Origin of the sequence: Actinopolymorpha pittospori, from assembly GCF_014873875.1 — a bacterium.
Lineage (GTDB): Bacteria > Actinomycetota > Actinomycetes > Propionibacteriales > Actinopolymorphaceae > Actinopolymorpha > Actinopolymorpha pittospori.
On the sequence record NZ_JADBEM010000001.1, the window covers coordinates 5,368,473 to 5,829,845 of the forward strand.

Sequence of the window (461,373 nt, forward strand, 5' to 3'; positions counted from 1 at the left end):
GGCTGCGCCGCGTGCCGGGCCTGCGCCGGGAGGAGTTGGCCCAACTCGCGCACGTGAGCGTCGACTACGTCGTCCGGCTGGAGCAGGGACGCACCCGCCGGGTCTCCCGCCCCGTCCTCGACTCACTCGCCGAAGCGCTCCAACTCGCGCCGGACGAACGGGACTACCTGCTCACCATCGCCGAGTCCGCCCCGGCCGCCCCCGCGCGCAGGCCCGGTCGGCCCGCGGTCGCCCCGCGGCTGCGGCAGTTGCTGCAGACCATGCCCGACATCCCGGCGATGGTCCTCAGCCGCCGCATGGACGTGCTGGCCTGGAACCGCGGCGCCGCGGCCCTGTTGACCGACTTCGCCGCCCTGGCACCGGCCGCGCGCAACCTCATCCGGCTGACCTTCCTCGACGAGGCCTTCCGGGCCCTGTACGCCGACTGGCCGCGAGCCGCCCGCGACTGCGTCGCGGTCCTGCGCATGGAGGCTGGCCGCACCCCCCACGACCCCGCCCTGAACGCGCTGGTCGGCGAACTCGGCGTCCGGGACCCGGACTTCCGCACCTGGTGGGCCAGCCATCGCGTGCGCGGGCCGCAACAGCTCACCAAGACCTACCACCATCCCGTCGCCGGCACGCTCACCCTCGAGGTCCAGCAGTTCTCCGTCGACACCCACCCCGACCAGCAGCTGATCGCCTACACCGCGGAGCCCGGCTCGCCCTCCCACGAGGCACTGCACTTCCTCCTGCAGTGGTCCGCGACCCGCACCAACCCCGACGACGACCGTGCCGGCCGCGGCAGGCGTCCCTGAGAAGCGTGCCCACACGGGGGTGGCGCGGACAGATTCGTTCTGCTAGGCCACTTCGGTCTGCCAGGCCACTTCGGTCTGCCAGGCCAGGCAGGCCGGTTGTCCCTCCCCGAGCACCACGGCTCGCGTACGAGCCTGAACCGCTCGGCGAAAAAGTTCACCATCGCAGGCGTGGAACGCACCCCGGGACGGGAGTCGGCGACGTTATCGTCGGGCTGAGGGACGGGGGAAGCACCCGGCCCTCCACGATCCGGTGGCACGCCGGCCGCATGTCGTCCACTACGGGGGGATCGTGGCGACGGAGACCGTGCAGCGTGACGGCCAACCGCTTGGCACCGCACTCGACAACGCCCGGATGTCGCCCCTGCACGTGCGGTTCTGGCTCCTCGCCGGACTCGGCATTCTGCTGGACGGATTCGACTTCTTCATCATCGGCGTCGCCCTTCCGATGATCTCGCGGGATCTCGGCGCGAGCGCCGCTGAGAAGGGGCTCATCTCGGCGGCGGCCATCGTGGGAGCGGTGTTCGGTGCCGGTCTGCTGGGACCGTTGGGGGACCGGATCGGCCGAAGCCGGATCTTCCGGGTCGATCTGTGGTTGTTCGTCGCCTTCTCGGTGCTGTGCGTCTTCGCGTGGGACGTCTGGTCGCTGATCGCCTTCAGGTTCATGCTGGGTGTCGCGATCGGGCTCGACTATCCGATCGCCGCCAGCTACCTCGCCGAGATCCTGCCGTCGAGGAAACGGGGGCGCTGGATGGTGGGCGGCTTCAGCCTGCAGGCGGCGGGGATCGTGCTGGGTGCACTCGTCGGTGTCGTCGTCCTCAACCTGCTGCCGGCGATCGGCTCGTGGCGTCTCATGGTGGGCTTCGGCGTCGTACCCGCACTGGTCATCCTCTGGCTGCGCCGCAACGTACCGGAGAGCCCGCGGTGGCTCGCGCAGAACGGACGCGAGCGAGAGGCCCGCGAGGTCGCCGAGAAACTGTGCGGATACCCGGTGTACGTCTCCGACACCGACCGCAGGCGGCAGGAGAAACCTCCGGAGGGGCTCAAGGCCTTCGTCCAGCCGGCGCTGTTCCGCCGTCGGATGCTCCGGCGCACCATCTTCACGGCGGGTCCGTGGTTCCTGCTGGACATCGCGACCTACGGGGTCGGCATCTTCACCCCCACCTTGCTGGCCGCGCTCGCTCTCGCCGGCTCGGACGCGACGTTCATCGCCGACGACATCGCCTCGACGGAAGGCACCGCCCTGCTGGATCTGTTTCTGGTGGTGGGGTTCCTGCTGGCCATCCTGCTCGTCGACCGGGTAGGACGGATTCCGCTGCAGCTGGTGGGGTTCGCGATGATGGCGGTGGCCCTGTGCGTCCTCGGCGTGGCCGACGGGTTGCCAGGAGGTGGCGAGGCTCATATCCCGTTGGTCGTTGTCGGGTTCATCATCTTCAACACGTTCATGAACATGGGGCCGAACTCCACGACCTTCGCCCTTCCCGCCGAGGTCTTTCCGAGCGAGATCCGGGCCGCGGGGCACGGGTTCGCGGCCGGCATGGGCAAGCTGGGCGCCGCTCTCGGTACGTTCCTCTTCCCCATCCTTCTCGACGCGGTTGGCGCAAGTGCCCTGCTGTTCGCCATCGCCGGCACCAGCGCGCTCGCGTTCGTCATCACCTACGTTCTTCGGATCGAACCCCGCGGCCGATCGCTGGACGAGGTGTCCGGTCACGAGGTGGCCGCCCTCGCGCCCCGAGTCACCCCACCGTGAGAGGGCCCGCGGACCGTCGACACTGTGGATTCCGCCTCCGGTTCGCCCCGCGGTCTGCCATGATCACGCGGTGGACGCGGGCAGCACCTTGGTACCTCCCGGGAGTCGGATCGTTCGGGCGACCCTCGCCACCTCCATCGACTGGTGTGGCCTGCTGCTCGGCGCCCTGCTCATCATCGGCGGCGTGGCGTCCTGGCTGATCGGCGATGACGCACGGCGCCAACTCGGCGTCGACCGCGGCGCGCCGACAGCGGTCCCGCTCGAGGTGCCGCCCGGCTACGCACACCCGGAGCTCGGGTACGGCGCCGACGCCAGGGGCCGAGCCGACAAGAGCATCGTCGACCTCCGTCCCGCCGACGACACCACGGCCTCGGACCTGAGTCGACAGGTCCGCATCTGCGTCGACGACGCCGCCGACGCCCGTCAGCCGTGCGGCTCGGACGCGTTCGGCGGCATCGTGCGAGTCGTCGACGGACGGCGCATCCTCATTTCGCTGGACGACGACAGCCCGATAGCCGCCCGCGCCGCGTGGCAGTCCGTCGAGTTCACCACGAACCTCGACGAGGCTGCCTGGCTCGACTGACGTCCTGGGCTCCCCAGCACCAGTCCTGAGGCAGGCGCTGACGCGTCGGTCTGAGGTCGCGATCCAGGTGAGGACGTTGACGAGTGCGCGGCGGACGATGCTCGTGGTGGCGCGCAAACACCCTTGACGGGCGCACGGACGGCCGGTTGGGTAGGAGTCTTGCCCATTTTCAGGTGGACCTGCTCGACCTGTCGGCGCAGCGAGCGCCCCGAAGGGACATGGACGTGCGCATGAGGATTCCAGGACTTCCGAATGCCCGCGGACACAGGACGTCTGCTGGGCGCCTTCGGGATCGATGCCCTGGGCGGCGGGCTGTTCCTGCCCTTCTCGGTCCTCTTCTTCACCATGACCACGTCGCTGGGCCTGCAACAGGTGGGCCTGGCGCTTTCGATCGCGGCGATCGCGCGGCTGCCCGCAACCGGCGGCGCGGGGATGCTCACCGATCGAATTGGTCCGAAGAACGCCGTAATCATCTCCAACCTGGTCCAGGCGATCGGGTTCGCCGGTTACCTCTTCGTCGACTCGTTCACGCAGATGCTCCTCGCGGCGGTCGTCGTCCAGGTGGGCAACTCGCTTTTCTGGGTCGCCTACCCCGCTCTTGTGCACGAGGTGGCTGACAAGGCCGGACAGGAACGCTGGTTCGCCCTCATCAACGCCCTGCGCAACGCGGGCTTGGCGGTCGGCGCCCTCGGCGCCAGTCTCGCCGTCGCACTCGGAGGCACCATCGGCTATCAGCTGATCGTGGCCGTCAACACCGCGTCCTTCGTCGTGGCCGCGATCCTGACCCGGCTCGACCCCATTCCGAGCCAGCGCCGCGACTACAGCCGGGAGCCAGGTGCGGCCGGAGCGGCCGGTTGGGTCGCGGTGCTCCGCGACCGGCCGTTCCTCGGCTTCGTCGGCGTCAACCTCGGGTTTGCGCTGCTCTCGTTGTCGTTCGTCATCGCCGTGCCGGTCTTCCTGGTCGACCTCGCCCACCTCCCTGGCTGGACACCAGGCACGCTGCTGGCACTCAACGCCATCCTCGGCGCACTCGGAGCCGCACCCGTCGTCGCGGCCATCACGGGCCGGCGGCGCGATCACGTCCTGTTCAGTTCACAACTGATCATCGGAGTCGGGTACGGCTGTGTACTCCTCGCCGGCCTTGCTTCACCTGGCTTGAGCCTCGCACTGGCCCTGCTGGCCGCGGTGCTCGTGACCACCACCGAACTGATCCAGGGCCCCGCGGTTTCCGCCATCGTCAACGAGTCCGCGGGCGACCAGGATCGCGGACGCTACATCTCCGTCTACCAGATGACCTTCAGCATCGTCGACATCATCGCCCCTGTCGCACTGACGACGGCCCTCACCCATGGCCCGTTCGCCACCTGGCTACCGCTGATCGTCATCGCCGCACTGGACGCGGTTGTCATCCTGCTCCTCTCCCGGCACCTGTCAGCCCTGACCTTGCGCATCGGACACGCAACCCCCGCCGATCCCGTCACCCGCCCGATCGAGGCCGACGGGCTGTAGCCGGGACGGCCGTCAAGGGCCCGGTGTTGCCACAGACCTCCAGCAGGGCAACGCCTCAGCTGAGCTGGACAGCCCGCCGGGCAGCCTCCTCGGCCTCGCTGATCAGGCGTGCGATGAGGTCCTGCGTGGGAAGAACGTCGTGGACGAGTTCGACGGACTGACCGGTCAAGGGCAGCATGTCCTGCCCGCCGCCCGACCGGAGCGCGCGCAGGAGTTCGGGGCCGACAACGTCCGGATCGACCTCCTCGGGTGCGGACTCCAGCCGGTCGGTCAGTTCGGTACGCAATGACCTGGGCGCGTACGGCACGCCCAGCTGGGGGATGGTGAACGGTGGCATCACCCGCTCGCTGTGCGGCACCTTCACGACCTCGGTCGCGTCGGCGGCCACGATCCGGTCCTTCCAGCGCTGGTCTATCGACATCTCTTCGGTCGCGAGGAAGCGAGTGCCAAGGCTCACCCCCTGCGCACCCAGCGCGAAGGCGGCGGCGATACCTCGGCCGTCGGCGATACCGCCCGCCGCGACCACCGGGACACCTCCCGCGACGTCGACCACGGCCGGCACGAGTACGAGTGTGCTGATCCAGCCGGCGTTCCCGCCGGCCTCGCCACCCTGTGCGACGAGGACGTCCGCGCCCGCGTCACGGGCTGCTTCGGCGGCGGCCACGTCACCGACCGTCTGTATCCAGGTGATTCCGTACTCGTGGGCCCGCGCGATCAGCGTGGCCGGAACGCCCATGTGGAAGCTGATCGCGGCGGGCCGCTCCTCGAGCGTCGCCTCGAACGCCTCCTCATTCAGCGGTCTGCCGGTGTGGTTGATCGCGAAGGGACGATCCGTCTGCGCACGCAACTGCCGCCACTGTGCGCGGAGTTCCTCGACCGAGCGGGTCGCCGTCCCGAGGCTGCCCAGGGCTCCAGCCCGACAGACCTCCGCTGCCAACCGCACTTCCTCCCCCGGCCCGAACGGCGCGAGCACGATCGGCACCTCGATGCCGAGCAGGTCACACAGTCGATTCCCTGCCATGGGTCCCAGTCTTGGCGCTCCGACGTGCCTGGACAAGGCCCATGACGGAACGGCTCGACGCCCTGAACCCCGAAAGGGTCAACCCTCGCGAAGCGTCGACATCACGCAGGTTTCGGATCGATCCGCCGCCCCGCTCATCGGACACGAATCCGTGATGGCAGGAAATCGGCTATCCCACCGTCAGAGTGAGGTTGGGCGAGACGCCGGCGAGGTGGTCGGTGTCAGCAGAGTGGTAGACCCGGAACGTCCTCGCCCCCTTGGACGTGGGCGTGTAGCTGACGCTGTAGGTGCTTGACGAGGAGAGTGTCGCCGACTTCACCGTGTGCCAGGCTCCGGAGTAGTACGCCTGCAGGAGAACGGCGTGCCCAGGGTGGCTGGGGGCGAGCGAGCCGGTGACGGTCGCGGTCTGTCCCAGCAGGATGGAACTCTTGCCGGCCAACGCGGCGGTGATCTTCGGTGCGACGTTGACCCGCCTGACCGGACTCGTGACGCTCGGGAGCTGCCCGACCGCGTCCGCCAGCAGCCGGAAGTCGCGGGTGCCAGACGGCTTGATCGAGGTGGTGATCTGGCCGGTCGACGACGTGGTGCCACTCACCAGCGTCTTCCAGGTCGTCGTGCCGATCGAGCGGTACTGCACGTGCACCCGCGCGGACGCAACCGCGGCCCCTGCCGGGTCGGTGAGTCGGCCACTCATGGTCACGGCGGCGCCGTAGGTCAGTGTGGTCGGCGAAGCGGTGAACGTTAGGACGGGCGCGTAGCTTCCAGTGACCGTCACGACCCGGGCGGAGCTGACATTGCCGGTGGAGTCGTAGGTGAAGATGCCGACGCTGTACGCGCGGCCGGCGGTCAGCCCGGACAGGTCGACACTGCTGCCGTTGCCGGTGTAAGCGAGGTTCCCGACCGTGGGGTTGGTGGGCGGCGCGCTGGTGTCGGGCATGTACCGCACGACCGTTGCGGCCCGGTCGGCGTCCGCGGGGTTGGTCCAGGCGAGATGTGCGGTGGTGCTGCTGGTGCGGGTGGCGGTCGCGTTCGTCACCCGGGCGGGTGCGGTGTAGTCGGCCCTGGCCCGGTAGCGGAGGCGACCGTGCAGCGCGGGCGTCTGTTCCTCGCAGTGCTGCTCGAACGTGAGATCAAGGCGGTCGAGGGCACCCGTTCCCGTGAATCCCACCTGGTTGACGGTGAAGTCCCCGACGAGCTTGTTGCAGCCACGTCCCTCACCGTCCACGTCCATCCCGGCGCCGGTGCCGTTGAACGGATACCGGTGGGCGTTGGGGTAGGTGCTGCCCTGCACGAGAATGTCGCCCTGAGCAGGCACGAAGGTGCCGCCCCACGACTCGCCGTTGGCCGCGTCGACGCTGCCGCTGACGCGCGTCCTCGAGCCCAAGAAGTTCACGAGGTCGGTCGCCGTGGTGTAGTGGTACGTCCGGCCACCGCCGATGTAGTCGCCGCTGTCGCTCTGCATGGACCAGTCGGTCGTCCCTGGAATCCCGTAGCCGTCGAGCGGGACCCGGAGCGTTCCGGTGCTGGTGGTGATCCGGAGGAGCGCGGTCCGGGGGCCCGGGGACTGTGGCGCGAACCGGACGTTGACGAGGCAGGACTGGCCCTCGTCCAGGGACCGCCCTGTGCACTCGTCGGAACGGATCGTGAAGTCCTGTCGGTGTGCCCCTTCGAGCGCGACGGCGGAGACGGAGCCGACGGACGTGCCCCGTTGCCGCACGAGCACGGGGACGACCTTGCTCTGCGCGGCTGGATAGGTGTCCGGCCAGTGCACCGCATGCGGCTCGACGTCGGTGGAGGCCGCCGGCATACCGAACCTGATCTCACCGAAGTCGGCCCTCTCGCCACCCTCGCAGTGGTGCTCGTACAGCAGCCACAGCTTGGTGAGCGTGCCGGACGACCAGGCGATGTCGCGTACCTCGAAGCTCCCGGTCACCTCGTTGCAGCCGCTACTGCCGACGGTGACGGACATCCCGGGCCGACCCGCCTCCTGGAACGGGTAGCGCTGTGCGTCGGGATACCAACCGGCGGCCATGGTCGTCTTGGTGGGAGCCTGGAACTCGAGGTCGAACGATGAGCCGGTGGGCCCACCGCTCACGTCGAGTTTGACCAGGCTGCTGGTGCTCGAGTTGGTCAGGACGGCGTTCGTGTCGTCGAACTGCAGATTCGCGCCGCTGGACTCGCGGGACATGGTGACTGACCACGGACCGTTGTAGGCGGCGGCACTGGCCCCGCCTTCGAACGCGGCGAGACCTCCGACGACGACAAGTAAACCGACCAGAAACGCAACGACTCGATGACCGCGTGGTCCGCGCATCCGTGGGCTCCCCTCCCATGTGGCGGAGAGAGTGTGGCACACCTGATCACGGACTCGCGAGGGCCCGGTCCGCGGATGCGGACCTGCCGACGGCCCTGGAATCCGGCGCGACGGAGGGTGCCTCCTGTTAGCGTGCCCGGCATGTCGATCCCACCCGCGGAGCATGTGGCCGAGGCTTTCGATCTGGGTCGGCCAACGGGTCCGATGCGGGCTCATCGGTACGGGAGTTCGGAGACCTGGCGCCTCGAGACCGACTCGGGAGCCTTTCTGGTGAAGAGGCTCTGGACGGGAGAGGACCCCTCGTGGCGGCCGGCTCTGGAGGCCGCGATGGTCTTCGAGGGCGCGTGCGCGGCCACGGGGGTCAGCATGCCAACGCCGGTGTGGCCGGTCGACGTGGCGTTCGGCTGCGCGGCGCGGCTGCCCGAGGACGGCGTCGTTCGTGTGTATCCGTGGCTCGAGCACCGCACCGTGGAGGTCAGCGACGACCTCGCCGAGTGGCTCGGCACGACCCTTGCCCGGCTGCACCGCACCGCGCCGATCAGCGGCTCCACGCCCGAACCGGAGTGGTACGGGATCTTCCCCGCTGCCAGATGGGAAGCCTGGCTCCAGGACGGGGTCGTCCAGGGTCGGCCGTGGGCCGCGGTTCTGAAGGAACGCCTGCCAGATGTGCTGCGCGCGTCTCGATGGGTTGCCGAAGCGTTCGAGTCCACGGGACCTTACGTGCGTACCCACCGCGACGTCCTGCCCGCCAACGTCCTGGTCACCGCCCACGGACCGGTGTTGGTCGACTTCGACACCGCAGGACCTGACAGCGCTCCGCTGGAGACCGCGACAGCGACACTGGTGTTCGCCCTTCGTGGGGCAGCTGAACCCGACAGGGACCGGGTCGGCAGGACCCTCGCGGCTTACGAAGGGGAAGGCGGGCAGCCTCTCCCACCTCGAGAGGACCTGCTGGCTCGTCGCCTCGGCATGAAGCTCGGCACACTGTCCGAACGGCTGGACAAGACACTCGGACATGCCCCGGCCGGATCCTGGGACCTCGAGCCGCTCAGCAACTCGAGGAGATTCCGGTCCTGCTCCACAACCTCAGACGCTGGTCCAGCCTCTTCACCAGCTGACGCGCTCGCAGCCATGTCACAGGGGGGCCGGCTGTCCCGTCACAGGGGGTGTAGCCACTGACGACCACAGAGGAGCACACCCATGGGCGCACGATTGAACTTCTTCGCCGACCCGATCGCCGGCAGGGTTCTCAACCACTTCATGTCGGCGGGCAGAACGCTCAAGGAGTCGCCGCTTCCGGCCGCCACGCAGGAGCTGGTGGCACTTCGCGTCAGCCAGATCAACGGCTGCGCCGTCTGCGTCGACATGCACACCAAGGAGGCCGCCGCTGCCGGCGAGACCTCGGTGCGGCTGAACCTGGTCGCGGCATGGCGGGAGGCCACGGTCTTCACCGAGGCAGAGCGTGCCGCGTTGGAGCTCGCGGAGGAGGGGACCCGGATCGCGGATGCGGCCGGTGGGGTCAGCGACGAGGTGTGGACGAATGTCGCCAAGCACTACGACGGGGAGCAGCTCACCGCCCTGGTGATCCTGGTCTCCTTCATGAACACGGTGAACCGGCTGAACATCATCACCCAGCAGCCGGCGGGCAACTACGAGCCCGGACAGTTCCACTGAACGACATCGGCAACCGGCTCGGGGTCCGGGCTGCGGACTCCGAGCCGGTTGGGCTCGAGGGCTTCGAGGGGAGTGATTCGGCGTGAGCAAGGTCGAGGAGTTCGAGGAGCTGCGGCCGCTGCTGTTTTCGATCGCCTATCGGATTCTGGGCAGTGTGGGCGAGGCCGAGGACGCGGTGCAGGAGACCTGGCTGCGCTTTGACGGCTCGGCGACCCAGGTCACGTCGACCAAGGCCTTTCTGTCGACCGCGGTGACGCGGATCTCGATCGATGTGCTGCGTTCCGCACGGGTGCGAAGGGAAGAGTACGTGGGCCCCTGGTTTCCCGAGCCACTGTTGAGCGATCCATATCAGGATCCGGCACGGTCGGTGGAGCTGGCCGACTCGGTGTCGATGGCGGCGCTGCTGCTGCTGGAGCGGCTCAGCCCCCTGGAGCGGGCGGTGTTCGTGCTGCGGGAGGTGTTCGGCTTCGGGTTCGACGAGGTCGCCGCAGCGGTGGGGCGGTCGGAGGCGGCGTGCCGGCAGCTGCTGGTGCGGGCGCGGCAGCATATGGAGGCCGGGCGCCCACGCTTCGAGGCTGCCCGCAAGGAGCGGGAGCAACTCGCGGCGCGCTTCTTCGACGCGCTCCGCGAAGGCGACGTCGCCGGTCTGAAGGAGCTCCTCGCCGCCGACGTCTCGATGGTCGGCGATGGTGGCGGAAAGGCTCCGCAGCTGGCCAGGGCCGTGATTGGTGCCGAGAACGTGGCCCGGCTGCTCACTTCCGTCCTCCCGTGGCTGGCCCGCGTCGACGTGACGTTCCAGCCGCACGAGGTCAACGGCCAGCCGGGCGCGATCTTCCGCGACCGGGACGGCAAGGTGTTCCTCGCCCTGGCGCTCGACGTACTCGACGGGCAGATCCAGAAGATCCGCTCGGTGATCAACCCCGACAAGCTCGGGCACGTGGGCCCGGTAGCGGACGCCTGGGCAATCGACCGCGAAGTACGACAGGCACGCGCCCGCAAGTGACGTCCATCCGGCCCAGTGCGGCCTTGGACATCGATGCTCGAGCGGGGCACGCTGAAGAGTGTGCCGCCCGGGATGAGGAGGCGCTTGTTCGCGCAGCCCAGCTGATGGGGCCCGACACCAACGGTGGGCGCCACGTGGTCGAACTCGACAACCTGGGCAAAGGAGCCAACCATGCCTTTCGTCGTCCTCATCACCGGCGCATCGACCGGCATCGGAAACCTCACGGCCCGGGCCCTCGCGGCTCAAGGCCACACCGTCTACGCGAGTGTGCGCGACCTCGCCGGCTCCGATGCTGCGCACGCCGACGAACTCCTGGAGTTTGGACACGGCGGCGGACACGACCTCCGGGTGGTCGGGCTCGATGTCCAGTCCGAGGCGTCCGCCGATGCCGCGGTGTCGACCATCCTGGACGAAGCAGGCCATCTCGACGCCGTGGTCCACAACGCCGGCCACCTCGGCGTCGGCTACGTCGAGGCGTTCACCATCGAGGACGTCCAGCACCTGTTCGACATCAACACCCTCGGTGTCCAGCGCGTCAACCGTGCTGTCCTTCCACACCTGCGGTCGCGGCGCGCGGGCACTCTCATCTACGTCGGCAGCACCACCTCGGTCGTTCTGCCGCCCTTCATGGGGGCCTATGTGGCCACCAAAGCCGCGGCCGATGCGCTCGCGCAGACGACGGCATACGAGGTCGGTCAGTTCGGCATCGAGACCACCATCGTGATGCCGGGCCCGTTCACCCACGGCACCGAGCATTTTCCCGACGCGAGCCACGCCAGCGACGTCGACCGCGTCGGCGCCTACGCGGACCTCGACCCGCTGGTGGCGCGCAACGAGGAGGCCACCTCCGCCCTCTTCCCACCAGACGTGGACGCGCACCCGCGCGCCGTCGCCGACGAGATCGCCCGGGTGCTCGCCCTCCCCGCAGGGACCCGCCCCTTCCGGACCGTCGTCGACTTCACCGACGCGGGCGTGGACGAGGTCAACGAGGCCCTTCGGCGGGCTCAGGAACAGTTCCTCACCCGCCTCGGATTCGACGACCTTCTCCACGTGGAGACGCCGGGGCGGGCGTCCAGCCCGGGTTGACAGGCGTGTCACCGGCGGCGCGCTTGGTTAGCGTCCGGGTGCGTCCGATCGCCGTTGGGCGGCGATGATGAGCAGGGCGGCGGTCATGGTGGCCACGCCGGCCCAGGCGGCGGTGGTGTAGCCGGCTTCCTGCGGGAAGACCTGCGTGGTGTGGGCGGCGAGGATGAGTCCGCCGAGGGCGCTTCCGATGGAGAACCCGACGCTGCGTACGACCTGGTTGACGCTCATGGCGCTGGCGGTCTCCTCCCTGGGAGTGGCGGTCATGATGATGGCGGGCATGGCGGCAGAGAACGCTCCGACGCCGAAGCCGAGGATGCCCATGGCGATCACCGGTTCGGCCAGGTGACCGCGTGCGAGCGCGAAGAGGAGGAAGGCCGCGAGCACGATGGTGGCGCTGGCGGCGAGTAGCGTGCGGGCGCTGAGATTTCCCTGCAGGCGCGGTAGGAGCCGGCCGGCGGTGAAGCCGAACAGCGAGAACGGCACGAGGACGAGCCCGGCCTGGAAGGTGTTGAGCTCAAACCCGTATCCGGCCGCGGCCGGCGTCTGGATGTAGCGGGTGATCAGGCTGAGCAGCAGGTACATGCCCACCCCACCGGTGAGCATCGCCAGGTTGGCGGCGGCGACGGCGGGGTGGCGAAGGAGCCGGACGTCGACCAGTGGCCTGTCGGTACGGGCCTCGAGGACTGTCCAGGCGGCGAGCAGCAGTAGCGAGACCAGGAGGGTGGCTGTGGCAAGGCCGGTGTGGTGGTGCCAGAGGTCGGCTTGGCTGATGACGATGAGCAGAGCGAGCAGCGCGACGGTGAGCAGCAGCGCACCGCGCGTGTCGACACGGCCGGCCGGTCGTGCTGGTGCGGGCGGTAGCACCAGGATGGCGGCGACCAGCGCGGCGGCGGTGACGGCCAGGCCGAGAGCGTAGGCGGCGCGGATGCCCGCGAGGTCGGTGAGCAACCCGGCCAGCGGGTAGCCGATGCCGATGCCGGCTGTGGAGGCCACCGAGAGCAGCGCGATGGTGCGGGCCGAGCGCTGCTCGTCCAGATGGTCGCGGGCTGTGGCCATCATCAAGGCGGTCAGGCCGAGCCCGACCCCCTGGGCGGCACGGCCGATGAGCAGCAGCGTGAAGGGCAGCGGGATCACCGTCAGGACGCTGCCGGCCACAACGACGGCGAGGGTGGTCAGCACGACGGTTCGGCGCCGGGGGCCGGAGCCGAGCCGGCCAAGCAGGGGAGTGGCGATCGCACCGGAGAGCAGTGCGATGGTCAGAGTCCACTGGGCGGCGACCAACGAGACGCCGTAGTGCTCGGCCACCACGGTGATGAGCGGGGCGCCCAGGCTGCCGACTACCGCGACGACCAGGCCGACGAAGACGACGACGCCGGCGAGGACGCGCGGCCCGCTGCCAGTGTCGCTGTCCGGCTCCATGGGGGATCTGTGTGGGCGGGCGGTGCTCACTGGTTGGTCTCGCGGGTGATGTGGGTGAACAGTCCGGGGCGGATGCGGGTGCGTGCCTGCCGGGCCCATCGCTCGTCGACGTCGGCGAGTTCGAGAGCGGCGTTGGTGTTGAGCAACATCCCGAAGGCCAGGAACGCCTTGACAGTGACCGGGTCGAGACGGGCGGTGTCGGCGACGGCCTGCCAGAGCCGTCCGAAGCTGCCCCGGACCGCGTCGCGCACCTCGGCGTCTCCAGCGGCCGCGGCGGCGGTCCCCTGCAACTGCAACAGCAGGGTGGTGCGGTCGCTGAGCATGGCGTTGTACTCACGGCCCATCGCGGTCAGCGCATCGATCCCGGTCGTGTCGCCGGCGGCAGCGAGCAACGCCAGCCTCATGCGCTCGAACGCGGCGTCCACGCAGGCGAGGAACAGTTGCTTCTTCGTGCCGAACAGCCGAAACACGTAGGCCTGGGTGATGCCCGCCCGGTGGGCGATCGTCTCGGTCGAGACGCCGTGCAGTCCGGCCACGGCGAACTCCTGTTCGGCAACGGCCAGCACCTGCGTACGGCGCTGCTGCCCGGTCATGCGTGTTGGCGACATGCAGCTATGTTAGTAGGTAGTAACTAGTTACTACCAGATCGGCGTACGCCGGCCGAGCAGTTCGTCGACGTCGACCCTCTGGCAGGCGGTTGTCTGCTGCCAACGCCGCCGCGTAGGCTCGGCCGAAAGGAGCCGATGCGACGGACGCTTCGTCACTCGTGACGAAGCTACGGCTCAAGAGTGGACAAAGCTCTCACTGCAGGGCCACTCCGCCGAACGTCCTGCCGGCCGACCTCACCTCCCGTGCCAGGAGTGAAACAGTGACAGGGGCGTCGAGTTCAGGAACGAGTGATCGCCCAAGGTCTCCCTCGACAACCTCTCCGACCGCGGTCCTCGATCTGCCGTTGCCGTCGGGCGTACGCTCCCGCTTCGTCGCGTCGGTCAACGGGCTGAACATGCATGTACTGGAGGCTGGATCATCCCGCTCGGACCGGCTCGTGCTCCTTCTCCACGGATTTCCGGAACTCGGGTTCAGTTGGCGACACCAACTGTCCGCCCTCGCTGATGCCGGCTACTACGTCCTTGCCCCGGATCTTCGTGGGTATGGGCGTACGACCGGTTTCCAGGCGGATGTGAATGCCGATCCGACCGAGTGCAGTATGCCGTGGCTCGTCAACGACCTCATCGCCCTCGTCGCAGCACTCGGACGCAACGAGGTGCATGCCGTCGTTGGTCACGACTTCGGGTCTGCCCTCGCTGCCTGGTGCGGGGTGCTGAGGCCAGACGTCTTCTCTGCCGTCATGATGATGAGCGCGCCTTTTGCTGGGCCGCCCGCATGGCCGCTGCGTCCGGATGACGGCCCTTCCCGACTCGCCGCCGCTGTGGCTGGTCTGCCCACGCTAGGGCGCGAGCACTACCAGTGGTACCTCAGCACTCCCCGCGCGGCCAGAGACATGGACACGCCGCCACAAGGGATGCACGACTTCCTTCGCGCCTATTTCCATGTGAAGAGTGCGGACTGGAAATCCAACCAGCCGCATGCCCTCGAGAGGATCGATGCGGCGAGCCTGGCAAGGCTGCCGTTCTACTATGTCCTACCTCTGGGCGTCGGCATACCCGCGGCTGTCCGGTCCGAGATGCCGACGCCGGAGGAAATCGCGTCCAGTACATGGCTGCCGGAGGAAGACCTCGCGGTCTACGCGGGTGAGTTCAGCCGAACTGGCTTTCAGGGCGCTCTGCAGTGGTACCGGTGTTTGACCGGAGAGCGTGAGATCAATGCCCTTCGTGTCTTCGGCGGCCGTCGCATCGACGTTCCTTCCGGCTTCATCGCGGGTGAGAGCGATTGGGGAGTGCACCAGGTGCCCGGCGCCTTCGAAGCGATGCGGCAGCGTGCGTGCACCCAGATGGTGGCTTGCGATCTTGTACCCGGCGCGGGGCACTGGGTCCAACAGGAGCAGCCACGTGTGGTCCTCGAACTGCTGTTGCGGTTTCTCGAACGACTGTGAACTCAAGGACGCTCGCGGGACGGCGAGTTCGCCCTCCTGCGGCTCAGGAACGCCAGCGTTGGATGAGCTGGTCGGCGAGGCCGGGAAGATCTGGTGCGACGAGGTTGGGCTGGGGCAGTGAGACGACGGGCAGCGGCGCGTTGCCTGGCCGGGTGATCAGCCCCGCGGTGTAGCCGGCGCTTTGGGCGCCCACAGTGTCCAGGACATGGCTCGCGACCATGAGGCATGTGGACGGTGGCACCGCCAGGCCCTGGGCGACCAGGTGGTAGCCCTGCGGGGCTGGTTTGTAGGAGCGGACGGTCTCGACGGTGAACTGGCGTTCGAAGTACGGGGCGAGACCGGCGTGCTCCAGCGGGCCTGATCTCCTCCACGTCGTCGTCGGAGACCTGGACGCCGTGGACGTCGCCGACCATCCTGAGTAGTCCCTGGCCCAGGGTGAAGAAGCCCTCCCAGAGGCCGGACAGCGTGATCGTCTGCGCATACATGATCAGCTGGCCGAACCACTCGCGCACGACCCGGCCTTCACCGAAGATCTTCTCGAAGAGCGGGTTCATCGACTCAAGGTCGAGCAGAGTCTCGTTCACATCGAAGACGAGCACTCGGCGCTCGCCGCCGATCCACTCGCCGTTGGTGCTGGCGCGCGTGGCCGGGTGGTGGCTCATCGTTGTCAGCCCCCTGTTCGGTTCCTGTGGTCTGGATGGGTTGCCTGCACCGTGCTCACCTCGGCGCGGCGCTCAGATGGGCGGTCCGGTCGGACGGCTCGCTGACGAGGGTTCCGGAGTTCGTCAATCGCGGTGGTGGCGGTTTGTAGGACGGTTTGGTCCGCCCGGCAGGAAGCGACGTGTCACGTCGTCCTGGATCTGGTTGACCGCGCCCAGGTGCCGGATGAGCTGTGCGGACCGACTACCCCGCAGTCCCGCAGCTGTCATCACGCCATCTCGGATGTAGGTGTACACGCCCGTCACCGGGAACACCCCGATCGAGCGGAGTTTCTCCGCCTGGGCAGGGACCGTGTCCTGGAAGTCCGTACTGGCGAAGAACTCCCGTGCGGCCAGCGGACTGTCGAATCCGATCTCGACAACGGCGATGTCTCGCCGCTCGTTGCTCACCTGGTGATCCACCATCGGTGCCGGCGGCGCCGGGTGGGCGTTGTCATATGGCGTGGGTTGGTGCAGGCGCAGCTTGCGAACCGCCGGCGCCGCGGCCAAACCCTGCGCCCAGTCCCTCACCCACGAACGGAAATCGTCGGCCGCGCCACCGTTGAGGTGCAGATGGAGCCGGTGCAACGGATCAGCTCCGTTCGGGATCGGATCGGCCACTCGGTCGACCAACGTCCGCGAGCCGTCCGGAAGGTCGTAGGCCACCGTGTGCTCGAAGACGTTGTGCTCGTCCTCGAAGAGGACAGGGCTGGCGGCCTCGAAACGTGCCTGCTCCTCGGTTCCGGCGAACCCGATCTCCACCGCGCCGTCGAGAACGACGTCCATGCGACGAACACCGGCTGGTACCGGCCAGAGGTTGGCCGAGACTCCGCGCGAGAAGTGGTACTGCACGTAGTACCCGAGCCCCGGCAGCCTGGCGCAGAGCGGCCCGTGCACGTCGCGCCAGTACGCGGCGAACACGGGGTGCGGTAGGCCGGTGAGTCTCCGCACCGGCGTGTACGTCAGGCAGCGCACACGTTCGTCGCGCTCGCGGTAGTCGGGCAGATTGACACCTGCGGACATGGCGGACACTTCCCTTGCTGGGAACTCCCGTCGAGCACACCACGGAGGTGGAGCGGCCGGTGCCCCCAAAGGTCCCGCGGACCGCTCGTCAGTGGTCACTCAGGAACAGGAGGACGCCACGGCGGGCTGTGGCTGTCGACGTACCAGTCGAAGCCCTCCGCTACCAAGGCGCTGATCTGCCGCAGATCGATCTCCTCGCCCGCGGGGCCCGGCTCGCGCAGATGGAACGGCGGCGGGTAGAAGCAGTCGCCAAGCAGCAGCACGCCGGAGCCGGGGACGGCTACGACCGTGGAGTCCGGCGCGTGTTTGCCGCCCACGTGCCGGACCTCGATCCCGCCGGAGAGCATCAGCCGGTCGGTGAAGGTACGGCTCGGAGCCCGCACGGCGAAGTCCGCCCAGCCGGTCATGGCTCGCGCTCGGGCCTTGAAGCTCGGCCCCAGCCGGGGGTTGGCGACCACCTGCTCCTGCAGGTACTCCTGGCTCCACGAGCGGCGTGCCTCAGCAGACAGCAGCGTGGCACCCGACTCCTGGCCAACAATCTCCTCCACCTCCCAGGCGCAGGCACCCCAGGTGTGGTCCCAATGGTGGTGGGTGTACACAAGCCGGCGTGCGGCGGGCAGCCCTGCCTCCGCCAAGGCCGACTGCACCAACCGGGCGTGCGCCGGGCTCTGTCCCGCGTCGACCACTGTGCTGCCCGCATCGTCGGCGACCACCGCGACACAGGGCATGACCGCCTCAGGATCCGGATCGCCGGGGTAGATCCAGACCCGGCCGGACAACTGGCTCAACGAGGCAGTCATTCCCGCAGTCTGCCAGGAGGTTCCGGGTGTCCATCCGCGCACGACCTGCCGGGAGAGCGGTTCACCCGCAGGGAGGCTCCAGGACCAAGCCGAGGTTCTTGGGTCCACGAAAGTCCAGCTGTACTGCCTCTGACCGACCACCGAGGCCCTCGTGGTGCGCACTGACGGCCCTGAGGAGCTCGTCCTGACCGAGCTTGTGCGACCGACTCCAGAAGTTGCAGCAGGGGACTACGAGCACAGGGCGAACGATGGCTGACTCCACCACCTGTCGCAGCGCCTCGTCGGGATGGAGACCGACCACAAGGTCGTAGTAGTCCGCCATCTGCGCGGAGTACTCCTCCTGTCGGCTGGAGATGCCCTTGAGGGTCCACCCACGAGGGTCGACCACATCGCACTCGATGCCGTAACGCTTGCCCAGGATCCGGGCCAGCATGCCCTGGCCGCCCGCGACGTCGGCGACGTAGCGCGCGGTGGGAAACCGCACGCTCACGAACCGCGCCACCGCTTCGAAGCGGGTGGCGTCACCGTGGAAACGGTGGCGGCTCATCGGCGACTCCGTGGGTTCGGGTGCTGGTCAGCGTCGGACTTTGCAGCAAGGCTACGTCCGCCGCACCGACGAGGAATGTCTTGGAGCAACGTCCTGCCAGCCGATTATGTGCAGTGCGGATCCGAGCCGGCGTCGGTTAACCTGCGGGCCATGCCGACATCAGAGCGATACGTCGTTGCGGTCGATTCGGGCGGGACCCAGACCAGGGTTGGCTGTTTCACGCTCGATGGAGTGTTGTTGGCACGGCGCGTGGGAGAAGGCGGGTCACCCACCCACAATCACACTGCGGCCGAGAACGTCTGCTCCACGATCGCCGCGGCGATGACCGTCGGCGGGCTCGCGGCTGAGAGCGCGGTCGCCTTGACGGCGGGAATGGCCGGGTACGAAATCGATGCTGCGAACGGTTGGATCGACACCTTCTTCGACGGGGCCGCGCTGACCTGCCCTCGGCAGGTGGTCAATGATGCGGTGATCGCGCACCGGGGTGCACTGGCCGGAGTGCCGGGGGTCATCGTCGTGGGCGGCACCGGTTCGATGATCGCAGCCATCACCGATGACGGCACGGTGGTGGAAAGTGGCCGGTTCCAGCACTATGCCGGCGGAGCACGGCACCTCGTCTACGAAGCGATGCATCGCATCCTGATCGGCGATCACGCGGACGCCGATGCGAAGTTGGTCGAGACGGTGCTGGCCTGGTGGGGAGTTCGGGACGTCGGAGACCTTCGTCGGATCGTGCTCGGACTGGACGGTCAGGACTACAACGACGTGAAGCGTCGGTACGGCGGCCTGGCACCGGCGATCACTGCCGCCGTGGACGACTCTCCGCTCGCCGATGCCGCGGTGACCCGCCTGGCCGAGAAGACCGCGGTCGGCGTCCGCCTGCTGGCCCCGTTGGTCAGCAGAAGCGTCGTGCCGGTGGCATTGGCAGGGGCGTTGGCGACCTCCGCCGAGTTCGCCGATCGGATCACCCGGCTCCTGACCGCCAGCTCCGAGCCGCACATCACCATCGCCAGCGCCGCGCTCGATCCCCTCGGCGGCGCGGCCCTGATGGCGCTGAAGTCCGTCGGGGTGGCCATCACCCCCGAACTCGTCAGGCGACTTCAGGTCTCGACCGGCCGCTGAGCCACGTCAGCGTCGTCGTTCGCGGTGCGGCGGTCGAGAGCCTGGAGTGCCTCGGCGAAGGGTCGTTCGAGCCAGGCGAGATGGTCGGTTTCGCCGTGGTGGTGGGTGGTGAGCTCATCGGGGCGGCGGATCGCGGTGTGGCGTACGTAGTCGCGGGCGCCTTCGACGACCGTCCGGATGTAGTGGAGACCCTCCGGGTCGGCCATTCCCCACGGACCACCACAGGCGACGAACACGGGAGAGGTGTGCGCGAAGACCCGACGTCCCCACTCGTCGAGGTGGAAGTCGGAGCCGAGCGCTCGCAGCGCGAGCCATGAATGCCCGTCGACGCGGACGTTCTCGGTGAGGGTGAGCTCGCGTGCTCCGTTCCCGGGTACGGCGGCCACCACTTCGCCGTTGCACACCAGCTCCAGCCCGTGGAGCGGGAAGATGCTGGTGACGCCCGCCTCGACGGTCACGGTGCCCGGACCGGACAGATCGACGGTGTCGCCGGCCTGTCGCCCATCGACAGAGAAGGTGAGCAGCGGCCCGCCCGACAGGAAGGTCCGTCCCTGCCGCACGGCACGGCACCAGCCCTCGTAGCTGAACTCCTCGTCGGGGTCGAGCCGCGCATAGGTGCGGTAGAGGCCCACAGGCACCGAGCTCGACATCTTGTCGGTGCCGCCGACGAGTGGCATCCGGTAACCAGAGTTGAGGTAGCGGTAGTACTCCAGCAGGGCGTCGTCACCGTGAGACAACATCTCCACGGCGTCGGCTCGCCCGGTGGTGACGAGTACGGCGGGCTCGCCGTTGGGGTTGGGGAAGTGGGCCGCGACGACGGTGCCGCCCTGGGCGTGGGTGCGGTCGGCCCAGTCGCTCAGAGTCGCGTCCAGGGCGCTGCCGAGCTCCGCCTCGCTCGGACCGTCACTGGACCACGGCATGACGGGTTCCTTCAGCCCCCAGAGCAGCATGTGCCCGAGAGCGTGCTGGCGGTTCTCCTGGCCCACGTAGGTGAGGTAGTCGCCGCCGTGGACGGCGCTCACGCGTCCGCTGAAGTCCTCGGTGTTGGTGAACAGCGCACCCCACTGAGCCTGCAGCAGGTTGACCACGCGCAGGTCCTCGCCCTGCTGTTCGAGCTGCGCACCCGCGGTGGACAGGAAGTGCACGTGGGAGTCGCCCGACCACCAGCCGGCGGCCGCCATGTCGGTCGTACGCCGGATCCGCAGCGTCAGCTCCCGCTGGCCGGGCTCGATGCGTACGGTCTCGCGCAGGGGTTCGTACTCGAACCCGCGTGCGACGTCGACGACCACTTCACCACGAGGGAGCCAACCCTGGCAGGCGCCGTCGATGTAGGCGTAGGTGCGCTGGCCTAGGCGGACGTCGCCACCGACGTCGAGGTGCCAGCTGTTGAGGTTCTGGTTGACATGGTTGTGATGGCCGTGGGGCTGGTACGGGACACCTTCGGGAGAACGGAAATGGACCCGGCATGGAACAGGCTGCCCGCTGGAGTCGTCGAGCACCTCGACGTGGACCCAGTTGCGGCCCGGGTCGACCAGTTCGACGCGTACGCGGTCGCTCTCGGCGTGCCCGTCGCGTTCGACGTCGCCCCATCGCACCTGACCGAGCTCCTCGCCCTCGTGCCGCACGACGAGGGTGGCGGAGGGGATGGCAGCGACCGAGGCGTAGGCAGGAGACGTGCCCGGCCCGGCGTGCTCCGCCCCGTAGCCGGGACGGTCGTCGCCGGTCGGCAGCCGGTGCGGGTAGGTCGCGACACCGCGGTCGACATCGAGGTCGAGCACGCCGGTGCTACCGGCGACCGCATCGTCGGTGACGAGAAGGCGGACGGGCCGTCCGGGCGTACGGACGAACGGGTGTTCCTCGAGGTGGCCGAGGGTGATCCCGCCGATGAGGAACGGCAGACCAAGCGGGATGATCTCCAGGCGTTCGATCACGGCGTCGGGGGTGGGGTTGTCCCAGCACCACAGGTAGTAGCCCTGCGCCCACCCCTTGCCGTGCTCGGTCATGCGGAAGCCGGTCTGGTCCCAGCGTCCCTCGAAGCGGTCGATGTTGTAGTCGGGCGTGTCGCCGACCGCGAGGAACGGGTCACGTCCCCACGCGTGTTGAGTGATCTGGATCTCGAACCGCTCGCGGATCGGCACCTCGACAGTGGCGCCGCCGGCGAGGTGGAAGACGTAGTCGGCGACGCGGGTGCCGACACCGTGACCCGCCGGACCGCCGGGTTCGAGTTGGCGGTGAGCGACGATGACCCGCCGCGCCGCCTTGCCGATCTCGACGGAGACGGGTTCGGAAGGCATCACGAAGCAGCGGTCTTTCGCGCGGTCTTCGGAGCCGATCAGGAACGGCAGGCCGCGGAACTCCACGTTACCCAGCTGAGGATCTGCCGGGTCCGCGCCGAGGACGTCGACACCTGCGTTGCACACGGACTGGAGGGAAACCGGTTCATAGCCGGGCATCGGCCGATACTAGCGCCGACGGTCCGCGAAGGGACAGGCATTTGCTGGCCGGTACCTGTCCGATCAGCATCCTTGCGCGATCCCCAACAGCGCGCGGTAGAGATCCAGGCGGGGAGGGTCCGCGAGAGAGCTGACGAGCTCCCGCGTGGCGTGGTCTCGCATGTCAACCGGCTGTGCCTCATCGAGGCTGACCGACGCCTGCGCCTCGATGTAGTAGTTGACGTACCCGGCCAGGACCGAACTGAACGATTCCAGGCCGGTCAGTGCTGCGTGACCGCCGGCTCGACGATATGCCTCGAGGATCCGCCGTACGCGACCGACGTTGATCGTTCCGTCGTGCGTGCCCCAGTTGCAGAGGAGGGAGGCGAGTACCCGGTCGGGCATGCCTGGCCCGGCGTCCTCCCAGTCGAGTAGTACGTGTTCGCCGGCCGCGTCGGTCAGGAGATTCAAGGGTCGACTAACTGCTCTCGAATGAGTGCCTATGAGTGTCCTTTGGGTGCCGCGAGTTCTGTATGGTTTTGTGTGTGAATCTGACGGGATGGGCGTGTGCGCAGGGGGTCGCCCCGCGTACCGCGTACCGCTGGTTCCGTGAGGGCACGTTGCCGGTCCCTGCGGAAGGAGTGGGGCCGCGCACGATTCTGGTGAACATCGACGCGAACACTTCACCCTCGGTGGCCGGTGGTGTAGGTCTGTATGCCCGCGTCTGCTCCCATGAGCAGAGGTCCGATCTGGATCGGCAGACGGCGCGTTTGTCGGCGTGGGCTGCCAAGGCTGAGCATAAGGTCGTGCGGGTCGAGTCCGAGATCGGCTCGGGCATGAACGGCTGCCGGCCGAAAGCGAAGCGTCAGCGGCCTTGTCCGCGACGGGCCGTCGTCTCCTCGTCCTCGATGACGGCGAGGTCGAAGAGGACCTGGTGCCTGGAGGCGGCTGCCGATGAGTAAGAAGCAGCTCCGCAGCATCGACGCTGCGTTCGTTGCCTTCGGCCCGTCCGCAGTGGCGATACGCGACCGCCTCAAACACCTCACGCCCGCCGACGACAAGGTGTTGCGGCTGGTCGGTGAGCATCTAGGCCGTCTGGCGTCGTTGGACCTGAAGGCCCGGTGCGCCGATGGGCTGGGCCACAGCGCGGAGGCGTGGGCGGCCCGCAAGCAGGGCCTGACGGCCCAGTCGTCGTCGCGCTGGGCCGGGTCGATCACGAAGGCGTCACACGATCAGTGGGCGCTGTCGCGCCGCTGCCAACTTAGCCACATCCAGGGCCTGGAGGCCGGTGTGGCCACCCTGGCGCACCGCCTGTCTCAGCCTCTGGGGGAGCGGGGCACCAAGCGGGCACCGGGCGGGTACCGGGGCAAGGGCGAGTGGTTCCACAAGTCCCGCCGCCTGGCGGCCCTGCAGCACCGCCTCGATGTTGCCCGCGCTGAGGCTGAGGCCGGGCGTGTGCACGTCGTGCGTGGTGGCAGGCGCCTGATCAACACCCGTCACCACCTGGACAGGGCCCAGCTCAGCGAGCTCGAGTGGCGTCAGCGGTGGGAGGCGCAGCGCTGGTTCCTGGCCGCTGACGGGGAGTCCGGCAAGCGCTTCGGCAACGAGACGATCCGCGTCAGCCCGGACGGCGAGGTCAGCATCAAGCTGCCCGCCCCGCTCGTCCACTTGGCGAATGCCCGCCACGGTCGTTACGTGCTGGCCTCCGTGGTTGCCTTCACCCACCGGGGCGTGGAGTGGCGCGACCGTATCCTGGTGAACCAGGCCGTGGCCTACCGCATCCACCTGGACGTGGCGCGTGGGCGCTGGTACCTCACCGCGGCGTGGAGGCGGCCGGTGGTCCAGACGATCCCGCTCCAGGCGGCCCGCGCTGCCGGGATGGTCGGGGTGGACACCAACGCCGACCACTTCGCCGCCTACCACCTCGACCCCCACGGCAACCCCGTCGGCGAACCCAGGCGGTTCTTCTACGACCTGTCCGCAACCGCCGACCACCGTGACGCGCAGATCCGGCACGCCATCAGCCGCCTGCTGCACTGGGCCAAACGCTGCAGCGTGGCTGCGATCGGTATCGAGAACCTGGACTTCACCGCCGAGAAGACCCGTGAGAAACACGGCCGCAAGAAGCGTTTTCGGCAGCTCGTTTCCGGGATCCCTACCGGCAAGCTCAAGGCCCGGCTCATCAGCATGGCTGCTGCCCAGGATCTGTCGATCGTGGCCGTCGATGCGGCGTACACGTCGATGTGGGGCGAGGAGCACTGGCGCAAGCCGTTGACGAGCAACAAGCGAAAGATGTCCCGACACGATGCCGCTGGTATCGCGATCGGGCGACGCGCCCTCGGGCACCCGGTCCGGCGACGGACGGCACCGCCCCACGACGACCAGAGCGATCGTTGTGGGCATCGGACCGCCCCGGCCGGACCAGAGGCACGAGGGCGTGAGGGAACCCGCCCACCCGTCACGGAGCGTGCACACGATGCACGTTGCCGGACGGGGACTCAGCGAACGCGGGAGACCAGCGCATCCAACACCGTTCGGGATGCGCGCAGTCCCAGGACCTGGCACCAGATGCCACCCCTGGACACTGTTCAGGAACGGTTGGAAGTCCATGTGGTAGGCCGGGGGTCGACGCGCTTCACGTGAGGGGTGAGTGAACGAAGCAGCGGAACTCTCTCAGACAGCGCTGCCGCCCACGGCTGCTTCGTTGTCTCTGCCTCCGCCACCAGCTCCTTCCATCGCGCCGGCTCCGGCACGTGGTCGTACCACGGGTCGGTGGCGATGCCGTCGCACGGATGTCGAAGTGCGTGGAGGACACCGAGGGTGTGGCCAACCCATTGGGGTAGGTCCGGGCCGTCATGGTTGACAGGGTTGCCTTCGACCCAGGAGAACATCCGGACCGCGCCACCACCGAGGTCGGCGGGAAGATGGCAGATGAATCGTCCGTCGTCGGCACGCAGGTTGAGCGGGGAAGTGACGCCGGCAGCGGCGGCTGCGTCACGGAAGGCGGCCTCCCTACTCGCGGCGGCCTCGTCGGCACCCCAGAACAGCTCCTTGACCGCGTAGTCGCGGTGGGGCAGCGACAGCCGCCAGATCCGTCCCATCGCTCCACGAGCAACCGGGCTCAGACGCCCAACGCCGAACCCGAGCTGGAACCGTTCGCTCAGAAAACTGGCCGTCTCCTGTGTCGGAGTGAACCCCGCCCGGTCTGGCATGCGACCAAGAGTGGCACGCGTCGCAGGTGAAGGAGCAGCAGTTTTCGGCCGCCGCCCTCGATCGGGTCGCTGAGGCCGGGGCATTCCTCGGGACGGGAAACGGCCGGCGCCGGCATATGAGCTTGGTACGGGGACATGGTTCGTGATTTGCTTCACATGGCCGGGGAGGCCCCAGGGGTGAAGGGTGCTGCGATGGTGAACGATGCGGCGCAACTGTCCTTGATCGAGTGTGCGCGGGTCACGCTCGAGAAAGACCCGCGCATCCTTGCCGCCTGGCTTGCTGGCAGCTATGCGCGAGACGAGGCCGACGCCTACAGCGACGTGGATCTGCACTGCCTGATCGACGACGACGATGCCGACTGGTTCACCGAGCACTGGACGGAGACGGCCGACCGCATCGTGCCGGCGGTGGCGCAACGGTCGATACCCGGCCTGATCGGCGGGTTCGTCATCTCAGCGGAGTGGCTGCATGTCGATCTCCTCTTCTATCGCCGCTCGGCGTTCGATCCAGCGAGATGCGGCGAGTGTGCGCCGTTGTTCGACCGTACGGGCACGTTGGTTCCGGCCGCGGGGGAGGCGGGACATGGTGTGACGGCGGACATCTCCCGCCGTACGTTCGAGTTCTTCCTGTACATCATCGGCAACCTGGTCGTCACCCTTGGGCGTGGTGAACACCTGGTTGCCCTGTCCGGGGTCACGACCGTACGGGACGACTTCCTGATCCCTTTGATGCTTGCCGAATCCGGCGCGAGCAGGCGCGGCGGCGCCAAGCGGCTCAACCCTTACCTGACGGTCGAGCAGCGGGAGTTCCTGGCGAGCCTCCCCGCCGCCGCGGCCGATCCCGGGTCGATCCTCACCGCGATCGCGCCGATGGCGGCCGAGTACCTACGGCGCGGTCGGGTCTACGCCGACACCCACGGCATCGCCTGGCCCGAGCGCTTCGAGGATGCGACGGCCGACCATCTCCACCGGCACCTCGGCCTGGACATCCGGGCTGGGGTAGTGACGCCTCGCGAATCAGAAGGTGTCGCGTAGCCAACTCTTGCCGGTGGCGTGGCTGTGTAGTCGGTGAATGGGCGCGCAGGTCGACAGGTCGGTCGTGTCGCGGGCTTGGCGGAACCAGCGCCGTAAGGCCCACAGGTCACGGAGGATGGCGTATCCCCGTAGCCGCGCCTCGGCGCCTGGCTGGTTGAGCAGGTTGGCTGCAAGGTTGGCGAGGTGGACGGCGGTGGCCCGGTCGGCCATGAAGTGCAGGTAGCGGAACAGATTTTCCAGGTCGAGGTCCGCCGGCGCGACGCAGGCGGACTCCAGATCAATCGGGATCGCGTGCCCGGTCGGTGTCAACACGGCGTTTCCTGGTGCAGCGTCGGTGTGGTTGAGGGCGAGCGGTACGAGCGACATCGCTTCGAACGCCTCGCTGAGTAGTTCGGCGAGACGATTGCCGGTGGGCACGTCCAGGACGCCACGTTCGACAAGGGCGGCGAGTCCGGTGTGTGCCTGTGCAGGGTCGAGGTCGTAGTACCTCGTCGATGTGCATCCAGCCGCTCGGGCCGCCACGATGTCAGTGGTGTGCAGGATCCGTAGTCGGGACCACAGATCCGCCAATGCGTCCGTCCTGGCTGTTGGTTGGAGGTCAGGCCATGCCTCGTGGAGGTTCGCGCCGGGCAGCCGGACGCTGACCATCCACTCGTGTCCGTCGATGATCCCGTGGTCGAGCACCTCGGGGTAGCCAACCTCGGCGGGAATGGCCGGGGCGAGGGCGACCTCTCGGGAAAGTGAGTTCCGCCCGAGCCTGCCCACTCGTACGACGAAGTCCTCGGCGAGCCACACCTCGTTGGACTGTGCGAACGGGACGCGGGACGCCCGGCTGGTGTTCGTAGCGAATCGCGCGAGGATCTGGTCGACCCGAGTCCGCATCGCGTCCCGAGCCTGCTCAGCGGCCTCCGCGCTGGGCGGAGACGGAGATGGTGGCGGGGTCGGGGCCGTGCGATGTCGCTCGCCTGCTCGTCTGAGCGTCGACAACCAGGGGTGGTCGGGGAAGCGCGATGCGATGTTGTCGATGAGCCATTCGCGGCGTTCGTCGTCGAGCATCTCGTGGATGTCGGCGAAGTCCTGCATGTCCTTGGGTCGCAGCGTAGGCGACTTGTACAGGAGCGCGACCTCGGGTCCGACGAACGGTAGGCCGCGTTCGGTGGTGAGCGTCATCAGTGCGTGTGGACGGCGGACCTTGCCGGTCCCACGGTGGTAGACCCACTCATCTCCATCGGAGGCGGTGAGCATGATGGTGATGGGGCAGGGGTGGGAGTCGTCAGGTAGCACGAAACCGTGTGGCCCGGGCTTGAGTTGTTCATCCGGCGTCCACTCCCGGCGTTGGCCGGTCTCGGGATGCACCAGGACCGGCCGCGGATCACGGAAGGTCTCGGCCAGGTAGTCGAGGTCGCGGTAGAGGACTGCGACGTCCACGTCGCTGTGGGGTCGGCGGACACGCTGGGCAAACAGGTCCACTGCCCAGCCGCCAGCCACCCAATAGGGGCGGGCGTAGGAACGGAACAGGTCACGAACAATGACGAGCGGTGTCGAGTCTTCGACGAGGCTCTGCATAGAGGGGCTCCTCCGCAAGAACGTGACGCGGTGAGCTCCGATGAGATCCGGGGGGCTACGAGTCGCAAGGAGGCGTCACCGCGCTGAACAGATCGCGCATGGAAACCACCTCCCTTCCTGCCCCGAGATCCTGGCCAGGCTAACACGCCAAGCGAGCAAAGAATCACGCACTCGGAACTCGCGTGGCTCGGTCTGAACCAGCACCAGGTGATCGAGAGCCCGCCGGAGAACTCGGATGCGCCCGCCGCATTGCCGGGTTAGGGTCGGCGTCGTGGCGTGACTCTCTCCAATCTGTCCCAGCCGTCGGTACTCGTAGTCGACGGCCAGCCGACTGTGTGGAGAGAAGATCGATGATCGACCAACTCGAACGTGCTCGACAACTGCTGCACGAGATCAATCAGGCACACGACCTTCGGTTCACCCTTCGCGAGCGCTGCAGGGGCGGCGTGGTTGGCGCCTGGCTGCTGACCGACCCGGCCGGTATGCGCGCGATCCTGAAATGCAACGACCGTATGGCACACCGTATGGCGCGTTTGCCAAGCCTCGTCGACAGAATCCGCTCCGCCGGCTATCCGACGCCGGCCTGGCTGGCATCTGGTGTGACCGTTGACGGCGCCGCCTATCACATCGTGGATTTCGCGCCAGGCGAACCGATGGCGAGGTCGGCGCTGACCGGACGAACGGCCGCTCAACTCGTCGAGGTGATCGAAAGTCAAGTTGGCTTGGATCCCGATCCAGTGCAGGACTGGTCCCGCTACGTCAGGGCATGCGCGTTCGAGGAGGGAAAGAGCGATCCGCGGCCGGTCCTGCGTCGACTCGGCCACTCGGGCGTGGAACTCGTCGAGCATTTCGACGCAGTGCTTGCCCCGTACGCAGCTCTGGACCTGCCCGGAGGCGATCTCGTACACGGCGACTTCAACACCTGCAACGTCCTGATCCACCACGGTGCCGTCAGCGCGGTCATCGACGTCGATGCATGCGGTAGCGGTACCAGGGCCGTCGACTACGCCTGGCTGCTGCGCGAGGCGTATGTCAGGGGAGGCGAACCGCAAGCGATCGCAACGATCCGTCGGGCCGGCGAGGCGGTCGCCGGCCCGGGTGTGTTGGCGATCTGCGCAGCGGCTACGGCATTCGACATCACACGCTTCCAGCTTGGCCACGACCCAGACAGCCTGCCGTGGGTGCTCGCCGGCCTGCACCGACTGGCTGACGACCTCCAGCACGGCTAGCGCCAAACGCCGTCACCGGTGGCAGGGATCCGTCCACACTCACACGCTTGGTCAGCCCCACTCGTCGAGGCCGAGAAGCTTTCGCCCCAAGCCGGACAGCGGAGGTGGAGGGAACGACTGCTCCCGGCTGTGATAGTCGGCGGGGGTGGGGAGGGGGCTTCGTGTCTGCCACGACTGGATTCGGCGCGCGCGACGTTCGTCGTAGTCGGGGAAGTCGACCGGCGCCGGGGTCATCGTCACGTACTGGGCCAGACGGATCGCGGTTGAGGTGTTGTTGCCATTGCCGTGCGGCAGTCGGGTTGTCCAGATGCAAAGATCGCCCGCTCGCATCGGCACCGGGGTGATCTGGTGACCGGACAGGTCCGGGTTGCGGGGATCCCAGTCGTCGGGTTGTCCAGCGATCCATTCGTCGAGACGACGGTAGATCCCCGGGACGCATTGGAAGCCGCCCATGTCGGCTTCCGTGTCGGTGAGTGCCACCACGCCGCTGAGAAACAGACCGGTGTCGGGGTTCTTGGACCGGTCGACCGGCTCGCCGGGTTTGGTCAACGACCATCGCAGCCGATCGAAATGGATGAAGCCGTTGCGGCCATAGTCGGGATGGTGGGGATGGGTCGGCAACTTGACACAGACATTGGCCATGCTGACCCACAATGCGGGTGTGCCCAGGATCTCGGCGAAGGCCGCGTGAACCGCCGGATGCTCCCGGACCGCCCACATGGACGGGTAGTGAAACATGCGGGGGGTGAATTGGCCCTCGTTGGTGATAAAGCCCAGCGGGGGCACCTCCGGGTCGCCGTACCACTTCCCGGGATCGTCAACCGACCGGCCGAAATGATCCTCGATATCGGCGACCACGGCCGCGGTCAGAGTGAGCGGCACCGCCCCACGAACCACGACGTATCCATTGGCATTCAACGTATCGGCCAGCGAAGACATCATCACTTATTTTAGCTGGGCATCGCCGTGCCACCCGCGTGCCAGACAACGCTGCCGATGATGGTCAGTCAGGTTGGACGGGCGCGCTCACGAGATTGAGCGCAGGGAGCGTTCGACCTCGGCGAAACCGTATTCGAGCATCTCTGTTTCATAGGCGCGGACAGCGTCCAGAAGCGAGCCGGTCCGCTCGGTGATGCGACGGCACAGCAGGGCCGCGTCCCTGAGTGCGACGGCAGCACTGGTGCCTTGCGGAACCATCGTGTGGATGGCGTCGCCCATCAACGTGACCGGGACGGTTTCCCAGTGCGGCACCGTTTTCGCTGTCCGGACCGTCGTGGTGTGGACGGTCTCGGGGGCGGCCAGGCCGACGAGCGCTGCGAGACTTGGATGCCAGTCGGCGACGAGTTCCGCCGCGACCTTCCACAGGCCCGCCTTGTCCAACGTGGACAGGTCGACCGGGAACAGGCGGGTGGGTGCGCCAAGCACCCACATCAGGTAGTCCTCACCGCCGGAGAGAAACTCCTGAGCCGCGAGGGGCATGAACCGGCCATCGGTACCCACGACAGTGCAGAACCCGTCCAACGCCGCCGCCGGCGCGAGCTCGCGAACCGTGTCCGTCAGCGGTGTCTTGCCGAAGATCTCCGACTGACCGGTCTCCACCACCTCGGCGTGCGGCAGCAACTGGGTGCGGACCCGCGAGTGTGTGCCGTCCGCCGCCACCAGCAGATCCACGTCGACGACCACCCCGTTCGCGAAGAACACCCGCACCCGGCCATCGTCCAGGAGTTCGTAGCGCTGGAACGACGCGCCCTGGTGGACGTCGATCCCGGTGAGCAGGATCTGTCGTAGCGTGAGCCGATCGACCGTCAGATGCCGCCCGGTCTCCTCCTCGTCCACCGGCGTCACCAGCATTTCCCGCACGACCTGCAGGTGCGGGTCAAGGAGCCGCCAACCTGAGCCGCGCTTGCCAGAGGTGGCCAGGAGCCGGTCGTAGAGAGTGGACGGCAGGCACGCGCGCAACCCGAGGTCTCCCTCGGGCGCGATGTGTAGGCGATACCCCTGGCTGGACTGGTTCGCGGCTTCCCGTTCGTACAGCGCGACGTCGATCCCCGCTCGGCTCAGGCCCTGCGCGAGCAGCGGCCCGGCCAATCCAGCCCCCACGACGACAACGTTCATGTCGCGAGACTAACGGCCGCCTCGCACAAGCGGCAGCGCTCTCGACACCGCTAGCGAGGACGGGACGCCCGCTTGGGCGGCCACGCGACGTCGTCGACCGCAAGAAACGGTGTGAGCGCGACCACGGACGGCGTCATCCCGGCGAAGGCCATGACGTCTCTGTGAAGGTGGGACTGGTCTGCGTAGCCGCTCTCTGCCGCAACCTGGGAGGCGCTGTAACCGGCGGCGAGGCGGTGGGCCGCGTGGTCGAAGCGGATGAGTTGGGCGACACGCTTGGGGGTGAGGCCGACCTGCGCGCGGAACCGAGACCAGAGGCGCTTGCGGCTCCATCCGGTCTCGGCAACCAGCCGCTCGACACGTACCCGCCCTCGACTGGCCACCATCCGTCCCCAGGAGAAGGTGACTTCCGGGTCGACAGTTCGGCCTACGTCGCTCCGGCGAGCGAGCTCAGCCTCCGCGATCGCGAACCGTTCCTCCCACGACCCGGCGGCTCGCAATCGCTCCTGGACTCGTACGGCCTCTCGTCCCCAGAGGTCGTCGAGGGCGACCACCGTCCCGCCCAGTTCTGAGGAAGCGCCCAGGACCGCGTGCGCGACCATCGGCGAAAGCCGCAACTGAAGACACTCGGAACTTCTGGCCAACCCCCGCGCTCGAGCCCTGTTGGGCGCGAGCCCGGCGACGACGCGTTCTCGCTGCTGCGAACCACAGCCGTCTTCGAGGACGAACGGTTGGTCGCCGAGGTCGAGGAGCACCGTGACCGCGGGGTGCGGGACCAACGCAAGGTCGTGGAACTCATTCGCTTGATCGCCGAACCCCGCCATGACGACCCCCGGCAGCCGGCCAGGACGCGACGGGACCGTGATCTCCCATCGAGGTACTCCGGCGAACCGGCTCGGGTGATCGCACGCTCGACAGCTAGGACCCACGTCGTCGCCGATCAGCCTCAGCTGGCCCACACCTGGCGCTCGGCACTGTCGGGATCGTCGACGACGGTGATCCCCTCGTCGATGAGCGCGGTGGACCGGTCGGCCAGGTTGTATCGGGGCCAGCCCGGGTCGCCGTCGCTAACGCTGATTCTCGCGCAGCGGATTCAACCCCAGTTTGATCACTCGTATTCGTAGCGGAGGTGTCGTCCGCCCCACCAGGGGACTTCGGTGGTGGGGAGGTCGGCGTGGCGGAGGACGGGTGAGTAGGCGCGTCGGTCGAGGCGGACGATGGTTTCGTTATCGCGGTTTTCGATTGTGCCGCCGGTGGAGAGGAATCGGCGTTGCAGGGTGTCGGGTGTGGCGGTGGCGTAGCCGGGGAGGCGTCGGCGGAGCGCGGCGCAGATGGTGTGGGCGAGTACGGAGAGCACGACGTCGAGGTCGATGTTGAGGGGGACCGCGCCGGCGAGGGCGTCCAGGCCGAAGGAGCGGATGGCTTCGGCGAGGCGTTGTTCGATGTTCATCCGCCTGGCGTAGGCCTCGATCACGTGTTTGGTCGGGGTGGTGCGATTGTTGGTGATCAGGATGGTGGGTTCGTCGTGCCCGAGTCCGGTGATGGCGAGTTGGCGTAGCGTGCTGGGGTAGGCCGAGAGTGTGGCGGCGGGGTCTTCGATCACGCGGACACGGCGGGTTTTCCCGCCCGCTCGGGCGATGGTGAGTGGTGTCCAGTCCTTGGCGGGCAAGGCATGTAGGTGTTCGGTGAGTTTCGGGGTGCGGGCGCGCAGGGTGATGAAGGCGATGCCGCGGGCGTCGAGGTCGGCGAGCTGGGCCTGGGTGGTGACCTTGGAATCGAAGATCAACAGTTTCGGGTCCGCTCCGGAGGTTGTGCGCCAGTGGTCGGCGAAGGCGAGGATTTCGTTGTTCTGGTTGGCTTTGGCGAGGTCGGCGTTGGCGTAGAGCAGGGTGTGGGTGGCCGCGTCTTCGGCGAAGAAGGTCAACACTGAGCGGGTGCGTTGCGAACGTCTGGGCACGTAGTGTTTTTCCAACGCGGGGTCGGCGCCCCAGTGCATGACGGCGTGGAAGTCGAGGTTGATCGCCTCGCCGTGCGCGAGCCCTGCGGCGAGGCTGGCTTTGTCCAGTGCGGCAAGGAATCGTTGTTGCCGGGTGTGGTCGAGCCGGTAGGAGTAGGTGGTCAGCGCGGTGGCCTTGGGCAGGCTGGTCAGCCCGGCGAACAACGCCGCACCGGGGTCGGTGGCGATGTCGTCGATGTGGGAGACGCGGCGGGTGGTGGTGAGTTTGATCGCCAGCAGCGACAGGATCGAGCTGATCGCCGGGATCACAGACGTGCCGGGATAGCCCGCGGCCCGCACCAGGCCGGGCAGGTCCAGTGCCACCAGATCGGGGATGGTCAGCAGTAGCCCGGCCATCCGGGTGTCGGCGTGGGCGGGCAGGACGGCGAAGTCGATCACCTTGGTGCGGGGCTGGGATTCGCGTCGGGGTAGGCCGCGCTCGGCGTGCGGACGGGGCCACAAGCGTGGGAACCCTTCCTCGGCCAGGACTTCGGCGACCCCGGTGCGGTTGAGCGGAGTGTCCTCCTCGGCGAGCGCGGCAGCGATCTCCTGGGCCGAGTGGCCCAACCGGCGCAGCTCGATGATCCTGGTGCGGGCCGCTTCCTTGGCCGGGGCCGTCTTCGGGCCCGGACGCGAGCTCTGGAAGAACTCGCAGCGTCCGGCCCGGAAGTCCCGCACCAGCGACTGCAGCGTCGTCAGGGTGTAGCCGAAGCGGGTCGCCGCCTCCGCCGCTGAGACTCCCTCGAACAGGTACGCGCGCAGTGCCTCGTAACGACGCTGGTTCGCCGCTGCTGGGGCGGCGAAGTACTCACTGCCCCGACGGGCCGCTTCTGGGGTGGATATCGCTGCTTGTTCCACGATTCAACTACAGCAAGCGACACGATCGCGGTCAACGTGACACGCCGATCACTGGCGGCGACAGAGCGCAACGGCAGCCATCGCTGCGTCTCTCCCGCCGTCGTACTCCAAGTGAGATCGTGCTCGCTCATCACATCCGGGTCGGACGACAATCCGAAATCCGCCACAACAGGCAGTCAGATCGACCCTGACCGATCACCCGCTTTGGGCGCAACGACCATCACAATCACATGCCCATAGGCGAAAGCAGCCCGGAGCCGCCCAACATCCTGGAGCCACCGACGCGCCACCGCTAGACACGAGAATCGGCGCTAATGAAGTGGATCCACGCGCGGTGGGTCGTATCGGCGACGACCTGGGGTGGTTCGTCGCCGATGAGGGCGTGGCCGGACTCCTCCCCGAGGAGGTCGAACACGTATGGGATCTCCACCGCGTGGGCGGCGCCGAGGCGGCCGGAGAAGCTCGGCGACCCGTGGTCGAAGCCGTACATCCAGGTGTGGGGCCTGCCGACCGCCAGGCGTGCCTCGGCGACTCTGATGTCCGGGATTCGAATGAAGCAGTCGGTGGTCACGGCAGCGAGCAGATCCCCGTTGCTCGCTTCCGGCCGGGCTGCCCGGTAGAGCTCGACGGTCCCGTCGGGCGCGCCCAGGGCGGCCACGACCGCGGAGAGCATGGGCTCGTCGACCATGTCGATCATGCCGGTGGGGACGAGGCCGATCCGGGTGTCGTCCCGGTTCCACCCGGCCAGGAGCCGCACGCCGCTGCAGGCGCCCCTCTTCAACGCGTCGAGTGGGTGGTCGGGGAGGGTGTCGCCGTTGACGACCGGGGCGAAGGGGAGGCTTGCCCACGTGGCCGGATTCGGGGCGGTCTGGAACTCCGCGAGGACGCCGGACGCCGCCCGCGCGAGCCGTTCGACCGGCACCTCGCTGAAGGTCGCACGGGTCGAGGTAACTCCGAGCGACTCAGCCAGTCGTGAGGCGACGCCTGTGGCGGTCTGGGTCGTGAGCGTCTGGAGCGCCGCCCCGCTTTGGGTGATTGCCTGGCGGAACAGGCTTCGGGCGCGGGGCATGGCCATGAGGGTGACGACGCTCATAGCGCCGGCCGACTGGCCGGCGACCGTCACCTTCCCCGGATCGCCACCGAAGGCAGCGATGTTGTCCTGGACCCACTCGAGCGCGGCGAGTTGGTCCAGCAACCCCAGGTTGGCAGTGCCGTCATCGAGGTAGAGGAAGCCTTCGGCGCCGAGCCGGTAGTTGATCGTGACGCACACGACTCCGTCACGGGCGAAGGAGGTGCCGCGGTAGACGGCGACGGAGCCGGACCCCTTCGTGAACATGCCGCCGTGAATCCAGACCAGTACCGGCAGGCCGGAGCCACGAGGACCCGGGGTCCACACGTTGAGGTTGAGGCATTCCTCGCCAGGGATCACGACCTCGGGGAACCCCGCCGCGCTGTCCGGACTGTCGTTGCCCTTCCGGCAGGTCGGCCCGTACTCGGCAGCGCTGCGCTCGCCCTCCCACCGTACGGGCGGCTCTGGAGGCCGCATGCGGCGCGCTCCGAAGGGCGGGGCGGCGTACGGGATCCCGAGGAACGCCGCCACACCTTCGTCCATCCGACCCCGCAGCCGACCACCCGCCACCTGAACCACTGGCGCACTGTCCACGGTCTTCGTCATCACTTCTCCTGTCGCTGGAGCTTCGCGGTCCCCGCACGTACGGCCGTGTCAGAACGAGGTCGAGCATCACAAGCTCGGGGGCCAGGTGTATTGGACGAATGTTCCGCTCCGAAGAACGTGCCTCGGCGGATACGGCGACGCGGGGGCCACGGTATGACTGCCGACACCGGTATCGACCGTGCCAGGTTCCTACCCGACCGGCCGCGATGGGCGAGCGTAGGTTGGGGCTCTACGGCCGAGCCTGTCGTTTACGCGAAGGACTGTCAGGCGCTGTCGGCAATGTCGTCCGCGTCGGTACTGTAGGCAAGGTCGCGTTGCGCCTCCAGAGCGGTCAGGCGGTCGCGAAGCACGGTGGTGATGGCTTCGTAGGCATGGCGACCGAGGACCAGTCGCCTTGGTGCGGGTGAGACTTCGACCGAATCGACGATCGCGCGAGCGACCTTCGCGGGGTCGCCGGTGACGGATCGCCGAAGGAGTTCGGGATCGACGTCACCGGTGAGCATGCCGCGGATCTGCCCGAGGACTCCGTTCTCGTACGCTGGGATCGGCGTGGCGAGGACGAGGTGGCGGTTGAAGTCCGTGCGGGTCCCTCCCGGCTCGATCAGAGTCACTCCGATCCCGAACTCCGCGAGCTCGATCGCCACGGACTCGTAGAAGCCCTCGATGCCGAACTTCGTCGCGTTGTAGAGGCTCATTCCTGGGTCGCCGACCTGCCCGCCTGTGCTGGACATCCGTACGATCCGCCCTCCACCACCAGCGCGGAGGTGTGGGATCACCGCGCGGGCAACGCGGATCGCGCCGAGGAGGTTCACCTCGATCTGGCTTTGGAGCACCTCCTCCGAGACTTCCTCGGCCGCTCCAAGCACACCGAATCCGGCGTTGGACACGACGACGTCGAGCCGACCGAACCGTGTCACCGCGTCGTTCACGACTCTGCGGATGGCCGCGGCGTCGGTGACGTCCAGCGCCGCGACCCAGAGCTGGTCACCGTAGCCGGTCGCGAGGGCCTCGAGCGGTTCCAGCCGGCGCGACGTGGCGGCGACGCGCTCGCCGGATGCCAGCAGCAGTCGGGTGAGTTCGTAGCCGATGCCGGAGGCGGCTCCGGTGACGAACCAGGTTCTCGATGTCATGGCGGATCCTCCTGGGGCGTTGGCGGGTGCTGAGGCGAAACGCCGCCTCGCCGACCGCTGACCGGCAGCCGATGTAGTCGTTGACTACATTGTAGTCAACGACTACATGGAGGGGTAGGCTGCCATCATGTCCGGTCCAACTGCCCGCTACCACCACGGCGATCTGCGCCGCGCACTCCTCACCCTGGCCGAACGCAAGCTCGAGGCGACGGGCGTCGAAGGGCTGTCCCTGCGTGACCTCGCCCGCGAGGTCGGCGTCAGCCACAGCGCGCCTCGGCGGCACTTCCCGGACAAGCAGGCACTGCTCGATGCGCTCGCCATCCAGGGCCTGCAGCGCCTGGGCGGCCGACTCGACGCCGCCCTCGCTGATTCGACAGGCACGTTCGGTGCGCGGATGACGGCGTTCGCCAGCGCGTACGTGGATTTCGCCACCCGTCATCCCGCCCTGCTCGCGCTCATGTTCACGCAGAAGGACCGCCCGGACGCTCCTGAACTCCGGGAGGCCAACGACCGGGCCTTCGCCGCACCGTCCGCCCTGATCGCGGAGGCGGAGGCGAACGGCGAGATCGTCAGCGACGACCCCGACCGGGTGGCCATGGCAGTGCTCGCCACCCTTCAGGGCCTGGCGTCGATCATCACCAGTGGCATGATCGGCGAGCGTTCCGCCTCCACCGTCGTCAGCGGCACCGTGGAGATCCTCCTCCACGGGCTGCTACGGGAGCCGTAGGCGTCAGGTGCGCGGGAGGGAACATGATCGCGATTCCAGAACGGCTGCGTTCGAAGGCATTGAACGTGAGCCAGGGCAGCCGTCAGTGGCTCGCGGAACTGCCCGAGGTGTGCCGCCGGCTCAGCGATGAGTGGTCGTTGGACCTTGGGTCATCCTTTGACCGGTGTCACGTGTCTCTTGTCGTCACGGCCAACCGTGGTCCGCGGCCGCTGGTGTTGAAGGTGCCGATGCCGACGACGGTCGAGTTGGGCACGCTGCCTGCCGGCGCGCGCGCTGCTGAGGCCGATGCATTGCAGGAATGGGCAGGTGACGGGGCGGTTCAGCTGGTGGAGCATGACCCGGAAACCGGGGCCATGCTGGTGGAGCGCTGCGAGCCCGGCGCGACGCTGGACCTTCTCGACGACCCTGACGACGCGGATCGAGTGGCGGCCGGGATCCTGGACCGGCTGCACCGGCCTTGCCCGCCGGGGCCGCCGTTCGACCGTCTCACCGATCGCGCGGTCCAACTCGCGGACGCCTTGCCTGCGCGGTTCGAGGTGGCCGGCGCTCCGTTCGATCAGTGGTTGCTCGACACCGCGGTCGACCTACTCGGCTGGCTCTCCCGTTCTGGTCCAGCCGAAGTCTTGCTGCACGGCGACTTCCACCTTGACAACATCCTGTCCTCGAAGCGAGAACCGTGGTTGGCCATCGACCCGTTGCCGATGGTCGGTGACCCTGCCTATGACGCGGTGCAGTATCTCCTGTTCCGCAAGGGTGATCTCGCAGATCCCAGGACCGAGTGGGCGAGGGCGATCGCCCGGTTCTGCGCCCGTCTTGATCTCGACCCCGAACGGGTCAAGGCCTGGACGTTCGCCAGACTCGTCTCTGATGCTCTCGCCGCGTACACCGAAGGCATACCACTGCCTGACCTCGAAGCCCACCAAGGCGATCTCTGGAGCGCGCGGCTCGTTCACCACCTCCGCGAATGACTCTCCGGAAACCATCGTCGATCACCTGCTGGCACCACCACGGCTCGCCGGACGCCGCCTTGCTGATCAGTCGCCACCCTGCGGCGCGTTCGCGTCGATCGGCCTGAGCTTGGACTCGTGCACCCAGGTGGCTCGGCGGTTGTCTCCCCAGCGGATCAACCCGTACCAGCCATCGGGCCACAGCCGCCACATTCGTAGTTGACCCTCGTGCCGAGCGTCAGCCTCTTCGACCTCGTAGAGGGCGGCGGGCGTCAGCAAACGCCATCCCGATCCCTCGTAGCCAGACTCGTGCTCGGTCTCGAACTGGTGGATGTCTTCCCTCAAGTCGCGCACCCTAGGAGGATAGAACATATGTTCGACCGAGGGTATGCGAACGCACAAGCCGGGGGCTCGACTCGCTCCGGTCCGTCCTCCGGCCTGGGACGTAGGCGTGGTCACTCCGGGTCGTTGCCGACGAGTCCGTCGACCGCCTCACGGAGGATGTCGGCGTGACCGGTGTGTTTCAGGTACTCCTCCAGCAGGTCGATGAGGATGCGCCGGCGGTTCACGATCCAGTCGGGGCTGCCGCTCTCGACGCGCGTCTCGAGTCCGCCGTCGGCGACCATCTCGCGCCACGCGATCCTCGACCGAGTGACGGCGCCGTACCAGAGTGCGTAGAGGGCCTCCGGCTCGTCGGTCGCCGCGGAGTTCCACGTCCACCGGTCGGTCGCTACCCGGTCCGTCGCGTCCCACGGCGGGCCGGGCTCCCGCCCGTCGGCTCGCGCGGCAAACCCATCCTCGACGAACGCCATGTGCTTGACCAGGCCGGCCAAGGTCATTGTTGACGGCGGAACCTGCCGGCGGAGCTGCTCGGCGTCGAGCCGTCCGGTTTTCCAGGCGAACTGGGCCCGCGCCCGGTCAAGGGCGAAGCACAGCATCTCTGCCTCGGTGCCGTTCTTGCACTCGGGGACCGGATGAAGGTCTGTGTAATCCATGGGCGGGAGAGTGCCAAGGCTGGTCGGCGACCGCCAGTGGTCGAGTGCAACGCCCGGACGCTCTCGGTGCCCCTGCGTAGTCCGGCGACTAGTACTGCACGAGGTTCCGGGACGGCAGCGGGCCGCCGGGGAACTGGTGCAGTGCTCCACCGGTTGCGAGGGGCCCGAGGTCGATGCCCTCGAAGCCGAGGCGGTGCAGAAGCGCCGCGAAGGTCTTCTTGGCGCGCTGGTCGTCTCCTGAGTAGAAGGCCACCCTCCGACCGCCTCCGTCATGAGGATCCGCCGCGATGATCGGAGGGGCCAGGTGGTTGAGCCCCTTGACGACCCGCGCGCCGGGCGCCAGTTCGGCCACGACCTCGCTGGAGGTCTGACTTCCCAGGTCCACGGGCACGAAGGTGGGCGCCTCGATGGGGTTGTTGGTGTCGACGAGGATGCGGCCCGTCCAGTCTGGGACCTGTGCGAGTGCGGCGGGGACGCGACTAGAGGGCACCGAAAGGATCGTGAGGTCGGCCTCCGCCGCCTGCTGGGCCGTTCCCGCTTCGGTACTGCCTCCGAGTCGGCGTACGACGCCGGACAGGGACGCGGGTCCGCGGCTGTTGCTGAGGGTGATCTTTTCTACGTCGGAGGCGACCAGTCGGGTCGCGATGGCCTGAGAGATGGCTCCGGCGCCGATGAATCCGACATACATGGGGTGGGTTCTTTCGTGGGGGCGCGCTGGTGGACGCGGGGCGGCTTCACGATTTATTGAGTACGTGTTCAATATTATGCGCGCGACCGCACCTGTCAACACCCAGGCGGTTTTGCTTGGGGAGGGACCCGCGCGCGGGTCAGTCCTCCCAGGGCAGACGTCGCATGGACAGTTCGACGAGGCCCAGCAGCGTTTCGCGGCTGGCTCCCGAGGCCGCTTCCACGGCGATGCCTTCGGCGAGGGCGACGACGTACTGCGCGGCGACGCGGGCTTCGACTTCGACCGGAAGGTCTCCGTTGTCCAGCGCCTGGACGAATCGTTCGGCCAGCATGACCTGGGCGGCCGTTCGGCGAGTGCACAGGTCCTGCCCGACCGGGCGGGATGCGTCGCTGGTGACGAGTGCGCCCTGGACCAGGAGGCATCCGGCCGGTGTGGCCTCTCCCGTGCTGGTCTCGGCGGCCCCGGTGAGCCAGCGGCGAACGACCTCCCGGGCGCTGTCCGCCTCGAGGGCGTGGCTGCCGTAGGAGAAGGCGGTGGTGACGTATCGGTCGGCGACCTGCTTGAAAAGTCCGGCTTTGGAACCGAATGCGGCGTAGATGCTGCCGGGCTGAAGGCCGGTCGCCTCGCCGAGGTCAGCCATGGTCGTGCCTTCGTAGCCCCTGGCCCAGAAAACGTTCAGTGCCGCTTGCAGGACCTTGTCGACGTCGAACTCGCGGGGACGCCCCCGTGCCATGGCCCACCCTCCGTTTTTGAAGCGTTCATTCAACATATCCCTTGACGCAGGTCGGGGCCACCGTATTTTTGAGTGTGTGCTCAAGATTTCGACGGCGACGCCGGGCGCGGATCCCTCGCGATCCGCGCCCGGCTCCCGGAGCCCATGGATCGCGGTCATGGCGCTGGCCGTCGGCTCCTTCGTCCTGGTGACCTCGGAGTTCATGCCCATCGGACTCCTGTCGTCCATGGCATCGGTCTTCTCCGTCCCCGAGGGGAGAGCCGGCCTGCTGGTCACCGTGCCCGGGCTGGCCGCTGCTGCCGGGGCGCCGCTGACCGCCGTCGCGCTCAGCCGCCTGGACCGTCGCCGCATCATGCTGGGCCTGACCACCGCGATCCTCACCTCGAACGCCCTGGTCACCATGACCTCCACCTTCGAGGTGGCACTCGCGGGCCGGGTGCTGCTCGGCCTGGGGAGTGGCGGATTCTGGGTGGTCGGCATCAGCGCCGCAGCCCGCCTGGTACCGGCTCGCTCAGCCAGTCACGCCGTTGCCGTCGTCAGTGGCGGCATCGCCATCGGCACCGTCCTGGGCCTGCCACTCGGGGCCACCGTCGGGCACGTACTGGGATGGCGCGCCGCCTTCGGCAGCATTACCGCGCTGGCGGCGGGTGCCCTGCTCGTACAGCTGCTGACGCTGCCCGCGATGCCCTCGGTCCGGCGGCTACGGGCTCGTGACCTGCTCGCGGTCACCCGCACCAGGCGTGGAAGGGCTGGTCTGATCGCCGCCATCCTCATCCACAGCGCCCAGTTCACCGCCTACACCTTCGTCACGCCCTACCTCGAACAGCGCCTCGGTGTCAGCGGGGCCACGGTGGGCACGCTGCTCCTGCTCTATGGCATCGCCGGTCTCGCCGGCAACTTCGCCGCTGGCGCCGCGGCCCGGCGGTTCCTCACCGCGGCGCTACTGGTCTCCTCCGCGGGCCTCGGCCTGACCGTGCTGGCCCTCGGCGCGGCAGCCCATCTGTCGGTCCTCGCCATCGTCCTGCTCGCGCTGTGGGGTGCCAGCTGGGGAATGGTGCCAGTCACCATGCAGACCTGGATGATGCGGGCCGAACCCGGCCACGCCGAGGGGGCACTCTCCCTCTTCGTGGCGATCGCTCAGCTCTCCCTCGCCGTCGGCGCCGCCGCGGGCGGTGTCCTGGTGGACCACCTCGGACTCCTCAGCGCCTTCCGTACGGGCGGAATCCTCAGCCTCACCGCGACACTGGCCACCATCGCCGTCCTCACGGTCAGGCGCCGCGGTCGCCCGTCCCGCTGTGCCTCCATGCCAGCCTCCTGACCCTGCGTACCGCGGGCCAGACCGGGGCCATCGGACTACTCGGCCAACTACCAGTTGATCTCGGCCGTCAGGAAGGGTTGGCCCTCGGGAGCTTCCTTGCGAGCCTGGAGGATCCGCTTGGCGGGTGCGCCGACCGGTACACGTAGTGGAGGCTCGCTCTGCTCGATCGTGTCGGCCACGGTGGCGGCTACCTCCTCGGGTGTGACGGAGTCGCCCCGGAGCGCGGGGAGTGCCTCGTACAGCGGGGTGTAGGGGTCGTTCTCCTTCAGGAACACCTTGGCCCGCTCACCGCCGCCGGTGGAGACCACGCCGGGCTGCACGACGCTCACCTTGATGCCGAAGTGACCGGTCTCGATGGCGAGGGTCTCGGCGAGCGCTTCCAGCGCCCACTTGCTGGCGCCGTACGGGCCGATCATCGGCAGCACCAGTCGCCCCTGGATACTGGACACGAACACGAGGCGGCCCGCCCCTCGTTCCCGCATGGCCGGAAGCACGCTCTGTGCCACCCGCAGCGCTCCGAAGGTGTTGAGTTGGAAGAGGTGTTCGACCTCTGAGAGCGGGACGCTCTCCAGCGGCGCGCGCACCGTCGCACCGGCATTGCTGACCAGCACGTCGATGTCGCCCGCGTCCCGAACGGCCTGGTCGACGGTCTCCTGGACGGTGACGTCAAGGCGGAGGCGTTGGTCGACAGGCAGGTCAGCCAGCGCTTCCGGACGGCGCGCGGTAGCGATCACCCGGTGACCCCGGCTGGACAGCTCGATCGCGATGGCCCGGCCGATGCCTTTGGACGCACCGGTGATGAGTACAGATGACATCTGGGATTCTCCTCAATCACGAATTCGTGGCCCGAAGTCAGGGATGGCTGATCCACACCAGAAGCTTGCCTGTGTTGGAACCGTCGAAGAGCATCTGGAGTACGCCCGGTGCCGCGGTCAGCCCATTGACCACGTGCTCCCGGCTGCGCAGTTCCCCGTTGCGAAGCCGGGGCAGCAGATCGGCTTCGATCTCATCGAAGCGGGCCTCGTGATCGGCGTAGATGAAACCTTCCATCCTGGCCCTGTTGGGCAACAGGTGAAACCAGTTGTCCAGCGGGGCAGGACCGCGTCCGCCCTCGTACCGGGAGATCGCACCGCACAGGACGACACGGACGTTGACCGCCACGTGGGGGAGTATCGCGTCGAGCGTCGCGCCGCCGACATTGTCGAAGATCACGTCGACCCCGTCAGGACACAGTCGGGCGCACGCTGCCGACACGTCCTCCTCTCGGTAGTTGATGCAGTCCTCGGCGCCGATCTCGCACACCCACTCGCACTTGGCCGCGGTTCCGGCCACGCCAATCACCCGTGCGCCAGCGGCGACCGCGAGCTGAACGGCGATCGAACCAACGCCGCCGGCGGCCGCGGTGACGACGACCGTCTCTCCCTTGCGCGGTTGTCCGATGTCGTGCAGTCCCACCCAGGCTGTCTGTCCGGCGATGCCCAAGATGTTCAGGGAGGCTTCCAACGGCACTCCGTCGGGGACCCGCCGCAGTGTCGCGCCGTCCACCACGGCATCCTCCTGCCAGCCCAGCGAGCCGCACACCCGATCTCCGACAGCGAAATCAGGATGCTCCGATGCGCTCACTGTGCCCGCGCCCAGCGCGCGCATGGCCTCGCCCAGCGGTGCCGGCGCAACGTAGCTCCGGGTGTCGTTCATCCAGCCCCGGGTGGCGACGTCCAGCGACATCCACTCGACCCTCCCCAGAACCTGTCCTGCGTCGAGCCGCGGTACGGGAACGTCGTCCTCGTAGCGCAGAACGCTGTCGTGGAGCGGCCCGGTGGGGGTCGCAGGGCGCTCCGCGAGAACGTACCGGCGGGTTCGCTTCGGACTGTCGGACATGTGTGTATCCCTTACTTTCCTGGCCGAGCGAGCTGCGCGCCGTCGAACGCCTGTCTGTTCTTCTCGACGAACTCCTCGACCCCCATGGGTGGCCTGCCGGTGATGGTCTCGACGACGTCGTTGGTGCCGGCGAAGACACCGTTCTGGTAGTCGATCGCGACGTTTCGCAGGTGCTGTATCAGGTGCGGTGAATAGCCGCGGCCACGAAGGATGTCAGCGAAGGTCGCCGGAGAGATCGGTTCGTACCGCACCGGTCTGCCGAGCGCCTTGGACACTCGAGCCGCAATCTTGTCGTGGTGGAGCTCCACCGGTCCGAAGATCGGGTACGTCCTGCCACCGTGCGCGGCGGGGTTCGCGAGAACGGCGGCAACCACACGCCCCAGGTCCTCCGCCGCGATCGGCGCGTGACGGCCGTCGCCCATGGGAAATCGAAGAACGCCGCCCTTCTCGTCGTACTCCCCGAACGTGGTCAGCCATTCGGCGAAGAAGGTCGGCCGTAGGTGGGTCACCTGTGCCGGGTACCTGTCGAGAAGGCGTTCCGCAAGCCAGTGTTGACGGGCGGCGTCACTCTTGGCTTCGCGGCGGGCGGAGATCTGCGACATGTTGACGATGGCGTCCACGCCGTTCTCGGCCGCCGCCTGGGCGAAGATGACGGTCGCCTCGATCAGACCTGGCGCGATCGGATGGACGAAGTACGCACTTCCCACGTCACGTGTCGCCGCGCCGACATCGTCCAGGTCGTGGAGGTCACCACGCACCACCTCGGCCCCGGCCGCCAGCTGCTCGGATCGCTCGTCCTCGCGGTGAACCAGAGCGCGTACCCGGAGCCCATCCCTCAGCAGAAGGCGGACCGCGTGGCCGCCCGTCTTGCCGGTGGCTCCCGTGACGAGAATCGACTTCTCATGATCGGTGTCCACTTGGCCTCCCGAAACTCTGCTTGATCGGTGTGACAAGAGCCGGAACGCTCTGGTCACCGCGATCGCCGCTGAGGCGCCGCTCTGTTGCGCGTTCCAGGTACTCCAGCGAAGAGCACGACATAACCGTAACCCGATTGCCTATGTCGGGCAAGCGCCGGTGCGACGTCGCGATCGCTCCGTACTTCAGGGCTCCACGTCTCCGTTGATCGACATACGCATAGTTCGCACGGTTCTGTCTCCCAGGGGTACGCTGGCGGGGTGATCTCCTGGCCCGCCACCCACCGCCACGCGCTGACCGCCGCGCCGTCCGGCCTTGCCCTGGTACAGGAGCTGCTGAACACCAGCGCCGCCCGGAACGACCTGCTCGACGACATCCCCGGCGCCCTGGAGTGGGCCGAGACGGTTCTCGACTCCTACGCACAGACCACACATCGTGATCGACTCGAGGTGACCGTGGGCGCGGCCGACGTCGAAGCCCTGCGGGCGTTGCGGACCGACATCTTCAGCGTGATCAACGGGAGCACGGAAGGCCAAGGGCCGGATGTCCCGAAATCGGTGACGCTCGGGTTTTCCATCGCCGACGGCAACGTGGACCTGCACCCGCGAGGTGACGGGTGGCGCGCGATCGCCGCGGCGGTGTACCTCGAATGCTTCATCGCCCAGCAGGACGGCACCTGGCGCAGACTCAAGACCTGCGCCAACCCGCGATGCGCCGCCGCCTTCTACGACCAGTCGAGAAACAACAGCGGGGTGTGGCACGACGTCAAGGTGTGCGGCAACGCGGCGAACCTGCGTAAGTCGCGCGAACGACGGCGGCTCGCCTGACTGCGACTCCCCGGCGACGAGGAACCGGTGTGCGCGGCCACGCCGCGCGGGACCTACCTAGCGGGGGAACTCGCCGGTCGCTCGGGTCTACTTCCTCCGACCCGTAATCAGCGCCACTGCCAAGATGAGCAGCACTATCACGACCATCGCGGCCATCGTTCCCATCCTTCTTCAGCCGGCCAGCCGCCTCTCCCGCGTGCCGATCAGGACGCGGAGGCGTTGGGCATCTGTGCCGCCCAGCTCGGGGTGGCGGTCGTCCACCAGGAGTCGGAAGATCCCTGGTAGGGCTCCACTCGGAGCCCGTTGCGGGCGGTGATCCTCTCGTCCACGAGGACGGGAGCGAGCCGCCTCAAGCACGGTAGGTCCGGACTCGCTAGTAGTAAATCTCGAGCGGGTGTTTCTTAACGCGGGCCATACGGCATCTTTGTCCCGCTCGCTCCTCGTATCCCGGGCAGGTGAATCAGAAGTGAATGATCACGGGAAGGTGGGAGGCAAGTCGCCCTTGCGGGCAGGTCGGATGACCGCGTGCCGGGGTCCTTCAGTTGGCCGCGGGCCGTGGGAGTGCGAAGGCGAGGAGCATGCCGGCCGCCAATCCCAGGCCGGCGACGAGGAATGCCAGTTTGTAGCCCTCGGTGAGCGCGGTGGGGGCACCTTCGGAGGTGCTCAGCAGTCGGCTCGTCAGACCCGAGGCGGCGGTGGCCATGACAGCGAGACCCATGGCGCCTCCCACCTGACGGGTGGTGTTGAGTAGCCCCGAGGCCAGGCCTGCCTGGTGCGAGGGCACGCCGTGGGTGGCTGCCATCGCCATCGCGCCGAATGACATGCCGATTCCGCAGCCGAAGAGGATCAGTGGTCCCAGCACGGTGCTCAGGTATGCCTCGTGCGGTGTGAGCGCCCCGGCTATCCAGATGAGGCCCGCGGCGGCGACAGCCGTTCCCAGGATGAGTTGGTTGGGCTCCTGGACCTCGTTAAGGCGCACGCTCCCGGCGAGGGTGCTGAATGAGACAGGGAGCCATCGACCACCACAGATCCGGGCGCGAGCTTCAGGGCTTCAGACGGTCCCGGTGTAGTAGTCGCAGTGCTGGCGGAACCCCGCTTTCGTGAGTTCTGCCTCCAGTCCGCTGTCGTCTGCCTTCTGGTTGACGACGATCGCGGCGCAGCCGAGCTTCGGCGCCTCCTCGACCGCGGCGGGAAGTGCTCGTGCCGCTTCTGTGGGGGCCGGCAGGAACAGGATCGGACCGGGCGGTGCGTAAACCGGAGGCGCGCCGACAGTAAGCGCGGCGGCGCCAGGAAGTTCAACCTCGACACCAGCCTGGCCGCCCCCTGAGCCCTCCAACTCCACAAGCCACCAGGACTCGGCCAACTCCAAGCCGACGCTGCGCGCGAACTCGCCTCGTTCACGTTCGTAGGTCGGACAGACGAACCTCACCGCGGCGCCAGCACAGTCGGCGGCGAGGGCGTCCCACAACGCCTGACCATCTCGGTTGGCCCCATGGTCTTCGGGAACGTAGGCATCGTCGATGAGCCACCCATCTCCCCGCGGTGCGGCGATCAGAACAGACGCATCGGTTCGGTAGCCCTTGCCGCCAGCGTCCATGAGGAGGTGCTCGATGAACGCTCGGTGCGTTTTCGCGGCCTCAGGCGCAGGGCGCCAGAAAATCGGAGCCTGCTCAACCAGTAGTTCTCGACGCCGGGTGAGTACGGTGACGGCCCAGTCGAGGTCCCTGACAGTCAATGCGTGCGCGGTCATTGACTCATCGTATCGAGCAGTACAGCGCGCGCCCATCGCTCAGGCTGGGCAGTCCTCGCCGCCCCGCGCCTGGCCGACTACGCGTTCGCGGCAGTGTCGGTGGCGAACATGTCGGCCCTCGCGACGGCTACCGCCTGCGCCTGCTCATCGAGTCCGTCCCGTGCACCGGACTGGTGTGCGAGTCGTCCTGATGGCAAGCGCGCTTACCTGGGCCTGGTAGCGGCCTGTCGCGCGAGCAGCAGCCCGACCCGAACGGCGACGAACCTCGCGACGCCAGCGACAACGCTGGCCGAGGTACGCGAGCAGTGCGCCCTCGTGCTCGTCGACGTCTCCGTCACGGGCAAGGACGGGCAGTGCGGCGGCGATCGCCTTCCCCTCGCGGCTGCGGAGCACAAGCGCAAGGATCGTCATCGCGAGGAAGCAGGGGAGCGGATGGCGACCGAGGCGACAGCCACGTGGTGGGGCGTGTCGCTACCGTACAGCGCCGGCGGTCATGCCTCGGATGAACTGTCGCTGGAGCGCGACGTAGACGATGATGATCGGCACGATGGCCGTCGACAGGCCTGCGAAGTAGTAGGGCCACTCGACGTGGTACTGGTAGAAGAACGTCTGCAGCCCGAGCGGCAGTGTCATGAGGTCCTGGTTGTGGATGAAGATCAGGGCGAGGAAGAACTCGTTCCAGGCGTGGACAAAGGCAAGGATCCCGACCGTCGCGATGCCGGGCCGCGAGATCGGTAGCACCACCCGAAGGAACGCCGAGAGGTCGGAGCAGCCGTCTATCCGTGCCGCGTCGGTGAGTTCGCTCGGGATGGTGGCGAAGAACGCCCGAAGCAAGTAGATCGAGAGCGGCATGGCGCCGGCGGCGTACGGCAGCACCAGCGCCCAGTAGGTGTCGATCAGGTGGAGCTCGGCGACGATGACATAGAGCGGAATGATGCTGATAGGTGCTGGCACGATGAGCAGGATCGCGAACAGCAGGAAGAGACCGTTGCGCCAGCGGAATCGGAACCTTGCGAACGCGTAGCCGGCGAGCGAGGCGAGCACCAGAGTGAGGCCCGTCGTGAGCACGGCGACGACGAGGCTGTTGAGCATGAACCGCGGGATGCGTGCCTGTGTCCAGGCATAGGTGTAGTTACCGAGGACGAGGTGTTCGGGCAGCCACCATGGGTTGGTGAAGAAGTCAGCCTGTGTCTTGAAGGAGTTGAAGAACACAGCAAGGAGCGGGTACACGACCGCGAGGGTGAACACCGCGAGCACCGTTACCGAGGCGATCCTTACGACGCGGGGGAGGACTGGGTGCTCGTGGGCGAGCGCGCTGGACTTAGCCATGTTCTTGTCCTAGGAGCTGGCCACGCCGGCCGATGACGAGCAGCAGGGTCAGTGAGACGACGGAGACGAGGACGAGCTGGACGACAGACAGCGCCGACGAGTAGCCGAAGTGATAGAACTGGAACGCCTGCTTGTAGATCTCCATCATGGCGACGTTGGTGGCATTGACCGGCCCTCCCTCTGTCATGACGTAAACGACGTCGAAGACGTTGAAGGCGCCAGAGGCGGCCAGCACGAGGTTGATGAGTGAGATCGGCAGGATCAGCGGCAGCGTGATGTGCCTAAGCAGTCGCCAGGACGTGGCGCCGTCGATCCTCCCGGCTTCGTACAACTCCTGTGGGATGCTCTGCAGTCCCGCGAGGAAGATGATCATATGGAAGCCGAACCACTTCCAGATGTCGACGATCACCAGCGCCCACAAGGCGACCTTCTGGTCACCAAGCCAGTCCCGTTGCAGGTTCTCCAGCCCGAGGTGGCCGAACATGCTGTTGAGGAGGCCTGCGTCGTAGTTGTAGATCCATGACCAGAGCAGGCCAACGACGACGAAGGACAGCACTACGGGTAGAAACAGCGCCGTACGGAAGATCGCTCGTGCCGGTAGGACCTGGTTCATGGCCAGTGCGAGCCCAAGGCTGAGTACGAGCTTGCCCACGACAGTGCCGACGGCGTACTGGACGTTGTGGAGAATCGCTGTCCAGTACTCCCGGTCTCCGAAGGCCTGGGCGTAGTTGTGTAGGCCGTTGAAGACCGGGTCGCCCGAGCCGTCCCACGAGGTGAAGCTCAGCCCAAGCGCAACCGCGACCGGGAGCAGAGTGAACAGCGCAAAGACTGCTAGTGCTGGGGCGACCCAGAAGTACGGCACGATACCGAGGAGTCGCGGTCGCGGGGCCGGATCTGGGGTGGCTAGCTGTGGCGATGGCGCACGGCTTCGCTCCGTCGTGCTGCTCATGCGAACTTCCAGCCGCCCTGCTGGACTTTCTGCCACGTGGCCTGGATGTCGGCGGCCACCTGTTCGGCGTTCTTGCTCCCGGCTACTCCGGCCTGAATACCTTGCTGGAACGCAGCGGTGATCTCCGGGGGCCAGTACCAGTCGAGGTAGACCGTCATGTGGTCGATGTACTTCGCCGCGTCCTTCGCTGCTGGGTCGTCGGAGCCCTGTGCGTTGGCGTTGGTAGTGAAGGCGCCATGGTTGTCCTTGACGAGGTAACTCGCGGATGCATCGGAGCTGAGGTAGTCGATGAGTTTGAGGGCAGCCGTCCTGGATTCCTCGGAGATGCCCTTGTAGAGGCAGAGCGGGCTGCCTGGCCCACCGGGAAACTGCGACGTCACTGACGCGTCTGACACCAGCCGGGGGATTACCTGAAGCCGCGGATCGACGGCGGCTGGGTGGTCTTGGCTGATTCCGCCGTAGTCACCACCGAGCCAGAACGCCGCTTTGCTTCGCTGCATGTTTGCCATCGACCCGTCAGTGTCGATGCTCAGGACGTCCTTACTGAACAAGCCGTCACGGTGAAAGGCGAAGATGAGGTCCAGGGCCTCGACGACCTCGGGGTCAGTGAAGGATCCGTCACCCTTGAGGAGCGCGATCGTCTTCTCCTCGGACTTGTTCTTGGTCGTTTGGGCGTACGTCGTGAAGAACCACACCGGCCAGAGATAGACGTTCTTGCCCGGATGGGTGAACGCCGCGACGCCCTTCGTGGAGAGTTCCCCGCCGATGGCACGAAGATCATCGTAGGTGGCCGGGTAATCGGCGCCGATCTGGTCGAGCAGCTTCTTGTTGTAAAGGATCATGAAGCCGCCTTGGCCACCGGTTGGAATACCCCAGAGCTTGCCGTTGATGGTGTACGTCTTGGGGCCAAGCGGGCGGAACCTGTCGGTGTAGTCAAGGTCGAGTGGCAGCAGTGTGCCGTTGGTGGCGTACCGCCGGATGTCCTGGCCGTTCAGTAGCAGCACGTCTAGGGGTTGCTTGGCCTTCTGTGCGGCTGTGAACAACGCGACGAACCGCTCCGAGGGGAAGTACTGGTACTTCGTCTCGACGCCCTCGCGCTTCTTGTAGTCGTCGAGGAGTTTGGTGAATCCCCTTCCCGGATTTGGCTGGGCGACACCGATCATCGAGAGCCGGTCGGTCTTCGTGCTGCCGCCGGTGCGAGGCTTGCCCAGTTCGCCGCTCGACCCGCAGCCGGCAAGCAGTGTTGTCGCGCCGCCGAGTCCAACACCGGCGACGCCGGCGCTGGCGAGCGCAGCCCGGCCGAGGAAGACCCGGCGGGTTGAGCCGGTTGGCCGCTGGGTCGTGGGGGATTCGCTCATGAGTGCACGTCCGCTCGACTCGTCTGGTGGTCGACGACGCTCGCCCGCAAAGGCAGGGCGACGCTGCCGCCCGATAATGTGCCGGTCTGTGCTGGCCGAACCGCCGGATGTGTTGCGCCGGCATTCGATTGCCAAAAGAGAAGCACAGCACTAGGTGTGATGACAAGGTCCAAGCTGGCCACGCTGTCTGCGGGTGTCAGAGGTTGACTGCACATCCAGTCTGTATTCTCGATCGCCCCTTGACGCTGCGTTTCTAGAGCGTGATCCGCATGGCGTTCGTGCCGCCGGGACGTGCCTCGTTGAGCAATTCACCAAGGGTGATAACGCGCTGGCGCCTCCGCAGGTCGTCCGCCCCGCGTCGGCGCGGCGAGGATCCGTGCAACTGCAAGGACGCTCCACAAGATCATTAGGCCATGTACCTGCGCTTTGCCCGCAGCGCACGCCGTAACCGGCGCTGGACCCTCGGCTCTGCGCTGTTTCGTGTCACGAACCGCGTCACAGCGCAAGACGCGTGGCGAGACGACGAGCGGCATCGGCATGAAGAGGAGCCGAGGACGGCTGGCTGATAGGGAGGCCTGCCGGCGCGCAGCCTCCTCGCCTGGCCCGGCGGATGGGAGGGGATGGGTAGGTAGGGGTAGTCCCCGGGACCTCTCCGCACTGCCGGGCAGCTGCAGCCGACGCAGATGACAGTCAGCGACGACGGCACTCAAATTGCTTCAACGTGGTTGCTAGCATCCGGAAATGCCTACCACCACACCCGCACTGACGACACTGGACGTGACTATTCGAGCCATGCACGACGGTGACCTGTGGGGGATGGGATGGTCCGGTACGCCAGGGCACGTGAAGCAGCTTGCCGACCAGCTGACTCGGGCGCGGGCCGGTGTGGCGGACTACCTTGTGGCCTGTCTGCCGTCCGGCCAAGTGATCGGCAAGGGTGGTGTCGACTACGAGCCCATCCCCGGCGCCGGGGCCTTGTGGCAGTTCGCCGTGCTCGAGCCCTTGCGGTCGTGTGGCATCGGCTCGGCACTGATCCGTGAGTGCGAGCGCCGTATCCAGGGCCGCGGGCTACGCCGGGCTGAGATCGATGTGGAGGAGGACAACCCCCGCGCTCGCTTGCTCTATGAGCGGCTGGGCTACGTCGCCTACGGCAGGAAGGTCAGTTCATGGGACGACGAGCTGCCCGACGGCACTGTCACACGAATCGAGACGACCTGCGTTCTGTTGCGCAAAGACCTGACCTGCTGACTTACGCGGGGACCGCACCAAACGTTCAACGACCGTCGCTCGCCAGCACGGCACCACGCTCAGCGGCATCGTGACCGGGCGGCGACCTGCGCACGAGAACCACGCGGCGCGCCGCCTCGTCCTGCGGGCGGCTTGACGGCCATCCTCGGACGGGGCCGGGTGCACCAGGAAGGGAAGCGATTACCGCGACACCTGCGCAAGCCCGGCCAAGGCTTCTCCCGCACGTTCCACCATCTGCGTCACCACGTCGAGCCCCATGCGTTGGGCCGCGAAGCCCAGATATCCGGTGTTGACGTACACCGTCGCCCACAGAAACCCGACATACATCGTCCGCCGGTCCAGCACTTCATCTGTCGCGTCAGCCCAGGCCTCGGCGTACAAATCGAAGCTAGGGCGGCTCGGGGCGGAGATGCTTGCCAGATCGAGCATCGCCGGTCCAAGGCGGGCGTTCCCCCAGTCGATGATCTTCGACCCTGATCCGTCGACCAGCACGTTGTTCGCGTGCATGTCGCCATGAACCAAGGTACGAGGCAACCAGTCCAGGGCCCGCAGCAGAACAGGATCGTCGCGTACACGGTCGACCAGCGCCATCGGCGCCCGCAGTTGGGCATCGGTAAGCAGCCCGGAGAGTCTCATGCTGACATGGCGGCAAACGCGACGCCACAACTCGCGATCGATCACGGGCAAGCCGCGCACGTGGACGCCAACATAGTGCGCATGCAGCCGCGCGAGTGAGGCGATCACTTCGTCGGAGACGTCAGCTTCGGTGCGTAACGTGTTCCCTGCGTAGAACGGAGTCATCGCCCAGGGTCCGTCAGCGTCGGTTCCGGTGGCGAGCAGCTCAGGCAGGGCGGTAGCACCAGTCACCTCACCGAGTGCGTGGAGCGCGGCCACCTCCGCATCGGTGGCGCGCTTGCGCAGGACGGTCAGCGTGTCCCTGCCACCATCGGGCAGTCGTACCAGCAGCTCCAGTCGCTCCACCAGGGAGGACGAGTACCCGCCGGCCACGGGTAACCGGTCGACAACCTCGACGCTTGCACCAACCCCGTACTGACGCTCTATCCAGCCATCGCCCACCAGGAGCACGCTAGCTGGCTGGTGTTGCTCGGCAGAAGCTTGCTGACACGACACCTGGACGATTGGACTGCGCGGGACCGGGCCTGCCCGGGCTGTGCTCAACAGCGGGCTGGTCAAAAGGGGGCCATCAACGGGCATTGGCGGGAAGTCTCGCACGGCCGTATGGCCTGGTCAGGATGGTGGGCAGGGGCGGGGTCGAACCGCCGAACTTCCGCTTCGGGCCGCCGCTACACAGTCGTAATCGTCGTTCGGCAGACCACAACCACGGTGGATGGTGTTGGGCGGATCAGGTCACTTGCCGGCCGTCTTCCAGGTAGGCGACCGTTCCGGTTGCTCGCGCGGCTATGCACGCCGACACCCGTCGGGACAGCAGCGGTGACAGCCGGTCGGCGGCCTCCTGGGGTGAGCAGAACGCCCACCCGCGAAGTTCCTCTGCCGGCACGGTTATCCCCGCAGCGACATCAGGCGGCACCACGCCGCCGTCGAAGATCATCATCAGGCCCTCTGTCCGTCCCTCCTGCGGTGGTACCCAGTCGACGACCAGGAGGCTCCCCAGCGGTTGACTGAGGCCGAGCTCCTCCTTCAGCTCGCGGCGGGCGGCCTCGTATGGCGATTCGTCGGCCTCCACGGCACCGCCAGGGACCTCCCAATGATCCTTGTACGTGGGCTCCACGAGAAGGACCCGGCCATCCGGGTCAAGGAGCAACACGCCTGCTCCCATCCGTTTCCGGGGCAGGGTCGTCGTGTACTGCTCGGGTGAGGGATCAGGGACACTCATCCGCCGAACGCTACTAGCTCCACCACGTACAAGTGTGTGGCACCGAAAGACCGTTCACGTCTCCACTTCTACGTCAGCGCCGGCAACCGGTGTGGCAGTCCGCGAAGCAAACGATCCCCTTGACGTTGTGACCGGGCGACGTCCGGGTGGTTGAGCTCGCGCGTCCTGGATGAGTTGCTGCGGCTCTGCGAAGCTTCCTCTACCGACCGGCGGGAGGTGTCAGGCAAGCTGATAGACGGAGACGTGGGAGGTGGATTCGGCGGTGAACGGGGCCTCGTGCCAGTCGGCGTGCCTGGTTTCCAGTTCGAAGCCTGCGCATTGCGCCATGAGATCGAGTTCCGCTGGCCAGATGTAGCGGTGGGGGCTGCGGAAGAGCTCAGCCCGCTTGCCGTCACCGAAGCGGAAGTGATGTGAGACGACGTGTTGGTTCAGGACGTCGTAGGTGTCGAGCAGGATGTAGCCAGGTTCGACGCGTCCAACCGTGGCTTGTCGTCCGGGCGGAAGTTTGCGGAGTTCAGGTACCCAGAGCTCGATCACGAACCGTCCGCCAGGTCGTAGATGGCGAGCCGCGTTGCGGAAGCACTCCACTTGTTCGGCCTGTGTCAGCAGGCACGAGATCGCGTTGTAGACAAGGTAGACCAGACCGAAGTCTCCGGCTCCCGGTGCGATCGCGGTGGTCATGTCGCCTTCGACGACCGGGATCGTGTCGTGGCCGACCTTGGTCCGGAGCTGATCGATCATCGGGCGCGACAGCTCCACCCCAGCGACCCGAACACCGCGCTCCGCGAGCGGGACCGCGACGCGGCCTGTACCGATCGCGAACTCCAGAGCCGGGGCATCCCCAGCGAGTGCGGACAGCCGATCAACGGTAGGCCCTAGGACCTGCGCAGCGAACATGCCTGTGCCAGGGCTGTCGTACCTCGCAGCCGTCTCGACACCCCAAACGCTCTCGTCACCCATGACGCTCGATCGTGCTCGCAACCCGCTCGAGCATCCAGTGAATTTCGGCGCAGGCGATCACGTGCCGTGGGTGGATGGGGATGGCCTCGTGTGCGCGTGTTCGGTCTGGGTAGCGTGTCCAGGGTGATCGCCTCCCTCGCCGTGGAGAACTACCGATCGTTACGGAGCTTGGTCGTCGAGCTGGGCCGGCTGACCGTGGTGACGGGCGGGAACGGTGCCGGCAAGTCCAGCCTCTACCGGGCCCTGCGGCTGCTTGCGGACTCGGCGCGCAACGGGGCCGTGGCTGCCCTGGCCCGCGAGGGAGGGCTTCCCTCCACGCTGTGGGCCGGGCCCGAAACGATCAGCAAGGCGGTCCGGTCAGGCGAGCGTCCGGTGCAGGGAACACTGCGGCGGGGCCCGGTCGCACTGCGACTGGGCTTCGCCGGGGACGACCTCGGGTACGCGATCGACTTCGGCCTGCCGCAGTCTTCGGCCCAGTCGGCGTTCCAGCTGGACCCGCAGGTGAAGCGGGAGGCAGTGTGGGCCGGCCCGGTGCTGCGTCCGGCGACGCTGCTGGTCGAGCGGGCCGGCACCATGTTGCGGATCCGCGACGGCCGCGCCTGGTCGACCTTCCCGGACTCGGTCGGGCCCTTCGACAGCATGCTGAGTGAGTACACCGACCCGCAGCGCGCCCCGGAGCTGCTCACCCTCCGCGAACGGGTCCGGTCGTGGCGGTTCTACGACCAGATCCGCACTGACGCTGGGGCACCGGCACGGCAGCTACGGATCGGCACCCGTACGCCAGTGCTCGGCCACGACGGCGCAGACCTTGCCGCCGCACTCCAGACGATCCGCGAGATCGGCGACGACGCGGCACTCACCGCGGCGATCGACGCGGCGTTCCCCGGCAGCGAGCTGGCGATCGGGACGGAGGGGGCGCGGTTGGAGGTACGGCTGCGCCAACCCGGCCTGCTGCGCCCGCTCGGTGCGGCTGAACTCTCCGACGGGACGCTGCGATACCTCCTGTGGGCCGCGGCGCTGCTGTCTCCGCGACCGCCCGCGCTACTCGTGCTCAACGAGCCGGAAACGAGCCTGCATCCCGAGCTGATCCGGCCGCTGTCCACACTGATCGCCGCCGGAGCGGAGCGCACCCAGGTGGTGGTCGTCAGCCACTCCGGCCAACTGATCGACGCGCTGGCCCGCGATACCAAGCCGACCAGGATCGAGCTGGTCAAGGAGCTCGGCGAAACCCGGGTCGAGGGGCAGGGCAGGTTCGACCGCCCGCCCTGGCAATGGCCCAAGCGGTAACGCGGGCAGTCCAAGCGCCGCCTGGCGCTCGGGTCACATCAAGTACACGGACAACGCCTCGATGCAACTGGTACTCCGGCGGTCACGAGTGCCCCGAACGATCGTGCTATTTTCACTCCATGAGCAAGGGGGCCGAGACCCGGACCGCGATCCTGCATGTCGGCGTGGAGACCGCCTACAGGGTGGGTCTGGGTGGCCTGACCATCGGCGAGCTGGCGCGGAGCACGGGTCTGAGCAAGAGCGGTCTGTTCGCGCACTTCCGTTCGAAGGAATCGCTGCAGTTGGAAGTGCTCAAGCAGGCCCGGAACGAGTTCATCGCCAGCGTCATCCAGCCGGCGATCCTGACCCCGCGCGGTGAACCACGGGTTCGCGCCCTTTTCGAGAACTGGTTGGACTGCGTTCTGCGTCGCATGCCGGGGGCATGCCTGTTCGTGAAGGCGCTGTCGGAGTTCGAGGAGCAAACTGGTCCGGTACGCGACCAACTCTTCCAAGATCACCGCGATCTTTACGACTCCCTCGCCCTGAGTGTCCAGACCGGCGTCACCGAGGGGCAGTTCGGGGCCGATCTCGACCCGATGCAGTTCGCCTTTGATCTCGACGGGATCATGCTCGTCTGTTATCACTGGCTCCAGTTGATCGACGCCGATGACGCCGAAGCCCGCGCCCGAAGGGCGTTCGAAACCCTGCTGGACGCCGCGCGCCGACCGTCCTGACCGGCCGCCACACCCGATCGTGAGGATCATGAGCAAGACCGTAATCCCGGCACGAAAAAGCACGACCGTTCGTACGCTTCTGAAGCTAGCCTCCCTCCGCGCGGCGTTCGCCGTACTGGAACGGGTCGCGCCCGGGCCGGGCTCCCGGCTGGCGCTCGACCTCTGGTGCACCCTGCCTGCCAACGCCGGCCGGCGCCGCGACGAACGCCCGACCCCGGGCCTCCGCTCGATGATCGAGGTCGCGGGCCGATCCGTCGCGGTGGAGAGATGGGGTGACGGACCGCCGGTCTACCTGATGCACGGCTGGGGCGGCTGGCGTGGTCAGCTCGGCTGCTTCGTCAACCCCTTGGTCGAGGCCGGATTTCACGTGGTCGCCTTCGATGTACCGGGCCACGGCGACTCCGATCCGAGCGTGATGGGTCGACGGCGGGGTAACGGCCTGGAATTCATCCGAGCCCTTCGGGCGGTCGCAACCGAGTTTGGCGACCCGCTCGGGGTGATCGCGCACTCCTATGGTTGCGCCACCACCACGACCGCCATCCGCGATGGGCTCGGTCTCCGGCGACTGGTCTGCGTTGCCCCCAGTGTCGACCCGATGACCAGCCTCCATCAGATGGCTCGGACGCTCGGGATCGGACCGCGGACCATGGCCCGGTGGCTGGTCAGAATCGAACGGCTCGCGGGCCGGCCGCTCTCGGATTTTGATCCGCGGACGGTGACGGGGGAACGACCGCCGACCCTCGTGATCCATGATCGCCAGGACAAGGAGGTCCCGTACGCCGAAGGGGAAGCCTTCCGGGCGAGCTGGCCGACCGCCGAGTTGGTCAGCACCGACGGTCTGGGCCACCAGCGGATCCTGCGTGATTCGGAGGTGATCGACCAGGCGGTCGGCTTCCTCGTAGCTACACCGTGATGCCCACGTTCCGACCGACCGTCCCGGGAGCCCCATGTCCGCCTCGACACCCGCGCCGACTCTCAACCACGTCGAACTCCCGCAGGGCACTGTCACCTACCTCGTCGCCGGCCCGGCCGACAGCGCGTTCCCGCCGGTCGTGTTCGTGCACGGCTTGTTGGTCGACAGCCAGCTCTGGACGGGTGTCGCCGACGTGCTCGCCGAGCGCGGCATCCGCAGCTACGCGCCCAACTGGCCGCTCGGCTCGCACCGCGTCCCGATGAACGCCGACGCCGACCTCAGCCCACGCGGCATGGCGGCGACCATCAACAGATTCCTCGCCGCCCTCGATCTGACCGACGTCACCCTCGTCGGCAGCGACACCGGCGGGGCGCTGTGCCAGTTCACCATCGACACCGACCACCGCCGGATCGGCCGTCTGGTCCTCACCAACTGCGATGCCTTCGACCACTTCCCGCCCAGCGAGTTCGTGGGGCTGATCAGGGTGGGCCGCCACGCGGCGCTGATCAAGCCGCTTCTCACCGCGCTCGAGCCCACCGCCATCCGGCACAGCCGGCGCGGCTACGGGCTGCTGTTCGCCAGCAAGCCGGATCCGAAAGTCACCCGCAGCTGGATCGAACCCGCGCGCCGTGACAAGGCGATCCGCCGCGACGCCGCCAAGCTGATGAGCACGATGCGGCCGACGGACCTGCTCGATGTCTCCAGCCGTTTCGACGACTTCACCAAGCCGGTGCACATCGTCTGGGGCGACGCCGACACGTGCTTCAGGATCAGCTTCGCGGAGCAGTTGGCGGCCGCGTTCCCGAACGCGACGCTGACGACCGTGACCGGCGGACGTACGTTCATCTCGATGGAGTTTCCCGAGCAGGTCGCCGACGTGATCAGCAAGGCCTCCGAACCGGTTGGCTGACCCACGCTCCGCAGGTGTCGATGTGACCGAGGGGCATCTTGGCGCACTGATAGCGTTCCGGGCATGGCTGATTCGCCGATCAGGGTGGGTTTCGTCGGTGCCGGTGCCAACTCCCGTCTCCGTCATATTCCGAACTTCCAAGCACTGCCGGGAGTCGAGCTGGTCGCGGTGGCGAACCGAACCCGCGAGTCGGGTGCTCGGATCGCCGACGATTACGGCTTTCAGCGTGTGGAGGACGACTGGCGTCGGGTCGTCGAGGCGCCCGACATCGACGCCATCTGTATCGGCACCTGGCCCAACATGCACCGTGAGCTCACGGTGGCGGCACTCGGAGCCGGCAAGCACGTGTTGTGCGAGGCGCGGATGGCCAGGAACGCCGCGGAGGGTCGCGAGATGTTGGCCGCCTCACGCCGGGCGCCGCACCTGGTCGCTCAGTTGGTGCCGTCCCCGGTGACGTTGGAGTTCGACTCCACGCTCGAGTCGATGATCAGCGGTGGCTATCTCGGCGACATCCTGGCGGTCGAGGTCCACGCTGGCCAGTCCAGCTTCGTCGACGCGACGGCGCCCTTGCACTGGCGGCAGGACGCTGGCCTCAGCGGTAACAACATTCTGAGCATGGGCATCTGGTACGAAGCGATGATGCGGTGGCTCGGCCCTGCGAAGCGGGTGACGGCGATGGGCGCGACGACCGTTCCTCGACGCGAGGACGACCACGGAAACTGGCACGAGGTCAAGGTGCCCGACCACATGGACATTCTCGCGACGCTGGGAGGCGGCGGCGTTGCCCACCTGCGTTTCAGCAGCGTGACCGGGCTTGCGCCGCAGACGGATCTGTGGATCTTCGGGTCCGAAGGCACCCTGCGTTTCGAGCCGGAGTCCGGACGACTTACCGCCGGACGACGAGGCGACCGCGAACTGAGCGAGGTTCCGGTCCCAGCAGAACGGCGTACCGGGTGGCGGGTGGAGGAGGAGTTCGTCAACGCCATCCGGGGACGTGAGGAGGTCGCGCGTACGACCTTCGAGGACGGTGTCCGCTACATGGAGTTCACCGACGCGGTCAGCCGTAGCGCGGCGACGGGACAGACTGTCGACGTCGCCGACCTCTGACCGCAGCGCATGCGCCGCCCATCACGGGTGGTGAGTCAGCCCAGGCAGACCTCATTGCCTTCGGGGTCGGAGAGGACCCACGGATGGTCGGGGTCCGCTTGGCGGCCGCCGGCGGCGAGGACGGCGGCGATGCGGGTTTCGACTTGTTCGGGAGGCACCGCGATGTCGACGTGGATGCGGTTGCGCTGGGTCCGCGGGGCGTCCATCTGCTGGAACCAGAACGAAGGCCCGCGGCCCCTCGGGTCTACGACGTCCTCGTCGGTGTCACGACGGAACTCATAGCCGAGCGCTTCCCGCCAGAAGGGCATCACGTCCGGGATCACGAGCGCGTCGACCGAAACCTGGATGTGCTGCACGCGCGTCGGGTCGGCCGGAATGCTCAACTCCCGCGCGGCCGCGGAGATCTGGCGAGCAATCTCGACATCCCGCGCGCTGTGCCCGCAGAAGAAGCGATCGGCGGGGATCGTGGTCAGACGTATGGTCACGCCTTCGTGGCGGAGATCGACGTCGGGCTGATGGTCTCCGTCAACGGCGGGTAGCTCAGCGATCGCCTGTACGAGACGGGCACTGGTCGCGAAGGAATCCGTGCGGAAGAACGCGTAGACGGCATCACCCAGAACCCGCCAGTCCTCGACGCCCTCGGACGCCTTGAACTCCTCCGGGGACAGCCAACCGGGTTGCTCCCATGGTTCCTGCGGTGCCGGAGAATCGGTCATGTCGTACCTCCCAGGGGGTGCACCGATGCTGCCACAGCAATGGTCGGAACGGTAGGTGGGTCACTCGAGCCAACCTGGAGGCGACCCCTGGTGTGAGGGGCTGTCGCCTTGTGTCAGTGGGCAGTGGGCAGTAGCCAGTGGTCAGTGATCGAGGTCGAGCCGGTGGCGTAAGCGTGGCAGTACCTGCTCGGCCGCGGCGCGAACGATTCGCTCCGGGTCGTCGGCGAGTCGAAGCACGGAGGGGATGTGCTCACGCTCGCCGACCGTCGCAAGCCCTCGGGCAGCCGCGACCCGGACGCGAGGTACCGGGTGCTCGCTGAGCACAACCAATGTGGGCGCCCCGTCGGCGAGCTCACGACCGCCTACGATGACCGCGCAATGCTCAACCACCCGCCACGCGTCGTCGTGGAGTCCGGCGAGCACCGCGTCGGCGACCGTATCGTGCCAGCAGTAGCGCAGGGCCCGGGCGCCCCAGACCCTTGCCCAGTACGCGTTGGGTTCCTTGAGTAGCCAGGCCATCTCTCCCTGGAATCCCAGTGCGCGCAGGAAGTCCTCGTCACCGCTCGGATCCGCACCCCGCAGCAAGGCCGCACTGCGTCGGGCGACCTCGGCCGCTCCGTAGCGGAGGCAGGCCTCCCGGACGTACTCCCGCGGCGATCGTCGAGTGCTCATGGCCTCAGACTCTGACGCGCACCCTTCACCGGATGCAAGTGGCACCCCTATCAGGGACCAGCCCTGAGGATGGTGGGGTAGAACCTTGGCCGGCCCCTGTCGCACGATCTGCAGGACGGCCATCATGCCCTCGTCCTCGTGGTTGAGGATGTGGCAGTGGAACACCGTCTTGTCCGGGTAGTCGGCAAAGCGGATCCGGATGACGGCGTTCGCTGGCCGGTCGAGACTTGACCTTCGAGTTGGGTCGAAGGTTTACCGTCGACGGTGTGACGACCTACCGCATCTCGCAGCTGGCCGAGCACTCCGGCGTTCCGGCGACGACGCTGCGTTTCTACGAGACCGCCGGGCTGTTGCCGGCCGAGCGGACCGCGTCCGGGTACCGCGTGTACGGAGAAGAGGCGGTGGAGCGGCTGGCGTTCATCTCCTCGGCGAAACTGCTGGGCCTGGCCTTGGAGGAGATCCGCGGCCTCCTGGACATCCGCGAGGAGGGCGTCTGCGCCTCGGTCCGGGCCCGGATGCTCCCGCTGGTCGCCGACCGGATCAAGGATACCGACGACCGGATCGCGGAACTGCGCACCTTCTCCGCCTACCTGGCAGGAGTCCATGGGGTCCTGTCGGGCCCTGCTCCCGCGGGTGCGTGTGGCCCGGACTGCGGCTGCACCGCCAGCGGTGCCCGCCCTGCTGGACCGGTGCCGGTGACCTTCTCGGCGACCCGCCCCGCATCCGACCCGACACCCGAACCGGAGCGTGAGGCGTGGCGGGCTGCTCCGGTCGCCTGCACCCTCGGCGGTGCCGAGTTGGGGGAGCGCACCGAGCAGTGGCGCACGCTGGTCGCGAAGGCCGACCGGCGCGAGGAGATCGATGACGGGCTGCGGCTGTCCTTCCCACCAGACGTCGAACTCGCGGGAAACCTTGCCGCACTCGCCGCGGCCGAGCAGGGCTGCTGCGCCTTCTTCGACTTCACCCTGCACCTGACCCCCGACGTCCTCCATCTGAACGTCCGAGCGCCCGAGAGCGCCGGGCAGATGCGGGCCGACCTGTGGGGAACACCCGCATGACGACTATCTCCTCCCAGGCTCCGGGGTCGAACCTCCCGTACGCACCTGCGCTGGTGAGACCGGCCGGTGTTGCCGAACCTTTCACGCGGCTCGGTCGCGGCGTGCATCTCGACTCCGACTGAGAAATGTCACATAAACGGGTCAGCCATTAACGACGTGCACAAGTGCGGGAGACGCACCAGGGAAACGGTGCCTTGGATGAAAGGCCGCTGGGGTTCGGCGGTCTGTTACTGGCAGGCAGCACATGATGTCGGGGTTCTCATCAGGCGTCCGGTGTGCCGGCGAGTTCACTAGGTTTTTTAGATGATAAGAGCCGGCATGTGACTTGCCGGGGCTACAGGACGTGATTCGATTCGGGGGTCCCTTTTGGGGAAGGGTCGCACGGGCCTGTCGGTCACCGATGCGAGGAGTGCACATGAGTAAGCGGGGGCGCACGCGGTCAGCAGTGCGTGGGGTCGGGGCTTTGGTGGTGGTGCTGGCCGTGGTGTTGGTGGCCGGTTGCCAGGTGGACTCGGGGTCGGGTTCTTCGATCCAGGCGAACGCCAACCCGAACGGTGTGGCGACGCCGAAGGCTGTCGCGCAGGCGAAGGTGACTGTCTCGCCTGCGGACCGGGCGGAGAACGTGGCGGTGGATGCCGCGGTGACGGTAGCGGCCAGCGGCGGAAGTCTGACGCGGGTGGAGGTCACCTACGACGGCAAGGCCGTGGAGGGGGCGCTGGACGAGGCCAGGACGTCGTGGTCGACGGAGGCGGGGAGCCTGCTTCCGGATCGGGTCTACCAGGTTCACGCGGTCGCGAGGAACGCCGAGGGAAAGGTGACCCAGACCAACCAGACGTTCACCACGGCGAAGCCGGCGAAGGTGCTCGGCACGGACATCGAGCCGCTGAATGGCAGCACGGTGGGTGTCGGTATGCCGATCGTGGTCAAGTTCACCGCGCCGGTGAAGGACCGTGTTGAGGTGGAGAAGCGGCTGGTGGTGGAGACGTCCAAGCCGGTCGTGGGGGCGTGGCACTGGTTCAGTTCGGAGGAGGTTCACTACCGTCCGAAGAAGTACTGGCCGGCCCACACCGAGGTCAGGCTGAGTGTCAACACCAAGGACGTCAACGCGGGTGACGGTGTGTGGGGCGTCAAGGACAGGGTGCGGCGCTTCCGCATCGCCAACTCGGTGGTGACCAAGGTCGACCTGGACAAGTCGCACCGGGCACGTGTCTACATCAACGGGAAGTGGGCTCGTTCGATCCGGGTGACCGGGGGAAAGGCCGGTTGGCGGACGCGGAACGGCGTCAAGGTGGTCCTGGAGAAGCGTCAGAACTTCCAATTCACGAACGAGGCTATCGGGGCTAGGGAGCGCTACCGGCTGGTGGGCCGGTGGGCACTTCGGGTGACCTGGAGCGGTGAGTTCCTGCACTCGGCGCCTTGGTCGGTGGGGTCGCAGGGGTACTCCAACACCAGCCACGGATGCGTCGGCATGAGCGTCAGTGACTCCGGCTGGCTCTGGCAGGTCTCCCAGGTCGGTGACCCGGTCGAGGTGACGAGCAGCAGCGGTGCCCAGATGCCGGCGACCGGTAACGGTTGGGGCGACTGGAACCTGTCCTGGAAGGAATGGAAGGCCGGCAGCGCGCTGAGCTGAAACCAACCAGTACAGCCAGAACACGAGCGGCCGCAGGCCCGAGTGGTGTCATGGTGTGCCCCCGGCTCCCTCGTTGCTGACGTCTCGGACGACACCCAGTTTCCTTGTCGCCGTAAGGGGTTTTGCTAGCCTTTCTCTTGTCAGCAGCAAGGGAAGGGGCCACCATCATGGCCAACTGGGCCGCACGCGTCGAGTGGAACGACGCCGGCGATCTCACCGACGTCGCGCTCGAGCGGATCGCTGAGACTCTGCGGGCCCACGCGGCCGCGGCATGCCGGGAGCGCGAGCCCGACCGTGCCTCGGTGAACCTGACCGTGGAGGCGAACACCCTGCGCCAGGCCGACGACCTCGCCCTGCGCCTTGTGCGCGACGCCGTCCACGCTGCGGGCCAGCGGTTCGAACCGTCCGGTGTCGAGGTGCTCGACGAGGCCACCTTCGCTGCGCGCCTGGCCGAGCCGACCATCCCGCCGCTCGTCGGGTACGCCGAGATCGCCGAGATCGCCGGCGTCAGCCGCCAGCGTGCCCGTGAGCTCGGCAACCTCGAGGGCTTCCCGCCCGCGGTCGTCGAGACTCAGGCCGGGCCGCTGCGCGTCCGGTCGCAGGTCGAGACCTGGATGTCGACGTGGGAACGCAAGCCCGGCCGGCCGCGCAAGGCGTCGTCGTGACCGAGATCTTTTCGACTGTCGCCTCGTGGGTGCACGCCGCGGCGTGGGGTTCGGTCGGCGACTGGGTGTCAGGCGTGGGGACTGTCCTGGCGGTGATCGTCGCCCTCGGGATCGCCCGAAAGGACTGGCGACGGTCGGACGCGGAACGCCGGGACGCTGAGGCTTCCCAGGCGCGGCTGATCGTCACATCGGTCAAACACCAGGAGACGGGCACTGGGCGCTGGACAGACGTGACGGTGACGAACCACAGCGAGTATCCGCTGCCTCTCCTCAGGCTCGGTTCGGTCCTGGCGAGAGCGCCGCACGACGGGGGCACGTTCTCGTTGCGGGGAAGTTCGCCGATCCGGCAGGTTCTCGAGCCACACGGGTTCGCGACCTGGAGCGTGGAGGTCGTGGACAAGAACGCCAAGAAGGTTGGCTGGCCCGCCGAGTTCGACGTGTTCATCAGCTTCACCGATCACGCGGGCCGCGAGTGGTCGCGTTGCAACCTGGATCAGCCGAAGAGGCAACTGCCGGACGGTTTCCTCGCCAGCTGGCGTCCAGGTGCTTCAGGGTGGTCGCTGGGCCAGCGGCTTCGGCTCAGCAAGGGACTCAGGCAGTACATCGAAGACGTGGAGGACAAACCCGGACCGCCGCTGGGTGGCACCGGATAGCAGCGACGTGACGTTGACACCCTTTATGTTAGGGTTTCAATATAGGAAATGTTTCTTCCGTATGATGGAATCAGGAGCCTGAATGGACGCGCGCGTGGTCGAGGGAGGACTCGCCGTCGCCGCGAGCCTGCACCGGTTCGTCGAGGAGGAGGCGCTGCCCGGCACGGGTGTGGACCCGAACGCCTTCTGGGCGGGGCTTGCCGGCCTGGTGCAGGAGTTCGCGCCGCGCAACCGCGATTTGCTCGCCCGACGTGATGAGCTGCAGGCGCGGATCGACCAGTGGCACCGCGAGCACCCCGGGATGGACGACCCGGCCTCGTACGAGCGCTTCCTTCGCGACATCGGCTACCTCCTCGAGGAGCCGGCGACGGTCGAGGTGGTGACCAGTGACGTCGACGACGAGGTGGCGCGGATCGCCGGTCCCCAGCTGGTCGTCCCGCTGTTGAATGCACGATTCGCGACGAACGCGGTCAATGCGCGCTGGGGATCCCTGTACGACGCCCTCTACGGCACCGACGTGGTCCCGCGCGAGGGCGATCTCGCACCCAGCCGGGGGTACAACAAGGCCCGCGGCGCCGAGGTGATCGCCCGCGTCCGGGCATTTCTCGACGAGCACTTCCGCCTCGCCGGCGGGTCGCACGCCGACGCCACGTCGTACTCCGTCGACGGCGAAGGTCTGGCTGTCACTGTCAAGGACAACCTGCTCCGCCTTGTCGAACCGGGCCAGCTCGTCGGCTACCGCGGGGCGGCGCACGAGCCGGAAGCTGTGGTGCTCGTGCACAACGGCCTCCACGTCGAGATCCAGGTCGACCGCGACGACGCCATCGGCGCCACCGACCCCGCCGGTGTCAAGGACCTGCTCATCGAGTCCGCGGTCTCGACCATCATGGACCTCGAGGACTCGGTGGCGGCCGTCGACGCCGACGACAAGGTCGTCGGCTACCGCAACTGGCTGCAGCTGATGGACGGAACGCTCTCGGCCGAGGTCACCAAGGGTGGCAGCACGTTCACGCGCTCGATGAACCCCGACCGCACCTGCACCTCGCCCTCCGGCGAGGAGGTGACGTTGCGCGGACGGTCCCTGCTGTTCATCCGACAGGTGGGCCACCTGATGACCACGAACGCCGTCCTTGACCGCGACGGTCACGAGGTGCCCGAGGGCATCCTCGACGCGGTGATGACTGCGCTCGGCAGTCTGCGCGATCTCCGTATCGGCTCGGACAAGCCGAACTCGCTGACCGGGGCGATGTACGTCGTCAAGCCCAAGATGCACGGGCCGGAAGAGGTGGCCTTCGCTGTCGACCTGTTCGCCCGCGTCGAGGAGCTGCTCGGTCTGCCGCGGCTGACCATCAAGGTCGGGATCATGGACGAGGAGCGCCGCACGTCGCTGAACCTCAAAGCCTGCATCGAGGCGGCACGCGAGCGGGTGGCCTTCATCAACACCGGGTTCCTCGACCGGACCGGCGACGAGATTCACACCTCCATGCTCGCCGGGCCGCTCGTGCGTAAGAACGACATGAGGAGCGAGACCTGGATCTCGGCGTATGAGGACCTCAACGTCGACATCGGGATCGAGTGCGGGCTGCTCGGCAGAGCGCAGATCGGCAAGGGCATGTGGCCGGCGCCGGACAGCCTGGCGGCCATGTCCGAGACGAAGATCGGTCACCCACGAGCGGGCGCGAGCTGCGCCTGGGTGCCGTCGCCCACCGCCGCGACCCTGCATGCGCTGCACTACCACCAGGTGGACGTCCGGGCCAGGCAGGAGGAGATCGCGGCAGGTGGACGCCGCCGCGACCGGGCCGAGCTGCTGCGGGTGCCGCTGGCCGAACCGACCTGGTCCGCGGCGGAGCGGCAACAGGAGATCGACAACAACTGCCAGTCGCTCCTCGGATATGTCGTCCGCTGGGTCGACGCCGGTGTCGGCTGCTCGAAGGTGCCGGACATCACCGGCGAGCCGCTGATGGAGGACCGGGCGACGTGCCGGATCTCGGCGCAGCACCTGGCGAACTGGCTGCACCACGGCGTGGTCACGGCGGATCAGGTCGAGGAGACACTGCACCGCATGGCCGCGGTCGTCGACGAGCAGAACGCCGCTGACCCGTCCTACACACCGATGGCGCCGGGCTTCGACGGCGACGCCTTCCAGGCGGCCCGCGCGCTCGTGTTCGAAGGCCTCGAGCAGCCGAGCGGCTACACCGAGCCGATCCTGCATCGCCGCCGTACACACAAGAAAGGTCAGGAGGCCTAGATGACGCTCGACCTCGACACCGCCCGCACCATCGTCGCAGGCGCACGCCGCCACGGCGCGGAGGCGGGTCTCAAGCCGCTCACCGTGGTCGTGCTCGACCAAGGCGGACACATTGTCGCCGTGGAGAGGGAGGACGGCTCGTCGAACGCTCGCGTCGCGATCGGCTTCGGCAAGGCCAACGGCGCACTGGCGCTGGGCATGGGGTCGCGCTCGATCATGGCTCGGGCCGAACAACAGGCGTACTTCGTCAACGCGGTGACCTCCGCTGTGGGCGGCTCGCTCGTCCCGGTCCCGGGCGGTGTACTCGTGCGCGATGACGCCGGCACCTTGCTCGGGGCAGTCGGCATCACCGGCGACACCTCCGACAACGACGAGGCCGCCGCGGTCGCCGGCATCGAGTCGGCCGGTCTCACGGCACAGGTGGACTGAGAGCGGCCTGACCACCGGCCTCGTGCGGCCGAGGGGAGCAGCACGTGGGTGCTCCTCCCCAGCAGGCACGTTTCTCATCGGCGTTGCGGCCGTGGCCTTTCTGATGGCCACGGCCGCAACGCGTATCACGGCGACGCTCCAGGTCGCCCTCCGCGCCACCATCGATGGACGCCCCGCCGCGTCGGCGTCGTCCAGCACCAGATCACGGTCGACCTGACCTGCGACTGCGACTGCGACTGCGACTGCGGCCGCGACTGCGACTGCGGCCGCGACTGCGACCGCGACTGCGACTGCGACTGCGACGACTGTCTGCGCGCACGTGTCGAGCACGCCGCACTCGACCCCTTCCGCGGCGACGCCAACGCGATCCGCGACGAACTCCCCGACGCGGTCCGGTACCGGACGCCTTTCACGTCGTGAAGCTCGGCTCCACCGCCCTGGACGAGGTCCGGTCCGGGTCCGGCAGGACACCCTCGCCCGCCGCGGCCACGACACGATCCGCCGTACCGGATCCGACGGGCCCTGATGAGCGGCATCGAGCGGCTCACCGGCACTCAGAGGACCGCCCGCAGAAGTATCTGCCCATCGAAACCTAATTAGTAAAAAGATTCGCCGCCTCGCGCACGGCTTCCGCGGCGCCACAACTACCGACTACGAAGCCTGCTCGCCGCGGAGGGAACGCCCCTACCGATCCCGACTCGCCGACGCCCAATTCCGAAGAGCCCGATTCGCGAGTTGCCGCACGTGGCCCAATGCGGACAGGTTTGCGGCAGCCGGTGAATCGTCGGGCCGGCAGCCCTAATTGAGCCGGAGTCGGACGCTCCACGCGCGCGGTTCGTAACCTTCTCGAGCGCGTCGGGACGACCTATTCATGATTCCGCATAGTGGAATTCATGTTCCGAATAGTCCTTGACAGTCCCCGTGGGGTGGGTCGATACTCAGCGGCACCGAAGATCAACAGCCCGCAGCGTTGCGCAGACCTTCGCGGGCTGTGCTCCGGGCGGAGCGCTTGTCAAGGGAGACCGATCAGCATGACCTCCGGCCCTTTTCTCACCCGCCGCCGATTGCTCCAAGGGGGCCTTGGGCTGGCTGTCGCCGGCGCCGCCGGCACCTCGTTGACCGCGTGCGGCTCGGATTCATCCGCGACGCCGGCCGGCTGGACAGAGGTGACCTTCAGTTCGGTGGGTGACCCCACGACCCAGAAGATGTTCAAGGAAATGATCGCGGCTGCTCAGAAGGAGAGCCTCGACGAGCACAAGATCAAGATCGTGTGGAAGCCCGCACCGGGTGACGATTGGGCGAGCGTCATGCTGCAGTTCGCCTCCGGCACAACAGCCGATCTGCAGCGCATCGACGACGACCGGGTGTACGACCTGGCGACGAACGGCAAGATCCTGCAGTTGGACAAGATGATCTCCGACAAGAGCACGGGATTCGATCTCTCGAAGTACAGCCCGACGTTCACGACCAAGGTTGCGGTCGAGGGATACCAGTTCTCCATTACGCCGGGTATGAGTGCCAATGCGCTCTACTACAACAAGAAGCTGTTCGCCGATGCCGGGCTCACGGCGCCGACCTCGTGGGCCGATGCGTGGAGCTGGGACGAATTCGACGCGGCCGTCAAGAAATTGACGAAGAAGAACGGGAGCCGTACCGACACCTACGGTCTGCAGTACGCGGTCAACACCGTCCAGGCCACCGCGTACGGTGCCGGTGACACCGCGCTCAACGAGAACCAGACCGAATGCGGCTACGGCAAGCCGGAGACATTGGAAGCGATCGACAAGCAGATCTCCTACATTCGTGAGGGTCATGCCCCCACCGTCGATGTGGAGTTCCTGCCCCTGTTCAACGCAGGAAAGCTCGCCATGACGTGGCAGGCCATGGACATCAGTCCGCAGATCAGTCCCGACGTCGACTGGGACGTAATGCCCTGGCCGAAGACCCCGCTCTTCGCCATGACGAAGAACTACTCCCGGACCTGGGTCATCCCGAAGACCGCGAAGGATCCGCAGGCCGCCTTCCTCGCCATGAAGGCGCTGTGCGGCAAGGCGGCTTCGGAAGTGATGGCCAAGGCCCAGTTCGCCGTCCCGGCGCTGACCGAAGTGGCCGAGAGCGCCGCGTTCACCGACCATCCGCGGCCGAAGACCGCCAATGTCTGGGCCGAAACGCTGGGTGACGTCGACGGTAAACCGGTGGACGTGCCGTTCCCGCGCGGACCCATCGGCACGGCGCTCGCCGACTCCTTCGTCGAAGGCACCAATGCCAACAACCTGATGAGCGGCAAGCTCGCCACGGCCGACTTCATCAAGCGCGGACGGGCCGCGGTCAACGCTGAGATCAAGAAGCGCAACTGGAACGGAAGTAAGGGCAAGGAGTTGCTCGAGAAGGGAGGAGCGCTCACCGATCCCGACCTGAAGGTCACGGACAAGTGAGCGCGAAGCAGGCCATCGAGACGCCGATCGTCAAGGCAGCCCGGCCACAGGTGCCGCGCCGCGGATCGGGGCGCCGCCGCAACCTCCGCGGCTGGATGTTCATCGGTCCGGTCGTGCTCGGGACGCTGATCTTCAACATCATCCCTGTCGCCCCGACGCTGGTGACGAGCTTCACGGACTGGGACGGCCTGTCGGCGCCGAAGTTCAGCGGACTGGCCAACTACAAGGAGATGTTCTCCGGGCACGATCCGCTGTTCGGCAAGAGCCTGATCAACACGGTCATCTACACGGTCGGGTACGTCCCGGTCGGGATCATCATCGGGATCGCCCTGGCCCTGCTGGTCAACAACCGGCTCCGGGGGATGGCTGTCATCCGGGCGCTGATCTTCCTGCCGTACGTGACGTCCCTGGTCGCCGTCGGCGTCGTCAGTCGGTGGGTCTTCAGCGATCAGTACGGGATCATCAATGCGATCCTGGCGACGTTCGGCATCACCGGACCGCACTGGCTGGGTGAACCCGGATCGGCCATGGCTGCCGTGATCGTCACGGCGATCTGGGCGAACATGGGCTTCAACATGATCATCATTCTGGCCGGCCTGCAAGGGGTCCCGGAGTCGTTGACCGAAGCGGCCACCCTCGACGGAGCCGGCCGGTTCTCACGATTCGTCCACGTGACGATCCCGTTCCTCACGCCGACGATCTTCATGTTGTTGATCTTGCAGACGATCGGCTCGTTCCAGGTCTTCGCACTCATCCTGGTGATGACTGGCGGCGGACCGGGCGACGGCACGTACGTCTACATCTACCACCTCTGGTACCAGGCGTTCACGCTGCGAAAGATGGGGTACGCCTCGGCGCTGGCCATTGTGCTCTTCGCTGTGCTTCTGGCGGTCACATGGATCCAGAACCGGCTCTCGAAGAGATGGGTGTTCTACCAGTGACGATCGAAGAGACTCGCGCTCCCAAGCCGATCGCGCAACGACGGTCGGCGATGCCGGAGGGCGATGCGGGCAGCGGACGGCGGCGGGCGGGCCGGATCGTGGCACCGGCGGCGATCTACGTCGCCTGCATCATCGTCGTGCTCATCGCCATCGGTCCGTTCGTGTGGATGCTGTCGAGCTCGTTCAAGGAACCGGGCGACGTGATCAGCCTGACACCGCGCCTGCTCCCGGACCCGTTCACCACCGAGAACTACGCGTACCTGGTCAACAACGGTGTCCTGCCGTTCGTCCGGTTCCTGGGAAACAGCGCCTACATCACGGTACTGGTGATCATCGGCCGGCTGCTCGTGTGTGCACTGGGCGCGTACGGCTTCGCGAGGCTGCAGTTCCGTGGGCGGGACGCCGCCTTCGGGCTGTTGCTCGCATCGCTGATGATCCCCGACATGCTGATGGTGCTCCCGCTGTATTCGGCCTACGTCGAGACCGGTCTGATCAACACGCACTTCCCGTTGATCATCCCGCCGATCGTCGCCAACACGTTCGGGACCTTCCTGCTCCGGCAGTTCTTCATGACGATCCCCAAGGAGTACGACGAGGCCGCGCTGATCGACGGCGCGAGCCACTTCCGGATCTTCGTGAGCATCATCCTGCCGCTGTCGAAACCGGCCCTGGCCACCTTGGCGGTGTTGACCTTCGTCAACGTGTGGAACGACTTCTTCGGTCCCTTGGTCTACCTCAGCGATGTCAACAAGTTCACCGTCCCGGTCGGGCTGGCGTTCTTCCAGGGGCAGGACAGCACCCAGTACGGCCCGCTCATGGCGGGAGCGACGCTGGCCATCATCCCGACCGTCCTGGTCTTCGTCTTCGCACAGAAGTACTTCACCCGCGGAATCTCGATGACCGGAATCAAATGACCAGCACCGTCGGCCCGACCATGCGGCTCGTCGGCACGAACGGGCCGGTCGACAGCGGCCGGATGGATACCGACGCGCCCGTGCCGCACGGCACGGCCGGGCATGAGAAGGCGGCCGACGCCGTCTGCACAAGGAGATAACGTGACGAAGTACGTGGTGGCGACGGTCGACGAGATTCCACCCGGCCACCGGAAGGTGGTCGAGGTTGCGAAGAGGTCGGTCGGCGTCTTCAACGTCAAGGGAAACTTCTACGCGATCCGCAATCAGTGCCCGCACGGCGGCGGGCCGATGTGTGAGGGCGTGACCTCGGGACTGGTCCGTTCGGACAAGCCCGGAAACTACGAGTACATCATGCGCGGGGAGATCATCCGCTGTCCCTGGCACGGCTGGGAGTTCGAGATCGCCACCGGGCAGTCATGGTTCGATCCGGCGAAGACCAAGGTCAAGGCGTACCCCACCGCGGTGGAGTCCGGCGAGGCCCTGGCCAACAATCCGGAACCGTCCGCAGCCGGCTTCCAGCCCGGTCCGTACTCCGGTGAAACATACGAGGTCGAGGTCGACCGCGACTATGTCATTGTCAATATCTGACGCCCCTCGGGGGGCGGATGCGTTGCGCGAAACGACCATGCCGTTGAGGGTGAAGTCCCGGAAGCAGATCTCGTCCGGGGTGACCGAACTGGTGCTCGTCCGAGACGACGCCTCGGAACTGCCGCCGTGGACCCCGGGAAGTCACATCGACGTGGAGGTTCGCGCCGGGCTCGTTCGACAGTATTCGCTGTGTGGCGATCCGGAGGATCGCAGCCAGTGGCGCATCGCGGTGTTGCGCGAGCCCGACAGCCGAGGCGGCTCCGCCGCGTTGTGCGAGCGCGTCCGGTCCGGTGACGTGCTGACGACCATCGGGCTGCGCAACCACTTCCCGTTGCACCAATCTCCGCGTTACCTCTTCATCGCCGGAGGGATCGGAATCACCCCGATCATCCCGATGATCGCGGCCGCGCACGCCGCGGGTGCCGACTGGCGCCTGGTCTACGGTGGCCGCAGCGAGGCGTCGATGGCCTATCGGGACGAAGTCGGGAGTTTCGATCCCGCGCACGTTCTCGAATGGCCGCAGGACCGTCGCGGCCTGATAGACCTCGATCAACTCCTGGCCGAACCACAGTCCGGTACGTTGATCTACTGCTGCGGGCCCGAACCGCTGATCGCGGCCGTCGAGGCGAGGAGTGCGCACTGGCCACACGGGACGCTTCAGGTCGAGAGGTTCGCGCCGAGGCCGGTGACCCGGGAGGCCCCCAACACCTCCTTCGAGGTCGAACTCGTCGACAGCGGTGAGGTGCTCGTCGTACCGCCCGACAAGTCCATCCTCGAGGTCGCGGACGAGGCCGGCGTCTATGTCTTGTCCAACTGCGAAGAGGGAACCTGCGGCACCTGCCAGACGACCGTGCTGGAGGGCGTGCCGGATCATCGGGACTCCGTCCTCGACGAGGACGAGCGCGCTGCCAACGACACGATGATGATCTGCGTCTCTCGCGCGCTGTCCTCCCGACTGGTCCTCGACCTGTGAGTCCCACGAATCTGCGGCCCAGTCGGTGCGGGAGCACCGAATGCGCCGGCCCACGTATAACCACGAAGGTGAGGTCACAAGTGGCCACGCAACAACTTGAGCACTACGCACGCCCCCAGCAGTGGGCCGGACTCGACCTGGTCGACACCGACGTACACATCAATCTCGGCAGCCTGAAAAGCCTCTTTCCCTACCTCGAGGCTCGGTGGCGCGACTACATCACCGAATCCGGTATGGGTGGGCTGGCCTCGAACCTCTATCCGTCCAACGCCCCGAATCTCTTCCTCGAGGGCTCGCGGCCGGAACAGGGACCGCCCGGATCCAGCCTCGAACTCCTCCAGCGTCAACTGCTCGACCCGTGGCAGTTGCAGTACGCGATCCTCAACTGCACCTACGCCATCGACTCCATCCACAACGACGACCTGGCGGCCGCGCTCGCACGGGCGCTGAACCGCTGGCAGTTGCACGAGTGGCTGGAGCAGGACCCCCGGCTCCGCGGATCGGCCGTGCTTCCACTGCAGAATCCGGCGCTCGCGGCCAAGGAGGTCGAATGGGCGGCACAGCACAGCCAGTTCGTCCAGGTGACCGTCCCGTCGCGCACCCGTGAGCCGCTCGGCCGGCGCGGATTCTGGCCGATCTACAAAGCCGCGCCGGCCGCCGGCCTCGTCGTCGGCGTCCAGGCCGGCGGGCTGAGCGGCAATCCGGTGACGCCGGTGGGCTGGCCGACGTACTTCGTCGAGGACTACGTGAACGTTCCGCTGGCGTTCCAGACACAGCTGATGAGCTTCGTCACCGAAGGTGTCTTCGTCGAGTTCCCCGAGCTGACCGTCGCGACGATCGAGGGCGGCTTCGCCTGGCTGCCGCCGATGATGTGGCGCTTCGACAAGGACTGGAAGGGTCTGCGACGCGAGGTTCCGTGGGTGGAGCGTCCGCCGTCGGAGGTGCTGCGTGACCACGTCCGGATGACCATCGCGCCGCTGGACCGGCCCGACACCCCGGAGTTCCTCGTCGAGGTCGTCGACCAACTTCTCTGTGACGACATGCTGATGTTCTCCACCGACTACCCGCATGCGCACTTCGCGAACGCCGCCGACGCGCTGCCCGACGGGATCTCCGGGGATCTGCAGACCAAGATCATGTCCGGCAACGCGCACGCGACGTACCGGCTGGGATGAGGAGAGACATGACCGAGACACAGACGCTGCCGCGGGCCGCTCGCCGTACCGCTGCGAAGCAGATGATCATCGACTGCGACATCCACAACGTGATGGCACCCGGAGCCCTGGAGCCCTACCTCTCGAATCGTTGGCTCAGCCATCTGAAGACCTTCGGCTCGCGCCAGCACTCGGGGAACGTGTATCCCAAGGGATCGCCGGCCCGCTACGACGCCTTTCCGCCGTCCGGGCTGCCCGCGGGTGCCGATCTGGGGTTCATGCAGAAACAACATCTCGACGGGCTGAACGTCGAGTTCGGGATCCTCGGTCCGCTCAGCTCCTCCGGCAGCCAGCTCGATCCGGAGTTCTCCGCGGCCTTGTCGACGGCGACCAACGACTGGCAGATCAAGGAGTGGTTGGAGCCGGAGCCGCGGCTGCGAGCGGGCATGATCGTGCCGGCGGAGCACAGTGAGCAGGCAGTCGCCGAGATCGAGCGGCTCGCAGGCCATCCGGGTTTCGTGCAGGTGCTGCTGGTTGCCCGCAGTGCCGCACCGCTCGGCGACCGCCGCTACTGGAAGATGTACGAGGCTGCCGCCCGGCACGACCTGCCCATCGGCATTCACTACGGTGGTGGCGTTCGCGGCGTTCCCATCAGCAGCGCGGGTTGGCCGTCGTTCTACCTGGAGGACCACGCGGGGATGTCCGCCGCGTTCCAGGCGCACGTGGCGAGCCTGATCTTCGGCGGAATCTTCGACCGGCTTCCGAACCTGCGCATCGCGCTGATCGAGGGCGGGTTCGCCTGGTTGCCGTCCCTGGCCTGGCGGATGGACACCCATTGGGAGCGCTTCCGCGCCGAGGTTCCGCAGGTTCGCCGCAGGCCTTCGGAGTACGTGCGGGACCACTTCTGGATGACGACACAGCCGATGGAGGAACCGCACCGGCCGGCCGACCTGCACAAGGTGTTCGAACACCTCGGGGGAACCGACAAGGTGATGTTCTCCACGGACTACCCACACTGGGACTTCGACCATCCCGCGCACGCCTTCCAGGTCCGGTTGCCCGCGGCGCTGCGGGACAGCATCTACACCGAGAACGCGCGGGCCTTCTACAAGCTCCCGGCGCGCATCACCGACTAGGTCGTGTCCTGCTCACCACTCGACCATGATCCGCAGGACACGACCGAGAAGGAATCGCGTTGACCAAGATCACCTCGATCGAGACGTTCGCCGGCCACGGCTGCATCGTCCGCGTTCGTACCGACGACGGCCTCGTCGGGTACGGGCAGACGGCGCACTCCGAGGCCCGGATCACCGGGGAGGTGTTGCACACTCTGGTCGCGCGGAACTATCTGGGACGCGACCCGTTCGATGTCATGACCCTGGCAGAGGAGTGCGCACGCGCGGAGTACAAGTACTTCGGCAGCTTCCTGTTCCGGGCCGTGGCCGGCGTGGACACCGCGCTGTGGGATCTGGTGGGCAAGGCGAAGTCCCAGCCGGTCTACCAGTTGCTCGGTGGAAAGTTCCGGCCGTCGGTGCCCGTCTACGGTTCGGCCATGCGTCGCGACACGACGCCCGAGCAGGAGGTTGATCGGATCGTCGCCGCCGTCGCTGCGCACGGGTTCCGCGCGGTGAAGATCAAGATCGGCGAGCGCAACGGTCGCGATGCGGAGTCGCGTTCGGGCCGGACCCGGCGGCTGGTTCCTCTGCTGCGCAAGGAGCTCGGCGACGACATCGAGATCAGCGCGGACGCCAATGGCGCCTACTCCCCGGGTCAGGCGGTCCGGATCGGGCGACTGCTCGAGGAGCACGACTACCTGCACTTCGAGGAGCCGGTGCCGTTCTGGGAGTACGAGAACGCCAGGACCGTCACGGCAACCCTCGACATCCCCGTCGGACTGGGGGAACAGGAGTTCTCGGTCGAGAACATGCAACGGATCCTCCAGGGCGGCATGGCAGACGTCATCCAGCCCGACGTCTGTTACATCGGTGGCATCACACGGGCCCGGCAGGTTGCGGACCTGGCCAACCTCGCCGGGCTGCCGTGTGTTCCGCATTCGTCGGGGAGATCGCTGACGGCGATCTTCACCGCGCATCTGGTGACGGCGATGCCGGCGTGCAACCTCTTCCACGAGTGGACCATCGAGGACGCCTCGAAGATGCGGGTCTACGAGCCGTTCCCGGTCGCGCGCGACGGCGAGGTCGTCCTGTCCGACGCGCCCGGCTGGGGCGTCGAGATCTCCGACTCCGCCTTGCAGCGCATGGAGCGGCGGATCTCGTCTCTCTGACCCGCCGGGCCGTCGGCCGTCACCGCTTCGGATTTCAGAGAAGGCGGTACTTGTCGGCGATCAGCCGAGCGACCTCCGCCGCGTCGACGTGGGTGGTGTCGATGACGTCGCCAGCTTGGTCAAGCCAGGGCAGGGCGCCCTCGAGGGCGGCAAGGTGGTCGAGACGCCACTGGCGAGAGTCGGGGAAGGCGGTGTTCTCTTCGGTGTCCCCCTCGATGCGCTTGACGAGAGTGTCGTGGTCCGCGTGGAGGACGACGTGGTGGACCTGGACACCAGCCTTCTCCAGTCTGGAGCGGATCTCTGTCCAGTACTCCTCGACGAACACAGGCTGAGTGGCCACGAGAATCCCGCCGACGTAGTTGAGGAGTTGTGTAGCGGTCTCCACGACCAGGTGACGCCATGGCGGCCAGTGCTGGAAGTCCCCTAGCCGTGGCAGATCCGTGACGCGCATCAGCATGCCGCCGACCCATTCGGCGTCGAAGATCCTCGATGCTGGGACGAGTTTGACGAGTTCGTTGGCGGTGGTCGTCTTTCCTACGCCGCCGGTCCCGTTCAGCCAGATGATCACGTCGCGAGGTTAGCCGGGTGGGCTCCGCGGTGCACCGCACTCACCAGCAACCCGCTCATGGTCCGTCGTTGCGGCGCTCGCCGGTGGCAGGTCGTGGGACGGCTCACTCACCGAGCACGATGTCGCCACTGGCTCGACTACGGTGGTAGGGATTGTACGAGGGCACGCATTTCGGGCCCGTTTCGCCACCACGTCTGTCCTCGACAGGCAACGTGGCCGAACAGAACTGGAGGCGTCGTGATGACCGCGACTGTCGGGCAGGTGCTTGCAGATGCCGATGCCGAGCTCTTCTGGGAGCGAGGTTATCTCCGGGTTGCTCAGGTGTTCAGCCAGGAGGAGGCCGGCGAGCTGAAGCGGGAGCTGGACCGGTTGATTGGCGAGTGGGCCAACCGGGAGTCGGCATGGACGGGGCCATGGCGGCAGGCGTACATGGACCAGGAGACGGAGCGGGCGGGCAAGTTCGCGGGTATGCACGACCTGCAGTACTACTCGGCCGCTTGGGCACGGGCGATCCTCCATCCGAGGCTGGTAGACGTCTTGGTGAAGGTGCTGGGTCCGGACGTGGAGTTCCATCACACGACGATGCACGTGAAGGTGCCGGAGACCGGGATGCCGTTCCCGATGCACCAGGACCACCCGTTCTACAAGCATGACGACGGCCGATTCATCGATGTGCTCCTGCACCTGGACGACACGAACAGCGAGAACGGCGAGATCCGGTTTCTGGAGGGGTCGCATCGCGGCGGGCCGTTGCAGCACATCACCGAGACAGCCGAGGGTCCGTGTTCACCGCACCTGCCGGTGGACGAGTATCGACTGGCCGACACCGTGGCGGTGCCGGCGAAGGCCGGTGACGTCGTCCTGATGACGATCAACACGGTGCACGGGTCTGACATCAACCGCTCGTCGCAGCCGCGGCGTCTGGTCCGGATGGGCTACCGCCATCCACACAATCGCCAGACCGCCGGACAGTCCCTCGGGCGGCCCGGCGTCATGGTCGCCGGAAATCGAGAGCGGCGCGAAGGAGATCAACCGTTCCGCACCGAATAGCCACCGGTCCTGGCAGATCCAGCTGTCGGCGCTGTGCCCCCGCTTGCTGTCGTCCGGGCACGCGGGGCGCAGATAGGGTGATCGCGTGGAACAGGACGACCGGCTCCTCCATGCGTCGTCTTTCGGCGCGGCGGCGACCGCATACGCCGAGCACCGACCGGACTATGCGCGGGCCGCGGTGCGCTGGGCGCTCGAGCCCGCGCCCGGCTTCCGGGTGCTCGACCTCGGCGCCGGAACCGGCAAGCTCACCGCCACGCTCGTTGCGGTGGGCGCCGACGTCACCGCGGTCGAGCCTGACTCGGCGATGCTGACCGAGTTGCGCCGTGCACTGCCGGATGTCCGTGCACGGCCGGGTAGCGCCGAGGCGATACCGCTGCCGGACGCGTCCGTCGATGCCGTGCTGGCCGGCAACGCCATGCACTGGTTCGACATGGCGCTCGCTGGGCCCGAGATCGCCAGGGTCCTGGTGCCGGGCGGCATCCTGGCCGGCCTGTGGAACGTCATGGACGACCGGGTCGACTGGGTCGCCGGGCTGGCGCAGGTCAGTGGGAGCGCGGCCATTGGCCCGCGTGACACGCCGACCAGTTGGCGCGCCGAGACGGCCGACGCACACCTTCCCAAGACTGACGTGGCCGCCCGGTTCGGCGCGCCGGAGCAGGCCGAGTTCCCGCACGGGCAGCGCCGCACCGCCGACTCCCTCGTCGCGACGCTTGCGACGAGGGCGGGGATGCTGGTCATGCCGGAACAGGAACAAGAGGCCACCCTCGGACGGATCCGCGCCTTCCTTACGAGCAGACCGGAGACCGCGGACGGCGAGTTCACCGTCCCGATGCTGACCTGCGTGCTGCGCGTCCGGCGGCTGTGAGGGTCGATGACGCAGGACCGCGGCGGCGGTGGGACAGGTCCTGGCCGGCCTGTTGGTCGCTAGGCGTGGGCGGCCAGACGGTGTTCTCGGGGGCTGATGCCACGCACGCGTTTGAAGGCCGTACTCAGGGCGAAGGAGCTGCCGTAACCGACCTGCTGAGCTACCGCGCCGACAGTGTTGTCCGGATCTCGGAGCAGGTCGGCGGCCAGGGTCAGCCGCCATTCGGTGAGGTAGGACATAGGCGGTTCGCCGACCAGTTCGGTGAAGCGGCGGGCCAACGCCGCGCGGGACACTCCGGTCCTGGCGGCTAGGGACGCCACGGTCCAAGGCTGGGCCGGGTTGTTGTGGAGCATCCGCAGGGCTTGGCCCACGACGAGATCACTGTGCGCTCTGTACCAGGCGGGCGCCTGGGCGCGGTGACGGGCGAACCACTCGCGTAACGCAGCGATGAGCAGCAGGTCGAGCAGGCGGTCGAGGACAGCTTCCTGACCGGGGTCGTCCTTGACGACCTCGGTGGCGAGCAGCGGAACCAACGGAGAGTCCCAGGAGTCGCCCGGGACCACCAGGAGCGGCGGTAGTGCGCTCAGGAGCCGCTGGCTGACCTCGCCCTGCATCGTGTAGGTGCCGGTGAGCAGGGTCGTCGTGCCGTTCGGGCTGTTGCCCCAGGTGCGTACGCCCAGCTCCTGCATCTCGGGGAGCTTCTGCCCGTCCGGGGCGGTGCAGAGCTGGCCGGGATGAATGACGACCTGTGGCGTCGTGGCTGGATCGTCGGTGACGGTGTACGGATCTGGGCCACGGATGACTGCCACATCGCCCGGACTGAGCCGTACGTCGGCGCCCTCGTCGGGAAGGACCCAGCCGTCGCCCCGCACCATGGCCACGACAGTGAGCGGCGCCTGGTCCTCGACCCGTATCGACCAGGGCGGGGTCAGCACTGAGCGGAGCAGGAACGCCCCCTGCGCACGGGGTCCCCCGAGAAGGCCGACGATCGCATCCACGTAGACGATTAAACACAAGGTTGCGCGCTTCAGCTATGGGGAGTCTCACGCCGCTGCACTTCAATGATCGGTATGACGAACACGCGAGAGCAGAAGACAATCCTGGCCCTGGGTGGAACGGGCAAGACAGGTCGCCGCATCGTGGAGCGGTTGCAGGGGAGCGAGGTACCTGTTCGGATCGGCTCCCGATCCGCGAGGCAGCCGTTCGACTGGGCGGACCGGAGGACCTGGGCGCCTGTGCTGCGGGACGTCGGCGCGGTGTACGTGTCCTACTACCCGGACCTGGCCGCGCCCGGTGCACCAGAGACGGTTGGCGCGTTCACCGAACTCGCGGTGGCGTCGGGCGTCTCTCGGCTCGTGCTGCTGTCCGGGCGCGGTGAGGAGGAGGCCCGGGCCAGCGAGAAGGTCGTCCAATCGTCAGGGGCCGAGTGGACGATCCTGCGGTCCAGCTGGTTCAGCCAGAACTTCAGCGAGGACTATCTGCTGGAGCCGGTGCTGGGCGGCGAGGTCGTCCTTCCTGTCGGGGATGTGCCAGAGCCGTTCGTGGACGCCGACGACATCGCCGACGTGGCCGTGGCAGCCCTGACCGAGGACGGACACTCGGGGCAGGTCTATGAACTGACTGGGCCGCGGCTGCTCACCTTCGCCGAAGCGGTCGCCGAGATCTCCGCAGCGACCGGCAGGAGCATCGGGTTCGTTCAGGTGTCTCCTGAGGACTATGCGAACGCGCTCGCCGGTGTGGGCGTCCCTCCTGAGGTCGTCCAACTGCTGACGTACCTGTTCACGACGGTGCTGGACGGACGGAACGCCCATCTGGGCGACGGGGTTCAGCGTGCCTTGGGCCGAGCGCCCCGGGACTTTGCCGCGTACGCCGCCGGCACCGCCGCCACCGGCGTGTGGGGCAAGGAGTAGGACATCAGGAGGCTCGCCCGGAACGGCGCTCGTCGTCGTCACCGTCAGACAGCGAGCCTGGGTTCGAGGTCGCCAAGCCGGTCAGCCGACCGTCGGCATCGCGGGCGATCAGGCTCTGCAGGATGAGGACGCCGGCGCCGACGACCAGTGCGATGTCCGCCACGTTGCCGACGAACCAACCGTTGTAGTCGATGAAGTCGACGACATGTCCTACGCCGAAGCCGGGCGAACGGAACAGGCGGTCGAGGAGGTGCGTACACGCGCCACCGAGCGGGAGCCCGAGACCGACCGCCCACCCCAGTGAGCGGGCTCGGGTCGCGAACACACCGAGCGCGACCACCGCGACTCCCGCGAGGATGGTAAAGATCCACGTTGCGCCAGTGCCGATCGAGAACGCGGCGCCAGCGTTGTAGAGCAGTCGGAGTTCGAGGAAGTCACCCATCAGCGAGATCGGTGCACGATCGGTGAGAGACGACACCGCCCAGAACTTCGTTGCCTGGTCGACCGCGAGGATCACCGCGGCCACGGCGAACACGACCACCCGCGGAAAGAGCGCCCCCTGGTGGCCGGAGGGGCTGGAGCCGCGGGCCGGTCCCGAGGTCGCCGGATGGTCTCGCGGATCGGGCGCGGGAGCGGCGCTGTCTGACATAGTCAGCCAGGGTACGTCGGCAACCGCGGGAGACCCATGCGGCGGGGTCAGTTCGGGAACTCAGGAGCGGCCGAGTGGGCGGGCGTCGTCGCCGCTCGCCTGAGCTGGAAAGCTCATGACAGTGATATGGACGTGACGTCAAGCGAGACGAAGACTGGTTCGGCTTCAGTGGTGTCATCGGGATTGCGAGCCACCACCCGACGCCGGGTGGGAAAGCTGAAGCCGTCGACGGACACGTGGTCCATGGTGTAGTGAGCCCGCGGGACACCCCCTCGGATATCGACGTCGTAGTCCTGTCGGCGCAACAGGACGTCCTCAGCACCGAAGTAGAAGGTTTGCACGCGAGAGTGCGTGTCGACGTAGTCGGGGAACTGAACGCGTAGCCTGCGCCAGGTCTCTCCCTCCTCCTGCCACGGCTCGATCTCGGCAACCTGGAAACCGTCCCAGGTGAACAGGTATGGAGTATTTACATAGTTCCAGAGCGCAGCCCGCAAAGTACACCGTCTTGAGGTCGTCCCACGGTCTGTCCGGCACGTAGAAACTCTCGGGATCGTCTCGCTCAGCGAGTACCTTACCGTCCTTATCCCTGATCTCTGCATGGTTGGTTACGAAATGGCCGGTATGACCTTCGCTGCCGAACGGATCCAAGGAACTCTGCGCGGTACGCGTGCTGATGGTGGCAACGGTGTGGGCGAGGACGCCACTGCTGGCCCAGGGGAGCGTGCCTCCGAATGATGCGGTGAGACTTACCTGCGCGATGTTCCTCCATCGGGCCAGTCCGCCATGTGCTTCGAGCGCGAGGTTGAGCAGATCCGTCATCGTTTTCCCTTCCGGGGTGACCAGTCGGGGTGTTACGGGAAAGACCGATGGTCCAGCCCTAGACGTCGTCGCGGATACGCCCGGCCGATTGCTGACGTTCTGTCGTCGCGCGGTCCAGCTTAGTTCTGGGACCGACAGGACGCGCCTGGTGCGATCTCCTCGTGAACGCCGAATCGATCGAACAGGCAAAGGCGGAGCTGGGCACGCTGCCGCCTTCGAGCGTGTGCATGGCCACGGTCAGCGCTGACGATCTGTAAGTATGGCGCATGTCGTGCATGCGGTGATCTTCGACATCGGTGGCGTTCTGGAACGAACCGAAGGAATGCATGTCTGGCTCGACCCGTCGCGGAAACGGCTGGGTATGACGGGCGACGAGTTCTCCGCGGCCCTTGGCGCGGCAGATCCTGACAACGGCATCAGCACCGGCCGGTTGAGCCTCGACGACTGGCGCGACAGGTGCGCTGAAGCTCTGGGCCTATCGTCCGAGCAGGCGGATTCCTTCGTGGCCGACATGTGGGACTGGTATTGCGGCGAGCTGGACGAGGAGCTGATGGCGTACGTCGCGAACCTTCCGCAGCGCTACCGGACGGCGATCATCAGCAACTCAGGCAGCGGCGCCCGAGAGGTCGAGGAGACCCGCTACGGGTTCTCGACGTACTTCGACCCCATCATCTACTCCCACGAGGTCGGACTACTGAAGCCTGATCCGCGCATCTACGCCATCGCCTGTGACCGGCTGCGCCTTGAGCCACACGAGACAGTCTTCCTCGACGACTCACAGGTCTGCGTCGATGGGGCACGAGCATTCGGGATGCACGGCATACTCCACGAGTCGACTGCGACGTCCATCCGGACCATCGACACCCTGCTCGCGGACTCTTCCTGATGGCACGCGAATGGAACGGAGAGCTGGCCGCGGTCGACCTCTCTACCCGTAGGGGCAGGGGCCCCGAACCGCCTGTGACCACTGACGGGTACCTCCACCTCCCCGACCGGCCGGGATTCGGGGAGGAGCTCGTCCGACGGTCTCGAGAAGGAGTTCCCCTACGGCTGGAGCACTAGGGTCGCCCGATACTTGCCCTGCGAGTCGGCCGAGGAGAGACGTGATGCTGCGCGAACCGCTTCGTCTGCGTCAGGAGGAGCGGACCAGGTTGCTTCAGCGGGTGCGGGTCGCCACTGAGGAGGATGCCCGCGTCGGCGCGGTCTGGCTGCAGGGCTCCTGTGCTCTGGGCGATACCGACGCCCTGAGCGACCTGGACCTGACCGTCGTCGTCTCCGATGAAGTAGTGAACGCCGTCGCGGGCAATCCCTCCAGGCCGACGGACTACCGGCAAGTGCTCGACTCGGCGCGTGGTAGGTGGGTCGCACAGGTCGCCGGACCGCCGCTGCTGCTGTTGGAGGCACCTCAAAACGCCCCCGCAGGCGGTGCCTTCCTGACGTCGTTCATCGCTGGTGAGGCTGGACCTCAACAGGTCGACTGGGAATGGCTGCCACAGTCAAGCGCGCGACGTCCACGCGAGTCGCTGCTGCTGTTCGACCGGGCCGGCATCCTCCTCGAAAACGAGCCGCCCGAGGTCGGGGAACCTGGCCCGTCGCCGGACCGCACACCATTCGAGGTTGCAGCACACGCAGTCCCCTGGTTCTGGGCCACACTGATGTGGAACGCCAAACACGCGGCTCGCTCACCACGCGACACTCACATGCTGATGCTGAGGCAAACCGTGGGTGCCGTACGCGACATCGAGCAGTTCCTGAACCCAGGCGGGAGGGCACCCGTGGGAGAATCCGTCCTCGAACACCCAGAGGACCGGTGGGGCATCCTGCGCGACCTCAGCGACCGGATGGAACGCCTGATGCCCCGCCCCTCCATGCTCTTCGCCGACTTCCCATCCGACCTTGCACCACAGGCTCGCCAGTTCCTCCGGCTCGCAGAAGAGGTCATGCACCGGCACGTGTGATGACGTCACCCCGGCCGCTCCGGCGCAAGCGACCGACTCCAGGTCGGTCCTGGCTCGTAGCCAGTGGCGTGCAGGCCGCCGGCTCAGTGGGCGCTTCTGCCGTCGGTCGGACAACTTGTCCCCACCGGGTTCTATGCAGGGCCGCCGAGCTTGCTCGTTCAGGCTTGGGAACAACCTTTGTGACGTTCGGCCGTCCGGCTGTTTGTTGCGTGCGGGTTGCGCGCCGACTCCGTGGTGCTTCAGTCGTCCTGGCCGGAACCTGCGCAGACCAGGTCGCCCGCGCCTGGGCCTTGGAATATGACACGGAAGCCCGCGCGGGCGAGTTCGTCTCGCAGTGCGGTGGGTGTCAGGTGGCGGCGGTGAGGCCGGTACCAGGTGCCGTCGATCTCGACCCCATCGTGTCTCGATCCATCGTTCGGCATTTCTTCGTAGCAGATGCCGGTGGTCGTGTCGTATCGGAAGTCGGGATCGTAGTTGCGCTCCGGCTCGTACATGGCGGTGGAGATGAGGTAGTAGCCCTTGCTCTTCAGGCGGGGGCGCACCGCGGTGAAGACGCTAGCTCTGTCGGCGTCGGTAACGATCGATTGAAGGCAGAAGCTGTCGACGATGAGGTCGTACCGTTTGCTGACGTGCTCGTTTGCCAGGGCGCACATGTCCTGCACGTCGAAGCTGATGTCTACGCCACGTTCCCGCGCAAACCGCCGGGCGAGCGTGATCGCCTCCGGGATGAGGTCGATCGCGTTCACCTGGAATCCGCGTGCCGCCAGGAAACAGGCGGCCGGTCCGGTGCCACAACCGTATTCCAGCACGTCTACCTCCGGCGGCGAGGGCAGGTCGAGGTGCGGAAGAGCGTGTTCGAGGAAGACCCGGTTCGGAAAGGCTTCGAAATCCTGGGGCCGGCCCTCCTCGAAGAGGTCGCTCCACTGGGTCTTACCCTCCTGCTCGAGCCGCCGATACGCAGCTTCGTGTTCGGCGTAGTAGTACCTCATGTAAGACCTCCGCTGTCGCCGGGCGGACAACCGCTCGTCCCCGTCGTCCTTGCAACCAGCCAGATTGGAGGCCGGAGCGGCGCGGGTCAAGGGACGCGGATCGCGAAGCGACGCCGCAGGCGCCGTTGAGACGTGGGTTGAGGCGGGGAGGCCGGCGCGGGGCCTCAGCCTTGCATCGACGGCTTTGGCCAGTCCGGGTTGGAGACCGGTCGCGCAGGAAGCGGCGCCGTCATTTGGTTGCCCGTATGCTGCTCGTCGCACGTCGCGGAACGGCCGTGCCGAGCGGGTCGGGTGGAGGGCGCTAGACCGTGGATGTTGCTCACGTGTGGCGGCGATGGTGGTTCTGTTGCTGGCCGCGTATGTGCTGCTTGATTGGCTGGTTCTGATCTCCATCCGGACCGGCGACAGTGGGGGAGTGCCGCTGGCGAGGCACGTTGGCGGGGCCCTTGTGGCGACGGGACTGGCATGGCTGGTGTGGCGTCGTAGTCGCGCGGTCTGGGCTCTGCTGCTGGCCTGGCACGGCGGGTTCGCTCTCTTCCTGTTGGCGACTGCCACAGGTTGGGATGTGCGCGTGAGCGGCTTCGTGTTGCTCAACGCTGTGCAGGTGGCTGCGCTCCTCTCGCCAGCTGTGCGCCATCACGTGTGGCGCCCGGAGGGGCGGTTGGCGACGACGCAGTGAAAACTGCGATACCGACTCGCTCACTCCATGGGCAGCTTGACCGCGGCGAGCGCGATGCGGCCGGCGACCGTGTAGGCCAGCGCTCCGATCGCGTACATCAGGGCGAGCGTCGGCCACTGCCACTCGGGCCGCATGGGCAGCGCCAGGAACCACAGGGGTTCCACGTGGTCGGTGAGCTTCATCATGGTCGGCATACGGTGACGAGGATGATCTCATGGTGCACAGTCGTTCGCGTTACCAACACGGATCGAAGGTAGGACTACATGACGTATCTGACCGACCTGTTGATCGCCGGTGAGCTCCGCCCCGGTCGTGGCGGCCCCCGTGACGTCGAGAATCCCGCCGACGAGTCGGTGCTGGCGCAGGTCAACGACGCCGACGAGCAGGACGTCGAGGAAGCGGTAGGCGCAGCGTCGCGCGCATGGCGGGCGTGGGCGAGGACTCCCGAGCCGGAACGCGCAGCGGCTCTTCGCCGTCTCGCGGACCTGCTCGCGGAGCACCGCGAGGAGCTGGCCGAGATCCTGGTGGCCGAGGTGGGGAAGCCCGTCGTCGAGGCGGAGGCGGAGATCGGCGGGACGATCGGGTTCACCTCGCACGCGGCAAGCCTGCTCGAGACACGTACCGACGAGATCAGGTACACGGGCAACCGCAACGAGGAGATTTGGACCCGGCGCCGCCCTTACGGCGTCGTGGCGGCGATCATCCCGTGGAACTTCCCTTCCGCGCTGGTGACTCGCAAGCTGGCGCCCGCACTCGCGGCCGGCAACGCTGTCGTCCTCAAGGCGGATGAGAAGACGCCGCTGTCGGCGTTGGCGATCGCGCGGATCGTGGCCGGGAGCGATCTGTTCCCTCCGGGTCTCGTCAACGTCCTGACCGGTGCGGGCGAGTCTGTCGGACGCGCGCTCGTCCGCAGCTCAGCCACCGATCTCGTGACGATGACCGGTAGCAGCGCTGCCGGCAAGGCCATCCTGGCCGACGCTGCGGACCAGGTGAAGCCCGTGTCCCTGGAGCTCGGCGGCAAGGCGCCGTTCATCGTCATGCCTGACGCCGACCTCGATCTTGCCGTACGGGATGCTGTCGCCTCACGGCACATGAACTGCGGTCAGGTGTGCATCGCGAACGAGCGGACGTTCGTGCACGAGTCCCTCTACCAGTCCTTCGTCGAGCGATACGTCGACGCGGTGTCCAACCTGGTGGTCGCCGACCCGCGGGACCGCGCGACACAGATCGGCCCGAAGGTCAGCGGTGCCGAGCTCGACAAGACGCTGGACAGTCTTCAGCGGTCGGTGTCCGCCGGCGCCAAGGTGCTGGTCGGTGGCAGCCGGCTTGGTGGTCACGGCTATGAGAAGGGTCACTGGTTCGCGCCGACTGTGGTGGGTGACGTGACCGACGCGATGCCCGTCATGTCCGAGGAGCTGTTCGGTCCGGTGACGCCTGTGACCGTCTTCGACGAGTGGGATGAGGTCGCCGCACGCGCCAACGCGACCCGATACGGTCTGTCGGCGTACGTGTACACATCTGACCTGTCGGTGGCAATGGCTGCCAGCAGGGACCTTTCCTTCGGCGAGGTGTACATCAACCGCATCGGTCCCGAAGAGGTCAACGGCTTCCACGCGGGCTTCCACGAGAGCGGGCTCGGTGGTGACGATGGGGCGCACGGACTCGACGGGTACTTCCGCAAGCAGACCGTGTACATGCGCTACTGACCCGACAGCACCTGGCGATTAGCCACGGGTCTCAACCGGGCGAGGAGGCTACGGCGCGGGGCGTTCGCGCTCTGTCTGGCACGTCAGCCCACCTGGAGATGCCCTTCCGTGCTGGGCAGGTCGGACCTGGGCAAGTCCGATCATCCCCACACGGAAGGGCATTCTCGCGTCGCGCCCCGCTCACGACACGCGACTCGTCGATGGATCCGGGGTTAGAGGGCCTTGAGCTGGCCGCCGTCGAGCATGAACTCGGCGCCGGTGGTGTTGGCGGAGCGAGGGGAGGCAAGGAAGAGCACCAGGTCGGCGACCTCGCTGGCCTCGGTGACCCGGCCGGTGCTGATCGCCATGCTCTGCGGCACGACCTCGTCGAGCGCCTGCTGGGCGGTGACACCCGCGCTGGCGGCGACGGCGTCCGCGAAGCCGCCCGGGCCGGTCCAGAACGGGGTCCGCACCGGGCCGGGCGAGACGGCGTTGACCCGCACGCCGCGCGGCGCGAACTCCTCCGACAGGGCCTTGGTCAGGTTGGCCACCGCCGCCTTCGCCGCGGAGTAGTCGACCACCATCGGGAACGGCAGTCGGGCGTTGATGCTGCTGATGTTGACGATCGCCCCGCCGCCCGCCAGCAGCGCGGGCAGGGCCGCTCTGCTGGTGCGCACGGCGCTGAAGAACGTCACGTCGAACACCCGCGCCCACTCGGCGTCGTCGACGTCGAGGAAGCCCGACCGGGCACTGCCGGCGCCAACGTTGTTGACCAGCACGTCCAGGCGCCCGTATGTCGACTCCGCTGCGTCGACGAGCCGCCGCGGGGTGTCCGCCTCGGTGATGTCGGCCAGCACCACGGTGGCGCCACGCGCGGCCAAGGCGTCGAGTTCGGGGGTGCTGGTGCGGCTGCTCGCCACCACGTGCGCACCCTCGTCGAGCAACGCAGCCGTGGTGGCCAGGCCGATGCCCTTGCTCGCGCCGGTGACGATGGCGACCTTGCCCTGCAGTTCGAGATTCACTACAACTCCAGTTGTTGACTGATCAGTTCCTAATTTGGGCAGCAAAAAATCAATCGAGCGCGCTCAGGGCGACCTCCACGGCGTTGTCGAGGAACGCGCGATCCGCGCGGGCCTTGCCCATCACCCGCAACCCTTGAAGAAAGGTGGTCAGGAACTGGGCCAGCTCCGGCGGGTTCTTGTCCGCCGCGAGCTCCCCGCGGACCCGGGCTCGCTCCAGAGCCCCGGCCAGGGCCGACTCGATCTGACCCATCGTGCGGGAGACCTGCTGCACCGTGTCCGGGTGCGCCGAGCGCTCCGTGGCCGCGTTGACCAGCAGGCACCCCCGCTCCGGATCGGCCAGGTCGGCCTCCACCAACTCCAGGAGCACCGCCCGGATCGCCGGACGCACCTGCTCCGCCCGGTCCAACACCTCGATCAGCCCCACCGCGTGGCGCTGGCAGTAACGCCGCAGCGCCATCGCGTAGAGCTGCTCCTTGGATCCGAACGCCTTGTACAGGCTGCCCCGGGCGATCCCGAGACCCTCCACGAGATCCTCCGTCGAGGTCGCCTCGAAGCCCTGACGCCAGAACAACTCCATCGCACGGTCCACCGCCGCGTCGATGTCGAACGTCCTTGGCCTGCCCATGCGACAACCGTACGAGTAAGGAACTGATCAGTCAACAACTGTGAGCGCCGTCACCCGTGTCCAAGTACCGCGACGTCCCGGGGCGGTGAGTTCGTGCGGGCGCGTTGCCGCCCGCTGCGTGAGACGGGCTACGCGCTAGTCGTCGACCTTGAGCTTGGCTCCGGGGTCGGAGACGAAGACCACCAGGAGCTTGGCCGGTTTGGTCCGGCTGGTGTTCTCGGTGAGGACGTGGTGGGCGCCCGGTGGCTCGACCCAGTTCTGGCCCTGGTGGTAGGCGGTCACGGGCTTGCCGGCGAGTTCGCTGCGCACGCTGCCTTGGAGGACGTACGCGTAGACGAACGCCTCGCCGTGCCGGTGCGGCTTCGCACGTGCGTTGGGCGGGAAGTTCACGACCGCCGAGGTGAACGTCTTGCCCTTCACCTTCGGGAGGCTCTGCTGGAGCAGTGGCGTCAGGGTTTCGGCGGGGTGCTTCGATGCCACGGCCGCGGTCGGCGTCTTGGCGTTGGCGGGCGGGTCTGAAGTGGCGTCTGAGGTGGCGCAGGCCGTGGCCGCAGTCAGCGTGGCGACCGCCAGCAGGCCACCGGCGATCCGCATTGCGATCATGATTGGTCTCCTGTTCAGTCTTCCGTGACGCGGATGATCGTCTTGCCCGGGGTGCGCGTGGCGGGGGTGAACGCGGCCGGCGCTTCGGCGAGCGGCCGTACCGCGCCGACGACCGGTTTGAGCCGGCCGTCCCTCACCCGTGTGACGAGCTCGGAGAGCCGCACGCGGTCGGGTTCGACGACGAAGAAGACCGCCCGCCCGTCCTTGGGCTGAACCTTGGGCGGCAGGGTGATGCTGACGAGCGTGCCGCCGGCCCGGACCAAGGCGGCGGATCGGTCGAGAATGTCTCCGCCGATCACATCGAACACGACGTCGACCTCGCAGCAGTCCTCCAGCTTCTCCGATTGCAGGTCCAGGAAGGCATCGGCACCCAGCGCAAGTACCTGGTCACGGTGCGCGGACCGGCCGGTGCCGATGACACGGGCGCCGGCCTCGCGGGCAAGCTGGACCGCGATCGAGCCGACGCCGCCCGCGGCGCCGTGGATCAGGACGGTCTGGCCTGTGGCCAGGCGGCCGTGGTCGAACAGGCCCTGCCAGGCGGTCAGCCCGGAGATCGGCAGCGCGGCGGCCAGGGTGTGGTCGACGTCCGCCGGAAGCGGCGCGAGATTGCGGGCCTCGACCGCGGCGTATTCGGCGAGCGAGCCGTCGCGGGCCCAGTCAGCCAGTCCGAACACCCGCTGGCCGACGCTCAGGCCGGTCGTGCCGAACCCCAGCTCTTCGACGACACCCGACAACTCGTTCCCGGGCACGCTGGGCGTCCGGTCGCGGCCTGCGCGATCGGTCCACGTGGCCGGCCAGTCCAGCTCTCCGGGGGTGAAGCCCGCGGCGTGCACGCGCACGATGACGTCGTTCTCGGCCGCGTGGGGGTAGGGCAGGTCCGTCAGGGACAGCCCGGCGAGACCGGCTTCACGGTCTCGGACAGTGATTGCTTGCATAAACGTCCTTACTGGGGGAGGCTCGTCTGTCCCGTTCTGGTTCTCATCAGGGAGACGAGGCAGCCCCTCGGAGCGTGACAGCTCAGACGTGAGAAAGCTTGTTCGGGTTCATGACCCTGCGGTACGTAGTGATCAGCCCGTCTGCGATCTGCAGCGTGTCCACGGAGTAGACACGGCCCTCCCGGCGGAACACCAGGGCGAGCTCGCCGCCAACCTCGACGAGGTCGATGCGGTCCGGACGCCACTGGCGGCCGACACGCACCATTACCTCAGCGACGCGCTCACCACCATGGATGAGCTTGCGCGCCGCGTGGGTCTCGCCGCCGCCATCGGTGACGTAGACGGCGTCCGGGTGTAGCAGCCTGACCAGGCCAGCCAGATCCCCGTTCTCGTAGGCGGCGCGAAAAGCCGCCAGCACACGTGCACGCTCCGCCTTCGACGCCTGCGGCGAAGACTGTTTCGCCTTGGCTACCCGCCGCCGCGCCCGTGAGGCCAGCTGCCGGGCACCCGGCACGGAGACATCCAGCACCTCGGCGACTCGGCCGAACTCAAGGCCGAAGACATCGTGCAGGACGAAGGCCACCCGCTCCGGCGGGCTCAGCTCCTCCATGATCACGAGCATCGCTGTGCCGACGGACTCATCGACGAGGACCGGCTCGGATGCGTCCGGCCCCGTCAGCAGCGGCTCCGGCAGCCACGGCCCGACATAGGTCTCCCGGCGGAAACGGGCACTCTTGAGAATGTCGTACGACCGCCGTGCGGCCACCGTCACCAGCCAGGCCCGCAGATCATCGACGTCCTGCAGATCTGTTCCGGCGGCCCGCAGCCACACGTCCTGAGTCACATCCTCGGCATCGGCCACCCCGCCCAGCAGCCGGTAGGCCACGCCGAACACCGCGGGCCGGTGCCTCTCCCATTCGGCTCCGAGCGCGTCCTCCTGCTCAGACCGTCCAGGCACGTGCCCGTTGCCCATTCAGATCGCAACCTCCTCCAACTGGCGGATCCAGCGTAGTCATCCGAGCTCGGGATCTACGCGGACAGCCCCGGAAGCGAGCCAGCCGGCACGTTCTTCCGGCCCAGCCCGACGCGGATGAGACGGGTCAGGTGACTGATGTTCGCCTTGGTCCCTGCGCAGATGGAGAGGTTTCTCCAGAATGCCCGCCCCTGGTCAGGCGCTCGTGACCCGCGCCGGGTCGACGATGGCTTGTAACCAGTCGAGGATCGTGGTGAGGCTTTCGGGGTCAAGGTGGGTGTCCGGGGCGTTGTATCCGTTGCCCGGGGAGGCCGCGACCTCGGCAGGTGTGCGGGTGTCCTCCTTGAACACGTGGTTCGCACTGGGCGGGAAGGCGAAGGTCACATTGGCCATTCCTGCGGCGGCGCGTTGGAGCGGGTCGCCGTCGGCGTGCACATCGATCTGCACGTCTCTGCCGCCGATCAGAACCAGCACCGGGATGCGCACGTTCGTGAGCGAGTCGCCCGCGGATTCGACCCAGAGTTCGCGGGCCAGCGGGAGGTTCGCCGGCGCTTCGAAGCTGGCCAGCACCATCCTGACGCTCTCTGGCAGTCCGGGATCGGGGTTCATCGGCTGCCCGGCCGCATAGCGCGCGGCGGCCTCCTCGACCTTCGGCAGCAGCTCCGCGCCACCCGGCACCTGAGCGGCCTGGAGCGCCAACTGGGACAGCAACACCTCCTGGATCGGACGGCCGGGCGGCGCGGCGAGCACGATCCCGACGAACGGCACATCCTGCTTGCTGGTCGCGTAATGGAGCACGTGCAGGGCACCTTCGCTGTTGCCGAGCCCGACGATGCTGGACGCGTCGACGCATTCCTGCGCCGCGAGCACCTCAACGGCCGCGACCAGCTCATCCAGATGGGACTGCATGCTCGCCTTCCCGATCAGCCGGGGAAGGTTCTCCATGGCGTGCGGACCTGACGCTCGCTTGTCATAGCGGAGAGACGCGATACCGGCGAGGGCGAACGCTTCGGCGAAGAGTCGCGCGCTGCCGTTGTTGCCGGGCAGCAGCGGTGAACACCAGTCCCGATCGGTCGGCCCGCTGCCGGCCACGAGAACCACGGCCGGGAACGGTCCATCGCCATCTGGCCGGACGACCGTACCGTCCATCACGATGCCATCCAGCTGCCAGGACACATCCACAGAAGCTGTCATGCCCGCATTGTCGCAGCAGGGCACGCATGTTCGCCGCGCGGTCGCCGGCGTCCCGTCCCGTCCTCGTCAACGGGACGGCAGGACACCTCCTAGCCGTGGAGACGGGGCGAGATGTTCGAGGACATCCCCACTATCCCGCAAACGGTGTTTCCGAGATGGTCCCGAGGTCATGACTGCCATTGCCGGGTGAAGGGAATGCTGACCGTGGCGCCCGCTGCCACGTCGTAGCGGAAGCCCTTGCTGAAGTCGTTCGGGTCGGCGTAACCGCGGATCGTGGTGATGTCGCCGATGTCGAGCACCACCGTGGTGTCGTCGGTGAAGCGCGCACTGTGGATGCGATAGGCGGCGTTGCGCGCGTTGGTGTCGGCGGTGGCTCGCGAGTTGATGGCGAAGTTCGATGAGTTCGACTCCGGCCGCCAGGCAGAGGAGGTCGCGTCCTCGAAGTCGCCGTTCTCGATGCTGGTTCCCGTGATGGCCACGTCGTCGAACATCGCGGTGACACCGAAGTTGCTGACGCCCCTCTTGCTGATCAGACGCAACGTGAGAACCGCGGTGGTCTTGCCGGCCAGCTGTGCGGTGACATCGGCGGTGAGTTCCTGCCACTGGCTTGGACCGGCGACGTCCTGCTCGGCCACGACCGCACCGTCGATCAGCACCTGAATGAAGTGGTAGCCGGCGGTGGCTCCAGCGAAGTCGTCGTTCACCTTGACAGACAGTTGATGTGAGGTTGCCTGGTTGACGGTGATCTGCTGGCTCAGCGCCCCGTAGTCCCCAGCGCTCGACGGAGTCCTGGACGGGTACACGATCGTTGCGTACGTGGAGTGGGGCACGGTGACGTAGGCATAGCTGCCGTCGAGCTTCATCGTGGCCGGGACTCCAGCGTCGAGCTTGACGGTGAGCTGGTTGCTGACCGACAGGTCGCGGGTGAAGTCCCGCAACGTACCGGTTGCGGCGGCTGGGCCCTGCATCTGTGGCAGCGGGCCCAGGAAGCTTGCCCCGTGGGTCCACGCGTACTCCGGCTCGCCGCCGCGGGTGGAGTACACCCCGAACGAGCCGCGGAACCTCAGCTCCTTGCGGTTGTCGAGATCGACCTTCAGCATCACATCGGTTCGAAGCGAGTTGACGATGAGGTCGACGCGACCGTTGGTCAACTCCACGCGTACGGCGGCCGCCTCGTGTGGGGCGATCGTGCCGTCGACGGCCCGCACCGGCACCGTCGAGACGGATCGCACTACCTGGTCGTCGACGTAGGGTTCGACGAGCGAGACGAACTGGCTGGTGAGCTGCTGCCCCGCTGGGGCCTGCCGGTGGGCGATGAGGTAGCGCAGCTTCGCCGGGTTGCCCGGCTTGTTGCGGGGCGGTGTGCCGTCACAGATCGCCACATCGTCCACCTCGGACAGCATGGTGAGCCGCAGGTGAAGGTTCGGGTCGGGGTCGTGGACCTTCCAGGTATCGGTGATCTTCCAGTCCACACTGAACGGTCCGGTGGGGTTGGTGTCGCGGGACACCTTGTCCAACCAGTCGAAGCCGCTGGCGTTGCTGCGGTAGGGGGCATCGTCCGACGGCATGGGTACGTCCGGGCCGGCGTAGGTCCCCATGGGCTGTTCGACCAGCGTGAGCCCTTCGGCCGTCGCGGGGCCCTCCGCGGCGTGGAACGAGAAGTGGTGGTCGGCGCCGCCGACGACGCGGAACACGTCCACCGCGTAGAAGTTCGTGTCGTCGACCTTCACCATCGCCGAGACCCGCCGGTAGGTGCTGGTCTGGATGTACGCCGCCGGCACCGAGGTGTCGCACACCTGTACGCGGTCACCGGCCGCGAAACCGTGTGGTGTGCCGACCCATTGGCCAGCCTGCGGCTTCTTGTCGACCACCACCGTGTTGTGGGCAATGGTGTTCTGGTTCCATTCCTGCGTGCGGATGCTGGTGTCGGCGAACTCCGGATATCCGAGGTCCGGCAACATGTCCACGCCGAAGCCGTGCATGCCGAGGTTGAGGGCGTCGAAGTCGCCGTGCCCGGTGCTGCGGCCGTAGTACACCCACAGGTCGCGCGCCTTGCTTCCGGTGCCGTCCCGGAGCATGGCAAGGCCGTACCCGGTGAGGTTCTCGCTGGGAGGCTGCCACGTGCCGTGCGTGGCGATGACGTCGCGGATCCGTTGCTGGATACCGGGAACGTCCGGGCTGAAGAGATTGCCGTAGAGGTTGTCGGCGCTGTTGCCGTTCATCAGATAGGCCATCTGGGCGTACTCGGGCAGGCCGAACTTCTCGAAGAAATAGAAGAACTCGTTCGGGGAGCCGAACAGGCCGGGCATGCCAGTCGAACCGGTGTCGCCGATCTGCGGAACGTAGGCGCCCAGCATCACCAGCGGGTGCATGCCCTGGAACATCTTCCGGAACTTCGGATGCTCGTACAGGTCTGCTGCGGGGTAACCGGAGTATCCGTCGAGGACGTCGGCGATGCCGCGGATATGGCCGATCCACAGCCGGTTGTACCCAGGCGAAGCCTCGTTGCCCATGCCATCGCGGTCCACGACGTCCACGAGGGTGCGGTACACATCGCCGCCTGACACCCGATACTCCGGTGTCGGCCCCACGCCGCCGGTCTTGAAGACGAAGTCGATCCACTCCGTCGTCTCGGCCGGCGCGTCCAGCACCACACCGGCGAGTGTGATCGACCGCTGGTGCATGCCAAAGTTGCCGCGGATCTTCCCGGCCTGCACGTTTGGGTACACCTGCCGCAGGATGCCGTTCTCGATGTTCACGCGGATCGCGGCTGGCGAGTCTTTCGGCGCGAGCCCGTACTGGCGGGCCTTCTCCGACAGGAACGGCACCACGTTGGCTTCGTCGGTGTTCGCGATCGCCGGAAAGAAGGCGTCGTAGGCATCGCAGATCCCCTGCGAGATCCCGGTCTCCCAGATGCAGCCGACCACCTTTCCCTTGCCGCTCAAGCCATCGGAGTGGAAGTAACCGTCCGATCGCTTGTACGGCGCGGTGTCCATCGACGGGTACACGTCGGCGATCCGGTCGAGCAGGATCAGTCCGGCGTGGGCGTACGTGGGATCCCCGGTGGTGATGAAGGCGTCGCGGAGTGCGGGCAGTGCGTAGTACAGGGGCGCGGTCGCGCCGTACCACACCCACCAGTGGTTGTAGTACGGGATGAACGTCCACTTGGCACCGTTGCCGTCGACCCAGCCGAAGCCGTCGTCGACACCCCACGTCGGGCCCTTCTCCGGGTACAGCTCGTTGACCAGCAAGCTGTGGTCGGCGCGTGCCCGGTCGAAGTTGCCGTGCTCGTCGAGACCGCTCGCGTAGAACGCGCCGAAGTCGTTGGTCGGGTAGATCCGGGGCAGTCCGGAGTCCTCCGGCACTGACGGGTCGATCAGTTTCCACGGCTGGTTGATCGGGTCGGCGAGCCACGGGTAGTTGCCGAACCGGTAGATGTCCTTGCCGGTGATGGGAGAGCCGAGGTCCTGGTTCACCGCGTAGCTGCGCGGCACGCCCTGGCCGGTGACCAGCTTCCAGAGCCAGTCGTCGCCTTTGGCGACAAGAGGATCGGCGTTCGCGACGGCAGCGTCGCGGGCCGCCCTCGCCCAGTCGTACTGCTCGACGTTGCGGCGGGCGGCTGTCACCATCTCCGCGGTGTAGACCGTCGGCTTCGTCTTGGTCGGGGTGTCGGCCAGCGTGATCGTCGACTCCGCCGCGGCGGCCAGGTCGGGGAGGAGCGGCGGCAGCAGCGCTGCCGAGCCGATGAGCATGCTGTAGCGCAAGACGTCGCGGCGGCTGGGCTGGAAACCAGCTCGTGAGGATGGCATGGGCTCGGAGAAACCGCTCATGGAAGCACCTCGGTTCTGTCCTATCGGCCGGTGCGTCAACGGCTGCCGGACGCAGCCATTGATCGCGGTGCACTCAGTCCGGTTGCATCGACTGGGTAGAGGCGCGGAGCGCTCCCTGGTGCCAGAAGATAGACACGCCCCGCATTTCGGTCAAGACCTAAAATACGGACTGGCCACGCGTGATCCACCAACACGGACGGGACTCGAGGCGTGCGCCCCGGCTGAAGGCCAGCATTGGCCGTGGCCACAGCTCGACGCGGTGTGGCGAACGGCGTTGTCAGTGTGGTTCGGTCGCAAGGAGCTCCGGAACCAGTCGGAGCGTGGACGTTGCACGTGTCTCAGGTGCCGGCATGCACAGCTCGGGCAAAGGAGGCGGTTGTATGCCTGCGATGAAAGCCAGTGTCGAGCGACGTCGGTTCTTGTACGGGTGCGCGATGTTAGCCGGCGGGGTGGCCCTTGGGGCATGTAGTGACCGCGGGGAGCCCAGTGCGCCAAAGCCCGCGTCCACGGGTGGTGCGAAGGGCTCGTCGCGTAAACCGCTACCGGCCCCGCGGGAGTTCCATGAAGCTCCGTCCCTTCAGGAGAGGGTGAGCGCGGGTCACCTTCCACCAGTGGCTGAGCGCCTGCCTACCCGCCCGTACGTCCTACCGCATCGGTGGGTGCGTACCGGGAAGTACGGCGGGGGTATGCGTCTCATCACAAGGTCCACGACCGACGCGTCCAGCTTCGAGTACATGTACGGCCGCTCACCGTTGCGTTGGCTGAACGACGGGCTGGACATCGCCCCTGGGCTGGTGGAGAGCTGGTCGTCCAACGACGACGCCACAGAGTGGACGTTGCATGTTCGGGAGGGCCTGCGATGGTCCGACGGGCAACCGGTCACCAGTGCGGACGCGCTGTACTGGTGGCAGGACCTGGTGCTCAATGAGGACCACCCTGCGACGGTTCCCGACTCGGCGCGGTCCGGGAAGGGGACGCCCATGAGGCTCACCGCACCGGATGACATGACACTGGTGCTGCGCTTCGATGCTCCGACCCCGCTGCTGCCTCTCTACCTCGCGAACCTCGTGAACGCCCCCGAGCAGGGAGTGGACTGGTTCCTGCCCAAGCACTACCTCAAGCAGTGGCACCCGAAGTACAACCGAAGCATCCGGGGCGAGGACTGGCCCGCCGGTCACGACCAGAAGGTGAACTTCCTCACCAATCCGGAGTGCCCCACGCTCACCGGGTGGAAGGTGCGCTCCTACGACGAGGGCCTGGTCGTCAAGTGGGAACGCAACCCCTACTACTGGTGCGTCGATCGAGACGGGAACCAACTTCCTTACGTCGACACGCTCTCGATGACTGCCGTGCAGGATCCACAGGTGGCCAAGCTGAAGCTTCAGGAGGGCGGATGTGACTTCATCTATGGTTACTTCCTGGGCCTGACCATGGCTGACGCCGCGGGTCTGCAGCGGGCGCAGTCGAGAAGCGGTATGAAGTTGCACTTCTGGGACAGCGGGTCGGCTTCGGGTTCGGTGTTCTTCTTCAACTACGACTACATGGAACCGGAGGTTCGGAAGCTCATCCGGGCTCCGAAGTTCCGCCAGGCACTGTCGCACGCGTTCGACCGTGGCGACGCGCAGAAGTCCATCTACTACAACACGGGCGAGAAGACCACTGGCACTTACAGCCCGATGGCGATCGAGTACCAGGTCAACGAACAGGGCCAGGGGTTCTACCGGCGCTGGCGGGACAGCTACGTCGAGTACAACCCAGGAAAGGCAAAGAAGCTCCTTGATGAGCTACAGGTCGTGGACTCGAACGGGGACGGCTGGCGTGAGCGACCTGACGGTGGCGAACTGAAGATTCGTATCGACTACCCCGCAGACACGTCCGAAGAGCACCAGCGAAAGAACAACCTCCTGAAGCGGGATTGGGAGGAGATCGGCATCGCCGTGCAACTGAATCCGGTGCCGCCGACGTCCTTCCAGGACCAATGGGCCAGTGGCAAGCTGATGAGTCAGGGTGCCTGGGACGTTGGCGACGGCCCTGACCACCTCACCGGGCCCTGGTGGTTCGTCCCCATCGAGTCCTCCCGCTGGGCGCCCCTGCAGGGGCAGTGGTGGCAGATCCAGGGAACTCCGCAGGAACACACCCAGTTGGACGTCGACCCGTGGAAGCGCACTCCGCCGCGTATCGAACCCGAACCCAACGGGCCTGTCGCCCGGTTGTGGAAGGAGTTCGCCACCGCGCGGACCGAGCCCGACACGCTGAAGCGCTACCAAGCGGTGTGGGAGATGATCAAAATTCACTTGGCCGAGGGACCGTTCTACCAGGGAACCGTAGCCAACTATCCCATCATCGTGTATCAGCACGCCGAGCTCCTGAACGTGCCTGTACGGGCCGAGTTGGCGCAGGGAGGCGGTCCCTTCACCTGGGCGCACCCACTTCCCGCGGTGTACGACCCGGAGTCCTGGTACTGGGATGCCCCAGAGCAGCACGCATCCGCCTGATGCATGACCACGATCGACTTCGAGGACCTCGAGCAGCGGCCCACTCTCAGCCGTGGCGATAGGCGGTCACCTTCTGGTGCCGGCCCGACGGGAGGCCGACTACCTGCGCTTTTACCCGCAGCACAGGCCGCCACGGTCACCTCACAGCCAGGACCGGCGCGTCTGCTCGGACGCTGTCAGTACCGGCGGCGTCCATGTTTGTAGGGGGTGAAGCTGGCTGGTTCCTCGTTGCCGATCCAGTCGCCGTCGGCGAGTCGGCGGAGGCTGGCCTCGAGGTCGAAGGTGAGCCATCGGGAGAGCTGCGGGTGGGCGTGGTGTTCCCAGAGGCCGTAGGGGCCGCGAAGTGTTTCGAGCCAGGTGGTGAGGTCGCGTATGCGGCGGTCATCGGCGGAGATGCCGCATCGGGAGGCGAGGTCGAGGAGGAAGGCGAGATCGAAGGTGGCGTAGAAGGTGATCTGTCCCATCGCCGGTTCGAGCCCGACCAGGCGGGCGACTTCCCAGCCGAGGGTCGATTCGTCTCGGGTCTCGCGTGCGAGGAGGTGGTCGACGCCGACGCGAGCGGCGTCGGATCGGTTGCGCTGGGGGTGCAGCGCGAGGCAGGCCACCGCGCCGGTCGTCGCCGAGCGGCAGCCGTCTCCGCGTGTGAGTCGCCGGTAGTCCTTTTCCGGCAGTGAGGGCCGTCCGGGACCTCCGAGGTCGGCTTTGGGTCCGGCGGGCCAGGAGCCATCGTGGAGTCGTTCGCGGAGTAGCCATTCGTAGGCGCGTTCAGCGCGAGGGTCGGTGGCGAACCCGGCCGCGGCGATGCCTCGCAACGGCACGACGGTCTGCATGGTGATGAAGCGCGGGCTGTCCGATGGGGCCAACCCTGGCGGCGCTTCCTTTCTTGGCTTGCGTACGGGCTGGTCGTTGTCGCCGTCGAGTCGCAGCGGCCACGAGCCGTCCGGCTGCTGGTGGGCGAAGATGGCGTCGACGGCAGGGGCAAGCTCGGGGCCGCAGTAGCCGAGATACGCGAGTTGGCAGAGCAGATAGCCGGCAGTTTGAGGCCGCTCGGCGGCCACCGCTAGTCGTGCGAGGAGCCACTGGACCGCGGGACTCGCTCCGATCTCGCCCTTCCAGGCATTGACGTCGTCATCGTCGTCGGTGGCGCTTTCGAGCTCGACAGCAGTACGCCACCGCAGCGACGGGGACGGATCTCCGAGCAGGAGCGTTGTCATGTTCATGTGATGGCTTCGAGGAGGTATGGCGCGGTTGCTGTGTCGGCGTTGGCGAGCTGTTCGGGTGGGCCCTCGAAGACGATCTCGCCGCCATCGGGTCCGGCTCCTGGTCCCAGCTCGATGAGCCAGTCGCAGGTTGCGAGCAATATCGGGTCGTGCTCGACCACCAAGACGGTGTTGCCGGCGTCGACGATCGTGGCGAGGGCATGGGCAAGCACCGCGACGTCGGTTGCCTGCAGACCGACGGTGGGCTCATCGAGTACGTGGAGAGCGCCGGCCTTGGCGGGGCGGGCGAGCTCCTTGGCGAGCTTGAGTCGTTGTGCTTCGCCTCCCGAGAGGCTCCAACTGGGCTGGCGGACGATGAGGTAGCCGAGGCCGAGCGCGACCGCGGCGCCACCGACGCGCCGGACGGCGTCGATGTCGCCCCACTCCTCGACGAGTTCGGCGATGGTGAGGGCTTCGATGTCGGCGAGGGTTCGGCCCCGCTCAGCAAGCGTTGCGACCTCGCGCCGGTAGCCGGTGCCGCTGCACGCGTCACAGGTCTGGGTCACCGACGGCAGGAACGACATGTCCTCTTGCCACGTCCCCTTGCCGCCGCAGGCGTCGCAGCCGTAGGTGAGGTCCTTGATCGTGATGCCGTGCTCGCGGGCCACTTCGCTCGCGGCGAACGACTTGCGGACTGCGTTGATGAGTCCGAGGAACATGCCGGGTGAGGTGATCTCGGCGCGGGCTTGGTCGGCGACGATGGTGCGGTCGGGCGCGCCGGAGATGGCGTCGTGGACACCGGGCTCGACGCGGATGATGCCGCTGTGGGGGATGTTGGTCTTGGGGCGCGCCAGCCCGAGCGCGATCGTGTCGACGACGAGCGAGGACTTTCCCGATCCGGACACACCGCAGACGCCGACTTGTACGCCGAGCGGGATGCGCACGTCGAGGCCGCGCAGGTTGTTCTCCCGCGCGCCGGTGACGTGCATCCACCCTGTCGGCTCGCGGCGGCGGTCGCGGCGAGGGATTGAGATACGTCCGTCGAGCACGGCCCGGGTGACGGACTCGGGGCTATCGAGGTCGATGAGCCGGCCGCCGGCTCGTCCGGGTCCGGGACCGATCTCGATGATGTCGTCGGCGGCGCGAATGAGCGTGGGGTCGTGTTCGACGGCGATCACAGTGTTGCCGACGTCGCGCAGCTCACTCAGGGTACGGGCGAGCGCGTCCACCTCTGAGGGATGCAGCCCTCGGCTTGGCTCGTCGAGTAGCACGGTCATGCCGACGAGGCCGCTGCCGAGCACCGACGCCAGCTTGATCCGCTGCGCCTCTCCCGCGGACAACGTCCACGTCGCCCGGTTCAGGTCGAGGTAGCCGAGCCCGACGGAGTTCAGGAAGCGGAGGCGATGTAACGCAACTGTGCGAGCGTGCGCCGCGTGTTCGTCCTCCGGCTCGTCCATCGACGCCAGTACGCCTGCGAGCTCGGCGAACGACGCCGAGAACAAGTCGTTGCGGTCGCGCCCCTGGAGACGAATCGCCAGGTAGGGAGCGCGTAGCCGTCGACCGCCGCATTCTGCGCAGGGGGACGCCTTGGTGTCCGCGCCGCCCAGGTCGTGTTGGGCCCAGTGGTTCATCCCAATCCATGAGACCAAGGAGAATTCGTTGGTGGGCGACGGGTCGCCGAACATGAACGCCTGGCGGGCTTCTTCGGTCAGCTCCGACCAGGGCGTGGTCGCGAGGTCGAACCCCTGGCGCTTGGCGAACGCACGCAGCGAGGCGTGGCCGCCGGTGCCTTCCTTGCAGAAATAGCCGAGCAACGCCATGGATGCCGACGCCATCGTCGACGGACCCCGGCCGCTCCCACGGAAGCAGCCGGCGCAGATCGGTGCATCGGGCTGGACGACCCACCTGTCGAAGTGGAACTGCCGCGTTACGCCCAGCCCCAAACACTGCGGGCAGATGGCGACCGGCGACCCTATGAGGTGACGCGGCTCGATGGGCACCGCGCGGGTGTCGCAGTCGTCGCACTTCCACGCTGCTTCGACCGCTGGCGAGATCCTGCGGACGTTGTCGCGGCCGCACGCGAGGCATGTGCGCACACCGGCGCGCGCCAGGACGACGGAGATGAGGCGGTCGAGATCGCTAGACCGCCCGACGGTCGTCCGGGCGGCATCCCAGACGGAGTTCCCGGCCCCGCTCGAGCCGAAGATCGTGCCGGAAGCGTCGATGCTCATCGTCGGTCCCAACCCCGTGAGCGAGTCGACCGGCGCTTCCGGTCCTTCGCGCACCGACTGGCGCTCGTAGACCGACAGGCACTCGAGCAGCCGCCGGTTGGCCTCCGCCGCGACGACGTCGCGGACCAACGACGATTTCCCGGATCCCGACACGCCCGTTACAACGGTGAATCGGTCCTTGGCGAACTGGACGTCGACACCCTGCAGGTTGTGGGCGCGGGCGCCTCGCACGCGGATGGCGTCGCTGGAGCGCCGGCCGGCACGTGGCTTGGCGCGGGGCGTAACCCTTGGTCGTTTCTCGGCAACTGGCGGGCCGCAGTGCTCCAGGCGTCCGCCATTGGGGCCACCCCCCGGGCCGAGATCGATCCGCCAGTCGGCTGCGGCGATCACATCTGCCTGGTGTTCGACGACCACCACCGTGCAACCGTTGGCGGTCAGTTTGTCGAGCACGTCGAGGAGCCGGCCAAGGTCTGCGGGGTGAAGGCCGGTCGTGGGCTCATCGAGCAACACGAGGTCGCCGGACTTGGCCTTGGTCACCTGGCGCGCGAGGCGGACTCGTTGCGCTTCACCACCGGAGAGGCTGGGTGAGGGTTGCCCAAGGGTGACGTAGCCGAGCCCGACCTCCTGCAACGTCTCGAGGATGCGGGTGACCGACGGGTGCTCGGCGAACAGCGCGTGGGCCTCGTCAACGCTCAATGCGAGCACGTCCGCGATCGACCGACCTGCCCACGTTGCTTCGAGCACTTCCGGTCGGTAACGGCGGCTCTCGCACACCTCGCACGGGATCCATACAGGCGCCAGGTAGCTCATGCTGATCGCGACCGCGCCCATCCCCTCGCACTCCGGGCACGCCCCCTCGGTTCGGTTGAACGTGAACTCCGACGCGGTCCGCCCAGTCTCGTTCGCGAACACGTCACGGATGCGATCGAACACCTTCGTATAGGTCGCCGGATTCGAACGCGGGTTGTTGCCCAGCGGTTTCTGCTCGACAGCGACCGCGCGCACCGCCGGGGCGTCGAAGGTCGAGCAACCGATCGGCGCGTTGTCTCGGATCGACTCCAGCAACACGTCGCGAGCGAGAGTGGTCTTGCCTGCTCCCGATGGGCCCGTGATGACGGTGAGCGCTCCGAGCGGTATCTCGCAGTCGACGCCGCAAAGGTTGCGCATGCTGGCTCCGGTGATGCGAATCCTGTGCTCGCCGATCGGACGCTCAGCGCGACGAGCATGCGTTGGCGCTGAGAAGCTGCGCCCCGATGCGGTGTCGGCGCGCCACAGCGCGGCGGGTGGCCCTTGGAAGACGAACTCGCCACCGCCGCGGCCTCCGGCAGGGCCGATCTCGACGACGTCGTCCGCCATCGCGATCGCGGTGCGGTCGTGCTCGACCATGAGCACTGGGCCGGGCAACGACGCGATGGCGTCGAGCAGTCGTTTGAGGTCGGTGTGGTGCAGCCCGATGGTCGGCTCGTCGAGGACATGCAGGAGGTCTTCGAGCCGGCCGCCGAGCACGACCGCAAGCCGCGTCCGCTGCGCTTCGCCGCGCGACAGCGTTGGCATCGACCGGTCGAGGCTGAGATGGCCGAGGCCCAACGTGACCAGCGGCCGCAGTCGACGCAGCAGCTCGTTCTGAATTCGTGCAGCACGCAGTCCGACCGGCAGTTGGTCCACGAACTCGAGGACCTCGCTCACCGAGTGGGCGAGCAACTCGGTCAGGGTGAGGCCGGCGATGCGATGCGACGACGTGTCCACCGCCGCATCGCGAAACGCCGACGGCTCCAGCGGCCGGACCCAGTCCGAGCAGTTCGGGCAGATGGGTGCTCGCAGCACCGGCGTGCCGCCGAGACGGACCTCTGGTGAGCCCAACGCGTCGGCGCGCTCGAGGATGGCGCGAACCTCCGCGGCGGACGCGCCCGGGTGGAGCGTGGCGACGCGTACGACCACATCGTGCGGGGCTGTCGGGTCGAGCCGCGGCACACGGCTGGTGTTGCTCGCCGCCCACGGACTCCCGTCGATCGTGACCGCATCGAACTGGCCCCGAAGGCCACTAAGGAGACGCGCGTGGCTCCGGCGAAGGCCGCGGACGACCGCCACCTCCACCGCGAGGCGGCCTGCGGCGGCAAGCATGTCCAAGGCGATCGCGAGCCGCTCCTCGCGCGACACCGCCCGTACCGGCACCTGGCAATTGGGGCAGGTGACGTCCGCGAATCGGGCGTAGAGAATGCGCAGGAAAGGGTGCAAACCAACTGACGTCGCGACAGTCGAAGCCGGGTTGACGTTCACCACGTTCTGAGCGATCGCCACCGCCGGGCCCAAGCCTTCGATGCTGCGCACATGCGCGGCTGGCACGCGTGCCCCAGAACGTCCCAGCCCCAGCGACTCGAGGAACCGACGCCGCGCCTCGGTGTAGACCACGTCGAACGCGAGCGACGACTTCCCCGAGCCGGACACGCCGACGACGGCGGTCACGCCGGGCCCGAACGTGACGTCTACGTCACGCAGGTTGTGCTCCGCCGCGCCGAGAACCCTCAGCTTTCCCGCCATCGCCGCAGATGCTATCTATCTGCGGAACGCGGCTCGGGTCACGGCTGCAGTTGCGCGGATGCGCAAGTGGTCGGTGGGGTCGGCTCTCTCCTCGAGCGCGGCGAGAACGCCGCCCAGGTCGCCGCCGACGCCGGCGTTGCCCCGGTCAGCCATGAGTCCGGTACTCGCCGCAGCGTCGTTCTCCGCGCGCGGTCAATCATCACGCCCGGGCGAGGTAGGGGATCGTCTGCGGTCCCTCGGGGAGCACGCACACCCAGGCGTCGGGTCCAGCCGCGGCCAGCCGGTCCTCGACCAGGGCGGCGATGTCGCCGACCGGCTGCAGATGGGCCGAGCGCAGGTCGTCGGGCAACAGATGGTCGGAGTAGACGTGGACGTCGGCCATCGCCTGTACCTTCGCCTGCACCTGGACCTGCCATTGGTCGGGGATCGTTGTCGAGCGCGCCATGATCGAGTCGAGCAGGGCGGCCGGCGAGGGGGCGGAGGCGAGCACCTCGCGGTAGGAGCCGTGGTCGGGGAATCCGTCGCGGCATTCCGCGACGCACACGATCGTGCCCCCCGGACGGACCACCGTCGCTGCCGCCGACATGCCTTTGACCGACTGGTAGAGGTTCTGGTCGAGCGGGTAGCCGGCATTGGTGGTAACCACCACGTCGGCCGGGCGGGGGACCTCCCGCATGCTCAGCCGGCGCGAGTGGTCCCGTGCCCGCTCGTGCATGGCGATGAGGTCCCCCGCGTAGGCCGCGACGATCTCGTGGTCGCGGTTGAGGAGGACGTCGAAGGCGAAGTCGACGCCGGTGCCGAGCGCGACGGCGGTGATGTCCTCGTGCACCGGGTTGCCCGCACAGACGCCCCAGCGGGCGTCGGGGTGGCCGATCCGGCTGGCGTCGTGGAGAACCAGGACGGTGTCCAGTCCTGCCAAGCCCGGTGCGCAGAGCTTCGGCCCGCCGGAGAAGCCGGCGAAGAAGTGGGGCTCGACGAAGCCGGTCGTGATCCGCATGTCGGCCGCGACCCACTCGTCGTTGAGCCAGACCGGCACGCCATTGCCGTGGACGCCGCGCCACGTGAGCCGGGATGCGTCGCGAGCGTCGTGGTTGACGACCCTGACGGTGTCGAGGATCTCCTGACCGAGCATGGCGCGCAGCTCGTCGGGGGTGTTGCCGCGGTGGGTCCCGGTCGCGACCAGGATCACGATGTCGTCGAGGTCGACGACGCCGTCGAGCTCGCGCAGGATCGCGCCGACCATCTCCTGTCGCGGCTGGGGACGAGTGGCGTCGCAGATGGAGATGGCGACGCTGCCGCGTCCGGCCGCACGCTCGCGCAGCGGCGGGCCCGCGGTGGGGGAGCGCAGCGCGGCGGTGAGAGCCGCGTCGGGGTCGGGGAGCCCGGGGACATAGCGAGGCTCGACGACGACCGTCCGGTCGGCCGGGAGAGCGACGTCGAGGCCGGTCTCCCCGTAGGCGAGATGGACGGTGCGAGTGGTGCTCACGAAGGGGACATCTCCTTCATCGGTCTCCCAGATCACTTGTTAGACAAGCATGCTCGCGGCCATGTCGCTTGACCAGCCCCCTCCTGCTTCCGCACGCCCTGTGCGCACCCGACAAGCCCGCGACGCCGGCAGTGCAGCACAGGCGGCGCGGGAGTTCCCCATCGCCGACGGTGGCGAGGGCACCTTCGATGTGCTGCTCGGCCACCTCGACGGCCAGATCCTCCTGCCCACGCACTGTGCCGTCTGGTCAGCCGGGTCGGGGAGTCTCAGGGGGTGGCCCGCCGGGCGTGACGGGCGGCCAGGTCGCGGTAGGTGCGGGCGTTGGCGAGCAGGCCGGCGTACTCCTCCTCGGTGAGTTGACGGCGCACCTTGCCGGGGACGCCTGCGACCAGCGATCGCGGCGGAATGTGGGTGCCCTCCAGCACCACGGCGCCGGCAGCGACGAGGGAGCCCGCGCCGACGCGTGCCCCGTTGAGAACCGCGGCGCGTATCCCGATGAGGCAGTCGTCCTCGACGACGCAGCCATGGACCACGGCGCCGTGGCCGATCGACACGCCCGCGCCCACCAGGGTCGGCAGCCCGGGATCGGCGTGAAGCACCGCGCCGTCCTGCACGTTGGTGCCGGCCCCGACGACGATCCGCTCCAGGTCCGCGCGGATCACCGCGCCGTACCAGACGCTCGCGCCATCGGCGATCTCGACACGGCCGACCAGCGTCGCTCCGGGCGCCACCCAGGCGCTGCCGGCAACGGCGGGCCGGTGCTGTTCGAACGGGAGGAGTCCGGTCACGACGCGGTGACCTCGGCGAGCCGGGCGAAGTTCACCGGTCCGGGTGCGCCGATGCCGTCCTCGAACTCGTGGAGGAGGCGGGTCAGCTCCGCGTTGAGCGGTGCCTTCGTGCCGGCCGCCACAGCACTGGCGACGACACCGCCGTTGATGACGTCGACCTCGGTTCGGCGGCCACGCTCCAGGTCCTGCAGCATGGAGGCCTTGGTGGCGCCGGCCTTCGTCATGAGCGTGTCCAGCGCGGCCTCGGCACGCGCCCGGTCCTGTGGGCGATGCACCACGAGCTCCTCGGGCTGGAACCCCCATACTTCGTCGAGCTCCAGGCCCAGTTGCCGGGCGACGTCGAAGCCCTCGGTCCATATCCGGAAGGCGAGCTCGCGGCTGACCGGGTGCTCGGCGATGTCCCGGTAGAGGCAGCCCCCGAGCGCGCCGAGGCCGGAGAAGACGCTGTTGATGAGCAGCTTGGACCAGACCTGGGAGTGGATGTCTGTGGAGACCCGGGTGTCGGGTGCGACGTCGCGCAGTATCGTGCACAGCCGCTCGACGCGCGCGGAGCGGGTGCCGTCCGGCTCGCCGATGACGAACGGTGCACGGGTGGTCTGCCGCAGGTGGCCGGGGCCGAGGTTCGTCGCGCCCCACTCCACCAGGCCGACGAGGAACGAGCCCTTTCCGACCGATTCCCGCACCACGTCCTGGATGAGGCCGTTGCCGAGCGAGACGTAGGTGTCGACGTGGTTGCCGTTGGTGAGGTGGGCGAGCGCGCTCGGCAGCGCGAGGGACTTGAGGGTGAGGAGCGCGAAGTCGAAGCTTCCCGGGAGCTCCTCGGCACTGGTGACCACGTCGAGCGGAAGCACGACCTCGGGTGCGTCGAGCTCCTCGAAGCGCAGGCCGGGCTCGAGCAGGCGCGCCGCATGCTCCGGATCAGCCTCCAGAACCACCACCTCGTGACCCGCCAGGGTCAGGTGGGCGGCGGTGACACCGCCGATGGCACCGGCGCCGACGATCAGTATCCGTTCACTCATGGCAAATGACTCCTCGCTAGCACGGCTCGAGCGCGCCGGTGATCAGGCAACGGGAACTAGCCCCCTTTGGCGAGCCCCGAAACCTTGGTCTACTTAACGTTGCTCAACCTCCGCCCCCAGCATGACGGCCTGAACGGCAGCACGCAGGCGTCCAGGCCGGGCGCCGCCCGGCGACGGGCGCCCAAGAACCCATAGGAGAACAGGACGTGTCCGAGAAGAACCCCCTCAAGCACAAGGTCATCATCACCAGCGCCGTCACCGGAGCGATCCACACGCCCTCGATGTCAAAGTACCTCCCGGTCTCGCCGCAGGAGATCGCCGAGGCCGCCATCGGTGCCGCCGAGGCCGGCGCGGCAGTGGTCCACCTGCACGCCCGCGACCCCCGAGACGGCCGTCCCTCGCAGGATCCGGAGCACTTCGTGCCGATCCTGGAGTCGCTCAAGCGCAACACTGACGCGGTGGTCAACCTGACCACGGGCGGCTCGCCGCACATGACCGTCGCTGAGCGGATGCGCCCGGCGATGGAGTTCAAGCCCGAGCTGGCCTCGCTCAACATGGGCTCGATGAACTTCGGTCTCTACCCGATGCTCGACCGCTTCAAGGAGTTCGAGTTCACGTGGGAGCGCGAGGGGATCGAGAAGAGCCGCGACCTGGTCTTCAAGAACACCTTCGCCGACATCGAGGCCATCCTCACCCGCGGCAGTGAGAACGGCACCCGCTTCGAGTTCGAGTGCTACGACATCTCGCACCTCTACAACCTGGCGCACTTCCGTGATCGCGGGCTCGCCACGGGCCCGCTCTTCGTGCAGTCGGTGTTCGGCCTGCTCGGGGGCATCGGCCCGGACCCGGAGGACCTCATGCACATGCACCGCACGGCCGACCGGCTCTTCGGCGACGACTACCAGTGGTCGATCCTGGGCGCGGGCCGCAACCAGATGAGGCTGGCCAGCATCGGCGCCGCGATGGGGTCGCACGTCCGGGTCGGCCTGGAGGATTCGCTGTGGATCGGCCCCGGCCAGCTCGCCGAGAGCAATGCGGCGCAGGTCGAGCGGATCCGGACCATCCTTGAGGCGCTCAACCTCGAGATCGCGACGCCCGACGAGGCGCGCCAGATCCTGCAGCTCAAGGGCCGCGACGCGGTCGGCTTCTGACGGCGGTAGGAGAGAGAGAACGTGATGATTCCAGCAGGTGCGCCCGTCGCCGTGGTCGGCGGCGGCTACATGGGCGGCGGCATCGCCCAGACGTTCGCCGCCCACGGCTTCCCGACCGTCGTCGCAGACGCCTCGCCGAAGCGGACCGCCGAGCTCGTCGCGGCACTGCACGCCGACGCCGACAGGTACGTCGCCGAGGGTCTGTTCCCCGCCGGGGCCGACGAGGCGGTCCGGGCCAACCTGCGCGCGGCGACGTCGCTGGCCGACGCGGTTGCCGGAGCGGCGTACGTCGCTGAGGCGGTGCCGGAGCGGATCGCCGTCAAGGACGGCGTGCTGCGCCAGATCTGTGAGCATGCGCCGGCCGAGGCGCTGATCGGCACCAACACCTCGGCCATCCCGATCGCGAAGCTGGCTGCCAGCGTGACAGGTGTCGAGCGGTTCCTCGGAGTCCACTGGATGAATCCGGCGCCTTTCGTCCCGTGCGTCGAGCTCATCGCGACGCAGGGAACCGCCCCGGACACGGTCGCCGCCGCGGAGGACCTGATGCGGCGCCTCGACAAGGTGCCGACCGTGGTGGCCGACTCGCCGGGCTTCGTCGCCAACCGGCTGCAGTACGCGCTGCTGCGCGAGGCCATCCGGGTCCTCGAGGAGGGCGTGGCCGGTGCGTCGGAGATCGACGAGGTCGTCAGGAACTCCTTCGGCTTCCGGCTCCCGTTCTTCGGGCCGTTCGCGATCGCCGACATCGCGGGCCTGGACGTCTACCGCGACAGCTTCGCCACGATGGAGCGTGCCTACGGCGAGCGGATCGGCACCCCGGATCTCCTCGACAAGATGGTCGCCGAGGGCCACTACGGCCTGAAGTCGCGGCAGGGTTTCTTCCGGTTCGACGAGGAGCAGGCGGACCGCGTCGCATCTTTCCGGGACACCGCCTACGCGCGGTTGAGCCGACTGCGGGAGGAGATCGGCCCCCTCACGCTTGCAGAGGCGGAAGGTGAGGCGTGAGGACCGGGCGCCACGGCGAGGCCGGCTCGGGGGCCGGCCACCGTGACGTGCCCGGTACCTTCTAATCCTTCTTCACGAGCAGGCGGGGGGTAGCGAGCAAGCCGGAGTTGACGGCGACGGTGGCACGGTCGATGTGCTGCATTCCGAAGCGGTTGCCGTAGTGCCGCTTCGCGGTGTCGGTGAAAGCCGCGACTCCGCGATCGACGGCGAGCGCGTTGGCGTTGGTGTTCGACACCCGGATCTCGATGCGGTTGTCGCCGCCGCGTAGATGCTCTCCGATCGGGAGTCGGTAGGGCGGGCTGAAGAGGATGCCGGTGTGGTTGCCGTTCAAGGTGACTTCGGCGATCTCGCCGACGGGTGGGATGACCTCGGCGCGGTAGGCCGGTCCTCGGAGGCGGCTGAGCAGGCCCGGCTCCCCACGGAGATCGGTTTCGATCGGTGTGACGGTGCCGAGGTCGAGCCAGGCCTCGCCAGTGGCCTGGTCCAGGTGAATCGACGTGGTGTAGGTCGCGCTACCGGAGTAGTGGCGACGTGCGGGGTCGTCTTCCCACCGATGAGGCAGGCGTACTGGAACGGCGGCGTCGTCGTCGTCGAAGCGGACGGCCCATTCGTCGCCGAAAGCCACGTCGATCGTCTGATCGGCTGGTTGCGCGGCGTGTGTCGGATCGTCGTCGTCGAAGCCGATCAGGACAGTGGCCTGGTAGGCCTCGAGGGTCAGCGGAACTGGCCGGTGTCCGGGGATCCGGTGGAGGGCGTGGCCGGTCGTCGGGTCCCAATGCTCGACCCGGCCGTGCTTGTCGCGAGTTTCGAGCTCGAATCGTACGGTCTCGGGTCCGGTGTTGACGACGAGGTAGATGTCGACGTCCCCACACCTGCGATGAACGGTGCCGACCGTCGGGTGCGGCGGGTCCAGCGCCACGTCCGCGGTGAGGTCGGTGTGGAGTGCGTCGAGGAGGTCGGGTACCGAGTCGAGCGCCGTTCCGGTCGGCGCGTTGCCGCCGACGGAGCGGACGTGCCCGCCGGCGCGTTCAACAGCTTCCAACCACGCAAGGGTTCTTTCCGGCACGTCCTCGACGAAAGGCAGCACGATGTCGGAGAACCGGTCGGGCTCGAGTACCTCGACCGCGTCGTCGTCGAACAGGACGAAGTCGAGGCCGGCTTCCCGCACCGCGCGAACCAGGTCGTAGCCGATGTGCTCGCGGGTGCCGTGCCAGAGGTCGAGTGCTCGGCGCTGGCGCGATCCGAGGTCCGCGTAGACGTCCCGCGATGATGCGTACACCCCGATGTCGCTGATCCGTTCGCCCTGTCGCATCAACCAGCACAGCCGTTGCAGGTAAAGGTTCAGCGGCGCGGCGGCTGGCCACCAGGGATTCCGGTCGTCCAGGGCACCCGCGGCGTAGAAGAGCCAGCCGAGCCCATCCGCACTGGGCGGGGAGTAGGGCCAGCCGTGCCCGACGAACTGGTTGATTCCCAGGAGGAGATGCTCGTGCGCCTCACCCTTCAGGTCGAGTGGGGTTGCGCGGAACGACGGCGAATGAACCCACGTCCAGATCTCGGACGAGACGATGGACCGGCCGTAGATCTGTGCCGCGGACGAGGCCCAGCGCGTGGGCGGGATGTCCTTCCATCCCCAGCCCTCGCCTTCGAAGGCGTCGGCGTGCCGGTAGCTGCTGATGCCGACCGGCGGCACACCGTAGGCCTGGATCCGGAACGCGACTCCGTGCGAGGCGGCCCACCGGCGCATCGGCGCGAGGAAGTTCTCCTCGCACAGCTCGGTCAGGGTGCGGTAGTAGTCGGCACGGAACCGGCGAGCGGCCCTGCGGTCGACGTTGCTGTTGTCGACGTGCAGCAGCCACAGCAGCGGGCCCGGGTCGTAGCCCCGGCGTTCGTGGAACTCCTCGAGCAGACCGGGCGTCCAGTCGGCGCCGTGCACCTCGAGGCTGTCGCAGAAGACGCTGCCCAGCAGTTCCCCGGGCACGGCTGACAGCAGCCGTTCACCCACGGCCTGGATGTGACGGGCCGTCGCGGTGGCGGAGTAGTGGTCCATGACCCACCCCTCGGCGCCCGCGGCGGCCCGCTTCACCTGTTGTCCGGTGAGCCGGGACACGGCCACCAGCAGCACCCGTGGTCCACGCCCCGCCGGTACCCGTACGACGCCGTCGACCACCGGCACCGGTGCCCAAGCCCCGGCGGCCTCCGTGCCCGAGCCCTCTCCGACGTACGCCGCGACCAGCTCGTCGCTGGGCCAGGCAACGGGCGCGGGTAGGTCGACCGCGGCGGGGCCGATCTCCTGCCGGTCCCAGTGCAGCCGCCGGGCTGCCAGGTCGGCAGTAACATGCGGACCGCCGTACGACCACCCGCTGCCCACCGTCAGGTCGAACCGCAAACCGAGCCGCCTGGCCTCGTCCGCCGCGAACCGCAGGTCGGCCAGGAAGGTCTCGGAGAGATAGCTGTCCGAAGGGACGCTCAACGGATACACGACCGCGACCTCGGCACCACCGAGACCCGCTCGCCGCATCGCGTCCAGTTCACGCGCGAGCTCGGCCCGGTCCACATCGGGCCCGAACCACCACCAGCGCATCAACGGTCGAGAGTCGGCGGGCGGATCGGCGAAGCCCGCTCGCAGTAGGTCCATCTGCTCGGGCATGTCGTTCGCGTGCACCGTTAGGTCTTATCCGAAACCCGCGCGTCGCGGTGCCTCGCCACCGCTTCTGGCCGCCGAGGGTGTCCACGAACGGCCAGTGCGTGGCCGGGAGCTTGTCACCGCGGCCCTCCGCGCGGGCGGAACCTGGCCCAGATGTTTGGAGCTGATCTGCTCCACCGACGCGACCCGGGCACCTGAACCCATCGGACGGGGCCGAGCGGCCGCGCCCTACGCCAGGGCGCGCGATCACGGGCGTGGCGCGCCGTGTATGGGAGTCAGCAGGCCGTCGAGCATTCGATGTAGCCCGAACTCGAACCAGGTGTCGAGGTCTGTGTCGGGATCGCTCCGGCTGGCCACGGCCAGCCACGGCCGTCCTTGGAGGCGTCCTTGGAGGCGGCCGGTGCGTTCGAGCCGGAGAAGGGTCGCTGAGCGCCAGGTGTGGTGGTCGGTGTCTGCTGGCTTGCGTCCGATGAGCAGGGCCATGCCCTGGATGTAGCCGCTGAGGACGAGGTAGGCGCGGAACGCCTCCGCGGGATCGAATCCGACCTCGCTCAGTGCGGACACGAAGCGGTCGACCATGGCGAGTACGGCGGGGCCGGTGGGTGGCCGGTCAGTGGCAAGGACGGTCAGAAGCCATGGGTGCCTTCGGTACATGGCCCACTCGTCTCGGGCGAGGTGTTCCAACTGCGCCCGTGGATCGTCCGGCGGTGCGGCGGTGCGGGGCCTGTGCGCGTCGATGACCTGCTCGGCCATCGCGCTGAGAAGGTCGCCGCGGTTGCGTACCTGGCGGTACAGCAGGTGGATGGCGAGTCCGGCACGATCGGCGAGGAGCCGCATGGAGACGCTCTCGAGGCCGAGGTTGTCGGCGAGTTCGACTGCGAGGGTTACCAGGTTGTCGCCATCGTAGGTGAGCGGCGCTGCGGCCCGATGCGACGATGTGGCCGGTCCGTGCTCACGGCGTTTGCGGTACGCGCGCGCCCGGCAGCGGCGCGAGCAGTAACGGCGTGGCCGTCCCCGGCCCGCCGCGGCAGGCAGGTCGGATCCGCACTCGGCACATCTGATGGTGGCCACCTTTCGGGGGGCTTTTCGTCACGCCAGGTCGTGTGACGAAACTACTTCACGGCGTGGGCGGTCTTCGCGAGGCTCGGTGCCATGAATGTGCTAAGACCTGACCGGCAGGGCCGCGACCGTCCGGGATCGTCGTCCGACGACGCCCGAACCCATGACGACGCCCGAACCCATGACGACGCCCGGATCAACGTGGTGGACGCGTTGCGCGGGATTGCGCTGCTGCTCATCCTGCTGGTCAACGTGGCATTCTTCAGCTCCGGATTTGCGTTCCAACTGGTCGGCGATCCGGCGTACGGTGCGCTCGACCGGCTGGTCGCAGGTGCGGTGGAGCTGCTGTTCGCGATGAAGGCGTACCTGCTGTTCTCATTCCTGTTCGGCTACAGCTTCACCCTGCAGCTCGACTCGGCAGCTCGGCGCGGGGCGGCCTTCGGCCCGTCGTTCCTGCGCCGGCTCTCCGGGTTGTTCGTGCTCGGGGCGCTGCACGCGGTGCTGCTGTTCCACGGCGACATCCTCACCACCTACGCACTGCTCGGTCTCGTGCTGCTCACCGTTCGGCGGATCGAGCCGCGCACCGCCCTGTTCACAGGGGCGGCCATCGTGGGCGTGATCGCGTTCGTGGTCGGTCTGGCCGCGGTCCTCGGTGCCACGGTCGTCCCGGACGAGGCCGCCGCGCTCACCGCCGGTGCGCGTTCGACGGAGGCCCTACGCGGCGGATTCGGTGATGTCGTCCTGGAACACCTGCGCTCGTTGCCGGCAATGCTGGGCGGCCTTGCCGTGCAAGGACCGTTGGCCTTCGCCGCGTTCCTCGTCGGTCTCGCCGCCGGCAAGCACCGGATGCTCGCCGCCGTGCCCACCCACGAGAACCTGCTGCGCCGATGCGAGCGGGTCGGCTATCCGGTCGGTCTGGCCGGCGCCACCGTGTTCGCTGTCGGGGGCGGTACAGCCAACCTGACCGGACTGATGGTCAGCATCGTCACCGCGCCGTTCCTCGCGGCGGCCTACGCCGCGACCCTGCTGCGTCTGTTCACACGGCGGCCGCGCGTCGCGGACGCTTTGGCGCCCGCGGGACGCATGGCGCTGACGAACTATCTGGGCCAGTCGCTCATCTGCGTGCTCGTCTTCACCGGCGTCGGGCTGGGCCTGGCCGGCCGCACCTCACCGGCTCAGACGCAGCTCATCGCACTGACGATCTTCGTGGTGCAGGTGGCGGCCAGCTTGTGGTGGATGCGGAGGTACCGATACGGCCCCATCGAATGGGCGCTGCGCGCGTGGACCCACCGGAAGCGGCCCGCCATGCGGCGATAGGCCCGACAGCCGCAAGGTCCCCCGCATCCGGAGCATGGTGATGAAGGCTTGGGCGAGGGCGACGAGGGCGACGAGGGTGACGTCGCAGTGATCGCAACGCGAAGGTGCCGCGACTTGTCTCGGTTAAGGTGACTCGGTGGCGCGACTTGTCCATCTGAACGGCCCGCCGGGTATCGGTAAGTCCACGCTGTCGGCGCTCTACGCCGATCGGAACCCCGGCACCCTGAACCTCGACGTGGACACCGTCCACCGCCTGATCGGCGGGTGGCAGGACAAGGAGACCGACACGTGGCCGGTCGTGTGGTCCATCGTCCGGGCGATGGCGACGACCCACCTGGACGGCGGACTCGATGTCGTGCTGCCCCAGTACTTCGCCCGGCTCGAGGAGATCACATCGTTTGAGGAGCTCGCGCGCGAGCACGGGGCGGACTTCCGCGAAGTCGTCCTGCTCGACGATCGTGAGGCGGCGGTGGAGCGGTTCAACCACCGGGCCCGGAACAGCGACGACCCGTGGATCCGCCACCACCAACGCCTCATCGAGCTGGGCGGCGGGCCGGTCGTGCTCGGGACCATGTACGACAACCTGTTGGAAGTCGTACGCCAGTGTCCGGGCGCGGTGGTGGTGCCAAGCGTGGTGGGCAGGGTGCAGGAGACTTACGAGCACCTGATGGACGCCTTGCGCGAGCCGGTCTCGTGACCCGTTTCGCACGCCCGGCCGTCCAGCTGCTTCCAAACTCGGAAATCCGTTGCAGCTTCAGGTCGCGTCCGGCAGAGTCTGCCCGCTATGGCATCGGTGTTGATTGTCGGCGGTCCTGGGTCTGGCAAGTCCTCCGTCGCCGCTGAGCTGCTGAGGCGTGGTCAGCGATCGATCGATGCGGACTACGGTCTCGCTCGTTGGGAGGATCCACAGGGCACGCCGGTCGAGTTTCCACCGGGCCCGGATATGAGGTGGCTTCGGTATCACCGTTGGCGGTGGATCCATGAGCGGCTAGAGCAAGTTCTGCAGGAGTGTCATCACCGATCGGCCGCGTTGTGCGGCACTGCTAGCAACATGGCCGACCATCTGCCGCGGTTTGACCTTTTGATCTTGCTTCGGATTGATGAAGCCACCATGGTCCGGCGTCTGAAGGATCCGGGGCGCGCCAACGACTTCGGCAGGTACGGAGCGACCCTGGAGTGGTCGCTCGACTGGCGTCCGCGGCTTGAGGCCGAGATGCTCGAAGCTGGGGCGCGGCCTGTCGACGGGCAACAACCCTTAGCGAACGTCGTTGATGATGTCCTCCGTCTTTGCACCGCGTGCAGCATCGACCTCTCGCAGAACTGACCGCACCAGGTCCACCCCGTTGGCCGGATATCTTGCCATCGCTGCGGCTGGGATGGGGTGGGGTCGACCAGTTGTCTTCGGCGGGGAGGGCGTTGGCGGTTCGCGGACGACATCGACCCGGAGACAGCGGGACGAAGATGTCGAGCGGCAAGAAGGCTGAGGAGCAAGGTTGGGAACGTCGACCAGTTCGCTCTGCCGGCCGAGCGAGCAGACTCGCTCGGGCGATGCCCCTGACGTGCCCCTGAACGCTCATCGGCACGAAGCCACTACGCGGTTCTGCGCGCCCGCCTGGTGGACCTGCTCAAGCCGCATGCACGACTCCCAGGACGCCCGGCCCGGTGCGGGTGCTGCGATGAGCAAGGCCGTGCGCGAAACCAAGACCGATTCAGCATGCCCCACCGGCCTGCGCAGCCTTCGGCGAGCTACCTCGGCCCGGACATCCTCGCCGCACCTCGCCATGCCACGAACTGCGCTGGAGGCCGTGGCCGCAAGGCGAGGCCACGCTGGGCGACCTCCGCGCTCTCCTGAGTTAACGGTTCATTGACCTCGCGCCACCGCCGATATACCCTGCCGACAGACTCCTTCTCCGAACTAATTGACGATGAAAGTCTCCTTCGCGCGTCTGACTGCCGCGTGGTCAATGCGCGTGAGCCGCAAGGCGAGCATCACCACCTCAGTAGGGCTGTCTCCCGGCAGTCGACTAGCGCCAGGCGAAGGGTGGCGAGCGAGATGAGCATCGGAAAGTCGTTTCCACGCCAAGGACTGTCCAGACGGGACCTGCTGCACGCGGGCGGAGGGCTGGTCCTGCTGACAGCGGCGACCGGTTGTGACCTGCTGTCCACGGACCCCGACAGACCGAGGCGACAGCAATCAGCGCGCAAGGGTCCGGAGTCGCCACAGTTGAGGGCTCGGGTCGACTCAGGTGAGCTACCGCCCCTCGAGAAGCGAATGCCCGACAATCCTCTCGTCGTCGAGCCGCTCGAACGTGTTGGTCAGTACGGCGGCACATTGCACAGCGCCCTGCTCGGCCCCGCAGACAGCGCCTATATCTGGTGCATCGCCGAGTATGAGAACCTCCTGAGCTGGACGCCGCGCTACACAGGAACGGCCGGTACCAAGGAACTCACTCCCAACGTCGCCGAAAGCTTCGAGGCAAACCCAGACGGTACGGAGTTCACCTTCCAACTCCGGCGCGGGATGAGGTGGTCCGACGGAGAACCGTTCACCGTCGACGACGTCGTCTTCGGCGTCCAGGACGTCCTGCTCAACGAGGAACTCTTTCCCGTAACCCCCCGAATTCTCACCTCGGAAGAAGGGCGGGCGTCGATCGCGAAGATCGACGACCACGCGTTCAGGATCACCTTTCCCAGCCCGGCGGGACTCTTCCTGCAGTACCTCGCGACCTGGGACGGCCACACGATCCACTACTTCCCGCGCCACTACCTCGAGCAGTTCCACAAGAAGTACAACCCCGATATCCAGCGGCTCGTTGCCCGGGAGAAGGCGGCCGACTGGGTCGAGCTCTTCGGTCAGATCTGCGGCCCGGGCGCACACTTCGGTGAGAACCCCGATCTCCCGTCCCTCGGTGCCTGGCATCTGTCCAAGTCCTTCGCTGGCGGCCAGCGCGTCGTACTGCAACGCAATCCGTACTACTGGAAGGCCGACCCTGATGGGAGCCAGCTCCCCTATATCGACGAGGTCATCTTCGACGTAGTGAATACGCCCGAAGTGATGCTGCTCAGATCCCTCAACGGCGACCTCAACCTCGAGGTCGGGCCGGACACCCGGTTCACCAGTCCGGCGAACAAACCGGTTGTCGCCGGCAACCGGGAGAAGGGTAACTACCGCTTCGTCAACGCTGTGGAAACTCGGATGAACGTCATGATCATCTACCTGAACTTCACCGTCAAAGACCAGGTGAAGCGCGAGATCTTCAGGAACCGGGACTTCCGCATCGGTCTCTCCCATGCGATCAACCGCCGGGACATCATCGACGCGGTGATGCAACGCCAGGGTGAGCCGTACCAGGTGGCGCCGATACCCCAGTCACCCTTCTACAACAAGGAGTTCGCCACCCAGTTTCTCGACTACGATGTGGACAAGGCGGACAAGCACCTCGACCGGGCGTTCCCGCAGAAGGACGGCGAGGGCAGGCGGCTTGGCCCGGACGGCAAACCCATCACCTTCACGATCGAGTATGTCGCTGAGTTCCGTCCCGAGTGGTCGGACATGCTGGGGATCATCAAAGGCCAGTGGAGGACGGTCGGGGTGACCCTCGAACTGCGCAACATCGAACGCTCCCTGTACTACGAGCGGACGGAGGCGAACCTCCACGAGGCGACTGTGTGGCACGGCGACGGCGGGCTCGACGTGCTGTTGAGCACCGGCAACTACTTCCCGTCGGATGCGGGCGCCAACCTCGGTCCCCTGTGGGGAACGTGGTACGAGACCGGCGGGGCGCAGGGTGAGGAACCACCGCCACCCGTGCGCCGCCAGATGGAGCTCTACGACCAGCTGAAGTCGTCGGGTGATGCCGATGAACAGACCGGGCTCATGACGGAGATCATGGACATCGGTCGGGAGGAGTTCTACCTCATCGGAGTGGTCCGGGAGTCCGACAAGTACTTCATCGCCTCAAACGTGATCCACAACATCCCCGACACGATGATCCAGGGGTGGTATTACCCCACCCCCGGGCCTACCCGTCCGGAGCAGTATTTTGTCACCGGGTGAGCGACGTTGGTCGAGGCAGCCACCTTCGGCTCAGGTGGGGGAGTGACGATGTCCGGTGACGAACGACCGATCGTCGTGGCGATCTGCGGCGGATCCGCGAGCGGAAAGTCCACCCTGGCGAGCGCGATCGCCGAGGGGACGAGTGACCTGCGGCCCGTCGTTCTCGAACAGGACTGGTACTTCCGCGACTTCGCGGAGTACGACGCTAATCAGCGGGAGCAGGTCGTCACGGCTAACCATCCTGACGCCGTGCTCTGGCCGGCGTTCCACGAGGCGCTGCAGACCCTCGTGGACGGGAAGGCGGTACAGGTTCCCGCCCAGGGAACCCGCACCCACGGTCGACGGCCCACCCAGACGCTGGGTCCGGGTCGACTCCTGATCGTCGCCGGCCTCTTCACCTTCTGGGATGGACAGTGTCGCGAGCTCGCCGACCTCCGGGTGTTCACCGAGGTCAGCGAGGACGAGCGGGTGTTGCGGCGGGTCAGCCGCGACGTTCGTGAGCGCGGCGGCTCCCTGGAACGCGTTGTCTCGTGGTACCGGCGTGACGTAGCGCCGAACTATCCCACGTACACGGCCGCGTTTCGGTCCTGTGCCGACCTCGTCGTCCCCACCGCTCATGACGTGAGCGTCGCCGTCGCGGCGATCTGCGCCGCACTGCGCGCTCTGGCGCATCAGCCGGGTGGACGCGGTCACCCAGAAAGCTGAACGCACCAAGTTGTGGTGGCCGGGGGTCAGCCGGTCGACAGGTGGGTGCGAAGCCAGCCGAGCAGTTCGTCGATGACCGCCGCCGTTGGCGGCCAGTGTGGCGCGCCGGCGATGAGCCTCCCCCGCAGCGCGTCCGGTTCACTGGCGTACGTTGGTCGCAGCGCGGCCGCGAACCGTTGAGTGGTGACGCAGGGATTACAGGTGTCGCGGTCACCGTGCACCAGCAGCAGGGGCAGTGGCGCGAAGTGCTCCGGACAGCCGAGCGGATCGATGCGGTCGATGCGCTTCGTGGTCTCAGGGTCGAGAGCGCGGTCGAGGGGACCGTACTTCCCCGGGCCGATCGAGTCGGTTGCCGCCATGCAGTGCGCCAGATCCGCACAGCCCGCGACGCACCCGGCCGCACGGAGTTGGTTACCCAACCTCGACGCCACGACAGCGGCGGTGTAGCCGCCCATGGACAGGCCGGCCACTGCCACTCTGGACGCGTCGACCCCCGGGTGGCCCGCCAACCAGCTGAGCAGGGCCGGCGCCTCGTCGGCAGCCTGCTCGATATCGGCGCAGAACTCCCGGGCCAGGCTCTGCCGGAGCCGTTCGCGTAGCATCCGGCCGGTTGGTCGTTGTCCGTGACCTGGCGCGTCGGGCAGCACCACCAGGCAGCCCGCGTCGGCAAGCCGGCGCGCCACCGGGTGGGTGTCGACGTACGTTTCCTTTTCCTGGCTGACGCCGTGGTAGTAGATGACGACCGGCTTCGGGCCAGGCAGGTCCTGCCGCTCGTACACCAGTAGCGGGATCGACTCGACCGGTCCGGCGACCGACCAGCCGGAGAGGTCGTAGACGCGTCGCTGACCGGCGTTCGCCGAAGCGTCTGTTCTGCTCGTGCTCATCAGCGCTCACCCAGCCTGCGGCAGTGGAGGGAAGGACTCGCCGGTACCAGCTTCTTCGAGCGTCGCGATCGTCGCCTCCAGCCGCCGATACCTCGCGTCGATGCAGGCGTACGTCTCGACCAACCGTGGATCAGGCACTTCGACCTGGGCCACGTTTCCCCAGCGACGGGCCAGGTCGAGGTAACCCGAAGCGATCCCCTGACTGACCGCAGCCAGCATGGCCACGCCGAGGGCAGCACCTTCGGTCACCCTGGGGAGCAGCAGCGGCCGGCCGAAGACGGCACCGCAGATCTGGCGCCACAGTGGGCTGCGGGCGCCGCCTCCGAAGACCATCAGGTCTCCGATCTGCTGGGAGGTGTACGCCTCGCTCACCATGTGCAGCCAGATCGCCGTCCCCTCGAGGACGGAACGGACGACGTCAGCGCGCTGGTGGGCCAGTGTCAGCCCGTAGAGCGTCCCCCGGGCGTGCGGACGCATGACGCCTCCCCGCTCACCCATGAGGTGTGGCAGGAACATGAGCCCCCGCGCGCCCGGATCGCTGCGCTGCGTCTCGGCGAACATCTCGTCGTAAGACGGAAGCGGATCGCTCGCCTGGTAGAGCAGCTCGCGAATCCACCGGAGGGCCGTCCCGGTCGAGGTGACGCTGCCGAAGTAGTGGGTGGTTCCGAGCGTGTCGAGATCGTCGGCGGAGGCGTACGAGCCGAGGATGCCGGCCGAACCGAGGTAGAAACAGGTGCGCTCGGGCAGGAAGCATCCAGAGCCGATCAGGGTGGCCGGCCAGTCGCCGGTGCCGACGACGACCGGCGTTCCGACCGCGAGCCCGGTCGCCGCGCTGGCCGCCGGTGTGACGACCCCGGCGACCTCGTCGGGACGACGGATCGGCGGCATCCGTTCGGACGAAATGCCGGCGAGGTCCAGCAGCCGCGCTGACCACGCGCCCGTAGAACGCTCCACCAGTCCAGTTCCCTGAGCATCCCGCGGATCGGTGGCCAGCTCACCGGTCAACCGGACGCGCAGGAAGTCCTTGGGCAGAAGGAACGCGCGCGCCTCCGCGAGGACGTGGGGTGCGTGCCGCCGCAACCAGAGCAGCCGGGGAAGGGACGAGAGCGTGGTGAGCTTCTTCCCCGTGATGAGCCGGATCGCCTCCTCTTGGTCCGCGAGCTCACTCACCTGCTGAGCGCAGCGTTGGTCAGGCCAGAGCATCGGGCGGTACAGCGGGTTGCCGGCGCCGTCGACGGGGATGAGCGTGTGCATGAAACCGCAGAGACCAACTGCCTGGATGCGCTCGGGTCGCAGCTGTCCGAGCGCGAGCCGGATGCATTCGGCAGCCCGCTGCCACAGGTGCTCGGCGTCGCAGTCGGCGCGCGCTGGGCCCGAGAAGGAGACCGCGGTTTCGCGTACCGCCGAGCCCACGATCCCACCGTCGACGTCGAAGACCACGGTCTTCGTCAGGGTGGTGCCCTGGTCGACAGCCAGCAGGAGACCGTCCGCGAATGCCATCAGGGGCGGACGAGCACCTTCACGGCGCCCGACCCCTTCTTGTCGGCGGCGGCATGGAACGCGTCCGCGATCCGGTTGAGGGAGAAGCGATGCGTGATCAGGGCTTCGGCGTCCACCCGGCCGGCAGCCAGCAGGTCCAACGCGAGCCGGAACTCCGGCGCTCCGCCCCAGGTGCTGTAGCTGTTCGACCAGCGGATGTGGAGCTCCTTGCGGTAGGCGGCGCGGACGTCGAAATCGGGCGTACCGGTGAAGATCCCGAGCACGACCACCTCACCACCGGGACGCGCCATCTCCACCCCCTGGCGGAGGGTGGACGAATCGGCTCCCACCGCCTCCAATACGACCTCGGCACCTCTTCCACCAGTGAGGTCGAGGACCGCCTCCACCGGGTCTGACGCCTCGGCCGCAACCACCTCGTCAGCGGCGCCGGCGTCGAGGGCCGTCTTCAGCGGCGCGGCGCGGTTGCCAACCATGATCACCTTGCCCACGCCGCTCGTCCGGGCCACCTGGCCAGCAGTCATACCGATGGCGCCGGTACCGAGCACGACCACGGTCGTCGCGGGCGTCAGTCGGGCCCGAACCAGCGCGTGGACCCCACAGGCGTAACAGTCGAGGATCGCCGCCGCCTCCGACGACACCTCGTCGGGTAGCACACGGACGTTGGCCGCTCGGGAGATGTCGTACTCGGCGAACCCGGAACTCTGCAGGCGCTCACCGTGCCGGAGACCGCGTTCGGGGCAGAGATGTGTGTCGCCGCTTCGGCAGAAGTCGCAGCCACCGCACCCGTCCAGGTGCGCCGGCTGGACTCCCACCCGTGCCCCGACCTGGAGGCCGGTGACCCTGGCCCCCAGCTCCACGACCTCCCCGGCCAGCTCGTGACCACGGCGGGTCGCGACCCCAGCTCCGCCGGCCGGAGGCGAGCGCTCGAGGTACGGATGCAGGTCGCTCCCACAGATCCCCGCCGCCCGCACCCGGACGAGCACCTCGCCTGGGCCGGGTTCAGGGACCGGGTGGTCCTCGACCCTGATGTCTCGCCCGCCATAGAACAGCGCTGCCTTCACCCTGCGCACCTCCACGAGCGTCGGCCTGTCAGGCTGTCGTCATCCGAGCTCTGCCCGGCTGCAAGCCTGGTCCTCTTCGACTTTTCCGTCAGGTGACACGATCGACTTCATTCCACGGCGGTTGGCCGTGGTCTCGAACGCCTCGCTGAGTGCGGCCAGCTCGAATCGGTGACTCACGAGGGGCGCCACCCGCACGATTTTGTGCTGAAGCAGTTTCAGGGCGGTGCTGAAATGGTGCGGGTTGTAGTCATGGCTTCCGGTGACCCGGAGTTGGCGGTAATGGACGAGGTTCGGATCGACCGGAACGTCCGCCGGCGGATGGGTTCCGGCGAAGATGTTGACCCAGCCGTTGATCGCAGCCATCTCCAGTCCCTGCCTGATGGCGTCGACCGCACCGACCGCGATGAGAACGGCATCGGCGCCACGACCTTCGGTCAACGCCTGCACCTCTGCCACCGGTGACTCCTGTGCGGTGTCGATCACGTCGTGCGCTCCCAGTGCCAGCGCGAGTTCCCGTCGGGACGGCAAGGGGTCGACCCCGATCACCCGCGCGCCGCGGCCGCGGGCCAGTTGGAGATGTAACAGCCCAATCGGACCCAGGCCGACCACGACGACATCGGCACCGACCGGAATCTCGGTGAAACTGTGGGCGTTCAGCACGCAGGCCAAGGGTTCACAGAACGACGCATCCTCGAGGGGTACGGAGCCGGGAACCACTCGCAGTTGGGAGACCGGCGCGGTTCCGTAGTCCGCGAAACCGCCGAGGGTGCCGCGGCGGAGATTCTCGCAGTATCCGAAGACCCCGCGGCGACACTCGTAACAACGACCGCACACACAGCGCCAGTCGACGACGACCCGAGAGCCGATTGTGATCTGCTGTTCGGAATCATCGAGCGGTTCACCCAGTGCCTCGACCACGCCCGACCACTCATGCCCGAGCCGTCGTGGAAGAGTGCCGACTCGACTTCCCAGATAACCTCTCAAGTCACTGGGACAGACACCGCAAGCGGCGATACGGACCAGTGCCTCACCGCGACCAGGGGTGGGAGGATCGATCTCCTCGACACGCAGATCGCGGAACCCGTGCAGAAGGCCGGCCCTCACCGGGGTACTTCCTCGAATGGCCGCAGTTCTTCGTCAGATCGACGCACAGGTGACTCCTTCCCGAGCGGTTCCCCTGTCGACGAGTAGGTACCGAACGCCTTCGTTGACCCGCAGGATGGTGCACTGTACGCTGACATTAGCATGCATCCTTCATATAGTCATCATGCGAGGAAGTATTCCTTCAGTTCCTGGTGGCATTCCAAGAGAGGTTCGTTCGGACATGGCAACACCCGGACCCACACCCGGGGTACTCGTTCAAATCGAGTCCCTGTTACCGACGATGCGCCAGGCTGAACAGAAGGTCGCCGACCTGGTCCTGACCAAGTCCGGCGACGTTGTCCATATGTCCGTCACCGAGGCCGCGGACGCTTCGGGCACTTCGGAGGCGACCGTCATCCGGCTCGCGCGACGCCTTGGCTATCCGGGTTTTGCGGCCATGAAGATTGCCCTCGCGATGGAAATGCACGCTGGTCAACGAGTCGAACCAGGCAGCCTCACTCCGTCCGACGACCTGCGTACGATCAAGGAAAAGGTGCTTCGCACCAACGTGGGAAGTTTGGAGGACACCCTCGAACTCCTCGACGACGATTCGTTGGAGAGCGCCGTCGACGCGCTGATTAGGGCGCGGAGAATCGAGGTCTACGGAGTCGGACGGTCGGCCGCCATGGCGCAGCACGCCTACGCGACCCTGATGGAGATCGGTCTCCCGATCGCCGCCATCACTGATCCGCACCTGCAGGCCACATCAGCCGTACAATTGGGAAGGAGCGATGTCGCATTCGCCATCACCTTCACCGGAAATGCGCGCGACACCGTTGAGGCGCTCCAGCTGGCCCGCGATGCCGGCGCCACCACGATCTGTCTCACCAGGCACGCCCGATCTCCCATCACCCAGGTCGCCGACGTCGTGCTCCTTGCCGCGGCTCGGCTGAAATCGGTCGAGACCTATCAACAACTCGATCGCGTGGGACAGGTTGCCGTCATCGAACTCCTCTGCACTGCAGTGCTGCTACGCCAGGAACCGGAACGACTTGACGCACTTCTACGAGGACGCAAAGCCGTGAGCTCAAGTAAGCACTACTGACGAGAGGCGGTCATGGGTACTCACGACGACAAGGCGAGATTCGGCGTCATCGGCCTGACCAGCGACCACGTCTGGGGAATGGGCGACGGACTCATCCAACAGCCGGGAGTGCGGATAGTCGCCGCCGCGGACGAGACCGCGGAACTCCGTAACCGCGCGGCCCGTCAGTGGGGACTTGAGAGCACCTACGCGAGCCATACGGAGATGCTCGAACGCGAGGACCTCGGTGCGGTCCTCGTGTGCTGTGACAACGCGAGCAAGGCTGGCGTCGTCGAGGCGGCCGCGCGGCACGGAGTGCACGTGTACCAGGACAAGCCAATGTCCTCGACGTTGGCCGGCGCCGACCGGATCCTGCAGGCCGCGAAATCGTCGGGAATCACTCTGATGGTCGCGTATCACAGCGCCTTCAACCCGATCTACGATCAGGTGAAACAGGCCATCGCCGACCAGGCGATCGGCACTGTCTACCTCGCCCGCGGCTCGATCGGGCACGAGGGCCCGGTGGAGTTCGGGTGCTCTCCGCACTTCTACTCATGGCTCTTCGACGCCGAGAAGAACGGCGGCGGTACGTTCGTCGACGAGGCCTGCTACGTCGTCGACGAGTTCGTCGACTATCTCGGGAACGTCGTCGAGGTGAGTGCGTTCACCGCCCAGATCGGTCACCGGAACTATCTGCCCAAGAATGTCGAGGACAACGCGGTCGCCATCCTGCGATTCGCCTCCGGCGCACTCGGGGTGATCGACTCAAAGTGGGGCCAGGTCGGGCCGGCCCCGGTCCGTACGTCCTACCACGGCACCGAAGGCACCATCGTCAACAGTCGTGGTACCACCGAACTCGCGACCATCCGCGCCGCCGCTCCGTTGGCGGGATGGACCAGCAGTGACCAGACCGCCCTCAGCGGCCACGGCACCGGAAGCCCCGAGCTGAGGGTTGTCAAGGCGACGGCCAATCCTGTCGATGCGGGCCGTCGCGGCGCCGAGCAGCGCCGGTTCGTCCAGGCACTCGTGGAGGGTACGCCGCTGCCACACGCCTCGACTCCCAATGTCGCGCGGCACGTTCAGGAAATCGTAGACGCGGTCTACGTGTCGGCCGCCAGTGGTTGCGCGGTTTCGCTACCGCTGAAGGAAAGCGCATAACGAGAGTACGACCGCGCAAGCGCGCCACCCGAGCAAACATGAAGGGCGTGGCCGGGAACACCGGCCACGCCCTCTGCGCGAGGAACTCGGTCAGAAGGTCGTCGTCAGCTCGAGCGCTTTTCCGCTGCGGGCGGACTCGGTGACCTTCAACATGATCTCGAGCGCGTGCCGGGCATGTTCCGCGCTCAACACTGGCTGCGCCTTCGCCCGCACGCAGTCGGCCAGGTGGTCGACGAGGATGCCACGGCGCAGCTTGGCGGACCATTCCTGGGCTGCCCCCAACTGCGGCCAGCCGCGCGGGGTGACCCAGCCGTCGAGGCCGGGCATGGCGTCGGTGCGGTAGACCTCGAGCGGAGAGTCCGATCCTCGTTCGAGGATGTTGAGTGTGCCCTTGCGACCGAAGATCTCGAGCTTGGGGCTTCTCGACGCGTGGACGTTGAAGGTGCCGTCGACGACGGCGTACGTCGCCTCGCCGAAGTCGAGCATGAAGAGGTTGTTGTCGGCGGCTGTGACGTTGATGACCGTCCCGGCGAAGGGTCCACCCCGCACGGTCCGCGTCGGCTCAGTGATCCCGCTGAACGCCGCGACCCGCTGGGCCGGACCGAGCAGACCGGTGATCTCGTGGATGCCGTAGACGCCCATGTCGTAGAGCGGCCCGGAGCCTTCCTGGTAGAACCACGTCGGGTCGGTCGGCCACCCACCCGCGCCCCCGCCCGGTCCGGCGTGGGAGCTGCGTACCCGGGCGAAGGCGACCTTGCCGATCGTGCCCGCATCGAGAAGCCGGCGGGCCTCCCGATAGACGGGCTGCACCATGTCCGGCGGCGCGCAGACGACCGTGAGGCCCTGCGTCGCGGCGGACTCGATGATCGCGTCGGCGTCTTCCATCGTGGTCGCCAGAGGTTTCTCGGTGGCGAGATGCTTTCCGGCAGCGAGAATCTTGCGCGAGGTCTCGCCGTGGATCGAGATCGGGGTGAGGTTGACGACGGCCTCGATGTCGGTGCGTTCGAGCATCGCATCGAGAGTGTCGTAGACCTCGGGAATGTCGAAGTCCTTCGCGGCCTGCTTGGCGCGTTCGACAACGGGGTCGGATATCGCCACGACCTGTGCCTTGTCCCGGATCCAGTGGAGGCCGGGGAGCACACCGTAGTTGACGGTGGCGATCATGCCGGCGCCCAGCACGCCGATCCGCAACGGCTCCTGGTTGGTTTCTGTCATGCTCCGACCTCCGTGAACTCGACCGCCTCGTTCCCCCGCGCCGCAATGCGCGCACGAAGACATCAGACAGCGCCTGGTCGACCTAGCGACCGGCATCCTGATCTGACCAAGAATTCCTTCAACCTTGAGGTTGATGAAGATTATTGTTGGATTGATACTGGGGGATGTCAACAGCCGGAGACGTCCTGGCCTTCAGCCAGGAGGAGACGGGAGGACACCGTGCCCCAGCCGCTACGCGTGGCTCTGATCGGACTTGATCACTGGTACACCGCGATATCTCTCGCCGAGAGGTTCACTGCGCATCCAGACGTCGAGCTCGTCGGCATCGCCGATCCGGACGCCGACCGGCTTCATGAGGTGCTGGCTCGCGGCGGCGTGAGCGGAGTGAGTGGCTCCGCCGACGAATTCCTTGCCGACGACTCTATCGACCTCGTCGCCAGCTTCGTCAGCACAGAGCGCAATCCCGCGATCTGCGTCGCTGCAGCGCAGAACGGCAAGCACATTCTCTCGGTCAAGCCGCTCGCGCGGACCCTCGACCAGGCCACCGAGATCGTGCAGGCGGTACGCGACGCCGGGGTGACATTCCTGGGTGCGGAATCGCGCGGCCGGCACTCCGCCCACCAACAACAGCTGCGTACCTGGATAGCAGAGGGCAGGTTCGGAAAACTGCTCACGGCGAGCTACGGCATGTGGGCGACCCTTCCACAGGGCTGGCCCGGGTCGTCCGACCCTGGGTGGTTCGTCGATGCCGAGCGAACGCCGGGCGGGGCCTGGATCGACCACAGCATCTACCAGCTTGACCAGTTGAGGTGGCTGGCCGGCGCCCGCGTCGCGAAGGTATCCGGGACGGTCGCCAACCTCAAGTACGGCGACCTCTCGGTCGAGGACTACGGGCTCGCTCTGGTGGAGTTCGACAACGGGCTGCTCGCCCAGATCGAGGACACCTGGACGGCGGTGCGCGGCGGCGGTCGTACGGCGATGAACATCGTTGGAACGGACGGCGCGATTGCGTACGACGCACTCACTGGACGTCTCTCCCTGGCCGGTGACCTGCAGCCGTTCGGGGGATGGGTGCACCGCACTCCTGAGGCGATGCACAGCGGCGCCATCGACGAGTTGGTCGCAACGGTCCGTGGGAAGCAGGACCCGATCTCGACGGTCGAGGACGCATGGGACAACCTCGCCGCATGCGAGGCGTTCTATCAGGCTGCCAAGACGGGCACGCCCGTCACGCCCAAGAGACTCCCGGCGTCATGAGAGTCGAATCAGTTCGCCGGCGGCGGATCTTCAGGGCTGACGGCAGAGCCGTCATCGTGGCGATGGATGGGGCGCGCAGAGGCGTCAGTGCCGGCCTGGAGAAGGCCACGGCCGCGGTGGCCGCCGTGGCCGCCGGAGGCGCGGACGCGATCCTCACCACCGTGGGCACCGCTGCGGCGAGTGCCGACGTTCTGGAACGCATGGGCCTCATCCTCGCTCTCGACAGCGAGGGCCCGATCGCCGACTACGGCGTCGAGCAGGCTCTCCGCCTGGGTGCGGACGCCGTCGAGCTCAAGGTCTTCCCGGGCAATCCGCAAGAGACCAAGATGGCAGACCTTCGTCGGCTGGCGGCCCACTGCCAGACGTGGCGGATGCCGCTCCTGGCCGAGCCCATTCCGGTGTCGTTCCAGGACACCGCGGCGCACACACTGTCGAACGTTCGGGACGCCGCGCGCAGCGCGGCCGAGGCCGGCGCCGACTTCGTGAAGGTCCACTACGTCGGGCCCCCCGACGAGTACCGCGAGGTCACCGCCTCGTGTCAGGTCCCGGTGTTGGTGCTGGGCGGTCCACCTCGCGACGATCCGCGCGAGGCGCTGCAGATGGCTGCGGATGCGCTGGCGGCCGGCGCCAGCGGCGTGGTCTTCGGGCGGAACGTCCTCACCAGCCCCCGGCCAGACCGGATGGTGGCAGCACTTGTGGAAGTCGTGCACGGCGACGCGTCCGTCGACGCCGCGGCGAAGATTCTGAGCGCTCCGCTTTAGCCTGGCGTTGTGTAGTTCCGTGTTGATCCAGCATAAGGTCGACGTAGTCACCCACCCAGATCGCAAGTGCGTGCGGCCAGGGGTGCGGAGCATCCGCTGGAACGACGACTCGCTCGGACCCGCCGACGATGGTCCGTTCTCCCCGACCTCGCCCCGGAAGTGCGTAGAAGGACACCTCAGCCTGTCCCGGCGGCGCTGACGTTCTCCACAGGCCGTCGGTGTCCAGCCCGCCATGCATGGAAGCGCGCCGAGCGCTGACGACCTCGTGCAATGGGCTTGAGCGCTCCCGATCTGCAGGAGGCCTCCACAATGGCGTTGGTGAGGGGACAGGGGAGGCTGGACCCGTTATGCCGAGGAGCTGAACGCGCTAGGTTGGCCGACCCCAGAACATCTCCTCGACGATGTGCCGGACGAGCGGCGCCCATTGCCGGAGATGCGGCTTACGGGTCGGGTTGATCCGCGCCGCGCGCGCCTGCACGGTCGTCGTTCGGCATGCTGGGTCGGGAGGTCGAGCTGCGGATGACGAGTTTGGGCGTCACGACGGCATGCTCCGGTGCGGATCCGTCGGTCTCACCTTCCAGCCGAGCGAGCAGCTGCGCCGTTGCCGTTCGCATCATCTCCCGGACCGGCTGGCGCACCGTCGTGAGCGGGGGAGTGACGACCTCGGCGAACACCGGAAGGTCATCGAAGCCGATCACGGAGATATCCTGTGGCACCCGCAGCCCGAGATCGCGGGCGCCCGCGCAGGCTCCGATCGCGTACATGTCGTTGATGGTGAGCAACGCCGTCGGCCTGGCCCTGGCTGGCACACTCAGGAGATGATGGGCACCGATCCTGCCCAGCTCGGCACCCTCCGCGTCGCCATATGTCGTGAGGCCGGGGCCCTCCCAGACCAGGTCGGCGCTCGGTTGTACGCCCGCATCGGCCAGCGCCTGGCGATATCCGGCGAGGCGCTTCCGGCGGCTGATGGTGCGTATAGGTCCAGAAAGCAAGCCGATACGCCGGTGTCCGAGCCCGAGCAGATGCGAGACCGCCAGTCGGGCGCCTAGCACGTTGTCGATCTCAACGCTTCCCGCGACGAACGGGCCCGCGTCAGCGAGCGATCTGTCGAACGTGACAACCCGCAGACCGCGGGCGCCGGCCTTCGCGAGGTGGTCGAGGGAAAGAGAGGACGAGCCGAAGATCAGTCCGCGCATACCAGAGTTGAGCAGGATCTCCGCGAACTGTGCCTCCCGTGCGGGGTCGCGCTCAGAGTTGCACAGGAGGACGTGGTAGTCGCGCTCGAGGGCGACCTGCTCCACTCCTCGGGCGACCAACCCCCAGAACGGGTTCGCCACCGACGGCACGATCAACCCGATCGTGGAGACCTGACCGGTACGCAACTGGCGGGCCACCTGGTTGGGGGTGTAGCCGAGTTCGCGCATCGCTCGCAGGACGCGTTCGCTGGTGTCGGCACGCATCCGGTCAAGGCGGCCGTTGAGAACGTTGGAAACCGTGCTCGGTGAGACGCCGGCACGCCGGGCGACGTCGCGAAGACTGGTTCTCGCGCAGGCCATGATTCCCTTCAGTGCCTTAAGGCTGAAGACTGGGAACTGTAACGGTTTACTTCAACGCCTAAACCCATGCCGCATCCCCTCGACGCCCGTCGCAGAACGCGCTTGCAATACGGTCTGCCAAGAACGAGAAGCATTCCACACAGCTCGTTGACGATTCCAGTAGTGCATCGTTACAGTAACCATGCGTTGTTTCATAATCGGCGCGAGTCTTGCGGGACTTATGAGGCAGACTAGTAGGTCAACAGGGCGAGAGAACCGGTCCACCGGCACGAGACGGCACCGGCCCCCAACGCGACAGCTCCCGAGACTGTCCAAGGAGGCCCTATGCAAGTTGGCGCTCTGACGGCACGAAGCGACGCCGCCACCGCGGTACAGGTTCGACCACTTGCCGTGCAACCACTCGTTCGGATGCACACGATGACCGCATCTGGTGCCACCGCTGGGCTGGACGAGTCGGTCGGGTGTTGATGGGCGAACGGGGGCTACCAGCACACCGACCCGCCAACGTCACGGACCATCGGCAAGGAGCCGCAATGATCGACGGTACGACAAGGCGCCAGCTGCTCAAGACGATGAGCACCGCGACCTTCCTGGCGTTGGGCGGGGGAGTCCTGAGCGCGTGCAGCAGAAGCGGAGGGGCGAGCGGGGCGGACGTCGTGTTGACGGTAGCTGGCGGGGTGGCAGGCTTCGACGCCATGCCAACAGCGAAGGAACAGAAGGCGAATCCGAGCACGAAGGCCTATGCGGATGCCCTGTCGGCCTGGCTGAAGGACAACCCTGGCGTCAGGACCAAGCAAGTCTCCCTGAACGTCTGGGATCAGCAGGCTCTGTCCACCGCGATCACCGGTGGGACCGCGCCAGCGGCCTTCCCGGCAGATGTGGTCAGTGCCTGGAACCAAGCCCAGCTGGCGGCGGCGTCGAAGCAGGGCCTGTTCGCCGATGTCACCGACCAGCTCAAGGCCCACAAGGTCGAGGAGAACCTCACAGACTATGCCAAGCCGATCTTCATGCGGAAGAAGGTCGGCGACAGGTTCTTCGTCGCTCCTCGCGTGTACAACGTGGGGACGGGCATTCACTACCGCCTAGACCTTATCCGTCAAGCTGGACTGAAGGAGCCCACTCCGGACTGGACATGGGACGACGTGCGGGAGCTGGCCAGGGGACTCACCACGGAGAGCCGGAAGGGCATGGTGCTCCAAGGCAGTGGCGTCAACGGCCCCATGAACGCCGACGGGATGGACTTTCACGCCCATGTTCCAGCTCCAGAGACGGGCTGGAACTGGCGATGGGACTACCTCGGGCAGGCCGATCGGTGGATCCCACTCATCCAGGGGGCACGGGACATGATCTTCAAGGACCAGTCCATCCTCAGTGATGTGAGCATGACCGACACCGACGCCCGGGCTGCCTTCGTCCGTGGGGATGTCGCGATGCAACACAACACTGTCGTCTACTACGACGTTCCACCGGGCACCGAGGACGCACCAACCGATCTTGCGAAGAAGCTCGGCAAGCCGATCTGGGACGTGGTGGGATGGACAACCGAGCCGGTCGGGCGGAACGGACGCGGCAGCGCGACCCAGGGGCAGGTCGACACCGTGGGGTTCTCTCCCGACCTGGCGGGCGAGGCACTGGACAAGTCGGTCAGCCTGCTGGCCTACATGCAGACCGAAGGCTGGGTCCGGCAGCGTACTGCTGTGTACGAGGCGACCAAGGACCCTCAACGGGTGTTCGTCCAGGAGGACATCACCCCCGTGTACAAGGGGCTGCTCGAGAAGCTTCCGAGTTCACCTGACGAGGCGTGGGGAGAGCCGTTCATGGATCAGGTCCGCCGGGCCGCCCAGATCCCGCTCGTGCCAAGCGACGTGTGGTTCTTCCCCGCGGAGGCGAACCAGGGTCCCACGACGACCGTTCGTGACGACATGACCTCCCGATGGGCGAACGAAAGAGGAGACATCGACCTCCGCGCCGACCTGACGAACCTGGGCGCCACGTTGAACAAACAGGCCGCGAGCTTCACCTCGAGCACCGGTGACGACGAGTTCGTCAAGAATGCGTTGGCATTCTACGAGGCAAACGCGGAGTACTGGCAGGAGAACGCGCCCGAGTACTACCAGAATGTGTTTCGTGACTGGTACGAAGATACGGTCATGCCGGCCTTGAAATGATGCGCCGCCGCACTTGGCTGCTGAACACGAGGAGTACGGATCGAGATGACCTCAGTCCAAACGACATCAGCTCAGGCGGGCAGAGTCGGCAACCTCGTACGGATCGCGACACTCAACTGCCGCCCGGTGGCCGATCTGTCCGCCCTTGTCGGGCGGGCGGAAGAGGTGATCAGACAACACAGGCCCGACCTGTTCGTCCTTCCGGAGAGCTGCCGGGGCCAGGATGCGGGGACCAGCGAAGAAGTCGATGGGCCGACCGTGTCGGCCATGAGGCGGCTCGCGCGAGAGTTCCAGACGTACGTCGTCTGCCCCATCGACCGGCTCTCCGACGGCGTTCGATGGAACTTCGCCGTTCTCATCGACCGCACGGGCGACGTCGCCGGGATCTACGACAAGATGTTTCCGTACTGGCCCGAGCTCGACCTGACTCCGCCGGTGCGCGTCGGCACCCGCGCACCGGTTTGGGAAACGGACTTCGGCCGAGTCGGGATAGCGATCTGCTTCGACGTCAACTTTCCGCGGGTGTGGCAGGAGTTGGCCCGTGGGGGTGCTGACCTCGTGGTGTGGACGAGCGCCTACGCCGGAGGCTGGATCGTCGGGGCTTACGCACGTATCCACCACTTCTACATCGTCACCTGCACGCAGACAGGGAGGCCAGCGCCTACGACATGACGGGGGCTGAGATCCGAGCTGAGATCGGGGGTGAAGGGGACGGCGAGGATGACGCGCCGGCTTCGTCCTTCACGCTCGACACCGATCGGCAGATTTACCACGAGAACTTCAACATGGACAACCTGTGGCGTCTGCTGAAGGAGAAACCGGACGAGGTGGAGCTGGAACGACGGTTGCTGGCCGAGCAATGGTTTGTGCTGCGCGCCCGCAGGCCCGGAGTGCGGGTCCGCAGCCTCGCACAGGCCTACGGCTTGGAGTCGCTCCAGGATTACCTGCGCCGGTCCACGGCGTGGATCGACGACCTGCGCGGTCCGGGGTAGGCAGTGAACTGACGTCCGCACTTGACTGTCTCGATGCGCCAGGAACTGGCGCATTCACACCTGGGAGGGACATGACGACTGCCCATGCGATCCGCTGGTCAGTGTTCACGAAACCATGGCCGGAGGCCAAGGCTGAGGATCTTGCGGCTATGGTCGCCGACCTGGGATTCGACGGCGTGGAGCTGCCGATCAGGCCAGGCTTTCAGGTCAGTGCTTCCAGTCTGCCCCATGGGCTGACGGAACTGGCCGGCATATTCGCTGACCATGGACTTCGGATCTACAGCGTGGCCAGCACGCTGGACGAGCCGGTCATGGCCGCATGCGCCGCAGTCGGTGTCCCGGTCGTACGCACCATGGCGCCGCTGTCCCCGAATGGGTTCCTCGACTCGGACAAGCTTGTTCGTAACCAGCTTGACGCGGCCCTGCCGCTGTGTGAACGGTACGGCGTACAGGTCGGGGTGCAGCCGCACTACGACTACTACATCTCCGACTCGCTCATGTTGGCCAACCTTCTTGCTGACTACGACCCGAGGCACGTCGTGGCGATCTGGGACGCCGCGCACGACGGTCTGGCGAGGAAGGCCCCGGAACACGGCCTGGAGATGGTGTGGCCACGTCTGGGAATGGTCAACCTCAAGAACGCGTACTACCGCCGCGAGCCCGACGGCAAGGCGGCAAAAGGTGGATGGCAGCCGTTCTTCTGCCCTGGCCCTGACGGCATGGCCGACTGGGGGAGATCTCTCCGATACCTCAGGGACCATGGGTACTCCGGCGTCATCTGCCTGACCGGCGAGTACGACGGGGATTCAGACGTCCAGACACTGGTGCGCGACGATCTGAGCTACGCCCGTCGCCTGATCGAGGGGAGCCGACAGCGTGGGTGACGACAAGGTACGCGTCGCCGTTGTCGGAGCCGGCCACATGGCCAATCGGGTGCACTATCCGTCGCTGGCGGCACTTCAGGACGTCGAGTTGGTAGGAGTCTGCGATCTCGATCCGGTTCGGCTGCAGACGACGGCGGACAAGTACGCGATCGCGGGGCGGTACGACGACTATCGCAGGATGATCGAGGAGACTGAGCCGAAGGCGGTCTACGTGATCGGCCAGCCCGACCTCATGTACGACATCTGGCGGTGGTGTCTTGGCGAGGGGCTGGACCTCTTCGTCGAGAAGCCGCTCGGCCTGACCATCCACCAGGCTCGGTCCCTCGCCTATCTGGCGGAGAAGCACAACTGCATCACTCAGGTAGGTTTCCAGCGGCGGAACTCGCCGCTGTTGCAGGTCCTGCTGGAGCGCTGTCGCGCAAGGGGGCCCGTCACACATGCCGTTTGCACGTTCTACAAGTGCGACCAGAGTCCCCGGCTGGATGCCCGTGATCACATGATGGATGACGGCGTCCATGCCATCGACACGTTGCGGGCGATCTGCGGGGGCGAGGTCGTCGACGTGGACTGCCAGACGCGAAGGGTCGGCACTCCTGACATCAACTTCATCGCCGCGATGCTGACCTTCGACAACGGTTCCACCGGCGTGCTTCTGAACAGCTGGTCCAGCGGTCGCCGAACGTTCAAGGTCGAGGTTCATTCGCCTCGGATCTGTGGAGAGGGCGACCTCGAGCAGACTGGCTACGTGTTCGAGGACGGTGACACGAAGGGCGTCGAGGTCACGGCTGCCGATGCCGCCGGGTCGGCCGAACTCTTTTCCTGTGGTGGATTTCTCGCCAAGTCGGCGGAGTTCATCGAGTCGGTGCGTACTCGCGAACTGCCGTCGTCGCACTTCGGAGACGCGGTCAAGACCATGGAAGTGGCTGAGCTGATACTCGCGCGGGACCTGGTTGCCACGGCCAGTCGTACGTGAACGTAGTTTTCAAGCCTGACTCCAGCCCATTGTCTTCGTCCATTGAGCGAGGTGTGGGCGGAACCAACGACGTCACCTGGCGACACCTCGGCGACCTGCTCGCCACCAACCGATTCACCAACTCTTGAACGCCTCACCGACCGGCCCGATCCAAGGAAGGCATTGCATGCACAGTCTCAGGAGACTCCTCACTGCGCTAGGTACACTGAGCCTGGCGCTGTTGGGCACCGCGCTGCCCGGCGTCGCTGCAGGCCACCCGCACGCACTGGCTGCGACGGCCGTGCACGCCGACAGGAACGGCGACTCGACATGCACCGCCCCCGCATGGACCTCGTCGACATCCGGAGACCTCTACACCGCCGACACCCCCTACCTCCTCCACAACAACATGTGGAACGCCGAGGGCTACGACGTCTCCCAGACCATGGGCGTCTGCGACCATGCCTCGTGGTACGTCGACGTCACGACTCCGGCCGGGACGGACTCGGCAGTCAAGACGTATCCGAACGTCCATGTCGATTACCACAACTGGTCCACCGGATACGAGCCGCCGCTGTCGTCGTTCAACAAGGTCACCAGCACCTACGCCGGCCAGGGCGCCGGCCTCGGCGTCTACAACGTCGCCTACGACATCTGGCTGAACGGGGTCGCCTCCAGCGGGTCCAACGAGGTGATGATCTGGACGGAGAACAGGGGCCAGACCCCGGCCGGGACGAAGGTCGGGGCGAACGTGCGGCTCAGCGGTCGGACGTGGGACCTGTGGGCGAACTCGAGCAACAGCTACCTCGCCTTCGTCCCGACCAACGGCCAGTCCTATCCCTCCGGCACACTCGACCTCAAAGCGTTCTTCGACTACCTGATTCGGCAGGGTCGGATCTCCAGCACGTCCACGTTGGGCCAGGTCGACTACGGCGTCGAGGTCGTGTCCACGGACGGCCAGACCGCTCGATTCAACTGCACCAACTTCTCCCTCAACGCCCATCAAGCCCCGGGACGGCTCCTCGAGGTGAGGTGACCGGCCGTGCAAGCCAACGCAAGGCCAAGAGCCGACCGCGGCTACCAGACCTATGACACCCGAGCAGTCTCGCGCGGGTGCCACAGGTACGTGTAGTCACAGCTGCGATCGACCTATGTAAGGATTTGCTCGCTCACCGGCGTCGGTCAGCGGGTGGTCGCGGATGTCCCGCAGCACCACGACGTCGGTGACCGCCGTCGAACCAGCCTGGTGGTGCCGACCTACCGCGCGACGATCGCGTCCCCGAGACGATCGCGTCCCCGAGTCCTCACGGACGAACGCGGATGATCGTCTTCCCTCTGGTCCGCTCGGTCGGGTTGAGGGCCGCAACGGCATCGTCGAGGGTTGCGATGTTGCCGATGTTCGTCCGCAGTCGTCCGTCCCGCACCCGCTGCACGATCTCACCCAGTTGGGCGCGGTCGGACTCGACAACGAAGTCGATCGCCAGGCCGTTGGTGGGCCGCGCCTCGGGCGGCCCGACGACGGTCACCAGTGTCCCTCCGGCGCGAATCAGGCCCGCGGACCGATTCTGGATGTCGCCGCCGATGACATCGAAGACCAGATCGACGCCGCCGACGTCTTCCAGGGCGTCTTTGTCGAGGTCGACGAACTCCTGCGCGCCGAAGTCGAGCGCCTTCTGACGGTCGGCAGTGCGACCGGTGCCGATGACATAGGCGCCGGCCTCGCGTGCGAGTTGGATCACCATCGTCCCGACCGCGCCGGCTGCGCCGTGCGCGAGGACACTCTGCCCCGCCTGGAGGTGGCCGTGCTCGAACAGCCCTTGCCACGCGGTCAGGCCCGAGATTGGCAGGCTCGCGCCCACGGTGAAGTCGACGTCGCCCGGGAGCGGCGCGAGGTTGCGTGCCTCGACGGCCACATACTCCGCCAGCGTGCCGTCGCGATGCCAGTCCGTGAGGCCGAACACACGCCGTCCCACCGACAGCCCGGTCGCGCCGTAGCCGAGAGCGGTGACCACTCCGGCCATCTCGTGCCCGGGGATCGACGGTGTTCGGTCATGGTCGACGCGATCGGTCCAGGTGGAGGGCCACTCCAGTTCAGCCGGGACGAAGCCCGACGCGTGAACCTGAACAACGACGTCGTTTGTCGCTGCTGGCGGCTCGGGCCGCTCCACCAGCGTCATCCCGGCCGTTCCCGCAGCCTGATCCGTCACCACAATTGCCTTCATCAGGCACCTCCCTTTACCCCGTCCTCGCCTGCACGGCATTTTCGGTTCACCGTGTGAGTGCCACCAGACCTCGGTTCCTTAGGCTAGGCGGACGCGCAGACCGTTCTGGTTGTCCATGGTCCCACTGTGAGCACATCACCAGCGGGGCCGCCACGACCGACCGTCTCTCAACTAAGAGGCCGAACCTCATGACCTGGCAGACCCACGAGCGGCTCAACACTTCCTCGACGTTGGCCCGCGTCTGCCGCATCTGCTCCGCCATCGCAGAAAGTCGGGGATCGCGTTGTTCGTGTCGGCTGGTGCGGGGGCGTGGAACTGTGCGCCGCGATGTGAGAACTGTCCGGACGCGTAGATCGTGTCGCCGTGCCGCACGGCCTGTGCCGACTAGCCATGGTTAGGCCCGGTGTTCACCCAGATCGCGGACCAGTCCAATGGTGTCGTCCGGTACGAGTACTCCGATGGCACTACAGGAGTGACACTGGCGACCACGTACCCGGTCGGGGCGAGCCACAACCCGGGTCGACTGCAGGTAGACCGGATCAGGGTTGACGCAAGCACCGGTTGCGGCCGTTATGGCAGTCGCGTCGGCGCTGTGACCGATGGCGAAGGTAGGACCTTACTTCGCGATCAGTTCTGAGCTGGTGGTTTCGTCGACCGACAGTGCAGCGACGTTGATGCCGGTCTTTTGGTGCTCACCCGCCCGTTGGAATGCACGTAGCTGTTCGATGCAGTGTCGGCACAGCACCCCTCGTGATCGTCAAGCAAAATGTCGATCCACCCGCGCTACGATGACCGCATCGCAGTTCAACCAACACGAATAGGAGGCCGTCATGTCCGAGTCCTATTCACTTCCCACTGAACCCGAAGGCGTCATCCCTTCGCTGGTTGAGCGATTCAACTCCGGCAAGATCAGCGCGATGAAGAGCTTGTACGAGGGGGCAGTGCTCGTCGCGGACGACGGGCGAACCGTCACTGATCCCGATGAGATCGCTGCCGCACTCGAGCGCGACATCAACCTCGGCCTGCCGCTGGAGGCCAACGCGCGCCATGTGTTCGTTACCGGCGATACCGCCCAGATCGTGGCGGACTGGTCCATTGATGGCACAGGCCCGGACGGCAAGCACGTGCACGTCGAAGGCACAGCAAGCGATACCGTGCGCCGCGGCGCCGATGGACACTGGCGGTACCTGATCGACAATCGTCTTGGGACGGCAGTCCGAAAGGCGGCGTGACACGTGTGGCCGCGGCAGGCTCGCCGATGGATCCACCCTTCGGTGTGGCGTCGACGATCATCACCACGTGGTGAAACTGCCCGTATCAATGAGGTTTCCACGCTCAGTTCACGTTCGATTCCTTAGGGCAATTCAATAGTCCAAATCGCTCCGTCGTTGTAAGGCTTTTCTTGTCACGCTTCAAGAGGAGGTTGCGGCGCCTGGGGTGTTACCCCGCCATGACGTGACGTTGGTGAAGATCGACGTCAGGTCATCGGCCCGGGACACGGCTCGTAGTTGTTTTTCTTGAGCGCGTGCAGGCGACTCCGAAAGGGGCGTTCTGCGCCCAGGCCGCCATCTCCAAGTCCACACCGTCAGCGAGGACGCAAAGGCCATCCGGTGTGAGTACGACGCGTGGGCGCCTGACGGCGCCGTCGATCGCGGCACGCTGCTCCCGCAGCATCTCCTCACCCGAGGGCCCCTTCATGTGGGGACGTGAGGCCCTGGGTTTTCGGACCATGCACCCGAAAACTAACTGTCGTACGTCGCGCAAGAGGCTCGACGCGTGGAGCCGACCGCAACCTGCCCGGTCGCTCGCTGCCGTTGAAGCAGACCAACCTGGCCCACGGAGGATGCGCTATGACGACTATCGAGCTCTACCCCGACGACGTTCACAACCAGCGGACGATCCGCCAGGGTCACCCACCTGACTGGGTCAACCGCGAAGGTGGTGACTACGACCTGGTGGTGCTCGGCGGCGGCCCGGGCGGCCTCACCGCCGCCACGACTGCTGCCGCGGGCGGGCACCGCGTCGCTATGACGGAGCAGCGACTGACCGGGGGCACCTGTGTCAACTTCGGCTGCACGCCGAGCAAGGCGCTGATTCGCTGCGCACGCGCGGTACACGATGCGAACCGCGGGGACGAGTTCGGCTTCCGGCTCGACGCCCCACCCCAGACTGATTTCGGCTCGGTCATGGATCGGGTCCGCAAGATGCGTTCCCTGAGCAGCGCACACGATGCGGTCGAGATGGCCGAGCAAGCGGGGGTGGAGGTCTACCTCGGGCACACGCGCTTCACGGCGCCGAATGCCGTGGAGGTCGATGGCCGGGTGCTGCGATTTCGCAAGGCTGTGATCGCCACCGGGTCGGTCCCCGTGGTGCCCCCCATCGAGGGACTGCAGACCGGGGATTACCTGACCAACGAGACCGTCTTCTCACTGACACAGCTGCCAGCCCGGCTGGTCGTCATCGGCAGCGGTCCGCTGGGATGCGAGCTGGCCCAGGCCTTCCACCGTCTCGGCGCCGAGGTGGACATGGTCAGCCGCCCCAGCACCCTGCTGGCCAATGATGAGCCGGAGGTCGGTGAGCTGATCCGTCGCCGGTTCGAGCAGGAGGGGATAGGGCTCCACCTGGGGTTCGAGGCAGTACGGGCGGACGGTGGCCGTTTGCTGGTGCAGGGCCCCGACGGGACGCGCGAGCTGCCCTATGATGCGCTGCTGCTCGGCACCGGTCGCAAGGCGAACGTGGAGCACCTGAACCTGGACGCGGCAGGGGTACACCTCGACAGAGACGGCGTGGAGGTAGACGACTACCTGTGCACCAGCAACGCCGACATCTATGCCGCCGGCGATGCAACCTTCCCGCAGAAGTTCACCCACGCAGCCAATGCGACAGCGCTGCTCGGTATCGCGAACGCGCTGGATGAAGCGCATCGCCCGGCACGGGAGCTCGTCATTCCCCACTGCACCTACACCGATCCCGAGGTGGCCGAGGTGGGCCTGACTCCGCGCCGAGCCCGCGACGAAGGTGTCGCCATCGACGCCTACCGGCTCGACCTGACCCAGGTGGAGCGGGCGTTCATCGACGGCGAGGAGGAGGGATTCGGGGCGATCTACAGGCGCAGCGACGACGACGAGATCGCAGGAGCGACGCTTGTGGCGGCGCACGCCGGTGAGATGATCAGCGAGCTGACGCTGGCGATCACGAACCACATGCCGCTGGAGGCGCTGGCCGGCACGGTCCACTGCTACCCGACACAAGCCGAGGTCTTCCAGCGGATCGCACTGCAGCACGCCCAACCCCAGCGGGTCGCTGTGCCCCACCCGCGGTGAGGCCGTGCAGTTGGTCACCGATTTGATCTCGGTGTCAAGGAGTTGATTCCGCCTGGCTTCGCCTGGTGGCGTTGTTCAGTGGGCGGTCTCGTGGGGGTTGTCCGGGAGCCAGCCTTCGGGGTCGGTCAGGCTGAGATCGCCGACGGGTGCGGAGATGGCGTCCACGGCGGCGAGTACGGCGGTCCGCGTCTCTCCCTTGCGCCACACCAGCGACCAGGGAAAGTACACCCGCGGGGACACCACCGGGCGCTGGACGAGGTCCGGAGGGAGTGGCGTCTGTTCCTTCGGTGGGTTGATGACCGGCCGGGGCGAGCGCCGGACATGTGCGAAGAACCCGGGCTCGGTGATGCCTGCGTCGTCGATGTGTACAAGGTGCGCGCCGGTGTACTCGGCGAGCTTCCTGGCGTAGGCGTTCCACGCCGCCCGGACCTGGAAGTCCTCGTTGACGAGAACCGCGGTGTCGCGGGCGCCAATCTCGCTGGTGTCGTCGCCGGTGGCGACGGCGTGCAGCCGATCCGCCCCGATCAAGCGCGCGTTCAGCTGGCGGTCCTCGAGGTCCTCGGCGCTCACCGAGCACAAGGCGATGTCCAGGGAACCGTCCTTCACGCGGGCCGCCTGCGCGTGGGAGGGCACGATCCAGGCGTCCACCAGGAGTTGGGCCACCCCTGCGGTGCGTGCCATGAGGTCGGAGGGCAACCAGCTGACGTGGCCGAGACGGACCGGTTCGGCAGCCCCGGCCAACTGCGCGGCCCGCCGGTTCAGGTCGTCCGCACGTCCCAGCAGGTCGCGGGCCAACGGGAGGAGAGTGGCTCCGGCGGGCGTGAGACTGACGGAACGCCGGTCGCGGTCGAACAGGAACACGCCGAGGTCGCGTTCCAGGGCCTTGATCTGCTGGGAGAGGGACGGTCCGGCGATCAGCAGGCGCTCCGCCGCCCGCCCGAAGTTCAGCTCCTCGGCGACGGCCACGAAGTAGCGCAGCTGGCGGAGCTCCACACCTTCAATCGTAGGTGCCCCTAGGAGATTCGGCCTCCTAGCTGGGAGAAGGTCGGTCGTGGCAGCCCCGCTGGTGAGGTGCTCACGATGGGGCCATGGACAACCAGAACGGTCTGGGCGTCCGCCTGCCTGCCCGTCTGCCGAGGCGCCTGGTTGGGGAATCGGTCCAGATTGACGGAAGTCATCATGAGCACTTTCCAGGAACAAACCGTACGTCCCAGTTAGTTTCGGCGCCCCAATGGTCGCGGCTACGTGTCGGCCGAGCTGATCAGGTCGGTTCGGTGTCACGGTGACCAGCGAGGGCTCAGCCATTACCATGATCAGGGCGGTTGCGAGCGCGATCAGGAACGCCCGATTGCTCCGCCCGCGATGCCGGCGCCACCAGTGGCTCAGAGGGACTTCCCAGATGACCTGGGCGGCGATGGGTGAGCTCGACCTGGAGACCGCCTCCAAGCGGGCGACCGATCGTGTCCGTGAGATCTCCGGCGCGGACTACGCGGCGATCTCGCTGACCGACCCCTCCGATCCGGGCAGGCTCACCTTGCTGTGCGCGTCCGGCCTGGGGGACGCCCGACCCGAATGCGGCGCACGGATTCCACGCCAGGGCATCGCCGCAATGGTGCTCAACTCGGGCCGGCCGGTCATCACCGAGGACCTCACCACGGACCCGCGCCTCGACCGCACTTCAGATCGGTGGGGGCACCTGTCCGTCATCGGACTCGCGATGTTCATGCCGCTCACCGCGGAGAACGAAGTAGTGGGCACCCTCCTCATCGGCTGGCGACGGGGGTCATCGTACTCACGCCTCACCGCGCGGGAGGTCGACCTCGTGCAGACCTTCGCCAACCAGCTCGCACTCACACTGCAACGGCTCCGGACCCAAGAGAAGGAGCGGCGGGGGCAGCGCTGGTTCGAAGCCGCCACGCAGATAGCGCACCTTGTGGTTGGCGGTGTGGATCCGGACGAGACGATGCGCCTGGTTGTTCGGCAGCTTCGAGAGATCTCTCGCGCCGACATCGCCAGCATCACCCTCGCCGACCAGAACGACCCCGACAGCATGTACGTGGTGGCCTTCGAGGGAATCGACGGGGCCGAAGTCCCGCCCAGCACCCGTATCCGGCGGGAGGGCATTCGCGCCCACGTCCTCGCCGATGGTAGGCGCGTCCTGAGTGACGGCTACCCCCACCTGAAGGACCGCCGACCTCCGCCGGGGTGGGCGGAGTCCCTGTCGCACCGCGGTCTCGGCATGCAGGTCCCGCTCTTCGCCGACGGCCGGGCTCGGGGGACGCTTTTCGCCGGCTGGCACCGAAGGTCCCCCCACGCCTACGCAGCGCGTGCGGAGGCTGCCCAGGTGCAGGCCTTCGCCGACCTAGCCGCACTGGCTCTGGCTCGCAGGAGCCACGGCCCTACGGGATGGACGACCTTCCAGTCCTCCGAGGGGTCGGCCGCACTGATGAACTTGCTCGTCGCGAGCATGACCGAGCGCAACCAGGCTTGGCGCGAGGCCGAAGTAGCCTGCGCCCAACTCGCCGAGGTGATAACGCGGCTCGACACAGCAAAGAGCATTGGCCTCGACAACCTCCGCGCACTTAGCGCACGACATGGCAGCCGCAGAGATCACGATAGACAGTCCTGGTGGGCCCTCTCTCTCCGGATGCAAAGGCCATCCGAAGGTCAAGCAGGCGGCTTCCGTCCGGACAACCGGGTGAGACCCCGGGCGGATCGGGCGTCGTCTCCGGCACCTGGTCGGCGTCCTCGCCCATGGCGGCCCGCCTCCTGACCCGTTCGATCTCCGTGTCGGCGAGCTTCCGCACCGCGGCCACGTACCGGCGCCCTTCGAATGAAGCTACTCTGCGGGGCGTGACGGCTGGCGGGAGGTCGCCAGAAACGACCGTTATCGCTGCGACTCAGGTCTCGATCGGGTAGGCAATGTAGGCGACGTGGGTGCTGTCGGGAGACCAGCTGTTGACGTTCAACGATCCTTGGCCGCCGAGCAGTGCGTAGCTCTGGACGGGCTGGTTCCAGTCGTCCACCGAGACCAGCCGGATCTCGACCGGCAGGTCGGCCGGGTGACCGGTGGTCCCTAGCGGGAACGCGATGTGGGACGCCCAGCGGCCGTCGGGCGACAGATGCGGGAACCAGTCGACGGTGGAACTGGTCGTGAGGCGTTGTAGCGGCCCGCCTCGGTCAGGGATGCGGGCGATCTGGGCGTGCCCGGGGGTCGTGGTGAAGGCCTCGGTGTTGAAGTAGATCCAGCGTCCGTCGGGTGACCACTCAGGTCCGTCGAGGTGGCCAGGTCCGGTGTCGAGGACGGTGACGGTGTGGTCGGGGTTCAGGACCGCGAGTGCTCCCGGCTGGGTGAAGTCGTCTATCTGCACGTAGGCGAGTCTGCGGTCGTCGGGAGATACACCGTGCAGGAAGTGCCGCTTGCCATCGTTCGGGGTGAGCTGAGTGACCGGCCCGCCGGCCAGCGGGCCGCGGTAGATGTGGGTGTCCATCGCCGAGAGGTAGATGTGTTCTCCGTCGGGGCTCAGGACGTGGTCGTTGTTGAGGCTGATCGGCGGGTCGAACACGATGCGGTCGAGTCCTTGCTCGGGGTGGTGGACGTTCAGCGTCCACGCGGCACCGTCTCCGTTGACCAGCAGGTGTTGGCCGTCGCGCGTCCAGTTTGGCGCCTCGATCAGGATCTCGTCGGTCTGGAACAACAGCCGCGGTGCGGGGAGGTTCGGCCCGGCGACCCACACCTGCGATCGCTGGCCGGTGCGGAGTGTGCGGTGATGCGACTTCTCTTGCTGGGCGGTGTCCTGCCGATCGGTGGGTGGTGTCATGGCGGTCCTTTGGTCAGGGTCCGGGTGGTCAGGTACGGGTGGTCAGGTTCGGGTGGGCAGAGTCCGAGTGAGACGAGCGCGTCGATGGAGTACTGGTGATCAAGCTCGGAGGTCATCCCAGAGGTTGTCAGCACGCCGACGGGCAGCTTGTGAACGACGATCGGACGGCCGGGTGTTGGAAGCTGGCTACAAGAGTTGGATGCAAATTGAAAGCACTGAGTATGCCTTGGGGTGTGGTCACGTTGGAGGACTGGGGCGAGATCCGACTCCATCGGCCTGTGGGTACGAGCGGGCTCCTCGAGCGCCCAGAACCTGACCGACGGCTTGGTCCCCAAGCCATGGTGACCGCCCTCGGCGACACCACTGCACAAGCGCGCAAACTCGTCGACGTCGGCCTCTGGGAACCGACCAGCGACGGCTATCGAGTCATCGCCTGGGACGACGCCCAGTCCACCCGCCAGGAGGTCCACCAACGCCGAGGGGCCGCCTGCGACCGCATGCGCCGAGTTCGCGGCGCAAGCCCGGCGTTGACCGCGACCTTCGGGGCGAAGTTCGCGCGAACAACTAGAGCGGAGGCCGGCGTGTGAGTAGGACGCCCCCCGGTCAACCGTGCGAGTGTCGGTCCGCGATGCGAAGGTGGTGGCATGAAGGAGATGCTGTGGTCACAGCTGCGGGCAGCTCGCGACTCGCTGGTGTGGAAGCTGGACGGTCTGGGTGAGTACGACCTGCGCAGGCCGATGACGCCGACTGGAACCAACTTGCTCGGGTTGGCCAAACACCTGGGCTCGCAGGAGTACGGCAAATTTGGCGAGGTGTTCGGGCGGCCGGCTCCGGAGCAGCTCGCCTGCGTCGCCGATGGATCCATCTGGCACTACGGCGACATGTGGGCGACGCCGGAGGAGAGCGCCGAGTACATCATGGGCTTCTATCGCCGTGCGTGCGCGCACGCGGACGAGACGATCGGCGCGCTGGATCTGGACACCATCGGATCGGTACCGTGGTCGCAAGGCGAGGAGACGACACTGGGCGCGATGCTGTTGAACATGCTGGGCGAGACCCAACGCCACGCCGGGCACATCGACATCGTGCGCGAGCTGATCGACGGCTTCGCCGGCGGCATGCCTGACGCTTCAGGTTTCCACGAGGGTGCGGACGAACAGTGGTGGCGGGAGTACGTCGATCGCCTGGAAGCGGCGGCGCGTGCGGCCGCCGCGCGCTAGCTCGAACCCTGCCGATCGACTCCGTAGCATCCTTCAGCCCGACACAGGGGTTAGACATCCCAGGGAGCTAACCTTCAAGGGGCGGTGTCGGATATTCCGCGTGGCCCCCTCCTGCTCATCGATCCGATTCCGCGGACCGCCAATTGGGCCTGGGATGCTGCGTACGCACAGATGACGTCGGGGATCGAGGGGACGCCCAGGCTCGTCCCAATCCTGGCCGAGGCGCGGCGCTCGCTCGGCCTTCCCACAGGTGACCCGGCGGCCCTTGAGCGGCTGGAGACGATTCTCCTCGCGTGGTCGTCCATGATGTGGTGGACCGCCATCCACTTCCGTCGGGATGATCCGTGGTGGACCGCGCAGGTTCAACAGAACCTGGAGCGGCTCGCATCGTCAACATCTCGCTAGAGATCGGTCTGCTCGGCGGTGGGTGTGGGGTAGAGAGCCTAGAAGTCGGTGCCACACCATGGCGCACTGTTGACCGCGAACAACCGGTCGGCCAGCGACAGCGCATTCGGGTTCACCACCAGGAGCCGACCGGCCTGCGCTAGCGCCGTCGGCGTCACGTCGCCCAAGTACAGCTCACCCAGCGCGTCCACGTCGAGCACCAGATCGGCCGCCTCGGTCACCCGGTCAGTCTGCTCGGCGCCGATCCGGTAGCTGCCGGCGTTCTCCGGCAGGATCGCGTCCCGGACCTCCAGCACCAGCGACTCCGTCGTGTCAACGCCGAGCAGACCGAAGCGTCGGGCGGCGAGCGCGGACGGCACATCCACGATCCGCAGCCAGGTCTCGTCGTTGATCCGCTCGGTGTTCAGCGCCCGCCGATCGGTGAACAGCTGCTCGAGCGGTTCGTCCATCGGCCGGCCCTTAGCCACCACCTCGGTCACCAGATCAACGCTTAGTAAGTACCGCCACAGGCCGGCCCACGCCTCGGTTGACAGGGTCACGAGGTCACGCAGTTCCAGCACTGTCTTCGCATCCGGATCGCTGAAGTCCCCTCGTTGGACCGTGTAAAGGGCGTATCCGTCATCGCCGTCCTGGCCGGTGTGCACCGCGACCATGACCGGGCTGCTGTATGAATCCATGCGCAGTCGGAGATTCGTCCACCAGTGTGCCGGCCGCTGGACCCAACCTGGCCGCGCCGACGATGCCACGCGGTTGTAGATCGGCGGCATTAGTTCTTGCGCCTGGTCGAAGGACACCAGCCGAATTTGGCGCCCGGTGGGCACTTCGGGGCGGAATCTGGCACGCGCCCGCCTGATTCGGACCTGTCGGTATCGGGACGCAACGCCATACCCGAACCGGCCGTAAATGGCGCCCTCAGTGGCCCGCAGCGTTGCCAAAGGCTCCGTCAACGCGCCCAATTGGGCACCCATCAGGCCGCACAACACGCCACGCCGGGTGTGATCGGCACGTACTCCAACCCGGCTGACCAGCGCCATCGGCACCACCTCGCCGCCAGGCACTGCCAATGCTGAAGACCATGACTGTGCCGAACCGACGATCTCCTGATCCCGGAACGCGCCCCAGGTGCGGCCCAGCTCGTAACTCGGCTCCCGCTCCGACCAGTCCCCATCCGTAGTGGGCCTGACGTGCAAGGTGACCCGGAACACGGTATGCGCGGCGCGGTGCTCCTCCGGCTGAACAACACGAATGACATAGTCGCTCACAGCCGCCATCCAACAGCAGCCGCTCATGCTCCGGCAATCCCGTTGCGGCGCACTGGCCAGGCGACCAACGACCAACGCATCGGAACCCACGGCTTGTGAGCTGCCCGGGCCTCGTCGACGAGTGCGTGCCATGAAGCTTCGCGCGACGAATGAGACCGTACATTTACCCAGCTCAGCGTCTCGTCGGCATGCCGTTGATGGCTCTGTCGAATAGATCTGCGTGGGCAAGTACCGCGACTGGCGTCGGAACGGTGTGACCTCGATTGATACGGTCGTTCACGTCCGCGAGATGACCGACGCCCTGGTCGGGGCACCGAGGAGCCGTCGATGCACCGCCCAGACCTGCGGTACGCCGCGCGCCTGGCCGCTTTTGGGACCGCAGCCACGCACCTGTCCCTGCTGAGTGACCGTCGGCTCGGTGAAGTCGTGGCCGCAGCCGCCCCACTCGGATCCGGCATGGGCGGCAGGTCGGCGGAGTTGGAGGTCAATGGAGTACGGGTCTTCGTCAAGCGTGTCCCCCTGACGGACACGGAGTTGCGACCGGAGAACGCACGGTCGACGGCGAACCTCTTCGGGCTGCCGACGTTCTATCAGTACGGGGCGGGCTCGGCCGGGTTCGGCGCTTGGCGTGAGCTGGCCACGCACACCATGACCACCAACTGGGTCCTCGGGAACGAGTACGAGGGCTTTCCGCTGATGTACCACTGGCGGGTCCTACCCGACTCCCCTCCCGAGGGGTTCTTCGACGAGTTCGGGGGCGTCGACGGAGCGGTCGCACACTGGGACGGCTCGTCTGCCGTGCGCCATCGCCTGGAGGCCATCGGCCGGTCCTCGTCCAGCCTGATGCTCTTCCTGGAACACGTGCCGCAGACGCTCGCCGCCTGGCTGGACGACCACCGGGATGCGGTATCGGAAAGCGGGGACGGCTCGCCCTACACGTGGGTGGAGGAAGCCCTGGCGCGCGGGACCGCCTTCATGAGCGCTCGCGGGCTTGTCCACTTCGACGCACATTTCTCCAACGTCCTGACCGACGGCCAGCTGCTCTATTTCGCGGACTTCGGACTTGCCCTGAGCTCCGGCTTCGAGCTCGCAGCGGATGAGGCCGAATTCCTCTCGAACCATCTCACGTACGACCGCTGCTACACAGCGAACCATCTGCTCCGCTACCACCTGCTCGATGGCCGCGATGGCGAAGGCGGGCACGAGGCGTTCCTGTGTAAGTGGCTGACTGATCGGCAGCCCGACGGCATCCAGAGCGAGATCGCTGCGATCATCGACCGTCATGCTCAGATTGCCGTCGCCCTCGACGAGTTCCATCGCCGACTGCTGACCGAGAGCAAGCGGACGCCGTATCCGACCGCTGAGATCGAGCGGGCCCTGGCCGCTTCGGCTGCAGCGCCCCATTGAGATCAGATCTTCTGCGACTCGGTCGCGCCGCGACTACAGGCCTGCGCGGGATGGCACAAAGTGAGCCTTTCCGGTTAATCGGACATGCCGTGCAGGGGGACTTGCCAGGATAAGATGTTTCCGGTTGGTCCATCCGCTCGCACCGTGCACGTCCCTCCCAACTGTCGGGCTCTTTTCCGTAGACGGACAGGCACACTTCCACTGGCCAAGCGTTTCCCAGCCTGGCCGTCATCGCTGACAGTGAGAGCGAGCTTGTCCGCGGTCACCTGCACGAATACCTCGATGTTGCTTACTGCCTGGTGAGTGGCGGCATCGGCGAGCGACTCCCGCACTGCGAGCACCAGTTCTTGTTCAAGCCATTCGGGGAGGCCATTCAGTGGGCCGTGGACCACCAGTCGCGGCGTTTGATTGAACGTATTGCTGACAGCTTCGACTTCCTCCAAAACCTGCGCACTCAGCGGTAGTCGACTAGGAGTTCTCGCGTCACTGAGCGCGAATACGGTAGCGCTGATCTGACGGATCGTCCCGTCAAGCTCGTTGATGGTGTCCTGAAGGCGTCGGCGCATCTCGGTTTGACCGACCATGCCGGAAATCACGTGCATGCGTGTGCCGATATCGAATAGGCGGACCAGGATAGTGTCTCGCAGTTCGCCGGCGATTCGTTCGCGATCTTCCAGAACCATGCTGTGAGTGCGGACCTGCTGCAACGCAAGCGCGACCACATCCGTAAACATTTGCATTAATGGGACTATGGTCGAAATAGTCTCGAAGGACGAGCCGCGCCGCCACCCGGCAACCAACACACCAAAGGCATTTCCCGAAACGGCCAAGGGTAGGTACATCCCTGGGCCAAGGGTTGAGAGGGCTTCGGCTAGTTCCGCAGGTGGTTGGAAGCCTGGATGAAGAGGGATGTCAGAACTAATGACGGCTTTGTTAGATTGAATGACATTAGTCCACAATTCCGACCGTTCGGAGGCGTGGGGAAAATTGCCGGAAACATCTTCGAAGCCCATACCATCGACAACCTCAATGAACGCAGTGCCGACTGGCAAGTGCGGGTCGGTCAGCCCGATCGCCACGTAGTCGGCGCCAGATACGACACGCAACCTTTGGGTCACAAGTCGTAGACCGCCGCGGACACTAGTCTGTTTCTGCAGTGCTTGAGTCAGCTCCAATGTGGCTTTTAGCCACCGATTAGCGTAATCATCATTTTCGGGTGTTTCGGGCATTAGTTCGTTCACCATGTCGTCGGGGCACCACAAAAGCTTGGACTTGACCAATTGCTTGGTCTACTGGTGGCGTCCGGTCAGCTTACGAGGCGACATGGGTCTCGGAAAGTGCTCGCGAGCACTTTCGTTACCACCCCGTCCGCACCGGTCGGGGCACGCAGAGAGGTCTTCGCCCGACGGGCCGACCACCTACTATGCGTCGATTCGCTGCTCCGGAACCGCGTGGAAGGTTGGGCCGCAACGGTCTCGCCACCGGCAGTCTCCTACCCCTGCGGCTTGGCCGGCTTGTTCGGCACACCCCAGACCGCGCCGGCGGTAGCCGCGGCGGCCCCGATCGCGACGATCGCCTCGGCGCCGGTGAGCACCTGATCCTCGCGTCCGGTCGCGAGAGCTGATCTCTTAGCTCGGGTAGCGGAGGCAGGCCGGGGGGCTGCAAGCGTCTGTGGCTCGGGTGATCCGGAGTGGTCGTGGGCAGGCCCACCTGGGCATTCATTCACCTGCGGGCATCCATGATTATCTGGCGTCTTCCGACGTGCTAAAGGTTGTCCCGTAATCGGCGTGTCGGGTCGGTAGACCCGCCGGTCGGGGTTGATCATGTCGTGGTGCAGGTGATCAGTGGTTCCTCGGATGGCTGGATCCGACCGTTTACGGGGTTGTCGGTGCGGGAGTTCCGCAGGCTGGTGGGCATCGTGCGGGCTCGTGGCGCCGAGCAGACGGGTGCGGGTCGCCGGTGGGGGCTGGGACTTGAGGACCGGGTGTTGCTGGTCGCGGTGTACTACCGCACGAACCTGACGTTGCGGCAGGTGGCGTTGCTGTTCGGGATCTCCAAGTCCGCGGCAGGGCGGGTCGTCGACCATCTCGCTCCGTATCTGGTGCTCTCGCCCCTGCGGCGCCGTCGCGGCCCGGAGCAGGTGCTGATCGTGGACGGCACCCTGGTCCCCACCCATGACCGCAGCATCGCGGCGTCGTCGAAGAACTACCGGTACTCCACCAACCTGCAGGTCGTCATCGACGCCGACACCCGCCTGACGGTCACGGTCGGCAAACCGGTGCCGGGCAACCGCAACGACTGCCGCGCCTTCCTCGACTCTGGCGCCGATGCCGCCTGTGCCCAGATGGCCGTGATGGGCGATGGCGGCTACCAGGGCACCCGGGTCATCACACCGTTCCGCAAACCAGCCGGCGCCACGTTGCCGGAATGGAAAGAACAGATCAACACCCGCCACCGCCGCATCCGCGCCCGAGCCGAACACGCTCTGGCCGGCATGAAGAACTACAACATCCTGCGTAACTGCCGACGCAAACGCCAAGGCGTCTACTACGCCACCTCAGGCATCGCCCTCATGCGCAACCTCACCCTCACCACCGACTAGCCACCACACCCACGGTCGACCCGCCCAACCCCAGCACGCCACAAGATCATTACGGGACAACCTTTAGGTGGCCAGATCGTGGCCTCTCTGATCGGCCCCAGGATGTGGGTGCAGCCAGGCAGCGTCGAGATTGTTGGTGAACTTGACAGTCTCCCCTGGAGCTGCGGCAGTCGGGCTCTTGGCCGGTGGGATCGGCGGGTCGTTGTCGGCGGCGGGGTGCCTATCTGCTCAGGCTGGTGGATGGCCGTCCTCGAGGTAGACAACGGTCCCTGCTTCGCGGGCTTGAGCAGCGGCGATCGCTCGTCGAGCGTGGAGGGAGTCCAGGCACTCGACTGCCTGGTCGAGAGGGAGGAAGGTGTACTCCTCCACCTCGCCGGGGTCGAGCTTGATCGCCGCAATGTCATCCGGCGTCAACACTCCTCCGTCGAAGATAAGGATGACGCCGTCCAGGATGCGCTCGGACCATCCCGCGGCGCGCTGGCGCTCGGTGAGGTTGCGGTCGTGGGAGGGTTCCCAGTCGACGACAAGCAGCGCGCCAGGCTCCTTGGCGAGGCCAATCTCCTCTTCAACCTCGCGACGGACCGTGGCTCGCGGGGTCTCATCGGAGTCGGCCACACCGCCTGGAAAGCCCCATGGACTGACTCCGTAGGTTGCTTTGACGAGAAGCAACCGACCGTCGGTGTCGAAGAACACGGCCATGTGCGCCTCCCGCTTGGCCGGCAGAGGTCCGCGCGGGAGCGGTTCTAGTTCGTCTATCTGGTTCACCGTCGCGACCCTACTGTTCGCGCCAGGACGCGTGAGACGCTGATCTGGGTCTGTGGTTGCGAGATGCCAGCCGGCTTTGCACCATGTCCCGCGGAGCGGGACGTGATGACCGGGCCCGGGACGCCGTACGCCGACAGCTACGGCGAGGGTCGCCAGTGTTCTGGCGGCCCTCTTGTCGCGCCCAGCCGCGCCGGCCGACCGCGCGCGGAAGGCGCTGAGGGATGGCTGGCGCTGTGCGGCGGTCAGGAGCGGCCCGGTCCGGCCGGCTCCTGAAGACGTACAGAAACTGCTCACTACCTGAGACCCGGCATGAGTCAGGCAGCGCTGTCACGACTCAGGCGTCAAGGCGCTGGTGCGTCTAGCGCCCAGGTGCGACGCGAGACCGCCTGCCCGCCGCCGTAGTCCTGGGCGATGGACGGGCCCAGCTGACACCAAAGTTCCTTAAATCTGGCTGCGATCCTCGGCCCGATCCTTGGACGGCCTTCGATGTCCGGGGACAGCAGCCTCGTGAAGTGTGCGCCTGATGATGGGTGCGAAGGGGTGGGCTGCAACCGCGAGGTGGTCCGCGACGTGCTCAGCGTCGACCAGGCGGCGGTGTGGGATCTCGAACTTTGGTTTCCAGGGGGAGAGTTCGACGTCTGCACGCCACAGAGCGCGGACGAGCACCGCCCCCTTGTGTTGCCCGGCGATGCATACCCCGCGAGTGAACCCGAGGAGCCTGGCTTGGACGACGATCGCGCAGGCTTCTTCGAGCATCTCCCGGCGGAGGGTGTCTTCCCAGCTCTCGGTGCCTTCTGGTCTGCCGGCGGGAAGCTCCCACCTCTCGCCGTCGCGGCTAACGAGGACAATCTCGCCGGTGGGGGTCACGCAGACGCCTTCTGACCCATGGGACTTCCCGGCGGGAGGTGTCGGCGGGGGATGCCACGAGACGATCCAGTCCCCATGGTTGTCCCGTACGGCGAAGCTCTCGCCGTCGGCGGCGGTCAGGGCCACCTCAGCCATCGGCAGCTCACCACCCCTTCCCCGTTACCCAACCTGGAGTTGCAGTGGGCGCAAAAGCTTACCCGTCGCCAGCAGGAGAGGGCGATGGCCTTCCAGGCTGGGTCTCGCCACACTTCGGCTTGACCCCAGCGTGATCCAAGCGACCTGCGACAGCGGACGACGATGAGCGCTAGGACGACGGCCTCCACAGCGTGGGAGAGCAGCTCGCGACCATGATGCCCGTTCCTACGGATGGCAAGGTCGGGCCGAACGCAAGAACCGCCCGCTGTCCCGTGCAATCCACATGCAACAGCGGCGGCGGTGAACGAGGGTGCTCAACGGGCATCGGGGGGCAGATACGCTCCGCCGTTGGTCCTGGTCAGAAGGGGGCAGAGGCGGAGCGTAGCCGCCGACCCTTGCGCTCTTCAGACCCCGCACATCTTCCCGTCAGAGCCGGTGCGGACCGAGGCCCCGTGCGAAATAGGTGCAACATCTGGTCGCCAAGCTAGGTCCATTCATCAGATTAGGACCTGTTCGCGGCCCACCAGTCGAATGCGTCAGGGATGATCGCCTTCATGTCAGGAGGACTTGGAAGGGTCAGGGCGTCGTCGTTGGTGAACCAGCTGGCCTCGCGAAGCTCCTCATGCTCGAGGTTGAGTGTGCCGCCGAGGAAGCGGCAGGCGAACATGGTGACGACATAGGCGAGCCGAGCTCCGCCTGGGTAGGTGACCTCGAAATCTGGACCGCCATAGGCGCCGGTGATGCCGAGAATCTCGGCCTCCAGTCCGGTCTCCTCACGTAGCTCTCGCAGCGCGGCCTCGGCAGGGCTTTCGCCGGGCTCCATACCTCCGCCGATGGTCGCCCACAGGCCGTCATGGTCGTGACGTGCCAGCAGTAGTCGTCCGGCCTCGTTGAAGACAGCTGCACCCGCGGCAGGAGTCAGCAGGAGATCGGAGCCGATCTTGGATCGGATACTGGCCATGTACGGCGAGATCGCCATGACGTCGGACCTCCTGAGGCAAGGCTTCGTGGTGCCATCCAAGCATGAATGCCGCGAAGCCTACGAGACGCTCAACGCGGCGGGGCAGCGAAGGTCCTTTCCTGGACGGCATGCCGCGCTGGAAGCCTTTGGTGATCTCGCCGATCGTGACGCCGTGGCGGTGCTTGGCAGAGCCCCAGGTCCGGGGCGATGGTGCCCGGCTATCGGTCTCGGCGATCCGGGCGGTGTTGAAGCGTGCTGGCCGCCGGCGCAACCTCGATGACACAGCCCGGCGGATCACTACCGCGCTGCGCACCGACCAGCAGTTTGCGCGGCGGAGCAGATTGTCGCCGCGTTCGCCGCCACCACGACTGCAGCGGGCGGCATCATCGCCGGGTTGAACCGCCAGGTCGCGGAGCTCGAGACCAGACTCGCAGACCGTTTTGAGCAGCACCCGGACGTCGACATCTACCTCTCCATGCCGGGACTCGGCGATGTTCTTGGCGCCCGGGCGCTCGATGAGTTTGGGGACGACCCTGATCGCTACAGCACCGCCAAGTCTCGTAGGAACTACGCCGGCATCTCGCCGGTGACGGTTGCCTCGGGCAGAAAACGAGCCGTCCTCGCCCGCCACGTCGGCAACCGCCGCCTGCACAACGCCATGTATCAGTAGGCCCCACCGCGCAACTCCCACAGCCGACGCCGCTGGAACGCACCGAGCCGCGACGCCGCTGTAAGCGTCGGAGACTTCGTGGGAAGCCGGATTCGTGGGCCAGGTCAGCCTCTGACCGGCCAGTGCAGCTCGGTGTAGTGGTTGTCGGGGTCAGGTGTGACGGTTGGGTCTGAGAGCCAGATCCAGCGCAATGGGCCGCCCAGTTCGAGGCCGGCCGCTTCGATCTGCGCTCGCAGATTCGCGATCACCGCCTCGACCTTCTCGACGTCCGCCCAGTTGCCCGAGAAATAGGCTGAGGCCACCTCGCCTCCGGGAAGAACGGCGGGAATGACATGGCCCTCAGGGACGGCCGCTCGATCGACGGGCACTCCAGCCTCCCATCCATCTGCTTTGGGCTCCTGGTGTCCTGGGCTCAACTCTTCACCAAAGACCGTGTAGGGCGGCCCCGCCGCCGCGAGCCCCTGATGCTCCAGAGCTTGGAACGATTCTCCGATCGCTTCGCCAATCATCTCGTCCGTCCGGGTACTCCGAACGCACAGGACTGGCTGGTCGCTGAGCGTCTTGCGCACGATCGCGGTGACGTTCATGTTCGTCTGCGGCGTCGACATGGCACTCCTTTGGGATCGGAGATGCCGGAGAGCAGCCGTGTACGACTCGCCAGTGCGCTGCATGCGTTGTCGAACGAGTCGCTTGCGATTGCGGTTCGCCGTCATCCGGCCCTCCACGCCCGGCGCTACGCCCCCCAGCGACGGCGCCCGGCAGTGACCGGGACAGCGATCCCGAGGATGTGGTCCCCTTTGCCTCCAACAAGCGGCCCTGCTGGGGAGGACCGACGGAGGTTTGGCGGTGGATCGACGCCACCAGGCAGGCTACTCAGTCTGGGCCTGACTCCGCAATGGTGGCGCACCACCACAACAACACACCCGACGCCCTTGAAGGTTAGCTCCCTGGGATGTCTAACCCGTGTGTTGCGCGGGCCATTAGCCCAGGTCGGACAGGTCAGTGCAGGACGCTCGCGGCCGTTGTCCCCGGCGTGAACCAGGGGCCACGCGGCCGTAGATGTGCGTTCCCAAGCTGACAGTCCGACGGCCGGGCGTGTGCTTACGTCGACGAGGCGTCCGCGCGGTAAACCTGGTGACGAATCGAGTGTGGTCTTGTCACAGTGTTCGGATGAATTCGGCGTTCGACACCCGCGACCGGACGAAGCCCCGCCTGGTCATGCTTTCCGGTTCCTGTGCGGGCATCGGCAAGTCGACGCTTGCCGAAGGGCTCACACGCAGGCTGGAGGAAGCAGGTGCGACCGTCGACCTGTTCGGCGAGCACCAGATCTTCGCCCGAGCCGACTTCGTCGACGTCGCGGAGGCTTTCCGCAGCAGGGAGTTTCCGACACCCGAGCTCTTCCTGCCCACGTACGCGCGGGTCTTCGATGGCTTCCGGGCCGCAAACGCCTGGGGTGTGTTCGACTGGCACTGTGCAGGCATGGCGGCCGACCTTCCGTGGGCGATGCGTGACCACGGTCGGCTTGCGCGGCTCTGCCTGGATGTACGAGAGCTTGCGGAGGACATGGATCCTGTCCTCCTAGACCTGGCCGGTGATGTGCGGACGGCGACCGAACGGGCGCTTGCCCAACGTGGTGACGTGTGGGCGAAGCGCTACGCACGCCTCGCGAGCGACGCCGGTCACACGTCTGGGCGCATCGCTGAGCGGATCGTGGCGTGGTCGCGAGATCAGCTGGGCGCGCTGCGGGAACAGGAGCTCGCGGCCATGCGGTCGGCAGGCTGGCCGGTCATCGAATTGGACGCGACGGCATCGGCTGCCGAGGTCCTGGAGCAGGCGTGGGATGCCCTGGGCCTCGGCCGGTCCACAGCGCTCCCGTCCCCGTGCGTAACGGGTTAGGGCCGCCCGGACTCGGGCGTCCTTCATGCCTGCAGCTAAGTGAGCTCGAGTCGGCCGCTCGTCCGGCAGTGAGCGCTGGAGCGGATGCGGCGTGACGGCGCTGGCGTTGACCGGCGACGGCGTACCGATTGAGGAAGAGCCGGTCCTGACTGCCACGGCCCAGCCAGGACCGGCAAGTCTGCTCGGACGCTGTCAGTAGCGGCGGCATCCACGGATCGAATCCCAGGCATGGGACCTCCTCCGGCACCGCGCCCGTCGTGAGCAGGCCGCACGCGAGTCTGGCCCGGGTAGGAGCGATCTGGATACCGAAGCCACCGGCTCCCCGCGGTGGGTTTCGACCCCAACGTGCCGGCCTGATGTGGCTGGCCGGACAGGGACGTCGAGTTCGTCCGGCCGCGTGTCCGAGGCGCCGCGGCTGGCCCGCGTGGTGAGCTGTTCGACACGTGGCACGAGGTTCGGCGACGGCGAGGTGCTGCAGGTCCGCCCGCGGACGCGCGATGGTCAGTCAGTCGGTGAGGAAGACCGGGACGCGGTCCTTCGGCCTGCCGATGATCGCCCGCTTTCCCTTCACCAGCACGGGACGCTGCATCAGCTCGGGGTGCTCGACCAGCACGGCGACCACCTGGTCGGCGGTCGCGACGTCGGCGTTGGTCAGGCCGAGCCGGGCGAAGGCGGCGTCACGTCGTACCAGGTCGGTTGCGGGGTCCTCGAGCTTGCTGAGCAGGTTACGCAGGGCCGCCTCGTCGAGCGGAGTGGTCAGGTAGCGCACCACCTCGACCTCGACCCCGGCAGCGTCGGCGGCGTCGAGGGCCGCCTTCGAGGTGGAGCAGCGCGGGTTGTGGAAGACGGTCACGGCAGCCATACCGGAGACCGTATCGCAGCGGTTCGATGAGTGCTGTGCTGTGCTGTGGCAGGCGGCCGTATCGCCGCGCACCGAGTGGGCGATCGGAGGGCTTGATGGCCGCAGTCCGATGGTTCCCATCGCCCACTCGGTGTCGATCGACAGGCTCAACCAGAGCTCACTCCCCGTGCGGGCGGCCGTCGAACTCGAACGCCCCGAGGTCGGGCGCCGAGCCGCGGTAGCGGAACCCGAGGTCGACGCCCCGGTCGATCAGCGCACTGCCCGGGGCCGGACGCAGGTTCGGCAGGTCGGGCAGGTCACCGTTCGGCTTGCGAGGGGCGTCCCAGCCTTCCTGCGACACGCTCAGGAAGTCGGCGGCGGTCAACTGCAGGCCGAGGTCCCAGGAGTTCGCCTGCGAGTCGGTTCCGGTCATGTTCCTGAGTCCGCCGGTGCCGAAAGACACGTTGTTGCGCAGGATGCCCAGGCCGTACCTGGTGCCGTCGGGCGCGGTGGAGGTCATGTCGTAGTTGGTGCCGTTGTCGAACGCGGTGTTGTTGGAGATCACGTTGGGCACCGTGTGGTAGTTGGCGTCGAAGCCGCGCACCCTGTTGTCGAACGCCACGGAGTGATCGATCGCGAAGGTCTGTCCATTCGGGTCGTACACGCCGCCGAAGCCGCCCAGCTTGAAGCCGTTGCCGTTTCCGGACGCCGCCGGCACGTCGGTGCCGTAGACGTACCCGTTGTGCCACGCCCACGAGTTCCTCACGCTCGCCGGTGACGACGAGTTGATGAAGTCGAAACCGTCGTCGGCGTTGTTCCACGCCCGGTCGCCGGAGAACACGTTCGGCCTGGTGCTCGGAGTGTCGGTGTGGGAGCCGAACCCGTCGGCGTTCTGCCCGGCCCCGGTCTTCGAGTAGGGGTCGTAGTTGTCGTGGGAGTCGCTGTTGCGCACGAGGTTGCCGGCGCCGTCCTGGATGAAGATGCCGGCGCCCATGATGTGGTGGACGTTGAGGCGGTCGAACACGTTGTCATTGCCGGCGACCCAGACACCCCACGACTCGTTGTTCAGGTTGTTGCCCTGACGGACACCGGTCACCTCGAGTCTCTCGAGCACCACGTGGTCGGCGGAGACGTTGATGCCCTTGACGCGGCAGTCGTCCAGGATTCCGGCGAAGTCGAGCACCGGTGTCTCGCCCTCTGCCGCGGCGTAGCGGATCGGGCGCTGCGCGGTCCCGCTCTTGGTGAGCGCGATGACGTCAATGCTGTCGGTCCGGCTCGCGCACTCGTCCACGGCGTCGGTGAACGCGTAGGTACCGCCGCGCAGGTAGACGGTGTCGCCGGGCCGCACCATCTCCTGGGCGTGCGCGATGGTCGCCCACGGGTGGTTGGGGCTGCCGTTGGCATCGTCGTTGCCCCACGGGGCGACATAGGAGGCGGGGCCACGGTTCGGCTCGTCGGCGGACGCCGGGGTGGGGGCGGCAGCCAGGGTGGCTGCGGCGAGCGCGGCCGACAGTACGGCGGCGCCGAGCCTGTGACGGCGGGTCGATCGTGTCCGGAACATGGAGGGTCACCTCTCTGTAATGACTCACACCTGTAACGATTCACGGCCACGGGGAGTGAGCCGCACGCCGACGACGGGTGGGCGCATCGGGGCTGACGGTAAGCGCTTGCCATGAAGAGTCCAACCCTAAGGACAGGAAACGGACACCGCGCGTCGCCATTGGACGCAGCGCACGCAATCCCGGGTACTCAAGGTGTCCACCGTCGCACCCCTGCATCCCGAACTGACTTCGAAGAACGCCCTGGCAGGCGGGCTTCTGTACATACGATCTTGGCAGCATCTGACGTGTCGGGCAGGAAGGTTCCTCTCCGCCGCCTCGTATAGGGAGCACATTCGCTGGACTTCTCTGGCTAGCACCGAGGCGTTTCCCCGAGTGTCGCGGCGTGACCGAGGCAGCCCCTTCGCCGAGGGGTAGCTCTCGCCCAGTTGTTAGGAGAATCCATGGTTCGAGTTCGCTGGGACGAGCTTGAGCGAACGCCGTAGCCCCTGCGCCCATGCCCAGGTCGACCGGGGTGGTGAGGGCAACCTGCTCGGCCATGTCGGTGTCGGCAACGTCTACTCGTTCCACATGACGATGGCGTATTCGCGGGACCCGTTCACCTGTTTCACGACCAGCATGGACCTCGCCATCGGACCCGACGGCGCGGATTGTGACGATTTCGCCGTCGACTTGCAGATGGACCCGCTGGCCACCGCGGACCTGGCGGGAGGGGAGGGACGAGTAGAAGCTGGCCTCGAACGAGACCAGAGAGTCCTTGCCGAACCGGCGCAGGTACTTGTCGGTGACCAGATACGGCCGCGAAGGCGGTGGCAGCCCAGATGCCTCGCCTATAGTGACGCCTGGAAATCGCTTTCCCCTCGCACCTGCACTCGTACGCTTGGCGTCACGGGAGACTGCTTGAACGATTCGACGGTCGCGTGGAAGGGGCCTCACCGATGAAGGAGACTGTCGCGGTCAGGGCGGTCGCGCTCTGCGAGGCTGTCACCTGGATCGCCAAGTTGAACGCCCTGTGGCTGACCTTCACCCTACTCGGCGGCGTCGTGCTGGGTATCGGGCCGAGCACGGTCGCCGCGTTCGATCTCAGTCGTCGTTATCACCAGGGCGAGTCGCCGCGGATGCTGCCGGCATTCTGGGCCACCTACCGCACCGAATTCGGGCGAGCCACGCTCCTGGTCGTGCCGAACCTACTCGTCGGCGCGATGCTTGCGCTGAACTTCCACTCATTCGGCTCGGCATTCGGGAGCGCATCCACTGTGCTGTCGATGGCCACCGTCGCGCTCGGCGCATGCTTCGTGGCGTCGGTGTGCGTACTCCTGCCGATGTTCAGTCACTATGACCTACCGCTCCGCCGCTATCACGTCACCGCGATGGCTTTCGCGCTCCGCAACCCGGTGTCGATGGCACTGCTGCTCTTCGTCACGATTGCGATCGGCTATCTGAGCTACTCGCTCCCGGGCTTGTTGCTCTTCTTCAGTGTCGGCGCCTGGATCCATCTCGACAATTACCTGTGCCTCAAAATGTTCGCCGCCAACGACGCTGCGGTTGCCGCGAGGGCTTGATCATGTCGACGGAGACAGTTCCCACCGAAACAACCGCGACGAAGCCTGGCGAGACCGCGCCTCGCAAGCGAGGCGTCTGGGCCCGGTTGTTCCAGTTGAGGTGGCTCTACCTGCTGCTCATCCCTGGTGTTGCCTACTTCGCGATCTTCCGCTATGCACCGATGTACGGGGCCGTGATCGCGTTCAAGGACTACGTGCCGTTCCTCGGCATCAATGACTCCGCCTGGATCGGGTTCGAGCACTTCGAGGAGTTCTTCACCAACCCCGACTTTGCCCGGCTGCTGCGCAACACGCTGATCTTGGCCCTCTTGAACCTGCTGATCGCATTCCCCGTGCCGATCATCCTGGCGATGCTGCTCAACGAGGTGCGGATCTCGATCGTCAAGCGTACCGTGCAAACCCTGATCTACATCCCACACTTCCTGTCCTGGACAATCGTCGCGTCGCTGACCTATCTCCTCTTCGCGATCGACGTCGGTCCGCTGTTCCACCTGATCAACAACGCGCTGGGGACGCAGGTCGACTTCCTCACCGACCCGGCGTGGTTCCGCCCGATCATCGTTCTGCAGGAACTGTGGAAGAACAGTGGTTGGGGAACGATCATCTATCTCGCTGCACTCGCGACCGTCAATCAAGATCATTACGAGGCCGCGATCATCGACGGTGCGGGACGACTCCGACGAGCCTGGCACATCACCCTGCCGGCGATCAGCTCGACGATCGTTGTCCTGCTCATCCTGCAGATCGGGCAGATCCTCAACACCGGATTCGAGCAGATCTACCTGATGTCCAACTCGCTCAACCGCTCGGTCGCTGACGTGTTCGACACCTACGTCTACTTCGTCGGCATCACCCAAGGCGCATACAGCTATAGCACCGCGGTCGGGCTGTTCAAGGCGGTCGTCGGCATCGTGCTCATCGTCGGCGCCAACCTGGTTGCCAAGCGGATCAACCAAACAGGGATCTTCTGAGGCTCGCCATGAAATTCCACAACACTACCGCCGGTCGTGTCTTCGACGTGGTGAATTACGTCGTCTTGATCGCGATCGGGCTGCTGGCACTACTGCCCTTTGTGTTCGTCCTCGCCGGCTCGCTAGCGACCGAGGCCGAGCTCACCCGACGATCGTTCTTCCTGTGGCCGGAGACATTCTCAGTCGAGGCCTACCGGGCGATCTTCTCCACGACCGCGTTCCTTCGGAGCCTGGTGACGACGGTTTGTGTCACCGCCGTCGGCACCGTCGTGCAGCTGTTCTTCACCTTCACGATGGCGTACCCGCTGGCGAAGCGAAGCCTGCCCGGCCGGACAGTGTTGATCAACATCGTGCTGTTCGCGATGGTGTTCTCCGCTGGGTTGATCCCCACCTTCCTGGTGGTGAAGGCATTGGGTCTGCTCGACACCTACTGGTCATTGATCCTGCCTCTGGCGATCAACCCGTTCAGTCTGATCATCATCAAGAACTTCTTCCAGGAGTTGCCTGTCGAGCTGGAGGAGTCGGCGAAGGTCGACGGTGCAAACGAACTGAGCATCCTGCTGCGGATCCTGCTACCGCTGTGCAAGCCGGTACTGGCGACGTTCGCGCTGTTCTACGCCGTCAGCATCTGGAACGACTTCATGTCACCACTGATCTATCTGAACGACAGCGAGAAATGGACGCTGCAGATGTACCTGCGGCAAGTCACCGTATCGGCGAATCTGAGTGCCGGTGGCGCACCGATCGATCCCAACTACATCCCGCCGGCCCAGGGCGTGAAGTTCGCCGTCGTGATCGTCGCCACCGTGCCGATCATGCTGTTCTATCCGTTCCTGCAGAAGCACTTCGCCAAGGGCATGTTGATCGGGTCGGTGAAGGGCTGATGATCACGACCTCGAACAAGCAGGGGTATCACAATCCACTGCGGTCGGTCGCCGACCTCGACGGCTGGATCGCCGAGGGACCGGTCGCCGTGACCGCCGTCAATGACGCGGTCGAGTTGAGCAGTTCCGCCGACGAAGCCCGGGTGGGCGACCACGCCCATTGGACGCTGTGGTGCCCAGAGATTTTCGGCGATCGGATCAGAATCGGCTGGGAATTCCAGCCGGTACGAGAGCCCGGACTGGCGATGATCTTCTTCGCCGCCACCGGCACGTCCGGTCGAGACTTGTTTGATGCCAGTCTGCCGCCGCGCAACGGGTACTACCCGCAGTACCACTCCGGCGAGGTGCAAGCCCTGCATCTGTCGTACCTGCGACACAAGCAACCCGACGAACGGACGTTTCGAACGTGCAACGTCCGCAAGAGCCCTGGGTGCCATCTCGTTGCCCAAGCCGCCGACCCGCTACCGCCAGCCGAGGACGCGCAGCACTTCTACCGGTTGGAGTTGATCAAGGACCGAGCGGACGTCGCGTTCTCGATCAACGACCTGCCAGTGCTTCGCTGGCACGACGACGGAGCACGGGGCGGCGGCCACTACGGCGGCGGTCGCATCGGGTTCCGGCAGATGAGCCCATTGGTCGCGCGATACCGCTCGCTCGACGTCAGGGTGCTGCCCTAGCCGACTACCCCTCCACTATCGAAAGGCCCGAATCTGTGACGCTCGACCAGCGCCGGTCCGAATCGTCGCCTAAGTACGGCTTCGGCCGTGTGCTCCCTTCGGAGTCGTACGAGTATCCGGACCCGGTGACCGGAGTGACCGTGCGGGTGCTCACAGCACACCCGGCCGGCAGCCCGAAGCCATACCAAACCCATCCCACCTGGACCACCGACGGCGACTGGATCCTATTCCGTTCCGATCGCAGTGGCGACGGCAGCCAGGCCTACCTCGTGCACGAACGCGACGGCCACATCCTGCAGCTCACCGAGGACCCGCGAACCGACACCTCAAGTCTCAACCTTGACGTCGGCAGGAACACTCTCTATTACTTCCGGCGATCGGCCGTGCCGTCCGCGGCTGACCTGGGACACAGCGAGCTGGTCGGGCTGGACCTGAACCGGCTGATCCCCGACGCGATCGCCGGGGCAGTCGGTGCCCGTGCCACTTACGAGCGAGTTGTCACCGCGCTGCCGGGCGACCTGCACAGCGCCGGCGGGTTCGCCATCGATGCCGACGGCACGGCGGCGTACTGGGGCATCGGCTTCGGCCCGCCACCCCAGCGCCCGGCGAAGCCGCAACAGCGTCGCAGCATGATCGATCAGCAGAACACGAACGTGGCCGAGGAGCGCGAAGCGGCGCGGCAGCGGTTCGCGGTGGCCGGGCGCGGTCCGGGCGGCATCCGGCGAATCGACTTGAACACCGGCGAGATCTCGACCGTCATCGACACCGACTTCCGGATGGGCCACGTCCAGACGAACCCGTGGGTTCCCGGCGAGATCATCTACTGTCACGAGACCACCGGCGACGCCCCACAGCGGATCTGGACGGTCCGTGGCGACGGCTCTGGCAACCGCCCGCTCTATGTGGAGACTCCCGACGAGTGGGTCACCCACGAGACCGTGTCCGGTGCGGACGAGGTGATGTTCAACCTGATGGCGCACTTGCCGTACCTCGCCGAGAAGCCGAGCGGGGTCGCGGTCATCGACCTACGCAGCAATGAGATGCGGCTGCTCGGACAAGCTCGCGGGCAGGGTTTCTGGCACTGCAACGGCTCACCGGATCGGCGATGGGCGGTTGCCGACGACTTCCTCGGCGACATCACTCTGATCGATCGACGCAGCGGCGAGATGACCGTACTGACCACCGACCACAAGATGCGGCCCGATCACACCCACCCGATCTTCAGCCCCGACAGCCGGCGCGTGCTGATTCAGTCGGGACGTCCCAGCGACGGGCAGGTGCTCGACCTCGTGATCATCGAGGTGCCGGAGACGCTCCGCGGCCGCGTACCCGCCCTTCCCCAGCCCACCAATTGATCCATCGACTGTTGCGCTGTCGTTCGAAGGAGAAGCCGATGCTTATCCCGCTTAACCGACGAGTCGCAGCGGCCGTCGTGGCGGTAGCCCTGACCGGTAGCCTCGCCGCATGCGGCAGTGACGCCGATGGCGGCGACAAGCCGACCGGCATCACGATGATGTTGCCCTTCTATCAGGAGCAGCCGGAGGCGGCCGACGACCCGAGGTTGAAGAAGCTCGAGGAGATCACCGGCACCGACATCACGGTGAACTGGGTGCCAGACGCGTCGTACAACGACAAGCTCAACGTCACCCTCGCTGGTGATGGCGAAGATCTGCCCGAGATCATGGTGGCCTCGAAGACTCCCGGCTTCATCAAGAGCGCCGAGGCCGGCGCCTTCTGGGATCTGACCGACAAGCTCGCCGACTATCCCAACCTGGCGAACGGCAACCCCGACGTGCATCAGATGGCCAGCGTCAACGGCACGCTGTACGGGATCTACCGCTATCGCGATCCGATGCGGGTCGGCGTGATCGTCCGCAAGGACTGGCTCGAGAAGGTCGGCATGGAGATGCCGAAGACCACCGGTGACCTGTACGCGGTCGCCAAGGCGTTCACCGAACAGGATCCGGACGGCAACGGCAAGGACGACACCACCGGGTTGATCATCCCGAAGTGGCCCGGCTCGATCGGCACCAGCAGTCCGTACGACGTGATCGAGACCTGGTACGGCGCCGGTAACGGGTGGACCGAACGGAACGGCCAATTGGTTCCGGGCTTCACCACCGAAGAGTTCATCGAGGCGGACAAGTTCATCCGGAAGATGGTGTCCGAAGGCTTGATCAACAAGGACTTCGCGACCTTGGACTCGGCGACCTGGAACGAACCCTTCTACAACGGTAAGGGCGGCATCATCATCGACGTGCTCGACCGCTCGCAGCAGCTGTACAACCTGTGGCAGGAGTCCGACCCGGACAACCTGGGTGACTACGTTGAGATCACCGGCCAACTGCGCGGACCCGACGGGCAGCTGTATGCCTACCCGACCACGGGCTACAACGGCTTCATGGCGATCCCGCGCGGCGGCAACGTGAAGACCGAGGAGGACCTCAACCGGGTCCTGACGTTCCTGGACAAGCTGAATTCCAAAGAGGCTCAGATCGTCATGAACAACGGGATCGAGGGCACCGATTTCACCCTCGAAGGTGATCTTGCTGTGCCGAAGGACCCCGCCAAGGAGACCAGCTGGGCTCAGCTTCGCTGCGCCGTCGACGGCTACACCGGGTACGCCGTCAAGTTGGCTACCGAGGCCGAACAGGCCACGTACGACAAGCGGATCGGCCTGTGGAAGCAGGATCTGAAGAGTGCCGTCTACAACCCTGGCGCGGCTTACGTGTCGGAGACGTACATATCCCGTGGCGCCCAACTGGACAACATGATCGCCGACGCCCGCATAAAGTTCATCGCCGGTCAGATCGATGAGCAAGGGCTGCGCGACGCGATCCAGCAGTGGCGATCCAGTGGCGGCGACGACGTGATCAAGGAGACCAACGATCTGTGGAAAGCCGATCAGTGATGACCGATGACCTGGCTGTCGACCTGCACTGGCTCGAACCGCCGGCGGGTTCGGTCCCCGGCGTCACCTGGGGCATGCCGTGGCAGCCCGGTGCGCTGACGGACCCGGCCCAGGCGTCTTTTCATGTCTCGGCCGCAAGCGGCGAGCAACGGCTGGTCGACAGTTGGGTCACCGCCCGGTGGCCCGACGGATCGATCAAGTGGACCGGGCATGCGATCGGTCGACTCGACCAACCGGCCGACGGCTACCGACTCACGGTGGGTTCGTTCGCCGGGGGCAGCCCTACCGGCGCACGAGTGTCGGTGGAGCACACCGAAACCACCGTGATTGTCGACACTGGCGCGCTTCGGTTGGAGTTGGCGCGCCGCGGATCCCAGATCATCACCGCGCTCACCCGATCGGGACGGCTCGTCGGCGCGAACGGACGGCTGATCAGCCTGATCCAGACCACCCCGCCTGACGAGGAAGCGGTGCGGGTCGACAGAGTCCAGTGCACCGGGCATGTCACCGGCATCAAGGTTGAGCGGCACGGCGACCAACACGCCGTGCTGCGGATCGCTGGCCACCACGAGGTCCAGTCGGGTACCGCGTCAGGTGAGCTGCCCAGACTGCCGTTCGTGCTCCGGGTCTACGCATATGCCGGTTCGCCGGAGCTGCGGCTGGTTCACTCGTTCACCTGGGACGGTGACGAGCATCGGCATTTCCTTGCCGGGTTGGGAATCCGGTTCGATGTGCCGATGGTCGACCCTCTGCATGACCGCCACGTCCGACTCGCCGGCCCGTCGGGACACTTCCTCACCGAAGCGGTCCGCGGGCTGACCGGGTTGCGGCGCGACCCAGGTGCGGACGTGCGTGCCGCACAGCTTGCCGGACGATCATGCGGCGACCCGTCGAGGTGGAATCCGGAGGTGGCGAATCGGCTGGGACGCATCCCCGCCTGGGGCGACTACACCTTGGCCCAGCTCAGCTCGGACGGTTTCACGCTGCGCAAGCGAACCGAGCCGGGCCACGGATGGGTCGACGTCGGCGGCGGCAACCGGTCGGCCGGCTTCGCCTACGCAGGTGGTGTGAGCGGCGGCATCGGCATCGGGCTGCGGGATTTTTGGCAGTCCTATCCCACTCAGCTCGACATCCGAGGCGCCGCATCGGAGCGGGCCAGCTTGACGCTCTGGCTGTACTCGCCACAGGCGAACCCCATGGACCTGCGCTTCTATCACGACGGGATGGGCCAGGACGACTATGCCAGCCAGCTCGATGGGCTGGAAGTCACCTATGAGGACTACGAGCCCGGATTCGGCACACCGTACGGGATTGCACGAACGCATGAGCTGATGTTGGTGGCGTACGACTGCACCCCGTCGGCGGAGCACCTCACCCGACATGCCGGGCTGACCGAGCTGCAACCACTGCTCGCAACAGATCCGGTGTACCTGCACCGGGTCGGCGTCTTCGGTGACTGGGCTCCGGTGGATCGCAGCACTCCGGTCCGGGCGACTCTGGAGGACAGGCTGGATCAGTTGTTCGCGTTCTACGCCGGGCAGCGCGAGCAGCGCCGCTGGTACGGGTTCTGGCACTACGGCGACATCATGCACAGCTACGACGTCGACAGGCACACCTGGCGCTATGACATCGGCGGCTACGCATGGGACAACTCTGAGCTCTCACCTGATCTGTGGCTGTGGCAGGCCTATCTGCGCAGTGGTCGCGCCGACGTGTTCCGGTTCGCTGAGGCCTTGACCCGTCACACCGGTGAGGTCGACGTTTATCACCTCGGCCGGTGGCGCGGGCTCGGCACTCGGCACAACGTGCAGCACTGGGGATGCAGCGCCAAGCAGTTGCGGATCAGCAACGCCGGCTATCGCCGCATCTTCTACTACCTGACGGCGGACGATCGCGTCGGCGAGCTGCTGGACGAGCTGGTCGACAGCGAGCGGCTGCTCCTCGAGGTCGACCCCAACCGCAAGGTGCGCGATGACGCCTACCTGCCGGGTGCCGAGACGGCGATGGCGATCGGGCTCGGCACCGACTTCGGCGCGTTGGCGGCGGCCTGGCTGACGGCATGGGAGCGGACCGGTGACCCGGTGGCTCGGGACAAGCTGCTCAACCCGCTGCGTGACATCGGCGCGCTGCGCTTCGGCTTCCTGACCGGCCAAGCGTTGTACGACCTGACCACCGGCCGGTTCGACAGCAGCCGAGAGCAGATCAAGGTCTCACATCTCAACGCGGTGTTCGGCCTGGTCGAGGTGTGCAGCGAGGTGATCGCGCTGGCCGACCGGTTCGACCTGGACATCGGTGATTTCCGAGCAGCATGGCTGCAGTACTGCCGACTGTTCCTGGCAGACCCGCAGACCCAGCAACGTGAGGTCGGTCAGCCGCTGGGCGGCCGGAGCCTGATCCAGGGGCATAGCCGGCTGACCGCGTACGCCGCCCGAGCCCTCGGTGACCGGGAGTTGGCTGCGCGTGCCTGGGCCGAGTTCAACTCGGGTGACAGGATCGGTGAGGAGACATTCCAACTCCAACGCGCCGATAGCCCGAACATGATCACCCCTGCCGACGAGGCGCCCGGCATCTCCACCAACGGTGCGGCGCAGTTCGCGTTGGCCGCGATGCAGAACCTGGCGCTGATCGGCGATCAGCTACATTGACGACTGGGATACCCACACGACCCAAGCCGGTTGTGTCGGCAACCCTGGTCACGCCTACCTGACCAGCGAGGTGTGCCAGATGCTCGGGCAGCCCTGACGCGGGTCAGGGCAACTGGCGTGTCGACCGCCCCGGACAGGGCGCCGGCGTCGCCGGCGCGGGACCATTCGATGACGTGGGAGGAGCACAAGCCCTCCCGGCGCAGGATCGCGTCCTTCTCACCGTTAGCCTCGGCTATTCACGTGGGTCGGCGGCACGGGGTCTAAATGCGGCGGAGTGCCTTGCCTGTAAGGAAGAATCGGTGTTTGAGGACAACGATCTTTCTCGCAGAAAGGCACTCCGTAGGTGAAGCGTAGCAAGGGTTCGTCGGGTGGGAAGAAGGCACGCCGAGGCAAGGATGGTTCGGCTGGCGGCAGGGGTGGCGTGGCTGGGCCGCGGTTTCGGGTCAGCTCGGATGGGCACGGGTTGGCCTCGCATGCGGGTGTGTCGATGCTGCGCGAGCTCGCTGAGTTCGTGGGTCTGACCAGGTTCGTCACCCAGGCGTTGGCTGACACGTATCGGGGCCCGTGGCTTCACTCCCCGGGGCAGGTGTTCGCTGATCAGGCGTGTGCGATCGCCGATGGGGCGACGTCGACGTCGGGGATCGCGGTGTTGCGGGACCGCCCGCAACTGCACGGGGCGGTGGCCAGTCAGCCGACCGTGTGGCGGCTGGTCGACAGGATCGATGAACAGCATCTGGGGCTGGTGCGCCAGGCGCGGGCGAAGGCGCGTGAGCGGGCCTGGCAGGCGGGAGCGGCCCCGGACCTGGAGGCCACCGGTGGGTATCTGCACATCGACTTCGATGCCACGATCACCATCGCTCACAGCGAGAAGTCCGGCGCTGCACCGACCTGGAAGAAGAGCTTCGGGTTCCATCCGCTGCACTCCTATCTGGACCGGCCCGAGATCTCCGGCGGGGAGTCGCTGGCTGGGATCCTTCGGCCCGGAAACGCCGGGTCGAACACCATCGCCGACCACAAGACACTGCTGGACCTGACCCTTGAAGCGCTCCCGGAGTCCTACCGGCCTGGCGTCGACGGTGCGCCGGAGATCCTGATCCGGGCCGATGCGGCCGGGGCGACCTACGACTTCGCCGCCTACTGCCGGCAGAAACACTGCGAGTTCAGCTTCTCCACCGAGTCGACCCCCACCTATGTGGGGATCGCCGACGCGGTGGACGAGCAGCTGTGGGCGACCGCGATCGAAGACGACGGGATCCGTGACGGTGCCATGGTGTTCGAAGCCACACACTGTGTGGATCTGTCGAAGTGGCCGCAAGGCACCCGGCTGATCCTACGCAAGGAACGCCCGCATCCGGGCGCCCAACTCCAACTGCACAACACCACCAGTGACGGGATGCGGCTGACCGCGTTCATCACCGACACCCCGGCCCGTGTAGTCCCCCACCAGATCCAGGGACTGGAGCTACGACACCGCCAGCACGCCCACGTCGAAGCACGGATCAAAGACTCCGGCCACCTCGGCCTGGGCAACCTGCCGCTGGACGCGTTCTGCCACAACCAGGCCTGGTTCGAGATAGCGCTCGCCGCCGCGGATCTGATCAGCTGGGCGAAACTGCTCGGCTTCAAAGACCACCCCGGGATCGCCAAAGCCACACCCGAAACCTTCCGCTACAAAGTCCTACACGTCGCCGGAAAAATCGTCTCCACCGCCCGACAGCTGTATCTGAAACTGGACTCTTCCTGGACCCCCAGCCCCGCGATCGAGAAAGGCTGGACGCGCATCCGTACGGCCTTCGGCTAACACCCGCCGTCCCTGACCACCTCGCGAGCCGCAGAAACGGAGACCCGCAAACCCCCACTGAACAACAACAACCGGCGCCCAGCCGCCGGGCGCGCCAGCCTACCCGCAAGCAGCTTTCACAACCACGCAAGCCCAAACAAGAATCCATCACCACTAGATCAATTTCCGTGAATAGTTGAGGTTAGGCGCACTTTCGTACTCGGCGATGATCATCAGCTTTACCCCGCGCTGAACACACGCCGCGACGGTCGACGGTCCAGCCGGGGATTGGAGACCAGGGTCCGCTGCACCTGGCCGTTGGTCTGGACGAAGTAGCAGTCTCGATGCTGGCCGGCACTGCCGTCGAGCACAGGGTGAAGCTTCCGCATCGGTGGTTGAAGGGATTCGCTGAGGTGCAGGTGGTAGCGGCTGCCATGGCGCCGCGGGTGGAGTTGGCTCCGGTCGAGGCGCGGCGCTTTCTGCAGTCCCTGCGCCGTAGCCAGGGACGGGGTCAGACGTGGGCTGTGCCGACCGGTCGAGGGCTCCGCCTCACTACTCGTCCGAGCTCCGGTGCTGTCTGCGTGTCGGGCCCGGAACGGCTGCACTTCCTGAACGCCATGTCGCGCTACTGTCGCGGACTGACCGTGTACGGCCTACCCGTCTCGGATGGCAGGCTGCCGACGTCGAGTGCTTGGCAGCTGATGCTGGATGATGCCGCGCTGGTCGTGGTGCTTAGCCTCAATCCGTGGACCGGGTGAGTGGGCCCTCGGCGCGGTAGCAGGGAAAGTGCCTTCTGGATCGGGAGAATCTGGAGTGTCGAAGTCCTGATCCAACCCGATCCAAAAGGCACTGGTAGTGAAGTTACCGTATGGGTGGTCGCGTGCGAGGCCGGTGTTCGATGATCCGAATCTGGTGTCGTGTGCGGGCTTGGTGCCGGTGATGGCGCTGGCTGAGCGGGCGGGCCTGTCGGAGTTGGTCTCCAGCCGTGTCGCGATCCGGACCACGACGGTGAGGTCGGCGGCGGTGAACCCGGCGGGCAAGCTGACTTCGATCGTCGCGGGGATGGCTGCCGGCGCGGACTGTATCGATGATCTGGATGTGATCCGCTCTGGTGGGATGCGTCGGCTGTTCGGCGGGGTGTATGCGCCGGCGACGTTGGGTCAGTTTCTGCGGGAGTTCACCCACGGCCACTGCATGCAGCTGGCATCGGTCGCCCGGGCGCACCTGGTCGGTCTTGTTCAGGCCAGCGGGCTGCTCCCCGGCATTGAGGATCAGGTGTTCATCGACATCGACTCACTGCTGCGCCCGGTTTATGGGCACGCCAAACAGGGCGGGAGTTTCGGGCACACCAAGATCGCCGGCCGGCAGGTGCTGCGCCGGGGCTTGTCACCGCTGGCGACCACGATCAGCACAACCCAGGGGGCGCCGGTGGTGGCTGGGATCCGGCTCCGCGCCGGGCGGGCCGCCTCGGGCAAGGGTGCGGCGAGCATGGTGGCCGAGGCGATCGCCACCGCCCGTGTCGCCGGCGCCAGTGGGGAGATCTTGGTGCGGGGCGATTCGGCGTATGGCAACCACGCCGTGGTCGCCGCGTGTGTGAAAGCAGGGGCGCGGTTCTCGGTGGTGCTGACCAAGAACCCGGCAGTGACCGCTGCGATCGCCTCCATCCCCGACGACGCCTGGACCCCGGTGCACTACCCCGGCGCGGTCACCGATCCCGACACCGGTGAGTTGATCTCCGACGCCGAGGTCGCCGAGACGGAGTTCACCGCGTTCACCTCCACCAAACACCCGGTCACCGCCCGGCTGGTCGTGCGCAGGGTCCGTGACCGAGCCCACGACCAGGCCGGCGATCAGGAGCTGTTCCCGGTATGGCGTCACCACCCGTTCTTCACCAACAACACCGAACCCACAGCCGATGCTGACATCACCCACCGTCGGCACGCGATCATCGAAACCGTGTTCGCCGATCTGATCGACGGGCCGTTGGCTCATCTACCCTCAGGACAGTTCGCCGCCAACAGCGCCTGGGCCATCTGCGCAGCCATCACCCACAACCTGCTCCGCGCCGCCGGCACCCTCACCAGCCCCCGCCACGCCACCGCCCGCGGCGCGACGCTTCGCCGCCACATCGTCACCGTCCCCGACAGAATCGCCCGCCCACAGCGCCGGCCCGTCCTGCACCTACCCGAGCACTGGCCCTGGGCGGAACAGTGGAACACCCTTTGGCACAACGTGTTCCGCCCCGCAACCGGCCCACCACGCGTCGCCTGAAACTACCCACCCGCCACCAAGGCCCGACCGGAGACCAAAGGAAAGCTGGGCAGACCAGCAGCCCCCGCCTGCCCACCCACCACCAACCACGAGCGACCCGCAACCAAAACCATCAACCCAGCGAGTCCACGGATTGAGGCTTAGTCCTGAGGTGACGCCCGGCTTCAGCGGCGAGGGTGGCGTACTCAAGGACCTTGCGGACGAGCAGGCGATCGGTGACGCGGACCTGCTCGCCGTTCATCTGGGCTGGGAACCAAGACTGGATCCGGTTCAGTTGTCGGCCTCCAGTGGGCTCGGGCTTGATCGGGTCCTGCGTGCCCTCGTCTGTCTTGGTGGGGCCGGCCGGGTTGGTTTTGACCTCGCGGCGTCGAGCTATTTTCACCGGGAGCTGCCGTATGACAGCGACATGATTCGGGGCATGCACCCCCGGCTTCGTGAGGCCAGCGCACTCGCCGAGGTCGGCGCGGTGCGTCGCGTGCGAGGGGGATTCGAGGTGAAGACGGAGGTGACCCATCGGGTCCGGTTGGACCGCAGCCCGCCGACGTGTACCTGCCGATGGTGGGGCAAGCACCAGGGACAACGCGGTCCCTGCAAGCATGTGCTGGCTGCCGAGCTGATCGAGGGGTCATGACACTGGTCGAGCAGGTCATGGACGCCGTCCGCCGCGACTGCGGCGCGACCGTCATGTCGCTGTTGGCGGGACGAACCGAGAAGGAACGTGCCGCGGTCGCCCGTGCGGTGAAGGAGTATGTCCGCGCACCAACGTTCCATGTGGATGGACTGAACACGGCGTTTGCGCTGGCCGTGTTGGGTTCGGTGAGTAGAGCCACTGGAGTCAGTCGCGAGCTCGACTGGGCGGGGCTTTCAGACGTGTCCGTGTCGATGGCCGTGGAGGTGCTGACCGATCGCAACCCCACCTGGCTCTCCGACCTGCCAACCGCCCTGCCAACCGCCCTGCTCGGCATGCGCCACGGCGACGAGTGGTGGCGTTTGGTACGCGAGCTCGTGCGACAAGGTGCCGTAGCTGCACCTGACGACCCGAACTACACCCTTCACATGGCGCACAGTCTCGGCCGACAGACCGTGGACCCCCGCGAGCCAAGTCTCGCGAAGCAGCTTCCCGATGATCCGGCCCTGCTGGAGGACGAGGTTCTTCGCCTCTTCCGGGTCGAAGGTGCGGGACCGCTCCTCCACGGCCATGACTATTGGGCTGTGAAGCGGGGCTTGGCCGATGAGGACCTGTGGGCCACCTGCCTCACGGGTTCCCTTCCCCGACAGAAGGCGATCGACCTGGCACTGTCGGCCCTGCGGCAGGACTGGCCGCCCCATCACGTGACCTGGTATGTGGACTTTCACCGGCGTCTCCAGCCCACAGCCGAGGAGATGACGTCCCGTCAGGACACCTATCGGGCCCTGCTGTCCGCGAGTGCCGGCAGGGCGGTCAAGCTGGCCCAGGATGCACTGCGCCGACTCCTTGCGGAACAGCTTCTTGACATCCATGCCTTCCTCGACGTCGCGGACGCGCCCCTGCATCACAGGGAGATGTCGGTCGCGATGGCACAGGTCGCACTCCTGCGAGCCGTGACTGGCGCAGTTCCCACACGGGCGCCAGCATGCGCCCGAGCGGTCGTTGCCGGGCTGATGCACCCACATCAAGCAGTTCAACAGGCGGCCGCCGAGGCGGTGCTGGCCATGAAGGTGGACTCCGACCCCCGAGTCGTGGCCGAGGTACGAGCCTGCCTCCCGGCGCTCGGAGGACGCGCGGCGGACATCCTCCTACCGGTCTTCGCTCAGTCAGAACGGGGATCTACCGTCCCCTTCGTCGAAGTTCCCGGACCCAGGAGCACTCCGCTCACCGTCCGGCCCACAGAACTGGCGCGGCTCGACCCCGACATGATCGAACCTGCCCTCGTCCATCTCCTCGAGGAAGCCGACGATCCACTCCTGGTCGAGCAGGTCCTCGACTTTGTGGCACGGCATGCAGACCGCCGGCCCACCAGTGAGGCATTGCTCGACCGGGCCAAGGCTCTTCAGTCCCGGCGTATCGGCGTGTACCGCGGTACGGACCTCTGTGCCGACCTCGCGCAGTTGGTCGCGTCCTGGATGATTGGGCAGGAGCCGGAGGAGTGGATTCGGCTGGACAGAGTGCCGCACTTCGACGGGCGGACTTTTGGCAGCCTGGCCGACGAGAACGCACCAGCGATCCTCCACCTTGGGACCATCGTCTCGTCCCGCCTTCGCGAACTCGCGGTCGTCGCGGCACACGGTCGTCCCCGGACGCTACTGGCGACACCGACCTACACCAACGCGACGATCAGCGCTGCTGACCTTCGTGCACGGTTGGACGAACTCGCCGGCGCGGGCCACGACCTGCTCCCGATGGACCTCGAAACCGCGGTTCTACGGGCCGGGCCCGCCGTCATGAGCGAACTCCTCGCCAACCAGCCGTCCGCCGACGTCGGCCTGGTCAGGGCCGCGACCGACATGACCCGCACACCAGCCTGGCAGCGACTCACCGGACCGCCGGGAGGTACGTCCAACCCCGTGCAGCCCCTCGCTCGCTATGACCGGTGCCCACCCGTGGTGGTCTGGCGGAACACGTCCGCACCGAACGGCTCGGCCGAACGGATCATTCCGTCACTCCTGGGCCTGCAGGATCCGCTGAGTCGGGCCGGCTACAGATGGGACGACAGCGACCCGCTGTATTCCCGGCGCCCTCACCAGATGGTGGCGTGCTGGCCACTGATTGCCCCGCATCACCTTGACATGGTGATGGCCCAGGCCCATCCGATGCTGTGCAGGAATGTATGGGAGGTGCGCGACGGCGCGGTGCCCCTGATCCAGAGCCTCGCCACAGTCACGGTTCCGCCCGGCGAGCCGACATGGAGCGCGCTCAGCCTGGCCCTGTCCGGCAAGAACCCCACGCTGCGAACCGCCGCTGTCGATGCGGTCGTCGGCCTTGTCTCAACCAACCTGCTCGACGGTGCCGCACTCGGACGGGTCAGTGCGCACCACGCCGCCGACAAGATGATCGTCGTTCAGCGGCTGCTCCGAAGCCTGGAAGAGGCCGCCAATGTCGACGCCGCATGCACCTGGCGTGTGTTGGACGTCCTGGCGGCATTGCTTCCGGGCCTGGTTGGTCACCGCGACCTCGGCAGGGCACTTTTGCTCACCGATGAACTCGCCCAACGATGCGGACGGACACTCGAACTACCCCACGAGCCGAGAGTCAGCCCAGCCGCTGCCAAGACCATCCAACGACTCGTTCAACGGACGCCGACCGGCACCACGACCCGCGCCGAAGCAGCCCGGCTCCTCACCGAGACCGCTCACTGACCTCGGTGTCCGACAGGCATCTCTGCGTGAGCAGCGCCTTGAGCTACGTTCTGGCGGAGCCCGTCGCCATCGAGGCCACCCGTATCGACGTCCTCTGCCTCGACGTCCTCTGCCTCGACGTTCTGCGGCTGAGCGAAGCCGCGCACGCGGTGGCGGCCGAACTGTTCCGTGCCTGCCAAACCCCCTGATGGCCTTGATAGTCGATGTCCACGCCGCCCTGACACCCGCCCGGCTCGGTTGTCGGCCTTGGGCTGCCGACGGCCGTCGGCCTGACGGACCCATCCTTCAGGCCGTGCGCGGCGCCACCAGCCCCGACTGGTAAGCGAAGACGACGAGCTGCGCCCGGTCGCGCGCCCCGAGCTTGGTCATCGCCCGGCTGACGTGGGTCTTTGCGGTCATCGGGCTGACCACCATGCGCTCGGCGATCTCGTCGTTGCTCAGCCCGTGGGCCACCAGCGCGACGACTTCGCGCTCTCGGTTCGTGAGCAGCCCCAGGTGCGCCGCGGGGAGCAGGTCGGCTGGCCGGGCCACGAACTCGCTGATCAGCCGCCGGGTGACGGCGGGGGAGAGCAGGGCGTCGCCACGCATCGTCACCCGCAGGGCCTGCAGTAGGTCCGCCGGCTCGGTGTCCTTGACGACGAACCCGGAGGCGCCGGCCCGCAAGGAGTTGAAGACGTACTCGTCGAGGCCGTAGTTGGTCAGCATCACCACGTGCACGTCGGCGAGCCGGTCGTCGTTCGCGATCTGGCGGGTCGCTTCGATGCCGTCCATCTCGGGCATCTGCACGTCCATCAGCACGATGTCGGGTAGGTGTTCGACCGCGAGGGCGACTCCCTCACTGCCGTTGGCGCCCTCCGCCACCACCTCGATGTCGTCCTCGGCGTCGAGCAGCGCACGAATCCCGGTTCGGATCAGCGGCTGGTCGTCGACCAGCACTACCCGGATCACGATGCCCCGTCCAGCGGAAGCTCGGCCAGTACCGTGAACCCGCGCGACGCGCCCGGCTCCGCCTGCAGGTGGCCGCTGAGGGCTGTGACACGCTCCCGCATCCCGACCAGCCCGTATCCGGGTACCGGCGGCTGCCGGGATCCGGTCCCGTCGTCGTCGATGCGGATAGTGAGAGTGCTTGCGCCGTACGTGATCTGCACCGAGGCGGTCGCTTTTCCCGCGTGGCGGGTGACGTTGGTCAGCGCCTCCTGCACGACTCGGTACGCCGCCTGGTCGACCTGCGGTGGCAGCGAATGCGGGTCGCCGTGCACCGTGTAGGTCGTCGGTAGCCCCGAGGATCGCGCCCGCTCCACGAGCGCCGGGAGCAGATCCAGCCCGCTGCCGTCCAAATCATCCTCGCGGCGCAGCACGTCGAGAGTCGCTCGCAGTTCGCGTACGGCGTCGCTGCTGGCCTCCTGGATCGCCAGCAGCGCATCGGACGGCTCCTCACCGTTCTTGCGGGCCAGATGGGCCGCGACGCCGGCCTGCACTTTGATCACGGAGATGCTGTGGGTCAGCGAGTCGTGCAGCTCGCGCGCGATGCGGAGCCGCTCCTCCACCGCTCGGCGGCGGGCCACCTCGTCACGGGTGCGCTCGGCCTCCTCCGCGCGGCGCTCCACCTCGCGTAGGCGTGCGTGCCACTGGACCGCGGCGACCACACCGACTGCGGCCGACACCAGCCAGCCTGTTGTGTAGAGCCTCCGCCATCCGCGATCCGTCCGCATGGCCTCGATCGTAGAGCCGCGACCGGCGTCCACGCGCCCCGCCGAGGGAGTACGCGGCGCCTACTCCGTGTGCGGTATCCGCCGGGCCGATGACCTGCGCGGCCGGTAGTCGGAAGTGCCAACCCTCGGACGATGCCGGCAGGCGCGGATTCCCGAACGATCGAATGCACCGATTCCACGACCGAGGAGAGACCGATGAGCCTGCAGCACACAGACCTGGCCGTCGAGACCCTGCGACCCGGCGATGACGGGTACGACGCTGCGGCGCGGGCCTTCTTCGCGACCGGTGACCCGGCGCTGGTGGTTCGCCCCCGCGACCCGGACGAGGTCGCGGCCGCGCTCACTCACGCCGTACGCCACGACCTGGCGGTGTCGGTGCGGTCGGGCGGGCACAGTCCGGTCGGCCACAGCACCAACACCGGCGGGATGGTAATCGACCTGGCGCATCTGGACGACGTCGAGGTCCTCGACCCGGGGCGCCGGCTCGTACGCGTCGGCGGCGGCGCGACCTGGGGGAGGGTGGCCGCGGCGCTCGATCCGCACGGCTGGGGCCTCACCGCCGGCGACACGACCAGCGTCGGCGTCGGCGGCCTCACGCTGGGCGGCGGGGTCGGTTGGATGGTCCGCCGGCACGGCCTGGCGATCGACAACCTGAGCGGCGCACGGATCGTCACGGCAGGCGGACAGCTGCTCACGACCTCAGAGGACGAGCACCCCGACCTGTTCTGGGCACTACGCGGCGGCGGCGGCAACTTCGGCATCGTGGTCGACTTCGACTTCGTCGCCCAGCCGGTCACCACCGTGCACTTCGGGTCGGTGGCCTACCGGCTCGACAACCCGGCCGACCTGCTCCGTCGGTGGCGCGACGCGATGCGGGTCGCGCCGGACGAGCTGTCCACCACCCTGGTCCTGATGCCCACGATGCCCGGGGCGCCTCCGTCCGCGATGGTGCTGCTTTGTTACGCCGGCGAGCCCGTCGCCGCGGTGGGTGACATCGACGCCGCGATCAAACCGCTGCTCGAGCTGGGAACGGTGACTGAGACGAGCATCTCCGAGCGCCGGTACTCCGAGATCCTGGAGGATGCAGCGCACCCGCAGGGCCTTCGGTTGGTCGCCCGCAACACCCTGGTGCCGACCCTCGACGACGTCGTGATCGCGGCGATCGACCGTCTCCACAACACTCCGGGTCCCACGGCCATCGCGGTGCGGAGCCTGGGCGGGGCGTTCGGCCGGGTGCCGACGGATGCCACGGCGTTCGCCCACCGCGACGCGGAGGCGATGGTCGTTTGGGGGGCAATGCTCTCCGAGACGGCAACCGACGCCGAGGTCGAGCGAGCGCTCGTTCCTTGGCGTGCCGTCGCGGCCCACGGCACCGGTACGTACATCAACTTCCAGGGCTCGGCGACCGCCGACGACCTCGCTTCGGCGTATCCGCCTGCGACGTACGCCCGTCTGGCCGCGGTCAAGCGCGTCTACGACCCCGACAACCGGTTCGCGCTCAACCACAACATCGAGCCGGCTTCGGCCGAGCAGGCTGGGTGTCCAGCGGCCTGACTCCAAACCGCTCGAACGTCATCAACCAGCAGCAACCATCGACTCCCTGACCGCGCAGCAGACATGAGCGACACCACCGACGCTGAACGGCCGCCACTGGGAATCCGGCTGCCCAATGCCCTGGGAAGGGAGCCGGACTGGTAAACGGTGACGGCCGAGGGCATGGTCACCTCCCGCAACGCAAAGAACGCAAGCGGGCGTCCCCTCTGGCACGGGTGATCACCGAACTTCCTGCCACTCGATCGTGGCGCCGCGATCGAGTGGCAGGAGGAATCCCTGCCCGGCCGCAGGCTTAAGGTCCAGGGTGCCCCGGCCGTCGCCTGGCGCGGTTCCAGTGGCGCCGACCGTGGGCCGTCCGTGCTCCACATACACGGCGGCCTGACGATGCTTGTCAAGCCGTCCCGTGTGACGGCAGGGAGCTGGCTCCATGCTGGAGAGAGGACCGGGAGGTTTGAAGGGCACGCGCAGCCGCGGCCAAATCCGTAGCGAGTCACCCGACAGCACCGGCTCCGATCCTGACGGCAGTCCACCCAGAACCGCCGACACGACACTCAGAGATCCGTAGGAGCGGGCACCGTGATCACGATCTGCTCGTTCGCGCTCTGGTGCTCGTCGGCCTGGTGCTCTCGTCGCCCAGTGTTGCAGCTCGTTGGGGTCAGGCTGCGGTTAAAGCTGGCGGGTGGGGAGTCTCACGTGTGAATATGTGCGGATGGTCCGGGGCTGCTCGTAGGACCGCTCGACGCCGCATGCCTGACCACGGGGTCGGGCTAGGCCCATCAGGCGCCGGCCTGCGGGACTTTGCCTAACTCTGTTGCCGCAACCGCGGCGCCCGACTCAGACTGTGCCGTGCTGATTCGACGTGAAACGCCGACTGATGTACCCGCCGTACGGGCTGTCACCGCCGCCGCGTTCGCCAGGCCGGATGACCCGGTTCCTCTCGAGGTCACACTCCTGGACCGACTACGTGTCTGCGCTGGCTGGCTTCCGTCACTGTCGCGCGTGGCGGTCGGCGACCAGGAGAAGGTGATCGGGCATGTGGTCTGTACCCGTGGATACGTTGACGCCGTGCCCGCGCTGGGTCTCGGACCGATCAGCGTGCACCCCGATCACCAGCGTCGGGGTGTCGGCCTTGCACTTGTGCACTCCGTGCTCGGCGCAGCGGACGCCATGGGCGAACCCCTTGTCGCGCTTGTTGGTAGCCCGGAGTACTACGGCCGGTACGGGTTTCGGACCAGCACGGACTACGGCATTACCCCACCAGACCCTGCCTGGGGCGACCACTTCCAGGTCCGCACCTTGACCGCTTACGAGCCCAGCCTCCAGGGCGCGTTCGTCTTCGCGGAGCCGTTCAACCATGTCTGATCCTTACCACGAATCGGTTCGAAGTCGTCCGGCCGCTTGACACGCACGCAGTTTGCGCGAAGCGGCATCGTTCGACGAGCCCTGCCGATTGGCCGGCGACGAGTTGCCGTCCCCATGTGTTGCAGATGATGCATAGTGCTGGCCGGCGCCTCTGGTGTAGTCGAGCCTGAGCCCTTCCGGTAGCGGGCCCGCATGCGGTCTACGACACAACGGGGAGAGGCGACAACACCGTGGACGACGAAGCGCCGTTCGACCCGGACCAGGCCGATCGGCTGGTGGGTAGGGAGTACGACCTCGGAGCGCCGAGCGGCATCCGACTGATGAACTCCGGCGGGAACGACACCTATGCCGTAGAGATCAGCGGGGTTCGGTACGCGTTGCGGATCTACGGCCGACACAGGTGGTACGTCTCCGGACCTGACGACTACCGGTTCGAACTCGGGCTACTCGATCACCTGCACGCCGAAGGAGTCCCTGTCTCGGTGCCGATCCGACGCCGGGACGGTGACCCGCTGGGCCGAGTGCCTACCACCGACGGCGACCTCTACTTCAGTCTGTTCTCGTGGGCACCGGGTGCTCCTGGGCACACCGACACCCTGACAAAGCCGCAGGCCTACCTTCTCGGCCAGACGCTCGCCGCTATCCATGTGACGGCCGACCGTTACAAGCCCGAACCCGGCCATCGCCGTTACGCCCTCGACGAACGAACCCTCCTGGACAGGTTCGTCCAGGAGCTCGAACCGTCCCTTGGGCAAGACGACGCCAGCGACGTCGCGTTCATCAGGTCGCAGATCACCGATATTCGCCGCCGCATCCGGGCCTTCGACCCGGGGCCAGGGGGCTGGGGCATCGTGCACGGCGACGTGCAACCCCTGAACCATCACTTCACCGAGGACGGACAGATCACCTGGTTCGACTTCGACCTGTGCGGGTACGGCTGGCGCGCGTACGACATCGCGTACTACTACACCCGCATCCCTAGCCCCCTCAGAGCGCCCGTCGTCGAAGGCTACGAGTCCATCCGCCCGCTCAGCCGCACCGAGCACAAGATGCTGCCCACCCTCGGACGGCTAGCCTGGATCCGAGAAGGGCTGCGTTCCAAGATGCTCGTCAAACGACTGCATGAGCCCTACATGTCGTACCAGTAGAGATTTGAAGTCCAGCACTACATTCAGCCGTAGCCATGCTCGGAGCCTGAGGGGTGCAAGGCTCGACAGGTCGACCGTACGGCTTGGCCTCGTGCTGCCTCGCACTCGCCGCTCGAATCTATCATCGGGCCGGCCTCCCGAGGGTGTGCTGGTCGTCCGCGTTGGCGAGCCTGATCGCCGCTGCGGCGAGCAGGGGCCGCGCCTCAGCGGCGTAGTTGACGTCGGGGATGGTGATGCTCTCGGTCATGCTTCGGAATCCCTTCCTTGGGGGCGAATCATTCGAGCTAGGCCCTGATGCGAGCTGAGCTCGTGGCAATGATCATGCGCGTAGACCTCGGGGGCTTGCGTAAGAGAAGCAAGACAGGCACCTCTGAAAAGTCGGTCGCGGACCATCTCGCGGTTGGAGCGCACCTCTTCGCCGCCCATCATCAGGCGCACACTTCACGAGGCCGCTGTCGCTTTGGGGCCAAAGCCAGTTGGCGCGGTAACGAGCCAAACGTCGCTGAAGGGGGCTGTAGGTGGCCGGTCAAAAACCTTTGCACTGTGGGCGTCGGGCTGTTGGAATTGCCGGCATGCCGTTGGGCTCGTATGTGGAGTGGCAGCACGCTCAGGTGAGTACGCCACGCTCGGTGTTGGCCGAGCTCGTACGCCGTGCTGTGGGAACCGGGATCGACCGGGTGGATCGGATCGTGGAGGGGTACTCGAACGAGGTCTACCGGGTCCGGTGTGCCGAGGGGCAGGATGTGGTGGTCCGGATCCGCCGGTTTGACGACGACATCTCCTTGGCTATCTCGGCGGGTGAGGCCGGGGCGATCGAAAGGGCCCGTGCCGCCGGCGTGCCCGCCCCGGAGATCCTGCTCCTCGACACGGTGCGGATCGACGGCTCTGAGTTTCCCGTCATGGTGCAGCGCACCGTGCCCGGCCGGCCGCTCGGCGAGGTAATCGATCGCCTGTCGGAGCGGCAACGGGACGACGTGCTCGTCGAGATCGGCGAGCTGATTGCCCGAATCAATGGGATCCATGTCGATGACGAACGCGACTGGTCGACCGCGATGGCGGCCGACCTGGCTGACCGACATGCGGAACGGGACAAGATCCTCGCCGGCGGGTTCTCGGCGCCTCAGTTCGACCGGATGCTCGACCTGCTGGAGGGATACGTCCGCGACTTTCCCTGTGAGCAATGGGTGCTGTGCCATGGGGACCTCAGCCCGAAGCACATCTTCGTGACCGGTGACGGAAGGGACGGCGCGGCCGTACGGGTGAGCGGGATCATCGACTTCGGCGATTGGAAGCCCGGTGCCCCGGTCCACGACCTGGCCGTGCTCCGGGTTCGTGGCCCGCGGCTGGACCTGCCACCACTTCTCGCCGGCTACGGCGCGCCGGCTGACCAGACGTACCGGCGGCAGTTGGACCTGCACACACTGATCATCGCGCTGTCTTCGCTGGAGATCGGCGTCGATGAGGACGACCAGGCCTGCATCGAGCGCTCAGGCCACCTGATCCGCGCACTGGTCGCCGACCTCGACGACCTAGAGGCCAGGCCGCACAAATGAATAAGCCCAAGCCAGCCCTGCAGTCGTCTGCATCGCACCTTCGCGGCGAGACGCCGTGGCCTTGGGCCGGCGTCGGACGGACGGACGTTGGTGGGCGTGGGGAGCTTGGAACAAGCTCCCGGGCATGATCGGCTTGACCTGGCCCCGGCGCGAGTCGCTGGTAGCGTCGTGGCGACGGCACCGTGGCACAACACGACACACGACTGGGCGGTCAGGGTGGATCTCGCGCACTTGACCGCGATTCGACAGGACCCTGCCGGGTTCGCACCGACCGGCGCGATCCACCTGTCGCTTGAGGTCCTCGCCTATGTTGCGGACGAGGCGGCATGTGGTCACGGCGGCGGGTGTCGGGTCTCGTTGTTTCCAGACGGCTCGATCTCGATTGCTGACGATGGGCGGGGCACCGACACCCGCCGTGATCCGAACGGTCTTGTCGTGAAGAAGCCGGTTCTGAGCAGCAAGGACATTCGGTTCTTCGATTCGCCGCGGGCGCAGCTTCTGCCTGATGGACACTCGCGGCGCGGGATGTCTGTCGTCGCCGCGCTCAGCGGATGGCTCGTGCATGTCAATCGTCGCGACGAGGGCTCATGGAGTCAGCGCTATGAGCACGGCGTGCCGGTGACGGACCTCCTGCCGATCTCCGACGACGAGGCGACTGGGACGACCGTCCACTTTCGACCGGATCCTCGGTTGCTCGATCCGCAGGTCGGTCCGGACGAGATCAGCCGCTTGGCCACGGCCTGGGCGAGCCTCAACGTCGAGACCCGTGACCTGCGCCTATAGGCCCCCAGTGGGGGAGCTGATCTACCGACATGCCGTCGCCGCGACCGGTGACCCGCGAGCGCTGCACCGAAATCGGGCGCCCCTGAGGTCTTCGATGAGTGCCGGTTGGACGTCAGCCGTCCGGGGCGACCCTCCAGGGCCGCCCGCAAGGGAAAACTCTATGCATCGGCCGCTGCGAGGAGCTGTTGCAGCGAGGAGCGTGTCATCGGTCGGTTGAGGAGGTCTGCGGCCTCGCTTTCGGAGAATGTGGCGTGGTCGCTGTCGGCGGAGCTGATGGCGGCGCAGATCCTGTCGTAGGTCCAGTTGAGGTATCCGGTCACGGCGACGGCGAAAGATGCTAGTTCGAGTTTGGGCCATTGGCCGGCGGCTTCGACATAGCCGTCGCGGAACGATGTGATCGCCTGCTGGTTGGTCGATGGATGCAGGGTCCAGTCCCTGAGTGCGCATCCGAGTTCGAGTTCGGGTGTGAGTGAGCCGGCGAGGTCCCAACCGGTGGCGACGAGTTCGTCGTTGTGGCCCATCCGGACCGCTTCGGGATTGAGGCTGCGGTGGCAGAGGATGAGCTCGTCGCCGATGGTGACCTCGATCGTGCTCAGCTCGTCCAGCGTCGGGAGGGCCTCCTGGAGCTGATCTGCCCACGGCTTGTGAGCTGCCCGGGCCTCATCGAGGAGTGCGTGCCATGAAGCTTCGGGACGCCGCGAGGTCAGGTGCGGGTGGACGGGCGCCTCGCTGGGGATGGCCAGGGAGTGCAGTGTCCCGAGGATCGCACCGGCCCGACGAGCCACGTTCGCTGCGATGGGGACCATCGGCGAGGGTCCCACCTTGATCCACTCCTGTACCCGCCAGGCCTGTTCCTGCACTGTTTCGATCAGCCGACCCTGGCGGCTGCGGACGGGGACCGGTGCGGCGACACCGGCGGCAACCGCGGCATCGCACAGCCGTGCACCGAGTTCTGCCTGTTCCTCGCTGACCCAGTCCCAGACGGTGACGGCCAACCAGCGGCCGCGGTCTGTCTTGATCGACCAACTGCGTCCTCCCGGCGTGTATGAGACCGGCGACGGCGCCTCGGTGACCCTGCCGAGGTCGTAGACGCCGGACAGATCCTCGGCGAGCCCCTCGGGTGCGGTGGGTGCGTTCGCCGCTCGCTTCTTAACAGCGGACTTCAGCTCGTTCCAGTCGCGCATGCCATACTCCCGCGCCAACGAGGGCGGGGACTGATGTGCGGTGGAAGGTCCCCGCGTGCATCGTGTGTGCTGTCTTCCGCTTCCCGCTCGTCGCGTGATGGTGCCTGGCGCACTGACGCCTTGGCGGCGGTGGGTCGGGGCGTCTCCGTCTGCCGGCTCCCCAGTAGGCCGGGATCAGGGCATTCGGCACTCATGAAACCAGGCACTATAGGTCCGGTCATCGCGGCACGCTAGCAGTGGTGCCTGCACCCGTTCCAAGGGTTTGCAAGTCGACCGACACTGCGGAAGGGTCAGCACCGGGACGTGCTCGAGCCCAGCCCGGCCGCGCGGTGGCAGCCACATCGACCTGCCGATGATGAAAGCGATCCTGACTCTCAACGAGTCGTTCGCTGGCTGCCCACCCATCGGCCTGACGTGCCCACCACCGATACGAGGCCCGCCACTGAAGCCACCCACGCGGGCGATCCGAGGTGCGCCGCCATCGGAGGCTACGACAACCGCGCCATGGACCTGCTCTCCCGCATGCTCCGGGGTGCGCCATGCCGACGATGCACCAGCCCCAGCGTCGCGCGGTACTGAGCGGCAGCAGTCCAACCGCGACCGGCGAGAGGCTCTCGGGGGCCATTCGTATCTGGGAATAACCGCCGCACGCATCTGCGGTCGGCCCGACGGTTTGTCCATGGCCATGAGAAAGTCCCCAGTGGTGGCCAGTTTTAGGTCCCCACTGGTGGCCAGGTAGAAGTCCCCGTTTCCTCGCTGCTGGTCCCGCGTGTCGGCCGGGGGTTGTGGCCCTGAGCGGTGACGGTGGCGGTGTCTAGCCAGTCACCGCACCGCTCAGGGAGCTCCCCATTGTTATCTGCGAGGGAACGTATGGACATCATCGCTGCTTACCGCGAGGTAGGCACGTATCGGGGCGCGGCCGCGATGTGCGGCGTGTCTCACAAGACCGTGAAACGGGTGATCGAGCGGCAGGAGGCCGGCGGGGACGTGGCCTCGGAGCGGGAGCCGCGCGGGCACAACTATGACGAGGTCGGCGACCTGGTGGCCAGACGGGTGGAGGCCACGAGCGGGAGGATCTCGGCCAAGCGGCTGTTGCCAGTGGCGGCCGCAGCAGGCTATGCCGGGTCGGCGCGGAACTTCCGGCGTCTGGTGGCGGACGCGAAAGGCCAATGGCGTAAGGACAATCACCGCGGCAGACGGCCCGGGGTGTGGGCGCCGGGGCAGCATCTGCTGATCGACTGGGGTGTCGAGCTCGGGGTGCACGTGTTCTGCGCGGTACTGGCCTGGTCGCGGTACCGGTTCGTCCGGTTCGCTCACGATGAGCGGGCCGAGACGACGCTGCGGCTGCTGGCCGAGTGCTTCGAATCCCTCGGCGGAGTCCCAAAGGTGGTGCTCGCGGACCGGATGGGCTGTCTGAAGGCCGGTGTCGTGGCGAATGCCGTGGTCCCCACGGGTGGGTATGTGCGGTTCGCCGCGCACTACCGGTTCCGCCCGGACTTCTGCGAGGCCGCCGATCCGCAGTCCAAGGGCATGGTGGAGAACCTGGTCGGCTACGCCAAGCGCGACCTGCTCATCCCGCAGGCGCCGTTCGCCGACCTTCCTGCGGCCAACACGGCCGCAGCCCAGTGGTGCCGGGAGGTCAACCAGGTAAGGCATGCCGAGATCTGCGCGGTTCCGGCCGAGCGGCTGCCAGCCGAGCGAGGGCTGCTAGGCGAGCTGCCCTCGCTACGTCCGAGCCTGGGGAGGGCGACCCTCCGGAAGGTCGACCGGCTCTCGTGTGTGCGATACGGCTCGGCCCGCTACTCCGTCCCGACTTCTTCGATCGGCGCGAGCGTGCAGATCATCTGTCACGCCGGCTCGGCGCCGGGCGGAGTCGGTGGCCGGTTGCTGGTCCTGGAACCGGGCACGGGGCAGGTGCTGGCAGAACATCGGCTGGTCGCACCGGGGGAGGCGAGCATACTCGACGAACACTACGGCGGCCCTCGCCCCGAGCTGCCCGCGCGGGCGGTGCGGGCCAAAACCCAAGCGGAGAAAGACTTCTGCGCGCTCGGGGACGTCGCCGAAGAGTTCATCAAGGGCGCAGCCGCGGCCGGGAACTCCCGCCTAGCCGCCGAGCTCGCCGACATCACCACGCTCGAAGCAGCACACGGCCGTCAGGCACTGCTGGCCGCGCTGAACCGGGCGGTGGCGTTCGGCCGGTTCAAGGCCGCCGACGTCCGCTCCATCCTGGCCACCGGCGCCGGTGCGCCCGAACCGGCCGAGCCCGGTGATGTCTTGATCCTGCCATTACCCGCTGTCCCGGTCCGGTCCCTGGCCGACTACGCCCTCACCACAGATGCCGAGCACAGCACTCCGGCCGAGCCCCGCAACACCAACCCCGCAAGGGAGATCATCTCATGACCGCGTCCAGCCCGCCTACCTTGGCCGCTGACCTGACCGAGGGACTGCGCCGCCTCAAACTAGCCGCGATCCGCAAACTCGCTCCCGAGCTGCTCCAAACGGCCAAGACCCAGCGCTGGACACCAGAAGAGCTACTCCGGACGCTGATCGAGGCCGAGATCACCGCCCGCGAGGCCTCCAACGCCCGCAACCGGCTCAAGGCCGCGGCCTTCCCCCTCGTCAAGACCCTCGAGGAGTACGACCTGACCGTTTCCTCCGTACCCAAAGGAACATTCGACTACCTCGCCAACCTGGAATGGATCCGTGCGAAAGAGAACACCTGCCTGATCGGACCGGCCGGCACCGGCAAGTCGCACCTACTCGTCGCGCTTGGCGTCGCCGCCGTCGAACAAGGCCACAAAGTCCGCTACCTCACCGCGGCCGAACTGGTCGAAACCCTCTACCGAGGCCTCGCCGACAACTCCGTCGGCCGTGTCATCGACACCCTCCTGCGCAACGACCTGATCATCATCGACGAGCTCGGGTTCGCACCCCTGGACGCCACCGGCACCCAACTGCTGTTCCGGTTCGTCGCCGCCGCCTACGAACGCCGATCCCTCGGCGTGGCCTCGCACTGGCCCTTCGAGCAATGGGGCCGGTTCCTACCCGAACAGACCACGGCGGTCAGTCTCCTCGACCGACTCCTCCACCACTGCAACACCGTGGTCACCGACGGCGAGAGCTACCGCATGCGACAAGCCCGACACACCAGGAGGTGAACGCCTCACCACAAGCTGATCAAACCCGAGGAACGGGGACTTTTAGATGGCCACCAGCGGGGACACGCACTTGGCCATTGACACGGTTCGGATGTCATCAGGTCGTTGCGGTGCAATGGCTGCCGCCCTTGCCAACCTCTACGACTGAACGCGACACACCAAGGAGCGACCAGCTCGGCGTCGGCGAGATGCCCTCGCTCGACCGATCCTGGACCGCAAATTGACCCGCGTGGCCGGACTCTGGTTTGGTCGGTGGACCCTCCCCGACGAGGAGTTCGGATGACTGGAGCAGGTCGTGTGGCTCGTCTTGGTGTTGCTGCTGGCCTGGTTGTCGGTGTCGTGATGGCCGGCCTTGTCGGGAGTGGTCCGGCCTCGGCGTCGCGCACCGACTCGCTCGCCGACATCCGCAACAACGTCTCGATCACCGACGCAGCCACCCATCAGCGCGGTCAACTCGACAGTGCCGGCAGCTCCTTCCGCGCCTCGGCGATGGCCGTGGCAGGGTACGGTCCCGGCGCGGAGGTCAGCGTGGACGGCATCGATTTCACCATGCCTGACGTCACGCCGGGCGAGCCCGACAACTTCAGCCCGAGCACGGCCGAAACGACGATCGGCGTGTCGGGCAGTGGCAATGCAATCGCCTTCCTCGGCACCGCGGGTGCCTTCTCCGGCCTCGACCTCACGGTGCATTACACCGACCGCTCCAGCGAACGGTTGTGGGTCGGGATGCCCGCCTACACCGACACCGCCGCCGACCCACTCGACCTGTCAACGATTGCTACCACCATCGCCGGCCGCAACACTACTGCAGCACCCGATGTTGATCTTGGAACCGACTATGCGGTCTTCACGACCGGCGTGAACATCGACCCGTCCAAGACGGTGCGCAGCCTCACCATGGCCAGCATCGGTTTGGTTCATCTGTACGACCTGGAGGTCACCACCGTCGAGGAGCCTTTCGTGGTCGACTCCGTGCTGGGCCGGACCCCCCAGCCGGAGGACGACGGTGTGGCGTGCGATCCTCGGGTCGAGGGCGAAGAGGTATGCGGGCCGTTCAACTACTGGGAGAACGCCGATCCCTCGACCCACCTGCGCTACTTCCCCGCCTCCGGGGTTGTGCCCGAAGGAGCGACCGCCTTCTACAACGAGATCACCGTGCAGTCGTCGGTTCCGTCGACGTACTTCATGACCAATGGCTACAGCGGCGGCTACTACGGCATCCAGGAACTTGGCGACGGCAGCAAGATCGCGATCTTCTCGATCTTCGGCCCCAACCGGGGCACGGTGCCGGACGACAAGCTGACCTCGAAGGTGCTGTACCGGATCGGCTATGGCGACTTCGTGATCCATGGTGAGTACGCGGGCGGCCCGAGCATCCGGATCCCCTTCGACTGGGAGGTCGGCAAGACGTATGCGACCATGATCACCAACCAGCCGGATGCGACGCCTGGCAATCATGCGCAGATCGTGACCGCATGGCTGAACACCGAACCGATCGGCCAACGTCCGAACTGGCTCAAGCTGATGACCGTCAAGACCGAGCGCCCGTCCGAAACGCCGCTTCAGATGACCGGGTTGTATTCCTTCCTCGAGGACTTCATCCGCGACGGGTCGTTCACCGAGGGACGGGTTCGTCAGGCCGCGTACGGCAATGCGGCGATCTACCACGCCCGCGGCGGATGGCGGCCGCTGAACCGGATCGGCTTCACCGGCCAACTCTCGGGCAAGTACACGATCCAGAACGACGCCTACCCGATGCCAGGCGAAACCTGCGTGATCACCGAGAAGATCACCGGCGGCGATATTCCGTTCGCCGACGTACGCAGCGGTTACGGCACGATCTGGGACACCACCAAGTGCGACCGACCCCGAAAGTTGCCGGCACCTTCCCTTGCCCCGTTGGCCATCAGGGCGCCGATCCAGCAGGCGACGACATTCCTCGACGTCGAGGCCTCTGTGGGCGGCGATCAACTTTCGGTGTCGACCGAGTTGCTGGCCAATGACGAGCCGGTGCAGGTGAGCGTCGACAGTACGGTGGTCTCGGCTGCCGATCTGGTCGCGTCATCGACCGGCACTCTCGATGTCGCGATCACGCTGGCCAACCCACTGGCACCGGGTCATCACGCCGTCGAGGTGAGCGGCCGGAGCAGTAACCTGACCGGCAGCACCACCATCACCGTCAAATGATCATGTGACCGGAGCCAACTCGTGGCCGAGGGGCTGCTCGCAGACCAGTCGACAAGGCCGAAACCCGCCGAGTGGACAGCGAGGGCCACTGAGCCTCAATCCGTGGACCGGGTGAGTGGGCCCTCGGCGCGGTAGCAGGGAAAGTGCCTTCTGGATCGGGAGAATCTGGAGTGTCTAGGTCCTGATCCAACCCGATCCAAAAGGCACTGAGAGTGAAACTACCGTACGGGTGGTCGCGGGCCACGCCGGTGTTCGATGATCAGAACCTGGTGTCGTGTGCGGGCCTGGTGCCGGTGATGGCGTTGGCCGAGCGGGCGGGCCTGTCGGAGCTGGTGGACGAGCGGGTCGCGATCCGGACCACGACGGTGAGGTCGGCAGCGGTGAACCCGGCGGGCAAGGTGACATCGATCATCGCGGGGATGGCTGCCGGCGCGGACTGTATCGACGATCTGGATGTGATCCGCTCTGGTGGGATGCGGCGGCTGTTCGGCGGGGTGTATGCGCCGGCGACGCTGGGCCAGTTTCTGCGGGAGTTCACCCACGGCCACTGCATGCAGTTGGCGTCGGTCGCGCGGGCGCATCTGGTCAACCTTGTCCAGGCCAGCGGGCTGCTGCCCGGTATCGAGGATCAGGTGTTCATCGACATCGACTCACTCCTACGCCCGGTTTATGGGCATGCCAAGCAGGGCGCGAGCTTCGGGCACACCAAGATCGCCGGCCGGCAGGTGCTGCGCCGGGGCTTGTCACCGCTGGCGACCACGATCAGCACCAGCCAGGGCGCGCCGGTGGTGGCCGGGATCCGGCTCCGCGCCGGACGGGCCGCCTCGGGCAAGGGTGCGGCGAGCATGGTGGCCGAAGCGATCGCCACCGCCCGTGTCGCCGGCGCCAGCGGGCAGATCCTGATGCGGGGCGACTCGGCGTATGGCAACCACGCCGTGGTCGCCGCGTGTGTGAAAGCAGGGGCGCGGTTCTCGGTGGTGCTGACCAAGAACCCCGCAGTCACCGCCGCGATCGCCTCCATCCCCGACGACGCCTGGACACCGGTGCACTACCCCGGCGCGGTCACCGATCCCGACACCGGTGAGTTGATCTCCGACGCCGAGGTCGCCGAGACGGAGTTCACCGCGTTCACCTCCACCAAACACCCGGTCACCGCCCGGCTGATCGTGCGCAGGGTCCGTGACCGAGCCCACGACCAGGCCGGCGATCAGGAGCTGTTCCCGGTATGGCGTCACCACCCGTTCTTCACCAACAACACCGAACCCACCGCGCAGGCTGACATCACCCACCGCCGGCACGCGATCATCGAAACCGTGTTCGCCGACCTGATCGACGGACCACTCGCACACCTACCCTCAGGCCGGTTCGCCGCCAACAGCGCCTGGGCGATCTGCGCAGCCATCACCCACAACCTGCTCCGCGCCGCCGGCACCCTCACCAGCCCCCGCCACGCCGCCGCCCGCGGCGCGACGCTGCGCCGCCACATCGTCACCGTCCCCGCCAGGATCGCCCGCCCACAGCGCCGGCCCGTCCTGCACCTGCCCGAGCACTGGCCCTGGGCCAAACAGTGGAAAACCCTGTGGCACAACGTGTTCCGCCCCGCAACCGGCCCGCCACGCGTCGCCTGAAACTAGCCACCCGCCGTCAAGGCCCGACCGGAGACCAAAGGAAAGCTGGGCAGACCAGCAGCCCCCGCCTGCCCACCCACCACCAACCACGAGCGACCCGCAACCAAAACCATCAACCCAGCGAGTCCACGGATTGAGGCTGAGGTCCGGCATTCCTGCGAGGAGAGGCAGCGGGTCTACGAACGGCCACGGCGAGCGGTGTGGCAGCGCGTGTGGTTCAGGTCGATGACGACGCCTGCATAGTGATCCAGACAGGTACGCTGCGGCGGTTATCCCGGGCTCCGGTGTCGACCAGATGCTGGCGACGGCGCAGCATCACTTTGATCGGACGGATCGCCCGCCTGGCCGTGGTCGCAAGTGCGGGCCAGTAGCCAACCGGCCATCTACCTGCGACTTTGCCCGCACGGTCAGCCCTACGGTGCTGCGGAAACCTCGCTAGTTGGCACCAGTTCGCACCCCATCCCGCACCCCGGACGGCCGAGCCGATGACCGCGGGCAAGGAGTGGTGCCGTGACCACCTGGTATCGGCGTAGACGACCAACGCCAGTGCGGCGCAGGGGTGTCTTCCACTGCGCCCCAACTGCATGCGCATGCGACTCCCGCGCGACAACCGATGTTCGGGTTTCTGATTCACACCGGCCGCACCGTCGCTGGATCAAACAACCGACTCCCGGGCGAGCCACAACCATCAGTTGGGCCCGCTTATGCTGAATCAATGGATACCGAGGCGGTGCGATCGTTCGTCCGCGCCGCCGAGTTCGGACAGCTGCAACACGCGGCCGACGAGCTCGGCGTAACGCAACAGGCCGTATCGAAGCGGATCGCGACCCTCGAGCGCGAGCTCGACGTCCGGTTGTTCACCCGCACCGCCCGAGGGGTCGAGCTGACACTCGACGGCCAAGCTTTCCTCCCGCACGCCCGGAACATCATCACGGGTGTCGATCGCGCCATCACCGCGATCAGACCGGGCTCGCGGGCCCTTCGGATCGACGTTCTCGGCCTGCGATCCGCGCAGGCCGTCGTCCTGCACGACTACTGGCGGGCGCATCCCGAAACCGACCTCGACGTGGTGACCCTCAGGGTCAACGACCCGCGCGTGGCCGTCGCCGCTGTCCAAGCGGGCGATATCGACGCCTCGTTCCGCTCGGTCACCGACCCGGCCACACTGCCGCGCGACGTGCAAATGATCCACGCGTTCGACTCACAGCTGGAACTTCTCGTCGGCCCGAGGCACCCGCTCGCCTCCGCACGAACACTGACACCCTCCCAGCTGCGCCAGCACCGGATCTGGGTGCCGGGTATCGCGCCGCGAAGCGAATGGGCAGAGTTTTACGATCAGCTCGCCACCGACTTCGACCTCCGCATTGATGCCGCGGGCCCGAACTTCGGCAACGAGGTACTCCTCGACATGCTCGCGGACTCCGCAGACGTGGCAACCCTCGTAGGCTCGCGCGACCGGTACATCTGGCCGACGAACCACGACCTACGCCGTATCCCGATCGTGAATCCGATGCTCGCATACCCGCTCTCGCTCATCTTCCCCCGAGCCAATCCACACCCAGGACTCCGGGCAATCATCAACCACTTCGGAAGCCTGGCACCGCTCCCTGAGACAGCCTGGCTCCCATCCTGGGCAACGACACGGCGCCGCAGCGACGGAAACATCGAATACACCCGACGCTAACGGTCGCTTCCAGCAGCACACTGCCGACACGACTAGCCGAACGGCAAGTGCTGGGATGACGTCATCGGCTCGAAAGCCGGCCCCAACGCCACGCCGACGCCAGCGATGGCCTATGAGCTGACGAACGGAGGCCAAGCGTTAGGCGGCAGCACGCCGTCGCCGGTCACGGACCGGATCGCGTCAGTGACCTCTCGATCGCGAGGCGACCTCCTTCCTGGTGGTAGGTACTCCTATCCGATCACGTCCACCTGCCAGAAGGCTTCCGGCTCCGATGGTGACGGGCGCGTAGTCGAAGTACTGAACCCACGAGGTCTGCTGGTGGCGCTCGGAGTGGGCCGTGGGTCCGCGTCTACCCGATCCTGCAAGGTAGTTGGGGCAGCGATGGCACCGTTCCGGACTTCGACGCGGCGCGCACCTACTTCGCCGCCGAAACCCCCGAAGACGCGGCGCGCGTGCTCGAAACCATGCTGGGCCGCCCGGTCAACCCCGACCAGGCGTTCTGAGACAAGGCGGCCCGCCCCAAGCTCGGTCTTCACCCGGAGCGCGCGCTGGCTAACGCTTTCCGTGAAGCGATTCGACACGAATAGCGGCCCTGACCGAATAGGGTCAGGAAGGTTCGGACAGTGAGACGTGCGTGCCGCGTGGTGGATTCGTCATGCAGGATGCCGTGGTATGGCTGCCCGCAGCGACCTCATCTCTGACGGGGCCAACTTTCGCACCCCGTGGCTCTGGGACCACATCGTGCTCGCCCGCACCGACGACCTGTTCGGGACCGTCGACGGGCAGACCCTCGCGGAGGCAGCTGAACCCACGGGCAGGAGCCCTTCCTCGCTCGGCCTCGGCCTGTGTAGGGAGGGTGGCAACCGCGTACAGGTGGTCCTCCGGTACCGCACGGAGGTGGACATGCGTACGTTCCTCCGCTACGACCACGCGGGCGGCTGGCCCGGGTCGAGGAAGGACGGCGATCAGCAGACCGACGCCCGACCGGGCCAGGTCATCCGGGCAGGCCGATGACCAACCAGCCGATGCCGGATGACTGGCAGATCGACTGGCGCTGCAAGGGTTTCCCGCCCATCGACCTGTCGGCCCGCGACGTTCCGTCGGCCGGGTGGCGGTTGCACGAGGACTTCAGCACTCCCATCGCCGCGATCAGGGAGAGCGCGCTGGCCTTCAACCTGGCCCGGATGCGCGACTTCTGCGCCGAACGCGGCGTCGAACTCGCCCCGCACGGGAAGACGACAATGTCGCCGGAGCTGATTCGACGGCAGCTCGACCACGGTGCCTGGGGCATGACGGCGGCGACCGCCTGGCAGGCCCGCGCGATGACGAGGTTTGGGGTACGTCGGATCCTCGTCGCCAACGAGTGTCTGGACCCGGCCGGGCTGCGCTGGCTGGGCGCACACCTGCGAGACGCCCTGGGCACGGAGATCAGCTGTTTCGTCGACTCGGTCGCCGCCGTCACAGCGATGCGGGACGTGCTCGCGGGCGTTCCGGGAGCTCCGCCGGTGCCGGTGCTGGTGGAGGTCGGCCTCGTCGGCGGTCGCTGCGGCGCCCGGACAGCGGCCGAGGCGGTCGAGGTGGCAGCGGCTGTCGCGGCGGCGCCCGAACTCGAGCTGGTCGGAGTGGCCGGGTTCGAGGGCGTGGTCGGCGGGTCCCGTGAGAAGGGGGTGGTGGCGCGGGTCGAGGAGTTTCTGCGCATGCTGCGCCGTACGGCGCAGGAGCTGATCGCGCGCGGATCGTTCCCGGCCGACCGTCCCGTGATCCTCTCCGCCGGCGGCAGCGCCTTCTTCGACCTTGTGGTGGAGGTCCTCACCCGCGACCGGTCGCGGTACGGCGTTCCCGTCGAGGTGGTTCTGCGGTCGGGCTGCTACCTCGTCCACGACCACGGCGCCTACCAGGACAGCTCGCCGTTCGCAGCCGACCGGGGATCGGCGTTCCGACCCGCGCTGGAGGTCTGGAGCAGGGTGCTGTCCTGCCCGGAGCCGGGTCTCGCGTTGACGGACGCCGGGAAGCGCGACATGTCGACCGACGGGCGCCTGCCGCTGGTCCTGCGGAGGCTCCGGCACGGAACGCCCGCGCCCGTCTCCGCGACTGTGCAGGCGGTGAACGACCAGCACGCCTACCTGCGCTACGACGTACCCGATGACCTCAGGGTCGGCGATCTGGTCTGTTTCGGCATCTCCCATCCCTGTACGACCTTCGACAAGTGGCGGGCCATAACGCTCGTCGACGACGACCACCGCGTGACCTCTGTGATCCGTACCTCCTTCTGACGTCCCGAACGGAACGGTCCCTTATGCCGATGCGACTGGCGGTCCTGGGCTTCAGCCACGAGGCGAACACCTTCGCGCCGGTGCCAGCGACGCTGGATCAGTGGCGGCGTGCCGGCATCCTGGAGGGCGAGCGGATCCGCGACGTTTACGAGGCGTCCCGGACGAGCGTGGCGGGCTTTCTCGCATACGGTGCCGAGGCGCACGGCGTGGAGTTGATTCCACTCGTGTACGCGCGGATCACGCCTATGGGTCCGAGTACGAGTGAGGCCCACGAGCACCTGGTCACCCGCATGGTGGCGAGTCTTGTGGACCGCGGTCCCTGGGACGGTGTCCTCCTGCCGATCCACGGCGCTGCCGTCGCGGAGGGATGTCCGGACGCCGACGGCGACCTGATCCGGCGGGTGCGCGGGATCGTCGGACCCGACGTACCGATCGGGGCGACTCTCGACCTGCACGCGAACGTGTCGCGCACCATGGTGGACCACCTCGACGTGGTGACGGTCTATCAGACCAACCCCCACGTCGACGCCTACGAGCAGGCGCTCGCGTGTGCGCGGCTGCTGGGCCGGACTATCCGCGCGGAGATCCGGCCACGGCTGGCCCTGGTCACGCCGCCGCTGGCCGTCACCATCGTGCGGCAGGGCACCGACGACGAGCCGATGGCGAGCCTGCTCGCGGTGGCCCGGTCGGAGGAGGCGCGCCCTGGGGTTCTGTCGGTCAGTGTGGTCGAGGGGTTCCCGTACGCCGATGTGCCGGAGATGGGGATGTCGTTCCTCGCCGTGGCAGACAGGGACGATGCCATCGCCCGCGCGGCTGCGGACCGGGTCGCACGGGCGGCCTGGGAGATGCGCGCGGAGTTCGTCGGCGAGGCGGTGCCGGTGGATGAGGCGCTATTCCGGGCCGCGGCCGCGCTGGCCGGTCCGGTCGTGCTCCTCGACATCGGCGACAACGTGGGCGGCGGGAGTCCCGGCGACTCCACCCACATCCTGCATGCCGCCCGACGGCTGGGGGTGCGGGGACTGGCGCAGTTGCTGACCGACCCGGTGGCGGTGTCACGCTGCGCGGAGGCCGGCGTAGGCGGCCGGGTGTCGCTGGACGTCGGCGGCCGGACCGACGACCGGCACGGCACACCGCTCGCCGTGACCGGGGTGGTGACAGCCGTGACGGACGGACGGTTCGAGGATCCGACGCCCACACATGGTGGCGTGCGCTCCTACGACATGGGACCCACGGCCGGTCTCCGGACCGACGACGGCTTCGACCTCGTGCTCACCTCCGTCGCGGAGGCGACCCACAGCCAGGAACAGTTCCGGCTGGTCGGAGTCGAGCCGCGCGAGTGTCCCGTCATCGTCGCCAAGGGCGTGCACTCACCGCGTGCGGGCTTCGAGCCCATTGCCGCCGAACTGATCCAGGTCGCGACGCCGGGATCGACCAGTGCCGACCTGTCCACCTTCCGCTACGCCCGTCGCCGGCGCCCGATGTTCCCGTTCGAGCCGACCACCCAGTGGTCGGCTCGCTGACGGGCGTCGCTGCCGGCCGAGACGAAGGAGTTTCGAGATGACGCAGGGCGAGATCAGCCGACGCGGGTTCCTGCGCGGAGTCGGCGGTGCGGCGTTGGTCGCCGGAGGCTCCGCGGCCGTAGGCGGGTGTGGGGGAGGCGACGGCCTCGGCCAGGGAGGTGGCGCGCGGGCGGGGAGCGACGCGGCGGTACGCCTGCCCGCGTATGCACCGAAGACCGCCGTCGAGGCGGACCTTCCGGCGTTGCCCAACGGCACACCGGGTGCTTTGCTCCGCTATCCCGCCGCACCGAAGCGGATGTACGAAGGTCCGCCCGCGCACGGGGGCACCATCGACGTCCTCAAGATGATCGACGGCGCTCCACCGCCGCCGGTCCAGCGCAACCCGTTTTGGCAGCAGCTGAACAAGCGGGTCGGCGCCGAACTCCAGCTCAACAACGTGATCGCGTCCGACTACTCCAACAAGCTGGCCACCCTGCTGGCCAGTGGGGACCTCCCGGACCTGGTTCAGCTCCCGACCAACGTCCCGCACCTTCCCGACGTGCTGGCCAAGGAGTTCCAGGACCTGAGCGAGTGGGTGAGCGGCGACGCGGTGAAGAACTACACCGGCCTCCCTGCGATGTCGGAGGTGTCCTGGAAGAACGTCGCCTTCAACGGCGGCATCTGGGGCGTGCCCTGGCAGTTGGGCCTGCCCGCCTCGGTGCTGGAGATCCGCCAGGACCTGGTGGAGGAGAAGGGCCTCACCGGTGAGCTCCACGACGGACAGGACTTCCTCGACCTGTGCGCCGCCCTGACGGACCCGGACCATCAGCGGTGGGCGATCGGAACACCCTCGACAGCGCTCAACATCGTCCGGGAGATGGTGGGCGTCCCCAACAACTGGAAGCAGGTCGACGGCGAGTTCACCAGCATGTACGAGACGGAGGAGTACCGCCGGGCGCTCGACATCATCGCGTCGCTGTGGAAGAAGGGCTACATCATCCCGGACTCGATGAACTCCACCGCGCCGATCAGTGACTGGTTCGGCAGCGGCAGGGTCGCGATGAGCGCGGGCGGTTACACGAACTGGGCCCTCTACATCACCGCAAACAAGCCGACGAACCCGAAGTTCACGATGGGATGTCTCGTCCCGCCGAAGTGGGAGGGCGGCGGCCAGGCAGCCCACTGGGTCGGCAACGGGATGTACACCTTCACGGCGGTCAGGAAGGCGAGCAAGGCGCGCGTCGAGGAGCTGTTGCGGGTGCTGGACTGGTTCGCCGCGCCCTTCGGGTCGGAGGAGTACACGTTCCGCCGCTACGGCGTACCCGGCCGCGACTACACGGTGGTGAAGGGCGAACCCGCCGTCACCCGCACGGGCACCAACGAGGTCCAGAACATGGCGATCGGCTACGTCGCCACCTGCCCGTTGCTGCTCTACATCCCCGGCCAGCCCGAGGCGACCAGGGACGAATACGACGCGCTCAGCGCGCTCATGAAGGTCACCGTCGCCAACCCCACCGTGGGGCTGTTTTCCGACTCCGCGCTCACCGCCGGCCTCACCAGCGAGAACAAGCTGCTGGACCTGCAGAACGGCATCATCTTCGGCCGCGAACCGCTGTCCGCCTGGGACGAGGGTGTCCGATCCTGGCGGTCCGGCGGCGGCGACCAGGTGCGATCCGAGTACGAGAAGGCGTTCGCGGCCGCGAACAAGTAGGACCCGACCCAGTCCGGAAGGATGGAGCAGGCGAGATGTTCTGGGGACACTTCCTCTACCTCGGCGTCAACATGTGGAGCGACCGTCCACCGAAGTTCGTCGAGGAGCTCACGTTCGACTACGAGGTGTGGGAGGAGGTCACCGCGAAGATGTCGGCCGACGGCCTCGACCTGCTGGTCGTCGACCTCGGCGACGGCGTCCGCTACGAGAGCCACCCGGAGATCGCGGTCCGGAACGCCTGGAGCCCGCAGCGGCTCCGGGAGGAACTCGCGAGGTTGCGCGCCCTCGGCATCGAGCCGATCCCCAAACTGAACTTCAGCACCGCCCACGACGCCTGGCTTCGGGAGTACGGTCGGATGGTCTCGACGCCGCGCTACTACGAGGTGTGTGCCGACCTGCTCGCGGAGGTCGCCGAGCTCTTCGACCGGCCGAGGTTCGTCCACATCGGCATGGACGAGGAGACCGCACACCACCAGCGCACCTTCGACTACTCCGTCGTACGCCAGAACGACCTGTGGTGGCACGACCTGGTCTTCCTCGCCGAGCAGGTCGAACGACACGGCGCCCGGCCCTGGATCTGGTCCGACTACGCCTGGCACCATCCGGACCTGTTCTACGAGCGGATGCCCCGACGGATCCTGCAGAGCAACTGGTACTACGGCGAGTCCTTCGAACCCCCGGCAGGCGGCCGACCGCGGGTGCTGGAGGAGGCGGAGGGCTTCTTGACCTATCCGGACCTGGAGGCGCACGGTTACGACCAAATGCCCACCGGTAGCACCCACTCGGACCTGGCGAATTTCGGCCGCACCGTCGAGTACTGCACCGAACACATCGACGGCTCGCGGCTGCTCGGGTTCCTGCAGGTGCCCTGGCGGCGGACGGTCGCGGAGTTTCGCGACATCCACCTGACCGCCGTCGACCTGGTGCGGGAAACCAAGGAGAAGTACGACGATGCGAAGCGGTAAGGCCGCCGTCGCGGTGCGGACCGACGGCCGGGCCGACGCCAGCGGGTCGGCGTACTCCATTCGCGCGGTGCAGCGGGTCTGCGAGATCCTGGATCTGATCCAGGAGAGCCCGGACGGATTCTCCCTGGCGGAGGTGGCCGAGGTGACCGCGCTGCCCAAGAGTTCGGCCTACCGCTACCTCGCCACCCTGGAGGAACGCCGTTACGTCCAACGCGATCCGGGCAGCGGGTTGTTCAGGATCGGCTCGGCGTTCCTGCCCCTGCAGTCCCAGCAGCTGCGGCTGCTTGCCGACCAGGCCCGCCCGCATCTGGAGCGGCTGCGCGACCGCTTCGAGGAGACGTTGAACCTCGGCCTGCTGGACGGCAACCAGGTGTCTTACGTCGAGATTGTGGAGAGTCCGAAGTCCGTTCGGCTCGCCGCGCGGGCCGGCGACCGGGACCCGTTGCACTGTACGGCGTTGGGCAAGGCGATCGCCTCGACCCTCGCCCCGGAACGCGTGCGGGCGATCCTCGCCGCCGAGGGGATGCCGCGGCGTACTGAGGCGACGATCACCGACGTCGAGACCTATTTCGCCGTTCTCGAGGAGACCCGGGCACGGGGCTACGCACTCGACGCGGGGGAGAACGAGGAGGACGGCACCTGCCTGGCCGTTCCCCTGACCGGGATCGGGCTTGCCGCCTCGATCAGCCTGAGCGCGCCGTCCTCGCGTTTCCCCGGTGAGCGGGTCCGCGAGGTGGCCGCCGCGCTCACCGCGGCGGCGTCCCAGTTGACCATCGACATGACGGGGGCGAGCAGATGACTAGGAACCACACACGGTCCGCGGAGCTGGCCGCCCGCGCGGCAGGCCTGACGCCGGGCGGCGTGCACTCGAACGTCCGGCTCGCCGGACCCAGGGTCTTCTTCGAACGCGGCGAGGGCGCCTGGCTGTGGGACGTCGACGGCAACGACTACGTCGACTACCTGCTCGGCCAGGGACCGAACTTCCTCGGTCACGCGCCGCGTGCCGTCAACGACGCGGTCGCCGCCGCGATGCGCAGAGGATCCGTCTTCGGCGCCCAGCACGCGCTGGAGAACGACGCGAGCGAGCTCTTCCTGCAGGCCGTGGGGTGGGCGGACCGGGTTCGCTTCGGCGTGTCCGGTACGGAGTCCGTCCAGCTGGCCCTGCGGCTCGCACGAGCCGCGACAGGCCGGAGGCGGTTCGTACGATTCGCTGGGCACTACCACGGCTGGCTCGACAACGTACTGGTCAGGACTGTCGACGAGACGACCACACCGGCGAGCGCCGGCCAGCTCGACCAGTTCGACCAGTTCCACGTGCTTCCCTACAACGACCTCGCCGCCGTCGAGACACTTCTCGCCGAGCACGCCGACGACTTGGCGGCGATCCTGCTCGAGCCCGTCATGTGCAACAGCGGCGTCGTCCCGCCGCGGGACGGGTATCTGCGGGGGCTGCGCGACCTGTGCGACCGGCACAGCGTCGTGCTGATCTTCGACGAGGTCATCACCGGCTTCCGGATCGCGCCGGGCGGAGCCGCGGACCGGTACGGCGTCGCCCCCGACCTCGCGACGTACGGCAAGGCCATGGCCGGTGGCTGGCCGGTCGCCGCCGTCGCCGGGAGGGCGGAGCTGATGGACCCGATCGGGACCGGCGAGGTGAACCACTCCGGCACCTTCAACGCGTCCGTGCCCGCGTGTGCGGCGGTCGCCGCGACGCTCCGACAACTGCGCGACGATCCGCCGTACGACCGGCTGGAGACACACGGCGGGAAGCTCGTCGACGGGTTGCGCGAGCTCGGGACGCGTCACGACGTGCCACTGCGCGCGCAGGGACTGCCGATGGCCTTCCACATGTCGTTCGGCGACCCGAGCCCGATCCACGACCTAGGTCAGCTCGACCGGCTCGACCTGGAGCGCTACGCGCGGTTCGCGCACGTGCTCGTGGACTACGGCGTGTGGGTCGCACCGCGCGGGATCTGGTACATCTCCGCCGCGCATGGTGAGAAGGAACTCGTTGCCGTGCTCGAACGCGTCGACGCCGCCCTCGCCGCTGGCGGAGGCGACCGGTGACTGGTCGCCTGCCTCGCGCATCCTGCGGGACGCACGTGATCCGATCAGCCAGCCGACACTCACGTCGACCTTTTGGGAGCCCAGCCATGCCTTCGACCACGTCGCCCGAACCGTCCGTCTCCGGTCGGGGAATCAGTCGGCGCACCCTCCTCGGTGGAATCGGTGCCGCCGCTGCGATGTCCGGGCTCCCCGCCGCGCCCGCGGGTGCGGCGACGCCCCCATCGGCCGCCGGCGCTGTTGGTGTCGTCGTGCAGAACGAGTCGGCGGGTCGGGGCATGCCGCTCGTCGGCTACAACACCGGGCACTACATGCCGGGCAGCAACACCTCGGCGTGGCTCGAGTACTCGCGGGTCAACGCCGTCCGCTTCTTCGCCTCCTTCACGCAGTGGGCACCGGACGAGGCGTTCGACGGGGGAGCGGGCATCGAGAGCGTGCAGGACTTCGACGCGCGCAAGGCGCAGTTGCGCAGCGATCCGGAGCGGAGTCCGTTCCTGCGGTGGGACATCCTCGAGGACCTCTTCGAGAACCAGGTCTACAGCGATACCAACCACTACCAGCTCAACTACCAGGTGGCAGAGCTCCAACGACTCGGCGTCGCCCCGATCATGGAGGCGGTGGAACTCGCTTGGAACCGCCCCTGGTCCGGGCTGTGGCTGCAGTGGCAGAAACACTATGCGTTCACCTACCACCTGGCTCGCCACTACGACGTCGAGCGGTACAACTTCCTCAACGAGCCGGATCACCCGAGCGCAGCCGGCGACATCGTCGACCAGGCCGTCTACGTCCGCGGGCTCCAGCTCGCCTCCGACGCGATCCGGTCGGCGATCGCGGATGTCAACTCCCGCTACGGGAAGTCGCTGCGCGCCATCGTGCAGGCGCCGGTCATCACCCACGCATCCAGTTCCAAGGGTGACGACCACATGGACGCCGACAGCGACGCTGACCCTCGCGACGACGAGCACGGCTGGGGCGAGATCTCGCTGCGAAACCTGCGCACGGACTATCACGGGGAGACTGTCGAGCATGACATCTTCGACGTGTTCGACACCCATCAGTACAACAAGACCGCGCCGACCTACGAGTACGAGATCGCGATGATGCGGTCGAAGATGCGGATGTACACGCCGACGGGTGTCGCACTGCCGATCGTCTACAGCGAGTTCAATCGGCGTAACACCGGCGCCTTCGAGACCAGCGGCGACGACCTCGACACGCCGGCCATCTACTGTGACCTCGCGGGCATCTGGGCGGCGGCCGCAGCAGGACAGGTCGAGGGCATGATCGCCTTCAAGTTCCAGAACACCATGCGGGCGAATGGTATCCCGTACGGGACCGGCTTCTATTACGTCGCGAACGAGGGCCGGTACGACATCCACGGCGTGACCAAGGCTGGCGAGGTCAACCGGCTGTTCGCCAAGGGCTTCAAGGGCGACGCCAAGGAACTGTTGACGGTGGCCGCCGACGACGGCCGAATCGTGCTCGCCGCCCACGACCGGGAGGCGCGCCGCTGCGCGATCTGGCTGCCCCATCCCACCGGCACGCCCGCGGAGTCCGTGACCCTCGACCTCCGCGCGCTGCCGGTTGCGCGGCGGGGGAGCGAGGTCGTGGTGGAGGAGGTCAGCCCGACACACAGTGGTGGCATCGTGCTGAAGGCGCCACTGCCGGGCTCTGGACGTCTCACCCTCGAACAGCCCGCCGACTCGGTCTGGTTGGTGACTGTCACCGCTCCCGGCCCGATCCATCGAGTCGAGGCGCATGTCGATGCCCACGTTCGAAGTGGTGGCGAAACCAGTGGTGGCGACATGCTTGGCGTGTCCTTACCCGCTGCCGGTGCGATCGGTGGGATCGGGACGGACGGCGCGACCGGGGCGGAGGTCAGCTACCTCGCGTTCGACCTCGACCACCCGCCGGTGGAGGCCAGGCCGCCGCGCCAGGCGGTCCTCGAACTCTTCGGGTCGGGTGAGGACGCCGCGCCGTTCACCTTCACCGCGTACGTCGTCATCGACACGGCGTGGGTCGGGCAGGACCTGACCTGGGAGACCGCGCCCTACCTCGACCCGGACGGAGTACGCGCGACGGAGGTCGGCACCACCCTGTTTCCGGCTGGCCAGGTGTCGCTGGAAGGCGCTCCCGGAACCGCCAGACTCGACGTGACGGATGCCCTGCGGCACGTCGATGGTGACGCGGTCGGGTTCCTGCTGATCCGGGAACGCCGTCGGGCCGAGGACAACGCCGATGACGGGCGACGTGGGGAGATCGCGTCCGTCCGCGCCGAGGAGTCGGAGCGCCGTCCCCGGCTCGTCCTGTCGTGGTGAGAACTGTGACTTGACATATCGGCTGTGACGACAGCTCCCCGCTTGCGCGGGGAGCACCCCAGGCGTGCCCGACCCGCACCTGCGGACAGACGGACCACCCCCACCCGCGCGGGGAGCACACTAGTTGACCTGGGGTTTTTGAAGCGCATGCGGTCGTATCTCGCTCACTTTAGTCGGCTGATCGCTGCACGACCTAGGCGGCGCCGCGTCGGGTGTTTCCGCAGGTGGGAGAGGGTGCGCCCGGGAGGATTCGAACCTCCGGCCATCGGATTAGAAGGAGGGCTCACAAGATCGCCCAGGCCATCTACCTGCGCTTTTGCCCGCAGCACGATCCCCAAGGAATACCCCAACCCTCATGGTTGACCACAGTTTCGTGTCACGAACCGTGTCATGGCTCAGCGAGACCGGTAGTTGCCTTCGGACTATCGGCAGGGTGGTCCGACGGTGTCCCTCGGCATCGGCAACCCGGCTAGGAGCTCGTCTGCGTCGGACCTGGTCAACACCACTTGGATCGGGTCCCATGGCGGATGTTGCCCGACTCCGAGGTGGGCCGGCCGTGCTTGTCATGCACGAGGCCCTCGCTCATCTCCTCATTCAGCGTCCTCTCCAGCACCGATGGTGTCAGCTGCTTCAGCAGCCCGTCCGGACCAGTCAGCGACAGGCCCTGCTCCCGAGCCCGACGGACCGATCTCGTGCAGGGCTGCCCACTGTCGTGATACGACGATCGGCGGGGAGGGAGGAGACCTACCCCGCCGATCAGGTGGTGCTAAGCGGCAAGTGATAACGCGACGGCTATCCGTTCAGCATGTGCCAGAGCACAACGTCGTGGACGTGTTTGGCCTTCTCCTCGCCGCGGAACTGGACCTCGTAGTCCTTGCTGCCGGCTCGGATCGAGATGATCGACGACGAAGCGAACTTGCCGAACATCGACTTGTCCGAGACAAACGACACCGACGAGACCTGGCGGTACGGGACTGAGGTCAAGGCGACCTTCTTCCCGACGAAGGAGTTGTCCTGGAGGACGACGCGACGGGTGGTCACGGCGATGAAGCCGGTTCCGGCGCCGATGGCGTCGTAGACCGCGATGATCTCCTCGCCGTTGAGGAGGCCGGCGCGGATCTTCTCGAACTGCTCCGGCTTGTCGAAGACGGGCTGGGCTGTCTGGTGGGTCATGGTGGGGTTCCTCTCTGTCAGCCGTCTGGCATGCACTTCTTGTGCTCCATCCAGTACTCGGCCCCCTCGCGGTTCGCGTCGGCATCGCTGTGCAGTACTGCGCGGCGACGATGGTGTGGGGCACCGGCCCGTACGGGTGCCGGTACGCGTGGCCGTGGGTGACTGTGATCAGGCCCCCCTTTTCTCCAGCGCCGCGAGCGTTGCTCCCGCGCCCTCATCAAGGACCTCGTGACGCATGCTGCTCTGCCGCCCTAATCAGAGCCGTACCGACGCCTTGCTCGACCGCCGCCCGCTTCCCGCAGGCCCGGATGGGTGAAAGTAGCCTGGATGACCGTGCGACGCGCCTTAGGTGCGATACGCGGCAGCGGCACATCGTAGTCCGAGGTTCCGCCACTGCTATGCCGGTGGCGGCGTCCGTCGCTGCGCCCGGTCTCGACGGAGGTCGGCCTCAGCGGCCCGATCCCGGTCGTAGATGACCCGCAGGTAAACCCGCTGCCGCTCGTTCAGCCCGGCCCACGCCCGACCTGCCCTGGTAGGGCTCGCTGGGCTCATCACACCCTCCTATGCAGGTCCAGCGGCACCTCGTCCGGGGCGATATCCCGCACCCGCATCATCCGCACCAGATGCCGCCACTGCCGGCCCTGGTCGGTGGCGATGTCGGCGTGGATCTCGACGACGACGAGCGGCGCGACCTGGTGGTAGCCAGTCGGCCTCGACTGCCAGTTGACGGTGAGCCTCGCCGGCCACGGATGCCCACCGATCGCGGCGACGAGCAGAGGCGCGACCGACGCGGCCTGCGCGTCCGCCAGATGCGTCGTCCGCCCCGCGTAGTGCAGCCTGCCGGTGTCGGAGCCGTACCGGCCGAGCAACAGCGCGTACGGGCGGTGCAGCGAACAGGTCACCCCGCCGACCACCGCGTCCGTCGCCTGCCGTGACTGTACTTGAGCCACGCTCGCGCTCCGGACACGTACGTTCGCGGACTTGATCACCAGGCCCGACCCCGGCGACAGCCATCGTGTCGAACCACCTGCGACAACCGAGCAGCCGCGCCCGCCGGAGCCGACGCAACGTCGTCGGGAACGAACCCCAGCCACGGCAGCGTGCACAGCTGAACCGCAGCACCGAGCACGCCCCCGTCCGTGCGGAACTTCCGTAGAAACGCCTCATCGGCACCAGCCAGCGTGAAGTGCCGAATCAGCTCCATCCGGTTGATCTCCGGGAACCTGCGAAGCTGCGCCAGCTCCTCCTCAGAAAACACGTCAGGCCGTCCTCGCTCTCCGCCGGAGCCGTGGTGGGCGAACGTTGATTGCCAGCTTCTGACAGACACCTTGACCGGGCTGAGCAGTGCCATGAGCCTTAAGGCTGGCGTGAGAACTCCCGGCGGGCTGCGGTGGTCCCCGCACCCCACCCCACAAAATCGCTTCACGATTCCGCGGGGACCCCCGGGTCGGTGCTCGCTGCGTTGTCGCCCACCCCGCGAAAACGCTCCGCATTTCCGCGGGACGCCGGGGATGGTTGCCAATAGAACCCGCTATTGGCTCCTCCGCCCGGCGAGCACGGCGCGGCCGTGCTGCATGAGCGGCTGGCGCCGCATGGCCGACCTCGCCGCCGGGAGTTCTCAGGCTCTGCGACGACAGTGACCGGGCGTTGAGAGGAGCCGTGATGGACCACCAGTCGACGAGGCGTGATCTGCTCCGGGTAGGGGGGACTCTGGTCTTCGTCACGGCGACGGCGTCCGCCTGTGACCTGCTCTCGACCAACCCGTCGCGCTCGGGCCAGTCGGGGCGCGGTGCCGGGGGCGGTCCGAAACCGAAAGAGGCGCCGATGCTCGCTGACCTGGTGAAGCGGGGTGCCATCGATCCAGTGGAGAAGCGGCTACCGCCGAAGCCCGTCATCGTCCAGCCGAACGACCGGCCCGGTGTCTACGGTGGTGAGTGGCGACTCAACACGGTGGCCAGCGGCTATGGCACGGGCGCCACGCAGTACCAGATCGCGGGTTACGAGAACCTCGTGCGCTGGGATCCGACGTTCACCAAGATCATCCCGAACATCGCCGACAGCTATGAGATCAGCGCCGACAGCACCACGTACACGTTTCATTTACACAAAGGGATCAGGTGGTCCGACGGGCACCCGTTCACCGCCGCCGACATGGTCTTCGCGGTGCAAGACGTGATCATGAACACCGAACTCTCACCGATTCCACAGTTCGGCGAGATGTCAGCAGAGCAGCTCGACGACTACACGGTCCGGTTGACGTTCGCTGAGCCGAACGGTGTGTTGATCCAGAACATCGTCACCCGCACCGGACTCGTCTTCACCGACAATCCGGCGCACTATCTCAAGCAGTTTCACAAGAAGTACAACCCGAACGTCAACGCGCTGGTGGAAAAAGAGAAGTTGGACGACTGGCTGGCGCTATTCAACCTGAAGGGTGGCGACTACAGCTTCGGGTCGAACGTCGACAAGCCCACGCTTTACCCCTGGGTCTTGAAGAGCGTGTCCAACTCCCAAATCGTGGTGGAGCGGAACCCGTACTACTGGAAGGTCGACCCCGACGGCAGCCAGTTGCCGTACCTGGACCGGATCGTCTGGACGGTGGTCACGAACGAAGAGACGACGCTGCTGAAAACCGCTAACGGCGAGGTCGACTTCTCCTACGGGGATCCGAAGAACAAACCCGTCCTGGCGCGGGGTCGTTCCCAGGGCGACTACCGGTTCTTCGATGCGGTCCCCGGGCACACCAGCGACGTATGCATTTACCCCAATCTCGCGCACAAGAATCCGGTGCTGCGCAAGATCTTCCAGAACAAGGACTTCCGCATAGGCCTCTCCTACGCCATCAACCGGCAGGAAATCATCGACGCCGTATTCCAGCGCCAGGGGGAACCGTGGCAGATCGCCCCGCGCAAGGAGTCGAGCTACTACGACCGCGAGATGGCCGAGCAGTACCTTGAGTACGACCCGGACCGGGCCAACGAATACCTCGACCGGGCATTCCCCGACAAGGATCCGGACGGCCGGCGGCTCGGGCCCGACGGCAAGCCCATCACGTTCAACATCGACGTGCATGGCGGAATCACGGAGTGGGTCGACACGATCGACCTCGTCGTGCGCTACTGGCGAAAGGTCGGCGTCAACGCACGCCTGAATAACATCAGCCCCGAACTGGCCGTGACTCGCGGCGAAGCCAACCAGCACGACATGGCGGTCTGGTCAGGCGAGGGTGGTCTGGATGCCGTCATCCTGATCAATCCGTACAACTACCTGCCGATCCTCTCGCCGTACTCCTTCTTCGGGGTGCCATGGGTGGCGTGGTACGACAGTGACGGAAAGGAAGGCGAAAATCCGCCCACACCCGTCCGGCGGCAACTGCAGCTCTACGACGAGGCGCTGGCCACGTCCGACACCCAGCGCCAGCATGACCTGATGACCGAGATCTTGCACATCGCGAAGGAGGAGTTCTTCGGGATCGGTATAAGTGCGCCCACGAGTTCGTACGGGATCGTGAGCAACCGTACGCAGAACTGGGCGAAGCAGATGACCACCGGGACGGTGTGGGTCTACATGGACCCCGCGCCCAGCAACCCGTGCCAGTATTTCGTGGAAGAGCGCTGACTGTTTCAGCGCAGCTGCTTTCGCGGTCGAATCTGACCAGATGTGACGCTGACCGTCGTACGTATGGCGTAGGGGGACACACTGAGCGGGTGGGCGTACCACCCGCTGCGGGCGTACCGGATCAGCGCCTCGCTCGCCTCTCGGCGAGCGGTGATGCGTGCCTTCGAGGAGGTCGGCGAGATCAGGGCCGGATTGGATGAGTGCTGGCAGCAGTACGTTGTCTCCTTGCTGATGTCTGGCGAAGAGCGTGCGGATGGACGTCGCCGTGCTCGCGATCTCGAGCGGTTCCCGGTCGGTCCCGAAACACCGTTAGATGCACAGTCCCGCTCCAGGCGGGCCGTGGGAGGAACCGTGAACCCGATCGCGGAGATGCTGATCGATTCTGTTGACTGGTCGAGTTATCAGGAGCTTGGTCAGCCCGCGATCACGCTTGGCGTAGCGTTACGCGACCTCCTCTCGAGTTCGAACGTTGAGGAGGCGTCAACCGCGTGGAGTGAGATCGAAGAGCACGTCTTCTCGCAGGGGACGATCTACTCCGCGGCTGAGCCGACGGTTTCCGTCATGTTAGCTGCGCTCACCGAGGACCAACCGTCCTGGCGTAGCGGTCGGATCGTAGATCTCTTGTTCTTCATCGTGCGGGCGCTTCTGTGACGGATTCGTCGTTGCAGGATCGATGTAGAGAGCGTGAGCGCGAAGGGCTGTGGCTTCTTGCGAGCTGGGCACTCACGCATGATGGTTGGATGCGGGACAACGTGCTTGAGGTGATCGAGGTTGTCGCACCAGACCGCGTGGAGATGATCCGGACGGCGACGGCGGGCTGATGTCCACGCGAAGTCGTCGCGGGCCTCGATAGCGGTCAGCGGGCTTCTCGGTCGACGGCCGGCCGACCCCGGCCGCGAGCGAGACGGTCCACTCTCGCCAGCGCGGTCGGGATCCGATTCGATCCGGCCATCGCCGCCACGATCCGCGCGGCCTCGACGATCTCAAGGCCGTCAGCGGCTGTGACATAGAGCGGCCGCGTAGCGGCGCCGCGGATGACCTCGACTGCGTGCGTTGCGGTGTGAAATGGAGTCTTGGCAACGCCGATAACGGGAAGGTCTGTGAAGACTTACCTCGGCGTTGCACCGGACGGTCTGACCCCGGCCAATGTATGACCCGCCGATATCTGTGGTGTCCTGCGTTCGATTTGTCGGCCGGCTCCGGTGCAACGCCGTGGTGCGCACCGGCTAGGCGGAACTGACCTGATAGGAGCTTGGACCAGAAGCCCCGTCACAGACTTGTCGCCCGCCCGGCCGGTTCGCTCCGTCCGTCAGAACAGCCCTAACGGAAGAGCGGATCCCAGCATGACAACCCAGCTTGCTGCCGAGTCAACGGTCATCCGGGTCATCGGTGGTGTCGACACCCACAAGCACACCCATTACGCGGCCGTGGTCGATGACCACGGTCGCTTCCTGGGTCACCGGGAGTTCCCGGCTAACGACCGCGGCTATCAGCAGTTGCTCGCCTGGCTGCAGGGACACGGTGCCGTTGTCGCGATCGGTGTGGAGAGCACCGGCTCGTTCGGCGCAACCCTCACCCGGTTCCTCACCGCTCAGGCAGTGCGTGTGGTCGAGGTCAACCGGGCGAACAGGCTGGCCCGACGGATGGACGGCAAGTCCGACCGACTCGATGCCGAGCAGATCGCTCGAGCCGGCGTCATGATCGGCGCGCCCTCACCGCTGCGCGACGAACTGGTCGTGCTGACCAAGAAGACGCTGGTCAACCGGTGCCTACGGCTCCGGCCCGAATCCGACGACCTGCTCGGTCTGACCGCCCACCCAGTCCGGATGCTGATCGCCGGCGTCAAGCTCGCCCTGCGCGACCTGGCCCGGCGCTGGAAGCAACTCGATGCCGAGATCAAGGCGCTCAACAAGCAGATCGACGCCCTGGTCCGGGTCGCTGCACCCGAGTTGGTGGAGCTGCACGGCGTGGGGGTTGAGATTGCCGGTCAGTTCCTCGTCACCGCAGGTGACAACCCCGAACGCATCCACAGCGAGGCGGCCTTCGCCAAGCTCTGCGGCGTCGCACCACAGCCCGCCAGCAGTGGTCGAACCAGCGGCAGACACCGGCTCAGCCGCGGCGGCGACCGTGCCGCCAACAGCGCTCTCTACATCATCACCATCGTCCGCATGCGACGACACCAGCCCACCCTCGACTACATCCAACGCCGAACCGCCGAAGGACTCAGCAAACGCGAGATCATCCGCTGCCTGAAGCGCTACATCGCCCGCGAGATCTACACCAACCTGCCGCGACCAACCCACCAAGATCCCGCCCAAAACCCACTTCCATCAACGGCTTGACGAACATAGGAGCATCGAGTGCTTCTGCGGCATGCGCTCCCAGCCCTGGTCGCCCCTGCGGATCAAGGGTGGCGTGACCGTCGATGACGAGGAGTTCAAGGGGTGGACCGAGGGCCAGCACCGCCTGGATGCATGGAAGTTGCCGCTTGAACAGCGCCCCCGATTCGTATGGCACTGTCCGGGAGATGTCGGCCACGTGCTCGGACTTCACCGTTGAGAAGGAAGGCTCACCACAAACGACCAGCGCAGCCTTCGTCCCACCCATGTCGTCGTAATGGACGTCCACGGCTCCGACAGTCATTGTGCGGTCCACGATGCGGGCTCAACCGACCCCGCTAGTAATGGCGCGGAGTTTGCTCTTGGTCACCAGTGCGTCGATGACGTTGGTGACGGTGGCGCGTTCGTCGTCGATGAGCAGGTCGTCGACGCTGACGTTGAAGGTCAGGGCGATGCGGATGACGGCCTCGAGGCCGGGGGCGACCTTGTTGTTCTCGTAGCGGGAGGCCTGCCGAACGTCGGAGTCGATCCGTTCGGCGAGATCGGCCTGGGACCAGCCCCCTTCGGTGCACAGCGCCTTGAGGCGGTCACTGTGGAAGCGACTAGGCATCTGGTGTTCTCCGCTCGGGGGTGGTGAGGCCCATTGTGCTGCGTCGAAGACGGTCATGCTTGCCGCCGGTGGCGGACCCGGCTGCAGGGCGCAAGGTGGCCGAGCAGAAGCCTCACCATCGCCGTCTCCGACACCACGCTGGCCATCGAGCTCGACGACGGCGACGTCCGATTGTCTGCCGCGCCAACACCAAGCCCATCGCTACGATCAAGTCCAGGCTCGCCACGGACAGCCACCTCAATTTCCCAGACCCCATGTCGCACATCAGGTGGCGCGAATCCGTCGCGCATCACCTGGCACAGGACATCAGGTCCAGCAGGCTGCGCTCCGTCGGCTGATGTGCGGCACGCGTCCGACAGTTGATGTGCGCTACCGATGCATAGCTGGTCAGACGAGTAGTTCGGCGGAGTCGAGGTAGGGCTGGCCCAGTTCGTCGGCGCCGAAGCTGAGCGCGTACAACCCGGTCGACACCCGTTCGAGGAATCCCCACTCCCAGATGGCTTGCTCGTCGAGACCGGTGTGGCCCGCTAGCAGCGCGCAGTAGTGGTGCGCCAGGGCGGGTGCGTCGCCGGCGAGGAGTTGCGGGCACCAGTCGCGCAGGACGACACCGAGGTCGTACGTCGGGTCCGCGAGGAAACCGTCCGGGTCCACGAAGACGAAGCCCGACTCCGCGCCCGGCCTCGGCGTCAGCACCCGCAGGGTGTTGGCGGGATGCGGATCGCCGTGCACCACGAGCGCGCGGTCGAGGTCGAAGGCGGCCGCCCGCCGCTCGGCGTAGGTCAGCGCCTGCACCACGACGCGTTCGGAACACGGGTGGCCGAGCCGTTCCCACAGGGTGTTGACGAGTTCGGCCAGGCCCCGGGCTTTCTCGCCGGCCGGGTCGAGGGTCAGTCCCGGGGGCCGTGGTACCTGCCAGGCCCGGCGAAGGGTCGTGCACAGGGTTGCGATCTTGTCCTCGGGAGAGACGTCGAGGTCTTCCAATGGCTGGCCGAGTGCCTCCATCAGGATCGCGTGCCGGTCGATGTCGTGGGCGAGTAGGCGGACGTAGCCGTGTCCGTCGGCGTCGAGGAGGGTGCGTACCTGCCCGCCGAAGTCGTGTTCGGGCACTGCGACCTTGAGAACGGCGTTTTGACCGTCTGCGGTTCGGGCCTGTGCGACGTATGACGTGGTGCCGCCGGACAGCGGCGGGCCGACCGTGATCGACCACGTGCGGGCGAGATCCTCGACGAGGCCGGGGAGTCCTGCAACCCACTCCTCCCCACGAACCCCGAGGTGTGCGGCTTTGCGCTGCACCACGTCCTGCAGTTGGATCGCCTGGTCGGTCACGGCGTCGATGCTCCCACGTACCGCGCCAGCCCCGTCAAGCGTTGCGGTCGAACGTGGTGCAGTGCGCTGGTGATGGCACCGTCGGTGGCTCTGCCGCGCGTCCATCGGCCGGCCGCCGCCGGCTTCTGACCGGCAGCCTTCCAGACAGTCGCACATCAGCCGGCTGGCGTGCGTCGCGGATCAATTGTCGGATCACACCGATTACAAGCAGAAGCCGGGCTCCTTGGGCTGGGTCCCTCTGGCGATGCGACACCGACACCTGCACGCGGCGAGTGGCCCAAGCTGTTGTCCACAAGCGGTCAACAATCGACGGAGCGCATGGGCGGACGCTTCTCGAACCAGTGGCGGGCGTACGGGTTCCTGTTGTAGTCAGCAATGGGCTGATAGCCGGCCGAACGAAAAAGAGCGAGCGCCCTCGACTCGCCCCCATCCGTGTCCAAACGGACTGCCTCCATACCGAGAATGACCGCATGCTCCTCAAGCGCAGCGAGGAGCACACGTCCTGTTCCGCGCCCACGCGCCTCTGGTCGCACAAATAGGCGCTTGACCTCTCCCGTGGTGCCGGACAGGGTGCGGAGGCCACCACAGCCGACAGGCGCCTCTGAACAGACAGCGGTAAAGAACGCTCCGTTAGGAGCTGTGAAGTCGGATGGCTCAACAGTTGAGCCGCCCTTGGGCACGAATCCCAGTTCGTGGTTCCACTCAGCGAGCAGGCCCTGAACGGCCGGGCTGTCGAAGCTCGCGACCACAACGCCCACGTCACTCATGTACGCCAGTGTGTTACAGCCAAGGCCTTCTCCTCCAACTGGGACCCCATCACGGTCTGCGAGGCTCTGGCCGGCCAGAGCGACGCCGGGTCGTCGGCCGCACCTCCAGTCGGCGCGTACCCTCAAGGCCAACCGGCCGCGGACGGTCACTTCTATTTTCTGGGCCACCTGTCAACCGTCTGCTTAAACGGATCCGTCAGGACGGCACTCGAGAGAACAGAACCGCCGGTCCGTACGAGTCGTCACCCCGCCCACCAACGCCACAAGTCCGCCGACCCGCTACTAGAAGACCCTAAGGAGCGGCAGGCTTTGACCGGTAGCCTGAATCGGACGGGATCTCGCGTGCGCGCTCGGCCCACAGCGCGGGCTGGTTGACGTCCCCGACCTCGTCTTCTCCGCCTTCTTGCCGCTCGACATCTTCGTCCCGTAACGTCCGGGTCGATGTCGTCCGCTCACCGCCAGTACCCTTCCCGCCTTGAGCTGCTCCGTTCCCAGGCCGGCGCGTTCCTCGACGCTCGCGGTCGTATCGCCGGCTGCTACGGCGTCACCATCGCGTCCTGCGCGGACGGCCAGGCGCTGTGGATCGGTGCCAGCGTGCCGAACGATGCGGCCACGGAGCTCACGGCCGCGCTCGACCGCGCGCCGCAGCCGGTCGACCCGAGCGAGCCGCCGCCAGCGCTCGCCGCCTGCGAACGAATCCTCGCCCGGATCGACGGAGAACTGACCTGCGCCTCGGGCCCGAGCTACGTCATCCCCGACGATGTCATCGCGGACGACAGCGAGTTCGCCGTCGGTACAACCATCGCGCGCTCCGTCGGAGCGGATACCGAGGCGCTGCGGGGCGCCAACCCGGGCAACTGGCATCCGATCGAATGGAACGAGCTACTCGACGGCAAACTTGGCCCATGGACCATGATCAACGACGGCGAGCGCGCGATCTCGATCTGCCACACCCCGGGACCGCTCACCGAGCGCGCCGGCGAATGCGGCGTCTGGACCGACCCGCGGTTTCGCGGGCGAGGCTACGCGGCTGCCACGGCCGCGGCCTGGGTGCCGCTCGTGCGCGCACCAGGGCGCCACCTCTTCTACCGCACCGACACCGACAACCTGTCGTCGCAGCGCGTCGCTCAACGCCTGAACCTCCTCGAGATCGGCTGGACGTGGAGGTTCCATCGACCTCGGCGCGGTGAAGCGGAGAACCTCCATCCGCTCTGCTCCCTACGCAGGGGCACTGCCGGGACCTGATCGCTCACTCTCGGTGCATCAGCCCCCCGCAAAGCGCGAGGTCGGCGGTTCGACCCCGCCCCTGCACACCGGCTGTACCTACTGTTGCACGGATCCCGCTGGGAACCGTGAGGCCGTCTTGGGGGACCGCGGAGGGATCCGGTGTGCCAGAACGTACCGGCCCGGCCGAAGTAAGTCGTACACGCCCGGCGAAAGCCGACCACCTGTCGGGATGCTGCTGGTTGTCACCGAGATGTCGGGCGCCGGTAAGTCGACGTTGCTCAAGAGGCTCGCGTCGCGCGGCTACAAGACGGTGGAGACCCATGCGTACCCGAGCCTGCGCAGGTTCGTGCCCAGGGCTGGCTTGACCTGGCCGCTGGTAGCGTCGCGTCGTGGTGACAGCGCCGTGTGGCACAACACGACACACGACTGGGCGGTCAGGGTGGATCTCGCGCACTTGACCGCGATTCGACAGGACCCTGCCGGGTTCGCACCGACCGGCGCGATCCACCTGTCGCTTGAGGTCCTCGCCTATGTTGCGGACGAGGCGGCATGTGGTCACGGCGGCGGGTGTCGGGTCTCGTTGTTTCCAGACGGCTCGATCTCGATTGCTGACGATGGGCGGGGCACCGACACCCGTCGTGATCCGAGCGGTCTTGTCGTGAAGAAGCCGGTTCTGAGCAGCAAGGACATTCGGTTCTTCGATTCGCCGCGGGCGCAGTTGCTGCCTGATGGACACTCGCGGCGGGGGATGTCTGTCGTCGCCGCGCTCAGCGAGTGGATCGTGCATGTCAATCGTCGCGACGAGGGGTCGTGGAGTCAGCGCTATGAGCACGGCGTGCCGGTGACGGACCTCGTGCCGATCTCCGACGACGAGTCGACTGGGACGACCGTCCACTTTCGACCGGATCCTCGGTTGCTCGATCCGCAGGTCGGTCCGGACGAGATCAGCCGCTTGGCCTCGGCCTGGACGAACCTCGACGTGGAAACCCGCGACCTGCGCCCATAGGCTCCAGCGGGGCGGCTGATCTATTCTCCAAGCGGTCGACGGCACCGCTGAACCGGGAGCTGCTGCGCCGTGAGGCGCGGGCGAGGACGGCGGCTCGAGGCCGGCACGCGCGATCCTAGCCATAGGCACGCGCGACCCGATCTTCGCTATCGCCGGGCGATGATGCTGCTGGCGTCCGCCGGCCGAAACCGCGCCCCGGTGATCGCTCGGCTGGTCCAGGCCGACGGGGACACAGTGCGGGAGGTGATCCACCGGTTCAACGAGATCGGCGTGGCTCGCTTGGACCCTCGATGGCTGGGAGGTTGTCAAGCCACTCGTGATAGCGGCTGCCCAAAGGTTCCGTGCGCTCGTGAAGTGCTGCTGACAGCCACTCGGATGCCGCCTCGGTGCGCGCGACGACATTCGAAGGATAGCCGTAGCGCACTTGATGAAGGGTGAACTCATCCTCGTCGTCGACGAAGACGGATCCGTCTTCCCGTATTCGGCAGACATCCAAGTCCAGGTCGACTGTGACCACTTCCCCCGGGTGCGACCATTTGGCAGGGGTGCTGACGTCGCAGTAACGTGCGGGAGCTGCCTGAAACAGTGCCGTCCACCAGGCCTCGCGGGGAAAGAGCATCACCCGGCGCTCTTCGGTGGCGTACAACTGCGATCGAGGGTGACCTGCGAACGAGAACCCACTCGTGACGCTTCTATGTGTTGTCAAGCGGCTATCGCAGTGTTGAGGGTGCGGTAGAGCTCGCGGGCGATGTACCGCTTGAGGCAGCGGCGGATCTCGAGGTCGGTCGTGCCTTGTGAGCGGCGGCGGGTGATGTAGGCGCGGGTGCGTGGGTGGGTACGCCAGCAGGTTAAGACGATGTCGTGCAGGGCGCGGTTGAGTGCGCGGTCGCCGCCGCGGTTGAGGCGGTGTCTGACGGTTCGGCCGCAGCTGGCCGGGAGTGGGCTGGCGCCGCCGAGCGCGGCGTAGGCAGCCTCGTTACGACAGCGGCCGGGATGGGACCAGGACACGATGGCTTGGGCGGCGCTGACCGGACCCACCATGCTTGGCCAGCAATTGGGGCGCTATCTCGGAAACGACCGCCGTCAGTTGCGTCAGGTTGTCGCGCAGGCCTTGCGCGGCGGCGCGGATCGCCCGAGCGAGACGGCGGGCTTCGGCACGACGTACTGCCTGCTCGCGAGTCTGGCCGCGAGGTCCGCGGCGCCTGGCGATAGCGGTGAGCCGGACGATGGTCGGCGGGCTGCGTTGAGGTCGAGGGCCAGTTCGTCGGTTACCACGGTCCCGGCGAGGCTTGACGCTGCTGCTGGGGGTCGAGAGCCAATTGGGTCAGCGCGTCGCGCAGCAATCGGAACGGGATGGTCACTTGTTGACCTTAACCGCGGCAACGCGACGTCGCCCGCGGTCATCGCAGCCAGGCGAGGATGACGGCCACAATGATGCCGCCGCGGTCGGTCAGGGCGTGCTTGTCGTAGCGGGTGGCCAGGGCGCGCCACCGCTTGAGAGGCACCTGGGCGAGGATCCTTGACCGGTTGCGCGCCCGGGTGCGACGAGCACGAAGGTACCGTGTGGACCCTCAGCGCCGATTCGACCATCGCTCGGGCGGACCAATACGCGGCCGGTGCCCGCACTGTCACGATTCAGGACACAGTTGATGCGTACAGGGCTCGCATCTTGACCAAGTGAGGCGGCGATCCACCCAGAAGCCTAAAAAGGCCCCTCCATCGACGCCCATCAAGATGAAGTGGCCGCCGGGAGAGGTGATGCGCCTGCCTCTAGCTGTAGTCTTTCTCGCAGGCCTCGTAGCTGGGGCGGGCGAGTTATTTCCGAAGATCGTACGATGTGTGCGGAGTTATTGTCCGGTGGATTGGCCCATGTTTCGCAAGTTTCTGATCATCGGGCTTCAGAACCTCGCCGCTGGGGCCGCCTACTTCGCCGTAGGGATCCTTGGAAAGTTGCACGAATTCGCCGGATATGAATTTACTCGAGCCCTCTTTCTCGGTGCCGGACTTGCGGTGGCCGCCCTGATGGTGTTCGGCGTGAAGGTCTGGCCTGGGATCTTCCTGGGTGCATTCATGATCGCGCTGAGCCTCGGCCGAACACCGACAGTGGGCGCGGCTCTCGGTGGAGCAACGTCCGTCACCTATCTCGTCGCCTATCTCCTCCTGCGAAGAGCCGATTTCAATGTCCGGCTTGACCGGGTCAAGGACGTGTTCTCCTTGGTGGTGTTGGCTGCCGGTCTTGGGATGATCCCGGCCGCGGTCATTCGTACCAGCGCGATTGTTCTGCTGGGCCTCTCGCCTGGGGGTGACTTCTTGAACCTGACGTTGGCGACATGGGTGAGTCTGGCGATGGGCGTTCTCGTCGTTGCCCCGGCCCTCCTGGTAGCGCGGAAGATGCGGTGGCCATCCCGCCTGCGCCCGTATCGCGTCGCCGAGGCCGTACTACTCCTGGCCGCCACGGCAACGGTGACGTTGGTCGTGACGCACGCCAACTCGGACCGGGAGCTCCTCTTCCTCGTCTTCCCGCCGCTCATCTGGGCAGCGTGGCGTTTTCAGCTCAGTGTTTCGGCGCTCTGCAATCTGATGGTCTCCTCCATGGTCGTCTATCTGGTTTTCAATGATCCGGCGCGGCCGGTGACCGACAGTGAGCTGATTACACTCGGAGCTTTTCTAGTTACAGTGTCGCTCTCGAGTATCTTCCTCGCCGTGGCGGTGACCGAACGCAACCGTGCATACGATCGGATCGGCAACGCTACAATCGAACTTGCCTCTGCGCTCAGGAAGTTGGACGACCGGGGCGACCCTGAGGATCCGCTTGTCCATCGCGCTCGCCGATGGCGTGATGGGCAGAATGGTCCTCACGATTAGGCATTTCTAAGTCGCGGCCTCGCCGTCCATCGGCCCTGGAGGAATCCTCACGTCAGTGAGTCTATGTCCGCGACGTCGTACTCGGCGACGGCCGCCCCGAGCATCGCCGGGCTCTGCTCCTCCCGCTGCGCGGAACGCCGACCCCGAGCCACGATCGTCGCCCGGGCGGGCTGGCGATGGGCGACGGTGGAGGGCGACGCCGAGATCATCGGCCCTGACGACCCCGCATCCCCGAGGTCGACGGCGAAGCGCCGGGCTAGCGCGTCACGGGGTCCTGCCTGAGCAGGTGGCGATGATGTAGTCCCCGGAGAGGTGGTCTCCTTGAAGACCGCACCGTCCACCGGGATGCGGCACGTGAGGTCGCCACTGCCTGTGTTCTGGCCTGACCAGTAGACCCACGTGCCCGCCTCCAGCTCAGAGTTGACGAGCAGCGGCACTGCCCTGTCTCGAAGCTGTGAGGGATCGCCGTCCGAGCCGTACTGGAACGTCAGGTCCACGCCGGGCGCGATCCCGAAGAACTCCAGCACGACGTCGCGGTCCGTGTCGATGTCCGTCGCGATCCGTCGTGTCCGCTACTGGTTCGTCGTCGCCGCCATCGATGATTAGGCCGATCAGCGCCACGACTGCCGCCGCAAGAACAAGCGCTCCCACCCGGACAGCCGCCCCTCGAATACCTTCCGGCACCCGTTCTTCCCCCCTTCACGGGCGAATGCTAGTAGGACTTTGTCATGTCGATCATGGTGGGGCGAGTGCTTCGATGTGGTCGATGGTGACTTCTTGTCGGCAGGTGGGGCATGCGCCGGCGATGAGGGCGAGCACGATTTGTAGCTCGTGTACGACTGCGTACAAGCTCAGGCCGGCGCATCCTGTTTTGGGTCGAGTCTGACCATGGTGCAGAAAGCTTGGGCGATCGCGACGAGTGTGACGTGGCGGTTCCAGCCGGTCCAGGAGCGTCCTTCGAAGTGGTCGAGTCCGAGCCCGGTTTTCAGTTCGCGGTAGTCATGTTCGATCCGCCACCGGATCTTTGCCAGGTCGACGAGCTGATCGATCGGTGTGTCGGCAGGCAGGTTAGAAAGCCAGTAGTCGGTAGGCTCGTTCGCCTCATCGGGCCATTCGACCAGCAGCAGCTTCGCCGGCAAGGTCCCATCGTCTGCGCGAGGGATGTCGCGGTTGGCCGGACGTACCACGAACACCGCGAACTTCGAGGTCATGGCAGCACTCGGATTACCTTTCGTTTTTCTGGTCCCCTGCCGCCACGCCACCTCCTGGTAGGCATCGCGGCCGGCCGCCATGGCGATCTCGCGCAGACTCGATGCCGGCTTCGGGTAGTGGGGCTTGGGACGTCTGCCACGACCACCGTTACGTGGCGGTCTCACCGGCTCCGCTTCGCCGGGGTGGGCGCTGGTGCCGGCTTTGAGTGCGACCACATAGTCCAGACCACGTTCTTCCACGCCGAGCCGGAACCTGGTGCAATCCCCATATCCGGCATCGGCAACGACGGGAAGCCTCGGCGACCCCCATTCGGTCTGCTCATCAAGCATGTCCAGCGCGAGCCGCCACTTCTCGACATGCCTCACGTCGTCAGGGACTTTGGATTCGGCTCGCTTCCGGCGGACCTTCTCGGCCTGCTCGGGATCATCACAGGCCTTGTCGTCCCAGCTTTCCGGGCAGAACAACCGCCAGTCGACCGCCGCCGAGCAGGTGTCGTTGACCGCGTGAACACTCACCCCGATCTGGCAGTTGGCGGTCTTGCCCAACGTCCCGGAATACTGCCAGGCCACACACGCCGAGGCAGGCCCGTCCTTGGGGAATCCGGTGTCGTCGATCACGTATGCCCGCGGCCCAATCGCCTGCGCAGCCCACGAGCTCAACCTGCGCCGCACCGCGGTGAAATCCCATGTCGAGGAGGTGACGAACTGCTGCAACCGCTGATGATCCACACCCAGCCGCTCCGCCATCGGCTGCATCGACTTACGCCGACCATCAGTCAACAGGCCACGCAGATACAACTCACCCGTGGCACGCTGATCCGAACGCGCAAGACAACCCAGCATGTCGGCTGCGAACTCGCCAAGCCTCGGCCGCAACTCCGCTATCTGATCAGGAGTCATGCACCGACCATGTCAGAACATCAACCACAGAACACGAAACGACACACCTAACAAAGTACTACTAGGGGCATGGTCACAAGCTGCGCCGGTATTGATCGAGACGACAAGGGGCACCACCCCGCCACCGGGTGGTGCCCCTTCGTGCTGCCGGGCGGTTAGCCGGCCAGGTAGATGCCCGGGTTGTCGAGCTGCCTCATGCGGCGGCGTACCTCGACGATGCGGCCACCGGAGACGCGGATCCCGGCGCGCAACTCGTTGCGGTTGGGTGCCTTGCCGTGCTCGGCGGTGAAGGCGGCGATGAACTCCTGCGCCCGCGCGACGCCCTCGGACTGCTGCCCCGTGGCCATCGCGAGGGACACCCACCAGGGCACCGTCACCTCGTGCTACCAGCAGGTCAGGGCAACCAGGCAGGACACCCCGAGGTTGACCGGCCACGGGATCTGCCTGCCCTTGCCGGGCAGCGCCATCATGTCGACGACCTCGAGGACAACCCCGGTCGCGAAGACCAGGACAGTGGCGGACAGGGCTGCGCTGAAGTCCACACCTTGATGCGGACGCCGGAGGACACCGGCCCCCACATCTGCCCGATGCGGGACTGAGGCATGTCGAAGTCCGGGGCAATGGCCATCGCGGTGCACAGGGCAGCCGACCTCCACATCGCCCGCACGTCGGGTGCGTACAGGGGTGTGAGTGCCAGACCGACCAGCGCGCCCATGGAGGCGTGGGTGCGACCCATCATGAGACGGGCTGCACCCGCTTCGTCCGGTGCCGGTAGCAGCCGTTCCAGCCGGTGCCGGTAGCAGCCGTTCCAGCCGGGGGAGCGCTTGTCCTTGCACGGCTGGCCGGTGGTCGTCTTCGTCGACCCGCACCGGTCCTGCCCGGCCGGCTGGGTCTTTTTGAAGCTGGGGCGGGTGGTGGCCTCCGGCGGCACCTCACCCGGTAGAGCCGATCTTGGATGTCCTCGAACGTCTCGCCGGTGGACACAGCTAAGCCTGGATCCGTGGACCGGGTGAGTGGTCCTTCGGCGTGGTAGCAGAGGAAGTGCCTTCTGGATCGGGAGAATCTGGAGTGTCGAAGTCCTGATCCAACCCGATCCAAAAGGCACTGACAGTGAAACTACCGTATGGGTGTGAGGTGCCCCGAACCTTCCGGACAGCGGCCCAACTAAGATTGGGTAATCCGGAAGGGAAGAAAGTTGCCACAACACCGCAGGAACTACTCTGCCGAGTTCAAAGAAGAGGCCGTGAAGATGGTGGTCGAGACCTCTCGTCCGATCGCCCAGATTGCTAAGGAACTCGGTGTCCACGAGGCGACCCTTGGCAATTGGGTCAACGCCTACCGTCGCGAGCATTCAGATGACGAGCCGGCGTTGACCGTCAGTGAGCGCGCGCGGCTTCGTGAACTCGAGCGTGAGGCGCGGGAACTGCGCATGGAGAACGAGTTCCTGAAAAAAGCCGCAGCGTACTTTGCCAAAGATCATCGGTGAGCGACACGTTCGAGTTCATCGACGCGGAGTATGCCACAAACATCGCTACGAACACCGAACCCACGCTGTCCATCGTAAAGATGTGCGCGCTCCTGGAAGTGTCCCGGTCCGGATTCTATGAATGGCGTGGCCGGCCGATGTCGGCAACCTCCGAACGGCGCGAAGAGCTTAAGCTTTTCATCAACAAATCTTTCGACGACTCCGACGGCACCTACGGGTACCGGCGAGTCCATGCGGACCTGGCCGACTGGGGCGTGCCGTGCGGGCCCGAGCTCGTCCGGTCCGTGATGCGCGAGCTGGGCTTGGAGCCCTGCCAACCCAAGCCCTGGCGGTTGAGCCTGACTGAGGGGGACGGGTTGGTTCCTCACATCCCCGACCTCGTCCAACGCGACTTCACCGCCGACGCCCCCGGGCAGAAGATGGTCGGCGATATTACCTATATCGAAACCTGGGAGGGATGGGTTTATCTGGCGACCGTCATCGACTGCCACACCAAGGCAGTGATTGGGTGGGCGATGGACGACAACTACAAGACCCAGCTCATCGAGAAGGCTATCGAAATGGCCGCCCGAAATCACGACCTCGCCGACCAAGCGATATTCCACTCCGACCGCGGCAGCAACTACACGTCTGCCACGTTCGCCGCGACTCTGAAGAAACACAAGCTCAGTCAATCGGTCGGGCGAACAGGAATCTGTTACGACAACGCCATGGCCGAATCGTTCTTCGCCGCGCTCAAGAACGAACGCGTCCACCGCACTCAGTATCCCACCCGGGCACACGCGTACCGTGACATTGCTCGGTACATCGAGCTACGCTACAATTCCGTACGTCGCCACTCAGGGCTCCAGTACCGGACCCCGAAACAGGTCTACAAAGAATACCTGAACCGGCAGCTCGCAGCGTGAATTAGTCGCTAAATAGCTGTCCGGAAGGTTCGGGGCGCATCAGTGGTCGCGGGCCACGCTGGTGTTCGATGAGCAGAATTTGGTGTCGTGTGCGGGGTTGGTTCCGGTGATGGCGTTGGCCGAGCGGGCGGGCCTGTCGGAGCTGGTCTCCAGTCGTGTCGTGATCGCGGAGACGACGGTGGCTTCGGCGGCGGCGAACCCGGCGGGCAAGCTGGCCTCGATCGTCGCGGGGATGGCCGCGGGCGCGGACTGTATCGATGATCTGGATGTGATCCGGTCGGGTGGGATGCGTCGGCTGTTCGATGGCGTGTATGCGCCGGCGACGTTGGGCCAGTTTCTGCGGGAGTTCACCCACGGCCACACCCAGCAGTTGGCCTCAGTGGCGCGGGCCCATCTGGTCAACCTTGTCCAGGCCAGCGGGCTGCTGCCCGGCATCGAGACCCAGGTGTTCATCGATATCGACTCGTTGTTGCGCCCGGTGTTTGGGCATGCCAAGCAGGGCGGGAGTTTCGGGCACACCAAGATCGGCGGCCGGCAGGTGTTGCGCCGGGGCCTGTCGCCGCTGGCGACCACGATCAGCACCCATCCAGGGGGCGCCGGTGGTGGCCGGGATCCGGCTGCGCGCCGGACGGGCCGCCTCCGGCAAAGGAGCGGCGAGCATGGTGGCCGAGGCGATCGCCACCGCCCGCGCCGCCGGCGCCAGCGGGCAGATCCTGGTGAGGGGCGATTCGGCGTATGGCAACCACGCCGTGGTCGGCGCGTGCCTGAAGGCAGGCGTGCGGTTCTCGGTGGTGCTCACCAAGAACCCGGCCGTCACCGCCGCGATCGCCAGCATCGCCGAAGACGCCTGGACACCGGTGCACTACCCCGGTGCTGTCGTCGATGACGATACCGGTGAGTTGATTTCGGATGCCGAGGTCGCGGAGGTGGAGTTCACGGCGTTCGCCTCGACCAGGCACCCGGTCACCGCCCGGCTGGTCGTGCGCCGGGTCCGTGACCGAGCCCGCGACCAGGCCGGCGAGGAGGAGCTGTTCCCGGTATGGCGTCATCACCCGTTCTTCACCAACAACACCGAACCGACCGCGCAGGCTGACATCACTCACCGCCGGCACGCGATCATCGAAACGGTGTTCGCTGACCTGATCGACGGACCCTTGGCTCATCTGCCCTCAGGCCGGTTCGCCGCGAACAGCGCGTGGGCGATCTGCGCCGCCATCTGCCACAACCTGCTCCGCGCCGCCGGAACCCTCACCAGCCCCCGCCACGCCCTCGCCCGCGGCGCGACGCTTCGCCGTCACATCGTCACCGTCCCTGCACGACTGGCCCGCCCCGGGCGCCGGACCGTGCTGCACCTACCCGAGCACTGGCCCTGGGCCCAACACTGGAAAACCCTGTGGAACAACGTGTTCCGCCCTGCGACCGGGCCACCACGCCTCGCCTGAAACCTGCCCACCCGCCGTCAAGGCCCGACCAGAAACCAAAGGAAAGCTGGGCAGACCAGCGAGCCCGACCTGCCCAGCCGCAGCCCACACCACCAAACCCACAACCAAGATCACCAACCCACCCGGTCCACGGATCCAGGCTAAGAGGGTGTCTTGCCCGTCGACGCGCTCACCACGGCGGATCCGGTGCGGGCCCTCCAGCATGAGGGCGAGCAGCTTGTCGTCGAGCGGGCCGCGCTAGGCACCATCGGCGGAGAAGATCCCGGCCCCTTTTCTCCATCCTTGTGACAGCAGGAAGATTCTCATGACGAATGTATTCGCCCCGGTCGATGTGGCCGGCCGGTCGCTGGCCAACCGCATCGTGATGGCCCCGATGACCCGCAGCCGGGCCTACGGGCCGGGCGTCACCGCGACCGACCTGATGGCGACCTACTACAGCCAGCGAGCGAGCGCCGGCCTCAACGTCACCGAAGGTATACAGCCCTCGCCGGTCGGCCAGGGCTGCCCCGACACACCGGGCCTGCACTCGCCGGAGCAGATCAGCGCCTGGCGCAAGGTAGTCCGCTCCAGCGACACGGAAGTGCGCACCAAAGAATCGACTGGTCAGCGGTCCGGCCGCAAGCGAATCTTTCGCGTCTCCCTCTCAAACGTGAAACGATCCTAAGCCTGGTACTCCACCGGGTGCGTTTGCTTCTACCGGGTCGTCCCTAATGGCGCTCGCAGCTTGCCCGCATTGATTTCGGGTAGGAACTCATTGCTCAGAATCAGCGCGTCCGTCAGGACGCGCGCAAATGCGTCCGACGAGACAGTGGATAGGAGCACGAAATGGCACGAAGGCAGGAAAAGGATGTCATAGATCTACTGGTCGAGCAGCACGAGATGATGCGGTCGCTGTTTCCTCGAGTGAGAGATGCAAAAGGGGCGGCCAAGCGTGATCTCTTCGAAACTCTCGTCCGCCTACTGGCCGTGCACGAAACTGCGGAGGAAGAGGTCGTCCATCCTATCGCTCGCCGCGAGATCGCCAACGGAGAGCGCGTAGTGCAGGCCCGGAGGAAGGAGGAGGCAGACGCGAAGGCACGGCTGACGGAGCTCCACGACCTCGGAGTTGATCATCCTCAGTTCGATGCCAAACTGGAAACCCTGGCCGACGCTGTCGACAAACACTCAACGTCCGAGGAAGACATAGAGTTTCCTGGCCTGCGCGAGAAGGTGTCTCCCGAGGACTTGATGAAGCTGGCGGGAGTACTGGAGTCAGCCGAAGCGATGGCACCTACCCGACCTCACCCCGCCACAGGCGAATCCGCGACCGCCAACACGCTAGCGGGACCTCCGCTGGCCCTTTTCGACCGCGCACGAGACCGAATCAGGGACTGGACCCGAGACAACACGTGAAGTCCGTGGTGACGCCCGCGACCGAGGTGCCGGGGACGGCAGCGAGCAACGTTTGGCATGCGACCGCTTCGCCGGGGATGCCGGTCGCTCGAGGACGTCGTGGAGTGGCTGACACTCGACCTTCCCGGGCGAGGCTCCCGCCGCCGTGTGGAATGGCGTGTGACCGGCGGCAGGGCCTCGCTCTTGTGATTGCCCGTGCTGGACCGTGATGTCACATGCGACATCGTGAGTGTCTCCACATGGCAGACGACGTCGATCACGTCTCGGCGTGTGGATGTGTCGAACGTCCGCCCGTGGCGTCGACGGGCCTCGCTGCCATGTGAGGTTCCCTGCTCGGCACGTCCATGAGTGACGTCGAGATCGGTAAGGCCGACATGGTGACGGCCCGGCCCTGGTAGCCGGGGCGTCACGTTGTGACTGGACGGTCTTGACAAGTTGCCGAAGGCTAGACGATCCAGTGGCGGAGGTCCCGCCGGCATTCGTGGTTGGGCCGGTCTGCCTCCTCTGGTGGTGCCCGTTCATCTGGAGCTGTCACGCGGGCGCAGGTGAGCGTCTCCACACTTGGGGGAGTGGGGCCGGCCCTACCGCGACTAGCCGGATGACGAGGGCGGGTTGTGGGCAACCTTCGTGGCTGGTCCCGGTGGCGAGCCGCCTCGGTGAAGCCACCGTGACGCTGTGGTGCGGAAACGCCCGGGCCAGGCGGGGCTGTCGAGGTCTGCCGTACGGTGGTGTGGCCAGACCGCATCACTTGAGGTCCCCGCAGTGATGGCGCTCACCGGATTTGGCTCTGGCCCAAATTCCGTGATTGGTCACGGACGGTGATGGTTTTGGGAGGTGCTCGTCTTTGGTGAGGCTTCCGCTCGCTGTGATCAGCCGTATATAGCGACTTTTGTGTCCGGGGTGTGCGTGAACGGTTGCGGCGTATTGCTGAATTCTTGTAATAACCAAGTCTTGACTTTGTCGTGAGCGTGTTGGCAGGACAAGGAAGGCCCTTCTTGTGGAGGTTCGGTTTCGACCAAGAAATCGGACTCCGCAAGAAGGGCAGTTCGAGTGTATCTTTCGTTGTCCCGACTGCTGCCGCATTTGGCCGGCCTCGTCGATGTTGGTGTCGAACGGGTCGAGTCCAGGTTGGTGATCTATGGACGATCGGCTAGCGGGCATGCCGAGTGCCCGCGGTGCGGGACGGCGGCGGTGCGGGTGCACAGCTCCTACTCGCGTCGGCTGGCCGACACCGCGGTAGCGGGGTGGCCGGTGGTGATCAAGCTGCAGGTGCGGCGCTTCTTCTGTGGCGTGGATGCGTGCCCGGTAAAAACGTTCGCCGAGCAGATTCCCGGACTGACTACCCGATACGCGCGGCGTACCCCGTTACTTCGCAAGCTTTTGGAGGCGGTCGCGATCGCCCTGGCTGGTCGAGCCGGCGCCCGGCTGGCCACCCGCCTTGGTGTTGTGGTCGGCCGGTCCACGCTGCTGCGCTTGATCCGAGCCATACCCGACCCACAGATCGGCGACGTCGCCGTGCTCGGCGTCGACGACTTCGCGCTGCGTCGCGGACACGTGTATGGCACGGTCCTGGTGGACATGGACAGCCACAGACCAGTCGATCTGCTGCCCGACCGCGAAGCAGACGCCTTCGCTGACTGGCTGCGAGCCCATCCCGGCGCCAAGGTGATCTGCCGGGACCGGGCCGGTGCCTACGCTGAAGGCGGCCGCACCGGTGCGCCCGAGGCGATCCAGGTGGCCGACCGCTGGCACTTGTGGCACAACCTCGCCAAGCACGTCGACAAGACCGTCGCCGCCCATCGCGGTTGTCTTACCCCACTCCCCGCCGTCGACTCCGACTCACAGGCCGAGGAGGATGTTCGGCAACCTGCGCCTGTGCTGGTGATGGCGGTCGAACAGCCACTCGACCACACTCCGGACCGAGCATTCGACGCAACGCTTGACGTGTGTGGGCGTGAGCGGCGCCTTGTGACCCGCACACGGGAACGCTACGCCGCTGTCTGCGACCTGCTGGCCAAAGGCGAGTCCCTGGCAGGGATCGGCCGCACCCTGGGCCTGGACCGCAAAACCGTGCAACGGTTCGCTCGTGCTACCAGCCTCGACGAGCTTCTGGTGAAGGCGACCGCCCGTGCCAGCAAGCTCGATCCGTTCAAGCCCTACCTGCACCAGCGGTGGAACCAAGGCTGCACCGACATCCCCACCCTGCACGCGGAATTGCAAGCCCAAGGCTGGTCGGGCAGCGTGCAGGCCGTCCGCCGCTACTTCCGGCCGTTCCGCCACCTCGCCCTCGCGCCGCCAACAACACCCGCAATACCGAAACCCCGCGAGATCACCCGCTGGATCCTCACCCACCCCGACCATCTCGACACCGACGCCCACACCAAACTCGACGAAGCACGCTCGCACTGCCCCGAGCTGAAGATGACCGCGACGCACGTGTCGACTTTCGCCGAGATGATGGCCCATCTCAACGGTGACAAAGACCGGCTGGAGGCCTGGATGAGCAGCGTCGACGCCGACGATCTCCCGCACCTACACTCCTTCACCACCGGCCTTCGACGCGACGTTCAAGCCGTCATCAACGGGCTCACCACACGCTTCAACTCCGGACCAGTTGAAGGCATCGTCAACAAGATCAAATACCTCAAACGGCAAATGTTCGGCCGCGCGAACTTCGACCTACTCAGAAAACGAGTACTCCTCGCATGACACTCCAGCACAATAACCGACCGTAGCCAATCACGGAATTTGGGCCAGAGCCCCGGATTTCCCCAGGTTTGCTTATCGAAATTCCTCACCTGAGGGCGTGGTCACTGTAGTGGTCTGCGGGTGCCGGTGGTGGCTTGTCGGAGTGTGTCGGCGCGGGCGTGGTGGTCTCGTAGTCGGTAGGAGTCGCCGTCGAGGTTGAGGACGACGCTGCGGTGGAGGAGTCGGTCGAGCATGGCGGCGGCGACGGTGGTGTCGCCGAGGACCTCACCCCAGGAGGCGACACCGCGATTCGTGGTGAGCACGATCGAGGTTTTGAGGTAGCGCTGCGACACGACTTGGAACAGGGCGGAGGCGGCTTCGCCGGGTAGGGGTAGGTAGCCGAGTTCGTCGATGACGAGCAGGGTGGGGCCGGCGAAGAAGCGCATGGTGGTGGCCCAGCGGCCTTCGATGGCCGCGCGGTGGCAGCGGGCGGCCAGGTCGGCGGCGGTGGTGAAGTAGGTGCGGTAGCCGGCTTCGGCGGCGGCGCGGCCAAGGCCGACCGCCAGATGGGTCTTGCCCACGCCGGGTGGGCCGATGAGCAGGATGTTGGTGGCGGTGTCGAGGTAGCGGCAGGTGGCCAGTTCCTCGATCAGTTTCTTGTTCACGGCGGGTGCGGCGTCGTAGTCGAAGTCGGCCAGGGTGGCGGGGGTGGGTAGGCAGGCGAAGCGGAGCCGGCCGGCCAGGCGGCGGGCTTGGGTGGCGTCGACCTCGACCGCCAGGAGTCGTTCCAGGGTTGCGGTCATCGACAGTTGCTCGGCCTGGGCGGTGGCCAAGACTTCGGGTAGGTGTTGAGCGGCGTCGTGCAGCTTCAACGCGGCCAGGTGGGCGCGCAGCTGCTGGTAGAGGCTGGCCTGGGTGCCTGTCATCGGCGCGGCTGTCATCGCCGTGGTGGCCGGAGTTGTTTGTGTGGTGGTCATGTGAGGGTGTTCCTTCCTTTGGCTGCGGTTGCGTAGCGGGCCAGGTCGATGACCACGCCGGTGTCCTCGCTGGGCTTGTGGGGCGTGGTCTGGTGGGCGCGCAGAGTGTCAGCGGCTGCTCGGGCGGCGGGTCCGGGTGGGATGCGTTGCTTGCGGCGGTGCGGCCCGGCGGTGGTGAACGCGGCGAGTGCGGCGTGTTCGAGGGCGTGGACGTGGCCGTGGTCGCGGACCATCACCCCGGCGCTGTCGGCGGCGAGGCGGTGTCGGGTGATCACCACACCGCTGGGGGTGGTGATGTCGATGTGGTGGTCGCCCAGGCGGTGGGTGACTGTGACGATGCCGCGGGCGAGTTCGGGTGGTACCGAGTAGTGGTTGCCGCGGTAGGCGACCAGTGCTTGTGCTGAGGCCACGCGTTGGACGGTGATGGTGGCGGGGAAGGGTCTGGCAGGCACCGGCGCCAGGTGTTCGGCCTGGGCCAGGACGGCCACGGTGGCCTTGCCTGCTTGGTCGTTCGGTCGTAGCCGGGCATCGCCGCGGACCTGACACCAGGCCTCGAGGCTGGCTTGGGCCTGCTCGACGCTCAGCTCGTCAGCCAGGGTGCGCCACCAGCGTTGCGCCGCGGTGTGGTTGGCCTTCTCCACCACGCCCTTGCGGTTCCCGCGCCGCGGCGGGCAGATCGCCACCTGAACCCCGTAGTGCTTGGCGACCGCAGCGAAGGAGGAGGTGATCCTCCCCGAGCCGGGGTGGCAGACGGTGGCCATCCGGTCGAACCGCCACACCCTGCTCAGCCCGCCGAGGGATCGAGTCGTGCGGTCCAGTGCGTCGATCAGGTGCGGCTGATCCATGCTCGCGGCGAGCACCCCGCGCCAGCGACCCGAATAGGCAAGCGCCCCGACCAGCAAGTACGCCTTGCCGGCCCAGCCCCACTGCTGCGGCGGGTCGGGCAGTTCGACCCAGTCCCACTGGGTCTCCTCCCCCGGCGGATGATCGATCACCGCCGCCGGGCGACCCCTGGCCGGCGCGCACGGCTCGCAGTGCGGCCGCAGACGCCGCCTGCGCAGCTGCCGGGTGAAGGTCGGATAGGACCGGGCATACCCCAACCCGACGACCTCATCGAAGAGGGTCTGCGCCCACAGATGCGGGTCCTCACCCAGCCTGGCCCGCACGTAGTCCAGGTAGGGGTCGAACACATCAACACCGGCCGGCCTACGCACACCGGCAACACGGTCCCCACGCAGGTAGGCGCGGATGGTCTTACGGTCATGTCCAAGGTGCCGAGCGATCGCAGAGATCGTCCAGCCCTGACGGTGGAGCGCATGAGCGTCCACATCATCCTCCCGTGTCAACATGGGAAGCGAGGGCTCCTTCGAGATGGCGCGTGGTCAGAGACCGCCAGTCTCGAAGGAGCCCCACCACTTCCCCCGAAGCCACACGGGTGGGGAATTTCAGTGAGCAGGTCTGGGGAGATTCAGATGAGCGCCGTCAGCAGTTGCGTATAAGTGGGCCGATCGAGCCCATGCTCGCGAAGAGCATCGACCGCTTGCCTCCACTCCCGCCCGGCGGTCTCCGTTACGAGCCGAAGTTCGATGGGTACCGCGCGCTGGCCACAATCCGGGCAGACAGCTCCGTACATATCTATTCGCGGCGTGGCGTACCGCTCGCGGACGCGTTTCCGGAGCTGGTGGGCGCCCTGTACTCCTACCTTCCCGCCGGGACGGTCGTCGATGGGGAGATCGTCCTCTGGCGCGGTGGCCGGCTCGACTTCAACGCGCTGCAGCGCCGCTACGCCGGTCGCCGCCATGCAGCCGAGCTCGCGGGCTCCCATCCCTGCCACCTGGTCGTGTTCGACGTCCTGGAGACGAGGGAGGACGGCGATCTCCGCCGGCGGCCGCTGCGGGAGCGCCGCGGGGTGCTCGAGCGGCTGCTTCGGAAGGTACCGCCCCGATCGCCGCTGACCCTCGCCATGCAGACCTCGGACCGAGCCGTCGCGGAGGAGCGGTACGACACGATGACTGTCGCCGGGATCGAAGGGCTCGTGATCAAGCCCGCGAACAGCCCTTACCTGCCAGGGTCGCGGCTGTGGATGAAGTACAAGTCGAGGCAGACCACCGACGCCGTGATCGGCGGGATGACCGGCAGCCTCCACCGTCCGGCGGCGCTGCTGCTCGGCCGGTATGCCTCCGACACGGGCCGGCTCCACTACGCCGGTAGGACGACCTACCTCACCGACGCGCAAGCCGCTGCCGTCGGACCGCTCCTGGTCGCCGCCATCAGTGGGCATCCGTGGCCGGCCCAGCTCACCCTTAACTGGCGGTCCAAGCCGACCGGCTACCACCAGGTTGCGCCGCTGGTGGTGGTGGAGATCCGCGCTGACATCGCCACCGACCATGACCGACGCTGGCGGCACGCCGTGCGGATGCTGCGGGTGCGAGACATCGCCCCGGACGAGGTGCCTCTTGACTTAGCCTGAATCCGTGGAGCCGCTGGCGTGACTGGCGTTGGTCGGCATGAGCTGGTGGGTGGCGTGGGTGGGCGTGGCGAGTCTGCTGGTCTGTCCAGCTTTTCCACTGGGGTTCTCCGGTCGGGCCTGCGCGGCGGTGGATGGGTCAGGCGGTGACGGGTGGTCCGGTCGCCACTGCGAACACGCCGTTCCACAGGGCGGTCCAGTGGTCGGCCCAGGGCCAGTGCGCGGGCAGGTGCAGGACGCGGCGGCGTTGCGGTTGAGCGATCCGGGCGGGGACGTTGATGATCTGCCGACGCAGCGTGGCGCCCCGGGCCAGGGCGTGTTTCGGCCCGGCGAGGGTTCCGGCGGCGCGGAGCAGGTTGTGGGCGATCGTGGCGCAGATCGCCCAGGCGCCGTTGGCGGCAAAGCGCGCCGAGGGTAGGTGCGCCAGTGGTCCGTCGATCAGGTCGGCGAACACGGTCTCGATGATCGCGTGCCGGCGGTGGGTGATGTCGGCGGCCGCGGTTGGTTCGGTGCTGTTGGTGAAGAACGGGTGGTAGCGCCAGACCGGGAACAACTCCTCGGTGCGAGCCCGGTCGCGCACCCGGCGTACCACCAGCCTTGCGGTGGTCGGGTTCTTGGTGGAGGCGAACGCGGTGAACTCCACCTCGGCGACCTCGGCGTCGGAGATCAGTTCACCGGTGTCGGGATCTGTCACCGCGCCCGGGTAGTGCACCGGGGTCCAGGCGTGGTCGGGGATGGAGCCGATCGCCCGGGATACCGTCGGGTTCTTGGTGAGCACGACCGAGTACCGCACCCCTGCCTTGACACAGCCCCCCACGACCGCGCTGTTGCCGAATGCGGAGTCACCGCGGACCAGGATCTCGCCTGTCGCGCCGGCGGCACGGGCGGTACCGATAGCCTCGCGCACCATCGACGCCGCGCCCTTGCCCGAGCCCGCTTTACCGGCCCGGAGCCGGATCCCGGCCACCACCGGCGCGCCTTCACCGGTGCTGATCGTGGTGGCCAGTGGGGACAGCCCCCGGCGCAGCACCTGCCGACCGGCGATCTTGGTGTGCCCGAAACTCGCGCCCTGCTTGGTATGCCCGTACACCGGCCGCAGCAGCGAGTCGATGTCGACATACGCCTGGGTCTGGATGCCGGGCAGCAACTGGCTGTGCTCGACGAGGTTGACCAGGTGCGCCCGCGCCACCGACGCCAACTGCAGGGTGTGGCCGTGGGTGAACTCCCGCAGAAACTGGCCCAGCGTCGCGCACGCGTACACATCGCCGAACAGCCGCGGCATCCCGCCGGAGCGGACCACGTCCAGATCGTCGATGCTGTCCGCGCCGGCGGCCATCCCGGCGATGATCGAGGTCAGCTTGCCTGCCGGGTTGGCCCCGGCCGAGGCCACCCTGGTCGCCCAGATGGCGACCTTGCTCAAGATCACCTCTGACAGGCCCGTCCGCTCGGCCAACCCCATCACCGGGACCAGCCCCGCGCACGACACGAGGCGCTCATCGTCGAACAGCGGCGCAGCCTTGGACCACGAGTGCGGTAGTTTCACTTCAAGTGCCTTCTCGGCTCGGCAGGATCAGGACGTCAGCACTCCCGATTCTCCTTGCCCAGAAGGCACTTCCTTTGCATGACCCGCCGCAGGACCACCGCCAGTCAGCTACGACTCCACGGATTCAGGCGCGCTTAGACCTGGAGGCTGAGCGGCAAGGATGGAGGAACGTCCGACATAGGGGTCGGGGCGCATAGTGTCCGGGTTGGGAAGGTCGGCGAGAGTTGGCCTATAGGCCGGTGAGGATGATGTCCAAGCCGCGTTCGAGTTCGGCAGCTCCGTCGTAGCCGGCCAGAACGGGGGCGAGGCTGCGTAGAAGCGGAAAGCTGTGGATGGGGAGCCGGCGCAGGCCGAGGCGAAGCAGATCGTCGGCCTCTTGGGGTTGGCTGCTAATTCTTGGAGTTCATGTTCGATGGAGGTTGGCTGCGTTTCTGCACGGAGAGCGTGGAGCCGCCCGCGCCGGCCACCTGGCTCAGGCGGCGAGAGAGGAGCGTCAACCCTCGCAGGAGGCCGGACTATGGCAGTAGTTGTGACGGTTGTCCGGCAGGGCCCGCCCGCCTCCGAGATGGCGTTTGAGTCGGCGGGCGGGCACCTTCATCATCTGTCGTACCCACCCCCGACACCTGCCGCCCAGAAGGCTCATGAAGGTCTGCACATGCCGACTCGGAGGCTTACGCCGTAAGTCCCGGGGTGGTCGGGTCGGTCGTCCCCTGCTCTCCGCGGATGTCCGTGCCTATCGTGCTGTGGATACGACAGGGGAATCATGACCGCGGATCCATCGGGCACCGGGCAGGTATGCAGCAACGCCACGTGCAACCGGGCCGAGTATCACCGTCACTGGGTCGATCCCGGGCACGCACTCGGTGCCTGCCTGTTCGACATCATCCATGGGGGTCCGCCCAACGAGGCCGACCTGTCTGTGCTCCCGCCGGGATGGCGGCAGCTGGTCAGGTCGGTCCAGAAGCGGTGCGAGGGTAGCCACGCACACACGCCTGAGGGTTCGTGGGGGGCTCCGGCGCAGCGTGGTGCACCGCTAGTCGCGACCGGTGTAGCCCCTTTGGGGGCTACACCGGTCGTGTATACCCAGCGGATTCCGCCAGGCCGAAACTCGGCTTGCTGGGAGGTGTGAAGGGGTCGTCCTAGTAGATCGACTCGACCTCGATCGTGCCGTCGAGATCATGAACGACAGTTGGCTAGGGTGCGCGGCACGCGCCGGCTTCCGGCCCTCTTCGATCGCGTCTGCCTTGTTCCCGAAGTAGTGGAGTATCTCGTCGTTCCGGGTGAGCTTCCACTGGGCTCGATCCGGCTGGACGCGGTACCCCGGCCGATCGGCGTCCATGGCTGGTCCGTCCCTCTGTGCGCCAGCACTGGCGGCTCCTGTCGAAGGACACCCGCGACTGGATCAGACATGACTTCCCCGCCCTTTACGACGTCGCGAGAAAGCCGGACCGCCGGGCAGGACATGAGAGTTCACTGTCGTTGCCTCAGATGCTGCTAGCCGGCTAAGGGTAGGCGAGACAGGATATGACGCGGCCGGCTCATAGACGCGATTCGTAGGCTGCGCGTCGGTGGGTTCGTTTCGAGTAGTCAAGCGGGTTCAATCAGCCGTCTGGTGGTCCTCATCTACCGAAGTTCAGGTCCTGGTGAGTAATGTCATATTAGCGAGCGAGCATTGGTGGGCTGTCAGATGTCCGGGTAAGTCCTGGGAGTCCCTTGCTCCCAAGGTTGCCTGGGCCGGGCGGTTCGACAGGAGCCGTGCCTAGTGTCATGAGGAGAGCATTATGGGTCGGACAAGGAGCCACCGGCCCCCGGTGGACTCGGCAAGCATCGGCGAAGGATTACGGGAGAGGCCGGCGAGGAATCCAGCGACGCAGCGCCTCTACGTGTACCTGTCTTCAAAATTGCAACGAAGATTAGGAAAGCTTAGCGGAAAGCTTGGAGAGGTCACGCGGAGCCTTGCTGGCGTTGCGAGTGGCGACGAGGGAGTTGGAGGGATGTTGGGGAGAACCATCAAGGAACTCCTTGGTGGCTCGTCCCTCGGTGGTGCAGTCGTGAAGGCAGGGCTGAAGACGGTGGCGGATAAGGTGATGGCCCTCTTCAAAGGCCTCGGCGGTAAGGGCTCGGCTGGGAAGCCGATGAACCTGGTCGAGGATCTCGACGTGCCGGTGCCGTTGCGGCTGGCATACAACCACTGGACCCGGCTCGAGGACTTCCCTCAATGGTCGAAGGCCACCCAGAGGGTTGACCTCGACAGGAAGGACCCGACCAAGAGCAACTGGAAGGCCAGGGTCGCGTTCTCCAGGCGCAGTTGGACCGCGACAGTAGCCGAGCAGATTCCGGATGAACGGATCGCCTGGCAGTCGAAGGGGCAGACGGTTGTGAACGGTGTCGTCAGCTTCCATCCCCTGGACGACAACCTCACAAAGATCCTCTACGTCCTCGAGTATGTTCCTCACGGTCTCTTCGAGAGGACCGCCAACCTGTGGCGTGCGCAGGGTCGGCGCGCACGCCTCGACATCAAGCAGTTCCGCAAGTACGTAACCACTCGGGCCGATCCCGAGGAAGAGGGCTGGCGTGGGGAAATTCGGGACGGCAAGGTCGTCCGTGACCACGGGAGCGTGCTCAAGGAAAAAGAACACGAACACGTGGAGACGTACTGACGAGAGGAGCATGAAGACGCGGACGAAAACCAGGGACGCGGTGGCAATGAGCGGGAGGCCAAGGAGGCATGGGGCCGAGGCGCTCAAGCAATCCTGTCGAGAAGCACACTGACCAACGAGATGTGCCGCATTGCCCTCGACGAGGCGATGCTTGAGTTGCACCCGCGTCGGCGCCGGCATCCAAAGCGGTCCCTAGATGCGCTAGCCCGACCGCTGGCAGGAGATGCGAGCAGCCTTCTGGCCAACGTGGATCGTGTGGCCGAATCGGCGGCCAAGCCAGGCACTAGCCGGGCGGGCGTCGACAGCTAACCTCAACTATTCACGGAAATTGATCTAGTGGTGATGGATTCTTGTTTGGGCTTGCGTGGTTGTGAAAGCTGCTTGCGGGTAGGCTGGCGCGCCCGGCGGCTGGGCGCCGGTTGTTGTTGTTCAGTGGGGGTTTGCGGGTCTCCGTTTCTGCGGCTCGCGAGGTGGTCAGGGACGGCGGGTGTTAGCCGAAGGCCGTACGGATGCGCGTCCAGCCTTTCTCGATCGCGGGGCTGGGGGTCCAGGAAGAGTCCAGTTTCAGATACAGCTGTCGGGCGGTGGAGACGATTTTTCCGGCGACGTGTAGGACTTTGTAGCGGAAGGTTTCGGGTGTGGCTTTGGCGATCCCGGGGTGGTCTTTGAAGCCGAGCAGTTTCGCCCAGCTGATCAGATCCGCGGCGGCGAGCGCTATCTCGAACCAGGCCTGGTTGTGGCAGAACGCGTCCAGCGGCAGGTTGCCCAGGCCGAGGTGGCCGGAGTCTTTGATCCGTGCTTCGACGTGGGCGTGCTGGCGGTGTCGTAGCTCCAGTCCCTGGATCTGGTGGGGGACTACACGGGCCGGGGTGTCGGTGATGAACGCGGTCAGCCGCATCCCGTCACTGGTGGTGTTGTGCAGTTGGAGTTGGGCGCCCGGATGCGGGCGTTCCTTGCGTAGGATCAGCCGGGTGCCTTGCGGCCACTTCGACAGATCCACACAGTGTGTGGCTTCGAACACCATGGCACCGTCACGGATCCCGTCGTCTTCGATCGCGGTCGCCCACAGCTGCTCGTCCACCGCGTCGGCGATCCCCACATAGGTGGGGGTCGACTCGGTGGAGAAGCTGAACTCGCAGTGTTTCTGCCGGCAGTAGGCGGCGAAGTCGTAGGTCGCCCCGGCCGCATCGGCCCGGATCAGGATCTCCGGCGCACCGTCGACGCCAGGCCGGTAGGACTCCGGGAGCGCTTCAAGGGTCAGGTCCAGCAGTGTCTTGTGGTCGGCGATGGTGTTCGACCCGGCGTTTCCGGGCCGAAGGATCCCAGCCAGCGACTCCCCGCCGGAGATCTCGGGCCGGTCCAGATAGGAGTGCAGCGGATGGAACCCGAAGCTCTTCTTCCAGGTCGGTGCAGCGCCGGACTTCTCGCTGTGAGCGATGGTGATCGTGGCATCGAAGTCGATGTGCAGATACCCACCGGTGGCCTCCAGGTCCGGGGCCGCTCCCGCCTGCCAGGCCCGCTCACGCGCCTTCGCCCGCGCCTGACGCACCAGCCCCAGATGCCGTTCATCGATCCTGTCGACCAGCCGCCACACGGTCGGCTGACTGGCCACCGCCCCGTGCAGTTGCGGGCGGTCCCGCAACACCGCGATCCCCGACGTCGACGTCGCCCCATCGGCGATCGCACACGCCTGATCAGCGAACACCTGCCCCGGAGAGTGAAGCCACGGGCCCCGATACGTGTCAGCCAACGCCTGGGTGACGAACCTGGTCAGACCCACGAACTCAGCGAGCTCGCGCAGCATCGACACACCCGCATGCGAGGCCAACCCGTGCCCATCCGAGCTGACCCGAAACCGCGGCCCAGCCACGCCACCCCTGCCGCCAGCCGAACCATCCTTGCCTCGGCGTGCCCTCTTCCCACCCGACGAACCCTTGCTACGCTTCACCTACGGAGTGCCTTTCTACGAGAAAGATCGTTGTCCTCAAACACCGATTCTTCCTTACAGGCAAGGCACTCCGCCGCATTTAGACCCCGTGCCGCCGACCCACGTGAATAGCCGAGGCTAATACCGGTGTCACATAACGTAGCGCGGTCCCGGGGCTGCCAATGCCCGCGCTGGCCTCGTCTCGTTCCGGCGCTGTGCTGAGGGTTACCGGCCTCCCCTCCGGGTAGCGAAGGTCCCGTACAGCTTGATCTTCGCGAAGCCATCGAGCAGGAATCACCATGGCCACCACCACCGACCGGGCCGGGGCGGCTGTCCGTCCGGTGAGCCTGCAGTTGCCGGGACTCGTGCTCGGGGTGGGACTTGGCAGGTTTGTCGACGGGATCCTGCTGCATCAGGTGCTGCAATGGCATCACATGCTGTCCAGCACCAACAGCGACAACATCGGCGTCAGGTACTACAGCCCCCACACTGTGTCGGGCGCCCCACCCCCCGCCAGCAGCACCGCCGGAACCGCGCCAAGGCGGACAAGGCTTCCCGCCTAGCCGAGGCAGCCAGTTGGTCGTATGGCCTGGCCGTACGACCCACGTAGAACCGCTAGCGCCCGTCGGCGGCCGGGGGTTCGCCCTCTCCTTGATCAGTCGCCTCCGCGCGCCTCTCGGCACCCGTCATCTCGTCCACGCCCGCGTCATCGCCTGCGACCCTGCCGACAAACGTACTGCTTGGCGTGGTGCCTGTGGTGCTGTGGCGGTCTTGGGCTTTGGCGTTGGGAACGCCGCCGGTAGCTCGAGACCTCGCCGTGCCGGTGTCACCAGGAGCATCGGCCTCGCCGAGCCGACGACTGTTACGGTCTCGCCCAAGACGGTCACGTAGCCATGACCAGATCGACATGGCAGCCTCCACATCAATTCGGAGGAAACGCCAGATCCGCTGTCGCACCGGCCGCGCCTACCAACCTGGCTAGCGCCATCCAGTGCTCTCTACCCACGTTCCAGCCTAAAGGTTGTCCCGTAATCGGCGTGTCGGGTCGGTAGACCCGCCGGTCGGGGTTGACCATGTCGTGGTGCAGGTGATCAGTGCCGCCTCGGATGGCTGGATTCCACCGTTTACGGGGTTGTCGGTGCGGCAGTTCCGCAAGCTGGTGGGCATCGTGCGGGCTCGTGGCGCCGAGCAGACGGGTGCGGGTCGCCGGTGGGGGCTGCCGCTTGAGGACCGGGTGTTGCTGGTCGCGGTGTACTACCGCACGAACCTGACGTTGCGGCAGGTGGCGTTGCTGTTCGGGATCTCCAAGTCCGCGGCAGGGCGGGTCGTCGACCATCTCGCTCCGTATCTGGTGCTCTCGCCCCTGCGGCGCCGTCGGGGGCCGGAGCAGGTGTTGATCGTGGACGGCACCCTGGTTCCCACCCATGACCGCAGCATCGCGGCGTCGTCGAAGAACTACCGGTACTCCACCAACCTGCAGGTCGTCATCGACGCCGACACCCGCCTGGCGGTCGCGGTCGGCAAGCCGGTGCCGGGTAACCGCAACGACTGCCGCGCCTTCGCCGACTCTGGCGCTGATGCCGCCTGCGCGCAGATGGCGGTGATGGGCGATGGTGGCTACCAGGGCACCAGGGTGATCACACCGTTCCGTAAACCAGCTGGCGGCGCGTTGCCGGCATGGAAGGAGCAGATCAACACCCGCCACCGCCGCATCCGCGCCCGAGCCGAACACGCTCTGGCCGGCATGAAGAACTACAACATCCTGCGTAACTGCCGACGCAAACGCCAAGGCGTCTACTACGCCACCTCAGGCATCGCCCTCATGCGCAACCTCACCCTCACCACCGACTAGCCACCACACCCACGGTCGACCCGCCCAACCCCAGCACGCCACAAGATCATTACGGGACAACCTTTAGACAAGGTCCGGCGCTTGCTGCACGCGACGGATGCGGCTCGGCTTAGCCTCAATCCGTGGACCGGGTGAGTGGGCCTCGGCGCGGTAGCAGGGAAAGTGCCTTCTGGATCGGGAGAATCTGGAGTGTCTAGTAGGACTTTGTCATGTCGATCATGGTGGGGCGAGTGCTTCGATGTGGTCGATGGTGACTTCTTGTCGGCAGGTGGGGCATGCGCCGGCGATGAGGGCGAGCACGATTTGTAGCTCGTGTACGACTGCGTACAAGCTCAGGCCGGCGCATCCTGTTTTGGGTCGAGTCTGACCATGGTGCAGAAAGCTTGGGCGATCGCGACGAGTGTGACGTGGCGGTTCCAGCCGGTCCAGGAGCGTCCTTCGAAGTGGTCGAGTCCGAGCCCGGTTTTCAGTTCGCGGTAGTCATGTTCGATCCGCCACCGGATCTTTGCCAGGTCGACGAGCTGATCGATCGGTGTGTCGGCAGGCAGGTTAGAAAGCCAGTAGTCGGTAGGCTCGTTCGCCTCATCGGGCCATTCGACCAGCAGCAGCTTCGCCGGCAAGGTCCCATCGTCTGCGCGAGGGATGTCGCGGTTGGCCGGACGTACCACGAACACCGCGAACTTCGAGGTCATGGCAGCACTCGGATTACCTTTCGTTTTTCTGGTCCCCTGCCGCCACGCCACCTCCTGGTAGGCATCGCGGCCGGCCGCCATGGCGATCTCGCGCAGACTCGATGCCGGCTTCGGGTAGTGGGGCTTGGGACGTCTGCCACGACCACCGTTACGTGGCGGTCTCACCGGGAGGCTTATTCATAAGTGCGGAAGAAGAATAGGCCGGTGACAGCTTTCAGCATGCTGGCGTATTTGGAGATTGGTGGCCGGTAGCGGCCGCCTTCTTCGCTGAGCATTCGCCATGTTTTGAGGTGTGCGATGACGTGTTCTACGGCGGCTCGGATTTTGGACAGTTGCGTGTTGAAGTCGGCCTGGGTTTGGTGAAGTTCGCCGTTGGCGGGTTTTCTGATCGGGGTGATGTCGATGCCATCGACTCCGACGTAGCCGAGGTCGGCGAGGGCGTGGATGTTGGTGAGCTTCTCTGCGAGTCCGGACGCGGAGTAGGCGTAGGCGTCGTGGCGAGCACCGTGTACCGGCGTGGCGCCGACGCCGGCCAGTGTTCCGTCCATGGTGGCGGCGATCTGGATGTTCATGCCGGCGTAGCCGGCCTTGCCGGAGAACAGGTCGGGGGTCCCTCGCCAGTCCCATGTCGGGCAGATTGTGCCGTCGACCAGCACGGTTCCAGCTCCGACCACCCGCTGCGGGTCGGGTACGAACTCGGCCAGGGCCTGCCCGATGGCCGGGCGTAGCAGGTCCCATCGGCGGCTCACCGTGGGCTGGCTGACCCCGAAGATGGCCCCGGCGAAGTCCTGGGTGATGTTCTTGCGCATCAGCGACACGACCATCGCGATCGAGCGGTACAGGCCCAGCGCGTCCGGACGGCCGCGCGAGTGGAGGTCTCCGATCAGTGTGTGGACACGCCCGGCAAGCTCGGTCAGTTGCCCATCGGTCAGCCCTGTCATAGCCTCATACCGCAACGGCTTCTCCAGATGGTTTCCGCAGATTTGGACGTCCGCGAAAATCTCATGCGAGGAGCCGTTGCTTTTCCAGCCCGACACGCATCATCTGCGAGATTGATCAGATGTTGTTAGCTGACCCGAGTAACCACTGAGGAAATTCAAAAGAATTCGTCCACTCAATTGGAAGCTACAGCCCGACGCCCGACGATGAGTGGCTGCCTGGATGGCTGCCTGCTCAATGTCGGCGGTCAGGCCCGGGACGTCGGTGCGGCAAGCTCGGCCAGGTGGTGCAGCGAGTTGGAGAGATGCTCAGGGCCGAACGGCGGGAACTGGAGGTACTCCCGGATGGACTGCGGCACGGCCGACCAGTCGTAGGTGAGCGTGACCTCAGTCTCGGACGGACCGAACCGCGCCAGGTCGTAACGCCAGAACCAGCCGCCGAACTCCAGGTGACCGTCGCCCTTGGGGTCGTACCCCGTCAGCCAGCCAATGGCGCGCGGCGGGTCGAGCACGTGGACCTTGTTGGCCACCTGGTAGCCACCGTTCGGATGGTCGGCGTGATACATGTCCATCCGGAAAATCTGCTCGACCTCGGTCAGCGGCGCCCGGTCGACAGCTTCCTGAACCCAGCCGGTGCCATCGATCGCAGAATGGGTCGTCGGGTCCGCCAGCACCGCGAACATCCCCGCGGCGGGCACGGCGACGGTCAGGGTGGCGCTCACGTTCTCCGCGGCCACGGTGTGCACGCTCCTTGGCATCTCGGATCATCTCCTGTGGCTTGGGCGGCGCCCCTCGTGGGCGGCGCTCACCCCTTCCACGAACGCCTCAACCCCGATCCGACACCGCCTCCCGGACCGCTAACCTCTAAGTTTCCTCGGCCCACGTGTCGCAGATCAGGTGTCGGAGATCTGTTACTTCTGGCAACCTTATGAATAAGCCCCCGGCTCCGCTTCGCCGGGGTGGGCGCTGGTGCCGGCTTTGAGTGCGACCACATAGTCCAGGCCACGTTCTTCCACGCCGAGCCGGAACCTGGTGCAATCCCCATATCCGGCATCGGCAACGACGGGAAGCCTCGGCGACCCCCATTCGGTCTGCTCATCAAGCATGTCCAGCGCGAGCCGCCACTTCTCGATATGCCTCACGTCGTCAGGGACTTTGGATTCGGCTCGCTTCCGGCGGACCTTCTCGGCCTGCTCGGGATCATCACAGGCCTTGTCGTCCCAGCTTTCCGGGCAGAACAACCGCCAGTCGACCGCCGCCGAGCAGGTGTCGTTGACCGCGTGAACACTCACCCCGATCTGGCAGTTGGCGGTCTTGCCCAACGTCCCGGAATACTGCCAGGCCACACACGCCGAGGCAGGCCCGTCCTTGGGGAATCCGGTGTCGTCGATCACGTATGCCCGCGGCCCAATCGCCTGCGCAGCCCACGAGCTCAACCTGCGCCGCACCGCGGTGAAATCCCATGTCGAGGAGGTGACGAACTGCTGCAACCGCTGATGATCCACACCCAGCCGCTCCGCCATCGGCTGCATCGACTTACGCCGACCATCAGTCAACAGGCCACGCAGATACAACTCACCCGTGGCACGCTGATCCGAACGCGCAAGACAACCCAGCATGTCGGCTGCGAACTCGCCAAGCCTCGGCCGCAACTCCGCTATCTGATCAGGAGTCATGCACCGACCATGTCAGAACATCAACCACAGAACACGAAACGACACACCTAACAAAGTACTACTAGGTCCTGATCCAACCCGATCCAAAAGGCACTGACAGTGAAACTACCGTATGGGTGGTCGCGGGCCACGCCGGTGTTCGATGAGCAGAATCTGGTGTCGTGCGCGGGGTTGGTGCCGGTGATGGCGTTGGCGGAGCGGGCGGGCCTGTCGGAGCTGGTGGGCGAACGGGTCGCGATCACGGAGACGACGGTGGCTTCGGCGGCGGCCAACCCGGCGGGCAAGCTGGCCTCGATCATCGCGGGGATGGCCGCGGGTGCGGACTGTATCGATGATCTGGATGTGATCCGGTCGGGTGGGATGCGTCGGCTGTTTGGTGGGGTGTATGCGCCGGCGACGTTGGGTCAGTTTCTGCGGGAGTTCACCCATGGCCACACCCAGCAGTTGGCCTCGGTGGCGCGGGCTCATCTGGTCAACCTTGTTCAGGCCAGCGGGTTGTTGCCGGGTATCGAGGATCGGGTGTTCATTGATATCGACTCGTTGTTGCGTCCGGTGTATGGGCGGGCCAAGCAGACATCCCATGGCGAAATATTGTCAAGCGGCGGCGGTGTGGGTGTGGTGTGACCAGGCGGCCGCTTCGTCGTAGACGGTGCCGGTCTTGAGGCAGCCGTGCAGGATGCCCACGAGGCGGTTGGCGAGTTGACGCAGTGCGGCGCGGTGGCCGGTCCCGCGCCGGCGGAGTTCGTCGTAGTAGGAGCGGGCGCCTGGCGAGCCGGTCAGGGCGCTGAACGCTTGCTGGCCGAGTGCATCGATCAGTCTGTTGTTGTGGACGTAACGCGCGAGGACGGTCTTCTTCTTGCCCGAGGCGCGGGTGATCGGGCTTGTGCCGGCGTAGTTCTTGCGGGAGCGGGCGTCGGCGTAGCGGTGGTCATCGTCTCCGAATTCGGCAAGCACCCGGGCGCCGAGGATGGGGCCCATGCCGGGCTGGCTGAGGTAGATTTCAGCGTCCGGGTGCTGACCAAAATGGGCTTCGACCTGCGCTCCCATCGTCTTGATCTGCGCGTTGAGGGTGCCGATGACGGCGACCTGCGCACGGACCGTGGCCGCGTAGGCGGTCGTCACCGCGGCGGGCTGACGCAGCTGCTCAGTGCGCAGCGCCGCGCGGATCACCCGGGCCTTGTCGCTGGCGTGGTGTCGATGGGGATGCTTGAGCGCCGCGCTGATCTGCGCGATGGTGAGCCGCGCCGCCGCATCAGGATCGGGGGCTTTGGCAAGCAGCTCAAGGGCATCGGCGGCAGTCAGATCATCGAAGGCCTGCAACGCCGCGGGGAAGAACTCCCGCAGCACGTTACGTAGCCGTTGCGCATGCCTAGTGCGTTCCCAGATCAGGCTCTTGTGGGCGCGGGCCACCACCTTCACCGCTTCGGCCTGGTCGCTGTCACCGGCGACCGAACGCAGCTGATGAGAGTCGGTGCGGACCATGTCGGCGAGGGCGTGTGCGTCCGCGGCGTCGCTCTTGGCACCGGAGACACTCTGCCGCTCGCGGTAACGAGCGACCTGCAGCGGATTGATCGCGAACACCCGGTAGCCCGCGGCGATCAACGCGAGCACCCACGGACCACGGTCGGTCTCGATACCGACCACGACCTGGTCGGCCTCGTCCTCGTCCAGGTGCTGGGCGACCAACTCATGCAACTGAGCGACGCCGGCCAACCCCTCGGTGAAGCGGGCCTTGGCCAACCGCCGGCCCGTCTCGTCTTGCACCTCGATGTCGTGGTGGTCCTCGGCCCAGTCGTCTCCGACGAACAGCAACCCCGTTCTCCGTTCTTCCGTGTCCCGCACAACGATCAGGTTGACGTAGCCCGCGGAAGAACCACCAGCACCCTAATGATCAAGTGCTCACGCCTATGAGCAGCGGGCACGACATCCCATCAGCGGTCGACTCTTCCGACCACCGGCAAGGGGCACGATCTGCTTGTAGGACTCCCGAGATCCAGGGCGGGAGAGTGCTCACCTGCCAGCGGCTACCAAGCACCGAGTCTGCCTCAACGACGAACCCGGTAGCTCTCATTAGGGCGGGAGTTTCGGGCACACCAAGATCGGCGGCCGGCAGGTGTTGCGCCGGGGCCTGTCGCCGCTGGCGACCACGATCAGCACCCATCCAGGGGGCGCCGGTGGTGGCTGGGATCCGGCTCCGAGCCGGGCGGGCCGCCTCTGGCAAGGGTGCGGCGAGCATGGTGGCCGAGGCGATCGCCACCGCCCGTGTCGCCGGCGCCAGTGGGGAGATCTTGGTGCGGGGCGATTCGGCGTATGGCAACCACGTCGTGGTCGGCGCGTGCCTGAAGGCCGGGGTGCGGTTCTCGGTGGTGCTGACCAAGAACCCGGCAGTGACCGCTGCGATCGCCTCCATCGCCGAGGACGCCTGGACCCCGGTGCACTACCCCGGCGCGGTCACCGATCCCGACACCGGTGAGTTGATTTCGGACGCCGAGGTCGCCGAGACGGAGTTCGCCGCGTTCACCTCCACCAAGCACCCGGTCACCGCCCGGCTGGTCGTGCGCAGGGTCCGTGACCGAGCCCGCGACCAGGCCGGCGAGGAGGAGCTGTTCCCGGTATGGCGTCATCACCCGTTCTTCACCAACAACACCGAACCCACCGCGCAGGCTGACATCACCCACCGTCGGCACGCGATCATCGAAACCGTGTTCGCCGATCTGATCGACGGGCCGTTGGCTCATCTGCCCTCAGGCCGGTTCGCCGCCAACAGCGCCTGGGCGATCTGCGCAGCCATCACCCACAACCTGCTCCGCGCCGCCGGCACCCTCACCAGCCCCCGCCACGCCGCCGCCCGCGGCGCGACCCTTCGCCGCCACATCGTCACCGTCCCCGCCAGAATCGCCCGCCCACAGCGCCGGCCCGTCCTGCACCTACCCGAGCACTGGCCCTGGGCGGAACAGTGGGAAGCCCTGTGGCACAACGTGTTCCGGCCCGCGACCGGGCCACCACACGTCGCCTGAAACTAGCCACCCGCCGCCAAGGCCCGACCGGAGACCCAAAGGAAAGCTGGGCAGACCAGCAGCCCCGCCTTGCCCACCCACCACCAACCGCGACCCACCCACAACCAAAACCATCAACCCAGCGAGTCCACGGATTGAGGCTTAGATCGCGGCTTCGCCGAGCCAGGCGAACGGTTCGACGTCGCTGAGGAGCGGTTCGTCGTCGGGGCCTCGGCCCACCATGGTGCCGGTGAGGACCCAGCCTCGGTGGCTGTCGGAGCGCGTGGCCAGGTGCAGGTACTGGCAGACCTGTCGTGCGAGCCAGTCCAGCAGCGGGCGAGTCCACCAGTCGGACGGATCGAGCCGGTCGGCCGACAGCCCGGGCAGGGGTGGGTCGCTCTCGTAGTCGATGCTCGCCTCGTGGGTGTCGTGCTCTGGTCCGTCGGCGAAGCGGACGAACAGGCGCGTCCGCTGGCAGGACAGCAGGTCCGCAAGTTCTTCCAGGTTGTCGAGGACTCGCATGGGTACTCTTCTACGCTGGTGAGCGTGCCTACTCCGACGGGGGTGCGCGTCGGTCGGTCCCGTGTTGACCGTCCGCGCAGCGATCTCCTCGGCTCGGTCCTCACCGGAACCACGCTTCTTCGCCGAACTCTTCACGTCGCTAAGATCCGACGCCTTGATCGGCTATGGTGACGAACCTTTCGCCTCTATGACGCTACCGAGGTCGCTAGTCAGTCGCAGCGAGTAGATAACTGGGCGAGCCTCGCTTCGTAACAGGTCAGCCACGGTCATTGGCATCTTCGCTGAGCGGTGGCTTCTCCTGGTGACCTGGACGCGGCGGTCCGCGGTTTGCTGGGACCTGAAGTCCTGCTCGACACGGGCCGTACGGCGAGCACGCTGCCGGCTTGGATGCGTAGCGTTTTCACTAAGCGCATACACGTAGAGAGAAGGAGATGAGCTGATGACTTCGGTGCGGGAGGTTATGACACCAGGCCCCGTCGGTCTTCCTGAGGACGCCAGCCTTATCGATGCTGCTCGGAGGATGATGGAGGAGGACGTCGGTGACGTTCTGATGTTCTCTGAGGCTGGTGTACGAGGAATAGTGACAGATCACGACATCGTGGTTCGAGGACTCGCGCAGGGAGCCGACCCCAACACGACGCCGATCCACGATGTCGCCACAGAGTCGGTGACCACGGTTCAAGCGTCGGAGAGCTGTGACCATGCTGCCGAGACGATGCGGGAGAAGTCCGTGCGTAGGCTCCCCGTGGTCGAAGGGGACGAGGTGGTCGGCGTGGTCTCGATCGCCGATCTGGCACCCGATCTTCCGTAGGTGGCCCGCCCGGCCTCCGACGACGACAGATCAGCTCGACGAGCCAGTGGCCACCATGCGCCGTCGGACTTCCCCGAGGCTCTACGCACCGCTGTCCGCGACCCGAGTGCGATTTGGCCGTAGTGTGCGTAGGGAAGCGACTAAAGCTGGGCGCCCATCGGTCTCGGCCTCGAGGAGGACCACCATGGACCGTTCAACGATCTCGTCCCCTCTTCAGATCTACCTCAACGATCACCTCGCTGGTGCGTCCGATGGGATCGAGTTGCTACACCGAGCCGCCCGCGTCCACCGAGAGGACGGCACGGGGCCGGAGCTTTCCGAGCTGGCTCGGGAGGTGTCAGATGACCGCGCCAGCCTCGTGCAGATCATGAAGGACCTCGGCGTTCCGATCCGGCGTCACAAGGTTGCTTTGGGCTGGTTGGGCGAGAAGGGTCGGCCGACTCAAGCCTAACGGCCGCCTGATCTCGCGGTCACCGGTCAGCGACGTCCTGGAGATTGAACTGATGCGGCTGGGTGTGGAAGGAAAGGCGTCGTGCTGGCGCACGTTGCGAGTCCTTTCCGACGGCAAACTCGATCCCACCCGCCTTAACAATCTGATCCAGCGCGCAGCCCAGCAGGTTGAGAGGTTGGAAAGGTTGCGGATTTCCACAGCCGCCGACGCGTTCACCGCCTGATCGTCGAAGAACAGGTCCGACGTGTGCTGACGAGTTGGGCTTCGCTTGGGATATCCCTTCCTTGGATGGGCATTGGCGCCGCGTGTGCTGCGCCACCCAGTCGGTTGCGAAGGACCACCTCGATTTCTCTCGCGACGCGCACCTAGCCTGGGGTTGATCGGGGGTGAGAGCAGTGTCCGCTGCCGTGTCGCGAGACCTGCCTTATCAGCCATGTATGCACGGCACTGCCCGTCCTGCGCGCCCTGACCGCACACCTTGCCGGCCGTCTCGCCGTCGCCGAACCTGAACCGGCTCACGAGTGCGATCCGGCCGCCGGGGAAATGACACCACGGGGTCCCGCTGTCCTGGTAGCACCAGGTGACGGCTCCGGCGGGGTCCTGCGCACAGGTGACTGAGCGGCGGTCGACGGTCGCGGGCCTGCCACGCTCGCAGGCTTCCGCACCGAGAGGGGTCAGGTCTCCGTGGTGCAGATGTCGTTGCGGAACTCGCCCTGCCCATCGGCTCGTCCCGGATCGTCTAGAAGGCGCCGGCCGCCGTGCGGCACGGAAGTTTGCCCTGGGAGGGGTAGCCCCCCGCTCGCAGGGTCCTCGGTGGCGTAGCGCCGATTCCTGACTCACCCCGTTCGCGCTGCGGGCTATGGGCGATGCTGGCCGCACCACACCCTGACTCAGCACCCGCACGGCGATTTGCCCGGCCCGACCCTGGGGCTGGCAAGCGGGCAGGGGTGGGTGCGCCAGGGATCGGCCAGCATCTCCAGAATGGGGCGCCTGCCCGGTCCGGCCATGCTGAGCCGGCAGCCGAGCTGCCAACGATCTCAAGGCAGCGAACAGCCGACGAGCGTCCGACAAGCGCAGAAACCTACGCGCGCCACGGACTCGTCATCACCCTGGCCCGCGCGAGGCGCATACTGGGTGGATGGGCCAGCAGCATCCAGCCGATCTGGACGTGGTCACCGGGGCGTTCGGCTATTCGGGTGCGGCGATCACCGCGGAGTTGTTGGCCGCCGGGCGGCGGGTCCGTACCTTGACCGACCATCCCGGCCGTGCGCCAACCGGAACCCCTGTCGAAGTCCGGGCGCTTGACTTCGACGATCCCGCTGGCCTGGCCGACTCGCTGCGTGGCGCGCGGACCCTGTACAACACCTACTGGGTGAGGTTCCCGCGCGGGCGGGTCAACCACGACGTGGCGGCAAGCAACTGCCGCACACTCTTCCATGCTGCCCGAGCGGCCGGTGTCAGCCGGATCGTGCACGTCTCCATCACCCATCCGGCGATCAGCTCGCCGTATCCGTACTTCCGGGGCAAGGCACTGGCCGAACGCGCTCTTGCTGAGACAAGGGTCAGCTACGCTGTGATACGCCCGGCCATCCTGTTCGGCGGCGACGGTGTGCTGCTGAACAACATCGCCTGGTTGCTCAGGCGACTCCCCCTATTCGCGGTCGGCGGCACCGGCGGCTATCGAGTGCGCCCGATCCATGTCGAGGACCTGGCGCGGCTGTGCGTCGCCGCCGGCGCGTCGGACGTTACCTCCACTACCGACGCGGTCGGCCCGGAACGGCCGTCCTTCCTCGAACTGGTCCGCGCGATCGCCGGGGCAGTACACAGCAAGGCCCGGATCGTCCGGGTGCCCAGAACCCTCATCCCGCCGTTAGCTGCGGTGCTCGGCTTGGCACTGCGGGATGTATTGCTGACAGCAGAGGAATACCGCGCCATGACCGCCGGACTGGCCGACACCGATGGCCCGGCTACCGGAGCGGTGCGACTCAGCGACTGGATCGCCACCAACGCCGATACGCTCGGAATCCACTACGCGAACGAGATCAACCGCCACTTCCGATGAGTGCCTCAGCGCTGCGTCTCCGCGGCCGTCATGCTGTCGGCGCCGCAGCACAGTAAGCACTGACATCGGGGGAGAGCACGGGCCCGGCCATCCTTACGGGCAGGGCTTGCGGCATGAAGGGGGATGGTGGCATGTGCAGATTCTCAGGAGTTTTGTGTGTCAGTCCGATCGTCGAACGGACGGGACGGCAGCATCGGAGGAGCTTCTACCCACACGCAAACTCCATCTGGGGGTGGGCAGTGGGCACCCTAGATGCCTGGCACCGGCGGGTTACGCCCCAGGGGTCACGGTCATCGTCCCACCGCCGTACTCTGGCGCAGCAGCCGGCGGCGGTGTTGACCTCGGCGGTCGGTTACGGCGCGCTCGGTTAGCGTCGGAGCATGACCTGACATCTGCATGTTTCGGCTCCTGCCATGCTGCAGGTCGGGTGCGCCGCTGCGGGTTTGCCCAGCCGAACGTCGACGCGCCGCCTCGGTTTCGCATTTTGTGACCTGGGCAACGATCCTCCGTGGATAGGGGTCCGGGGGATCTTCATGGCGACGATTCAGACACGTACTGAACCGCGGCCGGGGGCGCCGAGAAGGCGCAACCTTGGAGCGGTGATCGTTCGATGGGTCACGTCGACTGACCACAAGGTGATCGGTCACCTCTACCTCATCACGTCGTTCGTGTTCTTCCTCGGCGCGGGTGGGTTGGCGATGGCCATGCGCGCAGAGCTGGCCAGGCCGGGGCAGCAGGTGTTCCGTGGTGATGCGGGCAACGAGGTCTACAACCAGTTCGTCACCATCCACGGCACGGTGATGCTGTTGTTGTTCGCGACGCCCTTGTTCATCGGTTTCGCGAACGTCATCATGCCGTTGCAGATCGGCTCGCCCGACGTCGCGTTCCCGCGGATGAACATCTTGAGCTACTGGATGTTCCTGCTCGGTGGTCTCATCGTCTACGGGTCCTTCCTGACCCCGAGCGGGGCGGCGGACTTCGGCTGGACGGCCTACGCGACGCTCAACGGGCCAGAGCATTCCCCGAACGTCGGCGGGGACATGTGGGTGATGGGCCTCTACCTCTCCGGTCTGGGCACCATCCTCAGCGGCGTCAACTTCATCACCACGATCTTCTGCCTGCGAGCACCCGGCATGACAATGTTCCGGATGCCGATCTTCACCTGGAACACCCTGCTCACCAGCGTGCTGGTCATCATGGCGTTCCCGGTGCTCGCGGGCGCGTTGCTGATGCTGGAGGCAGACCGTAGGCTAGGTGCGCACGTGTTCGACGCCGCGTCCTACGGGCCGATCCTGTGGCAACACCTGTTCTGGTTCTTCGGGCATCCCGAGGTCTACATCATCGCGTTGCCGTTCTTCGGCATCATCACCGAGATCCTCCCGGTCTTCAGCCGCAAACCGCTGTTCGGCTACATCGGCATGGTCGCGGCGACGCTTGGGATCTCGATGTTGTCGATGGTGGTGTGGGCGCACCACATGTTCGCCACCGGCAGCGTCAACCTGCCGTTCTTCTCCTTCACGACGTTTCTCATCGCGGTGCCCACCGGCATCAAGTTCTTCAACTGGATCGGCACGATGTGGCGTGGCTCCCTGACCTTTGAGACCCCCATGCTGTGGTCGATCGGGTTCCTCGTGACCTTCCTGTTCGGCGGGCTGACCGGGGTGATCCTCGCCTCGCCACCGCTGGACTTCCACACCAATGACACCTACTTCGTCGTCGGGCACTTCCACTACGTCGTCTTCGGCACCGTCGTCTTCGCGATGTTCGGGGGCTTCTATTTTTGGTGGCCGAAGATGACCGGGCGGATGCTCAACGAAACGCTCGGAAAGATCCACTTCTGGACTCTCTTCGTCGGCTTCCACACGACCTTCCTGGTCCAGCACTGGCTCGGAGCCGAAGGCATGCAGCGTCGGATCGTCGACTACCTTCCCGAGGACGGCTTCACCACGCTCAACACCGTGTCCTCGATCGGTGCCTTCCTGCTCGGGATGTCGACACTGCCGTTCATCCTCAACGTCATCCAGGCGCGTAAGGGTCCGAAGGTCGAGGTGGACGACCCCTGGGGCTGGGGCCGTTCCCTGGAGTGGGCCACATCCAACCCACCCCCACGACACAACTTCACCTCCATGCCCCCTATCCGGTCCGACAGCCCGGCTTTCGACCTCCATCACCCCGAAGTAGCCCGACTGGAACAGTTCCACCCGGTACGAGCAACAGAGGGCCCTGAACCGACTCCCGACGAGCCGAAGTAGCCGCCACGCAGCGAGCTGGGGCCGCCACTTGTATCACGCGGGGAGGACGACATGCCTCACGGACGCCAAATCGCTACGACCGCCCAGAGTTCGTCGCGACGATCGTCGGAGCCCATCTTCCCCCGGAACAGAACCCGCTCGTCGCCATCGGATGATGACCTCCCGTTTCAAGACCCACAACCAGGCGCGCGTTCGTTGGAACCGTCGGCAGCAGGCGGCGCGAGGGAAGACACTTGATGCAAGGTTTCACCAGACTAGACACCCGCCCGTCTGAGCATGGGGTGACAGAATCCTTCTCCTTGGGATCATCGTGCTGGTACTGGGGTTCGTCCTAAGTATCCAGGTCCTGTGGATTATAGGAATCGTAGTGCTAGTTGTCGGCGGCGTTCTTTGGATCAAGGGCGCGATCGGGCGCCCAGTTGCCGGTAGGCGATACTGGTTCTGAGCGGATGCACCAAGCGCCTGGCCAGCTCTTTCGGTGATCTCGACCAGCCAACACGCCGAGGATAATCCAGTTCTTCGGCTCGCCAGAATTTCAGGGCCGACCCCGATTGGAGCCGGGGAGGCGAAGAGGCGCGGGCGCCTGCGCATCCCCCCGACGCGGTCGGGTCCGAAGCGGGACGGGATCACTCGACGAAGCGGCCCGCACGGTCGCTCACGGATTTGACCCGAACTCCCTTCAGAGATTTCGAGCGCTCCTTGGGACTCCCCAGGTCAGTGAGGATCTACTCATGCAGCGGTGCCTTGCCGGTGCTTGGCTCGGCATCGGCTGGTTGGTGAGTAGAGCGAAGCGCATCGCAGGTCTGTATCGTGAGTTGGGCTTGCGTAGCACATCTGCGCAGGTGCTGCGGTAAGCGTTGAGGCAGCGAGCCAGAAGACCGGCTGAAGGGTGGATTGTGTTCTTCCACAGGCAGGAACTTCAACACACCGCGAGTCCAGAGCGTCCTGATGCGGTCTATGCACGCAAGCTCCAGGAGGTGCTGGGTGGCCAGTACGGCGAGATCACCGTGGCCATGCAGTACGGCTTCCAGGCATGGAACGCACACATCCCGGGGAAATATCGCGACCTGCTGCACGGGATCGGTGCCGAGGAATTCGGTCATGTGGAGATGCTGGCCACGATGATTGCGCAACTTCTGGAGGATGCTCCTGTCGGCGTGACGGAGGGGGCGATCCAGGACGACCCGACGGTCGCGGCGATCATCGGTGGTACGGATGTCCAGCATGCCATCGTGGCCGGCGCCGGAGCACGACCGGTCGACAGCATGGGCAACCCGTGGAGCGGGTCATACATCACCGCAAGCGGCAACCTGATGGCAGACTTCCACGCGAACGCCAACGCGGAGATGCAGGGGCGGCTTCAGGTCGCGCGGCTGTACCACATGACCGACGACCACGGCGTCAGGGACCTGTTGTCGTTCCTGTTGGCTCGAGACACGATGCACCAAAACCAGTGGCTCGCCGCGATCGAGGACCTCAAGGAGAACGGCGTGGAGGATCTCCCGGTGCCAGGCACCTTCCCGCTGGACTCGGAGGACCGCCGGGTTTCCTACCAGTTCATCAACTTCTCTGACGGCCCGGCTGCGGCCGAGGGACGGTGGGCCAGTGGCCCCACACCGGACGGCAAGGGCGAGTTCAGCTATCTCGACCAGCCCGAAGCCGGCGTCCCCATGCCGCCCCCGACCACCCCGGACCAGCGCTTTCACGGCACCACGCCGGAACCACCCGCGGCCAGACGGCGCGCCGGGGTGAAGAAGGACGCCAAGAAGGTCACCAAGAAGACCACGAAGAAGACGGCCGGGCGGGCGACGGCGGGGAAGACGACGGTCGGGAAAGCCGCGAAGAAGGCCGTCAAAAAGGTCGCCAAGAAGAGATAGGGCGCGAGACCTACCGCGCGTCCGTAACACTTGGCGAGAAGGGAACATGTATATGGCTGGCTCGAAGGATCAGGATGTCATCGAGCTGCTTCTTGTGCAGCATGAGCAGATCAGGGCCCTGATCACCCAGGTGAGGACCGAGACGGGTGATGTCAAGCGGGAGAAATTCGAGGACTTGGTGCGCCTGCTGGCGGTGCATGAGACTGCCGAGGAAGAGGTCGTCCACCCGAAGGCCCGCCGTAAGATCGCCAATGGCGAGCGCGTGGTGGATGCTCGGCTGAACGAGGAGTCGCAGGCCAAGGACGAGCTCTCGGAGCTGTATGACCTTGGAGTGGACCACTCGGAGTTCGACACACGGTTCGCGGCGTTGGCCGACGCGGTGGAAAAGCATGCCTCGCACGAGGAGAGTGAAGAGTTCCCCGGACTACGTCAGGCGATGACCGCCGACCAGCTGCAGAAGATGGCAGGGGCCGTGCGGGCGGCGGAGGCCGTCGCCCCCACCCGACCCCACCCAGCCGCAGGCGAATCCGCGGCAGCCCAGATGCTCCTCGGACCACCGGTCGCAGTCTTCGACCGTGTCCGCGACGCCGTCCGCGACTGGGGAAAGACCAACAAGGGCTCATAGTCGCTCAGTCCATTCACGGATCTCATGACGCTCGAGTGCTGGCCCGCGGCAGCGGGGCGCTATCGGATACGGAAGTCTTCGCCAGCTTGGCGCAGTGCGAGGAGGAGCTATGTCAGACCGCAACACTGTCCTGCGCGCGATGCACGATCTTGGCTTGGCGGCATGGTTCGGGGGCTCGATGATGGGTGCCGCCGCGCTCAATCCGGCGGCCGAAGAACTGCCTACCCAGACAGATACGGCTCGTATGGCCAGCTCGGGGTGGGCCAAATGGACCCCGATCAACGCCGTGGCCATCGGTATCCACCTCGTCGGCGGGGCTGGACTCGCCATGGCGAATCGACAGCGGATTGGCGCACAGAAGGGTGTACTCGCTTCCACGATCGGCAAGGCAGGCAGTCCTCACGGGTGCCGCTCTGGGAGCAACTGCCTACGCCCGAGCGCTGGGAAAGAAGATCGAAGGAGCGAGTTCGCCCGACTCGGAGAAAGCAGAGAAGGCAGATCGCCATCCGGCCTCTGTAGGAACCGCGCAAAGGCAGTTGCGTATTGTCAAGTGGACGATCCCGGCGCTGACGGGTGCGATCGAGGTTCTCAACGCGCTGCATGGCGAACAGCAGCGCCCATCCCAGCAGGTCAGCGGCGTAGCCCGACGGCTGTTCTCCGGTCTGACACCATCCGTACCGTCATGGCCCAGGTGGTTTCCCGGCGAACACCGCCCAGCCATGAGACGGATGACCCGTCCCTGCTAGCCAGCGTCCGCCGCATGCCGCGGGAGTTGCTGGCAACGTGGACTACGCCTGACTACTTCTCCTGTTCGCGGCCGCGGTCCAAGCGTTCGTCGTAGCGGGCTATGCCTCGGTGAGCAGTGGTTCGCCCAGCCAGGCGATCGGTTCGACGTCGCTGAGGGTTGGTTCGTCGTCGGGGCCTCGCCCCACGATGGTGCCCGTGAGGACCCAGCCTCGGTGGTTGTCGGAGCGGGTGGCTAGGTGTAGGTACTGGCAGACCTGTCGTGCGACGCCACGGCGACCACGCCCACGCGCGGAGGACGAGGGCCGTCTGTGTCGACACCACCTGTCATCGAGCCGTGGACCGCAGCACAGCTTGAGGCCGTGTTCCTCGATCAGCGGGTGCGGCGTGGCGAGTCGGCTAGGCAGGCGGGATTGTGAAGGTAAGCGCTACTCGGGGCGATCGTCCGCGTAGGATTCGCAGTCTTCCGACAGGGGAAGCCGCCTACGCCAGGGAGTGATGATCGACTGCAGCCGGAACCGGGCGTAGGTGCCCCCGGGGTGAGACCGTCCGTTGATCTCCCATTGTTGTTCTCCCCAGCGCAGGTGGAGTGAAACGGCCTGGCCCTGCGCCCTGCCGGGCACGGGGCGTTCGCATCTGCGGCAGCTCCGGGGTTGAGCCCCATGGGGCGTTTGCGATGGTCAGATGGTCCCGCGCTGGTGGGCCTTCCACGCGGCACTGTCGGTCTGCCACAAGGTCACCTCCTCGCGCGACCACATCGGGGTGCGGCCGACGTAGCCCGCGGGTTGGGGCGCCTCACTGCGGGCGACGTAGGCCGACCAGGTGGCGGTCGTGATCTGCCGGCCGAGGTCGGCGGTCTGCGACATCTTACCTGAGGTCAAGCCGCCGGCGCGGGAGCGCAAGGAGTCTGCGCTGCCGTGCTCGTTCAACCGCAGGCCTGCGTCGCGCGAGCAGTGTGCGTGGTTGTCGTTCGATTGGCTTACGGTCTCGTTCCGGGGTCGCCGCCCGGGCCGGCGCCAGGTGGTGGTGTCCTTCCCTCGCCGGTCACGCCCTCGTCGGTGACCTCACTTGCACGGCGGCGACCGGTCTCCACGTCGCTCGTTACTTGGCCTCGGTGTTCCTGGCTCTTGTTGTAGGCGTCTTCGAGCATCCGCTGGGCGACGCTCCGGCCGCCCAGACCGAATGCCAAGGCGAGTCCGAGTCCGAGTGCTCCCATGGTGGCCGCGAAGGCGATCTGAACGATCTGCTCGGCGATTTTCAGCTGCTGCAGGATCATGAAGACAGCCACCACCATGATCAACGCGGGGAGCACGGTTCCGGCGACCCTGCCGGTCGGCGTGTCACCCATAACCCTGCCGATTCCGGCGGCAACCGCGCCGGCGAGGAGAGCCGCGAGGACGAAGATGAAGATCGCCGCGATGATGTTCGGCAGGTAGTCGACCACCCGGTTCATGAACATCGTGAGGGCCGGAATCTTCAGGGCGCCGATCGCGGAGAAGAGGAAGAAGGCGAAGATCAGCCAGAACACGACTCGAGCGACGCCACGGGCAGCACTCGCACCGGCAAACACCCGCTCCATGTACCTGCGCGCGTGAGACTCCTGGAGGCGGCGGTCGACGCCGACCTTCTCGAGGACCTTGCGGACCACAGCCGCCACCACCCGGGCCACGATGTAGCCAACGATGAGGAGAATGAGGAAGCTGATCAGGTTCGGGAGAAACCCGATGATCCGGCCGATCGCGTCCCAGAAGCTGTCAACAATATTCATGGAGGACTCCTTCAGAACACGGCAGAGTCCCGGGACATCCGCTTACTGCTGACCCGCAACAGCGTGCACCGCAGCATTCTGATCAAGGGCTGTCCGGTATTCCCAAAATTGGCTCTAACCGCCTGCTTCAACGCTTACGCTGATACCGGCGTCGGCGCAAGTGACGGACGTCCCGTGCGTGGATCGTCGGGTACTTCCCCTCCAGTCCGCGTCGTCCAAAGGAACTTGCGGGCACCGAGTCAGCGGAGGCTGGGGTGAACTCTGGCGGTGCACACAGCGTAAGAACGTAGCGAGGCGGGCGGTGCCGTCGACGCGTTCTCGAACGTGCTGCCGGGCCGGGCGAGTTCCCTCCCAGTGGATGCGTGCTCGCGGCGAGCAGAGGCGGGGAAGCTTCCGCAGGATCGGCTGCGGTGCGCCCAACTGAAGGGGCAGGCGCGAAGCCCCCGCGATGAGTGTGCCCGAGGACGGGGTGGTGGTCGGTGTCAACGTGGGCTGCCGCGTTGGTCCTGGTTGGGACGGGCCGCTGGTCTCGTGTCCGCGCTGCCTGCCGGTGCCTACCGTGCGTGGGAGACGGCATCCGACGCCCTACGCGGGCTTGCCTCACGTCGCGGGAGGGCGCACGCGGCCGGTGTGGTCCAGCACTGTGGGCCGCTCCGGCCGCGGACCCGCCGGACGGACTCGTTCTCGCGTCCGCTGAGCCGCAGAGGAGAACCCATGCTGAAGAAACTGCATGATCTTGGAATCAAGTCGGAGTAGGCGTATATCGCCGGCATTGTCAGTATCGGGCTCGCGGCCGCGTCCTGGCTGGTCTCGAACCGGAAGGAACGAGCCGGGGTGGACCGTGCCGACCGATGGGGAATCTTCGTCGGGGAGTGGGCGCCCACCTTCATCGCCCTGGGGAACGGCCTGCGCAGCTACGAACTTCAGGAAGAACTCCAGGAAGAGGGAGTGACGAAGATCCCGCAGCAGGCGACCGAGGAGGAGCGTCGCGAGCGGGCCGGGGTGTCGTCGTCCTGACGCCGGGTCCCTGATGCGCTGACGGGCCTGTCCACGATGCGCTGCAACGCGCAGGTCGTGGCGACAGGGAGGGTCGAGCGATGGGCAGCTCCTGATCGTCGGATAGCGGCGCCACAAGGCTTGGCTCCGCAAGCTAAGAGCCGCAAGTCCTGCCTGCGGCGGGTCTGACGCGTGGCCTAAGCGCTCGACTCCGGTGCCTACGGTGCGATAGAGAATCGTCGACGGATCCATCTCGTCGGAGGTCTCGCATGTCACTCCGCTGCAGGCTCGGGTCATGCATTCACCTCATGCCTGTTGACACGTGTCACGAGGACGGGCTGGGTCGAACTGGTCGCGGTCCCGGCGGTTGGCGGCGAAAGATGAGGTCGGTCCGCAGCTCGTAGGCGTGCGAGGAAAAGACCAACGGCGGCCCGGGCCGGGCAAGCGCGGCGCTGGGCATGGCCCGCGGTCGATGTAGCTCATCACGGGTTGAGCTACACCGACCAGACGCGCCTGCAATGGGGGCGGTATCCCTTGCCTCTTGCTGTTCGACGGGCCGGGCACTCGATTCCGGGGACTTCGGTAGTAAGGAGGACTTGCTCCTCGACCAGGACCACGACTGGGTGACCGTTTGTGAAGGAGGGGGCACATGCAGGACTCGACCAAGATTGCACTGGCAGTGGTGGGGCCTACGCCCTCGGCCGGCGGAAGAAGGCCAAGATGGCGCTTCTGCTGGGGTCGGCGCTGGTCGGGAAGCGTCTCGACATGCGCGCGCTCGGGAAGGAAGTGATGGGTCGGCTGGCCGAGTCTCCCGAGGTCGGCCGGATCGTCGGCGACGTCCGCGGCGAACTGCTGTCGACGGGGCGAGCGGCGGCGATGTCTGCCCTCAGCCGTCCTCTTGAGGGCTTGGCGGATCGTCTGGAGGAGCGCACCGCGGGGCTGACCGGTGCTGCGTCGAAGCGCCGGCCCGAGGAAGAGGAAGGCGAGTACGAGGGAAGGGGCGCGGATGACGAGGAGGAGGAACCCAAACGCGGACGGGGCCAAGTCGAGGACGACGAAGAGGAAGAAGAGGAAGAGGCACCCAGGCGTCGAAGAGCTTCTGGGCAGGACGAGGGAGACGGGTCCGAACGGCGTCGTTCGCGCAACGCAGCACCGCCACGGCAGCGTGACCAGGAAAAGGAGTCCCGTACCCCGCCCAGGACTGGACGGCGGGGGGTAGCCATGGATGGCTCCGACACCTACTCGACAGGTGCGAACTCGACAGGGGGAGTGACATGAGCGAGAAATTGAGCCGTCGTGCGCGGCCGGAGGCGGTGAACCTTTCCGACATCGGAGATGGCGTCCGCAAGGCGGCATCGAAGAACCCGGCGACCCAACGGTTGGTCGAGGCGGGCCAGGCCTACGTCTCCGCGAAGGCGGGGCAGATGTTGGGCAGGCTCGGCGGCAAGGTGGGCGAGACGACGAAGGGCCTCGCCGGTGTGGCGAGCGGCGAGCAGGGTGCCGGCGACATGCTCGGCCGTACGGTCAAGGATGTCCTCGGCGGAGCGTCTCCCGGCAAGGCGGTCGCCAAGGCGAAGGGCGTGTTCAAGGGCGATGGCGGTAACGGTGGCGGCGGTAACGGTGGCGGCGGTAACGGTGGCGGCGGTAAGGGCGGCGGCGGTAAGGGCGGCGGCAAGAAGAAGTCGATGAACATCGTCGAGGACCTCGACCTTCCGGTCCCGCTGCGAATGGCGTACAACCACTGGACCCAGTTCGAACGGTTCCCGACCTGGTCGAAGGGCGCCCAGAGTGTCGACCTCGACAAGGAGGATCCGACCAAGAGCAACTGGAAGGCGAAGATCGTCTGGTCGAACCGGAACTGGAACGCCACCGTCATCGACCAGATCCCCGACGACCGGATCTCCTGGCGTACGGAGGGTCAGACGGAGGTGAACGGCGTCGTCAGCTTCCATCCGCTCGGCGACGAGCTCACCAAGATGCTCGTCGTGCTGGAGTACGTCCCGCACGGCTTCTTCGAGAAGACCGCGAACCTGTGGCGCTGCCAGGGCCGCCGGGCCCGGCTCGACATCAAGTTCTTCCGCCGGTACGTGACCATGGAGGCCGACCCGGAGGAAGAGGGTTGGCGCGGGGAGATCCGGGACGGTGAACTCGTCCGCGACCACGACGAGGTCGTCCGCGAGGAGGAGGAAGAGGAGCGCGGACGGGCAGCGGAGGAGCGCGAGCCCGAAGAGGAACGCGAGGAGGAACCCGAGGGCGAGTTCGAGGAAGAGGAGAAGCCCCAGGGTGAGGAGGAGCCCGAGGGCGCGGAGGAAGAGGCGGCCGAGCACGAAGAGGAGCCAGCACGGCAACGCCGCCGCCCCTCTCGCCCGCCGAGGCGTCGCTCCTCCGACGAGCGTGAGATGGCGAGGTCACGTCGATGACGTCGACGGGCCAAGGAGAGGTCGTTGTCAAGCTGTGGTCCTCGCGGTGGAGGCGAGCGTCGACCACCGCGTGGACACGAGTGTTCGCGAGGCCACTTGGCGGAGAACTCCCGCAACTATTTCGAGTTCAAGGTGATCCTGGCCAGTGGCCTCTCGGTTTCGGAGGGTCAGCCCCTGCTTGACCCCGGTCGTAGTTCTGTCAAGACGCGGCTTGAACGCCGGATCAGTGCAGCTTGAGTCTATTTCGGTAGCTGCCCAAGGTTCTGCGTGCGGTGACCGAAGTACATATCCAGGTCGGAACCGACAGACCCACAATCGGCTCAACTACTGTGCGATCGTGCGGCCCTCCTGTCCCTCGAGCCCAAAGCCCCTTGACAGCAAGGGTTGACGGGACGGCTGGCGCGGTTTTCGGCGTACGGCCGCGCTTCTGTGGTAGCCAAGAAGGGCCGGTCACATCTCCGTGACGCCCGCTGCCGAACGAGCCGGAGTGCGCGATGTGGATGCTGAGACTTCCGGGTGTTTACGCGCCACAGGACGATTCGCGGCTGCTGGCCGCCGCGCTGAGCCGGGAGGCACTGCCGCCCGAGGCGCGAGTGCTGGACCTGTGTACCGGCAGTGGGCTGCTCGCCGTGGCCGCCGCGCGTGCCGGGGCGAAGGAGGTCACGGCGGTGGACATCTCCCGGCGGGCGGTGTGGACGGCGCGTACCAACGCGAGACTGCGCCGCCTTCCCGTCACAGTGCGGCGGGGCGATCTCGGCGCGCCCATCTTCGGACAGCGGTTCGACCTCGTCCTGGCGAATCCGCCGTATGTCCCGGCTCTGGGCGCGGTTCGTCCAAGAACGAGTGCGGCCGCCCTCGGATGGGACGCGGGGTGGGACGGCCGGGCCCTGCTGGATCCGCTGTGCGCAGTGGTTCCGCGCATCCTCACCTCGCACGGGGTTGTGCTGCTGGTCCACTCCGCCCTGTGCGGCGTCGGCCGGACGATCCGGCGGCTGCGCGACGTCGGTGTGCGGGCCCGGGTCGCGGACCGGCTCGTGGTCCCGTTCGGCCCGGTGATGTTGGGGCGTGCGTCCTGGTTGGAGGAACGCGGCTACATCCGGCCGGGGCAGCGTGAGGAGGAGTTGGTGGTGATCCGGGGGAATGCACGATGAGGCGGATGGTGCCGGGGAGGGGCAGGCAGTGCGGGTCGTTCGGGTGGCCCGATCCTCGTGGCCGGGCCTGTCGAAGTGGAGTCCGACGGGGGCACGGTGTACTCCGACCGCTTTGTCGTCGCGATCTGCGCCTGCCGGCGTAGCCTGATCTATCCCCTGTGCGACACCAGCCACCGCACGCGGCGAAGGCCACCGTGCGGCGGCGAGGCCAGCGACCTCGGTGATGAGGGCGAGCCCCGGTGACGAGTCCCCCCCGTGACCGCTGGGGGCGTCAGATCGGCCGGATCGGCTGGAGCAGGGACGTTCTGCCGGCGCGCCAGGCGCCGAGCAGCTGGTCGGCGAGCCGGTCCTCCAGGAAGGAGGTCGCGTCGATCCCGAAGATCACGTCGGGTGTCAGGTCGGGTTCGCGTCCGAGCAGGTCGCCGATCACGTCGTGGCGCATCACCTGTTCGTGTACGGCGTCGGCCTCGACGTGCTCGGTGTAGAACGACACGCACTGCTGTGGAAGCTTCAGCCGACGGAGCGCCTGCACCATCCGGTGTGCGCTAGGTGCGGTGGTGATCTCCGCCGCGGCGAAGTGGCCGACTAGCGCGCCCCGCAGGGAGCGGTGGAGGCCGAGTAGCGACATCAGGTTGACGGTGGCGAGCATGTGGGCCGGTGCGGCGTCGAGGTAACGGCCGTATCGCGGGTCGAGCCCGAGACCGGCCATGAGGTCGGCGAAGAGCTGGGAGTGCGCCCGGGCGGCCCGACCCGCACCGAACTCGTCGTACTCGACCGCGACGAGGGAGGCCTTCGCCTGCCCCAGCAGGCGAGGAATCACCCAGGCGTGCGGGTCGGCCTCCTTCAGGTGGTAGAGCGAGCGCATCGCCACGAACTCGCGCACGTGTGAGAGTTCGCCGCCGTGCTCGAGGAAGTGGGAGACACCGGTGCCGTCCACCGGTTCGTGGACGAGGGGCTCGAGGGCGCTGGCGACGTCGGAATGGTGGGGAAGGTCGTGGCGGAGCGCCGCGAGGAAGGCACTCTCCAGGTCCCCGCGCAGGCGCAGCAACTCCGGGTCCCACTCCCAGCGTCCGTCCGTGCCGGTGAAGCCGCGGTAGTGCAGTTCGTAGCATGTGTACAGCGTGAGTTGCGGGTCCTCGCCGTAGGCGTCCGCGGCCGTCACGGTCGTACGGGGTGGCAGGACCGCGTGCCGGTCGCCGGAGAGTGCCTGGACGATCGCGGCGGACAGAGGGCCGCGCGGCGTGGGAAGTGGCGGCGAGTACGACGTGGCCGTGTGTGTACCGTCGGCCCACGTCGCATCACGCCCGTCGTCGAGCGGCGGCGTGGTCACCCGCTCCACCTACCCCCGCCCGCTGTCGGTCGAAACGATCGCAGCTCGCCGGTCGTTTCGCCGGCCCAGGAGCCGTCCACGACCGCACATTCCTCGGAGGTCTGCGCGACGAGCATGCCCACGACCGCGGCAGGCCCACCCGCGGCTGCCCGGGGCTGCCTGGTCGCACCCGTCCCGTCGCCGTGACCAGTCCACCGTGGGTGGGGTTCGACGCCCGGACCGTCCAGGCCGTACCTCGCCGCCGACCACACGGCGGCCGCCTCCTGCTCGGTGAACTCCGGAATGGGCCGTCCAGCCAGGACGTCGCCGTGGATGGTGCGGGCGAGTGCCCGGGTGAGCGCCGCCTGCAGGACGGCCTCATCGACCGTGCCGGCGGCGTCCGCGACCCGGACCTCCGACGTGGAAAAGCGGCCGGAGGGACGGGCCAGGCAGAACGTCATGTTCGGATCGACAAGGTGACCGCACTCCATCAGTCGCTGGAGCAGCCGGACATAGTCCCGCGCTGATCGGAAGCACGGTGGTATGCCCGCACCCGGAAACTGACCCTGCCGGATGATTCGCCAGATCTGGTAGGACCTGTCCCGGCCGTCGGTGAACGGTGAGTTGACCGAGAGCGCAAGCAGTGTCGGGAGCCAGGGTCGCACGCTCGAGGACGTCCGTCGCGTTCGGCCCCGGGAGACGCGAATACGGATCCATGAGGAGGAACTCTTCCTCGATCCCGAAGCTGGTACCGATCTCGCCCGTCGCCATGAATGTCCCGATCACGCTGGTCTCCTGGATGGTCTGCATTCCAGGATCGCAGGCGTACGGGGGTAGACCGACGAAACACGGCGCGTCCCGACCGCGCGATCCGCCAAAGGTCGGCAAACCCGCACGCTACCGTGGGAACGTCGGCGCGCCATCGAGATCCGTCCACCGATTCGCCCCCCGGGGGGAAGGAATGGTGACCATGACGACCACTGGCAGCGTCTGGTTGACGCGGACCGATCGGCACTCCTACGCCGCGCTCACAGGCGACCTGGACGTCGATCTGGTCGTCGTGGGTGGTGGCTTGGTCGGCCTGACCACGGCCCTGCTCGCGCAGCGCGAGGGCCTGCGGACCATCGTGCTCGAGGCTGGCCGGGTCGCGTCCGGAACCACGGGTTACACGACCGGGAAGGCGACCACTCAGCACACGTTGATCTACGCGGAGCTGACCCGACGGCACGGCGAGAAGGCAGCTGCACAGTATGCCGAGGCCAACGTCGCCGGGATCGATCTCCTCGCAAGGGTCGCCGAGGAGGCCTCCATTGACTGCGCCCTGACCAGGGCACCTTCCTACGCCTACACCCTCGATCCGCGGCGCCGCGGCGAGCTGGAGGAGGAGGCCGCCGCAGCCCGTCAACTTGGCCTTGCCGCAGCCGTGTCCGACACCACGGATCTGCCTTTCGACGTCGAGGCGGCCGTCCGGTTCGACGACCAGTTCCACCTGGATCCGGTGCGGTACCTGGACGGGTTGGCGAGTGAGCTGACGAGGATCGGCGGCAACATCCACGAGAACACCCGCGTCACCTCGGTCGAGGAACGTAGGGATCACGTCGTCACGGCCACCACGGGGTCGGGCACCGTCCGCGCCGACCAGGCGGTCGTCGCGACCCTGCTTCCCATCAACCTCATCGGCGGCTACTTCGCCCGGACGAGGCCGAGCCGCAGCTACGGTATCGCCGCCCGGCTGAGAACACCCGCGCCGACGAGCATGACCATCTCGGTCGACACGCCCACCCGATCGACGCGGCCCTGGCTCGCACCCGGTCCCGGAGGAATCATCGTGGTCGGCAACAGCCACGAGACCGGTGCTGTCGAGGACACGATCCCCCTCTACCAGGACCTCGAGGACTGGACACGAGCGACGTTCGACGTTGAGTCCGTCGACCACCGATGGTCGGCCCAGGACTTCCTCACCACCGACAAGATCCCCTATGTGGGTGCGGCTCCCGGGCACCACCATGTGCTCGTCGCGACCGGCTTCCAGAAGTGGGGCCTGAGCAATGGCGCTGCCGCCGCGATCATGCTCACCGACATCATGGCCGGTCGTCCGAACGAATGGCTCGAGGTCTTCAAGGCGACCCGCATCGGTGATGCGAAGTCCGTCGCCAGCGTCGTCAAGGACAACCTCGAGGTCGGCAAGGAGTTCGTCAGCGGCCATCTCGGCAAGCTCCGGCGCCACGTGGCCGACGAGCTTGAGCCGGGCCAGGGCGGGATCGTCGAACTGGACGGCGACACCGTGGGCGCCTATCGCGACGAGCAGGGCGAACTCCACGCCGTACGACCAACCTGCTCCCACCTCGGCTGTCCGCTGCACTGGAACTCCGCGGAGCGGAGCTGGGACTGCAACTGTCACGGCTCCCGGTTCGACGTCGATGGCAACATCCTGAACAGCCCCGCAACCCGGCCAATCTCCCGCGACGAGGACTGATTCGGGCCGGCAAACCTCCGACCGCGGCCCTCAGCCACCAATTGGTGCCGAAGGTGCGGACAAGAAGGCCGAGCCTCAGCGGTTGGCACAGGCGTTCGGGGACGTTGTGGCGCTGAGGGCCTGACGCAACGCCTTCTGCGCCGTGGCGGCCCTCGGGTCTCAGGGCACTCGCTGCGGCCCTCTGGGGTCTGCCGGACTTCCCGGGGCCGTCCCCGCGCGGCTTGTACGACGGAGGCCTGGACGAGAAGGGCGGCGCGCGGCTCTGTGCGATGGTGGAGGTGACGGCCATTGGTGCTTCCGCATTTTCGGGAGCGTCTGCTACCTGAAGGGCAGCTAAGGATGAGTGACCTGGCTGGGTTCCTGGTGGCCCGCTTCGCCGAGGACGTTGAGCGGGCTCGTTACGTCCATCACGAGACGTGCGCGACCTTCAACGAGCTGTCAACGCCGCTGTCTCCGCCGGCATGTGACTGTGGCATGCCGGCGAAGGCGATGGTGGACATTGAGGCGAAACGGCAGGTTGTCGCCGAGTACGAACGGGCTCGTGCGCAGGTCGCGTCGAGCTCTGGATCGCCCTGCGATGAACTATGCGGGCTCATCACCGCGATGAGATGCCTTGCCCTGCCCTACAAGGCGAGCGTTGGGTACTGCGCCGGGTGGGATGTGCCCGGAGCTGCGCTCTGAACGGGGACCTGCACCAAGGTGCTGGGCCCTGGTGCAGACCGCCTCGTGGATGAGGTGCCCACCTCAACCATGCCGGGTACGGACGGGCGACGCACGCACCGCGACAGCTGACTGCCCGCCGAGCCGGAGATGATGTTGACCAATGTCGACGACGGGCCTGTCGGACACTTCCCGGACTTCTGGCCGTCTCACCTAATCGAGGGTGAGGATCTGCTCATGTGCCGCGCCCGTGCATGGTCACTCGGACCGACATGCGGCGTCCTTCGACCTCGAAGTGTCAGCACAGGGGGAAGTGTCAGCAACAGGGGAAGGAAGCACGATCATGACCATTTGGGCCGCACGTGTCGAGTGGTACGAGGCCGGCGACACGACCGCCAATGGTCTCGCCACGATCGCCGAGACGCTCGAGCCGCACCGCGCCGCGGTCGGACGCGAGCTGGAGCCGGACCGCGCATCGGCATGTCTGGTCGTCGAGTCGAAGGCCCTGCCCCAAGCCGTCGACCTCGCGATGCGCCTGGTGCGTGACGCTGTTCAGGAGGCTGGCCGGCGCTTCGATCCCCTCGGCGTCGAGGTCCTCGACGAGGAAACCTTCGTCGCACGGGTCACCAAGCCGAGCATCCCACCGCTTGTCGGGTACGCAGAGATCGCGGAGATCGCCGGCGTCTCCCGCCAGCGCGCCCGCGAGCTCGCCACCCTGCAGGGATTCCCGCCAACGGTCGTCGCGACGCTGTCTGGTCCGCTGTGGGTCCGGTCGCAGGTGGAGGCGTGGCTAGCGAAGGTGGAGCGGCAGCCCGGGCGGCCGCGCAAGGCGAGCGACCCCTCCGGACTGGGCTGTAGGTCCCGCCCCGACGGGTCTCAGCAGTCGCATCGTGCTTAGGGTGAGTCCGGAGCTGGGGAAGCAGCGGTGCAAGGGCGAACGGTCCTATCGGGGCAGGCGTCAGGCTTGGCGCGATGTCCAGCACCGCTCCAAGATCGGCCGGTGTAGCTCACTTCCAGGAGTGCGGGGCTACACCGGTCGTTCGTCTCTCTCCGGCCTTCATCATTTGCTCGCAGCGGCGGGCGCCGGTCGCTCGGTCTGTCGAGGTTCCTTCGGGGCTGGTTCACCTACCGTTCGCCAAGTGACGCTCACTTATGACGTCTGCGGGGACGGGTCCTCCCTGGTGTCTTGGGCTGACCGCCAATCAGCAAGCGGTGCGCCCGGTTTACGCCGCCACGCCCGCTTCAGGCAGCCCGATCGGCGCAACTCCACCTGCGGTGATTTGGGGCCGTGCTGGTTCGCCGATGCTCGGGCACCACTGCGAGACCGAGAAGTTGCAGCAGACCGAGACCGCTGAGCTGGGGCCTGCGTCAGCCGCTAACGCACCTGCGAACTCGGCCAACCGACCGTTGCGGATCCGCCCGTACGAGCCGATCGCGTCCGGCCCCGGCCTCCCGGCCTGGCGACGGTGACCTAGTCCTCAAATAAGCGAGTCGGCTCGATGGCGGTGGCCGAAGGCGATTTGATCATGTCGGCTGTCGTGTCGGGCATGTCGGTGGGACGTCTGAGGGTGTCGGTGGGGGGTCGGAGAGGCCTGGTCGGGGGCTGTGTGGGGGTGTTCGGCGCCGGTTTTTGGTGTCTGGGCAGGCGTGGTCGCCGCCGGTTTTTGGTGTCTGGGCAGGCGTGGTCGCCGCCGGTGGTGGTCGGCGGTGTGAGGCGCTGTCGGGCCGGGGGTGGGGGTTGGGGTGGGTCAGCCGAAGCGGGTTCGTTCGGTGGTGTTCCAGGCGGTGAAGAGCCGGTCCAGGGCGGGGTTGTAGCCGATGAGTCGGATGGTGATGGCGCGGGCTCGGCGGGTCACCATGGCGGGGATGAGGATGATGGTGTTGAAGAAGCGCCGGAATTCCATGCGGATGTAGTCGCGGCGGTCAGCTTTGCGGTGCATCATCATCGCGAACCAGGACTTGATGTTCCAGGCGAGCGCGGCGATGACCATGTAGGCCCAGTTGGAGACCAGGTCGTGCAGCGGCACCCGCAGTGCGCCGACGCCGGACTTGAGGCTTGCGATGATGTTCTCCTGGTCGCAGCGCTGGTTGGCGCAGGCCACGACCTGTTCGGCGCTCAGGTCGGTGCGGGTGGTGATGTAGAAGAAGTAGCGGACCTCATCGATGAGCACCTGCTCACCGCGGCTGCGGCTGATGTTCTTGCGCAGCGCGACCACCCGGTAGGAGCGGTCGCACTTGCCGGGCTGGTAGTCAAAGCAGGCGACGTCTTCGTAGTTGAGCTCCAGGTTGAGGTAGCCGCGTTCGGCCACGATGGCCTGCTTGTGGTTGTCCCGGCGAGCCCGGATCTGGCCGGCGGCGTTCTGGCCGGTGGCGTTCTGGCCGGTGGCGTTCTGGGCGGTGGCGTTCTGGGCGGTGGCGTCTCGATGCAGCCGGGTCCAGCAGGTCTCGGCCAGCGCCTCGGCGCGGGTTCGTAGCGCGTGGTTGTTGTCCATGCCGAAGACGAAGTCGACCCGGGCCGCCCAGCGGTCGAAGTGGGCGGTCAGGGAGAAGTCGGTGTCACCGCGCAGACACACCCGTGGTGCGTGCGGTTGCACGAGGTCGATGGCCTTGTCGATCCAGGTCGCCGCGTCCTGGTGGCTGGGGGCGTTGCCGGGCCGGTTGACCAGGTAGAGCACTTCCTTGGTGTTGGCCAGCGACACGATCAGCGGCGCATACCCCCAGATCCGGTTGTAGGACATGTCCATGCCGGCCTTACGGCGCCCGGAGGTGGGGACGATCGTGCCATCGGCGTCGATGTAGGCGAGTGGGCCGAGCAGATCGCCTCCCCGACCCGCCCACAACTGTGGGCGGACCGCGTTGATCGCTTCCATCAACTCCACCACATCGGTCTCGGCGAAGCGGCGGCAGAAGTCCCCGGCCGTGGTGGGGTCTGGGATCAGGTCCGCGCCTAAGGCGTTCATGTAGGCGGTGTCGTGCCGGAGGCCTTCGATGTCTTCCAGGCGGGTGCCGCCACACATCACGTTGTAGGTCAGGTTCAGCACATGGTCGGACTCGTGGTAGGGCAGGTGCACCTTCAACAGGTGCAGACCCTCGTTGATCTGGTCAACCAGGCCCAGCTTGGTCACCAGCCGGTGCACCGCGGCGATCCCGCCGAAACAAGTCGCGTCGAGGTTCCCGCCGACCTCATAGGACACAGTCCCCGAGCCCAGCATCGGGGACGGCTGTTCGCCCCAGTGCCCCGCCAACCCGTGACGCGCCGCAACCCGGCGTCGTCGACGCGCCGCGTTCCGCCGACTCTGAACATGCGATATCTTCTTCACCACAAAGGCCTTTTCTTGCCGGACTGCGTTGTGAGCGCTAACCCAGCAAGATAAGGCCTTTGCCTATGAAAACGGCCATCCAGCCCAGCCGACACGCTTGGTCAAGGTCTAGTCGGGCAGTCGGATGACGCATGTCCCGCTCGCGGAGCGGCTGGCGGCGAAGATCACCATCCGTCCGCGTCGAACAGGCTTGGGCCGTAGGCCTCGCCGGTTCGGGCCCATTGCGTCGTGATACCGGCCGGCTCCGGTGCCTACCGTGCGAACGACGAGCTGGGCGGGCGCTCCATCCCCATCAGAAGGGCTCGTACGACGGGCAGGCGGAGTGCGCAGTGCGCCCAGTGCTTCCCATAGCGGCCGATGTAGCCCTTTTTGGAGTGTGTGGGCTACACCGGTCGCCAGCATCCGCCACACGTGGGCGTACTTTGACAGTGCCTGCGGTACCGCCTGGCGTAGGGGCCGCCGATGCCGTAGGTGGGGGTGCAGAAGATGAGTGTCACCGTAATCGTCTTAATCGTTTTGCTGGTCATCGCCGTGATCGCCCTGATCGCGTTGGCAAGCCGGGACGTCATGCGACGGCGTTCGACACGACTGCAGCAAAGGTTCGGGCCGGAGTATGAACACGCGGTCGAAGAGACCGGAGGGCGGCGCCAAGCCGAGGCAGAGCTGAGGGAGCGGGAGCAGCGGCACGAGGAGCTGCATCTGCGCGCGCTGCCGTCTGAAGCACGCAACCGGTACCGCCAGGAGTGGCTCGGCATCCAGCAGCGCTTCGTCGATGTACCAGGCCAGGCGGTACTGGACGCGGACGAGCTGGTCCGGGTGATCATGCGCGACGTCGGCTACCCGGTGGACGACTTCGAACAACGCGCCGAGTACGTCTCGGTCGAACATCCAGACGTCGTGCGGCATTTCCGCTCAGCGCACTCCGTGGCCCTCGCGCAGCAACGCGGGCAAGCAGAAACCGAACCGCTGCCGCAAGCTGTGACCGACTACCGCGTCCTTGTGGACGAAGTGCTCGAAGACGAAGGCCGGAGCAACGGCACGGGCGAAGGCCGGAGCAACGGCCCGGGCGAAGGCCGGAGCAACGGCACGGACAAGGGTAGGTAAGGCACAGGCAGCCTATCCGCAATCGGTTCATGGATAGTGCCCTGCCACTCGGACGCGGCATCGCTTCGCACTGTGTCGAGTCGTTGCCGGCGGGCGTGCCCAGGCGTGGCACCGAGCGGAGCAGGGCCCGCGTGTACGGATGCTGCGGTGCGTGGAAGATCGCGCGGACCGGCGCGCTCTCGGCGACCGTTCCGAGGTACATCACTGCGACATCATCGGCGATGTCGGCGACCACACCCAGGTCGTGGGTGATGAACATGATCGCCATGCCGGATTCGTCCCGGAGTTGGCGCAGCAGTTCAAGGATCTGTGCTTGCGTCGTCACGTCCAGGGCGGTGGTGGGCTCGTCGGCGATCAGTAGCTCGGGGCCGTCCTGGAGCCGTCCACGGCGCAGGCCGGTCGGCGATCGTCACGGTCACTTCGCCCGGGGAGTCGTCCCGCCTCCGTATCAACGCCCGTCGGGTTGCCCGTTCCACAGCCGCTGCGACGACGTCATGCCCGGACGCTGTGATCAGATCACGCCAGCGGCGGTTCGGGTTCCGGTGGGCGGCGCGCAGTCCAGCACAGTGCGCTGCCTCCTCTACGACGGAGAGGGTGACGCATAGATGGAATCGCCAATGCTCGCGACCCGGCTGGCTGACTCGGTACCGGCGGAGCCGCTCCTCCGGATCGACGGCGTACGAATGCACTTCCCGGTTCGCAAGGGATTCTTCGGTCGGGTCGTCGGCAGCGTCCGTGCGGTCGACGGCGTGAGCCTCGAGATCCACCGAGGCGAGACGCTCGGCTTGGTAGGGGAGTCAGGCTCGGGCAAGACCACCCTGGGCCGGTGCATCGTCCGCGCCTACCGCCCGACCACGGGCCGCATCCTCTATGCCGACGGAGGCCAGCCGGTCGACCTAGCAGAGTTGCGCAAAGGTGCCTTGCGGCCATACAGGCGAAAGATACGGATGGTCTTCCAAGATCCCTATGGCGCGCTCAACCCACGGTTGACGCTGCTCGAGCTCATCGGTGAACCGTTGCGGATCCACGGCCTCGTGCAGGGGCACGAGATCGAAGACCGCGTGGCGGAGCTGCTGCGGACATGCGGCTTGCGCTCGGAGTACATGCATCGGTATCCGCACGCGTTCTCCGGCGGGGAACGCCAGCGGATCGGGATTGCGCGGGCACTGGCTACCAGCCCCAGCCTGCTCATCCTCGACGAAGCGGTGAGCGCGCTCGACGTGTCGGTCCGGGCGCAGATCCTCAACGTTCCTGCAGGACCTGCAGGAACAGCTCGACCTCACCTACCTCTTCATCTCCCACGACCTCTCCGTCGTGGAGCACCTCTGCGACCGGGTGGCCGTGATGTATCTCGGGAAGATTGTGGAGACGACCGGTGCGGAACCCCTCTACGTCCGCCCGCGGCATCCCTACACCGAGGCGCTGTTGTCCGCGGTCCCGCGCCCTGACCCGGATGCGCCGAGGGGCGACCGGATCGTCCTCCGGGGCGACGTTCCCGACCCGGCCGCGCCGCCGCCCGGTTGTGCGTTCCATCCCGCTGTCAGTACGCCGACGAGCGGTGTGCTGTCGCCGAACCGGCGCTGGAGGAGAAGGAGTCGCCCGGACATCAGGTCGCCTGTCACCACACCGAGCGGCTGCACCTCAGGGGCGTGGCTCGTGGCTGAGACTGGCGCGGGTCGGTGTGGAGGGGCTGCTTGGCGCGGCCATGGTCGGCCGGCCGTACGTGGGTCTAGTGGTGTGCGCGAAGGCATCCGGGTCGACCGAGCTGTTCATCGTCCGCGCCGCGACCGGAGGCTTCCCGATGGTGCTCTTCGATCTCGTCGCGGTGACGTTGACGTCGTCGACCGCGCCAGGTATGTAGATCACAGGAGGGCGATTTCGCACCCCGAGCTCAGCTGAGGAGTCCGACCTCGCGGGCGTTTTCGCAGGTCAGAGGGTGCGCCCGGGAGGATTCGAACCTCCGACCATCGGATTAGAAGAATCACACGTAGTGTCTACAACGCCCTCACCTGCAGCTTTACCACCAAGATCACCCTCACCAGCATCCTGGCGAGCACTGGCGTACGGCATTTCGCACCCCGTCCCGCACCCCGCGCGCTCGCCTCCGGTGACGGCACCGGAGTGATGGTCTGGCGAAGTGGCGCAGCGGACGATCCACGACACCCGCAGGCTGCGGCTCAGCATCGCTCGTTAGGACCCATACAAACCGATTGGGCGGCGCGCCGAAGAGTGTCCCCACCGCGTCGCACGAGGCTGTGAAGTCCAGTACAAGTGGCACGTCGCTACGTCAGCAGAGCCCGAGGCATATGTATCAGAACGCGGAGATGACCCGGGAGCGCTCACTGCGCGTAAGGGCGCTGATCAGGGCTGACTGGCCATGGCGGCGTACAGCCAAGCGCACCAGCAGGTCACGCACCGGAGCGAACACCTCGTCCGGGAACTCCGGAGTGGGTAGGTCAACGCTCAGCGCGAGATCGTCGGCATGCACCACAATCTCCAGCATGCGGGTGAGCAAGAAGTCATCCCGGCGCAGGGACCACCCTTGCCAGGGAATCAACACCACGTCACTCGCGGAATGGCCTGCGAGCAGCGCGCTCGCCGTCTCCAGCGCCCTGGTGGCTCGTGTTTTGAGGGCTGCTGCGCCAAGTGTTGCCGCGGCGTCGTCTGTGCTGCGATCGTTCGGCGGGTCATCGGGCGAGCTCGACGTAACCCAGGCAGCGCGGTCGTAGTGGGTGTCAACGGAGTCCAAGGGCGGGACATCGGTCGTGAACGGGAGGAGTTCTGCGGCGCGGGCGATCTGCCGCCCGAGGTGGCAGGCAAGCGCCCCTACGGACATCTTCAGCAAGGCGCTCGGCCGCAGCCACTGATCGGAGACGTCGGTTCGCTGGATCAGCTCCAGTGCAATCGTTCCGGCGATCGGGAACGCTGCATCCAAGCTGTCGACGGTCTCGCGCATCCGATCAGTCTCGCATGCCGCCAGCTCGACGCTGCCTCTCGTCCGCGCAGTATCGCAAGGGCCGCGGACTCACTCCGACCGCTCTGGCAGCTTCGCTGATCTCCACGTCGGCGGCACGTACCGGGCCTTCTTTGCACTCGCCAGTCACCTGGTAGGCGTCACGTGCACTGCATCACCAGCCCGCAGAACGCGGCGTCGCAGGCGTTCCACGCGCGACTCGGCTTCACGACCTCAGCTGTGAAGCCGGACTACGACGGGCCCGGACTCGATCGCGTGGCGTTCACCATCGATCTTGCGCGAATCCGATGACCGGCCCATCGGCAGCATCCTCGACGACTCGAAGCCAGCGCGTGACGGCGGTGAGATCGATCACGCCTGGGTGGGGCGAAGCTGTCTTGTCGAGTCCCTCGAAGGCGGTCCGGTCCGGTGCCTCTGATTCACGACCACCAATCGGCCGGCTGGCGAGTCTGGGCTGACGTCACGATCGCGATCATCATGGCCGCTGGGATGATTGCGCTGCTCACTTACGGGCCGCGAGATCGAGCGGCTGGAAGGGGATCTCTCGTGACCACAGCACTGATCATCGGCGACGTCCAGCGAGGCATCACAGGCAGCTACCCGTTCGCCGAGCAGGTGGTGCCGCCGCTCACCGAACTGCTGCCCCGCGCCCGGGCGGCAGGTGTCCTCGTCGTGTTCGTACACTTCGCCTTCCGGCCCAGCGGGGTCGACCTGCCGCCGGACAACGAGCTGTACCGGTCGTTCTTCGACGCCGGGGATGCCTTCCACGAAGGATCACCCGGTACCGAGATCGATCTGCCGGTCACCGATTCTGACGTCGTCGTGCGCAAGCGCCGGGCCAGTGCATTCGCGGGTACGGACCTCGACCTCGTGCTGCGTGCTCGCGGCGTCGGCACGGTCGCGATCGCCGGGGTCGCGACCGGCGCGATGGTCGCCGCGACGTGCTACGACGCGGCGGACCGCGACTACCACGTGACCGTGCTGCGCGACGGGTGCGGCGACGCCGATCCGGCCGTGCACGAGTTCTTCATGGACACGGTCTTCCCGAGCCGGGCTTTCGAGGTCACGTCCTGCGCCGGCTGGCCGGGCAGGCAAGCGCGAGCGCGAGCGCCGCATTGAAGCTGACCGCACCATCGCGGGCGCCATCGCGACTGGCCATCACGCCGCGGCCCGTCCTTGCTCCTCAGGTGGCCGGACTTCGCGGAACTGGCCCAGTAGCAGCAGGTCGTAGGAGATCTTCAGCACGCCCCCGGTGACGAGCGGCCAGCCGAACGTCGAGTGGCCCAGCATCCAGCCAGCGAGGATGGGCGGCACCACGGATGCCAGGCTGCGTGGCACGTTCGTCACGCTCGCCGCTGCCGGGCGCTCGGCTGGTGAGACGACTGCCATCACGTACGACGTGCGCACGGGAACGTCCATCTGCGACAGCGCCAACAGCGCGGCGACCGCGAGCGGCGCGGTCGGCATGAACGCGGCGAGGATCAGGAAGCCGTTCGCCGGGAGGTGGGTGAACACCATCGTCCGCACGAGCCCGATGCGGCGGGCGATGCGCACGGCGACGAGCGAGGAGAATGCCGAGAGCAGGCCGGTCCAGAAGAACGCCGCGCGATGTGCCGATACCCACCGGTGGCCTCCAGGTCCGGGGCCGCACCCGCCTGCCAGGCCCGCTCACGCGCCTTCGCCCGCGCCTGGCGCACCAGCCCCAGATGCTGTTCATCGATCCTGTCGACCAGCCGCCACACGGTCGGCTGACTGGCCACCGCCCCGTGCAGTTGCGGGCGGTCCCGCAACACCGCGATCCCCGACGTCGCCCTCGCCCCATCGGCGATCGCACACGCCTGATCAGCGAACACCTGCCCCGGGGAGTGAAGCCACGGGCCCCGATACGTGTCAGCCAACGCCTGGGTGACGAACCTGGTCAGACCCACGAACTCAGCGAGCTCGCGCAGCATCGACACACCCGCATGCGAGGCCAACCCGTGCCCATCCGAGCTGACCCGAAACCGCGGCCCAGCCACGCCACCCCTGCCGCCAGCCGAACCATCCTTGCCTCGCCGTGCCTTCTTCCCACCCGACGAACCCTTGCTACGCTTCACCTACGGAGTGCCTTTCTGCGAGAAAGATCGTTGTCCTCAAACACCGATTCTTCCTTACAGGCAAGGCACTCCGCCGCATTTAGACCCCGTGCCGCCGACCCACGTGAATAGCCGAGGCTAAACCGGTCGGAGAATGCACCTGACCGATCCGCTTGTGGCAGCCGTCGGTTGGCACTCGTGGCCGGCGCGGCGCACGGTCTGCTAGCGGTCCAGGCCGCCCGGCTGCCAGATTATCTTGCGATGTACTCGACGGCGTTCGCCAAGGTCCCGCAACGTCATGATCGGGAACAATGGGCTGGGGCTGAGTCGAGTGGCGCCTACACTGCGAGTTATGGTTACGGCGCTGTGGAGTCCGGGTTCGAGCGTGCCCTTCGCCGGAAGCCCGATGCTTAGCGCCCTGGGTCGACGGGGGTGCTGGCGGTGAGTTTCGGCCGGGGGAGCAACCTGCCGGCGATCGGCAGCTACAACCAGGCTGTGGTCCTGGACGCGATTCGCCGCGCTCGCGGTGGCTTGAGTCGAGTCGAGATCGCTCAACGAACTGGCCTGACCGCGCAGACTGTCGGTAACGTATCCCGAAAGTTGCTGCAAGAGGGTCTGATCCGCGAGAGCGGCCGGGTCATCAATGGGCCTGGCAAACCGCGCCAGATGCTCCAGCTGCGACCGGCAGGACGCTTCGCGGTCGGCGTGCACGTCGACCCCGCCGTAATTACTCTTGTCCTGGCCAACTTAGAGGGCTCGGTCGTGGCTCATTCGCGCTACCGAACCCCCTCCAGTTCGCGCCCGAATGAGGTCGTTGACCTGATCGCCCGCCGCACGCGCGAGTTGGTCAGAGGGGCAGACGTGGTACCCGAGCGACTCCTGGGTCTCGGCGTCGCCGTTCCAGGTCCTATCGACGTTGAAGCCGGAGTGGTTCTGGACCCGCCCTTGCTGCCCCTTTGGCGGGACGTGCCGTTGCGGCAGGTCCTCACCGAGGCCACCGGTCTGCCGGTGCTGGTGGACAAGGACGCGATCGCTGCCGTTGTCGGCGAGCTCTGGCTCGGAGCCGGCGCGGACGATCGGCGTAAGGAGCGCACTGGCGTCGCCTTCGTCTACTACGGCGCGGGTCTGGCGGCTGGCCTCGTGGTCAACGGAGAGACAGTTCGTGGCAAGGGCTCGGTCGCGGGCAACATCGGCCACATCACTGTCGACGACCGGGGGCCAACGTGTAGTTGCGGCCGGGTCGGCTGCCTGGGCATGTTGGTGACCCCGCAGGGCCTGGTGTTGGAGGCGATAGCCCGAGGTGTGCTGCCGAGCCCCGCTGCCCCGGTCGACGAGAAGGCCGACATGAAGTCGGTCGAGCGTCCTTTCATGCGCCTGGCGCGGCTGGCCGAGCGAGGCGACGTCGCGGCGCGGGAGGTGCTGCGCCAGGCGGGTGTTCGCCTGGCCCGGGCTGTCGTGGTGCTGGCGAACCTCCTGGACATGGACGATTTCGTGTTCGGCGGGCCGTTCTGGCGACCGATCTCGGCGCAGTTGCTGGACTCGGTACGTGAGGCTGTGCTCACCTCTACGGCGCTTGTACCCAAGCAGGCGATGCACCTGGTCGACACGCGCATCGGGGAGGACGTTGCCGCGGTCGGTGGCGCATGTCTGGTGCTGGACGCCGCAGTGACACCCCGGCCGGCGGCCATGCTCATCTCGGCCAAGGGCTCCTCGGGCGCGCTGGCGTTGTGACCGCCTGAGTGGCCAAGGTCCAGGCCCGCCGGTGTCCCGCCGACGCTGTGTCGGGTGGTATGGGTTCCCTGCCGCTCCGTCACCCAATCAGCTCGAGCCCGCCGTTGCCCGGTCGGAGTCACCCTTGACGGGAATAAGTAACTATGTTTTATTAAACTCGGCCTCACGGTCTTAGCAGGTCCCCCGGCATCGCTGCAAGGAGCGACATGAAGCGCTTGAAGACCCTGGCTGTGATCGGCGTGCTGGCGGCTGCCCTCGTGTCTGCCTGTGGGGGCCAAGGCTCGGGTGGCGGCTCCGGGACGGTTCACCTGGTGTTCCGGCAGTTCGATCCGGCCAACGAGGTGAAGGGCCTTCAGCAGGTGGTGGACGGGTGGAACAAGGCCCACCCCGACATCCAGGTCGATATGCAGACCCTGAGTCCCGCGAACTCCCAGCAGTTCGCCCGAGAGGCCAACAGTGGGTCGGGTCCGGACATCAACCTGGTCGGCTACGCCGACGTCGCCTTCTTGGCCAAGCCGAAGATCCTGATGCCGATCGACGACCTGATGAAGAAGACCCCCCTGGGCAGCTCTACCGACAATCTGCTCGCCACCGACATGGTGACCTTCGACGGCAAGATGTGGGCGCTGCCGTGGACCGCTGACACCTTCGCGCTCACCTACCGGCCTGATGCTCTGTCTCGTGCGGGGGTCACCGCGCCGCCCGCGACATGGGAGGAGCTTGCGAGCGACGCGAAGAAGGTTGACTCCTCGAGCGGTGGCAAGACGGCCGGGTTCTGCTTCGCCGGTGCGGGCTCGGCCACCAGCGCCCAGTGGTTCGCGATCAACTACTACCTCTGGTCGCACGGCGCGACCCTGATCAAGAAGGACGCCTCGGGCAAGTTCCAGCCCGGCGCGACCAAACAGCAGCTGGCTTCGGCCATGGACTACTTCAACGGCTTGTTTACGTCCGGTGCCACCCCGGCGTCCTACAAAGCGGTATCGGACTACACCGACCCCTCGATCACCGGGGGGCTGGCGAACGGTGGTTGCGCGATGTCCTATGAGCCGCCGCAGACGTTGCGAGCGATCGTAGGCCAGGCGGCGAGCGGCGCGGTCCTTACCGCCCCGATGCCCGGCGGCCTGAAGGACGGCAACACGCACCTCGGCGGACGAGCGCTGGCGATCAACGCCAACACCGAGCACGCCGACGCCGCTTGGCAGTTCGTCAAGTACCTGGCGAGCCCGGCCACCTTCAAGACGTACAACCAGTATCCCGCTTCAAAGTCCACGCTCGAGTCGTTGAACGTGCCCAAGCCCGAAAAGGGGTACGTGGAGCAGCTACCGCACGCGCAGTCCTTCGCTCGCTACAACGGTGCGGCCATGACCATCGCCTCTATCCAGCAGCTCGTGGATCAGCAGTTCTCGGCGGTCTACTCCGGGCAACGCAGTAGTAGCGACGCGGCGCAGGCCCTCCTGGACGGGCTGTCCGCAGGTTTGAAGGGCTGAGAGCGTGGAAGCTGGGTCCGCTGCCCACACTGCCACGGTGCCGACCAGCCGGGCAGTACGGAGACGAGGCAGGCGGCAGCCGTACGTGCTGTTGAGCCCGGCGCTGGTGGTCATCGGGGTGCTGTTCCTCTTCCCGGCGATCTACAACGTCGTGCTCGCCTTCCAGAAGCTGACTCCCTACGACGCGCCGGGCGACGCCACGTGGGTGGGGTGGTCCAACTTCGCGGCACTGCTGCATAACCCAGAGACCGGCCAGTCGGCGTTCAACACTGTGTTCCGGCTGACCGCGATCACGGTGGCGATCCGTCTGGTGATCGGTATGGCCTTGGCATTGCTGCTGCAGAGCCAGGTGCTGCACCGGTGGAAGCTGCGCGGGGTCGCCCGGACGATGGTGCTGGTTCCGTGGATGATCCCGCCGGTTGTGGCCGTGGCGAGTTGGCGGTGGTTGTTGGACGCCAACACCGGGGTGCTCAACCAAGTGCTCGTCGCTACGGGGATGATCGATCGTGGCGTGCCGTTCCTGGCGAACACCGGCACGGTCTGGTGGTCGGTGATCGCGATCCTGGTGTGGCGGGAACTGCCTTTCGTGGTGATCGTCCTGCTCGCGGGACTGCAGTCCATCCCCAAGGACCAGTACGAGGCCGCCGCGCTGGATTCGGCCGGTGCATGGGGCTCCTTCCGTTACGTCACGCTGCCACACCTCAGGCCCGTGGTTACCGTGGTTGTGTTGATGACCGTGATCCAGACCTTCAACAACTTCGTCTACGTGTGGCTGGCCACTGGCGGTGGCCCTGGTACATATACGCAGGTGCTGGCCACTCAGCTGTACTCGGCCGCGTTCATCGGCAACAGCCTTGGCCAGGGAGCTGCCATCGGTCTGGTGATGTCGGCGGTGATGGCCGTGTTCGCGCTGGCCTACCTGCGGGTGTCCGCACGTCGGGAGGAGGCCCTGTGAGCGTGCATACCCCCATGCTGTCGCAGACGTCCTCATCGCCCGCGTCGCCGATGCGTCCCGACCGGCAGGACCGGCGCAGGCCGGCGGATCTGCTGGTGGTCGTGCCTACTCTGGTCGTGCTGGCGATCATCGTTTTCCCGGTCGTGTGGATGGTCTACAGTTCGCTACGCCCGGCCGATGCCATCGCCACCGGCACCTCGTGGTCGAACGTCTTCTCTGGCTTGGGCTTGGATGCTTACCAACGACTGTTCAGCGAATCCCACTACGGTCGCTACCTCGGTAACAGCATCGTGGTGTCCGTGATCAGCACCTGCTGCACCGTCGTCCTGTCAGCGATCGCCGGGTTCGCCTTGTCCCGGTACAGGTTCCGGATGCGCACCTCGGTGCTCATGCTCGTGCTGGCCACACAGCTGCTGCCGTTCGTCGTACTGATCACCCCGATCTACTTGGCCTTCTCCGAGGTCGGGTTGCTGAACTCCTACCTCGGGATCGTCGTGGTCTACACGGCGATGACCCTGCCGATGGCGATCTACCTGATGATGGGGTACTTCAATGCCATCCCCCGGGGGTTGGACGAAGCAGCCCGCATTGACGGCTGTTCCACCCTCGGAGTGATCTTCCGGGTCATCGTGCCAGTTGCCCTGCCCGGCATCGTGACCGTCGCAGTAACAGCTTTCATCGCCACCTGGGAAGAGTTCCTGTTCGCGACCGTGCTGCTCACCAACGACGACCTCAAGACGGTGCAGGTCGGCTTGGCCGGATTTTTCGGGGAGTACGCCACGGACTGGTCCCTGGTCATGGCCGCCGCGACCGTAGCCGCGATCCCCACCGTTGTGCTGTTCTTCCTGGTCCAGAAGAGGCTCGTCGCCGGCATGGCCGCCGGGAGCGTGAAGGAGTGATGGTGTCCGAGCCCGCACCCAACGTCGTGGTCCTGTACGCCGATGATCTGGGTTGGGGCGACCTGGGCTGCTTCGGCGCCGACGACCTCGACACGCCCGCCCTGGATGGGTTGGCGGCCAGCGGGGTTCGGCTGCCGCAGTGGTACTCCAACTCCCCGGTGTGCTCCCCGTCCCGGGCCAGCCTGATGACCGGTCGTTACCCGGCACACGCAGGGGTGGAGGCCATCCTGGGTGGCTCGCGGCGTACGGCGGGACTGCCGCCACAGTCGACCCTGGCCAGCGAACTGCGCGACCGTGGCTACGCGACAGGCATCTTCGGCAAGTGGCACCTGGGCGCGGAGGCCAGCTACGGACCGCTGCACCGTGGCTTCGAGCGTTCCTTCGGCTTCCGCGCCGGGTGCGTGGACTACTACTCCCACATCTACTACTGGGGCAACCACAACGCTGTGCACGACCTGTGGGACGACGAGCAGGAGGTGTGGCTCAACGGCGAGTACCTCACCACCGTCATCGCGCATCGGGCCGCCGACTACATCGAGCAGAACGCGGATCGTCCCTTCTTCTGTTACGTCCCCTTCAACGCCCCGCACTACCCGCTGCACGCGCCCGCCGCGTACGTGGAAGCCTTCGCACATCTTCCCGAGGACCGCCAGATGATGGCGGCGATGATCAAGGCGATGGACGACGGAATCGCGCACATCCTGCACACCCTGCAGCGGTTGGGCCTACGGGAGAACACCATCGTGTTCTTCTCCTCCGACAACGGTCCATCGGTCGAGGAACGCAACTGGCTCAACGGTGAGGAGGTGTCCTACACGGGCGGCTCGGCTGGGGGCCTGCGCGGGCACAAGGGCTCGCTGTTCGAGGGTGGGATCCGCGTCCCGGGCATCATCTCCTGGCCCGCACAGCTGCCCGCCGGCACGGATCTCGCGGGCCCGGGCGCGATGATGGATCTGGTGCCCACGCTGCTGGAAGCGGTCGACGGAAGCCCTTCCACGTGTGCGGACATCGACGGCCGGTCGGTGCTGACCGGGCTGCGCGAGGCCGTCCTGGCCGGCTTCGCCGGGCGCGAGCCCGACCCCGATCGATGGCTGTTCTGGGAGTACGAAGGCCAGTTGGCGGCCCGGCACGGACGCTGGAAGCTCGTGCTCGAGGCACGCGAGAGCATGGCCGCACCCGTCGTCGTCGGCGAGGGTCTGTTCGACCTGGACGCTGACCCCGCCGAACAGCACAACGTGTCCGAGGTTCATCCCGAACAGGTGGCGGCGATGAAGTCACGACTCCTGGCCTGGGCCGCGACCTGCGCGGGCTGGCGTGACGCGCTCCTGGTGGGCTGACCAGCCCAAGGCCAGCAAGCCCATGCACCACCAGCGTTGTCATCGACGCCGTACGTCCCTACAGACCTTCACAACGCTCGAAGGACTGACGGCCTACCTCTGGGACGTCGACGAGTAGCGCCAACAGCGGGTCGTGCTCGTCGATCAGTCGCAGCATGGTGTGGTCGATCTCGACAGTGATGATGGTGTGCCGATAGCCGAACCCAACCTGGACACGCTGTCCAACGACCCGGATCTCGCCCAGCTGGGATCGCCTCGGTGAGGCATCGGCGTCGCTGGGTGAGTGGGTTCGTGCCGGCGTAGACCGTCACCGGAGGCTCCCGAGGGGCGCATCTCGATCTACCCGGCGGTGACGTTGTCGGCGACCCGATCTAGGCATGCAAGGTCAGCGTAGAGCGATTTCGCACCCTGAGCTCGGCAAGTCGGTAGGGACCTTCGCGCGTTTGCACAGGTCAGAGGGTGCGCCCGGGAGGATTCGAACTTCCGACCATCGGATTAGGAGGAGGCCTCACAAGATCGTCTAAGCCATCTACCTGCGCTTATACCTGCAGCCCGCGCCGCTGCGGTCACCTCAACCCACATGGTTCGCAGCTGTTTCGTGTCACGAACCGTGTCACGGCCCAGCCGGGACCGCCAAGTCTGCTCGGAGGCTGTCAGTAGCGACGTCGGCCGCGTTTGTAGGGGGTGAGGCTGGCTGGTTCCTCGTTGCCGATCCAGTCGCCGTGGGCGAGTCGGCGGAGGCTGGCCTCGAGGTCGAAGGTGAGCCATCGGGAGAGCTGCGGGTGGGCGTGGTGTTCCCAGAGGCCGTAGGGGCCTTGAAGTGTTTCGAGCCAGGTGATGAGGTCGCGTACGCGGCGGTCATCGGCGGAGACGCCGCATCGGGAGGCGAGATCGACGGTGGCGTAGAAGGTGATCTGTCCCGTCGCCGGTTCGAGCCCGACCAGGCGGGAGACTTCCCAGCCGCGGGTCGATTCGTCTCGGGTCTCGCGCGTCAGGAGGTGGTCGACACCGATGCGGGCGGCGTCCAACCGCGGCCGGGTCGGTCGCATCGCGGTGGCTCAACGAGGCTGCATCAGCCGGCGGAGTCCGCGGACTCCCGCCATGAGTGCGGGAGTGCGGCGAGGGCGGCGCGGTAGCAGTCGAGGTCGAAGGCGTCCTTGTTCCCGCACGCGCGCGCGACCTGCTCGGACACCGCGAACGCCAGGGCATGCAGGACTTCGTGCCGTTCGAGGCCCTGGTGGGCCAGCCGCTGCGCGGTGGCCCACGTTTCCGGCGGGTCGTTCTTCCACAGCTGCCGGGCGATTACGGTGTGCAGGGTGACGTGCCGGCGCGGGTTACGGTCACTGCTCTTCGCCACATGGTGGGTGCTCTCGGTGTCGGCGTGCTCCTCGGCGATCAACCTGCGGAAGGAGTCCTCGTCCTCCGGATCGAACTCCCGGTCGGGGAGCCGCGGGAGGGCGAACATCCGTCGGGCGAACACCGGGTCAACGTCCGCCGCCGGGTCAACGTCGGCCAGCATGCGTTCGACTGCCTTTCGCTCCGGGCTCCACCGCTCGGTGTCCTCGTACGCTGCCTTGAACCGGCCGGTGATGTCCGGCAGCGTAGCGAGGACCTTCTCAAGCGACTTGTCTGACATCCCGGTGCGCCGGGCGGCGTATCGCACCCAGGCCGGGATGACCTCCGGTACCTGGTCGCCATGGGAGCGGGCGAGCAGCCCAGTCCGGGGCAGCCAGCCGAGCAGGACCACCTGGAGCTTGGTCGGACTCACCCGCAGCGGCTGGCCGCGATCGTTCTCGACTCCGTAGCTCACCAGTTCGGCGGCGATGGCCTCCGCGGCGGCGGCCGGCAGCCCGGCGGCCTCGGGAGCGGAGAGGAACTCGGAGACCACATTGGACCGCGCCTTCTCCGACCATGCCGGCGGTTTCGGGCTCGGGCTGCCTGGCGGCAGGGCCCGGATGCGCGCGATCGCGAACGGGTGCAGATTCTGGTATCCAACCGTCACCGGCGGATCCTCCGCTTGGGGCGTGACGCCGAACGCCTCCTCGAGCATGGTGTGGACCGAAGCCGGCTCGGACCGGGTGAGCAGGCGCCCGGAGTCGGATCCGGCGGCCTCCAGCATCGCGTCGAGCGCTTCGGTTACGTCGGGCTCGACGCGAACGTCGGTGGCCATGCCGGCCAGGGTGTGGTTGACGGTCACCCGGAGTCCGTGTTCGGCTTCGTCCTGGTAGACGTACGTGAGCATGATCTCGGTCTCGTCACCGAATTCCGAGTCCGAGGTGTAGCAGCTGCGGACCTGGCTTCCGCCGACCAGTGGGGCCCACTCGGGGGCTTCGGTGTCGCGCAGCACCGGGTCGGTCAGCCCGCCGCGTGCCAGCTGGGCAAACTGGGGTTCGGTGACGGCAGCGATGGCATTGAGCAGCGCGACCGTGTCCCGGGCGTGGAGCTGCGCGAGGGGTTCGCTGACGGCGGGGTCGACAGTTTGCTCGTTGATCAGCTCGATGAGGAGCTCGTCGGGATCGTCGCGATGAAGCTCAGAGACGATGGCTTCACGCCAGTGGTTCAGGAACGTGGAGATGTACGTCTCAACCGTCAACGGTTTGGTGAAGGATCGAAGCTCACGGGCGGCCTGCCGGAAGCTCTCGCTCAAGTCTTGCAAGTCCTCGGGCGAGATGCCACGGTTCTGGCGAGGATGCCAGCTGCCGCCCCGCTCGGCTGCCGCCTTCTTGGTCGGGCGACGACTCTTCGAACTCATGGGCCGAAGTTTCTCACGGCCGACTGCCCGAAACATGGGTCGCCGTAAGCGAGTAGGTTGGGTTCAGGTCCTCACCCGATGAAGTACTGGGAGGGATTCGTCAATGCGGGCGTGTTGAAGTAGAAGGCCTCGGGGATGGACTTCGGGATGTTGTGAACGTTGTTCTTGACGATCCCGTAGCTCTGGCTCGCCTTGACGGTGCCGATCACCCAGAACTGCTCCGCCGCGACGTCCAACACTTGCCGGAAGAGATCCTTGCGCTGTCCGGCGTCCACGCTGGCGTTGGCCTGTCGATAGAGGTCCATCTGCTTCCGCGCTGGCGCCGGTGGCTGCTCGCCGTCGGACCCGCCCGAGAGGAACCACGTCGCCCATGGCACGGCGAACCAGGAGCCGGCCTCCGACGGGAAGTAGCAATACGGGTGCAGGATCGCGTCGTCGAGGCCGCCGCCACCTGGCCAGACCGCGGCGTCGTGCTTGTTCGCTGCCGTCCGCTCCTCGAACAGTGACCGGTCCTCGCTCTTGATCCGCAGGTCCACACCGACCTGCCTCCAGTACCCCTTCACTAGCGTCATGACGTCGGTCATGAACGGGTACGGGGTTCCCGTGGCGATCTCGACGGCGAAGGAGATGGGCTTGCCGTCCGGCCGGAGTCGGATGCCATCGGAGTTCGTCGTGTCGTATCCGGCATCGTCTAGGTAGCGTCGCGCCTTGTCGAGATCGTGCTCGGTGTACTGCGTGGCGAGCCGCTCGTGGTAGAACGTCGACTCCTTCGCTGGCGCCACTTGCCACGGCTCTCCCTGCCGCTGAAAGACCGCGTCGCTGATCTCCGCTCGGTTGATCGCGTACGAGAGTCCGATGCGGAAGTTCTTGTTCTGGAAAACGGCCCGGAGCATCGGGTCCTCGTGTGCCAGGTTCAGCATGATGACGACCTGGTTCATGATGTCGGTCGTGATGTCGACGAAGTGGTAGTCGCCCTTGCCCCGGTTGCGCGCAAGTACGGGCTTGTTTATGAGCGTATTGATCGACCTGGTGTGCATGTCGAGTTCGCCGTTCATGGCCAGCAGGAGTGTCGTCTCCGTGTTGTTGACCACGCGGTAGGTCACGCGGTCGATATAGGGCAGCTGGTTTCCCTTCGTGTCGGTCTTGAAGTAGAACGGGTTGCGTTCTGCGGAAACCCGGCTGCCTTTCCCGAGCGCGCTGGTCAACCGCCAGCCGTGCACTGTTGGAAGGTCCGGGTTGACCCACTGGTCCGACCTGGCACCGAACAGCTCCACCCAGGTGGAGAACTTTCCCTCCTTCGCCAGCGTTAGCACATCGGTGTTGTACTTCTTGTGGAAGCGCTCGAGGTAGTGCTTCGGCGACGCCGTCAAGACGGTGGCGCTCGGCGTACACAGCCGTTGGAGTAAGAGACCGAAGGGCTCGGCAAAGGAGACTCGGAGCGTGTGATCATCCAGCCTCGTCACCGTGGGTGGCTTGCCTCCCACGGTGAGGTCGCTGGGGAAGACTGGACTCAGCTCGGTATTTCCCAGCACGTCTTCGAACGCAAAGATGACGTCGTCGACGCGGAACGGCTCCCCGTCTGACCACCTCATGCCTCGACGGAGGGTGAACACGTACGAGCGCCCGTCCTGCTCGGTCCGGACCTTCTCGGCGACGTTCGGCAGCGGCTTCGTTCCGTCCGGGCTCCACCGCAGCAGTTGCTCGTAGCCGATAGAGCGGTCGAGCCAGGAGGTGTCCGCCGCCCCTTCGAGCGCGGTCCGCCACGTGCCACCGTAGGAGCCGACCCTATCGACCGGCTTGACCACGAGCGGCGTGACCGGCAGACGGTCGGCCAGCTTGGGCAGCTTGCCAGAACGCACCTGAGTGACAAGCTCGGGGCTCTGCTTTCCGTTCGATCCGGATCCCGTACTGGTGGGTCTGTTGGTGGGAGAGGTCGAGAGCAGGTCACAGCCGGCGGCCGAGACCGCCAGGAGGACGGTGGCGCCTCCCTGGAGAAGGAGCCTCCTCGAGGGGTAGGTGGCGGCGGATATCACCCCATGCCGGTTGGAGTTCGTGGCACTCATGCGGTCACCGTCTTCTTTCCATTGTTACCAGGATGAGCCATCATCCTGGCTCTCGGCCCGACCCGCCCGGCTCATCACGACCCGCACTGCGAACCCGCGCGGGGACGACCACGTAGACGCCGTCGTCGCAAGTGACCACGGGATATCCCTTGAGCCTGATGGTTTCGTCAGTGAGGTGCTCGCCTGTCTCGAGGTCGTACTCCCAGCCGTGCCAGGGACAGCGCAGGACCGGCTTGTTCTCGTCCAGGCGGTACTCGTAGACGCGTGAGGGCAGCATCGTCCCTTCGACCCGGCCGAGGCAGACCGGAGCGCCGGCGTGCGGGCAGACGTTGCGCCAGGCCCGGTAGTGGTCACCGACCCGGAATACACCGATCTCGATGGCGCCCACTCGCAGGACCGTACAGGCGCCGTTCTCGAGCTGCTCCGCACCGGCGACGTGCTCCTCGCGGGTGGTCATGCGCCGGCTCCCGAAGTGGCGAGCCCGTAGAGCTGGACCGCGTTGGTGGACATGATCCTGGTGCGTACGTCGCGATCTAGCGGCGGCAGCGCGATCCGCGGATTGTCGAAGTCCCAATGGGGGTAGTCCGACGAGAACATGATCATCGTCTCGGCGCCAGCCATCGCGATGATCTGGCCGAGATGTCTCGGGTCGTCGGGCTCCTCGATCGGCTGGGTGGTCAGCCGGATGTGCTTCCTGATGTACTCCGACGGACGCCGCTTGAGCCACGGGACCGTCGCGCGCAATGCCTTGTAGTTCTTGTCCATGCGCCACATCAAATGCGGGAGCCAGGCGATGCCGCCCTCGATCGCGACGAATGTGAGGTCGGGGAACTTCTCGAAGACGCCTTCGCTGACCAGGCTGTTGACATGCGTCATGTAGTTGATCGGGAGAATGTTGTGCCACTCGAAGTAGCGCGTGGGGTAGCCGGCCGGCGTGGGCGCGCCCGCGATGCCACGGCCCTCGGTGCCAGGGTGGATCGCGATCGGCAGCCCGGCTTTCTCCGCCGCGGCGTAGATCGGGTGGTAGAACCGCTGACCGTACGGCTGTTGCGCCGCGCTGGCCATCAGCACCTGCACGACATCGGGATGACCGGCGCTGCGTGCGATCTCCTCGGCCGCGGCCACCGGGTCGGAGGCGTTGATGATGATCGAGCCCTTGTACTTCTCGCTCGCCGGCAGCCAGGTCGCGGCAAGCCAGTCGTTGTAGGCCGCAGCGATCGCCGTACCGTAGTCGGGGTCGGGGAGCAGCGAGAGACCCAACACACCGGAGCCGGTCAGGATGGCGTAGTCGATGCCGTGCGGAGACAGGTGGTGCTCGTCGAGGTAGGCCGGATCGTTGCCGGGCGTTCCCCCGCCCGGTGGCACGGCGTCGCGCCGCATGAGTCCGACGGGGGAGTAGTAGACACCCCCGCCCGTGCCGCTCGCGGCCCACTGGCGGTGCCACTCTTGCGGCAGGAAGTCCAGCAGCTCGGTCTTGCTCTTGAACGCGTTGTGGACATCGGTGTCGACGACGGGGTCGGTGTTCTCCATGTGGTCAACCTCGAGAGGTGAGACATTGCCCGGAACGCTAGCCCGCAGCCCTCGCCGCGCGAAATGGATCGTTGTTTCGCGTACCTGGACGCTGGTTCGCCGCGCCCTAGAAGCCGCGGAAGTCGCGCGGCGGAACACCGGTCGCCCGCCGGAAGACTCGAGAGAAGTGGAAGGGGTCGCGAAAGCCGACTCGGCGGGCGATCTCGGCGACCGACAGGTTGGTCGTACGCAGATAGCGCTTGGCCTCGTCGATGCGCAGCCCGCGGACGTACCCGCTGAAGTTGTAGCCGGTGTGGCGGCGGAACGCGGTCGAGAAGTACGCCGGCGAGAGGCCGACGCGTCCGGCGACGGACACGCGGTCCAATGGCGTGGTCAGGTGGGTCTTGATGTAGTCCACGGCGGCGTCGATCGCGCGGGTGGTCGCCGGGAGCACCGCGGGCGCAGAACCGGTGCCAGGCACGAGTAGCTCCAGCGCCTCCAACATGGTAGTGCGCGCATGCCACTCGTAACCGAGCCCCGCCGCGGACCACACGTTGTACGCCCTCGCGAAGACCGGCTCGACGCCGGGCGAGTCGGTGGTGACGATCGGCGGTAGGGGCAAGGGCCGTCGTTCTGCGAACTGGAGGTCCGGCGTCTTCCCGCGCCAGTCCACCAGCGCGTAGTGGTACTGGATGGAATAGAAGCACGCCGGGTCTTCCTGCGCGACTGTGATGTTCAGCGCGATGCCCGCGGGAAAGTGGAAGACCGTGCCCGTCCGGAGGGTTTCCACGCGCGTGTCGACGCGGAGGCTACCGCGCCCGCTGTGGACGTACGCCAGCACGTGAAACGCCGTCCGCGCCTTGGTGATCTCGTACGCTGTGTCCCGCCAGAATGCGCGGTCGCGGTTCTCGACGTGCACGATGCGGGGCACGAACCGAGTCAGAAAGTCGTAGCCAAGGGGTTGGCCGACGGAGCCGTTCATGTGTCGCGGCCGCCTAGAGGTTACTCACGGCTGCGTCGCGCGCTCCGACCTCACCGCGCCGCACGCGTGGCGCAGGGTGCGAGGGCGGGGAACTAATGTGCGGTGGAAGGTTCCCGCGTGCATCGTGTGGGCTGTCATCCGCTTCCCCCTCGCCGCGTGACGGTGCCTGGCGCACTGACGCCTTGGCGGCAGTGGGTCGGGGCGTCTCCGTCTGCCGGCTCCCCAGTAGGCCGGGATCAGGGCATTCGGCACTCAGGAAACCAGGCACTATAGGTCCGGTCATCGCGGCACGCTAGCAGTGGTGCCTGCACCCGTTCCAAGGGTTTGCAAGTCGACCGACACTGCGGAAGGGTCAGCACCGGGAGGTGCTCGAGCCCAGCCCGGCGGCGCGGTGGGAGCCACATCGACATCGACCTGCCGATGATGAAAGCGATCCTGACTCTCAGCGAGTCGTTCGCTGGCTGCCCACCCATCGGCCTGACGTGCCCACCACCGATACGAGGCCCGCCACTGAAGCCACCCACGCGGGCGATCCGAGGTGCGCCGCCATCGGAGGCTACGACAACCGCGCCATGGACCTGCTCTCCCGCATGCTCCGGGGTGCGCCATGCCGACGATGCACCAGCCCCAGCGTCGCGCGGTACTGAGCGGCAGCAGTCCAACCGCGACCGGCGAGAGGCTCTCGGGGGCCATTCGTATCTGGGAATAACCGCTGCACGCATCTGCGGTCGGCCCGACGGTTCGGATGTCATCAGGTCGTTGCGGTGCAATGGCTGCCGCCCTTGCCAACCTCTACGACTGAACGCGACACACCAAGGAGCGACCAGCTCGGCGTCGGCGAAAATACCCTCGCTCGACCGACCCAGGACCGCAGATTGACGCGCGTGCCCGGACTCTGGTTTGGTCGGTTAACCATCCCCAACGAGGAGTTCGGATGACTGGAGCAGGTCGTGTGGCCCGTCTTGGTGTTGCTGCCGGCCTGGTTGTCGGTGTCGTGATGGCTGGCCTTGTCGGGAGTGGTCCGGCCTCGGCGTCACTCGGCGACTCGCTCGCCGACATCCGCAACAACGTCTCGATCACCGACGCCGCCACTCATCAGCGCGGTCAACTCGACAGTGCCGGCAGCTCGCTCCGGGCCTCGGCGATGGCCGTGGCAGGGTACGGTCCCGGCGCGGAGGTCAGCGTGGACGGCATCGATTTCACCATGCCTGACGTCACGCCGGGCGAACCCGACAACTTCAGCCCGAGCACGGCCGCAACGAGGATCGGCGTGTCGGGCAGTGGCAATGCGATCGCCTTCCTCGGCACCGCGGGTGTCTTCTCCGGCCTCGACCTCACGGTGCATTACACCGACCGCTCCAGCGAACGGTTGTGGGTCGGGATGCCCGCCTACACCGACACCGCCGCCGACCCACTCGACCTGTCGACGATTGCGACCACCATCGCCCGGCCGCAACACTACTGCAGCGCCTGACATCGATCTTGGAACCGACTACGCGGTCTTCACGATCGGCGTGAACATCGACCCGTCCAAGACGGTGCGCAGCCTCACCATGGCCAGCATCGGTTCGGTTCATCTGTACGACCTGGAGGTCACCACCGTCGAGGAGCCTTTCGTGGCCGACTCCGTGCTGGGCCGGACCCCCCAGCCGGAGGACGACGGTGTGGCGTGCGATCCTCGGGTCGAGGGCGAAGAGGTATGCGGGCCGTTCAACTACTGGGAGAACGCCGATCCCTCGACCCACCTGCGCTACTTCCCCGCCTCCGGGGTTGTGCCCGAAGGAGCGACCGCCTTCTACAACGAGATCACCGTGCAGTCGTCGGTTCCGTCGACGTACTTCATGACCAACGGCTACAGCGGCGGCTACTACGGCATCCAGGAACTTGGCGACGGCAGCAAGATCGCGATCTTCTCGATCTTCGGCCCCAACCGGGGCACGGTGCCGGACGACAAGCTGACCTCGAAGGTGCTGTACCGGATCGGCTATGGCGACTTCGTGATCCATGGTGAGTACGCGGGCGGCCCGAGCATCCGGATCCCCTTCGACTGGGAGGTCGGCAAGACGTATGCGACCATGATCACCAACCAGCCGGATGCGACGCCTGGCAATCATGCGCAGATCGTGACCGCATGGCTGAACACCGAACCGATCGGCCAACGTCCGAACTGGCTCAAGCTGATGACCGTCAAGACCGAGCGCCCGTCCGAAACGCCGCTTCAGATGACCGGGTTGTATTCCTTCCTCGAGGACTTCATCCGCGACGGGTCGTTCACCGAGGGACGGGTTCGTCAGGCCGCGTACGGCAATGCGGCGATCTACCACGCCCGCGGCGGATGGCGGCCGCTGAACCGGATCGGCTTCACCGGCCAACTCTCGGGCAAGTACACGATCCAGAACGACGCCTACCCGATGCCAGGCGAGACCTGCGTGATCACCGAGAAGATCACCGGCGGCGATATTCCGTTCGCCGACGTACGCAGCGGTTACGGCACGATCTGGGACACCACCAAGTGCGACCGGCCCCGAAAGTTGCCGGCACCTTCCCTTGCCCCGTTGGCCATCAGGGCGCCGATCCAGCAGGCGACGACATTCCTCGACGTCGAGGCCTCTGTGGGCGGCGATCAACTTTCGCTGTCGACCGAGTTGCTGGCCAATGACGAGCCGGTGCAGGTGAGCGTCGACGGTACGCCGGTCTCGGCTGCCGATCTGGTCGCTTCATCGACCGGCACTCTCGATGTCCAGATCACGCTACCCAACCCACTGGCGCCAGGTGATCACGCCGTCGAGGTGAGCGGCCGGAGCAGCAACCTGACCGGCAGCACCACCATCACCGTCAAATGATCAACGTTACCTTGATCAACTCCTGGAGTTGATCAGCTGCGGACACCGGGATCGAAGGTCTGGGCGCAGGTGATGCACTCGTCGTAGGTATCGCGGTGGAGCAGACGGTGCCCGGTCATGGATGGGCTCCGAGGCTGACGAGGACGTCGATGATCAGGGTGAGGGCGGCCTTGGCCTGGTCATGAGTGAGGTTGATGGTGTCGCCGTCGCGGGTGACGCCGCACAGGAGTGCTGGCCCGAAGTAGGGCTGGTGCGTGAGGCCGTAGCGGCGAGCGAGTTCGGTGGCGTAGGGATTGACGGGGTGGTTGTACATGCCTTCGTCGTCGAGCCACATGTCGATCTTGCTCGTTAGGGAGACGACATCGACGTTGTGGCAGTGAAGGACGGCGTACATCGTCTTGAGGCGGTCGTGGTCGGGCAGCGCAACTGCGCCGACCCTGCCGTCAGTCTCGATGACGATCGCGTTCCCGTCCATGCGTCCTCCAAGATGTTGGGTTCGTGCCGGGGCCGCTGCAGGTGCCTGATGTCGCGGACGCGGGATGTTGCACGGAAGGTCCGTCAGAGGCGTGTTCCGCCTTGATGCGAGAACCGATGGTCAAGCGGAGTGACCTGGGCGCCAGCCAGGCGTTCGCCGGCGACGGTGGCGTGCGCCTCGCAGAGGACTGACAGATCCCCGAAGCCGTCGCGGAGCAGATAGGCGGCGGGTTGATCGCAGGTCAGGCCTGACCGGTGGTAGTCGAAGGTCCGGCGACAGGCCCGGGCACCAGCAACGCCCGTCAGCGGAGCACAACGTGTCACCGTGCTCCGGGCACACACCCCAGCGTGCCTGGCATGTGTCGTCGTCGCGCCGGTCGAGCTGGGCAAGGTCGCGCGCTGTGACCTCTAGCTGCGCAGCAACCGATCGGAGGTAGGAAGCGGTCGTGTCCAACCTGAATCCGGCACTCCGCTGCGGTGTGTTCCTCGCCTGTATCTCCTGATCTACGGCCTCAACCTGCGCTGCCAGTCCACGTGCGTCGGCTGCGAGCTGTTGGATTCGATCGACGCGTTCCGCAACAAGGTCCATGCGCGCACCTCCAAGGCTCGTGGACTCCGACGAGGTGTCCGTGGATAACGGTGGATGAGAAGGTATCCGCGGTTATCCGCGTTGGCAACTACGGCAGTGCCGCGCGACGCGCAGGAGGAAGGCGTAGAGGCAGCGGTCCATCGCTGCGGCGTGGAATCGTCAAGTGCCGCGGCCGTGAAGGACCAGAACGAGGGATGCGTCCTTTGGCGGCCAGGGTCAACAAGCCTGCGGATCGACCGATCCCGTGCGTGGCTGCCAGAGCGATTGGAGGTCGCGCGAGCGCGTTCAAGCGGCCGCCGCCGGGCTGCGGGTAGGAGGCCGGAGGACCCGGAGCGCGACAGGTACGGCGCTGCCGTCAGTGAAGGCCCGGGTGCCCGGTGGGCGCGAGATCGCTCGAGATGGCCCGGCCCCGGTGTTGGCGTCAGGCGGTCGTGAGGTGGAGCGTGCCCCCGGCGGCATCCACGTCCGCTGGGTCGAGTTGAACGACGTTCGTGTCTCGTACCGCTCGGACCACGGCGTCTACAGCTCGACCCACCAGTGCCGGCGCCTCGGTGTGGACGTAGTGCCGGGCATCGTGGGCGACGAGGAGCGGCGCTCCCAGGCCGGTAGCGAGACGGCGCTGCCACCGCTGCCAGCGCTCGTCGACCTCGGCGAGGGTGTACGGCGCGTACTTCTCGGGCGACTGCGCGGTCGCCCACCGGCCCACGGAACTGGCCACGACCACGGCGGGAACCTGCGACACAGCCGTGCGACGGAACTCCTCGAGACCAACGCTCCAGTCGAACTTCATCCCTAGGTCGTTGTCGGCGACCGTAGGTCCGAATCCGGTCACGTCGGCGTAGAGGTCGGGATCGGTGGCATCGACGTACACGAGACCGGCCACATCTGCCGGCGTCTGGGCGGCGTACACGTGGATGATGAGACCGCCGATGGAGTGGCCGACGAACACGCGAGGACTCGGGACGCCGGCCGCGTCGAGGAGGACGCGCAGTTGGCTGGCAGCGTCGCCGTACGAGCGGGGGACACTCGCCTCGTCCTGCGGCAGCGGATCGCTGTCACCCAGGTCCGGCCGATCGTACGTCACCGTCATGGTCCGCACGGAGAGCGTCGACAGGAGAACGTCCCACACGTGGCGATCGTCGTTCAAGCCGGTCACGAACACGACCGGCGGATGACCCTCACCAGTGATCTCGACGGCCAGCTTCAACCCGTTCACATCCACGTGGCGCGTCAACGGCGTGCCTCCTCGCGTCTTGATCTCGTGGATACCTACGGATAACCTTCCAGAACTGTCGACCGCTGTCCAGAGGTAAGGAGCCGTTCCGTGGCCAAGGCTCCGCTTGACTCCAGGCGCCGCCTTGGTGGGGAACTCCGTCGGCTCCGGCTCGCCGCGAAGTTGAGCGGTCCCGAGCTCGCGAGACGTCTCGAGGTCGGGCAGGCAACGGTGTCCCGGATGGAGACGGGGCAGGTACGTCCGAGTCTGGAGACGGTCGAACGGTGGCTGGAGGCCACTGGCGCCGCACCCAAGGTGCGGCGCAGCGTCATCGATCTGGCCGAAGATGCCCAGGTCGACGTCACCGGTTGGCGAAGTGTCTTCCGCGGTGGGATGGCGCCTCAGCAGCGTCAGACGCATCAGTTCCACGCTGCCGCTACCGCGATCAGGCACTTCCAGCCGTTCATGGTGCCCGGCTATTTCCAGTCGGCCGGGTACGCCAGAGGGGCGCTGCTCGGCTTCCGGCTCACCGATCAGGTGGCTGATATCGACCAGACGGTTGAAGCTCGCCTTGAACGCCGGAACCTGTTGATCGAGCGCACCGAGATCTCCTACCACCTGATCGTCACCGAACTCGGCCTGCGCGCGTTGCCGGCTGGAGCGACGGAGCAGGACAGGTCGGAGTCGTGGACGGTGATGCTCGACGCGGCAAAGCTGCCGCACGTAACCGTCCAGATCATTCCTGCGGACGCGCCGATGGAGCAGCTGCCGATCTGCGGCTGGACGACCTTCGATCTGCCGGACGGCTCCGTCGATCCGATGATCGTTCAGGTCGAGACGCCGGCCGCGATGCTCACATTTTCCGGACCCGATGTTCGCCCGTTCGAACTCGGCTGGGAGCGCATGCTCGCGTCCGCCCTGAGCCCCGAGCAGTCGACGAAGCACCTTCGGCGGATGCTCGGCCGCAAGTGAAGTTCACACCCAATCAGAGGAGTGAAGTCACCATGCTGAACCCACCTACTCCGCCTGCCCTGGACGAGTTCGGGGGATGGCAGACACCCGCCGGCCCTTGGACGGGCGGCGCATGCAATGACGGGCCCTGTGTAGCGGTCGCCTACGGGCCGGACGGTTGGGTCGCGGTCACTGACACGAAGAACCCGGGAGGCTCCGTGCTGACCTTCACCGCGGACGAGTGGAGCGACTTCCGCAAGGCGATCGTCGGCAACACCATCTGAGGAACCTCGATGCCAGGGGAGGGCACGTGGCGACGCCCGAAGCAGTCCAAGATGCGGATCAGACCGTACGGAGGCCTCGCGGCCTTCGGGCACTGGTTACGGCGACCTACGTGTCCTCCCTCGGCGACGGTGCCCTTGCGGCTGCCGCACCCCTGGCGGCCGCGGCCATTACCCGTGATCCAGCAGCGGTCGCGCTGGTGTCGGCGGCGGAATACCTCCCCTGGCTGGTGGTGACGCCGTTCGCGGGTGCTCTGGTAGACCGATGGCGCCTGCGGACGGTCCTGGTCGTTGCCGACGTCCTCCGCGCTGGAGGGCTGGCACTGCTCGCGATCCTCATCATCGCGGGCGCCGCCTCGATTCCGGTGCTCGCGGCGACCGCGTGCGCGATCGTGGTGGGTCAGATCTTCGGAGACACGGCAGCGCAGACGATCGTGGTTGACCTCGCCGGCCGCGACAGTGGGGCGCTCAACAAGGCCAACGGGCACATCTCATCGGCGACCACGGCCGGGAAGTCGCTAGTCGGTCCACCGATTGGAAGTGGGCTGTACGCCGCGGTTCCGTGGCTTCCGTTCGTGCTCGACGCCGTGTCGTTCGCGGTCAGTGCCGGGTTGGTCGCGAGTCTGCCGAAGCGGCGAGGGCCTACTTCGCGTGCTGGCCGGCCGCGCCTGTTGGCCTCGATCGGTGAAGGAGCTAGGTTCCTCGTCCAGCACGCCCAACTACGTGTGCTGTGTCTACTGGTAGCAAGTGCCAACCTGGCGAGCTTCATGGCGATGTCGACGTTCGTGCTCTTCGCCACCGAGCGGCTGGGTGTCACGACAGCCGGGTACGGCGTGCTGCTGGCAGCCTCCGCCGTAGGCGGCGTTGCCGGGGGCTTCGCGAGCGGGCGCATCGCCCAGTGGCTCGGTGCCCGCCCGACGATCATCGCCGGGCTCGCACTTCAGGTGGTCGTCTGGCCTGCCATCGGCTGGACCAGCTCGCCGTATATCGCTGGGGCGCTCCTTGCCGTCGTCGGGCTCTGTGCTGCGGTGACGACCGTCGTGTGCGTCACCGCGCGGCAGCAGCTCACCCCGGCAGCGATGCTCGGTCGGGTGATCTCGGCGTTCCGAACTGTCAGCGCTGGGACCGCGCCGTTGGGCGCGCTTCTCGGCGGTGGGCTGGCTGCTGTGGTGGACCTCAGGGCCCCGTTCTACGTTGCGGGCGTTGTCCTAATGGCCGCAGTTCTAGTCTCCTTACCCAGCCTTCGTAGTGTTCAAGCCGACCCTATCTCGACGGAAGGAGTGGGCCAGTAGCCTCATTCCCACGTGCGCCGGTCGATCACGCTACGTGGGTCAAATCGGGTGCTAATCAGCGTCACGGGCGCGCCAGAAACTTGCTCGATTTCTTCGATGAAGTGAGTCGTGGCCTGATCCAATTGGTTGTAGCGTCGCGCAGCTCGGTTAGTGACGTTGAGGTAATCCGCGAACGTCAATGCGATGTCAGTCGCCCCATTTAGCTCCGCAGATCGACGTAGTAACTGCCAGTCGAATTCTCCAACTCGGCGAAGTTTATGCGACCGTGATCCGAGTTCGACTTTCAGTAGCTCATCCACATCCACTCCCGACCGGTCTGCGATATCGGCCCAGTCGAGTTCTTGCGACATGTAACCAGACGTTGAGTCATCTGGACTCTTGACTCGGATGGGATATGACCGAGTCACCATAATGACGCGACGTACGCGCGAGGGTGAGATACCGGCCTCGGCGAGACATCCAGCAGTCGTCGTGTCGCGGCCAGTGACGTAAGGATAGCTGCCATGGAACAGGCTGAGGCCTGTTCCTTGGGTGCCTTCGAGAAGAACGCGATGTTGCGACCGAAAGGCGGCGTCGAGTACGTCCGCAGCCGATCGGAGCCAGGATTGTAGCTCTGCCACGTCGCGCGCAAGTCGTACGGGTGGCTCTCCGCCGTGCCTGCCTAAGATCCGGCGCGCAGTGGCCGCTCCGCCGCCCTTGCCTGTCGAGCCAATTCCCTTTACAAGCACCTCTTCGGCCGCGATGTCCGCAGCCTCAATAATCATAGCCTGAGGATCGATGAATAGTCGCCCAATGCTTACGCCACACTCGGCTATCTCCTTGTGGAGCTGTGTAAGGTCCAGCGTCGCACCAGGTCCAATGAGCAGGGTGGCCCTTGAGTTAGCAAGCGTGCCAGAAGGGAGTAGGCAATGGGTGTACGCTGGCGTGGTAGGGACTTTATGTCCAGCGTTCGGGCCACCCACGCGCATCAGTACTTGATACTCGTCCGCCAAGTAGTAGGCGATGTTCCCCTTGCCTTCACTGCCGTACTGGGAGCCGATGATGACGTCGACGAGGCGAACGTCCCGGCGAGATAGGAGCCGGAGTGCGGCGGCGGCACGAATCTCAACATCTGCGGCTGTGCAACGATCTGTGTCGATTGCTACGTCCGCTTCGGCGTGCAGTTGAGCAACCTCCCGCTCTGTTTTGTTCTGTGCTACGGCAGAATAGCTAGGGAGTTCGGCGAATCCACTTCCAGTGCCACGTTGTCGATAGCGCCAATCGAGTACCTTCGCAGGAGCGTGAACGTGGATATGAAAGAAGCGTCCTGGGTAGGCTGAGCGAAGCGCATCGATTTGCGAGCGGTGTCGGACTGAATCTACGATCACTAATTTTGTCGACCGGTTACTGCTAGCGATCAGTCTGCTCACGCCTTGAGCAACCCACTGTCCGTTAGTCTCCTTGTCGAGTGCGTCGCCGAAATCTTGCATCGCACGTCGTTCGGCGGGAAGCTGGATTCCTCTGTAATCGGCGAGCTCCTGCATAAGCTCATGCGTATGAATGTGCATAGCGCCGTAATGCGCGGCAAGCGCTCGACCCAGTGTTGACTTGCCAGCGCCCACGGGGCCGCTTAGAGTGACTATACGAGTAGATATCGGAAACCCTTGGGTGCTCGACTCATCGGTCATCGCGCGGCTCCTGAGAAAGTCCTGATTGAAATTCCGGGGACGTGGGGATAACCAGCGGGGCCGTCTGAGAAGCTGGTGCCGATTGAGGCTCTTCCTATGGCGACATGTAACCGCTTGCGCTGGCTACACGACGATGCCGCTAACGCGAGTAGGTGCGCAGTCGCGCCCCTAGTGCCACTCCGAGAACATGCCTCAGAGGGTCGGCCCCCGACTCCTCTTATAAGCACCGCCCCCCTCTGTCGTTCCCGGTGGCGCCAGCGGTGGAAGATAGCAGTTATGGGTTCGCCCGTGAGTACAACTGGCCAGCTTCGGCGGACATACACTGCACATTACTCGCCTCGCCAAGAGGCGACGGGAACGTTTTCGCGCAGGGACCGAAATCGGACTCTACCCATCCCCGGCCTTTACGCCGGCTGGGCCGTGTGCTCCATCCCGACTCGGAATCGGAGGTAGACGAGGAGGCGTCAGGCTCCTGCGGCGGGTTCAGAACGGCAGCGAAGGCTGGTCGGCGAGCACACTCTTGATGTCGGGTGGGCAGTAGCCGGAGGACTTCAGGACTTTGCCGTCCTGACGCAAAATGGGGTTGCCGTCTGCGCCCAACTTGCTCATATTGGAGCTGTGGACCTCTCGCAGAGCGGCATCCAGATCTATCCCGTAGGTGAGCGCTGCACCATAGGCGACGTAGACGATGTCAGCAAGAGCGTCCGCGATGGCTACCAGGTCTTTGGCCTCGGTGGCGTCGACGAACTCGCCAACCTCTTCGCACAGCAGCTGCGCTCGCAGACTGGCCTGCTCGACGGGGATGTCGACTGTCGGGCGCCCCCTCCGGGGGAGGTTGAACGCGTCGTGGAACCTTCCCACTGCGAGCATCGCTTCAGAAACGCTATGAGGTGTCCGGGCGGGTGCCTCGGTCTCGGCGGCGCAGCGAGAGCCACTAGGAGTGGTCGCAAGGGCGTCGGAGTCGAGTGGGAGTTGCCCTAGCCCCGAGCTGACGGGCATAGACAAGGTCCGACCATCGACCGCGACTTGCCCGCTGGAAGGAGCCATGCTCGAACCTTGCCACATTGATGGCACTTCGAGCTCCCGCCACGCCAGTACTTTCGGCGAGTCGGTCAAGGTCTAGGTTCGCGGAGGGACGTACTGGTGATCACGCGGTACACGTCACCTGAGATGGCTAGCATCTTTTCCGATGAGAATCGGCTCAGACTGTGGTGGCTTGTTGAGTTGGCGGTCATCGATGCGTATGCGGTCGAAGGTATCGTCCCAAGCGAGGCTGCGGCTGCGGTTCGGGCGGCACTCCTTCCTTCCGTGGAGGACGTTCTTGCTCGTGAGCAGATCTTGCAGCATGATCTGGTCGCCTTCCTATCGGCCTGGACAAGACCGATGCCGCCAGAGATGTCGAGGTGGGTGCACCGCGGTCTTACCAGTTCAGATGTCGTTGATACTGCGCTGGCGCTGCAGTTGACCGAGGCGAGCGATCTCATAGAGGCACGGACAGATCGGCTGGTGGAAGTGCTTCGCGCGCACGCGCTTGAGCACCGGGAGACCGTGCGTGCGGGGCGAACGCATGGTCAGGTCGCCACGCTTGACGTGTGGGGTCATCGCGTGGCCGACTTCGCGTTGGCTGCGGTGCGGGCACGGAGACGCTTGCGTGCAGCCCGCCACGAAGTGGCAGTCGCAAAGCTTTCCGGGCCGACTGGGTCCTACCTACATGTGCCAGCATCTGTGGAGATCCGGGCGGCGGGGTCACTCGGCCTCCGCGCAGTGGACGTCGCGACCCAGGTTGTTCTGCGCGATCGGCTCGCGAACTGGATGTGTGCCCTAGCGCTGCTCGCGTCGGTCTGCGAGGCGGTCGCCCTTGAGGTTCGTCTCGGGCAGCACGGTGGAGTCAGAGAGATAGCTGAGCCTGCTGCGCGTACTCAGGTCGGGTCGTCCTCGATGCCGCACAAACGAAACCCCGTCGCGTCCGAGCGGATCTGCGGACTTGCGAGGGTAGTACGCAGCTACGTTGTCCCAGTAATGGAAGGCCTCGCCCTGTGGCATGAACGGGACCTCAGCCACTCTTCGGTAGAGCGAATCTGCGTGCCAGATGCCGCAGCCCTAACAGAGCAGATAGTGGTAGCAACTGCGCACGTAATTGACGGCCTACACGTTGACGCGTCCCAAATGGCATCGACGGCCGCCGCTGCGGGAGCACAGGTTGCCTCGCACTCGGCGCTGATCGCACTGACGGACGCAGGGATGGGCTGGGAGGAGGCGTGGAAGGCTGTGAAACTTGCTTCCGATACAGCCTGCGCCAGTGGCGAGGATCCGAGCGTGGAGGACCTCGTAGCAGCTCTCCGGGTGGCCGCTGCAGAAGGCACCCTCGCAGCCGACCTATCAGCCCTGACGCCGGATCCCCAAACTGACGGCCTCCGAAGGCTGTTCGCTCGGCTTGAGGATCTGTGATCGGAAACTATTCATATCCAACATGCGCTGCCTCGGCTCGTTCGAAGGCCTACGCTACGTCTCGTGGACATCGAGGAACTTGTCGCCAAATACCCTATTCTGTTTCACATGGCGGAAGACGATACCTGGCCCTCGATCGCGCGCCATGGGTTGCTCAGCACCAATGCAATCGTGGAGCTTTACCGCCTCGACCATGAGCAGGCTGATGCAATCGTTGGACAGGTAAGGCGTCGCAGCGTTACCCTGAGTGATCCAAAGCTTGGTTCGATGACGATCCGTGATCAGTTACCGCTGAAGTTTCTAGACGGCTGCCTGACGGCGTCGACGACACCGCGTCAGTTCCTGGACGCTCTTAACGGACGAGTATTTTTTTGGGTGACCGAGGCCCGGCTATTGCGATTGCTACGGGCTACGCAATACCGGAAGAAGCGCCAGACGATCTTGCGGGTGGACACCGCGCGACTCATGGAACGCCACGAGGGTCGTGTCCAGCTGGCGCCGTACAACACCGGCAGCATGCACGTACCTACGGCGCCGAAGCGAGGTGCTGATGTCTTCGTGGACGTCGCCTCCTATCCGTATGGCGAGTGGCGCAGGAGGCGCGGCAAGGCAGGCGACGCCCTCGTCGAGCTGACAGTTCCCCACTCCGTCCCCGACATCGTGGATTGCTTACTCTCGGTCGAGTCATGGTCGGGTGGCGTGTGCGACAGGAGGATTTGGGGCGACGCGGCACGGTGACGTGCCGTGTGAGCGCACGATCCTGGGCATCGCGGGGCTAGGCTCCAGGGACGGCCGTCGGACGGACCAGCTCGCGATACGTCGCTGGTGCCGTACTCCTGGTGGCGGTCCTGATCTCCCTCGGAGGCATCCGTGGCGTGGATCCTGTCCAGGTGTGACCGCTTAACCGACTGGACGGCGTGCCCCAACCCGTCAGAGGTCGGAGCACGCCGTCGTGGGGTTCACGACTAAGCCCGCGAGGTGTGCGGGGAGAAGTTCACTCCGGCGTTATGCTCCACAGACCGTCGCCTGTGACCTGGATGATGGACGGTTCGGGTAGCTGGACCTCACCCTTGAAGTTGCTGGTTTCGTTCACGAGCATGTCGAGGCCGCCCTTCGCGTAGGCCTGGACGGCAAAGTCGCCTTCGCCGATGTGTTCAACCTTGGCGGCGGCTTCCGCGCCGATGTAGACCAGAACGTCGTCGCCCCGACCATGGACCGTCTCACGGTTATCAAGGCTGCTAATCGACTCCAGCGGCAGGGCTTTAACTGCCCATGTCCCGTCTGTCGTGATCTTCAGGCGCGTTGTGTCGTCGTCGCCGAAGTCGAGGAGGACGCGGCCTGAGTAGGGTCCGGTGGTGTAGATCAAGGCCTCCTGGCTCTCCACAATCTCGACCTTGAAGTCTCCTGATCCTTCATGCGTGATGTCGGCGAACCCAATATCGGATGGCTTGGTGAGGCTGAGGACCTGGTCGCCGCGGCCTGAGTAGAGGCCCGGCCCGTGCTTGGTCGGCGCCGCCGAGGTATGCGTGGGGGTGGCCACCGGCGATGGAGTGACGACCGGCGATGGGGTAGCAACCGAGGTGACGGTGGCGTCAGGTGAGGAAGTGGCGACCGATTCTGTGGTCATATCCCCGTCATTGCCTGCGCAACCGGTCGTCAGCGCTGCCAGTCCGAGGGCGACGATCAGAGCTGTGGAGCCGAGGAAGCCAGTTCTCTTTGGGGACTTCGGCTTCTTCGGTTGCTGTGTAGAGCTCGATGCTTGTGACTGGCCTTGCATGGGCTGGGCAAGCTGGTACTGCTCGGACATGATCCCCTTCGCGACAACTGAGAGTGGGCCGTGCCTTGGCCGGCCGGCGCCCCTTCGGGCAGAGAGATGAACCGCAAGCGTCCGGCCCGGTTGCATGTGCGCCCGGGTCCTCGCGTCACAAATGGATCAAGCTGAGGCCAGAGGCGGCAGCGCTGGCCACAGCGAGGGGCTGGGACGACTGCCCGGCGCGCATTGCTCGGTCGTTCGTGCAGCGGCCCCCTGGATGTGAACCCAAGGGACGGTAGCGCTTGGTAGCGGTGACCCTCCGATCTTGTTTGCATCCCACGGATAAACGTGGATAGTCTTCGCGTGTCGTGATCTATCCGCGAGTATCCACGGAGGTCTTGATGGGCCGGGGGACTCCGAGATCGACACGTCGAGTCGTCGAGCCGCGTGGTGACGCGAAGAGCGCCGATGCGGCACGTGACGGCGGGCCGGGTGGCATACCGCTGCTCAACCAACCGACTGCCGAGTCAGGAGAGGTGAGATGACCTCCATCGACGCTGATCGCCTGATGGAAGCCGCGAAGTTGTCGAGCCCTGCACTGCGGGAGCGGACGCAGCGGGACGGGCTCTGCTCGAAGGATCAGGACCGGGCCGACGAGTGGTTTCCACCGCAGCCGCCGGAGACGTCGTCGGGTGCGCGTGCCCATTACGAGCACACCGCTCGGGCTCTCTGCACGCCTTGTCCGGTGCGAGCCGAGTGCCTCGAGTTCGCGCTCCGGCAGGAGGCCGGCCAACGTGCGTGGGGGATCTGGGGTGGCCTCGCCCCGTGGCAGCGCGAGCCGCTGGTGAAGGCCCGCCGGCGCCATGACACTGCCCACGATCTTGCGAGCACGACCATCCGTGCGCTGTCACAGGCCGCGTGACGTCCTCCCGTAATCGCGAGTCCACCCAAGCAGCCGGGGGCGCGGATGACTCCCCATGGCCCGCGCCCTCGGCGTACCAAGGAGATCGCCATGCAGCTTCTCGACCTGACCCTTGTTCGTGCTGACGGGCAGCGTTTCCCGACGATCCGGGTGTTCTCCGACCAGAAGAGCGGCCCACTTCTGCGTGCCTATCTCGAGGTGCTGGCTCGGGCGCAGGACGACAAGAAGGGCCGCAATGACTGGCTCGCCGAGTACCGGCTCGAGGTCGCTCTGCCGAACCGCCCTGATCCGGAGTTCGTGTTCGCGGCCATCGGCGACGAGCAGGGGAAGGTCCGCTGACCGATGGCCGGTCATCGGAAGGGGCGTAGCCGGGTGTTGGTGGCCCAGAAGCGGGCCAGTCAGTCCCGGACGCGGTTCCAGGATCGGATCGCTGCGGTCACCAGGCCGGGGGATCAGGTCATGGTCGCCTTCGACTTCTTCCGTGCGGCGCTGAAGCACGCGCTGAACCGGCCGGAGACGCGAGCGCACGCCGAAGACGTGGCCGTCGCGATCGCAGAGCACCTGGCCATCGCGGCGAATCACCTCCTGGACGCACAGCTAAGGAGCAGCCATGACCGCTGAAGCAGTTCCCGGTACGACGGTCACCAGCGATGAAGCTGCACTCTCCAGTGCAGAGCTGGAGAGTCCGGCGTCGACGGAGGCCAACGCGGCACCGCGTCTCCGCGCGCGTGAGGACACCGCCGACTCTCCAGTGGAAGAGGCCCAGGCACCTGGTCCGGCGGTAGGTCGCGTTCGGCGGTTCATGGCCTTCTTCGACCCACCCGAGATCGTGTCGGAACGACGCCCGTCGCTCGCGGAGGTGGTGGCGTACGCGAGGCGAGCGCCGTACGCACCGGACCAGGGTCCTCGTCGTACGGCCGGGCTGGGTTACGCGTTCGTGGTCGCGGTTCCCGTGTACGCCGTGGCGTACATCTGCGCGTGGATCTGCGAACGGCCGGCACGACTCGTCTCCGCGCTGATGTTGGTGGCGGCGTTCTGCTTCACCCCGGCCGGTTTGTGGGCGAGGACCGCGTTGGCCGAGGCGTTGCGCTGGAGCGCGCAGCACCTGACCTGATGTGAGCACGTCGGCAACCACGATCCGGAAGACAGGGAAGAAAGGGGTCCACATGGGCGCGTTGTCCGCTGCGGCACTCGGCGCGATCATGTTCGGGATCGCGTGCGTGTGCCTGAAGAAGCACAAGCTGCCGCAGGGCACGCCGTGGCTGATGTTGATCGCCGGGGCCTGCCTGGCCGGCATGCTCGGTGCCGTCATCGCCTGGGTGACCAGCACGCTGGGGATGGTGGGCGGCACCGTCACCGGGATTCTGTTCGGAGCCGCTGTGCCCGCCCTGGTTACCTTCGTGGTCACGGCGATCCTCATCATCGACATGCACCCGAAGCGCGGCCGGGCGACGAAGGCAACGCCGTGGCTCGCGCTGCTGGTCATCCCTTTGGCGGTCGCGACGTTCGGTGGCGTGATGGCGGCCCTCCCCGGCCGGATCAACGAGCTGGTGGCGACCGCGGGTACCGCCGTCGCGCAGGCACTCGGCGACGTCGTCGGAGGGTTGTGAGCCGGCGATGGAGATCCTCGTCATGTCGATGCTGGTGGCGGCGCTGGTCCAGCGCGCGGCCAAGGACGCGTGGGCCGGCGCCACCGGTAGGACCTTCCCGTCCCAGCAGTACCGGTTGAAGCGGCTGGAGCTGAAAGCCACACGAGCCGCGAACTCCGGCCAGTCGCCGGTCAGGCGTCCGGCGCGGGACTACTTCGCCGGGTTGTGGGCGCTCGCGTGGGACACCCAGTACCAGCGTCAGCAGCGGCGGTGGGACGAGCGTCAGGACCGCTGGGATCGCAGGCGATCCGGCGAGCATCGCGACCGCGGTAAGCCTCGACCGGCCCGCGACTTCGCTGCCGCTTGGTGGCAGACCGGGCCCGCCCAGCGCTGGCGTAACGCTTGGGGGCGGGCGGCGGAGAAGCGGAAGCGCAAACTCGGCGGCGCGGGCGAACCCGCCGACCGGCAGGCAGGCGAGACCGACGTGCCGGTGGCTCCCGTGGTGCCAGGGCCGAGGTCAGGCGGGCGGAAACCCGAGACTCCGCCCGCCGAAGCACAGCCCGAGCCTGCTCCGCTCGCCCCACCTCGACAGCCCCGCGATGGTGGCGACGACCTGGCCGACAACCCCGAGGCGTCCGACGACGCGAGCGACTCACCCGTACCGAACGAGAGAGAAGGGACCGAGGAGATGACGGTTTCGACGAGCACGGCCAGTCCGGCCCTGGCGTCGGGAGAAGCACCGACCTTGGACGCCAAGCAGGCGTTCGTCCAGTCCTACGCGACGGTGTTCCCGGCGATCAAGGTCGCGTTCCTCAACTTCGCGAATACCCTCGCCGTCGACGAGTACGGAGCGGGCACGCAGGGTGCCGCCGTGCGCGCGGCGGAAGCGGTGTCAGCGGCGGAGGTGGCCGTCGCCGAGCTCGCGGAGATCGTCTGCGGCGCGGCGGTCGACATCCGTGACCGGGCGGCTGCCGCCGGCTTCGAGGTCGGGCGCGACGCCCTTCGCCAGTAACCCACAGACCGGTGGGCCCCTGGGCTCCCCCCACCCGGGGGTCCACCGCTTAACCGGGTGGCGTCCGCGGCTCCCTGCCCCCAGTCGTGGGCGCCACCCACCCTCTCGTACCGGCTCGCGAAAGGAGATACGTCGATGGCAGCACCGGCAGCCTCCACCGTTCGCCGGCAACCTGGCGCTCGTGGGGCCAAGGAAGTGTCGCCCGGACAGTCCTCTCGTTCACCTGGATCGGCCCAGGGCGCGCGTGATCAGGTAACTCGAAGCGTCAGCTGGTGGCGGGAGGTGCGGTCCTCTCTGTGGCGGCTGCGCCGTCCGGCTCTCCCGCACCTGGTCGCGCTCGCCCTCCTGGCGCTGGCCTTCATGGTGGCGCTGGTCAACCTGAGGACTAACGGGATCTACCGCGTGGGGATCACCGCGGTGGTCGCGACAGTCTCCACGGTGACGCTGCTCGCCGGCTGGGCTCTGGCTCGCCGCCAGGTTCCGGCGCGTTGGCGTCTCCACATATATGTGTCGGCCGTCTTCGCCGGCGGATGGCTGGTCGCTGCCAGCGTCTGGCTGACCGCGGTCACGGTCAGCATCCTCCTGACCGGCGAGTACGTCCTGGCCGCGCGCTGGTGGCGGCGTACGCGGATCACGACCTACGGCACGATCAAGGACATTCCCGGTGTGTTGCCTGATTCGAGGCCGGCAGACAACGTCGTTCGGGATTGGGACAGCTTCGTCGCCGGCCAGCGCGGAGCACTTCCGGGTGCACGGCTGACCAAACCCGAACCGCTCGAGCACGGACGGCAGTACACGATCGAGTTCGTCCGCGGCCAGCAGTCGATCGGGGACGCGATCAACACGATGGTGCGGATCGCGGGTGGGCTGGGTCTGCAGACCAGCCGGCTGGTGGTCGAGGACCATCCCTCCCAGGTCCCGAACCTCGGTCTCCTGAAGGTCATGACCAAGACGCCGGTCGAGGACAATCCGCCGTACCTCGGTCCGACCTGGAGGGACGGCGCGGTGTCGATCGGTCCGTACGCCGACTGGATGGGTGAGGCGGGCTGGCGGCTGTGGACGCCGGGGGAGAGCGGCGACAACGACGGCTCCGCCTGGTCGGGAGCGTTGATCGGCGCGCCCGGTTCGGGGAAGTCCCGGACGCTGGAGTCGATCATCATCGGAGCCATGTGGTCCGGCCTGGTGGTGAACTGGTTCATCGACCCGCAAGGCGGTGCGTCGAGCCCGGCGCTGAAGAAGTACGCGGACTGGTATGTCGACCTGTCCGGCGCGGAGGACATGCTGTGCGCGGTGGAGCGGGTCGCAGCCTGGCGCGAGTTCGAGAACGCCACGGAAGGCTGGACCGGTTTCACCCCTCGCCCGGATCGGCCACTGCTCGTCGTCTCCATCGACGAGGCCCACGAGGTGCTCAAGGGGGTCTGGGGCAAGCGGCTGTCGTCCCTGGCCAGGAAGGTTCGCAAGCTGGGGATCTGTTTCATCGTTGTCTCGCAGTACCCCGGCATCGAGACGTTCGGTGGGGACGAGGCGCTGCGGTTGTCGATCATGGCGGGGAACGGCATCTGCTTCCGTACGGCTTCCAACTACGCCGGCTCGCTGATGGCCGGGCTGGAGATGGACCCGAAGCGGCTGCCCGATGTGAAGGGCTACGGCTTCACCATCCGCGTCGAGGGGTTCTCCCGGCTCGCGCCGTTCCGCAACCGCCTGTGCAAGGACCCGTTCGGCCAGATGGGGGTTGCTAGCCCTCGTGCTGCTCGGTTGGACCCCGGATCGAGCAACGCGGCTGGACCGGCCTACGCCGAGCGCGCGGCGCGCGCGGAAGCCTCCGTGCAGGCATCGAAGGACAAGCTCGAAGCGGTGCGGAACGGCACACTCAGTGCGTCCGAGGTGATCGGCAGCCATGTGTCGCCGGCGCGAGGCAGCGGCCTCAACGCTGTGGCCGCGGAAACCCTTCTGCAGGCGATGGGCCTGCCCTCGGCTCCCGGCGAAGGTATGAACTCGCGCGCCGGACCCGCTCCTGGTCCTGCCGGCGGTCTCGAAGGCGTCACGTCTTGCGCCGCGACTTCCGAGGTGGACGGCGACGGCACCAAGGGCCACCTCGCCGTTCTCGAGGCTCTCAGCGCCGGGGCGGCGAGCCCGGCGGACATCGTGTCGGTAACCGGGTACTCCGCCTCCCGCGTTCACCAGATCCTGGCGGACCTGACTAGGGACGGCCGTGTCGAACGGACTGGGCACGGGCGCTATCGCGCAATGGCCTGATGTCCGTGCGGCGAGGTCGTCGGTCGGCGTCGGTTGGGAGTGATCTGAAGGGCGATTTGTGGATCCGATCATCAACGATGGGCAGGCACGTCGCCTCGCGGCCGAGTGGCATGGCGGGCAGTGGACGGCGCTGTACTCGCTGGCGTCCTCCGGCCACATCGACCGCGATCGACTGCGTACCGAAATATCGAGAGAGGTGCAGGCCCTTGAGCACGGGTGCCCACGGCGTGACCTGCTCGCGCTGGACAAGTACGTCCGCCACCGTGGCGACACCTCGACCGTCCCCGGATGGCATCGGTTGTGGGACGAGACGCCGGTCAGGCTCGACCAGACCTGACCTGCTTCGCAGGTCAGTGAGCCAGCCGTGACCGAGGACTTGGGCAAGCGGTTCGTGGTCGCCGGGGGAGACCTGGTGGCGGGGTTCGGGAACAGGGACGACGCGGTCGCGCAGTACCACGTGATGACCGGTGCGAACATCGACGTCGAGCTCCAGGAGATGAGCATCAGTGTGTGGGAGCAGGCGCGCCGGGAGCTGGCGGCCACACACCCCGACGTGACGATCGTCGACATCACCAGAGGCGAGCAGCTCTGACCGTAGGTCCCCACCGTGATCGGCCGCGGGGGCGTCCTGAGTGGCGGGACTCTGGGCGACTCTGACGTTCTTGCGCGCACCTTCTATGTAGTCGAGCGAACAGCCGGCTCGATACGCCCGCCCATCGCAAGAGAATCCCGAGCAAGGTCAGGAGGCGCTGTATGCCGTGGTTCAGGACGTCGACAGGAAGAACGCGCTCGTGTCCTCGCCCTTACGGTCCGCCTTCACGAACCATTTCGTGGCGTCTGCGGCCAGGACGATCCGAGCACGACCACGGCGTCCGGCTCCTCCGCCCGCGAAGCGGGGCGCCGGGAAGATCCCAGCCAGGGAAGGGCACGTGCCGGTCGTGGGCCCGCCGCCAGCTTCATGACCGGCTCGGAGCTGTGTGTGACACGTTCGCGTTCGACGAGAAGGCTGTCGCGGCTGGCAACGCTGCGATCGGCCTCTGGACGCGCGCCGGCTCGTGGTGTGCGCAGCAGTTGTCGGACGGGATGGTGCCCGAGCACATGTTGGCCGCGCTTGGCGGCACCGCCGCGAGCGCTCGGAAGCTAGTCGACGTAGGTCTGTGGGAGCCGGTCGAGGAGGGGTACCGGTTCGTGGAGTGGAAGGGCGTACAGCCCACTCGGCGCGAGATCGAGCAGGGCCGGGCGGGTGCACGCGTGCGGATGCGCCGCGCACGGCGTGGCCCTCGGCGTTCGACTACTGATGGCACGGACCTCGATGACAAGGAAGGCCCAGCTGTGGCGGGAGCCCCTGAGCATTCCAGTCTCGATGATGACAGGAGTCCCGGTGACTCCCGAGAGCTCGTGAGTTCGGACGATGTTCGGCGGAACGCCGATCGAACTTCCGAGGCGGTTCGGTCAACCCAGTCCAGACCCAGTCCTCCCTCCTCCCCCTCCCCTCCAGAGAGTGAGCAGTGGACCGATGCGCCGGGAGGAGGAGGTCCGTCGACTGCGCTCGACCCTCGTGACCAGCCGCCAGGCTCAGATGCCCGCGCCTTGGAGCTCGCCGTGCTCGAGTCGCTCGGACCGCGATGGCGGATAGGCGCTAGCGCCGCCGAACGCCTGGTGCCGTCCGTCGCCACGGCGCTGGAGGCTGGCTGGACGAGCGAGGATCTCGCGAAGCATCTGGGTGCGAGTCCCGAGGGTGTCCGGAGTCCGTACGCGGTGCTGTCGGCGCGGCTGAACGACCTCCCGTCCCCGCCCGCCGCGCGGCGCCAACGCCCCCACTGGTGTGGGACGTGTGACGAGCTCACCCGTATGCGCGAAACCATCGATGAACAGCCCTTCCGATGTCCCACATGCCACCCAGCGGTGGTCGGCGACGAATCTGGTGGTCGAGTCGAGAGGCCCGGACCCGGGTAGCCCGGTCCCGAGTCCCGCCGTGGCTGGTCGCACGGACCTACGGTCCGAGCCAGTGGCGTACGAACGTCAGGACGCTGTCGAAGTCGTCGGCGTCGGCGACCGGCGGGAGCAACGCGATCCACTCCCAGTAGGCGCGCCTCTCGCCGACGACGCAGCGGAGTGTGATCGAGAGGCTGGCGTCGTGGGGGTCGTCGACGCGCACGGCCCACCCGCGCCGGGCTTCCAGCACCTCGACCCGATAGTGCTCGGCGAGGATGCCGTGCAACTTAACGGCGTACGTCTCGCTGGTGTTCCGTCGTTCTGCCTGTCGTTCCTCGACCTTCGCAAGGGCGTCTTCCCACGTCATCGCGTCACCACCGCGATGAGCAGGTAGCCGAACGCCGCGAAGAGAAGGAACCTGCCGAGTCTCCAGAGCAAGAGAGCCACACCTCTTTGAAGCCGAAGGTGCGGCCACCGCGTCGTTCCGAGGGCCACACCGACCTGGGGACCTCCGACCCCTCTGCCAGGGGCCGATGATCTATCGCCTGTATCACTGTAGCCCTAGGAGCCTGTGGGGACAACCTGACAGCGTCCTGCCCGGACATATGTTCCGAAGCACCATGATCGACCCGAACGCGGACCGCGCTCTGTTCCGCCAGCTCGCTGACCAGATCCGAGAGAGGATCAGCGCCGGCGAGTTCGAGCCTGGCCAGATGCTCCCGTCCGAGGCGGCGCTGGGGCAGGAGTACGGACTCGCTCGGACAGCTGTGCGCGCCGCACTGTCGTTGCTACGCGCCGAGGGTCTGGTGGAATCCGTCCGCGGGCTCGGCAGTGTGGTTCGCGACCGGCCCGAACCGAAGCCCGTTCGACTTCACAAGGGCGATGAGGCCACGGTGACCCTCGGTGAGGGCCTGCCCAGGGTGGTCGTGGTCCGCGCCAGCGGGGACACCGAGACGTACCCAGCCGACGGCGTGATCCTCCGCCCAGCCTGACGTTGGGGTAGCGGTGCGGTGCCGTTCTCGGCTTGAGCCCGGTGGGCTAAAGGTCTTGACGCGACGTCGAAGCCTAGTCTGCCGGCAACGTTCCGCCCCAGGTCTGGCCATCAGACCTGTCACATTGCGCTCCGTCATTACGTGGTTTTGCCCAATACCTGCCACACCAGCACGAACGGCCCCTGACCTGCGCAATCAGGTCCGGGGCCGTCGTCGTAGCGGCGCGTTCGAGGCAACGGTGTGCGGACCGTCGGCTCTGCTTGTCGGCTCGGCGTTTGTGCTGGTCAGGCGCTTCCCGCAGGTCGCCGATCGGCAGTTGCAGCGCCGCGCGGCGTATACGCGGCGCCGTTTGGACGTGCCTGCTGGGGCATGGGGCCCAAGGAAGGTCGGATGTGCTTGCGAATGTTCCCCTCGTAGGCGGTGCGCGTGCTGGTGGCGACGTCCAGTACCTCGGCGAGCCATTTGTCGATCAGTTGGTTCAGCGTCGCTGACGTTCGCGGGTGCGGTCGTTAGGGGCGAATTCGCACCCTGAGCTCGGCAAGTCGGTAGAGACCTTCGCGCGTTTTCGCAGGTCAGAGGGTGCGCCCGGGAGGATTCGAACCTCCGACCATCGGATTAGAAGTCCGGTGCTCTATCCACTGAGCTACGGGCGCGAGTCTGCTGGATGGCCCCCGTTGGCGCCACCGCGCCACAGCGTAGTGGAGACCCTGCCAGATGCGGACACGGTAGGTACCCCGCTGTGCCCGGTTTTTATCCACAAGTCCGGATTGAGGCGTTCTATCCACAGCGCCTCGCGTGGTCGACCTCCGCCTGCACTGGCTCCGCCACTGTGGTGACCACAGCCACGAGAGAGGGTCGCCCATGAACGAGACGATGATCAGCATCTCAGGCAACGTTGCCACGGATCTGCGGTTCGCGAGGTCTGACCGCGGTACGTCGCTCGTGTCATTCCGGCTGGCCTCGACACCCCGACGTTACGACCGTAGTCAGGGCGGCTGGGTCGACGGGAGGACCACCTACGTCACGGTGGTGTGCTGGCGCTCCCTCGCTGAGAACGTCGCGGCCAGCGTCCACAAGGGGGGACCCCGTCCTGGCCTTCGGACGGCTTCGCGTGGAGACGTGGGAGCGCGACGGGCGGAGCGGGACGACGGTCGAGATCGACGCTCAAACAGTGGGACACGACCTGACGCGAGGTACGTCCGCGTTCCGCCGTGCCCGCCGGGAGCAGCGAGAGGTGAACTCCGACGCCTCGGCCGCGGAGGAGTTGGCGCGTAGCTGGGACGCCGAGCCAACCGAGGAGCAGGTGGCGGCGTCCTCCAAGATCACCGGGCCTTCGGGCGAGTCAGGAAGCACCGGTGATCTCGCAGATGTCGGCGTTTCGTCCGAGGAGGGCGCGCTGCCCACGCGCCCGCGAGCTGACGACCAAGGCCCCCTGGCCGTCGGCACCGCGACCTCGGACGACGCCGATCGGCGGGCCGCCTGACCGGTCCGCCGGAGGTGCGGGGGGCCACGCGCCCCCGCGCCTCGACACTGCCGGGCGGCCTCCTCCCGCTCGCGGTGCTGCCCACCCCCGCCACGAGAGAGGGCAGGACGCCGCCCGGCAGTGACCACGCTTGCTCGGTGTTGCAGGATAGGTAGTCGTCGTCTTGTTTTGTTCCCAACCCCCCTCAAGGTGGATCGACGTGCCGGAGTACATCTACACGATGCGCGGCGTCCGCAAGTCGCTCGGCGACAAGGTCGTCCTCGACAACGTGACGCTCTCGTTCCTACCCGGCGCGAAGATCGGCGTCGTCGGTCCCAATGGGACGGGTAAGTCCACTCTGCTCAAGATCATGGCGGGCATGGAGCAGCCGTCCAACGGCGACGTGCTCTTGGCGCCCGGTTCGACGGTCGGCATGCTCCAGCAGGAGCCGCCGCTTTCCGAGGACAAGAACGTCCTCGAAAACGTCCAGGAAGGTGTCGCCGAGACGAAGGCGATGCTCGACCGCTACAACGACATCTCCGCCGAACTCGCCGATCCCGACGCGGACTACGACACCCTGCTCGCCGAGATGGGGGAGCTGCAGACGCAGCTCGACCACCGCGACGCCTGGGACCTCGACTCCCGGCTCGAGATGGCGATGGACGCCCTGCGCTGCCCGCCAGGCGACGCCGACGTGACCCGGCTGTCCGGTGGTGAGCGCCGGCGTGTCGCGCTGTGCAAGCTGCTGCTGTCGCAGCCCGACCTGCTCCTCCTCGACGAGCCCACCAACCACCTCGACGCCGAGAGTGTCCAGTGGCTGGAGCAGCACCTGGGCGCCTACCCAGGCACCGTCCTGGCCGTGACACACGACCGGTACTTCCTCGACAACGTTGCGAGCTGGATCCTCGAGCTCGACCGCGGGAAGGCCCACCCCTACGAGGGCAACTACTCGACCTACCTCGAGACGAAGCAGCAGCGACTGAGCGTCGAGGGACGCAAGGACGCGAAGCGCAAGCGGATCCTCGAGCAGGAGCTCGAGTGGGTGCGGTCCAACCCGAAGGCGCGCCAGGCGAAGAACAAGGCCCGCCTCCAGCGCTACGAGGAGCTCGCCGCCGAAGCCGAGCGGACGAGGAAGATCGACTTCGAAGAGATCCAGATTCCGCCGGGGCCCCGCCTGGGCAACGTCGTGCTCGATGCCAACGGTCTGCGCAAGGGCTTCGGCGAGAGGCTCCTCATCGAGGACCTGTCGTTCTCCCTGCCGCGTGCGGGCATCATCGGTGTGATCGGACCGAACGGCGTGGGCAAGACGACGCTGTTCCGAATGATCGTGGGGGAGGAGAAGCCCGACAACGGCGACCTTCGGGTCGGTGAGACGGTCAGCATCTCCTACGTCGACCAGAACCGGGCCAACATCCCGCCCGAGAAGAACGTCTGGGAGGCGGTCTCCGACGGCCTGGACTGGATCCGGGTCGCGAGCTTCGAGATGCCCAGCCGTGCCTACGTCGCGGCGTTCGGCTTCAAGGGACCCGACCAGCAGAAGCGGGCCGGGATCCTGTCAGGCGGAGAGCGCAACCGGCTCAACCTCGCCCTGACGTTGAAGCAGGGCGGCAACATGCTGCTCCTCGACGAGCCCACCAACGACCTCGACGTCGAGACCCTGCAGTCGCTCGAGAACGCGCTGCTCGAGTTCCCCGGATGCGCAGTCGTGACCTCCCACGACCGGTGGTTCCTCGACCGCGTGGCCACGCACATCCTCGCCTGGGAAGGCACCGAGGAGAACCCCGGCCGGTGGTTCTGGTTCGAGGGGAACTTCGCCGACTACGAGGCCAACAAGATCGAGCGGCTTGGGGCCGAGGCGGCCCGTCCGCACCGGGTCACCCACCGCCGGCTGACCCGCGACTGAGCGAACTGCTTTCTTGATCCGGCGTGCAGCGCACCTCGACCACCGAACGTGAAGGTGGTCGAGGTGCCGCTTCTGTGGCGTGGGCAGTACGCGGCCGGTGTCGACAAGGATGTGCCCGCGGTGACGCTGCCCGGAGCGGTGTCGGTCACGTCTTCGGCGGCGGTCAGTCCGCGGTCGCGCTCTTCGTCGCAGCTGTCGTGGCGGCGTCTTCGGTCGCCGCTTCGGCTCGGTGCTTGCGGCAGGCTTGCACCTCGCGGGCTCCGACGGCCTCGAACACCCGTCCGACCACCTCGAAGTCCTCGTCGCTCACCAGATCGACCAGCCCGTCCCGCACGCCGGAGACATGGGTCGGCGCCACCTCAACAAGTCGGGCATATCCCGCCTCGGTGAGGCGGGCGAGCACGCCCCGGCGGTCGGAGGCGCAGGTGTCCCGCTCCACCATGCCGGCCGCCTCCATCCGGGCGATCGTGTGGGTGAGCCGGCTCCGCGAGTGGTTCACCGAGTCGGCGAGCTCGGCCATCCGGAGGGTGCGTTCGGGAGCCTCCGAGAGCCGCACCATGATCTCGTACTCCGGCATCGACAGACCGAGTGCGCGCAGGTCACGGTCGAGCCGCTCCATAAGCCGCGCACTGCCCATGAGGTACGCCCGCCAGGCGCGCTGCTGGGAGGCGGTGAGCCACCTGGTCGTCTCCATGAAGTCAGCCTACCCGGAATAGTTGACAGTTCAATCAGGTTGAAGCTAGCGTCCTTGAAGTTGAATCTTCAATTCCACCGCCTTTGTGGAGGTTTCACCATGAGCAGCCCCACGACGACGCCGGACCTGACCAGTGGCATCTGGACCATCGACCCGGTCCACTCCGAGGTTGGCTTCACGATTCGTCACCTGATGAGCAAGGTCCGCGGTAACTTCCGCGAGTTCGAAGGCGCGCTGGAGGTCCCGGGCGACCCGGCGAAGTCCACGGTCACGGTCAACGTCTCCTTGGCGTCGCTCGACACCGGCAACCAGCAGCGTGACGACCACGTGCGTTCCGGCGACTTCCTCGAGATCGAGAAGTTCCCGACGATGACGTTCGTCTCCACCGGTGTTCGCGGCGAGGGCGAGGAGTTCACGCTTCTCGGCGACCTTACCGTCAAGGGCGTCACCAACCCCGTCGAACTCGCCGCCGAGTTCCTCGGTGTGGCAGAGGACGCCTACGGCAACACCCGCGCGGGATTCGAAGCCTCGACGACGATCAACCGGAAGGACTTCGGCGTCGACGCCAACGTCCCGCTCGGTGGCGAGAAGTTCCTTATCGGCGACACCGTGACCGTGCAGATCAGCATTGAGGCGGTCCTGCAGAAGTAAGCAGCACACATTGGCGGTAGGCGAACCTGACAGGGGGCCGCGACCTCGGGTCGTGGCCGCCTGGTCGTTTCGGGGCGTCAGCGTCGGTCGGTGGTCACGTCCGCCGCTGCCCGCGAGGTGGCCACGTACCCCACCCCGACCGGTCGACGATCCCTGCCTGAGAGGATCGCCACGTGAGTCGATTCGTCTTTCCCTGCCCGCTGCGCTGGTCCGACATGGACGCCTACGGCCACGTGAACAACGTGAGCTTCGTCCGCTACCTCGAAGACGCCCGGGTGGCGTTGTTCTTCGAAGGGGCCAAGGAGGCAGGCGTCACCACCTTCGAGGGAGAACTCGTCGTGGTGCGGCACGAGATCGACTACCGGCGTCCGTTGCTGTTTCGTCCTGAGCCGATCATCGTCGAGACCTGGGTGACCGGGATCCGGAACTCGTCGTGTTCGCTCAGCTATGAGTTGCGGGACGAGGACACGACCTTCGCCACCGCACAGAGTGTCCTCGCCGCGTACGACGCGAAGGCCGATCATGCCCGGCGGCTCAGCGCGGACGAGCGGACCTGGCTCGAGAAGTTCCGCGACGACGCGAGCTGAGGAGTGCTCGTCCGGTTGCCCTGGCCGAGGCACCAGCCACGAGGCCGCGCGCGGACTCCCGCGACGAGCAGTCCCGGCTACTTCTCGATTTCGGGCTTGGAGCCCTTGCTCCCGTTCCCCTTGCGCTTGACCTCGACGCCACCCCAGAACGCCAGCCCGGTGACCCGGACCGTCAGTTGGCCGGGGACCGGCTCGACGTGGTAGCTGTGATCGTCGAATCCGCCCATGATGCCGACGCCGTCGACCACCACCGCGACGTCCTCCGGCACGATGATCTCGATCCCGCCCATCACAGCGAAGGCGCGGATCGTGACCTCCCGCTGTGTGAAGCGAGCGGAACGAAGGTCGATCTGGACGCCGCCCATGAAGGCGACGGTGGTGTAGGCCGGAGGCACGAGCCAGGCCCCGCGCCGGGTCGCCCCCGACAGCACGGCGACCGAGAACGCGTGGCGCGCCGTACCGCCGGTCACCCGGTCGTTCGATGCCACCGCCTTCGGCGTGGGGGCCGTCCGGGCGAGGGCGGCGGAAGCGGCGAAGTCGGCCGGAAGGTCGCTGGTGAAGCGCTCCAGGTCGGCGTAGGTCTTGGCCGCGAACACCCCGTCGAGGCGCTCGTCGAGCTCCTCGAGGGTGAGGCGACCCTCGCCCGCGGCGTCACGGAGGACCTCGGCGATCCGCTGACGGTCAGCGTCCGAAGCGCGGACGTGACTCGCGTCGGTGGGTTCGGGAAGCTGGCTCACAGCGGCAAGTTTAGGGGTTCGCCGTCGCCACGGGCGGGACGAATACGCGCGAACGCGGGCGGTGTCCAGGGCACCAGGTCTCGGGTCGACCACGGTCCCCGCTCGACGCCGGTCCGGGCGGTCGGACCGTAGCCCGGTCGGACCGGTGCGCGGGTTGGGCCGCCCGTCATCGGGATGGCGCCTCGTCGCCGCCGTGGGACGTCTGCCGGCTCCCTCGTCCGGTTTCGGATAGTGCCAGTGACGCGACACGGCGTACGGGGCGGTCTCGCCGGCCCAGGCCGGCGTAGTCTAGTGGCGAGAAAGCGCTTACCTTATGTGCCGTCCTTCCGCCACGTGGGCTCGGCAGCTGTGGGTCCAGCCTGGGCGATCGCGATGACTCGGCACGGCACGATGCCGGTGACAGTGCCTCGCACGACCTTCCTCGAGAGGAGCCCAGATGACCACGCAACAACCGTCCACACAGGGAAACGACGCCGAGGCGGATTCGCCGTCGGATGGCGTCCAGGGGCGGAAGCGGTACGCCGTGGTCGGGCTCGGCTCGCGCTCCCGGATGTTCACCACGGCCCTCCTCACCGACTACCGCGAGCACGGTGAGCTCGTCGGTCTGTGTGACCTCAACCGGACCCGGATGAGCTACCAGAACAAGACGTTCGGCGACACCCACGGTGCCGGACCGATCCCGACGTACGGTGCCGACGAGTTCGTCCGGATGCTCGAGGAGCAGCGGGTCGACGTCGTGATCGTGACGACCGTCGACCGCACCCACGACCACTACATCGTGACCGCGATGGAGCACGGCTGCGACGTGATCAGCGAGAAGCCGCTGACCACCGACGAGCAGAAGTGTCAGCGGATCCTTGACACCCAGGCCCGCACCGGTCGCAAGCTCACGGTCTCCTTCAACTACCGGTACGCACCGCGTAACTCGGCGGTGAAGGACCTCATCCAGTCCGGTGCGATCGGCGATGTGCTGTCGGTCCACTTCGAGTGGGTCCTTGACACCCGGCACGGCGCTGACTACTTCCGCCGCTGGCACCGCGACAAGCGCAACTCCGGCGGCCTGATGATCCACAAGGCGAGCCACCACTTCGACCTGGTCAACTGGTGGCTCGGTGCGACGCCGGAGACGGTGTTCGGGTTCGGCGGCCTGCGCTTCTACGGTCGGGACAACGCGGAGAGCCGGGGCCAGGCGGTCCGCTCCTACCGCAGTCACGGCAGCCCCGACCTCGGGTCCGACCCGTGGGCCATCGACCTCGCCGGCGACGCCACGCTGCGGTCCCTCTACCTCGACGCCGAGCACGAGGACGGCTACATCCGCGACCGCAACGTCTTCACCGACGGCATCAGCATCGAGGACGACATGGCCGTCCTGGTGCGCTATCAGACCGGCGCGACGATGACCTACCACCTCACGGCGTACTCGCCGTGGGAGGGCTACCGCGTCATGTTCAACGGCACCAAGGGACGGCTCGAACTCGACGTGGAGGAACGCTCCTACGTCAGCGGCGCCGCCCACGACCCCAACAAGCCCGGACGGACGGCGGCCAAGCCGATCGACACCGCCCGGCTCACCCTGCGTCCGCTCTGGGACGTCCCGCAGCCCGTCACCGTGGAGGAGGGCAGCGGCGGCCACGGCGGTGGGGACCGGCGGCTGCTGGCCGACCTGCTGGGACCCGAGCAGGAGCCCGACCCGCTCGGTCGCGGGGCCAGCCACGTCGACGGTGCGTTCGCGATGCTCGTCGGTGCCGCGGCGAACCGGTCGTTCGCATCCGGCAGCCCGGTCCGCATCAAGGACCTCGTGACCTTCCCCACCTCCGGCTGAGGACGAACCCACACCTGACACGGTGGACCCGGCGGCGGCTTCTCGCCCCGGGTCCACCGTGTCACTGGGCTGGGAGCCGCCGCCCAGGCTGGTGCGCGTCAGTGCCGTCTGGCGGAGGCGCGGTAGTGGTGGCCGGCCTGCGCGGTGAAGGCGATGGTGTCGTCGGAGTCGCAGCGGGTGTGCTCGACGGGTTCGCTGGTGCTCTGGTCGAGCAGGGCGTACGGCGTCGCGAAGAGGTCACCGGTGACCCGCAGCACACCGGTTCTGCCCGGCACCAGGTCGATCCGTATGGCATGGGTGTCGGCCCAGGTGATGTCGAGCGTGACGTCGCCACGCGCCCGGAGTCCGGCGACCTGTCCGCCCGCCCAGACGGCGGGAAGGGCCGGGAGGACGTGGATGGAGGCGACGCCGCCGTCCAGCCGGCTCTGGACGAGGAGTTCGGCGATCCCGGCGGTGGCGCCGAAGTTGCCGTCGATCTGGAACGGCGGATGCGTGTCCCACAGGTTGGGCAGCGTCGAGTGCCGGAGCAACTCCTGCAGCATCAGGTGGGCGTGGTCGCCGTCGTGCAGTCGCGCCCAGAAGTTGATCTTCCAGGCCTTGCTCCAGCCGGTGCCGCCGTCGCCGCGGGCCCGCAGGGAGACCTGTGCGGCCTTGGCGAGTTCGGGGGTGTCGAGCGGCGACACCTGTGCGCCCGGATGTAGCGCGTACAGGTGGGAGACGTGCCGGTGGTCGTCGGTGGTGTCGTCGAGGTCGGCCTTCCACTCCTGCAACTGCCCCCACGAGCCGATCCGTAGCCCCGGATCGAGGCGCTCGCGCGTGTCAACCATTCGTTGACGCAGCCGGGGGTCGTCGTCGAGCACCACGCTGGCGGCGATCGTGTTGGAGAGGAGGTCCCACACGATCTGCTGGGACATGGCGGCAGCCGCGGTCACCGGCCCGTGCTCGGGGGAGTAGCTCGGCGACACGACCAGGGTGCCGTCGGCCGGGTCCTCGACCAGGAAGTCGAGCCAGAAGCGCACCGCCTCCACCATGACCGGGTAGGCACGTTCGCGCAGATAACCGACGTCGCCGCTGAACTCGTAGTGCTCCCACAGGTGGCGGCACAGCCAGGCCGCCGCCTCGGGGAACCAGAACGAGGTGGCGTACTGGCGTACGCCGTTGAAGCCCCAGATGTTGGTCTGGTTCTGGACCACCCAGCCGTCGACTCCGCAGATGGTCCTCGCCGCCTCGCGCCCGGGCGGCACCATCGCCTCGATGTAGTCGACCAGCGGACCGACGGTCTCGGCGAGGTGGGTGGGTTCGGCCGGCCAGTAGTTCATCTGCAGGTTGATGTTGACGTGGTAGTCACTCGACCAGGGCGGGGTGGTGGAGGCGTTCCAGATGCCCTGCAGATTGGCCGGCAGCGAGCCTGGGCGGGAGGAGGCGATGAGGAGGTAGCGACCGTACTGGAAGAACATCGCCTCCAGCGCCCGACTGTCCGGCCCAACCCCGTCGTAACGGGCGAGGAGTTCGTCGGTGGGCAGGGCCAGGCTGGCGGGCTGGCCGATGTCGAGATGGACGCGGCCCATCAGGCCGGCGTGGTCGGCGATGTGTGCCGCCCGCAGGTGTGCATAGGGCTGCGCCGCGGCGGCGTTGACACGGCGGGTCAGCGGGCGGTGCGGGTCGCGGCCGCGGTAGTGCGGATAGCTGGGGGAGTAGTCGGTGCCGGCGCAGAAGATCACCGTGGCGGCGTAGGCGTCGCGCACGGAGACGGTGTCCTCGCCGTCGTAGAGGAAACCGTCCTCGGCGATGACGAGCACCTGTCCCTCGTAGGTGAGTCCGTTGTCGGGAAGCGTGCCCCGGACGGTGATCCGGCCGTTGTGGACGTGGACGCGGGGGTCCGGGTGCGGAGTTCTGAAGCGCACTGTCAAGGACAACTTGCGCGGCTCGCTGGCCTGGAACCGCGTCGCGATCACGCCGGCGGGATGGCTCGCGATGTGCTCGCGGGAGAAGTGCGTACCGTCCAGGTGGTAGTCGACGCGGGCGACGCCCTCGGACAGGCTGAGTTCGCGGCGGTAGCCCTTCGGCGCCGAGCCGGGATCGTGCAGGTCGAAGTGGAGTTCGCCGAACGGCTGGTAGGCACCGAAGGCGGTGTCGTACTGGCCCAAGCGTTCGGCGAGCCACTCCGGTGCCAGGTGCTCACCGGCGGCGATCCTGCGACGTACGTCGTCGAGCACACCCGTACGGGGGTAGTCCCACAGGCCGTAGCGGTAGGCGCGACCGCCTTCGAACGCGCCAGGGCCGCCTGTCCACAACGTCTTCTCGTTGAGCAGGAGGCGTTCGGATGCCACGCCACCGAAGACGGACGCGGCGAGCGTGCCGTTTCCGATCGGCAGGGCTTCGCGTTCCCAGTCACTGGCAGGCGCGTCGTACCACAGCGTCAGGTTGTCGGCGGTCTCGGGAAGCGACGTCGATCCTCGGAAGGGTGGCAGGTGGTCGGCAGGCGATCGTGGGAACGTGATGGCGAGCCTCCTGACGAGTGAGTCGGGAACGGGCTCGTACTGGGACTTGATCGTACATCTGAGATTTCTGTCGTGTCAGCGAGACAACTTCGTCCGCGATGGACGAATGAGGACACGCTGACGCCGACAGACCAATGTCCCAAGGCGTACTTGCAAAATTGCGGGGTTATTTTCTGATCCGCAACCAGGCAGCCACATCGCTGCGAAGCACACCGTCGGCGAGCGGCGCACTGGCGAGCAGCACCTCCGCGTCGGCGGGAAGCTCGACAGGTTCGGAGCCGAGGTTGACGACGCAACGGAACTCAGTGCCCCGGTCGAACGCGAGAACGTCCTCGCCGTGTGCCTGCCACCGGAGTTCGTCACCCGCGAGGTCCGGAAGGGAACGACGGACCCGGAGTGCCTCGCGGTAGAGCGCGAGCATGGAGGTGGGGTCGTCGGTCTGCACCTCCACCGTCTGCTGCTTCCACTCCGTCGGCTGGGGAAGCCACGCAGCGGCGGCGCCGAACCCGAGCGCGGGCGCGTCACCCGTCCACGGCAGCGGCACGCGGCAGCCGTCGCGACCGCGGACCCGGTGACCAGAACGCTCCCAGATCGGGTCCTGCAGCGAGTCGAGCGGGAGATCCTCCACCTCGGCGAGACCGAGTTCGTCGCCCTGGTAGACGTAGGCGCCACCGGGAAGGGCCAGCATCAACAGCGCGGCCGCGCGGGCGCGGACCGTGCCCAGGGCAAGGTCTGTGGGAACGGTGCCAGCCGGTCGCTGGATGTCGTCGGTGTCCCGTCCGTAGCGGGTGACGTGGCGGATCACGTCGTGGTTGGACAGAACCCAGGTGGGCGCCGCGCCGACCTCGCCGAGGGTGCGCAGGTTGTGGTCGACGGAGGCACGCAGCTGAGCGGCGTCCCATGCGCACTTGAGGAAGTCGAAGTTGAACGCGGTGTGGAGCTCGTCCGGACGCAGGTAGCGCGCGAGCCGGTTGGTGGCCGTGCGGACCCAGGCCTCGGCCACGAAGACACGCGGACCGTGCGGGGAGTCGACGTAGGAGTCGGCGACCCGTCGCCAGTCGCGGTAGATCTCGTGTACGCCGTCGCGGTCCCAGTGCGGGTGGTCGGCGATGTCCGGCTCGGCCAGGAGCTCCTCCTCGTCCAGGCCGATGTCGGGAAGGGCGGCGTGCTTGTCCAGGCCGTGCGCGACGTCGATGCGGAAGCCGTCGACGCCACGGTCGAACCAGAACCGCAGGATGTCCTCGAACTCCCGGTGGACCTCGGGGTTGGACCAGTTCAGGTCGGGCTGCTCCGGCGCGAACAGGTGGAGGTACCAGTCCTCCGGGACGCCCTGGTCGTCGAGGAGTCGGGTCCAGGCCGGACCGCCGAAGACCGAACGCCAGTCGTTCGGCGGCAGCGCGCCGTCAGGTCCGCGGCCGGGGCGGAACCAGTACCGCGCCCGCTCGGCCGAGTCGGGATCAGACGCCAACGCCTCGCGGAACCACGCGTGCTCGTCGGAGGTGTGGTTGGGCACGATGTCGAGGATCACCCGCAGCCCGTGCTCGTGTGCCTCGGCGATCATCGCCTCCGCCTCGGCGAGCGTCCCGAACTCCGGGGCGATCGCCTGGAAGTCGGCCACGTCGTATCCACCGTCCGCCATCGGTGAGGCGTACCACGGGGTGATCCAGATCGCGTCGACACCAAGCTCGGCGAGATAGGGGAGCCGGGACCGGATGCCGGCGATGTCGCCCACACCGTCGCCGTTGCCGTCGGCGAAACTCCGAACGTAGATCTGGTAGATGACGGCGGTGCGCCACCATGCGGCGGAGGAGATACTCATGCGCCGAGCTTTCCGGTCACCGCACCACCAGGCAAGTCGGATGGCCTATCCCACCACCGTGTGTTTCCTCACGCCGATCGCGGCGTGCGTAGGGCGCGGCGTCCGCATCCACCCTGGCGGCGTTGTCGTCGCGCGTAGGACACCGCCACGCGTTGGTGTCGGGCGTTTCTAGCCGAGCAGGTTGGGACGCTGGCCTTCGACGGTGTTGACCATGGAGTTGGCCGCCATCACGAGGTACGTCCACAACTGGTGCTCGTGCGCCGGGTCGAGTCCCAACTCCTCGACCGCCGTCCGCATGTGGCCAAGCCAGCGATCGCGAGCGTCCTCGGTCACCGCGAACGGCGCGTGCCGCATCCGCAGCCGCGGATGCCCGCGCTGTTCGGAGTAGGTACGGGGACCGCCCCAGTACTGCTCGAGGAACAGCAGCAGGCGCTCTTCGGCGCCCGCGAGGTCGGGTTCGGGGTAGAGCGCGCGGAGCTCTGGGTCCTCGGCGACTCCGGCGTAGAAACGCGCCACCAGGCGCTCGAAGGTCGCGTGACCGCCGACCGCGTCGTAGAAGGTCTGCGCTGGCTGGTCGGGCCGGCCGCCCGGTGGTTGCTCGCTCATCGGGTCCCATTCTGACAACCGGCGGCAAGTCGCGGTCGCCGGGCCGGCCACAAGGGTCGGTCCCGGCGCCGACCGCCCCGGCGGGGCACGGGAGTTCTGCCCGTTTTGGCGGCTTTCCCCACGTTTCCGGTGCTCACGCGGCGCCGCTCGCGGAGGAGGAGGCGGCGTGCAGGTGGCAGGCCACGCTGTGCCGGTCGGGCTCGGCGCCCAGCACCGGAAGCGGGGCACGCCGGCAGTGCATGGCGACCCCGGCGGCCTCCGCGGCTCCGGAGGCCAGTGCGTGGCAGCGCGGGTGGAAGCGGCAGCCGACCGGAATCTGCGTGACGTCGGGTGGTTCGCCGGTCAGTACGAGAGGCGCGCCGACGGGGGAGTCGGGGAGTACGGAGACGAGTGCCCGCGTGTAGGGGTGCTGGGGCGCGGTCAGCACCTGCTCGGTCGGCCCCGACTCCACGATCCTGCCGAGGTACATCACGGCGAGCCGGTCGGCGATGCTCCAGGCCAGTCCGAGGTCGTGGGTGACGACCAGCGCGGCCAGCCCGAACTCCTCACGTAGCCGCAGCAGCAGGGCCAGGATCTCGCCGCGTACGGACGCGTCGAGGGAGGCCACCGGCTCGTCGGCGATGATCACCTTGGGCTCGAGGACGAGAGCGCCGGCGATGACCACGCGCTGGCGCTGGCCACCGGAGAGTTCGTGGGGGTATGCGAGGAAGAAGCGCTCGGCCGGTCGGAGTCCACAGTGCGACAACGCCCGCGCCACGCGTTCCCGCTCGTTGTCGGTGATGCCGTGGATGCGCAGACCCTCGGCGACCGCCTCGTAGACCGTGTGCCGGGGATTGAGGGCACCGGTCGGGTCCTGCAGCACGAGTTGCACCGAACGTCGGTAGGCCTTGAGCCCGGCGGAGTTGGTGGGCAGTGGGGCGCCGGCGTACTCCACGGTTCCGGCGCTCGGACGGACCAGGCCGAGCAGCGTGCGGGCGAGCGTCGTCTTGCCGCAGCCCGACTCACCCGCGAGGGCGAGGATCTCCCCTGGTGCAAGGTCGAGGTTGACACCGTCGACGGCGCGCGCCCGGCGGCCGCCGCGGACCCGGAAGTCCACCTCGAGTCCGCGGGCGGACAGGACGGGGGACTCGCTCATGGGGTACTCCTCGTGGCGTCGGCGGTGCTCTCGACCCGTAGGCACGCGGCGACCCGGTCCGGCCCGGCCGCGCGCAGCGGCACCGGCGTCGACGCGCACTCGGGGAGTACGACGGGGCAGCGCGGATGGAACGGGCATCCGCTCGGCAGCGCCGCCGGGTCGGGTGGGTCGCCGCCCAGCCCACGCGGACGGCCGCGCGCGGCGGGATCGCCGACGCTCGGGAACGCCGACGCCAGCGCACCGGAGTACGGGTGCAGCGGGTCGGTGAACACCTTTCCGGCCGGGCCGAGTTCGACGACCTGACCGGCGTACATCACGGCGAGCCGTCGGCAGTTGGCCGACAGCACCGAGAGGTCGTGGCTGATCATGAGCAGAGCGATCCCACGCTCGGCGACCAGGGTGCCGAGGAGTTCGAGTACCTGCGCCTGGATCATCACGTCGAGCGCCGTCGTCGCCTCGTCGGCAATGATCAGCCGGGGTGAGCAGGCGAGGGCCATCGCGATCATGATCCGTTGCCGCTGCCCACCGGAGAGTTCGTGCGGATAGCTGCGGGCCCGCCAGGTGGGCAGGCCAACCTGGGTGAGGAGTTCGTCCACCCGCTGGTTCGCCTCGGCCTCGCTGACCTTCTCGTGCAGCAGGATCGGCTCCGCGATCTGGCGGCCGATCCGGTGGACGGGGTTGAGGGCGTGCATGGCGCCCTGGAAGACGATCGAGGCGCCGGCCCACCGCAGAGCACGCAGGCGTCCCCAGGACATGTCGAGGACGTCCTCGTCGTCGATCCGGATCTGCCCCTCCACGGTCGTGCCCGCGGGGAGGAGACGCAGCAGTGCCAGCGCCAGGCTGGACTTGCCGCAGCCGGACTCACCGGCGATGCCGAGCGTGTCACCCGGCTGCAAGGTCAGGTTGACACCGCGGACGGCTGGGATGTCGCCGCGGGCGCCGTGGTAGGTGATCGCCAGGTCGCGTACGTCGAGCAGGGGCGCCGACGTGGGAGACGGGGCCGCGGGGGAGGCGGGGGACGGGGATGTGGGAGACACGGCCTAGCGACCTCGCAGTCTGGGGTTGAACACCGCTTCGAGGGCGCGGCCACACAGGGTGAAGCACAAGACGACGACCAGAATGGCGAGGCCGGGCGTCAGGAGGTACCACCAGGCGCCGAAGGTCACCGCGCCGGAGGAGTTGGCCCGGCTCAACATGCTTCCCCACGACACGCGGGAGGGATCGCCGAGCCCGAGGAACGACAGGGTCGCCTCCGCGAGGACGGCGCTCGCGACCTCGAGCGTCGTGCTCGCGAGCACGAGCGGCATGACGTTCGGAAGTACGTGCCGGGTCATCTGGTGCCAGTGCCCGGCACCGAGTGCCTTCGCGCGTTCGAGGTACGGACGCGCCTCCACGGCCAGCGTCTGCGCCCGGATCAGCCGGGCCGTCCCGGGCCAGGAGGTGACGCCGATCGCGACGACGATGGTGGTGAGACTCGGCCCCAGGACGGCGGCGAGGGCGATCGCGAGCACCAGCCGGGGCAGCACGATGAACCAGTCGGTGACCCGCATCAGCAGCCCCGTGAACCAGCCGCCGAAGTGGCCGGCGGCGATGCCGACCAGGGTGCCGATCCCCATCGCCAGCAGGGTGGCGGTCACGCCGACCAGCAGCGAGATGCGGGCACCCCACAGGGTGAGGAGTAGGACGGAGCGGCCGGTCTCGTCGGTGCCGAGTGGGAAGGAGAAGCTCGGCGGCTCGAGCCGGTCGCCGGTCGCCTGGGTCACGTCCAGGCCGCTCTCGTCGGTGATGAGCGGGGCGGCCAACGAGAGCACCACGATGACGAGGAGCCCGGCGAGGCCGATGACGCCGGCGCGCTGTTGCCGGTAGGACCGCCAGAACCGCCGCAGGGCCGCCTTGCGGCGTTCCCAGACGACCGACCGGACGGAGGTCAGCGCCGGGGTGTCCGGCGTACCGGAGGGTTGTGTGGTCATGCGTGTCGCACCCTCGGGTCGAGGAACCGGTAGACGATGTCGGCGGCCGTGTTGGCGAGGATCACCGCGGTCGAGAAGAACAGGAACGTGCCCTGGAGCAGCGGCAGGTCCGGGATCTTCAACGCCTGGTAGGCGAGCAGCCCGAGTCCGGGCCAGCTGAACACCGTCTCGGTGAGGATCGCCCCGCCGACCACGCCACCGAGCTGGAGGAAGACCAGGGTCACGGTGGGCAGCATTGCGTTGGGGACGGCGTGCCGGCGGCGTACGACGTCGTCGCGCAGACCCTTCGCGCGGGCCGTGACGAGGTAGTCGCCGTCCTTCTCCTCCAGGATCGAGGAGCGCATGACGAGGACGTACTGCGCGTAGATCACCGCGGTCATCGTGAGCACCGGCAACACCAGGTGGTGCAGGGTGTCGATGGTCTGCGGCCAGAAGCCGGGCGGGGTGTGGGGCGAGATCATGCCGTTGATGGGGAACAGCCCGAGGTACCGGGCGAACACCATGATGATGATCATCCCGAACCAGAACGTCGGTGCGGACCAGAGTGTGAGCGAGACGCCGACCTGCACCTTGTCGAACCTGCTGCCCTGGTGCCATCCGGCGCGGGTGCCGATCCACAGGCCGAGCGCGGCCGCGATCACGAGCGCCGTCCCGGTGAGCAGGATGGTCGCGCCGAGGCGTTCGGCGATCAGGCTGGTGACCGACTGTTGGTACTGGTAGGAGTCGCCGAGGTCGCCGGTGAGGACGCCCTTCAGATAGTTGAGGAACTGCAACGGGAGCGGTTGGTCCAGCCCGAGCGTGTGGCGGAGTGCTGCCCGCTCGGCGGGACTCGTCGGGACGTCCCTCGTCAACGCGTCGACGGGGTCGCCGCCGAGGATGCGGAAGAGGAAGAACGCCGAGAAGACGACCATCACCAGCGAGATGGCGGCGCCGCCGAGCTTGCCCAGGAGGTAACGCGCGAAGCCGCTACCGCCACGTGCGGGGGACCGGTCGGTGTCGTTGGTGGCCGAGCCCGCGGGCTCGGCCACCAACGAGGGATCCATCGTCATGCGGGGGAACTACTCCCGATCGTCGGCGGTAGAACGGCGCCGGAGGGCGATCACGCCGGCGGCGGCCGCGATGAGGACGACCGCGGCTCCTCCACCGAGGTAGAGACCGACGCGCGAGCCCGTCTCCTCCTCCGCCTTCTCGACCGGCTTCGCCGAGACGAAGGCCCAGTTGCCCTGCTGGCCGGAGATCATGCCGCGGTCGGCGGGCTGCTTGACGAACCCGGTCCACCGGTCGCTGCGGTAGGCCTCGAGCGTGTCGGAGTACCGGAGGACGATGACCGGCGCCTTGGTGTAGAGGATCTGCTGCATCTGCTTGATGATCTCGGCCCGGGCCGGGATGTCGCTCTCCCGCTTCTGCTCCTCGTGCAGCTTGTCGTAGGCGGGGTCGCAGTAGAACGTGTCGGTGTCGCGCTGGGTGCCGGTCGCGTCGTCGGGCAGCACGCCGCACGTGTGCAGGCTGAGGATCGAGGTGGGGTCTGGCCCCACGCCCCAGCCGGAGAAGATGATGTCGTACTTACCGAGATAGAGGTTGTCGTTGAGCTTGGTGAAGTCGGCGCTCTGGATCTCGGTGTCGATGCCGATCTGCTTCCACCAGCCCTTGAGGTAGTCGGAGTCGGTGGCCTCCGACGGGGTGTCGGCGTGGTTGAGCAGACGGAACTTCAGCGGCCGGCCGTTGCCGGGCATCCGCCGGATGCCGTCCGGGCCGCGCTTGTAGCCGGCGTCGTCGAGGATGCGGTTGGCCTCGGCGATGTCGAACTTCGTCGTCTCCGACTCACTCGGCTGCCAGAAGTAGGTGCTGAAGATCGGCGGAACGTAGCTCACACCAGGCTCGGCGAGCCCGTCGTTGACCTTCGCGATCAACTCGTCCTTGTCGATGGCGTGGTGGATCGCCTGCCGGACCCGGACGTCCTTCAGCGCGGGGTGCCCGTCGCCGAAGGGCTGCCCCTTCTTGGTGCGCGCGCCGACGTTGAACGTGATCGAGCTGAAGCGACGGTTCTGGGCCCGGTTGCGGGTGATGCCGGGCTGGTTCGCGAGCGACTCGTACTGTGCCGGCGTCAGCCCGCTCACCACGTCGACCTCGCCGGCGATCAGCGCCTGCACGCTCGCGTCGGGCGTCTTGTAGTAGCGGAACACGAGCTCGTCGTAGGCGGGCGCGCCGTCCCAGTAGTTCTTGTTCGCCTTGAGCCGGATGAACTGGTCCGTCTTGAACTCGACCACCTGGAACGGGCCGGAGCCGACCAGCGGGAAGTCGAAGTTCTTGAAGTCCTTGATGCTGTCGATCTTCTCCCAGATGTGCTTCGGGACGATCGCGTTGTCCAGGGCGAGCATCTGGTTGGTGGGTTGCTTGAGCTTGATGACGAGCGTCGTGTCGTTGGGCGCGGAGACGCTCTCGAAGTTGTCCACCAGGTCGGAGGAGGACGCGTGGGCGGCCGGGTCCGTCATCATCAGGTGGTAGGTGAACTCCGCGTCGCGCGCCGTGAGCGGCGTGCCGTCGGAGAACTTCACACCCTTGCGGATCGTGTAGGTCCAGGTCAGGTGGTCGGCGGACTCTTCCCACTTGGTGGCGAGGCCAGGGGAGGGCTTGAAGTCCTTGGCGCTCCAGTCGATCAGCGAGTCGTAGGTCAGACCCGCCACGGTGTAGCCGATCGCGAAGAACGACATGAACGGGTTGAACGTGTCGACCGACTGGGACGCGGCGACGATCAGCTGCGTCGGCTGGGCCTTGGCGGGCTCCTCGGCATGCCCCACGCTGGTCGGGAGCACGACGCCGACGGCGCAGACCAGAGCGGCGAGGCCTGCCGCGGCTGCACGTAACCGGTGTTTCACGATCCGCATAGGGCGTCCTCCCGGGGCTGGGTGAAGAAAATTACTGCCGGAGCCAGCGCGCGGCAGGTAAGTGTCGGCCGATGTTGCCCTGCGATGGCTTGTCCGGTCAAGATCCAGACGCAAAGGTCATCCAGCCGTCACCCGACGGGTGCGTTACGTGCGCGTGGCGAGCCAGGGGCTGCGCGTCGGGAAGCAGGTGAGCAGGGCAGGATGACGTCGTACGACGAAACGAAACGAATCGACCACGGTGTCAATCGAGGAGGATCCATGGCAACCACGCGTACGGCGAACGCCCACTGGGAGGGCTCCCTCATGCAGGGGAGCGGCCAGGTCTCGCTGGACTCGTCGGGACTCGGGAAGTACGACGTCACCTGGGCGTCGCGTGCCGAGGACGAGCCGAACGGCCGGACCAGCCCGGAGGAGCTCATCGCCGCCGCGCACTCGACCTGCTACTCGATGGCCCTCTCGCACGGACTCGCCCAGGCGGGCACCCCGCCGCAGACCGTGGACACCAAGGCGGACGTGACGTTCCAGCCCGGTGAGGGCATCACGGGGATCCACCTGACCGTGCGCGCCAGCGTGCCCGGGCTGGACGCGGACGGCTTCGCCGCGGCGGCCCAGAACGCCAAGGAGAACTGCCCCGTCTCCAAGGCGCTCGCCGGCACCACCATCACCCTCGACGCCGCGCTGGTCTGAACGCGGCTTGTTCGAAACGCGGCTGGGTCGAAACGCGGCTGGGTCGAAACGCGGCTGGTTCGAAACGCGGCTGGGTCGAACACAGCCGGTCTGAACACCGCTGGTCGTCGGGTCGTCGACGCCACGTGGGGGAGTGACACTCGGGCCTGTCCCGCGGATCGTGTCCGCGGGACAGGCCCGCTGTCATGTCGTCGGGCCGGGGGCCCGGCAGGAGCGTCCTCAGGGGGTGCCGGGGGCGGCGCCGGACTGTCCTGGCTGGCCGGGCCAGACCGGCGTGGGGACGCGGATGTTCCTCGCGTCGAACAACTCCTTCAGCCGCAGCCGGAACTCCCGCTGCACGCCGAAGTGCTGGTTGGGCCGGCACTTGCCGATCACCCGCAGCGTCAGCGACGAGCCGTTGACCTCCTCGATGCCGACCACCTGCGGCGTCTCGAGGATCTGGTCGCGCCAGTTCTCGTCCTCGGCCAGCTCGCGGCCGACCTGGTTGACGAGCTGCTCGACCTGCGCGACGTCCTCGTCGTAGGCGACGGACACGTCGAGCACCAGGCTCGACCACCCCTGACTCTTGTTGCCGACCCGGAGTACCTCGCCGTTGCGCACGTGCCACAGCACACCGTCGCCGTCCCGCAACCTGGTCACCCGCAGGCCGACGCCCTCCACGGTGCCGGAGGCCTGACCCATGTCGATCACGTCACCCACGCCGTACTGGTCCTCGAGCAGCATGAAGACGCCGGCGAGGAAGTCCTTGACGAGGTTCTGGGCACCGAAACCGAGCGCGACACCCACGACGCCGGCGCTGGCGAGGACGGGAGCGAGCTGGAAGCCGAGTTGGTTCAGCGCGGTCAGCGTCACCATGCTGGCGATGACGACCGTGGTGATGCTCTTGAACAGGGATCCGAGCGCGTGCGCACGCTGGGAACGGCGTTCGTGGTAGAGCGTGCCGTTGTTGCCGATGAGCTGGGCCGCGCGCTCGCTGCCGAAGAAGTGCCTTGGTGGCTCGAGGCCGGCGGTCTTGATCACCAGGCGGTCGACGAGCCGGTTCAGCACCGCACGGAGGGCGACTCCGAGAACGATCAGGAACGCGACGCGGGCGGGGGTGTCGGCGTAGGCGGTGAACTCGTTCCAGGTGAGCGCGAACGGCATCAGCGGGCATCCAGGTGCTGCGGGGACGGGCGGACCATGGTCCCCGAGCCTAAGAGCCCGGCCCGGCGAGCCCCAACAGGAGGCCAGTATTCGGGCGTGTCCCGCGATCCGGGGGAGAGGCCACTTCGATCACGCCTTGCGACGTTATGTCCGAGATGCCCGCACCCGGCGGGCCCGGTGACACGACCCGGTGAAACGACCTGGTGAGGCGGCGTCCTGCGCGTGGCCCCGGATGCCCCCGGATGCCCCCGGACATGCCCGGACATGCCCGAGACATGCCCCTGACACGGCGACGCGGCGCCGACCCCCCACCGGGGAGTCGACGCCGCGTCGTGAAGTACGGCCGGTGCTACTTGGTGTTGGCGCCGCGCTCCTGGATCTGGTCCTGGTACTCCTTGCGGATCTGCTCGCCGCCCTCCTTGAGCCACGTCGCGACCGCGTCGTCCCACGCGCTCAGCGGCTTGCGGCCCTGGATCACGGCGTTCATCTCGTCGGTGAGCTTGCCGTCGATGGTGGAGCCCTTGGTCGACTGGGTGTTGGAGTACATGCCGAGGCAGGGGTTCGGGATCCCGTTCGGCACGACCGTCTGTTCGTAGGTGTGCTGGATCTCGACGTCACCCTTACGGCCGGGCTGGTAGGTGACCGAGGGCCCTTCGGCGATGTAGCGGATCGGGATGACCGTCTCGCTCAGTCCGACAGGGGTGTACTTCGGGTCGCCGTTGTTGTCGATGGTGTGGTGCACGCCCTCCTGCCCGTAGAGGCGGAAGAAGTACTCCTCACTCCCGAACGGCGCGGCCAGCCAGTTGCAGACCCGGAGCAGCTCCTGGAGCCGAGTCTTGTCGGCCTTCTTGAACGCCGTCATGCTGTAGTTCGAGCCGCCGTGGGCGATCTTCCCCTCGCCCCCGTCGTAGCCGGGAATGACCATGAGGTCGAGCTTGAAGCCGGGGTTGTTGACGTTGTCCTGGATGTACTGGGTCCAGCCCTGGTAGCCGTCGCTGTGGATGCAGATCGTGCCGGCGTTGAACCACTGCTTGAACGGCACGGCCTGGGAGAAGGCGTCGGGATGGATCAGGCCTTCCTTCCAGAACTGCCGCGCGGTGTCGATGGCGCGGCGCTCCTCCTCCGTCTCGTTGCGGTGGGTGAGCTTGCCGTTCTCGTAGCGCCAGGTGTTGGGCGCGTGGAGCATGGTCCGAACGAGGTCACGGACCGCGGTCGCGGTGGCGAACCCCCACCGCTTCGCTTTCGGATCCGTCAGGCCCTTGGCGATGGTGTGGAACTCCTCGTAGCTCTTCGGCTGTGTGGGCAGGCCGAGCTTCTCGAAGATGTCGGCGCGGATGAACGGGAAGCCGCCGACCGCGTCACGGGGCACTGGGATGCCGTAGATGCCGCCGTTGTAGATGCAGGGTTCCCAGGACCGTTCCGGGATGCTGGCGAGGTTCGGGTAGTCCTTGATGGCGTCGCCGGAGAGAAGGTCCGTCAGGTTGGCGAACTTCGCCTCCAGCAGCTGCGGGAAGTTCGGGACCGACCCCATCTGCAGGAAGTCCGGGAGTTCGCCGCCTGCGATCGTGGTGGCGAACTTGTTCCCGTAGTCGGAGTTCGGGATCATCGTAATCTTCAGATCCGTCCCCAGCCGCTTGTCGAGCTCGGCCCAGTACTTGTTCTTGGGGGCCGTCGGCGGGAGCGGGTAGTAGATGTTGGCCATCGCGGTGACCGAACCGCCGGAGCCGATCTCACCCTCGACCGACTTCGGGTGCTCCTTCGGGTAACTGAAGAAGCCCGGCCGGATGTAACCGAATTGGCCGGGCAGGTCCGGGTCGACGCCGGTGTACGGAACGTTCGCGGGCAGTTTCACGGCCTTGTTGGCGGTGACGGCCTTCTTCTGCGCCTCCTCCGAGTTCGCGCCTCCGCCTCCGCAGGCGGTGAGTAACGAGCCGGCCCCCGACACCAGCAAGGCGGTGCCGCCCGCACTCCTCAGGAAGGTACGGCGACTGACAGACGGTCGTGCCATGAGCTTCTCTCCTAAAGGGATCGACGAGCAGGATGGAACGACGGAGCGGAGGGGCTCGCCAGCTGGATCAACTACGGGGCTGGAGCAGCTAACCTCCGGGCGGGACTGGACTGGCAAACACTGCGTGGGTATCTCATTCGCCGCTGGTGGCGACTGGTTGTCGCCGTGGACATTCGGTCAGAAAGCACGCTCGGCCAGCTCCTGCTGAGGAACTGGCCGAGGAAGCGTCGTGGTGCGGCCGCAAGTCGCCGACCGGCACCTTGGGGCCGCACTACGCGGAGGTCTGTACTACGCGGTGATTCGACGCGGCGCCGACTCCCACCGGGGAGTCGACGCCGCGTCGTGAAGTACGGCCGGTGCTACTTGGTGTTGGCGCCGCGCTCCTGGATCTGGTCCTGGTACTCCTTGCGGATCTGCTCGCCGCCCTCCTTGAGCCACGTCGCGACCGCGTCGTCCCACGCGCTCAGCGGCTTGCGGCCCTGGATCACGGCGTTCATCTCGTCGGTGAGCTTCGCGTCGATGGTCGCGCCCTTGGACTGCTGGGTGTTGGAGTACAGACCGAGGCAGGGGTTGGGGATTCCGTCCGGCACGACGGTCTGTTCGTAGGTGTGCTGGATCTCGACGTCACCCTTACGGCCCGGCTGGTAGGTGACCGACGGTCCCTCGGCGATGTAGCGGATCGGGATGACCGTCTCGCTCAGGCCGACCGGGGTGTACTTCGGGTCGCCGTTGTTGTCGATGGTGTGGTGCACACCCTCCTGCCCGTACAGGCGGAAGAAGTACTCGTCGGACCCGAACGGTGCGGCCAGCCAGTTGGCGATCCGCAGCAGCTCCTGGATCCGGGTCTTGTCGCCCTTCTTGATGCCCGTCATCCCGTTGAGGAACGTCGAACCACCGTGGGAGATCTTGCCCGGTCCACCGCCGTCGTAGGCCGGAACGAGCATCAGGTCGAGCTTGAAGCCGGGGGTGTTGACGTTGTCCTGGATGTACTGCGTCCAGCCCTGGTAGCCGTCGCTGTGGATGCAGATCGTGCCGGCGTTGAACCACTGCTTGAACGGCACTGCTTGCCCGAACGCGTCGGGGTGGATCAGCCCTTCCTTCCAGAACTGCCGGGCGATGTCGACCGCGCGACGCTCCTGCTCCGTCTCGTTGCGGTGAGTGAGCTTGCCGCCCTCGTTGTGCCAGGTGTTCGGCGCGCTCAGCATCGTGCGGCCGAGGTCGCGGACCGCGGTCGCGGTGGCGAACGCCCACCGCTTCGCCTTCGCGTCGGAGAGCCCCTTGGCGACGGTGTGGAACTCCTCGTAGTCCTTCGGCTGGGTCGGAAGCCCGAACTTCTCGAAGATGTCGGCCCGGATGAAGGGGAAGCCGCCAACCGCGTCGCGAGGAACGGGGATGCCGTAGATACCGCCGTTGAAGATGCACGCCTGCCAGGACCGCTCCGGGATGCTGGCGAGGTTCGGGTAGTCCTTGATGGCGTCGCCGGAGAGGAACTCCGTCAGGTTGGCGAACTTCGCCTCGAGCAGCTGCGGGAGGTTCGCGACCGGAATGATCTGGGTGAAGTCCGGCAGGTCGCCACCCGCGATGGTGGTCGCGAACTTGTTGGTGTAGTCCGCGTTCGGAACCATCGTCATCTTGAGGTCGGCGTTCAGCCGCTTGTTCAGCTCGGCCCAGTACTTGTTCTTGGGCGCGGTCGGCGGGATGGGGTAGTAGATGTTGGCCATCGCGCTGACCGACCCGCCCGAGCCGACCTCACCCTGGACCGACTTCGGGTGCTCCTTCGGGTAGCTGAAGAAGCCCGGCCGGACGTAGCCGAACTCGCCCGCCAGGTCCGGGTGGACGCCGGTGTAGGGCACGTTGGTCGGCAGCTTCACGGCCTTGTTGGCCGTCACCGCCTTCTTCTGCGCCTCCTCCGAGGTGGCACCACTGCTGCCACAGGCGGTGAGCAACGAGCCGGCCCCCGACGCCAGCAGGGCCGCGCCGCCCGCACCCCTCAGGAAGGTACGGCGACTGACGGAAGGTCGTGCCATGGAACTGTCTCCTTGATGATGTCAGCCCTTGACTGCGCCGACGAGCACACCCTTGGCGAAGTGCCGCTGCAGGAAGGGATACACGAGCAGGATGGGAACGATGGAGATGACGAGGATCGCCATCTGGATCGACTGCTGCGGCGGTAGTGCCTCGCCGCCGACGGCGAGCTGGTCGGTACCAAGTGCCGCCTGGTTGACCACGAAGGTCCGGAGGACCAGCTGCAACGGCCACTTCTCCGGGGTGTTGATGTAGATGAGCGCCTGGAAGAAGTTGTTCCAGTAGCCGACGGCGTAGAACAGCCCGATGACGGCCATCACCGCCTTGGACAGTGGAAGCACGATCCGGGTGAGGACGTGGAACTCACTGGCACCGTCGATCCGCGCGCTCTCGAAGAGCTCCTCCGGTAACTCCATGAAGAAGGCCCGCATGACGATGACGTTGAAGCCGTTGATGAGCACGGGCAGGATCAGCGACCAGTAGCTGTCGAGCAGGCCGAGCGACTTGACCACCAGGTAGTTGGGGATCAGGCCGGCGCCGAAGAGCAGGCTGCCGAGCACCACGAACAGGATCGGTCGGTGCAGGAGGCTTCCCGGGCGGCTCAGGGAGTACGCAAGGCCGGTCGTGGCGGCGAGGCTGAGGAACGTTCCGACGACCGTGATGGCGACGCTGACGAAGAGCGCCCGGGTGACGACACCGCCGGCGAGCACCGCCTTGTAGGAGTCGAACGAGGGGTCCTTCGGGAACAACAGGAACCCGCCGGCCTCGGTGAGGGCCTTCTGGTCGGCGAGGCTCGTGGAGATCACCGCGAGGAACGGGATGAGCACCAGTAGACAGACGATGATGAGCGTGACGCACTTCAACGCCGTCGTGAGTGGTGAGGGCTTGTCCATCCAGATGGGACGCGTCGCGGCCTTCATCGGCTGTAGACACCTCGTTCCCCGAAGATGTGGGCAACCTTGTTGGCACCGACGATGAGCGCGACGCCGACGAGGCCCTTCACCAGACCCACCGCTGTCGAGACGCCCCAGTTACCGCCCAGGATGCCGTTGTTGTAGACGTACGTGTCGAGCACTTCGCTGGCATCCCGCCCGACCGCGTTCTGTTGCAGGATGATCTGCTCGAACCCGACGTTGAGCACGTGGCCGAGTCGCAGGATCAGCAGCAGGACGATGAGGCTGCGCAGCGAAGGAAGCGTGATGTGCCACAGTCGGCGCCACCCGTTGGCGCCGTCCACGGCGGCCGCTTCGTACAGGCTCGTGTCGACCCGTGAGATAGCGGCCAGGAAGATGATGGTGTTCCAGCCGGTCTCCTTCCAGATGACCTGGCTGGTGATGAGGCCCTTGAAGAGGTCGGGCGCACCGATGATCTGCAGCGTCGCCCAGTCGTGCTCGCGCAGGAACGTGTTGAGCATGCCCGCGTTGCCGAGCATCTCCTGGAACAACGCGACGACGATGACCCAGGACAGGAAGTGCGGCAGGTAGACGACCGACTGCACGAACCGCTTCACCCAGTCGAACATCACGCTGTTGAGCAGGAGCGCGAGCGCAATCGGCACGGGGAAGACGAAGATGACCTGGATCAGGCTGATGACCAGCGTGTTGACCAGGGCGGCGATGAACGTCGGATCGCCGTTGAAGATGACCTGGAAGTTACTGAACCCCACCCACGGGCTCGCCTGGATACCGAGATAGGGCTGGTAGTCCTTGAAGGCGATGACGTTCCCGAGTAACGGGAGGTACTGGAAGATCAGGAGCGCGGCGAGCCCCGGTAGACCGATGACCAGCACCAGCCAGTCGCGGCGTATCCGCGCACCGAGCAGGCCGAACCTGCCGGTCTCGGCGGAGCTGGACGGCCGTCTGGACGGCGGCGTTGGACGGGCGCGGTTTCGCGCGAGGAGGCCTTGGCTGTTTCCGGCCATGTACCTGGCTCCTCCGGGTGCTCGACGTGACTGGCGGTGCGGCTTGGTTTGCGTTTGGAACAGTGACCGAATCGACACACGCTGGCCGAGATCCTGCCTGCTCCGGATCTTCGGGAAGCGTTTTCCCATCTCAGAGAACTGCGGTGGTCACACGAGGCGGACGGCCGTATACGGGCATCGTCGAGCCCGTCGTGACTGGGCACCACAAACGCCACGAACTGGACGGCAGACCGTCGATCCATGATGTTGTGCCGGGAGGCTACTACCAAGGTGGATCGTCACGTCAAGAGGTGATAGCGCTTGACTTTTCGTGATCGAGCGGTTGACCCGACTTGCTGGTCAGGTGAACAATCAGAGGTTTTCGAGGGCCCGTTCCGGCGAGAAGTTCGACCGATACACGCCCGTTCGGAGGGCGTCGAGCCACTGTCGGCGTTGTCCAGGTCACACCTCGTCCCACGTTCCGGTCTCGTGTCGATCACGTTTCGACAATGAACGCGGGTCGCATCGCCCGTAGGACGTCCGATGTCGGCCGCGCGGTCGGAAGTCGCGGCGCGGTCGTGTGTCGTGCGGTAACCTCCGCGTCGCCCTCAGCGTTCGGCGACGTCGGGCCCGGCGTTCCGGCCACCTCGGCACGGTCGTGTTCGTCCGCCGCCACTGTCGAAGGAGGCGCAACCCTCGCTTGCGCTTCCTCGGGAGTTCCTGACCCCGTTGCGTTCTAGGGCCGGCTTCTCGGACTCACCATGGTGTGGAGGCTTCGCTGTGTTGCCGGTAGGCCGAGTTCGGCTGCTGGCTCTCGGGCCCGGCGGCGTAGAGTCCGGCGCGCAGGTGGGCCGGGGCGCTCGCGTGCTCCCAGGAAGCACTGGGTACGGTGTGGTTCGTGACGAAGGGTAGGGCGATGATCGGTCGCGCATTGCGCCGCGTTCTCGTTGTGGGCGCCCTGACGGGCGTCGGTGCGGTCGGCACAGCCTCAGTGGCACTGGCCGAGACGCCCGACAGTTGGACGAAGAGCGCACCGATGCCCCTCCTGGAGGTGCTCGGCATCTACGTCGGTATTCCGGTGGCGCTGTTCGCGTTGATCGCGCTCCTGGTGGTCGCCCCCTCGCTGGTCCGTGGTGCGAATCTGCAGCCCGGCGTGGAGTGGAGCGGGCAGCCGGAGTGGTTCGGCGCACGTCCAGACGACGAGGCGATCCCGACCGGAGACTCGACGACGGACGAGCTGTCCGAGGCGAAGGCTTCCGCCGTGACTCGAGGGGGCGCGGGTGGCCGTTGGTGACACGTTCGGCCCACGGGAGCGCAGCGAGATCGAACGCGCTGTCCGGGTAGCCGAACAGATCTCCGGACTGCCTTTCTCGGCCTACGTCGGACCGTCCGAGGGCGACGCGCGGTTGTTCGCCGAGCGTCTGCACGCCGGACTCCCCAACGCGCCGCACAGCGTCCTGGTGCTGGTGGATCCCGTTCACCATCTGGTGGAGGTCGTCACCGGCACCGAGGCCCGGCGGGTGCTCAGTGACACCGACTGCGAGCTCGTGGTCCTCGCGATGCGTTCGGCCTTCGCCGACGGCGATCTCGTCGGTGGCCTCGTCGCCGGACTGCAACAGTTGGGCGACCACGCTCGGCAGCCTCGCACCGTCCACACCGACGAGGAGTAGCTCTCCTCTCTTCTCGGTAACTCAGCAGCGCCGCAACTCAGCAGCATCGCAACTCCGCAGCACCGCAACACCTGGCCCGACGTCGGGAGGTCTTGTGAGTGAACTGTTCCTCGAGCGGCGGCCCGCTGCGCTCGATCCGCTGCCGGCCGGCTACCGCACACTGTTCGACCGACTGCTCGCGGTCGTCGAGCCGGACGAACGGATCCGGGCGATGTGGTTGTCCGGATCGCTCGCCCGCGGAGTGGCGGACGCGGGTTCGGACCTGGACGTCATCCTCGCGGTCCGCGACGACGACTTCGCTGAGTTCGCGGCGTCCTGGCAGGAGTGGCTCGCCACGGTCACGCCTACCGTGCTCGCGCGACCACTGCCGCACGCGGCCGGCTGCTTCTACTCGACAACACCGGAGTGCCTGCGCCTGGACGTCATCACCGAACCCGTCGCGGGTCTCCCGGACACCCCGCATCGGCGCCGGCTCGTCGTCCTCGACCGTGACGAGCTCGATGCGGTCGTTCCCGATCCCGCGACGCAGCCCGGGCCGAACCGTGAGCGGATGGCCTCCCTGGTGGAGGAGTTCCTCCGACAGCACGCCATCTTCCCGGCCATGGTGGCGCGCGAGGACTGGCTGTGCGTGGCCGTCGGCGTGCAGCAGGCGCAGGCGATGCTGTACCAACTCTTCGTCGAGGCCAACCAGCCGCTGCCCCCCATGGGCGTGAAGCAGTGGAGCGCGAAGCTCACGCCGAGCCAGCGTGCGGTCCTGGAGGGCCTGCCCGGTCCCTCGCCCCAACCCGGGTCCGTGATCCCCGCGATGCGGGCGACCGCGGCGGTGTGGCGGTCAGAAGGCCGGTCGACCCTGGAGGCCCACGGCGTTGACTGGCCGGCGGAGTTGGACGACGCGGTGGCGCGCCACTGCGACCGCGAACTCGGCGCCGACTGAACGACGCGAAACGCCCCGCCCACTGCGTGAGTGGGCGGGGCGTCCTCGTCTGGGTCCGCCGATCCGACGGACCGGGTCGCGTCAGACCTGTGCGTCGCGCTCCTGGGCCCGCAGCGCGCGCTCGACGTCGGCGACACCCTCCTCCACCAGGCGGCGGACGGCGGGTACCGGCTGCGTCTTGTCGAGCCAGGCCCGTACCCGGTCGACGGTGTCCTGGGTCGCGAGCTGGCGGGGGAACAGGCCGATCAGGACGTACTGCGCCATCTCGTTGGCCTTGCGGTCCCACACCCAGCCGGCGGCGTCGAGGTAACGGTCGACGTAGGGCGCCAGCAGCTCTTCCTGCGCCGGCTGCCAGAAGCCGCGGATCGTCTTGAACTGCGTCTGGTTGGGTACGTCGTCGCGGTCGACGGCGACCTCCCAGGCCCGTGCCTTGGCCTCGGCGGACGGCAGCGCCGCGCGGGCGTGCGCCGCCTCCTCCTGACCCTTGATGGTGCCGTCACGCTCCAGCTCCGCGTCGATCTCGGCGTCGCCGATGGCGCCCAGCCGGGCGAGGTTCTGGACGAGGAGCCAGCGCAGCTCGGCGTCGACGGCAAGACCCTCGAGGGCGATCGCGCCGTTGAGGATGTCGCTGAGGTAGCCGGCGTGCTCGTCCACGGCGGTCGACGCGAACGAACGCATCAGCGCGAGCTGGTGGTCACTGCCCGGCTCGGCGTCCTGGGCGAGCGCGAGTACGCCGGCCGCGAAGGCCCGGCGCGTCTCTTCCCGACGCTCGTCCGTGGTGTAGATCTCGACCGCGGAGGAGGCGGTACGGAGCAGGAGTTGGACGACGTTGATGTCGGGCTCGCTCGCCACTCCGGTGAGGACCAGCGCGATGTAGTCGCGGGCGGCCATCTCGGCGTCCCGGGCCATGTCCCAGGCCGCGGTCCAGCACTGCGCCCGCGGCAGGGAGTCGGTGAAGTCGCCGACGTGGTTGACCAGCGTCGCGAGCGACCGCTCGTCGAGGCGGATCTTCGCGTAGGTCAGGTCGTCGTCGTTCAGGAGGACCAGGTCGGGCTGTGCGCGGCCCACCAGGTCAGGCACCTCCGTGCGCTCACCCACGACGTCCAGCTCGACCCGGTGGCTGCGGACGAGCTTGCCGTCGACGAGGTCGTAGAGGCCCAGCGCGACTCGGTGGGACCGCAGGGTCGGCTGCTCCGCGATCGCGGACTGGAGGACGGCGAAGGAGCTGAACTTTCCGTCGGCGTCGAGCTCGAAGTCGGCGCGGAGCGTGTTGACTCCGGCCGTCTCCAGCCACTCCTTGCTCCAGGCGTCGAGGTCGCGCCCGCTGGTCTCCTCCAGCGCCTCACGCAGGTCGGCGAGCGTGGCGTTGCGCCATTCGTAGGTCTTGAAGTAGTGGCGGAGTCCGGCGAAGAACTCCTCCCGCCCGACCCACGAGACGAGCTGCTTGAGCACGCTCGCGCCCTTGGCGTAGGTGATGCCGTCGAAGTTGACCTCGACGTCCTCGAGGTCACGGATGTCGGCCGAGATCGGGTGGGTGGAGGGAAGCTGGTCCTGGCGGTAGGCCCAGGTCTTGTCGGTGTTGGCGAACGTCGTCCAGGCGTGCGACCAACGGGTGCGCTCGGACTCGCAGAGCACGCTGGCATAGGTGGCGAAGGACTCGTTCAGCCAGAGGTCGTCCCACCAGCGCATGGTCACCAGGTCGCCGAACCACATGTGCGCGAGCTCGTGCAGGATCGTGGTGGCGCGGGACTCGTAGTAGGCGTCGGTCACCCGGCTACGGAAGATGTACTCGTCGCGGAGCGTCACGCAGCCCGCGTTCTCCATCGCGCCCATGTTGTATTCGGGCACGAACAGCTGGTCGTACTTCGCGAACGGGTACGGATAGTCGAAGAGCTCCTCGAAGAACGCGAACCCGCGCTTCGTGACGTCGATGATCTCCTCGGCGTCGAGGTGCTCGGCGATCGAACGCCGGCAGAAGACGCCCAGCGGGATCTCGGCGTCGCGGCCGGCGTAGCTGTCCCTGACCACGTGGTAGGGCCCGGCGACGAGCGCGGTGATGTAGGTCGAGATCCTCGGCGTCGGCTCGAACCGCCAGACCGCCACACCCTCCCGCAGCGGCTCCGGCTCCGGGGTGGGGGAGTTGGAGACGACCTGCCAGTCGGCGGGTCCGGTGACGGTGAGCTGGAAGGTGCCCTTGAGGTCGGGCTGCTCGAACGTCGCGAACATCCGCCGGGCGTCCGGCACCTCGAACTGCGTGTAGAGGTAGGCCTGCTGGTCGACCGGGTCGAAGAACCGGTGCAGCCCCTCGCCGGTGTTCATGTACGCCGCGTCGGCGACGATGCGCACCTCGTTGTCGGCGGCGACATCGGAAAGCGCGATGCGGGCGCCGTCGTAGACCTCGCTCGGGTCGAGGGAGCGGCCGTTGAGGGTCACCTCGCGTACGCGCGGAGCGATCAGGTCGACGAAGGTGCTCGCGCCCGGCTCGGTACTGGTGAACCGGATCACGGTGGTCGATGAGAACGTCTTGGCCTGCTGGTCGATGGCTGAGGTCAGGTCGAGGTTGACGTCGTACCCGTCGACCGACAGGAGGCGGGCCCGCTCACGGGCCTCGTCGCGAGTGAGGTTGGCGCCTGGCATGGGTGCCATCCTTCCACGCGGTGCAGGTGGTGGGCGAGTGAGTTGGCCGACGGCGCGGCGACGCCCACCCGGGGCGGGATCCGGGCAAGATCACCGACGCGGGGACGGCATCCGTGCGCCAGCCGCGCCAGGTCCTGGACAAGATCCGTCCCGCGCCAGTTCCGGTGCCACTCCCGGCGCCAGTCCCGGCGACGTGGGCGGCAGGACACGGAGCGCGACCGAGACCGGGAATGCCGACGGGCTCGGTCGGGTTTCCCCACTGGGGTCCGTGCGCGGCGGGGGAGTGCCCGGACGACGCTGGAGGTAGCTGTGCCAGCGTTGACCCGATCCTGACTGGTTCTGACGTGAGTCTGTCTCGAAGTGACGTGACGAAGGAGTGACAATGGCCGACGATCGGGTGGTCGCTGATTTCTGGTTCGACCCGGTGTGCCCCTGGGCTTGGATCACCTCGCGCTGGATTCTGGAAGTCGAGAAGGTGCGTCCGGTGCAGGTTCGCTGGCACGTGATGAGCCTTGCCGTGTTGAACTCCGGCCGCGACGTGTCCGAGGACTACAAGAAGTCGATGGACACCGCGTGGGGTCCGGTGCGGATGGCCATCGCCGCCGCACAGCGGGCTGAGGAGGCGGGTGAGGACCCGAGCCCCGTGCTGGGCCGTCTCTACACCGAGCTGGGCACCAGGTTCCACCACGAGAAGAAGCAGCGCGACCGCGCGACCTACGAGGAGGCGCTGGAGGCCGCCGGCCTGCCCCGCGACCTCGTCGAGGCCGCCGGTTCCGAGGACTACGACGACGCTCTCCGCAAGAGCCACGCGCAGGGCATGGACCAGGTGGGCTACGAGGTCGGTACGCCGGTGATCAGCGTGCTGGGTTCGGCGTTCTTCGGACCGGTCGTCTCGCCGATCCCACGCGGTGAGGACGCCGGCAAGCTCTGGGACGGCGTAGTCCTCGTCGCCCAGACCGACGGTTTCTTCGAGCTCAAGCGGAGTCGGACCCGCGGCCCGGACTTCGACTGAGCAGGAGCCCGTGACGAGGCCCCGGGGAGTGATCCCCGGGGCCTCGTGCGTGGTGCCTCCCGGGACCTCGGGCGATCGAGCGCAGCCAGGGCCCCGGGAGCGTTCATGGCGGAGGAGCCATCAGTCCCACACCGCCGAGGAGGTGGGAGCCCGCCGACTCCGGGCGTCGCTGCCGTAGACCATCAGCTCGGCCAGGGCGACTCTGCCGACCTGGGCCGAGGTGTGGCAGTCGGAGGTCGCGAGCGGGTCCGACTCCTGTTCGCCCTGGTAGACCGGGTTGCCCGTGCACTGGGTGTCGAGGACGACCAGGCGGAGGTGGGTGGCCCTGGTGTCGGGTATGTCGAAGTCGCGGAACGTCAGGTCGGTCGTCACGGGCCACGGGCGGGTGGCGGGGAAGGCGCGCGGGGGCGAGGTGAAGGTCCGGTGCCAGCGCCCTCGCGGTTGGTCGCACGGCGCGTCCGCCCGGGTGGTGCAGGTCTCGACGGCGAACCCCCGCAGCGCGGCGAACCGGTCGGCGGTGACCGCGCTGATCCGCACGGAGCGTACCCACCGGGGCGCGGTTCCGGCCAGGTCGACCGTGACCGTGGTTCCACGTGCGTTCGGCGTCCGTCCGGCGACCGACCAGCCGGTGCTCTCGTGGTCGTCGAGGACGGCGGCCCGCTGCGGGCCTGAACCGGCGACCTGAGGGCCCGCGCGTTCGACGATCCGCGCGCCGTTGCTGCGCGAGGCGAGGTTGCGGCTCAGGAAGAGCGTGAGGTAGCGGGTGCGGTAGCTCGCGACCGAGACGCTCGCGCGGCCCATCCCGAAGCCGGGGGCGCTCCAGGTGAGCTCGTACCGGCCGGGGAGTAAGCGCATCGTGTCATCCAGCGGCGTGGCCGGATCGGTGTCGGCGATCGGTGTCGAGGGGTCGGCGAAGCGGCCCACGTAGATCCTGGCGTTGGCGATCGGGTGCCCGAGCGGTCGCGAGATCACCCCGATCGCGAGCCGGCCGTGCGCCCGGGACGACCGGACGAACTCGGGCACCGTGAAGTCCGGTTGCCCGCGTCGGCTGCCCACCTGGGGCGTGGCGTGCGCGCCCATGCCCCGGGCCGCGAACACCTCCCACAGGTCCTCGAGGTTGGCGCCACCGAAGCGCAGCCGGTCGGCGGCGAGCAGCGCGTCGCGGGCATCCAGCATGGAGACGTTGCTCTGCTGGAGCAGCAGCGAGTCGAGGACGAGTTGGATCCAGCGCCGGTTGCCCGGACAGCTCGCCGCCGGCAGTGCGCCGTCCGCGCAGCGTCGCTGGAGGTCCGGGTCGCCGGACGGGGCGACGTCGTCGTACTTCTCGACCAGGGCCCGCCGGACGTCCCAGTTGACCGCCGCCCAGATCTCGCCGTCGGCGCCGAGTCCGCCCGCGGGGTCGTAGCCGACGTTGCCGTAGTTGAGCGGGTTGGCGTCGAGCCGGTAGTTGCGGACCCCTCGGGCGCTGTTGCCGGCGACGTACGCACCGATCGTCGGCGCCGTGGTGTCGGCCCGGCCGTCCTCCTCGAGTAGGTACTCAGCCGCCAGCACGTCCGACCAGCCCTCCGCGACGGCGCGTCCCTGCGCGGAGGTGATGCCGGAGTCGGGACCACCGACGAGGCGGTTCGTCACCGCGTGGGCGTACTCGTGTGCGACCACGCTCGCGTCGAAGGCGCCGTCGACGCAGGGGCCGTACCACTGCCCGGCGACGGGTTGGAAGAGATAGTGGTTGGAGACGCCGGGCAGTCCGTCCTGGAGAGTGACCTGGTTGGCGTCGTTGCGGCCCTGGTACGTCGGATAGCCGCCGCTCACCGCGTCGGCCTGGACGTAGCCGACCTCACGGTCGCCGTCGAGGCCGCCGGCGCTGCCGTTCTCCTCCTGCAGGTTGTGGCGGTCCTCGGTGAAGCCGAGCCGGTAGGTCCAGTCGTGCAACCGGGTGTGCAGTGTGAAGACGTTGGCGACCGCCGCGCCGACGTCGTTCCCGCCCGGCTCCAGCACCGAGGTGTCGCAGCGGGAGGTGCGCCACGTGTCCGTGAACCTCACCGACGGTGCGAGGGACGGTTCCGAGGCCGGGCCGGAGGCGGAGGCCGGGGCGGAGGACGGAGCGAGGGCCGCGGACAGAGGTGGTGCGGGCGAGGTGGCCCCGGTCGGCGCTCGCGGGCGGGCCGGCCGTGCCATCACGGGTGCGAAGGGGCTGTCCCAGGCCGGGATCGTGTGCGCGGTGTTGTTGTCGGCGGTCCCGTTGTGGTCCAGGTCCGGCGCCGCGAGGACGCCCGGCACCGCGAGCGCGTCGGAGTCCCCGAGCGCGTGCCACGCCGGAACGGCGGCCTCCGGTTGGACCAGGATGCCGCAGCCGGGCAGGCAGGCCGACTCGGTGGCGGGCTCCGCGTCCGGTGGCGCGGCGGCTCCGGATGGCCGCCACAGCGGTCGGCCCGGGCCGAGGAGATGGTCGACACGGTTGTGGCGGACCAGCACCCTGCCGGTGACGGCGTCCACGAACGACGTCGAGGCCAGCGCGGTGCCGTCCTGGACGTCGACGACGTTGGCCTCGTAGGCCGGCCGGGCTCCCTGGTGGGGGACGCCGACGCCGACCAGGCGAACCTGCTGGAGTTGGGCCAGTCCGGTGACGCTGAACGTCGTCCACTGTCGGGGGTCGGTGGCCGTGGCGACAGGTCCCACCGCCTCCTTGCTCACCGGGCGGCCGGCGGCCGCGGCGGCGGCGAGCCACGCCGTCACAGGGCTCAGCCGGGCGCGGGCGGGCGTCGGCGCGTCGCCGTAGGCCGAGGAGGTGACGTACACGATCTCGTCGCCGGCGACGGCGACGGTGACGAGTCCTCCGGCGGCGGCGGGGAGGCCGCCGAAGCGTTCGCGGAACACCACCACGTGCGCACGGCTGCCGGACCCGGGCGCGCTCGAGGGGGCCGCCAGCAGGACGGGTTCGGAGCGGCTCGCCGCCCCGCCGTCGGTGAGGGCGGCGTCCTGGAGCAGTTCGAGCGAACCGACCCGCGCCTGCGACATCCGGAACAACACCCGGTTCTGCGCCAGGAACCGGCGGGCCGCCTGGGCAGGAGATCCGGGGACCCCGGACGCGAGGGGGCCGTCGACGCGGGTCAGGACGGCCGCCGTGCCGAATCTCGTCCAGCGCACGGTGGCCTCGAGTCGCTCGACCGCCCTGCGTTGGTCGGCGGAGGGGGCCAGCCGACCGTGGCGTACGTCGAAGTCCTCACTCACCCGCGGCCGGTCGAGGGCCCTGACGACGGAGGGTTCGGCCCCCGCGAACCGGGCGCCGTCCGCACCGTCGGCGGCAGCGATCGGAGCCACCGCGCTCGCGAAGGCGAGCGCGGGCACGCCGACCACGAAGGCGACCTGCCAGGTCACCCGGGCCACGCGACGCTGCGGTGGGCGCATTGCACTCCTCCGTGGAGCGGACCTGGCCGCTCCGTATGGGGAAGAGGTGGGTTGCCTACCCGCATGACCGTTTCATGGTGAAGTTACTCAGCGAGACGAAAACACTAGAAAATTTACACAGCGTGACCAAACTGTGTCCGTTGGGCTTCGACCAGTCGAAGAAGCCCAACGGACCGTCGATGATCGTCGGAAGGTCAGGGCACGTCCGCTGGTTCGGGACGCACCTCCGGGCGACCCGCCGGGCCGGCCGCCCGCGCCCGCAGCAGCAGGCCGAGTCCGCCGGCGACGAGCGCGAGGAGGGCCACCGTGCTCAGGGCAGCGGGCAGTCCGATCTGGTCCGTCAGGAACCCGATGATCGGCGGGCCGGCGAGCATGCCGGTGTTGCCGATCGTGGAGGCCAGCCCGACACCACGCGATCCGCCGATCGCGCCGGCCTTCGCGATCGCGACGGGGAACATGTTCGCGAGTCCGAGGCCCACGGCCAGCAGCCCCACGAAGGCGAGTGGAAGGCTGCCGGCCCACGCGGTGACGAGGATGCCGACCGCGGCGAGCACGGCCCCACCGGTCAGCACCGTCGTCTCGCCGAGACGCATGATCAGCTTGCCGCCGGTGAGGCGGCCGGCCGCGATCGCCACGGAGTAGACGCCGAAGCCGTACGACGCGACGCCCGCCGCCGCACCGAGTTCCTCGCGCAGGTGGAGTGCACCCCAGTCGCCCACCGCGCCCTCGCCGTACGCCGTGCACAGGGCGACCACACCCAGCAGGACGACCGCCATCCCGACAGGCGTCCGTCGTCCGTCGGCCGGCTTCCCCTCGTGGGCCCCGGCCTTCGCGACCGCGTTGGCCGTGCCGGCCCTCAGCATCGGCGCGGCGAACCCGGCCGTGACGGCGAGGCCGGCCACCGAGATCAGGCCGAGGTGGGCGAAGGTGCCGAGGTGGGCGGCGAGCAGCCCACCGATCACGGCGCCGATCAGGCCGCCGACACTCCACAGTCCGTGCAGCGGCGACATGATCGCCCGCCCGGTGGCGGTCTCCACCTCGACCGCCGCGCTGTTGAGAGCGACGAGCAGAACGCCGTAGATCGCGCCGAACAACAACAGGATGCCGCCCAACTCGACCACGGTCCGGGCGAACGCCGGCAGGACCAGGCAGGCGCACACGGCGGGGAACGACGCCACCAGCAACCGGCGGGTACCGAAGCGCTCGCACAGTCCACCGGCGAAGTACATCGACACCGCCGAGCTGAACGTCATGCACAGCAGCGCCAGTCCGAGCGCGGTCGCGGAGGCGTCGACCTGGTTCTTGATCTCGGGCACCCGGACGACCCAGCTGGCGAACAGCACGCCGTCGGCGGCGAAGAAGACCGTCAGTGGATACAACCGGTTCACCGGCACCGGGCCGGCGCCCCTGCGACTTTGCGGCACAGTGCGCTCCTCGTGGATGCTGGCTGTGGGATGTCAGGCCGGGTTGGTCGAGGCCGGGTTGGTCGAGGACTGCTTGACCTCGCCGAGTTCGGAGATCTCCTCGTGGTGCACGCGCTCGGCGGCCATGGTCGAGCCGGTCTGGCGCCGCCAGTCGCCGGTGCCGCCGCCCTGCCAGGGGTGCGGACCGTCGAGCGGGCGGTACTCCACGCCGGCCGCGTCCAGCCGGCCAAGGTGGGCGCGCAGGCGTTCGGCGTAGTCGTCGTCGGCGACCGGCGCACCGGTCCAGGCGACCTCGGCCAGCACGCTCGCGCGGGGGAACATCATGTAGTCGAGGTGCCGCTCCTGCGCGATGTACTCCGACCAGGCCTGGAACTGCAGGCCGAGCACCTTCCCGCGCTCCTCCGCACTCCACTGCGCCGGTGCCGGGTCGAACTCCGCGACGTCCGGGATGGTGATCGGGCCGCCCTGGGACAGCGGCTCCTCCGCGAGGTCGGACTGGTCGTAGTTGAGGTACGTCGGATAGACCGGCGTGCGTACGACGTCGTACCCGGCCGCGGCCGCGCGACGGGCCACCGAGTCACCGCGCCACGCCATCACGATCGAGTCCTCGAGCACGCCGCCGGTGACGAACGCCTCGTCCCACACGACCATCCGCACGCCGCGTCCGGACAGGTGCTTGCCGAGTTCGCGCAGGAAGTGGCCGTGCAGGCCGATCGGCTCGGCGATGCCGAGTTCCTGCTGGTACGCCGTGATCTCCGGGTCGGTCGCCCAGTCGGTGATGACGCACTCGTCCCCGCCGAGGTGGACGTAGGGCACCGGCATGGCGTCGAGGAGTTCGTCGAGCAGCTCACCGAGGAAGCTGACGGTCGCGGGGAGCGGCTTGACGACACCGGAGGAGATGCCCCACCCGGTCAGCACCTGGTGGCTGCCCACACCGAACTCCGGCCGGGCCTGGAGCAGCGCGGAGGAGTGGCCGGGCAGGTCGATCTCGGGCACCAGCAGGACGCCGCGCTCTTCGGCGTACGCGTGGATCTCCGCGAGATCGTCCAGGGTGTAGTAGCCACCGTGCGGCGTGCCGTCGTTGCGGCCGGCCTTGCGGTCGCGCCCGGCCTGGGTGTGCGGGCGGTGGCTGCCGATCTGGTGGACCTCGGGGTAGCGACGGCTCTCGATCCGCCATCCCTGGTCGTCGGTCAGGTGCAGGTGCAGGCGGTTGTAGCGGTGCATGGCGAGCAGATCGACGTACCGCATCAGGGTCCGCTTGGGGAAGAAGTACCGCGACACGTCGAGCATCGCGCCGCGCCACGACAGCGCGGGCGCGTCGGAGATCTCGCCGCACTCGACGACCCAGCGGGTGCCCCTCGGTGCGACCGTCCGCCAGGCGTCGTCAGGAAGCAGTTGACGAAGCGTCTGGGTGGCGTGGCGGACACCGGCCTCGTCGGCACCGACGACGTCGACGCCCTGCTCGTGCACGCGAAGCTGGTACCCCTCGGGGTCGAGTGAACCGTCCAGGCGGACCGTCACCGCACCGGCCGCGCCGGCCTCCGCGGCGTCCCGCAGGGGCAGGCGCAGCGGGGCGAGCAACTCGCGAAGCGTCCGGGCGGCGCCTTCGGCTCCGGGCGCGGCGACGAGGGTGGTGTCCGCGGTGAGTTCGTAGCTGCCGGAGGTCCGCGTCGCCTGGCGTGGGCGCGGGAGCAGCGTCTGGTAGCGGTCGGTCACGGTTTCCTCCCTTCGGAGGGTGGGGGTACGGCGTTCGATCGGGGGAGCACGGTGGGGACGCCCGTGGGCGTCGGCGCGCCGGCCGGCGCGGTGTCGCCCGGTCCGTGGGAGGGGCCGGTCCGGTCGGAGTCGGCTGCTTCGGTCGGGTGCGCGTCGGGGTCGGCGGTGGCGGACTGGCTCCAGCGCCGCAGGCCGAGGGCGAGGGCGGCCGCGATCACGGCCAGGACCGCGACACTCGACAGCGCGAGGGGCAGGCTGTGGCGGTCGGTGAGGAACCCGATCACGGGTGCCTGACTGAGGGTGCCGACGGTGGAGACCATCGAGACCCGACTGACTCCGCGCGGCCCGCCGAGTGCCCCACCGCGGGAGATGGCGATGGGGAAGATGTTGGCGAGCCCGAGTCCGAGCACGATGTAGCCGGCGAAGGCGAGGGCGAGTCCGCCCGGGAGGTGCGCCGCCCAGCCGGCGATCAGGACGCCGACCGCCGCGAGGAGGAAGCCTCCGGTCAGGACGGTCGTGTCTCCGAGGCGCCGGATCAGCCGCGAGCCGAGGAACCTGCCACCCGCGATCGCGCACGAGTAACACGCGAAGCCGTAGCCGGCGACAGCTGCCGTTGCCCCGAGGTCCTCGCGAAGATGGAGAGTTGCCCAGTTGTTGTTGGCGTACTCGCTGTAGGCCGTGCATGCCGCGATCACGCCGAAGCCGAGCACGATCCAGCGGATGCTGCGCCACGGGCCGACGGCCGGTCGGGTGTTCGCCGACGTACCGCTCTCGACACCGGTGGCGGCGCTCGCCCGCTCGGCGCGGAGCATCGAGGTCCCGAAGACCAGCGTGACGAGCAGGCCCAACCCGGCGGTGATGCTGAGGTGCAGCACGGGCGTGAGGCGTTCGGAGGCGAAGCCACCGACGGCGGCGCCGACGAGTCCGCCGACGCTGTAGATGCCGTGCAGCGTGGGCATCATGGGGTTCCCACTCGCCGCCGCGATCTCCACCGCACTGCTGTTGAGCGCGATGTTGAACGTGCTCTGCATGACCCCGATCAGGGCGAGGGAGGCACCGAGCGCGGGCACGGAGGTGACCAGGCCCGGGAGCACGAGCGCGGCGCAGAGCCCGGCGCTCGCGACGACCATGACCCGTCGGGTGCCGAACCGCAGGCACACCCGCCCGGCTACCGTGACGGCCGCCAACCCGCCGATCGAGCCGCACAGCAGGACCAGCCCGAGTTGACTCGCCGACGCCTCGACCTGCGCCTTGACGTCAGGAACGCGGACCAGCCAGTTGGCCGGGGCGAATCCCACCAGGGCGAAGAAGACGGCGAGCGCGACCGGTCGACGCGGGCGAGGGGGATGGCCGTCGGCCGCCCGGTGACGGGTGCCGACGTGGCGTTCTGACACGGTTCCTCCGGCGACTCTGCGATGGGTGGACGCGACTGGCTGTGCCGCGGGTGGCTTGCGTTGTGGATGGCGGTGCTGCGGATGGCCGTGCTGCGGATGGCTGTGCTGTGGAGAGTTGACCGGCCGCTCTGGCGGTCGTTAGCCTCGAAGAAATTAACAGGCAGGGTTCCTGACGAAAAGGGGTGAGACCATTCCGCGAACGGCCACCCCGCGTACCGCGCGGCTCATCAACGACCGGCTCGCCTTCGACCTGTTGCTCGAGCAGGGGCCGCTCACCCGCTCCCAGCTGCGCAACCTGACCGGCCTGTCCGCGCCAACCGTCGCCGATCTCGTCCACCGGCTGGAGAGCGCCGGCCTGGTCGGGCCGGTCGGCGAGTCCGGTTCGGAGCGCCGAGGACCGAACGCCCGGCTCTACGGCGTCGTCGCCGATCGGGCGCACGTCGCCGGGGTCGACGTACGCCACGACCAGGTGCGCGCGGTCGTCACCGATCTGACCGGCCGGGAGGCCGGGACCGCAGTGGTCGCGCAGGACCCGCGGGTGCCGCCCGACCAGTTGGTGCGGAACGCCATCGACGGCGCGCTCGGTGACGCCGGTCTCGCGCCGGACCGGTTGCGCATGGTCGTGGTCGGTACGCCGGGCCTGGTCGATCCCGCCACCGGAGACGTGACCTTCGTCGCGAGCCTGCCGACCTGGACCGCCAACCTGCTGCCCGGACTGCGGGAACGGTACGGCGAGCGGGTGCTGCTCGAGAACGAGGTCAACCTGGCCGGTATCGCCGAGCACCGGCTCGGGGCCGCGCGCGGTCGCGACACCTTCGCGTTGATGTCGCTCGGGACCGGCATCGGCGTCTCGATCATCCTGAACGGCCGGGTCCACCGCGGTGCCTCCGGCGGGGCGGGCGAGGTGGCCTACGTGCCGTACCGGCCGGGCTCCTTCCAGGACCTCGCGGGCGGCGACGCCGTCGTGGAGTTGGCCGAGCGCCACGGCCTTCCGGGTTCGATCGAGGACGTGGGCGCGATCGTCGCGGTGGCGGTGGAACAGATCGAGCGGGTCGGGCGCGACGGTGCCGGCGGCCCGGGTGGCGGGGGGCCGCAGGATTCCGTTGACGTACGGCAGGACTCCGTTGACGTACGGCAGGACTCCGTTGACGCCGGGCAGCGTCCCGTCGACGGCCGTTTCGACGGAGCGGGGTTCCTGCGCGACCTGGCCGACCGCATCAGTGCGGGCGCGGCGGCGGTGTGCGCGGTCCTGGACCCCGGCTATCTCGTTCTCGCCGGTGAGGTCGGTCGGGCCGGGGGAGCGGTGTTGGCCGACCACGTGGGCGAGCGGCTCGCCGAACTCGTGCCCCTGCCAACGGTCGTGGCCGCGTCCGACGTCGGCGGCAACCCGGTGGTGCGCGGCGCCGTCCTGGTCGCTTTGGACCACGTTCACCGGGAGACGTTCGGGCTGTCGTCCGGATCTAGCTGATGCCCGCGACGCGCGTACGGCCGGGGACATGTCCGTCGCGCGACACCCGGCTGCCAGACTCGGCGACATGCGCGTGCATCTCGGATCGGACCACGCGGGCTTCGAGCTCAAGCAGCACCTGGCCCGTCGGTTGGTCGAACAGGGCCACGAGGTCGTCGACCACGGACCATCGTCGTACGACCCGGACGACGACTATCCGCCGTTCTGCCTTCGGACCGGCGCGGGGGTGGTCGCGGACGCGGGCAGCCTCGGTGTCGTCATCGGCGGCTCCGGCAACGGCGAGCAGATAGCGGCCAACAAGGTGGCCGGGGTGCGTGCCGCGCTCGCGTGGAGCGAGGAGACCGCGCGGCTGGCGCGGGAGCACAACAACGCGAACATCGTGTCCATCGGCGCGCGGATGCACAGCGTCGAGGAGGCGACTCGGTTCGTGGAGGTGTTCCTGGCCACGCCGTTCTCGGGTCTGGAGCGGCACAAGCGTCGCATCGAGATGCTGCGCGACTACGAGGCGGACGAGACCATCTCCGCCTGACGACGTGGACGCGTGGTCAGAACGGCGTGTCGAGCAGCGGCAACGGGTCGTTCCGGAAGGCCCGGGCGACCCGCGCGAGGGTGCCGGGCACGCGTTCCTCGACCAGACCGGCGGCGCCGAGCCCGAGCAGCGTCGGCCGGCCGAGGTAGGCGGAGGCCAGGTCGCGGACGTCGAGCACCAGGTCGGCCTCGCGCTCGGTCCTGACACAGGAGGCGCTGTCGGCGTCCTCGGCGTCGGCGACCAGGCGCCAGCGGCCGGCGTTCCAGGGACAGAACTCGTCGTGCACGTCGAGAACCACGTCGACCGGCGCGGCGTAGCCGCGTGAGCCGAGGGCACGTCCGACGTCGACCAGTCGCGCCCACATGCCGTCCCGCACCGTGACCTTGGCCCTTCGGACGTCGAGGAGCCAGGCGAGGATCGGGTCGTCGAGTGACAGCCGCCGGTGCCCGGTGGTCGCCATCAGGTCCTGGTCGAGCAGGAACCGCCAGAGCGCGGCCGAGGAGGCGGCGTCGGTCGCCTGAACTCGTGAGATCGTCGTGGTGCCACCGGGGCCGCGTTCGTCCCAGGAGCTGCGGGTGTGGAAGTAGGCGAACCCGCTCACCTGGCCCGCTCGCTCGGCCACCACGCAGCGCAGGGGGCTGCCGCCGTGACGTCCACTCACCGGATCGGCGAGCTCGCTCCGCCGCCAGGACTCGTTGTGGTGGAACATGCCGGGCCGGGCGGCGACGACGGACTCGCGGACGGCGTTGGTGGCGTCCAGGACCTTGTCGGCGTCGGCGTAGCGAATCGTCACGTCGTCGACGCCGGCGACCGGGCGCAGTGACCGGGCCGTCCGCTGGATCTCGACGGACACCCATTCGGTGGCGAGGCCGTAGCCGAACCTGCCGTAGATCGCTGGTTCGGATGCCGTGAGGACGGCGACCGCCTCGCGGCCGGACTCGTACAAGCCGCCGAGCTGGTGGCGCATCAGCGCCGTGAGGACGCCGCGGCGCCGGTGGGTCGGGAGCACGCCGACCATGCTCACGCCGGCGACGTCGAGCTCCCGCTGGCCGGGGACCGTCATCCGCAGCGAGTAGATCGCCGCGTGGCCGACCATCTCGTCGGTGGTGAAGGCGCCGATGGCGCGATCGGGTTCGTAGCGGCCTCGCTCCGGCTCCTGAGCGTCGCTCGGCCACTCCTCGCCGAAAGCGAGCTCCATGATCGGGACAGCCTGGTGCCACGCGTCGTCACCGAGCGGGCGTACGTCGATCGCCATGGCGACTGCTTACCAGATCGGCCTGAGGACGGCCACGGCATTTCGGAGGAGTTCGCAGCGGCCGTCGGCCCTTTCGGGTAGCGGCGGGTGTGCGAGCGGGCAACGCGTGGGTGGCCGACAGAAATGCGTGCGGAATTCCGCGAATGGCTGGCGGCGAGGTCGCCGGAGTTGGTATTTTCAGAAATTCCGTCGCCAATTCAATTCGGCAGGGGGAAATGACCGAAGAACTCGAAGCGAACTGCGGACAGCATAACTCCAGTTCCCCGCTCGCGTCAAATCCGTTGGCAGATGAGATCGCGCACGAACAAGGCTATGTCGCGATGCTGTACAGCCGGCTCGACGCACTTCGCGAACGCGCGGCGGGCCATCTCGACGTCGCGCACCGAGGCCCGCACGCCGGACACGATCAGGCAATGACCGAGCGCCAGTCCTTTCACGAGCTCTACACCAAACGTCTTTCCCAACTCCGTGCTGTCGAGCGCGGTCTGTGTTTCGGCCGGCTGGATTACGACGACGAAACCCGCTTCTACATCGGCCGGCTCGGTATGTTCGACGACGACTACGAGCCGCTGCTGATCGACTGGCGGGCGCCCGTGGCGCAGGCCTTCTACGGCGCCACCCCGGCACGCCGGCTCGACATCCGGCGGCGACGTCACCTGCGCACCAGGGGCCGCACCGTCATCGGCATCGACGACGACGTTCTCGATCTCGACGGGCTGGACGAGAAGGAGCGTCGCGGGCTTTCCGGCGAGGCTGCCCTGCTCGCCTCGCTCACCTCCGGACGCACCGGGCGGATGAGCGAGATCGTGGCTACCATCCAGGCCGAGCAGGACCGGGTGATCCGGTCCGACCTCGCCGGGATCCTCGTCGTCGACGGTGGACCGGGTACGGGAAAGACGGTCGTCGCGCTGCACCGGGCGGCGTACCTGCTCTACACCTATCGCCAACGGCTCGCCCGAAGCGGCGTCCTCATCATCGGGCCGAACGCCACGTTCACCCGCTACATCGACCAGGTCCTGCCCTCCCTCGGTGAGACCGACGTCGTCCTCGCGACGATCGGCGAGCTGTACCCCGGTGTCGTCGCGACGAGCACGGACTCCCCGCTCGCGGCGCGGGTGAAGGGTGATCCGCGGATGGCCGACATGGTGGCCGCCGCGGTGGTCCAGCGCCAGCGGGTACCCGACGACGTGCTGGAGATCGTCGTCGACACCGACGTCTACCGACTCGACCGGGCGACGTGCCTGCGTGCTCGTGAGCGTGCGCGTACCCGGGCCCGACGAGCCGGTGAGCTGGCCAACCGTGCCCGCCGCCACTTCGTCAGGGACGTTCTCAGCGCCCTGACGCGCCAGGCGGTGGACCGGCTCGGACGTGACCTGCTGGAGGAGGCGGACGTCGAGGACATCCGGCGGGAGCTGGCCTCCGCGCCGCAGGTGCGCGCCGCGATCGACGGGTTGTGGCCGGAGCTGACGCCGACCTCCTTCCTGGCCGACCTCTACAGCTCGCCGGACCTTCTCGCCGCGGCCGCCCCTGACCTCGGTGAGGCCGAACGCGCCGCACTGCTGCGCCCGGGCCCACCGTCGGCGCAGCGGTGGACGCCGTCCGACGTGCCACTCCTCGACGAGGCCGCCGAGCTCCTCGGCGAGACCGACCTCGCGGTCTTCGCCGCGTCCGCCGCGGCGACCCGCGATGCCGCCGAGCTTGCCGAGGAGACGGCCTACGCCAGGGCCGGGGTCGAGCTTCAGCAGGTCTACGAACAGCTCGACATCGTGGGGAACGAGATCGACCCGGTAGCGGCCGGTGTGGCAGCGCGCTACCGCGACTCCGGCGCCGCCGGCCCGCTCTCCGACGGGATGCTCGACGACCGCGGCTGGGTCTACGGCCACGTCATCGTCGACGAGGCCCAGGAGCTGTCGGCGATGGCCTGGCGGATGCTGATGCGGCGCTGCCCGGCCCGGTCGATGACCGTGGTCGGGGACATCGCCCAGGCGAGCGCCCCCGGTGCGGCGCGAGACTGGGCCGAGGTGCTCGACCTCCACGCGAAGGGCCGTTGGCGGCGGGAACGGCTGACGGTCAACTACCGCACGCCGGTCGAGATCATGGCGGTCGCGGCCGACGTCCTCGCGGCGATCGATCCCGCCCTCGAGCCGCCGAGCTCGGTCCGGGACGGGGACCGTCCGTGGTGCCGGCAGGTCGAGGCCGAGGAGATGCCGGAGGCACTCCAGCAGGTGGTCGAGTCCGAACTCGCCGATCTCGACGCGACCCCGCAACCAGCCGACGACGCGGCGAGCGGGCAGGAGGGCGAGGCCTCCGGCGCGACCGGCGAGCCGCGGGGCCCCGCCGGCCGGCTCGCGCTGATCGTTCCGGACGATCGCCTCGTCGAACTCGTGGAGGTGGTCCGATCGGCGCATCCGGAGGCCGCGGTGGGAGGAAGCCCCGCGGTTCTGGACGCCCGGGTCGCCGTGCTGACGGTGACACAGGCGAAGGGCCTGGAGTTCGACGCCGTGGTGGTGATCGATCCGGCGGCCATCCTCGCGGGCTCGGCACGTGGGGCAGGGGACCTCTACGTCGCGTTGACTCGGGCGACCCGCCGGCTGGGCGTCCTCGCGGCGGGGCCACTGCCGGAGGTCCTCGCGCGGTTGCGGGTGGACGCGAAGGTGTGAGGAGGACGGAGCGGAACCAAATGGCGTTGACAAGGCCATGGTCCACCCCTACGGTCAAAGGCCGCACCGGCCCGGTCGCGTCCCGTCCCTGTGTGGGTTCGCCTCCCGTGGCGGAGACGCCCATGGCCGGGCGCGGATGCCCATCGTCGATGCCCGCAAGGTGGCGTTGACACACGGCCGTCGGAGGGTGCCAGCGGATGACCGGACCAACGTCTGCGACCGGAACTGACCACGGCGACGTTCGGATCGGCCTGCTGGGTGTCAACACCTCCCATGCCGGTGCCTACGCACGGATCCTGAACGAACGCGAAGGCGTTCCCGGCGCGCGGATCCGTTGGGTCTGGGGCGGCCAGGTGCGCGCGGACCAGCCGGACGCGCGCACCCTGGCCGCGACGTACGACATCGACCACGTGGTCGGTGAGCCGACGCAGCTGATCGGGCAGACCGACCTCGTCCTCGTCGTCGACGACGCCGGGCACGGCCAGCAGCACGTGCCCCAGGCCCGGCCGTTCGTGGCCGCCGGAATCCCCGCCTTCCTAGACAAGCCGATGTCCACCAACCTCGCCGAGGCGGCGATGCTGTTCCGGCTCGCGGCGGAGCGCGGCGTGCCGGTGACGAGTGCCTCGGCGCTGCGCTTCGCCGCTGAACTGGCGCGGGAGAGCGAACGGATCGCCGGGCTCGGCGAGATCTCCTCGGCGGTCAGCGTCGGGCCGGGGGAGTGGTTCCACTACGGCGTCCACGCCGTCGAGCAGTTGTACGCCGTCGTGGGTCCGGGCGTGGAGTGGGTACAGCGGGCAAGCTGGCCCGATCGCGACGTGGCGGTCCTGGGCTACGTCGACGGTCGGCCGAGCGCCGTCGTCCAGACGCTGCGCGACGCGGCGTGCGGGTTCCATCTCACGCTGTATGCCAAGAACGGCCGGCACAGCGTGGCGATCGACGACTTCGACGCGTTCTACACCGCGCAGTTGCGGGCCGTCGTCGACATGGTGCGCACCGGGGTTCCGCCCGTCCCGGCGGCCGAGACCCTCGAGCTGCTCGCCGTGCTGCGGGCGGGCGAGCTGTCGGCGAAGGCCGGCGGCGAGCGCGTTTACCTGAGCGACGTACGACCTCGGTAGGGTCGCCCCGCGTCCGCCCTGCGGGCCTCGGCGAGTATGGTCCGCCGATCGAACCGGTTGTCCGCTGACTGGACAGGTCTTCCTTTCGGCGGCAGCGGGCCCCAAAGATATGGTCTGCACCAGATTGCCGAGCGAAGGGTTGTGCATCAGGTGAAGGTCTCCAAAGTTGGCGTCGTCGGTCTAGGTGGGATCGGACGGGTGCACATCGCCGGCTGGCAGCGGTTGGGCGTCGAGATCCACGGCTACGACGAGCTGCCCGAATCCAGAGCCGCCGCGCACGACATCGGCCTCACCGTGCACGACGACCTGGGTTCGTTGATCCAGGCCGTCGACGTGGTGGACGTCTGCACGCCGACCGACACCCACGCTCCGTTGGCACTCGCCGGCCTGCGCGCCGGCCGCCCGGTCATCTGCGAGAAACCGCTCGCCCGGACGCTGGAGGAGGCCGACGAACTGCTCGCGGCAGCGGCCGAGGCGGGTGTGCCGTTGCACACCGCCCAGGTGGTGCGCTTCTTCCCCGAGTACGCCGCGGCCCGGGCAGCCGTCGCGGCGGGCCGGATCGGCCAGCCCGCCGTGCTCCGCCTGACGCGCGAGGGCGACATGCCCAACCCGCACGGGTGGTACCACGACATCGAGCGCTCCGCCGGGATCATCGGGGACGTCATGGTCCACGACATCGACTTCGCCCGCTGGATCGCCGGTGACGTCGTACGGGTCTTCGCCCGGTTGATGCGTCCCGCCGGTCCGCAGAACGGCCCCACCCACGCCTACGCCATCCTCACCCACGTCGGCGGCACGATCACCCACCTCACCGCGTCGTGGGCGCGACTCGGTGGCCCGTTCCGCACCAGCTTCGAGCTGGCCGGGAGCGAGGGACTGCTCGACTACGCGACGGACCAGCGTCCGGCACTGCGTACCGCTCCGGCTCCGCTCGTGGCGGCGGCGGGTTCGACGTTCGGTGAGCCGTTCACGATCGAACTGGCCGAGTTCAAGGCCGCGATCGAAGGTGGTCCACCGGCCCGGGTGAGCGCGCGGGATGGCCGGGAAGCGCTGGCGATCGCCCTGGCCGCGCTCGAGTCGGCACAGACCGGCCGGGCGATCGACCTGCCCGTGAGTTCGACGCCGTACGTAGGAAGCGCACCAGTAGCCGCGGAGGTGGCGTCGGCATGAGCAGCACAACTCCTGTCAAGATCGGAATCCTGTCCTTCGCCCACCTGCACGGAGCGGGATACGCCGCCGCGCTGGTCGGCCGCGACGACGTCGAGCTTCGCGCCGCGGACGAGAACGCCGAGCGCGGCAAGGCGATCGCCGACCGGCTCGGCATCCCGTTCACGTCCTCCTACGACGACCTGCTCGCGTGGCAGCCCGACGGCGTGATCGTCTGCTCGGAGAACGCCGGTCACCGGGTCCTGGTCGAGAAGGCCGCCGCGGCTGGTGCGCACGTGCTCTGCGAGAAGCCGTTGGCCACCTCGCTGGCCGACGGCCGCGCGATGATCGAGGCCTGCGAGGCCGCCGGCGTCAACCTGATGACGGCGTTCCCGGTGCGGTTCGCGACGCCGATCGCGGGCCTGGAGCAGCTCGTCCGCAAGGGAACTCTCGGCCGCGTCCACGCGGTCGCGGGAACCAACCCCGGCACCATGCCGGGCGGCTGGTTCGTCGACCCGCAGCTCGCGGGCGGCGGCGCGGTCATGGACCACACGGTGCACGTCGCCGACCTGCTGCGCTGGATCCTCGACAGCGAGGCGGTCGAGGTCTACGCCCAGACCAACAGCATCCTCTACCCGGACCTCCCGGTGGAGACGGCCGGCACGATCGCGGTCACCTTCGCCAACGGCACCGTCGCGACGATCGACTGCAGCTGGAGCAAGCCGAAGTCCTACCCGACCTGGGGTGGAGTGACCCTCGAGTTCGTCGGTGAGGACGGGGTCGCCTCGGCGGACGCGTTCGGGCAGACCATCAACTCCTACTACGACGGTCCCGGTCGCGCCGGCGGGCAGGACGTGTCGTGGCCGGCCTGGGGCGCGAACCCCGACGCGGGCCTCCTGGCGGAGTTCGTGGCGGGCATCAGGGAGGGGCGGGCGCCCCATCCCAACGGCTGGGACGGCTACCGCGCCACCGAGATCGCGTTCGCGGCGTATGAGTCCGCGAAGTCCGGGCAGCCGGTGAAGCTGCCGCTCGAGGGCTAGCCCGCGACGAACGAACAGCTCGGCGATCGTGGCCGCCTCGGTACCGAGGCGGCCACGACTGCGTCCGGGAGCGACGGTGGAAGACTGGGCGACGTGCGGGAAGAGACATCGCCCAAGGACCGGTTCGTCACCGTCTACGGCTTCCGGCCGGTGCTGGCCGCGCTCCACGACGACCGGCTCGCCATCGACAAGGTGCTGGTGGCAGAGGGGGTGCGCGGGCCCTCCGTGCGGGACATCGTGACGGCCGCCGACACCCGAGGTGTCCCCGTGCGCCGCGTCGCGCCGCACCGGATCACCCTGCTCTCGGGTAACGGCCGGCACGACAACGGCGTCCTCGCCGACGTGGTGGCCCCCCGGATGCGGACCCTGCAGAGCGCGCTGGACGCCCGCCACCACGAGCGCCCCCGCACCGTCCTCGTCCTCGACGGGATCAGGACACCCGGCAACGTCGGGATGATCCTGCGCAGCGGTACCGCCGCCGGGGTGGACGGGATCGTCGTACCCCATCACGGTGTCGCCGGCATCGACCCGCTGGTGGTGAAGGCGTCCGCGGGCGTGGCCTTCCACGCCCCGGTCCTGCGCGCCGACACGGCGCAGGACGCGGTGGAGCGCCTCGTCGACGCGGGCTACGCGGTCTTCGGCTTGGCCGCGGACGCGGAGGAGTCGATCTTCGAGGTGGACCTGCCGGAGTTCGCCGCGTTCGTTCTCGGCGCGGAGACCGAGGGGGTCGGCGCGCCGGTCCGGCCCTACGTGGGGACGTGGGTACGGATCCCGATGCCCGGCGGCGTGGAGTCGCTGAACGTCGCGAGCGCGGCCGCCGTCGTGTCGTTCGAACTGGTGCGACGCGGGCTGACGGCCGCGGCTCCCGCGCGCGGCTGACGGGCGGCGATCAACCCCCCGACGGGCGGCGATCAACCCCCTGGCGGGTGCGCGGACGCCCGGCCGGCCCGCGCTACTGTGCCGGTGTGGACAACGACTCCGAGCGGCCCTACGACGAGACCGAGCACGCCCGCCGGGCCGGCTCCTTCGGATCGCATGCCGAGGCCTACGCGGAGTACCGCCCGAGCTATCCCGAAACGGCCGTCCGCTGGGCGCTCGAGCCCGTCGCCGGTGAGGACGTCGTACGCGTGCTCGATCTCGCCGCCGGCACCGGCAAGCTGACCGAGGTCGTCGCCAGACTCGACGCCGAGGTCGTGGCGGTGGAGCCGGATCCGGAGATGCTGGCCGAGCTGCGCCGGCGGCTGCCTGACGTACCCACTCACCTGGGCAGCGCTGAGGAGATCCCCGTGCCCGACGGGTCCTTCGACGCCGTGGTGGTGGGACAGGCGTTCCACTGGTTCGACGTCGACCGGGCGCTGCCGGAGATCGCGCGGGTGCTGCGTCCGGGTGGCGTGGTCGCCGCCCTGTGGAACCTCGAGGACGATGCCGTGAGCTGGATCGCCGGTCTCAAGGAGGTCAGCGAGTCGTCCCTGCCGTCCGCGCGGAAGTGGCGGGACCAGCGCGGCTTTCCCGACCACCCGGCGTACTCCGACTCCGAGGTCGCGGAGTTCCAGCACCGGCAGCGGCGTACGACGGACTCCATGGTCGCGCTGGTCGGCACGCACTCCCAGGTGATCGTCAAGGACGAGGTGGACCGGGCCCAGTTGCTCGCCCGGATCCGGGGCTACCTCCGCGCCCGGACCGAGACCGCGTCCGGGGAGTTCGACGTTCCGATGATCACCGGCGTCCTCCGCGCGATCCGCGTCTAGGACACGACCCGCGTCGCGGGACGGAGGCCCCGTCAGCTGATCGCGTCGACGACGTCGTCCTCCTCGCTCCCCTCCTGGGGCGCGAACTGGGTCTGGTAGAGCTCGGCGTAGAGCCCCGCGGCGAGCAGCAGCTTGTCGTGCGTCCCGCGCTCCACCACGCGTCCGTCGTCCAGGACGAGGATCGTGTCGGCGTTGCGGATCGTGGAGAGCCGGTGCGCGATCACCAGCGACGTCCGCCCTTCCAGCGCGGTGGCAAGCGCGGCTTGCACCGCCGCCTCGGACTCGGAGTCCAGGTGGGCGGTGGCCTCGTCGAGGATCACGATCGAGGGCGCCTTGAGCAGCAGCCGGGCGATCGCGAGGCGTTGCCGCTCACCCCCGGACAGCCGGTAGCCGCGGTCGCCCACCACCGTGTCGAGTCCGTCCGGCAGGCTCTGGACGAGTTCGCCGATCTGGGCGGCCTCGAGCGCGTCCCGCAGGTCCTTCTCGGTGGCGTCGGGCCGGGCCAGCAGGAGGTTGGAGCGGATGGAGTCGTGATACATGTGCGAGTCCTGGGTGACGACGCCGATCACCGAACGCAGCGAGCGCTGGGTGACCTCGCGGACGTCCCGGCCACCCACCCGCACGGCGCCGCCGGTCACGTCGTACAACCGGGACACCAGTGAGGCGAGCGTCGTCTTGCCGGCACCGGACGGGCCGACCACCGCGATCAACTGACCCGGTGCGACCTCGAAGCTCACCGAGCGGAGCACGTCCTCGTTGGTCTGGGTCGACAAGGTGGCCACGGACTCCAACGAGGCAAGGCTGACCTCGGCCGCCGACGGGTAACGGAAGCTGACCTCGTCGAACTCCAGCGAGGGTTCGACGTCGGCCGGCAGGTCGACGGCGTCTGGTCGGTCGGCGACCATCGGCGGCAGGTCCAGCACCTCGAGCACCCGCTCGAAGCTCACCAGCGTGGTCATGACGTCGACCTGGACGTTGGACAACGCGGTCAGCGGTCCGTACAGCCGAGCGAGGTAGGCGGTCAGCGCCACCACCGTGCCGATGCCGATCGCGCCGTCGATCGCGAAGATGCCACCCATGCCGTAGACGAGTGCGACCGCCAGTGCCGCGACCAGGGTGAGGGAGACCCGGAAGATCGCGGCGTACATCGCGGTCGTGACGCCGATGTCGCGGACCCGGCCGGCCTTGTCGGCGAAGTCGCGGGAGGAGTCCTGGGGCCGGCCGAAGATCTTGGCGAGCATGGCGCCTGCGACGTTGAAGCGTTCGGTCATCGTCTGCGCCATCGCGGCGTTGAGCCGGTAGCTCTCGGCGGTCACCGCGCGGAGCCGCCCGGCCATGAGGCGTGCCGGGAGCACGAACAACGGAAGCAGGACCAGCGCGAGCAGCGTGATCTGCCAGGACATCACGAACATCGCGATGAGGACGAGTACGACGCTGAGCAGGTTGCTCACGACGTTGGACAGAGTGGAGGTGAACGCCTGTTGCGCGCCGAGCACGTCGCCGTTAAGGCGCTGGATGAGCGCGCCGGTCTGGGTGCGGCTGAAGAACGCGACCGGCATCCCCTGCACGTGGTCGAACACCGCAGTTCGTAGGTCGAAGACCAGGCCCTCACCGATTCGGGAGGAGAACCAGCGCTGGGTGAGCGTGACACCGGCCGAGACCAGGGCGAGCACGGCGACGACGGCGGCGAGTGACACCACGACGTCGGCGCGACCCGGGGTGATGCCACGGTCGATGATCTCGCGATAGACCAGCGGGGTGGCGGCGCCGATCGCGGCGTCGATCGCGACCAGGACGAGGAAGAACGCGAGATAGCGGCGGTAGGGGACCGCGAACGCGAGAATCCGCCGGATGGTCCCAGGGGCCAGTTTGTGTCCCTTGACCGAGTTGTCCTTCATGAGCGATCGCATGGCGGAGCCGCCGCCACCGCCACGGAGCATCGACATGGAGTCCCTTCCTGTGGACGTTGCGGAGGCGACCTCGAGTCTTGGAATACTGAGTCCCAGAATTACTGAGGTTACCTCTCTAAGAGCCTATCTCTCTATGAGCTACCCTCTCAACATCGGCGCGGCGTAGGCTCTTCCCGTGCGTACGTCGGACGACACCCCGGAGCAGGTCGCGGCCTTGCTGGAAGGCATCGTGCGCCGCCAGCGTCGGGTGTCCTGGGAGCAGTTGGGCTCGCTCGGCGTGACCCCCGCGCAGGTGCGGGTGCTGCGGACACTTCGCCGAGCCCACGGGGCGATCCGGATCAGTGATCTCGCCGGCCGGCTCGGCATCGTCCCCCGTTCGGCGACCTCGGTTGTCGACGATCTCGAGGCGGCCGGCCTGGTGGCGCGCACGCCTGACCCCGACGACCGCCGCGCGACCCTGGTCGCGCTGACGAGCGCGGGGGAGAAGACGCTGGCCGCCGTACGCCGCAGCAACCGCGACGCCACGGTCGCCCTCGTCCAACGCCTGGAACTCCGCGAGCGCGAGGAACTGCTGCGGCTGCTGCGTCAGCTCGCCCCCGAGGACGTCTTCGACTGAGGTCAGTTGGCTGGCGCGCCCCGTCGGCCTACGGGGCGTCCGCCGTGTCGGTGCCGGCCGTGCTGTCCGTGCTGTCGGGGGCTGTGCTGGTGGGGGCTGTGCTGGTGGGGTTCGCCACGTCCATGGTGGCCAGACGCCATGCCCGCCGCGCGGCGGCCGTCGCGAGCTCGCTCAGCGCGTCCGGGTCGATCCCCGACTCTGACGGCGGATCGTAGGGCGGGGTCACCGGGCGCCCGGGATGACTCGGCGGCAACGGCGGCACCGGCGGATCAGGCCGTGGCAGTGGTGGCTCGGCGTAGGCGAGTCGGGCGAGGACGGTGGCGGCGTCGGGTGGCGTCGCGGGCAACGCGGATCCCGATTCGTCCGGCGCGGAGGTCGTACGACGGGCACGCAGGGCCTCCAGGACGTCCGTGCGGGAACGGCCACGCAACCGCAGCGCGGTGAACGGATCGGCGTCGAGCAGGTCGGCGACCAGGTAGCAGACCGCGGCGGCATGCTTGCACGGCTCGCCCCAGTCCGGGCAGGAGCAGGCCGGCCGGATCTCGCCCGGGCCGGGCAGGAGTTCGAGTCCAGCGGCGGCGACGTCGCTGACCACCTCCGGTGGAAGCTCGCCGTCCAGCAGCGCGGCGACCCGCCCGATCTGGGCCCCGACCGCGTCGAGCACCCTGGTCCACTCGTCCGGGCTGAAGGTCGGGATCCGCACGGTCACGGTGTAGGGGATCGGTCGGCTGCCCTGGACCGATGCCATCACCAGGCCGGACGCGACCTGGAGCTGCGCGACCGCGCCACGGCGAGCGTAGGAGCGGCCGCGCGACAGGCGTCCGGGGTCGAGGGCGGCGCGGTGTTCGAGCGCGTCGATCCAGGCCCGACCCCACCAGGTCTGGCCGAACGCCCGCCTGCTGCCCGCGCCCTTGGCGGCCGGGAGACGGTGGTGTGCCTCGGACTCCTCGGCCCACCAGGTCCCGGAGCGGGGCGGTTCGGGCGGGCTCATGGTGGGCTCCCCAAGGCGACGAGATCGGCGAGTTCGGCGTCGGACAACTCGCTGATCCAGGCCTCGCCGGAGCCGACCACGGAGTCGGCCAGCTCCCGCTTCGCCTCGATCACCGCGGCGATGCGGTCCTCGAGCGTTCCCTCGGTGACGAGGCGGTGCACCTGGACGGGACGGTCCTGCCCGATGCGGTAGGCCCGGTCGGTGGCCTGGTTCTCGACCGCGGGGTTCCACCAGCGGTCGAAGTGGACGACGTGGGTCGCCTTGGTGAGGGTCAGACCGACGCCTCCGGCTCGCAGCGAGAGAAGGAAGACCGGAGCCGCTCCGGCCTGGAAGTCTGCCACCATCTGCTCGCGTTTGCGTGCACCGATCCCGCCGTGCAGGAAGAGGCTGCGCACGCCACGACGGTCAAGGTGGTCCTGCAGGAGCCGGCACATCTCGACGTACTGGCTGAAGATCAGCACGGACTCGCCCTCGTCGAGGATCACGTCGAGGAGTTCGTCGAGTGCGGCGAGCTTGCCCGAGCGACCCGGCAGCGGACCGGACTCGTGGAGGTAGTGCGCCGGATGGTTGCAGACCTGCTTGAGCGCGGTGAGCAGCGCGAGTACGAGACCTCGGCGGGCCTGCCCGTCGGACTCGCGGATCTCGGCCATGACCTCCTCCACGACCGACTTGTAGAGCGTGGCCTGCTCGGAGGTGAGCGGCACCACGAGATCGCTCTCGGTCTTGGCGGGGAGTTCGGGAGCGATGCCCGGGTCGGACTTACGGCGGCGGAGCAGGAACGGTCGGGTGATGCGGGCGAGCCGGGCGGTGGCGTCCGGGTCGCGATAGCGCTCGATGGGCACCGCCATCCGGTGCCGGAAGCGTTCGAGCGGGCCGAGCAGGCCCGGTGTGGTCCAGTCGAGGATCGACCAGAGCTCGGAGAGTCGGTTCTCGACGGGGGTTCCGGTGAGGGCGATCCGAGACGCCGCCGGGATCGCCCGCAGCGCACGGGCCGTGCGGGCCAGCGGGTTCTTCGCGTGCTGGGCCTCGTCGGCGACGACCAGGCCCCAGCCCCCGTCGGCCAGCTCGGCGTGGTCGCGCCGGACCACGCCGTAGGTCGTGAGGACCACCTCGTCGACGGCGAGGTCGTCCAGGTGACGGGTGCCGCCGTGGTAGCGGCGGACCGGAATCGTCGGCGCGAACCGCGCCAGCTCCCGCTGCCAGGTGCCGAGCAGCGACGTGGGGCAGACCACCAGGGTCGGGCCGAGGGCGAGCGCACGACGGTGCAGATGGACGGCGATCAGCTGGACGGTCTTGCCAAGACCCATGTCGTCGGCGAGGCAGCCACCGAGCCCGAGGCCGGTGAGGTGTGCGAGCCAGGCCAGACCGCGTTGTTGGTAAGGGCGAAGCGTGGCCAGGAGGTCGGGTGGTGTGGCCACGTCGTGGTCGGTGGTCGCGTCGGCCAGCAGCTCCGCGAGCCGCCCGATCTGACCGTCGGCACTGAACTCGACCCGTTCGTCGTCGACCTCCAGCTCGCCACTGAGCGCGGCGGCGAGCGCCTCCGCGGCGCCGAGGCGACGCGGCCCACGGCGGCGCAGCCGGGTGAGCATGTCGCGGTCGACCTTGACCCACCGTCCGCGTAGCCACAGGAAGGGACGCTTGGCCTGCGCGAGGGCGGCGATCTCCTCCTCCGTCAGGTCGTCGCTGTCAAGCGTGGGTTGCCAGCGGAACTCCAGCAGCTCGCGAAGGGAGAACGCCGGCTCGGCGACGCCGGCCGGCGTCGGCGTGGTCGCCCGCGCCTTGAGCGCGAGTCCGGAGCCGAACATCTCCTTCGGCCAGAGCACTTCGGTCCCGGCCGCGTCGAGTGCCTCGGCGCCTCGGGTGAGCAGGTCCTCGAGGTCGTCGTCGCCGATGTCGACTCCGGTTGGCGTCGCGGCCCGCAGGGCGGCGCCCAGTGGCGGCCACGCTCGGGCGCCGCGGCGCAGCGACAGCAGCAGGTCGGTCTCGGCCTGGGAGCCCATCCGGGCGAGGACCGCCGCGGGTGCCGTCCACAGGTCGGCGACGTCGACCACGAGGCTCGGGTCGGTCGTGCTGCGGAGCTGAAGGACGCCCCGGAAGGAATCGCTGGACTCGCCGGTGTCACCGACCTCGGCGGGATCCTCGTCAGCAGCGGCGCCAGGAGGCTCGATGCGAAGGACGAGGCGCGCTCCCGCGTGCTCGCCGCGGTCGGCGTCGGTCAGCCAGTCGGAGGGCTCCTGGACGGGGACGGGCTCGGACGCGGCGAACGCTGCCGCGGTGGCGGCGAGTCGGGCAGTCGCCTCGTCGGTACTCTCCGGACGCGCGAGCGTGTCGGCGATCGCGTCCCAGAACTCCTGGATCAACGCCTGCGCCGTGGGGACGCGGACGGGGCGGCTGCCGGGGAGGGGGAGAGCATGGCCGGACGGCGGCATCGCCGCCACCAGCGAGCGCAGCCAGGCGTGGTCGGACGGGTCCAGCGGGCCGACCCGCCAGGTGCCGTAGCCCTGCTCGCTGCGGGCGGGCCGCAGCCGCCCGCGCGCGACAAGGCCGACGCCGGCGAGTGCGGCGGCGGCCCAGGCGCGGTAGGACGCGCTGGAGGTGGCCGGTGCGGGGGTCCCGCAGAGCAGGGAGAGGGCGTCCTCGACGGTCAGCAGCCGGGCCGGGACCTGGGTGCGCCGGACGCGGGAGCCGGCCGGCAGCACCAGCTCCACCGGCCTGAGGGTGACGCCGTCGTCAGCACCTCCGGCGGCGGCGGGTCGGCGTTCATGCCCACTCGCGTCGCCGCGCTGGACGTCGGAGGGGTCCCAGAGAGCGAGCGTGCCCGCACGCGGAGGGTCCGCGGGGACGAACACCGCCTCCAGTACGCCGGTCACCCGCCCACGCTAGCCGCCACCTCCGACAACCGTCCGCACCCCGCCGGGAGCGGCACCGCGGACGGGTCAGGACTGGTCGGGCGCGTCCGGCGCATCGGACGCCTCGGACGCCTCGGACGCGGCCGGCTGACGCGCCGCCCACGTCTCCGGCAACGCGGCCAGTGCTTCCAGGTAGCCGTCGGCGTCGCGCAGACCGGCCTCGCTGTCCTGGGGCCGCTCCGACAGGGCGGACATCAGTGCCCTGAAGATCTCGGTCCGTTCGTAGCCCGCGTCGAGGAGCCGGACCGCCGTCTCCCACACCTGCGAGGGGTCCTCGAACCACAGCTGCTGGAGCAGGACGACGTGCAGGCGCTCCTCGGAGGGCGAGACGTAGTCGTACTTCCCGTCCTTGTTCTCCTGCTCCACCAGCCGCTGCACGGCCTTGGCGTCGGTGACGTCGAAACCGGGGGCGGGCACGCCGTCCAGGGCGAACATCCGGCGTTCGAACACTTCGTCCGCGTTGTCCTCGTCGGGATCCATGTCGGCGAGGAGGGAGTCGACGGCGATCCGCGCGGGTCCCCAGTTGTCCCGGTCCTCATACGCCGGAGCGAACCGCGGGACGAGTGTCTCCACGGCGGCGAGGGTCTCGGTGACCGCTTCCTCGGAGAGCCCGGTCCGCCGGCCCGCGTAACGCACCCATGCCGGCAGGACGGCGGTTACGTCGCCGACGTACCGCTGGTCCAGCAGACCGGTGCGGGGGAGCCAGGCGAACAGGAACACCTCGAGCTTGCCCGGGCTGACCCGAAGCGGTTGGCCGCGGTCCTGGTCGCAGCCGTATCCGACGAGTTCGGCCGCGATCGTGCGGGCCGCCTCGACCGGCAGGTCGGTGGCCTCGGGGGAGGAGGCGAAGTCCGCGACGATCTCCTCCCGCTCGGCGTCGGGCAGCTCGGTCGGCTCGATCGCGGTCGCCCCCTCGGGGAGGGACCGGATCCTGGCCACCAGCAGCGCGCGCAGGTCGCGGAACGACTCACCGAGAGGCGCGTCGATCGTCTGCTCGGTCGCGTCGAGCGCGTCCTGGAGGGCGACCCGAAGGGCACTCGGATCGGCCTCGGTGAGGGCCAGTCCCTCGTCACCGGCGACGGTGGACCGGACCTGCTCGAGCAGGCCGGGCGCGTGGTCGGTGGCCCACAGGTCCTTGGCGATCCCGCCGAGGTTGTGGTCGACGAGCACCACGAGCGCGTGCGCGGGCTCCTTCGCGCCGGAGTCGTCGGGTTCGGAGCGAGCCGCGTCGTAGCTGAACGTCATGATCACCTGCGTCGCGTCGCCGAACTCCTCCTCCAGGGTGAAGGACTCCTGGAGCGCGGCCCGTCCCACGAGCCTGGCCCATGGCGGAAGGTCGGACGTCGGGTCGCCCAGGGCGTCCAGCGCCGTGCGGGCCAGCGCCGCCAACCCGGGTTCGGCGATTGCGGCGAGCCCGTGGAGCAGCGCGACGGCCTCGGGCGTCGCCGCCCGCTGCGCGCGCTCCACCAGAACCGGGCCGAACGTCGGCGTCGGGTGCTGCCACCAGCTTCCGATCACGCTCGCCACGAAGCCCTCGACCTGGAGCGGAGAGTCCAGGGTCAACAGTTGACCGGACGCCGCCAGGACCTGGGTGACGAACTCCTCGACCTGGTCGGCCGACGACTGCGACGACGGCTCGGTCGCGGCCGACTCCCCACTCGTCGTGCCGGTGCTACGGCGTCGTGCGCGGCGGCGGTCGGACGGGCGGCGTCTGTCGTCGCGGCGTCCTCGGCTTCTGGGACTCATGCGGCAGAGCTTTTCATGCCCGTCCACCCGCGGCCGCGTCACACCTCGCCCTTGCCCGATGCTCTGGTGCGCACCGATCTTGCGGTGATCGGCGCCCGGTGATCCGCGCGTGGTGATCGGTGCGGTGATCAGTCCGGAGATCGGTGCGGACATCCGTGCGGGCGAAGGCTCCGGTGAGTGCCGGAGCGGCGGCGGAGCGTCCGTGCGCTAGTCTGACCGCATGCGCGTGGCACTGCTCCTTACCGAGCCGCGCTGACCATCAGCGGGTGCGAGAGCATCGCGTCAGCGTGGCGACCCCTCCAGCGCGAGGGGTTTCTTCTTTTGTACGGAGCACCCCCTCCCGCCACAGCCCTCGACGGAGCCAGGAACGATGAGCGAACCCAGCCGAGACGGCCAGTCCGCGGACACCTACGATTTCCACACGATTCAGGGCAAATGGCTGCCCGTGTGGCAGCGGATGGACCCGTTCCGCGCCGACCGCCTCGCCGGTGACAACCCCGAGGTCGAGCCCGACACCAGGGAGCGGCGCTACCTGCTCGACATGTTCCCCTACCCGTCGGGCGACCTGCACATGGGTCACGGCGAGGCCTACGCGTTCGGCGACCTGCTGGCCCGCTACTGGTTCCAGCAGGGCTACAACGTGCTGCACCCGATCGGCTGGGACGCCTTCGGCCTGCCCGCCGAGAACGCCGCCATCCGGCGCAACGCCCACCCCGCCGAGTGGACCTACGCCAACATCGAGACCCAGGCCGAGTCGTTCAAGCGGTACGCCGTGTCCTTCGACTGGTCGCGGCGCCTGCAGACCTGCGACCCGTCCTACTACCACTGGACGCAGTGGTTGTTCCTGCGCTTCTACGAGCGCGGCCTGGCCTACCGCAAGGCCTCCTACGTCAACTGGTGCCCGAGGGACCAGACGGTGTTGGCCAACGAGCAGGTGGTCAACGGCAACTGCGAGCGCTGCGGGTCGCCGGTCACCAAGCGCGAGCTGACCCAGTGGTACTTCAAGATCACCGACTACGCGCAGCGGCTGCTGGACGACATGGCACCGCTCGAGGGCCGGTGGCCCGAGCGCGTCCTGAGCATGCAGCGCAACTGGATCGGCCGGTCCGAGGGCGCCTACGTCGACTTCGCGATGGAGGGCCGCGACGAGCCGGTCACGGTGTTCACGACCCGTCCGGACACGCTCTACGGCGCGACGTTCTTCGTGGTGGCGCCGGAGTCCAAGCTGGCCGACGAGATCTGCGCGCCGGAGCAGCGGGAGGCCTTCGAGGCCTACCTCGAGCAGGTCAAGCGCGAGACCGAGATCGAGCGGCTCTCGACCGAACGCGAGAAGACCGGCGTCTTCCTGGGCGTCCACGCGACCAACCCGGTCAACGGTGAGCGGATCCCCGTCTGGGCCGCCGACTACGTCCTGGCCGACTACGGCACCGGGGCCGTCATGGCCGTGCCGGCCCACGACCAGCGCGACCTGGAGTTCGCGTTGAAGTTCGGCATCCCGGTGCGGGTCGTCGTCGAGACCGGGCAGCCCGACCCGGCGGAGACCGGCGTCGCGACCGCCGGTGAAGGCGTGCACGTCAACTCCGCCAGCATCGACGGGCTGGGCAAGGAGGACGGCGTCCGGGCGATGATCGACTGGCTGGACCAGCAGAAGCTCGGCAGGGGCGCGGTGACGTTCCGGCTGCGCGACTGGTTGGTCTCCCGCCAGCGCTACTGGGGCGCGCCGATCCCGATCATCCACTGCCCGACCTGTGGTGAGGTCCCCGTCCCCGACGACCAACTGCCGGTCGAACTCCCCGACCTGCGGGGCGCCGACCTGTCCCCCAAGGGCACGTCGCCGCTCGCGGCCGCGACCGAGTGGGTGCAGGTGGCGTGCCCCAAGTGTGGTGGTGACGCGCGGCGCGACACCGACACGATGGACACCTTCGTCGACTCGTCGTGGTACTACCTGCGTTACTGCTCGCCCAACTACCAGGACGGTCCGTTCGACCCGGAGGACGTGCGTCGGTGGATGCCGGTCGACCAGTACGTCGGCGGTGTCGAGCACGCGATCCTGCACCTGCTGTACAGCCGGTTCTTCACCAAGGTGCTGCACGACATGGGCGCGGTCGACTTCACCGAGCCGTTCAAGGCACTGCTCAACCAGGGCCAGGTCATCAACCAGGGCAAGGCGATGAGCAAGTCCCTGGGCAACGGCATCGACCTGGGCGAGCAGTTGGGGGAGTACGGCGTCGACGCGATCCGGCTGACCATGGTGTTCGCCGGTCCGCCCGAGGACGACATCGACTGGGCGGACGTGTCCCCGTCCGGATCGCTGCGCTTCATCCAGCGGGCGTGGCGGATCGCGAGCGACGTCACCAGCGAGCCCGACGTCGACTTCGCTGCGGGCGACCTCGCGCTGCGCAAGGTGACCCACAAGGTCATCAAGGAAGTCACCGAGCACGTCGAGTCGTTCAAGTTCAACGTCGCGGTGGCGCGCCTGATGGAGCTGGTCAACGCCGTCCGTAAGGCGATCGACACCGGACCCGGGCCGGCCGACCCGGCGGTGCGGGAGGCCGCCGAGAGACTGGCCGTGATGCTCAGCGTGGTGACGCCCTACACCGCCGAGGACATGTGGGAACGCCTGGGTCACGAGCCGACCGTCGCGCTCGCGGGCTGGCCGACCTACGACCCCGACCTCGCGGCGGCCGACACCCTGACCGCGGTGGCGCAGGTCGCCGGCAAGCTGCGGGACAAGTTCGAGGTGTCACCCGACATCTCCGAGGACGAGTTGCGTCAACTCGCGCTTGCCTCCGAGCGCGTGCAGAGCGCGTTGGCTGGACGCGAGATCAGGAAGGTCATCGTGCGTGCGCCGAAGCTGATCAACATCGTCCCCGCGTAGGACGTTTCGGCGAAAGCCCCGGGGTCTGTCGTACGGCAGACCCCGGGGCTTTTCGGTGTCACCGTTCGCTGGTCGACCGCACGCGCGTGTGCGCTGGCATACGAAGGACTTTCCGGCTGCGATGGTGCGGCTTCGTGGAGTAGGCTCCCCTCATGCAGCCGGTGGCTCTGCTCCTTACCTGGCCGCGCTGACCTCCAGAGGGTGCACTCGCACCGCGTCGGCGTGGCAACCCCTCCTGTGCGAGGGGTTTCTTCATGTCCAGCCCCGGTGACTCGCCCTCCCGCGCGAGCATCGCCGACGCTCCCGAAGGCGGCAGACCATGACGACAGGCGACCCCACATGCCGTTACACCGGCACCCTGGCCGGCCAGATCGAGGCTCGCTGGCAGGCGTACTGGCAGCGCCACCAGACGTTCCACACCCCCAACCCGACCGGCTCGCTGGCTGCCTCCCCCGACCGGGCCGGCGACGGTGCGGCGGCTCGAGCGGCCGCACCGAAGTTCTACGTCCTCGACATGTTCCCCGGACCCTCGGGTTCTCTGCACGTGGGTCATCCGCTCGGCTACGTCGCCACCGACGTCTACGGGCGTTATCTGCGGATGCGCGGCCACAACGTGCTGCACGCGTTCGGTTTCGACGCGTTCGGACTGCCCGCCGAGCAGTTCGCCGTACGGACCGGTCGACATCCGCGTGAGACGACCGAGGAGAACATCGCGACCATCCGGCACCAGTTGCGCCGCCTGGGGTTGGCCCACGACGACCGGCGCGGGGTGTCCACTACGGACGTCGACTTTTACCGCTGGACCCAGTGGATGTTCCTGCAGATCTTCGGTGCGTGGTACGACGAGGAGCGGGACTCCGCTCGGCCGATCGCCGACCTCCTGGCCGCCTTCGAGTCCGGCGAACGCGCGACGCCGGACGGTCGTCCGTGGGCGGCGCTCACCGAACTCGAACGCCGTGGCGTCGTCGACGCTCACCGGTTGGCCTACCTCGACGAGGTGGAGGTGAACTGGTGTCCGGGCCTTGGCACCGTCCTGGCCAACGAGGAGGTCACCGCCGACGGTCGGAGCGAACGCGGCAACTTCCCGGTGTTCCCACGCAAGCTGCGGCAGTGGATGCTGCGTATCACCGCCTACGCCGACCGGCTGCTCGCAGACCTGGACCTGCTGGACTGGCCGGAGCCGATCAAGGCGCAGCAGCGCAACTGGATCGGCCGGTCAACGCGCGAGGAGGCCTCGGTCGACGGCGACGCCGCGGACGAGCGCGGTGACCAGGTCGCCTACCGGCTGCGCGACTGGCTGTTCAGCCGGCAGCGCTACTGGGGCGAGCCCTTCCCCATCGTCTACGACGAGCACGGTCCGATCGCGCTGCCGGAGTCGATGCTGCCGGTCGTGCTGCCCGAGACCGCGGACTTCGCGCCGACCGCGTACGACGCGGACGACGCCGACTCCCGACCCGTGGCGCCGCTGGCGCGGCTGACCGACTGGGTGGAGGTGACGCTGGACCTGGGTGACGGGCCGCGTGCCTACCGGCGGGAGACCAACACGATGCCGCAGTGGGCGGGATCGTGCTGGTATGAGCTGCGCTACCTCGACCCTGACAACACGACCGCCTTCTGCGACCCCGAGATCGAACGCGCCTGGATGGGCCCTGGCTCGCCGACCGATCCCGGGGGAGTGGACCTCTACGTCGGCGGTGTCGAGCACGCGGTCCTGCACCTGCTCTACGCGAGGTTCTGGCACAAGGTGCTGCACGACCTGGGGCACGTGTCCAGCAGGGAGCCGTTTCGCAGGCTGGTCAACAACGGCTACATCCTCGCCTACGCCTACACCGACGAGCGGGGCGTGTACGTTCCGGCCAGCGAGGTCGAACACCGTGACGGCGGGGACTTCTGGCACGGCGAGCCCGTCATCCGCTCGCTCGGCAAGATGGGCAAGAGCCTGCACAACATGGTGACCCCCGACGACATGTGCGCGATCTACGGCGCCGACACCTTCCGGGTGTACGAGATGGCGATGGGGCCGCTGGAGACGTCACGCCCCTGGGATCCGGACGGCATCGTGGGGTCGCATCGCTTCCTGCAGCGGGTGTGGCGGTGTCTGGTGGACGAACGCAACGGTGAGTTGACAGTCGTCGACGAGCCGGCGAAGCCGGCCACCCGTCGGATCCTGCACCGCACGATCGCCGCCGTACGCCACGACCTCGACGAGCTCGCCTTCCACACCGCGGTCGCCCGACTGATGGAGCTGTCGCGGCACGTCGCCGGGTTGGAGCGGGTTCCGCGCGAGGTGGCCCGTCCGTTGGTCTTGTTGCTCGCGCCGTTCGCACCTCACGTGGCGGAGGAGCTGTGGAGTCGGCTGGCGGGCAATGACGGCGCGGGGAGCCTGGCCTACGAGCCCTATCCGGACGCCGACCCGGCCCATCTCGCCGAGACGACGGTGACCTGCGTGGTGCAGGTCGCGGGCAGGATGCGGGAGCGCTGGGACGTGCCCGCGGACATCGACGAGGACGAACTCCGGCGTCGCGCCCTCGCCTCGGCCAAGGTCGCCAGCGCCCTGGCCGGCCGCGCGGTCGCCCGGGTCATCGTCCGCGCGCCCGGCCTGGTCAACGTCGTGCCTGCCTGAGGCCGCGACCATCCCGCCGTTCGACGGCGTCGCCCACGGTGTCGTGGTCGCGGCGGCCAGCCGCTGGCAGCGTCGCCGGCGACCCCATGGTCACGGGGTGTCGGCGACGCCGCCCACCACCTTCGCGGGATCGAAGGCGTAGGCGACCATCCAGTTCGGGACGACCCGGAGGTAGACGATGTCGTCCTCCCACGTCGTCGGCGAACTGTCGTAGTGAGCGGTCAGGTGGTCGTCGATCGGCTTCCAGTCCGCCTGGTCGGGCTCGATGAACTCCACGGTGCCGTGCACGAAGACCCCGAGGTCGTCGCCGCGGATGTGGGCGACGCTGACGCCGGGACGGGCCCGAAGGTGGCGGACCTTGACCGCTGTGCCCGACGTGCTGAAGATCCACCGTCCGTGCAGGAAGTGACCGTCGACGGCGCTGATCCGAGGGGCGCCCTTCGCGGTCACGGTGGCCGCCGAGAGGGTGCACATGCCGGTGAGGACGCTCGTGAGCTGGCGCGCGGTGAGGGTGCGCTCGCCCGGCTTGATGATGGAGCGGAGGTGATCGCTCGCGCGGGGCAGCGAGGTGTCGAGAAGGGCCTGGAGGGTCTCGTGCTCCTCGTCGGTCTCGTACATGGCAGTCAGCCTGACACAGCCCGCCGACAGTCGGCCGGACGTCGAAGTCAGGCCGTCATCCGGTAGAAGAGCGCCGAACGGTCGAGGACGATCCGGCCCTGGCTTCGGCGAAGCTCCTCCACACCCGCGAGCAGACGTTGCCGAAACTCCTCCCGCGCCGCCGGCGGCAGCCCTTCGACGAAGCTCGCCGCACCGTGCGACTGGTGCCAGGCCCAGAACGCCTCGGCGTCGCGGAGCTCCAGCCGAACCTCGTCGACGACGCTGGCGACGCCGGTGAAACCAGCCTGCCGACACAGGTCGGCGAGCTCGTCGTGCTGGTGTGCGGGGTAGGGCTCGGCGATCAGCGCGCTGAACTCGCCGAGCAGCTCGCCGTAGAAGTCCCAGGGCCCTGGCACGTAGGGCGCTCCGACGGTGGAGAACGCGAAGGTTCCACCCGGGCGGAGCACGCGGTGGATCCCGGCGAGCGCCCGATCCGGGTGCGTGAACAGGTGGAGGGCGAATCCGCAGAGGACCACGTCGAAGGACGCGTCGGCCTGGGTCAGCCGTTCGGCGTCCATGACGTAGGCCGTCACGTTGTCCGGTGCGACAGCCCTGAGCAGATCCACCATTCTCGGCGCGGCGTCGACCGCGACCACCTCGCCGCTCGTGCCGACCGCCCGGGCCGCGGGAAAGGCGAGTGCCCCGCGTCCAGCCGCGACGTCGAGTACCCGCTGGCCAGGTCGTAGGTCACAGTGACGTACGAGGAGCTCACCGAACGTCGCGAAGAACGGCACCACGTCGTCGTACGCCGGCGCCACCGTGTCGAAGAGGGGAGTCCATCGGCTGGTCATGGGCCTCACCCTGAAGGAGCTCGCGTCGACTCTGCAACGCCTTTGTCAGGCGTGAGTATCACGCAGGGAAATCACATCGACGCTGTCCGTTCTGACTGATCCAGATCGGCAGATCCATTCGCCGACGAGGTGGGGCAGTGGGCACTAACCTCGTCTCGTGGTGCGACGTGTAGCGCTGGTGACCGACTCGACGGCTCACCTGGACGCCGGTGAAACCGCGCACCGCGGCATCGCCGTGGTTCCCCTGCGGGTGATCGTGAGTGGCACGTCGTACGACGACGGATCGCCCGAGGTGGTCAGGCTCGTCACCGAGGCACTCCTGCAGGGCAAGTCGGTGACGACCTCCCGCCCCTCACCGATGGACTTCCTGGCCGCCTATCGCGAGGCCGCGCGGGCCGGCAGCGAGGCCGCTGTGTCCATCCACGTGTCGGGCGACCTCTCCGGCACCAGCGACGCCGCCCGGTTGGGCGCGGTGCAGGCACCCCTTCCGGTGGCGGTCGTCGACACCCGCCAGATCGGCATGGCGCTCGGGTTCGTCGTGTCCGCCGCCGCCGACGCGGTCGCCCGAGGGGCAGAGGTCGCCGAGGTGGTGGCCGTCGCACGGGCCCGCGCCGCCACCATCGAGACGTTCGTCTACGTCGACACCATGGAGTACCTGCGCAGAGGCGGACGCATCGGGGCCGCCCAGGCCCTGCTGGGTTCCGCGTTCGCGGTGAAGCCCTTGCTGCAGGTGCGGAACGGGCAGATCGAGGTGCTCACCAAGGTACGGACGACCGGGCGTGCGCTGGCCGAGCTCGAACGCGTGACTCTCGCCTCGGCGTCCACCCGACCGGTCGAGATCGGCATCCACCATCTCGGCGTGCCCGAACGCGCCGCCCAGCTCGCCGCCCGGCTGCGCCAGCAGGTGCCGCGACTGGAGCGGCTCGTGACGAGCGAGGCGGGAAGCGCCATCGGTGCCCATGTCGGACCCGGCATGCTCGGCCTTGCCGTCGCGCCCACCGAGGTGCGCTCCAACGGGACATGACCCGACCCGAGGTCGCCGGACCGGTCGCAGCACGCGCTGGCTGCGGCGTACGCGTCGGCGCAGTCGTACCTACGTCGATCGCGTGCCCTACCCTGGGCGACCGTGAGCCTGGGTGGGGATTCTCGTCGGGAGATGCTGGCCGCGATCGGTGATCGATACCAGATCCCGGTCGAGGACATGGCCGCCGCGCCCGCACCCGGTGCGGCCAACCACGTCTACTTTCTGGGCGACCATCTCGTTCTGCGTATCCCACGTGGTGGCGGTGCGCGCTTCGCCGAACTGGCGAAGGAGGCGACCATCATCCCGGCGGCGCGGAAGGCGGGCGTCCGCACTCCGGCGGTGGTGACCTACGACGACAGCTGCACCGTCGTCAGCGTCCCCTACCTGGTGGTGGAGCGGGTTCGGGGTCGCGACCTCGGCGCGCTCGGGATCGAACCCGCGGAGGCCGCCGACGCCTACCGCGAGGTCGGTGTGAGCCTCGCCCGGTTGCATCGCCTCAGCCGCCACGGGATCGGTTCGCTGTCCGGTGTCGGGGTCATGCCGGACGAGGACCCGCGGCCGGCGGTCGTGGCGCTCGCGGAGGCCGGCTACGTCGACGTGGGCGCGGCGCGCTGGCTGGTCGGCTGGTTCGAACGGCTGGCCGTCTGGCGACCCGAGGACGCTCCGCAGGTCATCGTGCACGGCGACGCCTCACCCACCAACATCGTCGTCGAGGGAGCGGGTCCGCGTCGGGCCGCCCTGGTCGACTGGGGGGACGCGGCGTGGGCTGATCCCGCGGTCGACTTCGCCAAGCTTCCGCTGCGTGCCCTGCCGTTCGCCCTGGACGGCTACCTCACCGACGTCGCGCCACGGTCGCGCCCGGAGGTCGAACACTCCTGGGCGGCTCGAGCGCTGTGGTACCACCTGTCATGGGCGCTGCACCGGATTCCGCACGAGCCGCGGACGGACGAACGGGTCTGGACCGCCCCGCCGGCGAGCCGGCTGCTCGAACTCCTGCGGTTCTTCGCCGGATCACCGCCGGAGCCCTGGCGCTCGCTGTCCTGAGCGTCTGGCCCCGCCGCGACGCCAGGTTTTCTCCACAGCACGGCAACCGGTGAGGTTGTCCACCGCACCGACGTCGCTCCGCCCACGGCGGTGCGCTGCTTCCTAACGTCGTCGTCGTGCTGCGCCGACGTCTCTCCCATCAGCGCCGGGTTCGGGTCGAGGACACCATCCGAGCGACCCGCCGGCTGCGCGCCTTACGCCGGCCGCGGCTACGCGTCGGCGGCTGGGTGCCGTCGGTCGACGCCGCGGCGCGGGCCCGTGGCGTTCCGGGCCAGGAGGAGGCGAGTGAGCCGGTGGGTGAGTTCGGTGCGGACAAGGAGACCGCGGACGTCGACGCCGCGCTCCGGCGGGAGCCGACACCCGAAGGGCTGGTGGAGCCACGCGCGACCCACCGGGCCCGGGCCGCCAGCGCCGTCGAGGCGGTGAGCCTCGCCTGGACCCTGCGGCGCGGCCACGTCGTCGCGGTCGCGGTCCTGTTGCTGGTCGCGGTCCTCGGCGCGGGCGTCATGGTGCTACGCAGCCGGCCGGTGCGGGAGGAGGTCCCGGACCCGCCGGCAGCGAGTGTGGTGACGTCACCGCGCCCTTCCCCCGTGGCAGCGTCAGGACCGGCGCTGGTGACGCCGTCGCCGACGCCTGTGGTGGTGCACGTAGCCGGGAAGGTACGCAAGCCCGGCGTCGTCCATCTCCCCGCTGGCTCCCGGGTGGTGGACGCGGTGACGGCGTCCGGCGGCGCCCTACCCGGCACCGACCTCGACACCGTCAACCTCGCTCGGCAACTGGTCGACGGCGAGCAGGTGCTCGTGGGAGTCACTCCGCCGCCTGGCAGCCAGCTCCCTCCCTCGAACGGACCGGGCGGGGGACCGGGCGTGCCCACGCCAGGCGGTGAGCTCGTCGACCTCAACACGGCCACGGCCGCCGAGCTCGAGACGCTGCCTGGCGTGGGTCCGGTCCTCGCCCAGCGCATCCTCGACTTTCGAGCCGAGCACGGGCGGTTCCTGAGCATCGAGGACCTGCGCGAGGTCAGCGGCATCGGCGAGCAGAAGTACGTCGACCTGCAGGCGCGGGTGAGGGTGTCGTGAGTCGGACGAGGCGTCGGACCGCGGAGGCGGCGCAGCGGCGCGCGGTCGAGGACGACGTCGGCCTCCGGTCTCGACCTGCGGCTCGTACCTGTGGCGGTGGCGTGTTGGTCGTCCACCCTGGTCGTCCCGGTCGTGCCGGCGCGGTTCTCGGTGGTGGCCGCCGCCGTCGCCGCCACGGTGGCCATCGTCGTCATCGCCTTGCAGGGGAGAGTTCGCTACGCCAGTCTGGCCGCCGCCCTGACCTGTCTAGGTGTGGCGGTCGCGAGCACGGTGACGCTGCTCCACGTCACCGCGGCACGAAGCGGGCCGGTGCCCGCCCTCGCGGCACGGGCCGCCGTCGTCACGGTCGACGTACGGGTCCGCTCGGACCCGGTCCTGCGACCCTCCCATGGTCGCGGCGCGCCTTACACCGTTCTCGACGCCGACGTCGAGCGACTGACCCGGCACGGGGTGACGACCCGCGTGCGCACACCGGTCGTCCTCACCGGTCCCGCGTCCTGGACCGTCGTCCAGCCCGGCGAGCGGGTGCGCACCGTCGCGCGGCTCGCCCCGACCGAGCCTGGCGAGCGCGCCGTCGCCGTCCTCGCCGCCCGCACCTCGCCCACCCTGTTGCGACCCGCCGGCCCGCTCGACCAGGCGGCGAGCAGGTTGCGGGCCGGTCTTCGGGAGGCGGTGGCCGGGTTGCCGCCCAACGAGCGTGGCCTGGTGCCGGCCCTGGTGGTGGGCGACGAGTCCCAGATGCCGCCGCAGTTGGTCGAGGACTTCCGCACGGCTGGCCTCTCCCACCTGACCGCCGTCTCCGGCACCAACCTCACGATTCTGTTGGCGTTCGTCCTCGGCGCCGCGCGGTGGGCCGGCCTGCGCTCCTGGGGAGTGCCCGTCCTCGGTGTGGTGTGCGCCCTCGGTTTCGTCCTGCTGGCCCGTCCCGAACCCAGCGTGCTGCGGGCCGCCGCGATGGGGCTCGTGGGGCTGGCCGGGCTCGCCGTCGGGTCCCGCCGTCACGGCCTACCGGCACTCACCTGCGCGGTCGTCGTCCTGCTCATGGTCGACCCGTGGCTCGGCCGTACGTACGGGTTCGCCCTGTCGGTGCTCGCGACCGCCGGGATCGTCGTGTTGGGGCCGCCGTTCGGCGACGCGCTCGCCCGGTGGCTGCCGCGGTTCCTGGCGACCGCGATCGGAGTGCCGTTGGCGGCACAACTCGCCTGCACGCCGGTGGTCGCGATCCTGTCCGGCTCGGTGAGCGCGGTCGCCGTGGTGGCTAACCTCATGGCCGGCCCGGCGGTGAGTCCGGCGACGGTGCTCGGGATCGCGGCCACCCTGATCGCGCCGGTGAGTGTCGTCGTCGCCTCGGTTCCCGGCCACCTCGCCGGCTACGCCGCGCGCTGGATCGTGGAGGTCGGCACGCGTGCCGCCGGCATGCCGGGCGCCGATCTCACCTGGCCGCCCTCGGGCCTCGGCGTCGCGGTGCTGACCCTGCTGTGTGCGGTCGCCGCCGTGATCACTCCGTGGCTACTGAACCGCCGTTGGGTGAGTGTCGCGCTCGCCGGGCTCCTCACGCTGTGGATCGTCCATCCGGTCCGGGTGCCGGTACCGCTCACCTGGATCACCGGATGGCCCCCGGACGGCTGGCTGATCGTCGCGTGCGACGTCGGGCAGGGCGACGCGCTGGTGCTCCGGTCCGGACCCGCCACCGCGGTCGTGGTCGACACCGGACCCGACCCGGACGCGGTCGACCAGTGCCTACGCGGCCTTGGGGTTCGGCGGGTGCCCTACGTGCTGCTCACCCACTTCCACGCCGACCACACCTCCGGACTTCCAGGGGTCCTGCGTGGTCGCGAGGTCGGCGAGATCGGCATCCGACCAGGTGCCTCCTCGACGGCCGACCAGGTGCGTGCGACTGCGACGGCGGCAGGGGTCGACGTCGTACCGGTGGCGGCGGGTGAGTTGCGCCGAGTCGGCGCCCTGTCCTGGACGGTGCTGGGACCGGCGCCGACCTCGACGGTCGAGGCCGACTCGGCGGCGGCCGGTGACGCGCGGTCCGGCGGGGTCGAGAGCACCGAAGGGGAGGAGGGCTCCGCCGAGAACGACGCCAGCGTGGTCGTCCTGGCGCAGACGCAGGGCGTCCGGGTCCTCCTGACCGGAGACGTCGAACCGGCGAGCCAACGGCGGTTGCTGCGTTCGGGAGTCGACCTGCGTGCGTCGATTCTGAAGGTCCCCCACCATGGCTCCCGTTATCAGGACACCGGCTTTCTGCGCGCCGTGGCGGCCCGGGTGGCGCTGATCAGCGTTGGCGCCGACAACGACTACGGTCACCCCGCGCCCTCCGCGATCGAGGAGCTCACCAGCGAGGGTGCCCGGGTCGAGCGCACCGATCTGGCCGGTTCGGTGGCCGTGGTCAAGGACGGTTCGGGGCTGTCCGTCGTCACCCGTTCGGTTCCGCGATGAACGCGGCCGGCCACCGCGGGAGCGGGAACGGCACACGTGCGCGCGAGGACGTGGCCAGGTCCGCACCGCGGTTGTCGGTGTCGCGTGGGATGCTGAGCGGGATGGCTGCGAAGTCCGGTGCCCCGATCTCCGACGGCGACGCTCTCGGAGGAGTCACCCTCGTCCTGGGTCCAGAGGACCTGTTGGCCGATCGTGCCGTGACGGCCGTCGTCCGTGCCGTCCGCGCGGCCGACCAGGACGCCGACGTCACCGACCTCGAGGGGGCCAACCTCGCGGCCGGCGGCCTCGCCGAACTCACCAGTCCCTCGCTCTTCGCGACCGCGCGTGCCGTGGTGGTCCGCGGTGTCGACGGGATCCCCGCCGAGGCGGTCGACGCCCTGCTGGCCTATGTTCGCTCCCCACAACCTGACGTCGCGCTGGTCCTCGTTCATCGCGGTGGTCAGAAGGGCCGCGGCGTCGTCGACAAGCTCCGCAAGGCGAAAGTGCGCGTCGTCGCCTGCGATGCGTTGAAGAGCTATGAGTTGCCCGCTTTCGTCACCCGAGAGATCCGCGCCGCGGGCGGCCGGATCGACGACGAGGCGGCGCAGTTCCTCGTCGAGTCGGTGGGAAGCGATCTTCGGGCGCTGGCCGGGGCGGCGTCCCAGTTGATCTCCGACACTGACGGGGGAGCCATCACCGAGGAGGTCGTCCGCCGCTACTTCGCCGGCCGCGCCGAGGTGACCAGCTTCGCGGTGGCCGACGCCGCGGTCGCGGGCCGGGCGGCGAACGCTCTCGAGCAGCTTCGCTGGGCGCTGCGCTCAGGTGTCGCACCGGTTCTGGTGACCTCCGCGCTCGCGTCCGGGGTCCGTGGCCTCGCCAAGCTCTCCGGTGCCCCACGGGGCCTGCGCGACGCCGACCTCGCCCGTGAGATCGGCGTGCCGCCATGGAAAGTCAAGACCCTCCGCGGCCAGCTGCGCGGCTGGACCGACGAGGGTCTCGCGGCAGCCATGCTCGCGGTGGCCCGCGCGGACGCCGACGTCAAGGGCGGTGCCGACGACTCCGACTACGCGCTGGAGCGCGCTGTCCTGGCGATCACCCAGGCCCGGGGCAAACGCTGACCAGCGCTCCGGCGCAGCACCCTCATCCGGATCGAGGCCCGGCCCCGGATGAAGCAGAAGGAGCGCAGGGAAGATCGGCCCGACAAAACTCCCAGAACAGCACAAAGAGCTGCTCGGCCCCGAGGGAACGAGCAGCTCTTACGTGATCGTGAGAAGGGGCGCTACCAGGCGTTGCCTAGAGCGCAGCGGCCTTCTTGAAGATCGCGGACTTCTTGTTGGCGGCCTGGTTCTTGTGCAGGACGCCCTTGGAAGTCGCCTTGTCCAGAAGGCGACCAGCCGTCCGCGCGAGTTCCTGTGCCTTCGCGCTGTCGCCAGCCTCGGCAGCCTGGCTGAAGTTGCGAATCGCCGTCCGCAGCGAGGACCGGACCGACTTGTTGCGAAGGCGGTGGGTCTCGTTCTGCTTGATCCGCTTGATCTGGGACTTGATGTTCGCCACTGAGCTGAAGCCTCGATCGCACGTCGTACGGATGGGAGTTGCACGGCAGGCTGAACCCCCGCGCGAATGAAGAGCGTACCAGTCGAGCGGACAAGGACCTAACCCTGCGGCGGATCCCCCCGAATCCACCCTTAAGGTGACTCGCCCGCCGGGCGCGGTGCCCGGTCGGTGACGCGGGGTTGGGCGTCGACTACTCCGTCTCGGTGAGGGTGAGGGAGCGCAGCCGCTCGCCCGCGAACCACGTCGCCACCACGATCGTCAACGCGAGCAGGATGACACCTGTCCCGAGCCCGACCGCCGCCTCGATGCTGTCCCTGGAGATCAGGGTGTCGGCGACCGCGAGCGCCCACTGCTGGATGCTGAGGACCTGCGCACCGGGGACGAACCCGCCGACCAGGCTCTCCCAGATCAGCGCGTAGATGAGGCCGAAGACGACGGCGTGCTTGGTGACCACGGCCAGCATCAGGAAGACCGCGCTGTAGGCGAGTCCGGCAACGGCGGCGGCCACCGCGAAGGCGACCGCGACCCCGTCGTCGAACCCAGACATGATCACCCCGGCGATCAGCGTGGGCACGGCGGCGAACACCACCAGGCATCCCACCGACACCGCGAGCTTCGTCAGGATGATCGTCGGGCGCGGCATCGGCTTGGCGAGTACGTAGATGATCGAGCCGTCGTCGATCTCCGGCCCGATCACGCCCGTCCCGGCGATGAGGCCGAGCAGCGGCACGATGGTGCCGAGCGCGAACGTCTGGAGAAGCGTCGTACCGACCTGGAGGCTCGGGCCCGTCACGAGCCGCAGCAGGACCGCGAGCAGGACCAGCACCGCCGGTAGGACGAACAGCAGGAGTACGCGTCGCTTCCCGAGCAGGGTGCTGGTGGTGAGCCGGGCGATGGTGGCGTTCATTGGACTCTCATCTCGGCGGGGTCTCTCATCTCGGCGGGCCTCACGCGGTGATGAGGTAGGAGAAGACGCTCTCGAGGGACTCGTCGGACGGCGAGATCTCGTAGAGCCGGACACCGGCGGCGCGGGCCACCTGCGGCACGAGCCAGGTGAAGCGGGCGAAGTCGACCGCCTGCACGCGCAGGCAGCGCTCCCGGGCGTCGAGTTCGACGCCCGCGGAGGATCCGTCGGCGATGAGCGCCGACGCGAGCTTGCGGTCGTCACTGGAGCGGATGACGTACTGGTGCGGCCGGTCGATCATCAGCCGGCGGATCTCCCGGAAGTCGCCGGAGGCGGCATGCCGTCCGGCCACCACGACCTCGATGTGGGAGGCGACCTGCTCGACCTCCTCGAGGATGTGGGAGCTGAACAGCACCGTGCGACCGGCCGCGCCCATCGCCCGCAGCAGGTCCATGAGGTGCAGCCGCTGGCGCGGGTCCATGCCGTTGAACGGCTCGTCCAGCAGAAGCACGGACGGACGGTGAACCAGCGCGGTCGCCATCTTGATCCGTTGCTTCATGCCCTTGGAGTACGTGCCGACGGCGCGTTTCTGGGCCGACGCCATCTCGACCGTCGCGATCGCCTCTTTGGCGGCGGCCTCGGGGTCGGCGAGCCGGTGCAGTTTCGCGTTCGCGAGGACGAACTCCCAGCCGGTGAGGTTGTCGTAGAGGGCTTCGCGTTCGGGGACGAGTCCGATGTGGCGGTAGGCCGCCTGGTTGCGCCAGACCTTCTCCCCGTCCAGCGTGACAGTGCCCGCGGAGGGGGAGAGGAAGCCGCCCATCATGTGGATGAGGGTCGACTTGCCCGCTCCGTTGGGCCCGAGGAGCCCGGTGACGCCCGGCCCGATCGTCATCGCGACGTCGTTGACCGCGACGACGTTGCCGTACCAACGAGAGACGTGGTCGAGACGTAGCACGCTCATGAGGCGGCCACCTTCCGGTAGCGGAGCAGCAGGAGACCGAAGGCGCCGACCACGACCACCGCGGTCACCAGCAGGTAGGCGACCGTGCCGAGCGCGCCGTCCGGCGGAGGTACGGCACCGGAGCTTTGGGCGCCGAGGGCGATCACCTGGACGCCGTCGACCAGCGTGACGGGGGAGAACAGTCCGGCGTAACCGGCCGCTCCCTGCTGGCCCTGCTCGCTGAGGATGACGCCGACCAGGTTGGACCCGGCGTAGGAGACGGTGAGAACGGTGATGATGGCGGCCACGCCGAACCCGCGTCGCGTGGTGAGCGCGGCGATCACGGCCGCGATGCCGGCGAGGATGAGAGCGAGGATGGCGATGCCGGCCAGTCCTTCGAGGAACCCCTTCGTCTGGGAGCCGAACGGGTACTTCGCGAGAAGTGCGCCGACGTACATCAGCACCAGGGGCACAGCCATCAGGATGAACAGCGAGGCGACGAGCGCGCCGTACTTCGCGACCACGTAGTCGAGTCGGACGAGCGGCCGGGAGAAGTACAGCGTGATCGTGCGGAAGCGCAGGTCCCGGGAGAAGAGCTGGGGCGCCTGGGCGGCCGCGAAGATGCCGATGACCGCCTGGGTGAAGATGGCGTACCGCGTGTAGGGAACCAGCGGATTCTCGGGCTTGAGCGCGATCGTGACGGCGACGAGGATCCCCGCCGGCAACACCATGACCGCGCCGAGCAGGAACGGCAGGATCTTCGACTTCGCGGTGCGGCCGAGCCCGTAGGTCGAGCGCAGACTCTGGACGAACAGTGACCGCAGGATGTAGCCGCGGCTGAGTCGGGGTCCGTCGTAGCGCCGGTAGCCGATGTCGTGGATCACACCGGCCGGAGCGCCGTAGGACGCGACTTCAGGGGGTACCGACACGGTGCGCTCCTCCTTCGACCTGGCCACCGGTCTGGTGGGCCGCGGCGTCGTCCCGGAAAATCTCCTCGATGCGGTGCCGACGCTGTTCCATCCGCACCAGGCCGAGGTCGAGTTCGGCGGCGGTGTCGCGTACGACGTCGAAGGTCTCCTCACGGGCGATGTCGATCATCAACAGCCGCCCGTCAGGAACCACCCGGAACCCGCGGTCGGCGAGCGCCTGCCCCAGCCGGTCCCGGGCCGCCGTGAGGTTCGGGTCGGACTCGAATGACACGGCCTCCACGACCAGCACCTGGGTGGCGCGGGTGAAGTCGGCCGTCGAGGAGGCGCGCAGCAGCTTCCCGCCGTCGATGATCACCACCTGGTCGCAGATCCGCTCCAGCTCGCCGAGCAGGTGGGAGGTGACCAGGACGGAGATCTGGAAGTCCGTGCCGATCCGGCGGATGAGCCCGAGCATGTCGTCGCGGCCGGCCGGGTCGAGGCCGTTGGTCGGCTCGTCGAGGAAGACGAGTCGGGGGTCGTGGACGAGAGCCTGCGCGAGCTTGACCCGCTGCCGCATGCCCGTCGAGTAGCCGCCGATCGGGCGGTAGCGCTCCTCGTAGAGGCCGACATGCCGCAGCGTGTCGGCCGTACGTTCACGTGCGCTCGCCGCCGGCAGGCCCGACATCCGGGCCATGTGGACGACGAACTCCGTCGCCGACATGTCTGGTGGCAGGCAGTCGTGCTCGGGCATGTAACCCACTCGGTCCCGGATCGCCGGGCCCTGCGTCGCGACGTCGAGGTCGAGGACCGTCGCGTCGCCAGCAGTGGCCGGCTGCAGGCCGAGCAGGATCTTGATCAGGGTCGACTTGCCGGCGCCGTTGGCACCGACGAGCCCCGTCACACCGGGACCGACGTCGACCGTCAACTGGTCGAGCGCGGTGACGCTCGGGAACCTCTTCGTGAGGCCATGGATCGAGATCACGGACACGAGACGACGCTAGTGCCCCGGAGGCTTCGTGCCGTCCGACTCGCGGACGAACCTTCGGATGCCTTTCCCCTACGGGCTTGCCGGAGGGCGGCCGGGGTCGACCCTCAGCCGACCCCTCAGCCGACCCAGCCCCGGCGGACCGCGAGCCAGGACAGCGTGGCCTCGGCGTACCATGCCTGGTGGGCACGCAGGTAGGGCGATCCCGCCGTCTTCGGTTGCAGCGACTCGCGGGTGAAGTACCCGCTCAGTCCGGCGAGTACGGCGTCGACCGCATCGGCGTCGGCGCTCTCGCCCAGCGGGTGGGCGGCGAGGAGGGCGTCCGCGTCGTACCCGTCCCCTCGTACGGAGATCAGCAGTGTCACCAGGTCGAGCCAGGCCGGTCCACGACTCGGCCAGTTCCAGTCGCAGAACCACACGGTGCCGTCGTCACCGACGAGGACGTTGTCGTCACGGAGGTCACAGTGGACGACCGCCTCCCCGCGAAGCGCGTCGGGTGCGCTCTTCTCCAGGGCGGCGAGTTCGAAGACCTGCTGGTTGGGCGTTCCTCCGTTGTCGCGCAGCAGGTCCCGCCAGTAGCCGAAGTCCTGGACCAGCCAGTCCCGCGCCTCCGGGAGGAGCAGCCCGGCAGGTGCGGGGGTCAACGTCTCGGCCAGTGAGGTGAGCGCGGTGAGGACGTCGGTGAGCTCACGTGGCTGCCAGGGCCGGACCGGCGGGTGGCCGGGTACGTCGTCGAAGCACAGCACCACCCACTCCAACTCCTCCAGGGTCCAGCGCAACCGAGGTGCCGGCACCGCCGCCGGAAGCTTCGCGGCGGTGCGTGCCTCGGCGGCGTAGGAGTCGGCGATCGCCGGACTCATCCGCGTCGACACCGCCTTGACGAACGCGCGTTCACCTGTGGCGTAGACCAGCCGGGACGCGAATCCCGGTGTGAAGCCCGAGTCCTGGCTCGCCGCCGCGACGACCGTGCCGCCCAGGCGTTCCTGGATCCGCTCCCGGAGCCGCTCGGGCAGGTCGGTCCAGTGCGGCCGGACAGCGGTGGCGCCGTAGGGCACCGGTGGGCGAGGTGCGCTCATCCGGCGATCCTGGCAGTTCGGCTCGCCTGGTGTCGCGGCTGGGTGCGGGGCGGCCTACATCGCGGCCGCGGTCACACCGGGGGCGGTCGGCCCCGCCAGCAGCCGGAACGAGCCCGCCGCTCCCGGGGTGACCTCGGCGATCCCGGTCTGCCGGTCCGGCCCGGTGAAGGCGAAGCGCAGGCCGGTCGGCGTCCACGCCGCGGCGCCGCCGAGATGGCCGGGAGGAAGTGGCAGCGTCACGACGGTGTTGGTGTGGCGGCGGTAGATGAGCAGGTGCGACCGGCCTCCGCCGTCCGCCCGGACGGCGACCTGCTCGCCGGTCACGTCCGCGGCCAGGGGCCACGGGTTGTGTGGACCGTTGAGGTCGGCGGGCCACTGGACCGGCCCACCGGGGGTCGCCGCCCAACCGACCCGCCCACCGTCGTCCGCCACCACGAACAGCCCCGCGGACGGGACGGCGAAGAGCAGCCGCAGGCTCGGGTTCTCTGGCCACAGAGCTTCCAGGACGCCGGTCTCCAGGTCGATCGCGACACAGGTGAGACGCCCCTCGTGGGCACGGTTGACGGCGAGCCGATGGCCAGCCGGGTCCAGCCACGTCCCGCCGATGACCAGGCCGGGGACGGTGCGGACGGGTCGCGGTACGGCGTCGCCCGGGCCGAGTTGCCACAGCGTCGAGGACGGGTCGGACCGGGTGGTGATCGCCATGGCCAGCGCGTCGTGGGACGGGTGCGGGAGTAGCTGCAGGCCGAGTGCGGGCAGGGTGGCGAGCCGTCGTGCCGGCTCGTCGGGACGGCCCAGGATGATCTCGTGCCGGTCCGGCCCGACGTGGTGAAGAAGGACGCCGCCGTCGTCGAGGGGCAGCGTCTGCGCCTGCGGACCGGCGGGTGCCAGGCCGGGAACGGGCCGCGGTGGCTCCGCCGGATCCAGCGGCCAGTGCTCGACGTGCCACCTCGTGGGCTCGGTGGCGGCGAGGCAGGCGGCGTAGGTGCCTCGGGGACTGAACCGGAACCCGGTGCGGGTCAGCATGGTCGCGACCGCCTCACCGGTATCGACGAATCCCGTCGCTCCTGCGCGGGTGCGCCCCGCCGTCGGATCTTCGGCCTTCCCCCCACGAGTCCCCCCTTGCGCCGATGTGCACGTTCTGTACGCCTACCACTACCAATCGCGCACACCGGGGGCAAGTGTCGCGAGCGGATCGAGACCAGATCACAACCCATCGGCTGCCGTGAGCCACGGCAGTGCCCCTGGTCGCTCCTGTCTCTGCAACCACCCGCGATGCCGGTTGGCCACTCAGCCGCGCCGCCGGCGCAACCAGGCCAGTAGCGCGTCCGCGGTCGTCCGCTGGTAGGTCCGCAGGGTGGGGAGGCCCGGGGGAGCCGGCTGCCGCGATCGCTCGGTGAGCATGCCGGTCACCGCCTCGACGAGGGTGGTCACGTCGTCGGGATCGACGTCGCCGGTGAGCGGGTGTCGCGCCAGCAGGGCGTCGACGTCCACGGTCGTACCGCTGGTCACCAGGTCGAGGCAGGTGATCGCGGTGTCGACCCAGCCGGCGCCCTTCGCGGCCCAGGCCCAGTCGACGAACACCACCCGCCCCGCGTCTGTGATGAGGAGGTTGTCGGCCCGGATGTCCCAGTGGACGAGCGACTCACCGGACACGAGCAGGCGTGCGCGTTCGCCGCTCGTGGCGAGCCGGTCCAGGTGTGCGAGCGCCCACGGGTCGAGGTCGTCGGGCGGCGCCTTCGACAGGGTCGCCCAGCCGCCGCTGAAGGTGCTGTTGTCCTCCAGCCGGGGTGCGTCCGGCCAGGGCGTGGGGGTGAGCGCGGAGGTGAGCTCGGCGAGGGCACCGAGCACGAGGTCGACGTCCTCGTCGACCCAGGGGTGCGGGGGCTCCCGCCCGTCGACGTCCTCCAGCAGGAGGGCGATCCAGTCGCCGTCGTCGTACGTCGCGTAGACGCGGGGCAGCCATGGCAGCTCCGGCAACGCCCGCATCGCCGCCACCTCGGCGCGCAGGATGCGTGGGCTGTCGGGGTTGAGCGCGGAACCCACCGCCTTCACGAACGCGCGCCGGCCACCAGCGGTGACCAGCCGGGCGGCCGGCCCGGGTGAGAAGCCACCGCTCTGGGAGACGGCCGAGACCACCGAGGAGCCGAGCTCGCGCTCGACCCAGCCGCGGACCACGTGGGGGAGCGCGTCGTAGGGCAGTCGCACCCCCGCGGCGCGGGTTCCGGTCCTCGCCGTCGCGCTGGGCGCGGTCGCCGCCGCCGGTGTGCCGGATGTGGACGCGATGCTCGTGGGTGGCCGGCTGTTCATGCGGAGATCCTGTCCACCGCCGGGTGGAGGGGCAACGTGTTTACGCTGGCGGAGGGGGCCGCCGAAGGCGCGGTCCGGGGCGAGCGCCCGCGCGGTCGTCCCCGAGCCACGTCAGTACCGGCGAGACCAGGCGACACCCGGCGAGACCCGGCGATTCGGGCGATCCGGACAGCGCGTCGGCCAGAACGGCGTACGTCCAGATCGGTCAGCAGATCAGGTAGCGCCAGCGCGTGGGATGATGAACCACGTTCCCCCACCGAAGCGAATGGACCGTCCGTGCCCGTACCAGCGTCCGTGCCGCAGCCCGGCCAGACCGATCCGGCGATGATCCGGAACTTCTGCATCATCGCCCACATCGATCACGGCAAGTCGACGCTCGCCGACCGCATGCTCCAGCTCACCGGAGTGGTCGACGAGCGGGCGATGCGTGCGCAGTACCTCGACCGGATGGACATCGAGCGCGAGCGCGGCATCACCATCAAGAGCCAGGCCGTACGCCTGCCGTTCGAGGCGACCGCCGGCGCGGGTGCAGGTTCGGCCTACATCCTCAACCTCATCGACACTCCGGGTCACGTCGACTTCACCTACGAGGTGTCGCGTTCGCTGGCGGCGTGTGAGGGCGCGATCCTGCTGGTGGACGCCGCGCAGGGAATCGAGGCGCAGACCCTCGCCAACCTCTACCTCGCGCTCGACGCCGACCTGCACATCATCCCGGTGCTCAACAAGATCGACCTGCCGTCCGCGCAGCCGGAGAAGTACGCCGCGGAGCTCGCCCGGATCATCGGCTGCGAGGAGAGCGACGTGCTGCGGGTCTCCGCCAAGACCGGCGAGGGCGTGGAGCACCTCCTCAACGAGATCATCGCGCAGGTCCCACCACCCGAGGGCGATCCCGACGCGGCGCCGCGGGCGCTGATCTTCGACTCCGTCTACGACACCTACCGCGGCGTCGTCACCTACATCCGCGTCGTCGACGGCAACATCGGCAACCGGCAGCGGGTGCTCATGATGTCGACGAAGGCTTCCCACGAAACGCTCGAGGTCGGGGTCATCTCGCCCGAGCCCGCCCGGTCCGACTCGCTCGGCGTCGGTGAGGTCGGCTACATCATCACCGGCGTCAAGGAGGTCCGGCAGTCACGCGTCGGTGACACCGTGACGCTCTCCGCAAACGCCGCCACCGTCCCACTCGCCGGCTACCGCCATCCCAACCCGATGGTCTACGCCGGTCTCTATCCACTCGACGGCGACGACTACCCCGACCTGCGCGAGGCACTCGACAAGCTACAGCTCAACGACGCCGCGCTGCTGTACGAGCCGGAGACCTCCGGTGCGCTCGGGTTCGGGTTCCGCTGCGGATTCCTCGGACTGCTGCACATGGAGATCGTCCGCGAGCGCCTGGAGCGGGAGTTCAACCTCGACCTCATCTCCACCGCGCCCAACGTCGTCTACCGCGTGGTGATGGAGGACGCCAGCGAGGTCGTCGTCACCAACCCGAGTGAGTTCCCGCACGGCAAGATCGCCGAGGTGTACGAGCCTGTCGTACGCGCCACGATCCTGACCCCGGCCGACTTCATCGGCGCGGTGATGGAGCTGTGCCAGTCCCGGCGCGGACAGCTGCAGGGCATGGACTACCTGTCCGAGGATCGCGTCGAGATGCGCTACACGCTGCCGCTCGCGGAGATCGTCTTCGACTTCTTCGACGCGCTGAAGAGCCGCACCCGCGGGTACGCCTCCCTCGACTACGAACCCACCGGCGAACAGGTCGCCGACCTCGTGAAGGTCGACATCCTGCTCCACGGCGACCCCGTCGACGCGTTCAGCGCGATCGTGCACAAGGACAAGGCCTATTCCTACGGCGTCTCGATGGCGCAGAAGCTCAAGGAGCTCATTCCTCGGCAGCAGTTCGAGGTGCCCATCCAGGCCGCCATCGGCTCGCGGATCATCGCCCGGGAAAGCATCCGCGCCATCCGTAAGGACGTCCTCGCCAAGTGCTACGGCGGTGACATCACCCGAAAGCGCAAGCTGCTCGAGAAGCAGAAGGAAGGTAAGAAGCGGATGAAGATGGTCGGCCGCGTCGAGGTGCCGCAGGAGGCGTTCATCGCCGCGTTGTCGACCACCGAGGCAAGTGGGAAGAAGTAGCCCGCCCGGCCCTGCCCCTGCCGGCGACCAGCATCGGTCCAGTCGCTACCGCCACACAGGCGGAAAGAGGGCATTGTCCCGTCCTGCCTGCGCGAATGACTTCACACTCATTACGGTAGAAGTTGGGCCGGTGTTTACCGGCCGTCGCCGTTGGCTGTAGCTCCTTGAGGTGGAGGCTCGCGATGTCCAGTGACCTGATCTGGGGTACCTACCCCGGACCCGACCCGTCGAAGGTCGACGACCGCGCGTCCACGGTTGCCCAGCTGATCCTCGACCGGTTCGCCGCGACTCCGGAGGAGGAGGCGTTCCGCCGCCCCGTCGACGGTGGCTGGGCGTCCACGACCTGGCGGGAGACCGGTGAGCACGTACGCAAGCTCGCCGCGGGCCTGATCTCCCTCGGCATCCAGCCGGAGGAACGAGTCGCCATCGCCTCCAGCACCCGCTACGAGTGGGTGCTGGCCGACCTCGCGGTCATGTGTGCGGGTGGCGCCACCACCACGATCTACCCCACGACCACCTCCTCCGAGGTGAGCTACATCCTGGGCGACTCGCACAGCCGGATCGTCTTCGCCGAGGACGACGAGCAGCTCAAGAAGATCCGCGAGCACCGCTCCGAGCTGCCCGAGATCATCGCGCTGGTGACCTTCGACGGCGTGTCACCGACGAGGCGGAGGGCGTCATGACGCTCGCCGGCCTCGAGGAGCGCGGCGCCGCCTACCTCGCCGAGCACCCCCACGCGATCGAGCAGGCGGTGGCGGCGATCCGCCCCGACAGCCTCGCGACCCTGATCTACACCTCCGGCACGACCGGGAAGCCCAAGGGTGTCCGGCTGACCCACGACTGCTGGACCTACGAGGCCGCGGCCATCGACGCCGTACGCATCCTCTTCCCGAGCGACCTGCAGTACCTCTGGCTTCCACTGGCCCACTCCTTCGGCAAGGTGTTGGTGACGGCCCAGCTGCAGATCGGGTTCGCCACCGCCATCGACGGCCGGGTCGACCGGATCATCGAGAACGTCGGCGTGGTGAAGCCGACCTTCATGGCGGCGGCGCCCCGGATCTTCGAGAAGGCCCACGGCCGGATCGTCTCCACCATCGAGCACGAGGGCGGTCCCAAGGCGGCGCTCTTCCGCTGGGCGACCGGCGTCGGCCGGAAGGTCTCGGAGCTGCGCCAGCAGGGCAAGGACGCGACCGGTGTCCTCGCCCTCCAGCACAAGGTCGCCGACCGGCTGGTGTTCGCCAAGATCCGCAACCGGTTCGGGGGCCGGCTGCGGTTCTTCGTCTCCGGCGCCGCCGCGCTCAGCCAGGATCTGGCCGAGTGGTTCCACGCGGCCGGGATCCTCATCGTCGAGGGTTACGGGCTCACCGAGACCAGCGCGGCGACCGCGGTGAACCTGCCCGGGCGGTTCCGGTTCGGAACGGTCGGCATGGTGTTCCCGGGCACGCAACTGCGGATCGCGCACGACGGTGAGCTGCTGGTCAAGGGGCCGGGCGTCATGAGCGGCTACCAGGGGATGCCCGAGCTGTCGGATGAGGTCCTCGATCCCGACGGCTGGTTCCACACCGGCGACATCGCCCAGATCGAAGACGGGATGCTTCGCATCACCGACCGGAAGAAGGACCTCTTCAAGACCTCCAACGGCAAGTACGTCGCGCCGCAGCTGATCGAGACGATGTTCAAGGCGATCTGCCCGTACTCCAGCCAGATGGTCCTGCACGGCGAGGGACGCACCTTCTGCTCGGCGTTGGTGACCCTCGATGCCGACGCGATGGAGTCCTGGGCGCGAGAGAACGGTCAGGGCGGCAAGACCTACGACGAGATCGTCACCTCCGAACCGGTCCGGGCCATGGTCCAGGGCTACATCGACCAGCTCAACGCCCGGCTCAACCGCTGGGAGACGATCAAGAAGTTCGCCATCCTGGATCACGACCTCACCGTCGACGACGGCGAGATGACCCCGAGCCTGAAGCTCAAGCGCAAGGTCGTCGAGAAGCGCTACGCCGACATCCTCAACAGCTTCTACGCCTGAGGCTGCTCCGCCTGATCGCGCGAGCGCGTTTCAGCGCGGAGCCCCGTGCCGGCCGGACTCGGTGGGTCGAGTCCCGGCCGGCCGTCCGTCGCCTACGTGCGGACCGGGGTGCCCGTGCGTTCTCCACCGGCCCGCCCTGACACCGGCCGATACCCGCCCATCGTGGAGGTCGCGAAGAACCCCTTCGCCACCACGTAGTACAGCAATCCCGAGATGATCATCGAGGGCAGCGTGGCGGAGGTGTACCGGAAAACGGATTCGCCGGCCGAGAAGGTCAGCAGGCTCATGCCGCTGAGCCATCCGCCGAGGAAGATCCAGACGGCCATGCCCACGACCATGCACCCGAAGGCGACGAGGTTGACGCCCCCGGTGTAGCGGTAGGCACCGTTCACGTCGTAGCACGCGCGCACGTCGATCTTCTGCTTCCGCAGGAAGAAGTAGTCGGTGAGGGCGACACCCCAGTAGGGGCCGGCGAGGAGCCCGACGAAGATCAGCAGGATGTTGAAGATCTCCTGGAGCGAGGTCGCGAAGACGAAGATGGCCGACGGGATCGTCACGATCACACACACCCAGCGGTAGTTCCACTTCGGGGCGACGCTCAGGATTCCCATGGACCCCGACCCGAGCAGATGCGTCACGGAGGTCACCGTGCCGAGGATGATGATCACGAGCGCCGCCAGCCCCAGGTCGAGCTGGTTCGACCACAACGCGGGGTCGGTCTGCCCGGTGGCCAATGTCGCCATTCCGCCAACCACGGCGAACAGGATGCCGGTGACCGCGAGACCGAGGTAGGTGCCCCAGAACCCGATCCGCTCCCTGCGGGCGAAACGGTTCCAGGAGCCGAGATAGGGAAACCAGGAGATGGCGAACGCGAAGATGATCTCGAAGGCGCTCATCCAGGACTGCGATCCGTTGCTGGGCGTCGTCGTGACCTTGGTCCAGTAGCCGCCGGTGACCAGCCGCACGACGATGTAGGCGACGAACGCCAACAGGATGGGCACGGTGATCTTCGAGAGTTGGAATGCGGCCTTCTGGCTGAACATGATGATGATCAGGGGAAGGACGATACCGACGACGAGCGCGTAGAGGGTGTAGTCGCCGCTGAAGGTCAGCCCGCCGGCGAGATTCTGGACGACGAGTTTCATCGCCGATCCAGCCAGGGAGGCGAGAATCCCGACCCAGCCGAAGTTCACACCTACGAGGACGACGACTCCATAGATCGAGCCGTGATAGCCGAACGTCGGGCGCAGCGACACCATCTCGTCGATGCCGTACCTCGCGCTGCGCTGCGAATCCCACGAGCAGAACGCGAGTGCGAACAAGTAGCCGGTGACGGTGATCACGAGCATCGGCCAGAACCCGAGACCGAGCGCGTACGAACTGCCCGAGACGAAGTTCGTCAACAACACGTTGCCGCCGGCCCAGAGCCAGAATATGGAGAGGAAGCCTGCGTGCCTTTCCTTGCGGGTGAGCGGGAGAACGGTTTCGCTAGTGGTCATATGAGAAGTTGTCCGAACGTCGGTTCAGCGTTGCACGTACCAGATGGTGGCGATCGCGAAGGGCAGGATCGCAGCCAGGATGAGCCAGAGTTGGTCGCGCGCGGTGACGTCGTGCGACTCCGCTGTCTCCGGCAGGGCCTGGGCGTGCTCGGTCTCGGTCTCGGTGGTTCTGCTCATGGGGGTCGGCTTCCTCTCGACTCAGCCGAGCTCGGCGAAGACGGGGTTGAGGGTCTCTGCCGTGAACTGGAGCTGGTCGGGGGCGCTGGACTGCCATGAGCGGTAGGTTTCGCCGCGCAGTTTCTTGACCATCTCGGCGGAGTCGAAGATCTCGATGTCGTAGACCCAGTTGGCCATCATGAGGATCGCGGCCTTGTGGGAGCCGCTGTTGGTCGCGGCGCTGATGTCCTTGACGAGATTGATCTGGTAATCCCGCGCGTAGCCGTCGAACACGGTGGTCATCAGGCAGCCGTCGGTCACGAAACCGCCGATGATCAGATGTTTGATGTCGAGGCTGCGCAGCATCAGGTCGAGCGAGGTCTCGTAGAAACCGCTCCACCGCTGCTTGTCGATGACGATGTCCTCGGGGTGCGGGGCCAACTCGTCGATCACCTGCATGTTCTCGGAGTCGGATCGGTAGTAGACGGGTCTGCCCTGCTCGTCCAGGACCTCCTTGTTCGGAAGCCCGATCGCGTCGACCCGTCCGATGTGCCGCGTGTAGATGACGCGGACGCCGGACTCCCGGCACGCGTCGATGAGCGGCACCGCTGCCGCGACAGCCCCGTCCACGTTCTCGATGCCGTACTTGCTCTCCTTCTGCATGTCGATGAGGACGAGAGCTGTTCTCGACAGATCCATGGATCTCCTTGCTCGGTGCGATGGGCGACCGCCGGACTCGGACCTGGTTCACCAACCCTTCACCCGGCCGTCATCGCTCAGATCAATGAGTTCGAGGGTAACGAGACCATCCCGTGACCTGTTGCATGGGTGTTGACCTGCGGTTTCGTGGAATGCCGGGCATCGGGTGGCAAAACGTGTGTGAGGCGGTACGTTCCGTCACCGAGTGACGTCGGACACGGCCGGGCAGGATCCGGCCCGGACGGCCCCGCGCGGGTGCTTGGTTGGAGCCTCGCAGCACAATGGAGCGGTGCCCTCGACCCTGCCTGACGGCGATCCCGTCCCGAGCGACGGCAGCCTGCCGCCGACCGCGCTCGTCGGCGTCGGAGAACGCCCGCTCGGGCTCTACGTGCACGTGCCGTTCTGTGTGACGCGGTGCGGCTACTGCGACTTCAACACCTACACGGCCGAGGAACTCGGCACGACTCCCGGCGCCTCCCGCGCGACGTACGCCGACGCCGCCATCGACGAACTCCGGATGGCTCGGCGCGTCCTCGGGCCGTCCGCCCCGCCGGTCGCGACGGTGTTCGTCGGCGGGGGTACACCGACGCTGCTGCCCCCGGAGGACCTGGGGCGGATCCTGAAAGCGGCCGAGTCGGAGTTCGGGCTCGCGCCCGACGTCGAGGTGACCACGGAGGCCAATCCCGAGAGCGTGGACCAGGCCTACCTCGACCGGTTGCGCGCGGAGGGTTTCAACCGGATCTCCTTCGGCATGCAGAGCGCCCGGCCCCACGTCCTCGCGACCCTGGAGCGCCGGCACACCCCGGGACGTCCGGAGCAGTGCGTGGCGCAGGCCCGCGCCGCCGGCTTCGAACACGTCAACCTCGACCTCATCTACGGGACGCCGGGAGAGTCCGACGACGACTGGCAAGCCAGCCTTGACGCGGCCGTCGGAGCCGAACCCGACCATGTGTCGGCGTACTCGCTGATCGTCGAGGACGGCACCCGGCTGGCCGCGCAGATCCGGCGCGGAGTGCTGACCGAAGCCGACGAGGACGTTCTCGCCGACCGTTACCTGCAGGCCGAGGAGACCCTTCGACGGGCGGGCCTGACGTGGTACGAGGTGTCCAACTGGGCGCGCGACGACGCGGCCCGGTGTCGGCACAACCTCCTGTACTGGACCGGTGCGAACTGGTGGGGCGTCGGGCCGGGCGCGCACAGCCACGTGGGCGGTGTGCGGTGGTGGAACGTCAAGCACCCCGCGGCCTACGCGGCCCGGCTGGCTGAGGGTGTGAGTCCCGCGCACGCTCGTGAGGTGCTCGACCTCGACACCCGCCGGGTGGAGCAGGTGATGTTGGAGCTTCGACTCGCCGGCGGCCTCGACGTCGGCGTCCTCGACGAACCCGGCCGGGCCGCCGCCCGGCACGCCGCCGCCGACGGCCTCCTCGAGCCCGCTCACCTCGCCGACGGACGCGCCGTCCTCACCCTGCGGGGGCGGCTGCTCGCGGACGCCGTCGTGCGCGACCTGCTCGGATGGGGCGTCCAGGAGGCGTCGGCGCGGTCATAGGGTTTGCGGTCACCGGAGGAAACGGATCGTGACCGGGTAGCGGTACCACTCGCCACGCCGGGCAGCGATGCTCGCCAGGATGACCAGGACGAGATACGCGATCCCGAGGAACGGCAGCAGGACCAGGCCGATGATCACGAACACGAGCAGGCCCGCGATGATCGCCGCGAGTAGGGCCGTCAGCTGGAAGTTCAGCGACTCGATGGCGTGGTGTCGGACGAACGGTGAGAGCTTTCCCTTGGAGAGCAGGACGATGAGCGGGCAGAGGAAGCCGAGCGCGACGTAGGCGGCGATGAAGCTTCCCAGGTGCGCGGCGAGGGCCCAGTTGCGTTCCTCCTCGACCCCCATGCGGCTGGGCGGGACTCCCGGTTGCTCGTCGCGGGGCCATGGAGAGCCGGAGGCGAAGCCCGGGTCGGGTGGGCCGTTGGGTGGCAGCGTGCCGGGGCCGTTGGGTGGCAGCGGACCGGTGGAGGGCATGGGACCGGGGGACTCGGGGATCGGGATGGTCCGATCCAGGTCGTCGGCGCCTGGTGGTTCGGCCGCCTCGGGTGGGTCTGGTCGACCGTCCGGGGGCTGGTCAGGCTCGTACGGAGTCGCGGGTGTGGGTTGGTCCGAACCGGACGGAGTCGAGGGCGAGGGCGGCGACCCGTTCTCCGGCCGGTCTTCCTCTGAGGATCCCGTCATACCCGCGCACCTACCCGTTCGCGGGAATCGGCTCACCCACGAACGGGCCGCCGGTCGCGACCACCAGTCCCGTCAGGGGATCGTGGAACGGACCTTCAGGACGCTCCGGGCGAGTCTCCCTCGGCGGTCACGAAGTCGATCAGCTGCTCGACTCTGCCCAGCAGTGTGGGTTCGAGGTCGCGGTAGTCGCGTACGACTCCGAGGATGCGCCGCCACGCCTGCGCGATGTCAGCCTGATCGGCGTGTGGCCAGCCAAGCGCCGCGCAGATGCCGTGCTTCCACGACGTTTCGCGTGGGATGTCGGGCCACTCCTCGAGCCCCACGCGTTCGGGCCGTACTGCCTGCCAGATGTCGATGTAGGGGTGGCCGACGACCAGGACGAGGCCGCCGTAGGGTCCGCGGGCGACCTCGGCCGCGATGCGGCTCTCCTTGCTGCCGGTGACGAGGTGGTCGACGAGAACGCCGAGCCGGCGGTTGGCGTCGGGGCGGAACTCCGCCACGACCGCTGCCAGGTCGTCCACCCCGGAGAGGTACTCGACGGCGACGCCTTCGATGCGTAGGTCGTCGCCCCAGACCTTCTCGATGAGTTCGGCGTCGTGGCGACCCTCGACGTAGATCCGGCTGGCCCGGGCGACCCGGGCGCGGGAGTTTCGAACGGCGATCGAGCCGGAGGCCGTTCGGGCTGGGCCCGTGGCGACGCTGACCTTGGGTCGGCGGACCGCCACCGGCTTGCCCTCCAGCAGGAAGCCGGGGCCGTACGGGTAGCTTCGACGCGCGCCGCGTCGATCCTCGAGGATCACCAGGTCTCGTTCGATGGCGACGATCGCCCCGCAGAAGCCGGTGGTGGCGTCTTCGAGGACCATGTCAGGCTCGGCGTCGACGTCCACGGAACGGCCACGCTTGGGTGCGCGCCAGTCGGTCTTGAGTACATCCTGCTCGTAGCGATCATGGGATCCCGCCATGGTCCCGGAGCGTAGCGGCTGATCTTCCTCGCTCGGCGATACGGCCACCTCGGCCCGGCGTGTCGACAAGGCCGAGCAAGTTCGGCCGAGCAGAGCCTCACCCGCTGAGTGCCGAGGTGGCTTCGACGACCTCGACGGGGAGCTCGTACGGACCCTGGGTGGCGGGTGTCGGGATGTCCCAAGGACCCTCCTCGCCGACCGTGAACGAACCCCACCAGCGGGTGTTCAGGATGACGGTCTGATGGTCCACCTCGGTGTAGGTGTGGGAAACCTCGTCGTCCGGATACGTGCTTCCAGGAATGTCGAAGCTCTCGGTGACACCCGGCGCGAAGGTCCAGGTCCACTCGCCCCTGGCCGTCACGGCGACCGTGAAGTTGAAGACGGGGACAGCGGTGCTGGGCATCTCCGCGGGCTGACCAGAGTCGAAAATAGTCGGAAGATTGACCAGTGCGCGTCCGTCGGGCGGCTGCATCGAAGGTCTTTGCTCGGGTACGTATGCGATCCACTGCCGCTGAATCTCACGGCCAACGTCGTCCACGGTCAACGGCTCCGACTCGTTTGGGCCAAGACATATGGATCCAGCCGGTACCCATGGGCCGGAGGATTCCCGGGTGAAGGCGTCAAACAGGTGCCCGTCGCTCGCGCCAGCCGGAGGTCCTGGGTTACAGGTCGCCACGCGGCGACAGATTTGTCGCCCGCCCATCGCGCACGCTCTCCTCAAGTACCACTGGATCGCGCTGTTGCCACTTCCGCTCGAGGCTTGCAGGAGCCGGCCGTTTCTCGAGAAGATGGCTGGACCGGTAAAACGTTCGCCCTCACCTCTTGGTGCCTTGGGAGGCTCCTTCGGGCATCTCGGGTCGCACCTGGCCTGCTGGGTGGTCTCATCGGTCACTTCGGCGTATGCAAGACCCGGGCTGATCGAGAGCAGTAGTCCGATAATTGAGAGTCCGATCAGACCGGCAGTTGATTTTGAATAGTTTATTCCAAGTCCAACTCTTCGACGAATAGCCATTTATCCCCGTCCCGTTGAAGAAGCGCCTGGGTGCCCCAGGTTTGGGAGCCGATGTTTCGGACAATCTTGTTGGTCTTGTCGATCTCTTTGAATCCCGTGTAGGTGAGGTCGTAGGTAGCGCTTGCTTTTGATTCTTCCTGGACTCCGTCGGTGACAAGTTTGAAGTTTCTGACAACGTATTCGCCGACGCCGGTGTAATGATTGCCGTCGGCCTTGGTGGATTCAATGCTTTCGATGTAGCGCTGGCAGGCTTCGCACAACGCTGGCGTGGAGTCGCGGAGTGGCTGTGTGTCCAAGGTCTTGTACGCGTTGTTCAGGGTCGCGTAGAACGTCTGTGTCGCGGCGAGCAGTTGGGCTTCGAGATCCTCGGTGGGTGTGACCGTGGGCGTGGGGGACGGGGTGGCCGACGGCGTCGCGGGCGCGGACGTGCTCGGCGGCGTGGTGTCGGCGACGACGTCAGGGGGTTCGGGAGTGTTGGCGCATCCGGCGAGCGTCAACACTCCGGCGGCCGCGAGGGCGAGTGCGACGCGGCCGAGGTGTGGCGTGTGGGTCATGGCTGTCATGGTGCCCGGAAGCGTAACCGGATTGCCACGTTCCGAGACGATCTAGATCCACAGGCCGGCTTCCTGTGGATAGCGCCCCAAATGGGCATCCCGCGATGCGGGAAGGCGCCGTACTGGTGGCGCGGTTACTGCGGCGGAATGAGGGGGAGCGAGGTCCGTCCGGTGCCCGGGGTCGCCGGCGCGTCGCGGAGTTCGCCGGATTCGCGCAGGTGCTGGTACCCACGGCGGATGGCCTCGACCAGTGCTTCCTTCGGGTACGGCCAGTCGTCCTCGGCCAGTGCGTCCTCCACCGACACGCCCTCGCCCGCGAGCCGCCGGATGGTGTCGGCCACCTCCCTGACCTCGCCGTGCATCCGGGCGACGAAGTCCTGGTCGACGACCGCGCCGTGGCCGGGTACGACCGTGGTCCGCGGTGCCACCAGACCGGACATCACCTCGAGGGTGCTCGGCCATTCCAGGGGGAAGGAGTCGTCGCCGTACGCCGGCGGGCCGGACTTTTCCACCAGGTCGCCCGCGTACACGACGTCCGCGTCCGGGACGCGGACCACCACGTCGCCCGGGGTGTGGCCGCGCCCGGGATGGACCAGCTCCACGAGCCGGTCGCCGAGATCGACCACCGCGACCGAGGCGAAGGTACGTGAAGGCGGAACGATCACGAGCTCGGCCATGTCGCGGGCCCACTCCGGGGACCGGCGCGCGAGTTCGGCGCGGACCTTGTCGCCGTGCTCGGCCAGCATGGCGGGCACCGTCTCGTGCCCGTAGACGGTCGCCTGGTCGAAGCGGGCGTTCCCGAAGCTGTGGTCGAAGTGCCAGTGGGTGTCGACGACCCAACGGACCGGCGCCTTCGACAGAGCCCCGAGATCCGCGAGGAGTTCGTCGGCCTCGCGCAGACTGCCTCGGGTGTCGACGACGAGCAGGCCGTCGGCGCCCACGACAACCCCCACGGTGAGGTCGAACGACGCGTACCGCCGGGCGAAACAGCCCGGCCCAACCTCAGACCAACCGGTCGTCTGGACATCCACGTCCACAGCATCGCATTCCCGCACCGAGCGCATCAGGCCGCTCTCGCCGTAGACTGGCACTCGAAGTCGGCGAGTGCCAGGTCATGATCTTTGCTCGCCTCTTGTGGGCTCACTGAGCGTGCTGGTGAGCTCACGGTCGCGTGACGTGGGGTACATCAGCGAGGGAGGAACGAGCCATGCTCGACGAACGAAAGTTGGCAGTCCTCCGCGCGATCGTCGAGGACTACGTTCACACCGAGGAGCCGGTCGGCTCGAAGGCCCTGGTGGACCGGCACAACCTGGGTGTTTCCTCGGCAACGGTGCGAAACGACATGGCGGCCCTCGAAGAGGAGGGCTACATCGCGCAGCCGCACACGAGCGCGGGACGGATCCCCACCGACAAGGGCTACCGCCTCTTCGTCGACCGGCTGACCACCATCAAGCCGATGACGGTGGCCGAGCGTCGGGCGATCTCGGCGTTCCTCGAAGGCGCCGTCGACCTGGACGATGTCGTCCACCGCACTGTCCGGCTGCTGGCACAGCTGACCCGGCAGGTGGCGGTGGTGCAGTACCCAACGCTGTCCCGGTCGGCCGTTCGCCATGTCGAGTTGGTCACCCTGTCGCCCACCCGGCTGCTCCTCGTCCTCATCACCAGCACCGGACGCGTCGAACAGCGCGTCGTCGACCTCGGCACCAACGTCGGCGACGACCTGCTGGGGGACATCCGGGCCCGACTCAACGCCGCGGTGTCGGGTCGACAGCTGTCCGAGGTCCAGTCGCTGGTGGTCGACCTGCCCACGAGCTTCGAGGCCACGGACCGCTCGGTCGTCGCCATGATCATCTCGTCGTTCCTCGAGACGGTCGTCGAACGCACCGAGGGTCGGATCGCGGTGAGTGGAACCGCCAACCTGATCCCGTTCGGCCAGGAGTTCCACACCTCACTCCGTCCGGTGCTCGAGGCACTGGAGGAGCAGGTCGTGCTGCTCCGCCTGATCGGGGAGGCGACCGGACCATCCGGCTTCACCGTCCGCATCGGCCACGAGAATCCCTACGTCGAACTGTCCACGGCCTCGGTTGTGGCGACAGGCTATGGTCCAGGGGACGAAGCCGTCGCCAACCTGGGTGTCGTCGGACCAACCCGTATGGACTATCCGGGCACGATGGGCGCGGTACGCGCGGTTGCCCGCTATGTCAGTCAGATCCTCGCAGGAGAATGATCCGAGGGAATGAGTCAGTGTCAGAGGCCACTCAGAGCATGAGCCAGGACTACTACGAACTCCTCGGCGTCCGCCGCGACGCCTCCGCGGAGGAGATCAAGAAGGCCTACCGTCGGCTGGCGCGGACCCTGCATCCGGACGTCAACCCCGATCCGGAGACGCACGAGCGCTTCAAGGACGTTACCCGCGCCTACGAGGTCCTTTCCGACCCGAAGAAGCGCGAGGTGTACGACCTCGGTGGCGACCCGATGGCGGCGGCCGGCCAGGGCGCGGGATTCGGTCCGGGCTTCTCCTTCACCGACATCATGGACGCCTTCTTCGGCTCGTCCGGCTCCCGCGGGCCGAGGTCGCGCACCCGCCGCGGCCAGGACGCACTGCTGCGACTGCCCGTACAGCTGTCCGAAGCGGTGTTCGGCGCGGTCAAGGAGATCAACGTCGACACCGCGGTGGTCTGCCAGAGCTGCGCCGGCGCCGGCGCCGCCCCAGGCACCTCGCCGACCACCTGCCCGGTCTGTGAGGGCCGCGGCGAGGTGAGCTCGGTGCAGCGTTCGTTCCTCGGCCAGGTCATGACGACCCGACCGTGCCCGCGCTGCCAGGGCTTCGGCACGATCATCCCCAACCCGTGCCCGGAGTGCGCGGGGGAGGGCCGGGTGCTCTCCCGTCGTACGCTCGCGGTGAAGATTCCCGCCGGTGTCGACGACGGCACCCGCATCCAGCTCTCCGGCCAGGGCGAGGTCGGCCCGGGCGGCGGACCCGCCGGCGACCTGTACGTCGAGATCCAGGTCGAGCCACACGAGGTGTGGAGCCGACAGTCCTCCGACCTGCACTGCACGGTCAAGCTGCCGATGACCGCGGCGGCGCTGGGCACCACGATCACGCTGGAGACGCTCGACAAGGACACCGTGGAGGTCGAGGCCAAGCCTGGCACCCAGTCGGGCCAGGAGCTGGTCATCTCCGGCCGCGGCGTACCGCACCTGTCCGGATCCCATCGCGGTGACCTCATCGTCCACGTCGTCGTCGAGACGCCCAGCCGGCTCGACGCGGCGCAGCGTGAGCTGCTCACCGAACTCGCTCGACTGCGGGGGGAGGAGAAGGCCAGTGGGCAGTTCACCTCCGAGCGCAGGGGCGTCTTCTCCCGGATCCGGGACGCGTTCAACGGCTGAGGTCGGCTGAGGACACCGCGACCGAGGACGCCGCGGGAGACTGGTGAGGGGGAGATGGCGAACACCGAGCAGTGCATCTTCTGCCGGATCGTGGCCGGGGAGATCCCGGCCGAGGTCGTGCGGGAGACGGAGCGGACGCTGGCGTTCCGGGACGTCGCACCACAGGCCCCGGTCCACGTCCTGGTGATCCCCAAGGAGCACCGGGACGGACTCGACGGCCTGGTCGCCGACGGCACGGAGACGGCCGGACTGCTCCTCCAGGAGTGCGCGGCGGTCGCGGCTCAGGAGGGGGTGACCGAGACGGGCTACCGCGTGGTGGTCAACAACGGCGCCGAGGCCGGGCAGGCGGTCGATCACTGCCATCTGCACGTTCTCGCTGGACGCCGGCTCACGGACACTCTCGGCTGAGCCCCCGCCCTCCGGGTCGTCCGGGACCGACATCACGCCCAAGGCGGAAATACCAGTCCCGGTTCTCGGCAGCGAGGGCTACGATGAACGACGTTTGAGCGAGGGAGAAAGAAGGAGAAGGCCCCACAGGCCGCCCATGGCGAAGACCAGTCCTACACAGACGAAGATCATCGTTCCGTCGAGCGTCTCGATGGTGAGCTTGCTTGGTCCGCGCGATGAGTTCCTCCGGGTGGCGGAGAAGGAGTTCGACGCCGAGATCCACGTCCGGGGCAACGAGATCACCGTCACAGCCGCACCGGAGGAGCGCGTCCTCGTCGAGCAGCTTTTCGACGAGCTTGTCGCGATCGTCCGGTCGGGCCACGGCTTGACCTCCGACGCGGTGGAGCGAAGTGTCGCGATGCTCAGGGCTCGCGACTCCGAGCGCCCCACCGACGTTCTCACGCTCAACATCCTCTCCAACCGTGGTCGGACGATTCGCCCGAAGACGGTCGGTCAGAAGCGCTACGTCGACGCCATCGACCAGCACACGGTGATCTTCTCCATCGGCCCCGCCGGCACCGGCAAGACCTACCTCGCGATGGCGAAGGCGGTGCAGGCGCTGCAGGCCAAGCAGGTCAACCGCATCATCCTGACCCGACCCGCGGTCGAGGCCGGTGAGCGGCTCGGATTCCTCCCGGGCACCCTGTCGGAGAAGATCGACCCCTACCTGCGGCCGCTCTACGACGCGCTGCACGACATGATCGACCCCGACTCCATCCCGCGGCTGCTGACCGCGGGGACGATCGAGGTCGCGCCGCTCGCCTACATGCGTGGTCGCACGCTGAACGACGCGTTCATCATCCTCGACGAGGCACAGAACACCTCGCCGGAGCAGATGAAGATGTTCCTCACCCGGCTCGGGTTCGGCTCCAAGATGGTCGTGACCGGCGACGTCACCCAGATCGACCTGCCAGGTGGCACGTCGTCGGGGCTGAAGGTGGTCCACGACATCCTCGGTGGCATCGACGACGTCTACTTCAGCACCCTCAACAGCCACGACGTCGTACGCCACAAGCTGGTCGGTCGGATCGTCGCCGCCTACGACGAGTACGAAGCGCGCCGGGAGGCAGACTCCAACCGTCCGGTCGAGGTCGGCCGCCGCCCCGGAACGGCACGCCCCTGACGGCGGTCAGCGCGACGACTGGCACAGTTGGGGCAGTCCACCATGCTCGTTCGTCCGCTGCCGGATCCCATGTTGATCAACGATCTGGTCACAAACCGGGGCCTGTCGGAAACCTCGCGGTCCCTCCACCCGTCCACTAAGGACACGGCGGAGGGCCCCGCGTCGCGAGCATGCGAGAGACTCTCCGCATTTGTCCCGTCCGCACTGTTTCCGAGGCACCCTGTGAATCGCCCATGAGCATCGATATCGCCAATGAGTCCGGCGTCGAGGTAGACGAGCGCGAGCTGTCGCGGCTGGCCCGCTTCGTGCTCGACCGGATGCGTCTCCATCCGCAGGCGGAGCTGTCCGTCGTTCTCGTCGACGAGAAGACGATGGCCGAGCACCACGTGCGCTGGATGGACGAGCCCGGCCCGACCGACGTTCTCGCCTTTCCGATGGACGAGCTCCGGCCCGGCCGCGAGGGCGAGGAGCCGCCGAGCGGCCTGCTCGGCGACGTGGTCCTGTGCCCCCAGGTCGCCGAACGACAGGCGAAGGAGGCCGGGCACTCCACCGAGGACGAGCTGCAGTTGCTCGCCGTGCACGGGATCCTCCACCTGCTGGGCTATGACCATGCCGAGCCGGAGGAGCACCAGGAGATGTTCGGGCTGCAGGCCCGGCTCCTCTCGGAGTGGCAGCCGTTACGCGAGGGGCGGTAGCTGATGACCGGTGACGTGCTGCTGATCGTGTTGGCGGCGATCCTGGCCCTCATCGCCGGGTTCCTCGCCTCCGCCGAGGCAGCACTGTCAGCGTTCTCCAAGTCCCGCGCGGAGGGTCTCGTCGCCGCCGGCCGGCACGGGGCCGAGCGCGTACGCACCCTCGTCGAGGACCGCGCCCCCTACCTCAACACCGCCCTGCTGATCCGGCTGGCCTGCGAACTCACCGCGACCGTGCTGGTGGCCGACGTCCTGTTCGGCGTCATCGGACCGACGTGGCTCGCCATCCTCGCCACCGCCGGCGTCATGATCGTGGTGTCGTACGTCGTGGTCGGCGTGGCGCCCCGCACCGTCGGGCGCCAGCACCCCGACCGGGTCGCCCTGATGACGGCGCCGTCACTGACCGCGCTGACCAGGGTGCTCGGGCCGCTGCCGAAGCTGCTGATCCTGCTCGGAAACGCCCTCACACCTGGCAAGGGTTTCCGCGAGGGGCCGTTCGCGACGGAGGCGGAGCTTCGCGAACTCGTCGACATCGCCGAGGCCAGCCGGGTCATCGAGTCCGGCGAACGCCAGATGATCCACTCGGTGTTCGAACTCGGCGACACGATCGTGCGCGAGGTGATGGTTCCGCGTACGGACATCGTGGTCATCGAGCACAACAAGACGTTGCGTCAGCTGATGTCCCTCGCCCTGCGCAGCGGGTTCTCCAGGATCCCCGTCGTCGGGGAGAACCTCGACGACGTCGTGGGTGTGGCCTACCTCAAGGACGTCACCCAGCGGGTCTACGACAACCGCCAGGCCGAGACCACCGAGCGGGTCGAACAGGTGATGCGACCGCCTGCGTTCGTCCCCGACTCCAAACCGGTCGACGGTCTGCTCCGTGAGATGCAGCAGCAGCGCACCCACCTCGCGATCGTGCTCGACGAGTACGGCGGCACGGCGGGACTCGTGACCATCGAGGACATCCTCGAGGAGATCGTCGGCGAGATCACCGACGAGTACGACGTCGCTCCGCGCGCGGTCGAGCGGCTGGGCAGCGGGGCGGTCCGGGTGAGCTCCCGGCTTCCGATCCACGAGTTGGGCGAGCTGTTCAACCTCGACCTCGACGACGAGGATGTCGACAGCGTGGGTGGCCTGATGGCCAAGCATCTGGACAAGGTGCCGATCCCCGGCGCGAAGGTCGTCGTGGAGGGCCTGCAGCTGCTGGCCGAGGGACCCGTCGGTCGCCGTAACCGTATCCCCACCATCCTCGTCACCCGGGTCGACGAACCCGAGTGGGAGGAGGCCGAGCGCGGCGCGGAGGAGAAGACCTCCTGACCGAACGACACGTCCGCCCGACCCAGGGCGGGTCGGGCGGGGACGTGCGAGCGGGCTCGGGTGGGGCGGGTCGTGGTGGTCAGGCGAAGCGGTCGCGGAGTGCGCGCAGGCCGGTGCCGAACACGGCCTCCCCGAACGTCGCCGTCAGCTTTTTCTCGACGTCACCGTCCGCGTCGAAGTCGGCCGTCCACTGCGCGAACGTGTGTCCGGTGTCGGTGACCGCGGTGAGGGTGAGCGTCGACTCGTACCTGCGGACGGGGAACTCACTCTGCACGAAGTTGTAGGTGAAACTGCACCGGCGGTCGTCGAGGTCCAGCAACCGCTCCCGGACGACACTGCCGTCGGTGAGGGTGAGTGCGCGTACGCAGCCCACCGTGTCTCCGGTCTGGCCACCCTCGATCACGCTGGTCGCGATTCCGGGATGCCAGTCGGCGAGCTTGCCGAAGTCGCGGACGACTCCCCAGACCTGTACGACGTCGGCGGCGATCACGGCGCTGGCAATGGCTGTGGCCATCGTGGCGGCCCTCCTGTTCGGCGGATCCGGTCGGCCGGACCGGCTTCTCGCTCATCGTTCAGGACGCGCCCCGGGACGTCCAGGGGCGAGCCCATCCTTTGGGCGGAGCGTATCTTCCGGCCAGATCCTCGCCCCCGCATGCACCGGCGCACGCCCTAGGATCACAGGGGTGACCAGCCAGGAACTCGACCCAGAAGACGCCAAGATCATCACCCTGGCGCGCTCGACCAGGGCCCGGACCGGAGCGACTGAGGGCGCCGGCGTCCGCGACACGATGGGACGCACCTACACCGCCGCGACCGTGAACCTCCCGTCGCTTCGACTCTCCGCTCTACGACTGGCGGTCGCGATGGCTGTCTCCAGCGGTGCTGACGGTCTGGAGGCGGCGGCCGTGGTCGGGGAGGGGGAGACCCTGCCGGAGGAGGACCTAGCGGCCGTGGCTGACGCCGCGGGAGCGTCCGTCCCGGTCCTTCACGCCGGACCCGACGGCGAAGTCCGCTCCGTCCTCACGGCCGGCTAGCGCGAGGACGGGCCCGCGCCGGGGCCACGAATGACCTGGTAGGGAAGAATCGGCCGGATGAGCGAGGCTACGACGGAGTTCCGCAGCGGGTTCGCCTGCCTGGTGGGTCGCCCCAATACCGGCAAGTCGACCCTGACCAACGCCCTGGTCGGGCGGAAGGTCGCGATCGCGTCGTCCCGTCCCCAGACCACCCGCCACACCGTCCGGGGGATCGTCACCCGTCCGGACGCCCAGCTGGTCCTCGTCGACACCCCGGGACTCCACAAACCGCGCACCCTGCTCGGCGAGCGGTTGAACGCGCTGGTTCTGAGCACGCTCAGCGAGGTCGACGCCGTGGGTGTGTGCCTGCCGGCGAACGAACGGGTGGGACCTGGTGACCGGTTCCTCGTGAACGAGATCGCGAAGGTACGCCGGCGGCCGACCGTCGCGATCGTCACCAAGGCCGACCTGGTCGACCGGGCGCGGATGACCGAGCACCTGATCGCCGTCCAGGAGATGACGAAGGAGACCGGCGTCGAGTGGGACGACATCGTCCCGGTCTCCGCGGTCGACGGCACCCAGATCGACCTGCTGTCCAACCTGCTGGTGGAGAAACTTCCGCCGGGCCCGGCGCTGTATCCCGAGGGAGAGCTGACCGACGAGCCGGAGGAGGTACTCGTCGCGGAACTCATCCGGGAGGCCGTCCTCGAAGGAGTCCGGGACGAGCTTCCCCACTCGGTCGCGGTCCTCGTCGAGGAGATGAAGCTGCGCGAGGACCGACCTAAGGACCGGCCCCTGCTCGACGTCTACGCCCACCTCTACGTCGAGCGCCCGAGCCAGAAGGCGATCGTCATCGGCGCGAAGGGGCGACGTCTCGTCGAGGTCGGCACGACCGCCCGCAAGCAGATCGAGACCCTCCTGGGTACGCCGATCTACCTCGACCTGCGGGTCAAGGTCGCCAAGGACTGGCAGCGCGACCCCAAGCAGCTTCGCCGGCTCGGCTTCTAGGGTCCGTCTCCCCGCATCCACGCCGGCGGCGCGGGTGCGCCGCTCCCGACGGTGCGGCGCCCCGCATCCACGCTGGCGGCCAAGGACACGACCTAGACGTCGCGCTGCCAGCCGAAGTGGCGCGACACGATCTGGTAGCCGAGCGCCTCGTTGATCGAGATCATGTGCGCGTTGGACTCGGCGTTCCAGGTGTCGACCCAGCGCACCGCCGGCTCGGCCTGCGCGATCCAGGCCATCATCTCCGCCTTCAGCAGCAGCCCGAGCCGGTGGCCGCGGTGTGCGCCCAGGACCGCCGTGTCGAGCTGGTAAGCAAAGTCGGGCTGCTCCGGGGACGCCCCGACGATCGTGTGCCCGGCCAACTCGCCGTCGGACTCGCGTCGTGCGACCAGCCGGTACAGCGTGGAGCCCGACTCCCGGAACGCGTGCTCGAAGGCGCGGATCCGCTCGGCGGTGAACACCTCGTCCTCGACGTCGAGGTCGTCGGTGGGCGCGTCGTTGATCGCGGCCGTCATCGCGGCGATCTGCTCGACGTATTCCTCGGGTACGGCGTCGACGAAGCGCAGCAGCGAATAGTCGGTGGACGCCTTGCGGGCCTGCTCGAGGAGTTGGCCGACGTGTGCGTGGTCGACGGCCGTGAGGTCCTGGCGACGCTGAACCTCGATGCTCGCCCGGGTGAAGCCCATCGCCTTGGCGAAGGCGCTCGGTCCGGGCGCCTCGACGGTGCCGGTGACGATGAGGCGGCGACCGCTCGCGCGCACGCGCGCGAGGCCCTCCTCGAACAGTGCCCGCCCGATGCCCTGCCGGCGATGTTCGGGGTGGACCGTGATGCCGAGGTCCGTCAGGTGCAGGTTGTCGCGCTCGGAGGTGCCGAGTGAGAGCCGTCCGATCACCTCGCCTGATCGGTCGGGGTGATACAGCAGCCACACCGTGGAGGGCTCTCCGTCCCAGCCGTACCGCAGGTGACCGACGAAGGAGCGCCGGTGGCTGGGCGGGTTGTAGGGCGTGTCGGCGGCACGGGCCGCCTCCCCGAGTGCCATGGCCGCGGTGACCGCGGCGTCGTCGTCGGGGTCGAGGCGCTGGAGGTTCATGCCCGTCAGGGTGACGGCTGCAGGTCCACACGGCAACGGGATTTCGCTCCCGGCGTGCCGGGCACATGCCGGGCAGATCGGGCGGAACCGGGCGGCGCCGCGTAGCCACCTCGACGCCTGTCGACGCGGGGGAACCGTGGCGGAGTTCCCGACTTTCGACGGGGGCGCTTGCACACGTTCGGGCGGACCTGGTTAAGCTGAGCGACCTATGCGGTACGTAGGTCTCCTCCTTCGCTGCCGCGGCGGGGCCCTCTAGGCCGGGCTCCTCGCCGCGGGGGTGCTCGATGTCCCGGCCACGCCGACTGCCATCGAACGCGCCAGCGAAGACCGAGGACCATTCTGATGCCAAATCACCAACGGCCAAGCCGCATGCCCTTCCACCGCTACAGCGCCTTCCCGCCGGTGGACCTGCCCGACCGCACCTGGCCCAACGCCCGCATCACCGAGGCGCCGCGGTGGCTCTCGACCGATCTGCGTGACGGAAACCAGGCCCTGATCGATCCGATGAGCCCGGCCCGCAAGCGGCGCATGTTCGATCTGCTGGTCAGGATGGGCTACAAGGAGATCGAGGTCGGTTTCCCGTCGGCCAGCCAGACCGACTTCGACTTCGTACGCGCGATCATCGAGGAAGACCTCGTTCCCGACGACGTGACGATCTCCGTGCTGACCCAGGCGCGTCAGGAACTGATCGAGCGTACGGCCGAGTCGCTGGTCGGCGCGAAGCGCGCGACCATCCACCTCTACAACGCGACTGCCCCGCTGTTTCGTCGCGTCGTCTTCGGCGTCGACCGCGAGGAGTGCAAGGCGATCGGTGTCCAGGGCACCGAGTGGGTGATGAAGTACTCCGACCAGCTGCTCGGCGACACCGAGTTCGGCTACGAGTACAGCCCCGAGATCTTCGTCGACACCGAGCTGGACTTCGCGCTGGAGGTCTCCGAGGCGGTGATGGACGTCTGGCAGCCCGGACCGGGTCGCGAGATCATCCTGAACTTCCCCTGCACGATCGAGCGCTCCACGCCGAACGTCTACGCCGACCAGATCGAGTGGATGAGCCGAAACCTGTCCCGGCGTGAGCACGTGTGCCTTTCGGTGCACACGCACAACGACCGCGGCACCGCGGTCGCCGACGCCGAGCTCGCCGTCATGGCGGGTGCCGACCGGATCGAGGGCTGCCTGTTCGGCAACGGCGAGCGCACCGGCAACGTCTGCCTCGTCACGCTGGGGATGAACCTGTTCTCCCAGGGAATCGACCCGCAGATCGACTTCTCCGACATCGACGAGATCCGCCGCACCGTGGAGTACTGCAACCAGCTGCCGGTGCACCCACGCCACCCCTACGCCGGTGACCTGGTCTACACCGCGTTCTCCGGCTCGCACCAGGACGCGATCAAGAAGGGCCTGGAGGCGCTGGAGACCGAGGCGACGAAGGCTGGCGTGCCGGTCGACGAGTTCCCGTGGGAGGCTCCGTACCTCACCATCGACCCCAAGGACGTCGGCCGCTCCTACGAAGCCGTGATCCGGGTCAACTCTCAGTCCGGCAAGGGCGGCGTCGCCTACGTCCTGAAGGCCGAACACCACCTGGACCTCCCGCGCCGGCTGCAGATCGAGTTCAGCCGGCTGGTGCAGCACCTCACCGACGAAGAGGGTGGTGAGGTGCCCGCCGCGCAGATCTGGGAGCTGTTCGAGGAGGAGTACCTCCGGGCGCGGGGCCGCCTGGCGTTGCAGTCCGTGCACACCTCCTCGGCGGAGGACGGGCCCGACGAGGTCACCGTCGGAGTCGTGCTGGACGGTGAACGCCGCACCCTGTCCGGCAAGGGCAACGGGCCGATCGCCGCGTTCGTCGACGCGATTCGCGAGGTGGATGTCGACGTTCGTGTCCTCGACTACGCCGAGCACGCGCTCAGTGCGGGAGGCGACGCCACCGCCGCCGCCTACGTCGAGTGCGAGATCGGTGACAAGGTCCACTGGGGCGTCGGGATCGACGCCAACATCGTGAGCGCGTCGCTCAAGGCGGTGATCTCCGCCGTCAACCGCTCCGCACGCTGACGGAGCGGGCGGCTCCGGCACCCTGGACGGATGCCGGAGCCGCACCGCGCGGGTCGACCGCGGACGCTCGGAAGCCGGCCGGAGCGGTCTGTCGCGCCGATCTGTTCCCGGCGACGGGTCAGCCAGGCGGGGAGACGCTCGTCCAGCCGGCGAGCGCGTCGGCGACCGGACCGGTCGCCTGGGCACGCGCCTGTGTGTACGCCTGCTCGAGGATGTCCGCCAGGTGTACCCGCCCGCCGGCCTTGGCCGAGGCGATCGCCGCATGCACCATCGCCAGGCTCATGACGTTGTCGCGGGCCGTGCCCATCGGCGTCGAACCGGTCCGCAGCGCGGCGACGAACTCACGCAACGAGCCAGCGATACCCGGGTGTGGATCCACCGACGGGTCATCGCTGTTCGGCGCGGCCTCTCGGCCCTCGACGATCTCGAGGGTCGGGGGGCCGTCGCCATCCCAGCGGGCGGTGCCGTGTTCGCCGCTCGCCCGCCACGAGGCGTTCCACGACGTCTCCTGGCCCGGGCTGCACCAGCTGCCCGTGTAGACGTAGCGGAGCCCGCCCGACAGCTCGAAGATGGCCGTGGTCGCGGCGTCGCCGGCGTACCAGCTCCACGGCGGGTTGTACTCCTCGCAGTAGACCGACACCGGATCGGCGTCGAGCAGGAAACGCGCGCTGTCGAACGCGTGGATCGCCATGTCGAGGACCAGCGGGTGGTCCATCGCGTCGCGGAAACCACCGAAGTGCGGCGCCTTGAAGAACTCCGCCGTGAGCACGCCGAGCCGGCCCAGCTGGAGCAGCTGCCGCCGGTAGGCGAACAGGTGTCCGTTGTAGCGCCGGCTCTGGCTCACCATGAAGAGTCGGTCGTAGGCCTGAGCAGCCGCGGTGAGCTCGAGGGCCTCGGTGAGGGTGGCCGCGAGCGGCTTCTCGCCCAGCACCGGAAGGCCACGGCGGAGCGCCTCCATGGTCACCGGGTGGTGGGCCTCGGGGATCGTCACGTCGACCACGAAGTCGGGCGCGACGGCGTCCGCGAGTTCCTCCAGTGTCTGCCCGACGGGAACCTCGGAGGCGCCGGCCTCGTCAAGGGCGGCTTTCGCCGTGGCGACGTTGAGGTCGGCCACACCCACGAGTTCGACCTCGTCGTAGGCACGGATGGTCCGCAGCCAGCCGCGACCCATGCCGCCGGCACCGACCAACAGCGCGCGCAAGGGACGGTTGACAGGAGCGCTCTCGGTCATGCCTGCTCCTGCGCGGACTCCTCGTACCAACCGGCGGCGCTGCGCCGAAGGATCGGCAGGTCGCGTTCGCCGGTGGGTGCGACGTAGCCGACTGCGTTCGCGATCACCCTGCGCACGTCGGGGTGGTGGTAGACGGGGTAGGCCTGGTCACCGGGGCTGAAGTAGAAGATGCGGCCGTTCCCGCGGTAGAAGGTACAGCCGCTGCGGAACACCTCTCCACCGGTGAAGGAACTCACGAAGACGAGCTCGTCGGGGTCGGGGATGTCGAAGACCTCGCCGTACATCTCCTGCTCCGGAATGATGATCGGGCTCGGGACGCCCTGGGCGACCGGGTGGTTCGGCTTGAGCGTCCACACCAGCTCGCGGTCGTCGGCACCACGCCAGCGCAGCGAGCAGGTGGTCCCGAGCAGCCGGCGGAAGATCTTCGAGAAGTGCCCGGAGTGCAGGACGACGAGACCCATCCCGCTGAGCACGTGCTGCTGGACGCGGTCGACCACCTCGTCGGAGACCTTCCCGTGGGCGGCGTGGCCCCACCAGGTGAGCACGTCCGTGTCGGCCAGGACCTCCTCGGTCAGGCCGTGCTCCGGCTCGTCCAGGGTCGCGGTGCGGATGGTGACCTGGCCCTTGAGGTGCTCCTCGATCCCCGCCGCGACGGCGCCGTGGATGCCCTCGGGATACCGGGCGCGAACCGCCTCCTCCCGCTGTTCGTGAACGTTCTCGTTCCAGACGGTGACCCTGATGGTGCGCGCGGTGTCGCTCATGGAGCTCCTTGCTCGTGTGGGGTGGAGAGGTCCTTCGGGTGTTCGTTCGGTTCCGGTCGAACGTGGCTGAGGACGACGGGGTCGCCGAGCCGGTGCGGGGCCGCCGTACTTCCGCGCTCGTGCAACACCGGCGCGAGCAGGACGTGCGCGGCGGTGTCACCGGCGATGGCGCCGACGATCAGGTCGACGGCGTGCTCGGCCATGGCGGCGACCGGCAGGTCGACGAACGTGAGGGTGGGCGAGATCCGCTGCGCCGTTGCCGCGGAGGTGAGGGTGAGGACGGACAGGTCCGTGGGAACGGCGACGCCGTCCATGGCCAGCACCTCCTCAACGGTAGTCAGTGCCTCCTGGTCGTGAACGATCAGTGCGGTGATGCGCGGCTCGGCGGCCAACAGGCGGCGTACGGCGTCGGCCAGGCGCGGTCGGACGGCCGGCGACCGCTCGGTGACGAGGGAGAGCGCGAGCCGATCGGCCGCGAGGCGAACCCCGCCGAGCGTGCGCACCGCGTAGCCGAGGCGGCGTTCGAGGGCGCCGTGGTTCGGCCCGAGCAGGCCGATCCTGCGGTGCCCGAGTCCGGCCAGGTGCTCGACGCACAGCACGCCGGCGCCGGCGAAGTCCAGATCGACCCAGGGCAGCCCGCGTGGATCGTCTGGCTGACCGAGCAGAGCCGCGGGGATGCCGAGCTCCCGGATCGTGGCGACCCGGGCGTCGTCGACGGAGACCTCCATCGTGAGTACGCCGTCGGCGAGTGCGCTGTGGGCCACCCGGCGAAGTCCCTCGTCTCCCTCGTCCGCGGTCATGAGGAGGACGTCGTAGCCACGGGCGCGGGCGGCGCTGGTGATCGCGGTCACGAACGCCATGCCGACCGAGACCGAGAAATAGTCCGCCGCCGGCATGAAGAGCGCGAGGATCTGGGACCGGCGGCTGGCCAGCGCCTGGGCGCCGGCATGGGGCCGGTAGCCGAGCGCGTGAATGGCCTGTTGCACGCGTTCCCTTGTCTCGGCGGAGATCCGGCGTTTCCCGCTGAGCGCGTAGGACACCGTGCTGACCGAAACGCCGGCGTGCCGCGCGACGTCCTTGATTGTCGGCATGGGACCTCCCCGTTCCTCCTCGGCCGCTGGGCCGGAAGTCCAGAAACGTTCACCGTCAACGGGATTGAAGCGATTCGACAGAAAGTAATAAGAAATGTCGAGCAATGTCCATGGCGCCGAGAAGGCCCGGCCGGAGGTGGTCAGAAGAGAGCGCGGAAATTCGGCGAACCAAATCCGGTCACGTTGATCGATTCCGGCCGCGGGTCGGCTGGACGCGGATCAGGCCACCATGCGGCCCGGGCTCCTCGTCGATCGCGGCGATCGCGAGGTCGACAACGGTCCGGGTCATCTCCGCGACCGGAAGCTCCCACCTGGTCAACGCGCGCTCGTCCTCGGCGCCGGAGGTGCTGGCGACGGCCGCGACGGGCAGCTCGGTCGGTACCCGCGCACCCTCCTCCCGCAGGATCCCGACCAGCCCCGGCACGTCGTGGACCGTGACGAACGCCGTGGGCGGCTCCGGAGCGGCGAGCAACCGGTGCACCCGCCGGGCCAGCGTCAGGCGCACGGGCGAGGAGCGGATCACCGCGAGCTTCACCCCCGTGGACCGGGCACCCGTGCGGGCTCCGGCCAACCCGCGCTCGGCGTAGCTCAGGCCGGCCCGAAACTCCGCGTCGGTGGACCCGACGAACCCGATCCGCCGGTGTCCCGCGGCGGCGAGGTCGCGGACCGCCTCGGCGGCGGCGCCGCCGAAGTCGAAGTCGCACCAGGGGAGACCGGCGGGGTCGTCGGGTCTTCCGAGCAGCGCCACGGGGAAGCCGAGTTCGCGTACGACCGGGATCCGGGGATCGGCCGTCAGCACCGACATCAGGATCGCGCCGTCGGCCAACCGGCTGCGGGCCACCCGCCGGACGTCGGCGACCGTCTCCTCGCCGGTCAGCAGCAGCAGGTCGTAGTCGTGGGCGCGGGCGGCCGTACTCAGGTCGTGCACGAAACGCCAGCGCAGCGGGAGATAGGGGCCGTCCTCTGGCACCGAGACGGCCAGCACCCGGGTGCGAGCGCCTCGAAGCGCGCGGGCTCCGGCGTGTGGCTGGTAGTCGAGTTCGCGAATCGCGCGCTCGACCGCCTGCCGCGTGGTGGAGGAGATGCTGCGACGGTTGGTCAGGACGTAGGACACCGTGCTCGGCGCCACGCCGGCACGCCGGGCGACATCGGCGATCGTGGCCACGAGCGTCTCCTCGAGTCTTTGAGTTGTCGAACTATTTCGACGCGATGGGACGCTAGAAGTACCGCGATACGGGTGTCAAGAAAGCCTCTCGAGACCGGTCATGGACAGCGGTTGGCTAACCTGGCTTCGCGTCTTGACAGTCGATACGGTTCCGCGATTACTGTTCGGCCAAGTTTCTGCTGTCGAATCGAATCGACGATCCACGATGGAGGACGCGATGGCAGGGTCCGACGAACTCACCAGGCGCCGCCTGCTCTTCAGCGCAGCCCTGGTCGCCGGCTCCGTCGCACTGGGAGCGTGCAGCGCGGGGGAGGGCGGCGGCACCACACAGGGCGCCGCGAAGCCGAGCGGGACGCCGACGAGAAAGGGCTCGGCCACCAAGGCGGTGGCGCCTCCTCGGCAGTTGTCGGAAGCACCGATGCTCGCCGATCAGGTGAAGGCCGGAAAGCTCCCGGCACTGAAGGAACGCCTGCCCGCCAAGCCCTACGTCATTCCGCACTACTGGGCAGAGCCCGGAAAATACGGTGGCAACCTTCGGCTGGTCTGCTCGGCGACCAACGACGACTCCATCAAGGAGTACATGTACGGCCACTCGCCGCTGCGCTGGCTCAACGACGGCCTCGACATCGGCCCCGGCCTCGCGGAGAGTTGGGAGTCCAACGAGGACGCCTCGGAATGGACGCTGCACTTCCGTGCGGGACTGCGGTGGTCCGACGGCACGAAGTGGACGACCGCCGACGTGATGTTCTGGTGGGAGGACATGGTCCTCAACGAGGAGTTCTCCGAGGGCATCCCCGACGAGGCACGCTCGGGCACCGGAACCGTCGCCAAGGTCACTGCACCCGACGAGTCGACCATCGTCCTGACCTACGACGCGCCGAGCCCGACGGTCCCGGACATGATCGCGAACTGGGTCAAGCGGGGGATCGCCGGTTCGTGGATGGAACCCAAGCACTACATGCAGGAGTTCCACCCGAAGTACAACAAGAGCGTCGGCGCGGACTGGACGACGACGTTCGACCAGAAGCGCAACGCGATCCTCAACCCTGACGTGCCGGCCATGACCGGATGGCGCCTGACGTCGTACAAGGAGGGGAGTGCGACCAACTGGGAGCGCAACCCCTACTACTGGGTGGTCGACCGCGAGGGACGCCAGTTGCCCTACGTCGACACGCTCTCCTTCCAGGCCGTCACCAACGTCGAGACGCGCAAGCTGCAGATCCAGACCGGACAGTTCGACTTCGTGCACGGCCCGTTCGCCGGTCTCGACCTTTCTGACATCTCCGGGCTGAAGAGCAGCCAGACGAAGAACCAGATGCAGGTTCTTCTGTGGGACAGCGGATCCGGCACCGGATCGGTGTTCTTCTTCAGCCTGGACTACGACGAGCCGGCGATGCGCGCGCTGATCCGCAAGCCGGAGTTTCGTCAGGCGTTGTCGCTGGCCTTCGACCGGTCCGAAGCCCGCAAGGCCATCTACTTCGACACGGGCCAGCCGACCACGGGTGCGTACGGTCCGAAGACGCGGGAGTTCAACCGCGCCGACGGTCCGACGATGTACAAGCAGTGGCGGGAGTCCTGGGTCGACTTCGACCCGGACCGGGCCAAGGCGATGCTCGACAAGCTCGGCGTGGTCGACAAGGACGGCGACGGCATGCGGGAGAAGCCTGACGGCAGCAAACTCGTCGTCCGGCTGGACTATCCGGCCGATGAGGACGCGGCCGGTGAGCACATGAAGAAGAACCAACTCCTGAAGAAGTGTTGGGACGCCATCGGCATCGACACCAGACTCAGCCCGGTCCCGCCCACCGCCTTCGAGGACCAGTGGGCGCAGGGCAAGCTCATGACGACGACCGCGTGGGAGTGCAGCACGATGAGCGTCGCGGCCGACATGATCTGGCTGATGCCGATGGAACCGTCGCGATGGGCGCCCCTGCAGGGACAGTTCTACGCGGTGCGTGGAACGCCGGACGAGAGCCGTGAGAAGGACGTCGATCCGTACAAGCGCACACCGCCACGAGCCGAACCCGAGCCGGGTGGCCCGGTCGAGCGGCTGTGGAAGCTCTCCGACCAGGTGCGCGTCGAGGTCGACCAGGTCAAGCGGGACAAGCTCGTGTGGGAAATGATCAAGATCCACATCAAGGAAGGCCCGTTCTTCATGGGCGCGGTCGCCAACTATCCCCGGATCGAGCTTGTCAAGCAGGGCTTGCGCAACGTGCCGACGCGTGAACAGACAGCCCTCGGTGGCCTGGTCAACGACTGGCACCACCCGACGCCGGCCGCCTACGACCCCGAGTCGTGGTTCTGGGACGACCCCGCGGCACACGCCTGAGGCCTTACGACCCAAGGGGCCCGGTTGGTTCGGATGAACTCCGAACCAACCGGGCCCTCGACATCAGGGATCACCCGCGCCGCCACCGACGGAGCGAGCCGCTACGCGCCCGGTGCGGGCATGGCCTCGCAGGCGGTTCCGACCACCTGGAAGCCGACCCGCTCGTAGACACTCGCGGCCTCCACCGAGGCAGCGGACAGGAACGACAGCGAAACGCCGTGCGTGGCGGCGTCGGCCACCAGCGCGGACGTCACCGCCGCGCCGATGCCGCGCCGGCGGGCCGAGGGAATCGTGCCGATTCCGGTGATCTCGGCCACCTCCGAGCGGGGATGGTAGCTCCCGCCCCCGATCGGTCCTGACGCGTCCACGGCGGCGGCCCACCGGATCAAACCGCGCCGGGTCAACTGCCGCATGTAGTCCACGCGTTCGACGCGCATGCCCGAGACGAGCTTGTCGCGTTCGGCCGGACCGGCCGAACCCACCGCGGTTCCAGCCCATCCGAAAGCGAGATCGACCGCGCCCACGGCGACGGCGAACTGTGGATCGTCGGGATCGAGAAAGAGGATCGAGACTCCGTCCGGTGGTGTCGGGCGGGACGGCTCACCAAGAACCAGGAGCGGCCGGCGTTCGACCGCGAGCCCCGCCTTCTCGGCAGCCTCGGCGAGTCCGGGAGAGGTCTCCAGTACCCACTCGAAGGAGACAGGTACGCCCAACTCCTCCTGGCGGGCACGAACGGCATCGACGTCCGTCACGGTGAAACCACCGGAGTGGCCGAGACGGGGCCGAGCGTAGTAGGGCCACGCCCCGCTGGAGACGAAGAGCGTGAACGGCCCGATGTCCTCGGTCTTGGCATTCGCGCGGGGAGCGGTGTCGTAGTAGTGCTCGATGCGCGGTAGGGCCTGCGCGGGTCGCACGATGGTCACCCGGCATTATCCCCAGAGCCGCCTGTGTACGCCCGCATCGCGCGTCGTGTCGCACACGGACACCCAACCCGGCCGGCGTCGCCGAACCGAGCCGATGTGTTCCCGCCGGTGCGTTCAGGTTCAGGCCGTCGGACGGCCGTCGCCCGGGCCCTGGCTGTCCTGCGACGGCCGGTCGCTGTCGGTCTGGCCGCTGGCCTGACCACCGGCCTGACTGCCCAGGAAGAACTGCACGCTGCCCTGAGCGTCGACCTCGGCGTCGAGCACCATCTCCTCGAGCATGCTCGAGGCGCTCTCCTCCAGGAACACACGGGCACCCTGCTCCTCGACAACCTCGTCGCCGGCCGTCGGTTCGGCCGCGACCGCGAGGCTGAGGCTCTGCTGGTCCTCAGGCTGTGCGGTGATGCGGAGACCCGCGCTTCCCGGAAGCTCAGGGCTGTTCGTCAAGGACTGGATGACGAGGGCAGCGTTGTTCGTGAGTGCAAGCAAGATTGCTCCTCAGCTTGAGATGTGTGGCCGGGGACTCCGACCCACCCACCTGGAACGGCGTGCGTCAACGCGACACGGTGGGCCCAACCGGCTGGCAGGTGGCGAATCACTCCCCGGATGCGCTGGACGCCGGTGATTCCACCCTTGCCCCTGATCGGCGATGAGTCAAACCCTGCGTGTCGGGCCCGAGCGGAGATGATGGAGAGGTGACCAGTGAGCCCCCTGCACCGGAGCCTTCCGGCCCTGTCCAGCCCGGTCCGCTGCCCAGCGCCGAACAGCCACCACCCCGATGGGGAATCCCCACCGCCATCGGGTCCCTGCTTGGTTTCATCATTCTGTCCAACGGGGTGGTCATCGGACTGAGTACGGTCGGCGTCGACTCGACCACGGCCCAGATCGTCGCGATCCTGGTCGGCTGGCTGTCTCTGGGGGGTTGGCCCCTACTCGCGGCGCGGCGGCGTGGTAACGGTCCGCGTTCGGACTTCGCGCTGGCGTTCCGCCCGCGCGACCTCGGCATCGGCCTCCTCGCCGCGCTCGTCGTCTACGTGGCCGGGGCGGTCTACCTGGTCGTCTACCTGTCGTTGACAGGAGCCGAGCCCACGTCCGCGCTGGGAACGACGGCGGAGGGGGCCGGCGCGTCGTGGCAGGTCGTCGTTCTCGCCGTCCAGGCCCTGTGTGCACCGTTCGTGGAGGAACTCCACTTTCGCGGCTTGTGGTGGGGAGCGTTGCGCCGCCGCGGCCTGGCCACCTGGCTGACGTTACTGGTGACGGCCCTGCTGTTCGCCGTCGTCCACTTCGAGCCGACCCGGGTGGTGTTCCTCTTCGCGGCGGGACTCGCGTGCGGCTTCGTCCGGATGCGGACAGGCCGCCTCGGCCCGGCGATCGTCACCCACTTCCTGGTCAACCTGCTCGCGGCGGTCGGTCTGCTGAGCCTGCTCTGACCCCGCGCGCCGGGCGAAGTCCGCGCTGGCCACCGCCGCGCGGACGGGGTAGGCGAGAATGGCGGCGTGGCAGTGTATGTCGACGAGGCCATCGTGCTCCGCACCCACAAGCTGGGCGAGGCCGATCGGATCATCACGCTGCTCACCCGGCACCACGGGCGGGTACGCGCGGTCGCCAAGGGTGTCCGCCGTACGACCTCGCGCTTCGGCGCCCGGCTCGAGCCCTGCTCCTACGTCGAGCTCCAGCTCGCCGTAGGGCGGTCGCTCGACATCATCACCCAGGCCGAGATCCGCCGGCCGTACGCGGAGGCGATGTACGCCGACTACGGTCGCTACACCACGGCCACCGCCATGCTGGAGACCGCCGAACGTCTCACGGTCGAGGAACGCGAACCAGCGACCCAGCAGTTCCTGCTCCTCGTCGCCGCCCTGCGGGCACTCGCCGAGGGGGCCCACGCACCCGGCCTCGTCCTCGACTCCTACCTGCTCCGCTCCCTGTCGGTCGCCGGCTACGCGCCGTCCTTCGACGCCTGCGCACGGTGCGGCTCCTCCGGACCTCACCGGGCCTTCGCCGCCGCGTCCGGCGGAATGGTCTGCGCCGACTGCCGTCCCGCCGGCGTCGCGATGCCGGCACCGGAGACGATCGCACTGCTCGGTGCGCTGCTGGCCGGTGAGTGGGCGGTCGCCGATCCGAGTGCGCTGCGTCACCGCCGAGAAGCGACCGGTCTGGTGTCGGCGTACCTTCAGTGGCACCTGGAGCGTGGTCTGCGGTCCCTGCCGCACGTCGAACGGCTCGAGCCGGGGATCCTTGCCCATCCCGCGAGGAGCGACGGGCAGGATGGGGACGAGGCCGACGTGACCGAACCAGGCGGGACCGGACCAGGCGGGACCGAACCGGACGGGACCGACGGGACCGAACCACACGGCGCGAGGTCCACCGACTCGACCAACGACCTGAGCGACGACGTGAGCAGTGACGTGACGATGAACACAGGACGGGTGTGATCTCCCGGATGAGTCCCAGTATCCGTGCCGGGCTGCGCAGGCGGAGCACCGTTCGCCCGCCCAAGCAGATTCAGCCACCCGACCCGCATCCGACCGGCGCCCAGCCGCCGGAGATTCCACCGGAGCTGGTGCCCAACCACGTCGCCCTGGTGATGGACGGCAACGGCCGGTGGGCAAAGGCGCGGGGTCTCCCGCGTACGCGTGGGCACGAGCGCGGCGAAGGTGCCCTCTTCGACGTCGTCAAGGGCGCCATCGAGATCGGTGTGAAGACGCTGTCCGCCTACGCCTTCTCCACCGAGAACTGGTCGCGCTCACCGGATGAGGTGCGCTTCCTGATGGGCTTCAACCGCGAGGTCATCCACCGCCGGCGAGACGAACTCGACGCGATGGGTGTGCGGGTGCGGTGGGCGGGGCGTCGTCCCCGGCTGTGGAAGAGCGTGATCAGCGAGCTCGAGGAGGCCGAGGAGCGCACCCGCGACAACGACGTCCTCACGCTGCAGTTCTGCGTCAACTACGGCGGTCGCGCGGAGATCGCGGACGCCGTACGGGCCCTGACCAAGGACGTCGAAGCCGGGAAGCTGCGGTCGGACCGGATCGACGAGAAGGTCGTGGCGAAGTACCTCTACCAGCCCGACCTGCCCGACGTCGACCTGTTCGTCCGTTCCTCGGGGGAGCAGCGGACCTCCAACTTCATGCTCTGGCAGTCGGCCTACGCGGAGTTCGTGTTCCTCGACACGCTCTTCCCCGACTTCGACCGGCGCCACCTGTGGGAGGCGATCGAGATCTATGCCAGGCGCGACCGCCGGTTCGGCGGTGCGGTGCCGAACGAGGTGAGTGGCGACCTCGGCGCGACCTGAGTCGCGACGTCAGCGCGCGGCGGCCGCCGCGGCTCGGGCACACTCGGCGCAGGTGCCGAAGACCTCGATGGTGTGCGTGACGTCGACGAAGCCCGCCTCGGCGGCGACGCGTTCGGCCCAGCGCTCGACGGCCGGTCCCTGAACCTCGACGGTGCGCCCGCAGGACCGGCACACCAGGTGGTGGTGGTGCCGCACCGTGGCGCAGCGGCGGTAGACGGTCTCACCGTCGTCGGTACGGATGGCGTCAACCTCGCCGGCGTCCGCCAGGGACGCGAGCGTGCGGTAGACGGTGGTCAGCCCCACGGCCTCGCCACGTCCCCGCAGCAGCGCGTGGATGTCCTGCGCGCTGCGGAAGTCGTCGACGCCTTCGAGAACCTCCGAGACCGCCGTGCGCTGCCGGGTCGACCGCAGCTTCTGGCCGGTGCTCATCCGGGCCACCTCCTCCCTCGTGATCCGGTTCCATTCTCGCGTACCCCGGTCGGTGTGGAACGTTCCCGCACGGCCGCGTCCGGCCGTCCGTTCACGCGACGACCGGGGCGACCGGGCCGCCGGACGATCATCGTTCCTCGTAGTGCTCGTCGTAGTGTGCGCCGTGCGGTGCGTGCCGGTGCCCGTCGTGCAGGTAGTCGACGTGGTCCTGGTGCGAGACGGACGCGTGCCCGCAGACGGGCCCGTGCCGGTGCAGGTGGTCCTCGGCCTCGGTGTGGGGACGCCGGAGGGCGGCTCCCAGCGCCGTGCCCGCGACCGTGAGGACGAACACCGCGATGGCGGCCAGGACGATCGTCGCCCCTGACGGTGTGTCGGCGTAGTACGACGTGAAGATCCCGCCGACGGTGACCACGACGCCGATCACCATGGCGGCCGCCACGGTGCCGGCGAAGCTGCGGCCGAGACGTTGCGCGATCGCCACGGGCACGATCATCAGTGCGCTGACCAGCAGCAGCCCGACCACCCGCATGGACACCACCACGGTCACGGCGACCATGACGGCAAGGACGATGTTGACCGCGAGTACGGGCAGGCCGGCCGCGCCCGCGTACTCCTCGTCGGCGCCGACCGTGAAGAACAGGCGGGACATCCCGAGCGTCACGACCAGGACGACGGCCGCGAGGACGGCGAAGACCACGAGGTCACCGGGTGTGGTCGAGGTGATCGAGCCGAACAGGTAGGAGTTGAGGTTCGCCGGGGTGCTCCCGGGCGCCTTGGCGAGCAGGACCACGCCACCGGCGATGCCGCCGTAGAACATCACCGCGAGTGCGACGTCGCTGTTGGTCCGCCCCTTCGCCCGCATGAACTCGATCACCACCGCGCCGAGCACCGTGCAGACGAGGGCACTCCACACGGGCCCGGACCTGGTGAGCAGGCCGATCCCGACTCCGGTCAGCGCCACGTGGCCCATGCCGTCGCCGATGAGGGCGAGCCGTCGTTGGACGAGATAGATCCCGACCGCGGGCGCGGACAACCCGATGAGCAGGGCCGCGAGCAACGCCCGTTGCATGAAGTCGAACTGCAGGATTTCCATGGTCATCCCACGATTCCGAAGCTGTCGCCCGGCTCGGGCGCCGGCGGGGAGTGGGGGTCGGGGTCGGCGCCGGCGAACCGACGGAGCACCGAGGGGGTGGGTGGGCCGTCGTAGGCGACCCGGCCGTGACCGAGGACGACCGTACGGCGTACGAGCGCGGCGATCGGTCCGATCTCGTGCGTCACGATGAGCAGCGTCACCCCCGTCGAGGTGAGCTTGGTCAGGGTCCTGGTGAGGATCTCCTGGTTGGCGACGTCGACGCCCGCGAACGGCTCGTCCATCACGAGCAGGTCGGGCTCGCCCGCGAGCGCCCGGGCGATCAGGGCCCGGCGCTGCTGTCCGCCGGAGAGCGTGGAGATCTGGGCGTGGGCCTTCTCGGCCAGGCCAACGGTCGCGATGGCGTCCGTGACGACGCCGCGGTCGGCGGAGCCCAGCCAGGGCATCAGCAGGGGGCGACGGGCGAGGCGGCCGGAGGCCACGATCTCCTCGACCGTTGCGGGTACCCCACCACCCACGGTGTGTCGTTGGGGGACGTAGCCGATCCGGGCGCGGTCCCGCTGCCGTGTGATCGGTGTCCCGAAGAGTTCGAGTGATCCCGAGGAGAGCGGCACCAGCCCGAGGATCGCCCGCACGAGCGTGGACTTGCCCGAGCCGTTGGGGCCGAGCAGTGCGACGACGTCTCCGGGTACGACATCGAGGTGGACGTCGCTCAGCACCCGCTGACCCGCATAGGCGACCGCCCCGCCGCGGATACGCACGACGGGGGGCTGGGTGATGTCGGTGTGGGCGGTGCCGGAGGCACTGCCGGCCGGTCCGATGCTCACGTGCAGGCTTGGCCCTTCCGTAACGTGGCCAGGTTGGCTCGCATGACCGCGGGGTAGCTCGTCCCCGCGGACTGGTCGGTCAGTCCCTCGATCGGATCGAGGACGGTGGCCGTGGCGCCGGTCTCACGGGCGACCGTGTTCGCGACCGCCGGGCTCACCAACGTCTCGTAGTAGATCGTGCGGACGTCGTGGTCACGCACGAAGGTCGTGGCCTCGCGCAGTTGCGCGGGGGAGGGCTCCTGCTCCGGCGACAGCCCGGTGATGCCGACCTGGTGGAAGCCGTAACGCCTGGAGAGGTATCCGAAGGCCTCGTGGCTGGTCACGACGTCGCGGTTGCGGCACGTCGCGAGGCCGGTCCTGAAGTCGTTGTCCAGATCGGCGAGGTCACGCCGGAACTTCGCGGCGTTGTCCCGAAACGTCGCGGCCCGGTCGGGGGCGAGTTCGGAGAGTCGGGCCGCGATGCCGTCGCCCACCTTCGACAGTCGCTGCGGGTCCAGCCAGAAGTGCGGGTCCCGGGCGCCCTCCTCGCCGTGCCCGTGGTCGTCTCCGGGCGCGTGTTCGTGCTCGTCGTCCTCCGCGCCGGGAGGCACCGTCAACGTGAGGTTGGCGAACGGGGAGACCTCAAGGTTGTGGTCGTCCGCCTCCTGTGCTACCACGTCGTCGACGGCCGGTTGGAAGCCCTTGAGGTAGACGACGAGGTCGGACTGCTCGACGTGTCCGACGTCACGCGGTGTCAGCTCGAGATCATGGGGTTCGGCGCCGGGTTTGGTGAGGTTCGTCACCGTCGCGGTGTCGCCGGCGATCCGCTGGGTGGCGTACTGCAGCGGGTAGAAGGCCGTGATCACGGTGAGCTTCTCCCCGGGCTCGGGCGCGGTCGTACCCGAGTCGGAACCGCACGCGGACAGGATGGCCCCCGCGCAGACTCCGGACAACGCGACCGCGACGAAGCGCCGCGAGGAGGAGAACATGAGAATCATTCTCAACTTTTCGCGGGAGCCCTGTCAACTCCGGCCGCCGCCGCCCCTAGGTGGCGGCGATACGCAGGATGAGGGCGGCGCAACCGAGCGCGAGTGCGACCACCCGGATCACCCGGCGTCCCCGGTCGCCCTGGTTCCAGGCGAGATAGGTCAGCCAGGCCATCAGGGCCACCACGACACCGAGGCAGACAGGACCGTAGGGCGAGGGCGCCAGCAGACCCGCGACAAGAAGCGCGGCGAGGGCGGCGGTGACGAGCCATCGGGGCATCCGGTGCAGCCGCAGGACAAATGGGTAGCTCGCCCGCTCGACCTTGCGACGGAAACCGGTGGCGGTCGGCGCGGACGCCTCCGGCTGCGCACCCCTCGCCGACGCACCGGGGCGGCGGGAAGTGCCCGAGCGCGGCGTGACCCCGCCCCTGGGCCCGGGCGGGCGAGTCCGCGGCCCGGCGGCCTTGGACTGCTTCGACCTGGGTCGGTTGGACACGGTTCTCCTCGGGTGGCGTTGGGCACGTCGTCTGGTGCGACGATCGGTTCGTCCTCGATCCTCTCACCCACTGTGGGCGTACGGCACCGGTCCACGCCCAGACACCGGTAGCCTGATGCCCCGCGTCCCCGCCGACACCCAGCCGGATGGAGTGAACACGTGTCACCCGACCGCATCGACTCCCTCGTCAGCCTGTGCAAGCGTCGTGGCTTCGTCTTCCCCTGCGGGGAGATCTACGGCGGTACGCGGTCGGCCTGGGACTACGGTCCGCTCGGTGTCGAGTTCAAGGAAAACCTCAAGCGCCAGTGGTGGCGCGCGATGGTGCGCACCCGCGAGGACGTCGTCGGTCTGGACTCCTCGGTCATCCTGCCGCGAGCGGTGTGGGAGGCGTCGGGTCACGTCGACGCCTTCGTCGATCCGCTGACCGAGTGTCAGAGCTGTCATCGCCGGTTCCGCGCCGACCATCTCGAAGAGGCGTTCGCGGACAAGCACGGCAGACCACCCGCCGACCTGTCCGAGCTGGGCTGCCCGACCTGTGGCACGAAGGGCGCGTTCAGCGAACCCCGGATGTTCAACGGCCTGCTCAAGACCCATCTCGGTCCCGTGGAGAGCGCCGAGGGCCTGCACTTCCTCCGCCCCGAGACGGCCCAGGGCATCTTCGTCAACTTCGCCAACGTGATGGCCTCGGCCCGCAGGCGGCCGCCGTTCGGCATCGCGCAAATCGGCAAGAGCTTCCGCAACGAGATCACGCCGGGCAACTTCATCTTCCGCACCCGTGAGTTCGAGCAGATGGAGATGGAGTTCTTCGTCCCGCCGGGCAGCGACGAGGAGTGGCACGACTACTGGCTCGCCAACCGCTTCGAGTGGTACACGGGTCTCGGGATCAACCCGGACAACCTGCGGTTCTACGAGCATCCGAAGGAGAAGCTCTCCCACTACTCCAAGCGCACCGTCGACATCGAGTACCGCTTCGGCTTCGGCGGCAAGGAGTTCGACGAACTCGAGGGCGTGGCCAACCGCACCGACTTCGACCTCACCACCCACGCCGCGCGCTCCGGCGCCGACCTGTCCTACTTCGACCAGGACAAGGGTGAGCGGTGGACGCCCTACGTCATCGAGCCGGCGGCGGGTGTCGGTCGGTCGATGGTGGCCTTCCTGCTCGACGCCTACACCGAGGACGAGGCGCCCAACGCCAAGGGCAAGCTCGAACGTCGTACCGTCCTTCGCCTCGACCGCAGGCTCGCCCCGGTCAAGGCGGCGGTGCTGCCACTGTCCCGCAACTCCGACCTGTCACCGCAGGCCCGCAAGCTCGCGGAGAACCTCCGCGGCTCCTGGAACGTCGAGTTCGACGATGCGGGAGCGATCGGGCGAAGGTACCGTCGTCAGGACGAGATCGGCACACCGTACTGTGTAACGGTCGACTTCGAGACGTTGGAGGATCGCTGCGTGACGGTGCGTGAACGCGACACGATGACGCAGGAACGAGTGCCACTTGACGGGGTGGAGGTCTACCTCGCCGAGCGGCTCGTCGGCTGCTGAGGTAGGTCCGCTCGCTGCCGTGAGAACTCCCATGAGAAGAGCCTCGTTCCGCGCCCAGCTGGGTCGGCCTCTGCTGCGTCGTCCCGCCGGCCTGCTCGGTGTCGGGCTCGCCGGACTGGCCATCGGTCTCACCGCCGCCTGCGGTGGCGTCGAACCCTCCGCCGGGCCGGCGCCCTCGCTGCACTCACCGGAGCCGGCGGCTTCACACCGGGGCGACATCTCCCCGCGCCGGCTCACCGGAAACACCGACACACCGGACTCCACCCCGACGCCCACACGGACGCCGAGCCCCACGCCGACCATCACGATGACGCCGCTTCCCCAGCCGTCGAAGACCTATCCGGCGCCGGAGATGCCCAAGGAGCCCAAGGAGACCGATCCCGAGCTGGACCGGATCACCTACCGGCTGAAGACCATCGTCTGGGCCTCGGCGGGCGAGGTGGAGGAGAAGCAGACGACGTCGAAGTGCTCGAAGTCGGAGAACGACATCATCCGGGTGGGCAGCTACAAGTTCACCTGTGACGTGAAGCTCGACGGCGTCCAGACCCGGTTCGACATCTCCGCGACCGTCAAGGAGTCCGAGGTCAAGTGGACCTGGACGGCGGACGAGTTGCCGGTGACGGAGAAGAAGGCGGTCTATGAGGCGACGCGGCAGGCGTTCCGCCCCGCCCGGGTGACCTGCGACGTGGTCGACTTGGAGCTCGTCAAGGTCGGGGCGCAGACTGGGCTCACCTGCTGGGTGACCGACATCTACAACAAGCAGGTCTCCTACCGCGGCAAGCTGCTCCCCGCCGGTGCGCTCGCCTTCAGCCCCGACGCCTGACCACGGCTCTGACCAGGATCTTCGTTTCCGGATGACACAAACGCCGACAGCTCCCGTCCACCCCGACCAGCCTGCCCGTCCCGAACAGGCCGCGGCCACGCACCCGGACGCGGGGACCGCTCCCACGGCCGCGCCGGCCGGCTTCGCGTTGGGACCGATGACGGTCAGCCCGCCGGTCGTCCTCGCACCGATGGCCGGTGTCACCAACGCGGCGTTTCGGGCGTTGTGTCGCGAACAGGGCCAGGCCCCGCTGCACGAGCGGGCGGAGACGCCGCTTCCGGCGGGCGCCGGCGGCGTCTACGTGTGCGAGATGATCACCTCGCGCGGACTCGCCGAGGGCGACGAGACGACGCGCCGGATGCTGGTCTTCGACCCGGGCGAGAGTGTCCGCTCGGTGCAGTTGTACGGCGTCGATCCGATCTACGTCGCCCGCGCCACCGAGATCCTCTGCGGCGAGTACGGCGTCGCCCACGTCGACCTCAACTTCGGCTGCCCGGTGCCCAAGGTGACCCGGCGCGGCGGGGGAGCGGTGTTGCCGTGGAAGCGGAAGCTGCTCGACGCGATCCTGCGCTCGGCGGTCCGGGCGGCCGCCCCCTACGGCGTCCCGGTGACCATGAAGACCCGCAAGGGCATCGACGAGGACCACCTGACCTACCTCGACGCCGGCCGGATCGCCGAGGACGCCGGCTGTGCCGCGATCGCGCTGCACGGCCGTACCGCCGCCCAGCACTACAGCGGTGTGGCCGACTGGGAGTCGATCGCCGCGCTCGCCGCGCACGTCAGCATCCCGGTGCTCGGAAACGGCGACATCTGGGAGGCGTCCGACGCCCTGCGGATGGTGCGCGAGACCGGTTGCGCGGGCGTGGTCGTGGGTCGAGGGTGTCTTGGCCGGCCGTGGTTGTTCCGCGACCTCGCGGCCGCGTTCACCGGTGCGCCGGCGCCCGCGCTGCCCTCGCTCGGCGAGGTCGCCGCGATGATGCGTCGCCACCTCGAACTCCTCGCGGGACACATCGGTGAGGACCGCGGCAGCCGCGAGTTCCGCAAGCACGTCTCGTGGTACCTCAAGGGGTTCTCCGTACGCCAGCACCTGCGCAGCGATCTCGGCCTCGTGTCCAGCTTCGCCGAACTCGACGCGCTGCTGGCCCAGCTGGACCTCGACCAGCCGTTCCCCCTCGACGCGCTCGGCCAGGCCCGTGGCCGGCAGGGCAGCCCACGGTCGGTGACCTTCCCGTCCGGCTGGCTGGACGACCAGGACGGGCTCGGCACGGACCTCGCGGCGGCAGAGCTCGGCGTCTCCGGCGGCTAGTAGTACTTTGTTAGGTGTGTCGTTTCGTGTTCTGTGGTTGATGTTCTGACATGGTCGGTGCATGACTCCTGATCAGATAGCGGAGTTGCGGCCGAGGCTTGGCGAGTTCGCAGCCGACATGCTGGGTTGTCTTGCGCGTTCGGATCAGCGTGCCACGGGTGAGTTGTATCTGCGTGGCCTGTTGACTGATGGTCGGCGTAAGTCGATGCAGCCGATGGCGGAGCGGCTGGGTGTGGATCATCAGCGGTTGCAGCAGTTCGTCACCTCCTCGACATGGGATTTCACCGCGGTGCGGCGCAGGTTGAGCTCGTGGGCTGCGCAGGCGATTGGGCCGCGGGCATACGTGATCGACGACACCGGATTCCCCAAGGACGGGCCTGCCTCGGCGTGTGTGGCCTGGCAGTATTCCGGGACGTTGGGCAAGACCGCCAACTGCCAGATCGGGGTGAGTGTTCACGCGGTCAACGACACCTGCTCGGCGGCGGTTGACTGGCGGTTGTTCTGCCCGGAAAGCTGGGACGACAAGGCCTGGGATGATCCCGAGCAGGCCGAGAAGGTCCGCCGGAAGCGAGCCGAATCCAAAGTCCCTGACGACGTGAGGCATATCGAGAAGTGGCGGCTCGCGCTGGACATGCTTGATGAGCAGACCGAATGGGGGTCGCCGAGGCTTCCCGTCGTTGCCGATGCCGGATATGGGGATTGCACCAGGTTCCGGCTCGGCGTGGAAGAACGTGGTCTGGACTATGTGGTCGCACTCAAAGCCGGCACCAGCGCCCACCCCGGCGAAGCGGAGCCGGTGAGACCGCCACGTAACGGTGGTTGTGGCAGACGTCCCAAGCCCCACTACCCGAAGCCGGCATCGAGTCTGCGCGAGATCGCCATGGCGGCCGGCCGCGATGCCTACCAGGAGGTGGCGTGGCGGCAGGGGACCAGAAAAACGAAAGGTAATCCGAGTGCTGCCATGACCTCGAAGTTCGCGGTGTTCGTGGTACGTCCGGCCAACCGCGACATCCCTCGCGCAGACGATGGGACCTTGCCGGCGAAGCTGCTGCTGGTCGAATGGCCCGATGAGGCGAACGAGCCTACCGACTACTGGCTTTCTAACCTGCCTGCCGACACACCGATCGATCAGCTCGTCGACCTGGCAAAGATCCGGTGGCGGATCGAACATGACTACCGCGAACTGAAAACCGGGCTCGGACTCGACCACTTCGAAGGACGCTCCTGGACCGGCTGGAACCGCCACGTCACACTCGTCGCGATCGCCCAAGCTTTCTGCACCATGGTCAGACTCGACCCAAAACAGGATGCGCCGGCCTGAGCTTGTACGCAGTCGTACACGAGCTACAAATCGTGCTCGCCCTCATCGCCGGCGCATGCCCCACCTGCCGACAAGAAGTCACCATCGACCACATCGAAGCACTCGCCCCACCATGATCGACATGACAAAGTCCTACTAGGGTCTGTTGCGAAAGTGGGGTTGTCGGACTGGACGCGCCCCGCGGCAGTGGGCGTGTCAGGTCAGGCTCTGGGGGCCCGCTACCGCTGGGGACTGTCAGCTGCAATCGGGAGACTGCGCAGTGCCAGCGCGGTCGGCGGAGGCAGCGGCTGGTTGGCCGTGTCGGCGCGGAACGACTGGAGCAGGTAGGCCACCAGGCGCCGGGACGCTGCACCGTCACCCGGTAGGGCGGTCACCAGACCGCAGTGTGCCAACAGGACCACGGCGAGGTCGGAAGGGTGAAAATCGGCCCGCAGAGCGCCCGACGCCTGAGCCCTGCGTACCAGAGTTGTGAAGTCCCGCTCGGCTCGTTGTCGGGACTGCGCGTGTTCCGACGTGCTTTCCGGGAAGGCCGCGACGAACGCGGCCGGGAACCCGCGTTCCTCCCGTTGCAGAGCGCAGACCGTTTCGATCAGCTGCTGGAATCCCTGCCACGGGTCAGGGGCGGCCAGAGCCTCGGTGAGCGCCCGCACACAGGTGTCCATCTGCTGCGCGAACGCGCCCCGCACCAGGACGTCCCGGGTCGGGAAATGCCGGTACAGCGTCGCCACGCCGACTCCGGCCCGACGCGCCACGGTCGCCATCGGGGCATCGATCCCGTGCTCCGCGAAGACCGCACGGGCGGCGGCGAGGACGCGCTCCCGGTTGCGTCGCGCGTCGGCGCGCAGCCCGTCCTGGGCTGCGATCCGAGAGGATTCCACCATCACTGCCTCTTGCTTCGGGTCCAAACGGACGATTGCGTCCACTTAAGAGCCTACCGTCGGTGTTAGTTCCTTGTACGACCACCGGCGGCAAAGGCAGAACGATGAACGACCGCATGATGAAAGCTGTGCTCTACGACCGCTACGGCGGCCCCGATGTGCTGTACCTAGGCCGCGTGCCGCGCCCCGAGCCGACCGCCGGCGAGGTGCTGGTGAAGGTGCACGCGTTCAGCGTCAACGGCGGAGAACTGGCAGCCCGTGCCGGCCATCTCCGTCTCGTGGGCGGCCGGAAACCCCCCAAGCGTGTCGGCTTGGACTTCGCCGGCGAGGTCGCCGCGATGGGTGCCGGAGTCACGCGGCTCGCGGTCGGCGATCGCGTATGGGGGGTCTTGGGTCGCACGTCGGGGTTCGGCAGCGCCGCCGAATACGTGACCGTGCCCGCCGAGCGGGTCGGCAGGCTCCCCGACGGCTCGACCTGGTGGAAGCCGCCGCGCTGCCGGTGGCCACCACGGCCATTACCGCGCTGCGGGACAAGGCCGGGCTGCGCCCCGGCGAACGGCTCCTCGTCCGGGGCGCGGCGGGCGGCGTCGGCAACGCCGCCGTCCAGCTCGGACGGGCGTACGGCGCCGAGGTCACGGCCCTCGCCCGTGCAGCCAACCTCGACTTCGTCCGCGGGCTCGGCGCGCACAAAGCCGTCGACCACCGGACCGTGCGGCCGGCGGAACTGGGAGACTTCGACGTGGTCTTGGACACTGTCGGGACCGATGTGCGGGCCTATCGGCGCCAACTGAATCCCGGCGTGCGCATGGTTACCATCGCCTTCGACGTGAAACGGCCCGCTGCGTCGCTCGGCTACCTCGCGGCCAGCATGGTCCACGGACACGGCCGGGTGCGCTTCTTCAGCGGCAACCCCACGCGGGCGCACTTCGACGACCTCGCCCGCCATGTGGTCGAGGGAAAGCTGAGCCCTGCGGTGGACACGGTCTTCCTCCTGGAGGAGACCGCGGCGGCCCACCGGGCGCTGGAGGCGGGCGGCGTCCAGGGCAAGTACGTGGTCAGGGTCGCGTAGGACCCCTGTGGAGGTGCTGATCACAGCCACTCGTTGATGGCCGCCACGGGAGCCGAGTTTCCTGCGGTTCCGTACCTGGTCGGCCTTGTCTGGGATGGTGCAGCGGATTCCGCGGCGTCGCAGGTACGCGCGGTTCTTGCGGGAGGCGTACGCCTCGTCGGCCCGCACTCGCTCGGGGCGGACGCGTGTCCGGCCCGCCCCGACGCGGGGCACGCGGATCTTCTCCAAGACGGGTTCGAACTGCGGCGAGTCACCGCGCTGCCCAGCCGTGACCACGATCGACATTGGCTTCTGGCCCTGCTCGACGTCCCCGTGCCATGAATCACGATCATTCATGCTCCAAGATCCACTTTCGATACACGGCCTTAGGGCCAAGGCCTGTTTCCGCGGACTTCCGGGCGTGACCCCGCGCGCCCCAGGTGCTCATGACCTGTTCCGCGAGCTCACGCTGTGCACGTACAACCCAGCTGTGAACGGACGATTCCTTTTCGGCCGGCGGCGGTCTTCATTGTCGAAGGCTTCGCGGCGCACCGATGTCGTCGTCGCGAGGCGAGATGCCTGAGCGAGGAGACACGACGATGCCGAGCAAGCAGTCCGAAGCGGTCAGGCGGCACTGGGCGGCAGCCCGGCTGGCCATGGTGCGGCCGGATGCCGAGCAGCCTGACGACGAGTCCTGGGGGAACCTGACGGCCGAACCGCGCGAGGTGGACTACCTCGAGACCTCCGTCGAGACCTACCTCGAGACCTCCGTTGACGCCGACGAGCGCGCTCTGCCCGCGATGTGGGCAGTGCCGAAACACAGCACCGAGGATCGGGTGCTGCTGTGCATGCACGGCGGCGGGTACATCAGTGGCTCCATGTACACCCACCGCAAGATGTTCGCTCACCTCGCCAAGGCGACCGGGGCGCGGGCGCTGATCTTCGACTACCGCCTCGCACCCGAACACACCCACCCGACCCAGGTGGACGACGCGACCGCGGCCTACCAGTGGCTGCTCGCGCAGGGGATCAGCGCCGACCACATCGCCCTCGCCGGCGACTCCGCCGGCGGCGGACTGGCGATCAGCGCCCAGCTGCGCGCCCGGGAACGCGGCCTGCCGCTGCCGGCCGCGGCGATGCTGTTCTCGCCCTGGGTCGACCCGGAGGCCACCGGAGAGTCGTACGGAACCAACCGGGACCGGGACCCCTTCTTCTACCAGGAGTCCGTCCGCCTGTTCGCCGGCATGTTCCTGGGCGAGGGCGGCGATCCCCGCGATCCGTTGGCCAACCCGCTGTTCGCCGACCTCTCCGGCCTCGGACCGATCTACATCCAGGTGGGTGGGGACGAGACACTGCTCAGTGACGCGCGTCGGCTGGACGAGCACGCCCGAAAGGCCGGGGTCGACGTCCGGCTCGACGTCTTCCCGGACATGCCGCACACCTTCCAGATGGCCGCCGGTCGAGCGCCGGAGGCCGACATGGCGGTGCGGGCCATGGCCGAGTGGGTACGACCGAAGCTTCACCTGTGACTCGTTTCACTGCCAGAGGCGGAGGGGTGCCGGAGTGTGAAGGAAGGGACGTGGTGATGGAGGCAAGGCAGGGCGCCGGCGACGAGGGCGAGTTCAGCAGCGACGAGTTCGCCCGCCGCGCCGAGCAGTTCCGGCGTGAGTTGCTGGCGCACTGCTACCGGATGCTCGGTTCGGCGGACGAGGCCGAGGATCTCGTGCAGGAGACCTTCCTGCGGGCGTGGCGGTCGTACGGCACCTTCCAGGGCAGGTCGTCCTTGCGGGTCTGGCTGTACCGCATTGCCACCAACGCCTGCCTGACCGCTCTCGAGCACCGCGGACGGCGGGCGTTGCCCTCCGGTCTGGGCGGTCCCAGCGGCGACCCGGACGCCCCGCCCAGTCCGGCCGGGCCCGACGTGGCGTGGGTGCAGCCGATCGCCGACGCGCTGCTGACCCCGGAATCGGAGGACCCCGCGACGATCGTGACCGCACGGGAGAGCCTGCGGCTCGCGCTCATCGCCAGCCTGCAGTACCTGCCTCCGCGGCAGCGGGCCGTTCTCATCCTGCGCGAGGTGCTCGGCTTTCCCGCCACCGAGGTCGCAACCCTGCTCGACACCACGCCGGCAGCCGTCAAGAGCGCGCTGCAGCGTGCCCGCGCCCGCCTCGACCAGGCGGCCCCGGTACGCGAGCAGCTCAGCAAGCCGACCGAGCCGCGCGCCCGCGCACTGCTCGACGACTACATCGCCGGCTTCGAGAACGCCGACACGGCAGCCCTGGAACGCGCGCTGCGCACCGACGCCGCGATCGAACTGGTCGGCACCCGCACCTGGTTCGCCGGCCGCGCCACCTGCCTGCGCTTCCTCACCCAGGTGATCGGGCGTCCGGGGGACTGGCGGATGATCCCTGTCTCCGCCAACGGACAGCCCGCCGTGGGCGCCTACCACCGCGACGGCGACGGGATCCACCGAGCGTTCGGGCTGGGCGTGCTCACCGTTACCGACGCCGGTATCGCCCGCGTCATCGTCTTCGGCGGCGGCCCTGATCTGGTCGCCAGGTTCGGCCTCCCACCGGTCCACCAGGGTGCCGGCGCTCCGTCCTTTCCCCGAACGACCTGAGGCGAGTGCAAGGGGTCGTTGACAACCCTCGGCGCCGCTTCCGGCGGAGGTGCGGCCAGTCACCCGGGACTGTCCGGAATCCACCCGGGTGACTGGTACCGACTCGTGGCTGAGCCGCCGGGCCTGGGGAGGTACCGTCAGGACATGGCAGCGCGCGCACGCAAGGACACCGGGTTGTTCGGGCCCGGTTCGGTCACCTGGCGGGTCCACGGCGAGCACGTGATGTGGGTGGCCGGTGTGCGGGCGTTGTACCTGCAGTCGCTGCACCCGCGGGTGATGCGTGGCACCTTCCAGAACTCCGCGTTGTTCGACCGCAAGAAGGCCTGGGCCCGGTTTCTGCGGACGACGGAGTTCGTCTCGATCCGGACCTTCGGCACCACGGCGCAGGTCGAGCGGGCCGGTGCCCGGGTGCGGGCGATCCACGCGAGCCTCACCGGCTACGACCCGGACACCGACGAGACCTTCCGTCTCGATGATCCGGAAGGCCTGCTCTGGGTGCACTGCGGGGAGATCGACTCCTACGTCGACATCGCGCGGCGGTCGGGAATCCTGAGCAACGACAAGGATGCCGACACCTATGTCGCGGAGAGCCGCCGCGCCGCCGAAGTTGTTGGCATCCCCTACTCCGACGCGCCCGCCTCCCGGGCCGACCTCGCGGACTACTTCGCGAGGATGCGGCCGAGGCTGTACGCGTGCCGGGAAGCCAGGCAGGGTGTGCTCAGCTCGTTCAACCCGCCGTTCCCGCTACGGCTCGCACCACTTCGGCTCGCGGTGCCCACGCTCAACTTCCTGGCGTTCTGTGCGCTTCCGCGATGGGCCCGGCGGATGTATGGCATTCCGACATTTCCGACCACCGAGCTCACCGTCACGCTCAGCCTGCGCAGCATCCAGCAGGCGAGTGCCCTGCTGCCGCGCCCCGCGATCCCCGCGCAGGTGTGACTTTCTCCCGTTCGAGACGGTTCGGACCCGCACGTGGTGCGAGGTGTGTCGCAAGGCGCCCGGACGACCGCCGCCGCGACATAGCCTCGAACCAGGAAGTCGTGCACGGAGCGCGCTGGGGGTTCGCACTGGGGCAGGGGTAGGAGGTCGTCCCGGATGTTCATTTACGACTTTGCCCAAGGAAACAAGGACATGCGGGACCTTCTCGGTGGGAAGGGCGCCAACCTCGCCGAGATGACCAACCTAGGGTTGCCGGTCCCGCCCGGTTTCACGATCACGACCGAGGCGTGCCGCACCTATCTCGAGACCGGCCGCGAGCCCGCCGAACTCCACGACGAGGTCACGGCCCACCTGACGGGCGTGGAGAAGGCGCGCGGAAAGACCCTCGGCGACCCGGGTGACCCGCTACTCGTCTCCGTCCGTTCCGGCGCGAAGTTCTCCATGCCCGGGATGATGGACACGGTCCTCAACATCGGCCTGACGGACCAGTCCGTTCGCGGGCTCGCCGAGCAGGCCGGCGACGAACGCTTCGCCTGGGACTCCTACCGCCGGCTGCTGCAGATGTTCGGCCGTACCGTGCTCGGTATCGACGGCGCCCACTTCGACGAGGCACTGGAGGACGTCAAGCGCGACCGGGGCGCCGAACATGACGTGGACCTGGACGCCGATGCGCTCCGCGGGCTCGTGAGGACGTACAAGTCCATCGTCTCGGAGGAGAGCGGGCGGGACTTCCCGCAGGATCCGCGCGAGCAACTCGACGCCGCGGTCCGCGCCGTGTTCGACAGCTGGAACGCTCCCCGGGCCGAGACCTACCGGCGCCAGGAACGTATCCCCGCCGACCTCGGTACGGCCGTCAACGTGGTCGCGATGGTCTTCGGCAACCTCGGGCCCGACTCCGGTACCGGTGTGGCGTTCACCCGTGATCCGGCCTCCGGCGCCCGCGGGATCTACGGGGACTACCTGGCCAACGCGCAGGGCGAGGACGTGGTGGCGGGCATCCGCAACACCGTTCCGCTCGCCGACCTCGGCCAGCACAACAAGGAGGCCTACGCCCAACTGCTCGACATCATGGCGACCCTCGAGGGGCACTACCGGGACCTGTGTGACATCGAGTTCACCATCGAGCGTGGCCGGCTGTGGATGCTGCAGACCCGGGTGGGCAAGCGCACCGCCGCCGCGGCGTTCCGGATCGCCGTCCAACTCGTCGACGAGGGGCTGGTCGAGGAGGACGAGGCACTCGCCCGGGTCGACGGGCACCAACTGGCGCAGCTGATGTTCCCCCGCTTCGACGAGCGGGCGCAACGGACGCCGATCGCGAAGGGTATGAACGCCTCGCCCGGCGCCGCCGTGGGCCGCGCGGTCTTCGACACCGGCACCGCCGTCGACTGGGCCCAGAACGCGCACGAGCAGGTGATCCTGGTCCGTCGGGAGACGACGCCGGACGACCTCGACGGGATGATCGCGGCGCGCGGAATTCTCACCAGCAGGGGCGGCAAGACCTCCCACGCCGCCGTCGTGGCGCGGGGGATGGGCAAGACCTGCGTGTGCGGTGCGGAGGAACTCGACATCGACCTCGGCCACGGACTCTTCACCGCGCCCGGTGGCGTCGAGGTCCGCGAAGGTGACGTGATCTCGATCGACGGCTCCTCCGGTGAGGTCTTCCTCGGCGAGGTTCCGGTGGTCGACTCGCCCGTCGTCCGCTACTTCGAGGGCGAACTCGACCCGGACGCGGCCGCCGCCGACGAACTGGTGGGTGCCGTCCACCGGTTGATGACGGTGGCCGACGACCGGCGGCGGATGGGTGTCCGCGCGAACGCCGACATGCCCGAGGACGCGGCGCGGGCCCGTTCGATGGGCGCGGCCGGCATCGGGCTGTGCCGGACCGAGCACATGTTCCTCGGGGACCGCCGACGCTACGTCGAACGGCTGATCCTCGCCGAGGGGGAACGGGAACGCGAGGAGGCGCTCGAGGCGCTCCTGCCCCTCCAGCGCGACGACTTCGTGCAGATCCTGGCGGCGATGGACGGCCTGCCCGTCACGGTCCGGCTGCTCGACCCGCCGCTGCACGAGTTCCTGCCCGACCTGACCGAACTGTCGGTCCGGGTCGCGCTCGCGCGCGAGCGGGGCAAGGAGGACAGCGGCGACCTCCGCCTGCTGCAGGCCGTCCGCCGGCTGCACGAGCAGAACCCGATGCTGGGGCTGCGTGGCGTACGCCTGGCCCTGGTCGTACCTGGTCTGGCCACCATGCAGGTGCGGGCGATCGCCGAGGCCGCGGCCATCCGGGCCGACGCGGGCGGCGACCCGCGGGTCGAGGTGATGATCCCGTTGGTCGGCGCGGTCCAGGAACTCGAACTCAGCCGCGAGGACGCCGAACGCACGATCGCGGAGGTCCGGCAGCGTACGGGCTTCAGCGCACCGATCCCGATCGGGACGATGGTCGAGCTACCCCGTGCCGCGTTGACCGCGGGGGACATCGCGCAGGTCGCGGAGTTCTTCTCCTTCGGCACCAACGACCTGACCCAGACCACGTGGGGTTTCTCCCGGGACGACGTGGAGGGCAGCTTCTTCTCGGCCTACCTCGAGAAGGGTGTCTTCGGCGCCTCGCCGTTCGAGTCCATCGACGTCGACGGCGTGGGCCGACTGGTCAGGATCGCGAGTGAGGAGGGCCGGGCCTCCCGTCGCGACCTCAAGCTCGGCGTGTGTGGCGAGCACGGAGGCGACCCGGAGTCGGTGCACTTCTTCCACGACGTGGGGCTCGACTACGTGTCCTGCTCGGCGTTCCGGGTGCCCGTCGCGAGGCTGGAGGCCGGTCGCGCGGCGGTGCTGGCGGAGCGGACCGCGCCCACCGGGCCCATGGACTCCGACGCGGCCAACGCGAGCCGCTGAGCGCACACGTCGGATCCGCTCGGGAAGACCCGGACGAGTTCGGTACGGCCGCCGTGCCCGTGGATGGCCTCGACCTCGATCAGCGCGTCGTAGACGACGACCGAACGCACGGGACCGGCGTGCCAGGCGACCGAACACTTGCCGTTCGGATAGCGGGTGACCCACGCGACCAGGCCCGAGCCGGAGACGCCGCTCGCGTCCTCGCGCCGCATCATCGCGTACAGTTCCGGCTTCGCGAGGAGCCCTTCCACGCCGGCTGTCTCCCCCGTCTCCACCATCACCGCTCGCCCCTCCGTACGTCGTCGACCCCCCTGGCGTGACGCGCGGCGGCTGGGCAGAGTTCACGGTGGGCACCCAACCGCCGCGCGGCACGCATTTGAGCATTGGACACACAATGCCTGCGGGGAAGGGAGTTGGACGGGGAGATGGTAGGGGAGGGTTCGGGGATGTTTCTCGTCTTTCTCAACCTTTCCACTCCGGCACACCTAGTGGATTATGGGGGATGTCGCCCATGAGGAGGTGTCGGGTTGGAACCCAACAATGGGTTACGTTCCGCCAGGGAAAAGACGCTGTCCCAAGAATCCCCGGGCCACGCGATGTCCCGCCAGGAGCTCGCCGACCAGGTCAACACCTATTTGCTGCGGCACACGGGGCGCGAGTTCGGAATCGACGCCAATTACGTCGGCAAGCTCGAGAGGGGGGTGATTCGCTGGCCGCAGAAAATGTATCGCGACGCATTTCGAGCTGTTCTCGGAGCTGCGAGCGACCGAGATCTCGGCTTCTTCAATCCCCGCCGAGGCCCGAGTACCGTCACCGATGTGAATCGCCAGGACTTCATGCGGGCATCGTTGCTCGGCGTCGGCGGGCTGCTCACGCCGGCGGCCTTCGACCTGCTCCGACCGATCGAGTCGAGTCCCGTCCCGGCCAGGATCGGACGGGACGAGATCGCGCACGTGCGAGCCGCCGCGACGCTGTTCTCGCGGTGGGACCACACCTACGGCGGCGGGTTCGTGCGGGACGCCGTGGTCACTCAGCTGCGGTGGTCGGCCCGGTTGCTGCAGGCCGGTGCCTCCCAGCGCGAGCGCTTCGAACTGCACGAGGCGGTGGGTCATCTCGGTCATGTCACCGGCTTCATGGCCTTCGACGCCTACGCGTTCCACGATGCCGAACGCATCTTCAAGTTCGCCCTCGCCTGCGCTGAGGCGTCGGGCAACTGGCACCTACGGGCGAAGGTGCTGTCCTCCATGGCCCGGTTGGCGATCTGGCGCGGACACGCCGACGCCGGCATGGCCCTCACCGACCTCGCCCTGATGCGCACCGACCGCCTGCACGCCACCGAACAGGCCATGCTGCTGACCGCCCGGGCGCGGGCCCTCGCGAAGCTGGGGCGAACTCAGGAGACGCTGCGGGTCGTCGGCGCGGCCGACGAGGCGTTCGCGCGCGCCAACCCGGCCGAGAACCCACCGTGGATGGCCTACTACGACGCCGCGCAACACGCGGGTGACACCGGCCACGCGCTCTTCGACCTGGACGTGCGCGGGTACCCGACGGAGGCGAGCCGCCGTCTCGCCACCGCGGTCGCCGGGCACACCGCGCCGTTCGCCCGGTCACGCACGATCTCCCGGATCAAGCTGGCTTCGCTGACCATGGCGACCGACGATCCGCGCGAGGCGGTGGCCATCGGTACGTACGCCCTGGACACCGCGGGGCGGCTGCGGTCCCGGCGGATGGCCGACGACCTGCGGGAGCTACACCGCTACGCGAGGCCGCACGCGATGATCCCCGAGGTCGTCGAACTGCGACACCGGCTCGCGACACTGGTCGAGTAGCCGCCGCCGGTCTACTCCGCCGGCGGCCACAACCGCGGGCAGGTGACCGGGTCGGTGTAGTCCGGCTGGTTCTCCGGCGTACGACGGACGTAGGTGTCGTTCGGGTGTGCGGCGAGCGTGCCGTCGGCGCGGAGGTGCTCCACGAAGCGGTTCGAACCCGGCTGCATGTGGATCGCGATCGCTCGCCGGGGCGCCGCGCTCCGGTTCGGACCGCTGCCGTGCACCATCCGGCAGTGGTGGAAGCTCATCGCACCGCGTGGGATCTCCGCGACGACGACCTTGACGTCGTGTCGCGCACGCACCGAGTCGAGGGTCGACAGGTCGGGGTTGAAGAAGTCGAGCACCACGTCGTCCTGCCAACGGTGGCTGCCGTCGACGAAGGACACCGCACCCTCGCGTACGCCGACGTCGTGGAAGGGCACCCAGGCGGTGAGCATCTCGCTGCTCGCGGCACTACGCCAGTACTGCCGGTCGGTGTGCCAGCCGACGTTCACCGTCCCCGACGCGGGGAGCCCTTCCTCGGCCGGCTTGTAGAGCAGCTGGTCGTGCCACAGCCGGATCTCCGGTTCGCCGTTCAGGAGAGAGGCGCAGGCTCCGACCAGCGGATGGCGCACCAGAACGGCGAGGTCGTCGACGATCAGTGACGAGTAGTCGTTCTTGCGGAGGATGTCGCCGTGTTCGGGTCGCCAGCCGGTCCGGTCCGAGCCGTCGGGGAGCGGCCGATCCGCCTCGCCCGCGTAGAAGCGCGCCATGCCGCGCTCGGCGGTGTCGAGTACCTCCGGCGGCAGGATCTGGCCGGAGATCCAGTACCCGTGCTCCTGGTAGAAGGCCACGTCCCGCGATGTCGGCAGCAGGTGGGCGTACCGCTCGAGAAGCGCCTCAGTCGTGGTGGTCATGGTCGGGACGCTACGGCCGGCTCTGGTCGCGGGCGTTCACGTTGCGGCCGTGAAACGTACAGAATCACCGGGTGAACGACGGCTGCCTGGTGCGCCCCGCGGGTATCCAGGCCGGCTTCCACGCCTACCTCGACCAGGCGGGCGTGCCCGGCCTCGTGCACGCGGGTGACCAGCGAGCGCCCACCTCCTGGCTCATCGGTGCCCACACGCATCCGGTGTGGGAGCTGTACCTGCAGACCGACGGGCCGCCGACGCGCTGGCGGGTGCGCGATCGGGAGTACGCCGTCGCGCGGCACGGGCTGCTCGTCGTGCCACCTGGTGCGGTCCACCACATGGTCGCTCCGGCGACGACGGCCTGGCAGTTCGTGTTCGCCGCCTTCGACGTCGCGGTGCTGCTGGCCGACCTGCCCGACGTCGCGCGGCCGTGGTGGCGGCGATTCCCGGCGTACCTGCCAGACGCCGGCTCGGCGCTGGGGCCCTTCGAGGCGTTCCTTCGTGAGGTCACCACCACCCAGTCGCTGCGTACGACGGGACTGGCGCTGACCGCGCGACAGCTCCTGGTCGAGGTCACCCGCCTGATGACGAGCGAGCGGGCGGACGGCAGGGTCGGACTGCACCCTGCCGTCGCCCACGCCCGTCGGCTGCTCGACGCGGATCCGGCGCTGCGGCTGCGGCTGGCCGATCTCGCCGGTGCGGTCGGGCTCTCACCGGCGTACCTCGCGGAGCTGTTCACCGCCCAGCTCGGCACCAGTCCCGCCCGGTACCAGCGGCGGCTGCGGCTGCACCGGGCGGAGATGCTGTTGGCCGAGACCGACCACAGCGTCACCCAGATCGCGGTCGAACTGGGGTTCTCCTCCGCCCAGCACTTCGCCACGGCGTTTCGTGCGGAGTCCGGTCGAACTCCCCGGGAGTTTCGCCGTCAGTGGCGAGCGGGCAGCAGGGTCCGGCCCCGGGTCAGCGCGTAACCGGTCCGGTCGAGGTTGTTCTCCAGCCCGGAGAAGCCCTGCGTCTCCTCGTAGCGGTCTGAGGTGAACCGGTTGTCCACGTCGTCGGCCGTCCCGCCCATCAGGTCCGGGCCCAGTCCGAACAGGTCGAACAGGTGCCCGGTGTCCATCAGACTGGTCACCCCGCTCAGGTCGCTGGTGTGATAGTTGCCGAGGTAGTGCCCGGCCTCGTGGGAGACGACGTTGCCGATCGCCTCACCGAGGAACGCGATCTTGTCGGCGTCGTCGGCGACGTAGGTGTTCAGCGAGAGAACGTTGCCGGCGGGGGCGCTCATCTGGTCCAGCAGCACCAGCGCGGTCTCGGCGCGGTCGAAGTTGCCCGGGTCGATGGACTGCGCGATGCCGACGGCGGAGAAGATCCCGGCCTCCTCGATGGTGCCGCCGACGATGACGCGGCTGACCCCGGGGCGCCCAAAGGTGTCGGGATCGTCCTCGGAGTTGGTGATCCGGACGTCGACCCGGGGGTTCGTGCTGCCGTCGGCGACCTCGCGGGACAGGTTGTCCCGGACGGTCCGGGTCACCGCCTCGACGAGCGCCGGCCGGTCGGCCGGGGTGAGTCCCCAGTTGCCGAGGAAGGCGTCCAGCCCGCTCAGCTCGCGGACGCCGGGAACGAGGGCCGCCGCGCCGAAGATTCTGTTGTTGACCCGGGCGCCGTCGAAGTCGAGGAAGATCGTCTGGGTCTCGGGGCGCTCACCACCGGCCCGGTAGACCTCGACTGTCGCGTCGTAGTCGCCCGCTTCGTCGCTGATCGCGATGTAGTGCCGGCCGCCGACCGCCGCCACGTGGTCGGCGGTCGCGTTGCCGCCGCCGGGCAGCGGGGAGTCGGCGGGGAGCACCGCGGACACGTCGAGACCCGAGCCCTGGACGAGGACGCCGTCCGGGTCGAAGACGCTCAGCTTCCGGGCACTGCCGCGCACGGTGGCGCCGAGGACGTCGCCGGGCGCCAGGTCGACCGCGTACACGTCGAGGTCAGCGGTCGCGACGGTGAGGGTCACGGTGTAGGGGCCCTCGGTGCCCACGCCGATGCCGCTGCCGGAGTCGAACGGGTTGATCGGGAACGGCAACGGGTACGCGCTGCCCACCGAGACGTAGTAGGTGCCGGCCTCCTCGAACTGGTACGACAGGTGGACCGGGCCACCCAGGCCGGTCATGTCCTGGCCCGCGGTGACGAGCTGTCCCTGGCCGTCGTACAACGCGATGCCGGGCAACAGGAGGCCGTCGGCGGCCACGACGTCGATGGTGAGGGTCTTCCCGGCGGTCGCCTCGAGGCGATAGAAGTCGAAGTCGCCGGTCTGGTCACCGGCGGAGCCGTGCGGACCGTCGCCGATGCTGGCTTCGGTGCGGATGCTGGCCCGCTCCTGGTCGATCCAGGTCGCCCGGGCGAGCGGGATGGCGCCGTCGTCCTCCGCACCACGCGGGAGGGTGACGGTCTCCACCGGCTCGGGCGCGAGGGCGCCGGTGACGTGGGCCCGCGGGTTGTCCCGCTTGCCGGTGCCGAAGTCCTTCACCCGCTGCGCGGTCGCCACGCTGTCGTTGTCGCCGTACTCCGTCGCGGACTCGGCGTCTCGTACTGAAAGCGGTTGCCGGACCCGCGCTGCCGCGTTCTTCTTCGCGAGCTTCTTCGCGCGCTCCTCACCTGCCGCCCGCAGGACCCTGTTCCAGCCGATGTAGTCGGCGGTGCTCGGGTCGGGCAGCAGCGAGAGGTACGGGTTCGCGGAGCGTGGCCCCTCACCCGGCGCGGCGGGCGGCGTCGTCTGCAGGCCGAGTTCGGCGGCCTGGCGCTGCGCTTCGCGTCTCGTCTCGTCCGGGTCGGACGCGGCCGCACTCGTCGCCAGCATTCCTGGCACCACCAGCACCACCGCGCCGAGCGCCGCACCCATTGTCCAACGGCGTTTCATCGGCTCTCTCCCTCAGATCGTCAGCCCGGGGGTACGCCGATGTGACGGCGTGGCGCGTTTGGAGACACCACGCCTTGGTCGTCCCCCGTTGACGATCGAGCCTAGGGTCGGGGCGCGGATGGCCCATCCCCCGCGAGGGTGATCCCTTCTGGTCCCTGAGCACGAGCAAAGATCTGGTAAAGGAGCGCTGCCAGACCTCGGTCGCGCACCGGGAACGCGGGGGTGAAAAGGGGTTCTAGCCGAAGAGGCCCTGACCCCACCAGCCGCCGGGACGAACGCCGGGCGGGCAGGCGAAGACGGCGCTGCCGACGTGCTTGATGTACTCGTTGAGCGCGTCGGAGGCGCCGAGCCGGCGTTGCAGGCGGACGAAGGTCTCGGGGTCGTTCTGGAAGCTGACGAAGAACAGTCCGGCGTCCAGCTGTCCGGTCAGCGGGTCCATGCCGTCGGTGAAGGAGTAGCCCCGACGCAGGATCTTCCGACCGCCGTTCTCGCTGGGGGCAGCGAGCCTGATGTGGGCGTTGGTGGCGATGACCGGCATGCCGTCGGGACCCTTCGCGGCGAGGTCCACCTTGTCGTGCTCGTTGGTGCCGGTGAGTGGACCGCCGCCGACCTTCTGCCGTCCGAACACCGCCTCCTGGTCCTCCAGGCGGTCACGGTCCCAGGACTCGATCAGCATCCGGATGCGCCGCGCGACGAGGTAGGTCCCGCCCCGCATCCATGCCGGCTCACTGCCCTGCCCGACCCAGACGAAGCCGGACAGGTCGGCGGTGTCCTCGGCCCGGATGTTGTTGGTGCCGTCCTTGAAGCCCATCAGGTTGCGCGGCGTCGACTGGCTCCGGCTGGTGGTGGACGTTCGACCGAAGCCGAGTTGGCACCAGCGCATGACCACGCTGCCACGGCCGAGGCGGAGCAGGTTACGAACGGCGTGGAAGGCCACCTGCGCGTCGTCGGCGCACGCCTGCACACACAGGTCGCCGCCCGATCGGTCCGGGTCGAGCTCGTCGCCGGGCAACGCCGGAAGCTCGCGGAGGGCGGCCGGCCGTCGCTGCTCGAGGCCGAACCTCCGGTCGAACAACGACGGTCCGAAACCGACCGTCAGGGTGAGGTTGGCGGCTGCGAGCCCCTCCGCCTCACCGGTGTCGACCGGCGGTGCCATCGGATGCCCCGCGACGGCGCCGACCGGCGAGCCCTTCACCAGGTGGGCGCCGGCCTCCGTCCACGACTTCAGCAGCTCCACGAGGTCGGCGCGGGCGGTGGTGGTGACGTCGAACGACGCGAAGACCATGCGCTCCTGCGCAGGCGTGGCGATACCCGCCTGGTGGTCACCGTAGAACGACACGACGTCACTGGGCGGCGGGGTGGCCGCGGTCCTGGTCTCCCCGTCGTCGTTCCCGGCGAGGACTCGGGCCGCGCCGGCGCCGACGGCGACGCCGCCGACCCCGGCCGCCCCGGTGAGGAACCCACGACGGGAGACGCTCACTTGGCTGACACCACCTTCTCCGCGACCGTCGAGAGGGGCTCGGCGAGCGCGTCCACCTGGTTGGCGATGAGCTTGACCTCGTCCTTGGACAGTGCGGAGTAGCTCTGGAACGACCTACCGTCCCGGTGCTTCGCCAAGGTCTGGTTGACGGCCGTGAAGCGCGCGTTGACGGTCGTCACGACGTCCTTGTCGGTGCGCTGGAGAGCCGGCGACAACAGGTCGAAGGCCCGCTTGGCGCCGTCGACGTTGGCCCAGATGTCGAGCAGGTCGAGGTGGGAGTAGCGCTCCTCCTCGCCGCTGATCTTGGAGCCGGAGACCTCGGTCAGCAGGGACGTCGCGCCGTTGGCCAGGTCGGCCGGCTGGTAGCTGACGTCCTGCACCAGCCCGTCGAGCTTGGTGACGTCGGCGTCCAGCTTGTCGGCCAGCGGCTTGAGCCCGGCCGTGGAGTTCTTCTCCCACAGGGCGCGCTCGAGCGGGTGGAAGCCGGTCCACTCACTCGGGTTGGCGACGTCGTTGATCCGGGCGTCGATCGCGGGGTCCAGGTCGCCGAAGCTCTCCGCCACCGGCTCGATGCGTTCGTAGTGGGTGCGCGCGGGACCGTAGAGCTCCTTCGCCTGCGCGACGTCACCCGCGCGAACGGCGTCGGTGAACGCCTTGGTCGCGGTGACGAGCTGGGCCGTCTCGTGCTGCACGTAGTCGCGGTAGCCGGCCACGCCGTTGGCGAGCTGCTTCGTCACCCCGGACGTCGGCGACGGTGCCGCGGCGGTTCCGCCCGTCACCTTGAAGGTCGAGGTCTCCTGCTGCGCGCCGGGGCAGTAGACGCTGTAAGTGCCGGCCTTGAGGTCGAGGGAGAACGTCCCGGACAAGCCAGGTGTGAGGTTCTCCCGTTCGCCGAGGATCCGGCCCTCCGGGCTCACCAGCTCGGCCTCGGTGACCGTCTGGGAGTCGGTGTTGCGGACGTCGAACTTCACCGGTCCGGCGGGGACGGACGCCGGCTCCGGTCGGCAGCCCTCGTCGGCGATGGCGATCGCGACCGCCTGGCTGCCGCTGGACGCGCCCGGGGACGCCGCGCCCTCCTCCTGGGTGGTGGCCACCTTCTGGCAGCCGGCGAGGGCCGCCAGCGCGAGCGGCGCGGCCAGCAGGATCGGCCAGCGGCGCAGGGATCGTGGGGCGCGAGCGTTCACGGCGGGATGCCTTTCCTGGGCGAGCCGGGGCGAGTCGCCACGCGGCTCCGGACGATTCATGGGACGGGGGTGGATCATGCGTTCGGCCGGTCGAGCGTTCACCGGGCGCTCTGGGGCTGGGTGTGGCTGTCGTTGGCGGAGCTGCCGGCGGCGGGGCGCTGTCCGCCGCGGACCGAGCGGGCGACGTAGATGGCGAGCGGAACGACGTAGACGAGCCAGACGGCCACCTCGACCACCACGGGCTTGGCCTGCAGGCCGAGCACACCGGTGAGAAGCGACTCCTGGACCGAGCCGGGGCGCACCAACCAGCTGAGGTCCAGCGCCCGCGCCTGCCCGAAGTTGAGCCAGCCGGCGGCGTGCGCGGTGTGCGCGGCAGTCATCAACAGGCCACCGGCGACCACCACGAGTACGAGACCGGTCACGCGGAAGAACTTCGACAGGTTGATCCGGACGCCGCCACGGTAGATGCCGTAACCGAGCCCGGCGGCGATGATCAGGCCGACCAGCGCGCCGACGCCGGCCAGCGCGGGCGTGCCGGCGGTCCGGAACAACGCGAGCAGGAAGACCACGGTCTCGATGCCCTCTCGGAGGACGGCGAGGATCGCCATCCCGACCAGGGCCAGCAGGGACCCGCTGGCCAGGGCGGAGGAGGCGGCGCCCTCGAGGTCCTTCTTCAGGTCGCGGGAGTGCCGGCGCATCCAGACGACCATGTAGGTCACCATGGCGACGGCGACCAGTCCGACGACCGTCTCCAAGCCCTCCTGTGCCTGCTGGGTAAGCTCGGAGGACAACACGATCAATCCGATCGCCACGGCGACGCAGACCAGGACGGCGAGGAGGACGCCGAGCCAGACGTATCTCACCGCGTCGGCCCGGCCTCGGCGGCGAAGGAACGCCGCGACGATTCCGACGATGAGTGCGGCCTCTAGGCCTTCTCGCAAGCCGATCACGAACGTCGCGAGCACGGTGGTCGTCTCCTCGACTCTCGGCGAGGAGCCCGTCGCCGAGATCTCTTTGGTAAGCCTTACCTATCTTTCGCCGGCTCACTGTACACCGCTTGTCCCGGTCCGTCTGCCCACCTGGCAGGCCCCGGCATCCTGGTTCCGGAGCCGGTCAGCATTCGCCGGACTGGTCGGCGCCAGGATCGACGAGATCGACGGGATCGACGAGCGCAGGATCGACGAGCGCAGGATCGAGGGGCGCCGGATCGGCGCGAGCACGCCGCGGCGACGGAGATGCCCTAGTGTGCTGTCCTGCGATGAACGAATGGGGAAGCTCCGAGCGAGGTCAGACCACCGGCTGCTACGACGCCGCTGACGTCGAACGCTGGGTCCCCGAGCCGCCCAAGAGCGCCAGCCGTACGCCGTTCGCCCGCGACCGGGCGAGGGTGCTCCATTCCGCGGCTCTGCGACGGCTCGCCGCGAAGACCCAGGTGCTCGGCCCGGGGATCGACGACTTCGTCCGCACCCGGTTGACCCATTCCCTCGAGGTGGCGCAGGTCGGCCGCGAACTCGGTCAGTCCCTCGGCTGCGACCCGGACGTGGTCGACACCGCCTGCCTGGCCCACGACCTTGGACACCCGCCGTTCGGGCACAACGGCGAGACCGCCCTGGACGAGGTGTCCGGCCCGATCGGAGGCTTCGAGGGCAACGCGCAGACGCTGCGGCTGCTGACCCGGCTGGAGGCGAAGACGTTCGCCGATCTGCCCGGCGGCGCGCCGGGCGACGGACGCAGCGCCGGCCTCAACCTCACCCGCGCGACGCTGGACGCCGCCACGAAGTACCCCTGGTGTCGCGGCGAAGGGCCGCCGGAGGCCGGCGCGAAGTTCGGTGTGTACGACGACGACCAGGAGGTCTTCGGCTGGCTGCGAACCGGGGTCGGCGACAGTCGCCGCTGCCTCGAGGCCCAGGTCATGGACTTCGCGGACGACGTCGCCTACTCCGTCCACGACGTCGAGGACGGCGTGGTCTTCGGCCGCATCTCCCTGGACTGGCTCGCCGACCCGGCGGAACGGGGGAGCGTCTGGGAGGTCGTGCGCGACTGGTACATACCCGGGAGCGACGACGCCGAGCTCGACGCGGCGTACGACCGGCTACGCGGGTTCGGCTACTGGCCGCGCGCGGCCTACGACGGCCACCGGCGGTCCCTCGCGGCACTGAAGGACCTCACCAGCCAGCTCATCGGCCGGTTCTGCTTCGCCGCCGAACGCGCCACGCAGGACGCCTATGGTCCCGCTCCGCTGATCCGCTACCGCGCCGACCTCGTCGTCCCCCACGAGACCAGGGTGGAGATCGCCGTCCTCAAGGGCGTCGCCGCGAGGTACGTCATGCGTTCGGCGGAGCGGGTGGCTCTGCTGTCCCGCCAGCGGGAGGTCGTCCAGGGACTCGTCGCGGCCCTGCGCCTTAGCGCGCCATACGGGCTGTCGCCCGGGTTTCAGGCCGACTTCGAGGCGGCGGCCGACGACCCCGGCCGGCTGCGGGTGATCATCGACCAGGTCGCGTCGCTGACCGACGCCTCCGCGGTGTCGTTGTACCGCACGTTGCGGCCGTGACCCCGACGGCTCGGTAACCCCGACCGGTCCACCGCTGCCGTGGACGGGGGACCGGCGACCCGGCCACGCGCGACACGGCCAGTTTCCGCCGGGACCATGATTGGGGTCCACGGCTGTGGCACGGTGGGATCCGCGCCCATGCAGCCGACGCCGAACCGAAGGAGTCCATCGATGGCTGAGCAGACTGGTCCCACGTTCGTCGTGATCGGAGCGAGCCTCGCCGGTGCCAAGGCGGCTGAGGCGCTGCGGTCCGGAGGTTTCGAAGGCCGGCTCGTTCTGGTCGGCGCGGAGAACGAACTGCCCTACGAGCGGCCGCCGCTGTCCAAGGGCGTGCTGCTCGGCAACGACGAGCCCGGCACGGTCTACGTCCACGACCAGGCGTGGTACGACGAGCAGCGAATCGAACTCCGCCTCGGCGTCTCCGCCCGACAGGTGGACACCTCCGCGCACGAGGTGGCACTCAGTGACGGCGACACGCTGCACTACGACAAGCTGCTGCTCGCCACGGGCTCGGTCGTCCGCCGGCTGGAGATCCCCGGGATCGACCTGCAGGGCGTGCACTACCTCCGCACGCTGAGCGACTCGCTCCGGCTGCTGGAGACCTTCCGGGCCGGAGGCAGGGTGGTGGTGATCGGCGCCGGTTGGATCGGGATGGAGACGGCGGCCGCCGCGCGCAACCACGGCGCGGAGGTGGTGGTCGTCGAGCCGCAGCCAGGCCCGCTGTACGCCGTTCTCGGTGCGGAGATGAGCGAGGTGTTCGCCGACCTGCACCGTGCGCACGGCGTCGACCTCAGGTTCGGGTCGGGGGTCGCGGAGATCCGGGGCGAGGGCGGGGCGGTCCGGACGGTCGTGACCGCCGACGGTCAGGAGATTCCCGCCGACACGGTGATCGTCGGTATCGGTGTGAGCCCGGACGTCGAGCTCGCGCAGGCGGCCGGCCTGGACGTCGACAACGGCGTCCTGACGGATGAGTTCCTGCGTACGTCGGACCCGGACGTCTACGCGGCCGGAGACGTCGCGCGCTGGCACTCGCCCCTGTTCGGCCGCCGGATCCACGTCGAGCACTGGGCCAACGCACAGGACGGCGGGACCGCCGCGGGACGCTCGATGCTCGGCGCGGGCGAGCCCTACGACGTGGTGCCGTTCTTCTTCAGCGACCAGTACGACCTCGGGATGGAGTACTCCGGCGACCTCGGGGACGGTTACGACAACGTGGTCGTCCGCGGCGACCTGAAGACACGTGAGTTCGTCGCGTTCTGGCTGCGTCAAGGACGGGTTGTCGCCGGCATGAACGTCAACGTGTGGGACGTCCAGGACGCCATCCAGGCCCTGATCCGGTCCGGGCGCGCGGTCGACGGGGCGAAGCTCGCCGACGGCGACGTCGCGCTCGACGCGGTCTACGCCGGCTGAGGCGACGGTCCGCGGCGATTCTGAGGCGGCAGTCCGCGGCGACTGCCTGAGCGAGGTTCGAGGGAGCGGTCACCGGCTCGCGTCCGGTGGCCGCTTTCTCGCGCCTGGACGCGGCGAGCCTTGCCGGCCGCCCCACCTTGGCTGAGGCGGCACCTGACGAAAGTACGAGCGGTCCGGCCACCTTCGCCGGTGCCGTCGGGGGCCGCTGCCGCCATAGCCTCCTCACGATCCGCCGGCGAGAACTCCGCCGGTGTCACCGTGAGGAGCTGGACATGATCACCTTGACGGGACTGACGAAGAGGTACGGTCCCACGCTCGCCGTGAACAACCTGTCGTTCGAGGTGCGGCCCGGCCGGGTGACCGGATTCCTCGGCCCGAACGGCGCGGGAAAGTCGACCACCATGCGCATGGTGCTCGGGCTGGACCGACCCAGTGCGGGCGAGGTCACCGTGCACGGACGACGGTACCGCGACCTTCGTGAGCCGCTCCGCGAGATCGGCGCACTCCTCGACGCGCGGGCCATCCACCCCCGGCGCAGTGCCCGTGACCATCTGCGCGCGCTCGCGCACAGCAACGGTATCCCGCTCGCACGGGTCGACGACGTACTCGAACTCGTCGGCCTGGCCAAGGTGGCCGACCGCCGCGCGGGCGGGTTCTCCCTGGGAATGGGGCAGCGGCTCGGCATCGCCGGCGCCCTGCTCGGCGATC

Annotated in this window: 400 protein-coding genes, 1 tRNA gene and 15 pseudogenes (2 of these 416 running past the window's edge); 223 read left to right on the forward strand and 193 right to left on the reverse strand. The window is 67.6% G+C overall.

All coding sequences use genetic code 11. The features are described from left to right. From HEB94_RS25210 to HEB94_RS25225, 4 genes are all read left to right on the forward strand, one after another. On the forward strand, positions 1-794 hold the 3' portion of the coding sequence (locus HEB94_RS25210; protein WP_192752191.1) for a helix-turn-helix domain-containing protein. It extends 157 nt beyond the left edge of the window; only the last 794 of its 951 coding nucleotides appear in the window; the start codon falls outside the window, past its left edge; its stop codon occupies positions 792-794. Between the two features lie 289 nt (positions 795-1,083). After that, entirely contained in the window at positions 1,084-2,541 is a 1,458-nt protein-coding gene (locus HEB94_RS25215) for an MFS transporter (protein WP_192752192.1), read from the forward strand. Positions 2,542-2,611: 70 nt separating this feature from the next. After that, a complete protein-coding gene (locus HEB94_RS25220; protein WP_192752193.1) occupies positions 2,612-3,124 on the forward strand; it encodes a hypothetical protein in 513 nt (170 codons plus the stop codon). A gap of 252 nt (positions 3,125-3,376) precedes the next feature. Further along, complete coding sequence (locus HEB94_RS25225) at positions 3,377-4,633, forward strand: MFS transporter (RefSeq protein WP_192752194.1); 1,257 nt, start codon at positions 3,377-3,379, stop codon at positions 4,631-4,633. Positions 4,634-4,688: 55 nt separating this feature from the next. Here HEB94_RS25225 and HEB94_RS25230 read toward each other — a convergent pair whose 3' ends face one another. Both HEB94_RS25230 and HEB94_RS25235 read right to left on the reverse strand, forming a co-directional pair. Beyond that, complete coding sequence (locus HEB94_RS25230) at positions 4,689-5,654, reverse strand: NAD(P)H-dependent flavin oxidoreductase (protein ID WP_192752195.1); 966 nt, start codon at positions 5,652-5,654, stop codon at positions 4,689-4,691. Positions 5,655-5,823: 169 nt separating this feature from the next. Further along, entirely contained in the window at positions 5,824-7,968 is a 2,145-nt protein-coding gene (locus tag HEB94_RS25235) for a hypothetical protein (protein WP_192752196.1), read from the reverse strand. A gap of 141 nt (positions 7,969-8,109) precedes the next feature. Here HEB94_RS25235 and HEB94_RS25240 point away from each other — a divergent pair, with 141 nt between their 5' ends. The 4 genes from HEB94_RS25240 (at position 8,110) to HEB94_RS25255 (ending at position 11,731) form a co-directional block, all read left to right on the forward strand. Further along, positions 8,110-9,147, forward strand: coding sequence for a phosphotransferase enzyme family protein (locus HEB94_RS25240; protein ID WP_192752197.1), 1,038 nt, complete (start codon positions 8,110-8,112; stop codon positions 9,145-9,147). Positions 9,148-9,168: 21 nt separating this feature from the next. Continuing rightward, a complete protein-coding gene (locus tag HEB94_RS25245; protein WP_192752198.1) occupies positions 9,169-9,642 on the forward strand; it encodes a carboxymuconolactone decarboxylase family protein in 474 nt (157 codons plus the stop codon). 82 nt (positions 9,643-9,724) lie between these two features. Next, positions 9,725-10,645 carry an RNA polymerase sigma-70 factor gene (locus tag HEB94_RS25250; protein WP_192752199.1) on the forward strand — a complete coding sequence of 307 codons (921 nt, stop codon included), beginning with the start codon at positions 9,725-9,727 and terminating at the stop codon, positions 10,643-10,645. A gap of 171 nt (positions 10,646-10,816) precedes the next feature. Further along, positions 10,817-11,731 (forward strand): SDR family NAD(P)-dependent oxidoreductase, encoded by a 915-nt coding sequence (locus HEB94_RS25255; protein ID WP_192752200.1) that lies wholly within the window; start codon positions 10,817-10,819, stop codon positions 11,729-11,731. Between the two features lie 27 nt (positions 11,732-11,758). Here the strand turns inward: HEB94_RS25255 and HEB94_RS25260 are convergent, their stop codons facing one another. Further along, the gene (locus tag HEB94_RS25260; RefSeq protein ID WP_192752201.1) at positions 11,759-13,150 is read right to left on the reverse strand and encodes an MFS transporter; all 1,392 of its coding nucleotides are present in this window, start codon (positions 13,148-13,150) and stop codon (positions 11,759-11,761) included. Positions 13,151-13,176: 26 nt separating this feature from the next. Then, positions 13,177-13,758 carry a TetR/AcrR family transcriptional regulator gene (locus HEB94_RS25265; RefSeq protein WP_202896535.1) on the reverse strand — a complete coding sequence of 194 codons (582 nt, stop codon included), beginning with the start codon at positions 13,756-13,758 and terminating at the stop codon, positions 13,177-13,179. A gap of 344 nt (positions 13,759-14,102) precedes the next feature. On the opposite strand from HEB94_RS25265, the gene HEB94_RS25270 reads away from it, so the two are divergent. Further along, on the forward strand, positions 14,103-15,203 hold the full coding sequence (locus tag HEB94_RS25270) for an alpha/beta fold hydrolase (RefSeq protein WP_202896536.1): 1,101 nt from the start codon (positions 14,103-14,105) through the stop codon (positions 15,201-15,203). 43 nt (positions 15,204-15,246) lie between these two features. Here the strand turns inward: HEB94_RS25270 and HEB94_RS25275 are convergent, their stop codons facing one another. The 4 genes from HEB94_RS25275 to HEB94_RS25290 form a co-directional block, all read right to left on the reverse strand. Next, a complete protein-coding gene (locus HEB94_RS25275; protein ID WP_202896537.1) occupies positions 15,247-15,684 on the reverse strand; it encodes an HAD family hydrolase in 438 nt (145 codons plus the stop codon). Positions 15,685-15,988: 304 nt separating this feature from the next. Next, positions 15,989-16,924 carry a hypothetical protein gene (locus HEB94_RS25280; protein WP_192752202.1) on the reverse strand — a complete coding sequence of 312 codons (936 nt, stop codon included), beginning with the start codon at positions 16,922-16,924 and terminating at the stop codon, positions 15,989-15,991. A gap of 95 nt (positions 16,925-17,019) precedes the next feature. After that, on the reverse strand, positions 17,020-17,724 hold the full coding sequence (locus tag HEB94_RS25285) for an MBL fold metallo-hydrolase (RefSeq protein WP_192752203.1): 705 nt from the start codon (positions 17,722-17,724) through the stop codon (positions 17,020-17,022). A 61-nt stretch (positions 17,725-17,785) separates the two neighbouring features. After that, entirely contained in the window at positions 17,786-18,271 is a 486-nt protein-coding gene (locus HEB94_RS25290) for a class I SAM-dependent methyltransferase (RefSeq protein WP_192752204.1), read from the reverse strand. A gap of 150 nt (positions 18,272-18,421) precedes the next feature. Between HEB94_RS25290 and HEB94_RS25295 the strand changes: the two genes are divergently transcribed. Then, on the forward strand, positions 18,422-19,393 hold the full coding sequence (locus tag HEB94_RS25295; protein ID WP_192752205.1) for a BadF/BadG/BcrA/BcrD ATPase family protein: 972 nt from the start codon (positions 18,422-18,424) through the stop codon (positions 19,391-19,393). Here the strand turns inward: HEB94_RS25295 and HEB94_RS25300 are convergent. Continuing rightward, complete coding sequence (locus tag HEB94_RS25300; RefSeq protein ID WP_192752206.1) at positions 19,372-21,846, reverse strand: CehA/McbA family metallohydrolase; 2,475 nt, start codon at positions 21,844-21,846, stop codon at positions 19,372-19,374. The genes HEB94_RS25295 and HEB94_RS25300 overlap by 22 nt on opposite strands. Positions 21,847-21,909: 63 nt before the next feature. Beyond that, the gene (locus HEB94_RS25305; RefSeq protein WP_192752207.1) at positions 21,910-22,296 is read right to left on the reverse strand and encodes a hypothetical protein; all 387 of its coding nucleotides are present in this window, start codon (positions 22,294-22,296) and stop codon (positions 21,910-21,912) included. Positions 22,297-22,370: 74 nt separating this feature from the next. Here HEB94_RS25305 and HEB94_RS25310 point away from each other — a divergent pair. Next, positions 22,371-22,762: pseudogene (locus HEB94_RS25310) on the forward strand (recombinase family protein); the annotation flags it as partial. 17 nt (positions 22,763-22,779) lie between these two features. Beyond that, positions 22,780-24,468 (forward strand): transposase, encoded by a 1,689-nt coding sequence (locus tag HEB94_RS25315; protein ID WP_192752208.1) that lies wholly within the window; start codon positions 22,780-22,782, stop codon positions 24,466-24,468. On the opposite strand, the gene HEB94_RS25320 is transcribed toward HEB94_RS25315, so the two are convergent. After that, complete coding sequence (locus HEB94_RS25320) at positions 24,414-25,037, reverse strand: phosphotransferase (RefSeq protein ID WP_192752209.1); 624 nt, start codon at positions 25,035-25,037, stop codon at positions 24,414-24,416. The two genes, HEB94_RS25315 and HEB94_RS25320, sit on opposite strands and share 55 nt — an antisense overlap. 192 nt (positions 25,038-25,229) lie before the next feature. Here HEB94_RS25320 and HEB94_RS25325 point away from each other — a divergent pair, with 192 nt between their 5' ends. Further along, complete coding sequence (locus HEB94_RS25325; RefSeq protein ID WP_192752210.1) at positions 25,230-26,072, forward strand: nucleotidyltransferase domain-containing protein; 843 nt, start codon at positions 25,230-25,232, stop codon at positions 26,070-26,072. Here the strand turns inward: HEB94_RS25325 and HEB94_RS25330 are convergent. After that, positions 26,055-27,638 carry a phosphotransferase family protein gene (locus HEB94_RS25330; RefSeq protein ID WP_192752211.1) on the reverse strand — a complete coding sequence of 528 codons (1,584 nt, stop codon included), beginning with the start codon at positions 27,636-27,638 and terminating at the stop codon, positions 26,055-26,057. The two genes, HEB94_RS25325 and HEB94_RS25330, sit on opposite strands and share 18 nt — an antisense overlap. Positions 27,639-27,988: 350 nt before the next feature. Between HEB94_RS25330 and HEB94_RS25335 the strand changes: the two genes are divergently transcribed. Then, on the forward strand, positions 27,989-28,867 hold the full coding sequence (locus tag HEB94_RS25335) for a phosphotransferase (protein ID WP_192752212.1): 879 nt from the start codon (positions 27,989-27,991) through the stop codon (positions 28,865-28,867). 51 nt (positions 28,868-28,918) lie between these two features. Here HEB94_RS25335 and HEB94_RS25340 read toward each other — a convergent pair whose 3' ends face one another. From HEB94_RS25340 to HEB94_RS25365, 6 genes are all read right to left on the reverse strand, one after another. Then, entirely contained in the window at positions 28,919-29,806 is an 888-nt protein-coding gene (locus HEB94_RS25340; RefSeq protein ID WP_192752213.1) for a phytanoyl-CoA dioxygenase family protein, read from the reverse strand. A gap of 87 nt (positions 29,807-29,893) precedes the next feature. Beyond that, positions 29,894-30,982: an FAD-dependent oxidoreductase gene (locus HEB94_RS25345; protein WP_192756664.1), complete on the reverse strand. Its 1,089-nt coding sequence runs from the start codon at positions 30,980-30,982 to the stop codon at positions 29,894-29,896. A gap of 50 nt (positions 30,983-31,032) precedes the next feature. Then, the gene (locus HEB94_RS25350) at positions 31,033-31,803 is read right to left on the reverse strand and encodes an AraC family transcriptional regulator (protein ID WP_192752214.1); all 771 of its coding nucleotides are present in this window, start codon (positions 31,801-31,803) and stop codon (positions 31,033-31,035) included. 284 nt (positions 31,804-32,087) lie between these two features. After that, complete coding sequence (locus HEB94_RS25355; protein ID WP_192748393.1) at positions 32,088-33,833, reverse strand: helix-turn-helix domain-containing protein; 1,746 nt, start codon at positions 33,831-33,833, stop codon at positions 32,088-32,090. A 292-nt stretch (positions 33,834-34,125) separates the two neighbouring features. Further along, on the reverse strand, positions 34,126-35,508 hold the full coding sequence (locus tag HEB94_RS25360) for a carboxylesterase/lipase family protein (RefSeq protein WP_192752215.1): 1,383 nt from the start codon (positions 35,506-35,508) through the stop codon (positions 34,126-34,128). A 263-nt stretch (positions 35,509-35,771) separates the two neighbouring features. Further along, complete coding sequence (locus HEB94_RS25365) at positions 35,772-36,638, reverse strand: SDR family oxidoreductase (protein ID WP_192752216.1); 867 nt, start codon at positions 36,636-36,638, stop codon at positions 35,772-35,774. Positions 36,639-36,765: 127 nt separating this feature from the next. Here HEB94_RS25365 and HEB94_RS25370 point away from each other — a divergent pair, with 127 nt between their 5' ends. Further along, on the forward strand, positions 36,766-37,365 hold the full coding sequence (locus tag HEB94_RS25370; protein WP_192752217.1) for a TetR/AcrR family transcriptional regulator: 600 nt from the start codon (positions 36,766-36,768) through the stop codon (positions 37,363-37,365). Between the two features lie 23 nt (positions 37,366-37,388). Next, on the forward strand, positions 37,389-38,333 hold the full coding sequence (locus tag HEB94_RS25375; protein ID WP_192752218.1) for an aminoglycoside phosphotransferase family protein: 945 nt from the start codon (positions 37,389-37,391) through the stop codon (positions 38,331-38,333). Positions 38,334-38,399: 66 nt separating this feature from the next. Here the strand turns inward: HEB94_RS25375 and HEB94_RS25380 are convergent, their stop codons facing one another. The 4 genes from HEB94_RS25380 to HEB94_RS25395 form a co-directional block, all read right to left on the reverse strand. Next, positions 38,400-38,666, reverse strand: coding sequence for a hypothetical protein (locus HEB94_RS25380; RefSeq protein ID WP_192752219.1), 267 nt, complete (start codon positions 38,664-38,666; stop codon positions 38,400-38,402). A 101-nt stretch (positions 38,667-38,767) separates the two neighbouring features. Beyond that, positions 38,768-39,307 (reverse strand): mycothiol transferase, encoded by a 540-nt coding sequence (locus HEB94_RS25385; protein ID WP_192752220.1) that lies wholly within the window; start codon positions 39,305-39,307, stop codon positions 38,768-38,770. Positions 39,308-39,395: 88 nt separating this feature from the next. Next, positions 39,396-39,995 carry an NADPH-dependent F420 reductase gene (locus tag HEB94_RS25390; RefSeq protein ID WP_192752221.1) on the reverse strand — a complete coding sequence of 200 codons (600 nt, stop codon included), beginning with the start codon at positions 39,993-39,995 and terminating at the stop codon, positions 39,396-39,398. 139 nt (positions 39,996-40,134) lie between these two features. Then, positions 40,135-40,728, reverse strand: coding sequence for a TetR/AcrR family transcriptional regulator (locus HEB94_RS25395; protein WP_202896539.1), 594 nt, complete (start codon positions 40,726-40,728; stop codon positions 40,135-40,137). 157 nt (positions 40,729-40,885) lie between these two features. On the opposite strand from HEB94_RS25395, the gene HEB94_RS25400 reads away from it, so the two are divergent. Then, positions 40,886-42,046 carry an MFS transporter gene (locus HEB94_RS25400; protein ID WP_192752223.1) on the forward strand — a complete coding sequence of 387 codons (1,161 nt, stop codon included), beginning with the start codon at positions 40,886-40,888 and terminating at the stop codon, positions 42,044-42,046. Positions 42,047-42,093: 47 nt separating this feature from the next. Here the strand turns inward: HEB94_RS25400 and HEB94_RS25405 are convergent, their stop codons facing one another. Genes HEB94_RS25405 through HEB94_RS25415 form a run of 3 tightly spaced genes read right to left on the reverse strand, consistent with a single transcriptional unit; the run spans position 42,094 to position 44,841 of the window. Further along, complete coding sequence (locus tag HEB94_RS25405) at positions 42,094-42,861, reverse strand: SDR family oxidoreductase (protein ID WP_192752224.1); 768 nt, start codon at positions 42,859-42,861, stop codon at positions 42,094-42,096. Between the two features lie 37 nt (positions 42,862-42,898). Next, on the reverse strand, positions 42,899-43,924 hold the full coding sequence (locus HEB94_RS25410) for an NADP-dependent oxidoreductase (RefSeq protein ID WP_192752225.1): 1,026 nt from the start codon (positions 43,922-43,924) through the stop codon (positions 42,899-42,901). Between the two features lie 11 nt (positions 43,925-43,935). After that, complete coding sequence (locus HEB94_RS25415) at positions 43,936-44,841, reverse strand: NmrA family NAD(P)-binding protein (RefSeq protein WP_192752226.1); 906 nt, start codon at positions 44,839-44,841, stop codon at positions 43,936-43,938. A 258-nt stretch (positions 44,842-45,099) separates the two neighbouring features. On the opposite strand from HEB94_RS25415, the gene HEB94_RS25420 reads away from it, so the two are divergent. After that, on the forward strand, positions 45,100-45,666 hold the full coding sequence (locus tag HEB94_RS25420) for a CGNR zinc finger domain-containing protein (RefSeq protein WP_202896540.1): 567 nt from the start codon (positions 45,100-45,102) through the stop codon (positions 45,664-45,666). 538 nt (positions 45,667-46,204) lie between these two features. Here HEB94_RS25420 and HEB94_RS25425 read toward each other — a convergent pair. The 5 genes from HEB94_RS25425 to HEB94_RS25445 all read right to left on the reverse strand — a co-directional run bounded on the left by HEB94_RS25425 (position 46,205) and on the right by HEB94_RS25445 (position 51,052). After that, positions 46,205-46,645, reverse strand: coding sequence for an MFS transporter (locus HEB94_RS25425; RefSeq protein ID WP_192752227.1), 441 nt, complete (start codon positions 46,643-46,645; stop codon positions 46,205-46,207). A 72-nt stretch (positions 46,646-46,717) separates the two neighbouring features. Next, positions 46,718-47,416 (reverse strand): hypothetical protein, encoded by a 699-nt coding sequence (locus HEB94_RS25430; RefSeq protein ID WP_192752228.1) that lies wholly within the window; start codon positions 47,414-47,416, stop codon positions 46,718-46,720. Between the two features lie 471 nt (positions 47,417-47,887). Further along, complete coding sequence (locus HEB94_RS25435) at positions 47,888-48,745, reverse strand: carbohydrate ABC transporter permease (protein WP_192752229.1); 858 nt, start codon at positions 48,743-48,745, stop codon at positions 47,888-47,890. Next, positions 48,738-49,607: an ABC transporter permease subunit gene (locus HEB94_RS52705; protein ID WP_192752230.1), complete on the reverse strand. Its 870-nt coding sequence runs from the start codon at positions 49,605-49,607 to the stop codon at positions 48,738-48,740. Before HEB94_RS52705 ends, HEB94_RS25435 begins: the two co-directional genes overlap by 8 nt. A gap of 83 nt (positions 49,608-49,690) precedes the next feature. After that, a complete protein-coding gene (locus HEB94_RS25445; protein ID WP_192752231.1) occupies positions 49,691-51,052 on the reverse strand; it encodes an ABC transporter substrate-binding protein in 1,362 nt (453 codons plus the stop codon). A gap of 741 nt (positions 51,053-51,793) precedes the next feature. Here HEB94_RS25445 and HEB94_RS25450 point away from each other — a divergent pair. Then, a complete protein-coding gene (locus HEB94_RS25450; protein WP_192752232.1) occupies positions 51,794-52,300 on the forward strand; it encodes a GNAT family N-acetyltransferase in 507 nt (168 codons plus the stop codon). Between the two features lie 180 nt (positions 52,301-52,480). On the opposite strand, the gene HEB94_RS25455 is transcribed toward HEB94_RS25450, so the two are convergent. The 3 genes from HEB94_RS25455 to HEB94_RS25465 form a co-directional block, all read right to left on the reverse strand. Beyond that, positions 52,481-53,377 carry a phosphotransferase gene (locus tag HEB94_RS25455; RefSeq protein ID WP_192752233.1) on the reverse strand — a complete coding sequence of 299 codons (897 nt, stop codon included), beginning with the start codon at positions 53,375-53,377 and terminating at the stop codon, positions 52,481-52,483. A gap of 286 nt (positions 53,378-53,663) precedes the next feature. Beyond that, positions 53,664-54,155, reverse strand: a complete 492-nt coding sequence (locus HEB94_RS25460; RefSeq protein WP_337917997.1) for an NUDIX hydrolase — start codon at positions 54,153-54,155, stop codon at positions 53,664-53,666. Between the two features lie 219 nt (positions 54,156-54,374). Then, the gene (locus HEB94_RS25465; RefSeq protein WP_192752235.1) at positions 54,375-55,115 is read right to left on the reverse strand and encodes a methyltransferase domain-containing protein; all 741 of its coding nucleotides are present in this window, start codon (positions 55,113-55,115) and stop codon (positions 54,375-54,377) included. Positions 55,116-55,238: 123 nt separating this feature from the next. Here HEB94_RS25465 and HEB94_RS25470 point away from each other — a divergent pair, with 123 nt between their 5' ends. The 5 genes from HEB94_RS25470 (at position 55,239) to HEB94_RS25490 (ending at position 60,045) form a co-directional block, all read left to right on the forward strand. Further along, on the forward strand, positions 55,239-56,402 hold the full coding sequence (locus HEB94_RS25470; protein WP_192752236.1) for an AAA family ATPase: 1,164 nt from the start codon (positions 55,239-55,241) through the stop codon (positions 56,400-56,402). Positions 56,403-56,521: 119 nt separating this feature from the next. Continuing rightward, positions 56,522-57,115: a TetR/AcrR family transcriptional regulator gene (locus tag HEB94_RS25475; RefSeq protein WP_192752237.1), complete on the forward strand. Its 594-nt coding sequence runs from the start codon at positions 56,522-56,524 to the stop codon at positions 57,113-57,115. A gap of 28 nt (positions 57,116-57,143) precedes the next feature. Beyond that, entirely contained in the window at positions 57,144-58,028 is an 885-nt protein-coding gene (locus tag HEB94_RS25480) for an alpha/beta fold hydrolase (RefSeq protein WP_192752238.1), read from the forward strand. A gap of 34 nt (positions 58,029-58,062) precedes the next feature. Continuing rightward, positions 58,063-58,938, forward strand: a complete 876-nt coding sequence (locus HEB94_RS25485) for an alpha/beta fold hydrolase (RefSeq protein ID WP_192752239.1) — start codon at positions 58,063-58,065, stop codon at positions 58,936-58,938. A gap of 63 nt (positions 58,939-59,001) precedes the next feature. After that, on the forward strand, positions 59,002-60,045 hold the full coding sequence (locus tag HEB94_RS25490) for a Gfo/Idh/MocA family protein (RefSeq protein ID WP_192752240.1): 1,044 nt from the start codon (positions 59,002-59,004) through the stop codon (positions 60,043-60,045). A 35-nt stretch (positions 60,046-60,080) separates the two neighbouring features. Here HEB94_RS25490 and HEB94_RS25495 read toward each other — a convergent pair whose 3' ends face one another. The 3 genes and pseudogenes from HEB94_RS25495 to HEB94_RS54735 all read right to left on the reverse strand — a co-directional run. Then, positions 60,081-60,761, reverse strand: coding sequence for a VOC family protein (locus tag HEB94_RS25495; protein ID WP_192752241.1), 681 nt, complete (start codon positions 60,759-60,761; stop codon positions 60,081-60,083). Between the two features lie 141 nt (positions 60,762-60,902). Beyond that, complete coding sequence (locus tag HEB94_RS25500) at positions 60,903-61,433, reverse strand: HEAT repeat domain-containing protein (RefSeq protein ID WP_192752242.1); 531 nt, start codon at positions 61,431-61,433, stop codon at positions 60,903-60,905. 117 nt (positions 61,434-61,550) lie between these two features. After that, positions 61,551-61,667 (reverse strand): annotated as a pseudogene (locus HEB94_RS54735) (multicopper oxidase domain-containing protein); the annotation flags it as partial. A 32-nt stretch (positions 61,668-61,699) separates the two neighbouring features. On the opposite strand from HEB94_RS54735, the gene HEB94_RS25510 reads away from it, so the two are divergent. The 15 genes from HEB94_RS25510 (at position 61,700) to HEB94_RS25580 (ending at position 77,405) form a co-directional block, all read left to right on the forward strand. Beyond that, entirely contained in the window at positions 61,700-62,491 is a 792-nt protein-coding gene (locus HEB94_RS25510; protein ID WP_192752243.1) for a MerR family transcriptional regulator, read from the forward strand. 415 nt (positions 62,492-62,906) lie between these two features. Next, positions 62,907-64,121: a L,D-transpeptidase gene (locus HEB94_RS25515; RefSeq protein ID WP_192752244.1), complete on the forward strand. Its 1,215-nt coding sequence runs from the start codon at positions 62,907-62,909 to the stop codon at positions 64,119-64,121. Between the two features lie 167 nt (positions 64,122-64,288). Next, a complete protein-coding gene (locus tag HEB94_RS25520) occupies positions 64,289-64,786 on the forward strand; it encodes a hypothetical protein (protein WP_192752245.1) in 498 nt (165 codons plus the stop codon). Further along, positions 64,783-65,439, forward strand: a complete 657-nt coding sequence (locus HEB94_RS25525; RefSeq protein WP_192752246.1) for a hypothetical protein — start codon at positions 64,783-64,785, stop codon at positions 65,437-65,439. Before HEB94_RS25520 ends, HEB94_RS25525 begins: the two co-directional genes overlap by 4 nt. Before the next feature lie 82 nt (positions 65,440-65,521). Then, positions 65,522-67,687, forward strand: a complete 2,166-nt coding sequence (locus HEB94_RS25530; protein WP_192752247.1) for a malate synthase G — start codon at positions 65,522-65,524, stop codon at positions 67,685-67,687. Beyond that, entirely contained in the window at positions 67,688-68,116 is a 429-nt protein-coding gene (locus HEB94_RS25535; protein WP_192752248.1) for a GlcG/HbpS family heme-binding protein, read from the forward strand. It begins immediately after the preceding gene. 1,031 nt (positions 68,117-69,147) lie between these two features. Then, entirely contained in the window at positions 69,148-70,551 is a 1,404-nt protein-coding gene (locus HEB94_RS25540) for an extracellular solute-binding protein (protein ID WP_192752249.1), read from the forward strand. After that, complete coding sequence (locus HEB94_RS51015) at positions 70,548-71,492, forward strand: ABC transporter permease subunit (RefSeq protein WP_192752250.1); 945 nt, start codon at positions 70,548-70,550, stop codon at positions 71,490-71,492. The genes HEB94_RS25540 and HEB94_RS51015 overlap by 4 nt, the downstream gene beginning before the upstream one ends. Beyond that, on the forward strand, positions 71,489-72,406 hold the full coding sequence (locus tag HEB94_RS52710) for an ABC transporter permease subunit (RefSeq protein WP_192752251.1): 918 nt from the start codon (positions 71,489-71,491) through the stop codon (positions 72,404-72,406). The genes HEB94_RS51015 and HEB94_RS52710 overlap by 4 nt, the downstream gene beginning before the upstream one ends. Further along, positions 72,403-72,546 (forward strand): hypothetical protein, encoded by a 144-nt coding sequence (locus HEB94_RS25555; protein WP_192752252.1) that lies wholly within the window; start codon positions 72,403-72,405, stop codon positions 72,544-72,546. Before HEB94_RS52710 ends, HEB94_RS25555 begins: the two co-directional genes overlap by 4 nt. 1 nt (position 72,547) lies before the next feature. Then, positions 72,548-72,994, forward strand: coding sequence for a Rieske 2Fe-2S domain-containing protein (locus HEB94_RS25560; RefSeq protein ID WP_192752253.1), 447 nt, complete (start codon positions 72,548-72,550; stop codon positions 72,992-72,994). 49 nt (positions 72,995-73,043) lie between these two features. Beyond that, positions 73,044-73,967 (forward strand): 2Fe-2S iron-sulfur cluster-binding protein, encoded by a 924-nt coding sequence (locus HEB94_RS52715; protein ID WP_202896542.1) that lies wholly within the window; start codon positions 73,044-73,046, stop codon positions 73,965-73,967. An 80-nt stretch (positions 73,968-74,047) separates the two neighbouring features. Beyond that, entirely contained in the window at positions 74,048-75,142 is a 1,095-nt protein-coding gene (locus HEB94_RS25570) for an amidohydrolase family protein (protein WP_192752254.1), read from the forward strand. 8 nt (positions 75,143-75,150) lie between these two features. Next, positions 75,151-76,257: an amidohydrolase family protein gene (locus HEB94_RS25575; protein ID WP_192752255.1), complete on the forward strand. Its 1,107-nt coding sequence runs from the start codon at positions 75,151-75,153 to the stop codon at positions 76,255-76,257. A 59-nt stretch (positions 76,258-76,316) separates the two neighbouring features. Further along, positions 76,317-77,405, forward strand: coding sequence for a mandelate racemase/muconate lactonizing enzyme family protein (locus tag HEB94_RS25580; RefSeq protein ID WP_192752256.1), 1,089 nt, complete (start codon positions 76,317-76,319; stop codon positions 77,403-77,405). Between the two features lie 34 nt (positions 77,406-77,439). Here the strand turns inward: HEB94_RS25580 and HEB94_RS25585 are convergent, their stop codons facing one another. Then, positions 77,440-77,973 carry an AAA family ATPase gene (locus HEB94_RS25585; RefSeq protein ID WP_192752257.1) on the reverse strand — a complete coding sequence of 178 codons (534 nt, stop codon included), beginning with the start codon at positions 77,971-77,973 and terminating at the stop codon, positions 77,440-77,442. Positions 77,974-78,213: 240 nt separating this feature from the next. On the opposite strand from HEB94_RS25585, the gene HEB94_RS25590 reads away from it, so the two are divergent. Both HEB94_RS25590 and HEB94_RS25595 read left to right on the forward strand, forming a co-directional pair. Then, positions 78,214-79,023, forward strand: a complete 810-nt coding sequence (locus tag HEB94_RS25590) for a phytanoyl-CoA dioxygenase family protein (RefSeq protein ID WP_192752258.1) — start codon at positions 78,214-78,216, stop codon at positions 79,021-79,023. A gap of 85 nt (positions 79,024-79,108) precedes the next feature. Continuing rightward, positions 79,109-79,888, forward strand: a complete 780-nt coding sequence (locus tag HEB94_RS25595) for a methyltransferase domain-containing protein (protein WP_192752259.1) — start codon at positions 79,109-79,111, stop codon at positions 79,886-79,888. A gap of 59 nt (positions 79,889-79,947) precedes the next feature. On the opposite strand, the gene HEB94_RS25600 is transcribed toward HEB94_RS25595, so the two are convergent. Then, positions 79,948-80,886: a cupin domain-containing protein gene (locus HEB94_RS25600; RefSeq protein ID WP_192752260.1), complete on the reverse strand. Its 939-nt coding sequence runs from the start codon at positions 80,884-80,886 to the stop codon at positions 79,948-79,950. Positions 80,887-80,958: 72 nt separating this feature from the next. On the opposite strand from HEB94_RS25600, the gene HEB94_RS25605 reads away from it, so the two are divergent. Next, positions 80,959-81,798 carry an NAD(P)H-binding protein gene (locus HEB94_RS25605; RefSeq protein ID WP_192752261.1) on the forward strand — a complete coding sequence of 280 codons (840 nt, stop codon included), beginning with the start codon at positions 80,959-80,961 and terminating at the stop codon, positions 81,796-81,798. A gap of 4 nt (positions 81,799-81,802) precedes the next feature. On the opposite strand, the gene lspA is transcribed toward HEB94_RS25605, so the two are convergent. The 3 genes from lspA to HEB94_RS25620 form a co-directional block, all read right to left on the reverse strand. After that, entirely contained in the window at positions 81,803-82,447 is a 645-nt protein-coding gene (gene lspA / locus HEB94_RS25610) for a signal peptidase II (RefSeq protein ID WP_192752262.1), read from the reverse strand. Between the two features lie 113 nt (positions 82,448-82,560). Then, positions 82,561-82,941: a hypothetical protein gene (locus tag HEB94_RS25615; protein ID WP_192752263.1), complete on the reverse strand. Its 381-nt coding sequence runs from the start codon at positions 82,939-82,941 to the stop codon at positions 82,561-82,563. 383 nt (positions 82,942-83,324) lie between these two features. Next, complete coding sequence (locus HEB94_RS25620) at positions 83,325-83,594, reverse strand: hypothetical protein (protein ID WP_192752264.1); 270 nt, start codon at positions 83,592-83,594, stop codon at positions 83,325-83,327. On the opposite strand from HEB94_RS25620, the gene HEB94_RS25625 reads away from it, so the two are divergent. Together HEB94_RS25625 and HEB94_RS25630 are read left to right on the forward strand one after the other, a co-directional pair. Next, a complete protein-coding gene (locus tag HEB94_RS25625; protein WP_337917999.1) occupies positions 83,589-84,152 on the forward strand; it encodes an HAD family hydrolase in 564 nt (187 codons plus the stop codon). The two genes, HEB94_RS25620 and HEB94_RS25625, sit on opposite strands and share 6 nt — an antisense overlap. A 220-nt stretch (positions 84,153-84,372) precedes the next feature. Next, positions 84,373-85,224, forward strand: a complete 852-nt coding sequence (locus HEB94_RS25630) for a nucleotidyltransferase domain-containing protein (RefSeq protein ID WP_192752266.1) — start codon at positions 84,373-84,375, stop codon at positions 85,222-85,224. A gap of 239 nt (positions 85,225-85,463) precedes the next feature. Here HEB94_RS25630 and HEB94_RS25635 read toward each other — a convergent pair whose 3' ends face one another. Beyond that, a complete protein-coding gene (locus HEB94_RS25635) occupies positions 85,464-86,303 on the reverse strand; it encodes a class I SAM-dependent methyltransferase (RefSeq protein WP_192752267.1) in 840 nt (279 codons plus the stop codon). A 244-nt stretch (positions 86,304-86,547) separates the two neighbouring features. On the opposite strand from HEB94_RS25635, the gene HEB94_RS25640 reads away from it, so the two are divergent. Beyond that, on the forward strand, positions 86,548-86,892 hold the full coding sequence (locus HEB94_RS25640) for a hypothetical protein (protein ID WP_192752268.1): 345 nt from the start codon (positions 86,548-86,550) through the stop codon (positions 86,890-86,892). A gap of 20 nt (positions 86,893-86,912) precedes the next feature. Here HEB94_RS25640 and HEB94_RS25645 read toward each other — a convergent pair whose 3' ends face one another. Next, complete coding sequence (locus HEB94_RS25645; protein WP_192752269.1) at positions 86,913-87,086, reverse strand: hypothetical protein; 174 nt, start codon at positions 87,084-87,086, stop codon at positions 86,913-86,915. A gap of 69 nt (positions 87,087-87,155) precedes the next feature. Here HEB94_RS25645 and HEB94_RS25650 point away from each other — a divergent pair, with 69 nt between their 5' ends. After that, positions 87,156-88,598 carry an aldehyde dehydrogenase family protein gene (locus HEB94_RS25650; protein ID WP_192752270.1) on the forward strand — a complete coding sequence of 481 codons (1,443 nt, stop codon included), beginning with the start codon at positions 87,156-87,158 and terminating at the stop codon, positions 88,596-88,598. Positions 88,599-88,810: 212 nt separating this feature from the next. On the opposite strand, the gene HEB94_RS25655 is transcribed toward HEB94_RS25650, so the two are convergent. From HEB94_RS25655 to HEB94_RS25685, 7 genes are all read right to left on the reverse strand, one after another. Continuing rightward, the gene (locus HEB94_RS25655; protein ID WP_192752271.1) at positions 88,811-89,599 is read right to left on the reverse strand and encodes an SDR family oxidoreductase; all 789 of its coding nucleotides are present in this window, start codon (positions 89,597-89,599) and stop codon (positions 88,811-88,813) included. A 49-nt stretch (positions 89,600-89,648) separates the two neighbouring features. Further along, the gene (locus HEB94_RS25660; protein WP_192752272.1) at positions 89,649-90,224 is read right to left on the reverse strand and encodes a TetR/AcrR family transcriptional regulator; all 576 of its coding nucleotides are present in this window, start codon (positions 90,222-90,224) and stop codon (positions 89,649-89,651) included. A 135-nt stretch (positions 90,225-90,359) separates the two neighbouring features. Continuing rightward, the gene (locus HEB94_RS25665) at positions 90,360-90,827 is read right to left on the reverse strand and encodes a cupin domain-containing protein (protein ID WP_192752273.1); all 468 of its coding nucleotides are present in this window, start codon (positions 90,825-90,827) and stop codon (positions 90,360-90,362) included. A 14-nt stretch (positions 90,828-90,841) separates the two neighbouring features. Then, positions 90,842-91,762, reverse strand: coding sequence for an NADP-dependent oxidoreductase (locus HEB94_RS25670; protein WP_192752274.1), 921 nt, complete (start codon positions 91,760-91,762; stop codon positions 90,842-90,844). Positions 91,763-91,844: 82 nt separating this feature from the next. Continuing rightward, on the reverse strand, positions 91,845-92,735 hold the full coding sequence (gene sigJ, locus HEB94_RS25675) for an RNA polymerase sigma factor SigJ (protein ID WP_192752275.1): 891 nt from the start codon (positions 92,733-92,735) through the stop codon (positions 91,845-91,847). A 195-nt stretch (positions 92,736-92,930) separates the two neighbouring features. After that, a complete protein-coding gene (locus HEB94_RS25680; RefSeq protein WP_192752276.1) occupies positions 92,931-93,929 on the reverse strand; it encodes an alpha/beta hydrolase family protein in 999 nt (332 codons plus the stop codon). 167 nt (positions 93,930-94,096) lie between these two features. Beyond that, positions 94,097-97,759, reverse strand: a complete 3,663-nt coding sequence (locus tag HEB94_RS25685; protein ID WP_192752277.1) for a heparinase II/III domain-containing protein — start codon at positions 97,757-97,759, stop codon at positions 94,097-94,099. A 686-nt stretch (positions 97,760-98,445) separates the two neighbouring features. On the opposite strand from HEB94_RS25685, the gene HEB94_RS25690 reads away from it, so the two are divergent. Beyond that, entirely contained in the window at positions 98,446-100,254 is a 1,809-nt protein-coding gene (locus HEB94_RS25690) for an ABC transporter substrate-binding protein (protein ID WP_238361622.1), read from the forward strand. Between the two features lie 176 nt (positions 100,255-100,430). Here the strand turns inward: HEB94_RS25690 and HEB94_RS25695 are convergent, their stop codons facing one another. The 6 genes from HEB94_RS25695 to HEB94_RS25720 form a co-directional block, all read right to left on the reverse strand. Continuing rightward, positions 100,431-101,468 carry a hypothetical protein gene (locus HEB94_RS25695; RefSeq protein WP_192752278.1) on the reverse strand — a complete coding sequence of 346 codons (1,038 nt, stop codon included), beginning with the start codon at positions 101,466-101,468 and terminating at the stop codon, positions 100,431-100,433. A 2-nt stretch (positions 101,469-101,470) separates the two neighbouring features. Further along, the gene (locus HEB94_RS25700; RefSeq protein ID WP_192752279.1) at positions 101,471-106,222 is read right to left on the reverse strand and encodes an ATP-binding cassette domain-containing protein; all 4,752 of its coding nucleotides are present in this window, start codon (positions 106,220-106,222) and stop codon (positions 101,471-101,473) included. A gap of 15 nt (positions 106,223-106,237) precedes the next feature. Next, positions 106,238-106,375, reverse strand: coding sequence for a hypothetical protein (locus HEB94_RS25705; RefSeq protein ID WP_192752280.1), 138 nt, complete (start codon positions 106,373-106,375; stop codon positions 106,238-106,240). 46 nt (positions 106,376-106,421) lie between these two features. Then, entirely contained in the window at positions 106,422-107,708 is a 1,287-nt protein-coding gene (gene larA, locus HEB94_RS25710; protein ID WP_192752281.1) for a nickel-dependent lactate racemase, read from the reverse strand. A gap of 266 nt (positions 107,709-107,974) precedes the next feature. Continuing rightward, positions 107,975-108,496 (reverse strand): gamma carbonic anhydrase family protein, encoded by a 522-nt coding sequence (locus HEB94_RS25715; RefSeq protein ID WP_192752282.1) that lies wholly within the window; start codon positions 108,494-108,496, stop codon positions 107,975-107,977. Beyond that, positions 108,493-109,515 carry a ketopantoate reductase family protein gene (locus tag HEB94_RS25720; RefSeq protein WP_192752283.1) on the reverse strand — a complete coding sequence of 341 codons (1,023 nt, stop codon included), beginning with the start codon at positions 109,513-109,515 and terminating at the stop codon, positions 108,493-108,495. The genes HEB94_RS25715 and HEB94_RS25720 overlap by 4 nt, the downstream gene beginning before the upstream one ends. Positions 109,516-109,721: 206 nt before the next feature. On the opposite strand from HEB94_RS25720, the gene kce reads away from it, so the two are divergent. Both kce and HEB94_RS25730 read left to right on the forward strand, forming a co-directional pair. Next, positions 109,722-110,666, forward strand: coding sequence for a 3,5-dioxohexanoate:acetyl-CoA acetone transferase (gene kce / locus HEB94_RS25725; RefSeq protein WP_192752284.1), 945 nt, complete (start codon positions 109,722-109,724; stop codon positions 110,664-110,666). Positions 110,667-110,690: 24 nt separating this feature from the next. After that, positions 110,691-111,668 carry a 3-hydroxyacyl-CoA dehydrogenase family protein gene (locus tag HEB94_RS25730; RefSeq protein WP_192756668.1) on the forward strand — a complete coding sequence of 326 codons (978 nt, stop codon included), beginning with the start codon at positions 110,691-110,693 and terminating at the stop codon, positions 111,666-111,668. 61 nt (positions 111,669-111,729) lie between these two features. Here the strand turns inward: HEB94_RS25730 and HEB94_RS25735 are convergent, their stop codons facing one another. Together HEB94_RS25735 and HEB94_RS53710 are read right to left on the reverse strand one after the other, a co-directional pair. After that, positions 111,730-114,330 (reverse strand): glycosyl hydrolase, encoded by a 2,601-nt coding sequence (locus HEB94_RS25735; RefSeq protein WP_192752285.1) that lies wholly within the window; start codon positions 114,328-114,330, stop codon positions 111,730-111,732. A 228-nt stretch (positions 114,331-114,558) separates the two neighbouring features. Continuing rightward, positions 114,559-115,383: a TetR/AcrR family transcriptional regulator C-terminal domain-containing protein gene (locus tag HEB94_RS53710; RefSeq protein WP_192752286.1), complete on the reverse strand. Its 825-nt coding sequence runs from the start codon at positions 115,381-115,383 to the stop codon at positions 114,559-114,561. Between the two features lie 81 nt (positions 115,384-115,464). Between HEB94_RS53710 and HEB94_RS25745 the strand changes: the two genes are divergently transcribed. The 5 genes from HEB94_RS25745 to HEB94_RS25765 all read left to right on the forward strand — a co-directional run bounded on the left by HEB94_RS25745 (position 115,465) and on the right by HEB94_RS25765 (position 121,450). Further along, the gene (locus tag HEB94_RS25745; RefSeq protein ID WP_192752287.1) at positions 115,465-116,688 is read left to right on the forward strand and encodes a DUF418 domain-containing protein; all 1,224 of its coding nucleotides are present in this window, start codon (positions 115,465-115,467) and stop codon (positions 116,686-116,688) included. A gap of 136 nt (positions 116,689-116,824) precedes the next feature. Then, complete coding sequence (locus HEB94_RS25750) at positions 116,825-117,385, forward strand: AAA family ATPase (protein WP_192752288.1); 561 nt, start codon at positions 116,825-116,827, stop codon at positions 117,383-117,385. An 87-nt stretch (positions 117,386-117,472) separates the two neighbouring features. After that, entirely contained in the window at positions 117,473-118,012 is a 540-nt protein-coding gene (locus HEB94_RS55110; protein ID WP_337918002.1) for an AAA family ATPase, read from the forward strand. Between the two features lie 729 nt (positions 118,013-118,741). Continuing rightward, positions 118,742-120,745: an ABC transporter substrate-binding protein gene (locus tag HEB94_RS25760; protein ID WP_192752290.1), complete on the forward strand. Its 2,004-nt coding sequence runs from the start codon at positions 118,742-118,744 to the stop codon at positions 120,743-120,745. Positions 120,746-120,793: 48 nt separating this feature from the next. After that, complete coding sequence (locus tag HEB94_RS25765; protein WP_192752291.1) at positions 120,794-121,450, forward strand: uridine kinase family protein; 657 nt, start codon at positions 120,794-120,796, stop codon at positions 121,448-121,450. 26 nt (positions 121,451-121,476) lie between these two features. Here the strand turns inward: HEB94_RS25765 and HEB94_RS25770 are convergent, their stop codons facing one another. Genes HEB94_RS25770 through HEB94_RS25785 form a run of 4 tightly spaced genes read right to left on the reverse strand, consistent with a single transcriptional unit; the run spans position 121,477 to position 125,999 of the window. Continuing rightward, positions 121,477-122,334, reverse strand: a complete 858-nt coding sequence (locus tag HEB94_RS25770; RefSeq protein ID WP_192752292.1) for an alpha/beta hydrolase family protein — start codon at positions 122,332-122,334, stop codon at positions 121,477-121,479. Between the two features lie 6 nt (positions 122,335-122,340). Then, complete coding sequence (locus HEB94_RS25775) at positions 122,341-123,834, reverse strand: xylulokinase (protein ID WP_192752293.1); 1,494 nt, start codon at positions 123,832-123,834, stop codon at positions 122,341-122,343. Continuing rightward, positions 123,834-124,895 (reverse strand): zinc-binding dehydrogenase, encoded by a 1,062-nt coding sequence (locus HEB94_RS25780; RefSeq protein WP_192752294.1) that lies wholly within the window; start codon positions 124,893-124,895, stop codon positions 123,834-123,836. The genes HEB94_RS25775 and HEB94_RS25780 overlap by 1 nt, the downstream gene beginning before the upstream one ends. Positions 124,896-124,934: 39 nt before the next feature. Beyond that, positions 124,935-125,999 (reverse strand): zinc-binding dehydrogenase, encoded by a 1,065-nt coding sequence (locus HEB94_RS25785; protein ID WP_192752295.1) that lies wholly within the window; start codon positions 125,997-125,999, stop codon positions 124,935-124,937. A 220-nt stretch (positions 126,000-126,219) separates the two neighbouring features. On the opposite strand from HEB94_RS25785, the gene HEB94_RS25790 reads away from it, so the two are divergent. After that, positions 126,220-127,083, forward strand: a complete 864-nt coding sequence (locus HEB94_RS25790; protein ID WP_192752296.1) for a MurR/RpiR family transcriptional regulator — start codon at positions 126,220-126,222, stop codon at positions 127,081-127,083. A gap of 12 nt (positions 127,084-127,095) precedes the next feature. Continuing rightward, positions 127,096-128,220, forward strand: coding sequence for a Gfo/Idh/MocA family protein (locus HEB94_RS25795; protein ID WP_192752297.1), 1,125 nt, complete (start codon positions 127,096-127,098; stop codon positions 128,218-128,220). A 90-nt stretch (positions 128,221-128,310) separates the two neighbouring features. Here the strand turns inward: HEB94_RS25795 and HEB94_RS25800 are convergent, their stop codons facing one another. After that, positions 128,311-129,435, reverse strand: a complete 1,125-nt coding sequence (locus tag HEB94_RS25800; RefSeq protein ID WP_192752298.1) for a Gfo/Idh/MocA family protein — start codon at positions 129,433-129,435, stop codon at positions 128,311-128,313. 237 nt (positions 129,436-129,672) lie between these two features. Between HEB94_RS25800 and HEB94_RS25805 the strand changes: the two genes are divergently transcribed. After that, on the forward strand, positions 129,673-130,692 hold the full coding sequence (locus HEB94_RS25805) for a Gfo/Idh/MocA family protein (RefSeq protein WP_202896545.1): 1,020 nt from the start codon (positions 129,673-129,675) through the stop codon (positions 130,690-130,692). A 62-nt stretch (positions 130,693-130,754) separates the two neighbouring features. After that, positions 130,755-131,453, forward strand: coding sequence for a class I fructose-bisphosphate aldolase (locus HEB94_RS25810; protein WP_238362590.1), 699 nt, complete (start codon positions 130,755-130,757; stop codon positions 131,451-131,453). 440 nt (positions 131,454-131,893) lie between these two features. Here the strand turns inward: HEB94_RS25810 and HEB94_RS25815 are convergent, their stop codons facing one another. Beyond that, positions 131,894-133,009 carry a LacI family DNA-binding transcriptional regulator gene (locus HEB94_RS25815; protein WP_192752300.1) on the reverse strand — a complete coding sequence of 372 codons (1,116 nt, stop codon included), beginning with the start codon at positions 133,007-133,009 and terminating at the stop codon, positions 131,894-131,896. A gap of 533 nt (positions 133,010-133,542) precedes the next feature. Between HEB94_RS25815 and HEB94_RS25820 the strand changes: the two genes are divergently transcribed. The 6 genes from HEB94_RS25820 (at position 133,543) to HEB94_RS25845 (ending at position 139,041) form a co-directional block, all read left to right on the forward strand. Next, on the forward strand, positions 133,543-135,177 hold the full coding sequence (locus HEB94_RS25820) for an ABC transporter substrate-binding protein (protein ID WP_192752301.1): 1,635 nt from the start codon (positions 133,543-133,545) through the stop codon (positions 135,175-135,177). Between the two features lie 45 nt (positions 135,178-135,222). Then, positions 135,223-135,849, forward strand: a complete 627-nt coding sequence (locus tag HEB94_RS25825; RefSeq protein ID WP_192752302.1) for a carbon-nitrogen hydrolase family protein — start codon at positions 135,223-135,225, stop codon at positions 135,847-135,849. Continuing rightward, positions 135,846-136,169 carry a hypothetical protein gene (locus HEB94_RS25830; RefSeq protein ID WP_192752303.1) on the forward strand — a complete coding sequence of 108 codons (324 nt, stop codon included), beginning with the start codon at positions 135,846-135,848 and terminating at the stop codon, positions 136,167-136,169. The genes HEB94_RS25825 and HEB94_RS25830 overlap by 4 nt, the downstream gene beginning before the upstream one ends. Before the next feature lie 149 nt (positions 136,170-136,318). Beyond that, a complete protein-coding gene (locus HEB94_RS25835; protein WP_202896546.1) occupies positions 136,319-137,053 on the forward strand; it encodes a sugar phosphate isomerase/epimerase family protein in 735 nt (244 codons plus the stop codon). Next, complete coding sequence (locus tag HEB94_RS25840; RefSeq protein ID WP_202896547.1) at positions 137,046-138,026, forward strand: Gfo/Idh/MocA family oxidoreductase; 981 nt, start codon at positions 137,046-137,048, stop codon at positions 138,024-138,026. Before HEB94_RS25835 ends, HEB94_RS25840 begins: the two co-directional genes overlap by 8 nt. Before the next feature lie 166 nt (positions 138,027-138,192). Beyond that, positions 138,193-139,041: a GH12 family glycosyl hydrolase domain-containing protein gene (locus HEB94_RS25845; protein ID WP_192752305.1), complete on the forward strand. Its 849-nt coding sequence runs from the start codon at positions 138,193-138,195 to the stop codon at positions 139,039-139,041. A gap of 268 nt (positions 139,042-139,309) precedes the next feature. On the opposite strand, the gene HEB94_RS25850 is transcribed toward HEB94_RS25845, so the two are convergent. Continuing rightward, complete coding sequence (locus tag HEB94_RS25850) at positions 139,310-140,227, reverse strand: NADP-dependent oxidoreductase (protein WP_192752306.1); 918 nt, start codon at positions 140,225-140,227, stop codon at positions 139,310-139,312. 830 nt (positions 140,228-141,057) lie between these two features. Here HEB94_RS25850 and HEB94_RS25855 point away from each other — a divergent pair. Together HEB94_RS25855 and HEB94_RS25860 are read left to right on the forward strand one after the other, a co-directional pair. After that, positions 141,058-141,459, forward strand: coding sequence for a YybH family protein (locus HEB94_RS25855; RefSeq protein ID WP_192752307.1), 402 nt, complete (start codon positions 141,058-141,060; stop codon positions 141,457-141,459). 723 nt (positions 141,460-142,182) lie between these two features. Further along, positions 142,183-143,550: an FAD-dependent oxidoreductase gene (locus HEB94_RS25860; protein ID WP_192752308.1), complete on the forward strand. Its 1,368-nt coding sequence runs from the start codon at positions 142,183-142,185 to the stop codon at positions 143,548-143,550. Positions 143,551-143,625: 75 nt separating this feature from the next. Here the strand turns inward: HEB94_RS25860 and HEB94_RS25865 are convergent, their stop codons facing one another. Continuing rightward, on the reverse strand, positions 143,626-144,543 hold the full coding sequence (locus HEB94_RS25865; RefSeq protein ID WP_337918004.1) for a LysR family transcriptional regulator: 918 nt from the start codon (positions 144,541-144,543) through the stop codon (positions 143,626-143,628). A 406-nt stretch (positions 144,544-144,949) separates the two neighbouring features. Here HEB94_RS25865 and HEB94_RS25870 point away from each other — a divergent pair, with 406 nt between their 5' ends. Beyond that, positions 144,950-146,323 (forward strand): GAF domain-containing protein, encoded by a 1,374-nt coding sequence (locus HEB94_RS25870; RefSeq protein ID WP_192752309.1) that lies wholly within the window; start codon positions 144,950-144,952, stop codon positions 146,321-146,323. A 127-nt stretch (positions 146,324-146,450) separates the two neighbouring features. Here the strand turns inward: HEB94_RS25870 and HEB94_RS25875 are convergent, their stop codons facing one another. Continuing rightward, the gene (locus tag HEB94_RS25875) at positions 146,451-147,371 is read right to left on the reverse strand and encodes a TolB family protein (protein WP_192752310.1); all 921 of its coding nucleotides are present in this window, start codon (positions 147,369-147,371) and stop codon (positions 146,451-146,453) included. Between the two features lie 338 nt (positions 147,372-147,709). Between HEB94_RS25875 and HEB94_RS25880 the strand changes: the two genes are divergently transcribed. After that, positions 147,710-147,958, forward strand: a complete 249-nt coding sequence (locus HEB94_RS25880; protein WP_192752311.1) for a hypothetical protein — start codon at positions 147,710-147,712, stop codon at positions 147,956-147,958. A 57-nt stretch (positions 147,959-148,015) separates the two neighbouring features. Then, positions 148,016-148,591 (forward strand): DinB family protein, encoded by a 576-nt coding sequence (locus HEB94_RS25885; RefSeq protein ID WP_192752312.1) that lies wholly within the window; start codon positions 148,016-148,018, stop codon positions 148,589-148,591. A gap of 443 nt (positions 148,592-149,034) precedes the next feature. On the opposite strand, the gene HEB94_RS25890 is transcribed toward HEB94_RS25885, so the two are convergent. Then, positions 149,035-150,258, reverse strand: a complete 1,224-nt coding sequence (locus tag HEB94_RS25890; RefSeq protein WP_192752313.1) for a GNAT family N-acetyltransferase — start codon at positions 150,256-150,258, stop codon at positions 149,035-149,037. A gap of 327 nt (positions 150,259-150,585) precedes the next feature. On the opposite strand from HEB94_RS25890, the gene HEB94_RS25895 reads away from it, so the two are divergent. Next, the gene (locus HEB94_RS25895) at positions 150,586-151,665 is read left to right on the forward strand and encodes a protein kinase family protein (RefSeq protein WP_192752314.1); all 1,080 of its coding nucleotides are present in this window, start codon (positions 150,586-150,588) and stop codon (positions 151,663-151,665) included. A gap of 74 nt (positions 151,666-151,739) precedes the next feature. On the opposite strand, the gene HEB94_RS25900 is transcribed toward HEB94_RS25895, so the two are convergent. Continuing rightward, entirely contained in the window at positions 151,740-152,909 is a 1,170-nt protein-coding gene (locus HEB94_RS25900; protein ID WP_192752315.1) for a GAF domain-containing sensor histidine kinase, read from the reverse strand. Between the two features lie 584 nt (positions 152,910-153,493). Between HEB94_RS25900 and HEB94_RS25905 the strand changes: the two genes are divergently transcribed. Next, on the forward strand, positions 153,494-154,267 hold the full coding sequence (locus HEB94_RS25905) for a transposase (RefSeq protein WP_192752316.1): 774 nt from the start codon (positions 153,494-153,496) through the stop codon (positions 154,265-154,267). Positions 154,268-154,495: 228 nt separating this feature from the next. Here the strand turns inward: HEB94_RS25905 and HEB94_RS25910 are convergent, their stop codons facing one another. The 3 genes from HEB94_RS25910 to HEB94_RS25920 all read right to left on the reverse strand — a co-directional run bounded on the left by HEB94_RS25910 (position 154,496) and on the right by HEB94_RS25920 (position 157,013). Further along, the gene (locus tag HEB94_RS25910; RefSeq protein WP_337918008.1) at positions 154,496-155,032 is read right to left on the reverse strand and encodes an NUDIX hydrolase; all 537 of its coding nucleotides are present in this window, start codon (positions 155,030-155,032) and stop codon (positions 154,496-154,498) included. Positions 155,033-155,473: 441 nt separating this feature from the next. Then, on the reverse strand, positions 155,474-156,034 hold the full coding sequence (locus HEB94_RS54745; RefSeq protein ID WP_192752317.1) for an NUDIX hydrolase: 561 nt from the start codon (positions 156,032-156,034) through the stop codon (positions 155,474-155,476). Positions 156,035-156,536: 502 nt separating this feature from the next. Continuing rightward, positions 156,537-157,013: an NUDIX domain-containing protein gene (locus tag HEB94_RS25920; protein WP_192752318.1), complete on the reverse strand. Its 477-nt coding sequence runs from the start codon at positions 157,011-157,013 to the stop codon at positions 156,537-156,539. Positions 157,014-157,101: 88 nt separating this feature from the next. Here HEB94_RS25920 and HEB94_RS51040 point away from each other — a divergent pair. After that, positions 157,102-157,662 (forward strand): annotated as a pseudogene (locus tag HEB94_RS51040) (transposase); the annotation flags it as partial. Positions 157,663-157,769: 107 nt separating this feature from the next. Here HEB94_RS51040 and HEB94_RS25930 read toward each other — a convergent pair. Further along, complete coding sequence (locus HEB94_RS25930) at positions 157,770-158,273, reverse strand: GyrI-like domain-containing protein (RefSeq protein ID WP_192752320.1); 504 nt, start codon at positions 158,271-158,273, stop codon at positions 157,770-157,772. 562 nt (positions 158,274-158,835) lie between these two features. On the opposite strand from HEB94_RS25930, the gene HEB94_RS25935 reads away from it, so the two are divergent. After that, entirely contained in the window at positions 158,836-159,561 is a 726-nt protein-coding gene (locus HEB94_RS25935) for a P-loop NTPase family protein (protein ID WP_192752321.1), read from the forward strand. A gap of 505 nt (positions 159,562-160,066) precedes the next feature. Here HEB94_RS25935 and HEB94_RS25940 read toward each other — a convergent pair. Next, positions 160,067-160,423, reverse strand: coding sequence for an ArsC/Spx/MgsR family protein (locus HEB94_RS25940; protein WP_192752322.1), 357 nt, complete (start codon positions 160,421-160,423; stop codon positions 160,067-160,069). Positions 160,424-160,580: 157 nt separating this feature from the next. Next, the gene (locus HEB94_RS25945; RefSeq protein WP_192752323.1) at positions 160,581-161,963 is read right to left on the reverse strand and encodes a right-handed parallel beta-helix repeat-containing protein; all 1,383 of its coding nucleotides are present in this window, start codon (positions 161,961-161,963) and stop codon (positions 160,581-160,583) included. A gap of 936 nt (positions 161,964-162,899) precedes the next feature. Between HEB94_RS25945 and HEB94_RS25950 the strand changes: the two genes are divergently transcribed. The 12 genes from HEB94_RS25950 to HEB94_RS26005 all read left to right on the forward strand — a co-directional run bounded on the left by HEB94_RS25950 (position 162,900) and on the right by HEB94_RS26005 (position 179,186). Then, entirely contained in the window at positions 162,900-163,523 is a 624-nt protein-coding gene (locus HEB94_RS25950; RefSeq protein WP_192752324.1) for a YesL family protein, read from the forward strand. A 2-nt stretch (positions 163,524-163,525) separates the two neighbouring features. Beyond that, positions 163,526-164,494 (forward strand): ABC transporter permease, encoded by a 969-nt coding sequence (locus HEB94_RS25955; protein ID WP_192752325.1) that lies wholly within the window; start codon positions 163,526-163,528, stop codon positions 164,492-164,494. A 50-nt stretch (positions 164,495-164,544) separates the two neighbouring features. Further along, complete coding sequence (locus tag HEB94_RS25960) at positions 164,545-165,378, forward strand: carbohydrate ABC transporter permease (RefSeq protein ID WP_337918009.1); 834 nt, start codon at positions 164,545-164,547, stop codon at positions 165,376-165,378. Further along, a complete protein-coding gene (locus HEB94_RS25965) occupies positions 165,378-166,055 on the forward strand; it encodes a DUF1961 family protein (RefSeq protein WP_192752327.1) in 678 nt (225 codons plus the stop codon). Before HEB94_RS25960 ends, HEB94_RS25965 begins: the two co-directional genes overlap by 1 nt. Before the next feature lie 125 nt (positions 166,056-166,180). Then, positions 166,181-167,410 (forward strand): TolB family protein, encoded by a 1,230-nt coding sequence (locus HEB94_RS25970; RefSeq protein ID WP_192752328.1) that lies wholly within the window; start codon positions 166,181-166,183, stop codon positions 167,408-167,410. A 38-nt stretch (positions 167,411-167,448) separates the two neighbouring features. Beyond that, a complete protein-coding gene (locus HEB94_RS25975; protein ID WP_192752329.1) occupies positions 167,449-168,966 on the forward strand; it encodes an extracellular solute-binding protein in 1,518 nt (505 codons plus the stop codon). After that, positions 168,966-171,611, forward strand: a complete 2,646-nt coding sequence (locus HEB94_RS25980; RefSeq protein WP_192752330.1) for an exo-rhamnogalacturonan lyase family protein — start codon at positions 168,966-168,968, stop codon at positions 171,609-171,611. The genes HEB94_RS25975 and HEB94_RS25980 overlap by 1 nt, the downstream gene beginning before the upstream one ends. A 421-nt stretch (positions 171,612-172,032) precedes the next feature. Beyond that, positions 172,033-173,412: an IS1380 family transposase gene (locus HEB94_RS25985; RefSeq protein WP_192753330.1), complete on the forward strand. Its 1,380-nt coding sequence runs from the start codon at positions 172,033-172,035 to the stop codon at positions 173,410-173,412. 834 nt (positions 173,413-174,246) lie between these two features. Beyond that, positions 174,247-175,662 carry an IS1380 family transposase gene (locus HEB94_RS25990; protein WP_192752331.1) on the forward strand — a complete coding sequence of 472 codons (1,416 nt, stop codon included), beginning with the start codon at positions 174,247-174,249 and terminating at the stop codon, positions 175,660-175,662. A gap of 151 nt (positions 175,663-175,813) precedes the next feature. Then, positions 175,814-176,293, forward strand: a complete 480-nt coding sequence (locus HEB94_RS53720) for an SWIM zinc finger family protein (protein WP_337918010.1) — start codon at positions 175,814-175,816, stop codon at positions 176,291-176,293. Next, entirely contained in the window at positions 176,290-178,998 is a 2,709-nt protein-coding gene (locus HEB94_RS26000) for a DUF6493 family protein (protein WP_192752332.1), read from the forward strand. Before HEB94_RS53720 ends, HEB94_RS26000 begins: the two co-directional genes overlap by 4 nt. A 26-nt stretch (positions 178,999-179,024) precedes the next feature. Then, on the forward strand, positions 179,025-179,186 hold the full coding sequence (locus HEB94_RS26005; RefSeq protein WP_192752333.1) for a hypothetical protein: 162 nt from the start codon (positions 179,025-179,027) through the stop codon (positions 179,184-179,186). Between the two features lie 97 nt (positions 179,187-179,283). Here the strand turns inward: HEB94_RS26005 and HEB94_RS26010 are convergent, their stop codons facing one another. Next, positions 179,284-179,946 (reverse strand): response regulator, encoded by a 663-nt coding sequence (locus tag HEB94_RS26010; RefSeq protein ID WP_192752334.1) that lies wholly within the window; start codon positions 179,944-179,946, stop codon positions 179,284-179,286. Then, on the reverse strand, positions 179,943-180,710 hold the full coding sequence (locus HEB94_RS26015; RefSeq protein WP_192752335.1) for a sensor histidine kinase: 768 nt from the start codon (positions 180,708-180,710) through the stop codon (positions 179,943-179,945). Before HEB94_RS26015 ends, HEB94_RS26010 begins: the two co-directional genes overlap by 4 nt. 195 nt (positions 180,711-180,905) lie before the next feature. Between HEB94_RS26015 and HEB94_RS26020 the strand changes: the two genes are divergently transcribed. The 3 genes from HEB94_RS26020 (at position 180,906) to HEB94_RS26030 (ending at position 184,774) form a co-directional block, all read left to right on the forward strand. Continuing rightward, positions 180,906-182,264, forward strand: a complete 1,359-nt coding sequence (locus HEB94_RS26020; RefSeq protein ID WP_192752336.1) for an FAD-binding oxidoreductase — start codon at positions 180,906-180,908, stop codon at positions 182,262-182,264. An 846-nt stretch (positions 182,265-183,110) separates the two neighbouring features. Further along, positions 183,111-183,626: a GNAT family N-acetyltransferase gene (locus HEB94_RS26025; RefSeq protein ID WP_192752337.1), complete on the forward strand. Its 516-nt coding sequence runs from the start codon at positions 183,111-183,113 to the stop codon at positions 183,624-183,626. Positions 183,627-183,856: 230 nt separating this feature from the next. Beyond that, entirely contained in the window at positions 183,857-184,774 is a 918-nt protein-coding gene (locus tag HEB94_RS26030) for a phosphotransferase (protein WP_192752338.1), read from the forward strand. 121 nt (positions 184,775-184,895) lie between these two features. On the opposite strand, the gene HEB94_RS52720 is transcribed toward HEB94_RS26030, so the two are convergent. Then, on the reverse strand, positions 184,896-185,021 hold the full coding sequence (locus HEB94_RS52720; protein WP_273376406.1) for a hypothetical protein: 126 nt from the start codon (positions 185,019-185,021) through the stop codon (positions 184,896-184,898). A 325-nt stretch (positions 185,022-185,346) separates the two neighbouring features. Between HEB94_RS52720 and HEB94_RS26035 the strand changes: the two genes are divergently transcribed. Beyond that, positions 185,347-186,327 (forward strand): phosphotransferase family protein, encoded by a 981-nt coding sequence (locus HEB94_RS26035; RefSeq protein ID WP_192752339.1) that lies wholly within the window; start codon positions 185,347-185,349, stop codon positions 186,325-186,327. Between the two features lie 231 nt (positions 186,328-186,558). Beyond that, complete coding sequence (locus HEB94_RS26040; RefSeq protein ID WP_192752340.1) at positions 186,559-187,110, forward strand: ATP-binding protein; 552 nt, start codon at positions 186,559-186,561, stop codon at positions 187,108-187,110. A gap of 158 nt (positions 187,111-187,268) precedes the next feature. On the opposite strand, the gene HEB94_RS26045 is transcribed toward HEB94_RS26040, so the two are convergent. After that, positions 187,269-188,294 (reverse strand): phosphotransferase, encoded by a 1,026-nt coding sequence (locus tag HEB94_RS26045; protein ID WP_192752341.1) that lies wholly within the window; start codon positions 188,292-188,294, stop codon positions 187,269-187,271. An 849-nt stretch (positions 188,295-189,143) separates the two neighbouring features. Here HEB94_RS26045 and istA (HEB94_RS26050) point away from each other — a divergent pair. From istA (HEB94_RS26050) to HEB94_RS26110, 13 genes are all read left to right on the forward strand, one after another. Beyond that, complete coding sequence (gene istA / locus HEB94_RS26050; protein ID WP_192752342.1) at positions 189,144-190,694, forward strand: IS21 family transposase; 1,551 nt, start codon at positions 189,144-189,146, stop codon at positions 190,692-190,694. Continuing rightward, positions 190,691-191,452, forward strand: coding sequence for an IS21-like element helper ATPase IstB (gene istB, locus HEB94_RS26055; protein WP_192752343.1), 762 nt, complete (start codon positions 190,691-190,693; stop codon positions 191,450-191,452). The genes istA (HEB94_RS26050) and istB (HEB94_RS26055) overlap by 4 nt, the downstream gene beginning before the upstream one ends. Positions 191,453-191,731: 279 nt before the next feature. Beyond that, positions 191,732-193,639 (forward strand): DUF3472 domain-containing protein, encoded by a 1,908-nt coding sequence (locus tag HEB94_RS26060; protein WP_192752344.1) that lies wholly within the window; start codon positions 191,732-191,734, stop codon positions 193,637-193,639. A gap of 212 nt (positions 193,640-193,851) precedes the next feature. After that, positions 193,852-195,267 carry an IS1380 family transposase gene (locus tag HEB94_RS26065; RefSeq protein ID WP_192752345.1) on the forward strand — a complete coding sequence of 472 codons (1,416 nt, stop codon included), beginning with the start codon at positions 193,852-193,854 and terminating at the stop codon, positions 195,265-195,267. A gap of 715 nt (positions 195,268-195,982) precedes the next feature. Next, positions 195,983-196,951 (forward strand): LysR family transcriptional regulator, encoded by a 969-nt coding sequence (locus tag HEB94_RS26070; RefSeq protein WP_192752346.1) that lies wholly within the window; start codon positions 195,983-195,985, stop codon positions 196,949-196,951. A 672-nt stretch (positions 196,952-197,623) separates the two neighbouring features. After that, on the forward strand, positions 197,624-197,965 hold the full coding sequence (locus HEB94_RS26075; protein WP_192752347.1) for a hypothetical protein: 342 nt from the start codon (positions 197,624-197,626) through the stop codon (positions 197,963-197,965). Next, positions 197,962-199,224 (forward strand): alanine racemase, encoded by a 1,263-nt coding sequence (locus HEB94_RS26080; RefSeq protein WP_202896550.1) that lies wholly within the window; start codon positions 197,962-197,964, stop codon positions 199,222-199,224. Before HEB94_RS26075 ends, HEB94_RS26080 begins: the two co-directional genes overlap by 4 nt. Positions 199,225-199,253: 29 nt before the next feature. Continuing rightward, positions 199,254-200,744: a M81 family metallopeptidase gene (locus HEB94_RS26085; protein ID WP_192752348.1), complete on the forward strand. Its 1,491-nt coding sequence runs from the start codon at positions 199,254-199,256 to the stop codon at positions 200,742-200,744. Between the two features lie 37 nt (positions 200,745-200,781). After that, on the forward strand, positions 200,782-202,434 hold the full coding sequence (locus HEB94_RS26090) for an extracellular solute-binding protein (RefSeq protein ID WP_192752349.1): 1,653 nt from the start codon (positions 200,782-200,784) through the stop codon (positions 202,432-202,434). Positions 202,435-202,469: 35 nt separating this feature from the next. Next, positions 202,470-203,399, forward strand: coding sequence for a Tat pathway signal protein (locus HEB94_RS26095; RefSeq protein WP_192752350.1), 930 nt, complete (start codon positions 202,470-202,472; stop codon positions 203,397-203,399). Continuing rightward, positions 203,386-204,198: an IclR family transcriptional regulator gene (locus HEB94_RS26100; RefSeq protein WP_192752351.1), complete on the forward strand. Its 813-nt coding sequence runs from the start codon at positions 203,386-203,388 to the stop codon at positions 204,196-204,198. Before HEB94_RS26095 ends, HEB94_RS26100 begins: the two co-directional genes overlap by 14 nt. Next, positions 204,195-205,466: an aspartate aminotransferase family protein gene (locus tag HEB94_RS26105; protein ID WP_192752352.1), complete on the forward strand. Its 1,272-nt coding sequence runs from the start codon at positions 204,195-204,197 to the stop codon at positions 205,464-205,466. Before HEB94_RS26100 ends, HEB94_RS26105 begins: the two co-directional genes overlap by 4 nt. A gap of 86 nt (positions 205,467-205,552) precedes the next feature. Then, the gene (locus HEB94_RS26110; protein WP_192752353.1) at positions 205,553-207,781 is read left to right on the forward strand and encodes a DNRLRE domain-containing protein; all 2,229 of its coding nucleotides are present in this window, start codon (positions 205,553-205,555) and stop codon (positions 207,779-207,781) included. A 792-nt stretch (positions 207,782-208,573) separates the two neighbouring features. On the opposite strand, the gene HEB94_RS26115 is transcribed toward HEB94_RS26110, so the two are convergent. From HEB94_RS26115 to HEB94_RS54750, 4 genes are all read right to left on the reverse strand, one after another. After that, positions 208,574-208,954, reverse strand: a complete 381-nt coding sequence (locus tag HEB94_RS26115; RefSeq protein WP_192752354.1) for a PH domain-containing protein — start codon at positions 208,952-208,954, stop codon at positions 208,574-208,576. Between the two features lie 396 nt (positions 208,955-209,350). Further along, positions 209,351-209,506 carry a hypothetical protein gene (locus tag HEB94_RS26120; RefSeq protein WP_192752355.1) on the reverse strand — a complete coding sequence of 52 codons (156 nt, stop codon included), beginning with the start codon at positions 209,504-209,506 and terminating at the stop codon, positions 209,351-209,353. Beyond that, entirely contained in the window at positions 209,506-209,904 is a 399-nt protein-coding gene (locus tag HEB94_RS26125; RefSeq protein WP_192752356.1) for a hypothetical protein, read from the reverse strand. The genes HEB94_RS26120 and HEB94_RS26125 overlap by 1 nt, the downstream gene beginning before the upstream one ends. Positions 209,905-209,939: 35 nt before the next feature. Continuing rightward, positions 209,940-210,305, reverse strand: a complete 366-nt coding sequence (locus tag HEB94_RS54750) for a DUF4158 domain-containing protein (RefSeq protein ID WP_420481544.1) — start codon at positions 210,303-210,305, stop codon at positions 209,940-209,942. Positions 210,306-210,616: 311 nt separating this feature from the next. Between HEB94_RS54750 and HEB94_RS26135 the strand changes: the two genes are divergently transcribed. From HEB94_RS26135 to HEB94_RS26145, 3 genes are all read left to right on the forward strand, one after another. After that, positions 210,617-212,572, forward strand: coding sequence for an ABC transporter substrate-binding protein (locus HEB94_RS26135; protein ID WP_192752357.1), 1,956 nt, complete (start codon positions 210,617-210,619; stop codon positions 212,570-212,572). A gap of 153 nt (positions 212,573-212,725) precedes the next feature. Beyond that, the gene (locus HEB94_RS26140; protein WP_192752358.1) at positions 212,726-213,223 is read left to right on the forward strand and encodes a hypothetical protein; all 498 of its coding nucleotides are present in this window, start codon (positions 212,726-212,728) and stop codon (positions 213,221-213,223) included. Between the two features lie 692 nt (positions 213,224-213,915). Beyond that, positions 213,916-214,914, forward strand: a complete 999-nt coding sequence (locus HEB94_RS26145; RefSeq protein WP_192752359.1) for an IS110 family transposase — start codon at positions 213,916-213,918, stop codon at positions 214,912-214,914. Here the strand turns inward: HEB94_RS26145 and HEB94_RS54755 are convergent. The 4 genes from HEB94_RS54755 to HEB94_RS26160 all read right to left on the reverse strand — a co-directional run bounded on the left by HEB94_RS54755 (position 214,811) and on the right by HEB94_RS26160 (position 217,614). Beyond that, on the reverse strand, positions 214,811-215,215 hold the full coding sequence (locus HEB94_RS54755; RefSeq protein ID WP_420481545.1) for an endonuclease V: 405 nt from the start codon (positions 215,213-215,215) through the stop codon (positions 214,811-214,813). The genes HEB94_RS26145 and HEB94_RS54755 overlap by 104 nt on opposite strands. Positions 215,216-215,236: 21 nt before the next feature. Continuing rightward, positions 215,237-215,521, reverse strand: coding sequence for a helix-turn-helix transcriptional regulator (locus tag HEB94_RS26150; RefSeq protein ID WP_192752360.1), 285 nt, complete (start codon positions 215,519-215,521; stop codon positions 215,237-215,239). A 387-nt stretch (positions 215,522-215,908) separates the two neighbouring features. Further along, a complete protein-coding gene (locus HEB94_RS26155) occupies positions 215,909-216,847 on the reverse strand; it encodes an aminoglycoside phosphotransferase family protein (protein ID WP_192752361.1) in 939 nt (312 codons plus the stop codon). 299 nt (positions 216,848-217,146) lie between these two features. Beyond that, positions 217,147-217,614: a GNAT family N-acetyltransferase gene (locus HEB94_RS26160; protein WP_192752362.1), complete on the reverse strand. Its 468-nt coding sequence runs from the start codon at positions 217,612-217,614 to the stop codon at positions 217,147-217,149. A gap of 441 nt (positions 217,615-218,055) precedes the next feature. Here HEB94_RS26160 and HEB94_RS26165 point away from each other — a divergent pair, with 441 nt between their 5' ends. From HEB94_RS26165 to HEB94_RS54760, 3 genes and pseudogenes are all read left to right on the forward strand, one after another. Next, the gene (locus HEB94_RS26165) at positions 218,056-218,859 is read left to right on the forward strand and encodes a GNAT family N-acetyltransferase (RefSeq protein ID WP_192752363.1); all 804 of its coding nucleotides are present in this window, start codon (positions 218,056-218,058) and stop codon (positions 218,857-218,859) included. A 211-nt stretch (positions 218,860-219,070) separates the two neighbouring features. Then, positions 219,071-219,847: an ATP-binding protein gene (locus HEB94_RS26170; protein WP_192752364.1), complete on the forward strand. Its 777-nt coding sequence runs from the start codon at positions 219,071-219,073 to the stop codon at positions 219,845-219,847. Positions 219,848-220,009: 162 nt separating this feature from the next. Then, a pseudogene (locus HEB94_RS54760) lies at positions 220,010-220,102 on the forward strand (hypothetical protein); the annotation flags it as partial. A gap of 1 nt (position 220,103) precedes the next feature. Here HEB94_RS54760 and HEB94_RS26180 read toward each other — a convergent pair. Next, positions 220,104-220,493 (reverse strand): ribonuclease FAU-1 family protein, encoded by a 390-nt coding sequence (locus HEB94_RS26180; RefSeq protein WP_238361628.1) that lies wholly within the window; start codon positions 220,491-220,493, stop codon positions 220,104-220,106. Positions 220,494-220,549: 56 nt separating this feature from the next. Beyond that, positions 220,550-220,888, reverse strand: coding sequence for a transposase (locus HEB94_RS26185; RefSeq protein ID WP_192752365.1), 339 nt, complete (start codon positions 220,886-220,888; stop codon positions 220,550-220,552). 828 nt (positions 220,889-221,716) lie between these two features. Here HEB94_RS26185 and HEB94_RS26190 point away from each other — a divergent pair. Continuing rightward, positions 221,717-222,712 carry an MASE1 domain-containing protein gene (locus HEB94_RS26190; RefSeq protein ID WP_192752366.1) on the forward strand — a complete coding sequence of 332 codons (996 nt, stop codon included), beginning with the start codon at positions 221,717-221,719 and terminating at the stop codon, positions 222,710-222,712. 47 nt (positions 222,713-222,759) lie between these two features. Here HEB94_RS26190 and HEB94_RS26195 read toward each other — a convergent pair whose 3' ends face one another. From HEB94_RS26195 to HEB94_RS54765, 5 genes are all read right to left on the reverse strand, one after another. Continuing rightward, positions 222,760-223,239, reverse strand: coding sequence for a hypothetical protein (locus tag HEB94_RS26195; protein WP_192752367.1), 480 nt, complete (start codon positions 223,237-223,239; stop codon positions 222,760-222,762). Positions 223,240-223,563: 324 nt separating this feature from the next. Beyond that, entirely contained in the window at positions 223,564-224,823 is a 1,260-nt protein-coding gene (locus HEB94_RS26200; protein WP_192748296.1) for an IS701 family transposase, read from the reverse strand. A gap of 155 nt (positions 224,824-224,978) precedes the next feature. After that, positions 224,979-225,194 (reverse strand): hypothetical protein, encoded by a 216-nt coding sequence (locus HEB94_RS26205; protein ID WP_192752368.1) that lies wholly within the window; start codon positions 225,192-225,194, stop codon positions 224,979-224,981. A gap of 12 nt (positions 225,195-225,206) precedes the next feature. After that, positions 225,207-225,365, reverse strand: a complete 159-nt coding sequence (locus HEB94_RS26210) for a hypothetical protein (protein ID WP_192757205.1) — start codon at positions 225,363-225,365, stop codon at positions 225,207-225,209. Continuing rightward, a complete protein-coding gene (locus HEB94_RS54765; RefSeq protein WP_420481603.1) occupies positions 225,290-225,562 on the reverse strand; it encodes a metal-dependent hydrolase in 273 nt (90 codons plus the stop codon). Before HEB94_RS54765 ends, HEB94_RS26210 begins: the two co-directional genes overlap by 76 nt. A gap of 456 nt (positions 225,563-226,018) precedes the next feature. Between HEB94_RS54765 and HEB94_RS26220 the strand changes: the two genes are divergently transcribed. The 5 genes and pseudogenes from HEB94_RS26220 to HEB94_RS26240 all read left to right on the forward strand — a co-directional run bounded on the left by HEB94_RS26220 (position 226,019) and on the right by HEB94_RS26240 (position 232,760). Further along, positions 226,019-227,217, forward strand: a protein-coding gene (locus tag HEB94_RS26220) for an IS3 family transposase (protein ID WP_420481546.1) whose coding sequence is annotated in 2 segments (ribosomal slippage) — positions 226,019-226,271 and positions 226,271-227,217 — 1,200 coding nt in all. Because the reading frame shifts where the segments join, the coding sequence is not laid out codon by codon here. Between the two features lie 16 nt (positions 227,218-227,233). Continuing rightward, positions 227,234-228,659, forward strand: a pseudogene (locus HEB94_RS26225) (IS1380 family transposase). Between the two features lie 304 nt (positions 228,660-228,963). Beyond that, positions 228,964-229,323, forward strand: coding sequence for an oxidoreductase (locus tag HEB94_RS26230; RefSeq protein WP_192752371.1), 360 nt, complete (start codon positions 228,964-228,966; stop codon positions 229,321-229,323). Between the two features lie 161 nt (positions 229,324-229,484). Continuing rightward, complete coding sequence (locus HEB94_RS26235) at positions 229,485-230,051, forward strand: hemerythrin domain-containing protein (protein WP_192752372.1); 567 nt, start codon at positions 229,485-229,487, stop codon at positions 230,049-230,051. Positions 230,052-231,182: 1,131 nt separating this feature from the next. Next, on the forward strand, positions 231,183-232,760 hold the full coding sequence (locus tag HEB94_RS26240; protein WP_337918555.1) for an ISL3 family transposase: 1,578 nt from the start codon (positions 231,183-231,185) through the stop codon (positions 232,758-232,760). 101 nt (positions 232,761-232,861) lie between these two features. Here HEB94_RS26240 and istB (HEB94_RS26245) read toward each other — a convergent pair whose 3' ends face one another. Then, positions 232,862-233,716 (reverse strand): IS21-like element helper ATPase IstB, encoded by an 855-nt coding sequence (istB, locus tag HEB94_RS26245; RefSeq protein WP_192752373.1) that lies wholly within the window; start codon positions 233,714-233,716, stop codon positions 232,862-232,864. After that, positions 233,713-235,065: an IS21 family transposase gene (istA, locus tag HEB94_RS26250; RefSeq protein ID WP_192752374.1), complete on the reverse strand. Its 1,353-nt coding sequence runs from the start codon at positions 235,063-235,065 to the stop codon at positions 233,713-233,715. Before istA (HEB94_RS26250) ends, istB (HEB94_RS26245) begins: the two co-directional genes overlap by 4 nt. Positions 235,066-235,151: 86 nt before the next feature. Here istA (HEB94_RS26250) and HEB94_RS26255 point away from each other — a divergent pair, with 86 nt between their 5' ends. After that, positions 235,152-236,186: an ATP-dependent DNA ligase gene (locus tag HEB94_RS26255; RefSeq protein WP_192752375.1), complete on the forward strand. Its 1,035-nt coding sequence runs from the start codon at positions 235,152-235,154 to the stop codon at positions 236,184-236,186. A 136-nt stretch (positions 236,187-236,322) separates the two neighbouring features. Here the strand turns inward: HEB94_RS26255 and HEB94_RS26260 are convergent, their stop codons facing one another. Next, positions 236,323-237,726, reverse strand: a complete 1,404-nt coding sequence (locus tag HEB94_RS26260; RefSeq protein ID WP_192752376.1) for an IS1380 family transposase — start codon at positions 237,724-237,726, stop codon at positions 236,323-236,325. A gap of 1,811 nt (positions 237,727-239,537) precedes the next feature. Here HEB94_RS26260 and HEB94_RS53725 point away from each other — a divergent pair. Beyond that, positions 239,538-240,386 carry an SRPBCC family protein gene (locus HEB94_RS53725; RefSeq protein WP_192752377.1) on the forward strand — a complete coding sequence of 283 codons (849 nt, stop codon included), beginning with the start codon at positions 239,538-239,540 and terminating at the stop codon, positions 240,384-240,386. Between the two features lie 490 nt (positions 240,387-240,876). Here HEB94_RS53725 and HEB94_RS26270 read toward each other — a convergent pair whose 3' ends face one another. Next, positions 240,877-242,256 (reverse strand): IS1380 family transposase, encoded by a 1,380-nt coding sequence (locus tag HEB94_RS26270; RefSeq protein ID WP_192751886.1) that lies wholly within the window; start codon positions 242,254-242,256, stop codon positions 240,877-240,879. Positions 242,257-242,612: 356 nt separating this feature from the next. On the opposite strand from HEB94_RS26270, the gene HEB94_RS26275 reads away from it, so the two are divergent. Together HEB94_RS26275 and HEB94_RS26280 are read left to right on the forward strand one after the other, a co-directional pair. Then, positions 242,613-242,876 (forward strand): DUF2243 domain-containing protein, encoded by a 264-nt coding sequence (locus HEB94_RS26275; RefSeq protein WP_202896554.1) that lies wholly within the window; start codon positions 242,613-242,615, stop codon positions 242,874-242,876. Positions 242,877-243,391: 515 nt separating this feature from the next. Then, positions 243,392-244,165 (forward strand): transposase, encoded by a 774-nt coding sequence (locus tag HEB94_RS26280; RefSeq protein ID WP_192752378.1) that lies wholly within the window; start codon positions 243,392-243,394, stop codon positions 244,163-244,165. Between the two features lie 332 nt (positions 244,166-244,497). On the opposite strand, the pseudogene HEB94_RS26285 reads toward HEB94_RS26280, so the two are convergent. The 4 genes and pseudogenes from HEB94_RS26285 to HEB94_RS26300 all read right to left on the reverse strand — a co-directional run. Beyond that, a pseudogene (locus tag HEB94_RS26285) lies at positions 244,498-245,025 on the reverse strand (transposase); the annotation flags it as partial. 5 nt (positions 245,026-245,030) lie between these two features. After that, complete coding sequence (locus tag HEB94_RS26290) at positions 245,031-245,798, reverse strand: transposase family protein (protein WP_192752380.1); 768 nt, start codon at positions 245,796-245,798, stop codon at positions 245,031-245,033. A 245-nt stretch (positions 245,799-246,043) separates the two neighbouring features. Next, the gene (locus HEB94_RS26295) at positions 246,044-246,553 is read right to left on the reverse strand and encodes an SRPBCC family protein (RefSeq protein ID WP_202896556.1); all 510 of its coding nucleotides are present in this window, start codon (positions 246,551-246,553) and stop codon (positions 246,044-246,046) included. A gap of 183 nt (positions 246,554-246,736) precedes the next feature. Further along, a pseudogene (locus tag HEB94_RS26300) lies at positions 246,737-247,471 on the reverse strand (IS701 family transposase); the annotation flags it as partial. 135 nt (positions 247,472-247,606) lie between these two features. Here HEB94_RS26300 and HEB94_RS26305 point away from each other — a divergent pair. Continuing rightward, positions 247,607-248,095 (forward strand): hypothetical protein, encoded by a 489-nt coding sequence (locus HEB94_RS26305; RefSeq protein ID WP_420481547.1) that lies wholly within the window; start codon positions 247,607-247,609, stop codon positions 248,093-248,095. On the opposite strand, the gene HEB94_RS26310 is transcribed toward HEB94_RS26305, so the two are convergent. After that, positions 248,066-249,283, reverse strand: a complete 1,218-nt coding sequence (locus HEB94_RS26310; RefSeq protein ID WP_192752382.1) for an IS110 family RNA-guided transposase — start codon at positions 249,281-249,283, stop codon at positions 248,066-248,068. The genes HEB94_RS26305 and HEB94_RS26310 overlap by 30 nt on opposite strands. 262 nt (positions 249,284-249,545) lie before the next feature. On the opposite strand from HEB94_RS26310, the pseudogene HEB94_RS26315 reads away from it, so the two are divergent. Then, positions 249,546-250,488, forward strand: a pseudogene (locus HEB94_RS26315) (IS1380 family transposase); the annotation flags it as partial. Between the two features lie 141 nt (positions 250,489-250,629). On the opposite strand, the gene HEB94_RS26320 reads toward HEB94_RS26315, so the two are convergent. Continuing rightward, on the reverse strand, positions 250,630-250,989 hold the full coding sequence (locus HEB94_RS26320; protein WP_192752383.1) for a DUF6098 family protein: 360 nt from the start codon (positions 250,987-250,989) through the stop codon (positions 250,630-250,632). Positions 250,990-251,428: 439 nt separating this feature from the next. Between HEB94_RS26320 and HEB94_RS26325 the strand changes: the two genes are divergently transcribed. The 6 genes from HEB94_RS26325 (at position 251,429) to HEB94_RS26350 (ending at position 259,067) form a co-directional block, all read left to right on the forward strand. After that, positions 251,429-251,800 carry a CBS domain-containing protein gene (locus HEB94_RS26325; protein ID WP_192752384.1) on the forward strand — a complete coding sequence of 124 codons (372 nt, stop codon included), beginning with the start codon at positions 251,429-251,431 and terminating at the stop codon, positions 251,798-251,800. A 503-nt stretch (positions 251,801-252,303) separates the two neighbouring features. Continuing rightward, positions 252,304-252,474: a hypothetical protein gene (locus HEB94_RS49515; RefSeq protein WP_202896557.1), complete on the forward strand. Its 171-nt coding sequence runs from the start codon at positions 252,304-252,306 to the stop codon at positions 252,472-252,474. A gap of 915 nt (positions 252,475-253,389) precedes the next feature. Next, a complete protein-coding gene (locus HEB94_RS26335; protein ID WP_192752385.1) occupies positions 253,390-254,313 on the forward strand; it encodes an SDR family oxidoreductase in 924 nt (307 codons plus the stop codon). A gap of 533 nt (positions 254,314-254,846) precedes the next feature. Beyond that, positions 254,847-256,565 (forward strand): aa3-type cytochrome oxidase subunit I, encoded by a 1,719-nt coding sequence (gene ctaD, locus HEB94_RS26340; protein ID WP_192752386.1) that lies wholly within the window; start codon positions 254,847-254,849, stop codon positions 256,563-256,565. An 896-nt stretch (positions 256,566-257,461) separates the two neighbouring features. Next, on the forward strand, positions 257,462-258,442 hold the full coding sequence (locus tag HEB94_RS26345) for a manganese catalase (RefSeq protein ID WP_192752387.1): 981 nt from the start codon (positions 257,462-257,464) through the stop codon (positions 258,440-258,442). 52 nt (positions 258,443-258,494) lie between these two features. Then, positions 258,495-259,067 carry a hemerythrin domain-containing protein gene (locus HEB94_RS26350; RefSeq protein WP_192752388.1) on the forward strand — a complete coding sequence of 191 codons (573 nt, stop codon included), beginning with the start codon at positions 258,495-258,497 and terminating at the stop codon, positions 259,065-259,067. A gap of 845 nt (positions 259,068-259,912) precedes the next feature. On the opposite strand, the gene HEB94_RS54770 is transcribed toward HEB94_RS26350, so the two are convergent. The 3 genes from HEB94_RS54770 to HEB94_RS26360 all read right to left on the reverse strand — a co-directional run bounded on the left by HEB94_RS54770 (position 259,913) and on the right by HEB94_RS26360 (position 261,579). Further along, complete coding sequence (locus HEB94_RS54770) at positions 259,913-260,218, reverse strand: DUF6098 family protein (protein WP_420481604.1); 306 nt, start codon at positions 260,216-260,218, stop codon at positions 259,913-259,915. Positions 260,219-260,491: 273 nt separating this feature from the next. Further along, positions 260,492-260,677 carry a hypothetical protein gene (locus HEB94_RS26355; RefSeq protein ID WP_192752389.1) on the reverse strand — a complete coding sequence of 62 codons (186 nt, stop codon included), beginning with the start codon at positions 260,675-260,677 and terminating at the stop codon, positions 260,492-260,494. Between the two features lie 113 nt (positions 260,678-260,790). After that, positions 260,791-261,579: a mechanosensitive ion channel family protein gene (locus HEB94_RS26360; RefSeq protein WP_192752390.1), complete on the reverse strand. Its 789-nt coding sequence runs from the start codon at positions 261,577-261,579 to the stop codon at positions 260,791-260,793. A gap of 834 nt (positions 261,580-262,413) precedes the next feature. Here HEB94_RS26360 and HEB94_RS49520 point away from each other — a divergent pair. The 5 genes from HEB94_RS49520 to HEB94_RS26385 all read left to right on the forward strand — a co-directional run bounded on the left by HEB94_RS49520 (position 262,414) and on the right by HEB94_RS26385 (position 266,389). Then, complete coding sequence (locus HEB94_RS49520; RefSeq protein WP_202896560.1) at positions 262,414-262,596, forward strand: hypothetical protein; 183 nt, start codon at positions 262,414-262,416, stop codon at positions 262,594-262,596. A gap of 699 nt (positions 262,597-263,295) precedes the next feature. Continuing rightward, positions 263,296-263,853, forward strand: coding sequence for a hypothetical protein (locus HEB94_RS26370; protein ID WP_192752391.1), 558 nt, complete (start codon positions 263,296-263,298; stop codon positions 263,851-263,853). Beyond that, complete coding sequence (locus HEB94_RS52725) at positions 263,850-264,995, forward strand: SRPBCC family protein (RefSeq protein ID WP_192752392.1); 1,146 nt, start codon at positions 263,850-263,852, stop codon at positions 264,993-264,995. Before HEB94_RS26370 ends, HEB94_RS52725 begins: the two co-directional genes overlap by 4 nt. A 494-nt stretch (positions 264,996-265,489) precedes the next feature. Continuing rightward, complete coding sequence (locus HEB94_RS26380) at positions 265,490-266,146, forward strand: HemK2/MTQ2 family protein methyltransferase (RefSeq protein ID WP_192752393.1); 657 nt, start codon at positions 265,490-265,492, stop codon at positions 266,144-266,146. Positions 266,147-266,203: 57 nt separating this feature from the next. Then, positions 266,204-266,389, forward strand: coding sequence for a CDGSH iron-sulfur domain-containing protein (locus HEB94_RS26385; protein WP_337918012.1), 186 nt, complete (start codon positions 266,204-266,206; stop codon positions 266,387-266,389). Positions 266,390-266,417: 28 nt separating this feature from the next. Here HEB94_RS26385 and HEB94_RS51075 read toward each other — a convergent pair whose 3' ends face one another. Together HEB94_RS51075 and HEB94_RS26395 are read right to left on the reverse strand one after the other, a co-directional pair. Further along, a complete protein-coding gene (locus tag HEB94_RS51075; protein ID WP_192752394.1) occupies positions 266,418-267,476 on the reverse strand; it encodes an iron-containing redox enzyme family protein in 1,059 nt (352 codons plus the stop codon). Beyond that, positions 267,473-268,120, reverse strand: coding sequence for a glutamate-cysteine ligase family protein (locus HEB94_RS26395; protein ID WP_202896561.1), 648 nt, complete (start codon positions 268,118-268,120; stop codon positions 267,473-267,475). The genes HEB94_RS51075 and HEB94_RS26395 overlap by 4 nt, the downstream gene beginning before the upstream one ends. 305 nt (positions 268,121-268,425) lie before the next feature. On the opposite strand from HEB94_RS26395, the gene HEB94_RS26400 reads away from it, so the two are divergent. The 3 genes from HEB94_RS26400 (at position 268,426) to HEB94_RS26410 (ending at position 271,489) form a co-directional block, all read left to right on the forward strand. Beyond that, positions 268,426-269,931, forward strand: coding sequence for an FAD-dependent oxidoreductase (locus HEB94_RS26400; protein WP_192752395.1), 1,506 nt, complete (start codon positions 268,426-268,428; stop codon positions 269,929-269,931). A gap of 339 nt (positions 269,932-270,270) precedes the next feature. Then, positions 270,271-270,612 carry a DUF6221 family protein gene (locus HEB94_RS26405; RefSeq protein WP_192752396.1) on the forward strand — a complete coding sequence of 114 codons (342 nt, stop codon included), beginning with the start codon at positions 270,271-270,273 and terminating at the stop codon, positions 270,610-270,612. A 322-nt stretch (positions 270,613-270,934) separates the two neighbouring features. Further along, positions 270,935-271,489, forward strand: coding sequence for a hypothetical protein (locus tag HEB94_RS26410; protein ID WP_192752397.1), 555 nt, complete (start codon positions 270,935-270,937; stop codon positions 271,487-271,489). Positions 271,490-272,339: 850 nt separating this feature from the next. On the opposite strand, the gene HEB94_RS26415 is transcribed toward HEB94_RS26410, so the two are convergent. Then, positions 272,340-273,902 carry an IS1380 family transposase gene (locus HEB94_RS26415; protein ID WP_420481605.1) on the reverse strand — a complete coding sequence of 521 codons (1,563 nt, stop codon included), beginning with the start codon at positions 273,900-273,902 and terminating at the stop codon, positions 272,340-272,342. A gap of 495 nt (positions 273,903-274,397) precedes the next feature. On the opposite strand from HEB94_RS26415, the gene HEB94_RS26420 reads away from it, so the two are divergent. Beyond that, positions 274,398-275,015 carry a glutamate--cysteine ligase family protein gene (locus HEB94_RS26420; protein WP_192757206.1) on the forward strand — a complete coding sequence of 206 codons (618 nt, stop codon included), beginning with the start codon at positions 274,398-274,400 and terminating at the stop codon, positions 275,013-275,015. A 100-nt stretch (positions 275,016-275,115) separates the two neighbouring features. Here the strand turns inward: HEB94_RS26420 and HEB94_RS26425 are convergent. Continuing rightward, a pseudogene (locus HEB94_RS26425) lies at positions 275,116-275,382 on the reverse strand (ABC transporter ATP-binding protein); the annotation flags it as partial. Positions 275,383-275,698: 316 nt separating this feature from the next. Here HEB94_RS26425 and HEB94_RS51080 point away from each other — a divergent pair. From HEB94_RS51080 to HEB94_RS26435, 3 genes and pseudogenes are all read left to right on the forward strand, one after another. Next, a pseudogene (locus HEB94_RS51080) lies at positions 275,699-276,163 on the forward strand (ATP-binding cassette domain-containing protein); the annotation flags it as partial. A 196-nt stretch (positions 276,164-276,359) separates the two neighbouring features. Then, positions 276,360-276,491 (forward strand): annotated as a pseudogene (locus tag HEB94_RS51085) (ABC transporter ATP-binding protein); the annotation flags it as partial. 205 nt (positions 276,492-276,696) lie between these two features. Beyond that, complete coding sequence (locus tag HEB94_RS26435) at positions 276,697-276,876, forward strand: hypothetical protein (protein WP_192752399.1); 180 nt, start codon at positions 276,697-276,699, stop codon at positions 276,874-276,876. Between the two features lie 450 nt (positions 276,877-277,326). Here the strand turns inward: HEB94_RS26435 and HEB94_RS26440 are convergent, their stop codons facing one another. Beyond that, complete coding sequence (locus tag HEB94_RS26440; RefSeq protein WP_192752400.1) at positions 277,327-277,971, reverse strand: maleylpyruvate isomerase N-terminal domain-containing protein; 645 nt, start codon at positions 277,969-277,971, stop codon at positions 277,327-277,329. Between the two features lie 564 nt (positions 277,972-278,535). Between HEB94_RS26440 and HEB94_RS26445 the strand changes: the two genes are divergently transcribed. Beyond that, the gene (locus HEB94_RS26445; RefSeq protein WP_192752401.1) at positions 278,536-279,108 is read left to right on the forward strand and encodes an isochorismatase family protein; all 573 of its coding nucleotides are present in this window, start codon (positions 278,536-278,538) and stop codon (positions 279,106-279,108) included. A gap of 39 nt (positions 279,109-279,147) precedes the next feature. Here HEB94_RS26445 and HEB94_RS26450 read toward each other — a convergent pair whose 3' ends face one another. Together HEB94_RS26450 and HEB94_RS51090 are read right to left on the reverse strand one after the other, a co-directional pair. Next, positions 279,148-279,543, reverse strand: a complete 396-nt coding sequence (locus HEB94_RS26450; RefSeq protein WP_192757207.1) for a hypothetical protein — start codon at positions 279,541-279,543, stop codon at positions 279,148-279,150. Next, positions 279,471-280,085: a transposase gene (locus HEB94_RS51090; protein ID WP_192752402.1), complete on the reverse strand. Its 615-nt coding sequence runs from the start codon at positions 280,083-280,085 to the stop codon at positions 279,471-279,473. Before HEB94_RS51090 ends, HEB94_RS26450 begins: the two co-directional genes overlap by 73 nt. A gap of 411 nt (positions 280,086-280,496) precedes the next feature. Between HEB94_RS51090 and HEB94_RS26460 the strand changes: the two genes are divergently transcribed. The 6 genes from HEB94_RS26460 (at position 280,497) to HEB94_RS52730 (ending at position 286,735) form a co-directional block, all read left to right on the forward strand. Beyond that, positions 280,497-281,795, forward strand: a complete 1,299-nt coding sequence (locus HEB94_RS26460; RefSeq protein WP_202896563.1) for an ROK family protein — start codon at positions 280,497-280,499, stop codon at positions 281,793-281,795. A gap of 206 nt (positions 281,796-282,001) precedes the next feature. Next, the gene (locus HEB94_RS26465) at positions 282,002-283,282 is read left to right on the forward strand and encodes an ABC transporter substrate-binding protein (RefSeq protein WP_192752403.1); all 1,281 of its coding nucleotides are present in this window, start codon (positions 282,002-282,004) and stop codon (positions 283,280-283,282) included. Positions 283,283-283,433: 151 nt separating this feature from the next. Continuing rightward, positions 283,434-284,237: an ABC transporter permease subunit gene (locus HEB94_RS26470; RefSeq protein WP_192752404.1), complete on the forward strand. Its 804-nt coding sequence runs from the start codon at positions 283,434-283,436 to the stop codon at positions 284,235-284,237. Then, the gene (locus HEB94_RS51095; RefSeq protein ID WP_202896564.1) at positions 284,234-285,136 is read left to right on the forward strand and encodes an ABC transporter permease subunit; all 903 of its coding nucleotides are present in this window, start codon (positions 284,234-284,236) and stop codon (positions 285,134-285,136) included. The genes HEB94_RS26470 and HEB94_RS51095 overlap by 4 nt, the downstream gene beginning before the upstream one ends. Positions 285,137-285,138: 2 nt before the next feature. Continuing rightward, entirely contained in the window at positions 285,139-286,473 is a 1,335-nt protein-coding gene (locus HEB94_RS26480) for a sulfatase-like hydrolase/transferase (RefSeq protein WP_202896565.1), read from the forward strand. Positions 286,474-286,606: 133 nt separating this feature from the next. Next, positions 286,607-286,735, forward strand: a complete 129-nt coding sequence (locus HEB94_RS52730) for a hypothetical protein (RefSeq protein WP_273376440.1) — start codon at positions 286,607-286,609, stop codon at positions 286,733-286,735. A gap of 391 nt (positions 286,736-287,126) precedes the next feature. Here HEB94_RS52730 and HEB94_RS26485 read toward each other — a convergent pair whose 3' ends face one another. From HEB94_RS26485 to HEB94_RS26510, 6 genes are all read right to left on the reverse strand, one after another. Continuing rightward, positions 287,127-287,522, reverse strand: coding sequence for a hypothetical protein (locus tag HEB94_RS26485; protein ID WP_192752406.1), 396 nt, complete (start codon positions 287,520-287,522; stop codon positions 287,127-287,129). Between the two features lie 23 nt (positions 287,523-287,545). After that, positions 287,546-289,225: a DUF1841 family protein gene (locus tag HEB94_RS26490; protein ID WP_192752407.1), complete on the reverse strand. Its 1,680-nt coding sequence runs from the start codon at positions 289,223-289,225 to the stop codon at positions 287,546-287,548. A gap of 71 nt (positions 289,226-289,296) precedes the next feature. Continuing rightward, a complete protein-coding gene (locus HEB94_RS26495; protein ID WP_192752408.1) occupies positions 289,297-291,288 on the reverse strand; it encodes an ABC transporter substrate-binding protein in 1,992 nt (663 codons plus the stop codon). A 40-nt stretch (positions 291,289-291,328) separates the two neighbouring features. Then, positions 291,329-291,745: a Rieske (2Fe-2S) protein gene (locus HEB94_RS26500; protein WP_192752409.1), complete on the reverse strand. Its 417-nt coding sequence runs from the start codon at positions 291,743-291,745 to the stop codon at positions 291,329-291,331. Next, a complete protein-coding gene (locus HEB94_RS26505; RefSeq protein WP_192752410.1) occupies positions 291,742-292,818 on the reverse strand; it encodes an amidohydrolase family protein in 1,077 nt (358 codons plus the stop codon). The genes HEB94_RS26500 and HEB94_RS26505 overlap by 4 nt, the downstream gene beginning before the upstream one ends. Positions 292,819-292,924: 106 nt before the next feature. Next, entirely contained in the window at positions 292,925-293,779 is an 855-nt protein-coding gene (locus HEB94_RS26510) for an AraC family transcriptional regulator (RefSeq protein WP_192752411.1), read from the reverse strand. A 934-nt stretch (positions 293,780-294,713) separates the two neighbouring features. Between HEB94_RS26510 and HEB94_RS26515 the strand changes: the two genes are divergently transcribed. Together HEB94_RS26515 and HEB94_RS26520 are read left to right on the forward strand one after the other, a co-directional pair. Continuing rightward, positions 294,714-295,253, forward strand: a complete 540-nt coding sequence (locus tag HEB94_RS26515) for a hypothetical protein (RefSeq protein WP_192752412.1) — start codon at positions 294,714-294,716, stop codon at positions 295,251-295,253. A 79-nt stretch (positions 295,254-295,332) separates the two neighbouring features. Further along, complete coding sequence (locus HEB94_RS26520) at positions 295,333-296,622, forward strand: DUF3472 domain-containing protein (protein ID WP_238362610.1); 1,290 nt, start codon at positions 295,333-295,335, stop codon at positions 296,620-296,622. A gap of 115 nt (positions 296,623-296,737) precedes the next feature. Here HEB94_RS26520 and HEB94_RS26525 read toward each other — a convergent pair whose 3' ends face one another. Next, complete coding sequence (locus HEB94_RS26525; protein ID WP_192752414.1) at positions 296,738-297,097, reverse strand: DUF3846 domain-containing protein; 360 nt, start codon at positions 297,095-297,097, stop codon at positions 296,738-296,740. 1,009 nt (positions 297,098-298,106) lie between these two features. Next, the gene (locus HEB94_RS26530; protein WP_192752415.1) at positions 298,107-298,919 is read right to left on the reverse strand and encodes an alpha/beta fold hydrolase; all 813 of its coding nucleotides are present in this window, start codon (positions 298,917-298,919) and stop codon (positions 298,107-298,109) included. A 90-nt stretch (positions 298,920-299,009) separates the two neighbouring features. Here HEB94_RS26530 and HEB94_RS54775 point away from each other — a divergent pair. The 4 genes and pseudogenes from HEB94_RS54775 to HEB94_RS26545 form a co-directional block, all read left to right on the forward strand. Next, positions 299,010-299,210 (forward strand): annotated as a pseudogene (locus HEB94_RS54775) (helix-turn-helix domain-containing protein); the annotation flags it as partial. 3 nt (positions 299,211-299,213) lie between these two features. Further along, on the forward strand, positions 299,214-299,870 hold the full coding sequence (locus HEB94_RS51100; protein ID WP_337918013.1) for a DUF5753 domain-containing protein: 657 nt from the start codon (positions 299,214-299,216) through the stop codon (positions 299,868-299,870). A gap of 32 nt (positions 299,871-299,902) precedes the next feature. Beyond that, complete coding sequence (locus tag HEB94_RS26540) at positions 299,903-300,133, forward strand: DUF397 domain-containing protein (RefSeq protein WP_192752417.1); 231 nt, start codon at positions 299,903-299,905, stop codon at positions 300,131-300,133. A 26-nt stretch (positions 300,134-300,159) separates the two neighbouring features. After that, positions 300,160-301,422, forward strand: coding sequence for an MFS transporter (locus HEB94_RS26545; protein WP_337918014.1), 1,263 nt, complete (start codon positions 300,160-300,162; stop codon positions 301,420-301,422). 2 nt (positions 301,423-301,424) lie between these two features. Here HEB94_RS26545 and HEB94_RS26550 read toward each other — a convergent pair whose 3' ends face one another. Both HEB94_RS26550 and HEB94_RS26555 read right to left on the reverse strand, forming a co-directional pair. After that, the gene (locus HEB94_RS26550; RefSeq protein ID WP_192752419.1) at positions 301,425-303,089 is read right to left on the reverse strand and encodes an adenylosuccinate synthetase; all 1,665 of its coding nucleotides are present in this window, start codon (positions 303,087-303,089) and stop codon (positions 301,425-301,427) included. A gap of 483 nt (positions 303,090-303,572) precedes the next feature. Beyond that, the gene (locus HEB94_RS26555) at positions 303,573-303,959 is read right to left on the reverse strand and encodes a nucleoside triphosphate pyrophosphohydrolase family protein (protein WP_192752420.1); all 387 of its coding nucleotides are present in this window, start codon (positions 303,957-303,959) and stop codon (positions 303,573-303,575) included. A gap of 273 nt (positions 303,960-304,232) precedes the next feature. Between HEB94_RS26555 and purB the strand changes: the two genes are divergently transcribed. Next, complete coding sequence (purB, locus tag HEB94_RS26560; RefSeq protein WP_192752421.1) at positions 304,233-305,537, forward strand: adenylosuccinate lyase; 1,305 nt, start codon at positions 304,233-304,235, stop codon at positions 305,535-305,537. A 63-nt stretch (positions 305,538-305,600) separates the two neighbouring features. Next, positions 305,601-306,275: a DUF7002 family protein gene (locus HEB94_RS26565; protein WP_192752422.1), complete on the forward strand. Its 675-nt coding sequence runs from the start codon at positions 305,601-305,603 to the stop codon at positions 306,273-306,275. A 256-nt stretch (positions 306,276-306,531) separates the two neighbouring features. On the opposite strand, the gene HEB94_RS26570 is transcribed toward HEB94_RS26565, so the two are convergent. Further along, complete coding sequence (locus HEB94_RS26570; RefSeq protein ID WP_192752423.1) at positions 306,532-307,344, reverse strand: hypothetical protein; 813 nt, start codon at positions 307,342-307,344, stop codon at positions 306,532-306,534. Between the two features lie 487 nt (positions 307,345-307,831). Here HEB94_RS26570 and HEB94_RS26575 point away from each other — a divergent pair, with 487 nt between their 5' ends. From HEB94_RS26575 to HEB94_RS26615, 9 genes are all read left to right on the forward strand, one after another. Then, complete coding sequence (locus HEB94_RS26575; protein ID WP_202896566.1) at positions 307,832-308,212, forward strand: WhiB family transcriptional regulator; 381 nt, start codon at positions 307,832-307,834, stop codon at positions 308,210-308,212. Between the two features lie 90 nt (positions 308,213-308,302). Continuing rightward, complete coding sequence (locus tag HEB94_RS26580) at positions 308,303-308,551, forward strand: hypothetical protein (protein ID WP_192752424.1); 249 nt, start codon at positions 308,303-308,305, stop codon at positions 308,549-308,551. A gap of 120 nt (positions 308,552-308,671) precedes the next feature. Further along, positions 308,672-308,833 (forward strand): hypothetical protein, encoded by a 162-nt coding sequence (locus tag HEB94_RS26585; protein WP_192752425.1) that lies wholly within the window; start codon positions 308,672-308,674, stop codon positions 308,831-308,833. After that, entirely contained in the window at positions 308,823-309,326 is a 504-nt protein-coding gene (locus tag HEB94_RS26590) for a hypothetical protein (RefSeq protein ID WP_192752426.1), read from the forward strand. The genes HEB94_RS26585 and HEB94_RS26590 overlap by 11 nt, the downstream gene beginning before the upstream one ends. A gap of 52 nt (positions 309,327-309,378) precedes the next feature. After that, a complete protein-coding gene (locus HEB94_RS26595; RefSeq protein ID WP_192752427.1) occupies positions 309,379-309,822 on the forward strand; it encodes a hypothetical protein in 444 nt (147 codons plus the stop codon). Positions 309,823-309,829: 7 nt separating this feature from the next. Further along, positions 309,830-310,813: a hypothetical protein gene (locus tag HEB94_RS26600; RefSeq protein WP_192752428.1), complete on the forward strand. Its 984-nt coding sequence runs from the start codon at positions 309,830-309,832 to the stop codon at positions 310,811-310,813. A gap of 282 nt (positions 310,814-311,095) precedes the next feature. Beyond that, complete coding sequence (locus tag HEB94_RS26605) at positions 311,096-313,069, forward strand: helix-turn-helix transcriptional regulator (RefSeq protein WP_192752429.1); 1,974 nt, start codon at positions 311,096-311,098, stop codon at positions 313,067-313,069. Between the two features lie 58 nt (positions 313,070-313,127). Further along, on the forward strand, positions 313,128-313,406 hold the full coding sequence (locus HEB94_RS26610) for a hypothetical protein (RefSeq protein ID WP_192752430.1): 279 nt from the start codon (positions 313,128-313,130) through the stop codon (positions 313,404-313,406). A 27-nt stretch (positions 313,407-313,433) separates the two neighbouring features. Then, entirely contained in the window at positions 313,434-313,661 is a 228-nt protein-coding gene (locus HEB94_RS26615) for a hypothetical protein (RefSeq protein WP_202896567.1), read from the forward strand. Positions 313,662-314,209: 548 nt separating this feature from the next. Here HEB94_RS26615 and HEB94_RS26620 read toward each other — a convergent pair. Then, a complete protein-coding gene (locus tag HEB94_RS26620; RefSeq protein ID WP_192752431.1) occupies positions 314,210-314,422 on the reverse strand; it encodes a hypothetical protein in 213 nt (70 codons plus the stop codon). Between the two features lie 640 nt (positions 314,423-315,062). After that, positions 315,063-315,371, reverse strand: a complete 309-nt coding sequence (locus tag HEB94_RS26625) for a hypothetical protein (protein WP_192752432.1) — start codon at positions 315,369-315,371, stop codon at positions 315,063-315,065. 253 nt (positions 315,372-315,624) lie between these two features. Here HEB94_RS26625 and HEB94_RS26630 point away from each other — a divergent pair, with 253 nt between their 5' ends. After that, entirely contained in the window at positions 315,625-315,996 is a 372-nt protein-coding gene (locus HEB94_RS26630; protein WP_192752433.1) for a GntR family transcriptional regulator, read from the forward strand. A 284-nt stretch (positions 315,997-316,280) separates the two neighbouring features. On the opposite strand, the gene HEB94_RS54780 is transcribed toward HEB94_RS26630, so the two are convergent. Together HEB94_RS54780 and HEB94_RS26640 are read right to left on the reverse strand one after the other, a co-directional pair. Beyond that, positions 316,281-316,478, reverse strand: a complete 198-nt coding sequence (locus tag HEB94_RS54780; RefSeq protein ID WP_192756683.1) for a tyrosine-type recombinase/integrase — start codon at positions 316,476-316,478, stop codon at positions 316,281-316,283. 98 nt (positions 316,479-316,576) lie between these two features. Continuing rightward, positions 316,577-316,649: transfer RNA gene (locus HEB94_RS26640), tRNA-Arg, on the reverse strand. Between the two features lie 220 nt (positions 316,650-316,869). On the opposite strand from HEB94_RS26640, the gene HEB94_RS54785 reads away from it, so the two are divergent. The 3 genes from HEB94_RS54785 (at position 316,870) to ettA (ending at position 319,361) form a co-directional block, all read left to right on the forward strand. Next, positions 316,870-317,271 carry a single-stranded DNA-binding protein gene (locus HEB94_RS54785; RefSeq protein WP_420481606.1) on the forward strand — a complete coding sequence of 134 codons (402 nt, stop codon included), beginning with the start codon at positions 316,870-316,872 and terminating at the stop codon, positions 317,269-317,271. Continuing rightward, entirely contained in the window at positions 317,168-317,479 is a 312-nt protein-coding gene (locus tag HEB94_RS26650; RefSeq protein WP_192757208.1) for a hypothetical protein, read from the forward strand. Before HEB94_RS54785 ends, HEB94_RS26650 begins: the two co-directional genes overlap by 104 nt. Positions 317,480-317,678: 199 nt before the next feature. Next, the gene (gene ettA, locus HEB94_RS26655) at positions 317,679-319,361 is read left to right on the forward strand and encodes an energy-dependent translational throttle protein EttA (RefSeq protein WP_192752435.1); all 1,683 of its coding nucleotides are present in this window, start codon (positions 317,679-317,681) and stop codon (positions 319,359-319,361) included. A 163-nt stretch (positions 319,362-319,524) separates the two neighbouring features. Here the strand turns inward: ettA and HEB94_RS26660 are convergent, their stop codons facing one another. Further along, positions 319,525-320,055: a MarR family winged helix-turn-helix transcriptional regulator gene (locus tag HEB94_RS26660; RefSeq protein WP_192752436.1), complete on the reverse strand. Its 531-nt coding sequence runs from the start codon at positions 320,053-320,055 to the stop codon at positions 319,525-319,527. Between the two features lie 99 nt (positions 320,056-320,154). On the opposite strand from HEB94_RS26660, the gene HEB94_RS26665 reads away from it, so the two are divergent. Both HEB94_RS26665 and HEB94_RS26670 read left to right on the forward strand, forming a co-directional pair. Next, positions 320,155-320,706, forward strand: a complete 552-nt coding sequence (locus HEB94_RS26665; protein ID WP_192752437.1) for a YceI family protein — start codon at positions 320,155-320,157, stop codon at positions 320,704-320,706. A gap of 173 nt (positions 320,707-320,879) precedes the next feature. Further along, a complete protein-coding gene (locus tag HEB94_RS26670; RefSeq protein WP_192752438.1) occupies positions 320,880-321,293 on the forward strand; it encodes a thioesterase family protein in 414 nt (137 codons plus the stop codon). Positions 321,294-321,370: 77 nt separating this feature from the next. On the opposite strand, the gene HEB94_RS26675 is transcribed toward HEB94_RS26670, so the two are convergent. Next, positions 321,371-322,030: a DUF1707 domain-containing protein gene (locus tag HEB94_RS26675; RefSeq protein WP_192752439.1), complete on the reverse strand. Its 660-nt coding sequence runs from the start codon at positions 322,028-322,030 to the stop codon at positions 321,371-321,373. Between the two features lie 436 nt (positions 322,031-322,466). Between HEB94_RS26675 and HEB94_RS26680 the strand changes: the two genes are divergently transcribed. Further along, on the forward strand, positions 322,467-323,852 hold the full coding sequence (locus HEB94_RS26680) for a Gfo/Idh/MocA family protein (protein WP_192752440.1): 1,386 nt from the start codon (positions 322,467-322,469) through the stop codon (positions 323,850-323,852). Positions 323,853-323,950: 98 nt separating this feature from the next. On the opposite strand, the gene HEB94_RS26685 is transcribed toward HEB94_RS26680, so the two are convergent. From HEB94_RS26685 to HEB94_RS26720, 8 genes are all read right to left on the reverse strand, one after another. Further along, complete coding sequence (locus tag HEB94_RS26685; RefSeq protein ID WP_337918556.1) at positions 323,951-326,323, reverse strand: glycosyl hydrolase family 95 catalytic domain-containing protein; 2,373 nt, start codon at positions 326,321-326,323, stop codon at positions 323,951-323,953. A gap of 196 nt (positions 326,324-326,519) precedes the next feature. Then, positions 326,520-328,172, reverse strand: a complete 1,653-nt coding sequence (locus HEB94_RS26690) for a glycoside hydrolase family 13 protein (RefSeq protein WP_192752441.1) — start codon at positions 328,170-328,172, stop codon at positions 326,520-326,522. Positions 328,173-328,340: 168 nt separating this feature from the next. Beyond that, positions 328,341-328,778, reverse strand: coding sequence for a globin (locus HEB94_RS26695; protein ID WP_192752442.1), 438 nt, complete (start codon positions 328,776-328,778; stop codon positions 328,341-328,343). A gap of 133 nt (positions 328,779-328,911) precedes the next feature. Then, complete coding sequence (locus HEB94_RS26700; RefSeq protein WP_192752443.1) at positions 328,912-329,913, reverse strand: ABC transporter ATP-binding protein; 1,002 nt, start codon at positions 329,911-329,913, stop codon at positions 328,912-328,914. Further along, a complete protein-coding gene (locus HEB94_RS26705; RefSeq protein WP_192752444.1) occupies positions 329,910-330,950 on the reverse strand; it encodes an oligopeptide/dipeptide ABC transporter ATP-binding protein in 1,041 nt (346 codons plus the stop codon). The genes HEB94_RS26700 and HEB94_RS26705 overlap by 4 nt, the downstream gene beginning before the upstream one ends. Positions 330,951-330,953: 3 nt before the next feature. Next, a complete protein-coding gene (locus tag HEB94_RS26710) occupies positions 330,954-331,883 on the reverse strand; it encodes an ABC transporter permease (protein ID WP_192752445.1) in 930 nt (309 codons plus the stop codon). Continuing rightward, positions 331,880-332,932: an ABC transporter permease gene (locus HEB94_RS26715; RefSeq protein WP_192752446.1), complete on the reverse strand. Its 1,053-nt coding sequence runs from the start codon at positions 332,930-332,932 to the stop codon at positions 331,880-331,882. Before HEB94_RS26715 ends, HEB94_RS26710 begins: the two co-directional genes overlap by 4 nt. A gap of 9 nt (positions 332,933-332,941) precedes the next feature. Continuing rightward, on the reverse strand, positions 332,942-334,768 hold the full coding sequence (locus tag HEB94_RS26720; RefSeq protein ID WP_192752447.1) for an ABC transporter substrate-binding protein: 1,827 nt from the start codon (positions 334,766-334,768) through the stop codon (positions 332,942-332,944). A gap of 258 nt (positions 334,769-335,026) precedes the next feature. Between HEB94_RS26720 and HEB94_RS26725 the strand changes: the two genes are divergently transcribed. Then, the gene (locus HEB94_RS26725; RefSeq protein ID WP_192752448.1) at positions 335,027-335,455 is read left to right on the forward strand and encodes an OsmC family protein; all 429 of its coding nucleotides are present in this window, start codon (positions 335,027-335,029) and stop codon (positions 335,453-335,455) included. A gap of 219 nt (positions 335,456-335,674) precedes the next feature. On the opposite strand, the gene HEB94_RS26730 is transcribed toward HEB94_RS26725, so the two are convergent. The 5 genes from HEB94_RS26730 to HEB94_RS26750 form a co-directional block, all read right to left on the reverse strand. Continuing rightward, positions 335,675-336,598, reverse strand: coding sequence for a mechanosensitive ion channel family protein (locus HEB94_RS26730; protein ID WP_192752449.1), 924 nt, complete (start codon positions 336,596-336,598; stop codon positions 335,675-335,677). 349 nt (positions 336,599-336,947) lie between these two features. Continuing rightward, complete coding sequence (locus HEB94_RS26735; protein WP_192752450.1) at positions 336,948-338,606, reverse strand: extracellular solute-binding protein; 1,659 nt, start codon at positions 338,604-338,606, stop codon at positions 336,948-336,950. Between the two features lie 359 nt (positions 338,607-338,965). Next, the gene (locus tag HEB94_RS26740) at positions 338,966-340,633 is read right to left on the reverse strand and encodes a substrate-binding domain-containing protein (RefSeq protein ID WP_192752451.1); all 1,668 of its coding nucleotides are present in this window, start codon (positions 340,631-340,633) and stop codon (positions 338,966-338,968) included. A gap of 21 nt (positions 340,634-340,654) precedes the next feature. After that, entirely contained in the window at positions 340,655-341,551 is an 897-nt protein-coding gene (locus HEB94_RS26745) for a carbohydrate ABC transporter permease (RefSeq protein WP_192752452.1), read from the reverse strand. Further along, positions 341,548-342,552 (reverse strand): ABC transporter permease, encoded by a 1,005-nt coding sequence (locus HEB94_RS26750; RefSeq protein WP_192752453.1) that lies wholly within the window; start codon positions 342,550-342,552, stop codon positions 341,548-341,550. Before HEB94_RS26750 ends, HEB94_RS26745 begins: the two co-directional genes overlap by 4 nt. A gap of 877 nt (positions 342,553-343,429) precedes the next feature. Here HEB94_RS26750 and ctaJ point away from each other — a divergent pair. From ctaJ to HEB94_RS26765, 3 genes are all read left to right on the forward strand, one after another. After that, positions 343,430-343,825: an aa3-type cytochrome oxidase subunit CtaJ gene (ctaJ, locus tag HEB94_RS26755; protein WP_192752454.1), complete on the forward strand. Its 396-nt coding sequence runs from the start codon at positions 343,430-343,432 to the stop codon at positions 343,823-343,825. Beyond that, entirely contained in the window at positions 343,812-344,201 is a 390-nt protein-coding gene (locus tag HEB94_RS26760; protein WP_192752455.1) for a DUF5130 family protein, read from the forward strand. Before ctaJ ends, HEB94_RS26760 begins: the two co-directional genes overlap by 14 nt. Positions 344,202-344,295: 94 nt before the next feature. Beyond that, positions 344,296-345,135: a nucleotidyltransferase domain-containing protein gene (locus HEB94_RS26765; protein ID WP_192752456.1), complete on the forward strand. Its 840-nt coding sequence runs from the start codon at positions 344,296-344,298 to the stop codon at positions 345,133-345,135. Between the two features lie 81 nt (positions 345,136-345,216). Here the strand turns inward: HEB94_RS26765 and pepN are convergent, their stop codons facing one another. After that, positions 345,217-347,772 carry an aminopeptidase N gene (gene pepN, locus HEB94_RS26770; protein ID WP_192752457.1) on the reverse strand — a complete coding sequence of 852 codons (2,556 nt, stop codon included), beginning with the start codon at positions 347,770-347,772 and terminating at the stop codon, positions 345,217-345,219. Between the two features lie 382 nt (positions 347,773-348,154). Here pepN and HEB94_RS26775 point away from each other — a divergent pair, with 382 nt between their 5' ends. Beyond that, positions 348,155-348,784, forward strand: a complete 630-nt coding sequence (locus HEB94_RS26775) for a mycothiol-dependent nitroreductase Rv2466c family protein (RefSeq protein ID WP_192752458.1) — start codon at positions 348,155-348,157, stop codon at positions 348,782-348,784. A gap of 120 nt (positions 348,785-348,904) precedes the next feature. On the opposite strand, the gene HEB94_RS26780 is transcribed toward HEB94_RS26775, so the two are convergent. The 4 genes from HEB94_RS26780 to HEB94_RS26795 all read right to left on the reverse strand — a co-directional run bounded on the left by HEB94_RS26780 (position 348,905) and on the right by HEB94_RS26795 (position 356,726). After that, entirely contained in the window at positions 348,905-352,192 is a 3,288-nt protein-coding gene (locus HEB94_RS26780) for a M36 family metallopeptidase (protein WP_192752459.1), read from the reverse strand. A gap of 194 nt (positions 352,193-352,386) precedes the next feature. After that, entirely contained in the window at positions 352,387-353,616 is a 1,230-nt protein-coding gene (locus tag HEB94_RS26785; RefSeq protein WP_192752460.1) for an MFS transporter, read from the reverse strand. Positions 353,617-353,649: 33 nt separating this feature from the next. Continuing rightward, positions 353,650-355,332 (reverse strand): family 20 glycosylhydrolase, encoded by a 1,683-nt coding sequence (locus HEB94_RS26790; RefSeq protein ID WP_192752461.1) that lies wholly within the window; start codon positions 355,330-355,332, stop codon positions 353,650-353,652. Then, on the reverse strand, positions 355,329-356,726 hold the full coding sequence (locus tag HEB94_RS26795; RefSeq protein WP_192752462.1) for an MFS transporter: 1,398 nt from the start codon (positions 356,724-356,726) through the stop codon (positions 355,329-355,331). Before HEB94_RS26795 ends, HEB94_RS26790 begins: the two co-directional genes overlap by 4 nt. 253 nt (positions 356,727-356,979) lie before the next feature. Between HEB94_RS26795 and HEB94_RS26800 the strand changes: the two genes are divergently transcribed. Both HEB94_RS26800 and HEB94_RS26805 read left to right on the forward strand, forming a co-directional pair. Beyond that, positions 356,980-358,194: an ROK family transcriptional regulator gene (locus HEB94_RS26800; RefSeq protein ID WP_238361629.1), complete on the forward strand. Its 1,215-nt coding sequence runs from the start codon at positions 356,980-356,982 to the stop codon at positions 358,192-358,194. A 67-nt stretch (positions 358,195-358,261) separates the two neighbouring features. Continuing rightward, on the forward strand, positions 358,262-358,723 hold the full coding sequence (locus tag HEB94_RS26805; RefSeq protein ID WP_192752463.1) for a ribose-5-phosphate isomerase: 462 nt from the start codon (positions 358,262-358,264) through the stop codon (positions 358,721-358,723). Between the two features lie 16 nt (positions 358,724-358,739). Here the strand turns inward: HEB94_RS26805 and HEB94_RS26810 are convergent, their stop codons facing one another. Continuing rightward, entirely contained in the window at positions 358,740-359,978 is a 1,239-nt protein-coding gene (locus HEB94_RS26810; protein ID WP_192752464.1) for a GNAT family N-acetyltransferase, read from the reverse strand. 272 nt (positions 359,979-360,250) lie between these two features. Continuing rightward, a complete protein-coding gene (locus tag HEB94_RS49525) occupies positions 360,251-360,415 on the reverse strand; it encodes a hypothetical protein (RefSeq protein ID WP_202896568.1) in 165 nt (54 codons plus the stop codon). Here HEB94_RS49525 and HEB94_RS26815 point away from each other — a divergent pair. The 6 genes from HEB94_RS26815 (at position 360,392) to HEB94_RS26840 (ending at position 367,687) form a co-directional block, all read left to right on the forward strand. After that, complete coding sequence (locus tag HEB94_RS26815) at positions 360,392-362,638, forward strand: HelD family protein (RefSeq protein ID WP_202896569.1); 2,247 nt, start codon at positions 360,392-360,394, stop codon at positions 362,636-362,638. The two genes, HEB94_RS49525 and HEB94_RS26815, sit on opposite strands and share 24 nt — an antisense overlap. A gap of 197 nt (positions 362,639-362,835) precedes the next feature. Next, positions 362,836-363,753: a Gfo/Idh/MocA family protein gene (locus HEB94_RS26820; protein WP_192752466.1), complete on the forward strand. Its 918-nt coding sequence runs from the start codon at positions 362,836-362,838 to the stop codon at positions 363,751-363,753. A 36-nt stretch (positions 363,754-363,789) separates the two neighbouring features. Beyond that, the gene (locus HEB94_RS26825; RefSeq protein WP_238361630.1) at positions 363,790-364,923 is read left to right on the forward strand and encodes a Gfo/Idh/MocA family protein; all 1,134 of its coding nucleotides are present in this window, start codon (positions 363,790-363,792) and stop codon (positions 364,921-364,923) included. Next, positions 364,920-365,939 (forward strand): Gfo/Idh/MocA family protein, encoded by a 1,020-nt coding sequence (locus HEB94_RS26830; RefSeq protein ID WP_192752468.1) that lies wholly within the window; start codon positions 364,920-364,922, stop codon positions 365,937-365,939. The genes HEB94_RS26825 and HEB94_RS26830 overlap by 4 nt, the downstream gene beginning before the upstream one ends. Positions 365,940-366,032: 93 nt before the next feature. Continuing rightward, the gene (locus HEB94_RS26835) at positions 366,033-366,818 is read left to right on the forward strand and encodes a TrmH family RNA methyltransferase (protein ID WP_192752469.1); all 786 of its coding nucleotides are present in this window, start codon (positions 366,033-366,035) and stop codon (positions 366,816-366,818) included. A gap of 86 nt (positions 366,819-366,904) precedes the next feature. After that, positions 366,905-367,687, forward strand: a complete 783-nt coding sequence (locus tag HEB94_RS26840) for a methyltransferase domain-containing protein (protein WP_192752470.1) — start codon at positions 366,905-366,907, stop codon at positions 367,685-367,687. A 32-nt stretch (positions 367,688-367,719) separates the two neighbouring features. Here HEB94_RS26840 and HEB94_RS26845 read toward each other — a convergent pair whose 3' ends face one another. Next, positions 367,720-369,633 (reverse strand): ABC transporter ATP-binding protein, encoded by a 1,914-nt coding sequence (locus tag HEB94_RS26845; protein ID WP_192752471.1) that lies wholly within the window; start codon positions 369,631-369,633, stop codon positions 367,720-367,722. A gap of 139 nt (positions 369,634-369,772) precedes the next feature. Between HEB94_RS26845 and HEB94_RS26850 the strand changes: the two genes are divergently transcribed. Then, positions 369,773-370,213 carry a MarR family transcriptional regulator gene (locus tag HEB94_RS26850; protein WP_192752472.1) on the forward strand — a complete coding sequence of 147 codons (441 nt, stop codon included), beginning with the start codon at positions 369,773-369,775 and terminating at the stop codon, positions 370,211-370,213. 28 nt (positions 370,214-370,241) lie between these two features. Here HEB94_RS26850 and HEB94_RS26855 read toward each other — a convergent pair whose 3' ends face one another. The 3 genes from HEB94_RS26855 to HEB94_RS26865 all read right to left on the reverse strand — a co-directional run bounded on the left by HEB94_RS26855 (position 370,242) and on the right by HEB94_RS26865 (position 375,859). Further along, positions 370,242-371,204 (reverse strand): SWIM zinc finger family protein, encoded by a 963-nt coding sequence (locus HEB94_RS26855; protein ID WP_192752473.1) that lies wholly within the window; start codon positions 371,202-371,204, stop codon positions 370,242-370,244. Continuing rightward, complete coding sequence (locus HEB94_RS26860; protein WP_192752474.1) at positions 371,201-374,074, reverse strand: SNF2-related protein; 2,874 nt, start codon at positions 374,072-374,074, stop codon at positions 371,201-371,203. Before HEB94_RS26860 ends, HEB94_RS26855 begins: the two co-directional genes overlap by 4 nt. Positions 374,075-374,140: 66 nt before the next feature. Continuing rightward, positions 374,141-375,859: a hypothetical protein gene (locus HEB94_RS26865; protein ID WP_192752475.1), complete on the reverse strand. Its 1,719-nt coding sequence runs from the start codon at positions 375,857-375,859 to the stop codon at positions 374,141-374,143. Between the two features lie 370 nt (positions 375,860-376,229). On the opposite strand from HEB94_RS26865, the gene leuS reads away from it, so the two are divergent. Together leuS and HEB94_RS52735 are read left to right on the forward strand one after the other, a co-directional pair. Further along, a complete protein-coding gene (leuS, locus tag HEB94_RS26870; RefSeq protein ID WP_192752476.1) occupies positions 376,230-378,737 on the forward strand; it encodes a leucine--tRNA ligase in 2,508 nt (835 codons plus the stop codon). 319 nt (positions 378,738-379,056) lie between these two features. Then, positions 379,057-381,360 (forward strand): class I tRNA ligase family protein, encoded by a 2,304-nt coding sequence (locus tag HEB94_RS52735; RefSeq protein ID WP_192752477.1) that lies wholly within the window; start codon positions 379,057-379,059, stop codon positions 381,358-381,360. 90 nt (positions 381,361-381,450) lie between these two features. On the opposite strand, the gene HEB94_RS26880 is transcribed toward HEB94_RS52735, so the two are convergent. Next, a complete protein-coding gene (locus HEB94_RS26880) occupies positions 381,451-381,978 on the reverse strand; it encodes a pyridoxamine 5'-phosphate oxidase family protein (RefSeq protein ID WP_192752478.1) in 528 nt (175 codons plus the stop codon). A 47-nt stretch (positions 381,979-382,025) separates the two neighbouring features. Beyond that, entirely contained in the window at positions 382,026-382,808 is a 783-nt protein-coding gene (locus HEB94_RS26885) for a class I SAM-dependent methyltransferase (RefSeq protein ID WP_192752479.1), read from the reverse strand. Positions 382,809-382,965: 157 nt separating this feature from the next. On the opposite strand from HEB94_RS26885, the gene HEB94_RS26890 reads away from it, so the two are divergent. From HEB94_RS26890 to holA, 5 genes are all read left to right on the forward strand, one after another. After that, positions 382,966-383,832 carry a DegV family protein gene (locus HEB94_RS26890; RefSeq protein ID WP_192752480.1) on the forward strand — a complete coding sequence of 289 codons (867 nt, stop codon included), beginning with the start codon at positions 382,966-382,968 and terminating at the stop codon, positions 383,830-383,832. Between the two features lie 102 nt (positions 383,833-383,934). After that, entirely contained in the window at positions 383,935-384,876 is a 942-nt protein-coding gene (locus tag HEB94_RS26895; RefSeq protein ID WP_192752481.1) for a phosphotransferase, read from the forward strand. A 116-nt stretch (positions 384,877-384,992) separates the two neighbouring features. Further along, positions 384,993-385,955, forward strand: coding sequence for a ComEA family DNA-binding protein (locus tag HEB94_RS51120; protein ID WP_337918015.1), 963 nt, complete (start codon positions 384,993-384,995; stop codon positions 385,953-385,955). Between the two features lie 96 nt (positions 385,956-386,051). Then, positions 386,052-388,400, forward strand: a complete 2,349-nt coding sequence (locus HEB94_RS26905) for a ComEC/Rec2 family competence protein (protein WP_337918016.1) — start codon at positions 386,052-386,054, stop codon at positions 388,398-388,400. A 101-nt stretch (positions 388,401-388,501) separates the two neighbouring features. Next, the gene (gene holA / locus HEB94_RS26910) at positions 388,502-389,497 is read left to right on the forward strand and encodes a DNA polymerase III subunit delta (protein WP_238361631.1); all 996 of its coding nucleotides are present in this window, start codon (positions 388,502-388,504) and stop codon (positions 389,495-389,497) included. A 175-nt stretch (positions 389,498-389,672) separates the two neighbouring features. On the opposite strand, the gene rpsT is transcribed toward holA, so the two are convergent. The 8 genes from rpsT to HEB94_RS26950 form a co-directional block, all read right to left on the reverse strand. Beyond that, positions 389,673-389,933: a 30S ribosomal protein S20 gene (gene rpsT, locus HEB94_RS26915; protein ID WP_192752482.1), complete on the reverse strand. Its 261-nt coding sequence runs from the start codon at positions 389,931-389,933 to the stop codon at positions 389,673-389,675. 190 nt (positions 389,934-390,123) lie between these two features. Further along, positions 390,124-390,840, reverse strand: coding sequence for an ABC transporter permease (locus HEB94_RS26920; RefSeq protein WP_192752483.1), 717 nt, complete (start codon positions 390,838-390,840; stop codon positions 390,124-390,126). 40 nt (positions 390,841-390,880) lie between these two features. Then, complete coding sequence (locus HEB94_RS26925) at positions 390,881-391,798, reverse strand: ABC transporter ATP-binding protein (protein WP_192752484.1); 918 nt, start codon at positions 391,796-391,798, stop codon at positions 390,881-390,883. Further along, positions 391,795-392,706 carry an ABC transporter permease gene (locus HEB94_RS26930; RefSeq protein ID WP_192752485.1) on the reverse strand — a complete coding sequence of 304 codons (912 nt, stop codon included), beginning with the start codon at positions 392,704-392,706 and terminating at the stop codon, positions 391,795-391,797. Before HEB94_RS26930 ends, HEB94_RS26925 begins: the two co-directional genes overlap by 4 nt. After that, entirely contained in the window at positions 392,690-393,673 is a 984-nt protein-coding gene (locus tag HEB94_RS26935; protein ID WP_192752486.1) for an ATP-binding cassette domain-containing protein, read from the reverse strand. The genes HEB94_RS26930 and HEB94_RS26935 overlap by 17 nt, the downstream gene beginning before the upstream one ends. Before the next feature lie 116 nt (positions 393,674-393,789). Continuing rightward, entirely contained in the window at positions 393,790-394,746 is a 957-nt protein-coding gene (locus tag HEB94_RS26940; protein ID WP_192752487.1) for a phosphotransferase family protein, read from the reverse strand. A gap of 54 nt (positions 394,747-394,800) precedes the next feature. Next, positions 394,801-395,772 (reverse strand): hypothetical protein, encoded by a 972-nt coding sequence (locus HEB94_RS26945; protein ID WP_192752488.1) that lies wholly within the window; start codon positions 395,770-395,772, stop codon positions 394,801-394,803. A gap of 264 nt (positions 395,773-396,036) precedes the next feature. Then, a complete protein-coding gene (locus HEB94_RS26950; RefSeq protein ID WP_192752489.1) occupies positions 396,037-397,056 on the reverse strand; it encodes an aminoglycoside phosphotransferase family protein in 1,020 nt (339 codons plus the stop codon). Positions 397,057-397,380: 324 nt separating this feature from the next. Between HEB94_RS26950 and lepA the strand changes: the two genes are divergently transcribed. The 3 genes from lepA (at position 397,381) to HEB94_RS26960 (ending at position 401,221) form a co-directional block, all read left to right on the forward strand. Next, positions 397,381-399,192, forward strand: a complete 1,812-nt coding sequence (gene lepA / locus HEB94_RS26955; RefSeq protein WP_192756689.1) for a translation elongation factor 4 — start codon at positions 397,381-397,383, stop codon at positions 399,190-399,192. A gap of 182 nt (positions 399,193-399,374) precedes the next feature. Then, positions 399,375-399,875, forward strand: coding sequence for an AMP-binding protein (locus HEB94_RS52740; RefSeq protein WP_273376486.1), 501 nt, complete (start codon positions 399,375-399,377; stop codon positions 399,873-399,875). Beyond that, entirely contained in the window at positions 399,872-401,221 is a 1,350-nt protein-coding gene (locus tag HEB94_RS26960; RefSeq protein WP_273376489.1) for an AMP-dependent synthetase/ligase, read from the forward strand. Before HEB94_RS52740 ends, HEB94_RS26960 begins: the two co-directional genes overlap by 4 nt. A gap of 92 nt (positions 401,222-401,313) precedes the next feature. On the opposite strand, the gene HEB94_RS26965 is transcribed toward HEB94_RS26960, so the two are convergent. From HEB94_RS26965 to HEB94_RS26975, 3 genes are read right to left on the reverse strand one after another with little or no spacing between them, the layout of a single operon-like run. Further along, positions 401,314-402,720: a purine-cytosine permease family protein gene (locus tag HEB94_RS26965; protein ID WP_192752490.1), complete on the reverse strand. Its 1,407-nt coding sequence runs from the start codon at positions 402,718-402,720 to the stop codon at positions 401,314-401,316. 24 nt (positions 402,721-402,744) lie between these two features. Continuing rightward, positions 402,745-402,897, reverse strand: coding sequence for a hypothetical protein (locus tag HEB94_RS26970; protein WP_192752491.1), 153 nt, complete (start codon positions 402,895-402,897; stop codon positions 402,745-402,747). A 21-nt stretch (positions 402,898-402,918) separates the two neighbouring features. Further along, positions 402,919-403,575 carry a cysteine hydrolase family protein gene (locus HEB94_RS26975; protein WP_192752492.1) on the reverse strand — a complete coding sequence of 219 codons (657 nt, stop codon included), beginning with the start codon at positions 403,573-403,575 and terminating at the stop codon, positions 402,919-402,921. Positions 403,576-403,864: 289 nt separating this feature from the next. Here HEB94_RS26975 and hemW point away from each other — a divergent pair, with 289 nt between their 5' ends. Then, entirely contained in the window at positions 403,865-405,121 is a 1,257-nt protein-coding gene (gene hemW / locus HEB94_RS26980; RefSeq protein WP_192752493.1) for a radical SAM family heme chaperone HemW, read from the forward strand. Positions 405,122-405,130: 9 nt separating this feature from the next. On the opposite strand, the gene HEB94_RS51125 is transcribed toward hemW, so the two are convergent. From HEB94_RS51125 to HEB94_RS27005, 5 genes are all read right to left on the reverse strand, one after another. After that, positions 405,131-405,805, reverse strand: coding sequence for a DUF4870 domain-containing protein (locus HEB94_RS51125; protein WP_238361632.1), 675 nt, complete (start codon positions 405,803-405,805; stop codon positions 405,131-405,133). Between the two features lie 95 nt (positions 405,806-405,900). Next, entirely contained in the window at positions 405,901-406,767 is an 867-nt protein-coding gene (locus tag HEB94_RS26990) for a DUF3097 domain-containing protein (RefSeq protein ID WP_192752494.1), read from the reverse strand. A 97-nt stretch (positions 406,768-406,864) separates the two neighbouring features. After that, positions 406,865-407,170, reverse strand: a complete 306-nt coding sequence (locus tag HEB94_RS26995; RefSeq protein ID WP_192752495.1) for a hypothetical protein — start codon at positions 407,168-407,170, stop codon at positions 406,865-406,867. 575 nt (positions 407,171-407,745) lie between these two features. Next, a complete protein-coding gene (locus tag HEB94_RS27000) occupies positions 407,746-408,333 on the reverse strand; it encodes a DUF6318 family protein (protein ID WP_192752496.1) in 588 nt (195 codons plus the stop codon). 134 nt (positions 408,334-408,467) lie between these two features. Continuing rightward, complete coding sequence (locus tag HEB94_RS27005) at positions 408,468-409,364, reverse strand: MBL fold metallo-hydrolase (protein WP_192752497.1); 897 nt, start codon at positions 409,362-409,364, stop codon at positions 408,468-408,470. Positions 409,365-409,540: 176 nt separating this feature from the next. Here HEB94_RS27005 and hrcA point away from each other — a divergent pair, with 176 nt between their 5' ends. The 6 genes from hrcA to HEB94_RS27035 all read left to right on the forward strand — a co-directional run bounded on the left by hrcA (position 409,541) and on the right by HEB94_RS27035 (position 415,302). Continuing rightward, positions 409,541-410,560 carry a heat-inducible transcriptional repressor HrcA gene (hrcA, locus tag HEB94_RS27010; RefSeq protein WP_192752498.1) on the forward strand — a complete coding sequence of 340 codons (1,020 nt, stop codon included), beginning with the start codon at positions 409,541-409,543 and terminating at the stop codon, positions 410,558-410,560. Positions 410,561-410,598: 38 nt separating this feature from the next. Beyond that, the gene (gene dnaJ / locus HEB94_RS27015; RefSeq protein ID WP_192756691.1) at positions 410,599-411,723 is read left to right on the forward strand and encodes a molecular chaperone DnaJ; all 1,125 of its coding nucleotides are present in this window, start codon (positions 410,599-410,601) and stop codon (positions 411,721-411,723) included. 54 nt (positions 411,724-411,777) lie between these two features. Next, complete coding sequence (locus HEB94_RS27020; protein WP_192752499.1) at positions 411,778-412,131, forward strand: histidine triad nucleotide-binding protein; 354 nt, start codon at positions 411,778-411,780, stop codon at positions 412,129-412,131. A 136-nt stretch (positions 412,132-412,267) separates the two neighbouring features. Then, the gene (locus HEB94_RS27025) at positions 412,268-413,293 is read left to right on the forward strand and encodes a PhoH family protein (RefSeq protein ID WP_192752500.1); all 1,026 of its coding nucleotides are present in this window, start codon (positions 412,268-412,270) and stop codon (positions 413,291-413,293) included. Positions 413,294-413,526: 233 nt separating this feature from the next. Further along, on the forward strand, positions 413,527-413,988 hold the full coding sequence (gene ybeY / locus HEB94_RS27030) for an rRNA maturation RNase YbeY (RefSeq protein WP_192752501.1): 462 nt from the start codon (positions 413,527-413,529) through the stop codon (positions 413,986-413,988). Between the two features lie 3 nt (positions 413,989-413,991). Then, positions 413,992-415,302: a hemolysin family protein gene (locus tag HEB94_RS27035; protein WP_192752502.1), complete on the forward strand. Its 1,311-nt coding sequence runs from the start codon at positions 413,992-413,994 to the stop codon at positions 415,300-415,302. A gap of 79 nt (positions 415,303-415,381) precedes the next feature. Here the strand turns inward: HEB94_RS27035 and HEB94_RS27040 are convergent, their stop codons facing one another. Beyond that, entirely contained in the window at positions 415,382-415,816 is a 435-nt protein-coding gene (locus HEB94_RS27040; RefSeq protein WP_192752503.1) for an SRPBCC family protein, read from the reverse strand. 169 nt (positions 415,817-415,985) lie between these two features. On the opposite strand from HEB94_RS27040, the gene HEB94_RS27045 reads away from it, so the two are divergent. Together HEB94_RS27045 and era are read left to right on the forward strand one after the other, a co-directional pair. Further along, positions 415,986-416,336 (forward strand): cytidine deaminase, encoded by a 351-nt coding sequence (locus HEB94_RS27045; RefSeq protein WP_337918018.1) that lies wholly within the window; start codon positions 415,986-415,988, stop codon positions 416,334-416,336. A gap of 57 nt (positions 416,337-416,393) precedes the next feature. Further along, positions 416,394-417,323 carry a GTPase Era gene (gene era / locus HEB94_RS27050; protein ID WP_192752504.1) on the forward strand — a complete coding sequence of 310 codons (930 nt, stop codon included), beginning with the start codon at positions 416,394-416,396 and terminating at the stop codon, positions 417,321-417,323. A 92-nt stretch (positions 417,324-417,415) separates the two neighbouring features. Here the strand turns inward: era and HEB94_RS27055 are convergent, their stop codons facing one another. Next, on the reverse strand, positions 417,416-418,411 hold the full coding sequence (locus tag HEB94_RS27055; protein ID WP_192752505.1) for a GNAT family N-acetyltransferase: 996 nt from the start codon (positions 418,409-418,411) through the stop codon (positions 417,416-417,418). A gap of 342 nt (positions 418,412-418,753) precedes the next feature. Between HEB94_RS27055 and leuA the strand changes: the two genes are divergently transcribed. Then, complete coding sequence (leuA, locus tag HEB94_RS27060; protein WP_192752506.1) at positions 418,754-420,457, forward strand: 2-isopropylmalate synthase; 1,704 nt, start codon at positions 418,754-418,756, stop codon at positions 420,455-420,457. A 118-nt stretch (positions 420,458-420,575) separates the two neighbouring features. Here the strand turns inward: leuA and HEB94_RS27065 are convergent, their stop codons facing one another. From HEB94_RS27065 to HEB94_RS27080, 4 genes are all read right to left on the reverse strand, one after another. After that, the gene (locus HEB94_RS27065; RefSeq protein WP_192752507.1) at positions 420,576-421,688 is read right to left on the reverse strand and encodes a Gfo/Idh/MocA family protein; all 1,113 of its coding nucleotides are present in this window, start codon (positions 421,686-421,688) and stop codon (positions 420,576-420,578) included. Then, positions 421,685-422,449: a ThuA domain-containing protein gene (locus HEB94_RS27070; protein ID WP_192752508.1), complete on the reverse strand. Its 765-nt coding sequence runs from the start codon at positions 422,447-422,449 to the stop codon at positions 421,685-421,687. Before HEB94_RS27070 ends, HEB94_RS27065 begins: the two co-directional genes overlap by 4 nt. Next, a complete protein-coding gene (locus HEB94_RS27075; protein WP_192752509.1) occupies positions 422,446-423,540 on the reverse strand; it encodes a LacI family DNA-binding transcriptional regulator in 1,095 nt (364 codons plus the stop codon). Before HEB94_RS27075 ends, HEB94_RS27070 begins: the two co-directional genes overlap by 4 nt. Before the next feature lie 178 nt (positions 423,541-423,718). Further along, positions 423,719-424,705 carry a LacI family DNA-binding transcriptional regulator gene (locus HEB94_RS27080; protein WP_192752510.1) on the reverse strand — a complete coding sequence of 329 codons (987 nt, stop codon included), beginning with the start codon at positions 424,703-424,705 and terminating at the stop codon, positions 423,719-423,721. Between the two features lie 217 nt (positions 424,706-424,922). Between HEB94_RS27080 and HEB94_RS27085 the strand changes: the two genes are divergently transcribed. Beyond that, positions 424,923-427,034 (forward strand): ABC transporter substrate-binding protein, encoded by a 2,112-nt coding sequence (locus HEB94_RS27085; RefSeq protein ID WP_192752511.1) that lies wholly within the window; start codon positions 424,923-424,925, stop codon positions 427,032-427,034. Positions 427,035-427,135: 101 nt separating this feature from the next. Here HEB94_RS27085 and HEB94_RS53730 read toward each other — a convergent pair whose 3' ends face one another. Continuing rightward, complete coding sequence (locus tag HEB94_RS53730) at positions 427,136-427,957, reverse strand: GNAT family N-acetyltransferase (RefSeq protein WP_202896570.1); 822 nt, start codon at positions 427,955-427,957, stop codon at positions 427,136-427,138. Between the two features lie 120 nt (positions 427,958-428,077). Next, a complete protein-coding gene (locus HEB94_RS27095; RefSeq protein WP_238361633.1) occupies positions 428,078-428,443 on the reverse strand; it encodes a Fe-S cluster assembly protein HesB in 366 nt (121 codons plus the stop codon). A 206-nt stretch (positions 428,444-428,649) separates the two neighbouring features. On the opposite strand from HEB94_RS27095, the gene HEB94_RS53735 reads away from it, so the two are divergent. From HEB94_RS53735 to HEB94_RS27110, 3 genes and pseudogenes are all read left to right on the forward strand, one after another. Further along, positions 428,650-429,384, forward strand: coding sequence for a CPBP family glutamic-type intramembrane protease (locus HEB94_RS53735; protein ID WP_192752512.1), 735 nt, complete (start codon positions 428,650-428,652; stop codon positions 429,382-429,384). A 66-nt stretch (positions 429,385-429,450) separates the two neighbouring features. Continuing rightward, positions 429,451-430,176 (forward strand): annotated as a pseudogene (recO, locus tag HEB94_RS27105) (DNA repair protein RecO); the annotation flags it as partial. Positions 430,177-430,397: 221 nt separating this feature from the next. Beyond that, the gene (locus HEB94_RS27110; RefSeq protein ID WP_192752514.1) at positions 430,398-431,246 is read left to right on the forward strand and encodes an isoprenyl transferase; all 849 of its coding nucleotides are present in this window, start codon (positions 430,398-430,400) and stop codon (positions 431,244-431,246) included. 9 nt (positions 431,247-431,255) lie between these two features. Here HEB94_RS27110 and HEB94_RS27115 read toward each other — a convergent pair whose 3' ends face one another. The 5 genes from HEB94_RS27115 to HEB94_RS27135 all read right to left on the reverse strand — a co-directional run bounded on the left by HEB94_RS27115 (position 431,256) and on the right by HEB94_RS27135 (position 435,053). Continuing rightward, positions 431,256-431,675, reverse strand: coding sequence for a Fur family transcriptional regulator (locus HEB94_RS27115; RefSeq protein WP_192752515.1), 420 nt, complete (start codon positions 431,673-431,675; stop codon positions 431,256-431,258). A 127-nt stretch (positions 431,676-431,802) separates the two neighbouring features. Next, on the reverse strand, positions 431,803-432,774 hold the full coding sequence (locus tag HEB94_RS27120) for a metal ABC transporter permease (RefSeq protein WP_337918019.1): 972 nt from the start codon (positions 432,772-432,774) through the stop codon (positions 431,803-431,805). Then, a complete protein-coding gene (locus tag HEB94_RS27125) occupies positions 432,771-433,592 on the reverse strand; it encodes a metal ABC transporter ATP-binding protein (protein ID WP_337918020.1) in 822 nt (273 codons plus the stop codon). The genes HEB94_RS27120 and HEB94_RS27125 overlap by 4 nt, the downstream gene beginning before the upstream one ends. Further along, the gene (locus tag HEB94_RS27130; protein ID WP_192752516.1) at positions 433,589-434,560 is read right to left on the reverse strand and encodes a metal ABC transporter substrate-binding protein; all 972 of its coding nucleotides are present in this window, start codon (positions 434,558-434,560) and stop codon (positions 433,589-433,591) included. Before HEB94_RS27130 ends, HEB94_RS27125 begins: the two co-directional genes overlap by 4 nt. A 55-nt stretch (positions 434,561-434,615) precedes the next feature. Then, positions 434,616-435,053: a DUF6703 family protein gene (locus tag HEB94_RS27135; RefSeq protein ID WP_192752517.1), complete on the reverse strand. Its 438-nt coding sequence runs from the start codon at positions 435,051-435,053 to the stop codon at positions 434,616-434,618. Positions 435,054-435,212: 159 nt separating this feature from the next. Between HEB94_RS27135 and HEB94_RS27140 the strand changes: the two genes are divergently transcribed. The 4 genes from HEB94_RS27140 to HEB94_RS27155 all read left to right on the forward strand — a co-directional run bounded on the left by HEB94_RS27140 (position 435,213) and on the right by HEB94_RS27155 (position 440,042). After that, on the forward strand, positions 435,213-436,592 hold the full coding sequence (locus tag HEB94_RS27140; RefSeq protein WP_192752518.1) for a glycine--tRNA ligase: 1,380 nt from the start codon (positions 435,213-435,215) through the stop codon (positions 436,590-436,592). A gap of 31 nt (positions 436,593-436,623) precedes the next feature. Next, positions 436,624-437,415, forward strand: a complete 792-nt coding sequence (locus HEB94_RS27145; RefSeq protein ID WP_192752519.1) for a hypothetical protein — start codon at positions 436,624-436,626, stop codon at positions 437,413-437,415. A gap of 157 nt (positions 437,416-437,572) precedes the next feature. Beyond that, entirely contained in the window at positions 437,573-438,721 is a 1,149-nt protein-coding gene (gene dusB, locus HEB94_RS27150; RefSeq protein ID WP_192756696.1) for a tRNA dihydrouridine synthase DusB, read from the forward strand. 61 nt (positions 438,722-438,782) lie between these two features. After that, entirely contained in the window at positions 438,783-440,042 is a 1,260-nt protein-coding gene (locus HEB94_RS27155) for an IS701 family transposase (RefSeq protein WP_192752520.1), read from the forward strand. A gap of 218 nt (positions 440,043-440,260) precedes the next feature. On the opposite strand, the gene HEB94_RS27160 is transcribed toward HEB94_RS27155, so the two are convergent. Further along, complete coding sequence (locus tag HEB94_RS27160; RefSeq protein WP_192752521.1) at positions 440,261-440,923, reverse strand: TetR/AcrR family transcriptional regulator; 663 nt, start codon at positions 440,921-440,923, stop codon at positions 440,261-440,263. 116 nt (positions 440,924-441,039) lie between these two features. Here HEB94_RS27160 and HEB94_RS54790 point away from each other — a divergent pair. Together HEB94_RS54790 and HEB94_RS51140 are read left to right on the forward strand one after the other, a co-directional pair. Continuing rightward, positions 441,040-441,375, forward strand: a pseudogene (locus tag HEB94_RS54790) (alcohol dehydrogenase catalytic domain-containing protein); the annotation flags it as partial. Positions 441,376-441,398: 23 nt separating this feature from the next. Then, on the forward strand, positions 441,399-441,989 hold the full coding sequence (locus HEB94_RS51140; RefSeq protein ID WP_337918021.1) for a zinc-binding dehydrogenase: 591 nt from the start codon (positions 441,399-441,401) through the stop codon (positions 441,987-441,989). Positions 441,990-442,058: 69 nt separating this feature from the next. On the opposite strand, the pseudogene HEB94_RS54795 reads toward HEB94_RS51140, so the two are convergent. Further along, a pseudogene (locus HEB94_RS54795) lies at positions 442,059-442,325 on the reverse strand (transposase); the annotation flags it as partial. Between the two features lie 242 nt (positions 442,326-442,567). On the opposite strand from HEB94_RS54795, the gene HEB94_RS27175 reads away from it, so the two are divergent. The 5 genes from HEB94_RS27175 to HEB94_RS27195 all read left to right on the forward strand — a co-directional run bounded on the left by HEB94_RS27175 (position 442,568) and on the right by HEB94_RS27195 (position 450,242). Then, complete coding sequence (locus HEB94_RS27175) at positions 442,568-443,497, forward strand: alpha/beta hydrolase (protein WP_192752522.1); 930 nt, start codon at positions 442,568-442,570, stop codon at positions 443,495-443,497. A 56-nt stretch (positions 443,498-443,553) separates the two neighbouring features. Further along, a complete protein-coding gene (locus HEB94_RS27180) occupies positions 443,554-444,588 on the forward strand; it encodes a sigma-70 family RNA polymerase sigma factor (protein ID WP_192756697.1) in 1,035 nt (344 codons plus the stop codon). Positions 444,589-444,732: 144 nt separating this feature from the next. Beyond that, positions 444,733-445,527 (forward strand): oxygenase MpaB family protein, encoded by a 795-nt coding sequence (locus HEB94_RS27185; RefSeq protein ID WP_192752523.1) that lies wholly within the window; start codon positions 444,733-444,735, stop codon positions 445,525-445,527. 156 nt (positions 445,528-445,683) lie between these two features. Next, the gene (gene ppdK, locus HEB94_RS27190; RefSeq protein WP_192752524.1) at positions 445,684-448,413 is read left to right on the forward strand and encodes a pyruvate, phosphate dikinase; all 2,730 of its coding nucleotides are present in this window, start codon (positions 445,684-445,686) and stop codon (positions 448,411-448,413) included. Positions 448,414-449,231: 818 nt separating this feature from the next. Beyond that, the gene (locus HEB94_RS27195; protein WP_337918022.1) at positions 449,232-450,242 is read left to right on the forward strand and encodes an NsdA family TPR-like regulatory protein; all 1,011 of its coding nucleotides are present in this window, start codon (positions 449,232-449,234) and stop codon (positions 450,240-450,242) included. Positions 450,243-450,253: 11 nt separating this feature from the next. Here the strand turns inward: HEB94_RS27195 and HEB94_RS27200 are convergent, their stop codons facing one another. Next, a complete protein-coding gene (locus HEB94_RS27200; protein ID WP_192752526.1) occupies positions 450,254-451,138 on the reverse strand; it encodes a phytanoyl-CoA dioxygenase family protein in 885 nt (294 codons plus the stop codon). Between the two features lie 71 nt (positions 451,139-451,209). Between HEB94_RS27200 and HEB94_RS53740 the strand changes: the two genes are divergently transcribed. After that, positions 451,210-452,103, forward strand: coding sequence for a helix-turn-helix domain-containing protein (locus HEB94_RS53740; RefSeq protein ID WP_192752527.1), 894 nt, complete (start codon positions 451,210-451,212; stop codon positions 452,101-452,103). On the opposite strand, the gene HEB94_RS27210 is transcribed toward HEB94_RS53740, so the two are convergent. The 4 genes from HEB94_RS27210 to efeU form a co-directional block, all read right to left on the reverse strand. Beyond that, on the reverse strand, positions 452,058-454,040 hold the full coding sequence (locus HEB94_RS27210; RefSeq protein ID WP_192752528.1) for a PPC domain-containing protein: 1,983 nt from the start codon (positions 454,038-454,040) through the stop codon (positions 452,058-452,060). The two genes, HEB94_RS53740 and HEB94_RS27210, sit on opposite strands and share 46 nt — an antisense overlap. Before the next feature lie 235 nt (positions 454,041-454,275). Then, on the reverse strand, positions 454,276-455,520 hold the full coding sequence (efeB, locus tag HEB94_RS27215; protein WP_192752529.1) for an iron uptake transporter deferrochelatase/peroxidase subunit: 1,245 nt from the start codon (positions 455,518-455,520) through the stop codon (positions 454,276-454,278). Further along, complete coding sequence (efeO, locus tag HEB94_RS27220) at positions 455,517-456,764, reverse strand: iron uptake system protein EfeO (RefSeq protein WP_192752530.1); 1,248 nt, start codon at positions 456,762-456,764, stop codon at positions 455,517-455,519. Before efeO ends, efeB begins: the two co-directional genes overlap by 4 nt. Positions 456,765-456,802: 38 nt before the next feature. Then, positions 456,803-457,669, reverse strand: a complete 867-nt coding sequence (gene efeU / locus HEB94_RS27225; RefSeq protein ID WP_192752531.1) for an iron uptake transporter permease EfeU — start codon at positions 457,667-457,669, stop codon at positions 456,803-456,805. 293 nt (positions 457,670-457,962) lie between these two features. On the opposite strand from efeU, the gene HEB94_RS27230 reads away from it, so the two are divergent. From HEB94_RS27230 to HEB94_RS27240, 3 genes are all read left to right on the forward strand, one after another. Then, positions 457,963-459,255 carry a deoxyguanosinetriphosphate triphosphohydrolase gene (locus HEB94_RS27230; protein ID WP_192752532.1) on the forward strand — a complete coding sequence of 431 codons (1,293 nt, stop codon included), beginning with the start codon at positions 457,963-457,965 and terminating at the stop codon, positions 459,253-459,255. Between the two features lie 171 nt (positions 459,256-459,426). Further along, a complete protein-coding gene (locus HEB94_RS27235; protein WP_192752533.1) occupies positions 459,427-460,665 on the forward strand; it encodes an NAD(P)/FAD-dependent oxidoreductase in 1,239 nt (412 codons plus the stop codon). 272 nt (positions 460,666-460,937) lie between these two features. Continuing rightward, on the forward strand, positions 460,938-461,373 hold the 5' portion of the coding sequence (locus tag HEB94_RS27240) for an ABC transporter ATP-binding protein (RefSeq protein ID WP_192752534.1). 512 nt of this gene lie beyond the right edge of the window; 436 of the gene's 948 nt are visible here — the first part of the coding sequence; the start codon lies at positions 460,938-460,940; the stop codon falls past the right edge of the window.

Bases quoted from the DNA above. Each gene is read 5' to 3' on its own strand.
- HEB94_RS25650 (WP_192752270.1), top strand. From the start codon at position 87,156: ATGACGTATCTGACCGACCTGTTGATCGCCGGTGAGCTCCGCCCCGGT.
- HEB94_RS25625 (WP_337917999.1), top strand. From the start codon at position 83,589: ATGCATGTCTGGCTCGACCCGTCGCGGAAACGGCTGGGTATGACGGGC.
- HEB94_RS25845 (WP_192752305.1), top strand. From the start codon at position 138,193: ATGCACAGTCTCAGGAGACTCCTCACTGCGCTAGGTACACTGAGCCTG.
- HEB94_RS26960 (WP_273376489.1), top strand. From the start codon at position 399,872: ATGACGCTCGCCGGCCTCGAGGAGCGCGGCGCCGCCTACCTCGCCGAG.
- ybeY (WP_192752501.1), top strand. From the start codon at position 413,527: ATGAGCATCGATATCGCCAATGAGTCCGGCGTCGAGGTAGACGAGCGC.
- HEB94_RS26945 (WP_192752488.1), bottom strand. From the start codon at position 395,772: ATGCTGACCCGCACCGGGTTCCGGTTCAGTCCCCGAGGCACCTACGCC.
- HEB94_RS26745 (WP_192752452.1), bottom strand. From the start codon at position 341,551: ATGAAGGCCGCGACGCGTCCCATCTGGATGGACAAGCCCTCACCACTC.
- HEB94_RS27160 (WP_192752521.1), bottom strand. From the start codon at position 440,923: ATGGTGGAATCCTCTCGGATCGCAGCCCAGGACGGGCTGCGCGCCGAC.
- HEB94_RS26855 (WP_192752473.1), bottom strand. From the start codon at position 371,204: ATGAGCCCGCCCGAACCGCCCCGCTCCGGGACCTGGTGGGCCGAGGAG.
- HEB94_RS25330 (WP_192752211.1), bottom strand. From the start codon at position 27,638: ATGCAGAGCCTCGTCGAAGACTCGACACCGCTCGTCATTGTTCGTGAC.
- HEB94_RS27025 (WP_192752500.1), top strand. From the start codon at position 412,268: ATGGCGAAGACCAGTCCTACACAGACGAAGATCATCGTTCCGTCGAGC.
- HEB94_RS25240 (WP_192752197.1), top strand. From the start codon at position 8,110: ATGTCGATCCCACCCGCGGAGCATGTGGCCGAGGCTTTCGATCTGGGT.
- HEB94_RS25670 (WP_192752274.1), bottom strand. From the start codon at position 91,762: ATGCAAGCAATCACTGTCCGAGACCGTGAAGCCGGTCTCGCCGGGCTG.
- HEB94_RS26355 (WP_192752389.1), bottom strand. From the start codon at position 260,677: ATGTCGCAGACCGCCGACCTCGGCCGGCAGATCACGACCGCCACCTGG.
- HEB94_RS25475 (WP_192752237.1), top strand. From the start codon at position 56,522: ATGAGCAAGGGGGCCGAGACCCGGACCGCGATCCTGCATGTCGGCGTG.
- HEB94_RS25605 (WP_192752261.1), top strand. From the start codon at position 80,959: ATGACGAACACGCGAGAGCAGAAGACAATCCTGGCCCTGGGTGGAACG.
- HEB94_RS26020 (WP_192752336.1), top strand. From the start codon at position 180,906: ATGAGCCTGCAGCACACAGACCTGGCCGTCGAGACCCTGCGACCCGGC.
- HEB94_RS26080 (WP_202896550.1), top strand. From the start codon at position 197,962: ATGACCAACCAGCCGATGCCGGATGACTGGCAGATCGACTGGCGCTGC.
- HEB94_RS25530 (WP_192752247.1), top strand. From the start codon at position 65,522: ATGGACGCGCGCGTGGTCGAGGGAGGACTCGCCGTCGCCGCGAGCCTG.
- HEB94_RS25230 (WP_192752195.1), bottom strand. From the start codon at position 5,654: ATGGCAGGGAATCGACTGTGTGACCTGCTCGGCATCGAGGTGCCGATC.
- HEB94_RS25870 (WP_192752309.1), top strand. From the start codon at position 144,950: ATGACCTGGGCGGCGATGGGTGAGCTCGACCTGGAGACCGCCTCCAAG.
- HEB94_RS25630 (WP_192752266.1), top strand. From the start codon at position 84,373: ATGCTGCGCGAACCGCTTCGTCTGCGTCAGGAGGAGCGGACCAGGTTG.
- HEB94_RS27075 (WP_192752509.1), bottom strand. From the start codon at position 423,540: ATGCCGACAATCAAGGACGTCGCGCGGCACGCCGGCGTTTCGGTCAGC.
- HEB94_RS25690 (WP_238361622.1), top strand. From the start codon at position 98,446: ATGCGTCTCATCACAAGGTCCACGACCGACGCGTCCAGCTTCGAGTAC.
- HEB94_RS25820 (WP_192752301.1), top strand. From the start codon at position 133,543: ATGATCGACGGTACGACAAGGCGCCAGCTGCTCAAGACGATGAGCACC.
- HEB94_RS26820 (WP_192752466.1), top strand. From the start codon at position 362,836: ATGACCGGACCAACGTCTGCGACCGGAACTGACCACGGCGACGTTCGG.
- ctaD (WP_192752386.1), top strand. From the start codon at position 254,847: ATGGCGACGATTCAGACACGTACTGAACCGCGGCCGGGGGCGCCGAGA.
- HEB94_RS26665 (WP_192752437.1), top strand. From the start codon at position 320,155: ATGAGCAGCCCCACGACGACGCCGGACCTGACCAGTGGCATCTGGACC.
- HEB94_RS26145 (WP_192752359.1), top strand. From the start codon at position 213,916: ATGACAACCCAGCTTGCTGCCGAGTCAACGGTCATCCGGGTCATCGGT.
- HEB94_RS27130 (WP_192752516.1), bottom strand. From the start codon at position 434,560: ATGTTCTCCTCCTCGCGGCGCTTCGTCGCGGTCGCGTTGTCCGGAGTC.
- HEB94_RS25800 (WP_192752298.1), bottom strand. From the start codon at position 129,435: ATGACAGAAACCAACCAGGAGCCGTTGCGGATCGGCGTGCTGGGCGCC.
- HEB94_RS26780 (WP_192752459.1), bottom strand. From the start codon at position 352,192: ATGCGCCCACCGCAGCGTCGCGTGGCCCGGGTGACCTGGCAGGTCGCC.
- HEB94_RS26710 (WP_192752445.1), bottom strand. From the start codon at position 331,883: ATGACCACACAACCCTCCGGTACGCCGGACACCCCGGCGCTGACCTCC.
- HEB94_RS27145 (WP_192752519.1), top strand. From the start codon at position 436,624: ATGAGAAGAGCCTCGTTCCGCGCCCAGCTGGGTCGGCCTCTGCTGCGT.
- HEB94_RS27065 (WP_192752507.1), bottom strand. From the start codon at position 421,688: ATGACCGAGAGCGCTCCTGTCAACCGTCCCTTGCGCGCGCTGTTGGTC.
- HEB94_RS25360 (WP_192752215.1), bottom strand. From the start codon at position 35,508: ATGACGAAGACCGTGGACAGTGCGCCAGTGGTTCAGGTGGCGGGTGGT.
- HEB94_RS25695 (WP_192752278.1), bottom strand. From the start codon at position 101,468: ATGACAACGCTCCTGCTCGGAGATCCGTCCCCGTCGCTGCGGTGGCGT.
- sigJ (WP_192752275.1), bottom strand. From the start codon at position 92,735: ATGGGCAACGGGCACGTGCCTGGACGGTCTGAGCAGGAGGACGCGCTC.
- HEB94_RS25300 (WP_192752206.1), bottom strand. From the start codon at position 21,846: ATGCCCGGCTATGAACCGGTTTCCCTCCAGTCCGTGTGCAACGCAGGT.
- HEB94_RS26805 (WP_192752463.1), top strand. From the start codon at position 358,262: ATGCGCGTGCATCTCGGATCGGACCACGCGGGCTTCGAGCTCAAGCAG.
- HEB94_RS26170 (WP_192752364.1), top strand. From the start codon at position 219,071: ATGCTGCTGGTTGTCACCGAGATGTCGGGCGCCGGTAAGTCGACGTTG.
- HEB94_RS25730 (WP_192756668.1), top strand. From the start codon at position 110,691: ATGATTCCAGCAGGTGCGCCCGTCGCCGTGGTCGGCGGCGGCTACATG.
- HEB94_RS26525 (WP_192752414.1), bottom strand. From the start codon at position 297,097: ATGGACGGGAACGCGATCGTCATCGAGACTGACGGCAGGGTCGGCGCA.
- HEB94_RS26165 (WP_192752363.1), top strand. From the start codon at position 218,056: ATGTCGTCCGCTCACCGCCAGTACCCTTCCCGCCTTGAGCTGCTCCGT.
- HEB94_RS25975 (WP_192752329.1), top strand. From the start codon at position 167,449: ATGCTTATCCCGCTTAACCGACGAGTCGCAGCGGCCGTCGTGGCGGTA.
- HEB94_RS26350 (WP_192752388.1), top strand. From the start codon at position 258,495: ATGGCTGGCTCGAAGGATCAGGATGTCATCGAGCTGCTTCTTGTGCAG.
- HEB94_RS26140 (WP_192752358.1), top strand. From the start codon at position 212,726: ATGCGTGCCTTCGAGGAGGTCGGCGAGATCAGGGCCGGATTGGATGAG.
- HEB94_RS26190 (WP_192752366.1), top strand. From the start codon at position 221,717: ATGTTTCGCAAGTTTCTGATCATCGGGCTTCAGAACCTCGCCGCTGGG.
- HEB94_RS26135 (WP_192752357.1), top strand. From the start codon at position 210,617: ATGGACCACCAGTCGACGAGGCGTGATCTGCTCCGGGTAGGGGGGACT.
- HEB94_RS26090 (WP_192752349.1), top strand. From the start codon at position 200,782: ATGACGCAGGGCGAGATCAGCCGACGCGGGTTCCTGCGCGGAGTCGGC.
- HEB94_RS26845 (WP_192752471.1), bottom strand. From the start codon at position 369,633: ATGTCGATGCTCCGTGGCGGTGGCGGCGGCTCCGCCATGCGATCGCTC.
- HEB94_RS25720 (WP_192752283.1), bottom strand. From the start codon at position 109,515: ATGAGTGAACGGATACTGATCGTCGGCGCCGGTGCCATCGGCGGTGTC.
- HEB94_RS26520 (WP_238362610.1), top strand. From the start codon at position 295,333: ATGGCCAGCATCGGTTCGGTTCATCTGTACGACCTGGAGGTCACCACC.
- HEB94_RS25500 (WP_192752242.1), bottom strand. From the start codon at position 61,433: ATGAGCACTCGACGATCGCCGCGGGAGTACGTCCGGGAGGCCTGCCTC.
- HEB94_RS26115 (WP_192752354.1), bottom strand. From the start codon at position 208,954: ATGACCCACCAGACAGCCCAGCCCGTCTTCGACAAGCCGGAGCAGTTC.
- HEB94_RS26360 (WP_192752390.1), bottom strand. From the start codon at position 261,579: ATGAATATTGTTGACAGCTTCTGGGACGCGATCGGCCGGATCATCGGG.
- HEB94_RS27200 (WP_192752526.1), bottom strand. From the start codon at position 451,138: ATGACCACCACGACTGAGGCGCTTCTCGAGCGGTACGCCCACCTGCTG.
- HEB94_RS26045 (WP_192752341.1), bottom strand. From the start codon at position 188,294: ATGCGCGACTGGAACGAGCTGAAGTCCGCTGTTAAGAAGCGAGCGGCG.
- HEB94_RS25900 (WP_192752315.1), bottom strand. From the start codon at position 152,909: ATGGTGAACGAACTAATGCCCGAAACACCCGAAAATGATGATTACGCT.
- HEB94_RS54750 (WP_420481544.1), bottom strand. From the start codon at position 210,305: ATGGCACTGCTCAGCCCGGTCAAGGTGTCTGTCAGAAGCTGGCAATCA.
- HEB94_RS27230 (WP_192752532.1), top strand. From the start codon at position 457,963: ATGAACGAATGGGGAAGCTCCGAGCGAGGTCAGACCACCGGCTGCTAC.
- istA (WP_192752374.1), bottom strand. From the start codon at position 235,065: ATGTTGACACGGGAGGATGATGTGGACGCTCATGCGCTCCACCGTCAG.
- HEB94_RS25370 (WP_192752217.1), top strand. From the start codon at position 36,766: ATGTCCGGTCCAACTGCCCGCTACCACCACGGCGATCTGCGCCGCGCA.
- HEB94_RS25955 (WP_192752325.1), top strand. From the start codon at position 163,526: ATGTCGACGGAGACAGTTCCCACCGAAACAACCGCGACGAAGCCTGGC.
- HEB94_RS54745 (WP_192752317.1), bottom strand. From the start codon at position 156,034: ATGGCTGAGGTGGCCCTGACCGCCGCCGACGGCGAGAGCTTCGCCGTA.
- HEB94_RS26865 (WP_192752475.1), bottom strand. From the start codon at position 375,859: ATGAGTCCCAGAAGCCGAGGACGCCGCGACGACAGACGCCGCCCGTCC.
- HEB94_RS25645 (WP_192752269.1), bottom strand. From the start codon at position 87,086: ATGCCGACCATGATGAAGCTCACCGACCACGTGGAACCCCTGTGGTTC.
- HEB94_RS25385 (WP_192752220.1), bottom strand. From the start codon at position 39,307: ATGGATTACACAGACCTTCATCCGGTCCCCGAGTGCAAGAACGGCACC.
- HEB94_RS26100 (WP_192752351.1), top strand. From the start codon at position 203,386: ATGCGAAGCGGTAAGGCCGCCGTCGCGGTGCGGACCGACGGCCGGGCC.
- HEB94_RS25535 (WP_192752248.1), top strand. From the start codon at position 67,688: ATGACGCTCGACCTCGACACCGCCCGCACCATCGTCGCAGGCGCACGC.
- HEB94_RS25450 (WP_192752232.1), top strand. From the start codon at position 51,794: ATGCCTACCACCACACCCGCACTGACGACACTGGACGTGACTATTCGA.
- HEB94_RS25465 (WP_192752235.1), bottom strand. From the start codon at position 55,115: ATGGGTGACGAGAGCGTTTGGGGTGTCGAGACGGCTGCGAGGTACGAC.
- HEB94_RS26825 (WP_238361630.1), top strand. From the start codon at position 363,790: ATGGTCCGCCGATCGAACCGGTTGTCCGCTGACTGGACAGGTCTTCCT.
- HEB94_RS27235 (WP_192752533.1), top strand. From the start codon at position 459,427: ATGGCTGAGCAGACTGGTCCCACGTTCGTCGTGATCGGAGCGAGCCTC.
- HEB94_RS25965 (WP_192752327.1), top strand. From the start codon at position 165,378: ATGATCACGACCTCGAACAAGCAGGGGTATCACAATCCACTGCGGTCG.
- HEB94_RS25335 (WP_192752212.1), top strand. From the start codon at position 27,989: ATGATCGACCAACTCGAACGTGCTCGACAACTGCTGCACGAGATCAAT.
- HEB94_RS25435 (WP_192752229.1), bottom strand. From the start codon at position 48,745: ATGGCTAAGTCCAGCGCGCTCGCCCACGAGCACCCAGTCCTCCCCCGC.
- HEB94_RS25945 (WP_192752323.1), bottom strand. From the start codon at position 161,963: ATGTTCCGGACACGATCGACCCGCCGTCACAGGCTCGGCGCCGCCGTA.
- HEB94_RS26715 (WP_192752446.1), bottom strand. From the start codon at position 332,932: ATGACGATGGATCCCTCGTTGGTGGCCGAGCCCGCGGGCTCGGCCACC.
- HEB94_RS25280 (WP_192752202.1), bottom strand. From the start codon at position 16,924: ATGTCCGCAGGTGTCAATCTGCCCGACTACCGCGAGCGCGACGAACGT.
- HEB94_RS26570 (WP_192752423.1), bottom strand. From the start codon at position 307,344: ATGTCCGAGCAGTACCAGCTTGCCCAGCCCATGCAAGGCCAGTCACAA.
- HEB94_RS27000 (WP_192752496.1), bottom strand. From the start codon at position 408,333: ATGACCCACACGCCACACCTCGGCCGCGTCGCACTCGCCCTCGCGGCC.
- HEB94_RS26000 (WP_192752332.1), top strand. From the start codon at position 176,290: ATGACACTGGTCGAGCAGGTCATGGACGCCGTCCGCCGCGACTGCGGC.
- HEB94_RS26370 (WP_192752391.1), top strand. From the start codon at position 263,296: ATGGCGCTTCTGCTGGGGTCGGCGCTGGTCGGGAAGCGTCTCGACATG.
- HEB94_RS25235 (WP_192752196.1), bottom strand. From the start codon at position 7,968: ATGCGCGGACCACGCGGTCATCGAGTCGTTGCGTTTCTGGTCGGTTTA.
- HEB94_RS25515 (WP_192752244.1), top strand. From the start codon at position 62,907: ATGAGTAAGCGGGGGCGCACGCGGTCAGCAGTGCGTGGGGTCGGGGCT.
- HEB94_RS25920 (WP_192752318.1), bottom strand. From the start codon at position 157,013: ATGGCGATCTCGCCGTACATGGCCAGTATCCGATCCAAGATCGGCTCC.
- HEB94_RS25815 (WP_192752300.1), bottom strand. From the start codon at position 133,009: ATGGCCTGCGCGAGAACCAGTCTTCGCGACGTCGCCCGGCGTGCCGGC.
- HEB94_RS25345 (WP_192756664.1), bottom strand. From the start codon at position 30,982: ATGAACGTTGTCGTCGTGGGGGCTGGATTGGCCGGGCCGCTGCTCGCG.
- HEB94_RS25850 (WP_192752306.1), bottom strand. From the start codon at position 140,227: ATGAAGGCAATTGTGGTGACGGATCAGGCTGCGGGAACGGCCGGGATG.
- HEB94_RS26110 (WP_192752353.1), top strand. From the start codon at position 205,553: ATGCCTTCGACCACGTCGCCCGAACCGTCCGTCTCCGGTCGGGGAATC.
- HEB94_RS26815 (WP_202896569.1), top strand. From the start codon at position 360,392: ATGACCGAGCGCCAGTCCTTTCACGAGCTCTACACCAAACGTCTTTCC.
- HEB94_RS25490 (WP_192752240.1), top strand. From the start codon at position 59,002: ATGGCTGATTCGCCGATCAGGGTGGGTTTCGTCGGTGCCGGTGCCAAC.
- ppdK (WP_192752524.1), top strand. From the start codon at position 445,684: ATGTTCATTTACGACTTTGCCCAAGGAAACAAGGACATGCGGGACCTT.
- HEB94_RS25680 (WP_192752276.1), bottom strand. From the start codon at position 93,929: ATGACAGCTTCTGTGGATGTGTCCTGGCAGCTGGATGGCATCGTGATG.
- HEB94_RS25825 (WP_192752302.1), top strand. From the start codon at position 135,223: ATGACCTCAGTCCAAACGACATCAGCTCAGGCGGGCAGAGTCGGCAAC.
- HEB94_RS25375 (WP_192752218.1), top strand. From the start codon at position 37,389: ATGATCGCGATTCCAGAACGGCTGCGTTCGAAGGCATTGAACGTGAGC.
- HEB94_RS25665 (WP_192752273.1), bottom strand. From the start codon at position 90,827: ATGATCGCAATGCGGATCGCCGGTGGCCTGCTGGCGGTCGCCACGCTG.
- HEB94_RS26925 (WP_192752484.1), bottom strand. From the start codon at position 391,798: ATGAGCGTGCTACGTCTCGACCACGTCTCTCGTTGGTACGGCAACGTC.
- HEB94_RS26950 (WP_192752489.1), bottom strand. From the start codon at position 397,056: ATGAACAGCCGGCCACCCACGAGCATCGCGTCCACATCCGGCACACCG.
- HEB94_RS26015 (WP_192752335.1), bottom strand. From the start codon at position 180,710: ATGCGGACGGATCGCGGATGGCGGAGGCTCTACACAACAGGCTGGCTG.
- HEB94_RS26695 (WP_192752442.1), bottom strand. From the start codon at position 328,778: ATGAGCGAGCAACCACCGGGCGGCCGGCCCGACCAGCCAGCGCAGACC.
- HEB94_RS26230 (WP_192752371.1), top strand. From the start codon at position 228,964: ATGACGAATGTATTCGCCCCGGTCGATGTGGCCGGCCGGTCGCTGGCC.
- HEB94_RS26500 (WP_192752409.1), bottom strand. From the start codon at position 291,745: ATGACCACCCGCGAGGAGCACGTCGCCGGTGCGGAGCAGCTCGAGAAC.
- HEB94_RS25315 (WP_192752208.1), top strand. From the start codon at position 22,780: ATGAGTAAGAAGCAGCTCCGCAGCATCGACGCTGCGTTCGTTGCCTTC.
- HEB94_RS26505 (WP_192752410.1), bottom strand. From the start codon at position 292,818: ATGGAGAACACCGACCCCGTCGTCGACACCGATGTCCACAACGCGTTC.
- HEB94_RS26995 (WP_192752495.1), bottom strand. From the start codon at position 407,170: ATGCCCAGCACCGCTGTCCCCGTCTTCAACTTCACGGTCGCCGTGACG.
- HEB94_RS25430 (WP_192752228.1), bottom strand. From the start codon at position 47,416: ATGACCGCGCACGCATTGACTGTCAGGGACCTCGACTGGGCCGTCACC.
- HEB94_RS26295 (WP_202896556.1), bottom strand. From the start codon at position 246,553: ATGCCAAGGAGCGTGCACACCGTGGCCGCGGAGAACGTGAGCGCCACC.
- HEB94_RS25590 (WP_192752258.1), top strand. From the start codon at position 78,214: ATGACCGCGACTGTCGGGCAGGTGCTTGCAGATGCCGATGCCGAGCTC.
- HEB94_RS26620 (WP_192752431.1), bottom strand. From the start codon at position 314,422: ATGCTCAGGGGCTCCCGCCACAGCTGGGCCTTCCTTGTCATCGAGGTC.
- HEB94_RS25540 (WP_192752249.1), top strand. From the start codon at position 69,148: ATGACCTCCGGCCCTTTTCTCACCCGCCGCCGATTGCTCCAAGGGGGC.
- HEB94_RS49515 (WP_202896557.1), top strand. From the start codon at position 252,304: ATGCGGCTGGGTGTGGAAGGAAAGGCGTCGTGCTGGCGCACGTTGCGA.
- HEB94_RS25340 (WP_192752213.1), bottom strand. From the start codon at position 29,806: ATGTCTTCGCTGGCCGATACGTTGAATGCCAATGGATACGTCGTGGTT.
- HEB94_RS26585 (WP_192752425.1), top strand. From the start codon at position 308,672: ATGGTCGCCTTCGACTTCTTCCGTGCGGCGCTGAAGCACGCGCTGAAC.
- HEB94_RS25620 (WP_192752264.1), bottom strand. From the start codon at position 83,594: ATGCATTCCTTCGGTTCGTTCCAGAACGCCACCGATGTCGAAGATCAC.
- HEB94_RS26595 (WP_192752427.1), top strand. From the start codon at position 309,379: ATGGGCGCGTTGTCCGCTGCGGCACTCGGCGCGATCATGTTCGGGATC.
- HEB94_RS25930 (WP_192752320.1), bottom strand. From the start codon at position 158,273: ATGTCGACGCCGCAGACGAACATGAACGTCACCGCGATCGTGCGCAAG.
- HEB94_RS25760 (WP_192752290.1), top strand. From the start codon at position 118,742: ATGAGCATCGGAAAGTCGTTTCCACGCCAAGGACTGTCCAGACGGGAC.
- HEB94_RS26160 (WP_192752362.1), bottom strand. From the start codon at position 217,614: ATGAGTGACGTGGGCGTTGTGGTCGCGAGCTTCGACAGCCCGGCCGTT.
- HEB94_RS25290 (WP_192752204.1), bottom strand. From the start codon at position 18,271: ATGAGCCGCCACCGTTTCCACGGTGACGCCACCCGCTTCGAAGCGGTG.
- HEB94_RS25950 (WP_192752324.1), top strand. From the start codon at position 162,900: ATGAAGGAGACTGTCGCGGTCAGGGCGGTCGCGCTCTGCGAGGCTGTC.
- HEB94_RS25765 (WP_192752291.1), top strand. From the start codon at position 120,794: ATGTCCGGTGACGAACGACCGATCGTCGTGGCGATCTGCGGCGGATCC.
- HEB94_RS27210 (WP_192752528.1), bottom strand. From the start codon at position 454,040: ATGAAACGCCGTTGGACAATGGGTGCGGCGCTCGGCGCGGTGGTGCTG.
- lspA (WP_192752262.1), bottom strand. From the start codon at position 82,447: ATGTCAGACAGCGCCGCTCCCGCGCCCGATCCGCGAGACCATCCGGCG.
- HEB94_RS25940 (WP_192752322.1), bottom strand. From the start codon at position 160,423: ATGGCTGCCGTGACCGTCTTCCACAACCCGCGCTGCTCCACCTCGAAG.
- HEB94_RS25445 (WP_192752231.1), bottom strand. From the start codon at position 51,052: ATGAGCGAATCCCCCACGACCCAGCGGCCAACCGGCTCAACCCGCCGG.
- HEB94_RS26625 (WP_192752432.1), bottom strand. From the start codon at position 315,371: ATGACGTGGGAAGACGCCCTTGCGAAGGTCGAGGAACGACAGGCAGAA.
- HEB94_RS27055 (WP_192752505.1), bottom strand. From the start codon at position 418,411: ATGAACCTCCAGCGCCTCGACCCCGACGACGACGCCGCGGTCACCGCG.
- HEB94_RS25495 (WP_192752241.1), bottom strand. From the start codon at position 60,761: ATGACCGATTCTCCGGCACCGCAGGAACCATGGGAGCAACCCGGTTGG.
- HEB94_RS26575 (WP_202896566.1), top strand. From the start codon at position 307,832: ATGACCTCCATCGACGCTGATCGCCTGATGGAAGCCGCGAAGTTGTCG.
- holA (WP_238361631.1), top strand. From the start codon at position 388,502: ATGGCTGCGAAGTCCGGTGCCCCGATCTCCGACGGCGACGCTCTCGGA.
- HEB94_RS26035 (WP_192752339.1), top strand. From the start codon at position 185,347: ATGCCGTTGGGCTCGTATGTGGAGTGGCAGCACGCTCAGGTGAGTACG.
- HEB94_RS26185 (WP_192752365.1), bottom strand. From the start codon at position 220,888: ATGGTGGGTCCGGTCAGCGCCGCCCAAGCCATCGTGTCCTGGTCCCAT.
- HEB94_RS26095 (WP_192752350.1), top strand. From the start codon at position 202,470: ATGTTCTGGGGACACTTCCTCTACCTCGGCGTCAACATGTGGAGCGAC.
- HEB94_RS52720 (WP_273376406.1), bottom strand. From the start codon at position 185,021: ATGACCGAGAGCATCACCATCCCCGACGTCAACTACGCCGCTGAGGCG.
- HEB94_RS26580 (WP_192752424.1), top strand. From the start codon at position 308,303: ATGCAGCTTCTCGACCTGACCCTTGTTCGTGCTGACGGGCAGCGTTTC.
- HEB94_RS25790 (WP_192752296.1), top strand. From the start codon at position 126,220: ATGGCAACACCCGGACCCACACCCGGGGTACTCGTTCAAATCGAGTCC.
- HEB94_RS25485 (WP_192752239.1), top strand. From the start codon at position 58,063: ATGTCCGCCTCGACACCCGCGCCGACTCTCAACCACGTCGAACTCCCG.
- HEB94_RS25520 (WP_192752245.1), top strand. From the start codon at position 64,289: ATGGCCAACTGGGCCGCACGCGTCGAGTGGAACGACGCCGGCGATCTC.
- HEB94_RS26680 (WP_192752440.1), top strand. From the start codon at position 322,467: ATGACCACGCAACAACCGTCCACACAGGGAAACGACGCCGAGGCGGAT.
- HEB94_RS26720 (WP_192752447.1), bottom strand. From the start codon at position 334,768: ATGCGGATCGTGAAACACCGGTTACGTGCAGCCGCGGCAGGCCTCGCC.
- HEB94_RS26410 (WP_192752397.1), top strand. From the start codon at position 270,935: ATGACCATTTGGGCCGCACGTGTCGAGTGGTACGAGGCCGGCGACACG.
- HEB94_RS25295 (WP_192752205.1), top strand. From the start codon at position 18,422: ATGCCGACATCAGAGCGATACGTCGTTGCGGTCGATTCGGGCGGGACC.
- HEB94_RS26690 (WP_192752441.1), bottom strand. From the start codon at position 328,172: ATGAGTATCTCCTCCGCCGCATGGTGGCGCACCGCCGTCATCTACCAG.
- HEB94_RS52740 (WP_273376486.1), top strand. From the start codon at position 399,375: ATGTCCAGTGACCTGATCTGGGGTACCTACCCCGGACCCGACCCGTCG.
- HEB94_RS25885 (WP_192752312.1), top strand. From the start codon at position 148,016: ATGAAGGAGATGCTGTGGTCACAGCTGCGGGCAGCTCGCGACTCGCTG.
- HEB94_RS26495 (WP_192752408.1), bottom strand. From the start codon at position 291,288: ATGAGTGCCACGAACTCCAACCGGCATGGGGTGATATCCGCCGCCACC.
- HEB94_RS26515 (WP_192752412.1), top strand. From the start codon at position 294,714: ATGACTGGAGCAGGTCGTGTGGCCCGTCTTGGTGTTGCTGCCGGCCTG.
- HEB94_RS26510 (WP_192752411.1), bottom strand. From the start codon at position 293,779: ATGAACGGCTCCGTCGGCCAACCCCTTGGCTACGACTTTCTGACTCGG.
- HEB94_RS25935 (WP_192752321.1), top strand. From the start codon at position 158,836: ATGAATTCGGCGTTCGACACCCGCGACCGGACGAAGCCCCGCCTGGTC.
- HEB94_RS26335 (WP_192752385.1), top strand. From the start codon at position 253,390: ATGGGCCAGCAGCATCCAGCCGATCTGGACGTGGTCACCGGGGCGTTC.
- HEB94_RS25320 (WP_192752209.1), bottom strand. From the start codon at position 25,037: ATGCCAGACCGGGCGGGGTTCACTCCGACACAGGAGACGGCCAGTTTT.
- HEB94_RS26740 (WP_192752451.1), bottom strand. From the start codon at position 340,633: ATGGCACGACCTTCCGTCAGTCGCCGTACCTTCCTGAGGGGTGCGGGC.
- HEB94_RS26630 (WP_192752433.1), top strand. From the start codon at position 315,625: ATGATCGACCCGAACGCGGACCGCGCTCTGTTCCGCCAGCTCGCTGAC.
- HEB94_RS26970 (WP_192752491.1), bottom strand. From the start codon at position 402,897: ATGAGCAGAACCACCGAGACCGAGACCGAGCACGCCCAGGCCCTGCCG.
- HEB94_RS26420 (WP_192757206.1), top strand. From the start codon at position 274,398: ATGAGTGTCACCGTAATCGTCTTAATCGTTTTGCTGGTCATCGCCGTG.
- HEB94_RS27115 (WP_192752515.1), bottom strand. From the start codon at position 431,675: ATGAGCACCGGCCAGAAGCTGCGGTCGACCCGGCAGCGCACGGCGGTC.
- HEB94_RS26465 (WP_192752403.1), top strand. From the start codon at position 282,002: ATGAAGCGCTTGAAGACCCTGGCTGTGATCGGCGTGCTGGCGGCTGCC.
- HEB94_RS25275 (WP_202896537.1), bottom strand. From the start codon at position 15,684: ATGCGCAGACGATCACGCTGTCCGGCCTCTGGGAGGGCTTCTTCACCC.
- HEB94_RS54755 (WP_420481545.1), bottom strand. From the start codon at position 215,215: ATGACTGTCGGAGCCGTGGACGTCCATTACGACGACATGGGTGGGACG.
- HEB94_RS25660 (WP_192752272.1), bottom strand. From the start codon at position 90,224: ATGGGCAGGCCAAGGACGTTCGACATCGACGCGGCGGTGGACCGTGCG.
- HEB94_RS26325 (WP_192752384.1), top strand. From the start codon at position 251,429: ATGACTTCGGTGCGGGAGGTTATGACACCAGGCCCCGTCGGTCTTCCT.
- HEB94_RS27120 (WP_337918019.1), bottom strand. From the start codon at position 432,774: ATGACCATGGAAATCCTGCAGTTCGACTTCATGCAACGGGCGTTGCTC.
- pepN (WP_192752457.1), bottom strand. From the start codon at position 347,772: ATGCCAGGCGCCAACCTCACTCGCGACGAGGCCCGTGAGCGGGCCCGC.
- HEB94_RS52735 (WP_192752477.1), top strand. From the start codon at position 379,057: ATGACGACAGGCGACCCCACATGCCGTTACACCGGCACCCTGGCCGGC.
- HEB94_RS25405 (WP_192752224.1), bottom strand. From the start codon at position 42,861: ATGTCATCTGTACTCATCACCGGTGCGTCCAAAGGCATCGGCCGGGCC.
- HEB94_RS25795 (WP_192752297.1), top strand. From the start codon at position 127,096: ATGGGTACTCACGACGACAAGGCGAGATTCGGCGTCATCGGCCTGACC.
- HEB94_RS26440 (WP_192752400.1), bottom strand. From the start codon at position 277,971: ATGCGCGAGACCGTCGACAGCTTGGATGCAGCGTTCCCGATCGCCGGA.
- leuA (WP_192752506.1), top strand. From the start codon at position 418,754: ATGCCAAATCACCAACGGCCAAGCCGCATGCCCTTCCACCGCTACAGC.
- HEB94_RS26600 (WP_192752428.1), top strand. From the start codon at position 309,830: ATGGAGATCCTCGTCATGTCGATGCTGGTGGCGGCGCTGGTCCAGCGC.
- HEB94_RS25875 (WP_192752310.1), bottom strand. From the start codon at position 147,371: ATGACACCACCCACCGATCGGCAGGACACCGCCCAGCAAGAGAAGTCG.
- HEB94_RS26590 (WP_192752426.1), top strand. From the start codon at position 308,823: ATGACCGCTGAAGCAGTTCCCGGTACGACGGTCACCAGCGATGAAGCT.
- HEB94_RS25260 (WP_192752201.1), bottom strand. From the start codon at position 13,150: ATGGAGCCGGACAGCGACACTGGCAGCGGGCCGCGCGTCCTCGCCGGC.
- HEB94_RS26965 (WP_192752490.1), bottom strand. From the start codon at position 402,720: ATGACCACTAGCGAAACCGTTCTCCCGCTCACCCGCAAGGAAAGGCAC.
- HEB94_RS25895 (WP_192752314.1), top strand. From the start codon at position 150,586: ATGCACCGCCCAGACCTGCGGTACGCCGCGCGCCTGGCCGCTTTTGGG.
- HEB94_RS27175 (WP_192752522.1), top strand. From the start codon at position 442,568: ATGCCGAGCAAGCAGTCCGAAGCGGTCAGGCGGCACTGGGCGGCAGCC.
- HEB94_RS26775 (WP_192752458.1), top strand. From the start codon at position 348,155: ATGGCCGACGATCGGGTGGTCGCTGATTTCTGGTTCGACCCGGTGTGC.
- HEB94_RS25830 (WP_192752303.1), top strand. From the start codon at position 135,846: ATGACGGGGGCTGAGATCCGAGCTGAGATCGGGGGTGAAGGGGACGGC.
- HEB94_RS26830 (WP_192752468.1), top strand. From the start codon at position 364,920: ATGAGCAGCACAACTCCTGTCAAGATCGGAATCCTGTCCTTCGCCCAC.
- HEB94_RS25365 (WP_192752216.1), bottom strand. From the start codon at position 36,638: ATGACATCGAGAACCTGGTTCGTCACCGGAGCCGCCTCCGGCATCGGC.
- HEB94_RS52725 (WP_192752392.1), top strand. From the start codon at position 263,850: ATGAGCGAGAAATTGAGCCGTCGTGCGCGGCCGGAGGCGGTGAACCTT.
- HEB94_RS27185 (WP_192752523.1), top strand. From the start codon at position 444,733: ATGGCAGCGCGCGCACGCAAGGACACCGGGTTGTTCGGGCCCGGTTCG.
- HEB94_RS26750 (WP_192752453.1), bottom strand. From the start codon at position 342,552: ATGGCCGGAAACAGCCAAGGCCTCCTCGCGCGAAACCGCGCCCGTCCA.
- HEB94_RS27085 (WP_192752511.1), top strand. From the start codon at position 424,923: ATGGCAGGGTCCGACGAACTCACCAGGCGCCGCCTGCTCTTCAGCGCA.
- dusB (WP_192756696.1), top strand. From the start codon at position 437,573: ATGACGGTCAGCCCGCCGGTCGTCCTCGCACCGATGGCCGGTGTCACC.
- HEB94_RS25400 (WP_192752223.1), top strand. From the start codon at position 40,886: ATGGCGCTGGCCGTCGGCTCCTTCGTCCTGGTGACCTCGGAGTTCATG.
- HEB94_RS27020 (WP_192752499.1), top strand. From the start codon at position 411,778: ATGGCGAACACCGAGCAGTGCATCTTCTGCCGGATCGTGGCCGGGGAG.
- efeO (WP_192752530.1), bottom strand. From the start codon at position 456,764: ATGAATCGTCCGGAGCCGCGTGGCGACTCGCCCCGGCTCGCCCAGGAA.
- HEB94_RS25265 (WP_202896535.1), bottom strand. From the start codon at position 13,758: ATGTCGCCAACACGCATGACCGGGCAGCAGCGCCGTACGCAGGTGCTG.
- HEB94_RS25880 (WP_192752311.1), top strand. From the start codon at position 147,710: ATGGTGACCGCCCTCGGCGACACCACTGCACAAGCGCGCAAACTCGTC.
- HEB94_RS25255 (WP_192752200.1), top strand. From the start codon at position 10,817: ATGCCTTTCGTCGTCCTCATCACCGGCGCATCGACCGGCATCGGAAAC.
- HEB94_RS26660 (WP_192752436.1), bottom strand. From the start codon at position 320,055: ATGGAGACGACCAGGTGGCTCACCGCCTCCCAGCAGCGCGCCTGGCGG.
- HEB94_RS26730 (WP_192752449.1), bottom strand. From the start codon at position 336,598: ATGCCGTTCGCGCTCACCTGGAACGAGTTCACCGCCTACGCCGACACC.
- HEB94_RS26735 (WP_192752450.1), bottom strand. From the start codon at position 338,606: ATGGCACGACCGTCTGTCAGTCGCCGTACCTTCCTGAGGAGTGCGGGC.
- HEB94_RS25350 (WP_192752214.1), bottom strand. From the start codon at position 31,803: ATGGCGGGGTTCGGCGATCAAGCGAATGAGTTCCACGACCTTGCGTTG.
- HEB94_RS25705 (WP_192752280.1), bottom strand. From the start codon at position 106,375: ATGGCTGACCGGGGCAACGCCGGCGTCGGCGGCGACCTGGGCGGCGTT.
- HEB94_RS25285 (WP_192752203.1), bottom strand. From the start codon at position 17,724: ATGACTGCCTCGTTGAGCCAGTTGTCCGGCCGGGTCTGGATCTACCCC.
- HEB94_RS25745 (WP_192752287.1), top strand. From the start codon at position 115,465: ATGAATGTGCTAAGACCTGACCGGCAGGGCCGCGACCGTCCGGGATCG.
- HEB94_RS26990 (WP_192752494.1), bottom strand. From the start codon at position 406,767: ATGGCGGGATCCCATGATCGCTACGAGCAGGATGTACTCAAGACCGAC.
- HEB94_RS54785 (WP_420481606.1), top strand. From the start codon at position 316,870: ATGATCAGCATCTCAGGCAACGTTGCCACGGATCTGCGGTTCGCGAGG.
- istB (WP_192752343.1), top strand. From the start codon at position 190,691: ATGACCGCGTCCAGCCCGCCTACCTTGGCCGCTGACCTGACCGAGGGA.
- HEB94_RS26700 (WP_192752443.1), bottom strand. From the start codon at position 329,913: ATGAGCGAGTCCCCCGTCCTGTCCGCCCGCGGACTCGAGGTGGACTTC.
- HEB94_RS25980 (WP_192752330.1), top strand. From the start codon at position 168,966: ATGACCGATGACCTGGCTGTCGACCTGCACTGGCTCGAACCGCCGGCG.
- HEB94_RS26810 (WP_192752464.1), bottom strand. From the start codon at position 359,978: ATGGCGATCGACGTACGCCCGCTCGGTGACGACGCGTGGCACCAGGCT.
- HEB94_RS26235 (WP_192752372.1), top strand. From the start codon at position 229,485: ATGGCACGAAGGCAGGAAAAGGATGTCATAGATCTACTGGTCGAGCAG.
- HEB94_RS26275 (WP_202896554.1), top strand. From the start codon at position 242,613: ATGGCCACCACCACCGACCGGGCCGGGGCGGCTGTCCGTCCGGTGAGC.
- HEB94_RS26725 (WP_192752448.1), top strand. From the start codon at position 335,027: ATGGCAACCACGCGTACGGCGAACGCCCACTGGGAGGGCTCCCTCATG.
- lepA (WP_192756689.1), top strand. From the start codon at position 397,381: ATGATCCGGAACTTCTGCATCATCGCCCACATCGATCACGGCAAGTCG.
- HEB94_RS26485 (WP_192752406.1), bottom strand. From the start codon at position 287,522: ATGCGACCGACCCGGCCGCGGTTGGACGCCGCCCGCATCGGTGTCGAC.
- HEB94_RS25395 (WP_202896539.1), bottom strand. From the start codon at position 40,728: ATGGCACGGGGGCGTCCCCGCGAGTTCGACGTCGACAAGGTCCTGCAA.
- HEB94_RS26120 (WP_192752355.1), bottom strand. From the start codon at position 209,506: ATGAGCCCAGCGAGCCCTACCAGGGCAGGTCGGGCGTGGGCCGGGCTG.
- HEB94_RS26320 (WP_192752383.1), bottom strand. From the start codon at position 250,989: ATGCGAGTCCTCGACAACCTGGAAGAACTTGCGGACCTGCTGTCCTGC.
- HEB94_RS26555 (WP_192752420.1), bottom strand. From the start codon at position 303,959: ATGCTCGCAGTGGGAAGGTTCCACGACGCGTTCAACCTCCCCCGGAGG.
- HEB94_RS25555 (WP_192752252.1), top strand. From the start codon at position 72,403: ATGACCAGCACCGTCGGCCCGACCATGCGGCTCGTCGGCACGAACGGG.
- HEB94_RS27035 (WP_192752502.1), top strand. From the start codon at position 413,992: ATGACCGGTGACGTGCTGCTGATCGTGTTGGCGGCGATCCTGGCCCTC.
- HEB94_RS26200 (WP_192748296.1), bottom strand. From the start codon at position 224,823: ATGACTCCTGATCAGATAGCGGAGTTGCGGCCGAGGCTTGGCGAGTTC.
- HEB94_RS26400 (WP_192752395.1), top strand. From the start codon at position 268,426: ATGACGACCACTGGCAGCGTCTGGTTGACGCGGACCGATCGGCACTCC.
- HEB94_RS25390 (WP_192752221.1), bottom strand. From the start codon at position 39,995: ATGTATGTCGGATTCATCGGCGCCGGAGCCATCTCTCAGGCCATCGCG.
- HEB94_RS25480 (WP_192752238.1), top strand. From the start codon at position 57,144: ATGAGCAAGACCGTAATCCCGGCACGAAAAAGCACGACCGTTCGTACG.
- HEB94_RS25325 (WP_192752210.1), top strand. From the start codon at position 25,230: ATGGTGAACGATGCGGCGCAACTGTCCTTGATCGAGTGTGCGCGGGTC.
- HEB94_RS25460 (WP_337917997.1), bottom strand. From the start codon at position 54,155: ATGAGTGTCCCTGATCCCTCACCCGAGCAGTACACGACGACCCTGCCC.
- HEB94_RS27180 (WP_192756697.1), top strand. From the start codon at position 443,554: ATGGAGGCAAGGCAGGGCGCCGGCGACGAGGGCGAGTTCAGCAGCGAC.
- HEB94_RS27155 (WP_192752520.1), top strand. From the start codon at position 438,783: ATGACTCCTGATCAGATAGCGGAGTTGCGGCCGAGGCTTGGCGAGTTC.
- HEB94_RS26975 (WP_192752492.1), bottom strand. From the start codon at position 403,575: ATGGATCTGTCGAGAACAGCTCTCGTCCTCATCGACATGCAGAAGGAG.
- HEB94_RS26380 (WP_192752393.1), top strand. From the start codon at position 265,490: ATGTGGATGCTGAGACTTCCGGGTGTTTACGCGCCACAGGACGATTCG.
- HEB94_RS51125 (WP_238361632.1), bottom strand. From the start codon at position 405,805: ATGACGGGATCCTCAGAGGAAGACCGGCCGGAGAACGGGTCGCCGCCC.
- HEB94_RS26075 (WP_192752347.1), top strand. From the start codon at position 197,624: ATGGCTGCCCGCAGCGACCTCATCTCTGACGGGGCCAACTTTCGCACC.
- HEB94_RS25810 (WP_238362590.1), top strand. From the start codon at position 130,755: ATGGATGGGGCGCGCAGAGGCGTCAGTGCCGGCCTGGAGAAGGCCACG.
- HEB94_RS27040 (WP_192752503.1), bottom strand. From the start codon at position 415,816: ATGGCCACAGCCATTGCCAGCGCCGTGATCGCCGCCGACGTCGTACAG.
- dnaJ (WP_192756691.1), top strand. From the start codon at position 410,599: ATGAGCCAGGACTACTACGAACTCCTCGGCGTCCGCCGCGACGCCTCC.
- HEB94_RS25640 (WP_192752268.1), top strand. From the start codon at position 86,548: ATGGTGGTTCTGTTGCTGGCCGCGTATGTGCTGCTTGATTGGCTGGTT.
- HEB94_RS25770 (WP_192752292.1), bottom strand. From the start codon at position 122,334: ATGAGCACGAGCAGAACAGACGCTTCGGCGAACGCCGGTCAGCGACGC.
- HEB94_RS27070 (WP_192752508.1), bottom strand. From the start codon at position 422,449: ATGAGCGACACCGCGCGCACCATCAGGGTCACCGTCTGGAACGAGAAC.
- HEB94_RS25410 (WP_192752225.1), bottom strand. From the start codon at position 43,924: ATGTCCGACAGTCCGAAGCGAACCCGCCGGTACGTTCTCGCGGAGCGC.
- HEB94_RS26885 (WP_192752479.1), bottom strand. From the start codon at position 382,808: ATGACCAGCCGATGGACTCCCCTCTTCGACACGGTGGCGCCGGCGTAC.
- HEB94_RS26070 (WP_192752346.1), top strand. From the start codon at position 195,983: ATGGATACCGAGGCGGTGCGATCGTTCGTCCGCGCCGCCGAGTTCGGA.
- HEB94_RS25685 (WP_192752277.1), bottom strand. From the start codon at position 97,759: ATGAGCGGTTTCTCCGAGCCCATGCCATCCTCACGAGCTGGTTTCCAG.
- hrcA (WP_192752498.1), top strand. From the start codon at position 409,541: ATGCTCGACGAACGAAAGTTGGCAGTCCTCCGCGCGATCGTCGAGGAC.
- era (WP_192752504.1), top strand. From the start codon at position 416,394: ATGAGCGAGGCTACGACGGAGTTCCGCAGCGGGTTCGCCTGCCTGGTG.
- HEB94_RS26405 (WP_192752396.1), top strand. From the start codon at position 270,271: ATGAGTGACCTGGCTGGGTTCCTGGTGGCCCGCTTCGCCGAGGACGTT.
- HEB94_RS26540 (WP_192752417.1), top strand. From the start codon at position 299,903: ATGCTGAACCCACCTACTCCGCCTGCCCTGGACGAGTTCGGGGGATGG.
- HEB94_RS25835 (WP_202896546.1), top strand. From the start codon at position 136,319: ATGGTCGCCGACCTGGGATTCGACGGCGTGGAGCTGCCGATCAGGCCA.
- HEB94_RS25225 (WP_192752194.1), top strand. From the start codon at position 3,377: ATGCCCGCGGACACAGGACGTCTGCTGGGCGCCTTCGGGATCGATGCC.
- HEB94_RS26880 (WP_192752478.1), bottom strand. From the start codon at position 381,978: ATGTACGAGACCGACGAGGAGCACGAGACCCTCCAGGCCCTTCTCGAC.
- HEB94_RS25855 (WP_192752307.1), top strand. From the start codon at position 141,058: ATGTCCGAGTCCTATTCACTTCCCACTGAACCCGAAGGCGTCATCCCT.
- HEB94_RS26150 (WP_192752360.1), bottom strand. From the start codon at position 215,521: ATGCCTAGTCGCTTCCACAGTGACCGCCTCAAGGCGCTGTGCACCGAA.
- HEB94_RS26105 (WP_192752352.1), top strand. From the start codon at position 204,195: ATGACTAGGAACCACACACGGTCCGCGGAGCTGGCCGCCCGCGCGGCA.
- HEB94_RS25575 (WP_192752255.1), top strand. From the start codon at position 75,151: ATGACCGAGACACAGACGCTGCCGCGGGCCGCTCGCCGTACCGCTGCG.
- HEB94_RS26920 (WP_192752483.1), bottom strand. From the start codon at position 390,840: ATGAACGCCACCATCGCCCGGCTCACCACCAGCACCCTGCTCGGGAAG.
- HEB94_RS26940 (WP_192752487.1), bottom strand. From the start codon at position 394,746: ATGAGCGCACCTCGCCCACCGGTGCCCTACGGCGCCACCGCTGTCCGG.
- HEB94_RS55110 (WP_337918002.1), top strand. From the start codon at position 117,473: ATGGCATCGGTGTTGATTGTCGGCGGTCCTGGGTCTGGCAAGTCCTCC.
- leuS (WP_192752476.1), top strand. From the start codon at position 376,230: ATGAGCGAACCCAGCCGAGACGGCCAGTCCGCGGACACCTACGATTTC.
- HEB94_RS25245 (WP_192752198.1), top strand. From the start codon at position 9,169: ATGGGCGCACGATTGAACTTCTTCGCCGACCCGATCGCCGGCAGGGTT.
- HEB94_RS25775 (WP_192752293.1), bottom strand. From the start codon at position 123,834: ATGGCATTCGCGGACGGTCTCCTGCTGGCTGTCGACCAGGGCACCACC.
- HEB94_RS26060 (WP_192752344.1), top strand. From the start codon at position 191,732: ATGACTGGAGCAGGTCGTGTGGCTCGTCTTGGTGTTGCTGCTGGCCTG.
- HEB94_RS54765 (WP_420481603.1), bottom strand. From the start codon at position 225,562: ATGATGGGTCGCACCCACGCCTCCATGGGCGCGCTGGTCGGTCTGGCA.
- HEB94_RS26550 (WP_192752419.1), bottom strand. From the start codon at position 303,089: ATGACCGATGAGTCGAGCACCCAAGGGTTTCCGATATCTACTCGTATA.
- istB (WP_192752373.1), bottom strand. From the start codon at position 233,716: ATGACCACCACACAAACAACTCCGGCCACCACGGCGATGACAGCCGCG.
- HEB94_RS27110 (WP_192752514.1), top strand. From the start codon at position 430,398: ATGAGTCCCAGTATCCGTGCCGGGCTGCGCAGGCGGAGCACCGTTCGC.
- HEB94_RS25700 (WP_192752279.1), bottom strand. From the start codon at position 106,222: ATGGCGGGAAAGCTGAGGGTTCTCGGCGCGGCGGAGCACAACCTGCGT.
- HEB94_RS26085 (WP_192752348.1), top strand. From the start codon at position 199,254: ATGCGACTGGCGGTCCTGGGCTTCAGCCACGAGGCGAACACCTTCGCG.
- HEB94_RS26490 (WP_192752407.1), bottom strand. From the start codon at position 289,225: ATGAGTTCGAAGAGTCGTCGCCCGACCAAGAAGGCGGCAGCCGAGCGG.
- HEB94_RS26290 (WP_192752380.1), bottom strand. From the start codon at position 245,798: ATGACAGGGCTGACCGATGGGCAACTGACCGAGCTTGCCGGGCGTGTC.